405 protein-coding genes, 1 tRNA gene, 4 pseudogenes and 3 riboswitches (1 of these 413 running past the window's edge) are annotated in these 421,016 nt (G+C 71.3%); of the genes and pseudogenes, 244 read left to right on the top strand and 166 right to left on the bottom strand.

The genetic code is table 11. The features are described 5' to 3' along the window. On the top strand, positions 1-571 hold the 3' portion of the coding sequence (locus ABZ911_RS04090; RefSeq protein WP_358051657.1) for a type 1 glutamine amidotransferase. It extends 107 nt beyond the left edge of the window; 571 of the gene's 678 nt are visible here — the last part of the coding sequence; its start codon lies beyond the left edge, outside the window; the stop codon is at positions 569-571. Here the strand turns inward: ABZ911_RS04090 and ABZ911_RS04095 are convergent. Next, entirely contained in the window at positions 549-1,169 is a 621-nt protein-coding gene (locus ABZ911_RS04095; protein WP_358051658.1) for an HXXEE domain-containing protein, read from the bottom strand. The two genes, ABZ911_RS04090 and ABZ911_RS04095, sit on opposite strands and share 23 nt — an antisense overlap. A gap of 84 nt (positions 1,170-1,253) precedes the next feature. Here ABZ911_RS04095 and ABZ911_RS04100 point away from each other — a divergent pair, with 84 nt between their 5' ends. The 5 genes from ABZ911_RS04100 (at position 1,254) to ABZ911_RS04120 (ending at position 7,054) form a co-directional block, all read left to right on the top strand. After that, a complete protein-coding gene (locus ABZ911_RS04100) occupies positions 1,254-4,214 on the top strand; it encodes a bifunctional [glutamine synthetase] adenylyltransferase/[glutamine synthetase]-adenylyl-L-tyrosine phosphorylase (protein WP_358051660.1) in 2,961 nt (986 codons plus the stop codon). A gap of 82 nt (positions 4,215-4,296) precedes the next feature. Further along, positions 4,297-5,334 (top strand): hypothetical protein, encoded by a 1,038-nt coding sequence (locus tag ABZ911_RS04105; RefSeq protein WP_358051661.1) that lies wholly within the window; start codon positions 4,297-4,299, stop codon positions 5,332-5,334. Between the two features lie 12 nt (positions 5,335-5,346). Then, on the top strand, positions 5,347-5,718 hold the full coding sequence (locus tag ABZ911_RS04110) for a nuclear transport factor 2 family protein (protein WP_358051663.1): 372 nt from the start codon (positions 5,347-5,349) through the stop codon (positions 5,716-5,718). Next, entirely contained in the window at positions 5,715-6,518 is an 804-nt protein-coding gene (locus tag ABZ911_RS04115) for a phosphotransferase (protein ID WP_358051665.1), read from the top strand. The genes ABZ911_RS04110 and ABZ911_RS04115 overlap by 4 nt, the downstream gene beginning before the upstream one ends. Beyond that, on the top strand, positions 6,515-7,054 hold the full coding sequence (locus ABZ911_RS04120; protein WP_358051667.1) for a GNAT family N-acetyltransferase: 540 nt from the start codon (positions 6,515-6,517) through the stop codon (positions 7,052-7,054). Before ABZ911_RS04115 ends, ABZ911_RS04120 begins: the two co-directional genes overlap by 4 nt. Positions 7,055-7,136: 82 nt before the next feature. Here ABZ911_RS04120 and ABZ911_RS04125 read toward each other — a convergent pair. The 4 genes and pseudogenes from ABZ911_RS04125 to ABZ911_RS04140 form a co-directional block, all read right to left on the bottom strand. After that, positions 7,137-7,895 (bottom strand): annotated as a pseudogene (locus tag ABZ911_RS04125) (nucleotidyl transferase AbiEii/AbiGii toxin family protein); the annotation flags it as partial. A 145-nt stretch (positions 7,896-8,040) separates the two neighbouring features. Then, positions 8,041-8,625, bottom strand: a complete 585-nt coding sequence (locus ABZ911_RS04130) for a hypothetical protein (protein ID WP_358052437.1) — start codon at positions 8,623-8,625, stop codon at positions 8,041-8,043. A 225-nt stretch (positions 8,626-8,850) separates the two neighbouring features. After that, positions 8,851-9,000: pseudogene (locus tag ABZ911_RS04135) on the bottom strand (type IV toxin-antitoxin system AbiEi family antitoxin domain-containing protein); the annotation flags it as partial. Positions 9,001-9,099: 99 nt separating this feature from the next. After that, entirely contained in the window at positions 9,100-10,020 is a 921-nt protein-coding gene (locus ABZ911_RS04140) for a TIGR03620 family F420-dependent LLM class oxidoreductase (RefSeq protein ID WP_358051669.1), read from the bottom strand. 87 nt (positions 10,021-10,107) lie between these two features. On the opposite strand from ABZ911_RS04140, the gene ABZ911_RS04145 reads away from it, so the two are divergent. After that, positions 10,108-10,632, top strand: a complete 525-nt coding sequence (locus ABZ911_RS04145; protein ID WP_358051671.1) for a helix-turn-helix domain-containing protein — start codon at positions 10,108-10,110, stop codon at positions 10,630-10,632. A gap of 120 nt (positions 10,633-10,752) precedes the next feature. On the opposite strand, the gene ABZ911_RS04150 is transcribed toward ABZ911_RS04145, so the two are convergent. Then, a complete protein-coding gene (locus tag ABZ911_RS04150) occupies positions 10,753-11,247 on the bottom strand; it encodes a hypothetical protein (protein ID WP_358051673.1) in 495 nt (164 codons plus the stop codon). A 377-nt stretch (positions 11,248-11,624) separates the two neighbouring features. Between ABZ911_RS04150 and ABZ911_RS04155 the strand changes: the two genes are divergently transcribed. Continuing rightward, complete coding sequence (locus ABZ911_RS04155; RefSeq protein ID WP_358051675.1) at positions 11,625-12,182, top strand: PASTA domain-containing protein; 558 nt, start codon at positions 11,625-11,627, stop codon at positions 12,180-12,182. A gap of 81 nt (positions 12,183-12,263) precedes the next feature. Here ABZ911_RS04155 and glnA read toward each other — a convergent pair whose 3' ends face one another. Continuing rightward, complete coding sequence (gene glnA, locus ABZ911_RS04160) at positions 12,264-13,688, bottom strand: type I glutamate--ammonia ligase (protein WP_358051677.1); 1,425 nt, start codon at positions 13,686-13,688, stop codon at positions 12,264-12,266. A gap of 251 nt (positions 13,689-13,939) precedes the next feature. Here glnA and ABZ911_RS04165 point away from each other — a divergent pair, with 251 nt between their 5' ends. Together ABZ911_RS04165 and ABZ911_RS04170 are read left to right on the top strand one after the other, a co-directional pair. After that, positions 13,940-14,404, top strand: coding sequence for an RDD family protein (locus ABZ911_RS04165; RefSeq protein ID WP_358051679.1), 465 nt, complete (start codon positions 13,940-13,942; stop codon positions 14,402-14,404). Between the two features lie 66 nt (positions 14,405-14,470). Next, a complete protein-coding gene (locus ABZ911_RS04170; protein ID WP_358051681.1) occupies positions 14,471-15,088 on the top strand; it encodes a hypothetical protein in 618 nt (205 codons plus the stop codon). Between the two features lie 3 nt (positions 15,089-15,091). On the opposite strand, the gene ABZ911_RS04175 is transcribed toward ABZ911_RS04170, so the two are convergent. From ABZ911_RS04175 to ABZ911_RS04220, 10 genes are all read right to left on the bottom strand, one after another. Continuing rightward, positions 15,092-15,859: a methyltransferase domain-containing protein gene (locus ABZ911_RS04175; RefSeq protein ID WP_358051683.1), complete on the bottom strand. Its 768-nt coding sequence runs from the start codon at positions 15,857-15,859 to the stop codon at positions 15,092-15,094. Continuing rightward, positions 15,860-16,540, bottom strand: coding sequence for a DUF4191 domain-containing protein (locus ABZ911_RS04180; protein ID WP_358051685.1), 681 nt, complete (start codon positions 16,538-16,540; stop codon positions 15,860-15,862). A 93-nt stretch (positions 16,541-16,633) separates the two neighbouring features. After that, positions 16,634-17,563, bottom strand: coding sequence for a lipoyl synthase (gene lipA / locus ABZ911_RS04185; protein ID WP_358051687.1), 930 nt, complete (start codon positions 17,561-17,563; stop codon positions 16,634-16,636). 19 nt (positions 17,564-17,582) lie between these two features. Beyond that, on the bottom strand, positions 17,583-18,560 hold the full coding sequence (locus ABZ911_RS04190) for a M48 family metallopeptidase (protein ID WP_358051689.1): 978 nt from the start codon (positions 18,558-18,560) through the stop codon (positions 17,583-17,585). Between the two features lie 33 nt (positions 18,561-18,593). Further along, the gene (gene lipB / locus ABZ911_RS04195; protein ID WP_358051691.1) at positions 18,594-19,289 is read right to left on the bottom strand and encodes a lipoyl(octanoyl) transferase LipB; all 696 of its coding nucleotides are present in this window, start codon (positions 19,287-19,289) and stop codon (positions 18,594-18,596) included. A gap of 59 nt (positions 19,290-19,348) precedes the next feature. After that, the gene (locus ABZ911_RS04200) at positions 19,349-20,086 is read right to left on the bottom strand and encodes a peptidase E (protein ID WP_358051693.1); all 738 of its coding nucleotides are present in this window, start codon (positions 20,084-20,086) and stop codon (positions 19,349-19,351) included. Between the two features lie 37 nt (positions 20,087-20,123). Continuing rightward, on the bottom strand, positions 20,124-21,017 hold the full coding sequence (locus ABZ911_RS04205) for a TIGR01777 family oxidoreductase (protein WP_358051695.1): 894 nt from the start codon (positions 21,015-21,017) through the stop codon (positions 20,124-20,126). Positions 21,018-21,206: 189 nt separating this feature from the next. After that, positions 21,207-22,667: a 2-oxoglutarate dehydrogenase, E2 component, dihydrolipoamide succinyltransferase gene (sucB, locus tag ABZ911_RS04210; protein WP_358051697.1), complete on the bottom strand. Its 1,461-nt coding sequence runs from the start codon at positions 22,665-22,667 to the stop codon at positions 21,207-21,209. 33 nt (positions 22,668-22,700) lie between these two features. After that, entirely contained in the window at positions 22,701-24,080 is a 1,380-nt protein-coding gene (gene lpdA / locus ABZ911_RS04215) for a dihydrolipoyl dehydrogenase (protein ID WP_358051699.1), read from the bottom strand. A gap of 36 nt (positions 24,081-24,116) precedes the next feature. Beyond that, complete coding sequence (locus tag ABZ911_RS04220) at positions 24,117-25,625, bottom strand: leucyl aminopeptidase (RefSeq protein WP_358051701.1); 1,509 nt, start codon at positions 25,623-25,625, stop codon at positions 24,117-24,119. Positions 25,626-25,714: 89 nt separating this feature from the next. Between ABZ911_RS04220 and ABZ911_RS04225 the strand changes: the two genes are divergently transcribed. From ABZ911_RS04225 to ABZ911_RS04235, 3 genes are read left to right on the top strand one after another with little or no spacing between them, the layout of a single operon-like run. Further along, the gene (locus ABZ911_RS04225; protein WP_358051703.1) at positions 25,715-26,062 is read left to right on the top strand and encodes a GntR family transcriptional regulator; all 348 of its coding nucleotides are present in this window, start codon (positions 25,715-25,717) and stop codon (positions 26,060-26,062) included. Then, the gene (locus tag ABZ911_RS04230; protein ID WP_358051705.1) at positions 26,059-27,036 is read left to right on the top strand and encodes a hypothetical protein; all 978 of its coding nucleotides are present in this window, start codon (positions 26,059-26,061) and stop codon (positions 27,034-27,036) included. The genes ABZ911_RS04225 and ABZ911_RS04230 overlap by 4 nt, the downstream gene beginning before the upstream one ends. Beyond that, the gene (locus tag ABZ911_RS04235) at positions 27,036-27,899 is read left to right on the top strand and encodes a CPBP family intramembrane glutamic endopeptidase (RefSeq protein WP_358051707.1); all 864 of its coding nucleotides are present in this window, start codon (positions 27,036-27,038) and stop codon (positions 27,897-27,899) included. The genes ABZ911_RS04230 and ABZ911_RS04235 overlap by 1 nt, the downstream gene beginning before the upstream one ends. Here the strand turns inward: ABZ911_RS04235 and ABZ911_RS04240 are convergent. Next, positions 27,892-28,653, bottom strand: a complete 762-nt coding sequence (locus ABZ911_RS04240) for an adenosylcobinamide-GDP ribazoletransferase (RefSeq protein ID WP_358051709.1) — start codon at positions 28,651-28,653, stop codon at positions 27,892-27,894. The two genes, ABZ911_RS04235 and ABZ911_RS04240, sit on opposite strands and share 8 nt — an antisense overlap. Positions 28,654-28,688: 35 nt before the next feature. On the opposite strand from ABZ911_RS04240, the gene ABZ911_RS04245 reads away from it, so the two are divergent. Further along, a complete protein-coding gene (locus ABZ911_RS04245; protein WP_358051711.1) occupies positions 28,689-29,489 on the top strand; it encodes an ATP-binding cassette domain-containing protein in 801 nt (266 codons plus the stop codon). An 8-nt stretch (positions 29,490-29,497) separates the two neighbouring features. Here the strand turns inward: ABZ911_RS04245 and ABZ911_RS04250 are convergent, their stop codons facing one another. Beyond that, the gene (locus ABZ911_RS04250) at positions 29,498-30,664 is read right to left on the bottom strand and encodes a bifunctional adenosylcobinamide kinase/adenosylcobinamide-phosphate guanylyltransferase (RefSeq protein ID WP_358051712.1); all 1,167 of its coding nucleotides are present in this window, start codon (positions 30,662-30,664) and stop codon (positions 29,498-29,500) included. After that, positions 30,661-31,371, bottom strand: a complete 711-nt coding sequence (locus tag ABZ911_RS04255) for an SCO2322 family protein (protein WP_358051714.1) — start codon at positions 31,369-31,371, stop codon at positions 30,661-30,663. The genes ABZ911_RS04250 and ABZ911_RS04255 overlap by 4 nt, the downstream gene beginning before the upstream one ends. A gap of 84 nt (positions 31,372-31,455) precedes the next feature. Here ABZ911_RS04255 and ABZ911_RS04260 point away from each other — a divergent pair, with 84 nt between their 5' ends. Further along, complete coding sequence (locus tag ABZ911_RS04260; RefSeq protein ID WP_358051716.1) at positions 31,456-31,662, top strand: hypothetical protein; 207 nt, start codon at positions 31,456-31,458, stop codon at positions 31,660-31,662. Positions 31,663-31,724: 62 nt separating this feature from the next. Here the strand turns inward: ABZ911_RS04260 and ABZ911_RS04265 are convergent, their stop codons facing one another. After that, entirely contained in the window at positions 31,725-32,723 is a 999-nt protein-coding gene (locus ABZ911_RS04265) for an aldo/keto reductase family protein (RefSeq protein WP_358051718.1), read from the bottom strand. A 55-nt stretch (positions 32,724-32,778) separates the two neighbouring features. On the opposite strand from ABZ911_RS04265, the gene ABZ911_RS04270 reads away from it, so the two are divergent. Further along, positions 32,779-33,759, top strand: a complete 981-nt coding sequence (locus ABZ911_RS04270; RefSeq protein ID WP_358051720.1) for an SMI1/KNR4 family protein — start codon at positions 32,779-32,781, stop codon at positions 33,757-33,759. Here ABZ911_RS04270 and ABZ911_RS04275 read toward each other — a convergent pair. Together ABZ911_RS04275 and ABZ911_RS04280 are read right to left on the bottom strand one after the other, a co-directional pair. Then, positions 33,740-34,066, bottom strand: coding sequence for a hypothetical protein (locus tag ABZ911_RS04275; RefSeq protein WP_358051722.1), 327 nt, complete (start codon positions 34,064-34,066; stop codon positions 33,740-33,742). The genes ABZ911_RS04270 and ABZ911_RS04275 overlap by 20 nt on opposite strands. Before the next feature lie 52 nt (positions 34,067-34,118). Next, entirely contained in the window at positions 34,119-34,730 is a 612-nt protein-coding gene (locus ABZ911_RS04280; RefSeq protein WP_358051724.1) for a DUF3043 domain-containing protein, read from the bottom strand. 125 nt (positions 34,731-34,855) lie between these two features. On the opposite strand from ABZ911_RS04280, the gene ABZ911_RS04285 reads away from it, so the two are divergent. The 7 genes from ABZ911_RS04285 to ABZ911_RS04315 all read left to right on the top strand — a co-directional run bounded on the left by ABZ911_RS04285 (position 34,856) and on the right by ABZ911_RS04315 (position 41,912). Then, the gene (locus tag ABZ911_RS04285) at positions 34,856-35,650 is read left to right on the top strand and encodes a PspA/IM30 family protein (RefSeq protein ID WP_358051726.1); all 795 of its coding nucleotides are present in this window, start codon (positions 34,856-34,858) and stop codon (positions 35,648-35,650) included. After that, positions 35,647-35,925 (top strand): hypothetical protein, encoded by a 279-nt coding sequence (locus ABZ911_RS04290; protein ID WP_358051728.1) that lies wholly within the window; start codon positions 35,647-35,649, stop codon positions 35,923-35,925. The genes ABZ911_RS04285 and ABZ911_RS04290 overlap by 4 nt, the downstream gene beginning before the upstream one ends. Positions 35,926-35,927: 2 nt before the next feature. Beyond that, on the top strand, positions 35,928-36,827 hold the full coding sequence (gene htpX, locus ABZ911_RS04295) for a zinc metalloprotease HtpX (RefSeq protein ID WP_358051730.1): 900 nt from the start codon (positions 35,928-35,930) through the stop codon (positions 36,825-36,827). A 7-nt stretch (positions 36,828-36,834) separates the two neighbouring features. Continuing rightward, the gene (locus tag ABZ911_RS04300; RefSeq protein ID WP_358051732.1) at positions 36,835-37,392 is read left to right on the top strand and encodes a hypothetical protein; all 558 of its coding nucleotides are present in this window, start codon (positions 36,835-36,837) and stop codon (positions 37,390-37,392) included. Between the two features lie 25 nt (positions 37,393-37,417). Beyond that, positions 37,418-38,812, top strand: coding sequence for an alpha/beta fold hydrolase (locus tag ABZ911_RS04305; protein ID WP_358051733.1), 1,395 nt, complete (start codon positions 37,418-37,420; stop codon positions 38,810-38,812). Positions 38,813-38,927: 115 nt separating this feature from the next. Beyond that, positions 38,928-41,213 (top strand): protein kinase, encoded by a 2,286-nt coding sequence (locus ABZ911_RS04310; RefSeq protein ID WP_358051735.1) that lies wholly within the window; start codon positions 38,928-38,930, stop codon positions 41,211-41,213. Positions 41,214-41,303: 90 nt separating this feature from the next. Beyond that, positions 41,304-41,912 carry an SIMPL domain-containing protein gene (locus tag ABZ911_RS04315; RefSeq protein WP_358051737.1) on the top strand — a complete coding sequence of 203 codons (609 nt, stop codon included), beginning with the start codon at positions 41,304-41,306 and terminating at the stop codon, positions 41,910-41,912. Positions 41,913-41,918: 6 nt separating this feature from the next. On the opposite strand, the gene nadA is transcribed toward ABZ911_RS04315, so the two are convergent. Further along, the gene (gene nadA / locus ABZ911_RS04320) at positions 41,919-43,070 is read right to left on the bottom strand and encodes a quinolinate synthase NadA (RefSeq protein WP_358051739.1); all 1,152 of its coding nucleotides are present in this window, start codon (positions 43,068-43,070) and stop codon (positions 41,919-41,921) included. 170 nt (positions 43,071-43,240) lie between these two features. Here nadA and ABZ911_RS04325 point away from each other — a divergent pair, with 170 nt between their 5' ends. Together ABZ911_RS04325 and ABZ911_RS04330 are read left to right on the top strand one after the other, a co-directional pair. Next, positions 43,241-43,594, top strand: a complete 354-nt coding sequence (locus ABZ911_RS04325; RefSeq protein ID WP_358051741.1) for an iron-sulfur cluster assembly accessory protein — start codon at positions 43,241-43,243, stop codon at positions 43,592-43,594. Positions 43,595-43,693: 99 nt separating this feature from the next. Beyond that, entirely contained in the window at positions 43,694-44,680 is a 987-nt protein-coding gene (locus ABZ911_RS04330) for a carbohydrate kinase family protein (RefSeq protein ID WP_358051742.1), read from the top strand. A 58-nt stretch (positions 44,681-44,738) separates the two neighbouring features. Here the strand turns inward: ABZ911_RS04330 and ABZ911_RS04335 are convergent, their stop codons facing one another. Beyond that, a complete protein-coding gene (locus ABZ911_RS04335; RefSeq protein ID WP_358051744.1) occupies positions 44,739-45,173 on the bottom strand; it encodes a CBS domain-containing protein in 435 nt (144 codons plus the stop codon). 157 nt (positions 45,174-45,330) lie between these two features. On the opposite strand from ABZ911_RS04335, the gene ABZ911_RS04340 reads away from it, so the two are divergent. Together ABZ911_RS04340 and ABZ911_RS04345 are read left to right on the top strand one after the other, a co-directional pair. Further along, positions 45,331-45,489, top strand: coding sequence for a hypothetical protein (locus tag ABZ911_RS04340; RefSeq protein ID WP_358051745.1), 159 nt, complete (start codon positions 45,331-45,333; stop codon positions 45,487-45,489). A 60-nt stretch (positions 45,490-45,549) separates the two neighbouring features. After that, positions 45,550-47,661 carry a tetratricopeptide repeat protein gene (locus tag ABZ911_RS04345; protein ID WP_358051747.1) on the top strand — a complete coding sequence of 704 codons (2,112 nt, stop codon included), beginning with the start codon at positions 45,550-45,552 and terminating at the stop codon, positions 47,659-47,661. Here ABZ911_RS04345 and ABZ911_RS04350 read toward each other — a convergent pair. Then, a complete protein-coding gene (locus ABZ911_RS04350) occupies positions 47,655-47,900 on the bottom strand; it encodes a sulfurtransferase TusA family protein (protein ID WP_358051749.1) in 246 nt (81 codons plus the stop codon). The two genes, ABZ911_RS04345 and ABZ911_RS04350, sit on opposite strands and share 7 nt — an antisense overlap. Continuing rightward, positions 47,897-49,042 (bottom strand): cysteine desulfurase family protein, encoded by a 1,146-nt coding sequence (locus ABZ911_RS04355; RefSeq protein WP_358051751.1) that lies wholly within the window; start codon positions 49,040-49,042, stop codon positions 47,897-47,899. Before ABZ911_RS04355 ends, ABZ911_RS04350 begins: the two co-directional genes overlap by 4 nt. Positions 49,043-49,235: 193 nt before the next feature. Here ABZ911_RS04355 and coxB point away from each other — a divergent pair, with 193 nt between their 5' ends. From coxB to ABZ911_RS04375, 4 genes are all read left to right on the top strand, one after another. Further along, a complete protein-coding gene (coxB, locus tag ABZ911_RS04360; protein WP_358051753.1) occupies positions 49,236-50,024 on the top strand; it encodes a cytochrome c oxidase subunit II in 789 nt (262 codons plus the stop codon). A gap of 59 nt (positions 50,025-50,083) precedes the next feature. Continuing rightward, a complete protein-coding gene (gene ctaD / locus ABZ911_RS04365) occupies positions 50,084-51,694 on the top strand; it encodes a cytochrome c oxidase subunit I (RefSeq protein WP_358052416.1) in 1,611 nt (536 codons plus the stop codon). Next, on the top strand, positions 51,691-52,086 hold the full coding sequence (locus tag ABZ911_RS04370; RefSeq protein ID WP_358051755.1) for a cytochrome c oxidase subunit 4: 396 nt from the start codon (positions 51,691-51,693) through the stop codon (positions 52,084-52,086). Before ctaD ends, ABZ911_RS04370 begins: the two co-directional genes overlap by 4 nt. A gap of 144 nt (positions 52,087-52,230) precedes the next feature. Continuing rightward, complete coding sequence (locus tag ABZ911_RS04375; RefSeq protein ID WP_358051757.1) at positions 52,231-53,424, top strand: Ig-like domain-containing protein; 1,194 nt, start codon at positions 52,231-52,233, stop codon at positions 53,422-53,424. A 1-nt stretch (position 53,425) separates the two neighbouring features. On the opposite strand, the gene ABZ911_RS04380 is transcribed toward ABZ911_RS04375, so the two are convergent. The 3 genes from ABZ911_RS04380 to ABZ911_RS04390 all read right to left on the bottom strand — a co-directional run bounded on the left by ABZ911_RS04380 (position 53,426) and on the right by ABZ911_RS04390 (position 55,670). Next, positions 53,426-54,133 carry a histidine kinase gene (locus ABZ911_RS04380; RefSeq protein WP_358051759.1) on the bottom strand — a complete coding sequence of 236 codons (708 nt, stop codon included), beginning with the start codon at positions 54,131-54,133 and terminating at the stop codon, positions 53,426-53,428. 85 nt (positions 54,134-54,218) lie between these two features. Then, positions 54,219-55,265, bottom strand: coding sequence for an anthranilate phosphoribosyltransferase (gene trpD / locus ABZ911_RS04385; protein WP_358051761.1), 1,047 nt, complete (start codon positions 55,263-55,265; stop codon positions 54,219-54,221). A 6-nt stretch (positions 55,266-55,271) separates the two neighbouring features. Beyond that, positions 55,272-55,670: a hypothetical protein gene (locus ABZ911_RS04390; RefSeq protein ID WP_358052417.1), complete on the bottom strand. Its 399-nt coding sequence runs from the start codon at positions 55,668-55,670 to the stop codon at positions 55,272-55,274. 196 nt (positions 55,671-55,866) lie between these two features. On the opposite strand from ABZ911_RS04390, the gene ABZ911_RS04395 reads away from it, so the two are divergent. From ABZ911_RS04395 to ABZ911_RS04410, 4 genes are read left to right on the top strand one after another with little or no spacing between them, the layout of a single operon-like run. Then, a complete protein-coding gene (locus ABZ911_RS04395) occupies positions 55,867-56,484 on the top strand; it encodes a heme-copper oxidase subunit III (protein ID WP_358051763.1) in 618 nt (205 codons plus the stop codon). A 15-nt stretch (positions 56,485-56,499) separates the two neighbouring features. Further along, the gene (locus tag ABZ911_RS04400) at positions 56,500-57,309 is read left to right on the top strand and encodes a c-type cytochrome (protein WP_358051765.1); all 810 of its coding nucleotides are present in this window, start codon (positions 56,500-56,502) and stop codon (positions 57,307-57,309) included. Continuing rightward, positions 57,306-58,415, top strand: a complete 1,110-nt coding sequence (locus ABZ911_RS04405) for a Rieske 2Fe-2S domain-containing protein (protein ID WP_358051767.1) — start codon at positions 57,306-57,308, stop codon at positions 58,413-58,415. Before ABZ911_RS04400 ends, ABZ911_RS04405 begins: the two co-directional genes overlap by 4 nt. Next, positions 58,412-60,061 carry a ubiquinol-cytochrome c reductase cytochrome b subunit gene (locus ABZ911_RS04410; RefSeq protein ID WP_358051769.1) on the top strand — a complete coding sequence of 550 codons (1,650 nt, stop codon included), beginning with the start codon at positions 58,412-58,414 and terminating at the stop codon, positions 60,059-60,061. The genes ABZ911_RS04405 and ABZ911_RS04410 overlap by 4 nt, the downstream gene beginning before the upstream one ends. A gap of 77 nt (positions 60,062-60,138) precedes the next feature. Here ABZ911_RS04410 and ABZ911_RS04415 read toward each other — a convergent pair whose 3' ends face one another. Together ABZ911_RS04415 and ABZ911_RS04420 are read right to left on the bottom strand one after the other, a co-directional pair. Next, positions 60,139-60,426, bottom strand: a complete 288-nt coding sequence (locus ABZ911_RS04415) for an Lrp/AsnC ligand binding domain-containing protein (RefSeq protein ID WP_358051771.1) — start codon at positions 60,424-60,426, stop codon at positions 60,139-60,141. A gap of 46 nt (positions 60,427-60,472) precedes the next feature. After that, a complete protein-coding gene (locus ABZ911_RS04420) occupies positions 60,473-62,197 on the bottom strand; it encodes a DEDD exonuclease domain-containing protein (protein ID WP_358051773.1) in 1,725 nt (574 codons plus the stop codon). A gap of 114 nt (positions 62,198-62,311) precedes the next feature. On the opposite strand from ABZ911_RS04420, the gene ABZ911_RS04425 reads away from it, so the two are divergent. Genes ABZ911_RS04425 through ABZ911_RS04435 form a run of 3 tightly spaced genes read left to right on the top strand, consistent with a single transcriptional unit; the run spans position 62,312 to position 66,831 of the window. Beyond that, complete coding sequence (locus tag ABZ911_RS04425) at positions 62,312-63,826, top strand: serine/threonine-protein kinase (protein ID WP_358051775.1); 1,515 nt, start codon at positions 62,312-62,314, stop codon at positions 63,824-63,826. A gap of 11 nt (positions 63,827-63,837) precedes the next feature. Continuing rightward, complete coding sequence (locus tag ABZ911_RS04430; protein WP_358051777.1) at positions 63,838-65,280, top strand: serine/threonine-protein kinase; 1,443 nt, start codon at positions 63,838-63,840, stop codon at positions 65,278-65,280. Positions 65,281-65,316: 36 nt separating this feature from the next. Continuing rightward, entirely contained in the window at positions 65,317-66,831 is a 1,515-nt protein-coding gene (locus tag ABZ911_RS04435; RefSeq protein WP_358051779.1) for a hypothetical protein, read from the top strand. Positions 66,832-66,854: 23 nt separating this feature from the next. Here ABZ911_RS04435 and ABZ911_RS04440 read toward each other — a convergent pair whose 3' ends face one another. Further along, positions 66,855-68,399 carry a PH domain-containing protein gene (locus tag ABZ911_RS04440; RefSeq protein ID WP_358051781.1) on the bottom strand — a complete coding sequence of 515 codons (1,545 nt, stop codon included), beginning with the start codon at positions 68,397-68,399 and terminating at the stop codon, positions 66,855-66,857. Beyond that, on the bottom strand, positions 68,396-68,884 hold the full coding sequence (locus tag ABZ911_RS04445) for a PH domain-containing protein (protein WP_358051783.1): 489 nt from the start codon (positions 68,882-68,884) through the stop codon (positions 68,396-68,398). The genes ABZ911_RS04440 and ABZ911_RS04445 overlap by 4 nt, the downstream gene beginning before the upstream one ends. Before the next feature lie 208 nt (positions 68,885-69,092). Between ABZ911_RS04445 and ABZ911_RS04450 the strand changes: the two genes are divergently transcribed. The 8 genes from ABZ911_RS04450 (at position 69,093) to ABZ911_RS04485 (ending at position 77,778) form a co-directional block, all read left to right on the top strand. Beyond that, entirely contained in the window at positions 69,093-70,271 is a 1,179-nt protein-coding gene (locus ABZ911_RS04450) for a histidine kinase (RefSeq protein WP_358051785.1), read from the top strand. 19 nt (positions 70,272-70,290) lie between these two features. Further along, a complete protein-coding gene (locus tag ABZ911_RS04455) occupies positions 70,291-70,944 on the top strand; it encodes a response regulator transcription factor (RefSeq protein WP_358051787.1) in 654 nt (217 codons plus the stop codon). Positions 70,945-71,111: 167 nt separating this feature from the next. Continuing rightward, positions 71,112-72,434, top strand: a complete 1,323-nt coding sequence (locus tag ABZ911_RS04460) for an NYN domain-containing protein (protein ID WP_358051789.1) — start codon at positions 71,112-71,114, stop codon at positions 72,432-72,434. A 131-nt stretch (positions 72,435-72,565) separates the two neighbouring features. Then, positions 72,566-73,495 (top strand): NlpC/P60 family protein, encoded by a 930-nt coding sequence (locus tag ABZ911_RS04465; protein WP_358051791.1) that lies wholly within the window; start codon positions 72,566-72,568, stop codon positions 73,493-73,495. A 262-nt stretch (positions 73,496-73,757) separates the two neighbouring features. Continuing rightward, positions 73,758-73,915, top strand: a riboswitch (cyclic di-AMP (ydaO/yuaA leader). Positions 73,916-73,989: 74 nt separating this feature from the next. Further along, positions 73,990-74,478, top strand: coding sequence for a C40 family peptidase (locus ABZ911_RS04470; protein WP_358051793.1), 489 nt, complete (start codon positions 73,990-73,992; stop codon positions 74,476-74,478). A gap of 107 nt (positions 74,479-74,585) precedes the next feature. Further along, positions 74,586-75,383, top strand: a complete 798-nt coding sequence (locus ABZ911_RS04475; RefSeq protein ID WP_358051795.1) for a hypothetical protein — start codon at positions 74,586-74,588, stop codon at positions 75,381-75,383. A gap of 11 nt (positions 75,384-75,394) precedes the next feature. After that, on the top strand, positions 75,395-76,666 hold the full coding sequence (locus ABZ911_RS04480; RefSeq protein ID WP_358051797.1) for a M48 family metallopeptidase: 1,272 nt from the start codon (positions 75,395-75,397) through the stop codon (positions 76,664-76,666). Beyond that, on the top strand, positions 76,663-77,778 hold the full coding sequence (locus ABZ911_RS04485) for a glycosyltransferase family 4 protein (RefSeq protein ID WP_358051799.1): 1,116 nt from the start codon (positions 76,663-76,665) through the stop codon (positions 77,776-77,778). The genes ABZ911_RS04480 and ABZ911_RS04485 overlap by 4 nt, the downstream gene beginning before the upstream one ends. Positions 77,779-77,863: 85 nt before the next feature. On the opposite strand, the gene ABZ911_RS04490 is transcribed toward ABZ911_RS04485, so the two are convergent. Both ABZ911_RS04490 and ABZ911_RS04495 read right to left on the bottom strand, forming a co-directional pair. After that, positions 77,864-78,424, bottom strand: coding sequence for a hypothetical protein (locus ABZ911_RS04490; protein WP_358051801.1), 561 nt, complete (start codon positions 78,422-78,424; stop codon positions 77,864-77,866). Positions 78,425-78,572: 148 nt separating this feature from the next. Further along, complete coding sequence (locus ABZ911_RS04495) at positions 78,573-80,345, bottom strand: AMP-dependent synthetase/ligase (RefSeq protein ID WP_358051802.1); 1,773 nt, start codon at positions 80,343-80,345, stop codon at positions 78,573-78,575. A gap of 156 nt (positions 80,346-80,501) precedes the next feature. On the opposite strand from ABZ911_RS04495, the gene ABZ911_RS04500 reads away from it, so the two are divergent. From ABZ911_RS04500 to ABZ911_RS04530, 7 genes are read left to right on the top strand one after another with little or no spacing between them, the layout of a single operon-like run. Further along, the gene (locus tag ABZ911_RS04500; protein ID WP_358051804.1) at positions 80,502-81,269 is read left to right on the top strand and encodes a metallophosphoesterase; all 768 of its coding nucleotides are present in this window, start codon (positions 80,502-80,504) and stop codon (positions 81,267-81,269) included. Positions 81,270-81,290: 21 nt separating this feature from the next. Then, positions 81,291-81,728 carry an SRPBCC family protein gene (locus tag ABZ911_RS04505; protein ID WP_358051806.1) on the top strand — a complete coding sequence of 146 codons (438 nt, stop codon included), beginning with the start codon at positions 81,291-81,293 and terminating at the stop codon, positions 81,726-81,728. After that, positions 81,729-82,898: an ArsA family ATPase gene (locus ABZ911_RS04510; protein ID WP_358051808.1), complete on the top strand. Its 1,170-nt coding sequence runs from the start codon at positions 81,729-81,731 to the stop codon at positions 82,896-82,898. Beyond that, positions 82,891-83,292, top strand: coding sequence for a DUF5304 family protein (locus tag ABZ911_RS04515; protein ID WP_358051810.1), 402 nt, complete (start codon positions 82,891-82,893; stop codon positions 83,290-83,292). The genes ABZ911_RS04510 and ABZ911_RS04515 overlap by 8 nt, the downstream gene beginning before the upstream one ends. A gap of 38 nt (positions 83,293-83,330) precedes the next feature. Beyond that, positions 83,331-84,263 (top strand): ROK family glucokinase, encoded by a 933-nt coding sequence (locus tag ABZ911_RS04520; protein ID WP_358051812.1) that lies wholly within the window; start codon positions 83,331-83,333, stop codon positions 84,261-84,263. Between the two features lie 9 nt (positions 84,264-84,272). Next, positions 84,273-84,965, top strand: coding sequence for an endonuclease/exonuclease/phosphatase family protein (locus tag ABZ911_RS04525; protein ID WP_358051814.1), 693 nt, complete (start codon positions 84,273-84,275; stop codon positions 84,963-84,965). A gap of 45 nt (positions 84,966-85,010) precedes the next feature. After that, complete coding sequence (locus tag ABZ911_RS04530) at positions 85,011-86,117, top strand: hypothetical protein (protein ID WP_358051815.1); 1,107 nt, start codon at positions 85,011-85,013, stop codon at positions 86,115-86,117. On the opposite strand, the gene ABZ911_RS04535 is transcribed toward ABZ911_RS04530, so the two are convergent. After that, the gene (locus ABZ911_RS04535; protein ID WP_358051817.1) at positions 86,114-86,593 is read right to left on the bottom strand and encodes a hypothetical protein; all 480 of its coding nucleotides are present in this window, start codon (positions 86,591-86,593) and stop codon (positions 86,114-86,116) included. The genes ABZ911_RS04530 and ABZ911_RS04535 overlap by 4 nt on opposite strands. A 67-nt stretch (positions 86,594-86,660) precedes the next feature. Further along, the gene (locus ABZ911_RS04540) at positions 86,661-87,419 is read right to left on the bottom strand and encodes an alpha/beta fold hydrolase (RefSeq protein ID WP_358051819.1); all 759 of its coding nucleotides are present in this window, start codon (positions 87,417-87,419) and stop codon (positions 86,661-86,663) included. Positions 87,420-87,565: 146 nt separating this feature from the next. On the opposite strand from ABZ911_RS04540, the gene ABZ911_RS04545 reads away from it, so the two are divergent. Further along, on the top strand, positions 87,566-88,276 hold the full coding sequence (locus ABZ911_RS04545) for a lysophospholipid acyltransferase family protein (RefSeq protein ID WP_358051821.1): 711 nt from the start codon (positions 87,566-87,568) through the stop codon (positions 88,274-88,276). On the opposite strand, the gene ABZ911_RS04550 is transcribed toward ABZ911_RS04545, so the two are convergent. From ABZ911_RS04550 to ABZ911_RS04565, 4 genes are all read right to left on the bottom strand, one after another. Next, positions 88,273-89,577, bottom strand: coding sequence for a serine protease (locus ABZ911_RS04550; protein ID WP_358051823.1), 1,305 nt, complete (start codon positions 89,575-89,577; stop codon positions 88,273-88,275). The genes ABZ911_RS04545 and ABZ911_RS04550 overlap by 4 nt on opposite strands. Before the next feature lie 81 nt (positions 89,578-89,658). Next, complete coding sequence (gene mmuM / locus ABZ911_RS04555; protein WP_358051825.1) at positions 89,659-90,522, bottom strand: homocysteine S-methyltransferase; 864 nt, start codon at positions 90,520-90,522, stop codon at positions 89,659-89,661. Positions 90,523-90,556: 34 nt separating this feature from the next. After that, positions 90,557-92,791, bottom strand: coding sequence for a VIT domain-containing protein (locus ABZ911_RS04560; protein WP_358051827.1), 2,235 nt, complete (start codon positions 92,789-92,791; stop codon positions 90,557-90,559). Continuing rightward, entirely contained in the window at positions 92,788-93,453 is a 666-nt protein-coding gene (locus ABZ911_RS04565) for a MerR family transcriptional regulator (RefSeq protein ID WP_358051828.1), read from the bottom strand. The genes ABZ911_RS04560 and ABZ911_RS04565 overlap by 4 nt, the downstream gene beginning before the upstream one ends. 111 nt (positions 93,454-93,564) lie before the next feature. On the opposite strand from ABZ911_RS04565, the gene ABZ911_RS04570 reads away from it, so the two are divergent. After that, positions 93,565-94,032: a DNA starvation/stationary phase protection protein gene (locus ABZ911_RS04570; RefSeq protein WP_358051829.1), complete on the top strand. Its 468-nt coding sequence runs from the start codon at positions 93,565-93,567 to the stop codon at positions 94,030-94,032. A 225-nt stretch (positions 94,033-94,257) separates the two neighbouring features. Further along, a complete protein-coding gene (locus ABZ911_RS04575) occupies positions 94,258-95,394 on the top strand; it encodes an alkaline phosphatase PhoX (RefSeq protein WP_358051831.1) in 1,137 nt (378 codons plus the stop codon). Positions 95,395-95,398: 4 nt separating this feature from the next. On the opposite strand, the gene ABZ911_RS04580 is transcribed toward ABZ911_RS04575, so the two are convergent. Further along, positions 95,399-96,286, bottom strand: a complete 888-nt coding sequence (locus ABZ911_RS04580; RefSeq protein ID WP_358051833.1) for a helix-turn-helix domain-containing GNAT family N-acetyltransferase — start codon at positions 96,284-96,286, stop codon at positions 95,399-95,401. 58 nt (positions 96,287-96,344) lie between these two features. Between ABZ911_RS04580 and ABZ911_RS04585 the strand changes: the two genes are divergently transcribed. Next, the gene (locus ABZ911_RS04585; RefSeq protein ID WP_358051835.1) at positions 96,345-97,274 is read left to right on the top strand and encodes a beta-propeller fold lactonase family protein; all 930 of its coding nucleotides are present in this window, start codon (positions 96,345-96,347) and stop codon (positions 97,272-97,274) included. A gap of 1 nt (position 97,275) precedes the next feature. Here ABZ911_RS04585 and ABZ911_RS04590 read toward each other — a convergent pair whose 3' ends face one another. Both ABZ911_RS04590 and glpK read right to left on the bottom strand, forming a co-directional pair. Continuing rightward, positions 97,276-97,989 (bottom strand): Clp protease N-terminal domain-containing protein, encoded by a 714-nt coding sequence (locus ABZ911_RS04590; RefSeq protein WP_358051837.1) that lies wholly within the window; start codon positions 97,987-97,989, stop codon positions 97,276-97,278. 38 nt (positions 97,990-98,027) lie between these two features. Next, entirely contained in the window at positions 98,028-99,503 is a 1,476-nt protein-coding gene (glpK, locus tag ABZ911_RS04595; protein WP_358051839.1) for a glycerol kinase GlpK, read from the bottom strand. A 123-nt stretch (positions 99,504-99,626) separates the two neighbouring features. Here glpK and ABZ911_RS04600 point away from each other — a divergent pair, with 123 nt between their 5' ends. After that, positions 99,627-100,652 (top strand): 6-phosphofructokinase, encoded by a 1,026-nt coding sequence (locus tag ABZ911_RS04600; RefSeq protein WP_358051841.1) that lies wholly within the window; start codon positions 99,627-99,629, stop codon positions 100,650-100,652. A gap of 129 nt (positions 100,653-100,781) precedes the next feature. Here ABZ911_RS04600 and ABZ911_RS04605 read toward each other — a convergent pair whose 3' ends face one another. Both ABZ911_RS04605 and ABZ911_RS04610 read right to left on the bottom strand, forming a co-directional pair. After that, positions 100,782-101,588 (bottom strand): MHYT domain-containing protein, encoded by an 807-nt coding sequence (locus ABZ911_RS04605; protein WP_358051843.1) that lies wholly within the window; start codon positions 101,586-101,588, stop codon positions 100,782-100,784. A gap of 64 nt (positions 101,589-101,652) precedes the next feature. After that, positions 101,653-102,489 (bottom strand): MHYT domain-containing protein, encoded by an 837-nt coding sequence (locus ABZ911_RS04610; RefSeq protein WP_358051845.1) that lies wholly within the window; start codon positions 102,487-102,489, stop codon positions 101,653-101,655. Positions 102,490-102,602: 113 nt separating this feature from the next. Between ABZ911_RS04610 and ABZ911_RS04615 the strand changes: the two genes are divergently transcribed. The 3 genes from ABZ911_RS04615 (at position 102,603) to thiI (ending at position 105,710) form a co-directional block, all read left to right on the top strand. After that, complete coding sequence (locus ABZ911_RS04615) at positions 102,603-103,754, top strand: DUF5931 domain-containing protein (RefSeq protein ID WP_358051847.1); 1,152 nt, start codon at positions 102,603-102,605, stop codon at positions 103,752-103,754. 78 nt (positions 103,755-103,832) lie between these two features. Then, positions 103,833-104,477, top strand: a complete 645-nt coding sequence (locus tag ABZ911_RS04620) for a response regulator transcription factor (RefSeq protein WP_358051849.1) — start codon at positions 103,833-103,835, stop codon at positions 104,475-104,477. A 36-nt stretch (positions 104,478-104,513) separates the two neighbouring features. Then, positions 104,514-105,710 carry a tRNA uracil 4-sulfurtransferase ThiI gene (thiI, locus tag ABZ911_RS04625; RefSeq protein ID WP_358051851.1) on the top strand — a complete coding sequence of 399 codons (1,197 nt, stop codon included), beginning with the start codon at positions 104,514-104,516 and terminating at the stop codon, positions 105,708-105,710. Here the strand turns inward: thiI and ABZ911_RS04630 are convergent. Then, entirely contained in the window at positions 105,707-105,994 is a 288-nt protein-coding gene (locus tag ABZ911_RS04630) for a YiaA/YiaB family inner membrane protein (RefSeq protein WP_358051853.1), read from the bottom strand. The genes thiI and ABZ911_RS04630 overlap by 4 nt on opposite strands. Before the next feature lie 133 nt (positions 105,995-106,127). Continuing rightward, a complete protein-coding gene (gene aroF / locus ABZ911_RS04635) occupies positions 106,128-107,162 on the bottom strand; it encodes a 3-deoxy-7-phosphoheptulonate synthase (protein ID WP_358051855.1) in 1,035 nt (344 codons plus the stop codon). Between the two features lie 239 nt (positions 107,163-107,401). Between aroF and ABZ911_RS04640 the strand changes: the two genes are divergently transcribed. From ABZ911_RS04640 to ABZ911_RS04660, 5 genes are all read left to right on the top strand, one after another. Further along, the gene (locus tag ABZ911_RS04640; protein WP_358051857.1) at positions 107,402-107,998 is read left to right on the top strand and encodes a molybdopterin-dependent oxidoreductase; all 597 of its coding nucleotides are present in this window, start codon (positions 107,402-107,404) and stop codon (positions 107,996-107,998) included. Positions 107,999-108,047: 49 nt separating this feature from the next. Then, the gene (locus ABZ911_RS04645; protein ID WP_358051859.1) at positions 108,048-109,172 is read left to right on the top strand and encodes a histidine kinase; all 1,125 of its coding nucleotides are present in this window, start codon (positions 108,048-108,050) and stop codon (positions 109,170-109,172) included. 75 nt (positions 109,173-109,247) lie between these two features. Beyond that, the gene (locus ABZ911_RS04650) at positions 109,248-110,000 is read left to right on the top strand and encodes a LytTR family DNA-binding domain-containing protein (protein WP_358051861.1); all 753 of its coding nucleotides are present in this window, start codon (positions 109,248-109,250) and stop codon (positions 109,998-110,000) included. Then, positions 109,997-110,314, top strand: coding sequence for a hypothetical protein (locus ABZ911_RS04655; protein WP_358051863.1), 318 nt, complete (start codon positions 109,997-109,999; stop codon positions 110,312-110,314). The genes ABZ911_RS04650 and ABZ911_RS04655 overlap by 4 nt, the downstream gene beginning before the upstream one ends. Continuing rightward, positions 110,311-111,834 carry a cation acetate symporter gene (locus tag ABZ911_RS04660; RefSeq protein ID WP_358051865.1) on the top strand — a complete coding sequence of 508 codons (1,524 nt, stop codon included), beginning with the start codon at positions 110,311-110,313 and terminating at the stop codon, positions 111,832-111,834. Before ABZ911_RS04655 ends, ABZ911_RS04660 begins: the two co-directional genes overlap by 4 nt. Before the next feature lie 364 nt (positions 111,835-112,198). Here ABZ911_RS04660 and ABZ911_RS04665 read toward each other — a convergent pair whose 3' ends face one another. Then, positions 112,199-113,056, bottom strand: a complete 858-nt coding sequence (locus ABZ911_RS04665; RefSeq protein ID WP_358051867.1) for a deoxyribonuclease IV — start codon at positions 113,054-113,056, stop codon at positions 112,199-112,201. Positions 113,057-113,259: 203 nt separating this feature from the next. Between ABZ911_RS04665 and uraD the strand changes: the two genes are divergently transcribed. From uraD to alc, 9 genes are all read left to right on the top strand, one after another. After that, positions 113,260-113,772, top strand: a complete 513-nt coding sequence (gene uraD / locus ABZ911_RS04670) for a 2-oxo-4-hydroxy-4-carboxy-5-ureidoimidazoline decarboxylase (protein ID WP_358051869.1) — start codon at positions 113,260-113,262, stop codon at positions 113,770-113,772. Then, positions 113,769-114,068 carry a hydroxyisourate hydrolase gene (gene uraH, locus ABZ911_RS04675; protein ID WP_358051871.1) on the top strand — a complete coding sequence of 100 codons (300 nt, stop codon included), beginning with the start codon at positions 113,769-113,771 and terminating at the stop codon, positions 114,066-114,068. Before uraD ends, uraH begins: the two co-directional genes overlap by 4 nt. A 3-nt stretch (positions 114,069-114,071) precedes the next feature. Further along, on the top strand, positions 114,072-114,968 hold the full coding sequence (gene pucL / locus ABZ911_RS04680) for a factor-independent urate hydroxylase (RefSeq protein WP_358051873.1): 897 nt from the start codon (positions 114,072-114,074) through the stop codon (positions 114,966-114,968). 2 nt (positions 114,969-114,970) lie between these two features. Next, a complete protein-coding gene (locus ABZ911_RS04685) occupies positions 114,971-115,843 on the top strand; it encodes an FAD binding domain-containing protein (RefSeq protein WP_358051875.1) in 873 nt (290 codons plus the stop codon). Further along, entirely contained in the window at positions 115,843-116,316 is a 474-nt protein-coding gene (locus ABZ911_RS04690) for a (2Fe-2S)-binding protein (protein ID WP_358051876.1), read from the top strand. The genes ABZ911_RS04685 and ABZ911_RS04690 overlap by 1 nt, the downstream gene beginning before the upstream one ends. 2 nt (positions 116,317-116,318) lie before the next feature. Continuing rightward, complete coding sequence (locus ABZ911_RS04695) at positions 116,319-117,689, top strand: 8-oxoguanine deaminase (protein ID WP_358052419.1); 1,371 nt, start codon at positions 116,319-116,321, stop codon at positions 117,687-117,689. 111 nt (positions 117,690-117,800) lie between these two features. Then, positions 117,801-118,967: a glycerate kinase gene (locus tag ABZ911_RS04700; RefSeq protein ID WP_358051878.1), complete on the top strand. Its 1,167-nt coding sequence runs from the start codon at positions 117,801-117,803 to the stop codon at positions 118,965-118,967. A gap of 17 nt (positions 118,968-118,984) precedes the next feature. Then, a complete protein-coding gene (allB, locus tag ABZ911_RS04705; RefSeq protein ID WP_358051880.1) occupies positions 118,985-120,295 on the top strand; it encodes an allantoinase AllB in 1,311 nt (436 codons plus the stop codon). Positions 120,296-120,325: 30 nt separating this feature from the next. Further along, positions 120,326-121,279 (top strand): allantoicase, encoded by a 954-nt coding sequence (alc, locus tag ABZ911_RS04710; protein WP_358051882.1) that lies wholly within the window; start codon positions 120,326-120,328, stop codon positions 121,277-121,279. A 25-nt stretch (positions 121,280-121,304) separates the two neighbouring features. Here alc and pknB read toward each other — a convergent pair whose 3' ends face one another. The 4 genes from pknB to thiO form a co-directional block, all read right to left on the bottom strand. Further along, positions 121,305-123,209, bottom strand: coding sequence for a Stk1 family PASTA domain-containing Ser/Thr kinase (pknB, locus tag ABZ911_RS04715; protein WP_358051884.1), 1,905 nt, complete (start codon positions 123,207-123,209; stop codon positions 121,305-121,307). Positions 123,210-123,290: 81 nt separating this feature from the next. Continuing rightward, entirely contained in the window at positions 123,291-124,046 is a 756-nt protein-coding gene (locus ABZ911_RS04720; protein ID WP_358051886.1) for a thiazole synthase, read from the bottom strand. Beyond that, entirely contained in the window at positions 124,039-124,239 is a 201-nt protein-coding gene (gene thiS, locus ABZ911_RS04725) for a sulfur carrier protein ThiS (protein ID WP_358051888.1), read from the bottom strand. Before thiS ends, ABZ911_RS04720 begins: the two co-directional genes overlap by 8 nt. A gap of 11 nt (positions 124,240-124,250) precedes the next feature. Then, a complete protein-coding gene (gene thiO / locus ABZ911_RS04730; RefSeq protein ID WP_358051890.1) occupies positions 124,251-125,363 on the bottom strand; it encodes a glycine oxidase ThiO in 1,113 nt (370 codons plus the stop codon). Continuing rightward, a riboswitch (TPP riboswitch) is annotated at positions 125,352-125,467 on the bottom strand. It overlaps the preceding gene by 12 nt. An 88-nt stretch (positions 125,468-125,555) precedes the next feature. Between thiO and ABZ911_RS04735 the strand changes: the two genes are divergently transcribed. From ABZ911_RS04735 to thiE, 3 genes are read left to right on the top strand one after another with little or no spacing between them, the layout of a single operon-like run. Continuing rightward, complete coding sequence (locus ABZ911_RS04735) at positions 125,556-126,722, top strand: FAD-dependent oxidoreductase (RefSeq protein ID WP_358052421.1); 1,167 nt, start codon at positions 125,556-125,558, stop codon at positions 126,720-126,722. A gap of 30 nt (positions 126,723-126,752) precedes the next feature. Continuing rightward, on the top strand, positions 126,753-127,127 hold the full coding sequence (locus ABZ911_RS04740; protein ID WP_358051892.1) for an Rv2175c family DNA-binding protein: 375 nt from the start codon (positions 126,753-126,755) through the stop codon (positions 127,125-127,127). Continuing rightward, positions 127,105-127,740 (top strand): thiamine phosphate synthase, encoded by a 636-nt coding sequence (gene thiE, locus ABZ911_RS04745; RefSeq protein ID WP_358051894.1) that lies wholly within the window; start codon positions 127,105-127,107, stop codon positions 127,738-127,740. Before ABZ911_RS04740 ends, thiE begins: the two co-directional genes overlap by 23 nt. A 15-nt stretch (positions 127,741-127,755) precedes the next feature. Here the strand turns inward: thiE and ABZ911_RS04750 are convergent, their stop codons facing one another. After that, positions 127,756-128,823: a polyprenyl synthetase family protein gene (locus ABZ911_RS04750; protein ID WP_358051896.1), complete on the bottom strand. Its 1,068-nt coding sequence runs from the start codon at positions 128,821-128,823 to the stop codon at positions 127,756-127,758. Positions 128,824-128,898: 75 nt separating this feature from the next. On the opposite strand from ABZ911_RS04750, the gene metF reads away from it, so the two are divergent. Then, the gene (gene metF / locus ABZ911_RS04755; RefSeq protein ID WP_358051898.1) at positions 128,899-129,825 is read left to right on the top strand and encodes a methylenetetrahydrofolate reductase [NAD(P)H]; all 927 of its coding nucleotides are present in this window, start codon (positions 128,899-128,901) and stop codon (positions 129,823-129,825) included. A gap of 1 nt (position 129,826) precedes the next feature. Here the strand turns inward: metF and ABZ911_RS04760 are convergent, their stop codons facing one another. Genes ABZ911_RS04760 through ABZ911_RS04770 form a run of 3 tightly spaced genes read right to left on the bottom strand, consistent with a single transcriptional unit; the run spans position 129,827 to position 132,605 of the window. Further along, on the bottom strand, positions 129,827-130,387 hold the full coding sequence (locus tag ABZ911_RS04760; protein ID WP_358051900.1) for a GNAT family protein: 561 nt from the start codon (positions 130,385-130,387) through the stop codon (positions 129,827-129,829). A gap of 11 nt (positions 130,388-130,398) precedes the next feature. Then, positions 130,399-131,298, bottom strand: coding sequence for an aminoglycoside phosphotransferase family protein (locus ABZ911_RS04765; protein WP_358051902.1), 900 nt, complete (start codon positions 131,296-131,298; stop codon positions 130,399-130,401). Beyond that, positions 131,295-132,605, bottom strand: coding sequence for a hypothetical protein (locus tag ABZ911_RS04770; protein WP_358051904.1), 1,311 nt, complete (start codon positions 132,603-132,605; stop codon positions 131,295-131,297). Before ABZ911_RS04770 ends, ABZ911_RS04765 begins: the two co-directional genes overlap by 4 nt. A gap of 397 nt (positions 132,606-133,002) precedes the next feature. Here ABZ911_RS04770 and ABZ911_RS04775 point away from each other — a divergent pair, with 397 nt between their 5' ends. Continuing rightward, a complete protein-coding gene (locus ABZ911_RS04775; protein WP_358051906.1) occupies positions 133,003-133,293 on the top strand; it encodes a hypothetical protein in 291 nt (96 codons plus the stop codon). A 40-nt stretch (positions 133,294-133,333) separates the two neighbouring features. On the opposite strand, the gene ABZ911_RS04780 is transcribed toward ABZ911_RS04775, so the two are convergent. Beyond that, positions 133,334-134,053, bottom strand: a complete 720-nt coding sequence (locus ABZ911_RS04780; protein ID WP_358051908.1) for a response regulator transcription factor — start codon at positions 134,051-134,053, stop codon at positions 133,334-133,336. After that, positions 134,050-135,249, bottom strand: coding sequence for a histidine kinase (locus tag ABZ911_RS04785; protein ID WP_358051910.1), 1,200 nt, complete (start codon positions 135,247-135,249; stop codon positions 134,050-134,052). The genes ABZ911_RS04780 and ABZ911_RS04785 overlap by 4 nt, the downstream gene beginning before the upstream one ends. A gap of 177 nt (positions 135,250-135,426) precedes the next feature. On the opposite strand from ABZ911_RS04785, the gene ABZ911_RS04790 reads away from it, so the two are divergent. Then, entirely contained in the window at positions 135,427-136,590 is a 1,164-nt protein-coding gene (locus tag ABZ911_RS04790) for a serine hydrolase domain-containing protein (RefSeq protein WP_358051912.1), read from the top strand. 55 nt (positions 136,591-136,645) lie between these two features. Here the strand turns inward: ABZ911_RS04790 and ABZ911_RS04795 are convergent, their stop codons facing one another. Genes ABZ911_RS04795 through ABZ911_RS04805 form a run of 3 tightly spaced genes read right to left on the bottom strand, consistent with a single transcriptional unit; the run spans position 136,646 to position 140,252 of the window. Next, positions 136,646-138,112, bottom strand: a complete 1,467-nt coding sequence (locus tag ABZ911_RS04795) for a Na+/H+ antiporter NhaC family protein (RefSeq protein ID WP_358051914.1) — start codon at positions 138,110-138,112, stop codon at positions 136,646-136,648. Positions 138,113-138,114: 2 nt separating this feature from the next. Further along, complete coding sequence (locus tag ABZ911_RS04800; protein WP_358051916.1) at positions 138,115-138,900, bottom strand: enoyl-CoA hydratase-related protein; 786 nt, start codon at positions 138,898-138,900, stop codon at positions 138,115-138,117. A 2-nt stretch (positions 138,901-138,902) separates the two neighbouring features. Continuing rightward, positions 138,903-140,252, bottom strand: coding sequence for an AMP-binding protein (locus ABZ911_RS04805; protein ID WP_358051918.1), 1,350 nt, complete (start codon positions 140,250-140,252; stop codon positions 138,903-138,905). Between the two features lie 81 nt (positions 140,253-140,333). Between ABZ911_RS04805 and ABZ911_RS04810 the strand changes: the two genes are divergently transcribed. Then, positions 140,334-140,936: a TetR/AcrR family transcriptional regulator gene (locus tag ABZ911_RS04810; protein ID WP_358051920.1), complete on the top strand. Its 603-nt coding sequence runs from the start codon at positions 140,334-140,336 to the stop codon at positions 140,934-140,936. A gap of 7 nt (positions 140,937-140,943) precedes the next feature. On the opposite strand, the gene ABZ911_RS04815 is transcribed toward ABZ911_RS04810, so the two are convergent. Further along, complete coding sequence (locus ABZ911_RS04815) at positions 140,944-141,492, bottom strand: GNAT family N-acetyltransferase (RefSeq protein WP_358051921.1); 549 nt, start codon at positions 141,490-141,492, stop codon at positions 140,944-140,946. Positions 141,493-141,602: 110 nt separating this feature from the next. Between ABZ911_RS04815 and ABZ911_RS04820 the strand changes: the two genes are divergently transcribed. Then, positions 141,603-142,799 carry a transposase gene (locus tag ABZ911_RS04820; protein ID WP_358051923.1) on the top strand — a complete coding sequence of 399 codons (1,197 nt, stop codon included), beginning with the start codon at positions 141,603-141,605 and terminating at the stop codon, positions 142,797-142,799. A 58-nt stretch (positions 142,800-142,857) separates the two neighbouring features. Here ABZ911_RS04820 and ABZ911_RS04825 read toward each other — a convergent pair whose 3' ends face one another. From ABZ911_RS04825 to tnpA, 4 genes are read right to left on the bottom strand one after another with little or no spacing between them, the layout of a single operon-like run. Next, on the bottom strand, positions 142,858-143,334 hold the full coding sequence (locus ABZ911_RS04825) for a YbaK/EbsC family protein (protein WP_358051925.1): 477 nt from the start codon (positions 143,332-143,334) through the stop codon (positions 142,858-142,860). A 34-nt stretch (positions 143,335-143,368) separates the two neighbouring features. Next, complete coding sequence (locus ABZ911_RS04830) at positions 143,369-144,385, bottom strand: transposase (protein WP_358051926.1); 1,017 nt, start codon at positions 144,383-144,385, stop codon at positions 143,369-143,371. After that, positions 144,301-144,687, bottom strand: a complete 387-nt coding sequence (locus ABZ911_RS04835; RefSeq protein ID WP_358051928.1) for a helix-turn-helix domain-containing protein — start codon at positions 144,685-144,687, stop codon at positions 144,301-144,303. The genes ABZ911_RS04830 and ABZ911_RS04835 overlap by 85 nt, the downstream gene beginning before the upstream one ends. Then, positions 144,662-145,060 carry an IS200/IS605 family transposase gene (tnpA, locus tag ABZ911_RS04840; RefSeq protein WP_358051930.1) on the bottom strand — a complete coding sequence of 133 codons (399 nt, stop codon included), beginning with the start codon at positions 145,058-145,060 and terminating at the stop codon, positions 144,662-144,664. The genes ABZ911_RS04835 and tnpA overlap by 26 nt, the downstream gene beginning before the upstream one ends. A gap of 229 nt (positions 145,061-145,289) precedes the next feature. Here tnpA and ABZ911_RS04845 point away from each other — a divergent pair, with 229 nt between their 5' ends. Continuing rightward, positions 145,290-146,087 carry a L,D-transpeptidase family protein gene (locus tag ABZ911_RS04845; RefSeq protein ID WP_358051931.1) on the top strand — a complete coding sequence of 266 codons (798 nt, stop codon included), beginning with the start codon at positions 145,290-145,292 and terminating at the stop codon, positions 146,085-146,087. Between the two features lie 90 nt (positions 146,088-146,177). Next, positions 146,178-146,468: a hypothetical protein gene (locus ABZ911_RS04850; protein ID WP_358051933.1), complete on the top strand. Its 291-nt coding sequence runs from the start codon at positions 146,178-146,180 to the stop codon at positions 146,466-146,468. Here ABZ911_RS04850 and ABZ911_RS04855 read toward each other — a convergent pair. After that, positions 146,458-147,093: a helix-turn-helix domain-containing protein gene (locus ABZ911_RS04855; RefSeq protein WP_358051934.1), complete on the bottom strand. Its 636-nt coding sequence runs from the start codon at positions 147,091-147,093 to the stop codon at positions 146,458-146,460. The genes ABZ911_RS04850 and ABZ911_RS04855 overlap by 11 nt on opposite strands. Before the next feature lie 90 nt (positions 147,094-147,183). Between ABZ911_RS04855 and ABZ911_RS04860 the strand changes: the two genes are divergently transcribed. The 3 genes from ABZ911_RS04860 (at position 147,184) to ABZ911_RS04870 (ending at position 149,821) form a co-directional block, all read left to right on the top strand. Continuing rightward, positions 147,184-148,371, top strand: a complete 1,188-nt coding sequence (locus ABZ911_RS04860) for a cytochrome P450 (RefSeq protein ID WP_358051935.1) — start codon at positions 147,184-147,186, stop codon at positions 148,369-148,371. A 12-nt stretch (positions 148,372-148,383) separates the two neighbouring features. Further along, positions 148,384-148,578 (top strand): ferredoxin, encoded by a 195-nt coding sequence (locus ABZ911_RS04865; RefSeq protein WP_358051937.1) that lies wholly within the window; start codon positions 148,384-148,386, stop codon positions 148,576-148,578. A 796-nt stretch (positions 148,579-149,374) separates the two neighbouring features. Further along, on the top strand, positions 149,375-149,821 hold the full coding sequence (locus tag ABZ911_RS04870) for an SAV_6107 family HEPN domain-containing protein (protein ID WP_358051939.1): 447 nt from the start codon (positions 149,375-149,377) through the stop codon (positions 149,819-149,821). Positions 149,822-150,428: 607 nt separating this feature from the next. Here ABZ911_RS04870 and ABZ911_RS04875 read toward each other — a convergent pair. The 9 genes from ABZ911_RS04875 to ABZ911_RS04915 all read right to left on the bottom strand — a co-directional run bounded on the left by ABZ911_RS04875 (position 150,429) and on the right by ABZ911_RS04915 (position 159,471). Continuing rightward, the gene (locus ABZ911_RS04875) at positions 150,429-150,923 is read right to left on the bottom strand and encodes a transcriptional regulator (protein WP_358051941.1); all 495 of its coding nucleotides are present in this window, start codon (positions 150,921-150,923) and stop codon (positions 150,429-150,431) included. Between the two features lie 330 nt (positions 150,924-151,253). Further along, on the bottom strand, positions 151,254-152,120 hold the full coding sequence (locus tag ABZ911_RS04880) for a universal stress protein (protein WP_358051943.1): 867 nt from the start codon (positions 152,118-152,120) through the stop codon (positions 151,254-151,256). Next, positions 152,117-153,541, bottom strand: a complete 1,425-nt coding sequence (locus ABZ911_RS04885) for an amino acid permease (protein WP_358051945.1) — start codon at positions 153,539-153,541, stop codon at positions 152,117-152,119. The genes ABZ911_RS04880 and ABZ911_RS04885 overlap by 4 nt, the downstream gene beginning before the upstream one ends. A 22-nt stretch (positions 153,542-153,563) precedes the next feature. Continuing rightward, a complete protein-coding gene (gene arcC, locus ABZ911_RS04890) occupies positions 153,564-154,499 on the bottom strand; it encodes a carbamate kinase (protein WP_358051947.1) in 936 nt (311 codons plus the stop codon). Between the two features lies 1 nt (position 154,500). Beyond that, positions 154,501-155,502, bottom strand: coding sequence for an ornithine carbamoyltransferase (gene argF / locus ABZ911_RS04895; RefSeq protein WP_358051949.1), 1,002 nt, complete (start codon positions 155,500-155,502; stop codon positions 154,501-154,503). A 9-nt stretch (positions 155,503-155,511) separates the two neighbouring features. Beyond that, positions 155,512-156,759: an arginine deiminase gene (locus ABZ911_RS04900; RefSeq protein WP_358051950.1), complete on the bottom strand. Its 1,248-nt coding sequence runs from the start codon at positions 156,757-156,759 to the stop codon at positions 155,512-155,514. A 7-nt stretch (positions 156,760-156,766) separates the two neighbouring features. Next, a complete protein-coding gene (locus tag ABZ911_RS04905) occupies positions 156,767-158,188 on the bottom strand; it encodes an amino acid permease (protein ID WP_358051952.1) in 1,422 nt (473 codons plus the stop codon). A 75-nt stretch (positions 158,189-158,263) separates the two neighbouring features. Continuing rightward, positions 158,264-158,497 (bottom strand): DUF3040 domain-containing protein, encoded by a 234-nt coding sequence (locus ABZ911_RS04910; protein ID WP_358051954.1) that lies wholly within the window; start codon positions 158,495-158,497, stop codon positions 158,264-158,266. 65 nt (positions 158,498-158,562) lie between these two features. Continuing rightward, positions 158,563-159,471, bottom strand: coding sequence for a F0F1 ATP synthase subunit gamma (locus tag ABZ911_RS04915; RefSeq protein WP_358051956.1), 909 nt, complete (start codon positions 159,469-159,471; stop codon positions 158,563-158,565). A gap of 149 nt (positions 159,472-159,620) precedes the next feature. Between ABZ911_RS04915 and pyrR the strand changes: the two genes are divergently transcribed. From pyrR to ABZ911_RS04960, 9 genes and pseudogenes are all read left to right on the top strand, one after another. Then, positions 159,621-160,154 carry a bifunctional pyr operon transcriptional regulator/uracil phosphoribosyltransferase PyrR gene (gene pyrR, locus ABZ911_RS04920; protein ID WP_358051958.1) on the top strand — a complete coding sequence of 178 codons (534 nt, stop codon included), beginning with the start codon at positions 159,621-159,623 and terminating at the stop codon, positions 160,152-160,154. After that, complete coding sequence (locus ABZ911_RS04925) at positions 160,151-161,068, top strand: aspartate carbamoyltransferase catalytic subunit (RefSeq protein ID WP_358051960.1); 918 nt, start codon at positions 160,151-160,153, stop codon at positions 161,066-161,068. Before pyrR ends, ABZ911_RS04925 begins: the two co-directional genes overlap by 4 nt. Continuing rightward, positions 161,068-162,357, top strand: coding sequence for a dihydroorotase (locus ABZ911_RS04930; protein ID WP_358051962.1), 1,290 nt, complete (start codon positions 161,068-161,070; stop codon positions 162,355-162,357). Before ABZ911_RS04925 ends, ABZ911_RS04930 begins: the two co-directional genes overlap by 1 nt. Further along, a complete protein-coding gene (gene carA, locus ABZ911_RS04935; RefSeq protein ID WP_358051964.1) occupies positions 162,354-163,460 on the top strand; it encodes a glutamine-hydrolyzing carbamoyl-phosphate synthase small subunit in 1,107 nt (368 codons plus the stop codon). The genes ABZ911_RS04930 and carA overlap by 4 nt, the downstream gene beginning before the upstream one ends. Then, entirely contained in the window at positions 163,447-166,734 is a 3,288-nt protein-coding gene (gene carB / locus ABZ911_RS04940) for a carbamoyl-phosphate synthase large subunit (RefSeq protein WP_358051966.1), read from the top strand. The genes carA and carB overlap by 14 nt, the downstream gene beginning before the upstream one ends. Before the next feature lie 14 nt (positions 166,735-166,748). Beyond that, complete coding sequence (locus tag ABZ911_RS04945; RefSeq protein ID WP_358051968.1) at positions 166,749-167,621, top strand: dihydroorotate dehydrogenase electron transfer subunit; 873 nt, start codon at positions 166,749-166,751, stop codon at positions 167,619-167,621. After that, positions 167,611-168,588, top strand: a complete 978-nt coding sequence (locus ABZ911_RS04950; RefSeq protein WP_358051970.1) for a dihydroorotate dehydrogenase — start codon at positions 167,611-167,613, stop codon at positions 168,586-168,588. The genes ABZ911_RS04945 and ABZ911_RS04950 overlap by 11 nt, the downstream gene beginning before the upstream one ends. Further along, complete coding sequence (gene pyrF, locus ABZ911_RS04955; protein WP_358051972.1) at positions 168,585-169,280, top strand: orotidine-5'-phosphate decarboxylase; 696 nt, start codon at positions 168,585-168,587, stop codon at positions 169,278-169,280. The genes ABZ911_RS04950 and pyrF overlap by 4 nt, the downstream gene beginning before the upstream one ends. A 106-nt stretch (positions 169,281-169,386) precedes the next feature. Next, positions 169,387-170,151: pseudogene (locus tag ABZ911_RS04960) on the top strand (Tn3 family transposase); the annotation flags it as partial. A 424-nt stretch (positions 170,152-170,575) separates the two neighbouring features. Here ABZ911_RS04960 and ABZ911_RS04965 read toward each other — a convergent pair. Further along, entirely contained in the window at positions 170,576-171,742 is a 1,167-nt protein-coding gene (locus ABZ911_RS04965) for a CU044_5270 family protein (RefSeq protein WP_358051974.1), read from the bottom strand. Then, on the bottom strand, positions 171,739-172,290 hold the full coding sequence (locus ABZ911_RS04970) for a sigma-70 family RNA polymerase sigma factor (RefSeq protein WP_358051976.1): 552 nt from the start codon (positions 172,288-172,290) through the stop codon (positions 171,739-171,741). Before ABZ911_RS04970 ends, ABZ911_RS04965 begins: the two co-directional genes overlap by 4 nt. Positions 172,291-172,797: 507 nt before the next feature. Here ABZ911_RS04970 and ABZ911_RS04975 point away from each other — a divergent pair. The 19 genes from ABZ911_RS04975 to rpe all read left to right on the top strand — a co-directional run bounded on the left by ABZ911_RS04975 (position 172,798) and on the right by rpe (position 195,510). Then, positions 172,798-173,316 carry a tyrosine-type recombinase/integrase gene (locus ABZ911_RS04975; protein ID WP_358051978.1) on the top strand — a complete coding sequence of 173 codons (519 nt, stop codon included), beginning with the start codon at positions 172,798-172,800 and terminating at the stop codon, positions 173,314-173,316. Between the two features lie 1,164 nt (positions 173,317-174,480). Next, the gene (gene mihF, locus ABZ911_RS04980) at positions 174,481-174,804 is read left to right on the top strand and encodes an integration host factor, actinobacterial type (RefSeq protein ID WP_358051980.1); all 324 of its coding nucleotides are present in this window, start codon (positions 174,481-174,483) and stop codon (positions 174,802-174,804) included. A gap of 140 nt (positions 174,805-174,944) precedes the next feature. Further along, the gene (gene gmk, locus ABZ911_RS04985) at positions 174,945-175,511 is read left to right on the top strand and encodes a guanylate kinase (RefSeq protein ID WP_358051982.1); all 567 of its coding nucleotides are present in this window, start codon (positions 174,945-174,947) and stop codon (positions 175,509-175,511) included. Positions 175,512-175,534: 23 nt separating this feature from the next. Then, positions 175,535-175,804, top strand: coding sequence for a DNA-directed RNA polymerase subunit omega (gene rpoZ / locus ABZ911_RS04990; protein WP_358051984.1), 270 nt, complete (start codon positions 175,535-175,537; stop codon positions 175,802-175,804). Positions 175,805-175,810: 6 nt separating this feature from the next. Beyond that, positions 175,811-177,001 carry a bifunctional phosphopantothenoylcysteine decarboxylase/phosphopantothenate--cysteine ligase CoaBC gene (gene coaBC, locus ABZ911_RS04995; RefSeq protein WP_358051986.1) on the top strand — a complete coding sequence of 397 codons (1,191 nt, stop codon included), beginning with the start codon at positions 175,811-175,813 and terminating at the stop codon, positions 176,999-177,001. 118 nt (positions 177,002-177,119) lie between these two features. Next, positions 177,120-179,147, top strand: a complete 2,028-nt coding sequence (locus ABZ911_RS05000; RefSeq protein ID WP_358051988.1) for a TPM domain-containing protein — start codon at positions 177,120-177,122, stop codon at positions 179,145-179,147. 17 nt (positions 179,148-179,164) lie between these two features. After that, positions 179,165-179,929 carry a PspA/IM30 family protein gene (locus ABZ911_RS05005; RefSeq protein ID WP_358051990.1) on the top strand — a complete coding sequence of 255 codons (765 nt, stop codon included), beginning with the start codon at positions 179,165-179,167 and terminating at the stop codon, positions 179,927-179,929. Between the two features lie 76 nt (positions 179,930-180,005). After that, positions 180,006-180,374: a hypothetical protein gene (locus tag ABZ911_RS05010; RefSeq protein WP_358051992.1), complete on the top strand. Its 369-nt coding sequence runs from the start codon at positions 180,006-180,008 to the stop codon at positions 180,372-180,374. A gap of 116 nt (positions 180,375-180,490) precedes the next feature. Next, on the top strand, positions 180,491-181,678 hold the full coding sequence (metK, locus tag ABZ911_RS05015) for a methionine adenosyltransferase (protein ID WP_358051994.1): 1,188 nt from the start codon (positions 180,491-180,493) through the stop codon (positions 181,676-181,678). 125 nt (positions 181,679-181,803) lie between these two features. After that, entirely contained in the window at positions 181,804-184,068 is a 2,265-nt protein-coding gene (locus ABZ911_RS05020) for a LuxR C-terminal-related transcriptional regulator (protein WP_358051996.1), read from the top strand. Next, complete coding sequence (locus ABZ911_RS05025; RefSeq protein WP_358051998.1) at positions 184,047-185,360, top strand: LuxR C-terminal-related transcriptional regulator; 1,314 nt, start codon at positions 184,047-184,049, stop codon at positions 185,358-185,360. Before ABZ911_RS05020 ends, ABZ911_RS05025 begins: the two co-directional genes overlap by 22 nt. 350 nt (positions 185,361-185,710) lie before the next feature. Continuing rightward, complete coding sequence (locus ABZ911_RS05030; RefSeq protein WP_358051999.1) at positions 185,711-187,975, top strand: primosomal protein N'; 2,265 nt, start codon at positions 185,711-185,713, stop codon at positions 187,973-187,975. 49 nt (positions 187,976-188,024) lie between these two features. Further along, positions 188,025-189,680 carry a hypothetical protein gene (locus tag ABZ911_RS05035; protein ID WP_358052001.1) on the top strand — a complete coding sequence of 552 codons (1,656 nt, stop codon included), beginning with the start codon at positions 188,025-188,027 and terminating at the stop codon, positions 189,678-189,680. A 46-nt stretch (positions 189,681-189,726) separates the two neighbouring features. Next, on the top strand, positions 189,727-191,064 hold the full coding sequence (locus ABZ911_RS05040) for a hypothetical protein (RefSeq protein ID WP_358052002.1): 1,338 nt from the start codon (positions 189,727-189,729) through the stop codon (positions 191,062-191,064). A gap of 27 nt (positions 191,065-191,091) precedes the next feature. After that, positions 191,092-191,640 carry a peptide deformylase gene (gene def, locus ABZ911_RS05045; RefSeq protein ID WP_358052004.1) on the top strand — a complete coding sequence of 183 codons (549 nt, stop codon included), beginning with the start codon at positions 191,092-191,094 and terminating at the stop codon, positions 191,638-191,640. Positions 191,641-191,642: 2 nt separating this feature from the next. Further along, a complete protein-coding gene (fmt, locus tag ABZ911_RS05050) occupies positions 191,643-192,572 on the top strand; it encodes a methionyl-tRNA formyltransferase (protein ID WP_358052006.1) in 930 nt (309 codons plus the stop codon). Beyond that, entirely contained in the window at positions 192,572-194,161 is a 1,590-nt protein-coding gene (locus tag ABZ911_RS05055) for a transcription antitermination factor NusB (RefSeq protein WP_358052008.1), read from the top strand. The genes fmt and ABZ911_RS05055 overlap by 1 nt, the downstream gene beginning before the upstream one ends. A gap of 11 nt (positions 194,162-194,172) precedes the next feature. Continuing rightward, the gene (locus tag ABZ911_RS05060; RefSeq protein ID WP_358052010.1) at positions 194,173-194,748 is read left to right on the top strand and encodes a TetR family transcriptional regulator; all 576 of its coding nucleotides are present in this window, start codon (positions 194,173-194,175) and stop codon (positions 194,746-194,748) included. A 108-nt stretch (positions 194,749-194,856) separates the two neighbouring features. After that, the gene (gene rpe / locus ABZ911_RS05065) at positions 194,857-195,510 is read left to right on the top strand and encodes a ribulose-phosphate 3-epimerase (RefSeq protein ID WP_358052012.1); all 654 of its coding nucleotides are present in this window, start codon (positions 194,857-194,859) and stop codon (positions 195,508-195,510) included. A 117-nt stretch (positions 195,511-195,627) separates the two neighbouring features. On the opposite strand, the gene ABZ911_RS05070 is transcribed toward rpe, so the two are convergent. Continuing rightward, the gene (locus ABZ911_RS05070; RefSeq protein ID WP_358052014.1) at positions 195,628-195,858 is read right to left on the bottom strand and encodes a DUF397 domain-containing protein; all 231 of its coding nucleotides are present in this window, start codon (positions 195,856-195,858) and stop codon (positions 195,628-195,630) included. 14 nt (positions 195,859-195,872) lie between these two features. Continuing rightward, complete coding sequence (locus tag ABZ911_RS05075) at positions 195,873-196,721, bottom strand: helix-turn-helix transcriptional regulator (RefSeq protein ID WP_358052016.1); 849 nt, start codon at positions 196,719-196,721, stop codon at positions 195,873-195,875. A 352-nt stretch (positions 196,722-197,073) separates the two neighbouring features. On the opposite strand from ABZ911_RS05075, the gene ABZ911_RS05080 reads away from it, so the two are divergent. Next, on the top strand, positions 197,074-197,496 hold the full coding sequence (locus ABZ911_RS05080) for an ATP-binding protein (RefSeq protein WP_358052018.1): 423 nt from the start codon (positions 197,074-197,076) through the stop codon (positions 197,494-197,496). A 578-nt stretch (positions 197,497-198,074) separates the two neighbouring features. Here ABZ911_RS05080 and ABZ911_RS05085 read toward each other — a convergent pair. The 6 genes from ABZ911_RS05085 to ABZ911_RS05110 all read right to left on the bottom strand — a co-directional run bounded on the left by ABZ911_RS05085 (position 198,075) and on the right by ABZ911_RS05110 (position 204,870). Further along, the gene (locus ABZ911_RS05085; RefSeq protein WP_358052020.1) at positions 198,075-198,431 is read right to left on the bottom strand and encodes a hypothetical protein; all 357 of its coding nucleotides are present in this window, start codon (positions 198,429-198,431) and stop codon (positions 198,075-198,077) included. Between the two features lie 543 nt (positions 198,432-198,974). Beyond that, positions 198,975-200,015 carry an oligopeptide/dipeptide ABC transporter ATP-binding protein gene (locus ABZ911_RS05090; protein WP_358052022.1) on the bottom strand — a complete coding sequence of 347 codons (1,041 nt, stop codon included), beginning with the start codon at positions 200,013-200,015 and terminating at the stop codon, positions 198,975-198,977. Beyond that, positions 200,012-201,043 (bottom strand): ABC transporter ATP-binding protein, encoded by a 1,032-nt coding sequence (locus ABZ911_RS05095; RefSeq protein WP_358052024.1) that lies wholly within the window; start codon positions 201,041-201,043, stop codon positions 200,012-200,014. The genes ABZ911_RS05090 and ABZ911_RS05095 overlap by 4 nt, the downstream gene beginning before the upstream one ends. After that, positions 201,043-202,023, bottom strand: coding sequence for an ABC transporter permease (locus ABZ911_RS05100; RefSeq protein WP_358052026.1), 981 nt, complete (start codon positions 202,021-202,023; stop codon positions 201,043-201,045). Before ABZ911_RS05100 ends, ABZ911_RS05095 begins: the two co-directional genes overlap by 1 nt. Positions 202,024-202,076: 53 nt before the next feature. Continuing rightward, a complete protein-coding gene (locus ABZ911_RS05105; protein WP_358052028.1) occupies positions 202,077-203,861 on the bottom strand; it encodes an ABC transporter substrate-binding protein in 1,785 nt (594 codons plus the stop codon). A gap of 7 nt (positions 203,862-203,868) precedes the next feature. Next, the gene (locus tag ABZ911_RS05110) at positions 203,869-204,870 is read right to left on the bottom strand and encodes an ABC transporter permease (RefSeq protein WP_358052030.1); all 1,002 of its coding nucleotides are present in this window, start codon (positions 204,868-204,870) and stop codon (positions 203,869-203,871) included. Between the two features lie 267 nt (positions 204,871-205,137). On the opposite strand from ABZ911_RS05110, the gene ABZ911_RS05115 reads away from it, so the two are divergent. The 8 genes from ABZ911_RS05115 to ABZ911_RS05150 all read left to right on the top strand — a co-directional run bounded on the left by ABZ911_RS05115 (position 205,138) and on the right by ABZ911_RS05150 (position 212,267). Next, positions 205,138-205,947, top strand: a complete 810-nt coding sequence (locus ABZ911_RS05115; protein WP_358052032.1) for an oxygenase MpaB family protein — start codon at positions 205,138-205,140, stop codon at positions 205,945-205,947. A gap of 137 nt (positions 205,948-206,084) precedes the next feature. Then, on the top strand, positions 206,085-207,335 hold the full coding sequence (locus ABZ911_RS05120; RefSeq protein ID WP_358052034.1) for a serine hydrolase domain-containing protein: 1,251 nt from the start codon (positions 206,085-206,087) through the stop codon (positions 207,333-207,335). A 124-nt stretch (positions 207,336-207,459) separates the two neighbouring features. Next, positions 207,460-207,590: riboswitch (FMN riboswitch) on the top strand. Positions 207,591-207,698: 108 nt separating this feature from the next. Beyond that, positions 207,699-208,835, top strand: a complete 1,137-nt coding sequence (ribD, locus tag ABZ911_RS05125) for a bifunctional diaminohydroxyphosphoribosylaminopyrimidine deaminase/5-amino-6-(5-phosphoribosylamino)uracil reductase RibD (RefSeq protein WP_358052036.1) — start codon at positions 207,699-207,701, stop codon at positions 208,833-208,835. Further along, positions 208,835-209,425 carry a riboflavin synthase gene (locus ABZ911_RS05130; RefSeq protein WP_358052038.1) on the top strand — a complete coding sequence of 197 codons (591 nt, stop codon included), beginning with the start codon at positions 208,835-208,837 and terminating at the stop codon, positions 209,423-209,425. Before ribD ends, ABZ911_RS05130 begins: the two co-directional genes overlap by 1 nt. Continuing rightward, positions 209,422-210,057 carry a nicotinamide riboside transporter PnuC gene (pnuC, locus tag ABZ911_RS05135; RefSeq protein WP_358052040.1) on the top strand — a complete coding sequence of 212 codons (636 nt, stop codon included), beginning with the start codon at positions 209,422-209,424 and terminating at the stop codon, positions 210,055-210,057. Before ABZ911_RS05130 ends, pnuC begins: the two co-directional genes overlap by 4 nt. Beyond that, on the top strand, positions 210,054-211,271 hold the full coding sequence (locus ABZ911_RS05140; RefSeq protein WP_358052042.1) for a bifunctional 3,4-dihydroxy-2-butanone-4-phosphate synthase/GTP cyclohydrolase II: 1,218 nt from the start codon (positions 210,054-210,056) through the stop codon (positions 211,269-211,271). Before pnuC ends, ABZ911_RS05140 begins: the two co-directional genes overlap by 4 nt. Beyond that, on the top strand, positions 211,268-211,738 hold the full coding sequence (gene ribH / locus ABZ911_RS05145) for a 6,7-dimethyl-8-ribityllumazine synthase (protein WP_358052044.1): 471 nt from the start codon (positions 211,268-211,270) through the stop codon (positions 211,736-211,738). Before ABZ911_RS05140 ends, ribH begins: the two co-directional genes overlap by 4 nt. Positions 211,739-211,802: 64 nt before the next feature. Next, positions 211,803-212,267, top strand: coding sequence for a PH domain-containing protein (locus ABZ911_RS05150; protein ID WP_358052046.1), 465 nt, complete (start codon positions 211,803-211,805; stop codon positions 212,265-212,267). Positions 212,268-212,283: 16 nt separating this feature from the next. Here ABZ911_RS05150 and ABZ911_RS05155 read toward each other — a convergent pair whose 3' ends face one another. Next, positions 212,284-213,306 (bottom strand): hypothetical protein, encoded by a 1,023-nt coding sequence (locus ABZ911_RS05155; protein WP_358052048.1) that lies wholly within the window; start codon positions 213,304-213,306, stop codon positions 212,284-212,286. 115 nt (positions 213,307-213,421) lie between these two features. Between ABZ911_RS05155 and ABZ911_RS05160 the strand changes: the two genes are divergently transcribed. From ABZ911_RS05160 to ABZ911_RS05175, 4 genes are read left to right on the top strand one after another with little or no spacing between them, the layout of a single operon-like run. Further along, positions 213,422-214,288 (top strand): MoxR family ATPase, encoded by an 867-nt coding sequence (locus tag ABZ911_RS05160; RefSeq protein ID WP_358052050.1) that lies wholly within the window; start codon positions 213,422-213,424, stop codon positions 214,286-214,288. Next, positions 214,281-215,366: a VWA domain-containing protein gene (locus ABZ911_RS05165; RefSeq protein ID WP_358052051.1), complete on the top strand. Its 1,086-nt coding sequence runs from the start codon at positions 214,281-214,283 to the stop codon at positions 215,364-215,366. Before ABZ911_RS05160 ends, ABZ911_RS05165 begins: the two co-directional genes overlap by 8 nt. Next, on the top strand, positions 215,347-216,438 hold the full coding sequence (locus ABZ911_RS05170; RefSeq protein ID WP_358052053.1) for an XdhC/CoxI family protein: 1,092 nt from the start codon (positions 215,347-215,349) through the stop codon (positions 216,436-216,438). The genes ABZ911_RS05165 and ABZ911_RS05170 overlap by 20 nt, the downstream gene beginning before the upstream one ends. Then, positions 216,435-216,992 carry a nucleotidyltransferase family protein gene (locus tag ABZ911_RS05175; protein ID WP_358052055.1) on the top strand — a complete coding sequence of 186 codons (558 nt, stop codon included), beginning with the start codon at positions 216,435-216,437 and terminating at the stop codon, positions 216,990-216,992. Before ABZ911_RS05170 ends, ABZ911_RS05175 begins: the two co-directional genes overlap by 4 nt. A 39-nt stretch (positions 216,993-217,031) precedes the next feature. On the opposite strand, the gene ABZ911_RS05180 is transcribed toward ABZ911_RS05175, so the two are convergent. Next, entirely contained in the window at positions 217,032-217,919 is an 888-nt protein-coding gene (locus tag ABZ911_RS05180) for an endonuclease/exonuclease/phosphatase family protein (RefSeq protein WP_358052057.1), read from the bottom strand. A 109-nt stretch (positions 217,920-218,028) separates the two neighbouring features. On the opposite strand from ABZ911_RS05180, the gene ABZ911_RS05185 reads away from it, so the two are divergent. The 3 genes from ABZ911_RS05185 (at position 218,029) to ABZ911_RS05195 (ending at position 220,638) form a co-directional block, all read left to right on the top strand. Then, on the top strand, positions 218,029-219,069 hold the full coding sequence (locus ABZ911_RS05185) for an LLM class F420-dependent oxidoreductase (RefSeq protein ID WP_358052059.1): 1,041 nt from the start codon (positions 218,029-218,031) through the stop codon (positions 219,067-219,069). A gap of 70 nt (positions 219,070-219,139) precedes the next feature. Further along, entirely contained in the window at positions 219,140-219,262 is a 123-nt protein-coding gene (locus ABZ911_RS05190) for a putative leader peptide (RefSeq protein WP_358052061.1), read from the top strand. Between the two features lie 80 nt (positions 219,263-219,342). Continuing rightward, positions 219,343-220,638, top strand: coding sequence for a dicarboxylate/amino acid:cation symporter (locus ABZ911_RS05195; RefSeq protein ID WP_358052062.1), 1,296 nt, complete (start codon positions 219,343-219,345; stop codon positions 220,636-220,638). Between the two features lie 139 nt (positions 220,639-220,777). Here the strand turns inward: ABZ911_RS05195 and ABZ911_RS05200 are convergent, their stop codons facing one another. Continuing rightward, complete coding sequence (locus tag ABZ911_RS05200) at positions 220,778-221,365, bottom strand: hypothetical protein (RefSeq protein ID WP_358052064.1); 588 nt, start codon at positions 221,363-221,365, stop codon at positions 220,778-220,780. A gap of 427 nt (positions 221,366-221,792) precedes the next feature. Beyond that, positions 221,793-223,619 carry a glycoside hydrolase family 9 protein gene (locus tag ABZ911_RS05205; RefSeq protein ID WP_358052066.1) on the bottom strand — a complete coding sequence of 609 codons (1,827 nt, stop codon included), beginning with the start codon at positions 223,617-223,619 and terminating at the stop codon, positions 221,793-221,795. 103 nt (positions 223,620-223,722) lie between these two features. Between ABZ911_RS05205 and ABZ911_RS05210 the strand changes: the two genes are divergently transcribed. The 3 genes from ABZ911_RS05210 to nusB are packed head-to-tail and all read left to right on the top strand — an operon-like array spanning position 223,723 to position 225,751. Further along, positions 223,723-224,754: an aminopeptidase P family protein gene (locus tag ABZ911_RS05210; RefSeq protein ID WP_358052067.1), complete on the top strand. Its 1,032-nt coding sequence runs from the start codon at positions 223,723-223,725 to the stop codon at positions 224,752-224,754. Between the two features lie 24 nt (positions 224,755-224,778). Beyond that, positions 224,779-225,339, top strand: coding sequence for an elongation factor P (efp, locus tag ABZ911_RS05215; RefSeq protein WP_358052069.1), 561 nt, complete (start codon positions 224,779-224,781; stop codon positions 225,337-225,339). Between the two features lies 1 nt (position 225,340). After that, the gene (gene nusB / locus ABZ911_RS05220; RefSeq protein ID WP_358052071.1) at positions 225,341-225,751 is read left to right on the top strand and encodes a transcription antitermination factor NusB; all 411 of its coding nucleotides are present in this window, start codon (positions 225,341-225,343) and stop codon (positions 225,749-225,751) included. Positions 225,752-225,952: 201 nt separating this feature from the next. Here nusB and ABZ911_RS05225 read toward each other — a convergent pair whose 3' ends face one another. Beyond that, on the bottom strand, positions 225,953-226,864 hold the full coding sequence (locus ABZ911_RS05225; RefSeq protein ID WP_358052073.1) for a cation diffusion facilitator family transporter: 912 nt from the start codon (positions 226,862-226,864) through the stop codon (positions 225,953-225,955). A gap of 128 nt (positions 226,865-226,992) precedes the next feature. Between ABZ911_RS05225 and ABZ911_RS05230 the strand changes: the two genes are divergently transcribed. The 3 genes from ABZ911_RS05230 (at position 226,993) to ABZ911_RS05240 (ending at position 229,616) form a co-directional block, all read left to right on the top strand. Then, a complete protein-coding gene (locus ABZ911_RS05230) occupies positions 226,993-227,751 on the top strand; it encodes a methyltransferase domain-containing protein (protein ID WP_358052075.1) in 759 nt (252 codons plus the stop codon). Between the two features lie 26 nt (positions 227,752-227,777). Beyond that, positions 227,778-229,019 carry a DNA polymerase IV gene (gene dinB / locus ABZ911_RS05235; RefSeq protein ID WP_358052077.1) on the top strand — a complete coding sequence of 414 codons (1,242 nt, stop codon included), beginning with the start codon at positions 227,778-227,780 and terminating at the stop codon, positions 229,017-229,019. Between the two features lie 195 nt (positions 229,020-229,214). Then, complete coding sequence (locus ABZ911_RS05240; protein ID WP_358052079.1) at positions 229,215-229,616, top strand: DUF3040 domain-containing protein; 402 nt, start codon at positions 229,215-229,217, stop codon at positions 229,614-229,616. A 68-nt stretch (positions 229,617-229,684) separates the two neighbouring features. On the opposite strand, the gene ABZ911_RS05245 is transcribed toward ABZ911_RS05240, so the two are convergent. Genes ABZ911_RS05245 through ABZ911_RS05255 form a run of 3 tightly spaced genes read right to left on the bottom strand, consistent with a single transcriptional unit; the run spans position 229,685 to position 234,349 of the window. Then, positions 229,685-232,102, bottom strand: a complete 2,418-nt coding sequence (locus tag ABZ911_RS05245; RefSeq protein ID WP_358052080.1) for a DUF3488 and transglutaminase-like domain-containing protein — start codon at positions 232,100-232,102, stop codon at positions 229,685-229,687. Beyond that, positions 232,099-233,361, bottom strand: a complete 1,263-nt coding sequence (locus tag ABZ911_RS05250; RefSeq protein ID WP_358052082.1) for a DUF58 domain-containing protein — start codon at positions 233,359-233,361, stop codon at positions 232,099-232,101. Before ABZ911_RS05250 ends, ABZ911_RS05245 begins: the two co-directional genes overlap by 4 nt. 10 nt (positions 233,362-233,371) lie before the next feature. Further along, positions 233,372-234,349 (bottom strand): MoxR family ATPase, encoded by a 978-nt coding sequence (locus tag ABZ911_RS05255; RefSeq protein ID WP_358052084.1) that lies wholly within the window; start codon positions 234,347-234,349, stop codon positions 233,372-233,374. 491 nt (positions 234,350-234,840) lie between these two features. Here ABZ911_RS05255 and mraZ point away from each other — a divergent pair, with 491 nt between their 5' ends. From mraZ to ABZ911_RS05345, 18 genes are all read left to right on the top strand, one after another. After that, positions 234,841-235,272: a division/cell wall cluster transcriptional repressor MraZ gene (gene mraZ / locus ABZ911_RS05260; protein WP_358052085.1), complete on the top strand. Its 432-nt coding sequence runs from the start codon at positions 234,841-234,843 to the stop codon at positions 235,270-235,272. A 228-nt stretch (positions 235,273-235,500) separates the two neighbouring features. Further along, positions 235,501-236,478, top strand: a complete 978-nt coding sequence (gene rsmH / locus ABZ911_RS05265; protein ID WP_358052087.1) for a 16S rRNA (cytosine(1402)-N(4))-methyltransferase RsmH — start codon at positions 235,501-235,503, stop codon at positions 236,476-236,478. Then, entirely contained in the window at positions 236,465-236,950 is a 486-nt protein-coding gene (locus ABZ911_RS05270; protein ID WP_358052089.1) for a hypothetical protein, read from the top strand. The genes rsmH and ABZ911_RS05270 overlap by 14 nt, the downstream gene beginning before the upstream one ends. Continuing rightward, the gene (locus ABZ911_RS05275; RefSeq protein ID WP_358052090.1) at positions 236,947-239,277 is read left to right on the top strand and encodes a penicillin-binding transpeptidase domain-containing protein; all 2,331 of its coding nucleotides are present in this window, start codon (positions 236,947-236,949) and stop codon (positions 239,275-239,277) included. The genes ABZ911_RS05270 and ABZ911_RS05275 overlap by 4 nt, the downstream gene beginning before the upstream one ends. 40 nt (positions 239,278-239,317) lie before the next feature. Next, complete coding sequence (locus ABZ911_RS05280) at positions 239,318-240,850, top strand: UDP-N-acetylmuramoyl-L-alanyl-D-glutamate--2,6-diaminopimelate ligase (protein WP_358052092.1); 1,533 nt, start codon at positions 239,318-239,320, stop codon at positions 240,848-240,850. Beyond that, positions 240,847-242,250 (top strand): UDP-N-acetylmuramoyl-tripeptide--D-alanyl-D-alanine ligase, encoded by a 1,404-nt coding sequence (murF, locus tag ABZ911_RS05285; protein ID WP_358052094.1) that lies wholly within the window; start codon positions 240,847-240,849, stop codon positions 242,248-242,250. Before ABZ911_RS05280 ends, murF begins: the two co-directional genes overlap by 4 nt. Beyond that, positions 242,247-243,308, top strand: coding sequence for a phospho-N-acetylmuramoyl-pentapeptide-transferase (mraY, locus tag ABZ911_RS05290; RefSeq protein WP_358052096.1), 1,062 nt, complete (start codon positions 242,247-242,249; stop codon positions 243,306-243,308). Before murF ends, mraY begins: the two co-directional genes overlap by 4 nt. Then, a complete protein-coding gene (murD, locus tag ABZ911_RS05295) occupies positions 243,305-244,675 on the top strand; it encodes a UDP-N-acetylmuramoyl-L-alanine--D-glutamate ligase (RefSeq protein ID WP_358052098.1) in 1,371 nt (456 codons plus the stop codon). Before mraY ends, murD begins: the two co-directional genes overlap by 4 nt. After that, positions 244,672-245,958 (top strand): putative lipid II flippase FtsW, encoded by a 1,287-nt coding sequence (gene ftsW / locus ABZ911_RS05300; RefSeq protein WP_358052100.1) that lies wholly within the window; start codon positions 244,672-244,674, stop codon positions 245,956-245,958. The genes murD and ftsW overlap by 4 nt, the downstream gene beginning before the upstream one ends. A 12-nt stretch (positions 245,959-245,970) precedes the next feature. Then, on the top strand, positions 245,971-247,056 hold the full coding sequence (gene murG / locus ABZ911_RS05305; protein WP_358052102.1) for an undecaprenyldiphospho-muramoylpentapeptide beta-N-acetylglucosaminyltransferase: 1,086 nt from the start codon (positions 245,971-245,973) through the stop codon (positions 247,054-247,056). Beyond that, positions 247,053-248,459 carry a UDP-N-acetylmuramate--L-alanine ligase gene (gene murC / locus ABZ911_RS05310; RefSeq protein ID WP_358052104.1) on the top strand — a complete coding sequence of 469 codons (1,407 nt, stop codon included), beginning with the start codon at positions 247,053-247,055 and terminating at the stop codon, positions 248,457-248,459. The genes murG and murC overlap by 4 nt, the downstream gene beginning before the upstream one ends. Before the next feature lie 16 nt (positions 248,460-248,475). Further along, on the top strand, positions 248,476-249,138 hold the full coding sequence (locus ABZ911_RS05315; protein ID WP_358052106.1) for an FtsQ-type POTRA domain-containing protein: 663 nt from the start codon (positions 248,476-248,478) through the stop codon (positions 249,136-249,138). A 203-nt stretch (positions 249,139-249,341) separates the two neighbouring features. After that, positions 249,342-250,688 carry a cell division protein FtsZ gene (ftsZ, locus tag ABZ911_RS05320; RefSeq protein ID WP_358052108.1) on the top strand — a complete coding sequence of 449 codons (1,347 nt, stop codon included), beginning with the start codon at positions 249,342-249,344 and terminating at the stop codon, positions 250,686-250,688. Positions 250,689-250,792: 104 nt separating this feature from the next. Continuing rightward, positions 250,793-251,488, top strand: a complete 696-nt coding sequence (locus tag ABZ911_RS05325; protein ID WP_358052110.1) for a YggS family pyridoxal phosphate-dependent enzyme — start codon at positions 250,793-250,795, stop codon at positions 251,486-251,488. A 117-nt stretch (positions 251,489-251,605) separates the two neighbouring features. Next, on the top strand, positions 251,606-252,109 hold the full coding sequence (gene sepF / locus ABZ911_RS05330; RefSeq protein ID WP_358052112.1) for a cell division protein SepF: 504 nt from the start codon (positions 251,606-251,608) through the stop codon (positions 252,107-252,109). An 80-nt stretch (positions 252,110-252,189) separates the two neighbouring features. Further along, a complete protein-coding gene (locus tag ABZ911_RS05335; protein WP_358052114.1) occupies positions 252,190-252,480 on the top strand; it encodes a YggT family protein in 291 nt (96 codons plus the stop codon). A 106-nt stretch (positions 252,481-252,586) separates the two neighbouring features. Continuing rightward, the gene (locus ABZ911_RS05340) at positions 252,587-253,456 is read left to right on the top strand and encodes a DivIVA domain-containing protein (protein ID WP_358052116.1); all 870 of its coding nucleotides are present in this window, start codon (positions 252,587-252,589) and stop codon (positions 253,454-253,456) included. A gap of 93 nt (positions 253,457-253,549) precedes the next feature. After that, on the top strand, positions 253,550-255,712 hold the full coding sequence (locus tag ABZ911_RS05345) for a hypothetical protein (RefSeq protein WP_358052118.1): 2,163 nt from the start codon (positions 253,550-253,552) through the stop codon (positions 255,710-255,712). Between the two features lie 89 nt (positions 255,713-255,801). On the opposite strand, the gene ABZ911_RS05350 is transcribed toward ABZ911_RS05345, so the two are convergent. From ABZ911_RS05350 to ileS, 3 genes are read right to left on the bottom strand one after another with little or no spacing between them, the layout of a single operon-like run. Continuing rightward, a complete protein-coding gene (locus ABZ911_RS05350; RefSeq protein WP_358052119.1) occupies positions 255,802-256,638 on the bottom strand; it encodes a PhzF family phenazine biosynthesis isomerase in 837 nt (278 codons plus the stop codon). Positions 256,639-256,676: 38 nt separating this feature from the next. Continuing rightward, complete coding sequence (locus tag ABZ911_RS05355; RefSeq protein WP_358052121.1) at positions 256,677-257,231, bottom strand: hypothetical protein; 555 nt, start codon at positions 257,229-257,231, stop codon at positions 256,677-256,679. Positions 257,232-257,275: 44 nt separating this feature from the next. Continuing rightward, positions 257,276-260,419: an isoleucine--tRNA ligase gene (gene ileS, locus ABZ911_RS05360; protein ID WP_358052123.1), complete on the bottom strand. Its 3,144-nt coding sequence runs from the start codon at positions 260,417-260,419 to the stop codon at positions 257,276-257,278. A 453-nt stretch (positions 260,420-260,872) separates the two neighbouring features. On the opposite strand from ileS, the gene ABZ911_RS05365 reads away from it, so the two are divergent. Genes ABZ911_RS05365 through ABZ911_RS05375 form a run of 3 tightly spaced genes read left to right on the top strand, consistent with a single transcriptional unit; the run spans position 260,873 to position 262,738 of the window. Then, positions 260,873-261,262: a TraR/DksA C4-type zinc finger protein gene (locus ABZ911_RS05365; protein ID WP_358052125.1), complete on the top strand. Its 390-nt coding sequence runs from the start codon at positions 260,873-260,875 to the stop codon at positions 261,260-261,262. Next, entirely contained in the window at positions 261,226-261,816 is a 591-nt protein-coding gene (gene lspA, locus ABZ911_RS05370) for a signal peptidase II (RefSeq protein ID WP_358052127.1), read from the top strand. The genes ABZ911_RS05365 and lspA overlap by 37 nt, the downstream gene beginning before the upstream one ends. Next, positions 261,809-262,738, top strand: coding sequence for an RluA family pseudouridine synthase (locus ABZ911_RS05375; RefSeq protein WP_358052129.1), 930 nt, complete (start codon positions 261,809-261,811; stop codon positions 262,736-262,738). Before lspA ends, ABZ911_RS05375 begins: the two co-directional genes overlap by 8 nt. A gap of 53 nt (positions 262,739-262,791) precedes the next feature. Here ABZ911_RS05375 and ABZ911_RS05380 read toward each other — a convergent pair whose 3' ends face one another. Genes ABZ911_RS05380 through ABZ911_RS05405 form a run of 6 tightly spaced genes read right to left on the bottom strand, consistent with a single transcriptional unit; the run spans position 262,792 to position 269,567 of the window. Then, positions 262,792-264,078, bottom strand: a complete 1,287-nt coding sequence (locus ABZ911_RS05380) for a protein kinase (protein ID WP_358052131.1) — start codon at positions 264,076-264,078, stop codon at positions 262,792-262,794. A gap of 17 nt (positions 264,079-264,095) precedes the next feature. Continuing rightward, a complete protein-coding gene (locus tag ABZ911_RS05385) occupies positions 264,096-264,407 on the bottom strand; it encodes an AzlD domain-containing protein (RefSeq protein ID WP_358052132.1) in 312 nt (103 codons plus the stop codon). Further along, positions 264,404-265,072, bottom strand: coding sequence for an AzlC family ABC transporter permease (locus tag ABZ911_RS05390; protein WP_358052134.1), 669 nt, complete (start codon positions 265,070-265,072; stop codon positions 264,404-264,406). Before ABZ911_RS05390 ends, ABZ911_RS05385 begins: the two co-directional genes overlap by 4 nt. Beyond that, positions 265,056-265,925 carry an AraC family transcriptional regulator gene (locus ABZ911_RS05395; protein WP_358052136.1) on the bottom strand — a complete coding sequence of 290 codons (870 nt, stop codon included), beginning with the start codon at positions 265,923-265,925 and terminating at the stop codon, positions 265,056-265,058. The genes ABZ911_RS05390 and ABZ911_RS05395 overlap by 17 nt, the downstream gene beginning before the upstream one ends. Beyond that, the gene (locus tag ABZ911_RS05400) at positions 265,922-267,589 is read right to left on the bottom strand and encodes a protein kinase (protein ID WP_358052138.1); all 1,668 of its coding nucleotides are present in this window, start codon (positions 267,587-267,589) and stop codon (positions 265,922-265,924) included. The genes ABZ911_RS05395 and ABZ911_RS05400 overlap by 4 nt, the downstream gene beginning before the upstream one ends. A gap of 10 nt (positions 267,590-267,599) precedes the next feature. Beyond that, on the bottom strand, positions 267,600-269,567 hold the full coding sequence (locus tag ABZ911_RS05405; RefSeq protein ID WP_358052140.1) for a protein kinase: 1,968 nt from the start codon (positions 269,565-269,567) through the stop codon (positions 267,600-267,602). Between the two features lie 319 nt (positions 269,568-269,886). Here ABZ911_RS05405 and ABZ911_RS05410 point away from each other — a divergent pair. Beyond that, positions 269,887-270,387: pseudogene (locus ABZ911_RS05410) on the top strand (3-deoxy-D-arabinoheptulosonate-7-phosphate synthase); the annotation flags it as partial. A gap of 66 nt (positions 270,388-270,453) precedes the next feature. Next, a complete protein-coding gene (locus ABZ911_RS05415) occupies positions 270,454-270,762 on the top strand; it encodes a chorismate mutase (RefSeq protein ID WP_358052423.1) in 309 nt (102 codons plus the stop codon). On the opposite strand, the gene ABZ911_RS05420 is transcribed toward ABZ911_RS05415, so the two are convergent. Further along, a complete protein-coding gene (locus ABZ911_RS05420; protein WP_358052142.1) occupies positions 270,707-272,095 on the bottom strand; it encodes an amino acid permease in 1,389 nt (462 codons plus the stop codon). The two genes, ABZ911_RS05415 and ABZ911_RS05420, sit on opposite strands and share 56 nt — an antisense overlap. Before the next feature lie 231 nt (positions 272,096-272,326). On the opposite strand from ABZ911_RS05420, the gene dnaE reads away from it, so the two are divergent. Continuing rightward, positions 272,327-275,854: a DNA polymerase III subunit alpha gene (dnaE, locus tag ABZ911_RS05425; RefSeq protein ID WP_358052144.1), complete on the top strand. Its 3,528-nt coding sequence runs from the start codon at positions 272,327-272,329 to the stop codon at positions 275,852-275,854. 342 nt (positions 275,855-276,196) lie between these two features. Then, positions 276,197-276,853 (top strand): hypothetical protein, encoded by a 657-nt coding sequence (locus ABZ911_RS05430; protein WP_358052146.1) that lies wholly within the window; start codon positions 276,197-276,199, stop codon positions 276,851-276,853. A 68-nt stretch (positions 276,854-276,921) separates the two neighbouring features. Here the strand turns inward: ABZ911_RS05430 and ABZ911_RS05435 are convergent, their stop codons facing one another. Continuing rightward, a complete protein-coding gene (locus tag ABZ911_RS05435; RefSeq protein WP_358052148.1) occupies positions 276,922-279,240 on the bottom strand; it encodes a transglycosylase domain-containing protein in 2,319 nt (772 codons plus the stop codon). 51 nt (positions 279,241-279,291) lie between these two features. Continuing rightward, positions 279,292-280,602 carry a UDP-N-acetylglucosamine 1-carboxyvinyltransferase gene (gene murA / locus ABZ911_RS05440; RefSeq protein ID WP_358052150.1) on the bottom strand — a complete coding sequence of 437 codons (1,311 nt, stop codon included), beginning with the start codon at positions 280,600-280,602 and terminating at the stop codon, positions 279,292-279,294. A gap of 63 nt (positions 280,603-280,665) precedes the next feature. Here murA and ABZ911_RS05445 point away from each other — a divergent pair, with 63 nt between their 5' ends. Continuing rightward, a complete protein-coding gene (locus ABZ911_RS05445; RefSeq protein ID WP_358052152.1) occupies positions 280,666-281,187 on the top strand; it encodes a hypothetical protein in 522 nt (173 codons plus the stop codon). A gap of 7 nt (positions 281,188-281,194) precedes the next feature. On the opposite strand, the gene ABZ911_RS05450 is transcribed toward ABZ911_RS05445, so the two are convergent. The 4 genes from ABZ911_RS05450 to ABZ911_RS05465 form a co-directional block, all read right to left on the bottom strand. Continuing rightward, positions 281,195-282,568, bottom strand: coding sequence for an amidase family protein (locus tag ABZ911_RS05450; RefSeq protein WP_358052154.1), 1,374 nt, complete (start codon positions 282,566-282,568; stop codon positions 281,195-281,197). A gap of 68 nt (positions 282,569-282,636) precedes the next feature. Further along, positions 282,637-283,134: a Cys-tRNA(Pro) deacylase gene (ybaK, locus tag ABZ911_RS05455; RefSeq protein WP_358052156.1), complete on the bottom strand. Its 498-nt coding sequence runs from the start codon at positions 283,132-283,134 to the stop codon at positions 282,637-282,639. A 29-nt stretch (positions 283,135-283,163) separates the two neighbouring features. Continuing rightward, positions 283,164-283,751: a disulfide bond formation protein DsbA gene (locus tag ABZ911_RS05460; protein ID WP_358052157.1), complete on the bottom strand. Its 588-nt coding sequence runs from the start codon at positions 283,749-283,751 to the stop codon at positions 283,164-283,166. 84 nt (positions 283,752-283,835) lie between these two features. Continuing rightward, entirely contained in the window at positions 283,836-284,786 is a 951-nt protein-coding gene (locus ABZ911_RS05465) for a hypothetical protein (RefSeq protein WP_358052159.1), read from the bottom strand. A gap of 236 nt (positions 284,787-285,022) precedes the next feature. Between ABZ911_RS05465 and ABZ911_RS05470 the strand changes: the two genes are divergently transcribed. The 4 genes from ABZ911_RS05470 to ABZ911_RS05485 all read left to right on the top strand — a co-directional run bounded on the left by ABZ911_RS05470 (position 285,023) and on the right by ABZ911_RS05485 (position 287,915). After that, positions 285,023-285,427, top strand: coding sequence for a hypothetical protein (locus tag ABZ911_RS05470; protein ID WP_358052161.1), 405 nt, complete (start codon positions 285,023-285,025; stop codon positions 285,425-285,427). Positions 285,428-285,543: 116 nt separating this feature from the next. Then, positions 285,544-286,368 (top strand): methyltransferase domain-containing protein, encoded by an 825-nt coding sequence (locus ABZ911_RS05475; RefSeq protein WP_358052163.1) that lies wholly within the window; start codon positions 285,544-285,546, stop codon positions 286,366-286,368. Then, the gene (locus tag ABZ911_RS05480) at positions 286,365-286,970 is read left to right on the top strand and encodes a helix-turn-helix domain-containing protein (RefSeq protein ID WP_358052165.1); all 606 of its coding nucleotides are present in this window, start codon (positions 286,365-286,367) and stop codon (positions 286,968-286,970) included. The genes ABZ911_RS05475 and ABZ911_RS05480 overlap by 4 nt, the downstream gene beginning before the upstream one ends. Positions 286,971-286,979: 9 nt before the next feature. Then, entirely contained in the window at positions 286,980-287,915 is a 936-nt protein-coding gene (locus tag ABZ911_RS05485; protein WP_358052167.1) for a D-2-hydroxyacid dehydrogenase, read from the top strand. A 4-nt stretch (positions 287,916-287,919) separates the two neighbouring features. Here the strand turns inward: ABZ911_RS05485 and ABZ911_RS05490 are convergent, their stop codons facing one another. Next, positions 287,920-288,819 carry an SDR family NAD(P)-dependent oxidoreductase gene (locus tag ABZ911_RS05490; RefSeq protein WP_358052169.1) on the bottom strand — a complete coding sequence of 300 codons (900 nt, stop codon included), beginning with the start codon at positions 288,817-288,819 and terminating at the stop codon, positions 287,920-287,922. A gap of 61 nt (positions 288,820-288,880) precedes the next feature. Here ABZ911_RS05490 and ABZ911_RS05495 point away from each other — a divergent pair, with 61 nt between their 5' ends. Beyond that, positions 288,881-289,474 carry a TetR family transcriptional regulator gene (locus ABZ911_RS05495; RefSeq protein WP_358052171.1) on the top strand — a complete coding sequence of 198 codons (594 nt, stop codon included), beginning with the start codon at positions 288,881-288,883 and terminating at the stop codon, positions 289,472-289,474. On the opposite strand, the gene ABZ911_RS05500 is transcribed toward ABZ911_RS05495, so the two are convergent. Then, complete coding sequence (locus ABZ911_RS05500) at positions 289,448-290,818, bottom strand: alpha/beta hydrolase (RefSeq protein ID WP_358052173.1); 1,371 nt, start codon at positions 290,816-290,818, stop codon at positions 289,448-289,450. The genes ABZ911_RS05495 and ABZ911_RS05500 overlap by 27 nt on opposite strands. Positions 290,819-290,900: 82 nt before the next feature. After that, entirely contained in the window at positions 290,901-291,530 is a 630-nt protein-coding gene (locus ABZ911_RS05505; RefSeq protein WP_358052175.1) for an NUDIX domain-containing protein, read from the bottom strand. Positions 291,531-291,660: 130 nt separating this feature from the next. On the opposite strand from ABZ911_RS05505, the gene hisD reads away from it, so the two are divergent. Genes hisD through hisF form a run of 9 tightly spaced genes read left to right on the top strand, consistent with a single transcriptional unit; the run spans position 291,661 to position 297,621 of the window. After that, positions 291,661-292,965 carry a histidinol dehydrogenase gene (hisD, locus tag ABZ911_RS05510; RefSeq protein WP_358052177.1) on the top strand — a complete coding sequence of 435 codons (1,305 nt, stop codon included), beginning with the start codon at positions 291,661-291,663 and terminating at the stop codon, positions 292,963-292,965. After that, positions 292,962-294,032, top strand: coding sequence for a histidinol-phosphate transaminase (locus ABZ911_RS05515; protein WP_358052179.1), 1,071 nt, complete (start codon positions 292,962-292,964; stop codon positions 294,030-294,032). The genes hisD and ABZ911_RS05515 overlap by 4 nt, the downstream gene beginning before the upstream one ends. Continuing rightward, entirely contained in the window at positions 294,029-294,622 is a 594-nt protein-coding gene (gene hisB / locus ABZ911_RS05520; RefSeq protein ID WP_358052181.1) for an imidazoleglycerol-phosphate dehydratase HisB, read from the top strand. The genes ABZ911_RS05515 and hisB overlap by 4 nt, the downstream gene beginning before the upstream one ends. After that, entirely contained in the window at positions 294,619-294,774 is a 156-nt protein-coding gene (locus ABZ911_RS05525; protein ID WP_358052183.1) for a hypothetical protein, read from the top strand. The genes hisB and ABZ911_RS05525 overlap by 4 nt, the downstream gene beginning before the upstream one ends. Then, on the top strand, positions 294,768-295,400 hold the full coding sequence (gene hisH / locus ABZ911_RS05530; RefSeq protein WP_358052425.1) for an imidazole glycerol phosphate synthase subunit HisH: 633 nt from the start codon (positions 294,768-294,770) through the stop codon (positions 295,398-295,400). The genes ABZ911_RS05525 and hisH overlap by 7 nt, the downstream gene beginning before the upstream one ends. Further along, positions 295,397-295,726, top strand: coding sequence for a hypothetical protein (locus tag ABZ911_RS05535; protein WP_358052185.1), 330 nt, complete (start codon positions 295,397-295,399; stop codon positions 295,724-295,726). Before hisH ends, ABZ911_RS05535 begins: the two co-directional genes overlap by 4 nt. Before the next feature lie 4 nt (positions 295,727-295,730). Further along, positions 295,731-296,456, top strand: coding sequence for a bifunctional 1-(5-phosphoribosyl)-5-((5-phosphoribosylamino)methylideneamino)imidazole-4-carboxamide isomerase/phosphoribosylanthranilate isomerase PriA (gene priA, locus ABZ911_RS05540; RefSeq protein WP_358052187.1), 726 nt, complete (start codon positions 295,731-295,733; stop codon positions 296,454-296,456). Between the two features lie 11 nt (positions 296,457-296,467). After that, positions 296,468-296,863, top strand: coding sequence for a Rid family hydrolase (locus tag ABZ911_RS05545; protein WP_358052189.1), 396 nt, complete (start codon positions 296,468-296,470; stop codon positions 296,861-296,863). Continuing rightward, positions 296,860-297,621 (top strand): imidazole glycerol phosphate synthase subunit HisF, encoded by a 762-nt coding sequence (hisF, locus tag ABZ911_RS05550; protein ID WP_358052191.1) that lies wholly within the window; start codon positions 296,860-296,862, stop codon positions 297,619-297,621. Before ABZ911_RS05545 ends, hisF begins: the two co-directional genes overlap by 4 nt. On the opposite strand, the gene ABZ911_RS05555 is transcribed toward hisF, so the two are convergent. From ABZ911_RS05555 to ABZ911_RS05565, 3 genes are all read right to left on the bottom strand, one after another. Further along, positions 297,622-298,986, bottom strand: coding sequence for a glutamine synthetase family protein (locus ABZ911_RS05555; RefSeq protein ID WP_358052193.1), 1,365 nt, complete (start codon positions 298,984-298,986; stop codon positions 297,622-297,624). It lies immediately after the preceding gene. 91 nt (positions 298,987-299,077) lie between these two features. Then, the gene (locus ABZ911_RS05560) at positions 299,078-299,326 is read right to left on the bottom strand and encodes a hypothetical protein (protein WP_358052195.1); all 249 of its coding nucleotides are present in this window, start codon (positions 299,324-299,326) and stop codon (positions 299,078-299,080) included. A 56-nt stretch (positions 299,327-299,382) separates the two neighbouring features. Beyond that, positions 299,383-300,012 carry a TIGR03085 family metal-binding protein gene (locus ABZ911_RS05565; RefSeq protein ID WP_358052197.1) on the bottom strand — a complete coding sequence of 210 codons (630 nt, stop codon included), beginning with the start codon at positions 300,010-300,012 and terminating at the stop codon, positions 299,383-299,385. Positions 300,013-300,131: 119 nt separating this feature from the next. On the opposite strand from ABZ911_RS05565, the gene ABZ911_RS05570 reads away from it, so the two are divergent. From ABZ911_RS05570 to ABZ911_RS05645, 16 genes are all read left to right on the top strand, one after another. Continuing rightward, positions 300,132-301,910: an ABC transporter ATP-binding protein gene (locus ABZ911_RS05570; protein WP_358052427.1), complete on the top strand. Its 1,779-nt coding sequence runs from the start codon at positions 300,132-300,134 to the stop codon at positions 301,908-301,910. Continuing rightward, on the top strand, positions 301,907-303,679 hold the full coding sequence (locus tag ABZ911_RS05575) for an ABC transporter ATP-binding protein (RefSeq protein ID WP_358052199.1): 1,773 nt from the start codon (positions 301,907-301,909) through the stop codon (positions 303,677-303,679). Before ABZ911_RS05570 ends, ABZ911_RS05575 begins: the two co-directional genes overlap by 4 nt. Positions 303,680-303,745: 66 nt before the next feature. After that, entirely contained in the window at positions 303,746-304,087 is a 342-nt protein-coding gene (gene hisI, locus ABZ911_RS05580; protein WP_358052201.1) for a phosphoribosyl-AMP cyclohydrolase, read from the top strand. Further along, positions 304,084-304,668, top strand: a complete 585-nt coding sequence (locus ABZ911_RS05585; protein WP_358052203.1) for a TIGR02234 family membrane protein — start codon at positions 304,084-304,086, stop codon at positions 304,666-304,668. The genes hisI and ABZ911_RS05585 overlap by 4 nt, the downstream gene beginning before the upstream one ends. A 140-nt stretch (positions 304,669-304,808) precedes the next feature. Beyond that, positions 304,809-305,225, top strand: coding sequence for a CD225/dispanin family protein (locus ABZ911_RS05590; protein WP_358052205.1), 417 nt, complete (start codon positions 304,809-304,811; stop codon positions 305,223-305,225). Further along, on the top strand, positions 305,225-305,656 hold the full coding sequence (locus ABZ911_RS05595) for a DUF2752 domain-containing protein (RefSeq protein ID WP_358052207.1): 432 nt from the start codon (positions 305,225-305,227) through the stop codon (positions 305,654-305,656). Before ABZ911_RS05590 ends, ABZ911_RS05595 begins: the two co-directional genes overlap by 1 nt. Before the next feature lie 182 nt (positions 305,657-305,838). Beyond that, positions 305,839-306,675, top strand: a complete 837-nt coding sequence (gene trpC / locus ABZ911_RS05600; RefSeq protein ID WP_358052209.1) for an indole-3-glycerol phosphate synthase TrpC — start codon at positions 305,839-305,841, stop codon at positions 306,673-306,675. Between the two features lies 1 nt (position 306,676). Beyond that, on the top strand, positions 306,677-307,906 hold the full coding sequence (gene trpB, locus ABZ911_RS05605; RefSeq protein WP_358052211.1) for a tryptophan synthase subunit beta: 1,230 nt from the start codon (positions 306,677-306,679) through the stop codon (positions 307,904-307,906). 8 nt (positions 307,907-307,914) lie between these two features. Continuing rightward, positions 307,915-308,712, top strand: coding sequence for a tryptophan synthase subunit alpha (gene trpA / locus ABZ911_RS05610; protein WP_358052213.1), 798 nt, complete (start codon positions 307,915-307,917; stop codon positions 308,710-308,712). 208 nt (positions 308,713-308,920) lie between these two features. After that, positions 308,921-309,484 carry a MauE/DoxX family redox-associated membrane protein gene (locus ABZ911_RS05615; RefSeq protein ID WP_358052215.1) on the top strand — a complete coding sequence of 188 codons (564 nt, stop codon included), beginning with the start codon at positions 308,921-308,923 and terminating at the stop codon, positions 309,482-309,484. Next, positions 309,484-310,245, top strand: coding sequence for a thioredoxin domain-containing protein (locus ABZ911_RS05620; RefSeq protein WP_358052217.1), 762 nt, complete (start codon positions 309,484-309,486; stop codon positions 310,243-310,245). The genes ABZ911_RS05615 and ABZ911_RS05620 overlap by 1 nt, the downstream gene beginning before the upstream one ends. A gap of 26 nt (positions 310,246-310,271) precedes the next feature. Continuing rightward, positions 310,272-311,432, top strand: a complete 1,161-nt coding sequence (gene lgt / locus ABZ911_RS05625) for a prolipoprotein diacylglyceryl transferase (RefSeq protein WP_358052219.1) — start codon at positions 310,272-310,274, stop codon at positions 311,430-311,432. Then, complete coding sequence (locus ABZ911_RS05630; RefSeq protein ID WP_358052221.1) at positions 311,429-312,133, top strand: VIT1/CCC1 transporter family protein; 705 nt, start codon at positions 311,429-311,431, stop codon at positions 312,131-312,133. The genes lgt and ABZ911_RS05630 overlap by 4 nt, the downstream gene beginning before the upstream one ends. Next, positions 312,130-312,945, top strand: coding sequence for a hypothetical protein (locus ABZ911_RS05635; protein WP_358052223.1), 816 nt, complete (start codon positions 312,130-312,132; stop codon positions 312,943-312,945). The genes ABZ911_RS05630 and ABZ911_RS05635 overlap by 4 nt, the downstream gene beginning before the upstream one ends. A gap of 20 nt (positions 312,946-312,965) precedes the next feature. Continuing rightward, a complete protein-coding gene (locus ABZ911_RS05640; RefSeq protein ID WP_358052225.1) occupies positions 312,966-313,583 on the top strand; it encodes a hypothetical protein in 618 nt (205 codons plus the stop codon). 19 nt (positions 313,584-313,602) lie between these two features. Beyond that, entirely contained in the window at positions 313,603-314,118 is a 516-nt protein-coding gene (locus ABZ911_RS05645; RefSeq protein ID WP_358052226.1) for a DinB family protein, read from the top strand. Here the strand turns inward: ABZ911_RS05645 and ABZ911_RS05650 are convergent. Then, positions 314,105-315,649, bottom strand: coding sequence for a bis-aminopropyl spermidine synthase family protein (locus tag ABZ911_RS05650; RefSeq protein ID WP_358052228.1), 1,545 nt, complete (start codon positions 315,647-315,649; stop codon positions 314,105-314,107). The two genes, ABZ911_RS05645 and ABZ911_RS05650, sit on opposite strands and share 14 nt — an antisense overlap. Positions 315,650-315,852: 203 nt before the next feature. Between ABZ911_RS05650 and gltB the strand changes: the two genes are divergently transcribed. From gltB to pyk, 5 genes are all read left to right on the top strand, one after another. Further along, positions 315,853-320,361 carry a glutamate synthase large subunit gene (gene gltB / locus ABZ911_RS05655; protein ID WP_358052230.1) on the top strand — a complete coding sequence of 1,503 codons (4,509 nt, stop codon included), beginning with the start codon at positions 315,853-315,855 and terminating at the stop codon, positions 320,359-320,361. A 13-nt stretch (positions 320,362-320,374) separates the two neighbouring features. Then, entirely contained in the window at positions 320,375-321,856 is a 1,482-nt protein-coding gene (locus tag ABZ911_RS05660; RefSeq protein ID WP_358052231.1) for a glutamate synthase subunit beta, read from the top strand. A 197-nt stretch (positions 321,857-322,053) separates the two neighbouring features. After that, a complete protein-coding gene (locus ABZ911_RS05665; protein ID WP_358052233.1) occupies positions 322,054-323,685 on the top strand; it encodes a S8 family serine peptidase in 1,632 nt (543 codons plus the stop codon). A 16-nt stretch (positions 323,686-323,701) separates the two neighbouring features. Continuing rightward, the gene (locus ABZ911_RS05670; RefSeq protein ID WP_358052235.1) at positions 323,702-324,076 is read left to right on the top strand and encodes a DUF2784 domain-containing protein; all 375 of its coding nucleotides are present in this window, start codon (positions 323,702-323,704) and stop codon (positions 324,074-324,076) included. Between the two features lie 67 nt (positions 324,077-324,143). Then, positions 324,144-325,574, top strand: coding sequence for a pyruvate kinase (gene pyk, locus ABZ911_RS05675; RefSeq protein ID WP_358052237.1), 1,431 nt, complete (start codon positions 324,144-324,146; stop codon positions 325,572-325,574). A 53-nt stretch (positions 325,575-325,627) separates the two neighbouring features. On the opposite strand, the gene dapD is transcribed toward pyk, so the two are convergent. Both dapD and ABZ911_RS05685 read right to left on the bottom strand, forming a co-directional pair. After that, a complete protein-coding gene (gene dapD / locus ABZ911_RS05680; RefSeq protein WP_358052239.1) occupies positions 325,628-326,593 on the bottom strand; it encodes a 2,3,4,5-tetrahydropyridine-2,6-dicarboxylate N-succinyltransferase in 966 nt (321 codons plus the stop codon). Positions 326,594-326,683: 90 nt separating this feature from the next. Next, positions 326,684-326,767 (bottom strand) — tRNA-Leu (locus ABZ911_RS05685). Between the two features lie 110 nt (positions 326,768-326,877). Here ABZ911_RS05685 and ABZ911_RS05690 point away from each other — a divergent pair. From ABZ911_RS05690 to ABZ911_RS05715, 6 genes are all read left to right on the top strand, one after another. Next, positions 326,878-327,459 (top strand): response regulator, encoded by a 582-nt coding sequence (locus tag ABZ911_RS05690; RefSeq protein ID WP_358052241.1) that lies wholly within the window; start codon positions 326,878-326,880, stop codon positions 327,457-327,459. 349 nt (positions 327,460-327,808) lie between these two features. After that, positions 327,809-329,017 (top strand): branched-chain amino acid ABC transporter substrate-binding protein, encoded by a 1,209-nt coding sequence (locus ABZ911_RS05695; RefSeq protein WP_358052242.1) that lies wholly within the window; start codon positions 327,809-327,811, stop codon positions 329,015-329,017. Between the two features lie 109 nt (positions 329,018-329,126). After that, positions 329,127-330,110 (top strand): branched-chain amino acid ABC transporter permease, encoded by a 984-nt coding sequence (locus ABZ911_RS05700; RefSeq protein WP_358052244.1) that lies wholly within the window; start codon positions 329,127-329,129, stop codon positions 330,108-330,110. Then, a complete protein-coding gene (locus tag ABZ911_RS05705; RefSeq protein WP_358052246.1) occupies positions 330,107-331,249 on the top strand; it encodes a branched-chain amino acid ABC transporter permease in 1,143 nt (380 codons plus the stop codon). Before ABZ911_RS05700 ends, ABZ911_RS05705 begins: the two co-directional genes overlap by 4 nt. Before the next feature lie 32 nt (positions 331,250-331,281). Continuing rightward, on the top strand, positions 331,282-332,022 hold the full coding sequence (locus ABZ911_RS05710) for an ABC transporter ATP-binding protein (protein ID WP_358052429.1): 741 nt from the start codon (positions 331,282-331,284) through the stop codon (positions 332,020-332,022). Then, on the top strand, positions 332,012-332,725 hold the full coding sequence (locus ABZ911_RS05715; protein WP_358052248.1) for an ABC transporter ATP-binding protein: 714 nt from the start codon (positions 332,012-332,014) through the stop codon (positions 332,723-332,725). The genes ABZ911_RS05710 and ABZ911_RS05715 overlap by 11 nt, the downstream gene beginning before the upstream one ends. 58 nt (positions 332,726-332,783) lie before the next feature. Here ABZ911_RS05715 and ABZ911_RS05720 read toward each other — a convergent pair whose 3' ends face one another. Beyond that, positions 332,784-333,356, bottom strand: coding sequence for a DUF4352 domain-containing protein (locus tag ABZ911_RS05720; RefSeq protein ID WP_358052250.1), 573 nt, complete (start codon positions 333,354-333,356; stop codon positions 332,784-332,786). Positions 333,357-333,613: 257 nt separating this feature from the next. Here ABZ911_RS05720 and ABZ911_RS05725 point away from each other — a divergent pair, with 257 nt between their 5' ends. From ABZ911_RS05725 to ABZ911_RS05735, 3 genes are read left to right on the top strand one after another with little or no spacing between them, the layout of a single operon-like run. Continuing rightward, positions 333,614-334,471, top strand: coding sequence for an ABC transporter substrate-binding protein (locus ABZ911_RS05725; RefSeq protein ID WP_358052252.1), 858 nt, complete (start codon positions 333,614-333,616; stop codon positions 334,469-334,471). Positions 334,472-334,478: 7 nt separating this feature from the next. After that, entirely contained in the window at positions 334,479-335,399 is a 921-nt protein-coding gene (locus ABZ911_RS05730) for an amino acid ABC transporter permease (protein ID WP_358052254.1), read from the top strand. Positions 335,400-335,407: 8 nt separating this feature from the next. Beyond that, a complete protein-coding gene (locus tag ABZ911_RS05735; RefSeq protein WP_358052431.1) occupies positions 335,408-336,160 on the top strand; it encodes an amino acid ABC transporter ATP-binding protein in 753 nt (250 codons plus the stop codon). A gap of 149 nt (positions 336,161-336,309) precedes the next feature. On the opposite strand, the gene ABZ911_RS05740 is transcribed toward ABZ911_RS05735, so the two are convergent. Further along, complete coding sequence (locus ABZ911_RS05740; RefSeq protein WP_358052256.1) at positions 336,310-336,717, bottom strand: hotdog fold thioesterase; 408 nt, start codon at positions 336,715-336,717, stop codon at positions 336,310-336,312. Between the two features lie 68 nt (positions 336,718-336,785). Here ABZ911_RS05740 and polA point away from each other — a divergent pair, with 68 nt between their 5' ends. The 3 genes from polA to rpsA all read left to right on the top strand — a co-directional run bounded on the left by polA (position 336,786) and on the right by rpsA (position 342,406). Continuing rightward, positions 336,786-339,476 carry a DNA polymerase I gene (polA, locus tag ABZ911_RS05745; RefSeq protein ID WP_358052258.1) on the top strand — a complete coding sequence of 897 codons (2,691 nt, stop codon included), beginning with the start codon at positions 336,786-336,788 and terminating at the stop codon, positions 339,474-339,476. 90 nt (positions 339,477-339,566) lie between these two features. Continuing rightward, entirely contained in the window at positions 339,567-340,691 is a 1,125-nt protein-coding gene (locus tag ABZ911_RS05750) for a polysaccharide deacetylase family protein (RefSeq protein WP_358052260.1), read from the top strand. 224 nt (positions 340,692-340,915) lie between these two features. Continuing rightward, positions 340,916-342,406: a 30S ribosomal protein S1 gene (gene rpsA, locus ABZ911_RS05755; RefSeq protein WP_358052262.1), complete on the top strand. Its 1,491-nt coding sequence runs from the start codon at positions 340,916-340,918 to the stop codon at positions 342,404-342,406. A 71-nt stretch (positions 342,407-342,477) separates the two neighbouring features. On the opposite strand, the gene ABZ911_RS05760 is transcribed toward rpsA, so the two are convergent. Then, positions 342,478-342,969 (bottom strand): ATP-binding protein, encoded by a 492-nt coding sequence (locus ABZ911_RS05760; protein ID WP_358052264.1) that lies wholly within the window; start codon positions 342,967-342,969, stop codon positions 342,478-342,480. A gap of 92 nt (positions 342,970-343,061) precedes the next feature. Beyond that, entirely contained in the window at positions 343,062-343,541 is a 480-nt protein-coding gene (locus tag ABZ911_RS05765) for a nucleoside deaminase (protein ID WP_358052265.1), read from the bottom strand. A gap of 347 nt (positions 343,542-343,888) precedes the next feature. Here ABZ911_RS05765 and ABZ911_RS05770 point away from each other — a divergent pair, with 347 nt between their 5' ends. After that, positions 343,889-344,302 (top strand): GNAT family N-acetyltransferase, encoded by a 414-nt coding sequence (locus ABZ911_RS05770; RefSeq protein WP_358052267.1) that lies wholly within the window; start codon positions 343,889-343,891, stop codon positions 344,300-344,302. Between the two features lie 21 nt (positions 344,303-344,323). After that, the gene (gene coaE / locus ABZ911_RS05775; protein ID WP_358052269.1) at positions 344,324-344,947 is read left to right on the top strand and encodes a dephospho-CoA kinase; all 624 of its coding nucleotides are present in this window, start codon (positions 344,324-344,326) and stop codon (positions 344,945-344,947) included. Here coaE and ABZ911_RS05780 read toward each other — a convergent pair. Continuing rightward, positions 344,920-350,496: a TIR domain-containing protein gene (locus tag ABZ911_RS05780; protein ID WP_358052271.1), complete on the bottom strand. Its 5,577-nt coding sequence runs from the start codon at positions 350,494-350,496 to the stop codon at positions 344,920-344,922. The genes coaE and ABZ911_RS05780 overlap by 28 nt on opposite strands. A 73-nt stretch (positions 350,497-350,569) precedes the next feature. Here ABZ911_RS05780 and ABZ911_RS05785 point away from each other — a divergent pair, with 73 nt between their 5' ends. Further along, positions 350,570-351,742, top strand: a complete 1,173-nt coding sequence (locus ABZ911_RS05785; protein ID WP_358052273.1) for an SLC13 family permease — start codon at positions 350,570-350,572, stop codon at positions 351,740-351,742. On the opposite strand, the gene ABZ911_RS05790 is transcribed toward ABZ911_RS05785, so the two are convergent. After that, positions 351,732-353,447, bottom strand: a complete 1,716-nt coding sequence (locus ABZ911_RS05790) for a right-handed parallel beta-helix repeat-containing protein (RefSeq protein ID WP_358052275.1) — start codon at positions 353,445-353,447, stop codon at positions 351,732-351,734. The two genes, ABZ911_RS05785 and ABZ911_RS05790, sit on opposite strands and share 11 nt — an antisense overlap. Before the next feature lie 82 nt (positions 353,448-353,529). Between ABZ911_RS05790 and ABZ911_RS05795 the strand changes: the two genes are divergently transcribed. Further along, positions 353,530-354,450 carry a TetR/AcrR family transcriptional regulator gene (locus ABZ911_RS05795; protein ID WP_358052277.1) on the top strand — a complete coding sequence of 307 codons (921 nt, stop codon included), beginning with the start codon at positions 353,530-353,532 and terminating at the stop codon, positions 354,448-354,450. Here ABZ911_RS05795 and ABZ911_RS05800 read toward each other — a convergent pair. From ABZ911_RS05800 to ABZ911_RS05815, 4 genes are all read right to left on the bottom strand, one after another. After that, entirely contained in the window at positions 354,413-355,162 is a 750-nt protein-coding gene (locus ABZ911_RS05800) for a methyltransferase domain-containing protein (protein WP_358052279.1), read from the bottom strand. The genes ABZ911_RS05795 and ABZ911_RS05800 overlap by 38 nt on opposite strands. A gap of 154 nt (positions 355,163-355,316) precedes the next feature. Next, positions 355,317-356,129 carry an inositol monophosphatase family protein gene (locus ABZ911_RS05805; RefSeq protein WP_358052281.1) on the bottom strand — a complete coding sequence of 271 codons (813 nt, stop codon included), beginning with the start codon at positions 356,127-356,129 and terminating at the stop codon, positions 355,317-355,319. A gap of 8 nt (positions 356,130-356,137) precedes the next feature. Beyond that, a complete protein-coding gene (locus ABZ911_RS05810) occupies positions 356,138-356,758 on the bottom strand; it encodes a hypothetical protein (protein ID WP_358052283.1) in 621 nt (206 codons plus the stop codon). Next, positions 356,755-357,786: a hypothetical protein gene (locus ABZ911_RS05815; protein WP_358052285.1), complete on the bottom strand. Its 1,032-nt coding sequence runs from the start codon at positions 357,784-357,786 to the stop codon at positions 356,755-356,757. Before ABZ911_RS05815 ends, ABZ911_RS05810 begins: the two co-directional genes overlap by 4 nt. Before the next feature lie 212 nt (positions 357,787-357,998). Between ABZ911_RS05815 and ABZ911_RS05820 the strand changes: the two genes are divergently transcribed. Together ABZ911_RS05820 and ABZ911_RS05825 are read left to right on the top strand one after the other, a co-directional pair. After that, a complete protein-coding gene (locus ABZ911_RS05820; protein WP_358052287.1) occupies positions 357,999-358,856 on the top strand; it encodes a PIG-L family deacetylase in 858 nt (285 codons plus the stop codon). A gap of 32 nt (positions 358,857-358,888) precedes the next feature. Beyond that, positions 358,889-359,668 carry a class I SAM-dependent methyltransferase gene (locus ABZ911_RS05825; protein WP_358052289.1) on the top strand — a complete coding sequence of 260 codons (780 nt, stop codon included), beginning with the start codon at positions 358,889-358,891 and terminating at the stop codon, positions 359,666-359,668. A 55-nt stretch (positions 359,669-359,723) separates the two neighbouring features. On the opposite strand, the gene ABZ911_RS05830 is transcribed toward ABZ911_RS05825, so the two are convergent. From ABZ911_RS05830 to ABZ911_RS05840, 3 genes are read right to left on the bottom strand one after another with little or no spacing between them, the layout of a single operon-like run. Further along, positions 359,724-360,497: a sporulation protein gene (locus ABZ911_RS05830; RefSeq protein WP_358052291.1), complete on the bottom strand. Its 774-nt coding sequence runs from the start codon at positions 360,495-360,497 to the stop codon at positions 359,724-359,726. Between the two features lie 31 nt (positions 360,498-360,528). Then, the gene (locus tag ABZ911_RS05835; protein ID WP_358052293.1) at positions 360,529-361,767 is read right to left on the bottom strand and encodes an SPFH domain-containing protein; all 1,239 of its coding nucleotides are present in this window, start codon (positions 361,765-361,767) and stop codon (positions 360,529-360,531) included. Further along, positions 361,764-363,401, bottom strand: coding sequence for an SPFH domain-containing protein (locus ABZ911_RS05840; protein ID WP_358052295.1), 1,638 nt, complete (start codon positions 363,399-363,401; stop codon positions 361,764-361,766). The genes ABZ911_RS05835 and ABZ911_RS05840 overlap by 4 nt, the downstream gene beginning before the upstream one ends. Before the next feature lie 114 nt (positions 363,402-363,515). On the opposite strand from ABZ911_RS05840, the gene uvrB reads away from it, so the two are divergent. Together uvrB and ABZ911_RS05850 are read left to right on the top strand one after the other, a co-directional pair. After that, the gene (gene uvrB, locus ABZ911_RS05845) at positions 363,516-365,624 is read left to right on the top strand and encodes an excinuclease ABC subunit UvrB (RefSeq protein WP_358052297.1); all 2,109 of its coding nucleotides are present in this window, start codon (positions 363,516-363,518) and stop codon (positions 365,622-365,624) included. 33 nt (positions 365,625-365,657) lie between these two features. Beyond that, a complete protein-coding gene (locus tag ABZ911_RS05850) occupies positions 365,658-366,824 on the top strand; it encodes a hypothetical protein (protein WP_358052299.1) in 1,167 nt (388 codons plus the stop codon). A 120-nt stretch (positions 366,825-366,944) separates the two neighbouring features. On the opposite strand, the gene ABZ911_RS05855 is transcribed toward ABZ911_RS05850, so the two are convergent. Then, positions 366,945-367,817 carry an RIO1 family regulatory kinase/ATPase gene (locus tag ABZ911_RS05855; RefSeq protein WP_358052301.1) on the bottom strand — a complete coding sequence of 291 codons (873 nt, stop codon included), beginning with the start codon at positions 367,815-367,817 and terminating at the stop codon, positions 366,945-366,947. Positions 367,818-368,099: 282 nt separating this feature from the next. Between ABZ911_RS05855 and ABZ911_RS05860 the strand changes: the two genes are divergently transcribed. Further along, on the top strand, positions 368,100-368,861 hold the full coding sequence (locus ABZ911_RS05860; RefSeq protein WP_358052303.1) for a glucose 1-dehydrogenase: 762 nt from the start codon (positions 368,100-368,102) through the stop codon (positions 368,859-368,861). Between the two features lie 42 nt (positions 368,862-368,903). On the opposite strand, the gene ABZ911_RS05865 is transcribed toward ABZ911_RS05860, so the two are convergent. The 7 genes from ABZ911_RS05865 to ABZ911_RS05895 all read right to left on the bottom strand — a co-directional run bounded on the left by ABZ911_RS05865 (position 368,904) and on the right by ABZ911_RS05895 (position 374,211). Beyond that, entirely contained in the window at positions 368,904-369,791 is an 888-nt protein-coding gene (locus tag ABZ911_RS05865; protein WP_358052305.1) for a polysaccharide deacetylase family protein, read from the bottom strand. Then, on the bottom strand, positions 369,788-369,967 hold the full coding sequence (locus tag ABZ911_RS05870; protein ID WP_358052307.1) for a hypothetical protein: 180 nt from the start codon (positions 369,965-369,967) through the stop codon (positions 369,788-369,790). Before ABZ911_RS05870 ends, ABZ911_RS05865 begins: the two co-directional genes overlap by 4 nt. Before the next feature lie 240 nt (positions 369,968-370,207). Continuing rightward, positions 370,208-370,795 (bottom strand): hypothetical protein, encoded by a 588-nt coding sequence (locus tag ABZ911_RS05875; RefSeq protein WP_358052309.1) that lies wholly within the window; start codon positions 370,793-370,795, stop codon positions 370,208-370,210. Positions 370,796-370,965: 170 nt separating this feature from the next. Next, positions 370,966-371,241, bottom strand: coding sequence for a hypothetical protein (locus tag ABZ911_RS05880; RefSeq protein ID WP_358052311.1), 276 nt, complete (start codon positions 371,239-371,241; stop codon positions 370,966-370,968). 404 nt (positions 371,242-371,645) lie between these two features. Next, positions 371,646-372,251: a DUF4126 domain-containing protein gene (locus ABZ911_RS05885; protein ID WP_358052313.1), complete on the bottom strand. Its 606-nt coding sequence runs from the start codon at positions 372,249-372,251 to the stop codon at positions 371,646-371,648. A gap of 155 nt (positions 372,252-372,406) precedes the next feature. Further along, on the bottom strand, positions 372,407-373,522 hold the full coding sequence (locus ABZ911_RS05890; RefSeq protein WP_358052315.1) for a nitronate monooxygenase family protein: 1,116 nt from the start codon (positions 373,520-373,522) through the stop codon (positions 372,407-372,409). A 32-nt stretch (positions 373,523-373,554) separates the two neighbouring features. Continuing rightward, positions 373,555-374,211 (bottom strand): acyltransferase, encoded by a 657-nt coding sequence (locus ABZ911_RS05895; RefSeq protein WP_358052316.1) that lies wholly within the window; start codon positions 374,209-374,211, stop codon positions 373,555-373,557. 110 nt (positions 374,212-374,321) lie between these two features. On the opposite strand from ABZ911_RS05895, the gene ABZ911_RS05900 reads away from it, so the two are divergent. The 9 genes from ABZ911_RS05900 to ABZ911_RS05940 all read left to right on the top strand — a co-directional run bounded on the left by ABZ911_RS05900 (position 374,322) and on the right by ABZ911_RS05940 (position 383,757). Continuing rightward, entirely contained in the window at positions 374,322-375,986 is a 1,665-nt protein-coding gene (locus ABZ911_RS05900) for a CTP synthase (RefSeq protein ID WP_358052318.1), read from the top strand. Then, positions 375,983-376,594 carry an NUDIX hydrolase gene (locus ABZ911_RS05905; protein ID WP_358052320.1) on the top strand — a complete coding sequence of 204 codons (612 nt, stop codon included), beginning with the start codon at positions 375,983-375,985 and terminating at the stop codon, positions 376,592-376,594. Before ABZ911_RS05900 ends, ABZ911_RS05905 begins: the two co-directional genes overlap by 4 nt. Positions 376,595-376,609: 15 nt before the next feature. After that, positions 376,610-377,515, top strand: coding sequence for a site-specific tyrosine recombinase XerD (locus tag ABZ911_RS05910; protein ID WP_358052322.1), 906 nt, complete (start codon positions 376,610-376,612; stop codon positions 377,513-377,515). 188 nt (positions 377,516-377,703) lie between these two features. Continuing rightward, a complete protein-coding gene (locus ABZ911_RS05915) occupies positions 377,704-378,582 on the top strand; it encodes a ParA family protein (protein WP_358052433.1) in 879 nt (292 codons plus the stop codon). Further along, the gene (locus ABZ911_RS05920; protein ID WP_358052324.1) at positions 378,579-379,394 is read left to right on the top strand and encodes a segregation/condensation protein A; all 816 of its coding nucleotides are present in this window, start codon (positions 378,579-378,581) and stop codon (positions 379,392-379,394) included. Before ABZ911_RS05915 ends, ABZ911_RS05920 begins: the two co-directional genes overlap by 4 nt. Then, complete coding sequence (gene scpB, locus ABZ911_RS05925) at positions 379,387-380,004, top strand: SMC-Scp complex subunit ScpB (protein WP_358052326.1); 618 nt, start codon at positions 379,387-379,389, stop codon at positions 380,002-380,004. Before ABZ911_RS05920 ends, scpB begins: the two co-directional genes overlap by 8 nt. Before the next feature lie 1,238 nt (positions 380,005-381,242). Further along, on the top strand, positions 381,243-382,136 hold the full coding sequence (locus tag ABZ911_RS05930) for a pseudouridine synthase (RefSeq protein WP_358052328.1): 894 nt from the start codon (positions 381,243-381,245) through the stop codon (positions 382,134-382,136). Between the two features lie 111 nt (positions 382,137-382,247). Further along, positions 382,248-382,607, top strand: coding sequence for a chorismate mutase (gene aroH, locus ABZ911_RS05935; RefSeq protein WP_358052330.1), 360 nt, complete (start codon positions 382,248-382,250; stop codon positions 382,605-382,607). A gap of 37 nt (positions 382,608-382,644) precedes the next feature. Then, complete coding sequence (locus ABZ911_RS05940) at positions 382,645-383,757, top strand: prephenate dehydrogenase (RefSeq protein ID WP_358052332.1); 1,113 nt, start codon at positions 382,645-382,647, stop codon at positions 383,755-383,757. A gap of 94 nt (positions 383,758-383,851) precedes the next feature. Here the strand turns inward: ABZ911_RS05940 and ABZ911_RS05945 are convergent, their stop codons facing one another. Continuing rightward, a complete protein-coding gene (locus ABZ911_RS05945) occupies positions 383,852-384,235 on the bottom strand; it encodes an MBL fold metallo-hydrolase (RefSeq protein WP_358052334.1) in 384 nt (127 codons plus the stop codon). A gap of 121 nt (positions 384,236-384,356) precedes the next feature. On the opposite strand from ABZ911_RS05945, the gene ABZ911_RS05950 reads away from it, so the two are divergent. Beyond that, complete coding sequence (locus ABZ911_RS05950; RefSeq protein ID WP_358052336.1) at positions 384,357-385,037, top strand: TetR/AcrR family transcriptional regulator; 681 nt, start codon at positions 384,357-384,359, stop codon at positions 385,035-385,037. Next, positions 384,974-386,332, top strand: a complete 1,359-nt coding sequence (locus ABZ911_RS05955) for a carotenoid oxygenase family protein (RefSeq protein WP_358052338.1) — start codon at positions 384,974-384,976, stop codon at positions 386,330-386,332. The genes ABZ911_RS05950 and ABZ911_RS05955 overlap by 64 nt, the downstream gene beginning before the upstream one ends. A 7-nt stretch (positions 386,333-386,339) precedes the next feature. On the opposite strand, the gene pcaC is transcribed toward ABZ911_RS05955, so the two are convergent. From pcaC to ABZ911_RS05990, 7 genes are read right to left on the bottom strand one after another with little or no spacing between them, the layout of a single operon-like run. Beyond that, a complete protein-coding gene (gene pcaC / locus ABZ911_RS05960; protein WP_358052340.1) occupies positions 386,340-387,479 on the bottom strand; it encodes a 4-carboxymuconolactone decarboxylase in 1,140 nt (379 codons plus the stop codon). Next, positions 387,476-388,750 carry a 3-carboxy-cis,cis-muconate cycloisomerase gene (pcaB, locus tag ABZ911_RS05965; RefSeq protein ID WP_358052342.1) on the bottom strand — a complete coding sequence of 425 codons (1,275 nt, stop codon included), beginning with the start codon at positions 388,748-388,750 and terminating at the stop codon, positions 387,476-387,478. Before pcaB ends, pcaC begins: the two co-directional genes overlap by 4 nt. Then, positions 388,737-389,288, bottom strand: coding sequence for a protocatechuate 3,4-dioxygenase subunit alpha (gene pcaG / locus ABZ911_RS05970; protein WP_358052344.1), 552 nt, complete (start codon positions 389,286-389,288; stop codon positions 388,737-388,739). The genes pcaB and pcaG overlap by 14 nt, the downstream gene beginning before the upstream one ends. Further along, positions 389,285-390,049 carry a protocatechuate 3,4-dioxygenase subunit beta gene (gene pcaH, locus ABZ911_RS05975; RefSeq protein ID WP_358052346.1) on the bottom strand — a complete coding sequence of 255 codons (765 nt, stop codon included), beginning with the start codon at positions 390,047-390,049 and terminating at the stop codon, positions 389,285-389,287. Before pcaH ends, pcaG begins: the two co-directional genes overlap by 4 nt. A gap of 10 nt (positions 390,050-390,059) precedes the next feature. Next, positions 390,060-391,232 carry a thiolase family protein gene (locus ABZ911_RS05980; RefSeq protein WP_358052348.1) on the bottom strand — a complete coding sequence of 391 codons (1,173 nt, stop codon included), beginning with the start codon at positions 391,230-391,232 and terminating at the stop codon, positions 390,060-390,062. Continuing rightward, complete coding sequence (locus ABZ911_RS05985) at positions 391,232-391,864, bottom strand: CoA transferase subunit B (protein ID WP_358052350.1); 633 nt, start codon at positions 391,862-391,864, stop codon at positions 391,232-391,234. The genes ABZ911_RS05980 and ABZ911_RS05985 overlap by 1 nt, the downstream gene beginning before the upstream one ends. Beyond that, on the bottom strand, positions 391,864-392,610 hold the full coding sequence (locus ABZ911_RS05990; RefSeq protein WP_358052352.1) for a CoA transferase subunit A: 747 nt from the start codon (positions 392,608-392,610) through the stop codon (positions 391,864-391,866). Before ABZ911_RS05990 ends, ABZ911_RS05985 begins: the two co-directional genes overlap by 1 nt. 105 nt (positions 392,611-392,715) lie before the next feature. Between ABZ911_RS05990 and ABZ911_RS05995 the strand changes: the two genes are divergently transcribed. The 4 genes from ABZ911_RS05995 to ABZ911_RS06010 all read left to right on the top strand — a co-directional run bounded on the left by ABZ911_RS05995 (position 392,716) and on the right by ABZ911_RS06010 (position 397,873). After that, on the top strand, positions 392,716-394,332 hold the full coding sequence (locus tag ABZ911_RS05995) for an IclR family transcriptional regulator C-terminal domain-containing protein (RefSeq protein WP_358052354.1): 1,617 nt from the start codon (positions 392,716-392,718) through the stop codon (positions 394,330-394,332). Between the two features lie 96 nt (positions 394,333-394,428). After that, entirely contained in the window at positions 394,429-395,064 is a 636-nt protein-coding gene (gene cmk, locus ABZ911_RS06000; RefSeq protein WP_358052435.1) for a (d)CMP kinase, read from the top strand. 31 nt (positions 395,065-395,095) lie between these two features. Further along, positions 395,096-396,526, top strand: coding sequence for a ribosome biogenesis GTPase Der (gene der, locus ABZ911_RS06005; protein WP_358052356.1), 1,431 nt, complete (start codon positions 395,096-395,098; stop codon positions 396,524-396,526). 150 nt (positions 396,527-396,676) lie between these two features. Continuing rightward, entirely contained in the window at positions 396,677-397,873 is a 1,197-nt protein-coding gene (locus tag ABZ911_RS06010) for a transposase (RefSeq protein ID WP_358052358.1), read from the top strand. A 39-nt stretch (positions 397,874-397,912) separates the two neighbouring features. Here the strand turns inward: ABZ911_RS06010 and ABZ911_RS06015 are convergent, their stop codons facing one another. Together ABZ911_RS06015 and ABZ911_RS06020 are read right to left on the bottom strand one after the other, a co-directional pair. Then, positions 397,913-399,799 carry a multicopper oxidase family protein gene (locus tag ABZ911_RS06015; RefSeq protein WP_358052360.1) on the bottom strand — a complete coding sequence of 629 codons (1,887 nt, stop codon included), beginning with the start codon at positions 399,797-399,799 and terminating at the stop codon, positions 397,913-397,915. Further along, entirely contained in the window at positions 399,800-400,252 is a 453-nt protein-coding gene (locus ABZ911_RS06020; protein ID WP_358052362.1) for a DUF6220 domain-containing protein, read from the bottom strand. It lies immediately after the preceding gene. 361 nt (positions 400,253-400,613) lie between these two features. Here ABZ911_RS06020 and aspS point away from each other — a divergent pair, with 361 nt between their 5' ends. Then, a complete protein-coding gene (gene aspS, locus ABZ911_RS06025; RefSeq protein WP_358052364.1) occupies positions 400,614-401,900 on the top strand; it encodes an aspartate--tRNA(Asn) ligase in 1,287 nt (428 codons plus the stop codon). On the opposite strand, the gene ABZ911_RS06030 is transcribed toward aspS, so the two are convergent. From ABZ911_RS06030 to ABZ911_RS06045, 4 genes are read right to left on the bottom strand one after another with little or no spacing between them, the layout of a single operon-like run. Further along, the gene (locus ABZ911_RS06030; protein ID WP_358052366.1) at positions 401,851-403,389 is read right to left on the bottom strand and encodes an MFS transporter; all 1,539 of its coding nucleotides are present in this window, start codon (positions 403,387-403,389) and stop codon (positions 401,851-401,853) included. The genes aspS and ABZ911_RS06030 overlap by 50 nt on opposite strands. Beyond that, positions 403,389-404,036 carry an LppX_LprAFG lipoprotein gene (locus tag ABZ911_RS06035; protein ID WP_358052368.1) on the bottom strand — a complete coding sequence of 216 codons (648 nt, stop codon included), beginning with the start codon at positions 404,034-404,036 and terminating at the stop codon, positions 403,389-403,391. Before ABZ911_RS06035 ends, ABZ911_RS06030 begins: the two co-directional genes overlap by 1 nt. Positions 404,037-404,062: 26 nt before the next feature. Beyond that, positions 404,063-404,521 (bottom strand): MarR family transcriptional regulator, encoded by a 459-nt coding sequence (locus tag ABZ911_RS06040; protein WP_358052370.1) that lies wholly within the window; start codon positions 404,519-404,521, stop codon positions 404,063-404,065. A 16-nt stretch (positions 404,522-404,537) separates the two neighbouring features. Further along, complete coding sequence (locus ABZ911_RS06045; protein ID WP_358052372.1) at positions 404,538-405,128, bottom strand: malonic semialdehyde reductase; 591 nt, start codon at positions 405,126-405,128, stop codon at positions 404,538-404,540. Between the two features lie 92 nt (positions 405,129-405,220). Here ABZ911_RS06045 and ABZ911_RS06050 point away from each other — a divergent pair, with 92 nt between their 5' ends. Beyond that, positions 405,221-405,412 carry a hypothetical protein gene (locus ABZ911_RS06050; protein ID WP_358052374.1) on the top strand — a complete coding sequence of 64 codons (192 nt, stop codon included), beginning with the start codon at positions 405,221-405,223 and terminating at the stop codon, positions 405,410-405,412. Here the strand turns inward: ABZ911_RS06050 and ABZ911_RS06055 are convergent. Beyond that, positions 405,403-405,582: a hypothetical protein gene (locus ABZ911_RS06055; RefSeq protein WP_358052376.1), complete on the bottom strand. Its 180-nt coding sequence runs from the start codon at positions 405,580-405,582 to the stop codon at positions 405,403-405,405. The two genes, ABZ911_RS06050 and ABZ911_RS06055, sit on opposite strands and share 10 nt — an antisense overlap. A 4-nt stretch (positions 405,583-405,586) precedes the next feature. Then, complete coding sequence (locus tag ABZ911_RS06060) at positions 405,587-406,402, bottom strand: 4'-phosphopantetheinyl transferase superfamily protein (protein ID WP_358052378.1); 816 nt, start codon at positions 406,400-406,402, stop codon at positions 405,587-405,589. Positions 406,403-406,727: 325 nt separating this feature from the next. Between ABZ911_RS06060 and ABZ911_RS06065 the strand changes: the two genes are divergently transcribed. Next, positions 406,728-407,357 carry a class I SAM-dependent methyltransferase gene (locus tag ABZ911_RS06065; RefSeq protein ID WP_358052380.1) on the top strand — a complete coding sequence of 210 codons (630 nt, stop codon included), beginning with the start codon at positions 406,728-406,730 and terminating at the stop codon, positions 407,355-407,357. A gap of 23 nt (positions 407,358-407,380) precedes the next feature. On the opposite strand, the gene ABZ911_RS06070 is transcribed toward ABZ911_RS06065, so the two are convergent. Next, positions 407,381-408,775 (bottom strand): aminopeptidase P family protein, encoded by a 1,395-nt coding sequence (locus ABZ911_RS06070; protein ID WP_358052382.1) that lies wholly within the window; start codon positions 408,773-408,775, stop codon positions 407,381-407,383. 148 nt (positions 408,776-408,923) lie between these two features. Here ABZ911_RS06070 and ABZ911_RS06075 point away from each other — a divergent pair, with 148 nt between their 5' ends. Then, positions 408,924-409,352, top strand: coding sequence for a CBS domain-containing protein (locus ABZ911_RS06075; RefSeq protein ID WP_358052384.1), 429 nt, complete (start codon positions 408,924-408,926; stop codon positions 409,350-409,352). On the opposite strand, the gene ABZ911_RS06080 is transcribed toward ABZ911_RS06075, so the two are convergent. From ABZ911_RS06080 to ABZ911_RS06105, 6 genes are all read right to left on the bottom strand, one after another. Further along, positions 409,343-410,035: an ATP-binding cassette domain-containing protein gene (locus tag ABZ911_RS06080; RefSeq protein WP_358052386.1), complete on the bottom strand. Its 693-nt coding sequence runs from the start codon at positions 410,033-410,035 to the stop codon at positions 409,343-409,345. The two genes, ABZ911_RS06075 and ABZ911_RS06080, sit on opposite strands and share 10 nt — an antisense overlap. After that, positions 410,019-410,942, bottom strand: a complete 924-nt coding sequence (locus ABZ911_RS06085; protein ID WP_358052388.1) for an ABC transporter ATP-binding protein — start codon at positions 410,940-410,942, stop codon at positions 410,019-410,021. Before ABZ911_RS06085 ends, ABZ911_RS06080 begins: the two co-directional genes overlap by 17 nt. Next, positions 410,939-411,751 carry an ABC transporter permease gene (locus ABZ911_RS06090; RefSeq protein WP_358052390.1) on the bottom strand — a complete coding sequence of 271 codons (813 nt, stop codon included), beginning with the start codon at positions 411,749-411,751 and terminating at the stop codon, positions 410,939-410,941. Before ABZ911_RS06090 ends, ABZ911_RS06085 begins: the two co-directional genes overlap by 4 nt. Next, on the bottom strand, positions 411,751-412,722 hold the full coding sequence (locus ABZ911_RS06095) for an ABC transporter permease (protein ID WP_358052392.1): 972 nt from the start codon (positions 412,720-412,722) through the stop codon (positions 411,751-411,753). The genes ABZ911_RS06090 and ABZ911_RS06095 overlap by 1 nt, the downstream gene beginning before the upstream one ends. Further along, a complete protein-coding gene (locus ABZ911_RS06100) occupies positions 412,719-414,269 on the bottom strand; it encodes an ABC transporter substrate-binding protein (protein WP_358052394.1) in 1,551 nt (516 codons plus the stop codon). Before ABZ911_RS06100 ends, ABZ911_RS06095 begins: the two co-directional genes overlap by 4 nt. 117 nt (positions 414,270-414,386) lie before the next feature. Beyond that, on the bottom strand, positions 414,387-414,584 hold the full coding sequence (locus ABZ911_RS06105) for a hypothetical protein (RefSeq protein WP_358052396.1): 198 nt from the start codon (positions 414,582-414,584) through the stop codon (positions 414,387-414,389). Between the two features lie 88 nt (positions 414,585-414,672). Between ABZ911_RS06105 and ABZ911_RS06110 the strand changes: the two genes are divergently transcribed. Beyond that, entirely contained in the window at positions 414,673-414,918 is a 246-nt protein-coding gene (locus ABZ911_RS06110) for a hypothetical protein (RefSeq protein ID WP_358052398.1), read from the top strand. Here ABZ911_RS06110 and ABZ911_RS06115 read toward each other — a convergent pair. Beyond that, positions 414,908-417,994: an amino acid adenylation domain-containing protein gene (locus ABZ911_RS06115; protein ID WP_358052400.1), complete on the bottom strand. Its 3,087-nt coding sequence runs from the start codon at positions 417,992-417,994 to the stop codon at positions 414,908-414,910. The genes ABZ911_RS06110 and ABZ911_RS06115 overlap by 11 nt on opposite strands. A 496-nt stretch (positions 417,995-418,490) precedes the next feature. Between ABZ911_RS06115 and ABZ911_RS06120 the strand changes: the two genes are divergently transcribed. From ABZ911_RS06120 to ABZ911_RS06135, 4 genes are all read left to right on the top strand, one after another. Further along, positions 418,491-419,018 carry a DUF6879 family protein gene (locus tag ABZ911_RS06120; RefSeq protein WP_358052402.1) on the top strand — a complete coding sequence of 176 codons (528 nt, stop codon included), beginning with the start codon at positions 418,491-418,493 and terminating at the stop codon, positions 419,016-419,018. Next, positions 419,011-419,868, top strand: a complete 858-nt coding sequence (locus ABZ911_RS06125) for a helix-turn-helix transcriptional regulator (protein ID WP_358052404.1) — start codon at positions 419,011-419,013, stop codon at positions 419,866-419,868. The genes ABZ911_RS06120 and ABZ911_RS06125 overlap by 8 nt, the downstream gene beginning before the upstream one ends. Positions 419,869-419,942: 74 nt before the next feature. Continuing rightward, entirely contained in the window at positions 419,943-420,248 is a 306-nt protein-coding gene (locus ABZ911_RS06130) for a hypothetical protein (RefSeq protein WP_358052406.1), read from the top strand. Beyond that, positions 420,245-420,868: a hypothetical protein gene (locus tag ABZ911_RS06135; protein WP_358052408.1), complete on the top strand. Its 624-nt coding sequence runs from the start codon at positions 420,245-420,247 to the stop codon at positions 420,866-420,868. The genes ABZ911_RS06130 and ABZ911_RS06135 overlap by 4 nt, the downstream gene beginning before the upstream one ends. The last annotated feature ends 148 nt before the right edge of the window (positions 420,869-421,016 follow it).

Genomic DNA, 421,016 nt, shown 5'->3' on the forward strand with positions numbered 1-421,016 from the left:
GCCGGAGCGGGCCGCCGACGGGCTGGTCGTGCTCGGCGGGGAGGCGTCGGCCTGGGACGACGAGGGCTACCCGTGGCTTCCGGCCACCCGCGAGCTGCTGCGGGTCTCCGTCGGGGAGGGCACGCCGACGCTGGGCATCTGCCTGGGCGCCCAGCTCATGACCCTGGCCTGCGGCGGCACGGTCGAGCGCGGCTCGGCGGGCCTGGAGGTCGGCGCCTGCGAGGTGCGCGCCCTGCCCGCCGCCGGGGGCGACCGCCTGCTCGACGGCGTCGGTACGGCCGTCGCCGTGCAGTTCCACCAGGACGCGATGACCCGGCTCCCCGAAGGGGCGGTGCCGCTGCTGACGGGCTCCCGGTACCCCCACCAGGCCTACCGGCTCGGCGACGCGGCCTGGGCGGTGCAGTTCCACCCCGAGGCCACGCCGGAGATCTTCGCGCGCTGGACGGCGGGCAAGGGCGAGCTGGAGGAGCTGAACGCCGCGGTGAAGGAGGCCGAGGAGCCCTTGGTCGCGACCTGGCGCCCGGTCGCCGAGGCGTTCGCCCAGGTGGTCAGAGCCGGCGTCCGCGCTTGATCCGCGCCAGCCACTTCGCGATGCTGTCGAGGGGCGGCGCGGGCTCGGCCGTATCGGCGCGGGGGAGCGTGGGCTCCGCCCTGCCGTCGCGGGTCAGCATGTATGCCAGGCCGTGGACGCCGCCCAGGACCAGGGGGAGCAGGGTCAGGCCCGCAGCCGAGGAGGCGGGGCCTCCGGTGGGGACGCCCGCGCGCCTGAGGCGCCGCCACGCCCACACCGAGAACGGGATCACCACGACCGGCGCGGTGAGCACCCCCGGCGTGTAGCGGCGCACGGCAGCGCTCTGCGCCAGGTGGATCGCGCCGTGCAGCCCGAATCCGGCCAGCGCCGTCTGGAAGAGCGGGCTGCGCCCGCCGGTGGCCGCGCCCCGCGCCGACGCGACGGCCATCACCCCGGCCATCAGCCCGATGGCCACGTTCACATGCCGCTGCGGGACGTCGAGCCGGTCCCAGACCCAGCCGGGCACGTACGGCAGCCGCTCCTCCAGCTCGGGCCGCGCCTTCCGCGCCCACGCGGACATCGTCGTGAGCTCCTCCGCGTCATGCACGGCCCAGGCGGCGAGCAGCCCCCAGGTCACCGTCGCGGGCACCGCACCCATGTCGTCCTCCTCTATATACAACGCAACGTTGCGTTGCATATAGAGGGTACGCGGTGCTCGCCCCGCAGGCAACGGGCTGCCAAGATGGGAGGCGTGCCACGGATGGAATCGACCGCCGCCCGCCTGGCCAAGCTCGGCTTCGCCGACGGCGCCCGGGGCGCCCGGCTGCTCGCCGAACTGGGCCGCGAGCCCGCCTGGCTGGTCGACGCGCTCGGCGCCGCCGCCGACCCCGACCTGGCGCTCACCTCCCTGACCAGGCTGGCCGAGCAGGACCCCGGCGTCCTGGACGCGCTGGAGGGCGACGAGGGACTGCGGGCCAGGCTGCTGGGCGTGCTCGGGGTGAGCGCCGCGCTCGGCGAGCACCTCGTCCACCACCCGGCCCACTGGCACCCGCTCGCCGGCCCGCACGCCCTGCACCGGCCCGGCGAGGAGGAGCAACGGGCCGGGCTGCTGCGGGCGGTCGGCGCCGACCCCGACGCGGCCCGGCCGGTCGCGGAGGCCGCCGACGCGACGCCGGCGCTCAGGATCGCCTACCGGGGACGGCTGCTGAGCCTGGCCGCGCGCGACGTGACCGGCGAGACGGCGTTCGCCGAGGTCACCAGGGAGCTGTCCGGCCTGGCGGCGGCCGCGCTGGAGGCCGCCCTGGCCATCGCGCGTGCCGAGGTGGGCGACGACGACGTACGGCTGGCCGTGATCGGCATGGGCAAGTGCGGCGCCCGCGAACTCAACTACATCAGCGACGTCGATGTGATCTTCGTGGCCGAGCCGCGCGAGGGCGCCGACGAGACCAAGGCGCTGCGCACCGCGACCCGGCTCGCCCAGGCGCTGATGCGGGCCTGCTCGGCCGCCACGCCCGAGGGCGCGCTCTGGGAGGTGGACGCCGGGCTGCGGCCCGAGGGCAGGTCCGGCCCGCTGGTCCGCACCCTCGCCAGCCACCTGGCCTACTACCGGCGCTGGGCAAAGACGTGGGAGTTCCAGGCGCTGCTGAAAGCCCGGCCGGTGGCGGGCGACCTGGCGCTCGGCGAAAGCTACGTCGAGGCCGTCAACGAGCTGGTCTGGAATGCCGCCACCCGGGAGAACTTCGTCGAGGACGTGCAGGCCATGCGCCGCCGGGTCGAGGCGCACGCGCGCGTCGACGGCGAGCGCCAGCTCAAGCTCGGGCCGGGCGGGCTGCGCGACATCGAGTTCGCCGTGCAGCTCCTGCAGCTCGTGCACGGCAGGCTCGACCCGCTGCTGCGCCGCAGGGCCACCCTGCCGGCGCTGGCCGCCCTGTCCCGCGGCGGCTATGTCGGGCGCGACGACGCCCGCGCGCTGGCCGAGGCGTACACCTTCCTGCGCAGCGTCGAGCACCTGCTGCAGTTGCACCGGCTGCGCCGTACCCAGGTGGTGCCGTCGGGGGAGGCGGATCTGCGGAGGCTCGGCCGCGCGCTCGGCTCGGCCGCCGACCCGGTGGGGGAGTTCACCACCCGCTGGAAGCGGCACGCGATGGAGGCGCGGCGGCTGCACGAGAAGCTGTTCTACCGGCCGCTGCTGCAGGCCGTCGCCAGGCTGCCCGAGACCGGGGCGCGGCTGTCGGCCGGCGCGGCCTCGGCCCGGCTGCGCGCCCTCGGCTTCGCCGACCCCGACGGCGCCCTGCGCCACCTGGCGGCGCTCACCTCGGGCGTGTCGCGCCGCGCCGCCATCCAGCGCACGCTGCTGCCGGTGATGCTCGGCTGGTTCGCCGACACGCCCGACCCCGACGGCGCCCTGCTCGGCTTCCGCCAGGTCAGCGACAAGCTCGGCGCCACCCCCTGGTACCTCCGGCTGCTCCGCGACGAGACCGCGGTCGCCTCCCGGATGGCCAAAGTGCTCGGCACCAGCCGGTACGCCACCGGCCTGCTGCTGCACGCCCCCGACGCGGTCGCCCTGCTCGGCTCCGACCGGGAACTGGCCGCCCGCGCCCCCCAGGCGCTGCTCACCGAGGCGTCGGCGAGCGTGGCCAGGCACGGCCGGGACGCCGAGAAGGCCGTCGCCTCGGTCCGCGCGCTGCGCCGCAGGGAACTCTTCCGTACGGCGGTCGCCGACCTGTCCGGCCTGATCGACATCGAACAGGTCGGCGTCACCCTCTCCGACCTGAACGACGTGACCATCCAGGCGGCCCTCGACACCGCGATCGCCAAGGTGTCCCTGGAACGGCGCACCCCCCTGGCCACCAGGTTCGCCGTCATCGCCATGGGCCGCCTCGGCGGCATGGAGTGCTCCTACGGCAGCGACGCCGACGTCATGTTCGTCCACGACCCGCTGCCCGGCGCCGCCGAACGCGAGGCCACCGAGGCCGCCTTCGCCGTCGCCAACGAGCTCAGGCGGCTGCTCGCGCTGCCCGCACCCGACCCGCCGCTGCTCATCGACCCCGACCTGCGGCCCGAGGGCAGGCAGGGCCCGCTCGTCCGCACCCTGGCCTCCTACCGGGCCTACTACGCGCGCTGGTCGTCGCCGTGGGAGGCGCAGGCGCTGCTGCGCGCCCGCTTCTCGGCCGGAGACGCCGCCCTGGGCGCCGCGTTCGCCGACGCGATCGGCGTCCTGCGCTACCCGGACGGCGGCATCCCCGAGGCGGCGGTACGCGAGATCAGGCACCTGAAGGCCCGGATGGAGGCCGAGCGGCTGCCCCGCGGCGCCGACCCCGCCCTGCACACCAAGCTCGGCAGGGGCGGGCTGGCCGACGTGGAGTGGGTGGCGCAGCTCCTGCAGCTCAGGCACGCCTCCGCCGTACCGCCGCTGCGGACCACCAGGACCCTGCGGGCGCTCCGCGCGGCCGTGGAGGCGGGGCTGCTCGACGCAGCCGACGAGCAGGTCCTGGCGGAGGCGTGGATCTTCGCCTCGCGGGTCAGGGACGCGATCGTCCTGGTCAAGGGCAGGGCGGCGGACAGCGTACCGGCCGGTGGCCGGGACCGGCGGCTGATCGCCATGACCCTCGGCTACCCGCCGGACGGGTCGGAGGACTTCCTCGACGACTACCGCCGCGTCACCCGCCGCGCCCGCCAGGTCGTCGAGCGCGTCTTCTACTGACCGGACTTTCTGGTTACTGATCCTGTGCGGAGCGTTGCGGGAACGGGCCCGCAGGGTGTATCAAGGCGCAGGGTGATCCGTTTTGCTATCTGTTTACCTTGACCTGGGTGTCGGTCTCGTTCTGTCCTTCCTGCTGCTGTCCCTGCTGGTCAGCGGGGTCAACGAGGCTGTCGTCCGGCTGACCGCCGTACGCAGCAAGTTCCTCTGGGCCTACCTCAGGGACACCATGGACGGCTCCGACGACCAGGGCAAAGCCTGGCTCCCGGCCAAGGCCACCGACGTGTTCGCCGCGCTGCCCTTCAAGCGCGACCCCCGGCCCGAGCACAGCGACCAGCCCGCGCCCGCCGAGGTCCAGGCCATGCCCACCCAGGAGGGCCGGACCGACGACGCGATGACCAAGCTCTTCTACGAGCGGGTACGCGAGATCGACCACCCCAAGACCGGCCGGACCAGCATCTCCGACATCCCGCCCGGCCGTTTCGCGGTCGCCATGATGGAGATGGCCTCCGCCGAGAAGGACGGCGTCGACGGCCTGCTGGCCAAACTGAAGGACCTCAAGAGCCCCCTGCACGGCCACCTGCAGGGGCTGTGGGACGGCGCCCAGCGCGACATGGAGCGCTTCCGGGTGGGCGTCGAAGGCTGGTTCGACACCGAGATGCAGCGCCTGTCGATGCTCTACAGGCGCTACGTCAAGTGGGTCGTCGCCGTGCTCGGCCTGCTGGTCACCCTGCTGTTCAGCATGGACGCCCTGGAGTACGCCAAGACGCTGCTGCGCGACAACGCCTTCCGCGTCGGCGTCTCGGCCGTCGCCGGCGGCAGCACCGAGGCGTACGGCGAGCTCAAGGAGCAGTGCACCAGCCAGCAGCCGGTCACCTGCATCACCGAGACGCTCAGCTCGCCCGCGCTGGTCAAGGTGTTCGACCACGCCATCGTCAGCGTGGTCATCCCCGAGGAGGGCGACCCCGGCATCTCCTGGAACGGCGCCGTCTGGTGGGACCGCCTGACCACCCTCAGCCACTGGCCCGGCTACCTGCTCACCTTCGTCGGCCTGCTGTTCGGCGCACCGTTCTGGTGGGACATCTTCCGCAGACTCACCGGGATACGCTCGCGCCGGTCCTGATATCACTGGGGGGTGACCGATACCCTCCATGACCGGGCCGTCGACGCCTACATCGCCGCGGCCAACGCGACCGAGCCCGGCCGGCGCATGACGCTGCTCAGCCGGGCGCTGAGCGCCGACGTCGTCTTCTGGGGGCCGCTCGGCCGGGGCGTCGGCCGAGAGTCCGTCGCCGACTTCATCGCCGAGGTCGTGCACCGACACCCGGCCGGGCCGGCCAGGATGGTCCGCACCACCGCGGTGGACGCACCGGAGGAGTGGGCCCGCTTCGGCTGGCGGTACGAGGACACCGCCGGGCAGAGCATTCTGACCGGCATGGACGTGGTGCATGTCACCCCGGCGGGCGACATCGACCAGATCATCGTCTTCGCGGGCGACATGACGTGACCACCCACCGCCCACACGCGGTCCCTGACCACGCGGTCCCCGACCACATCGTCCCCGGCCACGCTGACGTCGCCCTCGGTCGTGAGTCGTTCCGAGGGGCGAACGCCGACGTCGTTCTCGACCACGAGCGCGGGCTGGCTCTGCGGTACCCCCGCCACCCCGGCGGACGTGCCCGGCTGCCCGTCCTGGCCGGGATGATGCGCGCGGCTCGGGCCCACGGCCTGCCCGTGCCCGAGGTCGTCGAGGTCGGCGGCGACCGCCTGGTGACCACGATCGCCCGCGGCACCCCGCTCACGCCCGGCGTGCCCGTACGGGCCGAGGCGCTGGCGGGCCTGCTCGACCGGCTCGCCACCGTGCCCGCCGGTCCCGGCCCCGACCCGCGCGAGGAGTGGCGAACCCTCGCCGACCAAGTACGGCACCGCGTCGTGCCGCTGCTCGCCCCGCCCGCCGCCGCCCGGGTGACGGCAGAGGTAGCCCGCGCGCTGGAGGCGGCCTCGGCGGCGCCGCGCGGATTCGTCCACGGCGACCTCGGCGGCGCGAACGTGCTCATCGAGGACGGCCAGGTCAGCGCCGTGCTCGACTGGGAGTCCGCCGGGCCGGGCGACCCCGCCGTGGACTTCGCTGCGCTGACCGTCTCGGTGTCCGAGGCCACGGCCGGGCTGCTCGCCGCGCGCTTTCCCGACTTCGCGGAGCGCGCCCGCGCCTACGCCGCCACCTTCGCCCTGCAGGAGGCCGTGCACGGCCTCGTACACGGGGACGACGAGGCGGTGACCGCCGGTCTGGCAGGCTACCTTTCATGACCATCGAGACAGAGCGCCTGATCATGCGCAGATGGCGCGAGGCGGACAGAGAGCCCTTCGCGGCGCTCAACGCCGACCCCAAGGTGATGGAGTACTTCCCCGGGCTCCTCACCCGCGAGCGAAGCGACCACCTGGTCGACCGGATCGAGCAGAGCTTCGACGAACTCGGGTACGGGTTGTGGGCGCTGGAAGTGCGCGAGAGCGGGGAGTTCATCGGGTTCACCGGGCTCGCGCTGCAGACCTTCGAGGCGCCCTTCACCCCGGCGGTCGAGGTGGGCTGGCGGCTGACCCGGCACGCCTGGGGACACGGGTACGCGACCGAGTCGGCCAGAGCGGCCGTGGCGTACGGCTTCGACCGCCTGGGCCTCGCCGAGATCGTCTCCATGACGGCCGCCGTAAACCTGCGCTCCCGCGCGGTGATGGAACGCCTCGGCATGACCCACGACCCCGCCGACGACTTCGAGCACCCTTCGGTCGTCTCCCCGGACAGCCCCCTGCGCCCGCACGTCCTCTACCGCCTGCGCCGGGCTCACTGACCGCCATGCATTGGTTTTCGCCCACACATTCGAACGATTGTAAGGATAGGTGCCCCGCCGAGCGCTTCTCATCGTGGCCGCGTCAAACGGACCACTCTGACGTTTGAGGGTTCCAGTGCCCCGCAGAGGTACCGGCAAGAATAGGAGTGATGAACGCTTCTGCCGCCGCCTGGGCATCAGTCAGGGAGAGGCAGCCTCGAAGCCCGACGACCTGGGCTGCGGCGACGGGGTAGCCGGTGATCCAGGATGGATCAGGGACAGTGAACGTGTCGGGTAAGACCAAATCTGTCCCCAGGTAGATGCGGCGACGAGCTTCGCTAGTCACCGCGACTTGAACTGAGGCGCCGTTCAATCGCTCTCTCTGGCTGATCAGCAGGAGGTCCGCGAGATCACGGAACCGGCTTGAGGCGGCCCCTCGATGACGCTCGTACATCGCGCAGAGTTTGTCGGCCACATGATCAGCAAGCGGATACAGTTGGGCGAGCGGCCAGTCGTCCGGCCAAGGCATGGGGCTGCTTGATGCGAGACTCACGATCTCAGGAGTGCCAGTCGGATATCGACCGACGACAAGATCGACCTTGATCCTGTCCATGGTACGGGTGCCCAGCGTGACGGTGAAGGTTTGTTTCACCCCGCCGATCTCATCGGCGTGCTCGACCATGCCCGCCGGGTTGAAAGTGAAGAAGTCCCCCAGGTCGAGCGCAGCGGCGTTCAGCAATGCGTTCAGCGCTTCCCGGGTGCTTTGCGCCGTGGGGCGTTGCAGATCGACGTCCCGGCTCAGACGGGCCTGAGCTGGGTACCGCAACAGGAGGGCCTGTCCACCCTTGAGTAGCCAGTGGGGTCGTAATGGAAAACTCGCGCTGCGAAACGGCTGAAGTAGAAGCTACGGAAGACCAGGATGGGGTCAAGGTTGTACCTCTTGGCGTGGGCACCAAGGCGATCTTTCATAGCCCTCTCAAATGCTCGAGGGCTGGCGTAGGGCCGATTCACCGTGCCTCTTCCGGCTTTTCTGTGGCGCTGCTGTCCGTCGTTGGTCTCCGTCTTTTCGTGGCCGGTGCACGGTAGGCGGCGGATATTGAGGCGTGATCGCTGACCATTGATTCCTGGCCCATGTCGCGGGCTATGCGTGCAGCGATGGAGGAGATCGCTGTTTCTTGCTGTACGTCCTGAAGGAATGTGCGACGAGCGGCTTCCGTCGGGTGGTTGCCTTCAAGTTCGGCGAGCAGTGCGAAGGCGGAGGCGAGCCCCTGAACGGCGCCTTCCTGTCTGAGCCGTGTGGCCTCCTCCGCAGGGAGTTCGGTGTTGGCCTGCTCTGCGAGATACTCCAGCAGTTGCTGTCCTGAGGCGGAGCGGGGCAGGCCGTAGGCCCTCGTGAATCGCGCAACGCGATCAGCGAGAGTCGTGCGGTTCGTCAGGCCGCGTCGATCGGCGTCGGCGATCACTTCGCCGACGTGCGCGCCGTCCGCGCGCGCGGCCAGCAGATCGACCACCGTTCGTTCGGCCGTGGTGACTGGAAGGCCGTCGATCAGCACGACATCGGCCGGGTCGAGATCGGCGCGATGCAGGCGCACCCCACGCTCACGGGTGGTGCGACGTCGAGGTACTGAGATCTCAACCGTGGAGGTCGGAAGATCCCCAAGCTGATGCAGGTCGCACGCCGAACCGTGAGAGACAACGCCTCCGTAGGTCGCAGTGCTGTGGCGTTGCCATGCCGGCAGTCCGGGCTCAAGCCGTAGCCAAGCGACCTTGATCTCCAGGTGATCGGGTTGTGCAGCACCTGTGGCGAGGTATACACCGCGACCGACGCTCTCAAGGAGTCCGGCTTCAACCAGTCGCAGTAGATCCACAGCGCTGACACCTGCGGTTTTGGCCTGAGACGCAGTGACAAGGCCCCACTGGTCAGGGGCCAGTTCGCCTACCGCCCTCAGTGCTTGATCTCGCCTCATGCATCAAAGGTTACATTGGCTATGCAGTGATAGTTACATTTAGTCGTAAGTTTCGCTGTGAGATTTGTGAATAGATCTTGATTACATCGTAAGTGCACATCAAAAGTTACGCCGATCTGCATCGAGTCGGTGTGGCTGGTGGTTCAGGTAGGACAGCTCGCGCCACTCCCGTAGTGGCAGGGCGTCGCCGGGTGTGAGGACCTGCAGGCAGACGTGGTCGGCGCCCGCGGCGAAGTGCTCCCGCACGCGTTCGTCGATGGTGGCCGCGTCGCCGTACGCGACGATGGCGTCGACCAGGCGCCTGCTCGGGCCTGTGAGATCGGCCTCGTCGAAGCCGAGCCGGCGCAGGCTCGCGACCTGGTGGGGTGCCTGGGTGGCGTAGAAACCGACGTGCTGGGTGGCGGCCTCGCGGGCCCTGGTCACGTCGGAGTCGAGGATCACCGCCTGCTCGACGGCGAGGAACGCGTCGGGCCCCATGATCTCGCGGGCCCTGCGGGTGTGCTCGACCGGGACGAAGTACGGGTGGGCGCCCAGTGTGCGTTCGGAGGCCAGGGCCAGCATCTTGGGGCCGAGTGCGGCCAGCACCCGGCGAGGCGGTACGGCGGGCGCGGGGGAGTTCAGCGGGACGGCGTCCATGGCGGTGAGGTAGGCGGTCATCGTGGCGAGCGCCCTGCCGGGGCTCGGGATGGAGTAGCCGTCCGCCTGGATCGGCCGGTCGTCCACCCGGTGGCCGCCGAGGCCGAGCAGGTAGCGGCCGGGGTGGGCCTCGTTGAGGGCGCGTTCGGCGGCGGCCATGCTGATCGGGTCGCGGAAGGCGATGTTGGCGATGCCCGCGGCGACCTTGAGGCGGGTGGTGGCGGACAGGGTGAGCCACGCCTGGCTGACCGTGTCGCGGCCGAAGCCTTCGCCGAACCAGAGCGTGCCGTACCCGAGCTCCTCGATCTCGGCCGCGGCGTCGCGGACCAGTGAGGCGGGCTGCTGGTCGAGCGTCCACGTCCAGATTCCGACTTTCCCATACATGGGGGCTCCTTATTCGGAGAGGGTCTCCGGTTGTTGGTGCGGCTAGGATACGGAGTAGTTCTCCGGTTTCGCAACAGGGAGGTGTCGATGCGTGCCGACGCGCGTCGCAATCGCGACCATCTCGTCGCCACGGCCAGGGCGGTCATCGCCGAGGAGGGGCCGGAGGTGTCGCTCAACGAGGTGGCCAGGCGGGCGGAGGTCGGGCCGGGCACGCTCTACCGGCACTTCCCCAACCGGCGCGCCCTCCTGCTCGCCGTCTTCACCGACCGGATCGAGACCCTGTGCGCCCAGGCCGAGTCCCTGTCCTCGGCCGCCCCGGAGAGCGCCCTGGAAACCTGGCTCAAGGCCCTGCTGGCGCATACCCGTACCGACGGCGGGCTGTCGGCCACCATGGCGTCGGAAGGCGACCTGGCCGAGGAAGTCGGCTTCGACTGTCAGGCGCGGCTGCGCGCGGCGGCCGGCGGCCTGCTGGACCGGGCGCAGCGCGCCGGAGCGGTCAGGCCCGACGTCGACGTCGACGACCTGTTCCAGCTCGTCGCGGGCATCGCCCCCGCCAGCCGCGCGGAGCGCCTGCTCCTCCTCGCCCTGAACGGGCTGAACACCCACCGATGATGCGGAAGGGCGCGTCGCGATCCAGGCCGACGACTGATCGGCTGCCGCTGGTACGGCCTCCGCCATGGTGAAACGCCGACCGGCCTGCGAGATCGGTGCCGGAGCCTGTCCGCCGTGTGGTCAGTGGGCCGCGACCAGGGTCTTGAGCCCGATGATGGCCAGCCCGAGAAGCAGGTTGATGATCCCGGAGACCACGATGAGGCGCGTGGTCCAGTGGATCTTCGACGCGGCGATGACCGCCCAGAGGACCTGACCGGCGACCGCCACGCACAGCGCCACCCAGGCCGCCACCGAGTCCGACGCCCCCAGTGCCGAGGCGAAGGTGACGGCGATGGCCGGAGGGAAGGACGCCTGGGCCAGCGGCCACTCCTGTTTGGCGAGCCCGCGAACGTTCGTCCAGGTGAAGGCGCGTGGCGGGTATCCACGGCCGACGAACTGGCGTACACGTGGGTGAGCCAGAACACCACTCCGGTACAGATCAGCAAGGTCACCAGCTCCGCCACCGAAGGCGGCCCGCCCTCGGCGGTGCTGCCCGCGATCACGGAGGCGGCCAGCAGCGAACCGTACACGGCGCCCGCGTACCCCTACCCGCTGGAAGATCAATCCGCGTTTCACGTCGCAGACCTGTAACGCCTGCAAGCGCATCGCCGGAGAGTCGCGAGAGCCAAGCGCTCTTTCTGTGTGTGGCCTGTGGGTGGCGGGACAACGCCGACGTGAACGCGGCCAAGAATGTCTGAGATACCGCCGCAGGGCATGTGGTGGCTGCACGGGGAGGCGCCGGGTTGCCGGAGCCCGCGAACCGTGAACCTCAACGCGATCTCCTCTCGCTCATGCCCACAGTGTGTGGTTCGCGGGGCCCGAACCGCCTGGGCGACATGCGGGGACAATGCACAGATTTGGCAACACCGGTGTCCAGAAGAATGGTCTGAACATCCATCCAGGCTGGGGAGACGGCCTGTCCTCTTCGGGTAGATCATGAAAAGATGTCGGCTATGCGGCACTTCCCGGTCGTACTCGCGGGCGCGGCGGCCGTCTTCGTCGCAGCCATCGCCATGACGGTGTACGCCCTCCTGCCAGACGCCGACGCAGTACCCACTCGGTTGGAGCTCGTCGCAGCCCCCGACGGCGGATCGCCGTCCCCCTCGCCCACGTTTCTGACGCTCCCTCCCGTGGCGTCGGTTCCGGGCCCGGCGCCCGTGACGCAGACTCCTACTCTCTCGGCGTCCGACGTGTTTCGGCACGTCCTTCCACCGTCGTACGGCGCCCAGGTGATGCCGGAACTGTGGAACATGGACGGCAAGAGCGCTCTCGCCCTCATGGCCGAGATGGGGTTCGACGCCGAGATCCTGAACCGCCCCTCGGTGGCCAAGCCGGAGGATTGGATCGTGGCCGGTCAGTCCCCCGGGCCAGGTGACTCGCTCTTGAAGACCATGAGGGTTCTCGTCCACCTCGTACCGAAGGACCCGCGAGACGCGCCTCCCCTCGTCGAGCCCAGCATGACTCACACCCCCATACCGTTCGTCCCCCCGCACACGCCGTCACCCGGTTGACCCCTCTGCGAGTCGCCCGCCTGGGCGCGCTAACGGCCCGGAACCCTGAAGGGTTCCGGGCCGTTCCGGTGAGGCCGGGGCCTACACGTCGTAGTACATCTCGAACTCGTGCGGGTGCGGGCGCAGGCGGATCGGGTCGATCTCGTTCTCGCGCTTGTAGGCGATCCACGTCTCGATCAGGTCCGGCGTGAACACGCCGCCTTCGAGCAGGTAGTCGTGGTCGGCCTCAAGGGCGTCGAGGACCTCCGACAGGGAGCCGGGCACCTGCGGGACCGAGCGGGCCTCCTCCGGAGGCAGCTCGTAGAGGTCCTTGTCGACCGGCTCCGGCGGCTCGATCTTGTTGCGGATGCCGTCGATCCCGGCCATCAGCATCGCCGCGAACGCGAAGTACGGGTTGCACGACGGGTCCGGCACGCGGAACTCGATGCGCTTGGCCTTCGGGTTGGACCCCGTGATCGGGATGCGCACGCAGGCCGAGCGGTTGCGCTGGGAGTACACCAGGTTGACGGGCGCCTCGTAGCCGGGCACCAGCCGGTGGTAGGAGTTGACCGTCGGGTTGGTGAACGCCAGCAGCGAGGGAGCGTGCTTGAGCAGGCCGCCGATGTAGTAGCGGGCGGTGTCGGACAGGCCCGCGTAGCCGACCTCGTCGTAGAACAGCGGCGCCCCGTCCTTCCACAGCGACTGGTGGCAGTGCATGCCGGAGCCGTTGTCACCGAAGATCGGCTTGGGCATGAAGGTGACGGTGTGGTTGTACTCCAGGGCGGTGCTCTTGATGACGTACTTGTAGAGCATGAGGTTGTCGGCCGTCTTCAGCAGCGTGCCGAACCTGAAGTCGATCTCGGCCTGCCCGGCGGTGCCCACCTCGTGGTGCTGCATCTCGACGTCGATGCCGCACTCGATGAGCTTGCGGACCATCTCCGAGCGCAGGTCGGTGAAGTGGTCCATGGGCGGGACCGGGAAGTAGCCGCCCTTGTAGCGGGGCTTGTATCCCTTGTTGCCGCCCTCGGCCGCCTTGCCGGTGTTCCAGGCGCCCTCGATGGAGTCGACGTAGTAGTAGCTGGAGTACTGGTTGGTCTCGAAGCGGACGTCGTCGAAGATGTAGAACTCGGCCTCGGGGCCGAAGAAGGCGGTGTCGGCGATGCCGGTGCCCTTGAGGTACTCCTCGGCCTTGCGCGCCACGTTGCGCGGGTCGCGGCTGTACGCCTCGCCGGTCAGCGGGTCGTGCACGAAGAAGTTGATGTTCAGCGTCTTGTGCTGGCGGAACGGGTCGAGCACGGCGCTGGAGGGGTCGGGCAGCAGCAGCATGTCCGACTCGTGGATGGCCTGGAAACCACGGATGGAAGAACCGTCGAACATGAGGCCGTCGGTGAAGACATTGGCCCCGAAGTTTTCGACCGGGAAGGTGAAGTGGTGCGTCGTCCCCGGCAGGTCGGTGAACCTGACATCGACGAACTGCACCCCTTCGTCCCTGATGAACTTCAGGACGTCGTCGGCGGAGTTGAACACTCTCGAACCTCCCAAGGGCAGGGCTACCAGGGCGACGCTAGGCGGTGGCCGTTTCCTGTCCGTATCCCGATTGTTTCGCACGTGTTACGTGGTGCTCACGTCGCCTCCGCGGCCGCACAGGAGTCGTCGTTCGCGTCCTCTTCGAGGGCGTAGGGATCCGACGGGGACCCGGAGGCCATCGGCGTGTGTCTGGTCTGAAGCGCGAAAGGGTCACGATGGGGACCGGTCGGGGGGCCGGATACCTTGGGGGCATGAGCGGTAAGCAGCAGCCCCGGTGGACGCAGACCTGGCTGGGCGGGGTCAGGTCGGCAGGGGTCGACCTCGGGTATCCCGGTGAGCGCCTCGGCCTGCCCGCCGAGGGGAGTGGCTCGGTCGCCAGGTTCGGCCGCCGGTTCGGCGCGGTGATCATCGACTGGCTGATCGGCACCTGGGCCATCACGCAGGCGCTGCTGAGGATCAATCCCGCCGAGCAGCCGTGGGTGCCGTTCGTGGTGTTCGTCGTGCAGTACCTGCTGCTGGTGGGGTTCCTCGGCCAGACGTTCGGTCACCGGCTGCTGAACATCAGGGTGGCGGCGATGGACGGCGGGCGACCCCGGTGGCTGCCGGTGCTGGTGCGCACGGTGCTGCTGGCGCTGGCCGTTCCGGCGCTGATCTGGGACCGCGACCAGCGCGGGGTCCACGACCGGGTGTCCAACACCGTCGTCGTCCGCATGTAGGGCGGCGGGGGCAGCGCCACCGGCGATACTCTCCCCACCATGCCGACATCAACGGAAATCGGACCGGTGACCGCTGACGACCTCGACCAGGCCGTCCAACTCGCCGTCGCCCTCCTCCGGGAGGCGCCCCCGCAGGCCTGGGACGGCAAGGCCGGTTCGCTGGAGTGGGACTGCTGGGAGACCGTCGAGCACCTCAGCGACGACCTCTTCTCCTACGCCGTCCAACTGGGCCCGAGGACGCCGCCCCTGGACACCGAGGTGCCCTTCGCGTGGGAGAGGCGAAGGCCCGGAGGCCCCGCGAACGCCGTCCACGCGGACCGCTCGGCGGGGCACGCCGGGCTGCTGCAGGTGCTGGAGGCGAGCGGCGCGCTCCTGGTCGCCATGGTACGGACGACACCGTCGCGCATCCGCGCCCACCACATCTTCGGGGCGTCGGACCCGGAGGGATTCGCCGCGATGGGCATCGTGGAGACCCTCGTGCACACCCACGACCTGGCCGAGGGCCTCGGCCTCGCCTGGACCCCGCCCGCCGCCCTGTGCTCCCGCACACTCGCCCGGCTCTTCCCGGACGCGCCCCGGAACACCGATCCCTGGCCGACCCTGCTGTGGGCCACCGGCCGCGCCGAACTGCCCGGCCACGCCCGCCTCACCACCTGGCGCTGGTACGGCGAGCCCCGACGGTAGAGGTCAGGCCAGGCAGGTGAAGATGGCGGTGCCGGGAAGGTGCCGGCCGCGTAGCGGGCTCCAGCCGCCCCACAGGCGGTCATGCCCCTCGGGCCACTCCGGTTCCAGCAGGCCCGCCAGCGTCAGCCCCGAGGCGGCGACCAGGCCCACCCAGTCGCCCATCGTGCGATGGTGCTCGACGTAGGAGGGGGTGCCGTCCTCGTCGCGCTCGACATACGGCGAACGGTCGAAGTAGGAGCGATCGGAGGTCAGCCCGCGCGGCCCCGGATCGTCGGGGAAGGCCCACCTGATCGGGTGGCTGACCGAGAAGACGAAGCGCCCGCCCGGCCGCAGCACCCGGCGTACCTCGGTGAGCACCGCCAGCGGGTCGGCGACGAACGGCAGCGCGCCGTACGCCGAACAGGCCAGATCGAAACCGTCGTCCGCGAACGGCAGTACCTCGGCGTCGGCCTGCACCACCGGCACCCGCACACCGCTGTCCAGATCGATGCGCTGGGCGTGGCGAAGCTGGCGATGCGACAGGTCGAACGCGGCCACCTCGGCGCCCTGGCCGACGAGCCAGCGCGCGCACTGGGCCGCGCCGCAGCCGATCTCCAGCACACGCCGCCCGCGCACCTCGCCCAGCAGGCGCGCCTCGGCCTCGTCCAGACCCTCGGGGCACCACACGAAGCCCGCGTCGCGCAGGAACTCGCCGTGCTCGACCTGGTAGTCGTCGGCGGCGCCGTCCCACCAGCCGCGGTTGGCCCTGGAGGTCTGCCGTGCGTCGACCATTCAGCGCATCTTGGGTCCGCGCGGCATGCGCGCGCCCTTGGGCATCGGGCCCTTGGGCATCGGCAGGTTCTTCGGCAGCGAACGCAGCCGGTCCTTCACCTGGTTGACCGCGGGCTTCTTCAGGTTGCGCGGCAGCTTCATGATGTGCCGCTGCAGCTTGCCCAGCGGCACCTGGCCCTCGGCGTCACCGCACTGGATGTCGTAGACCGGCACGTCGAGCGCCACCCGCTGTAGCCGCTTCTTCTCCGACACCAGCAGCTTCTGCACCCGGGTGCCGGGGCCCTCGGAGACCAGGATGATCCCCGGCAGGCCCACCACGAGGTGCACCAGGTCCTGGTCGCGGTTGACCGCGATCGCCGGGGTCACCTCCCAGTTGCCGCGCATGCCCTGCAGCACCGCGGCGGCGGCGCCCACCTGGCCGTCGAGCATCGAGTACTGGGCGCGCTGGGCGAGCTGGCCGAACACCACCAGGCCGACCGTGAAGGCCAGCAGTACGCCGATGAAGACGGAATACCAGACCAGCCCGGTGACCAGGCCGATCACGACAGCCACCGCCAGCGTGCCGACCGCCGAAAGGAAGACGATGGGCATGCCCTTGGGGTTGGCCTGCTTGATGATCTGCGCGATCATGCGGAGCTGCTTGATGCGCCCCGGCTTCTCTGGGTCTACGGGCTTCGCCATGATGTGAAGGATACAAACGTAGGGGTCAAGAAAGGAAAACGTGACCTACCGCGCGTCGCGGCCGCCCCCTCACGGAGGGAGCGGCCCGCCGCGTCAGGCGCTCTGCCGCGCCTCGATGGCCTGCTTGTACAGCTTGCCCGCGCGGTAGGACGAGCGCACCAGCGGCCCCGAGAGGACGCCCGCGAACCCGATGGTCTCCGCCTCGGCCTGCAGCTCGACGAACTCCTCCGGCTTCACCCAGCGCTCCACCGGGTGGTGGCGCGGGGTGGGACGGAGATACTGGGTGATCGTGAGCAGGTCGGTGCCCGCCTCGTGCAGGTCGCGCATGGCCTCCACGACCTCCTCGCGCGTCTCGCCCATGCCCAGGATCAGGTTGGACTTGGTGACCAGACCCGCCTCGCGGGCCGTGGTGATGACGCCCAGCGAGCGGTCGTAGCGGAAGGCGGGCCGGATGCGCTTGAAGATGCGCGGCACCGTCTCCACGTTGTGCGCGAACACCTCGGGGCGGCTGGAGAAGACCTCCTCCAACTGGTCGCGGTGCCCGTTGAAGTCGGGGACCAGCAGCTCGACGCCGCAGCCGGGCAGCAGCGCGTGGATCTGCCGCGCGGTCTCGGCGTAGAGCCAGGCGCCGCCGTCGGGCAGGTCGTCGCGGGCCACACCGGTCACCGTGGCGTACTTCAGGCCCATCTGCTGGACCGACTCGGCGACCCTGCGCGGCTCGTCCTTGTCGTACTCCTTGGGCTTGCCGGTGTCGATCTGGCAGAAGTCGCAGCGGCGGGTGCACTGGTCGCCGCCGATGAGGAAGGTCGCCTCGCGGTCTTCCCAGCATTCGTAGATATTGGGGCAGCCCGCCTCTTCACAGACCGTGTGCAGACCCTCGCGGCGCACCAGCGATTTCAGCTCGGTGTACTCGGGACCGGTCTTGAGCTTGGTCTTGATCCACGGGGGCTTGCGCTCGATAGGGGTTTCGGCGTTGCGCACCTCCAGGCGGAGGAGCTTTCGGCCTTCAGGAGCAACGGTCACAGGCTCTACTGTATGTCGCTCACGAGATCAGGCCGAACCCGCCCACCGCCCTCGCGTAGTGGCGCTCCAGCTCGGCGTCGATCGCGGCCGAATCGGCCGCGCCGAGCAGCGGCGATCCCGGCGCGGAGGTGAGCACCCCGTCGTCGGACAGGCGGGTGCGGGTCAGCGCGTCCTGCCGGATCTGGCCGACGCTCTCGCCGCGCAGCACCGCCGCCTGCATGGGCGCCAGATAGCTGCCGGCGGCCATCAGCTCGCCCAGCTCCCGTAACTCCTCGTCGGTGGCGGCCCGCCTGACCCGCTCCCGGGCCTGCTCCGCCGTACGGGCGTTCTCCCGGCGGGCCAGGCGGGTCAGCAGCCGCTCCAGCAGCAGCACCGGCCAGCCGAACACCCGCCCGATCGCCCTGCCGAGGGTGCTCGCCGCCTCGTAACCGGCGTCCGGGCCCCATCCGGCCAGTTCGCGGGTGATCTCCATGTGCGCCTCGTGGCGGCGCTCCAGCGGGCCCGTGCCCAGCAGTGACTCGCGCCACGCGGCGAGCGTCGACAGCGCCCCCTCCACCACGATCCCGACGTCGGCGCCCGCCTCGGCGTACGCCCCGGCCAGGAGCACCGCCCGCTGCCTGGGGGACAGGGCGAGCCAGAGCGGTAGCCCGACCACCAGCACCGGGGTCCTGCGCAGGCCCACGCGCTGGTAGCCGGTCTCCACGGTCAGGTCCCGCACCGCCACCAGCGCGGGCCTGGGCACGCCCACCTGGTCGGCCAGCCGGTCCGCGACGCCGTACAGCACCGGGGCGGAGCCCGGGTCGAGCGGCTCCGCGTCGCGGGGCAGCGTGCGCACGCGCGGGCGCAGCAGCACGCCGATGGCCACGAAGATCGCGCCGAGCAGCCACGACGGCAGGAAGGCGGGATGGCGCCAGACGGTCACGACGCCGAAGACCAGGCAGCCCAGCGTCACGGCGTGCACGGCGAGCGAGAGGAGGAAGGCCGCGATCCGCTTCACAGCCCCGATCCTAAGAGCGCGGCCCGTCCCCGATCAGCCGCGTTTGTGTGCCGATTCGGTGACCGCTTGGACGAGATCCTCCTCGTGCAGGTCGTACGCCTCGGCGCCGAACGCCTCGGCCAGCCGCTTCTCCGCGTACGGCAGGACCTCGTCGACCACGATGCGCCGGCCCGTCTCCGCCGACAGCGACGACACGCCCGCGTCGCCGATGCCGCACGGCACGATCCTGTTGAACCAGCTCGGATCGTTGGCGCAGTTGAGCGCGAAGCCGTGCATGGTCACCCCGCGCGAGACCCGGATGCCCACCGCGCCCAGCGCCCGGTCCGGCAGCCCGGCCGCCGGATCGCCCGGCACCCACACGCCGCTGCGCCCCTCGACCCTGGTCACCGCGACGCCGAAGTCGGCGCAGATCTGCACCATCGCCTCTTCGAGCACCCGCACGTAGACGCCGACGTCGCCGATCTTCACGATCGGGTAGGCCACCAGCTGGCCGGGCCCGTGCCAGGTGATCCGCCCGCCCCGGTCGACGTCGATGACCGGAGTGCCGTCGACCGGCCGCTCGTGCGCGGCGGTGCGTTTGCCCGCGGTGTACACCGGCGCGTGCTCCAGCAGCAGGCAGGTGTCGGTGAGCCCGCCCACCGCCCGCCGCGCGTGGACCCGCCGCTGCAGCGCCCAGGCCTGCTCGTACGGAACGTCGACGCCGAGACGGACGATCGCCAACCTGCTCATGGCCCCTCCTGCCGCATGGGCGCGCCTTTGCCCACGCATTAAGGGTAGTTGACCCTTAATCAGGAAGTGAGCAGCCTGGGCTCGATCCTGAACTCCTTCACCCCGCCGACGCCGTCGTGCTCCAGCCGGTAGGCGTACCCGGCGGGGTCGGTGGTGACCGCCTGGATGAACTCGGTGCCCACGAAGTGCAGGCCGACGCCCTCGTCGGCGGCGTAGCCGTCGGGCAGCTCGCCCGAGGCCACCGACGCCTGCAGCAGCGTGCGCCGCTGCGGCTCGGAGTTGTAGTGCACGCCGCACGAGTAGGGAAGGAACGCCAGGCCGTCCGTCCACACCCGCAGCGCCGGACCGAAGGAGTCGGTGTTGCCGCCCACGTGCCAGCACAACGCGCCCGCGCTCTGCCCGGCCAGCACCACCCCGGCCCGCCACGCCTCACCGAAAGCCTCGTCAAGTCCGTGCAGGCGCCACAGGGCGGCCAGGTTCGCCACGCTGCCACCGCTCACATAGACCATGTCCTGCTCAAGCAGCCAAGCCCGGGGGTCGTTGACATTCGGCATCGGGAAGACCGTCAGGTGGCTCACTTCGACGTCCCAGCCGGCGAACGCGCCGTACATCTTCAGCAGCCAGGCGCTGTCGTCACCCGTCGCGGTGGCCATCAGGCCGAGTTTGGGCCGGTCCTGGCCGGTCAGGTCGAGGGCGTAACGCAGCAGCGGGCTGGCCTCGATGAAGCCGTAGTGGGGGCTCTGCCGGAAGGACCCGCCGCCGATGGCGAGGATGTGAGACTGGCCTGACCTGCTCATGTCGGAATCTCCCACGGTGTGTCGGACGAACGGCACACTAGAGTACGGCGGCCAGCGCCTCGTCGAGACGCGTATGCCGGAAGCCGTAGCCGCTCCCGGTCAGCTTGGCGGGTAGCGCACGCTGCCCGAACACCAGTCCCTCCCCGGCGAACTCGCCCAGCCCGAGCCGCAGCGCGAACTCCGGAACCGGGATCGGCATCGTCGGCCGGCGCAACGCCCTGCCCAGCGCCTTGGTGAAGTCGGCGTTGGTGACCGGCGCGGGTCCCGTCAGGTTCACCGGCCCCTCCACCTGCCGGTTCCGCAGCACGTGCAGGACCGCCCCGACCCAGTCGTCCACCGTGATCCACGACCAGTACTGCCGTCCCGACGCCAGCGGGGCGCCCAGCCCCAGCTTGAAGATCGGCAGCATCTGCCGCAGCGCCCCGCCCTTCCCGCTCAGCACCAGCCCTGTGCGCAGTTGCGCCGTCCTGATGCCGCCGTCGCCCGCCGCCCGCGCCTCGCCCTCCCAGCGCTCGCACAGCTCGGCCAGGAACCCCTCGCCGCGCGGGCCGCTCTCGTCGACGGCGTGGTCGCCGGTGTCGCCGTAGAAGCCGACACCGGAGGCGGACACCAGCACCTGGGGCGGCCGGGACAGGGCGTTCAGCGCGGTGACCAGCGTGCGGGTGCCGTCCACGCGGCTGTCGTAGATCTCCCGCTTGTAGGAGTCGGTCCACCGTTTGTCCCCGATGCCCGCCCCGGCCAGGTGCACGACCGCCTCGGCGCCGTCCAGCGCGGCCGGGTCGAGGAGCCCCTTGGCCGGCTGCCAGAACGACTCGTCCTCCCCCTGCGGCGCCCGGCGCACCAGCCTGACGACCCGCTCCCCCTGCTCCCGCAGGGCCCCCACGAGCGCACTCCCCAGCAACCCCGAGGCCCCGGTCACGATGATCGCCATTCTCCCAGCCTACGCCGCCCCACCCCACCTCCAGAGCGGGCGATGTAGCGGCGGCCGGCCCGTGCGCTCGAGTGGCGTCGGCCGGAGGGCGTCAGGCGGTGACCGCGGGGGAGCCCGGGGTGGCCTGCCGTAAAAGACGCCGGGCGCCCGCGAAGAACGCGGGCGCCCGGTGTGTGGAGCGGTGTCGGACTACGCGAGGCCGAGCTGGGCCTCGAAGCGGCCCTCCTCCAGGCGGCGCTTGATCGTGGTGAGGAAGCGCGCGGCGTCGGCGCCGTCCACCAGGCGGTGGTCGTACGTCAGCGCCAGGTACACCATCGACCGCACCGCGATGACCTCGCCCTCAGGCGTGTCGAGCACCACGGGACGCTTGACGACCGCCCCGGTGCCCAGCATGCCGACCTGCGGCTGGTTGAGGATCGGGGTGTCGAACAGCGCGCCGCGGCTGCCGGTGTTGGTCAGCGTGAACGTGCCGCCGGTGATCTCGTCGGGCGTGACCTTGTTGGCGCGGGTGCGCTCGGCCAGGTCGGCCGTCTTGCGGGCCAGCCCGGCGAGGTTGAGGTCGCCCGCGTTCTTGATCACCGCGGCGATCAGGCCGCGCTCGGTGTCGACGGCGATGGCCAGGTGCTCGACGTCGAAGTACGTGACCTCCATCGTCTCGTTGTTGATCGTGGCGTTCAGCTTGGGGTGCTGCTTGAGCGCCTCGATCGCGGCCATCTCGAAGAACGGCATGAACGACAGCTTGACGCCCTCGCGGCGGAGGAACTCCCCCTTCGCCTGGTCGCGCAGGCGCGCGATCTTGGTGACGTCCACCTCGACGACCGTGGTGAGCTGGGCCGCCGTCTGCAGCGACTCGACCAGGCGCTTGGACATCGTCTGGCGCAGGCGGGTCATCTTCTCGGTACGGCCGCGCAGCGTGGTGTCGACCTCGACCGGCTCGGGCGCGGCGGCGGGGACCTGGGCGGCGGGCGCCTGGGCCTGCGGGGCCGCGGCGGCCGGGGCCTGGGCGGCGGCGGGGGCCTGCTCGCGCAGGCTCTTGGCGGCCTCCAGCACGTCCTGCTTGCGGATCCGGCCGCCCACCCCGGTGCCGGTGAGCGACTCGAGGTCGACACCGTGCTCGTTGGCGAGCTTGCGGACCAGCGGCGTGACGTACGGGCTGTCGCCGGAGGGCTGCGGCGCGGGAGCGGCCGGGGCCTGCGCCGGAGCGGCCTGCTGCGGGGCCGGGGCGGGCGCGGCGGCCTGCGGGGCCGGGGCGGCCTGCTGCGGGGCCGGAGCCGGGGCTTGCGGGGCCGGGGCGGGTGCCGGGGCCTGCTGGGCCGGGGCGGGCTGCGGGATCGACGAGGCGGGGGCCGGCGCGGGCTCGGGAGCCGGGGCGGGCGCTTCCTCCTGGGCCGGGGCGGGCGCGCCCGCCTGGCCGTTCTCGTCGATGACGGCGAGCTCGGAGCCGACCTCGACGGTTTCGTCCTCGGCCACAACGATCTTGGTCAGGATGCCCGCCGACGGGGACGGGATCTCGGTGTCGACCTTGTCGGTCGACACTTCGAGGAGCGGCTCGTCAGCCTCGACGCGCTCCCCCTCCTTCTTCAGCCAACGGGTGACCGTGCCCTCGGTGACGCTCTCGCCGAGCTGGGGCATCTGTACAGAGACCGGCATCGTTTCTACTCTCGCGTTCTTATGTGAGGGCTGTTAGTTGTGTACGTGCAGAGGCTTGCCCGCCAGGGCCAGCATGGCCTCGCCGACAGCCTCGGACTGCGTGGGGTGGGCGTGGATCAGCTGGGCCACCTCGGAGGGCAGAGCCTCCCAGTTGTAGATCAGCTGACCTTCGGTGACCAGCTCGCCGATGCGGCGACCGACCATGTGGACGCCCACGACCGGGCCGTCCTTCTGAGCGAGGACCTTCACGGCTCCCGCGGTGCCCAGGATCTGGCTCTTGGGGTTGCCCGCCAGGTCGTAGACCTGCTCGACGATCTCGATGCCGCGCTCGGCCGCCTGGGCGGAGGTGATGCCCACGGAGGCGACCTCGGGGTCGGAGTACGTGATCCGCGGCACGCCGTCGTAGTCGATCGGCGGCGGGTTGAGGCCGGCGATGTGCTCGGCCACCATGATGCCCTCGGCGAAGCCGGCGTGGGCCAGTTGCAGCGTCGGGATCAGGTCGCCGATGGCGTAGACGCCGGGGACCGAGGTCTGGCAGTGCTGGTCGACGGTGACGGCGCCGCGCTCGATCGCGATGCCGTTCTCCTCGAAGCCCAGGCCCGCCGAGACGGCGCCGCGGCCGACCGCCACGAGCAGCAGCTCGGCGTCGAGGGTCTTGCCGTTGGCGAGGGTGACGACCACACCGGTGTCGGTGGTCTTGACGCTCTCGAAGAAGACGCCGAGCTCGTACTTGATGCCGCGGCGGCGGAAGGCCCGCTCCAGCAGCTTGGAGCTCGACTCCTCCTCCAGCGGCAGCAGGTGCGGCAGCGCCTCGACGATGGCCACCTCGGCGCCGAAGGAGCGGTAGACGCTGGCCAGCTCGACGCCGATCACCCCGCCGCCGAGCACGATGACGGAGGTGGGCACGCGGTCCATCTTCAGCGTGTGCTCGCTGGTGATGACGCGCTCGCCGTCGATCTCCAGGCCCGGCAGCGACTTGGGCGCCGAGCCGGTGGCCAGCACGAGGTTGCGGCCTTCGACGATCTGGTCGCCGACCTGGATGCGGTTCCGCCCGGCCAGGCGGCCCTCACCCTCGATGACGGTGACGCCGGCGCCCTTGAGCAGCCCCTGCACGCCCTTCCAGGCGCGGGTGACGATCTTGTCCTTGAACGCGTGCACGCCGGGCACGTCGATGCCCTCGAAGCGCGCCTTGACGCCGAAGGTCTCGCTCTCGCGCGTCTCGTCGGCGACCTCCGCCGAGTGCAGCAGAGCCTTGGTGGGGATGCATCCCCGGTGCAGGCACGTGCCGCCGATCTTGTCCTTCTCGATCAGCGCGACCGTCTTGCCCAGCTCTGCCGCGCGCAGTGCGCAGGCGTAGCCGCCGCTCCCGCCCCCTAGGACGACGATGTCGTAGAGGCCGCTGCCTTCAGCCACAGGAAAGCTCCTTGTCATGGTGTTGCCGTCATCTTTTCACTTGTCAAAGCCGGATGCGTGCCGCTCGGCGAGTCCGATGAGGGTACGTGTGATGGCGCCCGTGCCGCCCTTGGGGGTGTAGCCGTGCGCCTCGCCCTTGTTGAAGCTGGGGCCGGCCATGTCGATGTGCGCCCAGCGCTGCCCGTCGGGCACGAACTCCTTGAGGAAGATCCCCGCGGCCAGCATGCTGCCCCAGCGCTCCGGCTGGAGGTTGGCGATGTCGGCGACGGGGGAGTCGAGGCCCTTGCGCAGTTCCTCGGGCAGCGGCATGCCCCAGGCGCCCTCGCCCACCGAGCCGGCCACCTCGACGACCAGCTCGCGCACCTCGTCGTCGTTGGCCATGACGCCGGCGGTGCGCCAGCCGAGCGCGACGATCTGCGCGCCGGTCAGCGTGGCCACGTCGACGATCAGGTCGGGGCGGTCCTCGGCGGCGCGGGCGATGCCGTCCATAAGGACCAGGCGGCCCTCGGCGTCGGTGTCGAGCACCTCGACGGTCTTGCCGCTGTAGCTGTGCAGCACGTCGGAGGGACGCTGCGCGGTGCCGCTGGGCATGTTCTCGGCCAGGCAGAGGTAGCCGTCGACGTTGACCTTCAGGCCGAGCCTGGCGATGGCGAGGAGCGCGCCGAAAACGGCACCCGCGCCGCCCATGTCGGACTTCATCCAGTCCATCGAGGCGGACGGCTTCAGCGACAGGCCGCCCGAGTCGAAGGTGATGCCCTTGCCCACGAACGCCAGGCTCTTGCCCGCCTCGGGGTGGGTGTAGGAGAGGCGGACCAGGCGCGGCGGGTTGACCGAGCCCTGGCCGACGCCGACGATGCCGCCGTAGCCGCCGTCCTTGAGCTGCTTCTCATCGAGCACCTCGACGGACAGCCCGGCCTCGGCGCCGGTCTGCTCGGCGATCTCGGCGAACCGGGCCGGCCACAGGTCCGACGGCGGGGCGTTGACCAGGTCGCGGACCAGCGTGACCGCCTCGGCGAGCACGGCGGCGCGGCCGGTCGTGTCGTCGGCGCCGCTCAGCACGGTCAGCTCGGCGACGGGCTGCTTCTGCTCGCCGTCGGTGCGGAACTTGGTGTAGGCGTAGGCGCCCAGCAGGCCGCCGAGGGCGACCGCCTCGACCTCCTCGCCGGAGGCGGCGGGCAGGGCCAGCGCGGCGCGGGCCGTACCGGCCAGGGAGCGGGTCGCGGCGCCGGCGGCGCGGCGCAGGTCCTCGAGGTCGGTGCTGTCGCCCAGGCCCACGGCGACCAGCAGCGGCGCGGTGATGGCGCCGAAGGCGGGGATCTTGGCGAGCTCGCCCGGCCGGCCGGTGAAGCCGACGGCGGCCAGTGAGGCGCCCAGCTTCCCGCCGAACGCCTCCTCCAGGTTCGCGCCCGCGGCGGGGCGGGGGCCCTCGGGTCCGGAGTGGAAACCGACGACCAGCGCGTCGGTGTCGAAGGAGACGGGGTCTGCTGAGTTCAGCCGCACAGTGGTCACGTAAACCGATGCTATCCAGCCTTTGAGACTATTCATAAACAGGGGTTCATCCCATCTATGGCACGCCCCGATGGAGCTAATGGGAGTAGCACCATGAGATGAATGGTGCTACTGTCGCTAGCATCATGCTGCTCACTCTGGACCTCAACGACCCCAGGCCCCTGCACGACCAGGTGGCCGGGGCGATCCGTCGCGCGATCGGCGAGGGATCCTTCTCACCGGGTGAGCGGCTGCCGCCTGCCCGCGACCTCGCCGACGCGCTCGGCATCAACGCCAACACGGTCCTGCGCGCTCTGCGGGACCTGCGCGACGAGGGGTTGCTGGAGTTCAGGCGCGGCCGGGGGGTCAGCGTCACCGGCCGTTCCGACGGCCGCGCGCTGATCGTCCAGCGGGCGCGTGAACTGCTGGAGGAGGCGCAGAAGTACGGCTACCGCCGCGACGACCTCATCACCATCCTGAAGGAGTTGCCATGACCTCCCGGACCCGAGCGCTGTACGGCGGCGCCCTGTGGGGCCTGCTCGTGATCGCCGCCCTCGTGGCCGTCCCCCTCCTGCTGCGCGACCGGCTACCCGACCTGCTGGCCACACACTGGAGCGGCGACCTGCCCGACGGCCACATGACGTTCACCGGCAGCCTGGTCTCGGCGCTCGGCATGTGGGCGGTGGCCTGGCTGATCCTGCTCGGCGTCGCCCTGCAGGGGCAGGCTTTCGAGCGCAGGCTCAGCCGGACGTACTGGTGGGGCTTCCTGGGCGGGTTCGGCGTCTTCGCGCTGGGCATGGAGCTGACGACCGTCCAGGCCAACCTGGACGCGGCCTCGTGGACGGACGCGCGGCTGAGCGGCTGGAGCGTGCTGGCGGTGTTCGCCGCGGCGATCGCGGCAGGCGTCGCCGCGGGCTTCCTCGGCCGGGGCGCCGCCGACCAGCGCCCGGTGGAGGGCGAGGAGCCGCCGCGACTGCGGCTGCGCGCGGGCCAGCGGTCGGTGTGGGTCAGCCGGCTCAGCAACCCGTGGCTGCTCGCGCTGGCGGTGGTGCCGTTCGTGGCCCTGCTCGGCTTCGGCGCGCTCTCCCTGACCGGCCTGGTGGAGTACGGCGTCGCCGGATTCGTCCTGCCCGTGCTGCTCCTCGCCGTGCTGGCCGGGCTGACCACCTCCTCGCTCACCGCGCGGATCACCGAGCACGGGCTGGCGATCGGGTTCGGCCCGTTCGGCTGGCCGGTCCGGCGGATCGGGCTCTCCAAGATCGAAAAGGCCTGGGCGGAGGACCGCTTCCCCAGCCAGGTCGGCGGCTGGGGCCTGCGCGGCCTGCCCGGCAGCGCGGCCATCATGCTGCGCGGCGGCGAGTGCCTCGTCATCCGTTACCGCTCGGGCGGGCAGCTCGTGGTCAGCGTCGACGACGCCGGTCGCGGAGCCTCGCTGCTCAACGCCCTCATCCAGGAGAGGGCCGCCTGATGCGACTCTTCCTGATCGTCGCCTTCGGGCTGTCCTGGCTGGTCGCCCTGCCCCTCTGGCTGGGCGATGGGCTCGCCTCCCCGGCGATGCCGCTGATCGGCCTGGCCATGATGTACACCCCGACGCTCGGCGTCCTCGCCGTCTGGCTGCGCGAGCGCACACCCGCCCGCCGCTGGGCCCGGGAGACCGGCCTGACGCTCGGCGAGCGCAGGGGCCGCACGATCGGCCTGATCGCGGCGGGCTGGTTCGGCCCCTCGCTGATCGGCTTGGCGGCCGTCGCGCTGAGCGTCGCGGTGGGCGTGCTCAAGGTGGACCTGGGCGGGTTCAGCCTGTTCAGGGCCATGCTCGGCTCGGCGCCCGTCGACCCCGCCGTCCTCGCCGTGTCCCAGACGGTCAGCGCCGCCCTGATCGTGCCGCTGATCAACTCGCTGGCCGCCTTCGGCGAGGAGTGGGGCTGGCGCGGCTGGCTGCTGCCCCGGCTCGTCGCCTCCCGCGGCGTGCTGGGCGGGCTGCTGCTGTCCGGCGTGATCTGGGGCCTCTGGCACGCGCCGCTGACCCTGCTCGGCTACAACTACCCGTCCCTCGGCCCGTGGGCGGCGCTGTACTTCGTCGGCTTCTGCGTGCTGAGCGGCATCCTGCTCGGCTGGCTGCGGCTGAAGTCGGGCAGCGTCTGGCCGGCCGTGATCGGCCACGGCGCGATCAACGCGGTGGGCCCGCTCATCCTGGTGTACGGCGACGCCTCCGCCCCGCCCAACCTGACCCTCGCCGGCCTGACCGGCCTCGCGGGCTGGGCGCTGCTCGCCGCCCTGTCCGTCCTCGTCCTCAAACTCTGGCCGGTACGGCAGGCACAGCCGGTCAGCTGAGCAGCGCGTACACCACCAGGGCGGTGGCGGTCGCCGTCTCGGTCAGGGCGCCGAGCACGTCGCCCGTGACACCGTCCAGCCGCCGCCGGGCGTGCCGGAGCAGTGCGGCCGCCGCGCCGAGCCCGGCCAGCAGGGCGACGGGCGGCAGCAGCGCCTGGGGGGCCGCGGTGACGGCGCTCCAGGCCAGGCCGAGGGCGGACACGGCGATCAGGGTGAGGAGCGTCGCCAGGGCGGCGGCGCCTCGCCGTACCGTGCCCGCGACCATCGCGCCGAGGCCACCCGGCCGGGCGGCGGGGACGCCCGCCGTGCACGCCCAGGTCAGGGCCAGCCGGCCGGTCACGCAGGCGGTCACCAGCGCCGCCGGGCCCGTCTCGGCCAGCGCCGCCGCCTGGACGAGCAGCGTGACCACCAGGGTGACCACTCCGAACGGCCCGATATCCGACTTCTTCATGATGTCGAGGGCCTGCGGGGCGGGTTTGCCGCTGCCCAGGCCGTCCGCGAGGTCGGCCAGGCCGTCCAGGTGCAGGCCGCGGGTCAGCAGCGCGAGCAGGCCGAGCGCGAGCGCCGACCCGAGCAGCGGCGACCCGGAGGCGAGCAGCAGCGGCAGGCAGGCGACGGCCCCGAGCAGCGCGCCCACGGCCGGGGCGAGGACCATCGCGTACCCGGCCACCTCGCGATCCACCCGGTCCACCCGCACCGGGAACACGCTCAGCGTGCCCACCGCGAACCTCAGTCCCGCATGCCAAGACGCCACGTCCGATGATCCTAGGTCCCGGCTAAGGTGGCCCGATGCACGCTGTTGAACTGGAAGGCGTCGGCGTCCGGGTGGCCGGCAAGACCTTGCTCGACGCCATCGACTGGCAGGTGGGGCACGGCACGCACTGGGTGATCCTCGGCCCCAACGGCGCCGGCAAGACCACGCTGCTGTCGCTGGCTGCGGCCGTACGGCATCCCACGCACGGAGCCGTGACCGTGCTCGGCAGCCGGCTGGGCCGCGTCGACCTGCGCGACCTGCGCCGCGGCATCGGCCTGGTCGCCGCCAGCCAGCGCCTCGTGGACGAGGCCCTCCTCGAGGAGGAGGCCGCCACCGCGCACACCGTGGTGCTGACCGGCCACACCGGCACCAGCGCCCCCCTCTGGGACAGGTACGGCCCCGCGGAGCACGAACGCGCCCACCGCCTGCTGGCCGACCTGGGCTGCAAGGACCTCGCCGACCGGCTCTTCGCGGTCTGCTCCCAGGGGGAGCGCGCCCGGATCAGAGTCGCCCGCTCGCTGATGGCCGACCCCGCGATCCTGCTGCTGGACGAGCCGTTCGCCGGTCTCGACCTGCCCGCCCGCGAAGACCTCATCACCGCCGTCGAGGACCTCGCCGCCACCCGCCCCGACCTGACCACGGTGACGGTCACCCACCACCTGGAGGAGGTCCCGGCCACCACCACCCACGCCCTGCTGATGCGCGACAGCCGCATCGTGGGCGCGGGCCCGGTGACGGACGTCCTCACCGCCGAAGCCCTCTCCGCCTGCTTCGGCCGCCCCCTCCAGATCGACCGCCTGGACGGCCGCTGGTCCGCCAGGGCCGTCCGCGCCTGACCGCCGTCCTATTGCAAGGGGAGCAGGCGGCCCGCGACGACCAGGGTCACGTCCTCCGACTCGGCCGCCAGGCGCTGGTTGAGGCTGCCCAGGGTGTCCCGGTAGGCGCGGATGCCGGAGGTGGCCGGGATGACGCCGAGGCCCACCTCGTCGGAGACGGCGACGACCCGCTGAGGGGTACGGCGCCAGGCGGCGACCAGGTCCTCGCAGCGCCGGGCCACCGCCTCGCGGTTGGCCGGGTCCTCCCAGGCGTCGCACTCGTCGAACATCGCCGCCACCCAGGTGCCCAGCCCGTCCACCAGCAGCGGTGTCCGCGCCAGCTCGATGGTCTCGGCGAGCGCGGTGGTCTCCACGGTCGCCCAGTGCGCGGGCCGCCGCCGCCGATGGGCGTCCACCCGCGTCGCCCACTCACCGTCGCCCCGCCCCTTCGGTCCGGTCGCGACATAGGTGACGTACGGCTCGGCGGCCAGCCGCAGCTCGGCCTCCGCCGACTTCCCCGACCGCGACCCGCCCAGCAACAGCGTCCGCCTGGCCCGCTCCCGAGGCACCGGCGCCTCCGCACTGTCGATCGCGGCCCCGTCGGGTACGGCCCGCGCCCCCCACAGCGCCATCCTCCGCGCCAGCTCGGCCGCCGACCGAACACGGTGATCGATCCCGACGGCGACGACATGGGTGCGCTCATCCACCACCCCACGCCGCCGCAGCACCCCCAGCCGCTCAGGCGACCCCAGCAGGTCCAGCAACACGACCTCGTAGCTCCCGCCCCGCTGCTCGTCGCCTGACGATTCAGCGCTTGACGATTCGGCGTCCGGCGGAGAGGCCGAAGCCGCGTCCGTGGTGGCCTGGAATGAGGGGCCATCGGTGGTCGAGGGAGGGATGTACAGGAGGCGAGAGCCGTCGGGTGTGGTGAGGGCGATGCCGTCGGCGGTCGTGGCGAGGCGATAGCCCGGAGGCAGGCGAGCCGTCTCCCCTTCTCGCCAGGCCGTCGTACCACCTTTGCCGCCGACGCTCCCGATCGCCGCGTCACCTGCGGCGGGCGGGAGCCGTACCGTGTCGTCGATCAGGACGGCGGTGGGGTGGCGGTGGCCGGGAGGCGGGGTGGCGCACGAGGCGCAGGCGCAGGCCGGGGCAGGCCAGCCGTCGGGGCCGGCGGTGCCGATGAAGCGGATCCTCACCCGCCAACTCTGGCACGTCTCCTCGTCGCCACCACCGCCCCGCCCCCCAGCAGGACCAGCGCCCCGGCCCCGGCGGCGATCCAGCCGAGGGGCAGGCCGCCGGCCCCTGAGGCTTCGGCGGAGGCGGCCACGGGGGTGCCGCCCTTCTCCCGGGCGGGGTAGTCGTTGACCGCCAGCACGACGCCCTGGGCGTCTACGCGGGCCGCGGCGGCCGACGCGAGGAGTTGGGTGCCGGTGGCGTTCTCGGCGCCGATCACGCAGGTGCTGAGCGGGGCGGGCGGCTGGTCGCCGGTGTAGGCGTCGGTGTCGCCGTCGCCGAAGTCGACCACCATGGCCACCCGCTTGTGACCCGAGGACGCCGCCTGCTTGCCGCACACCTGCTCGAAGGCGGGCAGTTCACCGGCGGGCGACTCGGCCGCCGCGCCGTCGGGGGAGGCGGAGAACCGCCAGCCGAGCACGGCGCCGTCGGGGGCGGGGGTGCCCGGCGATCCGGCCAGCCAGGCGGTGCCGTCGCTCTGCCAGAAGCTCCACACGCGCGGGGCGTTCGGGTCCGGCGCACCGGGAACGGGGTCGCCCGGCGCCACCGCGGGGTCGGCCGACACAGAGGTGGCGGCCAGGACGGGAGTGGCCAGGGCGGGGGTGGTCAGGGTGAGGCTCGTCGCGAGTGTGAACCCGCAGGCGGCCACGCCACGGAAGGCGCGCAGCATCGATCGACCTCCATGCTCGGGGGTAGGGTTCCTTTGCCGTCGGAGGGTGCGTCGGCGAACCCCTGCGGAAAAGGAGCGTATGGCATGACATGGCGGTGGCGTTATGAAAACGCGAATGGTGCCGAGGTAACCGATCGCCCATTGCCGCGAGAGGTTTTTCCGAGCCAGGCGGACGCCGAGTCCTGGCTCGGCGAGAACTGGCGTGAGCTGCTGGAATCCGGGGTCGAGCAGGTCACGCTTCTCGAAGAGGACCGAGTGGAATACGCGAGAATGTCGCTGCGCTCCGAGTGAAAGAAAAAACCCCTTGAGTTTCTCTGTGAAAAGAGAGACTCAAGGGGTTTCATAGAAAAACGCTATGGCCGCTTCTTCGGGCTCTCCGTCTTGGCGGGGTCGCGCTCCACCACGGGACCGAGGACGTCGTCGATGCGCTTGAGCACGTCGGCGCCGAGCTTCACCCCGGCCGCCTTGACGTTGTCGCGCACCTGCTCGGGCCTGGAGGCGCCGATGATGGCGCTGGAGACGTTCGGGTTCTGCAGCACCCAGGCGACCGCGAGCTGCGCCATGGTCAGCCCCAGGTCGGCCGCGATCGGCTTGAGGTCCTGCACCCTGGTGAGCACGTCGTTGCCGAGCATCCTGGAGATGAAAGCGCCGCCACTCGGGTCGGTGGCGCGCGATCCGGCGGGCGCCGGCTGGCCGGGCAGGTACTTCCCGGTCAGGACGCCCTGGGCGATGGGCGACCAGACGATCTGCCCGATGCCCTCCTTCTCGCTGAGCGGCACCACCTCCGACTCGATGACCCGCCACAGCATCGAGTACTGCGGCTGGTTCGACACGATGCGGTCGAAGCCCATCTGGTCGGCGATGTCGAGCGCCCTGGCGATCTGGTCGGCGTTCCACTCGCTCACGCCGACGTAGAGGACCTTGCCCTGCCGTACCAGGTCGTCGAAGGTCTTGAGGGTCTCCTCGAGCGGCGTCTCGTTGTCGAAGCGGTGCGCCTGGTACAGGTCGACGTAGTCGGTCTGCAGGCGGCGCAGGGATCCGTGGATCGACTCGGTGATGTGCTTGCGGGACAGCCCGCGGTCGTTCTGGCCCGGACCGGTCGGCCAGTAGACCTTGGTGAAGATCTCCAGCGACTCGCGCCTGACCCCCTTCAGCGCCCGGCCGAGGACCTCCTCCGCCTTGGTGCCCGCGTATACGTCGGCGGTGTCGAAGGTGGTGATCCCCTCTTCGAGGGCCGCCTTCACGCATGCGTTGGCGGCGTCCTCCTCCACCTGCGAACCGTGAGTGATCCAGTTGCCGTAGCTGATCTCGCTGACCATGAGGCCGCTACGGCCGAGGTGACGGAATTCCATGCATCCGACACTATCGGCCCCGGCAAATGATCTGTTTCGAGGTAGTGTGCCCGACGTGTTGAAGCTTGTACGGCTGGCGCTGACCGCGGTGACGCTGGCGGCGATCGCGCTGCGCCTGTGGCGTACCCCGCCCGTGGCGGAGGAGCCCGCGCGGGAGCCCCACCCGATCCTCGGCCGCCCCACCGCCTCTGACCTGGCCCGTTACGCCCCGCGCCCGCCGGGGACGCGGCGGTTCGCGAAGGGCGTGGCGGCGGGGTTCACCGCGGGCCTGCTCGTCGCCGGCGTGGGCGCGGTGGCGGTGGCCGGCGCGATGCCGTCCACCCCGGACACCGGCGGCCCCGCGACCAGAGCGGTGGCGCGGGCTACGGAGACGCCCGCGCCCGCCCCTTCGGCGACGAGGACGGCGATGGAGGCGGCGACGGCGAGCGTCCGCCCGTGCGTGCGCCCGGCCCCCGGCGCGCGCGTCCTGGTACGGCCTGTCGACCTGAAGGTGAAGCGCGCCGTCGACCGCCAGTGGCGCCTCATCGAGACCTGGCTCAAGCGCAACGCCCCCAAGACCCACGCCGCCCTGCGCGCCCCGGCCCGAGCCCGGACGATCGCCGTCGCCGAGGCGCAGACGGGCCTGCGCTTCCCCGACGACCTGCGCGCCTCACTGCTGCGGCACGACGGCACGAGCGGAGCGGGCGCCTTCGCCTTCCTGGACGCCCGCGCGCAGAGCGTGCGCGAGATCCGCGACGAGTGGCGCCTGCAGTGCGACCTCGACCTCGGCTGGGAGGGCAGCGCCGTGCCGTTCGCGACCGGCGGCGGCGAGGACTTCACCGACCTCATGGTGGTGGACGCCAAGGACGGCGACGTCGGCTACTTCGACGGCCAGGGCGAGGGCCTGATGTACGGCTACACGCCGAGTTGGCCGTCCTACTACGCGCTGCTCAAGGACACGGCCACCGCTCTGCGCACGGGCGGGGAACTGGGCGGCCACACCGCCGCGGTGGCCGACGGCGCGCTCACCTGGAAACTCAGCCGCACGGGTCCATGATGACCGAGAAGCCCTTCAGCAACCCGACCGTGCCCAGCGCTAGCGCGAACGCCATCACCACCAGCGTCGGGCCCTTGCGCGCCGGAGCCTGGTAGCGGATCAGGCCGGTGGCGGCATCCCATCCTGCCGCCAGGCCCACAATCACGGCCAGCCCGCCGAGGCCGATGCCGCCCAGGTCGGTGTTACTGCACGAGACGACCTGACCGTTGACAGAGCTGCTCTCGTAGAGGTCGAGACGGAGCACAAGGGAGAGCAGCCCCAGGACCAGCGCGCCCCAGGACTTGGACGACGCCACGCGAAGATTCATGGCAAAGATCTAGTAATGACCGCTTGCCGGACGCTTGCAGACCGCTGGGCGGCTACTTCTTCTGCGGCGCGGGCTTGCCACCGGGCAGGAACTGCGGCGGCGGGAAGCGCAGCTTGCGGATCTGCAGCGCCCGCATCGCCGCGTAGAAGCCGATGCCCTTCATGCTCTCGTTCGGGAACTTCTCCGCGGCAAGTCGCTTGACCTTCCACGACACCCAGACCGAGGTGAACAGCACGCCGACCATCATCACCGGCCAGCCGATGGTGATCACGCCGAAGTAGATGTAGTTGCGCACCTCGATCGGGAACGGAATCCAGGTGAGCAGCAGGATCACCAGCGAGAACGGCAGGAAGTACTGGCTGACCACGCGGCGCGAGTCGACCCAGTCGCGGGCGAACTTCCGCACCGGGCCGCGGTCACGTACGGGGAAGTACTTCTCCTCGCCGCGCAGCATGCCCTCGCGGGCCCTGGCGCGTTCGGCGGCCTGCCGCGTCTTCATCTGCTGGTAGGCCTCTTTGCGGTTGCCGGGCGCGGTGACCGGCTGGCGCCGGCGCCCCTCGGCGTCCCGGCGCTTGGGAGTGGGACGACCCTTGCCCTGGGGCTTAGGATCGTCAGCGGGGACGGGGGTGTCGTCCACGGAGGTCTGGGAACGGCGTCGCAACACGTCATCAACCCTACCTGGAAGGCAACTTAGTGACGCCCCCGTGCGTTATGCGTAGGGTAATCCCAAGGCGGCTGCGCTGCACTGGGTGACCACAGCACGACCTAAGAAGGGGACGGCCGACGCGCATGAGCGTGATGAAGAGACTTTCAATGATCTTCAAGTCCAAGGCCAACAAGGCCCTGGACAAGATGGAGGATCCGCGCGAGACGCTGGACTACTCGTACCAGCGCCAGCTCGAGCTTTTGCAGAAGGTGCGGCGAGGGGTGGCCGACGTCGCCACGTCGCGCAAGCGGGTGGAGTTGCAGATCAACCAGATCGAGCAGCAGTCCAGCCGGCTTGAGGACCAGGGCCGCAAGGCGCTGTCGGTGGGCCGGGAGGACCTGGCCCGCGAGGCGCTGTCGCGCCGGTCCGGTCTGCAGACTCAGATCGCCGACCTCCGGATCCAGCATGACAATCTGCAGGCCGAGGAGGAGAAGCTCACCACAGCCTCGCAGCGGCTGCAGGCCAAGGTCGACTCCTTCCGCCACAAGAAGGAGACCATCAAGGCGACCTACACCGCGGCCGAGGCGCAGACGCGCATCAACGAGGCCTTCTCCGGCATCTCCGAGGAGATGGGCGACGTGGGTCTGGCGATCCAGCGCGCCGAGGACAAGACCGCGCAGATGCAGGCGCGTGCCGGAGCCATCGACGAACTGCTGGCCAGCGGCGCGCTCGACGACTACAGCGGTAGCCGTACCGACGACATCCAGGCCGAGCTCGACCGCATGGGCGGTGGCACGGACGTGGAGCTGGAGCTGGCCAGGATGAAGGCCGAGCTCGGGCAGGGACCCGCCCCCAAGAGTGCCATCGAGCAGGGGACGCCGCAGGCGCAGCCCCAGCCGAAGACGCAGCAGGTGCCGCACCAGGGGGAGGGCGCATGATCGTCCGCATCATGGGGGAGGGGCAGGTCCAGATCGCCGACGGGGATCTCGACGTGCTGAACGCCCTCGACACGGAGCTCGAGTCGGCGATCAACGCCGGCGACGAGCAGGTCTTCCGCGCCAAGCTCCACGCTCTGCTGGACAAGGTGCGGCAGGTCGGCAAGGCACTCCCCGACGAGAGCCTGGAGCCGTCCGAGCTGATCCTTCCCCCCGCGGACGCCTCGATCGAGGAAGTCCGGGAGATGCTGGGCGACTCGGGGCTCATCCCGGGTTAGCCGTGAGCACGCGGTTCGCGTCCGACCACGGCCTGACCCGCCGCATGGTCGTGACGATGTTCCTGCTCGGGCTGCTTTATGTCGTGTTCGTCGGCGTCCTCATCGCCCTGGGCGTGGGGGCGCTCACCGTGCTGTTGCTCGCCGGGGGCATGCTCCTCGTGCAGTACTTCCTGTCCGACCGGATCGCGCTGTACGCGATGCACGGGCGGGAGGTCTCCTCGCAGGAGGCCCCCGAGCTGCACGCCATGATCGACCGGCTGTGCGCGATGGCGGACATGCCGAAGCCGCGAGTCGCGATCGCCGACTCGGACGTGCCGAACGCCTTCGCGACCGGCCGTAACCAGCGCCACTCGGTCGTCTGCGTGACGACGGGTCTGCTGCGCCGCCTGGAACCTCAGGAGCTGGAGGGCGTGCTGGCGCATGAGTTGTCGCACGTCGCCCACCGTGACGTGGCGGTGATGACCATCGCCTCGTTCCTGGGCATCGTGGCGGGGCTGATGACCAGGTTCGCGCTCTACGCCGGGTTCGGCCGCAGCCGCGACAACCAGGGCGGGCTGCCCGTCGGCCTGATCATCATGCTGGTGTCGATCCTCGTCTACGCCGTCAGCTTCGTGCTCACCCGCGCGCTGTCGCGCTACCGGGAGCTGGCCGCCGACCGGGCGGGGGCGCTGCTGACCCAGCGGCCGTCCGCCCTCGCCAGCGCGCTGACCAAGGTGACCGGCGAGATGGCCAGGATCCCGTCCAGGGACCTGCGCGAGGCCGAGCCGTTCAACGCCTTCTACTTCACTCCCGCGCTGGCCAAGGGCGGGGGCGGGCTGGCCTCGCTGTTCGCCACGCACCCGCCGCTGAGCCGCCGCCTTGAGCAGCTCGGGCGCATCTCCGCCGAACTCGGAAGGGGCTGACGAGGACATGAGCTGGATTGACGTGTTGCTCGGCCGTTCGAAGTCCGTCCCGCCCAACCTGGACGCGCTGTTCGCGTTGCCGTCCGCGGCGGTCACGCTGCAGGCGGCCACCGGGCTGGCGCCGACGGGCGTGGGCGCGGTCTGCTACCGGGCCGCCGAGGGCGGCGCGTTCGCCACCCTGGAAGCCGACGTCAAGGCGCTGCTGGGGGAACGCGTGGAGAGCCTGCGCGACGCCTACGGCTACTCGTGGCTGGTGGTCAGGCGCTCCTCCGACGCTCTCAGCGACCTGGTCACCGAGTTGCACGCGGTGAACTCCTCGCTGGAGGACGCGGGCTTCGGCCCGTCGCTGCTGTGCTCGGTGGCCGCCTTCGCCGACACCGAGGGCCGCCGCCTGGGCCTCGTCTACCTGTACAAGCGCGGTACCTTCTACCCCTTCGCCCCGGCCGGCGGCCAGCGCAGGGACAACGCCTTGGAACTGCAGGCGCGCGCCATGCTGGCCGGCGAGCTGCGGATGGAGGAGGACCTGGGCCGCTGGTTCCCCGTCTGGGGCGCCCCCGGACTCTGACTCCGGCGAGTGATCTAATGATCACGTGGAGCGAAAAGTCGCCGTGGCGGCGGCCTGGGCGTTCATCGCCTCGGCCGTGCTCTACAGCGCCTGGGTACCGGGCCAGTTCGCCACCCCGCGGGTGGACCGGGTCGAGGGCTACCTGAACGAGCTGGCCGCCAGGGACCAGCCGTGGTCGCCGCTGTACCGGCTGACCGCCGTCGGCGCGGGCCTGGCCTGCCTGCTCGGCACCGGCCTGGTCGCGCGGCTGCCCAGAGAGTGGCTCGGCTGGCTGGGCCTGGCCGTCCTCGCGCTCGGCACCATCGCCGGGGGAGTCTTCCCGCTCGACTGCGCCGCGCTCAGCGACCCCGCCTGTGAAGGGGGGCCGCTGTCGTTCTCGCACTACGCGCACACGGTCGTCAGCACCGTCGCGATGCTCGGCGGGCTCGTCTCCATGGTGGTGCTGAGCCTGCTCAGGCGCGCGGTCGTGGCCTGGGCCGTCACCTGCCTCGCCCTGCTGGCCACCGCCTTCACCATGGCCGCCGTCACCGCGGGGCACCTGGCCGGCCTGGCCCAGCGCGCGCAGGCCGCGGTGATCGTCATCTGGCTGCTGTACCTGGCCGTCAGCCTCGTCTTCACCGCCGTCCCCGCGCTCGCCACCGGCCCGCCGCACGTGGTCGCCGAGGGCGCGGGCCCCGCCGTCCTGGTCAGCTCGGGCCCGGCCGGAGCCTGGTTCCACTGGGACGCGGTCGCCGCCGGGCTGCGCCCGCGACACCGGGTGATCCGCTTCGACCGCCCCGGCCTGGGCCGCAGCCCCGCCTCCCGAACCCCGCCCAGCCTGTACGGCGAAGCCGCCCGCCTCGCCGCCCTGGCCCCCGCCCACCCGGCCAGGGTCACCGTGGTCGCGCACTCGGTCGCGGCCTGGCACGCCGAGGCGTTCGCCAGGCTGCACCCGATGCGCGTGGCCGGGCTCGTCCTGGTCGATCCGAGCCGCCGCCGCAGAGGCGCGAGGCGGACCTCGGGCACCGGCAGGGCCGCGCTGCCGTGGCTGCCCGCGCTCGGCCAGACCTGGGGCGCGCACGCGCTTGCCCGCCTCGCCGGGCCCGCCGTACACCGCCTGGCCACCGGCGCCCCCGACCCGTACGGCGTCTGCGGCGACGGGAGGGTGGCCGCCGCGGTGGCCGCGGAGTGGCTCGCCCGCCGGGACATGGCGGCCGACCTGTGGGAAGTCAGGGACAGGCACGCGATGCCCGCCGTCCCCGTCACGGTGATCAGCGCGGGGGAGCGGGACCCCGGCCAGGAGGAACTGGCGCTGATGCTGGGCGGCAGGCTGGTGCGGCTGCCCGGCTGCGGGCCCGAGATCGAGCTCGAACTGCCCGAGATCATCGTCGTGACCTGCGCGTCCGGCGGAGAGCGGCCGACCGGCTCACCGGCCCCCTGACCGGCGCGCCCGCGGCCGGGCCGCGCCGTTCCCGCTGGTACGTCCCGGGAAGACGTGACGCGCCGCGTGGAGACCCACCAGAATGGCGGGAAAGAAGCCATATATGGGGGTGTCGATGCCGGACCTCGTGGCCCTGCGGCCAGGAGATCCCGTGCGCGTGGGCGAGTACACGCTCAGCGCCCGACTCGGCGAGGGCGGGCAGGGAAGCGTCTACCTCGCGCAGACGGCCACCGGGCCGAGAGTCGCGCTCAAGCTGCTGCGCGCCGACCTGGTGGGGGACAAGGAGATCTCCGAGCGGTTCGTCCGCGAGGTGGCCGTCGCACGGCGGGTGGCGCCGTTCTGCACCGCCCAGGTGATCGACAGCGGGATCTACCAGCAGCGGCCGTACATCGTCAGCGAGTACATCGAAGGCCCCACGCTGGCCGACGTCGTGCGCTCGCAGGGGCCGCGCACCGGCGCCTCGCTGCACCGGCTGGCCATCGGTACGATCACCGCGCTGGTCGCCATCCACCAGGCGGGCATCGTGCACCGCGACTTCAAGCCGTCCAACGTGCTGCTGGCCTCCGACGGCCCACGCGTCATCGACTTCGGCATCGCCAGGGCGCTCGACCTGACCTCGACGCTCACCGCCTCCGCGATCGGCACACCGTCGTTCATGGCCCCCGAACAGCTCATCGAGGTACGGCCGGGGCCGCCCGCCGACATGTTCGCGTGGGCGTGCACCCTGCTGTACGCCGCCTCGGGGCAGGCGCCGTTCGGGACCGACAGCCTGCCCGCGGTGTTCAACCGGATCATGAACAAGGAGCCGGACACCGGCCCGGTCACCGACCCGGCGCTGCGGGAACTGGTGACCGAGTGCCTGGCCAAGGACCCGGCGCGGCGGCCGACGGCGGGAGAGGCGCTGCTGCGACTACTCGGGCACACCGGGGGAGCGACCCCCCAGGCGGTGGCCCACGGCGCCCCACCGGACCTGCTCGCCCGAGGCGTGGTCGTCGCCACCCCCTCCACCCCTTCCAGCGGCACTCACCCGGGAACCTCCCCTTCCGGCAATGCCCACCCGGGAACCTTCCCCTCCGGAGGCGCTCACCCGGGCACCTCCCTTTCCGGGGGCGCTCTCCCGGGGACACGCCCGCCTGCCCCGGCACCGACCGGTCAGCCTTTACCCAGCGGCCCCCAGTGGCCGAGCGGCCCCCACGCGGCCCCCAGTGGGCCCTATGGGCAGGGAGCCGGTTATGGGCAGGGGGCTGGGCCTTATGGGCCGCAGGGGCCCGCGGCGTACCCGCAGGCGCAGTATCCGACCGTGGGGTACCGCTCGATGGGATCGGCGCCCACGCGCGGGTCGGGGAGCGGCAGGCGCAAGACCGGGTGGGTGGTGCTCGCCTCGATCGTCGGCGTCGCGCTGGTCATCGCCGCGACCGTCGTCGCCGTCAAGATCGCCCAGAGCGGGACGACCCCCACCGCGTCGCCGACCGCCGACACCACCCCCACGACGTCGCGCACCTCCGCCACCCCCAGTCCGACCTCCCGCCGGGTGGCGCTGTCCGGCAGCTCGGTCACGCTGGAGGAACGCGCCGACGACCCGATCAAGCTGTCCTTCTACAGCGTCGACTACGGCAAGAAGGTGTACGTCAGGAAGACCGGCACCACCCGGTTCCCCCCCGACACCCGCCACTTCGAGTACGTCCTCAGCCCCGACGGCACCAAGGCCCTGGCCACGGACGTGACCTACACCACCGACAACTACGCCCAGATCTCCATCGTCGACCACGCCACCGGCGGCAAGCGCACCATCAAGCTCACAGCCGCCCCGATCTACCCCACCTCGCCCATGTGGTCCCCCGACGGCACCCGCGGCCTGGCCACGCTCTACAAGGCCCAGGGCGACAAGAGCATCGAGTACGGCTACGCCGTCATCGACGTCGCCGCGGGCACCGCCAAGGTCTTCCAGGTCAAGGACAAGGGCGCCGGCAAGTGGCACTTCTTCTGGAACGGCGACGGCCGCTCGGTGGCCACCTGGGTGGGCGAACGACTGCACTTCTACGACCTCGAAGGCCGCCCGCTGCGGACCCTCTCCGACGTCGGCGCCCCCGCCTGGGTGGAGAACGAGGTCGTCTCGCCGTCGGGCACGCTCTTCCTCGCGTACTGCACGAGCGCGGGCAGCGAGATCTGCCTGCGGCCCACCGACGACAGCGGACAGGGAGCGGTCCGGGTGCCGCTGGCCACCTCGCGGCTCATCGGCTGGTGGGGCGACGACCACGTGGTGGCCTGGCGCACCAGGACCGCGGGCGGGTACGAGGCGGTCGTGGTGGACTTCGCGGGGCAGGTCGTCCGCGTCCTGGCCACGGCGCCGAAGGCGACCGAGTTCGACAAGATGAACTTCCGCTTCACCCGGCAGCCGTGATGCGGATCGTGGCCATGATCTGGTCAAACGGCCGGAGCGCCGCGCCTTCCGGGGGGCGGCGGATGGTGACATGGCGCCTGGGAGGCACACATGGGTACAGATGAGCGGATCACGGTCACCGGCGAGGGGGCGGTGCCGGCCGTACCGGATCGGATGCGGTTGTCGGCGGGGGTGGAGGTGCGCCGGGCCGAGGCGGGGGAGGCGTTCACGGCGGTCAGGGCCGCCGCCGCGCGGCTGACCAGGGCGCTGGTCGAGGCGGGCGTCGCCGCCGAGGATCTGCGCACGAACGAGCTGTCACTCGGCCCCGAGTACGTCACCTACCCGAAGGTCGCCGGGTACCGGGCCGCGCAGGGGGTCGAGGCCGTGGTCCGCGCCCTCGACAGCGCCGACCGGGTGATCGACGCGGCGGTGGCGGTGGGCGAGGAGGTCAGGCTCAACGGGGTGACGTTCGAGGTGTCCGACCCGGCGGGCGCGCTGGCGCGGGCCAGGGAGCGGGCGTTCGCGGACGCGGCGGCCAAGGCCCGGCAGTACGCCGAGCTGGCCGGGCGCCCACTGGGTGGGGTCCTGTCGGTGAGCGACGAGGTGCCCGGCGGCCCGCAACCCGTCCTCCACGCCGCCGCGATGGAGGACGGGTCCTCGGTGAGCCCCGGCCGGCAGACCTTGTCGGTCAGCGTCCGGGTCGTCTACGCCCTCGGGTAGCCGGGGCTACGGGAGGGACAGCATGCGGTCGAGGGCCACCTTGGCCCAGTGGGTGGTGTCGGCGTCGACGGTGATCTGGTTGACGACCTCGCCCAGGACGAGCGACTCCAGCGCCCAGACCAGGTGCGGCAGGTCGATGCGGTTCATCGTGGAGCAGTAGCAGACGGTCTTGTCGAGGAACGAGACGCTCTTGTCGGGGAACATCTGGCCCAGCCGCTTGACCAGGTTGAGCTCGGTGCCGATGGCCCACTTGCTGCCGGCGGGGGCGGCTTCGAGCTTCTTGATGATGTACTCGGTCGAGCCCACGTAGTCGGCCTTGAGGACCACCTCGTGGCGGCACTCGGGGTGCACCAGGACGTTCACGCCGGGGATGCGCCGCCGTACGTCGTCGACGGCGTCGGCGGTGAAGCGGCCGTGCACCGAGCAGTGGCCCTTCCATAGGATCATCTTCGCGCCGTCGAGCTGCTCGCGGGTCAGCCCGCCGTTCGGGCGGTGCGGGTTCCAGACCACGCACTCCTCCAGGCTGATGCCCATCTCCAGCACCGCGGTGTTGCGGCCCAGGTGCTGGTCGGGCAGGAACAGGACCTTCTCCCCACGCTCGAACGCCCAGTCCAGCGCCCGCCTGGCATTGGACGAGGTGCACACCACCCCGCCGTTCCTGCCGCAGAAGGCCTTGATGTCGGCGCTGGAGTTCATGTACGTGACGGGAATCACCTTCTCGGCGAGTCCCGCGTCGGCGAGCGCGTCCCAGGTGTCCTCGACCTGGTCGAACGTCGCCATGTCAGCCATCGAGCAGCCGGCGGCGAGGTCGGGCAGCACCACCCGCTGCGCGTCACCGGTCAGGATGTCGGCCGACTCGGCCATGAAGTGCACGCCGCAGAACACGATGTACTCGGCCTCGGGCCTGGCGGCGGCCTGCTGCGCCAGCTTGAAGGAGTCGCCGGTGACGTCGGCGAACTGGATGACCTCGTCACGCTGGTAGTGGTGCCCGAGCACGAACAACCGGTCGCCGAGCGCGGCCTTCGCCTTGCGCGCGCGCTCCACCAGGCCCGGGTCAGAGGCTTCAGGCAGCTCTCCGGGACAGTCGACACCCTTCTCGCTGTGCGGATCGGTGCCCTGTCCCAGGACGAAGAGCGGCAGCCCAGTCTGGGTGGCCATGGCCGTACCCCCTTATCGTCGAACTGACGACTATGATGACACAGGGCTGGGCGCGATTTATTCCGGGGCATGGAATGTGTAACGCTCGCCTGGTGTTGGTAGCGTCTTAGAAGGACGTCAGAAACAGACAGCCGTGACAGTGCGGCTGATCCAGACGCGGGAGTCAGCACATGACGGTTGAGAGCAGCGAGACCACGGCGCAGGGCCTGATCCTCAGCGACGCGGCCGCCGCCAAGGTCAAGAGCCTGCTGGAGCAGCAGGGTGAAGAGGGCCTGCAGCTTCGCGTGGCCGTGCAGCCGGGTGGCTGTTCCGGTCTGCGATACCAGCTCTTCTTCGACGACCGTTCGATGGACGGGGACGTCGTGTCGGACTTCGGTGGCGTGAGTGTCGTGACGGACCGGATGAGCGCCCCTTATCTGATCGGCGCCACCGTGGACTTCGTCGACACCATCGAGAAGCAGGGCTTCACGATCGACAACCCCAACGCCACGGGCTCTTGCGCCTGCGGCGACTCCTTCAACTAGGACCGGGTCCGAAGGTCCCGCCCGCCTTTGTGCGGGCGGGGCCTTCGCGTATTCTCTTGTGGCTCACTTGGCTTGCCGACAACGAGGAAGAAGAATCCCGTGCGCATCGCCGTCACCGGCTCCATCGCGACAGACCATCTGATGACCTTTCCGGGAAGCTTCGGGGAACAGCTCATCGCCGAGCACCTCGACCGGGTGTCACTCTCGTTCCTGGTCGACGACCTGCAGATCCGGCGCGGGGGCTGCGCGGGCAACATCGCGTTCGGCATGGGCTGTCTCGGCCTCGCGCCGATCCTGGTCGGGGCCGTGGGCGCCGACTTCGCCGACTACCGCTCCTGGCTGGAGCGCCACGGCGTCGACTGCGTGTCGGTGCACGTCTCCGAGACGCAGCACACCGCGCGCTTCCTGTGCACCACCGACGAGAACCACAACCAGATCGCCTCGTTCTACACCGGTGCGATGGCCGAGGCCCGGCTGATCGAGCTGCAGCCGATCGCCGACCGCGTCGGCGGGCTCGACCTGGTCCTGATCAGCCCCAACGACCCGGACGCGATGCTCAGGCACACCGACGAGTGCCGCCAGCGCGGCATCCCGTTCGCCGCCGACCCCTCCCAGCAGCTCGCCAGGATGTCCGGCGACCAGATCAGGAAGCTCGTCGACGGCGCCGCCTACCTCTTCTCCAACGACTACGAGAAGGGGCTCATCGAGCAGAAGACCGGCTGGTCGCAGGAGGAGGTCCTGGACCGGGTCGGCGTGCGCGTGACGACGCTCGGGCCCAAGGGCGCGGTCATCGACCGCAAGGGCGAGCCGACGATCGCCGTCGCCCCCTCGCCCGAGCTGGGCAAGGCCGACCCGACGGGCGTCGGCGACGCCTTCCGAGCGGGCTTCCTGTCCGGCATCGGCTGGGGGCTGTCGCTGGAGCGGTCGGCCCAGATCGGCAACCTCACCGCGACCCACGTGCTGGAGCGGGTGGGCGGCCAGGAGTACGAGCTGGGCCAGCGGAGCTTCCTGGAGCGCTTCGGCGCCGCGTACGGCTCCTCCGCCGCCGCCGAGATCGAGCAGCACGTCCGCTGCCACTACGCCTGACGGTCCCCCCCGGGAGCACACGAGAGCGCCTGTGCCGCCACAGGCGCTCTCGTCTGCGTCAGGCGCCCGCGTAGACGCGCTGGACGAACTCGGCGAGCTGGGCCTCCGGCAGGTGCTTGGCCAGGTCGGCCTCGCTGATCATGCCGACGATCCGCTCGTTCTCGATCACCGGCAGCCGGCGGATCTGGTGCTCCTCCATCCGGTTCAGCGTCTCCTCGACCGTCGCGTCCGCGCTCACCCAGACCAGGCCGGTCGCGAGCTCGCCCGCCGTCACCTTGGACGGGTCCTTGCCCTGCGCGATGCACCTGACGACGATGTCGCGATCGGTGATGATCCCTTTCAGCCTGTCGTCGGCGCCGCAGATCGGCAGCGCTCCCACCTTCCGGTCGCGCATCATCTGGGCCGCGCGGTCCAGCGTCTCGTGCGCCTCGATGCACTCCGCGCCCGCGCTCATGAGGTCGCGGGCGGTGTCGTGCGGGTGTCCCTTGGTCATCGGAATCCCCCCGAAATTGATGAACACGTAGTTTCTACCCATTTGTCCGTGTGCCGCATCACGGCTGGTTGCGATCCGGTGACACTTTCCCGATACGTCACTCGTTGACGGGCTGCGGAATGCTGCTGTTCCCTCGCAAGGGGAAGGGATTCGACGGATGCGGCGCTGGTTCAAGATCCTGATCGCCACCCTGGTTCCGCTGACCGCGGGAGGGGTCACCTGGTGGGCGGCGGCCGGGCAGGGACTCGACGGGGACGAGATCGGGCTGGCCGTCGCCCTGGTCACGGGCGTGTTCGGTACGCCCTTGGGCATCTAGGCCGCCAGGGAACGCGCCCACGTCGCCGACCGGGTCCCCGCACCGCCTTCCGCCACACCCGTGCTCCCCGCCGCGGCCGGAGCCGGCTCGCCGCCCAGCGGGCCCGTCGTGTCCGGTCTGCTCACCGCTCCCGTCACCGGGCCGCATCCCCTGCTCGATCCTGCGGCCAGGGATGCCCGCGCGGTGGCCGGGGGCAGGCGGGAGGCCGGGCGGGTGCCGTTGGTGATCGGGGACGTGCCGAGGGAGCCCAAGGCGTTTCAGCAGCGGGGGGACCTGCGGGAGCAGATCGAGGAGAGTCTGCGCGAGGGGCGCAGGGCGGCGGTGTGCTCGCTGGCCGGGGCCAGGGGAGTGGGCAAGACGCACCTGGCCGCCTCGTACGCGCGGGCCAGCATCGACGAGGGCGTGCCGGTGGCCTGGATCGACGCCGAGACCTCCGAGCAGCTCCTGAGCGGGCTCGACCTCATGGCCCAGCAGCTCGGCCTGGGCGCGGAGGGCGACCAGGCGCCGGTCGCGAGCCAGGTGAAGCGGTGGCTGCAGGCGCGGCGGGAGCCGTACCTGATCGTGCTGGACAACGCGGTGAGCCTGGACGCGGTGGGGCCGCTGCTCCCGGCGTACGGGCCCGCCCGCGTGCTGATCACCACCAACAACCCGGCCTTCGAGCGCGTGGCCGACCTCGTCCCGGTGGACCGGTTCACTCGGCCGGAGGCCCTGGCGTACCTGCGTCAGCGGGTGGGGCCCGGGGACCGGGAGGGCGCGCGGCGGCTCGTCCAGGAGCTCGACTGCCTGCCGCTGGCGTTGTCCATCGCCGCGGGCAGGCTCAAGGGCCCGCCCCCGCTGTCCTACGACGCCTACCTGGCCCGGCTGCGCGACACGCCCCTCGACGAGTGGCTCGCCCGGCCCGAGGGGGAGCCCTACCCGCGCGGCGTGGCGGAGACGATCCTGCTGGCGGTCGCCGGGCTGACCGAGCAGGCCGCCACGCTGCTCGGCGAACTGTCGGTGCTGTCGCCCGCGGGCGTGAGCCGCGAGCTGCTCGGCGGCGAGGACGACCGGGCGCTCGCCGAACTGGCCGCCGAGTCGCTGGTCACCTTCAGCCGCGACGGCGCCACCGTGATCACCCACCGCCTGGTGCAGCGCGTGCTGCGCGACGCGGCGCGGCGGCGCGGCGACCTGGCCGGGTTACTGCGCGGAGCGACCGGCAGGCTGGAGGGCGTGGGCCGGATCACGGTGGAGGACGCCTGGAACAGGCACGCCACCATCGTGGAGACGGCCGCCCACGGCGAGGCCCTGTGGGAGCACGTCCGCCCGCACCTGGACGCCGACCGCGCCAACGAGGAGATGTACACGCTGGCCGACGACCTCCTGGTGGTCCGGCACCAGACGGGCTACCTGCTGAACGAGCTCACCGACGGGATCAGGGCCATCTCCATCTACGAGGCCGTCGTCGCGGGCCGGGAGCTGGTGCTCGGCGCGGATCACCTGGACACCCTGGTCTCGCGGCACAACCTGGCCTACGCCTACGGGACGACGGGGCGGCTCGACGAGGCGATCGACCTGTTCGAGCGGGTGGCGGCGAGCCGGGTGAGCGCCCTGGGCGAGCACGACCAGAGCACGCTGATCACCCAGAACCAGCTCGCGGCCACCTACAGCGGCGCGGGCCGGGTCGAGGAGGCGGTCGCCCTGCTGGAGCGGGTGGTGGCGGCGCAGACCGAACTGCTCGGCGCGGATCACTTGGACACCCTGGTCTCGCGGCACAACCTGGCGCTCGTCTACGAGGCGGCGGGGCGGGTCGACGAGGCGATCGAGCTGTTCGAGCGGGTGGTCGAGGACCAGGAACGGGTGGAGGGCGCGGAGACCCGGAGCACGCTGATCACCAGGAACCAGCTCGCCGCCACCTACAACGGCGCCGGCCGGGTCGAGGAGGCGATCGCCCTGCTGGAGCGGGTGGTGGCGGCGCAGACCGAGCTGTTCGGCGCAGATCATCCGGACACTCTCATCTCGCGGCACAACCTGGCCGGCGTCTACCGGTCGGCCGGGCGGGTGGCGGAGGCCGTCGAGCTGCTGGAGGCCGTGCTGGCGGGCATGGAGCGGGCGATGGGCTCGGAGCATCCGGAGACCCGCAACACCAGGAGCGCCCTGGAGTGGACGCGGAGCCAGCTACCGGGCGATCAGTAGTTGCGGCGCACGTGGATGGCCCAGCCGCCCTGCGGCAGCTCGAAGGTGCCCACGTGCGGGTGGGACTTCAGCCGGCACCAGGCGGGCACGTCCGTGTACGCGGCGGGATCGTCGGCCAGCACGGCGACGATCGCGTTCAGCGGCACGAAGTTGATCTGCTCGGCCAGCATGATGATCGGGATCGGGCACTTCTTGCCGAGCGCGTCGATCGTCAGCGCGGGCTGGGTGATGCTGGTCATGCGACTCCTGCGTCTTGGCGGATCCGGCGTACCAGGCCGGGCAGGACCGTCAGGAACCTGTCGACCTCGGCCGCCGAGGTGCCCCTGGGCAGCGATACCCGGACATTTCCATGTGTAAGCACACCCATCGCCTCAAGGACATGCGACGGACGAAGCGTACTGGCGGTGCACGAACTCCCGGACGATACCGCGAAACCCGCCTTGTCTAGTTCTGTCAGGATAACCTCACCTTCGACGTAAAGGCAGGAGAACGTGATGATGTGCGGCGCCCGTTCGACGGGGTCGCCGATCACTTCGACGTCCGGCACGATCGCGGGCACCGTACGCCTGATCCGGTCCACGAGGGCGGACAGCCGCGCCCCCTCCTCGGCCGCCTCCTCGCTCGCGGCCCGCAGCGCGGCCGCCGCCGCCACGATCGCCGGCACGTTCTCGAACCCCGGCACCCGCCGCCGCTCCCGCTCATCCTCCGGGTACGGCGAGCCGAACCTGGTCCCCTTGCGCACCGCCAGCACGCCGACCCCCGCCGGGCCGCCCCACTTGTGCGCGCTCGCGGTCAGCACGGACCAGCCGGGCGGGATCGGCAACCGGCCCGCGCTCTGGGCGGCGTCGACGAGCAGGGGCACGCCGTGCGCGCGGCACGCCTCGGCCGCCTCGGCGACCGGCTGCAGGGTGCCGACCTCGTGGTTGGCGGTCTGCAGGCAGGCCAGGGCCGTACCCTCCGCCGCGACGGCCGCCGTGAAGGCGTCCAGGTCGACGCGCCCGCTCAGCCCGACGCCCACCGTCCGCACGCTGCCGCCGTCGCGCTCGTGCACGGCCGCCGCGTGCAGCACGCTGGAGTGCTCGACGGCGCTCGTGACGAGACGACGCCCCGCCCTGCGCCTGCCGTGTAGGGTGCCGAGGACGCCGAGATGCACGGCCTGCGTGCCGGAAGAGGTGAACGACACCTCGTCCGGCCGGGCGCCGAGCACCTCGGCCACCTCCGTGCGCGCCTGTTCGAGGAGCAGGTGGGCGCGGCGAGCAGGTCCGTACAACCTCGCGGGATCTGCCCAGCCGACCTCCAGCGCCGACAGCAGGGCCTCGCGGGCCCTCGGGTGGAGCGGCTCGGTGGAGGCCGCGTCGAAGTAGGTCGCAGCGTGTGTCACAAGGACTATCGTGGCCCATCGCCCGTACCCGGCGCGTCAGCCAGGGGGCGCGCGGGGGACCGAGGGCCTTCCACGCTAATGTGTCTGCAATCAGCTGTGCATATGGAAATACGAGCGCCCAGGAGAGACTCCTGGGCTTCATCTGTGGGGTAGGCGATCCGTGAGTCCGACCCGCCGTTCGACGCGGCGTCCGTTGGCCCGGCGTAGAGTGCCGCGCGCCGCCGCTTTGGCGTTGCTGCTGGCCTCCGCGACGGCGTGTGCTAATGATGTCCCTCCTGTCGACTGGTCCAAGGGGCTGCTTCCCGACCATGTGACGGAGCAGGCGGGGCTGGTCCAGAACCTGTGGAACGGCGCCTGGATCGCCGCTCTGGCGGTGGGCGCGGTCGTCATCGGGATGATCATCTGGGCGTGCATCTTCCACCGCAAGCGCAAGCAGAGCGCGGAACTCCCGCCGCAGGTTCGCTACAACCTGCCGATCGAGATCTTCTACACGGTCGTCCCGCTCGTCATGGTGTCGGTGTTCTTCTTCTTCACCGCGCGCGACGAAGCCGTGATCATGAGCACGTCCGAGACTCCCGACGTGACGGTCAACGTCGAGGCCTTCCAGTGGAGCTGGCGCTTCACCACCGAGGTCGGCGGCAAGAAGTTCGAGCCCGTCGTGGGCATGCCGGTGAGCGACTTCAACCAGGGCCCCGAGCTGGTGCTGCCGGTGGGCAAGAAGGTGCTGTTCAAGCTGCACTCGCCCGACGTGATCCACTCCTTCTGGGTGCCGGCCTTCCTGTTCAAGCGTGACGTGATCCCCGGTATCTCGGCTGAGAAGAACAAGTTCGAGATCACCACCCTGGACAAGCCGGGTGTCTACGCGGGCCGCTGTGCCGAGCTGTGCGGCACCGACCACAGCCGCATGCTCTTCAAGGTCAAGCTCGTATCGCAGCGTGATTACGACTCGTACATCGCGACCCAGGCTGGGAGTGCCCAGTGACCGCCATCAACGAACCAGTGCGCGCGGCCTTCACGGCCCCGCCGACCCGCAAGGGTCTGATGATCGCCAAGTGGATGTCCTCGACCGATCACAAGATCATCGGGCACCTCTATCTGATCACGTCGTTCGTGTTCTTCCTGATCGGCGGCGTGATGGCGCTGATCATGCGTGCCGAGCTGGCCCAGCCGGGCCTGCAGATCACCAGCAACGAGCAGTTCAACCAGCTGTTCACCATGCACGGCACGATCATGCTGCTGATGTTCGCGACGCCGCTGTTCGCCGGCTTCGCCAACGCGATCATGCCGCTGCAGATCGGCGCCCCCGACGTCGCCTTCCCGCGCCTGAACATGGTGAGCTACTGGCTCTACCTGTTCGGCAGCATCATCGCGGTGTCCGGCTTCCTCACCCCGAACGGCGCGGCCAGCTTCGGCTGGTTCGCCTACACGCCGCTGTCCAACGCGATCAGCTCGCCGGGCATCGGCGGTGACCTGTGGATCATGGGTCTGGCCCTGTCGGGTCTGGGCACGATCCTCGGCTCGGTCAACTTCATCACCACGATCATCTGCATGCGCGCCCCCGGCATGACGATGTTCCGCATGCCGATGTTCACCTGGAACATCCTGCTGACCAGCATGCTCGTGCTGATGGCCTTCCCGGTGCTGGCCGCCGCGCTGCTCGCGCTGGAGGCGGACCGCAAGCTCGGCACGCACATCTTCGCCCCCGAGACCGGTGGCGCGATGCTGTGGCAGCACCTGTTCTGGTTCTTCGGCCACCCCGAGGTGTACATCATCGCGCTGCCGTTCTTCGGCATCGTGACCGAGATCCTCCCGGTGTTCAGCCGCAAGCCGATCTTCGGCTACATCAGCCTCGTCGCCGCGACCATCTCGATCGCGGGTCTGTCGATCACCGTCTGGGCGCACCACATGTTCGCCACCGGACAGGTGCTCCTGCCGTTCTTCTCGTTCATGACGTTCCTCATCGCGGTGCCGACGGGCGTGAAGTTCTTCAACTGGATCGGCACGATGTGGCGAGGCCATCTGAGCTTCGAGTCGCCGATGCTGTTCTCCATCGGCTTCCTCATCACCTTCCTGCTCGGCGGTCTGACCGGCGTCATCCTGGCTTCGCCGCCGCTGGACTTCCACATCAGCGACACCTACTTCGTCGTCGCCCACTTCCACTACGTGGTCTTCGGCACCGTGGTGTTCGCGATGTTCGCCGGCTTCTACTTCTGGTGGCCGAAGCTCACCGGCAAGATGCTCAACGACCGGCTCGGCAAGGTGCACTTCTGGCTGACCTTCATCGGCTTCCACACCACCTTCCTGGTGCAGCACTGGCTGGGTGTCGCCGGGTTCCCGCGCCGCTACGCCGACTACAGCCCGATCGACGGCTTCACCGACCTGAACATGATCTCCTCGGTCGGCGCCTTCGTCCTCGGCATGTCCACGCTGCCGTTCTTCTACAACGTCTGGAAGACGGCCAGGACCGCGCCGAAGGTCACCGTCGACGACCCGTGGGGCTACGGCGGTTCCCTCGAGTGGGCCACCTCCTGCCCGCCGCCGCGGCACAACTTCACCTCGCTGCCGCGCATCCGGTCCGAGCGCCCCGCGTTCGACCTGCACTACCCGCACGTGTCGGCCAAGGGTCCCAAGGCGGAGGTTGAGGCTCGATGAAGGTCCAGGGTTGGCTGTTCCTGCTCTGCGGGCTGTTCTTCGCCGGAGTCGACGTCGTCTACTGGTTCTGGTCCAAGGAGCCGGTGGGCACCACGGCCATGGCCATCTCGGTCGGCTTCGCCTTCATGATCGGCTACTACCTGATGTTCACGGCTCGTCGCATCGGCGACCAGCCGGAGGACGACAAGCAGGCCGAGATCAGCGAGGGCGCCGGTGAGATCGGCTTCTTCAGCCCGCACAGCTGGTGGCCGCTGTTCGTCTGCCTGTCCGCGGCGTTCGCCTTCCTGGGCTTCGTCATCGGCTTCTGGATGTTCCTGATCGGCGTCTTCCTGGTCATCATGTCGATGATCGGATTTGTCTTCCAGTACTACCGGGGCAACTTCTCGCACTGACCTGCACCACGACAAAGCGGGCGTCCTCACGGGGGCGGCCCGCTTTTTCGCGCTTTTTACCGATGGCCGGATGTGGTCGGTCGATCACCCAGGGTAGGAAGGATGTGAAGATCGAGGCGGGATGGGGGAGTTCACGTGGGGCTCATGAACCGTGGAGCGGCCGGCGTGCTGGCCCTGCCGGTGGGGATGGCGATGCTGGCCGGCTGCGCGGCCAGCGACGCGGCGGGGCAGGCGTCACCGGCCGCGGCGGCGGACGCGGTGATCTCCGTGCTCCCGGCGAACAAGGCCGGGAACATCCCGACGGACACGACCGTCCTGGTGGCCGCGCAGGGCGGCACCCTGAAGGAGGTCACCGTACGCGGCACCGAGGGCGCCATGCACGGTGAGCTCAGCGCCGACGCCACCCGGTGGCGCAGCAAGCGCACGGCCCGTCCCGGCAGCTCGTACACGGTCACCGCGGTGGCGGTCAACCCGCAGGGCAGGCAGACCCGGACGACCAGCACGTTCACCACGGTCAAGGCGGTCAAGGCGTTCGGGATCGAGCAGATCCTGCCGCACAAGGACGACACCGGCCTGACCGTCGGCATCGGCATGCCAATCATGATCACCTTCGACCGCGAGATCACCGACCGCGTCTCGGTCGAGCGCAACCTCATCGTCAGGACCTCCAAGCCGGTCGAGGGCGCCTGGCACTGGTTCGACTCACGGCACGTGGACTTCAGGCCGAAGAAGTACTGGCCGGCGCACACCGACGTCCGCCTGGAGGCCCGCCTGGCCGGCGTGCGAGGCGGCCAGGGCCTGTACGGCAAGCGCGACTACGCGCTCAACTTCAAGATCGGGCGCTCCCAGATCACCAGCGGCAGCACCGCCAACCACCACCTCAAGGTCAGGCGCGACGGCAAGCTCATCAGGACCATGCCGATGAGCGCCGGCCAGGGCGGCGCCTGGAAGTACTACACCACCTCCGGCGTGCACCTGGCGATGTCCAGGGAGCCGGTCACCATCATGACCTCACCGGGCATCGGCCCCGGCCAGTCCGGCTACTACAGCATGACCGTGTACAACACCGTGCGCATCTCCAACTCCGGCGAGTACGTGCACAGCGCCCCCTGGTCGGTGGGCTCCCAGGGGTACTCCAACGTCAGCCACGGCTGCGTGAACATCAGCCCGAGCAACGCCTCCTGGTTCATCCGCAACACGCTCATCGGAGACCCGATCATCATCACCGGATCGCCCCGCAAGCTGGAGCCGATGAACGGCTGGGGTCACTGGCAGGAGGACTGGAAGCAGTGGCTGCAGTGGAGCTCCGTCAAGTCGGGCCGTACCGACTACCTGTAGCTCAGTGCTGGTCCGTGGGCAGGCGGGCGTGCAGTTCGGCGCCCCCGGTGAGCGAGCCGCCGAACAGGGCGGCGCGGTGGCGCATGCCGGGGGTGACCGGGGCGCCTGCATGGCCGTCGTCGCGGACCAGGACGTCCAGGAAGCCTGGACGCCAGCGGAGGGTGACGGTGGCCGAGCGGGCGTGCGCCATGGAGTTCTCCAGGGCCTCCTGGACGATGCGGTAGGCCGACAGCTCCAGGCCCTGGCCGACGTTCGCGGGGGTGCCGTCGCTCACCAGGTCGACGCTCAGGCCCGAGCACCGTACCCGCTCCAGCAGGTCGCCCAGGTCGGACAGGCGGGGCTGCGGGGTCCGCGCGGGCGGCGGTCCGGTGAAGCCGCTCAGCAGGCTCAGCATGCGCTGCAGCTCGGCCAGCACCTGCCGGCCGGTCTCCTCGGCGCCCCGCAGCGTCTCCCTGGCCCGCGCCGCGTCCTTGTCCATGATCATGCGCCCGGCGCCCACGCCCAGCGTCATCACGCTCACCCCGTGCGCCACGACGTCGTGCAACTCCCTGGCGATCCGCGCGCGCTCCACGATCTCCCGGCGGTCGCTCAGCTCCTCACGCCGCCGCGCCGTCGTGCGCGCGCGCTCACGCAGAAGCAGAAGGACCAGGGACGCCAGGGCGAGTACGGCGATCGCCATGATCCAGAACAGCGGGTCGAGACGCGGCATGGGCGGAGCGTAGGTCCGGGAGCGGTGTCCGGGCATCCACTTACGGGTGGATCTTTCCTCCTCCGAGCGGACCATCCGGGCCGGGCTACCCGCGGCTGAGGGAGCGGCTCACTTCGATCCAGCGGTCCAGGGTGGCGGCGGCGCGGCCGGAGTCGACCGCCTGGACGGCCCGCGCGTAGCCGTCGATCATCGCCGAGTCCAGGTCGTCGCCGGCCCCGTCGGCCGCCACCAGCGCCGCGGCGGCGTTGAGCAGCACCGCGTCGCGCACCGGCCCGGTCTTGCCGCGCAGCAGGTCGTGCACGGCCTGGCTGTTGAACGCCACGTCGCCGCCGCGCAGCGCGTCGACCCCGGCGCGGGGAATGCCCAGCACGGCGGGGTCGAACACGGTCTGGGTCGCGGTGCCGTCCCGGACCACCCAGACGGTCGAAGTGGTGGCGATGGTCAGCTCGTCGAGGCCGTCGTCGCCGCGGAACACCAGCGCCGACACCCCGCGCTCGGCGAAGACGCCGGCCAGGACGGGCAGCATCCACGGGTCGAACACGCCGATGGCCTGCGCGGTCGGCCTGGCCGGGTTGGTCAGCGGGCCGAGGAAGTTGAAGACGGTCGGCACGCCGATCTCCTTGCGCGGCGGACCGGCGAAGCGGAAGGCGGGGTGGTAGACCGGCGCGAAGCAGAAGGCGATGCCCGCCTCCTGGGCCACCCGCGCGGTGATCTCCGGCGGCAGGTCGAGCTGGACGCCCAGGTGCTCGAGCACGTCGGCGGCGCCGCACGAGGACGTGGCGGCCCGGTTGCCGTGCTTGACCACGCGCACGCCTGCGGCGGCGGTGACGATGGCCGCCATGGTGGAGACGTTGACGGTGTGGGCGCGGTCGCCGCCGGTGCCCACGATGTCGACGGTGGGACCGTCGATGTGCAGCGGCGTGGCCATCTCCAGCATGGTGCGGGCCATCCCGCTGACCTCCGCGACGGTCTCGCCCTTGGCGCGCAGCGCGATGACGAAGCCCGCGATCTGAGCCGGGGTGGCCGTACCCGACATGATCTCCCGCATCGCCCACGCCGTCTCGTCGGCGGTCAGGTGCTCACCGGCGAGCAGGGCCGACAGCAGTGCGGGCCACGTGGTGCGGGCGTCCATGGGAACCTACTTCGCGTTGAGTCGGGTGGCGGAGCGGCGGCGCATGAGGTCGGCGACGGTGTCGGCGAGCACCATGGGCTCCAGGGGCTGCGAGACGACGGCGTCGGCGCGCGACCACTCGGCCAGCCAGCGGTCGTCGCGCCTGGCGATGATCAGGCAGATCGGCGGGCAGTCGTAGACCTCGTCCTTGGCCTGCTTGGCCACGCCCATCCCGCCCGCCGGCTGCGCCTCGCCGTCGAGCACGGCGACGTCGATGTCACCGGCGTCGAGCAACTGCTGCACCTTGGGCTGGGTGGCGCACTCCACGATCTCGACCAGCGGGAGGTCGGCGGCGGGCCGCCGGCCGATGGCCAGCTTGACCTTCTCCCGGGTGCTCGCGTCGTCGCTGTAGACGAGGACCCTCATCGTGTCGTCGGTGCTCACGGTCACAGCTCACTATCGGTGGTAGAAGTATGGTCACTGGGATCGTACCGGTGCCTCCGTGTGGAAGCCCAGGCCGCCGTGCCCGGCGGGTGTTATGCCCCAATTGTCCCAGGTTGTTGGCGGGTTTGCCCCCACTAACGGGGGGGCGTGCGCCGACCCGACCACCAGAGCCGCAATAATGCTGCCCGTGGCGACAGCATCCGCAATTACAACGACGACGACAGCACATCCGTTCCGCAGACCCAACCTGGTCAGTGTGGGGACGATTGTCTGGCTGTCCTCTGAGCTCATGTTCTTCGCGGCGCTGTTCGCGATGTACTTCACCATTCGGTCGGTGAGCCTCGGCTCGGGCCAGTCCTGGCCCGAGGCGCACCTGAACGTCGAGTTCTCCACGGTCAACACGATCATCCTGGTCCTGTCGAGTGTGACGTGTCAGCTTGGCGTGTGGGCCGCGGAAAAGGGTCAGGTCGGCAAGCTCCGCTTCTGGTACCTCGTCAGCTTCCTCATGGGCGCGGTGTTCGTCGGCGGTCAGATCTACGAGTACATGGAGCTCGCGAGCGAGGGACACGTGCTGTCCCACACCGCCTACGACTCGGTGTTCTACCTGACCACGGGCTTCCACGGCCTCCACGTGACCGGTGGACTGATCGCGTTCCTGTTCATGCTGGGACGTACGTACGCCGCGAAGCGCTTCACCCATGAGCAGGCGACCAGCGCGATCGTCGTGTCCTACTACTGGCACTTCGTCGACGTGGTCTGGATCGGCCTTTTCGCGACCATCTACATCATCCATTAAGGAAACGGGATCTCTGTGACTAGGATCACCGCTCGGCGGCATCCCCTCGCGAGATATGCCGTCCTGCTTCTCGCGCTGCTGCTGGTCGGGGGTGCATACACCCTCATCAGCGCGCAGTCCGGCCGACCCGCCGACGCGGCCATCGCGTCCGGCAAGGTCGACGACGTGGCAGAAGGCAAGAGCCTGTTCCAGGCGCACTGCTCCAGCTGCCACGGGCTCAACGCCGAGGGCACCTCGAACGGCCCCACGCTCGTCGGCGTCGGCGCCGCGGCCGTGGACTTCCAGGTGAGCAGTGGACGTATGCCCATGGCCAACCCCGGTGCGCAGGCCCCGCGCAAGCCCACGGCCCCGTGGGTCAACGCGGACACCACCCGGAAGCTCGCCGCCTACGTGCAGTCCCTCGGCGGCGGCCCGACGATCCCGGGCAAGGAGCAGGTCGACCCGGCACTCGGGGACGTCGCCAGGGGTGGCGAACTCTTCCGCGCCAACTGCATCCAGTGCCACAACTGGACCGGCGCCGGCGGCGCGCTCACGCGGGGCAAGTACGCCCCCAACCTGAACGAGGCCTCGCCCACGCAGATCTACGAGGCGATGGCGACCGGCCCACAGGCGATGCCGATCTTCAACGACTCGACGATCACGCCGGAAGAGAAGCGCGACATGATCGCCTACATCACCGACGTGCGTGAGCAGACAGACCCCGGAGGTTTCGGCCTTGGGCGCATTGGCCCGGTCACCGAGGGCCTTGTAGCTTGGATAGTGGGCATCACCGCCCTGGTACTCGCCGCCATCTGGATTACCGCGAAGAAGCGACAGGCGTCATGACAGACAACGGACATCAGATCGAGCAGCCCGACGAGCGCGTACCCAAGCGCGTCATCGGCACTCCGGGCGCGGGCGCCCCGATGCTCGAAACCCCGCCGCCGCAGGAGGAAGGGGACGTACCCGGCGTCTACCTGCCGGACGAGGAGAAGGCCAAGAAGGCCGAGAGGATCGTGGCGATCTGCTTCACGATCACCTTCCTCTCGGCGATCGCCTTCATCATCAACTACGTGGTGTTCCAGGTCGGTGACGTCGAGAGCACGGCCGTCTCCAACCTCGCGCTGGGCGCCCCGCTGACGCTGGCCCTGCTGGGGCTGGCCGTCGGCATCGTGGTCTGGGTCCGGCACATCATGCCGAAGTACACCCTCGTCCAGGAGCGCCACAGGATGGCCTCCGACCCCGAGACCCGCGGGTTCGTCGCCGAGACGTTCCTGCAGGGCGCCAAGGAGAGCGGCGTCGCCAAGCGCCCGCTGCTGCGCCGTACCCTGCTGCTCGCGTCCGCGCCGCTCGGCCTGCTGCCGATCGTGCTGCTGCGCGACCTCGACAACAGCGAGATGCCCGCCTCCCAGTTCCAGCAGGAACTCCGGCACACGGTGTGGGGTCACAAGAACAAGGAAGGCAAGCCGCTCAAGCTGATCGTCGAGGGCACGGGTCAGCCGATCCGCGCCGCCGACTTCAACTCGCCCGGCGGCATCCTGTCGGTCGTCCCCGAGGGCTACGAGCACGACCTCAACGCTCTGGCCAAGGCCGTGCTCATCCTGATCAAGTTCAGGCCCGAAGAGATCAAGTCGGGCACGAACGTGAACTGGACGCACGACGGGATCGTGGCCTACTCCAAGATCTGCACGCACGTCGGCTGCCCCGCGGCCCTGTACGAGCAGACCACGCACCACATCCTCTGCCCCTGCCACCAGTCGACCTTCGACGCGGCCGACGGTGCCAAGGTCATCTTCGGCCCGGCCGCCAGGCCGCTGCCGCAGCTGCCGATCGGCATCGACGAGCAGGGCTACCTCATCGCCAAGGGCGACTTCGCCGTGCCCGTCGGACCCAGCTTCTGGGAGCGTGGCGACGCCGAGGCCAAGGTCCGCTCCGAGGGGGGCCACGCATGAGCACTCCTGTCACGGTCCCGAAGGCCGTCGCCGGCCCGTCGAGCTTCATCGACGACCGGATCGGCGCCGGAACCTTCCTCAAGCGCAACATGCGCAAGATCTTCCCGGACCACTGGTCGTTCCTGCTCGGTGAGATCGCGCTCTACTCGTTCATCATCCTGCTGCTGACCGGTACGTTCCTGACGTTCTGGTTCAAGCCGGGTATGGGGCACGTCATCTACGACGGGCCGTACGAGCCGCTCAAGGGCGTCGTGATGTCCGAGGCCTACGCCTCGTCGCTGGAGATCAGCTTCGAGGTGCGCGGTGGTCTGCTCATGCGGCAGATGCACCACTGGGCCGCCCTGCTGTTCGTCGCCGGCATGATGGTGCACATGCTCCGCGTGTTCTTCACGGGTGCGTACCGCAAGCCGCGCGAGCTCAACTGGGTCATCGGCGTCCTGCTGCTCACGCTGGCGCTGCTCGAAGGCCTCACCGGCTACTCGCTGCCCGACGACCTGCTCTCCGGCGCCGGTCTGCGGATCACCCAGGGTGTGGCGATCTCGCTACCCCTGGTGGGAACGTACATCTCGTTCTTCCTGTTCGGCGGGGAGTATCCGGGTGAGGACGTCCTCGCCCGCTTCTACTCGCTGCACATCCTGCTGATCCCGGGCATCCTGCTCGCGCTGATCTCCGCGCACATGATCCTCATGTGGGTGCAGAAGCACACCCAGATGCCGGGCAAGGGCCGCACCAACCACAATGTGGTCGGCGCGCCGTTCTTCCCGTCGTTCATGCTCAAGGCCGGCGCCTACTTCATGTTCACCTTCACGGTGGTGGCGGGGCTGGCGACCTTCGTGCAGATCAACCCCATCTGGGCGTTCGGGCCGTACACACCGGCGGACATCTCCGCGGGATCGCAGCCCGACTTCTACATGGGCTTCCTGGAGGGCTCCCTGCGGTTGATGCCCGCCTGGGAGGTGAACCTCTTCGGCACCTCCGAAGCGGGCACGCTGCCACTGAGCGTGATCATCCCGGCCCTGGTGCCGATGGGCATCATCATGACGGGCCTGGCGCTGTATCCGTTCCTGGAACAGTGGGTCACCGGCGACCGCCGCGAGCACCACGTCGCGGACCGCCCGCGCAACAACCCGCACCGCACCTCGATCGGCATGGCGGCCATCACGTTCTACGGCGTGCTCTGGCTGCTCGGCGCCAACGACGAGATCGCGGCCAACTTCCACGTCAGCCTGAACATGACGACCTACGTCGGACGGGTGCTGGTGTTGGTCGGCCCGGCGCTGGCGTACATCATCACCTACCGCATGTGCCTCGGCCTGCAGCGTTCCGACGCCTCGGTCATCGGGCACGGCGTGGAGTCCGGCGTGATCAAGCGCCTGCCGCACGGTGAGTTCATCGAGGTCCACACGCCTCCGGCGGAGGACATCGAGGCCCACATGCGCGGTAAGGAGCCGGTCCACTCGATTCCGGCCGCGGAGGACACCGACGGCATCCCACCCAAGGGCATGCGCGGCCCGATCGGCAAGCTGCGCGCCCGGATGTCGAAGGCGTACGGCGGGGAGAAGATCGTCCTCGACGACGGCCACGGCCACGAGGAGGAGCACGCGGCGGTCGGTCACGGCGACGACGAGCACTCGCTGACGCGCTGACACGCTGACCGAAACGGAAAGGGCCCGGATCACTCCGGGCCCTTTTCCGTGTTCCACCGCCAGAGGCGGTCGGTCCTCTAGTCGGACTCGGTGAGGCCGAGGGAGAAGGCCGCGTCCAGGTCGTGGCGGGAGTAGGCGCGGAAGGCGATGTGGGTCTCGGTGTGCAGGACACCGGGGACCTTGTTCAGCCGCCCCGGGATGATCTCGGCGACCTGCTCGTAGGCGGAGACCCGGACCATGGCCAGCAGGTCGTACGCGCCGGTGATGGAGTAGACCTCGCTGACTCCGTCGATCGCGGCGATCTTCTGGGCCACCTCTGGGATCTTGTCCACCTCGGCGTTGATGTGCACGATGGCCGTGACCACGCGGTCCTCCTCGTTGAAGTGCGTCCTGCGCTCCGACTCTAGTCCCTCACCTCAGCGGACGCCCCTCCGCCGCCCTGCGTCGCTCCAGGCCGCGGTAGGCGTGCTCGATGCGCGCCTTGTGCCGGGCCGCCCCGCCGGAGGGCAGGGCCCAGTCGCCGTCCACCTCGACCAGTCGCACGCCCGGCGACTCCAGCCAGCGCAGGATGCACTCGGTCTCCTCGGCGCTGGCGGCGTGGATGGGGCCGGGGCCGGGGCGGACGGTCTCGGCGGTGGCGACCAGCGCCTCGACGAAGGGGGTGGGGTGGGCGCCGCGCGGCATCACGCCCGCGGCGGTGAGCCTGCCGTACCTGATGACGTGGATCTCCCAGCGGCCGTCGAAGGCGGGGCTGGCGGCCACCATCTGGGGGATCGTGGTGAGCGAGCTGAGGTGCTGCATGCGGGCGGCGGCGCGGACGTAGGCGGCCAGGCGGTCGCGGTCGACGGAGGCCTCCTCGTAGCGCTGCTCGACCGACAGCCGCTCCATCCGGGCCTCCAGCGCGGTGAAGACCGGGCCGACGTCGCTCAGCATGGCCCGCCTGGCGTTCTCCACGTGCACGGCGTAGTCGGCGGGGCTCTCCCGGCCCTCACAGGGGGCGCCACAGCGGCCCATCTCGGCCAGCACGCACGCCGCGCGCCTGGTGCGCTCGGTCAGCCGCTGGGTGCACTGACGCAGCGGCAGGGCCTCGTGCAGGGCGATGCGGGCGTCGTCGGCGGCGCGGCCGCTGGTGAACGGGCCGAGGTAGGCGGCGCCGTCGTCCTTGAGGTCGCGCACGATGGACAGGCGGGGGAAGGGCTCGTCGGTCAGCTTGAGCCAGACGACCTTCTCGGGGAAGCGGGATCTGCGGTTGTAACGCGGCTTGGCCTGGCCGATCAGGCGCAGCTCCCTGACCTCGGCCTCCAGCCCGGTGGTGCAGACGATGTGCCGGACCCGCTCGGCGATGCCGATCATCTCGCGGATGCGCGGCCTGGTCTCGCCGGCGGTGAAGTAGGAGCGCACCCGGTTGCGCAGGTTGGTGCTCTTGCCGATGTAGAGCACCTCGCCGCGCTCGTCCTCGAACAGGTAGACGCCGGGGGAGTGCGGCACCGACTCGGCGAGGTGGCGCTTGCGCTGCTGCTCGGGGGTGGGCGCGCGGACGAAGGACTTGAGCTCCTCCAGCGTGTGCACCTGGAAGGAGCCGGCCCGCTCGATGAGGCCGTGCAGCACGTCCACGGTGGCCCTGGCGTCCTGCAGGGCGCGGTGGCACGGCTCGACGCCGCTGCGGAAGAGCTTGGCCAGCGTGCCGAGCTTGCAGTTGGGGGTCTCGTCGCGGGTCAGCACCCGGCGGGCCAGGTCCACGGTGTCGACGACCGGGTTGACGGGCGGAGGGTAGCCGTGCGCGGCGCAGGCCGCCTTGACGAAGCCGGTGTCGAACCCGGCGTTGTGCGCGACCAGCGTGGTGCCCTTGATGAACTCCAGGAAGGCCGGCAGCACCGCCTCGATCCGCGGCGCGGCGATCACCATGGCGTCGGTGATGCCGGTCAGCACCGAGATGAACGGCGGGATCGGCCCGCCGGGGTCGACCAGGGTGGCGAACTCGCCGATGATCTCCCCCGCCCTGACCTTGACCGCGCCGATCTCGGTGATGGCGTGCTCGGCGGCCGAACCCCCGGTCGTCTCGAGGTCGAACACGACGAACGTGACCTCGCTCAGGGGGGTGCCGAGCTCGTCGAGAGTGCCTTGAACCGCGTCCACGACCATGACCATAGAAGGGCCGACCGACAGTTATCCGCTGGGGGGCGGCGACCGCAGGTCTCGGAAGGTAGATCGAATATCTCTTCGCAAGGGGATTTCGTTACTCTCCCCTGTATGTCCGGCGGACGACTGGCCGCCCGCTACACCCTGATCCACCCGCTCGGCAGCGGTGGCATGGGCAAGGTGTGGCTGGCCCGAGACGAGATGCTTGACCGCGAGGTGGCGGTCAAGGAGCTCACCCTGCCCGAGGGCCTCGGCGAGGCCGAGCGCGCCGACGCCGTCACCAGGGCGGTACGCGAGGCGCAGGCCACCGCGCAACTGCGGCACCCGGGGATCGTCGCGCTGCACGACGTGGTCGTGGAGTACGGCAGGCCGTGGCTCATCATGGAGCTCCTGCGCGGCCGTACCCTGGCCGAGGCGCTGAGGGAGAGTGGCCCGATGCCGCCCGCGCAGGCGGCCAGGATCGGCGCCGACGTGCTGGAGGCGCTCACCGCCGCCCACTCGCGCGGCCTGCAGCACCGCGACGTCAAGCCCGCCAACGTCTTTCTCACCAGCTCGGGCCGGGTGGTGCTCACCGACTTCGGCATCGCCAGGCAGGAGGGCGCGGCGCCGCTGACCGAGGCGGGGCTGATGATCGGCTCGCCCGGTTTCATCGCGCCCGAGCGGCTGGAGGGCGACCACGGCGGCCCGGCCAGCGACCTGTGGTCCCTCGGGGCCACCGTCTACGCGGCCGTCGAGGGGGTCACGGCCTACGAGGGCACCCCGATGGACAGGCTCAGGGCGACGCTCACCCAGGCGCCGCGCCCACCGCGGCTGGCCGGGCCGCTCGGCCAGGTGGTGAGCGCGATGATGGCCCGCGATCCCGGGGCCAGGCCCGACCCGTGGACCACGATCAACGCGCTGCGGCAGGTGGCGGCCGGTCAGGCGCCGCAGTTCTCGGTGACGCAGGACCTGACCGCGCCGGGCCGGGCGCGGCCGCCTCGCCGGGCGGGCAAGGCGTGGTGGGTGGTGGCCGCGGTGGTGGCGGTCTCGGTGGCGGTGAGTGCCGCGGTGGTGATCCTGGCCGGGAACGGGCGGAGCGCGCCCCAGGCGTACACGCTGCCGGTGGATCTGTGCTCGCTGCTCACCCCCGAGGAGGCGGGCGCGCTGCTGGGCATGGCCGAGCCGCCCGCCGGCCAGGCGAGCAACGACGAGGAGGAGGGGCCGAGCTGCGCGTGGACGCGGGCCGGCACCGGCATCGCGCTCCAGGCGCAGAAGGACTCCGACACCCCCGACCCGTGGTCGATGACCGCGCAGTCGGCGCACACGCTCTTCGCCAACCTGGAGCGGTACTGGAACGACAGCGACGAGGTCCGCTGGACGTGGGAGGAGATCGGCGCCAAGGGGCCCTTCACCGCGAAGATCACCCCGACCCGGCGGCTGGCCGGGCGCGGGGAGGAGGCCTTCGCCTTCGAGATGACCGGGCCCGGCGGCCGGGCGCACTCCTCGCTGGTCTACTACCGGATCGCCAACCTGGTGGTGAAGGTGGAGTACACCACGATCGGCGCCGGTCCGACCGACGAGCGGATCAGGCGGAGCGCGCTGACCATGGCCGAGCTGACCGAGCGGGCGCTGCGGGCCAAGGCGTAGGAGGGCGGGGAGTGGACCATCTGCTCGCGGGCCGCTACCGGCTCGCGGAACGGCTCGGCGAGGGCGGCGCGGGCACCGTCTGGCGCGCCCGCGACGAGCTGCTCACCAGGGACGTGGCGGTCAAGCAGGTACGCGTGCCGCCCGAGCTGGGCGGGCCCGAGCGGGCCAGGTTCGTGGACCGGGCGATCCACGAGGCCAGGGCGGCGGGCCGGCTGCGCGACGCGGGCATCGTGGTCGTCCACGACGTCCTCCTGGAGCGCGGCCTGCCGTGGATCATCATGGACCTGGTCACCGGCCGCTCCCTGGACCAGGTGGTCAGGCAGGGCGGGCCGCTGCCACCGGCCACGGTCGCGCGCATCGGCGTCCAGGTGCTGTCGGCCCTGGAGGTCGCGCACGCGCACGGCATCCTGCACCAGGACGTCAAACCGGCCAATGTGCTGCTCGACGCCGACGGCAGGGCGCTGCTGGCCGACTTCGGCATCGCCGCGACGATGGACGCGGCCGGCGACGTGCTGGCCTCGGCGGGCTCGCCCGGCTACATGGCGCCCGAGCGGCTCAACGGGCGGCCCGCGGGCACGGCCAGCGACCTGTGGTCGCTGGCGGCGACGCTCTACACCGCGGTCGAGGGCGTCGCGCCGTTCCAGCGGGCGCTGCCGGCCGCCGTGGCCGCCGCCGTGCTGCTGCACGAGCCGCCGCCGCCCGTCAGGGCGGGCCGCGAGCTGGGCGGGCTGCTGTCGGCGATGCTGGCCAAGGATCCGGCGAGCCGCCCGGGGGCCGCGGCCGTGCGCCAGGGGTTGCTCGCGGCGCAGCAGGCCCCGCCCGCCACCTCGCGGAGCGGGCGCGGGCGCGGCTGGAAGGTCCCGGCGGCGATCGCGGCCGTCGTGCTGCTGGCGGGCGGCGCGCTGGCGTACGGCCTGGCCGTACGGGCCGAGGCGGGGGGCGGCCGGTTCGCGACGGCGCCCGACCCGTGCGAGCTGATCACCGCCGAGCGGGCCGCCACCCTGCTGGGCGGTACGGCCAGGCGCGCCAGGCCCCGGCCGGGCGAGTGCCAGTGGTCGTACCTGGTCAGGGGGATCGTCCAGCGCTCCATCACCGTCCGGGTGAAGGCGCACCGGCCGCAGGGCGGGCACGACGGGCCGGGCGTGGCCGCGCTGCTGTTCGGCGACGACCGCTCGCACCGGGGCAAGGAGGAGAACACCGCCTTCCGCACGACCACCTCCACGCTGCGCGACGTCCCCGGCGTCGGCGAGGAGGCGTTCGCCCAGGACCGGTTCGAGCGGTACATGAACACGGACGAGGGGGAGGGGCAGCTCTGGTGCGCGGTCGTGGCCAGGACGAGCAACCTGACCGGGGAGATCGTCTACCACCACCGCGACGTCCAGGGCGCCTCGGCGGCCGACCGGGCGGTGGCCGTCGACACGGCCGAGCAGGTATTCGCCGCTTTGTCCGGATAAATCACTTTCGGGGATCTTTTATTACTCTGGGGGGCCATGAATCGCGGTAGCGACGACTTCGAGTCGCCGACGAACCCGTACCGGCTGCCGAACTGGCAGGTCGAGCCGCCGACCAGGCCAGCCGTACCGCCGCCGCCGCCCCCGCCGCCCCCGCCCCCGCCGCCGCCGCCCGCGCCGCGGCGCGCCTCCTGGGTGCTGCCTGCGGTGGTCGGCACGGCGGCCGTCGTGCTGGTCGCCGGCGGCACCGGCGGCTACCTGCTCTACACCGGCGCCCCGGCCCCGGCCAAGCGCGCCTCCCCGCCTCCCACCGCCGCGCCGCCGGACCCCTGCGCGATGGTGCCGGACACCGAGGCCGAGCGCCTGGCCCCCGGCGCGACGGTCACCAGGAGCTCCCGGGACGCCGAGGACAACGTCGTGTGGTCGTGCAGGTGGGTCAACGACCGCATCTCCTACGGCGAGTTCTGGCGCTCGCGCGAGATCGACGTCAAGGTGCTCCAGCACAAGGGCGAGCGCAACAAGACCGGCCGGTCCATCGCCCAGCGCTCGCAGGAGAGCGACCTGCGCTTCTTCACCTACAAGGCGACCGCCAAGCAGACGCCGGAACCTGGCGAGAAGACCTACTACTCCAAGGTCACCGAGCTTCCCGGCGTGGGTGACGGCGGCTTCGCCCAGTACACCTGGAGCCGCTCGGGCACCGTCCACTGGTACGCCTTCGGCGAGGGCCGCGCCCGCGTGGGCGACATGACGATCGAGGTGAAGTACCAGGCCGGCCAGCAGCGCAAGGACGCCGCCGTGCTGACCAACAAGACCGCGCGGGCCGTCACCGAGGAGAACGCCGTCCGCGAGGTGACGGTCCTGCTCGGACACATGGCCAAGGGGGTGGCCGGGTGGCAGGCCGAGCACCCGGGCGTGCTCGCCGCCGTCGGCTCCGAGGCCACCTCCAGCCCGACGCCCGAGCCCACCACGTCGCCGACCGTCAAGTCCGCGCTGCCCGCCTGGTGCCGGAGCGTGACGCCGGCCGCCGCCAGGCTGGTGCCGTCGCCCGCCACCAGGGCCAGGGAGACCGGGACGAGCGCGGTCAGGGAGGACGAGTGCCGCTGGCTCAACCTGGACATCCCCGCCGACGGCGGCGTCACCCGCCTGCGCAGCGTCCTCGTCACCGCCCACACCTTCACCAACCGCGCGGGCGGCCAGGACGTGAGCGCGGCCAGGGGCCGCTTCAGCAGCGAGCGGGGCAGCGCCAAGTCGATGGCGTCCACCTCGCTCGGCGGCTACTCCTGGGGCCGGATCAGCGACCTGAAGGGCCTGGGCGACGAGGCCTACACCCAGTACCTGAAGGACGTGAAGAACGTCGTCCACTCCGGCGGGCAGACCCTCGTCGTGCGCTCGGGCAGCCGGATGTTCGTCATCGGCTTCTCCGGCGCCGAGCGGCTCGACGGCGAGCCCACCAACTCGCCGAAGGTGACGCTGATGCCGGAGAAGGAGTCCGCCGCCGGGGCCTTGGAGGTCGCCAGGGCCGTGCTCGACGCCGTCGGCCGGACGGGTAGCTGAGTCGCGAGTCCCCTGCGAGTGCCCTAATTCGGTGATCTTTGTGGGATCCGGTCACCAGAGGCACGGGCAGGGACGGCCTCCGCCGCGCCCACGAGGAACGGCCCGAGCAGTCCCGGCACGGCCCGCGCCGCCAGGTCGAGCCCGTCGGCGCGGCCCACATCGAGCACGTCGTAGTGCCCGTCCCCGGCCCCCGTGGTCGCCGACACCGTCAGCAGGCCCAGCCGCCGCTGAAAGTACGACTCGGTGATCGTCCACCCCACGATCCCGCTCCGGTCGAGCGCGACCGTCCTGCGCACCGCCGAACCCGACCGGGTGACCAGGTGCCGCTCGCCCAGCAGGTGCCCGAGCCCGCGCGCGCCGTCGGCGGCGAACCACAGCGCCACGGGCAGCACCGCGACCGGCACGGCGTACGCCCAGCCGGGTATCCAGGCGGTCAGCGCGCCGGTCGCGCCGAGCGCGGCGGCGAGCACCGCGACCGTCAGGGCCGCGCTCCGCAGCCGCCGGGTCCGCGCGGCCCTCGGGTGCGGCCGCAGGTCCCCCAGGGGCAGCGCGTGCTCGCGGAGGATCGCGGCGGCGATCCGGTGCGCCTCGGCGGCGGGCAGCGGCGGCGTGAGCGCGGCCTTGTCCTCGCTCTCGTCGTCCTTGTCCTTGCGCAGACCGCCGGCGACCACCTTGACCCTGGCCCCGCCGCCGAACCTGAGCAGCAGCGGCTCCGCCACCTGCACCCCGCGCAGCCGGCTCTCCCGCAGCGTGAGCGAGCGGGTGGTGAGCAGGCCGCGGCGGATCCTGAGCGTGCCCGGCTCCTGCTCCAGGCGGTACCTGCCCCACGTCTGCGCGTACACCGCCGCCGCGCCGGCCAGGCCGACCAGCACGTTGGCCAGCACCAGCAGCGGGATCGTCAGCCAGAGCGCGCCGGTGAACCAGTCCCACGCCTGCGCGGCGGCCCGCGTCTCGAACACCTCGACGCCCAGAGCCTTCAGCGCTCTCGACGCCACGCCGACCACCAGAGCGCCGCCGACGAAGGTCCACACGGTCAGCGGCGCGTACCTGATCCACGCCCATCGCAGCCGCGCCAGCGGCTCCTCGGGCTCCTCCCGAGCCGGCTGGTTCAGCAGCGTACGGCGCAGCGCCTCGGCCTCGCGCACGGCGATCGCGTCGAGGGTGAGCTCGGCCTTCCCGCCCGAGGCGTGCTCGCCGGTGCCCACCTTGAGGACGGCCAGGCCCAGCGCCCGCCGGACCGGATCGGCCTTGAGGTCCACACTGCGCACCCGGTCCCGGGGGATCGAGCGGTGCTCGCGGACCATGGTGCCCGAGACCAGCTCCAGGCGCTCGCCGGTCAGCCGGAAGCGCGTGCTGCGCAGCCGGATCATCCCGTGGCAGAGCGCCGCCCCGATGATCAGCGCGGTCGCGCCCGCGCCCGCGGCGGCCGTGAGCGCCGGGGAGAAGTCCTCACCGAGCATGAACCGGGTGAGCCCGGTCACGGCGGGCACGACGACGGCCAGCGACATGACCGCCTCGCCGAGCGGGACGCGCCGGTGCAGCGTGCGCCACCCGGTCTCGTCGCTCACGTCGCGTCCCCGGGGGTCGCCTGGGTGATGGCGGTGAGCCGCTTCGCCAGCTCGGCCGCCAGCTCGTGGTCCAGCGCCGCGATCTTGATGGCGCCCGCGGCCGAGGCCGTGGTCACGGTCACATCGGCCAGCCCGAACAGGCGCTGCACCGGCCCGCGCGCGGTGTCGACGGTCTGGATCCGGGACATCGGCGCGACCCGCCAGGTCTGGGTGAGCCAGCCGGAGCGCGTGTAGACGGCCTCGTCGGTCACCTCCCAGCGCTCCACCCGGTAGTAGAAGCGCGGCGTGAGCACGGAGTGGGCCAGGAACGCGACGGCGAGGGCGGCGATCACGACGCCCAGCCAGAGCGGCCGGTCGGTGAAGATCCAGTACGCCGCGGCGGCCACGGCGAACACGATCACCGTGGCGATGAGGTTCTGCGCGATCCACCAGCCGACCGCGCGCGGGTCCGCCTGGTTGCGCGGCGGGCGCAGCTCCGCGCTCATCGCGACCTCCGCTCTTCGCCCATCGATCCGGCGGCGGACATCAGGAGCAGCCCCCGGAGGGGGACGAGCAGGCCGAGCACTTCGAGCGGTCCCTTCATGGTTCCAGCCTCTCGATCGGCGCCGGGCCGGGGCGTCCGTCCGAGGTCGAGCGGGTCACCTACTTTGGTCGCTGTCTGAGCGCCCCGAGAAGGCCGTAACCTCGGTGAACATGACGGAGTACCGGTGGCTGCTGCCCTCGGTCCTGCTCGGCGGTGCCGACGAGGGCCAGCCGGTCCGGCGCTCCATGCGCGACTGGATCGTGGACACCCTGCTGTTCCTGGCGGCCTGCGGGATCGCACTGCTGTCCCTCTCCGACATCGAGGGCGACCCGCCCGCCCTGGTGCTGACCGAGTTGGTGGTCGGGGCGCTGGCGTGCGGGGCGGTGTGGCTGCGCCGCCGCTGGCCGGTCATGCTGCCGGTGGTCCTGGCGATGCTCTCCACCGGGCTGGTCATGGTGGGCGGCCCGCAGGTCGTGGCGCTCTTCAGCGTCGCGGTGCACCGTCCGTTCAAGGTCGCCGGTCCGGTCGTCCTGCTCAGCACCGTCACCCTGTTTCCCTATGTCGCCCTGCGCCCCGACCCTGAGCTCGGCTACTGGCCGTCGGTCGTCGTCGGAATCGCCTTCAGCGGGATGCTGCTCGCCTGGGGGATGGTCGTGCGCGCCAGGCGGCAGGTGGTCTGGTCGCTGCGGGCCCAGGCCGAGGTGGCCGCCGAGGAGGCCAGGCGGCTGGAGCGGGAGCGCATCGCGCGGGAGATGCACGACGTGCTCGCGCACCGGATCTCGATCCTCAGCCTGCACGCCGGAGCGCTGGAGTTCCACCCCGACGCCCCGCCCGAGCAGATCGCCAAGGCGGCCGGGGCGATCAGATCCAGCGCGCACGAGGCGCTGCAGGACCTCCGTCAGGTGATCGGCGTGCTCAGGCACACCCCCGACGACCCGACCCCCGAGCGCCCGCAGCCCACCCTGGCCGACCTGCCGGCCCTGGTGGAGGAGTCGCGGCAGGCCGGCATGGACGTGACCCTGGACCTCCAGCAGCCGGAACCGCCCGAGGCGGTGGGCCGCAACGCCTATAGGATCGTCCAGGAGGCGCTGACCAACGCGCGCAAGCACGCGCCGGGCGCGCCCGTCACCGTCAGCGTCGCGGGTGAGCCGGTCCAGGGAACGTGCGTCACGGTGCGCAATCTGCGGGCGGTGCCGGCGGGCCGCGCGCGCCGGGCGGGCGCCATCCCCGGTACGGGCACCGGCCTCATCGGCCTGGCCGAGCGGGTCGACCTGGCGGGCGGGCGGCTGGAGCACGGCGCCGACTCCAACGGGGACTTCGTGCTGCGGGCCTGGTTGCCATGGCCGTGACGGCGCAGGAAAGGGCGGTATGAACACTCCCATCAAGGTGCTGATCGTCGACGACGACGCCCTGGTGCGGGCCGGGCTGTCGATGATCCTGTCGGGCACCGGCGACATCGAGATCGCCGGCGAGGCGGCCGACGGCGACCAGGTGGCGCCGATGGTCGCCGAGCACCGGCCCGACGTGGTGCTGATGGACATCCGGATGCCGCGGGTCGACGGCCTGGCCGCCACCGAGGCGCTGCGGGCCACCGCCAACCCGCCCGAGGTCGTCGTGCTGACCACCTTCCACGCCGACGCGCAGGTGCTCAGGGCGCTGCGCGCGGGCGCCGCCGGCTTCCTGCTGAAGGACATCCCGCCCGCCGACCTGGTCTCCGCGATCAGGAAGGTGGCCGCGGGCGAGCCGATCCTGTCGCCGCTGGTGACCCGCCAGCTCATCGCGCACGTCGCCGACGGCGGGGCGGGCGGGCGCCGCGACCGGGCCCGCGGCCTGCTCGCCAAGCTGAGCGAGCGCGAGCGCGAGGTGGCGGTCGCGATCGGCCAGGGCAACTCCAACGCGGAGATCAGCGCGGAGCTGTACATGAGCGTGGCCACGGTGAAGGCGCACGTCTCGCGCATCCTCACCAAGCTCAACCTGAACAACCGGGTGCAGATCGCGCTCGTCGTGCACGACGCGGGCTGAGGCGGCGGCCGGCCCACCGGTCGTTTGAAGATCGTCCGGGTGCCGGGGCGGGGCGGGCGGTTCCCCGTCGTACAAGGCCGTCCATATGCCTGTGACGCGGTCATGTTCGCGACAGCCGTACCCTTGTCTGAAAGGCAGGTTGCGAGGGTCAGTCGAGAGGCAGTGGGATGAGCTCAGCCGGTGAAGGCCTGTCTCGCCCGCTTCCCGAGCAGGTGCGGCTCAACGTGGTCGACCTGGCGGCGCAGGTGCTGGGCGCGATGCCCGCTGCCGTCGTGCCGCCGCCGCTGCGTGGAATCGCCAAATTCGACCCGCGGAAACGCGCCAAACTGGGCAGCGCGCCGATCGCCGCGCAGTTGGAGAACGACAAGGAGTTCCGCGAGGCCGTCGCCGAGCACGTCGCGAAGGGGTGGCCCGAGCTGGTCGCCGGGCTGGCCGAGGGCAGTGTGCCGCCCGCCGCCGACCCCGTCCTGGTGGCGGCGGCAGCCTATCTGACCAGGCCGCCCGGCTGGGCGGAGATGGTGGAGACCGCGCGCGGCGACATCGAGCGCTCGGCGGTCGCCGCTGAGGGCAACGCCAAGGAGCAGACCGTCATCCGGCTGCGTGAGCAGCTCGCCGCGCAGAAGAGCTCGGCCAAGGAGGAGTCCGACCGGCTGCGCGAGCAGCTCAAGGCGGCCCGCTCGGAGAACTCCGACCTGCGCCGCAAGCTGCACGACGCCCGCGAGCGGGCCAAGGCCGCCGACCGGCGTTCCGCCGAGCTGGAGCACGCCACCGAGGAGGCCAGGAACGCGGCCTCCGTGGCGGGCAGCGCGGGGGAGTCGGAGCTGCGCCGGCTCAAGGAGCGGCTGGCCGACGCCGAGCGGCAGCTCGAAGCCTCGCGCCGGGCCGCGCGCGAGGGCCGCAGCGTCGAGGACGCCAGGATCAGGGTGCTGCTCGACGCGCTGCAGGACGCCTCGGCCGGGCTGCGCAGGGAGCTGGCGCTGCCCACCACGATCAGCAGGCCCGCCGACTCGGTGGCCGCGGTCGTGCCGGGTGCGCCGGGTGTGCGCGGGGTGCCCGCCCGCGCCCTGTCCGACGACGACCCGCAGCTCCTCGACCAGCTCCTGGCGCTGCCGCAGGTCCACCTCATCATCGACGGCTACAACGTGACCAAGACCGGGTACGGCACGCTCACCCTGGCCGACCAGCGCGCCCGCCTGATGACCGGACTGGGCGGGCTGGCCGCGCAGACCAGGGTCGAGGTGACCGTCGTCTTCGACGGCGCCGAGCTGAACGCCCCCGTACAGGTCGTCGCCCCACGCGGGGTGCGGGTGATGTTCAGCGCGCCGGGCGAGATCGCCGACGATCTGATCCGGCAACTCGTCCGGGCCGAACCGCAGGGCAGGGCCATCGCCGTCGTCTCCTCCGACCGCGAGGTGGCCGAGTCGGTGCGCCGGATGGGCGCGAGGCCGGTGTCCTCGGCGCTGCTGCTGCGGCGGCTCGGCCGAGCATAGGTCACGAATCAGGCGATACGGCTCGCCGAGGGTCGCCACTTCTGTACTATTTCGCCCCAGGTATGATCACTGGGAGGGCGAGGCTTGTGAGGTTTGGCCGGGTACCTGCTGCCGCGGGTCTCGCGATCGGGATGCTGCTGACGCTGCCGTTGAACGGCGCCGCGGCCGATCCGAAACCGACCATCGCCCAGGCCAAGCGGAAGCTGGCGAAGCTCAACGACCAGGCCGACAAGGTCGTCGACCGCTACAACGGCGCCACCGACCGGCACGCCAAGGCCAAGAAGCTCTACGCGAAGCTCAACGAGAGCTACAAGACCAAGCTGGCCACGGTGAAGGACCTGCGCTCCTCCCTGGTCACCCTGGCCGTCGACTCCTACCAGGTGGGCGAGGTCACCTCCTGGCCGGCGATGCTGGGCAACGGCGACCCCACGGCGATGCTCAGCAGCCTGGCCATGGCCGACCAGATCGCGTCCGAGCGGGCCCAGACGCTGGCCGCCTTCGACCAGGAGAACCGCGCGCTGAAGAGCGAGCGCGACAAGGCCAAGCTGGCGCTCGCCGAGGCCGACAAGTCGCGCGACGAGGTCCTGGACGAGAAGGAGAAGGTCCTCAAGCTCATCAAGGAGCAGAAGAAGCTGCTGACCCGCCTGGGCGCGTACCGCAAGGGGAACCCCAACAGCACCGGGATCAAGTACACCGGCTCCGCCTCCGGCAACGCGGCCTCCGTGCTGAGCTTCGCCTTCGCCCAGGTGGGCAAGCCGTACGTGTTCGGCGGGACCGGGCCGGGCGGATGGGACTGCTCGGGCCTCACACAGGCCTCCTGGCGCGCGGGCGGCGTGTCGCTGCCGCGCACCACCTGGTCGCAGTGGTCGTGGGGGGCGAGCCGCAAGGTGTCCATGGACGCGCTGCAGCCCGGTGACCTGATCTTCAGCGAGGGCCTCGGGCACGTGAGCATCTACGCGGGCGGCGGCAAGATCGTCCACGCGCCGCAGACGGGCGATGTGGTCAAGGTCGCCACGCTCTCGTCGTACGGCAGGCGCATCGTGGGCGCGATCCGCCCCTGAAGCCCGTGTGACTAACGTGACACAAGGGACCTGACTGGCCGTGTGAACCTCCCCATGTGACCAGGGTCACATTAGGGTAACGGAACCCCAGGGCCACCGGGGATCCACCACTTTGCTCGCCTCCTGACACTTGACCGACGCTTTGCCAGGCCATGACGCGCCGAGTACCTTCTGGCTCCGCGGCGAACAAGCCATGGCGTCGCACGAATCAAGATCCGCCGGTCACCGCCACCGAGGCGAGAGCCGTACCCCGATTGAGCGGGGCGGTGACCTGCCGAATCCGTGCGGCCAGGAGCACGGAGCCGGGGACCCACCAGATCCCAAGAGGGATCAAGGGGTGAATCGGCGCCCAGCGCGCCGTAGGGCGACTTCCACGCCCGAATCCGTCAGCTAACCCGGTAGGCATTCGTGGAAGTCTCTAGGAGACGATTCTGTCTACCTCCCTGCACGAAACCCGTCTGACCCGCCTTGCCCTCAGTGGCGTCGCACTCACCATGACGGTGACCGCCGGAGGGTTCGTCCTTCCCGGCACCGCGGCCCAGGCGGCGACGACGAAAACGGCCACAGCTTCCGCGGACGGCTCCGTGAAGTCCGCGAAGCAGGCCAGAACCGCTCGGCAGAAGGCGAGGGCCGGCAAGGCCGTCGCCATCGCCAAGGGCCAGATCGGCGACCCCTACCGCTACGGCGGCACGGGTCCCGGCGCCTTCGACTGCTCAGGTCTCGTCCAGTACGCCTGGAGCAAGGCCGGGGTCAAGATCCCGCGCGTGACGCACAGCCAGTACGCACGCATCAAGAGGAAGGTCTCCTGGGGCAGCCTCAGGCCCGGTGACCTGATGTTCTTCCGCGGGCGCGGCCACGTGGGCATGTACGTCGGCGGCGGGAAGATGGTCCATTCGCCGAGCACCGGCAAGACGGTGCGGATCGAGAAGCTCAACCGCTGGCGCAAGGCCTCCTTCGCCGGCGCGGTCCGTCCCGGCGGCTAGCCTGCCGGCCGCACGACCCCGGAACTCGGCGTGAGCCCGGGGAGAGCGCCCCGGCCTCCCGCGACACGGAGGCCGGGGCGTTCGCGTCCTGCCACTACGATCGGGACGTGTCCGTGCAGGTGAGCCGCAGAGCAGCGCTGGCGGCCGGGCTCGCGCTGCTGGCCGGCGGCTCGGCGGGGCGCGCCACACCGCCCGAGGCGCGCGGCCTCTGGGAGGGCGGCACCCGGATCGTGTACGGCAGCCGCTCCCTGATCGTCGGCCATCCCGGCGCGGACCCCGGCCTGCTGCGCGACCTGGCCTCCCGGGCCGACGCCGCGGGCCGTACCGTCGCTGAGCTCTTCGGGCGACCGCCGCGCCCGCTCGTCGTGGTGCCCGACACCACCGCGCGGGCGGCGGCGCTGGCCGGGGCGGGCGCGGTCGACGGGCTGGCCGCGCTGGCCGACGGTGACCGGGTGATCGTCGTCCCCGGCGCGTTCTCCCGCCTGACGCCCGCCGGACGCGGCGTCGTGCTCGCCCACGAGCTCACCCATGTGGCCGCGGGCGGCGGCGAGGTGCCCGTGTGGCTGCGCGAGGGCCTCGCCGACTACGTCGGCTACCGGGACGCCGGGCTGCCCGTCCCGGTCGCCGCCGCCGAACTGGCCGCCGAGGTGCGCGCCGGCAGCCCGCCCCGCGACCTCCCCGGCCCCGCCGCCTTCGCCCCCGGCGGGGTACGGCTCGCGCAGGCCTACCAGGAGGCGTGGCTGGCCTGCCGGCTCCTCGCGGGACGATTCGGCGAACAGGCCCTCGTGAGGCTCTACGGTGATGCGCGGGAGCGCGGCGTCTCGGCCGCGCTGTCCACGCTCGGCCTGTCGGTGGCCACGCTGACGGCGGCGTGGCGCGAGTATGTGCGCAGGGAACTGGCGTGAGGGAGCGGCGGATGGTCGATCAACGGCGGGCGGAACGGCGGCAGGCGGGTCTGGTGCTGGCCCTGCTCGGCGCGGTGATCCTGGTGGTGGTCGCGCTGACCACGCCGTGGCACGCGCTGCCCGCCGGCGCGCCGTACGTGCCGCCCGACCCGGCCCGCGACTTCACGCCCGCCGAGATCGCCCGGGCGGCGGCCTTCGACGCGGCGGTCGGCCCGCCCGCCTACCTGTCGCTCGGCCTGACCGTGCTGTTCGCGGGCCTGCTGGTGGCCACGCCGTTCGGCGCCAAGGTGCTGGGGGTGCTGCGCGGGCCGTGGTGGGTGCGGGTGATCCTCGGCGTGCTGCTGCTGACCGCGATCCTCGAACTGCTGCGCTGGCCGCTGGGCGTCTGGTACGAGATCCAGCTCCGCGACTTCGGCCTGTCCACCCAGACCTGGGCGAGCTGGAACGCCGACCGGCTGAAGAGCGTCGGCGTGAGCGTGGTGCTGACCTCCATCATGGTCGTCGCCGTCATCGCGCTGGCCCGCCGGTTCAGGCGCTGGTGGATCCCCGCGGCGGCGGGCGCGGCGCTGCTCACCGTGGTGGCGTCCTTCGTCTACCCGATCGTGTTCGAGCCCCTGTTCAACGACTTCCGGCCGATGCAGGCCGGGCCGCTCCGCTCCGACCTGCTGGCCATGGCCGCGCGCGACGGGGTGCCGGTCGAGGACGTGCTGGTCGCCGACGCCTCCCGCCGGACCACCGCGCTCAACGCGTATGTGTCGGGGTTCGGCGCCACCCGCCGGATCGTCGTGTACGACACGCTGCTCAAGGCGCCCGCCGACGAGGTCGAACTGGTCGTGGCGCACGAGCTCGGGCACGCGAAGTACGACGACGTGCTCAACGGCACGCTGATCGGCGCGCTCGGCGCCGCTTTCGGCGCGGTCCTGCTCTACTGGGCGGCCCTCGCGGTACGGCGCCGCACCCGCCTGCCCGGCTCCAGCCCCCTGGCTGACCCGCTGGCGGTTGGGGTGCTGATGGGCCTGGTCAGCCTGGCCACGGTCCTGTCCGGGCCCGCGCAGAACCTCATCAGCCGCCACGTCGAGGCCCGCGCCGACGTGCACGCCCTGGACCTGACCAGGGACCCGGCGCCGTTCATCGCGATGCAGCAGCGCCTCGCCACGACCAACCTCTCCGATCTGTCGCCCGATGTCGTGGAGTATGTGCTCTATGCATCGCATCCCACGGCCCCCGAGCGCATCGCCCTGGCGCGCTCCTGGGCCGAGCTGAACGACCTGCCCGTCCCGTGACCAGGGTTCTGATCGTCACCAACGACTTCCCGCCGCGGCCAGGGGGGATCCAGTCGTTCGTCCACGGCCTCGCCTCGCGCACCCCCGAGGTGCTGGTGTACGCGCCGCAGTGGCCGGGGTGCGCGGCCTTCGACCGGCTTCAGCCGTACCCGGTGGTGCGGCATCCCTCGTCGCTCATGCTGCCCACGCCCGCCGTCGCGCGGCGGGCGGCGCGGCTCGTGGCCGAGCACGGCGCCGACACCGTCGTGTTCGGGGCGGCGGCCCCACTCGGCCTGCTGGCGCCCCGCCTGCGCGCCGCCGGGGCGCGGCGCGTGGTCATGCTCACCCACGGGCACGAGGCGTCCTGGGCCGGGGCGCCCGGCTTCCGCTCCGTGTTGCGCAGGATCGGCGAACACGCCGACGTCGTCACCTACCTGGGCGGCTACACCCGCGACCGGCTGGCCTCGGTGATCCCTCCCGGCAAGCTGGTACGGCTCGCGCCCGGCGTCGATCCCGCGCGGTTCCATCCCGGGGTCGACGGCGGGGTGGTGCGGCGGGCGCTGGATCTGGGGGAGCGGCCCGTGGTGGTGTGCGTGTCCCGGCTGGTGCCGCGGAAGGGGCAGGATCAGCTGGTGCGGGCTTGGCCCAGGGTGCTGCGGGCCGTACCGGAGGCCGTGCTGATGATCGTCGGGGGTGGGCCGGACGCTCGGCGGCTGGCCCGGCTGGTACGGGCCGCAGGGGTGGCCGCCTCGGTACGGTTCACGGGGGAGGTGCCTTCGGGGAGCCTGCCGCTGTACTACGCGGCGGGAGACGTCTTCGCGATGCCGTGCAGGACCCGGCTGGGGGGTGTGGACGTGGAAGGGCTCGGGATCGTGTTCCTGGAGGCGTCGGCCACCGGGCTGCCCGTGGTGGCGGGGGCGTCGGGAGGGGCGCCGGACGCGGTACGGCAGGGGGAGACGGGGTTCGTCGTGGACGGGCGCTCGGTGGGAGAGGTGGCGGACACGCTGGCCGACCTGCTGGGAGACCGGGAACGGGCCAGGAAGATGGGGCGGACGGGAAGGGAGTGGGTGCTGTCCGACTGGTCGTGGGACCAGATCGGCGACCGCTTCCGCGCCATCCTCCTGGACGGCTGACAGGCGGGCTCAGGGGCGGCGGTCCGGCAGGGCCTGCGCCGATGGTCGGCGCAGGCCCTTGGTGGAACCGGGATACCAGGGGCCGTCAGGAGGTGGCCTTGGAGAACTTCCACTCGCCGGTGCCGGGGGCGCGGTCGCTGTAGAGGCTGGTGGACACTCCGTACAGGCCGGCGGGCGGGCCGCCGTGGCAGGTGTCGAGGAAGCCGCCGTTCCAGCTGTCGTAGCCGTTGAGCAGGTGGACGACGTCGCCGATGCGCACCTTGGAGTCGTCCGGCGAGGAGGTCTCGGCGAACACCCGCCACCGTCCCGTCCCGGTGGCCCGGTCCTTGCCGTGGGAGGTGGACACCTCGTACTTGTTGGGCGCCGGGGCGTGACCGCAGGTGTCGAGGTATCCGCCGTCGCCTCCGTAGAGGTTGCGCAGGTAGACCACATCGCCGGTGACGACGTCCGCGCCCGCCGCCTTGCCGCTCGCGGAGAGGATCTCCCAGGTTCCGGTGCCCTTGGCCCGGGTGGGTGAGGCGGCCGTCGAGACCCCGTACTTGTTGCCGTCGTTGGCTGCGCCGTTGGTGTCCAGGTAGCCGCCCTGCCAGGAGTTGTAGCCATTCTGCAGGTGAACCAGGTCGCCGTACTTCACTACATCCGCCACGTGCCCTCCGAGCTCTCTCGTCTGTTCGGGACCAACGTTCTCGAACGCTGCATCACGGAGAGTATGTAGGCGAATACCTCAAGTGGCTATGACGTGGAAGCGAGGTGATGGTGACGGAGTGGTTAGTGGTGCCTGAGGGGCGGTTCCCTCAGGTGCCGTACAGGTCGTCGACCTGCTTGGCGAAGTCGCGCATGACGAGGTTGCGCTTGAGCTTGAGGGTCGGCGTCAGGTGGCCGCTCTCCTCGGTGAGGTCCGTGTCGAGCACCACGAACTTCTTGATCTGCTCCGCCTTCGACACCGTCCGGTTCGCCGCGTCCACCGCCTGCTGCACCTCGGCCAGGAGCCGCGGATCCGAGGACGGCTCGCCCGAGCCCGGCGAGGCGGCCCGCCACTGCTCCAGCGCCTCGGGATCAAGAGTGATCAACGCCGCCACGAACGGCCGCCCGTCCCCGACGATCATCGCCTGCGAGACCAGCGGATGCGCCCGGATGGCGTCCTCCATGGGGGCGGGCGCGATGTTCTTGCCCGCCGCGGTGACCAGGATCTCCTTCTTGCGCCCGGTGATCCGCAGATAGCCGTCGGCGTCGAGCTCGCCCACGTCGCCGGTGTGGTACCAGCCGTCCTCGTCGATCGCCTCGGCCGTGGCCTGGTCGTTGTTCCAGTACCCCTTGAACACGTGCCGGCCCTTGGTCAGGATCTCGCCGTCGTCGCCGATCCGCACGGAGGCGCCGGGAATCGGCTTGCCGACCGTGCCGATCTTGTTGGCGCCCGGCATGTTCACCGCGACCGGGGCGGTGGTCTCGGTCAGGCCGTACCCCTCGAACACCTCGATGCCGACGCCGGTGAAGAAGTGGCCGAGGCGCTCGCCGAGGGCGCCGCCGCCGGAGACGGCGGCGGACAGGCGGCCGCCGGTGGCGGCGCGCAGCTTGCCGTACACCAGCTTGTCGAACAGGGCGTGGCGCAGGCGCAGGCCGAGGCCCGCGTGGCTGCCGGCCTTGCTGAAGGCGACGGCGGTCTCGGCGGCGCGGGCGAAGATCTTGCCCTTGCCGCCCGCGACGGCCTTCTGCTCGGCGCCGTTGTACACCTTCTCGAACACGCGCGGCACGCCCAGCAGGAACGTCGGCTGGAAGGAGGCCAGGTCGGGCGCGACGTTCTTCATGTTCGGCGTGTGCCCGAGCACCGCGCCGGTCTCGACGAACACGACCTGGATGACCCGGGCGAACACGTGCGCCAGCGGCAGGAACAGCAGCGCCGACTTGCCCTGCCCGGCGAACAGCGGCTCCAGCGGGCCCCTGGCCACGTTGATCGCGGTGTAGAGCAGGTTGTCGTGCGTCAGCCGGCAGCCCTTGGGGCGGCCGGTGGTGCCGGAGGTGTAGATGATGGTCGCCAGGTCGGCGGAGACGAGGGCCTGGCGGCGCGTGGTGAGCGTCTCGTCGGAGACCCCCGAGCCCTCGGCGGCCAGCGCGGACAGCTCGTCCACCCGCCAGACGCTCTTGAGGTCGGGCACCTCGCCGCGCACCGACTCGACGGTCTCCAGATGGCCGTCCAGCTCGACGAAGGCGGCCTTGGCGCCGCTGTCGGCCAGGATCCAGCCGACCTGCTCGGCCGCGGACGTCTCGTAGATCGGCACGCTGACCGCGCCCGCCGCCCAGATCGCGTAGTCGATGACGGCCCACTCGTAGCGGGTGCGCGACATCAGCCCGACCCGGTCGCCCGGCTCGATGCCCGCCGCGATCAGGCCCTTGGCCACGCCCGCGACCTCGTCGCGGAACTCGGCCGCGGTGACCACCGGCCAGCCGCCGCCGGACATGCGGCGCATGACCACGGCGCCTGGCTCCTGCTCACCCCGGCGGAAGACCGTGTCGGCGCAGTTGGCGGACGCGGGAACATCCACCAGCACGGGAACGCTGTACTCGCGCACGGGTCACTCCTCCGAAGGTGCACGCAACTTGGACGGCCTGGACGCTACCCGGTTAAGTTACCTATCGGTAGGTCCGTCACCCAGGCGTTATCAGGGCATTTCTCACGCTAGCAGCCGCCCGTCGTGGCCTGGCCGCTCGCGTCTAGGATGTCGGGCATGCGGGTCCACGTGGTCAGCGATGTGCACGGGAACGTCGAAGCGCTGGCGCGGGCGGGCGACGGCGCCGACGCGCTGATCTGCCTGGGCGACCTGATCCTGTTCATCGACTACGAGGACGTCTCCCAGGGCATCTTCGCCGAGCTGTTCGGCGCCGCGCGGGCGGCCGAGTTCATCGCGCTGCGCACGGCCAAGCGCTTCGACGAGGCCAGGGCGATGTCCGGCGCCCTGTGGGCGTCCCTCGGCGGCGACCCCCGCGAGCACATCGAGCGCAGCGTCCGCCGCCAGTACGCGGAGATCTTCGCCGCCATGCCCACGCCCGCCTACCTCACCTACGGCAACGTCGACGTGCCGAAGCTGTGGCCCGACTACGTCCGCGAGGGGCACCACGTGCTGGACGGGCAGGTGGTGGAGATCGGCGGGCTGCGGTTCGGGTTCGTCGGCGGCGGGCTGCGCACGCCTTACCGCACGCCGAACGAGCTCGACGACGAGGAGTACGCGGCCAAGGTGGAGGCGCTCGGCGAGGTCGACGTGCTCTGCTGCCACATCCCGCCCGCGGTGCCCGAGCTGCTGTACGACGTGGTGGCCCGGCGCTTCGAGCGCGGCAGCGAGGCCACCCTGGAGGCGATCCGGCGCACCCAGCCGCGCTACGCCCTGTTCGGCCACGTGCACCAGCCCCTGCACCGGCGTACCCGCATCGGCAGGACGGAGTGCGTGAACGTCGGCCATTTCCGCGGAAAGGGCGTCCCTTACACCCTGCGCTGGTGACCCGACCGGTACGGTTGAGGCATGGCCGATCGCACCACTTCGAGCATCACCATCGATGCCGACGCCGCCAGCGTGATGGCGGTCATCGCCGACTTCGCCGCCTACCCCGAGTGGGCGGGCCAGGTGAAGTCGGCCCAGGTGCTGGAGACCGACGCCGAGGGCAGGCCCGTGAAGGTGCGGTTCGTCATGGACGCGGGCGTGATCAACGACGAGTACGCCCTCGGCTACGACTGGCGCGACGCCGACGGCGTGTCCTGGCGGCTGGTCGAGGCGGGCAGGATGCTCTCCGCGCTCGACGGCAGTTACCGCCTGACCCCCAAGGGCGGCGGCACCGAGGTGACCTACGAGCTGGCCGCCGACCTCAAGGTGCCGATGATCGGCATGATCAAGCGCAAGGCCGAGAAGGTCATCGTCGACACCGCCCTCAAGGGCCTGAAGAAGCGGGTCGAGGGCAAGTAGGTGGCCGCCCGGGTACTGCTGTTCACCGGCAAGGGCGGCGTCGGCAAGACGACGGTGGCCGCGGCGACCGCCACACTGGCGGCCCGGCGCGGGCTCAAGACCCTCGTCGTCTCGACCGACACCGCGCACTCGCTGGCCGACGCGCTGGGCGTGACGGCCGGGGAGGAGCCCGTCGAGATCGCCCCCGGCCTGCACCTGCACCAGGTCGACACCCAGCGCTCGCTGGAGCGCCACTGGGGCGACCTGCAGGACTACGCCAGGGGCCTGATGGCCGAGCTCGGCCTGGACGAGATCACCTCCGAGGAGGTCACGGTCCTGCCCGGCGCCGAGGAGGTCATCGCGCTGCTGGAGCTGCGCGGGCAGGCCCGTACCGGAAGCTGGGACGTCATCGTCGTCGACTGCGCCCCCACCGCCGAGACGCTGCGCCTGCTGGCCCTGCCCGAGGCCCTGGACTGGCACGTCTCCCGGCTGCTGCCGGTCGGCCGCAAGATCATGAAGCTGGTGGGCCCGCTGGTCCGCCAGGTGGCCAGGGTCAGCGCGCCCGGCGACGCGGTGGTCGACGCGGGCGAGCGCTTCCACCGCGGCCTCATGGAGGTCCGCGAGCTGCTCACCGGCGACGACGCCTCGGTCCGCCTGGTGCTCACCCCCGAGGCGGTCGTCCTCGCCGAGGCCCGCCGCACCCTGACCTCCCTCAACTTGTACGGCTACCGCGTCGACGCGGTGATCGCCAACCGGATCTTCCCCGCCGAGGGCGCCGACGCGTGGCGCGCCCAGTGGGTCGAGGCGCAGAGCAGGCTGATGGCCGAGGCCGAGGAGTCGTTCGCGCCGCTGCCCATCCACGCCGTGCCGTACCTGCCGGCCGAGCCGGTGGGCGCCGACGCGCTCGCCGAGCTGGGCGAGCGCCTGTACGGCGAGGCCGACCCGTTCGCCGTCCCGAAGGTGGAGGCGCCGCTGCGGCTGGACGGGCACGAGCTGAGCCTGGCGCTGCCCGGCGCCGAGCGCGGTGAGGTGGACCTGGCGCGCAAGGGCGACGAGCTGATCATCACCGCGGGGCCGTACCGCCGGATCCTGGCCCTGCCCGCCGCGCTGGCCCGCCGTAAGATCAGTGGTGCGGTGCTCCGGGACGGCCGCCTCCGGGTACGGTTCACCTCAGGAGGGCCAGATGACTGAGACCAGCAACGACAAGGACCCGATCGGCACTGTCGCCGACGAGGCGCGCAAGCTGTTCGACACGCTGCAGGGCCGGGCCACCCGGCAGGTCGGCAAAACCGTGTTCAACTCCTTCACCGGAGGCGGCGGCCGCAGCGAGCGCGACGTGTGGGGCGAGGCCGTGGCCGAGCCGCACGAGGAGTACATCTGCCGCGCCTGCCCCGTGTGCCGGGCGATCGCGGCGCAGAAGGAGTCGGGGTCCGACGTGACCGGGCACCTGGTGGCCGCGGGTGGCGAGCTGTTCGCCGCCGTCCGCCAGGCCGTCGACGCGTTGAGCCGCCCCGCCGCCCCCCGCAGGCCGCGCGAGGACGATCATGCGGATCGTCAGAACGTGGAGCACATCGACCTGGGCTGAGCCGCCCGGCTCGCGACCATTGGGAGGTTGGGACGGACATGCTGACCATCGGTGTGGACATCGGCGGGACCAAGGTCGCCGCGGGTGTGGTCGACGAGGAGGGCAAGGTCCTCCAGAGCGCGCTGCGGCCCACTCCCGCGGACCGGCCAGACCTGGTCGCCGAGACCGTGGCGAGCGTCGTCGAGGAACTGTCGCAGGGCAGGGAGATCGAGGCGGTCGGGCTCGGCGCGGCCGGCTTCGTCGACGAGACCCGATCGGTCGTGCGCTTCGCCCCCAACCTGGCCTGGCGCGAGGAGCCGCTGCAGAAGAAGGTCTCCGGGCTGGTCGGCCTGCCGGTGGTGGTGGAGAACGACGCCAACGCGATGGCGTGGGCGGAGAGCCGCTTCGGCGCGGGCCGCGACCAGACCCACGTCGTCTGCATCACCGTCGGCACCGGCATCGGCGGCGGCCTGGTCTTCGACGGCGCCCTGTTCAGGGGCCGCTGGGGGATGGGCGCCGAGCTCGGCCACATGCAGGTGGTGCCCGAGGGACGGCTGTGCGGATGCGGCAACCTCGGCTGCTGGGAGCAGTACGCCAGCGGCAACGCCCTGGTCAAGACGGCCACCGAGCTCGCCGAGGCGCAGCCGGAACGCGCCTCGATCCTGCTCGGCCTGGCCGGCGGCACGATCGAGGGCGAGGAGGTCACCGAGGCGGCCAGGCGGGGCGACGACGCCTCGCTCGCCGCCTTCGCGGAGATCGCCGACTGGCTCGGGCAGGGCCTGGCCGACCTGGTCGCGGTCCTCGACCCCGGCTGCTTCATCATCGGCGGCGGCGTGTCCCGCGCCGCCGACCTGTTCCTCGACCGGACGCGGGAGACCTTCGCCAGGTCGCTCACCGGCAGGGGACACCGCCCGGTGGCCGAGATCCGGCTGGCCGAACTGGGCGCCTCCGCCGGTCTCGTAGGGGCTGCGGACCTGGCGCGCCGGCGCTAGATTCGATGCGTGACCATCACGGTCGGCACCTACAACGTCCGGGGCCTGCGCGACGACGTCGCGGCCCTCACCCGGGTCATCAGGGCCATGCGCCCCGACGTGCTGTGCGTGCAAGAGGCGCCGCGCTTCTTCTGCTGGCGGGGCAGACGCCGTGAGCTGGCCGAGGCCGCGGGCCTGACCGTGGCCGCGGGCCGCAGACTGGGCGGCGTCGCCGTCTACATCGGGCCTGGGGTCCGGCTGCTGCACGCCGAGAGCCACGTGCTCAAGATCTTCTTAGGTTTGGAGATCCGCGGCATCGCCATCGCGGTCGTCGAGACCGGCGGCGCGCGCTTCGCCGTCGGATCGATCCACCTGGACCTCGACGAGGGGGCCAGGTTCAAGCACGCGGGCGAGGCGGTCACCCTGATCGAGGCCGTCGCCGCCCGCTTCGACGCGGCCATCGTGCTGGCCGGTGACATCAACGAACAGGACGACAAGGCGACCTGGCGGTACATCGCGGCCAGGCTCAGCGACTGCTACCCGCGCGCGCCGAGGGGGGACGGGCGGACGTTCACGGCCAGGCAGCCGGGCAAGCGCATCGACGGGATCTTCGCCACGGCGGGGCTGACCGTGGCGTGGTGCGGCGGCGTCGCGGCCGATCCCGCGGACCTGGCGGCGGCCACCGACCATCTGCCCGTCGTCGCCGAGCTGCGGGTCAACTAGCAGGGGCTGGCTACGACGCGCAGGCCTAAGCCGTACCATTTGCTCATGACCCGTCGCCTCTGGCGGCGCGCGCTGTCCACGTGTGCGGGGATCACCATCTTCAGCCTGCCCGGCACGGCCATGGCGCACGCCGACCCCGCTCGCCCGCCCTCCGCCGAGGGCTGGCAGCGGACGGCGAGCCCCGACCTGAACGCCGACAGCTCCCTGACGGACGTGTACGCGCTGTCGGCCGGTGACGTGTGGGCGGTCGGCCAGCAGGAGATCTGGGACGTCTGGGAGAACCGCGGCGCGATCACCCACTGGAACGGCAGCACCTGGACCCAGGTCCCGCTGCGCGACGCCACCGGGGCCGGTCACCTGCGCGGTGTGACCGCCACCTCGCCGACCGACGTGTGGGCGATCGGCGACGGCCACGACGGCCTGCCGTATCTCGCCCGGGGCGACCGTGGCGGCTTCGACCGGGTCAGGGTGTCGGGCATGCGGGTGGGCGACTGGCTCGGCGGCATCGACGCCCGGCCCGGCCGGGTCGTGGCGGTGGGCAGCCGGGACGGCCACGGGCTGATCGTCACCGGGCAGGGCTCCTGGAGCGCGGTCAAGACCGAGCAGAAGGGCACCCTCTATTCGGTGTCGGGCCCGTTCGCGGTCGGCGACACCGGCAAGGCCCCGCTGATCATGCGTCACACCGAGGGCGCCTGGAAGGCGATGCCGCTGCCCGACGTGCCCGGCGGCTACCTGCGCGACGTGCACGCCGAGGGCGCCAAGCGGGCCCTGGCCGTGGGCGGCGTCTTCCGCGGCGCCGGCAAGATCGAGCCGCTGGCCCTGTCCTGGAACGGCAAGAAGTGGACGAAGGTCAAACTCCCCTCCACCAAGGCCAGGCTGTACGGCGTGGCGGGCGACGGCAAGGGCCGCTTCTGGGTCACCGGCTACGACCCCGACCGCCCGGCCCAGGCGTTCCTGCTGCGCGCCGAGAAGGACCGCTGGCAGATCATCAGGGGCGGCCCGGCCAAGGGCAAGGCCGCGGTGCGCCTGCAGTCGGTCGCCTACCTCCCGGGCAAGGGCACGATCTGGGCGGTCGGGCACGCCCTCGACGCGGCCGACCGCTACACCGACGTGGTGGAGACGTTCAGCCCGAAGGGCTCCAACCCCTCCTAGATCACCGCGCCGTCGTCCCAGCCCGAGTCGTTGGGCGGGCCGTCCCCCATGCGCACCACCAGCGCCACGAAGCCGCCGATGAACGCCGCCACCGCGGTGAACAGCGCCCAGCCCTGCATCTCCCAGTTGGCCATCGCGGCGACCAGCAGGTAGGCGGGACCCCCGAACAGCGCCACCCAGGCCAGCTTGGTCGTCAGGTCGACCTTGGGCAGCGGCGGGGGAGTGGGAGGCACGAAGTGACCCTCGTCGTCCTCCTCCTCGCCGTCGTGCCGGTCCTCCTCGGGCGAGTCGCCCAGATCGGCCGGCGGGTCGTCGAGGTCGGTGAACTCGGGTGGGCGCACCACTCGCCGCGTCGGCTCGACCGGGACGTTCTCGCTGTCGGGCCACGGCTGATCGGCCGAGTCGCGCTCGGCTGTGTCGTTGAAGGACGCGACGATCTGCCGCCAGACCTCGTCCTCATCGCTCTGGGGTGTCACCTAGCTGGGCCTACTCATCGGCCACTCACTTTCTCCGCGTGGATCGCGCGTTCCCCCGGGGATGCGATCAGTCCCTCTGCAAGGGTACCGAGGCATGTGTCCGGATGAAGTCGAGGCTCCCGGCAAAGATCCTGTCGGCATCGTTGTCCAGGGTCGCCACATGGTAGCTGTCGTGCAGTTCCTCGATGGTGACTCCGGGGATCCGCCGGCGCAGGATCGCCACGCTGGCCGGCTTCACCACGTGGTCCTCGGGGCTGTGGTACACCAGCAGCGGCTGGGTGACCTTGCCCAGGTCGGCCTGCACCAGGGACCACAGCCGGGGTAACGTCGCCGCCGCCCTCACCGGGGTGCGCGTGTAGCCGACTTCGACGGCGCCCTCCTTCTTGATGTCCCCGGCCACCCCCGGCATGGACGGGACGAACCACTTCAGCACCGGGGCCAGCGCCAGCAGCGGCACGTCGCTGGTGATCGACGGGTTGACCAGCACCACCCCCTTGACGGCGGCGCCGTGCACCTCGGCCAGCCGGAGCGCCAGGCAGGCGCCGAGCGACAGCCCCGCCACGAACACCTCGGCGCACCGGCCCTGGAGCACCGCGAACGCCTTCTCCAGTTCGGCGTACCAGTCCTGCCAGCGGGTTCTGCTCATCTCCTGCCAGGTCGTGCCGTGACCGGGCAGCCGGGGGAGTGAGACGCTGGCGCCGTTCCGGGCCAGGAACTCTCCCCAGGGGCGCAGAGACTGCGGCGTGCCGGTGAATCCATGGCACAGCAACACGCCGATCTGACCGGCCTCATGGTGGTAGGGCTCCGCACCTCGCATGAGCGGCATAACAGCTCCTCAGTGGGCAATCTTCCCTAATTTGCCCGATCGTCGCACGATCTGAGGTGGTTGTGCGAGAGCTGATGTAGGAGGTTTGGTCCGCAAGGTGGGAAGATGACCCTGCTTGTCGTCCGAGCCGGAGAAGGGGTGGCCGCGTGTTCTACTGGGTGGTGAAGGCGATCTTGTGGCCGTTCCTCCATCTGGTGTTCCGCCCGTGGACCGAGGGCGCCGACAACGTGCCCAGGCAGGGGCCGGTGATCCTGGCGGGCAACCACCTGTCGTTCGCCGACCACTTCTTCGGCGCGCTGCCCCTGCCACGCAAGGTCATCTCGCTCGGCAAGTCCGACTACTTCACCGGCAGAGGAGTCAAGGGCCTGCTCAGCCGGGCGTTCTTCAGCGGTGTCGGCACCGTTCCCATCGACCGCTCCGGCGGCAAGGCCAGCGAGGCTGCCCTGCGCACCGGGCTGCGGGTGCTGGGCGAGGGCAACGTGCTCGGCATCTACCCCGAGGGCACCCGCTCGCCCGACGGCCGGCTCTACAAGGGCAAGACCGGCGTGGCCAGGCTGGCCCTGATGTCGCGGGCTCCGGTCATCCCGTGGGCCATGGTCAACACCTACGAGATGATGCCGCCGGGGCGCCTGCTGCCCAAGCTGGGCATCCGCCCCGGCGTCAGGTTCGGCAAGCCGCTCGACTTCTCCCGCTACTACGGCATGGAGGAGGACCGGCTGGTGCTGCGCGCGGTCACCGACGAGATCATGTACGCGCTGATGGAACTGTCCGACCAGGAGTACGTGGACAAGTACGCCGCCAGCGCCAAGGTCGAACTGGAGCGCGCCGCCCGTACCGCCCGCGCCGCCGCGGACTAGGGCTTGCTCTTGCCCGCGGCGACGGCCTTGCGCGAGTCGGCGAGGTAGGCGGCCACGTACGGGTGCGCCGGGTAGAGCTCGCGCACCTTGCGGAACTTGGGCAGCGCGGCCCGGTGGCGGTCGGCGAAGAAGTCGTTCAGCGCCGAGTCGTAGAGCCGGGTGGTCTCCGAGCGCACCGGCTTGACCCGCGCCGCCGCCAGCCGCTTCCTGATCACGCTCACCGGCAGGATGAGGCTGGTGTTCTCGGCCAGCCCGCCGACCGAGTCGTCGACGTACTTGGCGATCACCGTGCCGATGACCTTGCCCTCGGCGTTGAGGACCGGGCCGCCGGAGTTGCCCTTGTAGGACGGGGTCTGCGCCTGGATCATCGGCACCCCGGCCACGGTCGTCCGCCTGGCGTTGAAGGCCCCCTCGGTGAGCGACGGGTACAGCTTCGAGCGGTCGTCGAAGTTCGGGTTGCCGGTGACCAGCCCCGGGAAGCCGTTGATGTAGAGCACGTCGCCCACCCGGACGTCCACGTCCTGGCCCAGCGAGAGCGTCGGCAGGTTTCTGGCGCCCTTCAGCCGCAGCAGCGCGAAGTCCTCGCCCGGGTAGTCGCTGCCCTTCGCGACCAGGCTGATCGGCGTGTAGGTGATCTTCTGCTTGCCGCCCGGCGGCACGCTCAGCACGCTGAAGGACCGCTTGACGCCCTTGAGGCGTACCGTGCGGGCGTTGAACGCGGTGAACAGCCTGGTGGCCAGCCCGACCAGCTCGTCGTCCGGCTGGACCCGGGTCCTGATCGACTTCAGGAAGGCCGCCACGTCCGCCTCGTTGACCTTGGGCAGCACGGTGGCCGCCATCTCCGCGCGCAGCGTGGCCTTCGGCGTGGCCACGCAGTGCGAGCCGGTCACCATGTAGCCGTCGGGGGTGATCCACCACCCCGTGCACACCCCGCCGCCGAAGCCGGGCAGGACCCGGTCGGGACCCGCCGGGGCGAGGTAGCGGCCCACGTTCGCCGACGCCGTCCGCAGCACCCACTTGAGCCGGCTGCGCCGGTCGGCCGGGATGCGCCCGGCCTTGGCGTGCGCCTCGGCCTTGGCCGCCAGCGCCTTGAACGCCTTGGTCGTGCCCGGCGACGGCACGACCACCTTCGCCTCGTACGCCAGCAGGATCAGCCGCACCGCCGGGTCCGTCCTGGCCGCCAGCCGGGTGCCGATCGCCACATCCTTCGGCGCCTCGGCCACCGCGCCAGTCTGGGCCGCCGCGAGGGTGGCCAGGGCCAGCCCGGCGGCAGTGAGCGCCCGTTTCGCAGATCCGTACACAGGTTCCACCCCCTTTGTCGTCTGACCGGGAGTGTGCGCCGGGGTGCCGGCGGGCGGCTTGCACGCCGCTTGTCGCGCGCCTCAGGACAGGTGCGAGCGGACCTGCCGGATGTGCTCGGGAGTGGTACGGCAGCAGCCGCCGATCATCGAGGCGCCCATGGCCTGCCACTCCTTGGCCGCCTGGCCGTACTCCACGGGGTCGGTGAGGCCCACCCAGCGCCGCCGCTTGGCGTCCCAGGTCTCGCCCGAGTTGGGGTAGAGCACGATCGGGTTGGAGGTCAGCTGGGTGATGAGGGCGGGGATGAAACGCGGGGCGGTGCAGTTGACGCCGACCGCGACCACCTGCGGGTCGGCCGCGAACAGGGCGGCGGCCTCGGCCAGCGGGGTGCCGTCGTTGAGGTGGTGGGTGTCGCGGCAGGAGAAGCTCACCCACGCCTTGACCTCGGGCGTCTCGGCGAGCAGCCGGGCCAGGGCACGCGCCTCGGGCAGGGACGGGATGGTCTCGCAGGCCATCATGTCCGCGCCCGCGGCGGCGAGGATCTCCCAGCGCGGCCGGTGCCAGGCCACCAGGCTCTCCTCGCCCAGGTCGTAGTCGCCGGTGTACTCCGAGCCGTCGGCCAGGAAGGCCCCGTAGGGGCCGACCGAGGCGGCGACCAGCCCGCCGCCCGCCTCGTCGCGCGCCTGCGCGGCCAGTTCCACCGACAGGCGGATCAGCCGCTCGGCCTCGGCGGGGGACATCCCCCGCCGGGCGAACCCGGGCAGCGACGCCTGGTAGCTCGCGGTCGTGGCGACGTCCGCCCCGGCGGCGAAGTAGTCCGCATGCACTCTCCTGATCAGCGCTGGATCTTCGAGCAGCAGGCGCGCCGACCACAGCTCGTCGGCCAGGTCGGCGCCGAGAGCTTCCAGATGAGTGGCAAGTCCCCCATCAAGCACAAATGAACTCACTTACCCACTTTATGCGCTTTCCTCCCTCCCCTTGTCAGGTGCGCTTCCAGAACGGCCGCTTCCGCCCGCCTCCGGTGAGGCTCTCCAGCGCCTCGACGGCACGCTGCCACAGCGCGTCCGCGTCGGCGCCCGGCCGGTCGGCCGTCTCCAGTTCCCTGGCCAGCGCCGCCAGCTCGGGATGGCCCCCCAGGTAGGTGGCCAGCGCCGCGAGGCGGCTGCCCAGATCGGCGAGGAACTGCGGACGCTCGTCCGGCTTCACCGTCCTGAGCCGCTCCAGCTCGGTCAGCAGTTGCGGCCTGACCGTGTCGATGCCGGGCGGCGCGGCGGCCTCCCGCGGGTACGGCTTGGGCGGCGCCGCCTTGGCGAACATCCGTCCGCGCGGCGCGGCTCCGCCCGGCATCGGACTCGGCGCCCCGGGGGGCGCGGCCATCGCGGTGAACGCCACCCCCATGGGCGCCATCGCCGACGCCGGCATCTCCCAGCCGCTCGGCGGCTCGACCGGCTGGATCACCCGGTGCTCGGGAGCGCCCCCGGCGACCTGGCGGGTGTCGACCGCCACATAAGCGGTGAAGCGGCACAGCACGCCGTACGTCAGCGACGTCCGCACGATCGACTCCTCCAGCCCGTGCTCGCCCATCGCGTAGCGGTCCTCCAGCTCGCGCAGGTGCGCCCGCGCCCAGACGGCCCGCAGGGCGGGTCCGGCGGTCACCGCGCCGGTCACCGTCTCCGTCCAGGGCTCACCGGCCGCCACGCCGCGCACGGTCAGCGACGAGCCGCTCCGGCAGCGGCCCGACACCGTCAGCGGCACGCCCGGGAAGATCGAGCCCAGGTGGGTGACCGTACCCGGCTCCAGGTCGAGGCCCTCCAGGGTCAGGTCCGTGACCAGCGGGGCGCCGATCCTGCGGTGGATCTGCTCCATCGCCGCGTCCAGCCGCTCCTCCGACTCCACCAGCTCGCAGCGGCCCGCGCCGAGCCCGGCCAGGCGGCCGAGGAAGGCGGCGTTCACCGCCCGGTCGATGCCGACCACGTGCACCCGCATCGCCGACAGCGCGCCGCCCGCCTGCTCCAGGATCTGGTCCTCGTTCCCGACCTGACCGTCGGTCACCAGCACCACGATCCGGTCCCGTCCCGGCTCGCCCAGCAGCGCCACCGCCTGGCGCAGCGGCTCCAGCAGCTCCGTGCCGCCGCGCGCGTCCACCCGCGCCAGGTGCTCGACCGCCCGGAAGCGGTTGCGGTCGGTGGCCTCCCGCATCCCGTCGAAGGCGCTCTCCACCACCGAGTCGAACGCCAGCACCGCGAACCGGTCGGCCGAGGTCAGCGTGTCCACGATCCTGGCCGCCGCGCGCCTGGCGGCGACCATCTTCCAGCCGCCCATGCTGCCCGAGCGGTCCAGCACCAGGACCACGTCGCGCGGCACCCGGGTGGCCTCGACCGGCGGCGGCACCACGGTGAGCGCGAAGGTGCCCTCGCCGTCGAGCAGCAGCGACGTCGAGGCGTCGAAGGCCAGCCTGAGGATGAAGTCACGGTCCAGCCGCTCGCCCGGCTCCAGCGCGACCGTCGTGCCCGCCTGCCGTACCAGGTGCAGGCTGGAGGCCAGCTCGCGCAGTTCCAGGCCGGCCGGGTCCACGTCGACCGTCAGCGACAGGCGGACCGGGTTCGGGAAGCCGGGCAGCAGGACGGGCGGGGTGATCCGGGAGGCGTCCGGCACCGCGCCGGTGTCCGGGACCACGCCGTCGCCCGCCGACGGGCCGTCCAGCGGGTCGCCAGGGATGTAGCGGGGGGCGACGACCAGCGGGAAGCGGAAGGTCGCCGCGCCGTCCTCGTACGGCAGGGGCTGGCTGAGCGTCAGCCGTACCGTCACCCGCTCGCCCGGCAGGATGTTGCCGACGCGGATGGCGAACACGTCGGGCCGGTCCTCCTCGGCGATCGCCGCCCGCCGGCCCTCGCTCAGCGCCCGGTCGTAGTCGGCCCTGGCCTGGCCGCGCTCCTTGAGCACCCCCTCGATCACCCGGTCGTCCGCCTCCATCACGAACCCGGTCACGGCCGCCCTGTCCGGCAGCGGGAAGACGTACGTCGCCTCCAGGGCCACGTCGAACGGGTTGCGGAAGCCCTGCGCCACCCGGACGCCGGCCATCAGCCCGGACAGGTCCGCGGCCACGTCCAGGCTCTCCAGCGGCAGGTTGCCGCGCGCGGTCTCCAGCGCGCCGAACCCCGCCTCCGGCGTCGGCAGGCACCGCTCGGGCGCGAGCGTGGTGATCGGGACGGTCATGTCGGGCTCCCTTCGTGGCGGAGGCGGCGCTCTTCGAGCACCGCCAGAAGCGGTCCCGCGGCGGCGCGGACGGCCTCGATGTCCTCTTCGGTGGGCGTACGGCCGGCGCCGTCGACGAGCAACGCGACCCCCGGCGCCAACCTCACTCCGTGCAGCAGCCCCGCCCCCACCTGCGCGGCCACCCCACTCCCGGCGTCTCCTTGCCCCGGACCCGGACCCGGACCCGGACCCGGACCCGGCTCAGGGCTCGGATGGGCCCAGAACCGCTCCCGGCTCTTCTCAGGCGCGGTGCCTGGGGGCGGTGTGGGCGGTGGGGCGGGCTCGCCCGTCTGTCCCGGGAGTGCCGGAGTCGCGGGGAGCTGGGCGGTCTCTTCGAGTGTGGTGTCGGTGGCGCCGGTCAGGCGGGTCTGGATGTCGGCCAGGGAGTGGCCCCCGGCCTGCAGGCGCTTGACGGCGACCAGTTGCAGGAGGTGCCGTCGGCCGTAGCGGGCCACCCGGCCGCGCCTGGTCAAGGGGGGATCGACCAGGCCGATCGTCGTATACCACCTGATCTGGCGTTCGCCGGGCACTTCACGCACCCGGCCGTTGACCTGCTGGGCGTCCGCGCGCAGCGCGCCTGCCGCTCGCTCGGCCAGCTCGGCGATCGTCCAGGTCTCCTCCATACCCCCACAATGACACTGTCATTGTTACAGTGTCAACCAGGGAAGAATCGGCCCGGCCGAAGTGTTCTTCCAGGTGCAAGCCGATTGCCGAACGACGGGGAGGAAGACAACATGGCTCCGATCACCGGTCCGCTGCGGGGCGAGGCGAAGAAGGTCGTCGCGGAGGCCCTCCAGGGTGCCCTGGTCGATCTCATCGATCTCTCGCTGGTGGCCAAGCAGGCGCACTGGAACGTCATCGGTCACCAGTTCCGCCCGATCCACCTCCAGCTCGACGAGCTGGTGGCCATCGCCCGCGAGCACGCCGACGCCATCGCCGAGCGCGCGGTGGCCCTGGGCATCAACCCCGACGGCCGCTCCGCCACCGTCGCCAGGACCACCTCGGTCCAGCAGCCCGAGGCGGGGTGGATCGAGGACGGCAAGGTGGTCGCGACCCTGACCGACATCCTGGAGGGCGTCGCCGCCAGGCTCCGCGCGCGGATCGCCGCCACCGACGAGCCGGACCCCGTCAGCCAGGACCTGCTCATCGCGGTCGCCCAGGACATCGACAAGCAGCACTGGATGTTCCAGGCACAGCGCTGACCCTGAACGGCGCCACTCAGCCGGGCCCGGGCTCCCCGAACACGGGGGACCCGGGCTTTCCCCTGCCCGGCCCGCGACTCCCGGCAGACCCGGGACGGGGATTCTCCTGTTCCCGGATGGGCAGGGTTCGCGTGTGGTTTGGGTATGGGAACCCCTTCATTCATGTCGTTTCGATCGACTGAGGTCCCCGCCCGGCCTAGCGTGGCAGCGACAGGAGGCTCGAACATGTTGCGCAGGACTCTCCTCTGCACGGGGGCGGCGGCGATCACGGCGGTCTTCACGGGCTCGCTCTGGCACGGGGCGGCCGAGGTCCGCCCGGGCCCCGGCCGGTACGGCCCGCTCAAGGTCCCCGACACGAACGGCCTGGCCCTGCCCGACGGGTTCACCAGCAGGCTCATAGCCCGCACCGGCCACAAGGTCGGCGGCCTGACCTGGCACGCCGCCCCCGACGGCGGCGCCTGCTTCCCCGACGGCGAAGGCTGGATCTACGTCTCCAACTGCGAGGTCCCGCTGCTCGGCGGCGCCTCGGCGGTGCGCTTCGGCAAGGACGGCTCGATCCGGGACGCCTACCGGATCCTGTCGGGCGCGAACCTCAACTGCGCGGGCGGCGCGACCCCGTGGCGGACCTGGCTGTCGTGCGAGGAGATCGCCCGCGGCCGGATCTTCGAGTGCGACCCGTACGGCGAACGCTCCGCCCGCCCCCGCCTGGCCATGGGCCGCTTCAAGCACGAGGCGGCCGCCTGCGACCCCGACCGCGAGGTCGTCTACCTGACCGAGGACGAGCCCGACGGCTGCTTCTACCGGTTCAGGCCCGGCGACTGGGGCGACCTGACCGAGGGCACCCTGGAGGTGATGTGCGGCGCGGGCGAGCGGGTGATCTGGAAGCCGGTGCCGTCCCCGGCCGCGCTGCCGCGTCCGACCAGGCACCAGGTGAAGGAGGCCAGGCACTTCGACGGCGGCGAGGGCTGCTACTACGCCGACGGCGTCTGCTACTTCACCACCAAGGGCGACAACCGGGTGTGGGCCTACGACGCGGCCTCCGCCACGCTGGGCGTGGCCTACGACGCGGACTCGCCGCTGACCGGCGTCGACAACATCACCGGCGCCCCTACGGGCGACCTGTACGTCGCCGAGGACGGCGGCAACATGGAGATCAACCTCATCGCCCCCGACCGGTCGGTCTCACCGTTCCTGCGCCTGGACGGCCACGGCCGGTCGGAGATCACCGGCCCCGCCTTCTCCCCGGACGGGAAGCGCCTCTACTTCTCCTCCCAGCGCGGCCGCTCGGGCAAGCCGACCGACGGGCACACCTTCGAGGTGACGGGCCCGTTCCGGAACCTGGTGCCGCCCCAGCGCGCCTGAGCCGCTAAAGGTCGCGCGCCCAGACCTGCTCGACCACGTCCACGCCGTTCTCCACGGCCTTCTCCTCCGATTCCAGGACGAACCCGGCCCCCTGGTAGATCCGCCTGGCGCTGACCAGCGAGTCGCGCGTCCACAGCATGATCCGCCGGTACCCCTCGGCCCTGGCGTGCCGCAGGCACTCCTCCACGAGCCTGCGCCCGAGGCCGAGCCCTCTGGCCGACGGCTCGACGAGCAGCATCCGCAATTGGGCGGTCCGCTCGTCCTTGCGCACGCAGAAGACGCACCCGGCGCGCTCGCCGCCGACCTCGGCGATCCACCCGGTGTCGGCGCGCGGGTCGAGGTTCGCCACGATCCCGGAGACGAGCCGCTCGAAGTCCAGCCCCCAGCCCTGCTCGCGCGCGTAGAGCTCACCATGCCGCTGCACGACCCACCCGAGGTCTCCCGCCCGCGGCGACCTGATGACATACGGCTCCCGCTCCCCGGCGCCAGGGTCGAGCACCTGCCGGATCGCCGCCATGCCCGCCACCAGCCGCCGCTGCCCGTCCTCGCCCAGCGCGCCCAGCATCGAGCCGATCTCCTCGGCGGAGCGCGCGTCCAGCCCGGCGAAGGCGGTGGCGCCGGCGTCGGTCATCGAGACGACCTGCTTGCGCGCGTCGGCCGCCGACCGCTCCCGGCTGAGGTGCCCTTCGCCTTCGAGGCGGGACAGAATCCGGCTGAGGTAGCCCGCGTCGAGGTCGAGCAGCGCGCGCAGCTCACCGGTCGCCATGGAGCCGCCCTGCGCGAGCTCGAACAGCACCCGCACCTCGGCCAGGGAATAGGGCGAGTCGAGCATGCCCGCCTGAAGCACGCCGATCAGCTTGGTGTAGAAGCGGTTGAAGGCTCGGACCTCCAAAACCCTTGCTTCCAGCAACGAATTCATTGCCATAGTCAAGCATGAAAGGATGTCCTCTGTGAAGCACCTCCTGATCGGCGGATACGGCGCCCACCTCACCACGATCGACGACTCGCTCGGCGTCGTCGCGGCCAAGCCGGCGCACCACGCCTCGTTCCTGGCCGCGCACCCGACGCTGCCGGTGGTCTACAGCGTGGCGGAGAACGACCGGGGCATGGTGGCGGCGTACCGCGTCGAGGACGGGCGGCTGAGCGAGCTCGACGCCCGCTCCAGCGAGGGTGACAGCCCCTGCCACGTGGCCGTCCACCCGTCGGGCGAGGTGCTCGCGGTGGCCAACTACGGCGACGGCACGGCCAGCCTGCACCGCCTCGACGCCTCCGGCGCCTTCACGGGCGAGCCCGTCGTACTGCGGTACCGGGGCAGCGGGCCGGTCGCGGGGCGGCAGGAGGGCGCGCACGCCCACCAGGCGGTCTTCGACGGCGACCTGCTCTACATCACCGACCTCGGCACCGACGAGGTCCGCCGCTACGACCTGCGGGGCGAGTTCCTCGGCGCCTTCGCGCTCGCACCGGGCAGCGGGCCGCGGCACATGGTCGTCGCGGGCGACACCTGGTATGTCGCGGGCGAGCTGGACGGCGTCATCAGCCTGATCGACCACGCGACGGGCCGGACGGCCGGGGTGCGCGCGTCGGCGGTCGAGGGGGTCAACTACCCTTCGCACATCGAGCTGTCCGGCGATCTCGTGTACGTCGCCAACAGGGGGCCCAACACGATCTCGGTGTTCCGGGCGGGCGACCTGACGCCGGTCGCCGAGGTGCCCAGCGGCGGCGACTGGCCGCGCCACTTCGCCATCGACGGCGAGCGCCTGTACGTCGCCAACCAGAACTCCGGCGGCCTGGCCGTACTGCCGCTGAAGGACGGTCTGCCGGCGCCCGCCGTCCAGGTGCTCGCCGTCGAGACTCCCAGCTGCGTGCTGCCGCTGAGGTAGGTCAGCCGCCGTTCAGGTTGCGGGTGATCTCCGCCAGGCGGCGGAGGATGTCCGCCTCGATCCGGTCCTTGGTCACGCCGAGGGACTCCAGCACCGCCACCGCGTCGCCCTCGCCGAGCGCGAGCACGCCGAGCAGCAGGTGCTCGGTTCCGATGTAGTTGTGGCCGAGGCGCAGGGCCTCGCGCAGCGTGAGCTCCAGCGCCTTGACGCCCTGCGGGCTGAAGGTCACCTCCGCGGGCGCCTCGCCGTCGGCGGGGCCGAGCGCGGCGGTGGTCGCCTCCCTGACCGCCTCCAGGGAGGCGCCCGCGGCCTCCATGGCCTTGGCGGCCAGCCCGTCGGGCTCGTGCAGCAGCCCGAGGACGAGGTGTTCGGGCAGGATGTGCGCCCGGCCGCCGGTCCGGGCCTCCTGCTGGGCCTGCACGATCACGTGCCGCGCCCTGTCGGTGTAGCGCTCATAGGTGCGCAGGTCGCCCACTTTGGGTACGAAGCGCTTCTGGGCGGCCTGCTTGGTGACGCCCATGCTGCGGCCGATGTCCGTCCACGAGGCGCCGGAGTGGCGGGCGCGGTCGACGAAGTGGCCGATGAGGTGGTCGGCCAGCTCGCCCAGGTGCTCCCCGAGCAGTACGGCGTCGGTGAGCTCCTCCAGGGCGTCGCCGCCCGGGTGCCTGCCCTTGATCACGTTGATGAGCTCGTCGAGACGAGGCGCGTTCTCCATGCGTCAACTCTAGGTTGACGCAGGGAGAATCGTCAACTCTAGGTTGACGCCCAGTCGCGGGATCTCTCCACGGCCCGGCGCCAGCGCTCGTAGCCCGCCTCGTCGCGCTCGCCCGGCTCGAAGCGCCGGTCGAGATGCCAGGTCTTGCGCAGTTCCTCGGGCGAGGCCCACACGCCCGCGCCGAGGCCGGCCAGGAACGCCGCCCCGAGAGCCGTGGTCTCCTGGATCTTCGGGCGCTCCACGGGCGTGCCGAGCTGGTCCGCCTGCAGCCGCATGAGCAGATCGTTGCCGCTGGCGCCGCCGTCGGCCTTGAGCACCGGCACCGCCCGGCCCGCCTCGCCCGTCATCGCCTCCACCACGTCGCGCACCTCGAACGCGATCGCCTCCAGCGTGGCCCGCACCAGGTGCGCCCTGGTGGTGCCCCGGGTGATGCCGACGATCGTGCCGCGCGCGCCGGGGTCCCAGTGCGGGGCGCCCAGGCCGGTGAGGGCCGGGACGAACACCACGCCGCCGCTGTCGGGCACCGTGCGGGCCAGCGCCTCCGACTCCGGCGCGCTGCCGATCAGGCCGAGCCCGTCGCGCAGCCACTGCACCGCCGCCCCGGTGACGAAGATCGAGCCCTCCAGCGCGTAGGTCCGCGCGCCCTCCGGCGTCTGCCAGGCCACCGTGGTGAGCAGCCCGGCCTCCGACCTGACGATCTCGTCCCCGGTGTTGATCAGGATGAACGAGCCGGTGCCGTAGGTGCACTTCACGTCGCCGGGCGCGAAACAGGTCTGGCCGAACAGCGCCGCCTGCTGGTCGCCGGCCATGCCGCTGATCGGCAGCGAGAGGCCGAGGAAGGCGCCGGGGGAGGTGTGCCCGAGCACGCCGTAGTTGGGGACGATCCGCGGCAGGGCGTCCATCGGCACGCCGAACAGCTCGCACAGCTCCTCCTTCCAGCCGCCGTCGACCAGGCCGTACAGCAGGGTGCGGGAGGCGTTGGACGGGTCGGTCACGTGCAGCGCGCCCGCGGTGAGCCTGGCGACCAGGTAGGAGTCGACCGTGCCCAGCGCCACCCGGCCCTCCCGCACCCCCGCCCAGGCGCGCGGGTCGTGTTCGGCGAGCCAGGTAAACTTCGAGGCCGTGAAGTACGGGTCGAGGCGCAGGCCGGTCAGCTCGGCGACCCGGGGTTCGTGCCCGGCCTCGCGCAGCCGGGCGCAGATGCCCGCCGTACGCCGGTCCTGCCAGACGATCGCGCGGCACGGCGCGGCCAGCGTCTCGCGGTCCCACAGGACCGCGGTCTCCCGCTGGTTGGTCAGCCCGACACAGGTGGGCACACTGGAGGCCCGGTCCAGCGCGGTACGGCAGGCCGCGAGCGTCGCCTGCCAGATCCCCTCGGGCGCGTGCTCCACCCATCCCGCTTCCGGAAAATACTGGGCAAATTCCTCATACCCTCGTGAGTCGATCTGCCCGTCCTCGGTGACGACGAGCGCGGTCACCCCGGTCGTCCCCGCGTCTATCGCCAAAACGCTCACGCGCTCCACCTTTTGGTCTAGACCATTGTTGTCACCACAAGGCACAATGCGTTGCGTCGGCGCCCGTCGCCGACCGCACCACCCCATTAGTTTGGCCGTGAACCCCATCTGGAGGAACCCGCCATGCGTGTTGGAGTGCTCACCGGAGGCGGCGACTGCCCCGGTCTGAATGCCGTGATCAGGGCTGTCGTCCGCAAGGGCGTGAGTGTTTACGGGCATGAGTTCGTCGGATTCCGGGACGGCTGGCGCGGTCCCCTGGAGGGCGACACCATGCCGCTGGACATCCAGGCCGTGCGCGGGATCCTGCCCCGCGGGGGCACGATCCTCGGCTCGTCGCGGACCAACCCGATCAAGATTGACGGCGGAGTCGACCGGATCAAGGAGAACCTCGCCGCGGGCGGCGTCGACGCGTTGATCGCCATCGGCGGCGAGGACACCCTCGGTGTGGCCAAGCAGCTCTACGACCGCGGCGTGAAGGTCGTCGGCGTGCCCAAGACCATCGACAACGACCTCAACGGCACCGACTTCACCTTCGGCTTCGACACCGCGGTCAACATCGCCACCGAGGCGATCGACCGGCTGCACACCACGGCCGAGTCCCACCACCGGGCGCTGATCTGCGAGGTCATGGGCCGTCACGCGGGCTGGATCGCGCTGCACGCGGGCATGGCGGGCGGCGCGAACGTCATCCTCATCCCGGAGAAGCCCTTCGACATCGACCGCGTCTGCGAGTACGTCGAGTCCCGCTTCCGCACCCGCTACTCCCCGATCATCGTGGTCGCCGAGGGCGCGCACCCGATCGAGGGGCAGATGGCCCAACAGGCGGGCGAGCTCGACGCCTTCGGGCATGTACGGCTGGGCGGCATCGGCGAGGTGCTGGCCAAGGAGATCGAGAAGCGCACCGGCAAGGAGGCCCGCACGACCGTGCTCGGCCACATCCAGCGCGGCGGCACCCCCACCGCGTTCGACCGGGTGCTGGCCACCAGGTTCGGCCTGCAGGCGATCGACGCCGTGCACGAGGGCGACTTCGGGCAAATGGTGGCGCTGCAGGGCACCGACATCGTCCGGATCAGCCTGGACCAGGCCACCTCCGAACTCAAGACCGTCCCCACCTGGCGATACGCGGAGGCCGAGGTCTTCTTCGGCTGATCGTCACTGTAAGTAATCTGCAAGTGGCGGGCCGTACCTTCGAGGCAAGGGCGGGAAACCGCCCCACCCCCTCCGGGTACGGCTTGCGCCGCGACAGTCGCGGCCCGCGTCGGCGCAGGCCGTACCACCTCAACCGCCGAAGAGGTTGCGCTCGGCCTGGTCGTCGTCGGTCCGGCGGAGGCGCTCGCGGAAGGCGGCGTCCTCGCGCAGCTCCTTGGCCGAGGGGGAGAGCACGACCGTCAGCAGCAGCCCCATGGTGACCACGCTGATGCCGACGATCAGCGGCAGCAGGAAGGCGATCGCCTCGGCGCCGGGCAGCGGGCCCCGGCCCGGCGTGAGCCGTACGGCCATCGCGAACATGCCGGTGTAGTGCATGCCGCAGACCGCGATGCCCATCATGAGCGCCGCGCCGCCGATGGCGAGGGCGCCGGTCACGCGCATCGCGAACCACAGCGCCACGGTCGCCGCCACGACGGCGATCAGCACGGACAGGCCGACGACCAGCGGATCGTAGTCGACGTGCGCGGACATCCGCATCGCGGCCATGCCGAGGTAGTGCATGCCGGCCACGCCGAGCCCGGTGAGCAGCCCGCCGCCGAGCAGCGGCAACGGACGGGCGTCGCCGGACGAGGTGAGCAGGAGCCCGGCGCCCACGACGACGATCGCCAGGAGCGCCGAGGCGACGGTGAGCGGGACGTCGTAGCGGATCGCCGTGCCCTGGACCGAGAACCCCATCATCGCGATGAAGTGCATCGTCCAGATGCCGGTGCCGCCGATGGCGACGGCCGCGCCCGCCAGCCAGAACCGGCCGGCGGCCCGGTCGACGAGGCGCGCCCGGCCGGCGAGCAGTAGCCCCAGCATGCAGCCGAGGCTCGACATGGCGTAGGCGGCCAGCGGGGTGGTCAGTCCGTGGGAGAAGTGATCGATTGGCGACATGCGGAGATATCCCTTGAACAGGTCGGATCAAGGGAGTATGCGCGAGATGTCGCTATGCGTGCAACTAGCGTCGCTCGTGCGTATGCGCAGGTAGGGGCGCGGTGTGGTGGGCGAGTGCCGCGGTGGCCCGGCGGCGCTGCTCCAGCCTGGCCATGAGTTCGGCGTCCTCGCGCATCTCGCGCTCCGAGGGGGACAGGATGACCATGAGCAGCATGGTCAGCGTGATGAGACTGATCACCGTCATGAGCGGCACCAGGAAGGACAGCGCGTCGGCGCCCATCACCGCCCCGGGCTCGGCGTGCACCTTGACGATCATCGCGAACATGCCGGTGTAGTGCATGCCGCAGACGGCCACACCCATGATCAGCGCGGCCCCGGTGATGGCCAGCGGGCGCTTGACCCTGACGGTGAACCACAGCGCGACGGTGGCCGCGACGACCGCGATGGCCACCGAGACGGCCACGATGACCGGGTCGTAGCTCACGTGCGCGGACATGTTCATGGCGTACATGCCCAGGTAGTGCATGCCCGCCACGCCGAGCCCCGCCAGCAGGCCGCCGCCCAGCAGCGGCAGGATCCGGCCCTCGCCGAAGGAGACCAGGAACAGTCCGGCGCCGACCACCACGATGGCCAGTACGGCGGAGGCCGCGGTGAGCGTCACGTCGTACCTGATCTGGGTGCCCTCCACGGCGAAGCCCATCATGGCGACGAAGTGCATGACCCAGATGCCGGTCCCGCCGATGGAGACGGCCGCGCCGGACAGCCAGCGGGCCCTGGACGCGCCCTGCGTGGCGTTGGCCTGGGCGGTGAGCCTTAGTCCGAGTATCGACCCGATGCACGACATCACGTAGGCGAGCACGGGCGTGAGCGGGCCTTGGGTGAAATGATTTACAGCGGACATGTTATGAGATTCCTTGCCAATAGGGATCTCCGGATTGTGCCAGCGGACCTAGCCGTTTTGTATGGATAGTCCGACTATCTGTCAAACCACTTGTCGGAACATGAGAAAGGCTCATGCGGATCGAGGGACCCTTCTGGCGGGCGATCGCGGTGTACCGGGTCGCCTCGCTCGTCTACGCGGCCGTGCTGATGGTCGAGCATGACGGCTACGAACGCGCCGTGCTCGGCTGGTTAGTGATCGCCGTCATGGCCCTGTGGACCGCCGCGTCGATCTTCGTCTACTCCGTCGCGGCGCTGCGCGGGTGGCCGCTGCTGGTCATCGACATGCTGGTGGCCATCGCGTGCCTGCTCGCCACGCCGTACGTGCAGGGGAGTCTGCAGGGCGCGGTCGGCACCATGCCGGTGCCCGCGACCTGGGTCGCCGCGCCCGTGCTCGCCTGGGCGGTGTACGGCGGGCGCCGCGCCGGCGCGGTCGCGGCGGGCATCGTCGCCGCGGCCGACCTGTGGCTGCGCTTCCGCCTGCCCGACACGCCCGTCCTGCTCAACGGCGCGGTCCTGCTCTTCCTGGCCGGCGTGGTCGTCGGCCACGTGGCCAGGCTGGCCAAGCGGGCGGAGGAGCGCATGGGGCGGGCCGTCGAGCTGGAGAACGCCCAGCGCGAGCGGATGCGCGCGGCCGCCGAACTGGAGGCCGCGCAGCGCGAGCGCGAACGGCTGGCCCGCGGCATCCACGACTCGGTCCTGCAGGTGCTCGCCCTGGTGCAGCGGCGCGGACAGGAGATCGGCGGCGAGGCGGCCGAGCTGGGCAGGCTGGCCGGTGAGCAGGAGGCGGCGCTGCGCGAGCTGGTCGCCACCGCGGACCGGCCGCCGTCGGGCGCGAAGGACCTGCGCCCGCTGCTGCTCGGCTTCGGGTCGGCCGCGGTGGTCGTCTCGACGCCGGCCACGCCGCTCATCCTGCCCGCGCGGGTGGCCGAGGAGACGGCGGCGGCCGTACGGGCGGCGCTGGACAACGTGCGGCGGCACTGCGGTCAGGACACGCGCGCCTGGGTGTTCGCCGAGGAGGGGGAGCGCGAGGTGACCGTCAGCGTCCGCGACGAGGGGCCAGGGATCGCGCCGGGGCGGCTGGAGGAGGCGCGGGCGGACGGCAGGCTCGGCGTCGCCCAGTCCGTCCGCGGGCGGATCCTCGACCTCGGCGGGCGGGTGTCGATCCTGTCAACACCCGGTCAGGGCACCGAGGTCGAGATCACCGTGCCCGCGGGGCAGGCGTAGGCGGCCACAGCAGGGAGAGGGCGCGGTTTCCTGACATGTGACCATATTCCAGGATGCGCTGCGGCCTAGAGTGGCGCCATGGGCGTGCGGGTGATGGTGGTCGACGACCACCCGATGTGGCGGGACGGGGTCGCCAGGGACCTGGGTGAGGCGGGGTACGACGTGGTCGCCGCCGTGGGGGAGGGGCGGCAGGCGCTGCGCGTGGCGGCGGCGGTGCGGCCCGAGGTGGTCGTGCTCGACCTGCAGTTGCCCGACCTGTCAGGAGCCGAGGTGGCCAAGGGGCTGGCCGCCCTGGAGGAGCCGCCGAGGGTGCTGGTGCTGTCGGCCAGCGCCGAGCAGGCGGACGTCCTCGAAGCCGTCAAGGCGGGCGCCTCCGGATATCTGGTGAAATCGGCGAGCCGGGCGGAGTTCCTCGACGCGGTGGCGCGGACCGCGCACGGCGACGCGGTGTTCACCCCGGGGCTGGCCGGGCTGGTGCTGGGCGAGTACCGCAGGCTGGCCACGCAACCCTCGCCCGAGCAGGGGCCGAGGCTGACCGAGCGGGAGACCGAGGTGCTGCGCCTGGTGGCCAAGGGCCTGTCGTACAAGCAGATCGCCGACCGGCTCGTCCTGTCACACCGGACCGTGCAGAACCACGTGCAGAACACTCTGAACAAGCTGCAACTGCACAACCGGGTGGAGCTGGTCCGATATGCGATCGAGCAAGGGCTCGACGAGGACTAAACTCGGTGGGTCGCACAAGCCAACGGAGGTTCCACCATGACGATGCACGCCCTGGGCGAGCCATGCGTTCTGCTCAAACTGGGCGAGATCGTTCTCAAGGGCAAGAACCGCGAGCTCTTCGAGCGGCGGCTGGTCGGCAACATCACCGCCGCGCTCAAGGAGTTCGACCTCAAGATCGATGTGCGCAAGCGGCACGGCGTCATCGCGGTCTTCCTGCCTGAGGGCACCAGCGTGGAGCAGGCCGACGCGGTCGCCCAGCGGATCGCCGACGTGCCCGGCCTGGTCTGGATCCACCGCGCCTGGAAGGTGGCCAAGGACCCTGACACGGTGGTCAAGGCCGCGATCGAGCTGATCAAGGACCGGCCCGAGGTGGCCAGGAAGGCGACCTTCGCGGTCCGCTCCCGCCGCCGCGACAAGCGCTTCCCGCTGCGCTCCAACGAGCTCGACCGCCTGGTCGGCGGCGAGATCAACGACCGGTACGGCCTGCCCGTCCGGCTCAAGAACCCCGAGCTGACCGTGCACATCGAGGTCGACCGCGACGAGGTGTTCGTCTTCACCGACGGCCTGCCGGGACAGGGCGGCCTGCCCGTCGGGACCAGCGGCCGGGGCCTGGTGCTGATGTCGGGCGGCATCGACTCGCCGGTGGCCGCCTACCGGATGATGCGGCGCGGCCTGCACGTCGACTTCCTGCACTTCTCCGGCATCCCCTTCACCACCTCCGAGTCGATCTACAAGGCGTACGCGCTGGTCCGCAAGCTCGACCGGTTCCAGGGCAAATCACGGCTGTGGGTGGTGCCGTTCGGCAAGGCGCAGCAGTCGATCAGGACCTCCGGCCAGGACCGGCTCGCGGTGATCGCGCAGCGGCGGCTGATGCTCAAGACGGCCGAGGAGGTCGCGCACCGCATCCGCGCCGAGGCGCTGATCACCGGCGACGCGCTCGGCCAGGTCTCCTCGCAGACCCTGACCAACATCACCGCCCAGGACCACGCGGTCGAGCTGCCGATCCTGCGCCCGCTCGTCGGCTGGGACAAGACCGAGATCATGGCGGAGGCCAGGCGGATCGGCACGCTGGAGATCTCCGAGCTCCCCGACGAGGACTGCTGCTCGCTGCTGGCCCCCAAGCGCGCGGAGACCCGCGCCAAGATCGAGGACCTGAAGCTGATCGAGAAGCGGCTCGACGCCGAGGAACTCGCGGTGCAACTGGCCGACTCCATCCAGGAGTACAAGATCTAGACGTCGACCTTGAACGGGTCGTGCTCGGCCAGCAGCTTGTCCAGGCGGGCCTGGTCGACCCGCTGGGTCACCACGGCCCGCTCCTGCCGGTCGCGCACCACCTTGGCCAGGGTGAACGTCGAGGTCACCAGGTAGAGGATGCCGACGGTGAGGAAGGCCCTGATCCAGCCGTCGGCGGGCAGGTAGGCGATCCCGATCGCGACCGCGACGAGCGCGAGTCCGAACGACAGGACGGCCTGGATGTAGAACGCGGCAGTCTGGGTGTTCTGGATGGGCTTGCTCATGCCCCGATCATCGCGACGGCGGGGGTGCCCGCGCATGCGGTGACGTACTTAGTTACTCATGAGTACGGCAGGCGGCTCGTGGCCGGCCCGCCGTACGTTCAAGGGTGCTCGTGGCCGTTCAAAACCCATGGCGTCAGACGGTCAGCGTGTCTCCCACCACGCCCTTGCCCATCAGCTGCGGGAAGCTCCGCATGATCCGGGCCAGCTCCCGCAGGTCACCGTTGACCAGCGCCTGCGGCCCGTCGCACAGCGCCTGCTCGGGCTGCGGGTGCACATCGATGATCACGCCGTCGGCGCCCACCGCGATCGCCGAGCGGGTCAGCGGCAGCACCAGGTCCCGGCGACCGCCCGAGTGCGACGGGTCGACGATGACCGGCAGGTGCGACAGCCGCTGGGCCACCGGCACCGCCGACACGTCCAAAGTGTTGCGGGTCGCGGTCTCGAACGTCCGGATGCCCCGCTCGCACAGCACGATGTCCAGGTTGCCGCGCTGGGCGATGTACTCCGCCGCCATCAGCCACTCCTCGATGGTGGCGTTCATGCCGCGCTTCAGCATGACCGGCCGACCGGCCGCGCCGACCGCCTGCAGCAGCGCGAAGTTCTGCGCGTTGCGGGTGCCGACCTGCAGCATGTCCGCGTAGGAGGCGACCAGCTCCACGTCGTGCGCGTCCACCACCTCGGTGACGACCGGCAGGCCGGTCTGCTCGCGCACGTCGGCCAGGATGCGCAGCCCCGCCTCACCAAGCCCCTGGAAGGCGTACGGCGAGGTGCGCGGCTTGTAGGCGCCACCGCGCAGCAGCGTCGCGCCCGCCGCCTTGGCCATCTCGGCCGCCTCCAGCGTCTGCTGCGGCGTCTCCACCGCGCACGGCCCGGCGATCAGCGTCACCGTGTCGGGGCCGATCGGCACCCCGCCCACCCGTACTGTCGACCGCTGCGGGTGGTTCTCCCTGCTGACCAGCTTGTACGGCGTCGACACCCGCATGACGTCGGCCACCCCGCCCATGCCGCGCAGGTTGACCGAGCCGAGCTGCGACACGTCGCCCACCAGCCCCACGATGGTGCGGGCGACCCCGCTGCTGACGAACGCCTCCACGCCCGCCGCCTGCACGACCGAGACGACCGCGTCGACGTCTTCCCTGGTGGCCTCAGGGCTCATCACGATGACCATGCTTTTCTCCCTTGAACATGCAGAAGGCCCCGGGTCCTGATGGACCCGGGGCCTTCTGTTCGCCTGTCTGCTAGCGCAGCGTCAGGTGGCGAACGGTCCGACCAGAGGGTCCGTCGCCATACCAAAACATGAACGCGGTGCGCATAGGCCGCAATGGTACCCCACCCGACCCGGCTCGGAGGACGCCGGTGATCGATGGCAGGATGGCCCAAGACCACGAGACGGCGAGGGGAGTGATCGTGGAAGAGCCGCGCCTGCCCCCAGGCCAGTACGTTCCACGCGGCCGACCCGTCATCCATTACGGGAGGGTCCCGCAGTTCAAACCCGACACCTGGAGCTTCCTGGTGTACGGCGCGACCGCGTCGGGCCTGGAACACCGCTTCACCTGGCAGGAGTTCGCCGCCCTGCCGCGCACGTCGGTGATCGCCGACTTCCACTGCGTCACCAAGTTCTCCATCATGGGCAACGAGTGGGGCGGGGTCAGCGCGCAGGAACTGCTGCGGGTCGCGCCCCCCGCCCCCGGCGTCCGGCACGTGATGATCTGGGCGGAGTACGGCTACGGCGCCAACCTCCGGATGTCCGACTTCACCGCCCCCGCCACGCTGTTCGCCACCGACCTCGACAACAAGCCGATCTCCCCCGACCGCGGCCACCCCGTGCGCATCGTCGTGCCCCACCTGTACGCCTGGAAGAGCGTCAAGTGGGTGCGCGCGGTGGAGTACCTCCTGGAGGACCGGCGCGGCTTCTGGGAGGAGCGCGGCTACCACAACATCGCCGACCCGTGGCGGGAGCAGCGCTACTCCTATCAGGAGGAGCCGGGAGAGGGGCCCGCGTAACAGAGCGTTCGCGCACGGGCGCGGTCCGTCATTGGCTACGGTTACGCCCATGTCGACCGCCGCCTGTGTGCTGCTGTCCGGTCTGACCTTCCTGCTCGGATTCGCCGGCGCCCGGCGGCGCCCCGCGCTGCCGGAGGTCGGCTGGCGGGACGAGGCCACCTTCGCCACGCTGCACATCGCGACGCTGGCCGCCTCCTCCATGCGCGCCGGGCTGACCCGCGAGTCGGCCCGCAAGTCGGTGGGCCACCTGCGGGCCCTGCTCGGTACCTCGGCCGTCGCGATCACCTCCGCGGGCGACGTGCTCGGCTGCGACGGCGTCTGCGACGACGACGTGCTGGCGCGGGCGCGGATGGCCATGGCCGCCGGGCGGGCGCAGATCTTCGCGGGCGGGCCGGTCGGCGCGGTCGTCGCGCCGCTCACCGTCGAGGGCGAGGTCGTCGGCGCCCTGGCCGCCTACGACGCCGAGGTGAGCGCGGCCCTGGTGCGTACCGTCACCGAGGTGGCCCGCTGGCTGTCGGGGCAACTGGAGCTGGCCGAGCTGGACTCCTCGCGGCGGCGGGCGCTGGCGGCCGAGATGCGGGCGCTGCGGGCGCAGATCTCGCCGCACTTCGTCTACAACGCGCTGACCACGATCGCCTCGTTCGTCCGCACCAACCCGACCCGGGCCCGCGAGCTGATCCTCGACTTCGCCGACTTCTCCCGCTACGCCCTGCACAAGGGCCGTGACTTCACCACCCTGGCCGACGAGCTGACCTGCGTCGACCGCTACCTGCTGCTGGAGCGGGCCAGGTTCGGCGACCGGCTGCGGTTCAGCGTGCAGGTGGCGCCCGAGGTGCTGCCCGTGCCGGTGCCCTTCCTGTGCCTGCAGCCGCTCGTGGAGAACGCCATCAAGCACGGCATGGGCGCCCGCGACGGCGCGGGGGAGGTGCGGGTGGTGGTGCGCGACGCCGGGCCCGAGGCGCACATCAGCGTCGAGGACGACGGCATGGGCATGGACCCCGACCACGCCCGCGAGCTGCTCGACCGGGATCCGCTCAGCCAGGGCGGCGGCATCGGGCTGGCCAACGTGGACGTGCGGCTGCGCCAGATCTACGGCGAGAACTACGGCCTGGTGGTGGAGACCGCGATCGGCGCGGGGACGAAGGTGCGGCTGCGAGTGCCGAAGGTCCCATAGCCCATTGTAGTCATTTCTTTACGCGGCGTTGGCGAGTTGCTTGTGAGCAGGGCGCTCTTGAGGCAGCGTAAGGGGATGCTACGTGTACTGGCCGTCGACGACGAGGTGCCCGCCCTGGAGGAACTGGCGTACCTGCTCCGTCAGGACGCCAGGGTCGAGCACGTGTCCATCGCGGCGAACGGTGTGACGGCCCTGCAGGACATGGTCCAGATGATCGGCGCGGGCGAGCGCCTGGACGGGGTGTTCCTCGACATCCGCATGCCAGGTCTCGACGGGTTCGACTTGGCCAGGCTGGTCGGCGGCTTTCCCAGCCCGCCGCGCCTCGTCTTCGTCACCGCGCACGAGGAGTGCGCCGTGCAGGCCTTCGAGCTGGAGGCCGTGGACTACCTGCTCAAGCCCGTGCGCGCCGGCCGGCTGGCCGAGGCCGTGCGCCGGTTGGAGGCCGCCTCGGCGCCGCCGGGCGCCAACGGGGCCGACGACGTCATCCCCGTCGAGCTCGGTGGGCGGACCCGGTTCGTGCCGCAGCAGGCGGTCTGGTTCGCCGAGGCCAAGGGCGACTACGTGCGCCTGCACACCGTCGACGGCAGTTACCTGGTCCGGATGTCCCTGGCGGCGCTCGAACGCCGCTGGGAGAGCTCGGGCTTCATCCGGGTGCACCGCAGCACGCTGGTGTCCGCCAAGCACGTCAGCGAGCTGCGCTACGACGGCGGGCGGGTGCTGCTCACGGTCGGCACCGAGACGCTGACGGTCAGCCGCCGGCACACCAGGCAGGTCAGGGAGCAACTGGTCAGACAGTTCAGGGCGGACACGCCCGGCGTACCGCGGTGAGCGTCAGACGGGTGACCGTGCCCCGGCACCCGGTCACGGTGAACCGGGTGCCGGGCCCGCTCGATCTCGGGGAGCGGGACGGGGCGGCGGACGTGCGCCGGATCGTGCGCCGCCAGGCCCGGGTGGCGGCGTTCACGCTGTCCGTCGTGGTGGCGGTGCTCGTGCTCCTGCCCTTCGTGCTGACCAGGCTCTCGCCCACGGGGGTGTGGGTGGTGCTGTCGGTGGGGGTGCAGCCGCTCTGGATCGCGCTGGCCGTGCACCACCTGTGGCGGGCCGAGCGCGCGGAACGGGATCGACGCCGGACCCCGGGGTGAGCGCCACGGTCGCGGCCTCCGCCGCCGGAATCGCGTTCGTGATCACCGTGTCGCTGATGGTGGGAACGGTCAGGCCGCGGCGCTACACGACCGTGTCGGAGTTCTACGTGGCCGCCAGGGCCGTACGGCCGTGGTGGAACGGGGCCGCGATCAGTTCCGAGCACACCTCGGCGGCGGCCTGCCTCGGGCTGGCCGGGCTGATCGCCACGCACGGCGCCCCCATGCTCTGGTATCCGGTCGGCGCCGCCGCCGGATACGTGATCGTGCTGGCGCTCGTCGTCGCGCCGCTGCGCCGCTCGGGCACCTACACGCTGCCGGACTTCGCCGAATGGCGGCTCGCCTCGCCGGTCCTGCGCCGCCTGGCCACCTGCGACGTGCTCGTCATCGGGCTGCTCTACCTGGTGGGCCAGTTTCACGCGGCGGGGGTGGCGCTGCGGCTGCTCACCGGGCTGCCGCCGGTCGTGGGCTGGCTGGCGGTGGCGCTGGTCGCGGTCCTGGTCGCGCTGGCCGGTGGCATGGGCAGCGTGACCAGCGTGCAGGCCACCCAGTACTGGCTGAAGCTGGTCGTCTTCTCCGGGGTCGCGCTGGTGCTCTGGTGCTCGTGGCGGTGCGGGGCGGCGGACTCTCCCGGGCCGCTGGAGATCGCCGGCTTCGCCGAGCCGTACGGCAGGCAGGGCGAGGCGCTCGCGGGCGCGGGCGATCCCTCCCTCCCCGGCGTGCTCACCGTCCTGTTCGCCTGCGCGCTGGGCACCATGGGGCTGCCGCACGTCATCGTCCGGGTCTACGCCAACCCCGACGGGCGCAGCGCCCGCCGCTCGATCGTGGCCACCCAGGTCATGCTGGGCGCCTTCTACCTGCTGCCGCCGCTGTACGGCATCCTGGGGCGCGTGCACGTGCCGGACGCCCGGGCGGACGAGGTCGTGCTCCTGCTGCCGGGCAAGATGCTTCCCGGGTTCGTGGGGGACGTGCTGACGGGGCTGCTGGCCGCCGGGGCGTTCGCGGCGTTCCTGGCCACCTCGTGCGGGGTGCTGGTCGCGGTGGGCGGCGCGGTGTCGGCCTGCGTGACGCGGGCGGGTGTGCGGGCCTTCCGGCGGTCGGTGGCCGGTGTCGTGGTCGTCGCGCTCGCCCTCACCTCGCTGACCAGTCCCGGCAGTTCGGTGCTGATGGTGCTGCTCGGCTTCAGCCTGTCGGCCGCGACGCTCTGCCCGCTGCTGGTGCTGGGCATCTGGTGGCGGCGGCTGACCGGGCCTGGGGTGGTGGCGGGTTTTCTGGCCGGGGGCGGGCTCACGGCCGTGTTCGTGGGCGCGGACCTGCTGGGGGCGGTGCGGTGGCAGGTGACGGAGTATCCGGCGGTGTTCGCGGTGCCGCTCGCCTTCGCGGTGATGGTGGTGGTCTCGCTGTGCACGCCGGGCCGGATTCCGGCGGAGGTGGAGGGGCTGATGGCCAGGATGCACCTGCCCGAGAAAGTCGCGGGCCCCCCAGCGGACCGCTCGTCGTCTCAGGGCGACCGCTCACCATAAGGCTACGATCCGTATGTCGATGACTACAGACCGTTCATCGAGCTGTCCGAAAACACAGTTTCATGCACAAGATCGCAACCGTAGTGTTTCCGCATCGGAGAGCCACACCGCCGCATCGGGGGACGGGCCGCAAGGCCCACACAGGACCCGGTGCGCGGATCCACCGGTGACCACGACGGTCACCACGACGGCAGCCGGGCCCTCGACCGGGGGTAGGGCCCGCCTGCCGCGCAGAAGTGAAGGGGTGCCCGCTGTGGCCGCGGGCTGGACCGTGATCCGGCCATACGGGGGCGGCCGGATCGCGAGGGCGGGCACCCTGACACACCTTCCGGGCTTCGGCCCCGGCTTCCGCCGGGGCTCGGCCCTATCCGCCTTGTCGGCCGTCGCCGTCGCGGAGCCGCTTCAGCAGCTCGATGTCCTCGCGGTGCTTGTCGGCCTTGCCGGGCGTCTCGATGCAGATCGGCACCCCGGCCACCGCCGGGTGGCGCATGATGTCGCCGAACGGCTCGGCGCCGATGCACCCGGCCCCGATGTTCTCGTGCCGGTCCTTCTTGGCCCCGCACACGTCCTTGGAGTCGTTGGCGTGGATCATCTTGAGCCGCCCCGGCGCGATCGCGTGCAGCGCGTCGAACGTCTCGGCCACCCCGCCCTCGGCGGCCAGGTCGTGGCCGGCCGCGAAGGCGTGGCAGGTGTCGAGGCAGACGGTCGCGCGGGGGTGCCAGTCCAGCGCCGCCAGGTAGGGCTCCAGGTCCTGGACCGTGGCGCACAGCATCGCCCCCTGCCCGGCCATCGGCTCCAGCAGCAGGTCGGGCCCGTCGTCGGGGATCTCCTCCAGCAGCGGGAGCAGGTGCTCGTGGAGCTGGCGCAGCGCGTCGTCGCGCGACTGGGTGACCGCCGACCCGGTGTGCACCACCACGCCCTTCGCGCCGCAGACCAGACCGCGCAGCAGGGTGTGCCGAGTGATCGCGATCGAACCGGCCAGCGTCTCGGGATTGGGCGAGCCGAAGTTGACGAGGTACGGCGTGTGGATGAACGTCATCACGCCCGACTCGGCGAGCTTGGCGTCCTCGTCGGGCTTGCCGGGCGTCAGCGCCCAGCCGCGCGGGTTGGTGACGAACACCTGGATCATCTCGGCGCCGATCTCGGCCGCGTACTTCAGGCCGCCCGTCGCCAGGCCGCCGGCGACGGAGACGTGTCCGCCGATCAGGGTAGATGCAGTCATGATGGGTCCAGTGTAGGAGCCCGCCCACTCCCAGGTGACCTGCGGCGAGCGGTAGAAATGCCCTTCCTCGGGACCGGGGGCCCGCCGACGCTCCGCGAGCCCGCCCGCTTGGAGCATGACACGAAAAGACCTGGGCAACCCGTGGGCCGGTTGGGAGTTCTTGCCGCTGGACCGGGGACATCTGCCGTGTGTGTACTCATGGCATGCCGAACGTGGAGATCTCGCCGGGGCTCGCCGGGCTCAACGCGCTGGAGCCGGAGGCGGCCGAGCGGGAGTTGCTGGCCTGCTGCGCCTCGCGGGCCTTCGCCCGCGCGGTGGCCGCCCTGCGCCCCTTCCCCGACCTGGAGGGGCTCGGCGCGGCGGCGGACTCCGCGGTGCGCGAGCTGGCCTGGCCGGACGTGCTGGAGGCGCTGGACGCGCACCCGCGCATCGGCGAGCGCGCCGCCGGCGCGGGCCGTACGGCGTCCTGGTCGAGGCAGGAGCAGGTGGGCGTCCAGGACCGGGCCCGGCAGGCGCTCACCGAGGGCAACCAGGCGTACGAGGCCAGGTTCGGGCACGTCTACCTGGTCTGCGCGACCGGCCTGAGCGGCGAGGACCTGCTCGCCCGGCTGCGCGAGCGGCTGGTCAACGACGACGACACCGAACGCCGCGTCGTCAGGGACGAACTCGCGAAGATCACCCGGCTGCGGCTGGCGAAGCTGGTGAGCGCCCGATGAGCTTCTCCACGCACGTCCTCGACGCGGTCACCGGACGGCCCGCCGCGGGCATGACGGTACGGCTGGAGCACCAGGGACGCACCCTCGCCGAAGGCCGTACCGACGAGGACGGGCGGATCAAGGGCTGGCAGCCCGGCGCGGGCACGTACCGCGTGGTCTTCGACACCGGCGGCTACCTGGCGGACACCTTCTACCCCGAGGTCGTGATCACCTTCACCGTCGGCGACCCGGCCGAGCACTACCACGTGCCGCTGCTGCTCAGCCCCTACGCCTACTCCACCTACCGAGGGAGCTAGCCCATGACCGTCATTCTCGGGCCCAACCGCTACGGCAAGGCGGAGACCCGGGTGGTCCGCGTCGTCCGGGACGGCAGCGTCCACCACCTCAAGGACGTCAAGGTCAGCACCTCCCTGTCGGGCGACACCGAGGCCGTCCACCTGCGCGGCGACAACACCACGGTGCTGCCGACGGACACGCAGAAGAACACGGTCTTCGCCTTCGCCAGGAAGTACGGCATCGACCAGATCGAGGACTTCGCGCTCCTGCTGGCCAGGCACTTCGTCGGCTCCCACCCGGCGATCCACCACGCCAGGGTGGAGATCGAGGAGTACCTCTGGGACCGCGTCCCCGCGCACGAGGCCCCGCACATCGGGCTGAGCCGCCGGCAGCACTCCTTCGCCCGCAACGGCAAGGAGGTGCGCACCTGCGTCGTGCACCACGACCGGGACGGCCGCACCACCGTGCTGTCCGGCCTGAAGGACCTGGTCGTGCTGAACTCCACCGCCTCGGAGTTCCACGGCTTCATCGAGGACGAGTACACCACGCTGCCGCCGACCACTGACCGCATCCTGGCCACCGAGGTCGACGCCCGCTGGCGGCACACGACCGGCGGCTCGGCGTACGGTAAGTCCTATACGGAGGTACGGCGCTGCCTGCTGGAGGCCTTCGCCGGGACGCACAGCCTGTCGCTGCAGCAGACGCTGTACGCGATGGGCAAGAGGGCGCTGGACACCCGCCGAGAGATCTGCGAGATCCGCTTCGTGATGCCGAACCGGCACCACTTCCCGGTGGATTTGACGCCCTTCGGGCTGGACAACGACAACGAGGTCTTCTACGCGGCCGACCGGCCCTACGGCCTGATCGAGGGCTCGGTCCTGCGCGAGGACGCGCCGGACGCGGGCTTCGCCTGGGAGTGACGATGGAGTTCTTGCGCCCCACGACGTGGGAGGAGGCGCTGGCCGCCAAGGCGGGCAGCCCCGAGGCGGTGCCCGTCCAAGGGGGCACCGACGTGATGGTGGAGATCAACTTCGATGTGCGCCGGCCGGTGGCGCTGCTGGACCTGAACCGGGTGGCGGAGCTGTTCACCTGGGAGGTGGTGGACGGGCGGTACCGGGTCGGCGCGGGCGTGCCGTACTCGCGGGTCATCGAGCGGCTGGGCGGGCCGCTGCCCGGTCTGGCGCAGGCGTCGCGGACGGTCGGCTCGCCGCAGATCCGCAACCGCGGGTCGGTCGGCGGCAACCTCGGCGCGGCCTCGCCCGCGGGCGACGCCCACCCGCCGCTGCTGGCCGGGGACGCGGTGATCGAGGTGGAGTCGGCGGCGGGCGGGGTGCGGATGATCCCCGCCGACGAGTTCTACCTGGGCGTCAAGCGCAGCGCGCTGCGGCCGGACGAGCTGATCAGGGCGTTCTGGATGGCCCCGGCGAGCGGACCGCAGTACTTCTCCAAGGTCGGGACCCGCAACGCCATGGTCATCGCGGTCTGCTCGTTCGCGATCGCGCTGCACCCGGCCGAGCGGCGGGTGGGCACCGGGATCGGCTCGGCCGCGCCCACGCCGCGCCGGGCCACGGCTGCAGAGGAGTTCATGGCGCGCGAGCTCGACTGGGACGAGCGGCTCGACCCCGGCGTGCTGCGCCGCTTCGGCGAGCTGTGCGCGCAGGCCGCCTCGCCCATCGACGACGTGCGCGGCACCGCCGACTACCGCAGGCACGCCATCGCGGTGATGGCCCGCAGGACGCTGACCTGGGCGTGGAACGAGCACCGCGCGGGACACTTCGAGAGGAGGGCCGGCTGATGCGGCTCAACGTCACGGTCAACGGCAGGGACGAGGCCGTCGACGACGTGTGGGAGGGGGAGAGCCTGCTGTTCGTCCTGCGCGAGCGGGTCGGGCTGCCCGGCTCCAAGAACGCCTGCGAGCAGGGCGAGTGCGGCTCGTGCACGGTCTACCTGGACGGCGTCCCCGTCTGCGCGTGCCTGGTCGCGGCCGGGCAGGCCGAGGGGCGGCAGGTCCGCACCGTGGAGGGACTCGCCGAGGGGGACCGGCTCGACGCCGTCCAGGAGGCGTTCGTCGAGTGCGGGGCCGTGCAGTGCGGCTTCTGCACGCCGGGGCTCATCGTGCAGGCGCACGACCTGATCGAGCGGGTCGGCACGCCGTCGGACGCGGAGATCCGCGAGGCCCTGGCGGGCAACCTGTGCCGCTGCACGGGCTACGAGAAGATCCTCGACGCGGTACGGCTCGCGGCCGCGCGGAAGACGGCCCTCACGTGATCATCGAGAACGTCCACATCGCGCCGGTGACCGGCCCGGAGATCGAGTCCGGATATATCCGGATCGAGGGTGATCGGATCGTGGAGCTGGGGGCCGGACCGGCGCCCACCGGACCGGACGGTGCGCGGGTCGACGGGAGCGGCTGCCTGGCCACGCCCGGACTGGTGAACACCCACCACCACCTGTACCAGTGGGCCTCCCAGGGACTGGCACAGGACGCGACGCTGTTCGAGTGGCTGGTCGCGCTCTACCCGATGTGGGCCTCCATGGACGCCGAAGTGGTCCGCGGAGCGGCCTCCGCCGGGCTCGGCTACCTGGCGCTGACCGGATGCACGACCTCCAGCGACCACCACTACGTCTTCCCGCGAGGGCGCGGAGACCTGTTCGCGGCCGAGATCGAGGCGGCGGCCGAGCTGGGCATCCGGTTCCATCCGGCGCGCGGATCCATGGACCGGGGACGGTCGCAGGGCGGGCTGCCGCCGGACGTCGTGGTCGAGCGGCTGGACGACATCCTCGCCGCCACAGCCGAGGCCGTCGACACCTACCACGACCCGTCCTTCTCCTCCAAGCTGCGGGTCGCGGTCGCGCCCTGCTCGCCGTTCTCGGTCACCGACGAGCTGATGACCGAGTCGGCCGCGCTGGCCCGCGCCAAGGGGGTACGCCTGCACACCCACCTCGCCGAGACCCTCGACGAGGAGCAGCACTGCCTGGCCCGGCTCGGGAAGCGGCCGGTGGACCACATGGAGGCGCTCGGGTGGCTCGGGCCCGACGTGTGGGTGGCGCATGCCGTACATCTCAGTGACGACGACATCGCGCGGTTCGCGCGCACCGGGACCGGGACGGCGCACTGCCCCTCCTCCAACGGGCGGCTCGGCGCGGGCATCGCCCGGGTGTCGGAGATGCTGCGCGGCGGGGCCAACGTGGGCCTGGGCGTGGACGGCAGCGCCTCCTCCGAGCTCACCCCGCTGTCCGGCGAGATGCGCCAGGCGCTGCTGTTCCAGCGGGCCCGGTACGGCCCCGCCGCGCTGACCGCCCGGCAGGCGCTGGAGCTGGCCACGCTCGGGGGCGCCCGCAATCTGGGGCGGGAGCGGGAGCTGGGCTCGCTGGAGGTGGGCAAGCTCGCCGACCTCGCCCTGTGGCGGGTGGACGGCGCCTTCACCGCCGCCGTCGCCGAGCCGGTCTGCGCCCTGGTCTTCGGCCCGCAGCCGCCACTCGCCCTGCTGCTCGTCGGCGGCGAGACGATCGTGGCCGACGACGAGCTGCGCACGGTCCCGCAGGACGTCGTCGGGCAGGCGGGTGTGGCGGCACACCACCGGCTCGTCCGCCTGGCCAGGGAACAGGGCATCACCGCCCGCACCGAAGTACACGCGTGAGGGATTTGTACGGAACCGGGCGGGTGCGGGGCGGCCGGGGCCCGGGTGTGATGATGGGGCATCGCCGGAGCGCCTTCCGGCTGGACGGTCCATCAGGATGTGGGAGTTGGAGTGGCTGAACACGTACTCGTCGCGCCCGACAAGTTCAAGGGCTCGCTGACGGCCGCGCAGGTCGCCGCCAGGGTGGCGGCCGGGCTGGGCGTGCCGGCGGTCGAGCTGCCGGTCGCCGACGGCGGTGACGGCACCGTGGACGCGGCCGAGGCCTGCGGGTTCGAGCGGGTGGAGCTGGAGGTGACCGGCCCCACCGGCGCACCCGTCACGGCCGCCTACGCCTGGCGCGCGGCCACGCCCGAAGGCGACCGGCCGACCGCGGTGGTGGAACTGGCCGAGGCGGCGGGGCTGCGGCGGCTGCCGGGCGGGCCGGAACCGCTCACCGCCACCAGCCACGGCGTCGGCGAGCTGATCGCGGACGCCGTCCGCAGAGGAGCCGGGCGGGTGGTGCTCGGGCTCGGCGGGAGCGCCTGCACCGACGGCGGCGCGGGGATGGTCCAGGCGCTGGGCGCCCGCCTGCTCGACGAGTCCGGCGCCGAACTGGAGCGCGGCGGCGCCGCCCTGCGGAAGCTGGCGCGCATCGACCTGTCCGGCTTCGCCGACCTGCGCGGCATCGAGTTCGTGGTCGCCAGTGACGTCGACAACCCGCTGCTCGGCCCGCACGGCGCCGCCGCCGTGTACGGCCCGCAGAAGGGCGCCACCCCAGGCGACGTGACGCTGCTCGACGCCGCCCTCGGCCGCCTGGCCGCGGTCGCCACCCAGACGCACGGCCTGCTCGGCGCGGTCGAGCACGACGGCACGCCCCGGCCGATGGGCGTGGCCGGGGCGCCCGGCGCGGGCGCGGCGGGCGGTGTCGGCTTCGCCGCGCTCGCCTTCCTGCACGCCGACATCCGGCCCGGCATCGACTACCTGCTCGACCTGCTCGGGTTCGACGAGCGGGTCAAGGGGGCCAGGCTGGTCGTCACCGGCGAGGGCTCGCTGGACGAGCAGTCGCTGCGCGGCAAGGCGCCCGTCGGCGTGGCCCAGGCCGCGGCCAGGGCGGGCGTGCCGGTGGTCGCCGTGTGCGGCAGGCGCACCCTGTCCGACGAGCAGTTGGCGGAGGCGGGCATCGAGGCCGCCTACGCGCTCACCGACCTCGAACCCGACCTCGGGCGCTGCATGGCCGAGGCGGGGCCGCTCCTCGAACGGCTCGCCGCCGTGATCGCCGCCGAGCGCCGTCTGACCTGAGAGGAGGGTGCCCCGCGATGAGCACCTACGACCTGGTGGTCCGGTCCCGCCGAGCCGTCACCCCCACCGGGGAGCGGGCGGCGGCGGTGGCCGTACAGGACGGGAGGATCGTCGCGCTGCACGCCTACGACGCGCCGCTTCGCGCGGGGGAGGACGTCGATCTCGGGACGGTCGCGCTGCTGCCGGGTCTGGTCGACACGCACGTGCACGTCAACGAGCCGGGCCGGACCCACTGGGAGGGGTTCGCGTCGGCGACCAGGGCGGCGGCGGCCGGTGGGGTGACGACGATCGTCGACATGCCGCTCAACTCGCTGCCGCCGACCGTCACCGTCGAGGCGCTGCGCGTCAAGCGGGCGGCGGCCGAGGGACAGTGCCACGTGGACGTCGGCTTCTGGGGCGGGGCCGTCCCCGGGAACCTCCGGCACCTGCGCCCCCTGCACGAGCAGGGCGTGTACGGCTTCAAGTGCTTCCTGTCGCCGTCCGGGGTGGAGGAGTTCCCGCCGCTCGCGCTCGCCCAGGTACGGCAGGCGCTGGAGGAGATCGCCGCGTTCGACGGGCTCCTGGTCGTGCACGCCGAGGATCCCGCCCTGCTGCTCGAACCCGCCGGGCCCGGCTACCCGCAGTTCCTCCGGTCGCGGCCGGCGGACGCCGAGCGGCGCGCCGTCGAGCAGGTCGTCTCGCTGGCGCGGGAGACCGGGGCCCGGGTGCACGTCCTGCACGTGTCCGGCGCCGAGTGCCTGGCGCCGCTGCGGCGGGCGCAACAGGAGGGACTGCGGGTCTCGGCTGAGACGTGCCCGCACTATCTGACGCTCAGCGCGGAGCAGGTGCCCGAGGGGGACACGGCGTTCAAGTGCTGCCCGCCGATCCGGTCGGCGGGTAATCGGGACCTGCTCTGGGAGGGGCTGGCCGACGGGGTGCTGAGCTGTGTCGTGTCCGATCACTCGCCGACGACGGCGGAGCTCAAGGTGGCCGACTTCGCGACGGCGTGGGGTGGGATCGCCTCGCTGCAGATCGGGTTGAGCGCGGTGTGGACCGAGGCCCGGACGAGGGGGCACGGCTTGGGGGACGTGGTGCGGTGGATGGCGGAAGGCCCGGCCGCACTGGCGGATATTTCCGGAAAGGGTGCGATAAAGCTGGGGAATGATGCGGATCTGGTGGCCTTCGATCCCGACGCCACCTACCTGGTGGACGCCGCCCGGCTACACCACAAGAACCCCGTCACGCCGTACCACGGCCGGTCCCTGACGGGTGTTGTCGTGACCACCTGGCTCCGGGGCAGAGCCGTCGACCCCGCGACCCCGCCGTTCGGAACCTTCCTGCCCGGCTGAGCGCCGGGCACATCGTTGGGAGAGCACTGTATGACCGGCTTCACCAGCCTGCCCGACCTGGCGCTGCGGACCCTGGGAGGGTCCGTGGTGGCGGCCAGCGACGAGTCGTTCGCCGAGCGGGAGAGCCTGATCCGGCCGGGAAGGCCCGGCTTCCGGGCGCACACCTTCGGCGCCAAGGGGCAGCTCTACGACGGCTGGGAGACCCGGCGGCGCCGGGATCCGGGACACGACTGGGCCCTGGTACGGCTCGGCCTACCCGGCGTCGTACGAGGCGTGGTGATCGACACCGCGTGGTTCAAGGGCAACTACCCGCCGCACGCGTCCGTCGAAGCCTGCGCGGCGGAAGGGTATCCGTCGGTGGACGAACTGGAGCGGGCGTACTGGGTGCCGATCGTGCCGAGGAGCGCCCTGACCGGCGACGCCGAGCACTTCTTCGACGTACGCGACGAGAGCCGCTACACGCACGTGCGGCTGAACATCTACCCGGACGGAGGGGTCGCCCGGCTGCGGGTGCACGGTGAGGTGGTGCCCGACCTGGGGATGTACCACGGGCTGACCCTCGACCTGGCCGCCCTGGAGCACGGCGCGCTGGTGACCTCGTGCTCCGACGAGTTCTACTCCTCGCCCAACAACGTGATCGCCCCCGGCCTGGCCCGGCACCAGGCCGAGGGCTGGGAGACGGCCAGGCGCCGCGACGGCGGGCACGACTGGCTGGTGATCCGGCTGGCCGGACCCGGCGTCATCCGCATGGCGGAGATCGACACCACCAACCTGGTCCACAACGCCCCCGGATCGGTCTCTCTGGAAGGCTCCCCGGACGGAGCCGGCTGGTTCACCCTGCTCCCCGAAACCCGCCTGCAGCCCGACGGCAACCACCGCTTCCGGATCGGCGGCGACCGGCCGGTGCGTCACGTAAGGGTGAACATCTTCCCCGACGGCGGCCTGGCCCGCGTCCGCCTGCACGGCACCCTCAAGGAAGAGTGATCGGCCTGGGCCTCCTCCGCGCGGGTCAGTGCCAGATGACGACCTCGCTCCAGGCCGGCCGCTCCTGCCCGCCCAGCGGCCGTTGGATGCGCACCACGCCCGACCCGGTCAGCTTGCGGATCTTCACCTTGAACCCGGCCGCCCGCAGTTCGTCGCGGGCGTCCTTGAGGTTCTTGCCCATCACCCCGGGGACGGCCCTGAACTCCTGCCCGTCGGTGGCGTCGTTGTCGTTGTTGTCGAACCAGTCTTCCCAGCTGCTCTGGCACTGCGCCACCGTGACCTCGGCCCGCGCCCCGGCGTTGACCTCCGTCTTGGCCGCCGGAAGCTGGGCGATCACCGTGCACGGCTCGTCGTCGTCGGGCACTTCCTTGACGTCCGGCACGAGCCCGTGCTCCTGCAGGATGCGGATCGCGTCGTCCTTGGGCATGCTGTCCAGATCCGGCATCACCAGCCCGGCGCTGATCACCAGGTTGACCTTGGCGCCCACCTTGACCGACTCGCCCACCACCGGGCTGGACCTGATCACGATTCCGCGCGGCACGGTCGGCTCGGGCAGGCGGATCGCCGACGCCTTCAGGCCCACCTCGGCGATCTTCGCGCGGGCGTCCGCCTCGGCCATGCCGACCAGGTTGGGCACGGTGACCCGCTTGGCCCCCAGCGACGGCACGAGCGTGATCGTCGAGTCCTGCTTCACCTCGGTCTGCGCCAGCGGGTCGGTGCTCAGCACCGTGCCCTCGCCGAACTTCTCGTCATACTCCCCGGCCGCGACGTTGACCTTGAAGCCCTGCCTGGCCGCCTCGCTCTTGGCCACGGACAGGTGCTTGCCCACCAGGTCGGGCATCATGACGTAGGTGGGCTGGGCGACCAGCCAGCCGGTCACCCCGACCGCGATCACCATGACCACGGCCAGCCCCACCAGGAACCAGTTGGGCCGGAATCCGCCCTTCCGGGCCGGCGGGGGCGGGGCCGCCGGGCCCGCGGGCGCGGTCAGCACCTCGGCGCGCGGCTGGATCAGCGTGTGCGTGGGCGCCACCGGCGGCCGCGGGTGCGGCTGGGAGTGCGACAGCGGGGGAGTGGTCTCCCTGGGCAGCATGCGGTGCGCCTCGACGGCGGCCACCAGCATCGCGGTGGCGTCGGCGGGCCGGTCCTGCGGGTCGCGCGCGGTGGCGTGCGCCACCAGGTTGTCGATCAGCTGCGACGTCTCCGGCACGTACGCCGAGGGCTGCGGCACCGTGTCGTGCACGTGCCGGTAGGCCACCGACATCGGCGTCTCACCGTCATACGGCTGCTGCCCGGTGACCAGCTCGAACAGCATGATGCCCGCCGCGTACACGTCGCTGCGCACGTCGGCGCCGCCGGTGGTCACCTGCTCGGGCGACATGTAGCCGATCGTGCCGATCATCACGCCGGTACGCGTCTGGTTGGTCGCCTCGATGGCCCTGGCCAGGCCGAAGTCCACGACCTTGACCCGGCCGTCGTCGCTGAGCAGGACGTTCTCCGGCTTCACGTCCCGGTGCACCATGCCCTGCTGGTGCGCCGCGCCGAGCGCGGCCAGCACCGGGATCATGATCTCCAGCGCCTCCCGGCCGGGCAGCCTGCCGCGCTGCCTGAGCACGTCGCGCAGGGTCCTGCCGGGCACGTACTCCATCGACAGGTAGACGACGTCGCCGTCGGTGCCCTGGTCGAAGACGTGCACCACGTTCGGGTGCGACAGGCTCGCCACCGACTTGGCCTCGCCGATGAACCTGCGGACGAACGCCGGGTCCTCGGCGAGCGAGCCGTGCATCACCTTCAGCGCGACCGTGCGGTCGAGCCGGGTGTCTAGCGCCAGGTAGACCGTCGCCATCCCGCCCCGGGCGATCCGGGACTCGATGCGATAGCGCCCGTCGAGAAGCCGCCCGACGAGGGGGTCCGCAATCGTCGTGTCCACGCGGCCGAGTTTACGGGCGTTTTGCCACCGGCAGGGCCCGACTATCCGAAACCGATGCCGAGACGTGGCCCCCGCAGTGGATCACGGCGACGTGGGTGACGAAGCTTGAGCATAGCGACGCATGGGAATACGTCCAGCCAGCCGGGCCAGCCGCCCCGCCGTGACGGCTCCCCGCATCGCCTCCGCCATCGTCTCCGGCCGCTGCGCGCGGGTCACCGCGGTGGCGAGGAGCACGGCGTCGCAGCCGAGCTCCATGGCCAGCGTCGCGTCGCTCGCCGTACCGATGCCCGCGTCCAGGATCACCGGCACCGACGCCGCCTCGACGATCAGCTCGATGTTGTGCGGGTTGCGGATGCCCAGGCCGGAGCCGATCGGCGCGCCCAGCGGCATCACCGCCGCGCACCCCGCCTGCTCCAGCCGCCGCGCCAGCGCCGGATCGTCCCCGATGTACGGCAGGACCACGAACCCCTCGGCCACCAGCCGCTCGGCCGCGTCGAACGTCTCGATCGGGTCGGGCAGCAGGGTCCGCTCGTCGGCGATGACCTCCAGCTTGACCCAGTCGGTGCCGAGCGCCTCCCGGGCCAGCCGGGCGGTCAGCACGGCCTCGCCCGCGGTGAAACAGCCCGCGGTGTTCGGCAGCACCTTGATCTTCCGCTCGCGCAGGACGTCCAGTACCGAGCCGCGGGAGCCCGGGTCGAGCCGCCGCATCGCCACCGTGGTCAGCTCGGTCCCGGAGGCGGCCAGCGCCCGGTCCAGCACCTCCAGGGACGGGGCGCCGCCGGTGCCCATGATGAGCCGGGAGGAGAACGACTCCCCGGCGATGATCAGCTCATCCACCCTGCACCGCCGTGAGCACCTCGACGCGGTCGCTGTCGGCGAGCGCGGTCGTCTCCCAGGTGCTCCTGGTCACCACCTCGTCGTTCACCGCCACAGCCACCCCGGTCGTCGCCTCGGTCAGGGCCCGTACGGCTTGCGCCACCGTCGTCCCCGAAGGCACCTCGTGCGCACTGCCGTTGATCGTCACGTTCATTCATGCTTCTTTCACGAGAACCGCTGAGGGGAGCAGAGCGCGGCCAGCGCGCCCTCCTCCCCCTGGAGCAGGGCCGCCGTCAGCGGGGCGAGCAGGACGCCGCCCCGGTGGTGCCCGGTGGCCAGGCTGAGCCCGGGGGCCCGGCTCGGGCCGACGAGCGGCAGGTTGTCGGGGGTGCCAGGACGCAGGCCCGCCACCACCTCGGCCAGTTCGAGCTCGGTGACGCCGGGGACCAGCTCGCGGGCGTCGCGCAGCAGCTCGTACAGGCCGCCGGCGGTGACCCTGGTGTCGAAGCCGAGCTCCTCCTGGGTGGCGCCGACGACCAGCTCGCCGTCGCCGCGCGGCACCAGGTACACGGGCGAGCCATGCACGACGCCGCGGACGCAGCGGCCCAGCAGGGGGCTGGGGGAGCGCAGGCGCATGATCTGGCCCTTGATCGGGCGCACGGGCACGTTGGCCAGCTCGGCGCTCCAGGTTCCGGCGGCCAGGATCACGTCTCCGGCGAGGACCCGGCCGGGGTGGGTGGCGGGGGCTCCAGGGGGCGCCAGCCGTACGCCGAGGACGGTGTCGCCGTCGCGGACCAGTTCGGTCGCGCGTTCGCGGACCACCGGCACGCCGAGCCGCCGCAGGGCGGCGAGCAGCGCGGCGGTGACGCGGCGCGGGTCCACCCACGCGTCGGCGCCCGCCAGCAGCCCGCCGCGCACCGACGGCGCGAGCATCGGCTCCAGGCGGCGGCACTCGCGCCCGGTCAGCCGCTCCACCGGCAGCCCCAGCTTGTCCATGAACGCGGCCAGCTCGTCCAGCGCGGCCAGGTCGTCGGCCCCGAAGGCCACGTCGAGCGTCCCCTCGGCGCGGTAGTCGAGGTCGAGCCCGCTGTCGGCGGTCAGTTCCGCGGCGAACCGCGGCCACCGCTCCAGCGACGCGAGACCGAGCCTGAGCAGCGGCTCCTCGGTGTAGGTGACCTCGCTGAGCGGCGCCAGCATGCCCGCCGCCGCGTGCGAGGCGCCCGAGGCGGGCGCGGGGTCCACCAGCGCCACCGAGCGGCCCGTGCGGGCCAGCCGCCAGGCCGCGGACAGGCCGATGACGCCGCCGCCGACGACGATCGCGTTCGCGGTTCGATTCATCCCGCTCCCTTCGCCGGCATGATCCGGATCAGGTGTCTTGCGGTCGAAGGCCCGTGCAGCCTTCCTCTCAGCCCGGTTGTGGCCGGACTCCCGCGCGTCTTACTTCTTCAGCCTACTGTGCGAGAGAATTGACGGGTTCGTCACGTGGCCGTCATTGGCGTTACCCCCCGTAGGCAACCTAGGGTCATGATTGTGAATCATGTCGTGGTCGTGGGAGCGGGGCTGGCCGGAGTGCGCAGCGTCGAGGCGCTGAGGGCGAGAGGATTCGACGGTCGCGTCACGCTGGTCGGCGAGGAGCCGCATCGGCCCTACGACCGTCCACCCCTGTCGAAGGCCGTGCTGCTCGGTGAGGCCGACTCCTCCTTCGTCGACCTCGACCTCGAGGCGCTCGCCGTCGACTTCAGGCCCGGGGTGGCCGCCAAGGGCCTGCGCGCGGGCGTGGTCGAGACGACCGAGGGCGAGATCGCCTACGACGGCCTGGTCATCGCCACCGGCGCCGAGCCGGTCACGCTGCGTGGCGAGGGGGTCCAGCACGTGCTGCGCACCCTCGACGACGCGCTGGAGCTGCGCTCCCTGCTCGTCCCCGGCGCCAAGGTGGCGATCATCGGCGCGGGCTGGATCGGCGCCGAGGTGGCCACCGCCGCGGTCCGGGCCGGCTGCGCGGTGACCGTGGTCGAGGCCGCCGCCGCCCCGCTCGCGCACGCCGTCGGCGCGGACGCCGGCGCCCACACCATCCCCTGGTACGACAGCGTCGACCTGCGCCTGGACACCATGGTGAGCTCCGTCGAGCCGGGCGGCCTGGACCTGGTCGGCGGCGGCTGGATCGAGGCCGACGTGGTCGTCACCGGCATCGGCGTGCGCCCGTCGATCGAGTGGCTGGCCGGCTCCGACATCGACCTGCACAACGGCGTCGTCACCGACGAGCACCTGCGCACCTCGCTGCCCGGCGTGGTCGCGGTGGGCGACTGCGCGGCCTGGTGGTCGCGCCGCTTCGGCACCAGGCTGCGCGTCGAGCACTGGGACAACGCGCTGGCCGCCCCCGAGGTCGCCGCCGCCACCCTGCTCGGCGAGCAGGCCGTCTACGACCCGGTGCCGTACTTCTGGTCGGAGCAGTTCGGCCACATGGTCCAGTACGCTGGCCACCAGGCCGACGCGCGCCTGCTGCTCCGGGGCGACCCCTCGGCCGGCGGCAAGTGGGCGATCTGCTGGCTGACCGGCGATGACAGGCTGGCGGCGATCCTCACCGTCGACCGGCCGCGCGATCTGGTCCAGGGCCGCAGGATCGTCGAGGGCGGGCAGCGGCTGGACCCCAGCAGGCTGAAAGACCCCGAGGTGGCCGTACGTGACTGTGTTGTTTGAGCAAGGGTGCAATGTGGTAGTGGTGGATTCGTGACGCTTTCTGTTGCACAGATCGACCGGGAGACCGACCAGCTCGTCGCCGAGTGGCTCACTCTCCCCGAAGTGGCCCAGCGCCTCGACCTCACGATCGGTCGGACGAAGCAGCTCCTGAAGGAGCGCAAACTCATCGGCGTACGCAGAGGCGGTGGCGGTCCCCAGGTCCCCGCCGTCTTCCTGGACGGCCGCGAGGTGGTCAAGGGGCTCTCCGGTACCCTGACCCTGCTCCTCGACGCCGGCTACGACGACGCCGAGGCGCTGCGCTGGCTGTTCACACCCGACGACTCGCTGCCCGGCTCACCGGCCGAGGCCATCAGGGCCGGTCGCCATACCGAGGTCAAGCGGCGTGCCCAAGCCCTCGCTTTCTGACGCCAGGCTCTACCTCTGCACCGACGGCCGCCGGGAACGCGGCGACCTGCCCGCGTTCCTCGACGCCGTGCTCTCCTCGGGCGTGGACATCGTCCAGCTCAGGGAGAAGGGGCTGGAGGCCCGTGAGGAGCTCGCGCTGCTGGAGGTCTTCCGCGACGCCTGCGACCGGCACGGCAAGCTGCTGGCCGTCAACGACCGGGCGGACATCGCCTACGCCGCCCGCCCCGACGTGCTCCACCTCGGCCAGGACGACCTGCCCGTCGCCGTCGCGCGCGACATCCTCGGGCCGGACGTGCTGATCGGGCGCTCCACGCACTCGCCCGCCGAAGCCTCGGCGGCGGCCGTGGAGGAGGGCGTCGACTACTTCTGCTGCGGCCCGATCTGGCCGACCCCGACCAAGCCCGGCCGCCACGCGCCCGGCCCCGGCCTGCTCACGCACGCCGCGGGCCTCGGCACCGACCGTCCGTGGTTCGGCATCGGCGGCATCGACCTGGACAACCTCGGCGAGGTCATGTCGTACGGCGTGCGCCGGGTCGTCGTCGTCCGCGCCATCACCGAGGCCGGTGACCCCGCCGCCGCGGCGGCCGAGTTCGCCAAGCGACTGGCGGCCTGACCCGGGCGCGGCGACCTACGCGCGGCGGCTGGTGGCGGCCACGGCCAGTTCGGCCAGGCCGCTTCTGGCCGCCTGCGTGATGGGGGCCTCCGCCAGGCAGCCCAGCGCCGCCTCCAGGTACTCGGCGATCATCTCCTCGCAGGCGGCGAGCGCCCCGCTGCCCTCGATCACCGAGCGCAGCGCGGCCACGCCCTCGGCGTCCAGCGCGGGGTCGCCCAGCAGCTTGCGCACCAGGGCGGCGTCCCCGGGCGCCGCCAGGGCCAGGGTGCGGGCGACCAGCATGGTCCGCTTGCCCTCGCGCAGGTCGTCACCGGCCGGTTTGCCCGTCTCGGCCGGGTCGCCGAACACGCCGAGGATGTCGTCGCGGAGCTGGAAGGCGATGCCGACGCGCCGGCCGTACGTCACGCACAGCTCGTCCACCCACGGCTCGCGGGTGCCCGCGCCCAGCACCAGGCCGAGGCGGAGCGGCTGCTCCACGGAGTACTTGCCGCTCTTGTACAGCGCCACCCGCAGCGCCGAGTCGAAGGTGTTCTCCCCGTGGGCCTGCTCCAGCAGGTCCAGGTACTGGCCGCACATCAGCTCGGTGCGCATGTGGTCGTGCACGGGCTGGGCCGCCGCCAGACTGGCCGACGGCAGGCCGCTGGTGCGCCACATCTCGCCCGACCAGATGAGCAGCAGGTTGCCCAGCAGGATCGCGGCGCCCTCGCCGAACTGCTCGGCCGAGCCGTGCCAGGCGGAGTTCTCGTGCAGCGCCTGGAAGCGGCGGTGCGCGGCGGGCATGCCGCGGCGCAGGTCGCTCTTGTCCATCACGTCGTCGTGCACCAGCGCGCTGGCCTGCAGCAGCTCCAGCGACGCCGCCGCGGTGTAGATCGCCGGGTCGTCGCCGCCGCCGGCGCCGCGCCAGCCCCAGTAGCAGAAGGCGGGCCGCAGCCGCTTGCCGCCCGACAGGAGCTCGCCCGCCGCCGTCAGCAGCGGCTGCAGATCGCCGTCGCCGACGATGGGCCGCTGGCGGCCGACGAACTCCCGCAGGCGATGCTCCACCTGGGTGCGGAGTACGTCGAGGCTGGCGGCGTGAGTGGTCATGCCTTGAGACTAATGGTCGGAGATGCCCGCTTCGATCTCCCGGCTGCCCTGTGACGGGACCTGTACCCTGGACGCATGGCACTCGGTCGTCCCTCCGTCCTTCCGGATCGCGTTCCCACCGTCCGTGAGCTGCTCGCATCCGGTGAGCGGTCGTTCTCGTTCGAGTTCATGCCGCCCAAGACCGACGAGGGCGAGCGGCAGCTCTGGCGGGCGATCAGGGAGCTGGAGGCGCTGCAGCCGACGTTCGTCTCGGTGACGTACGGCGCCGGCGGCTCCACCCGCGACCGCACGGTCGACATCGTGGAGCGGGTGGCGCACGAGACCACCCTCACCCCCGTGGCGCACTTCACCGCCGTCAACCACTCCGTCCGCGAGCTGCGCCACCTGGTCGGCCGCTTCGCCGACGCCGGGGTGCGCAACATCCTGGCCGTGCGCGGCGATCCGCCCGGCGACGTCTCCGCCGAGTGGATCCGGCACCCCGAAGGCGTGCTGTACGCCGAGGACCTGGTCCGGCTGATCCGCCAGTCCGGCGACTTCTGCGTGGGCGTGGCCGCCTTCCCGTACAAGCACCCGCGTTCGGCCACCATCGAGTCCGACACCGAGTACTTCGTGCGCAAGTGCGAGGCGGGCGCCGACTACGCGATCACCCAGATGTTCTTCGAGGCCGACGACTACCTGCGGCTGCGCGACCGGGTGGCGGCGCGCGGCTGCGACACGCCCATCATCCCGTGCATCATGCCGGTCACCCAGCTGAGCACCATCGGCAGGTCGGAGCAGCTGTCGGGGGCGCCGTTCCCGGCCGCGCTGGCCCGCCGCTTCGAGGCGGTCGCCGACGACCCGGCCGCGGTCCGCCGCCTGGGCATCGAGCACGGCGCGGAGATGTGCCAGCGCCTGCTGGACGAGGGCGCCCCGGGCATCCACTTCATCACCTTCAACCGCTCGAAGGCCACTCGCGAGGTCTACCAGCGCCTCAACCACACCGCCCCCGCCCTCTCGGCCTGAATCAGGTTCGGGGTGTGGCCGTCCATTCCGGGGCGAGGATGGAGTGGACGACGGAGTCGCGCCACGCTCCCCGGACCAGGATGTGCCCGCGGATGCGTCCCTCCTCTACCATGCCGAGCTTGCCCATCACCGCCGCCGAGGCCTCGTTGAGCGGGCTGCGGGCGCCCCACACGCGGTACAGGCCCAGCTCGTCGAACCCGAGCCGGAGCAGCAGTCGGACGACTTCGGTGCCGAGGCCCTGGCGCCAGCGGTCGGCGCGGAGTGAGAAGCCGATCTGGGCGCTGTTCTGGCCGGTGTGCTGGGTGTCGACGGCCAGCCGGGCGTAGGCGGCCAGTTCTCCGGCGGGCAGGACGGCGGCGAGGGAGTACTCGGTCCGCGGTTCCGCCAGGGCGGCTCTGGTGACGCTGGTCAGCGTGCCCTTCACCTGGTCGCGGGTGCGGGGCTCGAAGCTCATGTGCTCGGCCACCCGCGGGTCGCCGTAGATCGCCGTGAGGGCGTCCACATCGTCGAGGGTGAACTCACGCAGGGTGACGCGGGGGGAGGTGAGCGTGACAGGGTACATGGCGGCAGACCCTACGGGACGGCCGTCCACCGCCAGGGGCGATCTCCGAGTTCCCCGCGCAGGCAGGCTAATCGGAGGGCCGCCTCCGGGTGACGGGCGGGATTCTCGGCGGCCACCTGGGCGGCCATGCAGGTCATGCGGAACTCGCGGATGTCGCGCAGGGTCTCGAAGCCGCCCCAGCGGACGACGTCGTGCCCGTAGGCGACGGTGAACGCCTGGTAGTCCGCGTCGGTGATGCCGGCGACCGTGTACGCCTTGACGGCCGTGGAGACCAGGTCCCATTCGGGCGGGCCGACCGAGCAGCGTTCGAGGTCCAGCAGCACGGTCCGGCCGTCCTGGGTGCGCAGGACGTTGCCGACCCAGGCGTCTCCGTGGACGACGGCGCTCGGCAGGCCCGCGGGTAACTCGGCGTGCCGGGCGCGAAGCCGGGCCAGGTGCCCGCGCATCCAGGCCCGGTCCGCCTCCGCCAGGGTGGAGGCCCGGTCGATCCGCTCGGCCAGCCGGACGAAGGGGTCGAGCCGGCCGAGGGAGAACGTGCTCGGCGGCGGCAGGTGGTGCAGGCGCCTGAGCATCGCGGCGACGTCCAGCGTGTCGCCGTACCGATGCGGCGGCAGCTCGCGCCACCAGGTGACCGACCTGCCGTCCACCTCGACGGGCTGACGCAGGCCGGGCGCGGCTCGCACGGCGGAGACGCCGTTGGCTTCGAGCCATCGCGCGACCAGCACCTCGCGGCGCGCGGCGTGCTGCTGCCCCGGGCGCGTGACGCGGGCGACGATCCCCTCGGGCAGCCGGTAGATGGCGTTCTCACCCAGCCGCAGTAGCTCCGCTCCCTCCGCGCTCACTCCCACACTCCGGCAGGCCCTCTCCAGTACGGCACGGGCCGCCCTCTCAGCCTCGCCGGAGGTGATCATGCCTCGACCACCGTCCGCAGGCGTTGCCGCAGCTCGGCGACGGGTGGCCGCCTCTGGTGCGGGGCCGATAACCGGTGCAGCTCCCGCATGTCGTCGGCCGCGCGGCGGGAGCGGACGGCGTCGACGGCGAGGACCGCGCGGCGGCCGATGGCGGCGGCCTCGTCGGGGTCGCCGGCCGCCATGGTGAGGCTGGCCAGCTTGATGCCGCTGAGGGCGCGCGAGCGCACGTGCACGGCGATGTGGCCGGCGACGGCGGCGGCCAGCCGGTTGGCGGCCTCGTTGACGAACTGGCCGTGGATGGCCAGGTCGTACAGGGCGTGCCCGGTGTCGCCCGCGTGCTGGGCGGCGTCGTAGTACCGCATCCAGGGCCCTTCGTGGGCGGGGCGGATGCGGGAGAACTCCTCGTCCGCCCGGCCCACCGTGGCCAGGGTGTCCTGGGTGCGCCGTAGTTTGGCCAGCGCGCGGGCGCGGGCGGACAGCACCATGGCGAGCTCGGCGGGCGTGAGCCGGTCGGCGCGCACGAGCGCGAGCTCGACCAGGGTCAGGCCGGTGTCGGCGTCACCGCACCAGATGGCCTGCCGGGCCATGGAGGACAGCACCTTGGCGCGCAGGTGCCAGTCCCCGGCTTCTTCGACACACGACAGCGCGAGGCGGAACAGGCGGCGGGCGTCGTCGTGGGCGTGGGCGTCGAACGCCATGAACGCGCAGGTGTGGCTGAGCCAGCCCACCGCCCCGAACAGCTCGCTCCGGAGCCTGTCCGGGCAGCGGGCCTGCTCCAGCAGCGCCACCGAGTAGCGCACCTGCGCGGTGACGGCTTCGCGGATCATGCCGCCGCCGTAGGTGTGGTCCCAGGTGGAGAAGACCCCCGCGATGGTGCGCAGTTCGTGGATGTCGGCGGGGGTGACGACGGCCGGGATCGACGCGGGCTGAGCCGGGAAGAGCGGGTCGAGCAGGGGAACCGCGGCGACGCCCGCGAGCGTGCTGAGGAAGCCCTTCCGGTCGACGTCGGTCAGACCGGCCGCAGGCCGGCTCGGGCGGCGCGGCGGCCGGAAGCCGAGCTCCCGGTCGGTGCCGCAGCCGAGGATCTCGCGGAGCGCGGCGCGGTAGTCGGCGCTCGGCCAGCGCACGGCGCCGCGTTCGAGTTTGCCGACGTAGTTGGCGGTCAGGCACGCCTCGTAGTCGCGGTGCTCGTCGATCCAGGCGTTGACCAGGTCGGCCAGGTCCTGCCGGGAGGCGGGCTCGCCCGGAGAAGACGGCGAGGCGAGCCGCCGGCGCGCCTGCTGCAACTGGACGTTGGGGGTTGCCACCGAGCCTTCCCTTCACGACTTTGCCAGAATCGTCGCACAGACCGTGGCGAAAGCATCCGTCAATCTGCCCCCGATCTGCCCCTTGACTGCCCCGCTGGATGGCGTTCCTGCGGCGGCGGGATCACTCCAAGCTTGAGTCACCTCTTCTGTCGCGTCGCGGCCACCGGCACCGGGCCGGCGCCGGCAGGAAGACCTGAATCGTTCGCCGCGGACCGGCCCGTCACCTCACGGCCGAACTCGCCTTGGAGGTATCTCTGAACAGCATCATGCTCGTGGCCTTGAACCTGCCTCGATGCCGCACCCGCCCCGTGCCCGCGAGCGCCGGCCACGGCGAGGAGGAACCGGCCGCGGTGCACAACGAGGAGGCGGTGGAAGTCGTGCGACGGTGGAGGACCTGATGTCCGCGTGGACGATGCCCGAGAACGCGGCCGCCGCCTTGCACCGGGAGCTGGCGGCCCTCGGCATCGACTCCGACCTGCGCTCCGGGAACGGCCTGGCCACCGTGTCGGTGTGGGGCGGCCTGCTGGTCTGGACGAACGGCCAGACCTTCTGGTGGATCAAGGCCGCCAAGATCCCGCCCGAGTACGCCGACGCGCCCGCGAACCAGCCGCAGGAGGCGGCCCTGCGGGTGGCCGCCCGGTACACGGAGCTGATCCGGGAGCGCCAGCGGCCGTCGACGGCGTCGTGACGGTCGAAGCGCGCCACTGCCACGACGCCGTCCGGCGCGATCAGCCGGGAGCGGCCCCGGGCTGTCGGCGGATCTTTCCGAGAAGGCCGGACTCGTGGGCGAGGACGGCCGCCTGGACGCGGTTCTCCAGGCCGAGGCGGGTGAGGATGCGGTTCACCCGGCTCTTCACCCCGGCCTCGGTCAGGTCCAGGCTCTTGGCGATCTGGGCGTTGGACAACCCCTTGGCGACCAGGACGAGCACCTCCAGTTCCCGCCTGGTGAGCCTGCTGAGCGGGTCCGCCGCGCCGTCCCGGTGCGGCGGCTCGGCCAGCAGCGCGGGCGGGATCGCGGCGAACGCGCCGATGAGCCGCTCGGTGACGCCCGGCGCGAGCATGGCCTTCCCCGCGGCCACCACCTTGATGGCGTCGGCGAGCTGGTCGGGGGAGGCGTTCTTCAGCAGGAAGCCGCTGGCCCCGGCCCGGAGCGCGGCGTGCACGTACTCGTCCAGGTCGAAGGTGGTCAGCACCAGGACGCGGGGGCGGGGCTCCGGATGCGGCCAGTCGCCGAGGATGCGCCGGGTCGCCTCGACGCCCGTCAGGCCGGGCATCCGCACGTCCATCAGCACCACGTCGGGCCGCAGCTCGAAGGCGGCGGCCACCGCCTGCTGTCCGTCGGTCGCCTCCCCGACGGCCTCCAGGTCGGCGCGCCGGTCCAACATGACGCGCAGCGCCGCCCGGACCAGCTCCTGATCGTCGGCGATCAGCACCCGGACGGCCGTCACGCCGCGCCCTCCCACCGGAACGTGGCCAGGACCCGCCAGCCGCCGTCCGGCAGGGGGCCCGCGCTCAGCCCGCCGCCGAACAGCGCGACGCGTTCGCGCATGCCGATCAGCCCCAGCCCGGACCCCGCCATGGGCCGGTGCCTGGGGGCCGCCGGGCTGTTGTCGACCAGGACGCTCAGCTCCTCGCCCGCCTGCCGTACCTCGACGCGGACCGCGGTGGGGCCCGCGTGTTTCAGGACGTTGGTCAGCGCCTCCTGCACGATGCGGCAGGCCGACACCTGCGCGGCGGGTGGGACGCCGTGCGCCGGATCCGTGCCGATCTCCACCTTCACCTCCACCGCGCAGCCGGCCGCCCTGGCCGAGGCGGCGAGCTGGTCGAGGTGCCGTAGCGACGGCTCGGGGGCGGGCGGTCCGTCGTCCGCCAGGAGTCCGAGCATCCTGCGCATCTCGACCAGCGCGGTGTCGGCGGCGGCGCCGATCCCCGCGATGCCCCGGCCGGCCAGGGACGGGTCGTCGGTGAGCACCTCGGCGGTGGCCCGCGCCTGCATGGCGATGGCGCTGACGTGGTGGGCGACCAGATCGTGCAGGTCGCGGGCGATGCGGGCGCGCTCGGCCGTCACCGCCCGGCCCGCGCTGACCTCCTGCTCGGCGCGCAGCCTCGCGGCCAGATCGCGCAGCCGGGCCGCGTCGGCGCGGATGTGGCGCTGGGAGGTGCCCAGCAGCCACACCCCCCACAGCAGCCCGGCGACCAGCATCGCCTCGACCAGCCCCGGGCGCAGGTCCGCCGGCAGCGGCAGGCCCAGCAGCGGCCGGACCAGGAGATCGGGCGCCAGCACCGCGGTCGCGCCCACGCCGACCGCCGCGAGGCTCCCCGGCGAGGCCGTGTAGCGGGCGACGGCGTAGGCGGCGAACCCCACGTACAGGCCGTCCCGGAAACCGATCATGGGGTCGGCCAGCTCGTACGCCACGTACGCGGCGCTCACCACGGTCATCACCAGCCACGGGTGCGTCCTGCGCCACACCAGGGGTACGGCCTGCGCGAACAGGAACGCCAGCACCACCGCCGCCGTCGCCGGATCGCGGGGCAGCCCCACGCCCAGCCTGAACAGGAACGCCACCGCCGTCAGCGCGACGGCGAGCAGGACGTCGGCGACGCGCGGCCGTCCCGCGAACCACCGCCGGCCGAACCCGTTCATCACGGGCCCAGCGTAAGGCCAGGTCGGCCGCCCTCCCGACCGGACGAATCCAAAGTTGCCCGGGCGGCCGGCAGATCCTCCCCCAGGGCGACGGCGGAGCCACGCTCACGGCCGATTCCGAGGCCCTTCCCGCTTCCTAGGCTCGAACCATCAACCTCATCTCACCTGGGAGTACTCATGCGTCACCCACGCCGCGCCGCGCTGCTCGCCGCCGTCGCCGTACTCGGCACCACGCTGCCCGCCACCGCAGCCACCGCCACCGCCCCGCCCGGATACGGCAAGGCCGACCTCCAGCGCGACGTCGACGCCATCCGCGCGATCGGGACCATCGGCGTACAGGCGCGCGTGATCACCCCCGAGGGCACGAACCTGGTCGCCACCAGCGGCACCGCCGTGGTCGGGACCCGGCGGCCGGTTCCCGCCAACGGCTACGTGCGGATCGCCAGCACCACCAAGACCTTCGTGGCCGCCGTGGTGCTGCAGCTCGCCGCGGAGGGCAAGCTGTCCCTGGACGACACCGTGGAGAGCCTGCTGCCCGGGGTGGTGCACGGCAACGGCAACGACGGCAGCAAGATCACGGTCCGGATGCTGCTCCAGCACACCAGCGGCATCCCCGAGGCCTACCCGTCCTTCGCCTCGGTCGAGGAGTACCAGGAGCACAGGTACGACCGCTTCACGGCGGCGCAGATCGTGGCCAAGGCGATGAAGCACAAGCCGGACTTCGCGCCGGGCACGGCCTGGCGCTACTCCAACACCGGCTACCTGCTGATCAGCATGATCACCGAGAAGGTGACGGGCCGGCCGTGGCACAAGGAGGTGGCCGACAGGATCAGCCGCCCGCTCGGCCTGAGCCGTACCGTCTGGTCGGGCACCTCGAACTCGGTGCCCCGGCCGCACGCCCGCGGCTACATGGTGCTCCCGCCGGCCGCGCCGTTCGACGCCACCGAGCACTTCGACGGGGACGCCGCGGGCGGGCTCATCTCCTCCACCGCCGACGTCAACCGGTTCTTCCGCAAATTGCTGGGCGGTGACCTGGTGCCCGCCGAGCAACTCGCGCAGATGAAGCGGACGGTCAAGGCCACCGGGCACGACCAGGTCTGGCCGGGCGCCCGCTACGGCCTCGGGATCGGTTCGCGCCCGCTGTCCTGCGGCGGCGTCTACTGGCACCACGGCGGCGACGACTACGGTTACAAGACCAGGACGGGCGTCACCGCCGACGGCCGCCGCAGCGTGGTGGTGTCGATGAGCGCGCAGATCGGCGACGAGCGCTCGCTGCGCCAGGAGAAGGCCGCGGGCGACCTGATCGACCGCGCCCTCTGCGACCGCGCCTCGGCCTCCTGACAGAGGGCCCGCCGCTGACGCGCGAGGGGGTGCGTCAGCGGCGGGCCCGGCTCTGTCACGCGGTCGTCGCGGCGACCTCGCCCGGCTCTTCCGCCACCGGCTCGCCTTCGGGGCCCTCGAAGCGGCGGCCGTACCCGGTGACGACCGCGATCAGCATGATCACCCAGATCGCCATCGGATAGAACGACGCGAACGCGATGCCCGCGGGCGTCGGCAGCTTGCCGTCCAGGAACGGGAACGTGGTGGTCAGCGTCGCCAGCATGGACACCACGCCGATCGGCCAGATGTGCCACGGCACCACGTAGCTGACGCTGTTGGCCACCGCGTCCACCAGGTTGGCCCGCCGGTAGGGGTGCAGCAGCCTGCGCCCGCCCACCGCGTCGCTGATCGGCCCGCCGATGATGGTCACCTTGCTGTTGTTGCCCACCACCAGGAAGGCCAGGAACGAGCAGAGCGCCAGGATGACCGCCTCGGCGCCGCGCGCGGTCTTGCGCGCCCCGCCGGCCAGCTTGGCGGTCAGCAGCTCCAGCAGCCCGAACTCGCGCACCAGGCCGTACGCCGCCATCACGATCATCACCATCAGCATGATCGGCACCACCTCGAGCACGCCGTCGGCGAGCGCGCCGAGCGTCTTGGTGCCGTCGGCGAGCTTGGCCGGGAACAGGTCGGCCAGCGGCAGCTTCCCGGTGACGACGCCCAGCAGGATCGCCGAGACGATCCCGTAGGACAGCGACTCGAACACCGACCGTCCGCTCAGCGCGACGCCGATCACCAGCAGCACCGGCAGCACCATGATGAGCCCGCTCGGGTCGGCGAACTTGGCGATCACCGCGGCGGCGGCCGCGTCGTCGCCGGTGGCGCCCAGGCCCACGAGGAAGTGCGCGACGGCGGCGATGAGGAACGCGGGCAGTACGTAGATCAGTCGCGCCTTCACGACCCCGCTGACGTCGGCCAGGCCCGCGCGGCGGCGGAAGCGCTGGGTGGAGGAGGAGATGATCGCGGTGTCGGAGACGGGGGAGTAGTGGTCGCCGGTCGCCGCGCCGGACACGATCGCGCCGACCACCAGCGCCGAGGGCAGCCCCATGAGCACGCCCGCCGGGAACAGTACGGGCAGCATCACCGACAGCGTGCCCACCGTGGAGCCCGTCGCCACGCCCACCACGGTGCAGGCGACGTAGGTGAACAGCATGAAGAACCCGCCGGACAGGCCGATCGTGTCGGCCAGCCAGATCACCCCGCCGGCCAGCCCGCCCTTCTCCATGAGCTGGGCGAACACGCCGACCAGCGACATGATGGCGACGACGAGTACGGCGGTGCGGTCGCCGAGCCCGGACACCACGCCGTCCCAGTAGGCGCCCTTGTCGCGGGCCAGCAGCGAGCCGAGCACCAGCGCGAGCACGCCGACGCCGAGCAGGATCTGGGTGTCGACCTGGCCGCGGAAGCTGAAGAACACCATCAGCACGATGAAGATCGTCAGGGGGACGATCGCCATCCAGCGGGTGAGATAGAAGACGCGTGACATGCCTACCTGCCGGTGAAGTGGGGGGTACGGCCCTGGGCCGCCGCGGTGACGCCTTCACGGAAGTCACCGGACAGTCCAGTGGCCACGCGCCGCATGGCTTCGCCCATGCGGATGGCGGTGGAGAAATCGGTCTCAAGGCTGCGCACCGCGATCTCCCGGGTGCAGCGTACGGCCAGCGGCCCCACACTGGCCAGGCGGTGTGCCCAGGTCAGAGCCGCCTTGAGGACGTCGGCCTTGGGCACGACCTTGTTCACCAGGCCGACGCGGTGGGCCCATTCGGCGTCGCGGGGTTCGCCGAGCAGCAGCAGTTCCAGCGCGTGCCCGAGGCCCATCAGCCGCGCCGACTGGGCGGCGCCGACCACGACGGGGATGCCGAGCGCCACCTCGGGCATCAAGAAGCTGGCGTCGTCGGAGCACACCCGCAGGTCGCAGGCCATGGCCAGGCACAGCCCCTCGCCCACGCAGTGCCCGTTGACCGCCGCGATCATGGGCTTGTACTGCTCCATCTCGCGGTCGATCCGGTCGGTGTAGACGGCTTCCCAGAAGCCGGGCACCGTGTCCATGAACGCGTCCAGGTCGGCGAGCTCGCGCACGTCCTGACCGGCGCTGAAGGCCCGCTCGCCGGCTCCGGTGACCACCGCCACCCAGGCGTCGCCGTCGGCCCTGAAGCGCCTGATCGCGGTGTCGAGGTCGGCGTGCATGGCCGCGTTGAAGGCGTTCAGCGACTCCGGCCGGTCCAGCGTGATGATCGCGACGTGGCCGTCGAGCTCGTATCGTACGGTGTCCATGATCAGGCCTCCTGGTAGGCGTGCTCGACGATTCGGGCCTTGAGCGTGCCGCCCAGCGAGGTCAGGCTCCCGGCGGGGGCGAACTCGATCGCCGCGGTGAACCGGAGCCGGTCGTGGACGGCCGCCTGGATCCGGGCGGCCAGCTCGGCGGTCCCGGTGACGTGCTCGGCCAGCTCGACCTTCACCGGCAGCGGCGGGTGGGCGACCGGCGGCGCCTGGTCGAGCACCACCCGGATCTCGCCGGTGACCTCGGGCGCGAACGACTGCACCACGTCCTTGATCGCGTGCGGGAACACGTTGACCCCGCGCACCAGCAGCATGTCGTCGGCCCTGCCGCCCACGCTGAAGCGGAAGCCGGGCGCGCCGCACTCGCACGGCCTGGTGTGGATCGTCACGATGTCCTTCTCGCGCCAGCGGATCGCCGGGGCGCACTCCTTCTCCAGCGCGGTCACCACGATCTCGCCGGTGACGCCGTCCTCCCAGGGCAGCGGCCGCAGCGTCTCGGGGTCGACCACCTCCAGGTGCACGTAGTCCTCGGCGAGGAAGTGCATGCCGGCGTGCGCGTCGCAGGAGACGGAGGTGAAGAACGAGGCGTGCGTGTGCCCGATGGTGTCGTAGACCTTCGCCCCGCCGAACCCGGCCGACAGCGCCTCGCGGATGTGCGGGACGCCCGCGCCCGGCTCGCCGCCGACCATGATCCGCTTGATCCCGAGGTCGGCCGCGCTGATCCCGGCCTCCTCGGGCAGCTTCTTGAACAGGTAGCGGGCGTAGCTCGGCGTCAGGTTCACCTGGACCGGCCGGACGTCCTGGGCGACCTGCGCGAAGCGGGCGGCTCCCGTCATCGCGCCGATCGGCACCGTGGTCGCGCCCGCGTGCTGCAGCACGTCGAGCACGGGGCTGCCGGCGATCCACATCGACAGCACGAACGCGTGCATCACCACGTCGCCGGGCGCCCCGCCGATGCGCCACTGCGCGCGGGCGCCGATCTCGTTGGTGACCTGCCGGTCGGCCTCGGTGTAGCCGGTGTAGGTGGGCTTGCCCGTGGTGCCGGACGAGGAGCTGACCCTGATCACCTTTCGGGGGTCGCAGGCGAGGTGCAGGCCGTACGGGTGGCCGTGCCGCTCGCGCGACTCCTCCTGGCTGACCCGCTCCAGGTCCTTGTCGAAGAACGGATAGTCGGCGAGCTGCTCCAGCGACCGGAACCTGTGCGGATCGACGCCAGCCTCGTCGAAACGCCGCCTGATGTACGGCGAAGCCTCGTACACCCGTACGAGCTGCTTCTGGAGCTTGCCGAGCTGAAGAGCCCGCAGGTCGTCGCCGCTGAGGGTCTCGGCGGCAGGGTTCCACAGCATGGGTGTCTCCCTAGTAAACATACTTGGAGTTCAGAATCGTATTCGGCGTTCAGTTGGTGTCAAGAGTGAAAGAATCTTTCCGTGACCGACCGCAGAGTCCTGCGCACCAGGACGGCCATCCAGCGCGCCCTTGTGGAGCTCTCCCTCGAACGCGACTACGACCAGGTGGCGATCGAGGAGATCCTGGAGCGCGCCGACGTCGCCCGGGCCACCTTCTACGCCCACTACAAGGACAAGGACGCGGTGCTCGACCAGATCAGCGAGGGCGCGATGAACGCCATCGACCGCGCGACGCAGGAGGCGATCGGCGCGACCTGGCCGCAGTACTCGATGCGGGCCATGGAGGCGTTCTGCCGGGCGGCGGGCGAGCACGGCGAGGTGGTCAGGCTGGTGGTGCGCGGCGCGGGGCACGGGCGGCCCATGCGCGCGTGGCTGCGCCGGATCGCCGAGGTGGGCCGGGTGGGCATCGTGCGCAGGGACGAGACGCTGGGGCGGACGCCGCGCCTGCCGTACGAGCTGCTCGCGCAGAACTTCGCCTGGCAGGCGATGGGCGTGCTGGAGTGGTGGCTGGAGCAGGCCCCCGAGCTGGAGGCGCCTCAGGTGGCGCGGATGTTCCGGCAGATCAACATGCTCGGCGAGGCGTGGGCGCGCCGGCTGGACCCGGAGGAGCTGGCCATCGACTGAGCCGCGGTCAGGTGAGCAGCGGGAGGGCGGTGCCGACGATCGCGTACCGCTCGTAACCGCCGGGGAAGACGAACTCGGTCAGCAGGTCGGTGAAGCCGAGCGAGCGGTACAGGTGGCGGGCGGCGGTGGGCTGGTCGTGCGTGGACAGGATCGCCGCGCGCTCGGGGCGGCCCGCGCACAAGCCGCGGATCATCGCCCGCCCGATGCCCTTGCCCTGGTAGTCGGGATGCACGTGGATCTCGGCCAGCTCCAGCGTGTCGCCGAGCCAGGCGTCGGCCACCTCGGCGCCCGCCCGCTCGACCAGCGCATGGTGGACGACATCATGCCACCACTGCCCCGGGGCCCCGTGGAAGCCGTAGGCGAAACCGACCGCCGTGCCGTCCGCCGCCTCCGCGAACAGGCAGCGGAAGGCCGGATAGGTCCCGTGGTTGCGCATGATGCTCTTGCGTCCGGTGATCTGGTCCACCGGCGGATGCATCGCCGCGGTGTAGATCTCGATCACCGGGTCGAGGCGCGCGGCGAACTCCACCGGGCCCGCTTCGCGCAGTTCGATCACCGAGCACCTACAGCGTGGATGCCCCGTCCTTCAGGTCGGGGAGGAAGCGCGGTGCTTCGGGTCACTGTGTTCTCCTGCTTTTGTCGGTGACGTTCGGTAGTTTGTTCGGCGTGTCCCGTTACCGGCTTCAGCCGACGCCTGCTCAGGAGGCGGCGTTGCTGGAGCACTGCGGGCACGCCCGATACGTGTGGAATCTGGCGGTTGAGCAGCACGCGCACTGGCGTCCGGGCCTGAAGTCCGCGCCCGGTTTCGCCGAGCAGTGCCGCCAGCTCAGCGAGGCGCGGGCGGAGTTCGGGTGGCTGCGCGCTGGGTCGGTCATTGTGCAGCAGCAGGCGTTGAAAGATTTCGCGCAGGCGTTGGCGAACTTCTTCGCCGGAACGCATCGCAGGCCGCGGTGGCGTCGGCGCGGGCGGGGTGAGGGCTTTCGGATCGTGGCGGTCAAGGCGGGCGATGTACGCCGCCTGTCGCGCAACGTCGGCGAGGTGAGGGTCCCGAAGGTCGGCTGGGTGCGGTTTCGCTGGTCGCGCGCCGTCCCCGAAGGCGTGAAGTCGTACCGGATCACCCGCGACGCCGCGGGACGCTGGCATGTGGCGTTCGCCGCGATCCCCGAACCCCTGCCCGGTCCCGGAACCGGTGAAGTCATCGGCGTCGACCGTGGCGTGAGCGTGTCGGCGGCACTGTCCACTGGCGAGTTGCTGAACGCGCCCACGCCGCGCGACGGCGAGAAGTCCCGCCTGCGGCGACTGCTGCGCAGGCTGGCGCGGGCCAAGCGCGGCTCGAACCGGCGCGGCAGGGTCAAGACGGCCATCGCCCGGCTGAAAGCGCGCGAGGTGGACCGGCGCAAGGACTGGATCGAGAAGACGTCCACCGATCTGGCCCGCCGCTTCGACGTGATCGCGGTCGAAGACTTGAAGATCGGCAACATGACCCGTTCGGCGAAGGGCACCGTCGAAGCACCGGGTCGAAACGTCCGGCAGAAGGCCGGTCTGAACCGGGGCATCCTCACCGCAGGGTGGGGCAGGCTCGTGGAACGGCTGGAGCAGAAGGCTGCCGGCCGTGTCCGGAAGATCAACCCGCGTTACACGTCGCAGACCTGCAACGCCTGCAAGCACATCGCCAGGAAGAGTCGTGAGAGCCAAGCGCTCTTCCTGTGTGTGGCCTGCGGGTGGCGGGACAACGCCGACGTCAACGCGGCCAAGAACGTCCGAGACACCGCCGCAGGGCATGCGGTGGCCGCACGGGGAGGCCCGCCGTTGGGCGAGCCCGCGAACCGTGAACCCCAACACGACCTCCTCCCCGTGGGGTAGTCGCCGTTGGAATCCCCCGCCTTCACTTCGGGCGGGGGAGGATGCCAACTGTCGCACACTACTCGACGTCGACCGCGGCACCTCCGGTCAGCCTCAGCAGTTCGTCGAACGAGGTCGGGAAGACCGTGTGCGGGTGCCCGCCCGCCGCCCAGACCACCTCGTGCTTGCTCAGCCAGGTGTCGACCAGCGTGCGCACCGGCGCCGGGTGCCCCACCGGAGCCACCCCGCCGATCGGCTGGCCGGTGGCCTCCCTGACGAACTCCGGGGTCGCCCGCCGTACCTTGGCCACACCCGCCGTGCGCGCGATGAGCGTGACGTCGACGCGGTGCGCGCCGCTGGTCAGCACCAGTAGCGGCGCGCCGTCCGCGTCGAAGATCAGGCTGTTGGCGATCGCGCCCACCTCGCAGCCGAGCTGCTCCGCGGCGCTCGCCGCCGTCGGGGCGGCCTCGGGCAGAACGACGATTTCTCCCGTGGCGCCCAGTTCGCGAAGGGAGGCGGCGACACGGACGACGTTCGGGTGTGACTTTTCTGGCATGCGACCACTCTAAACAGTTGAAGCGCTCCCACGGCTAAGGCCGGGGGATTCCAGCCAGTTCCCCACCCTTGGAAGGGATGGGGGCTGCTGTTGCTTGGCGGTTGGCCTTCCGGCCCACGGCTGCCCGTGGTTTGCGCGCCCCAACACGTGCGGCCGGTCTGGCTGTCATGTGTTCCGCCCTCCCGGCGGCAAGGATGTTCTTGGCGGCGTTCACGTCGGCGTGTGCCCGGTGCCCGCAGGCCACGCACCGGAAGACCGCTTGGCTCTCGCGGTTCTCCCTGGCGGTGTGCCCGCAGGGGTTGCAGGTCTGCGACGTGTACGCCGGGTTGACGGTGATCACGTGGGTGCCCGTGGAGCGGGCCTTGGATCGGATTGCCCGTTCGATCCGGTACCAGCCCTTGTCCAAGAGGGCCCGGTTCATCCCGGACTTGGCCGCGGCCCCGTTCGGCAGGAACCCGCCCTCGTTGTCCGGGTCGGGTTTCGGCGCGACGGCTGTGGTCATGTTCTTCGTCTTCAACGCCTCCAAGGCGATCAACTCGAACCGGGTGGCCAGGATGTGGGCGGTTTGGGCGGCGAAGTCCTCTCTACGGTGGCGAACCCTCCGCGACAGGCCGGCGAGACGTGCCAGCGCCCGCTTGCGCCGCTTGGAGCCCTTCTTCGTGCGGGCCAGCTCCCGACGGAGTTTCGCATCATGGGCGAGCTCACCGAGGCCGACGAAGGTCCGATGGTGCAAGACGCCGTCGGAGCGGGTCACGACTTTGGCCACGCCCCGGTCGATCCCGACCCCGCTGCCGGGGTGTGCGTGCCGCTCGGGAGTGGTGATCTCGTCCTCGATCAGGAAACTGATGTACCAGTGTCTCCCGTTGCGGGTGACGGTCGCGTTCTTCACCGTCCCGCCCAGGGGCTTGGTCCAGCGGAAGCGGACCCAGCCGAGTTTGGGGAGTTTCGCCCGTCCCCACCGCCGGTTCAGGCGTTCGACCGCGATTTTCCCGCCTTCGGGAACCGGAACGCGGGCGAATTCTTGATCTTCGTTTTCCAGCGGACCCTCCACGTGCCGTGCTTGGCGCATGCCCGGTCAAGGTCGATGAGGGTCTGCTGAAGGCAGTGACCGGGAACCTCGGCGAGCCAGGGGAACTCGGTCTTCGCGTCCACGAGCTGGCGGGCCTGCTCGTGGTAGCCGATGAACGCTCCATGCAGCCGGTAGGCGCGGCGCTGTTCCAGGCCGGTGTTCCACACCGACCGGCACGCGCCGCCGATCCGCTCGGCGAACTCGGCCTGGTCGGGGGTGAGGTCGAGTCGGTACTTGCGGCCGGTCAGCATCAGCGGGTCACCGGTTCCTCTGGTTCTCGACATACCGCTTCACGACCTCCAGCGGTGCGCCGCCGACGGTGGCCACGAAGGAGGAGTTCGTCCACAACGTCGGCAGCCGGGACGTCAGGGACGGAAACTCGCCGCGCAGGACGCGGGAGGTGCGGCCCTTGACGGCCTTCACGAGCTTGTGGACCCCGTACCGCGGGTCCACCTCCACCACCAGGTGGACGTGGTCGGGCATGACTTCCAGTTCCACCAGCCACGCCCCTTTCTCCTCGATCACCTCGCGGATCAGTTCCTTCAGCCGCTCCTCTATCCGGCCGCCCAGCACGCTCCGCCGGTATTTCGGGCACCACACGACGTGGAACGCGCACTGGAACGCGATGTTCGAGTTCGTTCGCAAGCGCACACCCACACGATCAATACAGCATTCCGCTATCTATCGAAGAGGATTTCGATGAACTGCATGCGGGACACACGCCCAGGTCAGAACACGCTCACGCCCCAGGAGGCGTTCCCGCGTCGGGCTTACCCCCATGGCTGAAGCCAGGGGTCCGCGCCCGACGTCCCCGATCGACCAAGGGATTGCCGTGCCTTGAAGCTGCGCATATGGTCCTTTGATTCGATCGTTAACGAATGAGAGGATGGTCTACGTGGTGGCTCGACGGCAGCTCGGCCTGGCTGCTCTTCTGACGGCGGGGGCCGTCACTCTCTCGGTGTCCGCGGCGGGCGCCGCGCAGGCGACCGCGCCGCAGCCGACCGGCGTGGCCCAGGTGCTCTCGGCACCGGCCACCGTGACCGCGCCGGACGAACGGCTCAAGCTCGGGGACAAGGGCGGCGCCGTCAAGTGGCTGCAGAAGCGGCTCAAGATGCTCGGCTACCTGCCCGGCAAGACCGACGGCAGGTACGGCGGCACGACGCTGGCCGCGGTGTGGGCCTTCCAGAAGGTCAACGGCATCAAGCCCACCAGCACGATCGGCCGCGCCACCTGGGACGCGCTCGAAGCGCCCATGGAGCCGAAGGTCCTGGTCAGGAACGGCGAGTCGACCAGAGCCGAGGTGAACCTGACCAAGCAGATCATGGTCCTGTACGTCGGCGGCCAGGTGAAGCTGATCACCCACATCTCCTCGGGCAGCGGCGTCGCCTACTGCGAGACCGCCTCCTGGCAGGGCAAGACGCAGCGCTTCTGCGGCAGCGCCACCACGCCGACCGGCAACTTCAAGACGACCTGGCGCAGGTCCGGCTGGCACCGCTCCTACCTGGGCAAGCTTTACAACCCGATCTTCTTCAACGGCGGCATCGCCTTCCACGGCGCGTTGTCGGTACCGCTCGCGCCCGCCTCCCACGGCTGCGTGCGGCTGCCCATGAACGTCGCCGAGGCGCTGCCCGGCCTGCTCGGCAAGGGCGTCCCCGTCCATGTGCGGGGGAGGTTCAGGGGGTAGCCGGTGAGTAGCCCCTACTCATGCGGGGGGCCGCGGGGCGGTCGCATCCTGGCCTGGTCAGGCAGGGAAACGCACTCCGTGGGAGGCATCGTGGCGAACAACGCGGGACGGCTGAAGCTGGTCGGGCACATCAGCCTGGACTTCGAGGTGTACGAGCTGGAGGAGCTGGACGACGCGGCGCGCCAGGCGCTGAACGCCGACCCCTTCACGGTGATGCGCGGCTACATCGAGGACACGGGGCAGGCCGTGAACGGGATGTACATGGACGAGATCATGCTGAAGGCCAGCCCGGACGGCGGCGCGCCGCCGCCGCCGACCCAGTGGCACTGCGAGAGCCCGGGGCCGCACTTCTCGAAGTGGATCTCCATCGTCATCCAGTGAGCCGGGACGCCCTGTCGAGCGTCGTCAGGCCGCCGACGGTGACCTCGACCGCTCTGCGGACCGCGGCGTACACCAGCTCGGGGGGGTCGCCGCGCTCCACGGCGGTCATCGCCGCCAGCTTCGAGGCGCCGACGATCGCGCCCACCGCGGCCGAGGCCTCGATCAGGTCGAGCTCGCCGGGGAAGGCCCGCGCCAGCGCCCGCGCCAGCTGCTGCTGGCTGTCGAACAGCAGCAGCAGCGCGCGGGCCTGCAGCGCGGGCACCGTCATGATCAACCGGACCTGGACGGGGCCCAGCACCGGGTCCAGGCCGACGGCACTGGGCCGCGCGGACAGGCTCTGCTCGATCGCGCGCACCAGCAACTCCACCACGCTCTCGCCGGGGCGGCGCGAGCCGATCAGCTCGACGGCCCGGTGGAGCCGGGTGTCGCCGTCGAAGAAGATCACGTCTTCCTTGCCGGCGAAGTAGCTGAAGAAGGTGCGCGTCGACACCTCGGCGCTCGCCGCGATCTCGGCCAGCGTGGTCTCCTCGTAGCCCTTCTCCGCGAAGAGCCTGAGCGCGCCCTCGACCAGGGCGCGCCGGGTACGCAGCTTCTTACGCGCGCGCAGCCCGCCTTCACCTGACATGTCGGCACTGTAACATGATTGCAGTCGTTGAAATTTTGCAACGAGCGAGGTTTTATGGAAGCCGTTCGTCACCTCACGAAGGGGAACGGCATGACAGATCTCACGCTCCCGACCGAACGGCAACAGCCGCTCGACCCGCCGCAGGAACTGGCGGGGCTGCGCAAGGAGGATCCGGTTCAGCGGCTGAGGTACCCCGACGGGCACCTCGGCTGGCTCGTCACCGGCTACGCCGAGGCGCGTGCCGTACTCGCCGACCCGCGCTTCAGCAACCGGCCCGAGCTGGCGCACGCGCCCATTCCGGAGCGGCTGGTCCAGCAGCGTGCCCAGATGACGCTGCCGCCCGGCTTCTTCCTGCGGATGGACGCGCCCGAGCACACCCGCTACCGGCGGCTGCTCACCGGGCAGTTCACCGTGCGGCGGATGAAGGAGCTGGAGCCGCGCGTCGCGGAGATCACCGCCGAGCGGCTCGACGCCATGGAGCGGTCGGGGCCGCCTGCCGAGCTGGTGGCCGACTTCGCGCTGCCCATCCCGTCGCTGGTCATCTGCGAGCTGCTCGGCGTGCCGTACGAGGACAGAGAGCGGTTCCAGCGGGACTCCGCCGTGCTGGTGAGTCTTGAGAGCAGCATCGAGGACCTGGCGGCGGCCGTCACCGACCTGCTGGCGTTCCTGCGGGCGCTGATCGAGCGCAAGCGGGCCGAACCGGGCGGCGACCTGCTCAGCGGGCTCGTCGCCGGCGGCGAACTCGACGACGAGGAGCTGAGCGGGGTCGCGCTGCTGCTGCTCATCGCCGGGCACGAGACCACCGCCAACATGCTCGCCCTCGGCACGTACGCGCTGCTCGGCGACCCCGCCCAGCTCGCCATCGTGCGCGACGAGCCCGAAGCGGTGGACGGCGCCGTGGAGGAGCTGCTGCGGTACCTGTCCATCATCCACCTGGGGCCGACGCGGACCGCGCTGGAGGACGTCGAGCTCGGCGGCCACCGGATCGCCGAAGGCGAGGCGCTGACGCTCTCCGTGCCGGCGGCCAATCGGGATCCGTCCCGCTTCGATTCGCCCGATAGGCTCGACCTCAGGCGGGAGGCGCACGGACACCTGTCCTTCGGGCACGGCATCCACCAGTGCCTCGGGCAGCAGCTCGCCCGGATCGAGATGCGCATCGCCTACCCGGCGCTGCTGCGGCGCTTTCCCGGGTTGCGGCTCGCGGTGCCGGAGGGGGAGGTGCCGATGCGGACGGACATGAGCATTTACGGCGTGCACCGGCTTCCGGTGACCTGGTGAGGAGAATTCGGGATGAAGGTCTCAGGCGATACGACGGTGTGCATCGGGGCGGGGATGTGCGTGCTCACGGCCCCGGACCTGTTCGATCAGAGCGAGGAGGAGGGGACGGTGGTGGTGCTGGTGGCCGAGGTACCGGCCGGCTTGGAGGGGGCCGCGAAGCGGGCGGTCCAGCTGTGCCCTTCTGGCGCGATCTCCATCAACCCCTGACCTGACAACAGCCTCCGCACCCCCCTCACCAACCTCCCCCCACCCTCCCGCCTGCCCCCACCCTTCTGCCTGCCCACGCCGCTATCTCTCGCCATTGCTCGGCGTTTTGCCTTCTGACCTCGCTTTCTGACCCTCGCCTTCTTGTCGTGCTCGGCGCCTACCTGACTCGTGCAGCACTTTCACCTCGCTCCCTTCGCCTAGCATCGACGGGGTCCCAGACGCGTCCTGGTTCGCGTCCCGCTTCTCCCGGTCCGCTTCGGCTGTGGATCTCCGCTCAAGGGCGTCTGATCCGGCGTTCTTTGCTCTCGGACGCCCTCCTTCGCTCAGGCGTTCTTCGCTCAGGCCGGACCTCGCCGGTGGCGGCGAAGACGCGTCGTCCGGCTCGTCTCCCGCTTGCTCAGCCGCGCCCCCTGTCGGGTGTCGGTCCCCCGAAGGTTTTGGAGCTTCGCGCAGATGAAGCCCGCTGGGGTTTCGCCATGATCGAACCTGTGTTCGTTGAATCGGTTGACATTCGGGGTGATCGAAATTATGTTCGATGCAGTGGCGTGAGGCTCGCGGCTCACGCCAAAGGGCCTGGTCGTGGGCTTCGCATCCCCCATGTGAAGCCCGCGGGCAGGTCCCCGGGCGAAGGGCGCGTCCTCGTCGTCGGCGGAGACGAGTGGGCGTGTTCTGGCCGGACGGGGAGAGGGGAAGCTCCTCGTCCGGCCGCCCGGCGGAATTGTCGGTGGGGCCTGCGATTCTGGGCTTCACCGGTGGAAACGCCGGGAGCCGCCACGACCCGAAGGAGGCTGGCAAGATGACCCAAAGGCTCAGCGACACGCGCGGGCCCCGGTTGTCGCCCGCAGTCCGGGCGCACCTCAACGACTCCCGCAACTGCCTGGCCGAGGCGGGCACCGCCCGCACCCCGGCCACCCGATACGTGTCGGCCCACCTGGCCGCACTCCGCGCGGCGGCGGCGATCCTGGCCGCCCGCCCCCGCCCGATGGAAGGCCGCAGGCGCCGTCTCCGCAGCGCCTGGGAGCTCCTCCCCGAAGTCGAGCCCCGCCTGGCCGACTGGGCGGCCTACTTCTCGGTGAGCGCCGCCAAGCGCGCCCGCGCCGAGGCGGGCCTCACCCACGGCGTCACCACCACCGACGCCGACGAACTCCTGGCCGAAGCTGAGACGTTCGTCTCCACCGTGGAAGAACTCCTCGGCGTCCCAGTCCAGCCCTCTCTCCCCGCCCACGTCCCCCTGGCAGGCTGACCAACACCCAAACCACCCCAGCCAGCCTGACCAACACCCCAAACCGCCCACCCAGCCTGACGACCTGCTCTCAGGCCCAATTGGCCTGCTCCCCTCAGGTCTAACTGGCTTGCCCTCGGCCCGACTCGCCCGCTCCCAGGCACATCCCGCCTGACGCCCCGACTTCGCATGCCCTCACGCTGCGCAGACCCTCCGCACCGCGCCCGTGCCTGCACCGCCACGCATGCCTCTATCCACGCTCAGGCCCTCTTGCCCGCGTTGTGTGCCCATGGTCCGCGCTCGGGCCCTCAGTCCCGCGCCGTGCCCTTCTGCCGCCGCACGCATCTGTACAGCCCTGCCCTGGACGCGGTAGAGGCTGCCACAGCCGCTTCGAGCCCTGCCTTCACACCCAGTGCCAGGACGCGGGTGAGACTGCCACAGCCGCTTCGAGCCCAGCCTCCGCACTCAGTGCCAGCCGTCCAGCTCGGAAGACGCCGGCAGCGGCCGTTCCCGGCGACCCCGACCCCCGGCACGGCTGCGGCCCCGGACCGCGAAGGTCCGGGGCCGCAGCCGGCTCGCGCCGGAGTCGGGGTGACCGAAATCCCTTGGGGGAGTCGGATGACCTCAGTTAGAAAGACTCGACCGCCCGGCGGGCCTCGGCGTCGAGGACGCCCCAGCTGATCAGTTCCTCGGTCAGCTCGCTAGGCGACTTGTCGTATATGACCGCCAGGGACCGCAGGTCCTCCTGCCGGATCGACAGCACCTTGCCGTTGTAGTCGCCGCGCTGGCTCTGGATGGTGGCCGCGTAGCGGGCGAGCGCGCCGGCCTTCTCCTTGGGCAGGGTGGCCAGGCGCTCAAGGTCGATCACAAGCTTCGGCACGGGCCCGAGCGGGCTGGGGGCGGCGCCGCCCGGCAGCAGCTCGGAAACGGGCACGCCGTAGAAGTCGGCAAGCTCGGCAAGCTTCTGAACCGTCACAGCTCGGTCGCCACGCTCGTAGGAGCCAACGACGACGGCTTTCCAGCGTCCGCGCGACTTCTCCTCGACCCCGTGCAGGGAAAGACCCTGCTGGGTGCGGATGGCGCGGAGTCGTGCACCCAGCGACTTGGCGTACTCAGACGGCATCGTGTGGCCCCCCGGCTCTGGTTATGTACAGCTCTCAGTAGATTGTGCTCCCTTGCGGCATATGCCTGAACCACCGGGGGGTGGGTGCCGGGGTAGGCACCTTCGGTAGCTGTTGGCACTGGGTTTACCCCAGTACGCCGCGAGGTGTGGTTACGGACAGTGACGGTAAAGCGGTGGACGCCGAAGGTCAAGCTGATTGGAAAAAAGATGCCGAATCCGGTCCGAGAGGGTCCGCGTTAAAGGTCGCTCTTGTCCCACCGAGAACAGTACTTCGCGAGCGTTCGCCAGGAGTGCAAGGTGTGGCGATCGTTACACCGTGTACACAAAGCGTCAGGCCGGTTGCCGGGTGAGGATCATCACCGGGCACGGCGCGGCGCGTATGATCTTGATCGAGGTGTCGCCGAGGAAGACTCGGCGCAGGGGGCCCGATTCGCTGGAGGCACAGATGATCAGCTCGCCCGGCAGCCAGCCGGTCTGGCCGAGCGCGTCGGCGACGGTCCTGCCCTCCAGCATCTCCCCGTCGATCTTGACGCGCCGCCTGCCCCGGGTCGCGGCCTTGAGGTCGACGGCGGCCTGCTCGCGCAGCCGCTCGTGCATCTCCTCCTCGATCTTCGCCTTACGCCCGCTGCTGAGCACCAGCGTGACCAGGCGCAGCGGCACGTCGAGCGAGGCGGCCACGGTGGCGGCCAGCTTGACCGCCGCGTCGCAGCCGGGCCCGCGCCGGTAGGCGACGGTGAGCCGCTCGAAGGCGGGCGGCGGGGTCTCGCCGTACCCCTTGGGCGCCAGCAGTACCGGCACCGACGAGGAGTGCAGGAGCTGGTCGGCGGTGCTGCCCAGGGAGATGCGGCCCTTGGCGCCGCGCGGCGACGAGCCGATCACCACGACGTCGGCGGCGGACTTGCGGGCCAGCTCGACCAGCCCGCGACCGCTGCCCCGGTGGAAGCTCATGACGTACTCGGCCTTGTCGCCGACCAGCTCCCTGGCGTTCTCGAGGGCAGCGGTGCCCTGCTCCCTCAGGTAGGCCAGCCACGCGCTCTCGTCGGCCCGTCCCGGCCCTGGAGTGGTCCAGGGAGGCGGTTGCACGGTCGCCACGGTCAACCGGGCCCCGGCCTGCCCGGTGAGGAGCACGGCCAGCCTCAGCCCGTCCCGGCCGCGTGACTCGGGGATGAAGCCGGTCAGCACGTGTTCGATCTTCATTTGGGCACCTCCGTGTTGAGGCGGGAGTGGCGGTAGCCGTAGGCGAAGTAGGCGAACAGGCCCACGACCATCCACAGCAGGAAGGCCACCCAGGTGACCCCGGCGAGCCCCGCCATGACCAGCACGCAGAAGATGACGCCGAGCACCGGCGTGACCGGGAACAGCGGCGTGCGGAAGCTGCGCGGCAGGTCGGGCCGGGTACGGCGGAGCACCAGCACCCCGACGTTGACGATCGCGAAGGCGAACAGCGTGCCGATGCTGGTCGCCTCGGCGAGCTGCCCCAGCGGGATCAGCCCGGCGAGCACGGAGACGAAGCCGGCCACGATCAGCGTGTTGGCGACCGGCACCTGGCGGCGCGGGTTGACCTTCTGGAAGACCCGCGGCAGCAGTCCGTCCCGGGACATCGCGAACAGGATGCGGGTCTGGCCGTACAGGACGGTCAGCACGACGCTGGCGATGGCGATGACCGCGCCGAAGGAGACGATGAGGCCGGCCCAGGTGGCGCCGGTGGCCAGGTCGACGATCACCGCCAGGCTGGCCTCGGTGCTCTCCGGGTCGAAGTCCTGCCAGGGCATGGCGCCGATCGCGGCCACGGCCACGGCCACGTAGATGACGGTGACGATGACCAGGGAGAAGATGATCGCCAGCGGCAGGTCGCGCTTGGGGTTCTTGGCCTCCTCACCGGCGGTGGAGGCGGCGTCGAAGCCGATGTAGGAGAAGAACACCTGGGAGGCGGCGGCGGTGATGCCGGCAATGCCCATGGGGGCGAACGGCGTGAAGTTGCCCGCCTCGAACGCGGTGAAGGCGACGACGCAGAAGAAGACCAGCACCGCGACCTTGATCAGCACGAAGATCGCGTTGGCGGTGGCGCTCTCCGAGGCGCCGCGCAGCAGCAGCCAGGTGGCCAGCAGGACGATGAGGATCGCGGTCAGGTTGATCACGCCGCCCTGGTCGCCCGGGGAGTGGGTGATCGCGGCGGGCAGCGTCCAGCCGAACAGTCCCTCCAGGAAGTTGTTGAGGTACTCGCCCCAGCCCACCGAGACCGCGGCGACGGACACCGCGTACTCCAGCATGAGACACCAGCCGCAGACCCAGGCGATGAGCTCGCCCAGGGTCGCGTACGCGTAGGAGTAGGACGAGCCCGACACCGGGATCGTCCCGGCCAACTCGGCGTAGGACAGCGCCGAGAACAGGGCCGTGATGGCGGCCAGCACGAAGGCCAGGATCACGGCGGGGCCGGCCTTCGGCACCGCCTGCCCCAGGATGACGAAGATGCCGGTCCCCAGCGTCGCTCCGACGCTGAAGAGGGTCAGCTGCCACAGGGACATGGTGCGGCGAAGTTCGCCGCCGACCCCGTGGCCGCCTTCTGCCACGATCTGGTCGGTGGGTTTGACGCGGAACAACCGCTGGGCCAGTGCCACGCGACACCTCCTCGGTGACGTCTTAGAGTGTGCTGGCCAGAGGCCAGGTGGCGTTGGGCGTGACGATGGTGCCGGACGTCCCGTCGAGGATCTCCAGCGCCTGGTCGAGCTTGCCGACGGCGGCCATGTCACCGGTGGTCTCGACGAACCGGCACATCGCTTCCACTTTGGGCCCCATCGAGCCCGCCGGGAAGTCGATGGCGCGCAGCTCGTACGGCGTGGTGTGACCGATCTCGGCCTGCTGCGGCGTGCCGAAGTCCTTCATGATCCGCGGTACGTCGGTGAGGATCAGGAACGCGTCGCACTCCAGCGCCTCGGCCAGGACCGACCCGGTGAGGTCCTTGTCGATGACCGCCTCCACGCCGGACAGCCGGCCGGCCGAGTCGCGGATCACCGGGACGCCGCCGCCACCCGCGCAGACCACCACGACGCCGTCGCGGACGCTCTTGCGGATCAGCCGGGTCTCCACCACGCGCTGCGGCATGGGGGAGGGCACCACGCGCCGCCAGTACTGGCCGTCCGGCTTGACGATCCAGCCGTTCTCCCTGGCCAGCTTCTCCGCCTCGGCCTGGTCGTAGACCTGGCCGACGAACTTGGTCGGATCGTCGAAGGCCGGGTCGACCGCCGACACCAGGGTCTGGGTGACCATGGACAGCACCTGCCGGCCCGGCAGCGCGTTCTGCAGGGCCTGCAGCATCCAGTAGCCGATCATGCCCTGCGTCTCGGCGCCGATCGTGTCCAGCGGGTACGGCTTGCTCAGGTTGGGGTCGCCCGCGCTCTCCAGCGCCAGCACGCCCACCTGCGGGCCGTTCCCGTGCGTGATGATCAGCTCGTGCCGCTCGGCCACCTGGGCCAGCGTCTTGACGGCGACGGCCACGTTGCCCATCTGCAGCTCGGCGTCCGGCTTGTCGCCGCGCCGCATCAACGCGTTGCCCCCCAGGGCGACCAGGACGCGCATGTCAGTCCCCCAGGGTGGCGACCATGATGGCCTTGATGGTGTGCAGCCGGTTCTCCGCCTCGTCGAAGACGATCGACCTCGGCGACTCGAAGATCTCCTCGGTGACCTCGAGCGCCTCGTGGCCGGTCTTCTCGAACAGGTCCTCGCCGACCTTCGTCTCCCGGTTGTGGAAGGCGGGCAGGCAGTGCATGAACTTGACGCCCGGGTTCCCGGTGGCCTTCACCACCTCCGCGTTCACCTGGTACGGCATGAGCAGCTTGATCCGCTCCCCCCACACCTCCTTCGGCTCGCCCATCGACACCCACACGTCGGTGTAGAGGAAGTCGACGCCCTTGACGCCCTTGCCCACGTCGTCGGTGATGGTGATCGTCGCCCCGGTCCGCTCGGCCAGCGCCTTGGCGGGCTTGACCACCGTGGAGTCGGGCTGCAGGGACTTGGGCGCGACCAGCCGTACGTCCATGCCGAACATGGCGCCGGTGACCAGCAGCGAGTGCCCCATGTTGTTGCGCGCGTCGCCCAGGTAGGCGAAGGAGACGTCGTGCAGCGGCTTGTCGCTGTGCTCCTGCATGGTGAGCATGTCGGCGAGCATCTGGGTCGGGTGCCACTCATCGGTCAACCCGTTCCACACCGGCACGCCCGAGTAGGCGGCCAGCTCCTCGACGTTGGACTGCTTGCTGCCGCGGTACTCGATGCCGTCGAACATCCGGCCGAGCACCCTGGCGGTGTCCTTGACCGACTCCTTGTGGCCCATCTGCGAGCCCGTCGGGTCCAGGTAGGTGACGTGCGCGCCCTGGTCGTGCGCGCCGACCTCGAAGGCGCACCGGGTGCGGGTGGAGGTCTTCTCGAAGATCAGCGCGATGTTCTTGCCCCTGAGGCGGGGCTCCTCGATGCCGGCGTACTTGGCCGCCTTCAGGTCGGCCGCCAGCCTCAGCAGAAAACGGAACTCCTCGGGCGTGAAGTCGAGCTCTTTGAGGAAGCTGCGGTTGCGAAGGTTCAAACCCATGACACTCCCTCAGATCCCGTCGCGCTCTAGCGGGCAGCTCATGCAGCGCGGCCCGCCCCGGCCTCGTCCCAGCTCGCTGCCGGCGACGGTGATGACCTCGATGCCGTTCTTGCGGAGGAAGTTGTTCGTGGTGGTGTTGCGCTCGTAGGCGACGACCACCCCGGGCTCCAGGGCCAGCACGTTGCAGCCGTCGTCCCACTGCTCGCGCTCGGCGGCGTAGACGTCCTGGGTGGCGGTGAGGATCTTGATGTCGTCCAGGTCGATCGCCCTGGCGATGGCCTTGTGCATGTCCTCCGGCGCGTGGTCGGTGACCTTGAGCTCCTTCTCGATGTCCCCGGGCTCGATCGTGTACGAGGGCAGCATGCCGAGCCCCGCGTACTTCGTGAACACGCCCACGTCCACCATGGTCATCACGGTGTCCAGGTGCATGAACGCCCTGGCCTTCGGCATGTCCAGCGCGACGATCTTCTTGGCCGAGCCCGTCTTGAACAGGTTGTGCGCGAGCATCTCGACAGCCTGCGGCTGGGTGCGCTCGCTCATCCCGATGAGCACCGCCCCGCGCCCGATGACCAGCACGTCGCCGCCCTCGATGGTGGCGGGCGCGACCGAGGTGCCGGGCATCCAGATGTTGAACCCGCCCGTGGCCGGCGAAGTGCCGTAGCCGGAGGCGAAGGTCGGGTGGTACCGGTAGACGGCTTCGAAGTTCACCGTCTCGTTCTGGCGCGCCTTCTTCTTCATCGCGTTGATGGAGACGCCGTCGTAGATCCAGCACGAGGTGTCGCGGGTGAACAGGTGGTTGGGCAACGGCGGCAGGATGAAGTCGTGGTCGTCCATGGCGTGGAAGGCCACGCTCCTGGGGTCGGCGCCGTGCTCCCTGATCTCGCTCTTGGTGATGCCGCCGGTGAGGAACGGCTGCAGCTCCTTCGACGGCATCGCGTCGAGCGTGTTGCGGATGGCGTCGGTGGACATCGGCCCGAGCCAGCGCTCGTCGACGACGCGGTCGAGGATGTGCTTGCGCGCCTCCGGGATGTCGAGGGTCTCGCGCAGCAGGTCGGCCAGCATGTAGACGGTGATGCCCCGGTCGCGCAGCACCTGCTGCCACGCCTCGTGCTCCTCCAGCGCCCGCTGCACCCACAGCACGTCGTCGAAGAGGAACTCGTCCTTGTTGGTCGGGGTGAGACGCTTCAGCGCCAGCTCTGGCTTGTGCAGCAGCACCTGGCTGAGCCTGCCCACCTCGGAATCGACATGAAAGGTCATGGTTTCGCTATCCCCTGTGAGAGCCGTGAGTTACTTCGAGCGGGCCGTACTCTCCCCGCCTGGACTTCACCCAGATGTAGACCGGCACGCCCACCAGCAGCATCAGCGTGCCGCCGAGGACCGCGTCGGCGCCGGAGCCGAAGGCCATCCAGAACGCGAACAGCAGCGCGATCACGCTGATCGTCACGTCGCGGGCCAGGCGCTTCTTGTGCACCTCGCGGGCCCCCGTCATCAGCCAGAAGAGCTGGGCCCCCGCGGAGAAGAAGTACGGGATGACGGTGGTGAAGGACGCCAGCAGCACGATCGTGTTGAAGGCGTTGGCGGAGGCGTAGGCGACCAGCAGCATCGCCGAGGTGAGGATCGTGCCGACCAGGATGCCGACCACCGGCGCCCCGCGCCCGGACTCCTTGGTGAACATGCGCGGGAACATGCCGTCCTTGGCGGCGGCCATCGGCATCTCGGCGACCAGCATGGTCCAGCCGTTCAGCGCGCCGATGCCGGAGACGATGGCGCACGCGGCCATGGCCAGGCCGCCGATCGACCCGCCGAACATGTTGTTGAGCGCGTCGGCGAAGGGCGCGGTGGAGTTGACGAGCTGGTCGTGCGGGACCGTACCCATGACGGCCACGGTGCTCAGCATGTAGAGCGCCGCGCAGGCCAGCACGCCGATGAGGCTGGCCCGGCCGATGTTGCGGACCGGGTCCTTGATCTTCTCCGCGGCGATGGCGACGCTCTCCACGCCCGAGTAGATGAACAGCGCGACCGCGCCGGCCAGCGAGATGGCGCCGATCCAGCTGCCGTCGGTGGCGTTGAACTCGCCGAAGTTGGCGCCCTGGATGAAGAACAGGCCGACGACCGCGATGAACAGCAGCGGCGCGAACTTCAGCACGGCGGTGACGAGCTGGAAGGCGGCCATGTTCTTGGCGCCGAGCAGGTTGACGAACGCCGGGATCCACAGGCCGACCAGCGCGATGACGATCGCGGCGAACGTGCTGTTCCAGTTCAGGCCGAAGACCTGCTGGACGAAGTACTGCACGTAGCCGACCCAGGCCACCGCGATGGCGGCGTTGCCGATCCACGCCGTCAGCCAGAACGACCAGGCGTTCCAGAAGCCGACGAACTCGCCGAAGGCGTCGCGGGCGTAGGCGTAGGGACCGCCGCCCGCGGGAAGGCGGGCGCCGAGCTTGCCGAAGACCAGCGCCATGGCGATGGCGCCGATGGTGACCAGCCCCATGGCGATGATGCTGACCGTGCCGAACGCGGCCAGCGAGGCGGGCAGCAGGAAGATCCCGGTGCCGACGATGTTGCCGATGACCAGCGCGATCGCCGCGCCGAGGCCGAGGTCGCGACCCGGTGCGGTGGAGACGCCGGCCACCTCGGCCTCTGTGGTGCCCAGGTCGGCGTCACCCGGCCGTTGAGGTTCCCCCATGGTGCCCCCCGGCACTGAAATCCCCCGATGGATCTAACATCGGGTGACTTCCCATGCGCGGAGAGCGCAAAACGCCTATCCGGCGTTACTGGTGAGAAGAAGGGCAAAAGCGAAGATCGCCAGGCAGATGGCGAGCAGCGCGACCGGCCAGGCGTCCCAGCGGGAGGTGATGCGCTCGGCGGTGACCATGCCGCTGCCGTGCTCGGAAAGGCTGCGCACCAGCGCGGGGTCGTCGTCGGCGAGCTGGCGGGCGATGGCGTCGAGCGCGGTGCGCTCGCGAGCGGTCAGTGCTTTTTCCGGCCGGGCCACGTGAAACCTCCCTCAAAAGACTTGAGAGAGGTTTTATAACCTTTTGTCCTGTTTTGCCAAGTCGTTCAGTGGTGCTTGAGCGCCTCCGCGCCGCCCGAGATCTCGTTGATCTCCGTGGTGATCTCCGCCTGCCTGGCGGTGTTCGCCTCGCGGGTGAGCGTGTCGATCAGCTCGTGGGCGTTCTCGGTGGCCGACATCATGGCGGTCCGCCGGGCCGCGTGCTCGGCGGCCGCCGCGCTGAGCAGCATGTACCACACCCGCGAGCGGACGTACTTCTGCAGCATCTCGTTCAGCACCGCCTCCGGCGTGGGGTCGAACTCGTAGGGCGCCTTGGGCACCCGGCCGCCCTCGGCGCGCTCCTCGACCTCGACCTCCTCCACCCCCAGCGGCAGGATCCTGGTCACCGTGGTCTCCTGGTTCAGCATCGAGACGAACTCGGTGTGGACCACGTGCACCTCGCCCACCCCGCCCTCGCGGGTCGGCATGTCGAACGCGTCGATGAGCCGCCGGCCGACCTCCGCGGCGGTCGCGTAGTCGGGCTGCCCGCTCATGCCCGTCCACCACCCGTCCATCTCGCGGTCGCGGAAGCTGAACCACTCCACGCCCTTCCTGCCGAGGACGTAGAAGGTCGGCTCCTTGCCCTGCTGCCGGCACAGCGCCGCCAGGGCCTGCCCCTGCTTGATGACGTTGTGGTTGTAGCCGCCGCAGAAGCCGCGGTCGCTGGTGAGCAGCAGGATCGCCACACGGGAGGTGTCGGGCCGCTCGTTCAGCAGCGCGTGGTTCATCCGCATGTGATGACTGACGAGCACCGACACCGCCCTGGAGATCTCCCTGGAGTACGGCTCCGCCGACGCCGCGCGAACTCTCGCCTTGCCCACCCGCGAGGAGGCGATCAGCTCCTGCGCACGGGTGATCTTCGCGGTCGACTTGATGGACTTGATCCGCTGGCGAATCCGCCGTAGCTGAGCGCCCAACGTAACCCCCCGATCACATTGTGTCGTGAAACAGCCTAGCGTGACCCGTACCCCGGCCCATCGTGGCTGGTGGGTGCTGGTACTGTGACTCCGACCGACACCCTTTTAAGACCCGTCCAGTGAGGCGGGAAAGGCGGTGAGTTCTCCGCATGTCCGAACCCAGGGCCGTTCTCGAAGGCCCGGACATCCACCGGGCGTTGACCCGGATCGCGCACGAGATCCTCGAGCGCACCAAGGGCGCCGCAGGCGTCATCCTCCTCGGTATCCCTACCCGCGGCGCGACCCTCGCTCACCGGCTCGGCGAGCGCATCGAGCAGTTCGAGGGCGTCAAGATCCCGGTCGGCTCGATCGACATCACGATGTACCGCGACGACCTGCGCCTGCGCCCCGCCCGCCCGCTGGGCCGCACCGAGCTGCCGCCGGAGGGCGTCGACGGCAGGACCGTCGTCCTCGTCGACGACGTGCTCTACTCCGGTCGCACGGTCCGCGCCGCGCTCGACGCGCTCAACGACCTCGGCCGTCCCACCGCCGTGCAGCTCGCCACGCTGGTCGACCGGGGACACCGCGAGCTGCCCATCCGCGCCGACTACGTCGGCAAGAACCTGCCCACCGCCAAGAGCGAGAAGGTCAAGGTCTATCTCCAGGAGATCGACGGGCGCGACGCAGTGGAGCTGATCAAGTGAACCGGCATCTCATCTCCGCGGGCGACCTGACCAAGGACGACGCCCTGCTCATCCTGGACACCGCCGAGGAACTGGCCAGGGTCTCGGAACGGTCCATCAAGAAGCTGCCGACGCTGCGCGGCCGTACCGTGGTGAACCTGTTCTTCGAGGACTCCACCCGCACCCGGATCTCCTTCGAGGCCGCCGCGAAGCGGCTGTCGGCGGACGTCATCAACTTCTCCGCCAAGGGCTCCAGCGTCTCCAAGGGCGAGTCGCTCAAGGACACCGCGCTGACCCTGGAGGCGATGGGCGCCGACGCCGTCGTCATCCGGCACGGCGCCTCCGGCGCGCCGCACCGGCTGGCCGACTGGGTGCGCGGCAGCGTCGTCAACGCCGGCGACGGCACCCATGAGCACCCGACCCAGGCACTGCTCGACGCCTTCTCCATGCGCCGCCGCCTCGGCTCGCTGGAGGGCCGCAAGGTCACCATCGTCGGCGACGTGCTGCACAGCCGCGTCGCCCGCTCCAACGTGCTGCTGCTGGACACCCTGGGCGCCGAGGTCACGCTGGTCGCGCCGCCCACACTGGTGCCGGTCTCGATCGGCACCTGGCCGTGCGAGGTCTCCTACGACCTCGACGCGGTGCTGCCCAAGTCCGACGTCGTGATGATGCTCCGGGTGCAGAAAGAGCGGATGAACGCCGCCTACTTCCCCAGCGAGCGGGAGTACTCCCGCCGCTACGGCCTGGACCGCGAGCGGTTCGCCAAGATGCCCGACGAGGCGATCGTCATGCACCCCGGGCCGATGAACCGGGGCATGGAGATCGCCGCCGAGGTGGCCGACTCGCCGCGCTCGACCATCGTCGAGCAGGTCGCCAACGGCGTGACCATCCGCATGGCCGTCCTGTACCTGCTGCTCGGGGGAGAGACCGCGTAATGATCATCAAGAACGTACGGATTCTCGGCGGCGACCCGCGCGACATCCGCGTCCGCGACGGCGTGATCGCCGAGATCGGCGACAACCTGGAGGCGGACGGCCAGGTGATCGACGGCGCGGGCGCCATCGCCCTGCCCGGTCTCGTCGACCTGCACACCCACCTGCGCGAGCCGGGCCGCGAGGACGCCGAGACCGTGCAGACCGGCACCCAGTCGGCCGCCCGCGGCGGCTACACCGCCGTGCACGCCATGGCCAACACCATGCCCGTCGCCGACACCGCCGGCGTCGTCGAGCAGGTCTGGCGCCTCGGCCAGGAGTTCGGCCACTGCGACGTGCAGCCGGTCGGCGCCGTCACCGTCGGCCTGGAGGGCAGGCAGCTCGCCGAACTCGGCGCGATGGCCGACTCCGCCGCCCGGGTCAGGGTCTTCTCCGACGACGGCAGGTGCGTCGACGACGCGGTGCTGATGCGCCGCGCCCTGGAGTACGTCAAGGCCTTCGACGGCGTCGTCGCCCAGCACGCCCAGGAGCCCAAGCTGACCGCGGGCGCCCAGATGAACGAGGGCGTCATCTCCGGCCGGCTCGGCCTGGCCGGCTGGCCCGCGGTCGCCGAGGAGGCGATCATCGCCCGCGACTGCCTGCTGGCCGCGCACGTCGGCTCCCGCCTGCACGTCTGCCACGTCTCGACGGCCGGTTCGGTGGAGATCATCCGCTGGGCCAAGTCCAAGGGCTGGAACGTCACCGCCGAGGTCACCCCGCACCACCTGCTGCTCACCGACGAACTGGTCGAGCGGTCGCCGAACGGCGCCTACAACCCGATCTACAAGGTCAACCCGCCGCTGCGCACCCGCGAGGACGTCGAGGCACTGCGCGCGGCCCTGGCCGACGGCACGATCGACATCGTCGCCACCGACCACGCCCCGCACCCGGTCGAGGACAAGGAGACCGAGTGGGCCGCCGCGGCCATGGGCATGGTCGGCCTGGAGACCGCGCTCAGCGTGGTCCAGGAGGCCATGGTCGACACCGGGCTGCTCGACTGGGCGGGCGTCGCCGAGCGCATGTCGGCCATGCCCGCGCACATCGGCCGCCTGGCGGGCCACGGCCGGCCGCTCGCGGCCGGCTCCCCGGCCAACATCACCCTGTACGACCCGGCCGCGCGCACCCAGGTGGACCCCTCCGCGTTCGCGTCGAAGAGCCGCAACACGCCTTACGAGGGCATGACGCTGCCGGGCCGGGTGCTTGCCACGTTCCTTCGCGGCAAGCCCACCGTTCTCGAAGGGAAGCTCGCTTGAGTAACGCCGTCCTCGTCCTGGAAGACGGCCGCGTCTTCCACGGAACCCCTTACGGCGCCGAGGGTGAGACGTTCGGTGAGATGGTCTTCAACACCGGCATGACCGGCTACCAGGAGACCCTCACCGATCCGTCCTACCACCGCCAGATCGTCGCGATGACCGCCCCCCACATCGGCAACACCGGCGTCAACGACGAGGACCCCGAGTCGGGCCGCGTCTGGGTGGCGGGCTACGTCGTCCGCGAGCCGTCGCGCGTGGTGTCCAACTGGCGCGCCGACCGCTCGCTCGACGACTACCTCAAGGAGCAGGGCGTCGTCGGCATCGCCATCCCCGGCACCCGCGCCCTCACCCGCCACCTGCGCGAGCGCGGCGCCATGCGGGCGGGCATCTTCAGCTCCCCGTCCGAGCCACTGGAGGCCCTGACCGAGCGGGTACGGCAGGCGCCGTCCATGACCGGGGCCGCGCTGGCCGCCGAGGTCGCCACCGCCGAGCCGTACGTCGTCGAGGCCATCGGGGCGAAGCGGTTCACCGTGGCCGCCGTGGACCTGGGCATCAAGGGCATGACCCCGCACCGGATGGCCGAGCGCGGCTGCGAGGTGCACGTGCTGCCGGCCACCGCGACCTACGAGGACATCATGGCCGTCCGGCCGGACGGCGTGTTCTTCTCCAACGGCCCCGGCGACCCTGCCACCGCCGACGTCACCGCCCTGCGCCAGGTGCTGGAGGGCGGCACGCCGTTCTTCGGCATCTGCTTCGGCAACCAGCTCTTCGGCCGCGCGCTCGGCCTGTCGACCTACAAGCTCCGCTACGGGCACCGCGGCGTCAACCAGCCGGTACGGGACGTCCGCACGGGCAAGGTGGAGATCTCCGCGCACAACCACGGCTTCGCCGTCGAGGCGCCCCTCGACGGCCCGTTCGACACCCCGTACGGCCCGGCCGAGGTCAGCCATGTCAACCTCAACGACCGGTGCGTCGAGGGCCTGCGCCTGCTCGACGGGCGCGCCTTCAGCGTGCAGTACCACCCCGAGGCCGCGGCCGGCCCGCACGACGCCGCCTACCTGTTCGACGAGTTCTGTGAGGTCATGACCCGTGCCCAAGCGTGAGGACATCAGGTCCGTCCTGGTGATCGGCTCCGGGCCGATCGTCATCGGGCAGGCGTGCGAGTTCGACTACTCCGGGACCCAGGCCTGCCGCGTGCTGCGGGACGAGGGCTTCCGGGTGATCCTCGTCAACAGCAACCCGGCGACGATCATGACCGACCCCGAGTTCGCCGACGCCACCTACGTCGAGCCGATCACCCCGGAGTTCGTCGAGAAGATCATCGCCAAGGAGCGCCCCGACGCGCTGCTGCCCACCCTGGGCGGGCAGACCGCGCTGAACACCGCGGTCGCGCTGCACGAGGCGGGCGTGCTGGAGCGGTACGACGTCGAGCTGATCGGCGCCGACTTCGACGCCATCCAGGCGGGCGAGAACCGCGAGCTGTTCAAGGAGATCGTCGCCAAGGTCGCCCGCGAGCGCGGCCTGAACGCCGAGTCGGCCCGCTCCCACGTCTGCCACACCATGGACGAGTGCGTGGCCGCCGCGGACCAGCTGGGCTACCCGGTCGTCGTGCGGCCCTCCTTCACCATGGGCGGCGTCGGCTCCGGCTTCGCCTACGACGAGACCGACCTGCGGCGCATCGCCGGAGCCGGCCTCGACGCCTCGCCGACCACCGAGGTGCTCCTGGAGGAGTCCATCCTCGGCTGGAAGGAGTACGAGCTGGAGGTCATGCGCGACCGGGCCGACAACGTCGTCATCGTCTGCTCCATCGAGAACATCGACCCGATGGGCGTGCACACCGGCGACAGCGTCACCGTGGCGCCCGCGCTCACCCTGACCGACCGCGAGTACCAGAACATGCGCGACGTCGCCATCGCGGTCATCCGCGAGGTCGGCGTCGACACCGGCGGCTGCAACATCCAGTTCGCGGTCGACCCGCGCACCGGCCGCATGATCGTCATCGAGATGAACCCGCGCGTGTCGCGCAGCTCGGCGCTGGCCTCCAAGGCCACCGGCTTCCCGATCGCGAAGATCGCGGCCAAGCTGGCCATCGGCTACACCCTCGACGAGATCCCCAACGACATCACCAAGGTGACGCCGGCCTCCTTCGAGCCGACCCTCGACTACATCGTGGTCAAGGTGCCCCGCTTCGCCTTCGAGAAGTTCAAGGGCGCCGACCAGACGCTCACCACCCACATGAAGTCCGTGGGCGAGGCCATGGCCATCGGCCGCTCCTTCGCCGAGGCGCTGCAGAAGGCGCTGCGGTCGCTGGAGAAGAAGGACTCGTCGTTCTCCTGGGCGGGTCCCGTCGGCGACCGCGAGGAGCTGCTGGCGGCCTGCCGTACCCCGCACGACGGGCGGTTGCGCACCATGCAGCAGGCCATCAGGGCGGGCGCCGGAGTCGAGGAGCTGTTCGCGGCGACCAGCGTCGACCCGTGGTTCCTCGACCAGCTCATGCTGCTCGACGAGGAGGCGCGGGCCCTGGCCGCGACGCCCGAGCTGGACCGGGACGCGCTGGAGCGGGCCAAGCGGCACGGCTTCAGCGACGCGCAGATCGGCGAGATCCGCGGCGTCGGCGAGGCGCGGGTCCGCGACCTGCGGCACGCGCTCGGCCTGCGGCCCGTCTACAACACCGTCGACACCTGCGCCGCCGAGTTCGCCGCCAAGACGCCCTACCTCTACTCCACCTACGACGAGGAGAACGAGGTCCCGTACGGCGACCGGCCCAAGGTGCTCATCCTGGGCAGCGGGCCGAACCGCATCGGGCAGGGCATCGAGTTCGACTACGCCTGCGTGCACGCCTCCTTCGAGCTGTCGCGGGCCGGGTTCGAGACCGTCATGGTCAACTGCAACCCCGAGACCGTCTCGACCGACTATGACACCTCCGACCGGCTCTACTTCGAGCCGCTCACCCTGGAGGACGTCCTGGAGGTCGTGTACGCCGAGCAGCAGACCGGGCCCGTCGCGGGCGTGATCGTGCAGCTCGGCGGGCAGACGCCGCTCGGCCTGGCGCAGGCGCTCAAGGACGCGGGCGTGCCCGTCGTCGGCACCTCGCCCGAGTCGATCCACCTGGCCGAGGAGCGCGGCGCGTTCGGGCGGGTGCTGGCCGAGGCCGGACTGCCCGCGCCCAAGCACGGCACCGCGCTGACCGTCGGCGAGGCGCAGGCCATCGCCGACGAGATCGGCTACCCGGTGCTGGTGCGCCCCTCGTACGTGCTGGGCGGCGCCGGCATGGCCATCGTCTACGACGACGTGACGCTGACCACCTACATGGCGGCCCAGGAGGGCGGCCACCCGGTGCTGGTCGACAAGTTCCTCGACGAGGCCATCGAGATCGACGTGGACGCGCTCTACGACGGCGAGGAGCTCTACCTCGGCGGCGTCATGGAGCACATCGAGGAGGCCGGCATCCACTCCGGCGACTCGGCGTGCGCGCTGCCGCCGATCACCCTCGGCGGCAACGACATCAAGCGGATCAGGGCCGCCACCGAGGCCATCGCGGCCGGAGTGGGGGTCAGGGGCCTGCTCAACGTCCAGTACGCCATGTCGGCGGGCGTGCTGTACGTCCTGGAGGCCAACCCGCGCGCCAGCCGTACCGTGCCGTTCGTGTCCAAGGCGACCGCGACGCCGCTGGCCAAGGCGGCGGCCCGGGTCATGATGGGCGCGACCGTCGCCGAGCTGCGCGCCGAGGGCATGCTGCCGGCCGAGGGCGACGGCGGCACGCTGCCGTTGGACGCCTCGATCGCGGTCAAGGAGGCGGTGCTGCCGTTCAACCGCTTCCGCGGCGTCGACATCGTGCTCGGCCCGGAGATGCGCTCGACCGGCGAGGTCATGGGCATCGACGAGTTCTTCGGCATCGCCTACGCCAAGTCGCAGGCGGGCGCCTACGGCGAGCTGCCGGTCAAGGGCCGCGCGTTCGTCTCGGTGGCCAACCGCGACAAGCGGGCGATGATCTTCCCGGTACGGGCGCTGGCCGATCTGGGCTTCGAGATTCTGGCCACCGAGGGCACCGCGGAGGTGCTGCGCCGCAACGGAGTCCATGCCAAGATCGTGCGAAAGCAGAGCGAGGGGAGGGGACCCGGCGGTGAGCCGACGATCGTGCAGTGCATCCTCGACGGCGAGGTCGACCTCATCGTGAACACGCCGTTCGGCAGCCCCGGGCAGTCGGGCCCGCGCCTCGACGGCTACGACATCCGCACCGCCGCCGTACTGCGCGGGATCCCGTGCATCACCACCGTGCAGGGACTCGCCGCGGCCGCGGCGGGCATCCAGGCCATCGTCAGGGGCGATGTGGGCGTACGGTCCCTCCAGGAGCACGCACGAGCCCTTCGGGGGTAGCAACACGGGAGGGGATGGCGACGGCTGCGACACCGGTGCAGGTGACCGGCACGGTGCTGACGACGCGCCGGGTCGACGCCTACCATGCGCTGACCGTGGTGGCGCCCGGCATAGCCGAGCGCTTCAGGCCGGGACACTTCGTCTCCGTCGCGGTCGGCGGCGCGCACACCTCGATGGTGACCAGGCGGGCCTTCTTCGTCCACGACGTCAAGCCCGACTACGGCGGAACGGTGGAGCTGGTCTTCACCGCCGGCGGGCCGGGCACGGCGTGGCTCGCCGAGCGCCGCGCCCGCGACACGCTCGACCTGGTCGGGCCGCTCGGGCGGCCCTTCCCGCTGCCCCGCGACCCGGTCTCGTGCGTGATGGTCGGCTCGGAGTACGGCTCCGCCGCCCTGTTCCCCGTCGCCGACGCGCTGATGGAGCGGGGCTGCCGGGTCGACTTCGCGCTCGGCGCGGCCAGCGCCGACCGGGTCTTCGGCGCCATGCGCGCCCGCCGGATGGCCGAGACCACCGCGCTGACCACCGAGGACGGCTCGCTCGGGCTGCGCGGCAAGGTGACCGACGTGCTGCCCTCGGTGATCGCCGACACCCGGGCCGACGCCATCTACGCGTGCGGGCCGATGGAGACGCTGCGCGCGGTCACCGCCGTGGCGATCGAGTTCGACATTCCCGTCCAGGTCGCCGTGGAGGAGGCGATGGCCTGCGGCATCGGCGTCTGCATGACGTGCGTGCTGCCGGTGATCGGCGACGACGGGGTGACCAGGATGGTCCGCGCGTGCGCGGAGGGACCTGTCTTCAGGGGGGAGCGGGTGCGGTTCGAGGACGTGGGAACGATCCCGTTCGACGCGCTGGGCGCGCCAGGCGGCGGAGCCAGGCATGTCAGTTGACATGCGGACCTTCCTCGCCCACGTCGAGCTGGCCAACCCCGTCACCACCGCCGCGGGCTGCGCGGGCGCGGGCCGCGAGCTGGCCCAGTTCTTCGACCTGCACCGGCTGGGCGCGCTGGTCACCCGCTCCATCACGATGGCGCCGCGGGCCGGCCGCCCCACGCCCCGGATGGCCGAGACGCCCTCGGGCATGCTCAACGCCGTCGGTCTGCAGGGGCCCGGCATCGACACCTTCCTCGAACGCGAGCTGCCCTGGCTGGCCCACCGGGGGATCAGGACCGTGGTGTCCGTCGGCGGCGGCACCGTCGCCGAGTACTCCGCGCTGGCCCGCAGGCTCACCGACGCGCCCGGGGTGACCGCCGTCGAGGTGAACCTGGCCTGCCCCAACATCGAGGACCGCGGCCGGGTCTTCGCCCGCGACGGCGGCGCGGCGGCCGAGGTGGTCGCCTCGGTGCGCTCGGTCATGCGTTACGACGTGCCGGTGGTCGCCAAGCTGTCGCCCGACGTGGCCGACATCGTCGCCGTCGCCCGCGCCTGCGTGGACGCCGGGGCCGACGCGCTCTCCATGATCAACAACCCGCTGGGGATGGCCATCGACACCGAGACGCTGCGGCCCGCGCTCGCCGCCGTCACCGGAGGGCTGTCCGGCCCCGCCGTCCTGCCGGTCGCCGTACGCTGCGTCTGGCAGGTGCACGCCGCCCTGCCCGGCGTCCCCATCATCGGCGTCGGCGGGGTGATCTCCGGCCGCGACGCCTTCCAGCTCATCCTCGCCGGGGCCTGCGCGGTCGGGGTGGGGACCGCGCTCTTCCACGACCCCTACGCCTGCCTGCGCATCGAACGCGAGCTGGAGGACCTGCTGCAGGCCAGGGGATTCCAGCGGCTGGCCGACGCCGTCGGCCTGGCCCACCGCCCGCCCGGCAGCGCCTCCCGGCACCTGCTCGTCGACTCCGAGGAGAGTTCCCTTTGACACCCGCGCCCATCGCCGTCGCCCTCGACGCCCCTGACCTGGAGACCGCGGCCCGCTGGGCCTCGCTGGTCACCCCGCACGTCAGCACGGTGAAGGTCGGCCTCGAGCTCTACCTGCGCTACGGGCCCGACGTGATCGCCTCCGTCCGCGGGGCGAGCGGCGTCCAGGTCTTCCTCGACCTCAAGCTGCACGACATCCCCAACACCGTCGCCGGCGCCGCGCGCGCGGTCTCCCGCCTGCGGCCCGCCTTCCTCACCGTGCACGCCGCCGGGGGAGCCGCCATGATCCAGGCGGCCGTCGAGGCGGTCCCGCACACGCAGGTCGCCGCCGTCACCGTGCTCACCTCGCTGTCGGAGGGCGACCTGGGCCGCATCGGCCTGGCCGGGCCCGCCGGCGACGCCGTACGGCGCCTGGCCGTGCTGGCCGTCTCCTCCGGCGCCACCGCCCTGGTCTGCTCGCCGCACGAGGTGGCCGCCGTCCGCGCCGAGGTGGGGCCGGACATCACCCTCATCACGCCCGGCGTCCGCCCGACCGGCTCCGACTCCCAGGACCAGGCCCGGGTCGCCACCCCCGAGCAGGCGCTGGCCGACGGCGCCGACCTCCTCGTCATCGGCCGCCCCATCACCGCCTCCCCAGACCCCGGCGCCACCGCTGCAGCCATCGCGGCCTCCCTACGCCGCACGACCGGCTGAGCCGCCGGGCGCCGCCTCCCTGCGCCGTACGACTGGCTGAGCCGCCGGGTCCCGCCCTCCCTGTGCCCGTACGCCGGGCTGACCACCGGGCACCGTCTTGGTGAGCGTGCACGAGCTGTCGCTGGCGGGCAACAAGCACACCACCGCCACCAAGATCGACAAGGCGTCGGTGGACGTCACCAACGCCTTCGCCAAGCTGGACGTGGCGGGCGTGTGGGGTGACGGCAAGACGGTCGCGGCCGATGGCTCGCAGATCGACACCTGGGAGAACAACCTGCTGGCCGAGACCAGCATCCGGTACGGCGGGTACGGCGGGATCGCCTAGCGGCACGTCTCCAACACCTACATCGTGCTGTTCAGCCGTTTCATTCCGTGTGGGGTATGGGAGGCGGTCTACATCATCGAGGGCTTGCTGCGAAACGAATCGGATATCCGGCCCGACACCATCCATGCCGACACCCAAGGCCAGGCGCTGCCGGTCTTCGGCCTCGGCGCGCTGCTGGGATTCGATCTGCTGCCCCGCATCCGCAATTGGCACGACCTGATCTTCTACCGGCCGGACGAGAACACCCGTTACGCCCACATCGACTCGCTGTTCGGCGACGACGCGGTCGACTGGGACCTGATCGAGAACCACTGGAGCGACCTGCTCCGCACGGCGATCTCGATCCGGGAGAACCGGCTGTCCTCGGTGACGCTGCTGCGCCGGTTGGGCAACCACTCCCGCAAGAACCGCCTGTATCGGGCCTTCCGCGAGCTCGGCCGCGCGATCCGCACCATCACGCTGCTGCGCTACCTGTCGGAACCGCAGCTACGTGAGCAGATCACCCAGGTCACCAACCGCAACGAGGCCTTCCACGGCTTCGCCGAGTCTTCTACTCCACCGCCTGCGACATCACCGACGCCGCCAACGACATCGCCGCCGAAGGCCGCCCCGTCGACCTCGACGACCTGGCCACCGTCTCGCCCTACATCACCCACACCGTGCGCCGGTTCGGCAACTGGACGCTCGACCTGACCCCGCCAGAGCAGAACCCCACGACCCGGCTCGACCTCGAACCCCGCGTGCTGTTCCCGGCCTGACCGCAAGAAGACGAGCGCAAGAGAGCCCGGCACCGCACCCCCAGCCCTCAGCGACACCTGCCCAGCGATCTTGAAGAAGGCGGTGAGGACCGCGCCGTGCGCGGGCCACCACCGCGCCAGGGCCGACCTGGCAGCACATCATCGTGCCCGACGATGTGGCCTCGGCGCCGCCGATCCCTCTGCCAGCTCTCGCGCGCAGATTGGTGAGCGCCTCAGTTCTGATGCGTCGGCAGTTCTGGGCGTTCGTCGGTCCAGCCGATCGCCTGGAACGAGGTGGAGCTGCGGAGCTCCGCCTGTCGTCCGTTGGCGAGCTTGGTTGTGTTCGTCCTCACCTGGGCGAGCGGCAGGCCGGTGCTGGGATCGACCACGAGCCGGATCTGGGTGAACAAGCCCGGCTCTGCTTCCTCCTGATAGCTGAGCGTCTGCCCGGGCCTGCCCAGCGGGTCTGTCGTTTCGCCCTCGGCCCGGATGCCGGGCAGAGACGCGAGGATCCGGTACGCGGATGCCCGAGCCTCGGGCGAGGCGGGCAGGCGACTGATGATGTCCACGCAGCCTTGCCGAAGGAGCAGCGCCGTTACCTTCTCCACGTCTATCCCGGCGTCAGGGTCCGCCGTCAGCCGCCGGGTGATGCGCTCTTCCAGGTAGCTTCGGAGCTTATCGGGCTCGCCCGGGATCGCGCGCAGTTCCTTCCAGGTGATCAGCTCCCCTGTCAGGTCGCCGGCCGAGCCCTTCCACTTGCCGTGAAGCCGTGCGGCGGTCTGCTCACCTGCCGCCGCCTCCAGCGGCCTGAACGGGACGGCGAACAGCTCCTCCGTCTTCATGTTCTTGGGGTATCGCCAGCTGGTGGGCGCCCCCTCGGCCCGCCAGGCTGCCTCGTCTTGCGGGGTCGCGGGCTTGACGCCGAGATCCTGGTCGATCCACCAGCTTTGCAGATTTGGCCGTTCTGCCAGCCACGTCTCATGGGACCGCCTGCCCTCGAGCACATAGCTGCGCGTGGGGTCGGTCAACATCCACTGGTTGACGGTGGCGGTGCGCCAGTAGTCGCCGCTCGCCGGGGCCTTCTCCACGGCGACGGCAGCGGCGAGTAGGATCTGCCGGGCCGTCGGTTCGGCCGTCGCGGACACCGACGTACTGGGCTGAGGTCCGATGGAGACCGTGCTCTCAGACAGCATCGTGGGGGCGATAACCGCTACCGCGGCGGCCGCGGCCAGGCCGAGCAGAGCGCGGCCAGGAGAGAGCAGGAGCCGCCGCCGTGCCGGAACGCGTTCCAGCGAGACGATCTCCGCCAGCAGCGCGTCCGCCCCCGCGGTGGACGCCCGGCCGGCCAGGTCCTCATCCAGCACTCGCGCCCGGTTCTTGAAGATCTGGTCGTTGTTCACCCTGACTCCTTCTCGATGAGCGGCCGTGATGTGAAACCGGCGGCCGATGGGCGGGTCTTCTCCAGGGCCTTGGCGAAGCGCTTGCGGGCCCGGTGCAGGCGGATACGGGCGGCATTGCGGGAGCAGTCCAGCACTGTGGCGATCTCGCCGGGGTCGAGCCCCTCCCAGAGGGTCAGGGCCAGCAGTTCACGATCGCTGTCGGCGAGCATGTTCATGGCTTCCTCCACGCCGTGCTGCTCCCTGTGGTGGGAGGGGGCGGCGTAGAGGTGTTCGATCTCGTCGGTGAGTTCGGCGTGCCGGGTGAGCCTGCGCCGCTCGCTACGGCGGTGGTTGGCCAGGACCCGGCGGGCCACGCCGTACAGCCAGAGCTTGCCGGCCTCGCCGTCGGGGAGCTCGGTTATCCGCCGCCAGGCGACGACATAGGTCTCGGCCACAACATCGGCGGCGTCCTCGGGTGAGGAACACCGCCGTACGGCATATCCGAGGATCTGCTCATAGGTTCGCCGGTACACCGCCTCAAAGCGGGACCGGTCGTCTTGTTCATTCACGCGTCATCCTCGTCAGACCTTCCGAACGCTGCGGGCTTTCAATTCCTACGTGTCCGCGGCCGCCGGCAGAATTTCAGGCCAGGCAGGAACGACTGAACCGATCGGAGCGGCCCCACGACCGGCGGCGTGCGAAAACCCCGGACCAGCAGGTCAGGCTCTCGCCACCACTATCAGCAGATGTGACAGAGAATTGGCATTACCTGTCGTACGGCCACGCGGGGTGTCGCGTCCGCCCAGCTCGCCGCTCGCCCAGGCCGGGCCGACTCAGTAGTGTTATCTGTCACAACCACCGTGGAGGTTCGTCATGCCGGCCGTCGCCTTCCCCGGCGCGCCCGGAGTGCATGAACCCGTCGCGCCCCCCGGCGACCGCTCAACCATGTCCGGCGCCATCGCCCGCTTCCTGCCACTACCCGCGTCGGCTACGCCCGCACCCTGGCCCGCCTGACCGCCGTCACCGGGCCACACCACCCCGTCGTCGACCTCGATTGCGACGACTACGCCGCAGTGATGGCGGACTGGGACACCGCGGCCCCGGCCACCTGGAACCGGCACCTGTCCGCCTTGATCTCCTTCACCACCTGGGCCCAGCGCCAGGACCTGCTGGCCACCAACCCCGCCCGCCACCTGCAGCGGCGCAAGACCGCCCGCCGCGGCGACCGCGCCATCCCGTACACCCGGCTGGAGGCCTTGTTCACCGACGACCGCCACCCCCTGCGGGAACGGGTCCTGTGGCGGCTCCTCTACGAAACGGCCGCCCGGGCGGAGGAGATCCTCTCCCTCAACGTCGAGGACCTCGACCTCGAATTCCGGCGCGCCCGCGTCGTCTCCAAGGGCGGCGCCATCGAATACGTGCACTGGGCCACCGCCACCGCCCGCCAGCTGCCCCGCCTGCTCCAGGGACGCCAGGCCGGGCCGGTGTTCCTGGCCGACCGCCGCGCCCCCGCCTCCGGCCCGCGCGGACCCGCTGCCGACGACATCTGTCCCCTCACGGGCTACGGCCGCCTGTCCTACCCCCGCGCCGAATAGCGCCTCGGCGATCCTCGCGTCGGCGGTCTTCTTACCGGGTGTCCGGAGCGCGGGCGTCGATGTTCAGGCATGTGTGGAAGGCCCCCAGAGGGCTCTGCCAGGCGCAACGGGCCACGCGGGCTACCGGTGCGTGCAGGAGGCGCTCACCAACGTCCTGCGCCACGCGGGGCCCGGCGCAAGCGCACGCACCCTCCGGTACGGCACGTCCAACCTGTCCATCGCGTGCGGCCGTCGGCCACCTCGCTGAGGAGTACGCGGCGCCGCAGGTGGACAGGGCGACGCCGTTGAAGGCGATCACGGTGCTCAGGGCGGTGGTGGCGTCGGTGCCTGGGCGGCACACCACCACACTCTCACACAACACCCGCACCTAAAGCCGCACATAACCCACGAACCCCCAGGTCATCCCCCCTCGCAGGACGACCGACGCCAAAATCGCCCAGCAGAGCCTGCCACTCAACAAGGCACCCACCTCTTCGCGCTGGCTCCCTCGCGCTGGCTCACAGGCCCTCGCCACCACGCACCCCCGGCTGTGCGTCCTCGCTCCCCACTTACTCGGCCTCATCCTCATGTGTCCCGGCCTGGCCCCCTCCGGCCGTGCCCTCTCCGAAGGTTGGACTGCAACGCCTTCGGTCCTCGCCTTCGGTCCTCGCCTTCGGCTCGGTCCGGGGGGCTGCCGGGGGTCGGTTGGTGGGCTGCTTCCTCGTGTAGGTCGGGGTCTTCGCGTTCCTTGGTTGGGTGGAAATCGGTCGGTCCGGTATGCCGTACACGATCTTGGGGGTTCGTGTGGGGTGGGTGGGCGGCAGGGCCTTGCCTGTCGGGGAATCTGAAGAGGAGGGGGCTTGTCGATCTTGACGTTAAGGGTGGTTTTGGGAGGGTGAATGCGACGATAGCGTCATGATCGATTAATTTCGGTCGGGGGAGAGGGAGGGGTTGGTGTGAGGGGTGGAGGTGATCAAGGGGGGTGATCTTGGGGGTGGGGTGAGGAGTGATGAGAAGTGGGAAGTGGGGGCGATTTGATCGACAGTGGGTGGTTTTCACGATACGGAGAGCGATGAAGTGGGTTTTGTGATGAGAGAAACCGCCCTTGACGTTGCCTAGGGGGCGATGACCAGCTAGTTTCCCTTCCCGTCCGAGTACATCGACAGAAATTCGAGGTGACCCGGCGTGGCTCTTCCTCCCCTGACCCCTGAGCAGCGCGCCGCAGCCCTGGAGAAGGCTGCCAAGGCCCGTAAAGAGCGTGCCGAGGTCAAGAACCGGCTCAAGCACGGCGCGGTTTCTCTGGCTGAGGTGCTCAAGGATGGGCAGACCGATGACGTCATCGGCAAGATGAAGGTGTCGGCCCTTTTGGAGTCGCTCCCCGGCGTGGGCAAGGTCCGCGCCAAGCAGCTCATGGAGCGTCTCGCTATTGCCGAGTCCCGCCGCGTGCGGGGGCTCGGTGCGAACCAGAGGGCCTCCCTCGAGCGCGAGTTCGGTGGCGCCGAGAGCTAATCTCGGTTCCACACGAAAAGCGCAGGTTCAACGGGGGGTAGGAAGTGACCGGTAGGTCCAGGTCCGATGATGTTCAAGCCCACGAGGCGGCCGATGTCGGGGGACCACAGACTCAAGCCGGTGACGGCCTGCCCCCAGGTGTGGCCCCGCAAGGGCGCACCACACGGCGACTGACGGTCCTCTCCGGACCGTCTGGCGTCGGCAAGTCCACGGTCGTCGCCGAGCTCCGGCGGGCACACCCAGAGGTGTGGCTGTCGGTCTCGGTGACCACCAGGAAGCCCCGCCCGGGCGAGACCCACGGCGTGGAGTACTTCTTCGTCGACGGCCCCGAGTTCGACCGGCTCGTGGAGTCGGGCGAGCTGCTGGAGTGGGCCGAGTTCGCGGGCAACCGCTACGGCACCCCCAGGGCCGCCGTGCTGGCCAAGCTGGCCTCGGGCATCCCCACGGTCCTGGAGATCGACCTGCAGGGCGCCCGGCAGGTACGGCAGAGCATGCCGGAGGCCCTCCTGGTCTTCCTGGCCCCCCCGAGCTGGGAGGAGCTGGAGAAGCGCCTGCGTGGCCGCGGCACCGAGCCGGAAGAAGTCATCGCCCGCCGCCTGGAGGCCGGGCGGATCGAGCTGGCGGCCGAGAAGGAGTTCGACACCACGCTCGTGAACACGAACGTCCAGGATGTGTGCCATCGGCTGATAGCCTTGATGACTGCATGACAATCCGACGAGAGGTCCGACACGTGGCAGGCATTGCCCCGACGACCGAGGGCATCACCAACCCCTCGATCGACTCGCTGCTCGACATCGTCGACAGCAAGTATTCCCTGGTCATCATGGGCGCCAAGCGCGCGCGCCAGATCAACGCCTACTACTCCCAGCTCGGCGAAGGCCTGCTGGAGTACGTCGGGCCGCTGGTCGAGACGCACGCTCAGGAGAAGCCGCTGTCCATCGCCCTTCGCGAGGTGGCCGACGGCCTCCTCAGCGCCGAGCCCATCGAGGGTGCGGTCTAACCCTTCATGAGGGTCGTTCTGGGCGTGGCCGCGGGCATCGCCGCGTACAAGGCGTGCGAGCTGCTGCGGCTGTTCACCGAGTCCGGGCACGAGGTGCGGGTCGTCCCGACCCGCGACGCGCTGCGTTTCGTGGGGGAGCCGACCTGGGCCGCGCTGTCCGGCAACCCGGTGACCGTCGACGTCTGGGACTCCGTCCACGAGGTGCCGCACGTACGGCTCGGCCAGCGGGCCGACCTCGTGGTCGTGGCGCCGGCGACGGCCGACGTGCTCGCCAAGGCCGCCCACGGGCTGGCCGGCGACCTGCTCACCAACACGCTGCTGACCGCGCGCTGCCCGGTGGTCTATTCGCCCGCCATGCACACCGAGATGTGGGATCACCCCGCGACCCGCGCCAACGTGGCCACGCTGCGCGAGCGGGGCGCCATCGTGATCGATCCCGCGGTCGGCCGCCTCACCGGCGCCGACACCGGTCCGGGCAGGCTGCCCGACCCCGCCGAGATCTTCCAGGTGTGCCTGCGCGTCCTCAGCGGTCGTCCGCGCGACCTGGCCGGGCGCAAGGTGGTGATCTCCGCGGGCGGCACCCGCGAGGCCCTCGACCCGGTCCGCTTCCTCGGCAACCGCTCCTCCGGGCTGCAGGGCTACGCCCTGGCCCGCACCGCCGTCGCGCGCGGCGCCGAGGTGACGCTGGTCGCCGCCAACGTCGCGCTGCCCGACCCCGCCGGGGCCAAGGTGGTGCGAGTGGAGTCGGCCAGGGAGCTGCGTACGGTGGTGCTCGACGCCTCGGCCGACGCCGACGTGGTGGTGATGGCGGCGGCGGTGGCCGACTTCAGGCCCGCCGAGCGCGCCGAATCCAAGATCAAGAAGACTTCGGCGGAGCCTGACGCGATCGCGCTGGTGAAGAACCCCGACATCCTGGCCGAGCTGGGCGAGGTGCGTAAGGGCGTGCCGTACCCGAAGGTGCTGGTGGGGTTCGCGGCGGAGACCGACGACGTGCTCGCCAACGGGCAGGCCAAGCTGGCCCGCAAGGGCTGCGACATGCTGGTGGTCAACCAGGTGGGCGAGAACCTGGCCTTCGGGACCCCGGACAACGCCGCCACGGTGCTGGTCGCCGGCGGGGACCCGGTGGAGATCGCCCGCGCGCCCAAGGAGGACGTGGCCGACGCCGTCTGGGACCTGGTCGCCCCGCGCCTGTCCTGACTTCCCTCTCAAGCCCGCCAGCCCCGCAATGCCCTGTTTGCGCAGGTAACGATGTGTATGGATTCTCTTGGACGGGGAGGAAACCGCCCAAGGGGTTTCGGCCTGTTTGGGGGGACGGGTGCGGCACATCGTCGGGGTACTCGCGCTGCTCGTGGCCGTCCTGTGCGTGGGCGCGCTGGCGTTCTCCTCGATCGGGCCCGCCGAGATGCCCGCGATGGTCAACCACCTGCTGCTGTCCGCGGAGGACAAGCCGCCGGTCGCCGGGGACGAGCCGCCGGCGGTCACCGAGACGGTCACCGACCGCGCCGGAGTCCTCGGCGGAAGGACCCAGGAGGTCCAGGACGCCATCGCCAAGCTGGAGAACGAGCACGGCGTACGGCTCTACGCCGTCTACGTGGACGACTTCGCCGGGCGCAATGCCACCACCTGGGCCGACGACACCGCCCAGCGCAGCGGGCTCGGCCGCGACGACGTCCTGATGGCCGTGGCCACCACCGAACGCAGGTACGCCCTGTCCGCCGACACGAACTTCCGCCTCTCGGACGCGCAACTCAACCAGGTGGCCAGGACCTCGATCGTGCCCGCCCTGCGGCAGGGCGACTGGGCGGGCGCCGCGACGGGCGCGGCCACGGGGATCGGTGACGCCATCGCGAGCACCAGCGGTCCGGGCGCGACGTCCTCGGGGGGTGGCAAGGGGTTCCTGATCGCGCTGCTGGTGCTGCTCGCCGCCGGTGTCGTCGGCTTCCTCCTCCTGCGGCGGCGCCGGAAGGCCCGGGAGTCGGCCGGGCTGGAGGCGCTGGAGACCAAAGCGGGACAGGCGCTCGTCCAGACCGACGACGCGGTCAAGACCTCCGAGCAGGAGATCGGCTTCGCCCAGGCCCAGTTCGGCGACGAGGCGGCCAAGCCGTTCACCGAAGCCCTCGAGTACGCCAGAGGCGAGCTCGGCCAGGCCTTCCGCCTGCGCCAGCGACTCGACGACGAGATCCCCGAGGACGACGAGACCAGGAAGCGGATGCTGGAGGAGATCGTCCAGCGCTGCGAGGCGGCCGGCACCCGACTGGACGCCGAGTCGGACGCCTTCGACCGGCTGCGCGACCTGGAGTCGCAGGCCCCGCAGGTGCTCGGCGAGGTACGCCAGGCGTACGAGGAGCTCACCCCCAAGCTCGCCGAGGTGCGCGCGGTGCTCGACGACGCGGCGGCCAGGTACGCGCCCAGCGCCCTCGCCCCCGTCGAGGCGGGGCCCACTGAGGCGGCCGGCAGGCTGGCGTTCGCGAGCGAGCACCTCGGCAAGGCCGCCGCGGCGATCGAGGCGGGCGACAACTCCAAGGCCGTGGTGCCGCTCCTGGCCGCCCAGTCCGCTGTCGGCCAGGCGCGGCAGCTCCTGGAGGCGGTCACCCGCAGGTCCGAGGAGCTCGGCGAAGCCGCGGCAGGACTGAAACCGGCACTGGAACACGTCGCCGCCAACCTCTCCGCCGCCAAGGCGATGGCCGCCGACGAGCGCTTCACGACCGACCTGTCGTCGCAGATCGCCTTCGCCGAGAGCACGGCCACGCAGGTCGCCACCGACGTCGCCGCGGGGCCGGTCGACCCGATCGCCCAGCTCCGCCGGGTGGAGGAGGCCCAGCGGGCGCTGGACGGGGCGCTGTCGGGGGTACGCGACCGGCAGGCCCGCGAGCAGCAGGCCCGAGGGCTGCTCGACCAGGCGCTGCTCGCCGCGCGCAGCGAGATCGGCGCCGCCGGGGACTTCATCACCACCAACAGGGGCGCGGTCGGCAGCACGGCCCGTACCCGGCTGGCGGAGGCGCGGCGGCTGCTCGACCAGGCCGCCGCGCAGGCGGGCGCCGACCCGGTGAACGCGCTGGCGGCCGCGCAAGGCGCCGACACGCTCGCCGTGGAGGCCGTGCGGCACGCCCGCGACGACATCGACTCCTCCGGCCTGGCGCTCCGCGGCGGCGCGGGCGCCGGCGGAGGTGGTGGGGGAGCGGGGGCGGCGATGGGGGCCGTCCTCGGCGGGATTCTGATCGAGAGCATGATGGGCGGGGCATCGGGGCGGCGCCGTACGCGCGGCCGTACCGCCGGTCCCGCCCCCGGAAGCTTCGGCGGCGCCCGCACGCGCGGGCGCAGGGGCGCCGGAGGCGGTTTCTAACACAGGGGGAACGACCGATGTCCAAGCAGTCGATCTTCGGGCGCGTCGCGCAGCTGGCCAGGGCCAACGTCAACGCGATACTCGACTCGGCGGAGGATCCCGCCTTGATGCTCGACCAGATGGTGCGCGACTACACCGACAACATCGCCGAGGCGGAGAAGGCCATCGCGCAGACGATCGGCGGGCTGCGCATGGTCGAGGCCGACTACGCCGAGGACATCCGGGCGGCCGAGGACTGGGGGCGCAAGGCGATGGCCGCCAGCGAACGGGCCGACGCCCTGCGCGGGTCGGGGCAGGCCGCGGAGGCCGACCGGTTCGACGAACTGGCCAAGGTGGCGCTCGGGCGGCAGATGGCCTCGGAGAAGGAGGCGACCGACGCGGCACCCGGCATCGCCACCCAGCGCGAGGTCGTCGAGAAGCTCAAGTCCGGCCTGCAGCAGATGCGGAACAAGCTCGGCGAGCTCAGGAGCAAGCGCGACGAACTGGTCGCCCGGTCCCGCACGGCCCAGGCGCAGGCGCAGGTCCAGGACGCGGTCAAGAGCATCGACATCCTGGACCCGACCAGCGAGGTCAGCCGGTTCGAGGCGAAGATCCGCCGGGAGGAGGCCAAGGTCATCGGGCAGCAGGAGCTGGCGGCCTCGTCGCTGGACGCCCAGTTCGAGAGCCTGGACGACCTCGGCGAGCAGAGCGAGGTGGAGGCGCGGCTGGCCGCGCTCAAGGCCGGCCAGCCGATCCCCGTGCAGCGCGGCGAGCCCGCCGCGCAGATCCGCCCGCCCGTGTAGGAAACGGTCCGCCGGCTTACCTGATCAACTGTTGCGGCACCCCCTCGGCCTGCGGATACTGGGCCGGGGGGATGCGATGCCGGTGAGTTCCGCTGTCAGAGACCGATGCAGGACGCTGCTGCGTCCCGACGAGACCATCCGCTACATCTTCCCTGCCCTGTCGGTGGGGCCGCCGGGTATGGCGAACTTCCTGATCGTGGTCAGCGACCTGCACGTCTCGGTGGTGGCCACCCGGATGCTCAGGAGCGACCGCCCGGTGTCGGTGTACGCGACCTACCCGCGCGAGACGAGGCTCGGGCCGATCATGCTCGCACCCGCTCCGACGATCGGACTCGGGCCGATGACTTTCGAGTTCGACGAGGAGTACGCGGCGGTCGTGGCCGCCGCCGACGCCGAGGTGTTCGCACCAGAGTTGATGCCCCTTGACCCACTTCCTGACCTTTGAGAGGGAGACGGTTTCGCGGCGCCCGGCTCAGTAGGGCTAGACTCGGCGAAGCGCTGGGCGTGCCATACCGCCACAGCGCCTAGCCGTCAGCAGCCGCTGCATGAGGAGCCACTGAGTTGTCACGTCGCCTGTTCACCTCCGAGTCGGTCACCGAGGGCCACCCGGACAAGATCGCCGACCAGATCAGTGACGCGATTCTCGACGCCATGCTCAAGGACGACCCCAAGAGCCGGGTCGCAGTCGAGACGATGATCACTACCGGCCAGGTCCACGTCGCAGGCGAGGTCACGACCGAGACCTACGTCGACATCCCCGGCGTCATCCGCGAGAAGATCCTCGAGATCGGCTACGACGCCTCGCACAAGGGATTCGACGGCGCCTCCTGCGGCGTGTCGGTGTCCATCGGCGCGCAGTCGCCCGACATCGCCCAGGGCGTCGACGACGCCTACGAGCACCGCGAGGAAGGCGACACCGACGAGCTCGACCGCCAGGGCGCGGGCGACCAGGGCCTGATGTTCGGTTACGCCTGCCGCGAGACCCCCGAGCTCATGCCGCTGCCGATCACGCTGGCGCACCGGCTGGCCCGCCGCCTGTCCGAGGTCCGCAAGTCCGGCACCGTGCCCTACCTGCGCCCGGACGGCAAGACCCAGGTCACCATCGAGTACGACGGCGACAAGCCGGTCCGCCTCGACACCGTCGTCGTCTCCACGCAGCACGCCGCCGAGATCGACCTCAAGGAGATGCTGACCCCCGACATCAAGGAGCACGTGGTCGACCCCGTGCTCGCGGGGCTCGACATCGACACCGCCGACTACCGCCTGCTGGTCAACCCGACCGGGCGCTTCGAGATCGGCGGCCCGATGGGCGACGCCGGCCTCACCGGCCGCAAGATCATCGTCGACACCTACGGCGGCTACGCCCGCCACGGCGGCGGCGCCTTCTCCGGCAAGGACCCGTCCAAGGTCGACCGCTCGGCCGCCTACGCCATGCGCTGGGTCGCCAAGAACATCGTCGCCGCCGGCCTGGCCGACCGCGCCGAGGTCCAGGTCGCCTACGCCATCGGCAAGGCGCACCCGGTCGGCGTGTTCGTCGAGACCTTCGGCACCGAGGCGGTCCCGACGGAGAAGATCCAGCAGGCCGTGCTCCAGGTGTTCGACCTTCGCCCGGCCGCGATCATCCGCGACCTCGACCTGATGCGTCCCATCTACTCCGAGACCGCCGCCTACGGCCACTTCGGCCGTGAGGGCTTCTCCTGGGAGGCCACGGACCGCGCCGAGGCGCTGCGGACCGCCGCGGGCCTGTAGTCCCGACCGCTCACCGGATGCCGCACCCCGCGCGGGGTGCGGCATCCGCATTTCTGGCGGGTAATCGCTCCAAGATCGATATAACGTGTCTCACAGCAAGCTTTCAGCTGAGGGGAGACGGAGCGATGTCCGGCGGCGCCGCACTGCCCACGGCGCTGACGAACTTCGTCGGCCGCCGCAAGGAGGTCGCCGACGTACGGCGGGTGCTGCAGCGCAGCCGCCTGGTCACCATCACCGGCATCGCCGGCGTGGGCAAGACGCGGGTCGCGCTGCGGGCGGCCCAGCTCATGCGCAGGGCCTTCGGCGACGGCGTGGCCTTCGTCGAGCTGTCCGGACACTCCGACCCCGCCGCGCTGGAGCAGGTGATCGGCCACGCGCTGGAGGTGGCCGGAGGCCCGTCGCCGCTCGGCGTGGACGACCTCGTCAAGCATCTGGCCGACCGCCGGCTGCTGCTCGTGCTCGACACCTGCGAGCACCTGGCCGAGGCCTGCTCCCGGCTGGTGCAGGAGCTGCTGCCCGCCGCCCCCGGGCTGCACATCCTGATCACCAGCAGGCACGCCCTGCGCGCGCCCGGCGAGCACACGGTCATCGTCGCGCCGATGGCCGTGCCCGAACCGGGCCTGCCGGTCGCCGACCTCGCGCACACCGAGTCCGTGGCGCTCTTCCTGGACCGGGTGGCGGCCGTCGACCCGGCCTTCGACCTGACCGCGGCGAACGCCGAGACGGTGGGCGAGCTGTGCCGGCGGCTGGACGGGATCCCGCTGGCGCTGGAACTGGCCGCGGTACGCGCCCGCGCCATGCCCGTCGAACGGCTGCTGCGGCTGGTCCACGAGCACGGGCGGCTCGGCCAGGCGTCCGGCGGCGAGGGCAGGCACGCCACCATGCAGGCGGCGATCGCCTGGAGCCACGACCTGTGCACGCCCGGGGAGCGCCTGCTGTGGGCGCGCCTGACGGTCTTCGCGGGCACCTTCGACCTGGCCGCCGCCGAAACCGTCTGCTCCGACGACGAACTGCCCGACGGCGCCGTCTACCCGGCGCTGGCCGGGCTGATCGAGAAGTCCATCGTGATCAGGGACGGGGACGCGCGGCACACCGTGTACCGGATGCCGGACGCCATCCGCGAGTTCGCCGCGGCCGGGGGCGAGGCCGTACGGCTGCGCGAACGCCACCGGGAGCACTACCTCGCCCTGGCCAGGCGCCTCGGCACCGAACGCACCGACCAGGACCGGGTGGAGGCGCTCGCCCGCGCCAGAGCCGACTGGCCCAACCTGCGCGCCGCCCTGGAGTCCTACGCCGCCGACCCCGAGGCCCTCGCCACCGGCCTGGAGATGGGACTGCTGCTCGGCCACGTCTGGGTCTTCGGCGGCCGGGCCCAGTACGGCAGGCGGTACCTCGAACGCCTGCTCGCCGTCACCGACGGCCCCGACCGGGTACGCATGGGAGCGCTTCTGCAGCTCGCCCACATCGCCGTCGGCCAGGGCGACCTGCCCGCGGCCCGCCGGGCCCTGGCCGCCGCCGAGGAGCCCGCGGCCAGGCTCGGCGTGCTCGCCGGCCTGCACACCGCCAAGATGCTCGGCACGCTCAGCTTCGCCGAAGGCGACCTGGAGGCCGCCGAACGCCACCTCAGGGCGAGCGTCGAAGGGCTGAAGGCCGGCGGCGGGATCGTGCTGCGCAACGCCACCGTCGAACTCGGCCTCACGCTGCTGCTCGCCGGCCGTACCGGCGAGGCGGGCGACGTGCTCGCGCGGGCCCGCGCCCTCTGCCGGGCCGAGGGCGACGGCGCGACCGGCGCGTGGGCGGCCCTGGCGCTGGCCCTGGTGCGGCGGCTGCGCGGCGAGCACGCCGAGGCCGAGGAGCTGGCCCGCGCCGCGCTGCGCACCCTCTCCACGCTGCGGATCACCTTCGGCCGGGCGTTCTGCGTCGAGGTGCTCGGCTGGCTCGCCGCCGACCGGGGGCGGCCCGTCAGGGCGGTCACGCTGCTGAGCGCCGCGCACCGGCTGTGGGGGCACGAGGTGAGCCCGCTGTTCGGCTCCCCGGTGTTCGCCGCCGAACGCGCCCGCTACGACCGGCAACTGCGCGACGCCCTCGGCCTCCAGTACGCCAAGGCCGCCGCGGCCGGGCGGGCGCTGTCGGCCGAGGAGGCGATCGCCGACGCGCTCTCGGCCGGATCGGGGCCGCCCGAACCGGCCGCCGCCTCCGTCTGGGCGCCGCTGACCCCCAGGGAGACCGACGTGGCCGAACTGGTCGCCGCCGGGCTGACCAACCGCCTGATCGCGCAGCGCCTGGTCATCGCGCGCAGGACGGTCGACACCCACGTCGAGAACATCCTGGCCAAGCTCGGCTTCTCCGGCCGCAGCCAGATCGCCGCGTGGGTGACGAGACGGAGATGAACGGGATGTCCAAGGGAAACCTCCCCGCCGAGTACACCAGCTTCGTCGGCAGGACGGGCGAGGTGGCCGAAGGGCTGGCCGGGCTGGCGTCTGCGCGGCTGCTGACCGTGACCGGGCCCGGCGGTGTCGGCAAGACCAGGGTCGCCACCCGCATCGCGCAGGCCGCCCGCAGGAGCTTCCCCGACGGCGTCTGGTACGCCGAGCTGTCCGCCGTCCACGACGAGGCGGAGCTCGCCGGGCGGGTCGCCCAGGTCCTCGGCGTACCCGGGCGGCGGACGGCCGACGACGTCGCCGCCGTGCTGCGCGACCGGCGCGCGCTGGTGCTGCTCGACACCTGCGAGCACCTGACCCCGGCCGTCTCCCGGCTCGCCGAGGCGATGCTGCGGCACAGCGCCGAGGCCCGGGTGCTGGTCACCGGCCGCCGGCCGCCGAGCACCGGCGGCCAGCGCATCCTCGACCTGCGCCCGCTGCCCGACGCCGACGCGCTGGCGCTGTTCGCCGACCGGGCCGTCGCCGCCGACCCCGGCTTCAAGCTCACGCCCGAGGTACGGCGCGCCGCGGCGGCCGTCTGCCGCAGCGTCGACGCGCTGCCGCTGGCCGTCGAACTGGCCGCCGCCTGCCTGCGCACGCTGTCGGTGGGCGAGCTGCGCGACCGGATCCGCGACCGCGGCGCCCTGTCCGCCGGGGCGACCACCAGCGTCCTGGCCCGGCATCGCGATCTGCGGGCGCTCGTCGGATGGAGCCACGAGCTGTGCGGGGCCGAGCAGCGTGTTCTGTGGGCGGCGCTGTCGGTGGTGCGCGGGCCGTTCGAGCCGGAGATGGCCGAGTCGATCGGGGCGGAGGCCGGGCTGCCGGAGGCCCGGGTGCTCGCCGTACTCGCCGATCTGGTCGACGGTTCCGTCGTCTCGCGCGAGCCGACCCCCGAAGGGCCTCGGTACCGCATGCTGCGCGTCTACCGGGAGGTGGGGGTGGAGCACCTGGACGACGGGGCCCGTAGGCGCCTCACCGCGCGGTACGGCACCCGCAGGCCGGGCCCCGCGCCCCGCCCCCGCCGGGTACGCGACCCCGGGCGGCCGGTGCTGAGCGCCAGGGAGCTGCAGGTCGCCGTGCTCATCACCGAGGGGCTGACGAACCTGGAGATCGCCAGGCGGCTGGTGATCTCCAAGCGGACGGTCGACGCGCACGTCCGCAACATTCTCGCCAAGGGGCATCTCGCCTCGCGCACCCACGTGGCCGCGTGGGTGGCGTCGTCTTTGGGCTCGGATTCAATTCCGGCTTCGGTGCAGGGATAGGCACTTCTCCCGATGCGTGACTTCAAGGTCACACGGATGGTTGTCATGCCAGCGGGTGACGAACGTCTCGGACGGGCAGCCCTGCGCTCAGGTGGTCGACGGGAGGGGTCCTAAGGCCGCCTGGCCTGTCCGCCGGACCGTCGCCGCCCGCTGGCGATCCGCCGGGGTCGCGCACGCGTGAGGCCGCCGGGATGCCACGAGCCCGGCACTCCGCCCCGCGCCCACTCCGGCGGTCGCGGGTCCGCGCCCACCGCACGGTCGTCGCGGACCCGCGCCCGGCCCGGGCGTCCGAGCATGGGCCGTCCGGGCGGTGGGACGATCCGGGTGGCGGTGTCTGGTAGACGTAGTCCGTGACCGACTCCGACGACGCCCTCCTGCCGCTTGACGCCGTACAACCGAGGCAGTCGGAGAAGAACACCAAGGGCGCTCCCGTCGCGGCGGCCGAGCTGCCCGTCGCCAGGGTGGCGGTCGACAACCCGCTGCCGCACCTCGACCGGCCCTTCGACTACCTGGTGCCGGAGGGCATGGATCGGGCCGCGGCGCCGGGGGTGCGGGTGCGGGTGCGGTTCGCGGGCAAGCTCGTCGACGGGTTCCTGCTGGAGAGGGTGGCGGTCAGCGAGCACACGGGCAAGCTCACCCCGCTGGAACGCGTCGTCTCTCCCGAGCCCGTCCTGACGCCGGAGATCGCTGGCCTGGCCCGAGCCGTGGCCGACCGCTACGCGGGCACCCTGGCCGACGTCCTCCGCCTCGCCGTCCCACCCCGCCACGCCCGAGCCGAAGCGGAGACCCCCGCCGCCGCAGAGGACGCCGAGGTCCCCGCCGTGCCCGAGGACGCCGGGACCGCTGACGTCTCCGGGGAGGCCGAGCAGACCGGCGCTGCCGAGGAGGCCGAGCCCGACCGCATGGACTCCGGGGAGTGGGCCGACTATCCGATGGGGCCCTCCTTCCTTGACGCGCTCCGGCACGGGAGGGCGCCGAGGGCCGTGTGGACGGCGTTGCCCGGCGGGCGGGGATGGGCGCGGGCCGTGGCCGAGGCCGTGCGGGCGACGCTCGACGGTGGCCGGGGCGTGGTCGTCGTGGTGCCGGACGGGAAGGACGTCGCACTGGCCGACCAGGTGCTGGAGGAGGTGCTGGGGGCCGGGAGGCATGTGGCGCTGACCGCCGACCTCGGGCCCGCCAAACGGTACCGGCGGTGGCTGTGCCTGCTCAGGGGGCAGGTGCGGGCGGTGGTCGGGACCAGGGCGGCGGCGTTCGCGCCTGTGCCGGATCTCGGGCTGGTGGTCATCTGGGACGACGGGGACGACCTGCACGCCGAGCGGCTGGCGCCGTACCCGCACGCTCGTGAGGTGCTCGCGCTGCGGGCGCACCGGGCCGGGGCGGGCATGCTGATCGGCGGCTACGCCCGTACGGCGGAGGCCACCCAGCTCATCGCCTCCCGCTGGGCCCGGCCGATCGTGGCCGCCCGCGAGACGGTCAGGGCGGCGGCGCCCAGAGTGCGTCCGGCGGGCGAGGACAGCGAGCTGGCCAAGGACCAGGCCGCCAGGGCCGCGCGGCTGCCCAGCATCGCCTGGCGGGCCCTGCGCGAGGGTCTGGACCGCGGGCCCGTGCTCGTCCAGGTCCCCCGCAGGGGCTACCTCCCGGCCCTCGCCTGCCAGAACTGCCGCGCCCCCGCCCGCTGCGCCCACCCGCCCACCCGCTCGATCGCCCTCCCGGCCCCCGAGAACCCGCCCTCAGGGGATGACACCGCGGAAAAGAGCACATCCGGGCCGGAGGCGGCGATCGCGCTCATGGACGTCGTGGCGGGCGTGCGGTCCGAAGGTCCCGGCGGGGAGCTCGTCTGCCATGGGCCGCTGGCGCTGCGGGGTGGCCACGCGGCGCCCTACTGCCGCTGGTGCGGGCGGGTGGCCACCGGGTGGCGGTGTACGTCGTGCGGGGGCGGCAGGGTCAGGGCCGTGGTCGTGGGGGCCAGGCGTACCGCCGAGGAGCTGGGCCGGGCGTTCCCGTCGGTGCCGGTGAAGACGTCCGGCCGGGACGGGGTGCTCGCGACCGTCGGGCCGGGGCGGGCGCTCGTCGTCGCCACCCCGGGCGCCGAGCCCGTCGCCGAAGGCGGGTACGCCGCCGCCGTGCTGCTCGACGGCTGGGCGCTGCTGGGCCGGGCCGACCTGCGGGCCGCCGAGGAGGCGGTGCGGCGGTGGATGAACGCCGCCGCCCTGCTGCGCCCGGCCGCCGAACTGGTGGTGCTGGGCGACGCCGCCGTGCCCGCCGTACAGGCGCTGCTGCGCTGGGATCCGGTCACCCACGCCGAACGCGAGCTGGCCGACCGGGCCGAGCTCGGCTTCCCGCCCGCGGTGCGGATGGCGACGCTGACCGGCCCGCCCGCCGCGGTCCGCGAGACGCTGGCGGAGCTGCGGCTGCCGCCGCAGGCTCAGGTTCTCGGACCGGTTCCGGTGGAGACGCCACGCGGGGAGAGCGAGCAGGAGCGCGCACTGGTACGGGTGCCCCGATCTGCGGGTACTGCCCTGGCCACAGCGCTCAAAGGGGTCAGCGGGGTTCGTGCGGCGCGTAAGGCGCTGGATATCGTGAGGGTAAGTGTTGACCCTCTCGACCTGATATAGCCCGTTTCCCCGATTCGCGAGGCTGCACGTTACCCGTTAGCGTCTCCCTGTGTCGATCGAATGGGTGAACCGAGCCATCGACGATCTGCGCGCTTGGGGGCGTGCGCACGGAGTCGACGTAGACGCCGACGAGATCAGGCTGCTCTGCGACTACGCCAGCGACTATCTGAATGTGAACGAGCTGGGCGAGTTCACCCCTGCGACCTTTGAGGAGCTCCTGCTTTCCATCTACCCCCGCAAGGTCATCGCGCCGCCGGAGAGCGCGCCCGAGACGGTGGCCGCCGCGCGCACCCTCGTCGACTTCCTGGTCGGCACCGAGGAGATCGCCGGCAAGAACGCCGCCAGGATGCGCGCCAAACTCGACGAGATCGCGCCCAAGATGCCCGAGGCGCTGGCCGACACGGCCAACTTCGGCATGGCCAAGAGCCTGTTCAGCGCGATCGGCCCCGACTCGCTGGAGCAGTCGATCCCGATCGCCACCTCCCAGATCGCCCACCTGGACGACGCGCCCTGCGACTGCCCCGGCTGCCTGCCCCTCCCACCGGTACGGCTGGCGCCGCCCGCCACGCTGGCCGCCGAGGTCAGGACCGTACCGCTGCTGGAGGAGCTGCACGAGCTGGTCGGCTGGATGCTGGAACGCGACACCACCCCGACGACCAAGGGGCGGATCAGGGTCAAGGACGCCAAGGTCGCCCCGGTGCGCCCGGCGGCGCTGCTGTGGCAGCTCGGCCGCCACACGGGCGCCGTCAAGGTCCGGGGCGCCTCCATGGCGGCCGGCGACGGCTTCGGGCCGCTGGCCGGCCGGGACGAGGGCGACCTGCTCGGCCTGTGGGCGGGCACGGTGCGGTTCCTCGTGGAGAAGGACACCGGCGGCCTGGTCACCGGATCGGCCGAGGTCGACGACGAGCTCTACGACCTGTTCGACATGTTCTACCGGCTGCAGGTGCCGGTCCCGCTCGGCGTGGTCGGCGACTACCTGGAGGAGATCGCCGAGGAGGGCGGGGTGGACGTCGACGCCGCCCTCGACCGGCTGGCGCACTGCGGCATGCTGCGGCGTACCGGCGAGGCGGTGACGCTGACCCCGATCGCCGTGTGGGGGCTGCGCGAGCTCTACACCGGCCTCGGCCTGCCCGCGCCGGAGGCGGCCGACCTGGCCGACGCCGACGCGATGGGGCTCATCGAGGGCCTGCTGTCGGGGGTGCCGACCGAGCTGGCCGAGGAGGACATCCAGCGCTGGCTGGAGCGCAGGCTTCCCGACCAGGCGGCCGGTGAGCTGCTCGGCGCCGCCGCGGGCGCGCCCGCCGTGGCCCGCGGCATCGCGATCACCATCGTCGACCGGCTCGACGCCGCGGCCGAGCCCGCGCTCCGCGCCTGCCTGGAGGACCAGGAGCTGCGCCCGCACGCCATCCACTGGCTGACCGCGCGCGGGCTGGCCGCGCCGCAGCTCACCCAGGAGGAGCTGCTGTGGGTGAGCGTGGACATGCTCGCGCTGGCGATGCCGGCCGCCGAGGACGATCCGGAGGCCTTCGCCGAGAACATCGCGGCCTCGGGCCCGCCCGGCTACCTGATCGAGGAGATGTGGCGGGTGGACCATCCCGACGTGGTCGGCGTGCTGGAGCTGCTCGGCCGGTCACTGCCCGACGGTACGGTGGCGAAGGCGGCCCGCAAGGCGGCCTTCAAGGCGCGTTCCCGAGCCATCGGGTAGGGCGCAGCCGTACATCTCTGTGACTGGTGTGCAGTAAGTTTCGTGGGTGGCAAACAACGTCTTCGACCTCGCCGAGCTGCGCAAGCTGATCGATGAGATGGGCACCGTCTCCCCGCGCCCAGCGGCGGAGACCGCCGAGTCAGAGGCGCTGACCTTCCCGCCGGTCGCGCTGGCCGCCGACGCCGACCTGGCCCGCGCGGTGCCGGGGGTCGCGCTGGTGGCCGACGCGCTGCGGCTGACCGCGTGGACCGGCGAGCGCGCCGTCACCGCGCACGGGCTGCTGCCCGCGGCCGACGCCGAGGTCGCGTGCGCCGAGCTGGGCGTGCCCGCCTCGCGGCTGCGCCTGGTGTGGGTGGTCGCGGTCAACTCCGGGATGCTGCGCATCCTCGGCGGCCGGGCCTCGCGCGGCCCGCTGCCGCTCCACCTGCCCGTCGAGGCGACGCTGGAGCTGTGGGACGGCGTGGTGATGGATGTGCTCGACCGTGCCGACGAGGGGCTGACCGGTTCGGCCGTCATCGACGAGCACCTGGCCGAGACCCTCGCCACGGTCTACTCCGTACGCACCGGCGTGGCCTCCGCCACCCTGGTCAAGGGCATCCTGCAGTCGCACGAGGTGGCCTGCTCGCCCGTCCCCGCCGAGCTGGCGGCGCTGGCCGCCACGCTGACCGCGGACCTGCCGGCCGCGCTGTCCCTGCTGGAGTACGCGGGCCTGGTCGAGCAGAGCGCCCCCGGGCGGGTCAGGCTGACTCCGCTGGGCGTCTGGGCGGTGCGCCGGGACCTGCTGCGCGAGGGGCACGACGCGCCGACCGCCGCCGAGGTCGAGGTGTTCGCCGACCTGGACGCGGCCGCCCTGGTGGAGGCCATCGTCACCGGCCAGGCCACGCCGAGCGTGGTCGCCTACTGGCTGGAGCGCCGCTCCCCGGAGGCCGCCGCCGAGGAGCTGGTCCGGGTGGCCGCCAGGGGCACGGCCGGTCAGCGCGGCGCCGTCGGCACGATCCTGGAGGAGCTCGGGCCCGAGGCCGAGGCACCCGTCCGCAGGGCCCTCGACGAGCCGCTGATGTGGCGCTACGCCGCCTCCTGGCTGCACATCCGCGACCTGCCCGCGCCGACGCTGACCCCGGACGACCACGCCTGGATCACCATCGACTCGCTGGCCGCGCTGCTCTACTTCGCCGACGCCGCCGAGGCGATGGGCTCCTTCGACGTGCTGGAGGCCGGTGACGACCTGGTCAGGCTCGTCGGCGGGATGTCCGCCGTCGAGCACCCCGACGCGATCGCGGTCCTCGACCTGCTGGCCGCCCACCACGCCGAGGAGTCGGTGGCCAAGGCGGCGCGCAAGGCGGCGATGAAGGCGCGGTCGTTCGAGGCCCGTAAACTGGGGTGATCCCCATCGACTTGAAGGAGTGGCCCCTTGTCCATCCAGGCGATCCGGCTGTTCGGTGACCCGGTGCTGCGCACCCCGGCTGCGCCGGTCGTCGACTTCGACAAGGAGTTGCGCAAACTGGTCAAGGACCTGACCGACACGATGATGGACGCGCCGGGCGCCGGCCTGGCCGCGCCCCAGATCGGGGTCGGCCTGCGCGTGTTCACCTACTACGTCGACGACCAGCTCGGGCATCTCATCAACCCCGACCTCGACCTGTCCGCGGACCTGGACGAGGAGGGCGAGGAGGGCTGCCTGTCCTTCCCCGGCCTGAGCTTCCCGACCCCGCGCGCCATCCGCGCGGTGGCCAAGGGCGTCAACATGCACGGCGAGCCCGTCGTGCTGGAGGGCACCGACCTGATGGCCCGCTGCTTCCAGCACGAGACCGACCACCTCGACGGCATCCTGTTCATCGACCGGATGGACGCCAAGATGCGCAAGCTCGCGATGAAGGCGATCCGCGAGGCCGAATGGTTCGGCGAGCCCGCGCCCACGGTCCGGTTCTCCCCGCACGCCACCGGCGGGAAGGCCCTGTAGAGATGCGCCTGGTCTTCGCCGGCACACCCGACACCGCGCTGCCCGCGCTGCGCACCCTCATCGACTCGCCGCGCCACGAGGTCGTCGCCGTCGTCACCCGCCCCGACGCCAAGTCGGGCCGGGGGCACAAGGTCCACCCCAGCCCCGTCGCGCAGCTCGCCGACGAGTCGGGCATCGAGGTGCTGCGGCCGGCGAAGGCGGGCGACCCGGACTTCCTGGAACGGCTGCGCGAACTCGCGCCCGACTGCTGCCCCGTGGTCGCCTACGGCAACCTGCTGCCGCAGCCGGCGCTCGACGTACCCCGCTTCGGCTGGATCAACCTGCACTTCTCGCTGCTGCCCGCCTGGCGCGGCGCGGCGCCCGTGCAGCACTCCGTCCTGCACGGCGACGAGATCACCGGCGCGGCCACCTTCCAGATCGTCAAGGAGCTCGACGCCGGGCCCGTCTTCGGCGTGGTCACCGAGCCGATCAAGCCGGACGACACCAGCGGCTCGCTGCTGGAGCGCCTGTCGGTGTCGGGCGCCGGGCTGCTGGCCGCCACGCTCGACGGCGTCGAGGACGGCACCCTGGAGGCCCGCCCGCAGCCCGCCGACGGCGTGAGCTTCGCACCCAAGATCAACGTGGAGGACGCGCGGGTCGACTGGTCGGCCCCCGCGATGCGGGTCGACCGCCTGGCCCGCGCCTGCACCCCCAGCCCCGGCCCGTGGACCGAGTTCCGCGGCCAGCGCGTCAAACTGGGCCCGGTACGGCTCGCGCCGTCCGCCGCCCCGCTCGCGCCCGGCGAGATCGCGGCCACGAAGAACTCCGTGCTGGTCGGCACCGCCACCCACCCGGTCGAGCTCGGCGAGGTGCAGCCCCAGGGCAAGCGCCTGATGAGCGCGGGCGAGTGGGCCAGGGGCGTCCGGCTCACGGCCGAGGACCGGCTCGCCTGATGGGCGCCTCGGAGGGGGCCAGGGGATCCCGCGCGGGCGGACACCGCTCGCAGAGCGGGACCGGCTCAGGACGCGCGGGGCGCGGCGGCTCAGGTTTCGGCCAGGGCGGGCGCGGCGGGCCGGGTTCCGGTCAGGGTGGGCACGGCGGGTCCGGTTCCGGTCAGGGCGGGCGCGGGCGTGGCGGGCGTCCGCCGAAGCCGGTGCGGGACGAGGCGCGCAACGCCGCGTTCGACCTGCTGCGCGCCGTGGACGAGCGGGACGCCTACGCCAACCTGCTGATGCCGCGCCTGCTGCGCGATCGCGGGCTGTCCGGCAGGGACGCCGCGCTGGCCACCGAGCTGGCCTACGGCACGCTGCGCGGCCTCGGCACCTACGACGCGATCATCGAGATGTGCGGCGACCGCGCCCCGGACCCGGACGTGCTGGACGCGCTCCGCCTGGGCGCCCACCAGCTCCTCAGCATGCGCATCCCACCGCACGCCGCGGTCGGCACCACCGTCGACCTGGTACGGCTGCGCATCGGCGTCGGCGCGTCGAAGTTCGTCAACGCCGTCCTCAGGAAGATCGCCGCAAGGACCGCCGAGCAGTGGATCGAGATCGTCGCGCCGCGTGCCGACGACGACCTCACCGGCCACCTGGCCCTGGCGTACAGCCACCCGCGGTGGATCGTCAGCGCGCTGCGCGACGCGCTCGGACCGGACGCGGGGGAGATCGCCGACCTGCTCGCCGCCGACAACGCCAGGCCGCTGGTAAGCCTGGTCGCCAGGCCGGGCCGTAGCACGCTGGAGGAGCTGGAGGACGCGGGCGCCGAACCGGCCCGCTACTCCCCGTACGGCGCCTACCTGCCCGAAGGCGACCCCGGCCGGGTGCTCGCCGTGGCCGAGACCCGCGCCGCGGTGCAGGACGAGGCCAGCCAGCTCGTGGCGCTCGCCCTGACCAGGGTGCCGCTCGACGGCCGCGAGGACGAGCGCTGGCTCGACCTGTGCGCGGGCCCCGGCGGTAAGGCGGGGCTGCTGGACGCCATCGCCACTCACGGCGACCAGGCGGGGCTGGAGTCGCGGCTGCCGAGGCCGTTCGACGCCTTCCCCGGCGGGGCGCACCTGCTGGCCGCCGACGTGCAGTACCACCGGGCGCGGCTGGTCTGGCAGACCACCCGCCAGGCCGCGGTGGTCACCGCCGACGGCACCGAGCCCGCGTGGCGGCCGGGCGCCTTCGACCGGGTGATGCTCGACGCGCCGTGCACGGGGCTGGGCGCGCTGCGCCGCCGCCCCGAGGCCCGCTGGCGGCGCGAGTCGGCGAGCGTCGCCGAGCTGAGCAGGCTCCAGCGCGCCCTGCTCGGCACCGCCCTGGACGCGGTACGGCCCGGCGGCGTCGTCGCCTACGTCACCTGCTCACCGCACCTGGCCGAGACCACCGTCGTGGTGTCCGACGTGCTCCGGCGCCGGGACGACGTCGAGCAGCTCGACGCCCGCGCCTACCTGCCCGAGGCGGGCGGGCTGGGCGACGGCCCGCACGCGCAGTTCTGGCCGCACCGCCACGGCACCGACGCGATGTTCCTGGCCCTGCTGCGCAAGACCGCCCAGGACTGACGGGCGCGGCCATGGGACGTCCGCGGACCATCACCGACGAGCGCGTCATGGCCGCGCTCGCGGCGGCCATCGGCCGGGTGGGCGCGGCCAGGCTGACGCTCGCCGACGTGGCCGGGGAGGCCGGCGTCTCCCCGGGCATGCTCGTGCAGCGGTACGGCACCAAGCGCGGCCTGCTGCTCGCCTTCATGCGGCAGGCGCACCAGGGCGGGCGGCTCCGCGAGGTCTACGACAGCGCGCCCGACCCCCTGGAGGGCCTGATCAGGGCCGTCGTGGACAGTGTGGGTCCGGAGACGGCGCCCGAGGAGTTTGCCAACCACCTGGGCTTCCTGCATCTGGAGCTGGCCGACGAGGAGTTCAGGGAGCTGCTGGCGGTCTTCGACGAGACGATCAGGGCCGAGCTGACCGCCTGCGTCGCCGGTGCCGTGGCGGCTGGGCAACTGGTGGTCGGGGACGTGGCCGCGCTGGTCGCCGCGATCAACTCGATCCGCAACGGGACGCAGATCACCTGGGCGATGACCAGGAGCACCTCGCTGGCCGAGGCGATGCGCCGCGACCTGACCACACTGCTGGCCGGCTACCGCCCCTGATCGGTTGGATTTGCGCGCGACGCTGAGCTCGGTACATGGCGGAGAACCTCTGAGGATCCAGGCCGGCTTGTGGAGTGGGCGTGAGAGCGCAATAGACTCGGCGGCATCATGGCCGTACAGATCTCACCCAGCATCCTCTCCGCCGACTTCGCCCGTCTCGCCGACGAGGCCGCCGCGGTGCCCAACGCCGACTGGCTGCACGTGGACGTCATGGACAACCACTTCGTGCCCAACCTGACGCTTGGACTGCCCATCGTCGAAGCGCTGCTCAAAGCCACCTCGACGCCCATCGACTGCCACCTCATGATCGAGAACCCGGACCGGTGGGCGCCCGGGTACGCCGAGGTCGGCGCGGGCAGCGTCACCATCCACGCCGAGGCCGCCAAGTCGCCGGTCCGCACCCTGCGGCAGATCCGCTCGCTCGGGGCGCGTGCCGGATTCGCGCTCAACCCGGCGACACCGGTGGAGCCCTACGAGGACCTGCTGGGCGAGATCGACATGCTGCTGCTGATGACCGTGGACCCCGGATTCGGCGGGCAGCCCTTCCTCGACATGGTGCTGCCGAAGGTCCGGCGGGCTCGGGCGCTCATCGAACGGCACGGCGGGCAGGTGTGGCTCCAGGTGGACGGCGGCGTGGCCTCCGACACCATCGAACGCTGCGCCGAGGCGGGCGCGGACGTCTTCGTCGCGGGCAGCGCGGTGTACGGCGCCGACGACCCGGCCTCCGCGATCGACCGCCTCCGCGCACTGGCATCCCGCTGACCGTTCCCCGCACGCTGTCCTGCTGGAAGCGCCTGGTCGCCGGGCGGGCGACCGGGCGCTGTGGCCCCAGGTGACCGGTTGGTGATCTGCGTCAGCCTGGAGCCTCGGTGGGACTCGTCAGTGCTGTGCCGCGTGCGCGGGCACGGGAAGCTCAAACTCGCCGTCGTGGACGCCGCCTAGGAAGGCGGACCACTCGGCGTGCGTGAAGACGAGCACGGGACCGTCGGGGTTCTTCGAGTCGCGGACGGCCACGTCGTCGCGGACGAAGGCGACTGACACGCACTCACCGTTTCCACCGCTGCGACTGCTCGTACGCCATTCTGCGTGGGACAGCTCGGGGTTAGCCATACCTGCACTCCTTTTCACTTTTTAGCGAGAATGTCGGCCACAAGTGCTTGTGTTTCGGTTGGACTCGCGGCAACGGCTCGCAGGTGGTCGAAAAGCAGGATGCACCTGCTTGAATCGGTCTCGTTTTCCAGGAAGAGGTCGGCTGTGACATGCTCTATGTAGATCAAATCCGGCGCCCCTTCCGTGAACTGCATCACAACGAATCCTCCAGGCATGCCCGGATGCGAACCTGCGCTGAAGGGGATCGCTTGGAAGGTGATGTTCGGTTCCTCGACTACTTCTAGCAGTCTTTCAAGCTGGGCGTGCATTGTTTGCGTGCCGCCGACCATTCTCCGCAGGGCGGCTTCGTCGACGATTGCCCACAGCTGTAGTGATTGCGCGTCGGCCAGCCTGGCTTGACGCTCCACGCGTGCGGCCACGCGGCTTTCGATCTCATCGCGGGACGCCGTGGGCGCGGTGCCCCTGATGACCGCTCGCGCGTAGTCCTCGGTCTGCAGCAGGCCGGGCACGAACAAGCCCTGGTAGTTGAGCAGGCGCTTGGCTTCACTCTCGAACTGGATGTATGTGGCGTACTGATCCGGAATGCCGGAGCCGCTCTGGAGCCACTCGCGTTCACCGGCGTCTTTGAGGATCGCGAGCAGTTCTGCGCGTTTTGAGTCGGTTGCTTGGTAGACGTCCATCAGGGAGCGCAGTGTGCGGGCCTGGGGTTTCGTCTTGGCGGACTCGATTCGGTACAGAGTCGCACTGTTGATGCCGGTTACTTCTGCGACGTCGTCGCGTGTCAGATTTACATTGTTTCGGAGTTTGCGTAGTTCGGAGGCGAGCCGTCGAAGTCGGACGGTGGGGGGTGGACGCTGGGGCATGCGGGCCACGCTAGCGGATCGCGCACGAAGAAAGGCGGATGCAGTCCTTGCGTTTGCTCTCTATATCTATGCATCATAGGCACCAGTCTCCCATGTCGGTGGCCGGAGGGTGAGCGAATACAGAGGCCGAGCTGAATCCCGTAGCCCATTGAACTAGATGGTGCGAAATGTCTTTCGTATAGAGAAACCCTCGCGGAAAGAGGGGTTCGAGGGACGGGGTGAGGCTGCGGAGGGGGACCGGGTGAGGCGATGACGGGGGAGGAGCGGCGGTAGCGGCATGGACGGGGGCCGGAGGATCGGTGTGTGCGCTGGCGGACGACGTGGCTGATCGGGTGCGGGGGGCGGCGCGGTGATGGCGGGGGTGCCGGGATTAGTGACGTTGCCCGGGACGGCGCGGGCCGTGGGGGTGGCTCGCCACTGGGGGGCTCTGGTGTTGGAGGCGGCGGGGTGCGGGTGTGTGGACGAGGCGCTCATCGTGGTGAGTGAGCTGGTGGGGAACGCGGTGCGGCATACCAGGTCGGGTGGGCCGGGCGGCAAGATCACGATGCTGATCGTCGAGTCCGGCGGGGACATGGTGCGCATCGAGGTGGTCGACGACGGGGCGGTGAGCGTCCCCGCTCCGCGCGAGCCTGATTCTTCGGAGTTGTCGGGGCGGGGGTTGTGGCTGGTCGACGAGCTGTCGGCCGAGTGGGGGGTGCGGGTGGTCGCCGGCGACCGGCGGGCGGTGTGGGCGCTGATGCCGATCTCCGAAAGGCAGCCTGCCCACGCGGAATGAAGCCCGAACCCGGCAGTACGCGGCCGGGTGTACTGGCTCCACCTCACAGGGATCGGCCGGGTCGTCTGGCTCCTGCCCGCAGGGAAGGGGGGTGGGGTGGTGCTGCGCTGCGGAAAGGGGTGGGTGGTGCTGCGGGTGACGATGGATGCGTCGGGTGAAGGGTGTGCCGGTGGGCTGCATGTGCCTCGGCCGAGGCGGCGGGCGGTGCGGCTGGAGTGGGTCTCTCCGTACGAAGGCAATGTTCCGATACGGGTGTGGCAGGGGACGTGCCCGTGCAGGCAGCCGGTGTACGAACTGTGTCTCAGCGGCGGGCGGGCGTTCATTCGCAAGACGACCACTGTGGTCGCGGGTGAGATGAGGGCGGTGTCCGTGCGGGAGAGCCCACGGTGGGGGGTGAAGTATGCGCGCGAGACGTGGGCGGAACTGCTGGCGGGACACGCACGGTGACACTGCTGTAGCCCGGTAGCTCGGTAACCCTGCCCGGTAACCCGGTAATCGGGGGCGCGTGTGGCGGGCCACCGTGGTCGATGGCCCGCCGTGTTCGTTGAACCGGTCTGGGGTCGGCGGGGGTTCCGGTGTCAGTAGCAGTTGCCCGGTCTGGCGGAGTACGCCGTGAAGCCGAAGTCATAGACGGTTTCGTGGGACTGGATTTCCCGGCGGCGGTAGCCGGCGTAGAACGGCTGCTCGTAGAAGCACCAGGTTTCGAAGGTCTGGTTCTGTGCGCTCCGCACCGCCGGCCTGATGATGGCTCCCTCTCGGAAGAGCAGCCTTTGTTCGCCTCCGCCGGACGGTTCGGTCCACATGCACACGGCGGCGACCTTGTAGCACGGCAGTTGCCGGTCGGCATGCGCGCCGGCCGCGGGCAGGACGACCGTCCCTGCCGCTGCCGTGACAACCGCCGCGAGCGTGAGCGTCTTCTGAGCGAGCCGTTTCACCGAATCAGTCCCTTTCTGGCTTCACGGGTCTTGAGGCTTGGTCGCCGTCAAGCCGCTGGTTGATCGTTTGTGCAGGTCTCGACCGTACGCGGCGGTGTCGGCGTTGACGCTGAGGAGGCCGGACGCCACGCGGGGGATGTCCCTGATGTGGTCGTTGGTCCCCTCGGTGTGGACGGGATGCGGGGGCTCACCATGTAGCAGAAGTGCGGGCGCGGTCGGAAACGCCTCGCCTTGCGGTCTGTATCGCGTTTGCCCTGGATCGGCCATGGTGCCCCTCGTCACGCAGCGCCCTCCGGCGCACGCCGCGCTCATAAAGCGCGCGATCGAGATCATCGCCCCAAGGGGGTGAGGGAGACCCTGTGACTGGTCGTGGGGTCACCTTCGGCGCCGAGGGCTGGTCATCGGTGAAACGTGCGCCGTTTCGGGCCCCGGCCATGGGCTCTCGAGGAGCGTTTCCCTGGACGGAGCCCGGCCATGTGCTCGCGGTGGGGGGTTGTGGGGCTTGCCGTACAAGATCCACGAACCCCCGCGCGGGGGTGGTGGTTAGTTTTGGAGGGCTGGGTCCAGGACGATGTCGGTGCCCTGGGTGGTGGGGGCCTCGGGGAAGTGGCAGGCGGTGAGGTGGTCGGTGTGGTTGCCGGAGAGTTGGAGCAGGGGTGGTTCCTCCTGGGCGCACTTCTCCTGGGCCTTCCAGCAGCGGGTGCGGAAGCGGCAGCCGGACGGCGGGTTGATCGGTGAGGGTACGTCCCCGGCCAGCCGGATCCGCTCCCGGGGCGTCTCCCCGGTGACGTCGTCCGGCTCCGGCACCGCCGACAGCAGCGCGTGCGTGTAGGGGTGGCGGGGCCGCTCGTACAGTGACTCGCGGTCCGCGATCTCCACGATCTTCCCCAGGTACATCACCGCGACCCGCTGTGAGAAGTGCCGTACCACCGCCAGGTCGTGCGCGATGAACAGGAACGCGATCCCCATGTCGCGCTGCAGCCGCTGCAGCAGGTTGATCACCTGCGCCTGGATGGACACGTCCAGCGCCGACACCGGCTCGTCGGCGACGATCAGCTTGGGTTCGAGGGCCAGCGCCCGGGCCACGCCGATGCGCTGCCGCTGCCCGCCGGAGAACTCGTGCGGGAACCGGTTGAAGTGCTCGGGGTTCAGCCCGACGATCTCCAGCAGTTCGCGCACCCGCTTGTCCCGTCCCCCCGCCGGGTTGAGGCCGTGGATGTCCATCGGCCCGCGGACGATCGAGCCGACGGTGTGCCGGGGGTTGAGCGACGAGTACGGATCCTGGAAGATCATCTGGATCTCGGGCCTGATCGGCCTGAGCTCCCGCCGTCCGGCGTGCGTGATGTCCCGGCCCTGGTAGCGGATCTCCCCGGCGGTCGGGTCGATCAGCCGCGCGGCCAGCCGCCCGGTGGTCGACTTGCCGCACCCGGACTCGCCGACCAGGCCGAGCGTCTGGCCGGGGTACACGCTCAGGTCGATCCCGTCGACCGCGTGCACGTCGCCGATCTTCCGCTTGACCAGGAAGCCGCCGCGGATGGGGAAGTACTTCTCCAGCCCGGACAACTCCAGCAGCTTCTCCGTCACCGTGCCTCCTTAGCGGTCCGCGACTTGGCGGCCAGCGACTCCGTCTTCTGCGTGGGCGTGAGGTAGCAGGCGTCGGCGTGCCCGCGCGGCGGCGACAGTTCGGGCCGCTCGCCCGCGCACACCTCACGCCCGGCCAGCTCCGCGTAGTCGCAGCGCGGGTGGAAGGGACAGCCGGACGGAACGTTGATCATGCTGGGCGGGGTGCCGCGGACGGGTTCGAGCGGGACGTCCACCGGGCGGCGCAGGCTCGGCATGGAGCCGAGCAGCCCCCAGGTGTACGGGTGGCGGGGTGAGCGCAGCACCTCGCGCACGGTGCCGCGCTCGACCGCCCGCCCCGCGTACATCACCAGCACGTTGTGCGCGTTGTGCGCCACCACGCCCAGGTCGTGGGTGATCAGGATGATCGCGGTGCCGAACTGGTCCTGCAGGTCGCGCAGCAGGTCGAGGATCTGCGCCTGGACGGTCACGTCCAGCGCGGTGGTGGGCTCGTCGGCGATGAGCAGGCCCGGGTCGCAGACCAGCGCCATGGCGATCATCGCGCGCTGCCGCATGCCGCCGGAGAACTGGTGCGGGTACTCGTCCACCCGGGTCTTCGGCTGCGGGATGCCCACGCGGCCGAGCATCTCGATGGCGCGGTCCCTGGCGGCGGCCTTGCTCGCGCCGGTGTGCCGCCGGTAGACCTCGGAGATCTGCACCCCGACCGTGTGGTACGGCGAGAGCGAGGTCAGCGGATCCTGGAAGATCATCGCGATCCGGTTGCCGCGCAGCTTCTCCATCGCCGAACGCGGCGCGCCCAGCAGGTCCGTGCCGTCGAAGTCGATCCGGCCGGAGATCTTGGCGGTCTCCGGGTTGTGCAGGCCGAGCACGGCCAGGTTCGTCACCGACTTGCCGGACCCGGACTCGCCCACGATGCCGAGCGTGGTGCCCTTCTCCACCTCGAACGACAGCTTGTCCACCGCGTGGACGACGCCGTCCTCGGTGTGGAAGTCGACGGTGAGGTCGGTGACCGAGAGGAACGATGTGGACACTAGTTCAGCCTCACCCGGGGGTCGATGACGGCGTACATGGCGTCGATGATCACGTTCATCACCACGATCGCGGCCGCCGCGACCAGGACGGTGGCCATCAGCGTGGGCAGGTCGGAGTTCACCACGGCGCGGATGGACAGGCGGCCGAGCCCCTGCAGGCCGAAGGTGGTCTCGGTGATGATCGCCCCGCCGATGAGGGTGCCGAGGTCGACGCCGAAGATGGTGATGATCGGGGTCAGGGTGCCGCGTAACGCGAAGCGCATGACCACGGTGCGGGCGGGCATGCCCTTGGCCCTGGCCGTACGCACGTAGTCCTCGGCGAGGTTCTCCACCATCGTCGAGCGGGTCATCCTGGTGTAGTTGGCGGTGAAGATGATCGCCAGCACGATCCACGGCAGCAGCAGGCCCTGCGCCCAGCCGAGCGGGTCCTCGGTGAAGGGCACGTACTTGGGCTGGGAGAGGATCTGCCCCTGGTAGACGAGGAAGTACAGGGCGAGGGTGCCGATGAAGTAGATCTGCACCGAGGCGCCGATCAGCGAGGACACGCTGGCGATCTTGTCGAGTGGCCTGCCCTGGCGCAGGGCGGCGACGATGCCGGTGGCCACGCCGAAGGTGAGGAAGAACAGCGCGGAGCCGATGGTCAGCGAGACGGTGACGGGCAGGCGGTCGATGATCGTCTCGAAGACCGGGGCCCGGTTGACGAAGGAGTAGCCGAGGCAGGGCGCGGCGCAGTGGCCGAGACCCTCGTAGTCGCGGCCGACGAAGATGCCCGCGATCCACTCGACGAACTGGACGAACAGCGGCACGTCCAGGCCGAGGTTGTGCCGGGCCAGTTCCAGCATCTCCGGCGGGCAGACCTTGCCGCAGGCCAGCCGGGCGGGATCGCTGGGCACAGCGAAGAACATGAAGAACGTGATGGCCGCGATGATCAGGAGCGTCACGGCGGCGCCCAGCGTGCGGCGGGTCAGGAATCGAAGCACGGAGTCTCCTGAGTGATGCCCCGGGCGTCCGGCGGACGCCCGGGGCGATGGCGCTACTGCTTCACGAAGATGGTGTTGGGCGAGACGATCCAGAACTGCGGGTCGATCTCGGCGCCGCCCACCTTGGAGCCGTGCAGGGTCGTGGCGATGCGGTTCTCGGCGACGACCAGCGGGGTGATGGTCTCCTGGATCTTCTTGTCCAGGTCCATCCACGCCTTGTTCGCCGCGTCGAGGTCGGGCATGGCGGTGATCTTGTCCATCTCCGCCGTCAGAGCCGGGTCCTTCAGGTGCGAGTAGTTCGGCGAGCCGTCGGTGACCGGGCCGAAGATGACGGGCATCACGGTGGAGCCGGACGGCCAGTCGGCGCCCCAGCCGCCCCAGTACAGGTCGAACTCGTTCTTCACCACGCCGATGGAGTCGTAGTAGGTCTTGCGCTCCATGGGCTTGGTGACGACCTTGATGCCGGCCTTCTCCAGGGCGTTCTTGATCGCGACGGTGACGCGTTCCTGGGTCGGGGTCTGGTTGTAGGCGTAGACGATGGTCGGCGTCGGGTTGCTCGACTGGGCCAGCAGTTCCTTGGCCTTCTCGATGTCACCGTCGGGCTTGGTGACCTTGTTGAACAGGTCGTAGGACTGGTAGCCGACCGTGGTGTTCTCGTTGAGGATCGTGGTCGGCAGCGCCGCGGCCATCGGGCCGCCCAGGACCTGCTGGATCTGCTTGCTCGGCCAGGCGTGGTTGATGGCCTGGCGGATCTTGACGTCCTTCACCCGGTCGAGGTTGAAGTAGTAGTAGTTGCCGTACGGCGACGGGCTGACCATGCGGCGGGGGGCCAGCGCGGCGTCACCCAGCACCTGCTGCAGCCGCTCGGGCGGGGTCGCCGCGTAGAAGGTGAACGCCTGCTGGTCGGGTCCCGCGTCCGCCATCAGGCGGTCGGTGATCTGCAGGGCCTGCTGGCCGAACTCCAGCTTCCACACGTCGGGGTAGGCGCCGCGGATCGGGTCGGTCGCCGCGTCCCAGTTGGGGTTGCGGGCCAGCTCCATGGCCTTGTCCACGACGCGGGTCTTGATGACGTACGGCCCGGCGGAGAAGGGCTCCTTGTCGTACTTCTCCTTGGTGTCCTTGGCCTTGGGCACGATCGCGTAGCCGCCCATGGCGAAGGCGTAGTTGGCGTCGGCGTGCGGCGTCTTGAACTTGAAGACGACCGTCTTGGGGTCGGGCGTCTCGATGGTGTCCAGGCGCTTGCCGTCGTACGGCCCGCCGTAGGCCTTCTTGTGGTCGACCTCGGTCAGCCACTGCTGGATGTAGGTCGGGCCCTGGGTGATGAACGGCGCGAAGGTCCGCTCAACGGTCCACTTGACGTCCTCGGAGGTGATCGCCGAGCCGTCCTGCCACTTCACGCCGTCCTTGAGGGTGAAGGTCCAGGTCTTGCCGCCGTCGGAGGGCGTGCCCGTGTCGGTGGCGAGGTCGCCGACCAGCTTGTAGTCGCCCTTGGCGACGCGCTTGTACCCGGTCAGCCCGCGGTGGATGAGCAGGCCGAAGTTGGTCTCGGTGTTGACGTAGCACTGGGCGGGGTCGAGGTGCGGGAAGTCGTCGACGTCCATCATCGTGACGGTGCCGCCCTTGACGACGCCTTCGGGCTCGATGGCCGGGCCCTTGGAGTCCTCGGCCGTGCCGAGCGAGAGCTTCGGCGGCGTGTACTCCACCGCCGCGGGCGCGGCCGACGTCCCCCCGGCCTTGGGCGTCGTGGGCGCCCCTTGGTTCCCGGCCGCGCACGCGGTGCTCAGCGCAAGGACACCGGCGGCCAGTACGGCGACCGCCGACCGTTTGCGGAGTGTCATCTTTCTCCTATCGCTTGATCTTGGGGTCGAAGGCGTCCCGGATCGAGTCGCCGAGCAGGTTGAAGGCGATCACGAAGATCAGCAGCGCGACGCCCGGGAAGACCAGGTAGGTGATGTCGTCCTGGTAGACCTCGGTGCCGCGGAGGAACATCCGCCCCCAGTCGGGAACGGGCTCGATCATGCCGACGCCCAGGAAGGAGAGCGCGGCCTCGGCCGTGACGAGGGCCGGAAGCATGAGGGTCGACTGGATGAGGATCGGCGTCCACAGGTTGGGCAGCAGTTCCTTGAACACGATCCGCGCGGGGGAGGCGCCGGTGACCCGCGCGGCCTCGACGAACTCGCGTTCGCGCAGCGACAGCACCTGCCCGCGCAGCAGCCTGGCCAGCCCGGCCCAGAGGAACGCGGACAGCACCACGATCAGCGTGACCGCGCGCAGCCAGATCGGCGTCTCCTGGTCGGGGCTGACGAAGAGGTTCTCCACGACCGGCATGAAGGCGATGGTGAACAGCACGGCGGGGATGGACAGGACCGTGTCGATGGCCCGGCCGACGAAGTAGTCGATCTTCCCGCCCGCGTACCCGGAGACGATCCCGACCACGATGCCGATCGTCACGGTGATGATCGTCGCGGCGACCGCGATCAGCAGCGAGGTCCTGATGCCGTAGACGAGCTGCATGAACACGTCGCGGCCGAGGCCGGGTTCGATGCCGAACCAGTACTCCGAGCTCACCCCGCCGTTCGGCAGGATCGGATAGCCGAAATCATTGAGCAGACCAGGATTATCCTGACCGTAAAGCGTATAAGGGTCCTTCCCGTAAACCAGGGAAATGACCGGGGCCAGGATCGCGACCAGAAGGAAGAAGATGACGATCAGCGCGGCGGCGACACCGGTCCTGTCCCGCTTGAATCTCAGCCACATGAGCTGGCCGGGTGATCGTCCGACCGCCTCGGGCGTGGTGGTGACCTCGATAGCGTCGAGGACGGGGGTCGCAGGGATCGGGGCGGTCATCCAAAGGGCTCCCAAACGCGTGGCAAACCCGGAATATCCGGTCTGTTAGGCACGTTCGCAGCATGTATCGCCCGGAATCAATGGGCTGGTCGTTCTTCTTTATTTTGTTGCGCAATGTCGACCTCCTCGTGCCATGGCCTGCGTTGACCTGGCAGGCGGGGAGATGCCATGATCTTGATGGCTGTGCCGATCGCCATCACGGAATCGCGACATAAACCCAACATCGCCGTGACATGGATGCCCGGTTTGCCGGGTAATTGATTACTTATGAGGGATCACGGGCTGTTCGGGCCCGAGTCGGTGACGTGGCGGGTGATGGGGGAGCCCATCCTGCTGGTCGGCGGTCTGCGCGCCCTGCTGATGCAGGGGCTGCACCCCACGGCGATGCGCGGCGTGCTGCAGAACTCCGCGCTCATGGACCCCGACGAGGCGTGGGCGCGCTTCCTCCGCACCACCGAGTTCGTCCGGGTGCGCACCTACGGCACCCGCGAGGAGGTCGAGCGCGCCGGCCGCCGGGTGCGGAAGATCCACGCGACGCTGGGCGGCGTGGACCCCGAAACCGGCGAGCGCTTCCGCCTCGACGACCCCGACGCGCTGCGCTGGGTGCACGTCGGCGAGGTCGACTCCTACCTCGGCGTGGCCAGGCGGGCCGGTGTCCGCCTCACCGACGAGGAGGCCGACCGCTTCGTCGCCGAGTGGCGGCGCGCCGCCGAGGTCGTCGGCCTCGACCCCGCCGACGTCCCCGGCAGCGTCGGCGAGATGCGCGACTACATCGACGCCCAGCGCCCCGGCCTGTACTTCGTCCCCGAGGCCGCCCACCCGCTGCGGATGGCGCTCAACGCGCCGCTGCCGCGCCGCCTCACCTTGCTCAAACCGGTCTTCCCGGCGATCATGCTGCTCGCGTTCGCCTCCCTCCCCCGCTGGGCCAGGCGCCTGTACGGCGTGCCCGCCACCCCCATGGGCGACCTGTGGGCGACCACCACCCTGAAAACCCTGCACACGGGCCTCGGCCTGATCCCCGCCCACGTCCGCTACGCCCCCGACGCGCGAAGGGCCCGCCGCCTCACGGTGGCCTGACCCACGCCCGGGGCAGACTTTGGTCTCCGCGGCTCATCCGGCGGGCTGAGGATCTCCGTCCTCCCCGCTGCCGATGACAGGCGGACACGCCAATGTGAAGATCGTCTTGTCAGGACTCATCCCTGAAGGGCGGCAAGATGGCGCGTCGCGCTCGACTGATCATCACGTTGGGGCTGGCCACCTTACTGGCGGCCACGGCAGCCTCACCCGCGCTCGCGCAGCGGCCCGGACTGGACCGGGCCGCGCTCAGGCAGACGCTGGACGCGGTCACCGCGGGCGGAATCTACGGCACCTACTCCCACGTCCGCGACGGCCGCGAGAGCTGGCGCGGCGCCTCCGGCGTGGCCGACAAGGAGACCGGGCGGCCCGCACGGCCCGACATGTACCACCGGATCGGCAGCATCACCAAGACCTTCGTCGCCACCGCCGTCCTGCAGCAGGTCGAGCGCGGCGCCGTCGACCTGGACGCGCCGGTCGGGCGCTACCTGCCCGGCCTGCTTCCCGACCAGCGGATCACGGTACGGATGCTGCTCAACCACACCAGCCACATCAGTGACTACGACCACATCATCTTCTCCACGCTCGACAGCGTCGAGGCGAACCGCACCCGGAAGTTCACCAGGAAGGAACTGGTGGAGATCGGGCTGGGAGGCGGGACGACGGGGCAGCCGGGCGACCTGCCCGGGAGCTACTCCAACACCAACTACGCCGTGCTCGGCCTGCTGCTCGACAAGGTCACCGGGATCGGCGCCGAGCACTACATCACCCGCCACGTGATCAAGCGGGCGGGGCTGTCGGACACGTTCTTCCCGCGCACGCCGTACCTGCCGCGGCCGCATTCCAAGGCCTATGAGTCCCTGGGCGGCGCGTTCGACCCGCCCAGGGACTTCAGCGTCTACGACATGTCCTGGGGCGGCATGGCCGGGGCCATCGTCTCCACGATGCCGGACCTCAACCGGTTCAACCGCGCCCTGCTGAGCGGCCGGCTCGTCGGGGCGGCGCAACTCGCCCAGATGCGCACGACGGTGCCGGTCACCCCGGGCCCGGGAGTCACCGAGACCGTCGACTACGGCCTGGGCATCTTCACGCTCCCGCTGCCCTGCGGCCGGGTCTGGGGACATGACGGCGGTGTCATCGGCATGGGGACGATGTCGTTCTCCAGCGAGGACGGCAGCAGGCAGTTCTCCAGCGGCGTCAACCTGATGAACCACCCGGACGCGGCGGCGGGGGCGTACGCGCAGGCCGTCCATCTGGTCACCGCGCTGTGCGGACCCGGCTCGGCCACCTCGGCCTCCGTCGGCGAACTCCTGCCCGCCCTCTCCCCGCTCGCCGAATCCCGCGCGGCGGGGCCGCTCGCGGCTCAGCGGCGCACAGCTCACGGCGAGTAGACCTTTTCGGCCCGCCCCCACCCTGAACTGCGCGGACGCGCGGAACCGAGCGCCTGCTTGGTTTCCTGGGTGGGGGTGGTCGCATCCGCCTTTTCCGGCATGGCAGACTGATGGAGAACAGAGCTAGCGTGCTCCGGGGTCGGTGAAAGTCCGAACCGGCGGTTACAGTCCGCGACCCGGCCGATGCCATCGGCCGGTTGACCTGGTGAAACTCCAGGACCGACGGTTAAAGTCCGGATGGGAGGAAGCGCGCGGGCGTCCGGTGTGATCACCGGACGTCTCTGTGGTGCACGTCATGCGCACCCCTGCCGTCCCCCCGGAGCCGCCGTAGCTGAGAGCTGACGGCGAGCAGGAGGTCCGGGGGTGGCCGAGCCCACAGATGTCACGCACATGGGCCGGGCGGTCGAGTTGGCCGCGCGCGGGCAGGGCGGCACCAGTCCCAACCCCGTCGTGGGCTGTGTCGTGGTCGACGTCCACGGCCGGGTCGCCGGCGAGGGGTTCCACGCCTTCGCGGGCGGACCGCACGCCGAGGTGGCGGCGCTGCGGCAGGCGGGCGAGCGGGCCAGAGGCGGCACCGCGTACGTCACGCTGGAGCCCTGCGACCACACCGGCAGGACCGGGCCCTGCACCCAGGCGCTGATCGCGGCCGGAGTCACCCGCGTGGTGGTCGCCGTCACCGACCCCAACCCCCTGGCCGCCGGAGGAGCGGGCACCCTCCGGGCCGCGGGCGTCCAGGTGGAGGCGGGCGTGCTGGCCGAGCGGGCCGAACGCGTCAACGCCGAATGGCTCACCTTCGTACGGCTCCGCCGCCCCCACGTCACCTGGAAGTTCGCCGCCACCCTGGACGGCCGCTCGGCCGCCGCGGACGGCACCAGCCAGTGGATCACCTCCGCCGAGGCCCGCGCCGACGTCCACCGCCTCCGCGCCCGCGCCGACGCCATCGTGGCCGGCGTCGGCACCGTCCTCACCGACGACCCCCGCCTCACCGCCCGCCCCACCCCTCCCGGCGCCGCCGCCGACGTGCCTTCGGGCGCGGAAAGAGGCACGCCGTTGCGCGTGGTGGTCGACACCGAGGGCAGGACGCCGCGGAGCGCGCGGGTCCTCGACGGCGAGGCGCCGACACTGGTGGCCGTCGCACTCGACGCCGTCACCCACCTCGACGGCCTCCAGGGCGTCGCGGCCCCGACCGGACTGGTGCGGATTCCCCGTGCCGACCATGGTCTCGACCTGCACGCCCTGCTCCAGGAACTGCACGCCAGGAACATCGTCTCCGTCTTCCTGGAAGGCGGAGCGACCCTCGCCGGTTCCTTCATGGGTGCAGGGCTGATCGACCGCGTCGTCGCCTACCTGGCGCCCGCGCTCCTGGGCTCGGGAGCCGCCGCCATGGGAGACGCCGGCGTGGCGACGATCGCCCAGACCCATCGGCTGATCTTCGAAGATGTATCCCCCATCGGGCAGGACCTGCGTCTGACAGCCCGGCCCGCCCCCAAGGAGAAGTGATGTTCACCGGAATCGTGGAAGAGCTGGGCGAGGTCGTGGCGCTCGATCCGCTCGGCGACTCGGCCACCCTGAAGGTACGCGGCAGGGTCGTGACGGCGGACGCCGGGCACGGCGACTCGATCGCGGTCAACGGCGTCTGCCTGACGGTCGTCGAGGTCGAGGGCGAGACCTTCACCGCCGACGTGATGCGCGAGACCCTGGAGCGCAGCTCGCTGGGCGGCCTGGGCGAGGGCTCGCGGGTGAACCTGGAGCGGGCCGTACGCGCGGACCAGCGGCTCGGCGGGCACATCGTGCAGGGCCACGTCGACGGGACCGCGACGATCCTGTCCCGGGACCCCGGCGAGCGCTGGGAGGACGTGCGCTTCTCGCTGCCGGAGGAGCTGAACCGGTACGTGGCCCACAAGGGCTCCATCGCGATCGACGGCGTCAGCCTCACGGTCAGCATGGTCGACGCCGCCAGCTTCGGCGTGAGCCTCATCCCGACGACGCTGGAACTCACCACGCTGGGCCACAAGCGGCCCGGCGACGTGGTGAACCTGGAGGTCGACGTCATCGCCAAGTACGTGGAGAAGCTGGTGGTGCGGCCGTGAACTGGGCACATGCCGGATTCGACCTTCTGGGTCAGCGGGTCACCTGGGCCGACCTGATCGGCAACATCGCCGCGCTGGCCACGGTGGTGCTGGCCACGCGCAGGTCGATGTGGACGTGGCCGGTGCAGCTCACCGGCGCGGTGCTGCTGTTCATCGCCTCGATCGGCGCGCACATCACCGGCAACGCGCTCAAGCAGGTGCTGTTCGGCGGGCTGGCGATCTATGGCTGGCTGCGGTGGCGGCGCGGCATGCGCGAGGAGGGCGGCCTGGCCGTACGGCCGGCCACCACCAGGGAGCGCTCGGCGCTGGTCGGCATGATGGTCGCCGGCACGGCGGTGGTCGCGCTGATCTTCGGCTGGCTGAACTCCCTCGGCCTCAACGTCTCCTGGGCGCCCTGGCCGGACGCCTACATCTTCGTCGGCAGCGCCGTCGCGACATTCGCCCAGGGCAAGGCGCTGCTCGAGTTCTGGTGGATCTACGTGCTGGTGGACGTGGTCGGCGTGCCGCTGGCCTTCTCCTCCGGGCTGGTCGTCTCGGGCACGGTCTACGGCATCTTCTTCGTGATGGTGCTGGTCGGATTCCGGAGCTGGCTCAAGGAGTACCGCTCCTCACGGGAAGTGGTGGCGTCATGAGCATCAGACTCGATCCCATCGAGCGGGCGATCGCCGACATCGGGGCCGGCAAGCCGGTCATCGTCGTCGACAACGAGAACCGCGAGAACGAGGGCGACCTCATCTTCGCCGCCGCCAAGGCCACGCCCGAACTGCTGGCCTTCACCATCAAGCACGCCAGCGGCCTGATCTGTGTGGCCCTGGAAGGCGAGAAGCTGGACCGGCTGCACCTGCCGCTGATGACCCAGCGCAACACCGAGAGCATGCGCACCGCGTTCACGGTCAGCGTCGACGCCCGCGACGGCGTGACGACCGGCATCTCGGCCGCCGACCGCGCCAAGACCATCAGAACCCTCGCCGACTCGGCCACCGAACCGAACGAGCTGGTCCGGCCCGGCCACATCTTCCCGCTGCGCTACGCCCCCGGCGGGGTGCTGGCCAGGCAGGGCCACACCGAGGCGGCCGTCGACCTGGCCAGGCTCGCCGGCCTGTCGGCGGCGGGCGCGCTGTGCGAGATCGTCAACGACGACGGCACCATGGCCAGGCTGCCCGCGCTGCGCGAGTTCGCCGACCGGCACGACCTGGCGCTGGTCTCGATCGAGCAACTCGTCGACCACCGCCGCCGCACCGAGAGCATGGTCACCAGGGTCGCCGAGACCCGCCTGCCCAACGAGCACGGCCAGTGGCGGGCCTACGGCTACGCCAGCGCCCTGGACGGCGGCGAGCACCTCGCGCTCGTCCTCGGCGACCTCGGCGACGGCGAGAACGTGCTGGTCCGCGCCCACTCCGAGTGCCTGACCGGCGACGTGTTCGGCTCGCTGCGCTGCGACTGCGGCGTGCAGCTCGACAACGCCATGGCCGCCGTCGCGGCCGAGGGCCGGGGCGTGATCGTGTACCTGCGCGGGCACGAGGGGCGCGGCATCGGCCTGCTGGCCAAGCTGCGCGCCTACAGCCTGCAGGACAACGGCAGCGACACCGTCGACGCCAACCTGGAGCTGGGCCTGCCGGTGGACGCGCGGGAGTTCTCCAACGCCGGGCAGATGCTCGCCGACCTCGGCGTGCGCTCGGTGCGGCTGCTCACCAACAACCCGGCCAAGCTGCGCGGCATGGACGGCTACGGCATCAAGGTGCTGGGCCGCGAGCCGCTGCCGCCGGCGATGAACCCCTACAACGAGCGGTACCTGACGGCCAAGCGGGACCGGCTCGGCCACGACATCTCGGGAGGTGAGCGGTGAGCGGACAGGGCAGGCCCGACGCCGCGGCGGTGGACGCCGCGGGACTGAGCGTCGGCATCGTGGCGGCGAGCTGGCACGAGCGGATCACCGACCAGCTGGTGGCGCGCGCCGTACAGGCGGCCGAGGACAGCGGGGCGCGGGCCAGCGTGGTGCGGGTGGCCGGGTCGCTGGAGATTCCGGTGGTGGCGCAGGCGCTGGCCCGCAGGCACGACGCGGTGGTGGCCCTGGGCGCGGTCATCAGGGGCGAGACGGCCCACTTCGACTACGTCTGCGACTCGGTCACCGCGGGCCTGACCAGGATCTCGCTGGACGAGGAGACGCCCGTCGGCAACGGCGTGCTCACCTGCGAGACCCTCGACCAAGCGGTGGACAGATCCGGCGCGGAGGGCAGCAAAGAGGACAAGGGGTACGAGTCCACGATCGCGGCGCTGGAAACGGCGCTGCTGCTGCGCGGGTTGCGCGCGTAGGACCGAGGGGCCGGTGCGGTAGGTTGCCTTCGTCCTTCCGGCCCCGAACGCAGTGAGCAGCCCGATGACAGAGCCCGTGAACCCCCCGCCCCTCCCCGTCACCTGGCGGCCGGTCCGAGGGAGGTTCGTGGCGTACGGCTCCGCCGCGGTCGTGGTGATCGGCGCGATCGTGATGGCGATCTTCATCTCGGAGCCCTTCATGCTCCCCGACAAGCTCGCCATCGTGGTCTTCGGCTGCGCGATCGCGGGAATCCTGCACCTGCTCGGCCGGGTCCGGGTCACCGCCGACGACGAGGGCGTGACGGTCGTCAACGCGCTGCGCACGCACCGCTACGACTGGCCGCAGGTCCTCGACGTCACGCTGATCGAGGGCGAGCCCTGGGCGAAGATCGACTTCTCGGACGGCAGAACCGTGGGCGCGATGGGCATCCAGGGCTCGGAGAAGGCCAGAGCCCGCCAGGCCACCGCCGAACTGGCCGCCCTGATCCACACCCGCGGCGAGGCGCACACGGGCGACGAAACCCCCTGACCCCCGACCGTGGCGGTCAGGGAGCGCTCCAGGTCTCCTCGGCGGACAGCACCCTGGCGGCCTCCGGGCCGATCGCGTCGCGCACCTCCACCAGGCCGTTCTCCTCGCGCAGCACGGTGACCAGGCCGGTCACCAGCTCGCGGCGGCGCAGCACGTCCCGCGCGCGCACCTCCCTGCAGGTGGTGAGCGTCTCGGCGGCCGAGTCGATCGGCCGCCACTGCCACACCCGGTAGCTGAGCCCCGGGCTGGGCCGCTCGCCCAGCTCCTCACGGGCCAGCAGGAAGGTCGGCCGCCGGTAGGGATTGAGCCGCCGCGCCACCGCGACCGCGCTGCGCAGCTCGTTGAGGTAGCGCCGCCGGTTGTCCGCGTCGGTGTCGAGCAGCCACGCGGGCGGCCTGGTCAGCAACTGCGGGCGCAGTTCGCCGAGCAGCTCGTCCAGCCGCCGCTCGTTCTCCTCGTCCAGCCGCCACTCCTCGGCGACTTCGGCCTTCGGCTGCTCCTCGGCCGACTGGTCCAGCGTGTCCGCCTCGTCGGGGAACAGCGGCGAACTCGGCCAGTCGGTCAGCTCCGACCGCGCCGGGTCGCCGCCGCCCGGAGGCCAGGCTTCGGGGTCCACGTCTTCGGGCCGCAGGTGCACGGCGGGGTCGAAGACGTCCCGCACCGGCCAGAGCCGGAGCAGGCGCTCCATCTTGTGCGCGTACAGGTGCAGGCCGTACTCGAAGAAGGCGGGGCCGATCAGCATGCTCAGCCCCGACCCGGCGAACATGTACGGCGGGACCGCCACGATCCCGGTCGCGGCGACGCATCTGGCGACCGCCACCCGGGATCCGGGCCCCTCGAGCCGGGGCGGTTCGGCGTCCCAGGACTCCACTCTGATCCGGCAGTGTTCGCCGCCCCTGGCGTAGAGGAAGACCTGGCCCTCGAACTCGGCGATGTGATCGCGCTTGTCGACGCCTCGAAGGTCACTAACGCCGCGCAGCATGAACTGGCCGTAGTTGATGTAGACCTCGTCGTCCAAGGTGTCCAGTAGGCGGGCCATATGCTCTCCGATTCATTGGTGCCGGATGAATGTACCGGATTTGGCAATATCGGTCGGAGCTCCCCGACATCACGCGGCGTAGCCTGAGAAAGTGCTGCGGCGGACAATTGGAATCATGGACATCGAGTCGCCCGCGAAGCTGGTCGAACTGCTGGACCGGCACGCGTACCTCGCCGACGAGGGACTGGCCACGGCCGCGTTCCTGGCCATGAAGATGGGCCGGCCGCTGTTCCTCGAAGGCGAGGCGGGCGTGGGGAAGACCGAGCTGGCCAAGACGCTGGCCGCGCTGATGGAGGCGCCGCTGATCCGGCTGCAGTGCTACGAGGGCCTCGACGCCGCCCAGGCGCTCTACGACTGGGACTTCGCCCGCCAGCTCCTGCACCTCAAGGCCGCCGAGGCGGCGGGCGTCACCGACGTCAAGGCGCTCGAAGGGGAGATCTACGACCGCCGCTTCCTGATCGCCAGGCCGCTGCTGAAGGCCCTGGAGACGCAGCCGTGCGTGCTGCTGGTCGACGAGATCGACCGGGCCGACGACGAGTTCGAGGCCTTCCTGCTGGAGGTGCTGTCCGACTTCACCATCTCCATCCCGGAACTCGGCACGATCACCGCCCGCACGCCCCCGGTCGTCGTGGTCACCTCCAACCGCACCAGGGAGGTGCACGACGCGCTCAAGCGGCGCTGCCTCTACCACTGGCTGCGGCACCCCGGCTTCGACCGCGAGGTGGCCATCCTGCTGCGCCGCCTGCCCGCCTGCACCGAGACGCTGGCAGTCCAGGTGGCCGGCGCCGCCCAGCGGCTGCGGGCGGCCGACCTGGTCAAGCCGCCGGGCGTGGCCGAGACCCTGGACTGGACCGAGGCGCTGCTCACCCTCGGCGCCAAGGACCTCGACCCGGCGCTCGCCGCCGTCACGCTGGGCGCGGCCCTGAAGTACCGAGAGGACGTCGAGGCCGTGCTCGCCAACGGGCTCCTCGGCCATGCGTGAGCTGACCGCGACCATGACCGGCTTCGCCAGGACGCTGCGGGCCGCGGGCGTCGCCGCCGACCACGAGCGCACCCAGAACCTGCTGCGCGCCCTGGCCCACCTCGACGTCACCGCCCGCGAGGACGTCTACTGGGCCGGCCGCCTCACCCTCTGCGCCGGTCCCGACGACCTGCCTCGCTACGACCGCTGCTTCGCCGCCTACTTCGGCGGGCTGCGCGCCCGCGACGGCCGTACCGCGGCCCGCCCGGTCACCCGCTACAGCGCCGCCACCGACCGGGGGGAGGGCGGCGACGGGCCGGAGGAGGCGCTCGCCGCCACCGCCAGCACGCTGGACGTGCTGCGGCACCGGGACGTGGCCAGGCTCAGCGACGCCGAACGCGCCGAGGTGCACCGGCTGCTCGCGCTGCTGCGCGGACGACGCCGGCAGCGCCGCTCCCGCCGGTACGCGCCCTCCCACCGCGGCCGCCTCGACCAGCGGCGCACCATCCGCGAGGCGCTCAGCAGGGGAGAGGTGGCCCGGCTGCGCTACCGGGCGCACACCGTCAAGCCGCGCCGCGTCGTCATGCTGGTCGACGTCAGCGGCTCGATGCGCCCGTACGCCGAGACGCTGCTGCGCTTCGCGCACGCGCTGGCCAGGAACGAGCCACGGGCCACCGAGGTGTACTCCGTCGGCACCCGGCTCACCCCGATCACCGCCGAGCTGTCCCACCGCGACCCCGACACCGCGATGCGCCTGGTGTCGGCGGCCATCCCCGACTGGAGCGGCGGCACCAGGCTGGGGGAGGAGCTGAAGGAGTTCCTGTCCGTCCGCCACGCCCGGGGCGCGATCGTGGTAGTGGCCAGCGACGGCTGGGAACGCGGAGACCCGGCGCTGCTCGGCACGCAGATGTCCAGGCTGGCCCGGCAGGCGTACCGGGTGATCTGGGTCAACCCGCACAAGGGGCAGGCGGACTACCAGCCGCTGACCGGGGGGATGCGGGCCTCGCTGCCGTACATCGACGACCTGGTGGCCGGGCACAGCCTGGCCGCCTTCGAGGAACTCGGCGAAAGGCTGGCCCATGCGCGACGTGTTGGCTGAGATCCTGCCCTGGTGGCGCGCGGGCCTGCGGTTCGGGCTCGCCACCGTGGTGAGCACCTTCAGCAGCGCGCCCAGGCCGCCGGGAGCCTCCATGGCGGTACGCGGCGACGAGGTCGTCGGCAGCGTCTCGGGCGGCTGCGTCGAGGGCGCGGTGTTCGAGCTGGCCGCCGACATCGGCGAACCGGTCCTGCAACGGTACGGCGTGACCGACGACGACGCCTTCGCCGTCGGCCTGACCTGCGGCGGCATCATCGACATCATGGTCGAGCCGATCTCCATCGAGACCTTCCCCGAACTCGGCGACATCGCCGCCTCGATCGCCGCGCACCGGCCCGTGGCGGTGGCCACGATCATCTCCGGCCCCGGCAGGATCGGCGCCAGGCGGGTGATCTGGGAGGAGTCCGTGTCTGGCTCGCTCGGCCTGGCGCGGCTGGACGAGGCCGTCGACGACGACGCGCGCGGCATGCTGGCCCAGGGGCTGACCGGCGTCCGGCACTACGGCGAGCACGGCGAGCGGCGGCTGGACGACCTGTCGGTGTTCGTGCACTCCTTCGCGCCGCCGCCGCGGATGCTCGTCTTCGGCGCCATCGACTTCGCCGCCGCCGTGGCCAGGATCGGCAAGTTCCTCGGCTACCACGTCACCGTCTGCGACGCCCGGCCGATCTTCGCCACCGCCAGGCGCTTCCCGGAGGCCGACGAGGTGGTGGTCAAGTGGCCGCACGACTACCTGGCCTCGGTGCAGGTCGACGAGCGGACGGTGATCTGCGTGCTCACCCACGACCCCAAGTTCGACGTGCCGCTGCTGGAGGTGGCCCTGCGGGCCGGAGCGGGGTATGTGGGGGCCATGGGGTCGCGGCGTACGCACGAGGACCGGCTGACCCGGCTGCGGGAGGCCGGGCTGACCGAGGCGGAGCTGGCCGGGCTGCGCTCGCCGATCGGCCTGGACCTGGGAGCGCGTACGCCGGAGGAGACGGCGGTGTCGATCGCGGCCGAGCTGATCCAGCTCCGCTGGCACGGCACCGGCAGGCCGCTGACCGACACCGAGGGCCGTATCCACGGGGAGGGCGGATGAGACAGGTGGCCGGGCTGCTGCTGGCCGCCGGGCAGGGCGCCCGGCTGGGCACGCCCAAGGCGCTGGTGGAGTACCGGGGCGAGCGGCTGGTGGACCGCGGGGTGCGGCTGCTGCACGAGGGCGGCTGCCACCCGGTGATCGTCGTGCTGGGCGCGGCGACCCTCCAGGTGCGCGGGGCCGTCGCGGTGGTCAACCCCGACTGGCGCACCGGCATGGGCTCCTCCCTGCGGGTCGGGCTCGCGGCGCTGCCCCCCGAGGCCGAGGCGGTCGTGGTCGCCCTGGTCGACCAGCCGTTCGTCGAACCGGCCGCGGTGCGCGCGCTGATCGACAGCGGCGCCCCCGTGGCGGTCGCGACGTACGGCGGGCGCCCCCGCAACCCGGTGCTGATCGCCCGCGGACACGTCGAGCGGGTCGCCGCCATGGCGAACGGCGACGTGGGGGCCAGGCCCTTCCTGACGGCCTACCCGGAGCTGGTGACCGAGGTGGAGGTCCCGGGCGACCCGCGCGACATCGACACCCCCGAGGACTTGACGACACTGACCGGCGAGGACTAGGAGACGACCCGCGGGGGTTGGTCCGCGAAGACGCGAGGGCTAGAAGCGGAAGGTGGCGAGCGCGGCCCGGTGGTCGCTGCCGGCGGCTGGGGCCACCTCGGCGGTGGTCGCGGTCAGGCCGCGGAACAGGATGTGGTCCGGCCTGGTGATCGGGAACTCCGACGGCCAGGTGAAGCCGAAGCCCTGCCCGGCCGTGACCTGGGCGTCGATCAGCGGGGGGCTCAGCTCGGCCATCCCCCGGTCGGTGGTGGCGGTGTTGAGGTCGCCGAGCAGCAGGATGCGCTTGCTCCGGTCGTCGTCGATGAGCTTCCTGGTGGCCGTCAGCGACCGGTCCCTGGCGGCGGTGTGCCCCGGGCGGGCCGAGCCGAGGTGCACGACGTACACCGTGACCTTGCCCTTCGGGGTGTCGACCACCGCGCGCAGCGCCCGCACCCAGCCGAGCCCCGGGTCGATCTTCTTGGACTCCTTGATCGGGTAGCGGCTCCACAGGCCGACCGTGCCCGACTCGAAGTGGTGCGGGAAGAGCTTGTCGAGCTCCCTGGCCGCCGGGCCGCCGGGCGTCAGCTCCTGCGCGGCGAACAGGTCGAGCCCCTTGGAGAGCGTCCGTACGGCGGTGCCGGAGGCGTCGTTGGAGACGCCCACGTTCACGGTGCCCACCGACAGGTCGCTCGGGCCGCCGGGACCCGAGCCGAGCAGCTGCGGCCCGAACATGAAGGCCCACACCAGCCCCGGCACGGTGACCGACACCAGCGCCGCCGCCGACCTGGTGAACAGCGCGGCGAGCAGTAACACCGGCACGGTCAGGCCCAGCCACGGCAGCACGCTCTCGAACACGGTGGTGGCTCCGCCCAGCGCGGGTATCAGGCGGTGTCCCGCCAGCCCCGCCGCGACGACGATCGCCCCCACGATCACGACAGGCTTCAGCACGCTGCTCCTCTCCCCTGATCGTCCAGGCTAGGGGTTGGCCGCCTCGCGTGCGAACGCGATAGCCTGGTCGCCGGGGTAACGGAACAACATTCGGTTTCTAAGGAGCGGCATGCGCATCGGGATGGCGATCAACTACTCGGGCGGCTTCAAGGAGACCGTCGCCGAGCTCGCCGACTACGAGAAGGCCGGGCTCGACATCGTGTTCGTCGCCGAGGCCTACAGCTTCGACGCGGTCAGCCAGATGGGGTACATCGCGGCCAAGACCGAGCGCCTGGAGATCGCCTCCGGCATCCTGCCGATCTACTCGCGCACGCCGACGCTGCTGGCGATGACCGCCGCGGGCATGGACTACGTCTCCGACGGGCGCTTCACGCTGGGGCTCGGGGCGTCGGGGCCGCAGGTGATCGAGGGGTTCCACGGCGTGCCGTACACCGCGCCGCTGGGCCGTACCCGGGAGGTCGTGGAGATCTGCCGCAAGGTGTGGCGGCGGGAGCGGATGGAGTTCGAGGGCAAGCACTACACGCTGCCGCTGCCAGCGGAGAAGGGCACCGGGCTGGGCAAGCCGCTCAAGCTGATCAACCACCCGGTCCGCACCCGCATCCCCATCGTCGTGGCGGCGATCGGGCCGAAGAACGTCGAGCTCACCGCCGAGATCGCCGAGGGCTGGGAGCCGATCTTCTACATGCCGGAGAGGGCGGCCGACGTGTGGGGCCCGTCGATCCAGGCGGGCAAGGCGCGCCGCGCCCCCGAGCTCGGTGAGCTGGACGTCATCGCGCAGGCCGCGCTGGCCATCGGCGACGACGTGCAGGAGCTGTTCGACCTCGGGCGGTCCATGGCCGCGCTGTACATCGGCGGCATGGGCGCCAAGGGGAAGAACTTCTACAACGAGCTGGCCTGCCGGTACGGGTACGAGAAGGAGGCGGCTCAGATCCAGGAGCTGTACCTGTCCGGGCAGAAGAAGGAGGCCGAGGCGCTGGTGCCGCGGGAACTGCTGGAGAAGATGTCGCTGATCGGCTCCGAGGGGTTCGTCCGGGACCGGATCCAGGCGATGAAGGAGTCCGGGGTGACGACGCTGAACATCGCGCCGCTGGGCCGTACCCACGAGGAGCGGGTCAAGCTGCTGGAGAAGGTGCGCGAGCTGGCGTCCTGACGCGCTTGTACCGAAAGGCCGCCCGATTCGGGGGGCCTTTCGTGATATGTGATGCGGATCACTGTATTCCATGGAATACGTGTGGGTTTGCGGCGTGTTAAATGGGGCTGTGAGGTTCTCTCTAACGGTGGTGCTGCTCGTCGAGCGGCTGCACATCGATCTGTGCCGGTTGACCGGCTGCCTGTGTCGCTGATCGCGCCTTCTCGCGTTTGATCGCCCCTTTTCCTCACATGCCCTGCGCTGCGGCATGCCGTACAACCGGAGACTCCTCTCGTGAAGAGATTCTCGTTCTCTCTGCAACTCCTGCTCGGTCTGGTGGCCGGCGTCGCGCTCGGGTTCGTCGCCAGAACCTGGGACGTGACCTGGCTGACCAGCACGCTGACCGAGGTCGGCAAGATCTTCGTTCAGCTCCTCAAGCTCGCCGTGCCGCCGCTGGTCTTCACCGCCGTCGTGGTCAGCGTCGCCAACCTGCGCAACGTCAACGGCGCCGCCAGGCTGGCGGGCAAGACACTGTTCTGGTTCCTGGCCACCGCGCTGATCTCCGTGGCCTTCGCCATCGGGCTCGGCCTCCTGCTCAACCCGGGCCAGGGCGTCACCCTGGACACCGCCGCCGCCAAGGCCGTCGACCTCGAGGGCGCGGGCACCTGGGTGGACTTCCTGACCGGCATCATCCCGACCAACATCGTCACGGCCTTCACCGAGCTCAACGTCCTCCAGATCGTCTTCCTGGGAGTCGTCCTCGGCGCGGCGGCCATGGCGCTGGGCGAGAAGGCCGAGCCGTTCCTCAACCTCAGCCGCTCCATCCTGGAACTGGTCCAGAAGGCCCTGTGGTGGGTCATCAGGCTCGCCCCGATCGGTACGGCCGGCCTCATCGGCAAGGCCGTCGCCACCTACGGCTGGGACCTGCTCGCCCCGCTCGCCAAGTTCAGCGCCGGGGTGTACATCGGCTGCTTCATCGTGCTCCTGGTCGTCTACCCGACGCTGCTCGCCCTGGTCGGCAAGGTCAGCCCGGTGCGCTTCCTCCGCAACGCCTGGCCCGCCATCGAGCTGGCCTTCGTCTCCCGCTCCTCGGTGGGCACGCTGCCGCTGACCCAGCGCGTCACCATCGAGCGGATGGGCGTCGACCGCGACTACGCCTCCTTCGCGGTGCCCTTCGGCGCCACCACCAAGATGGACGGCTGCGCCTCGGTGTACCCGGCGCTGGCCGCGATCTTCGTGGCGCAGGTGTTCAACGTGCCGCTGGGCGTGGGCGACTACCTGCTGATCGCGTTCGTCTCGGTGATCGGCTCGGCCGCCACGGCCGGACTGACCGGCGCGATCGTGATGCTCACGCTGACCCTGAGCACCCTGGGCCTGCCCCTGGAGGGCGTCGGCCTGCTCCTGGCCATCGACCCGATCCTCGACATGATCCGTACGGCGACCAACGTCGCGGGCCAGATCGTGGTGCCGGTCCTGGTGGCGCGCGGCGAGGGCCGCCTGGACGAGGCGGTCTTCAACGCACCGCCCCAGTCGCTCGACGAGCCCTTGGCAAAGCCATCACTCCGGACCCCGGAACCGGTTACGGCCTGACCTCCGACGCGTAAGGGCGGGGAGCCACCGGCTTCCCGCCCTTTGTGCTACCCGAGGGAGACGCGATGACCACGGCGCCGGCGGCGCGGCCAGGTGCTCGTCACCACGCGGCAGAGCGCCGCGAAGGGCTCCCGTCGGCTCAGGGCAGCCGGATGCCCTTGATGATCTTGCCTAGGTGCGGGACGAGCGGCTGGCTGGCCATCACGGTGATCACGGTTCCCTTTCGCTCGACCCATCCGGCGTACTGCCCGTGGCCGAGCGCGCCATCACCCTCCTGCGTGAGCACCTCGCGACCGCCGATCTTCGCGGTCCGTACATCGCCCGAGAACGTGCCGAGGTCGAACGGAGCGTTCTTCAACTGCGAGAGCTTGTGCGCGTCAGGCCAGCAGACCACCCGCACCCACAGCGACCTCTGCTTCCGATCGACCTCGCTCCGGTCGTCCGTCCACTGGTAGCCGTACTCGCTGATGCCGTCGTGCTTGTTGACGACGACCTGGCCCGAGGAGAAGCCCTTCGGGATGTGGTTGACGCGAACTCCCCTGAGGGCGGTGGCGCCCTTCGGGGGCTGGTCGGACTTGCCGGCGGCTGACCGTTTCGCCTCCGCCCTGGTGGGGGTGGGGCAACCGGCGGAGTCCACAGTGGCCGCGGCGGCGGGCGAGGCGAGCATTGTCGCCGCCGACACAAGGGACAGGGTGGACAGGGCGAGTGCCTGCCGAAGTCTTCTCATGCCCTACTTCGATGCGCCCACCGGGACAAAAGTTCACACCAACCGATAGCCCGATTTTTCCCATGAAACGGTGCAAAAAGGAGCGGGCGGAATTCGACCTTTGTGTCCCGACTTCGCATCCAAGCCCTCGGAATTGAGGCGCCGGTCACGGAAGGCCGCACGGCCGGGCGCTCCGGGGAGGCCCGGCCGTGTGGCGGTGAACTTCCCTCGCCACGCGGGGTCTCGCCCGCGCGTTCAGGAACCTAACCCGCTGTGGTGAGGCATGCTCACATCCCGGTAGTTAGGTGTTCTACGTGGGGTGGGAAACGTCTACCGCCAGGTAGGTGATCCTTCTACTCGGAAGCCGTCCAGGCGGTGGCACTCCTCCTCGCCGCGCCAGGCGCGATCACGGCGTACGGCCCGCGTCCGGCGCGGGCCGTACCCGGGTTCAGTCCCTCGACATCAGCGTGAGCGCGTACAGCGCGATCGCGGCGAAGTCGTCGGCCGGCTCGGACGCCTGCCACGAGCGCACGTCGTCGACGAAGCGGCTGCCCCGGCCGGTGAAGGACTCGTAGCGGTCCACCCCGTCGGCCGGGCACTTGGTCATCTCCTCGAAGTGGCCGCCCAGGCCGTCGTCGAAGAGCGAGGCGCTGTTGGGCCCGTTCACCACCGCGCCGGTCGCGGGCCTGCCGGTCAGGTTCGCGATCTGGTAGTGCGGGCACTGGATCGAGTTCCCGCCCACGCCCTGCATGAACGACACACCCCACGCGTTGGCGCCGAACACCCAGCCGCGCTGCTGCGTGCCGAAGGCGTCGTAGGCACGGTCGCCGCTCACCGCGCGGTACAGCCGCGAGGTGGCGGCCAGCCCGAACGCGTGCGGCACCGAGTCGAACTGGTCATAGCGCGCCCCGGCCCTGAACGGGTCCTGCGCCGCCCGCCGCGCGCCGACCTCCAACTGCGCCCGCAGGTCGCCGAGCAGGTCGCGCTGGGACACGGCCGTCCCCGAGGCGCCCGACCTGCGCATCGCCCTGACCAGGTCGGCGTGGCCGAGCGCGCTCACGTCGTACAGGTTGAGCGTGTCGCCGCCCGCCTCGTGCCGCAGGTACTCTCCCGCCCAGTGCGCGGACTGCGCCACCCACTCACCGGCCCTGGAGTCGCCCAGCCGCAGCGCGGCCAGCGCCAGCTCCGCGCCGCCCAGCTCCATGTCGTCCCGCCAGGCGCTCTCGGGGTAGAACGCCCACGGCAGGGACGTCACCAACCGCCCCACGTCCGCGGTCTTGGCCATCGCGTAGACCGAGGCGCCCTTCTCCAGCAGCGCCCGCGCCCGCGAACGCGACGGCTCCACCTGCGCGGCCAGCCCGAACGCGGCGGCGGTACGGCCCGCCAGGTTGGGGCTGATCGGCTGCCCCGGATCGGCCGCCCGGAAGACGGGACGGTTGCGGATGTACCGGTGCCCCTCGGCCGTGTCACCGTCGTCGGCCTCGGGCAGCCGCCAGACGTCGTGGTCGCCGACGAAGGTGCCCTCGGCGTTGCCCGCGCCGATGCCGACCTGGATGTAGAGGGTCTTGGACTCCTCGTCCCACATCTTGTCCAGGTGCTTCAGCCCGTGACCGGCCTCGGCGCGCAGCCGCCGGTCGCCGCCGCCGTCGCGGACCGCGGCCCAGAGCATGGTGTCGGTGTAGGCCAGGATGTGGGTGAACTTGAGGTAGTCGCCCGCGTCGAACCAGCCGCCCTCCACGTCGACCGGTCCGCCGATCTTGGTGAGCTCGCCCTTGATCTGGTCGGTGTCGTCGCCGGTGAAGACCGGCCAGTCGTAGACCTCGGCGGCGCGGTCGTTGAGGTGGCTGGGCCTCCGGGTGGCGCGGGCGCCGTCGCGCTGGCCGTTGAAGAACGTCAGCGCCTTGGCCGCCGGGTCGGCCGAGGGGGCGATCGCGAACTCGGGGGAGACGATCGAGCCCGACTTGATCCGGTAGCTGCCGGGCTTGCGGAGGCGGGACAGGTCGAGGTCGTAGACGTGGGGGTAGGCGGTGTTCCAGGAGCCGAGGTCGCGGCCCGCCGTACCGCGCAGGACCTCGCGGCCGCGGCGGTCGATCACGCTGAACCGCGCGCCGGGGGCGGTCGCGCCGGTCATCAGGTAGGCGTGCTTGACCTCGGTGGTGTCGAACCCCACCTGGTCGACGCGGATGTGGCCGCTGGGCCCGGAGGACGCCACGGCGGGACTCCCCATGGTCAGGACGGTCAGGGCGAGGGCTGCGGCCAGCGCGCGGCGGCTCATGGGCGGCTCCAAAAGTTAGTAAACCTTCCTAACCTGCTTGCGAGGAACCTAATCGGTATGAGAAGGGCGGTCAATGCCCGGTCGGCATGAGTAGATTGGCCGGATGATCCTCGACTACGCCGGGCGCAGGTTCAGGCTCGCCGCGACGCTCGAAGGCGTCGACGCCCTCCTCGTCACCAACCCCGTCAACGTGCGCTATCTCACCGGCCTCGACAGCTCGAACGCGGCCGTCCTGGTCAGGGCGGACGGCAGCGCGACACTGGCCACCGACTCCCGCTACATCGAGATGACCAAAGGGCTGGACCTGGAGGTCGTCGAGGACCCCGACGTGACCGGGCGGCTGGCCGCCGCGGGTGCCGGGATCGAGGCCGGGCACATGACGGTGGCCACCTTCAACCGGCTGGGGGAGGGCCTGGTCCCGACCGAGCAGGTGGTGGAACGCCTCAGGATGGTCAAGGACGAGGAAGAGATCGAACTGCTGCGGAGGGCCTGCGCCATCTCCGACCAAGCATTCGCCGATATTTCCGGAAATATCCGGCCGGGGGTCACCGAGCGGGAGGTCGCCCGCGTCCTGGAGGCCCGCATGGTCGAACTCGGCGCGGACAAGCCCGCCTTCGACTCCATCGTCGCCTCCGGCGAGAACGGCGCGATCCCGCACCACTCGCCCGGCACCCGCGAACTGCGCGCCGGCGACCTGGTCACCCTCGACTTCGGCGCCCTCTACCAGGGCTACCACGCCGACATGACCCGTACCGTGGCCCTCGGCCCGCCCGCCGGATGGCAGCGCGAGATCTACGACCTCGTCGCCGCCGCGCAACTGGCCGGACGGCAGGCCCTGGCGCCCGGCGCCTCCGTCCGGGACGTCGACACCGCGGCCAGGTCCGTCGTCGCGGACGCGGGGTACGGCGAGCACTTCCGGCACGGCCTCGGCCACGGCGTCGGACTGGAGATCCACGAGGAGCCGTTCCTCGGCCCTTCCAGGACCGGTAGACTAAAGGATCGAGTTCCGATCACCGTCGAGCCAGGGGTCTACCTCCCGGGCCGGGGCGGGGTCCGTATTGAGGACACTCTCGTGACGCGTGAAGGCGGACCGGAACTCCTCACCATGACGACCAAAGAGCTGCTCGTCCTTTAGAGCGGCCGCACCCGGGAGAAACGAGTGGCGACGACCAACGACCTCAAGAACGGCATCGTGTTGAAGCTCGACGGCGGTGAGCTCTGGTCCGTCGTAGAGTTCCAGCACGTCAAGCCGGGCAAGGGCGGTGCGTTCGTGCGCACCAAGCTCAAGAACGTGCTCTCCGGCAAGGTCGTCGACAAGACGTTCAACGCCGGCGTGAAGGTCGACGTCGCCAACGTCGACAAGCGCGAGATGCAGTACTCCTACAAGGACGGCGACGACTTCGTCTTCATGGACACCGAGACCTACGACATGGTCACCGTGCCCGCCAAGACCGTCGGCGACGCCGCCAACTACATGCTCGAGAACACCAACGCGACGATCGCCTTCAACGAGGGCTCCGCCCTCTACGTCGAGCTTCCGGCCGCCGCGGAGCTGACCATCTCGCACACCGACCCCGGCCTGCAGGGCGACCGCTCCACCGGCGGCACCAAGCCCGCCACGCTGGAGACCGGCGCCGAGATCAAGGTCCCGCTCTTCATCACCACCGGTGAGAAGATCAAGGTCGACACCCGCAGCGGCGAATACCTCGGCCGGGCCTGAGGTGTCGGCACGGGGCAAAGCACGCAGGCGGGCGCTGGACATCCTGTTCGAGGCCGAGGCGCGCGGCGAGGACCCGCTGAAGGTCCTGGCCGAGCGCGTCGAGCGGCAGGAGCCGCCGGTCAACGAGTACACCTCCGCGATCGTCGAGGGCGTGGCCAGGCACCTCGCCCGCATCGACGAGCTGATCGCGACCTACTCCGAGGGCTGGACCCTCGAACGCATGCCGGCGGTGGACCGCAACCTGCTGCGCGGCGGCACCTACGAGCTGCTGTGGATGCCGGACGTGCCGGAGGGCGTGGTCATCAGCGAGTGGGTCCACCTGGCCGCGGAACTCTCCACGGACGACTCACCGCAGTTCATCAACGGCCTCCTGGCCCGCTTCAAACAACTCAAACCCAGCCTCACTCTCTGACCGTCCCGTACGGCTCCCGCCGACTCGGGCTCTCCCCGCCGTTCGTGGCGCCGCCCGCCCGGCCGACGCCACTCGTGCGCGACGGCGGGCCGCCGTCACGCCGCGCCGCCGGGCGCCACCGGGCCGCCCGTTGTCCTCGCCGGTCGGAGTGCCGGTGGCCGGGGCGGTGGCGGAGGTTCGGCGGCCGGGCGGGGCCGGTGGTCACTCGTGCCGGGCGCCTTCGTGGTCCAGATGGCCCACCGGTTCGAGCTGCAGCGTCGAATGCTCCACGTCGAAGTGGCCGCGCAGGCACTCGTGCAGCGAGTCCAGCAGCGGCCCGGCGTCGGCCAGCCGCGCCTGCTCGACCACGACGTGCGCGGTCAGCACCGGCAGCCCGCTGGTCAGCGTCCAGGCGTGCAGGTCGTGCACGTCCAGCACCCCCTCCCGCCTCAGCAGGTGCCTGCGCACCTCGCTCAGATCCATCCCCTTCGGCGTCGCCTCCAGCAGCACGTCGATCGCCTCGTGCAGCAGCCGCCACGCCCTCGGCAGGATCATCAAGGCCACCACCACCGACGCGATCGGATCGATCACCTGCCACCCGGTGACCCCGATCGCGATCGCCGCGACCACCACCGCCACCGACCCCAGCAGGTCGCCCAGCACCTCCAGGTAGGCGCCGCGCACGTTCAGTGACTCCTTCTGCCCCCGGTGGAGCAGCGCCATCGAGAACCCGTTGACCACCAGGCCCACCAGCGCGATCACCAGCACCAGGCCCGAGGCGACCACGGGCGGCGCGAAGAAGCGCCGGAAGGCCTCGGCGAACACCCAGATCGCGATGCCGAACAGCAGCACCGCGTTGAACACCGCGGCGAGGATCTCCAGCCGGTAGAAGCCGAACGTCCTCCTGGGCGACGCCGGCCGGGTCGCGAAGTGCGCGGCGATCAGGGCCATCAGCACGCCGGTGATGTCGGTGGCCACGTGCAGCGAATCGGAGATCAGCGCCAGGCTGTTGGCCGCGATGCCGCCGGCGATCTGCACGACGAAGACCACCGACGTGACGCCGACCACGACGATCATGCGCCCCCGGTGCCGTGCCGTCGCGCTGGGCCGCCCGTGCCCGTGTCCCCCGCCCACTCCGACCTCCCGCCCCTGTCGTACCCGCCCGCCGGGCGGCGGACTCCCGGCGGGGCGAGCGGGGGGCCGCGCCTACGGCGTAGGCTGGCAGCCGGTCGTGGGGGAGTGAACGAGGAGGCGAGCCGAGGGTGCGTGCGGAAGGCGTCACGAGGCAGGCGGCGACCCCGGCGGTGCGCGCCGCCGTCGTGTGGGAGGCGCTGCGGGGGGTCCTGGCCGAGCGGGCCGCCGCGGCGGGCAGGGACAGGCTCGACATCGTCGACGCGGGCGGCGGGACGGGGGGCTTCGCCGTACCGCTGGCCGGGCTCGGGCACGCGGTGACCGTCGTCGACCCGAGCCCCGACTCGCTGGCCGCGCTGGAGCGCCGGGCCGCCGAGGCAGGGGTGGGCGTGCGCGCCCTGCAGGGTGACGCCGCCGATCTGGCCGAGCTGTTCCCGCCCGACAGCGCCGATCTGGTGCTGTGCCACAGCGTGCTGGAGTACGTCGAGGACCCGATCGGCGCGCTGGGCGCCGTGGCCGGGCTGCTGCGGCGCGGCGGCGTGGTGAGCGTGCTCGCCGCCAACCCGGTCGCCAGCGCCCTGCACCGCGCCCTGTCGGGCCACTTCGACGAGGCCAGAACCGTCCTCGCGGACCCGCGGGGCCGCTGGGGGGACAGGGACCCCACCCCGCGGCGGTTCTCCGCGCAGGGGCTGGCTGAGCTGCTCGCGGTCACCGGGTTCGCGGTGGGCGAGGTGCACGGCGTGCGGGTGTTCGCCGATCTGGTGCCGAGCCGCCTGGTGGACGGCGAGCCGGGCGCCGCCGAGGCGCTCCTCGCGCTGGAACAGGCCGCCGCCGCGCACCCCGTGCTGCGCGACATCGCGACCCAGCTCCATGTCCTGGGACACAAGTAGAACGAGTGTTCGGTTAGACTCGAATCGTGTCCCGCAAGCAGATCACGGGAGTCGGCCCCGTCGCGCGGATCGGGGCCGACGACGACGGCTGCCCGATCCTGCACGTCGACATGGACGCGTTCTTCGCCAGCGTCGAGCTGCTGGACCGCCCCGAGCTGCGCGGCCGACCGGTGATCGTCGGCTCGCCCGCCGGGCGCGGGGTGGTGCTCAGCGCGACCTACGAGGCCAGGGCGCAGGGCGTGCACTCGGCGATGCCGATGAGCCGGGCCAGGCGGCTGTGCCCGAATGCCACGATCATCCCGCCCACCCACGGCAAGTACGCCGCGGTGTCCAAGGGCGTGATGGAGATCTTCCACGCCGTCACCCCGCTGGTCGAGCCGATCGCCTCCGACGAGGCGTTCCTCGACGTCGGCGGGGCCGGGCGCAGGCTCGGGCCGCCCGCGGCGATCGCCGCCATGATCAGGGCCCAGGTGCGGGAGCGGTTCGGCATCACCTGCTCGGTCGGCGTCGCCAGCAGTAAATTCATCGCAAAACTTGCCTCCAAGCAGTGCAAGCCCGACGGCCTGCTCGTGGTGCCCGCCGGGCAGGTCGTCGACTTCCTGCACCCGCTGCCCGTCTCGGCCCTGTGGGGGGTCGGGGAGCGCACCGAGCAGGCCCTGGTCCGCCTGGGCATCAGGACCGTGGCGGACCTGGCCAAGGTCCCGGTGACCACCCTGCAGCGCGAGCTCGGCCAGGCCGTCGGCACCCACCTGGCCGCGCTGGCCTGGGGGCGCGACGAGCGGCCGGTGACCCCGCAGGTGCCCGACAAGAGCATCGGCGCGGAGGAGACGTTCGCCGCGGACGTCGACGATCCTGAGGCGATCAGACGCGAGTTGCTGCGGCTTTCCGAACGAGTCGCCGCGCGCGTGCGGGCAGGCGGCCACGTGGGAAGAACAGTGAGTGTGAAGCTGCGCCGCGCTGATTTCTCCACGATCACCCGCTCTCGCACGCTCCGCGAGCCCACGGACGTGGCTCAGGAGATCTACGCGACCGCGTGTGAGCTCTACGCCGCCGCCGGACTGGAGCGGGTCAGGCTGCGCCTGGTCGGCGTGCGGATGGAGAACCTCAAGCCGGCCGACTCGGCCTCGCGCCAGCTCAGCCTGGGCGAGCGCGAGACCGGTTGGCGCGAGGCGGAGCAGGCCATGGACAGGGCGATCAGAAGATTCGGCCCCGATGCGGTGGTCCCGGCTTCCCTGGTCAGGGGGCGGCTTGATGAAATGGAGGGATGACGCCCGATGTTACGACTTGGGCCAGAGTTTGATGGAATGGGCCTATGACGTCGCCTCCGGTTTGGTCTACGTTGGACGTTTTCTTTCGCCTACGTCTACAGCCTCGTATTCTGGGGATAACCGACCGCGAGGTTCGGACACCCCGTGTCGTCCGTTGCCGTCTTCCCCGTAATGGGGCCGTCCTTGGGAGGCGCCGTGCCGCTCTCTGAGCACGAGCAGCGCTTGCTCGACCAGATCGAGCAGGCCCTCTACGCCGAGGACCCGAAGTGGGCCAATACCGTCCGGATCAGCGATCCGCGCAGCCACTACAAGCGTCGCCTGGTCAAAGCCGTCATCGGCTTCGTCCTGGGCATCGTCCTGTTGATGGTCGGCGTTGTGATCAACTTGATCCCGCTCGGCGTCGGCGGTTTCGTGGTCATGCTCGCCGCGTGTCTGTGGGGTCTGTCCAGCTGGAAACGCATGAACGGATTCGGTGACTCCGGCTCCGCCCCCGCCTCCGGCGCCGCGACGCCGGACAAGGGAGCGCGCCGGGGCAACCGGGGAAGCTTCATGGAGCGCATGGAGGAACGCTGGCGCCGTCGTCACGACGAGCACTGAGCCCCTCCGTATAGACGAACGTGCGGTCGCCCCCCGTCCGAGGGAGCGACCGCACGATCGGCGACGCCTCAGGCGCCCTTTCGCACTGCCGTCCTGCGCAGTCTGATGTTCTCCAGGCGGTCGAAGCCGTCGAGCAGACCCTCGCCCATGCCCCGCATCCGCCGCAGCGTCGACGGGGGCAGCAGCGCCGCCCGCAGCCGCCTGCCGCGTGACACACTGGCCGCCAGCGCCCGCCGTACGGCGCGCAGTTCCTTCCGCAGCGGCTCGACCCCGCCCGGGTCGCGGGCGAACAGTACCCGCTCCACCGTGGAGGCGATCGTGGCGATCGCGGCGGCCGAGTCGGCGTCGAACTCGTACTGCTCGGCCAGCCTCCTGGCCAGTGAGCGCGGCGTCTCGCTCGGCGCCCTGGCCATCCCGTAGTCGCACAGCACGTCGTCGAGTTCGGCCCAGACCGCGGCCACCGTCACGTCGCGCCGCCCGGCCCTGGCCGTCAGCTCGTCGGAGGGCTGGGCCACCTTCCAGCTCAGCGCCCTGATCCGCCGGTTCCTGGTGATCAGGCGCACGCCTGCGGGGATGAGCAGCACCAGCAGCAGCAGGCCCGCCCCGATGGCGATCCGCACGCCCACCGGCATACTCTCCTCGGGCGTGAACGAGCCGCCGAGCAGCGCCTCCTCGCGGTCGTTGAACCGGTTGCCGCGGGCGTTGGTGGGCCCGCCCGAAGGCGTGTCGGAGGTCTGGCCGGGACCCGTGGTCGGGGTCGTGCTCTCCGGGCCCGCCTCCGGCTGCTGCACCGTGTAGGACGGCACGCGGGCCGTGCCCTGGCCGAGGCTGCCGGTCGGGGTCGGCTCGAAGGCCAGCCAGCCCACACCCTCGAAGTACAGCTCGGGCCAGGCGTGCGAGTCGTGCGTGCGCACCTGCCACGACTTGTCGATCTTGGTGCCGCCGGTGAAGCCGATCGCCACCCGCGCCGGGATGCCGGCGATCCTGGCCAGCACCGCCATCGCCGAGGCGAACTGCTCGCAGTACCCGGCCTTGCTGCGCAGCAGGAAGTCCGCCATCGCGGAGTTGCCGTGCCCCTGCGCCTCCAGGCTGTAGACGAAGTCTCCGGTCTTGGTGAAGAACTCCTGCAGCTTCACCGCCGCCTCGTACGGCGACGCGCTGCCCGCCACCACCCGGTTGGCCAGCGCGCGCACCTCGGGCTCCACATCGCCGGGCACCTGCAGGTACCGTCGCTCGACGACCGGATCCTGGGCCGCCCCAGCGTCCTTGAGCTGCCGGGTCGTCGGCTTGGGCTCGGTGCTGACCACCTCGTAGTCCAGCCCGGCCGCCTCGTCCGTGGTGGAGAAGACCATCAGCGAGGAGACGTCGGCCCGCCAGTCACCATCCGCCCGCACCGTCCCCGGAGGGTAGGGCAGGGGCAGGAAGTTGAGGTTGGCGACCGCGTCACTGATCTCGATCCTTGTCTCGATGCGGGCCACCTCGGTGCCGCTCGCCAGTCCCGGCGGCGCGGGCAGCCGGCCCCTGTCCACCCGGTTCTCCGGGTTGCCGGTCGGGCTCATGGTCCACTGCTCGCCGTCGAAGCTGTCCAGGGAGTAGATGCGCAGGTAGCGGGGAGCGTCGTCGCTGCTGGTGTAGGTGAGAACGGTCTCGTTCTCCGGAAGCTGCAGGCGGCCCTTGAGGCTGGCGATCGGGTTGGGGATGCTGATCGAGTTCCCCTTGCCGCCGCCGCCGACGCCGCCCACGCCGAACCCGAACAGCGGGTTGGGCTCCAGGGTCGGCAGCAGCGCGGGCACCAGCACCGCCAGCGCGATCGCGGTGAAGCCGATGCGCTTGCCGGACAGGCGCAGCCCGCGGGTGTCGGCGGTCTCCCGGGTGGCGGTGGTGGCCGCGATCTTGGCGCGCCGTACCAGCACCGCCCGGCCCCAGTGGCCCACCCGCTCACGGCCGTCGGCGATCAGCAGGCTGGTGAAGCCCAGTGCGCCGAGGATGAACGCCGGCCAGCTGATCGGGTCGGGCAGCACCGCGGCCGGTACGGTGAACAGCGCCAGCAGCGGCAGTCCGGCCAGCGCGGCCCGCCGGAACCTGGCCACGAGCAGGTCGACCAGGATCGCGATCACGCCCACGCCGCCCGTGGTGAGCAGCGCGATGCCGGGACTGACCGGTACCGGCGCGGCGAAACGCTGGATGTCGGTGTAGCCGGTGGCGAGCAGGCGGGCCAGCGCCAGCGTCGACTCCTTGGTCGGCACGACCAGGGCCCACGCCTTGGCGCCGGCGAAGGTGGCGGTCAGGTAGACGAACAGCGCCACCAGACCGGCCGGCGGCACCGACCAGCCGGGCAGCGCCAGCCGCCCGGCGACCACGCCCACCGCGGTCAGCACGAGCACCGCGCCGAGCGAGCCCCAGAGCCACGCGCCGCCGTTGAACAGGGGGTAGAGCGTGAGCGCCGTCGCCATGGTGGCCACGCCCGCCGCGATCGGGAGCCTCATGCCGCGCCTCCCATCGAGCCGAGCGCGAACCTGCCCTTACCTGCGGCTTCCGCCCAGACCGAGGCGATCGAGCTGCCCGCGGGCAGCCTGACGATGCGCCAGCCCGACCCGGCCAGCACGGCCCGCACCGCCTCGTGGCGCTCGGCCGAGCCCTCGTCCCCGACGTCCCACGACTCCACGTCCAGCAGCACGGCGACACCGGTCACGCTGCCGTGCCTGAGCCTGGCCAGCTCCCTGGCCTCCTCCGGCTCCATCGCGCCGAGCACGGCCACGATCAGGCCGTCCCCGCCGCCCTGGCGCAGCGCGGTGATGCCCGTCTCCAGCGAGCGGAGCGGGCTGTTGCGCACCACGGCGAGGGTGTCCAGCAGCGACCAGCTCAGCCCGGTGTCCGTCAGGTGCTCGGCGCCCTGGTCGGTGACCAGGCGCAGGCCGAGCCCCTCGCGTGCGAGGTGCACGCCGATCGAGGCCGCCGCCGACACCGCCACCTCGAAGGAGGAGCGCGGGCCCTCGCCCCGGTGGGCGTGCCTGCGGGTGTCGAGCAGCAGCGCGCCGCGGCTCTGCCACTGCTGCTCCTCGCGCCGCACCATCAGCTCGCCGTGCCTGGCGGTGGAGCGCCAGTGCACCCGCCGCAGGTCGTCGCCCTGCCGGTATTCGCGCGGCGCCACGTCGTCGTCCCCGGCCGCCGCCACACTCCTGGTACGGCTGTCGCCGCCCCCCGTCCACTCACCCGACAGCCGCACGTGCGGCAGTGCCACCACCTGCGGCGTCACCACCAGCGTGTCGCTGATGGTGAACGCCCTGGTCAGCTCGACCAGGCCGAACGGGTCGGTGATGCGCACCGACAGCGGGCCGATGGTGAAGCGGCCGCGAAGGTCGGAGCGCACCCGGTAGTCGATCTCCCTGATGCCCTTGGACTCCACCCGGTCCAGGACGAACCTGGGCCTGGCGCCCAGCGCGTAGGGAACGGTGTCCTCGATGAGCAGCAGCCCGGTGGGCAGCCGGGTGACGTTCTCCAGGCGGAGCGTCACCGTCGCCTCGCCGCCCACCTCGGTCCGCGGCGGGTCGAGGCGCCTGGCGCAGCTCAGCCGGTACCGCGTGCGGGTCACCACCAGGGCGGCCAGCAGGGGCAGCGAGACGATGAGCACGCCGATCCTGAGCAGGTCGTGCTCGCCCAGCAGCAGCGCCATCAGCAGCGCGGCCAGGCCGGAGGCGAGGAAGGATCTGCCGCGAGAGGTGAGTGCCCGCAGGCCGACTCTCATCCGGACCCCCTCACTGCGAACGGGTTTCCGGCACCGGCACGCGCCGGACGAGCTCGGTGACCACCTGTTCGGGCAGCCGCCGCTGGCCCTGCGCCTCGACGCTGGGCAGCAACCGGTGCGCGAGCACGGGGATGGCCAGTTCCTGCAGGTCGTCGGGGATGACGTAGTCGCGTCCCGACAGGGCCGCGTGGGCCCTGGCCGCCCGTACGAGCTGCAGGGTGGACCTGGGGGAGGCGCCCAGGCGCAGGTCGGGCGAGTGCCGGGTGGCGGTCACCAGGTCGATGGCGTACCTCTTCACCGGCTGGGAGACGTAGACGCCGCGTACGGCCCCGATGAGCGCGCGCACCTCGGCTGTCGTCGCGACGGGCTCCAGCTTGTCCAGCGGGGAGGTGCCGCCGTGCACGTCGAGCATCTCCAGCTCGGCCGCCGGCTCGGGATAGCCCATCGCCACGCGCGCGGTGAAACGGTCGCGCTGCGCCTCCGGCAGGGGGTAGGTGCCCTCCATCTCGATCGGGTTCTGCGTGGCGATCACCATGAAGGGGGCGTCCAGCCGGTAGGTCACGCCGTCGACGGTGACCTGGTGCTCCTCCATGCATTCGAGCAACGCCGACTGGGTCTTGGGGGAGGCTCTGTTGATCTCGTCGCCGACCACGATGTTGGCGAAGACGGGGCCCGGTTTGAACTCGAACTCGCGCGTCTGCTGGTTGTAGGCGCTCACCCCGGTGATGTCGCTGGGCAACAGGTCGGGGGTGAACTGCACGCGCCGTACGGGGCAGTCGATGGACCGTGCCAGCGCCTTGGCCAGCATGGTCTTACCCACTCCTGGGACGTCCTCGATCAGGAGGTGGCCCTCGGCGAGGAGCACGGTCAGGGTCAGCCGGACGGCGGCGCTCTTCCCCTCGATCACCGACTCGATGGCCTGCCGGATCCGGTGGGCGGTGGAGACCAACTCCTCGAGTTGGTCAGGGACGTCATGGGTTACTGCCACCAGGCCTCCACGAGAAGTGCTACGGCTCTCCCGCGCCGAGCTGTTTTTGCGGGAGGCCTGCATTCCTTTTCCATTGTGTGTACCGACCCTACGACGATGGGGGTTCCGGAGCGACTTTTGTGGATATTTGGGTGAAGGGCCGCGAACACACAGTGTTCGCCTGTCTCGTCGTGTTCTTGTCGCATAGTCGTGCGAATCCGGTGACACAACCGTCCGGGGGACACTCCACTTTCCTCCATGCGAGCGGGCCAGAGGGGTGGATAGCCCGATTTCGTCGATCCTTTCAACCCTCGACACGCCCATGAGGGTTGAGCGGGCGCCCAGCGCCCTCCACTCTGCTCCACCGCTCTGACCTGCGGTAACGCGGCGGGAACGCCCGGTTAAGACGGGTTGAATCAGTTGACGGTGGGGAGAAGTGGAGTATGGTGGTGCGCAGTGGAGGGCCGGTGCACCAGCGCTAGGCGCTTCATGAGGCACGGGAGGTGGAGCCGATGTTCCTCGGCACCCATCAACCGCGTCTGGACGACAAGGGACGGCTGTTCCTGCCGGCTAAGTACCGTGAGGAGCTGGCGGAGGGTCTTGTGATCACCAAAGGCCAGGAGCGATGCCTCTACGTCTTTCCAGTAGGGGAGTTCCAGCGCATTACCGAGGCTCTCAGCACCGCCCCGGTCACCGCCAAGGCGGTCCGCGACTACAGCCGCGTCTTCTTCGCCAGCGCGTCCGACGAGACTCCCGACAAGCAGGGGCGCATCACGATCCCGCAGGGCCTGCGCCAGTACGCGGGGCTGGATCGTGAGTGCGTGGTCATCGGGGCCAACACCCGGCTGGAGATCTGGGACGCGAAGGCCTGGGACACCTATCTGTCCGACCAGGAGCAGGCATTCGCCGATCTGTCGGAGGAGGTGCTGCCAGGGATCTTGTAGTCACGGTCGATCCGTCGGTGATGTCGTTCGGCGAGGTCTCCACCCGCAACCACTCGTCCGCCAGCTGATGCACCTTCCCCGGTGTCAGATGGCGGGCGTCCACGAAGAGGGTGCGGATGGGGACCTGGCCGGACGGCACCGGGTGGGGACCCAGCACAGGGATGTACACCGGCAGATCGGCGTCGCGTCATCCGCGAGCGGACGCCACAGTAGGAGGGGGGTTCAGGAATGCATACCAACGGCAACGCGGCGGGCACGGGCGGTCACGTTCCCGTGATGCTCGAGCGAGTCCTGGAGCTCCTGGCCCCGGCGCTGTCCGGGCCCGCTCCCGTCGCCGTCGACGCCAATCTCGGGCTCGGCGGCCACTCCGAGGCGCTGCTCGCCGCGCATCCGGCGCTGCACCTGATCGGGATCGACCGCGACCCGTTCGCGATCGAGTTCTCCACGCGCAGGCTCGCGCCGTACGCAGACCGCGTCACGCTGGTCCACGCGGCCTCCGACGAGCTGCCCGAGGTGCTCGCCCGGGCCGGGCGGACGACGATCGACGCCGCGCTGTTCGATCTGGGCGTTTCCTCGCCGCAACTCGACGAGGGGGAGCGGGGTTTCGCCTACTCCTATGACGCGCCACTCGACATGCGGATGGATACGGAGCAAGAGCTCACCGCAGAGCAGGTGGTCAATACCTACTCGACCGGGGAGCTAACCCGCATCCTCCGTGATTATGGCGAGGAACGGTTCGCACCGCGTGTCGCGCGCCTAATTGCCCAGGAAAGGGCCAAGGAAGCCATAACGTCGACCAAGCGGCTGGCGGACATCGTGCGTGCAGCGATTCCGGCCGCGACCCGCCGTACTGGCGGGAACCCTGCAAAAAGGACTTTTCAGGCGTTGCGTATCGAGGTCAACGCGGAGCTGACCGCCCTCGAAGGGGCGCTCCCCGCGGCACTCGACGCGCTGACGCTGGGTGGGCGAGTCGTCGTGCTCTCCTACCACTCCCTGGAGGACCGGCTGACCAAGCAGGTCCTCGCGGCGCGAACCAGGGACACCAGCCCTCCCGGGTTGCCCGTCCCACTCCCGGCTCACCAGCCGAGGTTCCGCCACCTGACGAGGGGAGCCGAGCTCCCGACTGAAGAAGAGCTGGCCCGCAACCCGCGGGCCGCCTCGGCCCGGCTTCGGGCGGCAGAGAGGATCCGTGTTGACGAGGACTGAGCAGGAGATCAGGCGAGGGGCGCCCACGAGGGGCGGCGCGCCTGTGACCGCTCCCGGCAGGAGCGGCGTGCGCCGGCCCGCCGCGCCGGGCGCGTCGCCGGGCGTCAGGCCCGTGCCCCGCCCGCGTCCCGCCGCCGACGAGCGGCCCAAGGCCGTGCGCCGTCCCGCCGGACGGCAGCGCGCGCCGTTCGTGCTGCTCGTCGTCGGCCTGCTCTGCGGCGGCCTGGTGAGCCTGCTGCTGCTCAACACGGTCCTCGCGCAGGACTCCTTCACCGCGGGGCAACTGCGCAAGGAGACCGAGAAGCTGCAGCTGGACAACGACCGCCTCGCCCGGCAGAACGCCGAGGCCGAGGACCCGAACAACCTGTCCAAGCTCGCCGACCCGAACCTGCGCCCCGACTCGCAGCTCAACGTGTACACCAACGGCCGGCTGACCGGCGAGAGCGAGACCCAGGTGGGCCAGGACCGGTGAGGGAATCGGGCGGCCGGGGACCGGGTCCCGGCCGAGGCGGCGCCGGCTCTCAGGGAGGGCCAGGCGCCGCTCGTCGTACGCCGGGAGGTCCCGGGCGACCGGGTCGCCCTGGCCGTACCGAGGGAACGGGCCGCCCGGCCTCGCCCGACGACCCCGAGGAGCCGAGGCGCCGCCCGCGCTCCGACGACCAGCCCCGCCGCCCGCGCCCGGAGCCGCCCGAGGCCCCGGGCCGCCGCCCGCGCCCCGACGCCGGGGACGGGCCGAGCCGGCGCGAGCGCCCCGACTCCGCCGACGGCCCGGCGACGCGCAACCGCCCAGGCGCCGCGGAGGGGCCTGCCCGGCGTCCCGGGGCCAGGTCGCGCCCCGAGGGCTCGGCTCCCGACCCGTTCGACGACCTGCCGCGCAGCCGCCCCCGGGACGAAGACCCGCCCCGCAGAAGCAGCCGGGGCGACGAACCGCCGCGCGGCCGTACCCGTGATGTGGAGGAGACGATCGTCCGCCCGCGTACGCGCGGGGCGGGCGAGTCCGCCGTGCCCAGGCCGCGCGGCGGCCCGCCGGGGCGCAGGCCGCCTGGACCGCCGCCACGGCCGCCGCTGGTGCTGCGGCTCGGCAGCCCGCGCCGGCGGATCAACATCGGCCTGATCGGCATGACCTTCGTGCTGTCGATCTTCGCCGGGCGGCTCATCCAGCTCCAGGGGCTCGACTCCAAGATCTACGAGGCCCGCGCCGCCGACCAGCGCCTGATCAGCGAGGTCATCCCGGCCAAGCGCGGTTCCATCACCGACGTCAACGGCCACGCCATGGCCATCACCGTCGAGGCCCGCGAGATCGCCATCGACCCCAGCAAGGTGCTGCCCCAGCAGCGGGCGAAAGTCGCCTCGACCATGGCCGCGATGCTGCAGAAGCCCGAGGCCGAGATCGCCGCCAAGCTCGCCAAGACCACCTCCCGCTACCAGCTCATCGCCCGCGACGTGGATCCGCTGGTCGCCGAGGCGCTGCTGAAGAAGGAACTGCCGGCGGTCACCACCAAGATGCAGTACCGCAGGGACTACCCGGGCGGCGACCTGGCCGGAAGCCTGATCGGCTTCGTCGGCGACGAGGGCTACGGCCTGGAGGGCCTGGAGCGGGCCAGTAACGACGTGCTCGCCGGCCGCGACGGCAAGCAGCGCATCGAGCAGGGCCGCTTCGGGCAGCGCATCCCGATGACGTACAGCCAGAAGGACCCGCCCGTCGAGGGCAGGGACGTGCGCCTGAGCATCGACAGGGACATCCAGTGGGCGGCGCAGCGGGCCATCGCCGACCAGGTGAAGGCGGTGGAGGCGGAGAGCGGTACCGTCATCGTCATGGACGTGCGCACCGGCCAGGTGATCGCCATGGCCAACGCCCCCGAGCTCGACCTGAAGAACTGGAGCAAGGCCCCGCAGGCGCGCCGGAACAACCTGGCGGTGACCGACGTCTTCGAGCCCGGCAGCACCAACAAGGTCATCACCGCGGCGGCGGCCCTGGAGGGCGGCGCGGTCGCCCCCGGCACGGTCTTCCAGGTGAAGGACCACATCCGGTGCGCCGACAAGGTGCTGCGCGACGCGCACCCGCACCCGCCCGAGGCGATGCCGTTCGAGAAGATCGTGGCCACCTCCAGCAACGTCGGCACCATCATGGCCGCGCGCAAGGTCGGCGACCAGAAGCTGCACGAGATGCTGAAGGCGTTCGGCTTCGGCAGCCGGCCGGGCGGCGGCTTCCCCGGCGAGGAGGCCGGCCTGCTGCCCGACTACAAGGTCTGGTCCGGCAGCCAGAGCTGCACGGTCGCCTACGGGCAGGGCGTCTCGGTGACGGCGCTGCAGATGGCCAGCGTCTACCAGACGATCGCCAACGGCGGCATCAGGATGCAGCCGCGGATCGTGGCCGGCAGCACCGACACGAGCGGAAGGTACGTCCAGGCCGCGCCCGGCAAGCGGACCAGGGTGGTGAGTGAGACGACCGCCGACCAGATCACCTCCATGCTCGAGGCCGCCGTCGGCGCCGAGGGCACCGGAGCGCTGGCCGCCATCCCCGGCTACCGGGTGGCGGGCAAGACCGGCACCGCGATGCGCTACGAGACGGCCTGCCAGGGCTACTGCGGCTACACCGCCTCCTTCGTGGGCTTCGCGCCCGCCGACGACCCGCGCCTGGTGGTGCTCGCGGTGGTGCAGAAACCCGCCAAGGAGCACTACGGTGGCCAGATCGCCGCCCCGGTCTTCAAGGACGTGATGACGTTCGCCATCAAGACCAAGAAGATTCCTCCGACAGGCTCGGACGCGCCGCCCGCGCGGATCCGCGCCGGACAATGAGCAGGGAAGGTACGCTCTCGCCGTGCGTCCCCCGTCGTCTATGCGTCCATCGACCAGTCCGCCCCGCCCGCTGACCGGGCTCGCGACCATGCTTGACGCTCCGTCAGGCACCTCGCGCTCACCGCATGCCGCGGTGACAGGGGTCACCATGGACTCCCGCCAGGTCAGGCGAGGAGACCTCTACGTCGCCGTGAGCGGCGGCAGCGCCCACGGCGCCGACTTCTCCGCGGAGGCCCTGGCGCGCGGCGCCACGGCCATCCTGACCGACCCCGGGGGGCGCGCCGCGGCCGCGGCCACGGGCCTGCCCGTGCTGGTGGTCGCCGATCCCCGGGCGCTGCTCGGCCAGATCTCCTCGTGGGTCTACTGCCAGCCCGCCCACGACATCTCCGTGCTCGGCGTCACCGGCACCAGCGGCAAGTCCACCACCACCTTCCTGCTGGAGGCCGGGCTCAAGGCGGCGGGCCACACCACGGGCCTGGTCGGCGGTGTCGAGATCCACGCCGCCGACCTGGTCTTCGAGCCCAAGCTGACCACCCCCGAGGCCACCGACCTGCACGGCCTGTTCGCGCTGATGCGCGAGCGGGGCGTCACCGCCGCCACGATGGAGGTCTCCAGCCACGCGCTGGCGCTGGGCCGGATCGACGGCGTCTTCTACGACGTGGCGCTGTTCACCAACCTGTCGCAGGACCACCTCGACTTCCACCGCGACTTCGAGGACTACTTCGCCACCAAGGTGCGCCTCTTCCAGCCCGAGCTCAGCCGCGCCGGCGTGACCAACATCGACGATCACTACGGCCGCGAGCTGCTGGAGCTGGCCAAGATCCCGATGACCACGTTCTCCGCGACCGGCGACCCCGCGGCCCAGTGGCGGGCCCTGGACGTACGGCTGGGCGCCGACGGCAGCACCTTCCGGGTGGTCGGCCCCGGCGGCGTCGAGGCCGACGCGACGGTGGCGCTGCCCGGCCCGTTCAACGTGGCCAACGCCCTCGGCGCGATCGTCACGCTGGTCGAGGCCGGCGTGCCGTTGCAGACGGCGGTGCACGGCGTCGGCACCATGGCGGGCGTCCCGGGCCGTATGGAGCGGGTCACCCCGGCCGACGCCGAGTTCCAGGCCATCGTCGACTACTCCCACAAACCGGGCGCCGTGGAGTCGGTGCTGACGGCCCTGCGCACGGTCACCACCGGTAGGCTGACCGTGGTGCTCGGCTGTGGCGGGGACCGCGACAAGGGCAAACGCCCGCTCATGGGCGAGGCCGCGGCGCGGCTGGCCGATGTGGCGATCTTCACCAGCGACAACCCCCGGTCGGAGGATCCGCTGCGCATCCTCGCCGCGATGCTGGACGGGGCCCTGCAGGTTCCCCCGCACGACCGCGCCCATGTGATCATTGAGCCTGACCGGGCCGCGGCGATCGGCCTGGCGGTCGGGGCGGCGGGTCGCGGAGACGTGATCGTCGTGGCCGGCAAGGGGCACGAGCAGGGGCAGTACGTCTCCGGCGAGGTGATCCCCTTCGACGACAGAGCCGTCGTCGCCGAGGCGATGGACGCACGTAACGAAAGCAGGACGAACCTATGATCCCGTTGCCGCTGGCCAGGATCGCCGAGATCACCTCCGGCGCCTTGTCTGGCATGGCCGACCCGCGCGCCGTGGTGCGCGGCCCCGTCGTGATCGACTCGCGGGCCGTCGAGCCGGGATCCCTCTTCGTGGCGATCAGGGGCGCCCGCGTGGACGGGCACGACTTCGCCGCCCAGGCGGTCAGGGCGGGCGCGGTGGCCGTCCTCGGCACCCGGCCCACCGAGGCGCCCGGCGTGATCGTGCCGGACGCCGTCACCGCGCTGGCCGCACTGGCCACCGAGGTGGCCGCCGCGCTGCCGGCCACCGTCATCGGCGTCACCGGCTCGGCGGGCAAGACCTCGACCAAGGACCTGCTGGCCAGGCTGACCGGCCGGATCGGCCCCACCATCGCGCCCGTCGGCTCCTACAACAACGAGATCGGCCACCCGCTGACCGTGCTCAAGGCCGACGCCGACACCCGTTTCCTGGTGCTGGAGCTGAGCGCCCGCGACGCCGGCCACATCGGCTACCTGGCCCGCATCGCCCCGCCGTCGATCGGCGTCGTGCTCAACGTCGGCACCGCGCACCTGGGCGTGTTCGGCGGCCGGGAGGCGATCGCCAAGGCCAAGGGCGAGCTCGTCGAGGCGCTGCCGCGTAGCGGCGTGGCCATCCTCAACGCCGACGACCCGCTGGTGCGGGAGATGGCCGGGCGGACCGCCGCGCGGGTGACCTTCTTCGGCCGCGCCGAGCGCGCGGCCGTCCGGGCCGAGGACGTGCGCCTCGACGAGCGCGGGCGCGCGTCCTTCACGCTGCGCACCCCGTCGGGCGCCGCCGAGGTGAACCTCCGGCTGTACGGCGAGCACGCCGTGAGCAACGCGCTGGCCGCCGCCGCGGCCGCCTACGAGCTGGGCCTGCCGGTCGCCACCATCGCCCAGGAGCTGTCGCAGGCCGAGCCGCGCAGCCGCTGGCGGATGGAGGTCACCGACCGCCCCGACGGCGTCACCGTGATCAACGACGCCTACAACGCCAACCCCGACTCGATGCGCGCCGCCTTCGCCGCCCTCGGCGCGCTCGGCCAGGGCCGCCGCCGCTTCGCCGTCATCGCCGCGCTGCGCGAGCTGGGGGAGGAGGGGCCCGCGCTGAACGAGGAGCTCGGCCGCCTGGCCGGTGGCGCCGGGCTGGACGGGCTGATCGTGGCGGGGCCGGACGCCGAGCCCGTGCTGCGGGGGGCGTACACGGCCGCGGGCGGCCTGCCGTACCCCGGGCAGGGGTTGCCGATCGTGCATGTGGCCGACGCGGAGGCGGCGGCGGCGCAGCTCGGCGCCTGGCTGCGGCCGGGTGACGCCGTGCTGGTGAAGGGACCGCGCGCGATGGAGCTGCAACGGACGGCCGAGCTGCTGCTCGGAGGTGTCGCCAAGTGACCGATATCATCATTGCCGGCGCGGTCGGGCTGATCCTGTCCATGCTCGGCACTCCCCTCGCGATCCGGCTGTTCTCCCGGCGCGGATACGGCCAGGAAGTCCGCGAAGACGGGGTTTCGGCCCACCTCAGCAAGAAGGGCACGCCCACGATGGGCGGCACGGTCATCGTGATCGCCGCCCTGCTCGGCTTCGCCGCCTCCCACCTGGCGACGCTGGCGCAGCCGACGGTCTCGGCGATGCTGGTGCTGTTCCTGATGACCGGGCTCGGCGCGGTCGGCTTCCTCGACGACTTCATCAAGATCTACAAGCAGCGCAGCCTGGGCCTGCGGTCCGGTGCCAAGGCACTGGGCCAGCTCATCGTCGGCGCGGTCTTCGCCATCCTGGTCGTGCAGTTCCCGAACGAGTACGGCATCACGCCCGCCGAGACGAAGCTCTCCTTCCTGCGCGACATCGGGCCGTCGTCGATCGGCCTCGTGGCGTTCACGGTCTGGGTGCTCATCATGATTGTCGGCTTCTCCAACGCGGTGAACCTCACCGACGGCCTCGACGGCCTGGCCAGCGGCGCCACGGCCGTGGTGCTGGGCGCGTACGTGCTGATCGGCAACTGGCAGCTGCGCAACAACTGCATCGACCAGCTCGGCCCCAACTGCTACTGGGTGCGCGACCCGCTGGACCTGGCCGTGGTCGCGGCGGCCGTGCTCGGCGCGCTGATCGGCTTCCTGTGGTGGAACGCGCCGCCCGCCAAGATCTTCATGGGCGACACCGGGTCGCTGGCCCTGGGCGGCGTGCTGGCCGGCCTCGCGATCACCACCCGCACCCAGCTCCTGCTGGTCATCCTGGCCGGCCTGTGCGTGATCATCACCGTGTCGGTGATCATCCAGGTGGGCTTCTTCAAGATGACCGGCAAACGGGTGTTCAGGATGGCGCCGCTGCAGCACCACTTCGAGCTGAAGGGCTGGGCGGAGACCACCATCGTGGTCCGTTTCTGGCTCATCGCCGGGTTGTGCGCGGCGGTCGGCCTCGGCCTGTTCTACGTCGAGTGGATGCCCAGGCCATGAGTGTCGTCTGCGTGGCCGGGCTGGGCGTCTCCGGCACCGCCGCTGCGAGGGCGCTGGCCAGGCGCGGCGAGCGGGTGGTGGTCCTGGAGGCCGTCGAGGGCGAGCGCCAGCGGCTCGTCGCGGCCGAACTGGCCCGGCTCGGCGTCGAGGTCCGCTTCGGCGCCGCGGAGCTGCCCGAGGGCACCACCACCCTGGTCACCACCGGCTGGCCGCCGCACCACCCGCTGATCGCCGCCGCGTCCGCCGCGGGCGTCGAGGTGGTCGGCGAGGTCGAGCTCGGCTGGCGGCTGCGACCCGAGCACGCCGCGCCCTGGCTGGCGCTGACCGGCACCAACGGCAAGACGACCGTGGTGCGGATGCTCACCTCGATGCTGCTGGCCGCCGGTCGCAGGGCCGTGGCCGTCGGCAACGTCGGGGTCCCGGTCGTGGAGGCGGTCGGCGAGCCGTACGACGTGCTGGCCGTGGAGCTGTCCAGTTTCCAGTTGCACTGGTCGAGCAGCCTGGCCCCGCACGCGGCGGCGATTCTCAACGTCGCGCCCGACCACCTGGACTGGCACGGCTCGCTGGAGGAGTACGCCAGGGCCAAGGGGCGCGTCTTCGAGCGGGCGGGCACCGTGGTCTACAACGCCGACGATCCCGCGGCGGCCGGGCTGGCCGCGCCGTACGAGGGGGCGGTGGGGTTCACGCTCGGCGTGCCCAGGCCCGGTCAGCTCGGCGTGGTGGAGGACCTGCTGGTCGACCGGGCGTTCGTGGCCGATCCGCGGCGGGAGGCCGAGGAACTGGCGGGCCTGGCCGACGTGCACCCGTTCGCGCCGCACAACGTGGCCAACGCCCTGGCCGCCGCCGCCCTGGCCCGCACCCTCGACGTGCCCGCGGCGGCGGTACGCCAGGGACTGGCCGACTTCGTCCCCGACCCGCACCGGATGGCGCTGGTCGACCGCGTCGGCGAGGTCGACTACGTGGACGACTCCAAGGCGACCAACCCGCACGCCGCCGCCGCCTCGCTGGCCGCCTACCCGTCGATCGTCTGGGTGGCGGGCGGCCAGCTCAAGGGCGCCGACGTCGACGACCTGGTCCGGCAGGCCGCCCCCCGGCTGCGCGGCGCGGTGCTGATCGGCGTCGACCGGGCCAGGATCGCCGAAGCTCTGTCGCGACACGCGCCGAATGTCCCCGTCGTCGACCTGGCCGCCCAAGACACTGGAGTGATGGACCGCGTCGTCACCGAAGCCGCCAGGCTCGCCGCCCCCGGGGACACCGTGCTGCTCGCCCCGTCGGCGGCGTCGCTGGACATGTTCGCGAACTACCCGGCCCGGGGGGAGGCCTTCGCGCTAGCCGTACACCGCCTGAAGGGGCGGGAGCGGGCATGAGCGCGACCGCGCAGGAGCGGCCGGAGCCCGTCGGCTGGATCCGCGAGCAGCTCGCCGCGATCAAGGAGTTGCTGGACCGGCCGCTGACCACCTACTACCTGATCCTCGGCTGCAGCGCGCTGCTGCTGGCGCTCGGGCTGATGATGGTGCTGTCGGCGTCCAGCATCGAGGCGCTGCAGAAGACCGGCAGCCCGTTCTCCTGGTTCTTCAAGCAGTCGATGTCGGCCGCCATCGGCGTGCCGCTGATGTGGGTGTGCTCGCGGCTGCCGCGCCAGTTCTTCCGCTGGGCCGGCTACCCGCTGATGGCGCTGGCCATCATCGGCCTGTTCATCGTGATCTTCGCGGGTGTGGAGCAGCAGGGCGCGCAGCGCTGGATCGACCTCGGCGCGATCCACCTGCAGCCCTCGGAGCCGGCGAAGCTGGGCCTGGCGCTGTGGGGGGCCGACCTGCTGTCGCGCAAGGCGCGCAACGGCCGGATCGAGTGGCGTCACCTGCTCATCCCGCTCATGCCGGGCACCGCGATCCTGGCCGTCATGGTCATGCTCGGCCGCGACCTGGGCACCACGCTCGTGCTGATGATGATCTTCCTGGCGCTGCTGTGGGTGGTGGGGGCGCCGCTCAAGCTGTTCGGCGGGATCCTCGGCCTGATGACGGTGGCCACCATCTTCATGATCATCACCGAGGGCTACCGGTCGGAGCGGATCGAGGGGTGGCTCAACCCCTGGGGCAACGCGCAGGGGTCGGGGTTCCAGGCGGTGCAGGGGCAGATCGCGATGGGCTCGGGCGGCTGGTTCGGGCTCGGCCTGGGCAGCAGCAGGCAGAAGTGGAGCTGGATCCCGCACGCCGAGAGCGACTTCATCTTCTCCATCCTGGGCGAGGAGCTCGGCCTGATGGGCACGCTGGCCGTGATCGCGCTGTTCGGCCTGCTCGGGTACGCGGGCCTGCGGGTGGCCGCCCGGGTCAACGACGCCTTCGTCCGGCTCAGCGCCGCCGCGGTGGTCGCCTGGGTGGCCGGGCAGGCCATCGTCAACATCGGCGCGGTGATCGGCGTGCTGCCCATCACCGGCATCCCGCTGCCCCTGGTCTCGTACGGCGGATCGGCCCTGTTGCCGACGCTCGCCGCGCTTGGCATGTTGTTGTCGTTCGCCCGGCAGGAGCCCGGTGCGCGGGAGGCCTTGGCCGCGCGTGGCCCCGGACCCGTCACTCGGGCCCTAAGCTGGCTTGGCCTGGGGGGGCTTGCCCGAGCACGAGGGGCGGGCAGAGTGAGCCGAGGGAAACGTTAAGAAAGGACCGAGATGAGGGTGGTCCTCGCCGGTGGCGGGACGGCCGGGCACATCGAGCCGGCACTGGCACTGGCCGACGCGTTGCGCAAACTGGACCCGGGCATCGGCATCACCTGCCTCGGCACCGAGCGCGGCCTGGAGACCCGGCTGGTCCCGGCCAGGGGGTATGAGCTGCAGTTGGTGCCTGCCGTACCGCTGCCGAGGGCGATCACGCCGCAGTTGCTGACCGTGCCAGGACGGCTGGCCGGCGCGATAAACGCGGCGGCGGCGGCGATGGACCGGGTGCGGGCCGACGTGCTCGTCGGTTTCGGCGGCTATGTCGCCACGCCCGCCTACCTGGCGGCCAGGCGGCGCGGCGTGCCGATCGTCGTGCACGAGGCCAACGCGCGCCCCGGCCTGGCCAACAGACTCGGCGCCCGGCTCACCGAACACGTCTTCAGCGGCCACCGCGACTCCGCGCTGGCCAAGGCCGAGTACATCGGCATCCCGCTGCGCCGCGAGATCGTCTCGCTGGACCGGCTGTCGATGGGCGACAAGGCTCGCTCCTGGTTCGGGCTGCGCACCGACCTGCCGACGCTGCTGGTCTTCGGCGGCTCGCAGGGCGCCCGCTCGCTCAACCAGGCGGCCCTGGCCGCCGGGCCCACGCTGCGCCAGGCGGGCATCCAGGTGCTGCACGTGCTCGGCCCCAAGAACACCCTCGACCACGAGCCGCCACCCGGCGACCCGCAGTACGTCGTGCTGCCCTACGTGGACCGCATGGACCTCGCCTACGCCGCCGCCGACCTCGCGCTGTGCCGCAGCGGCGCGCTGACGTGCGCCGAGCTGACCGCCGTCGGCCTGCCGGCGGCCTACGTGCCGCTGCCGCACGGCAACGGCGAGCAGCGCCTCAACGCGGTCCCGATCGTGGAGCGCGGCGGCGGCCTGCTGGTCGACGACGCCGACCTGTCACCTGATTGGATCATTCAGAACGTGCTGCCCATCCTCCGCGACCCCGAACGGGTCGCCGCAATGTCGGAGGCGGCCTCCGCCATGGGGCGCAGGGACGCCGACATGGCCCTGGCCCGCAAGGTCACGCAGATCGCCGGAGGTCGCTCGTGAGTCTCGTCAAGCTGGTCGACCCGGTGGCGGCCGAGGAGCTCGGCCGGGTCCACTTCATCGGCATCGGCGGCGCGGGCATGTCGGGGATCGCCCGTATCCTGCTCAAACGGGGCGTCAGGGTCTCCGGCAGCGACGCCCGCGGCTCGGAGATGGTGACCGAGCTGCGCGAGCTGGGCGCCACCGTGCACATCGGCCACGCCGCCTCGCACATCAAGAACGTCGACACCGTGGTGGTCTCCACCGCGATCCGCGACTCCAACCCCGAGCTGGGCGAGGCGATCAGGCAGGGCCTGCGGGTGATCCCGCGGGCCGCCGCGCTGGCCTCGGTGATGGCCGGGCGGGCGGGCGTGGCCATCGCCGGCACGCACGGCAAGACCACCACCACCTCGATGCTCACCGTGGCGCTGCAGAAGTGCGGCGCCGACCCGTCCTACTGCGTGGGCGGCCAGCTCGTCACCACCGGCCTGGGCGCCGACGAGGGCTCGGGCGAGATGTTCGTCGCCGAGGCCGACGAGAGCGACGGCTCGTTCCTGATGCTGGCCCCCGACATCGCGGTGATCACCAACGTCGAGGCCGACCACCTGGACAACTACGGCGACCCGCGGGCGGTGTACGACAGCTTCGCCCGTTTCGTGGAGCGGGTGCGCGGCACGCTCGTGCTCTGCCTGGACGACCCCGGCTCTGCCGCGCTGGTTCCGCAGGCGCGGGCGCGCGGCCTCGTGGTCAGGACGTACGGCGAGACCGAGGGCGCCGACTACCGCCTCTCCGAGGTACGGCCCGACGGCTTCGGCACCGTCTTCACCGTCGAGGGCCGGGGGCAGGTCCGGCTGGCCGTACCGGGGGCGCACAACGCGCTGAACGCCTGTGCCGCGATCGCCGTGGCCGACGCCCTGGGCCTGCCGTTCGAGGAGATCAGGGACGGCTTGGCGGCCTTCACCGGGGCCAAGCGGCGCTTCGAGGCCAAGGGTGAGGCCGCCGGGGTCGCGGTGTTCGACAGCTACGCCCACCACCCGACCGAGCTGGCCGCCGACCTGCGCGCCGCGCGCGACGTGGTCGCCTCCTACTCGGGCACCGGCCGGGTCATCGCGGTCTTCCAGCCGCACCTGTACTCCCGCACCCGGTTCTTCGCCGAGGAGTTCGCCGTCGCGCTCGCGCTGGCCGACGAGGCGATCGTGCTCGACGTGTACGGCGCCCGCGAGGACCCCGAGCCGGGCGTCTCGGGCGCGATGGTGGCGGGCCGGGTGCCGCTGCCCGCCGAGCGGGTGGCCTACGCGCCCGACCGGGACGAGGTGCCGGCGCTGGTCGCCGGCCGGGCCAGACCGGGCGACATCGTGCTGACCATGGGCGCGGGGGACGTGACCGAGCTGGGGCCGAGGATCGTGGCGGAGCTCGCCGCCGGATGACTTATGTGGGGGGCGGATGAAGGCGCGTACCGCGCTTGTCGCGCTGCTGACCGCGGGGGTGGTCGGCAGCACGGTCTATCTGGTGTTCTTCTCGCCCGTGCTGGGCGTGCGCTCGATCGAGATCATGGGAAATCTCACAGTTCCCGCCGAGCGCATCGAGCAGCAGGCCGGGGTGCCGGAGCTGCATCCGCTGGCGACCGTGGACCTGGGGGAGGTCCAGCAGCGCGTGCTGGGGATCAGGCAGATCGCCTCGGCGAAGGTGGGCAGGGACTGGCCGGGCACGCTCACCATCGAGGTGGTCGAGCGCCGGCCGGTCGCGGTCGTGCCCGTCGGCGGCAAGGCGGCGCTGGTCGACGCGCAGGGCGTGGTGACCGAGCTGCGCGATGTCGCCCCGCCGCGACTGCCCGTCCTGAAAGTGGGCAGCCCGGGGCCGGGGGACCCGGCGACGATCGCGGCGCTCCAGGTGATCGGCGGCCTGCCGGACGACCTGACCCGCGTGATCGACGAGGTGCTCGCGACCACGGCGGAGAACGTGTCGTTCAAGCTGGTCGACGGCCGCACCGTGATGTGGGGAGGGGGCGACCGGGGGGAGGACAAGGCGCGCATCCTCACCGGCCTGCTGAAACAGAAGGCGAAGGCCTACGACGTGAGTTCCCCGGACGTCGTGACCATGAAGTAAAGCGATGGGCGCGAATGGGACAGCCCGCGACACGCCGGACGTGCTTGCGGCGCGGTTAGTTGACCCGCCCGGAGCGAAACTCCTACTGTCCGTATCAATCCTCAGGTTGACATAAATCTGAATCTCAACTTGAGGTTGAGAGTTACAAGCGGAGATTTTCCGCACCCGAAATGGCAAGTCAACGAGCGGAAAGGCCCCTCGTCGTGGCAGCACCGCAGAACTACCTCGCGGTCATCAAGGTCGTCGGCATTGGCGGCGGCGGAGTGAACGCCGTCAACCGGATGATCGAGGAGGGACTCAAGGGCGTCGAGTTCATCGCGATAAACACCGACGCCCAGGCGCTGCTGATGAGTGACGCCGACGTCAAACTCGACGTCGGCCGTGAACTCACGCGCGGCCTCGGGGCCGGCGCCAACCCCGATGTGGGGCGCAAGGCGGCCGAAGACCATCGTGAGGAGATCGAGGAGGTCCTCAAGGGGGCCGACATGGTCTTCGTCACGGCGGGCGAGGGCGGCGGCACCGGAACCGGCGGCGCGCCCGTCGTCGCGAACATCGCCAGGTCACTTGGCGCTCTGACCATAGGTGTAGTGACCAGGCCGTTCAGTTTCGAAGGTCGTCGCAGGGCGTCGCAGGCCGAGGCCGGCATCGAGACCCTGCGCGACGAGGTCGACACGCTGATCGTCATCCCGAACGACCGGCTGCTGTCGATCTCCGACCGGCAGGTCAGCGTCCTGGACGCCTTCAAGGCGGCCGACCAGGTGCTGCTCTCCGGTGTCCAGGGCATCACCGACCTGATCACCACGCCCGGCCTGATCAACCTCGACTTCGCCGACGTCAAGTCGGTCATGTCGGGGGCGGGCTCGGCGCTGATGGGCATCGGCCACGCGCGCGGTGACGACCGGTCGGTCGCCGCCGCCGAGATGGCCGTCTCCAGCCCGCTGCTGGAGGCCAGCATCGACGGCGCCCACGGCGTCCTGCTGTCCATCGCGGGCGGCTCCGACCTCGGCCTGTTCGAGATCAACGAGGCCGCGCAGCTGGTGTCGAACGCGGCGGCCCCCGACGCGAACATCATCTTCGGTACGGTCATCGACGACGCCCTCGGCGACGAGGTCAGGGTCACCGTGATCGCGGCGGGCTTCGACGAGCCCAACCCGCCGGACAAGCCCGTCCCGGCGCCTCAGCAGCGCCAGCAGGCGCGCCCGGCCGCCGCGGCGCCCCAGGCGCCCCCGGTCGCCGCGCCGGTGCGCTCGGCCCCGCTCAGCGCGCCGAGCGTCAAGGCCGAGCCGCCGCCGCCGCGTCCCGAGCCCCGCCCGGAACCGCGTCCCGAGCCCCGGCCCGAGCCGGTGCGCCCGGTGGAGAGCGCCCCGCCGCCCGCCCCCGCGCCGGCGATGGAGGAGCCGCAGGCGCCGGTCTCGATCCCGAGGCCCGCGCCCGAACCGGCCAACCCGCCCACTCCGATCACCTCCCGCATGTCGGAGCCCGCGAGGCGCCGCCCCGTGGTCTTCGAAGAGCAGGAGGAGGAGCTCGACGTCCCGGACTTCCTGAAGTGAGATTCCTCACCCCGGGGCGCGCCGCGTCTCGGGGGGAGGAGTCACCCCCGCTGCTCGATCGCGGGGGTTCTTCCTTTTTGGTGCACGATGGATGTCTTGTGGACATGACACGCACAGATGAGATCGCCGCGGGCCTCGCCGAGGTCGAGACGCGGATCGCCGGAGCCTGCGCCAAGGCGGGCCGCCCGCGCGAGGAGGTCACCCTGATCGCGGTGACCAAGACCTATCCTGCCTCCGACGTACGGATCCTGGCCGGGCTCGGGGTCACGGACGTGGGCGAGAACCGCGACCAGGAGGCCGCGGAGAAGGCGGGCTCCCTCACCGACCTCTCGCTGACCTGGCACTTCGTCGGGCAGCTGCAGACCAACAAGGTGCGCTCGGTGGTCGGTTACGCCGACGTCATCCACTCCGTCGACCGCCCGCGGCTGGTGCAGGCGATCAGCCGCGAGGCCGTACGGGCCGGGCGTGAGGTCACCTGCCTGGTGCAGGTCGCGCTCGACGACGACCCCTCCAGGGGCGGCGCGCGCCCCGCGGACGTCCCAGGGCTCGCCGACGAGCTCGCCGCGGCCTCCGGGGTACGCCTGGGCGGGCTGATGGCCGTGGCCCCGCTGGGCGAGGATCCGGCCGCCGCCTTCGCCCGGCTACGGGATCTGGCGGTGGCCGTACGCGCAGGCCATCCCGGTGCGACGATGGTGTCGGCGGGGATGAGCGGAGACCTCGACGAGGCCGTGGCGCACGGTGCGACACACGTGCGGGTCGGTACGGCGTTGCTCGGCCTCCGCAAGGCCTTCGTCAGGTAATGTCCCCTCAAGTAGAGGTCGGATAGCGGTGAGCTCCAAGGGGGTACGGCTACCGCCTCGGGATCCAGGACACGGATCCCGAGCGAGTGCGACCATGAGCAGGAGGACGACGTAGCGATGGCCGGCGCGATGCGCAAGATGGCGGTCTACCTCGGTCTCGTGGAGGACGACCGCTACGAGAGATACGAGACCTACAGCGACGACGACTACGACTACGACGACGAGTCGCGCCGCACCGGCGAGGAACGGCCCGCAGCGATCCAGGAACGCGAGGACGACACGGACCCTGGCGTGCCCGCTCCCCGGCCCGCCACGACCGTCCTGGAGCGCCGCACGACCGATCTGGCCCGCATCACGACGCTGCACCCGCGCACGTACAACGAGGCCAGGACGATCGGCGAGCACTTCCGCGACGGCACCCCGGTCATCATGAACCTGACCGAGATGGTTGACAGTGACGCCAAGCGGCTTGTCGATTTCGCGGCAGGTCTGGTCTTTGGCCTACATGGCAGCATTGAACGTGTTACCAACAAGGTGTTCCTGTTGTCCCCAGCCAATGTCGAGGTGACCGCCGAGGACAAGGCCCGAATCGCGGAACGCGGGTTCTTCAACCAGAGTTAGAGTCTCTGTATGTCTATCGTCCCGACCCGGGTCTCACCGAGACCGGGAGGGCACACCGGAAGTGGAGGCGCGGCCGGGCCGTGGGGATCGTCAGTCAGATCTTGTTCGTAGTCCTGTCCCTCTATCTGGTGCTGCTCATCGGCAGAATGATCTTCGAGACGGTGCAGGCGTTCGCCCGGCAGTGGCGGCCTTCCGGGGTCGTCCTGGTGCTCGCCGAAGCCACTTACACGGCTACGGACCCACCTCTCAAGTTCCTCCGCCGTTTCATTCCTCCCCTCCGGTTGGGTACGGTGGCCTTTGACCTAAGCTTCACAGTGCTGTTCATTGTGGTTCTGCTCTTGATCCAAATCGCTGGGTGGCTGGCCAGGTGACCGCACGGCTGTTGGGGTTTGGTCGTGATCCAACTCGTGTCCGCGCTGAAGTGATTCGGGTACCGTCCTTCCGGACAGACTCCAAGCGCGCCAAGGAGACCAAAAGATGCCGCTGACGCCCGCCGATGTGCGGAACAAGCAGTTCAGTACGACCCGGTTGCGGCCGGGCTACGACGAGGAAGAGGTGGATGCCTTCCTCGACGAAGTCGAGGCTGAGCTTGACCGCCTGATCCAGGAGAACGAGGAGCTCCGCGCCAAGCTGGCCGAGTGCCTGCGCGGCAAGGTGCCGGGCGGCATGAACATGCCGATGGCGTCCGCCCCCGTGCAGGAGCCCAAGCCCGAGATGATGGCGCCGCCGCAGCAGGAGCCCATGCGGGCCCCCGAGCCGCAGCAGCAGATGCCCGTGGCCATGAGCATGCCTCCCGCCGAGGACAACATGGACACCGCGGCCCGCGTGCTCGCCCTGGCGCAGCAGACCGCCGATCAGGCGATCGCCGACGCCCGCCGCGAGGCCGACGAGACCGTCACCCGCGCCCGCCGCGAGGCCGACGACATCCTCACCAAGGCGCGCCGCCAGGCCGAGCAGGTCATCGGCGACGCCCGCGCCCGGGCCGAGACGCTGGAGCGCGACGCGCAGGAGCGCCACCGCCAGGCCATGGGTTCGCTCGTGCAGACGCGCGACGAGCTCGAGCGCAAGGTGGAGGAGCTGCGCAGCTTCGAGCGCGAGTACCGCAGCAGGCTGAAGCTCTACCTGGAGAACCAGCTGGCCGAGCTCAACGTCTCCGCCGAGGGCGGCAGCGGCGGCTTCCCGGTCATCCCCGGCGGTCCCATGAGCGGTGCCCCCAGCATGTCGCACGCCGTGCCCCAGGGAGGACAGCAGCCCCTGCCCGGCGGCCAGAACCCGTTCGGCGGCGAGCCGCAGCAGCACCAGGGCGCGTTCCAGGGTGCAGAAGGCCCGCACAACGACCGGCGCTGACGCCGCTAAGGTAACGGGTCAGCTTCGACTCTGACCCGTCACTCGAAAGAGCCCCCTGTGATCCTTATCAGTGCTGGTTTGGTGCTCGCGGCCGTGGTCTTGCTGATCGCGGGCTTCGTGCTGGCAAAGCCGTTCCTGATCATGTGGTCGATCGTGGTCAGCGTGCTGTCCGCGCTCTTCCTGGTCATCGGAGCGTTTCTGCGGCGGCACGAGCTGTTCCCCGGCGGCGGCGCCGCACAGGCTCCCCCGCCAGGGCCGCAGAGCGGCCAGGTCCCTCCTGTGGTACGGCCGGTGCCGCAGCAGGGGCTCTCACCCCTCCAGCAGGGATCGGCCGGCGCACCCCCCGCGCCGCGCCCCCACCCCCCGTACCAGACGGTCCCGCAGCAGACCGCGACCGTGCCCGGCCTGGCTCGTCCCCGGCCGCCCGCCCTGTCCGGGCCGCAGGCGGGGATCTCGCCGGACGCGCTCGTCCTGGTCATCCCCGGGCGCAAGCGGTACCACGTGGCGGGGTGCCGGCAGCTCGCCGGGCGGGAGCAGGAGGAGCTCACCTATGAGGAGGCGCGCGAGGAGGGCTTCACGCCCTGCACCACGTGCCTTCCGGACGCCGCCCTCGGCGGCCGTCAGCTTCCTCCCGACCCCGAGCCCGCCGGCCGCGACCCCTACGCCGAGGCCCGGCCCGGCGACACCGTCTCCCCGGACACCCGCCGAAGCCCCACCACGGACGCTCATCGCGGTGAATCGCCTTCCGGGGATGCTCGCCGCAGTGAAACTCCTGTCGCGGACGCCCGCCGGAGTGAGGCTCCCGTAGCGGACGCTCCTCCCGTGCCGGTTCGTTCGGGTGAGATGCCCCCTTCTGAGGGTTCTTCCGAGGCGGACATGGACGACACCGATCCCAAGCTCGCCGACCGGCTCAGGCCGGGGTTCGCCGACGGTCCGCCGCCCTCGCATCCCTACTCCTCGTCCAAGCCCGGCCAGAATTCTGAGGGGCAGCCGGGTTCGTTCCCGGTCCAGGGGGCCTTCGGGGCGGCCTCGCCGCTGGCGGCGCCCACCTCGTCCGCCGTGGCCTCCGGGGCGGAGAGCAGAGATCTTCAGGCTCCGGCCGCTGAGGAGACGCAGAGGGTGCGTCCGCCCAAGACGGCTGGAGAGCGGTCCGGGTCCGAGGGCAGTGCTTCCACCTCCGGCCGGGAGGCCGATGCCGAGCGTCTCAGCGGCGGCACGGGGTCGGCGGAGTCGGGTGGCGGGTGGTTCGGCCGTACCGAAGCGTCGGCCGCGGAGCCGGTGGACCAGGGGTCGACCGTGCCCGGTCTCGTGGGGCCCCCGGTCACCTCCGCCCCTTCGTCCGTCGCGGCTTCCGCTTCCTCGGAACGGTCGGAGGCCGGTCGTGAAGGGCAGTCGGCGGTGACGTCGTGGTCCGCCTTCAAGGCGGTGTCCAAGCCCGACGAGGGCACGCCTCGCGGCCCTGGAACCGTTGGTGGGTCCACGAGCGAGGACGCGTCGAAGTCTGAGGGCGTGTCGAAGTCCGAAGGCGCGCCGCCCACGGCCACGGGGCGTGCGGAAGCGGGCCAAGAGGCAGATGGCTCCCTCAAGGAGCAGCCCCCGAAGGGGGGCGCTGAGACCTCTGCCAAAGCGGCCTCGCCCGCTGATGCGACCTCGCCGGGTGGTGCAACCTCGCGCGGTGATGCGGGATCTCCAGGCGAAGCGTCCTCGCCCAGCGAAGCGTCCTCACCTGGTGATTTGAGACCGCCTGGTATTGCGGGATCGCCTGGTGCTTCCAAGTCATCTGGTGGTGCGGGATCGTCCGATGCCGTCGGAACGCCCGGCACGGAGGCGGCACCTGAGGGAGCGTCGTCGGAAGCCGGGGCGCCCGAGGGCAGGGAAGCGGCATCGGCTGCGGATGCCTCGGCGGCGAAGGCCGTAGAGGCGCAGGCAGCGGAGGCGGTCAAAGGCACCGAGACGTTCGAGCGGGTGAAGGCGGCAGGGGTCGCGAAGACGCCGGACTCTGGAAAGGCGTCTGATCTCGACTCTGGAGAGGTGTCCGATCTTGCCGGGGCGACCGAGCGTGTGGAGGCGGCCGGGGCGCGGAGCGGTGAAGAGACAGCGCCGGATGCCAGGACCGTCAAGGTGATCACTGGCACCCGCCGGTATCACGGTGCGGCCTGCCCGCTGATCAAGGGTGCCGACTCCGGGGCGATCCAGAGCATGACCACGGCCGAGGCTGAGGCCAACGGGCTCACGAGCTGCTCGGTGTGCCAGTAGGACCGCAGGCCGACCCTCTGGAGCCCACCGCATAACCCGGGCCCTGGGACGGCTCAAGGGCGCAGGACGCCCCCGCAGGGGACCGTTGGTCAGATGGGGACGGCTGTGCCGGAGACGTGGATTCTGGGGTCGTCCGGCTGCAGGGTCACTCGCAGGATGCCGGGGCGGCCCATGTCGTCGCCCTGGTGCAGGGTGAGGGTGGCGGGGGGCGTCGTCTCGCCCAGGTCGCGGAGGTAGGCGCCGAAGGCGGCCGCGGCGGCGCCGGTGGCGGGGTCCTCGATCACGCCGCCGACCGGGAACGGGTCGCGGACGTGGAACGTGGTCGGGTCCGCGCGCCAGACGAGCTGCAGGGTGACCAGGTCGCGGGCGGTCATGAAGGCGGCCAGGCGGTCGAAGTCGTACGCCAGGTCGGCCAGCCGGTCGCGGGTGGCGGCGGCGAGGACCAGGTGGCGGGCGCCCGCGTAGGCGATGCGGGGCGGCAGCGCCGGGTCGAGGTCGTCCGCCGACCAGCCGAGCGCGCCGAGCGCCTCGGCCACGTCCGCCTCGGACACCTGGTGGACGTGCGGCGCCACGCTGACCAGCGTCGCCTCCGGGATGCCGTCCCCGCGCACGGTGACGGGCACCTCGCCGGCGGGGGTGACGAACAGCAGGTCGCCGGGGCCGATCCGCTCGCCCAGCGCCACGGCCGCCGCCACGGTGGCGTGGCCGCAGAACGGCACCTCCATCTTGGGGCTGAAGTAGCGCACGGTGTACGCCCGGTCCTGAGGCGGCGCGGGCGTCAGGAAGGCGGTCTCGGAGTAGCCCACGTCGGCGGCGATCCGCAGCATCGCCGCGGCGTCCAGGCCGGTGGCGTCCAGCACCACACCGGCGGGGTTGCCGCCGCGCGGATCGGCGGTGAATGCGGCGTAGCGCAGTACCTCGGTCATGCCGTGCACAACGGGTCTCGTGCGGCGAGTGTTCCCTGTCATGTCTTGGAGGTGTTGTCCTTGGGCGGGGTTTCGGGGGGTCTGCCCGCGGGGCCGAGTCCAGCGCCGTCCCTGATCACCGAGACCAGGCTCTGCGCGGTGCGCAGTCGCGGGTCGAAGAGCAGCAGCAGGGAGAGCACCGCCCAGCCCAGCCCGATGAGCAGCGCCGTACGCCGGAGGCCTTCGTCCAGCGGGACGACCGCGTCCAGGGCGAGGGCCGCGCCCAGCGGCAGCGCGTCCTCGCCGCGATCGACCTCGTCGATGAGCGCGAGTGCGATGCGCCAGCCGGTGATGGCAGGGTCGCCGGGGGCGAGTGCCGCGGTCTCGGCGAGTACGGGCAGCGCCTCGCCGGGCCGGTAGCGGGCGATGAGGACGCGGCCGAGCAGCAGCAGCGCGGCGGCGTCCGCCGGATGCGCGGCGGTGACGCTCCTGGCCAGGGCCTCGGCCTCGGCCAGCTCGTACCTGTCGTAGTGGGTCCGGATCTCGGTCAGTTTCGCGCTGAGCTCGTCTATCGTCCTCTGCCGGTGTATCGGCGTCCGAGCGTCCGGCGTCACGGAGGAACGGGCGCGGCCCCTCGGCGAGGGGCCGCGCCCGTGGGTCAGGCGCGGCGCAACTGGAAGGTCAGGCCCAGGTCCGCGTCCTCGGTGGTCGCGAGGCCCTCGACGATGCCCTCGGCCAGCGACGCGGCCAGGACCTCCTCGGCCACCAGCGAGCCGCCGTCGCGCAGCGCCTCGGCCAGTTCCGGCGAGGTGGCCGACCACCACAGGTCGATCCGGTCGGTGATGGCCAGACCGGCCGACTTGCGGGCGTCCTGCACCAGGCGGATGACCTCGCGCAGCAGGCCCGCCCGGCGCAGCTCGCCGGTCATCGCCAGGTCCAGCGCGATGGTCTCGCCGGTGCCGGTGTCGACGGCGCCGGTCTCCACCGCCCAGCCCGACCTGGGCTGCTCGGTGACGATGACGTCGTCGGCGCCCAGGGACACCGTGCCCAGCTCGCCCGCCTCCACCGTGACCTCGCCGCCCGAGCGCAGCACGCGCGCCAGCGAGGCGGCGTCGGCGGCCGCGACCGCCGCGGCGACCAGCTTGGTCTGCGAGCCGAACCGCTTGCCCAGCGCCCGGAAGTTCGGCTTGACGGTGAACGCCACCAGATCCGCGCTGAAGCCGGACATGTCGTCGAGGCGCAGCACGTTCAGCTCGTCCGCGATCAGGTCGCGCATCTCGCCGGGCAGCGACCCCCAGCCGGGCGCGCCGACCAGCGCGCGGCCGAGTGGCTGGCGGGTCTTGACGCCCGAGGAGGCGCGGGCCGAGCGGCCCAGCTCCACCAGGCGGCGCACCAGCGCCATCTGCCCCGACAGCGCCGGGTCGATCAGCGCCTGGTCGGCGACCGGCCACGGGGCCAGGTGCACCGACGCCGGCGCGTCCACGCCGCGCAGCACGTCCCACAGGTAGTCGGTGACGAACGGCGTCACCGGCGCCATCAGCCGGGTGACCGTCTCCAGGCACTCGTACAGGGTGGCGAAGGCCTCCCGGGAGCCCTGCCAGAAGCGGCGGCGCGAACGCCTGACGTACCAGTTGGACAGGTCGTCGAGGAAGTCGGCGATCCGCCGCCCGGCCCGCGCGGTGTCGTAGACGTCGAGCGAGGCGGTCACCTCGGCCACCGTGCGGTGCAGCTCGGCGAGCGCCCACCGGTCGATCAGCGGCCGGTCCGCCGCGGCGGGCGCCTCGGCCAGCATCGACGGCGACCAGGACTCGGCGTTGGCGTACAGGGTGAAGAACGAGGAGGTGTTCCAGTAGGTCAGCAGGACCTTGCGGACGATCTCCTCCAGGGTGCCGTGGCCGACCCGCCTGGCCGCCCACGGGGAGCCCGCGCAGGCCATGTACCAGCGCAGCGCGTCGGCGCCGTGCTGGTCCATCAGCGGGATCGGCCGCAGCACGTTGCCCAGGTGCTTGCTCATCTTGCGGCCGTCCTCGGCCAGGATGAGGCCGAGGCAGAGCACGTTCTCGTAGGACGACTGGTCGAACACCAGCGTGCCGACCGCCATCATCGAGTAGAACCAGCCGCGCGTCTGGTCGGTCGCCTCGCAGATGAACTGCGCCGGGTAGAGGCCCTCGGGCTTGCCGCGGGCGCCCCACTGGGCGAACGGCATGGAGCCGGAGTCGTACCAGGCGTCGATCACGTCGGGCACCCGGACGGCCGTCTCCCCGCAGTGCGGGCAGGGGAAGGTCACGTCGTCGACGAACGGGCGGTGCGGGTCGAGCGCCGACAGGTCCTGCCCGGCGTAGGAGCCCAGCTCGGCCAGCGAGCCGACGCAGGTGATGTGCGACTCGTCGGCCGAGCACACCCACAGCGGCAGCGGCGTGCCCCAGTAGCGCGAGCGCGACAGCGACCAGTCGACGTTGTTGCGCAGCCACTCGCCGAACCGGCCCCACTTGATCGTCTCGGGGTACCAGTTGGTCTTCTCGTTCTCCGCCAGCATCCGGTCCTTGACCGCGGTGGTGCGGATGTACCAGGCGGGCAGCGCGTAGTAGAGCAGCGCCGTGTGGCAGCGCCAGCAGTGCGGGTAGCTGTGCTCGAAGTGCCCGCCGCGGAACAGCAGGCCGCGCCCGCGCAGGTCCTCGGTCAGGCCCTCGTCGGCGTCCTTGAAGAACTGGCCGCCGACCATCGGCACGTCCGGCAGGAAGCGGCCGTCGGGGCCGATCGGGTTGACGATCGGCATGCCGTAGGACTTGCAGACGGTCATGTCGTCGGCGCCGAAGGCGGGAGCCTGGTGCACCAGGCCGGTGCCGTCCTCGACGGTGACGTAGTCGCCCAGCACCACGTAGTGCGCGTCCGGGATGTCGACCAGGTCGAAGGGCCGCCGGTACGGCGTGCGCTCCAGCTCCCGCCCGGTGAACCTGGCCACCTCGGTGGCGCCCTCGCCCAGCACGGACAGCAGCGGCTCGGCGACGACGAGCACCTCGCCGTCCGCCGTGCGCGCGGCCACGTAGGCCACGTCGGGATGGACGGCGACCGCGGTGTTGGACACCAGCGTCCACGGCGTGGTGGTCCACACCAGCAGCGAGGCGCCCAGGTCGGCCAGCGGGCCCGCGGTGACCGGCACGCGGACGTACACCGACGGGCTGGAGACGGTCTCGTAGCCGCCCGGCTGGCCCAGCTCGTGGTCGGACAGGCCGGTGCCGCAGCGCGGGCAGTACGGCGTGATGCGGAAGTCGCGGAACAGCAGGTCCTTGTCGAAGATGACCTTGAGCGACCACCAGACGGACTCCACGTAGGAGGCGTCCATCGTGCGGTAGGCCTGGGAGGTGTCGATCCAGTAGCCCATGCGCTCGGTCATCGCCTCGAACTCGTCGACGTGCTCCAGCACGGACTCGCGGCAGGCGGCGTTGAACTCGGCGATGCCGTACTGCTCGATGTCCTTCTTGCCGGTCAGGCCGAGGCGCTTCTCGACGGCGACCTCGACGGGCAGGCCGTGGCAGTCCCAGCCGGCCTTGCGGGGCACGCTGTAGCCGCGCATGGTCTTGTAGCGGGGGAAGAGGTCCTTGAAGACGCGCGCCTCGACGTGGTGCACGCCGGGCAGGCCGTTGGCGGTGGGCGGGCCCTCGTAGAAGACCCAGGTGGGGGCGCCTTCGTTCTGCTCGACGGAGCGTTCGAAGATCTTGCCGTCCCGCCATCGGTCGAGGACCTCGCGCTCGAGCGCGGGCAGGTCGACCTGCGCAGGAAGAGAGCGGAAATAGTGGGACATTGTCGGCGGGACCTCCACGCAGTCGGGTTGACGGTCGCGTGAAGGGACGAGGATCGGGATCCCCGCGGTACCACCCTTCTTGACCCCTTCCGGGGCCCTCTTCGTTCGTTTCCGCTGCCGGGTCTAGTGAGCTCGAAAGCCGTTCTTCCGGCGGCTCCGGGGTGATACCCCTGTGATAAGCGTCACAGGGCCCCTTCATCGCCTCGCAGGTTCACACGATAACGCAGAGTGGGAGCGAAGGCTTCCGGATTATCTGCGGCCGGGGTCACGGTGCCGCCCCGCATCACAAGTCGTGACAAAGATGAGGGAATGGATGCCAGTGATCAGGAGTTGAGTGAGCGAGGCGGGATAGTACGGGAGGGGTAAACCGTACGGCGGGTCGTTTGCTGATTTGTTATCGGCGGCCTAAGCTGCCCGCACCAGTTTCCCGCCTTGATCAGCATGGAGGCAGCCATGGCGGCAGTCACGCAGACCGCTACACCGGTGACATGGTCGAAGGAAGAGCTGGCCGAGGTGCGCGACAGGCTCGCGCAGGAGATCAACGAGCTGAACGCCGACATCCTGAAGCACGAATCGGAGATCGCGTCGGGCGACGTCACCCAAGGAGCGGGTGACGACCAGGCCGACGCCGGCGCGAAGACCTATGAGCGAGAACGCGAGATCGCCCTTACCCTGAATTCGCGCGACCTGGTCGCGCAGAACGAACGTGCGATCGCCAGGATCGACGCAGGGACTTATGGAGTGTGCGAATCGTGCCACAAGCCGATCGGCAAGGAGCGCCTTCAGGCGTTCCCGAGGGCGACGCTGTGCGTGACCTGCAAGCAGCGGGAGGAACGCCGCTGAGCGAACCGGCCGCCGCGGAGTCACCGGTGGCCGCCGGCGCCAGGCGGATCGGTGTCCTGGTCGTCCTCGCGGTGACCGTGTACCTCCTCGACCTGCTGACCAAGACGATCGTCCTGCGGACGCTGGAGGGCGAGCCGCCCCTGGTGGTGATCCCGGATCTGCTCGAGTTCCGGGTGATCTTCAACTCGGGGGCGGCTTTCAGCATCGGCACCGGCATGACGATCGTCTTCACGCTGGTCGCCACGGGCGTCGTGATCGCCATCCTGCGTACGGCGCGCCACCTGCGCAGCCTGCCCTGGGCGATCACGCTCGGCCTGCTGTTGGGCGGCGCGCTGGGCAACCTCACCGACCGCCTGCTCCGCTACCCCGCCGGGTTCGGCCGCCCCGAGCCCCTGCAGGGCCACGTGGTCGACTTCATCTCCGTCTTCCCCGGCCACTTCGCCATCTTCAACATCGCCGACTCCGCGATCGTCTGCGGCGGCATCCTGGCGGTCTTCCTGGCCTGGCGGGGCTACCAGATCGACGGCACCAGGGAGGTGGCCAAGAATGGCTGAGCAACGCAGCCTTCCCGTGCCCGACGGGCTCGAAGGCGAGCGCCTCGACGCCGCCCTGTCGCGCCTGTTCGGCTTCTCCCGCACCCGCGCGGCCGAGCTCATCGTCGCCGGGGACGTGCTGGTCGACGGCTCGTCGGCGGCCAAGTCCGACCGGGTGCACGCGGGCGCCTGGCTCGACGTGACACTCCCGCCGCCGGTCACCACCCCCATGCCGGTGGCCGAGCCGATCCCCGGCATGACCATCCTGTACGAGGACGACGACATCGTCGTGGTCGGCAAGCCCATCGGCGTCGCCGCCCACCCGACCGTCGGCTGGACCGGCCCGACCGTGATCGGCGGCCTGCTCGGCGCCGGGCACACGGTCGCCACCAGCGGCGCGGCCGAACGGCAGGGCATCGTGCACCGCCTGGACGCCAACACCACCGGCGCGATGGTCGTGGCCAAGAGCGAGCACGCCTACTCCCACCTCAAGCGCGCCTTCAAGGAGCGCACCGTGGACAAGCGCTACCACGCGCTGGTCCAGGGTCACCCCGACCCGTTCCGGGGCACCGTCGACGCGCCCATCGACCGGCACCCCTCCGGCGACGGCAGGTTCGCCGTCGTCGCGGGCGGCAAGCCGTCGGTGACCCACTACGACACGATCGAGGCGTTCAGGGCGGCGTCCCTGCTCGACATCAAGCTGGAGACGGGGCGCACGCACCAGATCCGCGTGCACATGGCCGCGCTGCGGCACCCCTGCGTGGGCGACCTCATGTACGGCGCGGACCCGACGATCGCGGCCCGGCTCGGCGTGACCCGGCAGTGGCTGCACGCGGTTTCGCTAGGCTTCGAGCACCCGTCCACCGGGGAGTGGGTGTCGTTCACCAGCGACTACCCGCAGGACCTGCAGAAGGCCCTCGACCGGGTGCGCGCGGAGTCCTGAGCCCCCGCTTCCGAGCTCCGAGCCCCGTTCAACGCTGGGGTCGTGAGCCCGGGTCAGCCCTCGCCTTCCTGGGGGTCGACCTGGCCGGGCTCCTCAGGGTCCGGTGCGGGGGATGACGGTGAGTCCTCGGTGGGCTCGGCCGACCGTTCCTCGGTGGACTGCCCCTCGGTCGGCGCCGCCGACGGCTCCTCGCTCCGGCGGGAAGGGGTTGGCGTCCGGTCCTCGGTGGGCGTGACGGCCTGCTGCGGGGAAGAGGTGACGGTGGGCGGGGTGCTCTGCCGTACCGGCTGCTTGGAGGAGGGGGTGGGGGTGCTGACGATGGTCGGCACGACAGGTGGTGGGGAGTCGGAGGTGCGGGTGGACAGCCATGCCATCCCGCCGGTCGCCAAAGCGGCGGCCACCGCCGCCGCCACGATCCCCGCCGGTGGGAACACCCGCGAGCGTCGTGCGGCGGGTGCTCGGCGGGTGCCGGGATCGGCCCAGGGGCGGCCCGTGGCGGGTATCCGTACCGGGGCGGTGGGGTCGGGGGCGTGGCCCGCCGCGACGGCGCGCAACCGGTTCTCGGCCTCGTGCGGTGGCATCCGGTCGGCTGGGTCCTTGGCCAGCAGGCCGTACAGCACCGGGGCCAGTGGGCCCGCGCGGGTCGTCGGCTCGGGCTCGGCGTGCATGACCGCGCCCAGCGTCGCCAGTGGATGGTCGCGCTGGAACGGCGAACGCCCCTCCACCGCCGTGTAGAGCGTCACCCCCAGCGACCACAGATCCGAGGCGGGCACCGCCCGCCCGCCCGCCGCCCGCTCGGGCGCGATGAACGCCGGCGTCCCCACCAGCATCCCGGTCCTGGTCACCGTGGAGTCGTCGTCGGTGATCGCGATGCCGAAGTCGGTGAGCACCGTCCTGCCGTCCTCGGCCACCAGCACGTTGTCCGGCTTGACGTCCCGGTGCAGGACGCCCGCCGCGTGCGCGGCCCGCAGCGCCGCCAGGACCTCCAGCCCCACCGCCGCGGCCTCGGCGGGAGGCAGCGGCCCGTCCTCGCGTACCAGGGCGCCCAGCGTGCGCGACCTGACGAGCTCCATGACGATCCACGGGTGGCCGTGCTCCTCCAGCACGTCGTAGACCTGCGCGACCCCCCGGTGGGCCACCCGTCCGGCGGCCCGTGCCTCCCGGAAGGTCCGGGTGGTGAAGTCGGGGTCCCGCTCGCCCTGCGGCGGCAGCACCTCCTTCACCGCCACGTCCCGGCCGAGCACCTCGTCGTGGGCCTCCCACACCAGGCCCATGCCGCCGCTGCCGATGGTCCTGAGCAGCCGGTACCGGCCGCCGATCATCTGCTCGGTGTCCGACATGGGGGTGGGCTACCCCATCAGATCCCGGTCATACGTAGCAAAGCGGTCACGATCGCCGCGGCGGCCAGCACCACCAGGAACGGAGCCCGCAGCAGCAGCGCGACGACCGCGGTGGCCAGACCCGCCGTCCGGGCCAGATCGAAGTGCAGCGCGCCCTCCTGGGTGAACGACTGCACCACGACCAGCGCGGCCAGCAGCGCCACCGGCACCAGCTCGGCGAAACGGCGCACCTTCGGATGGTCGAGGACGCTGCGCGGCGCGGCCAGACCGGCCAGTTTGAGCGCGTAGCAGCCGACGCACACCAGCGCGATGGCCCACCAGAGCGTCATCGCGACCTCACCATCACGAACAGCACCGCCGCCGCCGACAGCAGGACCGGCACGCCCGAAGGGGTGAACGGGGTGGCGGCCAGCGCGATCGCCGCGCCGCCCGCCGCGAGCCGGCGCAACTCGGCGCTCTCGACCAGGCGCGGCCACAGGATCGCCAGGAACGTCGCCGGGCCCACCACGTCCAGGCCGAGCACGCCGGGGTCGCCGAGCGACGAGGTGCCGAGCGCGCCGAGCAGGGTGGTGATGTTCCACGCGATGTACAGGCTGGCGAAGGTGACGGTGAACCCCGTCCGCGCCGCCGCGGCCGTCGGCTGGGCCAGCGAGACCGCCGTCGTCTCGTCGATCACGCCGTGCGCGGTCAGCAGGCGGCGCGGCCCGCGCACCTGGAGCAGGTCGGCCAGGCGCAGGCCGTACAGGGTGTTGCGCCCGCCGAGCAGCAGCGCGCCCGCCGCCGCCGCGGTCAGGTCGCCGCCGCCCGCCGCCGCGCCGACCAGCGCGAACTGGGAGGCGCCGGTGAAGGTCAGCAGGCTGAGCACGCACGCCTGCGCCACGTCGAGTCCCGCGGTGATCGCCGCCGCGCCGAACGCCACCCCCGACAGTCCGACGGCCAGACCCACCCCCAGCCCGTCACGTATGGCCGTGGTCCGGCTAGCTGTCTGTTCCATGGAGATGAGGGTATGAGGCTCCGGAATCGTCCGTCTTGTACGTTCCTGCGGCTCGCTGGTAGGCGGCAGGGGGAACGCCGACCGCCCGCTTGAAGTGCCGGCCCAGGTGGGCCTGGTCGGTGAAGCCCACCATGAGGGCCACGTCGGCGGGGGGCATGCCGGACTCCAGCAGGCGTCTGGCGTGCCGTACCCGGAGGCCGGTCAGGTAGGCGTGCGGGGGCAGGCCGGTCGCCTCCTTGAAGGCGCGCAGCAGCGGGAACGGGCTGGAGCGGACGGTCCTGGCCAGGTCCTCCAGCGTGGGCGGGTCCACCATGCGCTCGCGCAGCACGTCGAGCGCCTGCCGTACCGCCTGGGGGCCCTCGGCGGGCAGCGGCGTGGTCTGGCGCGGTTTGGCGTGCTCCGACAGCAGCCGGGCGAAGGCGGCGCGCACCAGCGTGGAGGCGGCCAGCGCGTCACCCCGCTCGGCCGCCAGGTGCGCGCGGCGCAGCAGCTCCGCCCCGGCCGGATCGTCCACCACCTGCTCGGGAAAGTACGGCACCCCGTACGGCAGGCGCAGCTCGGCCGCCACCCCCGACAGCGCCTCGATCGACGGGTACAGCATCCGGTAGGCCCAGCCGTCCGGCACCCCCGCCTGCCCGGTGTGCTCGTGGTCGGGGTTGACCAGCACCACCTGCCCCGCCGCCGCCCTGAGCAGGGAGCCCCGGTAGAGGAACTCCTCCACCCCTTCCAGGATCACGCCGACCGCGTAGCCGTCGTGCGCGTGCCGGGAGAAACGGTGGGTGACGTAGCGGGCCTTCAGCAGATCGACGCCCGGCACGGCCGGATTCCGCCAGAAGCGCGCGTCCTCGGTCATGGCCGGAAGGTCCTGACGAAAGTGTCGAAGAAGTGGCGGTCGCGCGTCCACACCGCCTCGGGCGCCTCCCAGTAGAGGGCGAAGTGCCGGCCGTCGCGCCAGCGGAAGCCGCGGTTGACCACATGGACGGTGGCGCCCTCGCGGACCCGGGTGAACTCCCAGTCGGCGGCGGCGACCCCGAGGTAGGTGAGCGGGCGGATGGCCAGGCGGCGGTAGCCGTCGAACTCGCCCTTGCGCTCGATCTCCGCCTCCAGGTTCCGCCAGGCGCGCGAGGGGTCGGGATCGGGGGTGGCGGGCGTGGTCCACTCGACGATCAGCGCGCCGGGGGAGCCGGGGCCGGTCACTCTGATGCTGGCCCGGCCCGGGGTCCGCCTGGCCGTCCAGCCTTCGGGGACCGCCAGGGTGAAGCCGCCGGTGGTGTTGCGCAGCACCCGCCAGCCTTCCGGGACCGTCGCCTTGGCCGGGGTGGGTTTCGCGCTCGGCCGCGGACTCGGGCGGGTGGCGCTCGGCGCCGGTGTGGGAGCGGCGGACGGGGTGGCGGGCCCGCGCAGCGCCAGCACCGTGCCGCCAGCGGCCAGCACGGCCACGGCCAGCGCGGAGGGAAGGATCCAGACCAGCGGGGAGCGGCGGCGCACGGGGATGGGCGGCCCGGCGAACGTGGACACCTCCCGGGGCTCCGGAAGCCGGGGCGCCGGACCATGCCCGCCGGGCGCGCGCCCCGCGGCCGGGGGCCGCGTGGAGACATCCCAGGCGGGCGTGTACGGCGCCGGGTCGTAGCTCGCGGGGACGGGCGGGGCCTGACCTGGGAAGGCGGGTGGGGTCTGGGCCGGGAACACGGGTGGGGCCTGGGCGGGGTACGCGGGCGCGGCGGTGGCGTGCAGACGGGCGAAGGCCTCGGCGGCGCTCATCCTGGCCTCCGGGTCGCGCCGCAGGAGGCCGCTGATCACCGGGGCGAGCGGGCCCGCCCGCCGCGGCGGCTCGGGGGCGTCGCGCAACACCGCGGCGACCGTGGCCGCCCAGGAGTCGCGCTGGAACGGCGGGTGGCCCTCCACGGCCGCGTGCAGCGTCGCGCCCAGCGACCACAGGTCGGACTCGGGCCGCGCGGGCAGGCCGTTGAGCCGCTCGGGCGGCATGTAGGCGGGGGTGCCGACCAGCCCGCCGGTGGCGGTCAGCGCGGTCTCGGTCTCCAGCGTGGCGATGCCGAAGTCGGTGAGCACGACGCGGCCGTCGTCGGCCAGCAGTACGTTCTCCGGTTTGACGTCGCGGTGCAGCACCCCGGTGGCGTGCGCGGCGCGCAGCGCGTCCAGCACCCGGGCGCCGATCAGCGCCACCCGGTCCACGCTCAGCGGGCCGTGCTCGCGGACCACCTCGGCCAGCGAGCGGGAGCGGACGAGCTGCATCACGATCCAGGGGCGGCCGTCCTCCTCGATCACGTCGTGGATGACGACGACCGAGGGATGGTCGAGCCGTCCGGCGGCTCTGGCCTCCCTGATGGTCCTGCGGTTGAGCTCGGCCCGCTTGTCCTCGCCGACCCCGGTGTAGCGGACCTCCTTGATCGCCACGGTCCGGTCCAGCAGCTCGTCATGGGCGCGCCAGACCACGCCCATGCCGCCTTCACCGATCGGCTCTATCAGCCGATACCGGTCGTTGACGTGCCTTTCCACGCCGTGCAGCTTACTTGGCGGGCTTGAACGTCGACGCGAACGTGTCGAAGAACTGCAGGTCGCGCTTCCAGTTCTTGGCCAGCGTGTGCCAGTAGATGGCGTACCCGCGCCCGTTGTCGGTGATGAACCCCCGGTTGCGCACCCGGCTTTTACCTGAATTCGTCCGCCAGGTGAACTCCCAGTCGGAGGCGGCCTTCATGTAGTCGACCTTCTTGATGCCCAGCAGCTCGTAGCCGCCGAAGCCGTACCGGGCGCTCTTCTCCTGCTGCTTCCAGTCCTTGTGCGGGTCGGGACCGGGATTGGGCGCCTCGTCGATCATCAGGAAGGAGTTGGAGGAGGCGCCGGGGCCGCGGAAGTACACCCGGGTGCCCTCCCGCTTGAACTCATCCCAGCCCTTGGGCAGGGCCACACTGAAGCCCGTCTTGTCCTTGTAGCTCTTCCAGCCCGCCGGGATCTCGGCCGCGGTCTTCTCCGGCGTCGGCGACGGGCTCGGCGGTGCCGTCGTGGGGGTCGCGGAGGGGGCCGGGGCGCTCGTCGAGCTCGGCCCGGAGCTGAGCGCCACCGGGGGCGTCACCTTGTTCGCGGTGTTGTCCGGGGCCGAGTTCAGGCCGAGGTAGGCGCCCACACCGGCGACCACCACGACCGCGGCGCCGATCGCGATGATCGGGGACGCCCGCCGTACCCCCTTCCTGGAGTACACGGTCGGCTCGTCCTCGTCGAAGTCGCGCGCCGCGGGGACGGCCGCGATCTCGACGGGCTCGGGCCGGTGCGGCTCGGCGGCGGGCTCGGGCCGGCGCGGCTCCGACCGGTACGGCTCGGCGCGGTAGGGCTCGGCCCGGTACGGCTCGGACCGGTAGGGCTCGACGGGCTCCGGCCACGGCTCGGCCGCCGGCATCTTGGCCGTCGAGGGCCCGCCCTTGGGCGTCGGGGGAGCGCTCGCGGCCTTCGGCGGCTGCGCCTTGGGCGCGGCGGCCTTGCCCGCGGCCTTGTTCGCGGGTTTGGGCTTGCCAGGCTTGTCCGAGCCGGGGGTCGGCAGCGGGACGCCCGTCTGGGGGAAGGAGACGGACGGCAGGCTGGGGTCGGTCGGCGTGTCGTCCACGTCCGCGGGAGTCGCGGCGGGCTCCGGCGGCACGGCTCGCGCGCTCTCGGCGTCGGCCTGCGCGATGGCCTGGCGCAGGAGCCGGGTGGCCTCTTCGTGGGTGAGCCGCTGGATCGGCTCCTTGGCCAGCAGCCCGTCGATCACCGGCCGCAGCGGCCCCGCGTGCTCGGCCGGGTCGGGCTCGTCGTTGAGCACGGCGTGCATGGTCGCCATGGCCATGCCCCGGTCGTGCGGCGCCTTGCCCTCCAGGGCGGTGTGCAGGGTCGCGCCCAGCGACCACAGGTCGGACTCGCGCCGCGCGGGCAGGCCCTTCAGCCGTTCGGGCGCGATGAAGGCGGGCGTGCCCGCCAGCCCGGTCATGGTCAGCGCGGTCTCGGTCTCCAGCGTGGCGATGCCGAAGTCGGTGAGCACCACACGGCCGTCGTCGGCCAGCAGCACGTTCTCCGGCTTGACGTCGCGGTGCAGGACGCCCGCCTCGTGCGCGCCGTGCAGCGCGTCGAGCACGGCCAGGCCGATCTCGGCGACCTTGCGCGGGGTCAGCGGCCCGTCGTGCTTGATGACCTGCCCGAGGGAGCGCGAGTGGACGAGCTGCATGACGATCCAGGGACGGTCGTCCTCCTCGATGACGTCGTGCACGACGATCACGTTCGGATGGGTGAACCTGGCGGCCGCGCGGGCCTCGCGCATGGTGCGCCGGTTCAGCATCTGCACCTCGTCGCCGAGGACGGCCGCGTAGCGGACCTCCTTGACCGCGACCTCGCGGTCGAGCAGCTCGTCATGGGCTCGCCAGACGATGCCCATGCCGCCCCTGCCGATGGGCTCCTTCAGGTGGTACCGACCGGCGACGCGGCGTCCGGCGTGCTGCTGTCGCTCCGACATCAACGGCCTCAAACCCCCTTCTTAAGCCAAGAAATACTCCCATAGCGGCGGATCATCGGCGACCACCCTGAAGGACAGTCCGCCATATGAGAAGCAGGTCCAGCAGGTGGCGGGCCGGTGTAGTGTCGTCACATGACTTGTCGCCACGCGTTTATCGAGCCGGCTCCGGGAGGGCCGGTCGTCAGCTAGCGACCATCCGGAGTCGGCACCACGGCAGAGACACCCCTGTCTCTGCCCTTTTTGTTTCCTGGAGAACGCCGACTCCAGCCGAGTCGGCTCGAATGTGGAGACCCAGATGTCATCGACGTTGGAACGACGGATGCTCCCCGCGGGCGACGGCCCGATCGTGGTGATCGGCGGAGGCTCGGCGGACGCCTCATGGGTGAGCCTGCGTGAGCACCACGGCGGTGTCACCGCCGCCGACCTGCTCACCGCCGAGCGCGAGCGGCCCCTGTACGTCGAGCCGTTCTCGGCCGACGACCTGCCCGCGATCGCCGCCGGCGCCGACGGCGTGGTGGTCGGCGCGGCCTGGATGCAGGATTTCCAGCTCGTCCGCGCCGCCGCCAGGCTCGGACTGCCGGTGCTCGTGCAGCGCGGGCCCGCCGCGACGCTGGAGGAGTGGCTGGCGATCGCCGACTACTGCGTGGCCGAAGGCAACGACCAGGTGATCCTCTGTGAGAGCGGCACCAGGACCCACCTGGACCATGTGACCCTCGACCTGACCATCATGCGCGCCGCCCAGGCCGGGAGCGGGCGGCCGGTCGTCGCCGACGTCTCCCGCGACCCCGGCCTGGCCGCCGCCGCGATCGCGGCCGGAGCCGACGGGCTGCTGCTGGCCCCCACCGCCACGGCCGGCGAGGTCGAGGCGGTACGCGAGGCGGTGACGCTGATCGCGGCCGTCACCCGCCGCGAGGACCCGCGCACGCTGGCCGGCTGCCGGGCCGCCATCGACCGGGTGGACGCGGCGCTGGCCACCTTGCTGGAGCGCCGCGCCGCGCTGGCCGGCATGGTGCAGTCGCTCAAGCCCGTCGGCGGGTTCGCCGGCCGCGACATGGAGCGCGAGCGCCTGCTCGTGGCCGCCATGGCCAGGCGCGCCCCCACGCTGGGCGAGACCAGGCTCGCCCCGATCATGAACGCGGTCATCGAGGCAGGTCTGCACCTGGCGGAGGAGCGTCGCCGGCCCGCCGGGAGCTGACCACCTTCCAGCCGATCGCGATGCCGGCCGCCAGCACGGGCAGGCACAGGAAGGCGACGCGCTGGTTCTCGTCGGCCAGCGGCATCAGCAGCACCACCAGCCCGAGGAAGCCCAGCGTCAGCCAGTTGCTGTACGGCGAGCCGGGCATCGGGAAGGCCGAGCCCAGCCTCCTGCGGCGTAGCCGGAGCTGGCAGTAGACCAGCGTGGCCCAGGTGGTGACCACGCCCAGGGAGGCGACCGCCGTGGCGATGTCGAAGGCCCGCTTCGGCACGAAGTAGAACAGCGCCACGCCGCCGAGGAAGACCGTGGCGGTCATCAGGATGCCGCCCATCGGGACGTGGCGCGGGCTGAGCGGGGCGCAGAACGCGGGCGCCTCGCCCCGCCCGGCCATCGAGCGCAGGACGCGGCCCGTGGCGTACAGGCCGGAGTTGCACGACGACAGGGCGGCGGTGATCACGATGAGGTTCATCGCGTCGGCGGCCCACGGTACGCCGAGGGCGCCGAAGAAGGTGACGAACGGCGAGGTGCCCGCGCTGTAGGCGGTCCACGGCAGGACCATCGACAGCAGCACGATCGAGCCGACGTAGAAGAGCGCGATGCGCCAGATCACGCCGTTGACGGCCTTGGGCATGATCTCGCGGGGGTTCTTGGTCTCGCCAGCCGTGATGCCGACCAGCTCGATCGAGGAGTAGGCGAACACCACCGCCTGCAGGCTCATCAGCACCACGGGGAAGCCGTTGGGGAAGAAGCCGCCGTTCGCGGTCAGGTTGTGCGCGCCGGCCTGGCCGCCGTCCACGTCCACCGCCAGCAGCACCACGGCGAGTGCGATCACCAGGAACGCGCAGATGGCCAGCACCTTCAGCAGCGCGAACCAGAACTCCAGCTCGCCGAAGAGCCGCACCGACAGCAGGTTCACCGCCAGCACGAACAGCAGGGAGATCAGCGCGGTGAGCCACTGGGGGAAGCCGGGCGCCCAGTAGGCGACGTAGGTGGCCACCGCGGTCAGCTCGGCGATGCCGGTGAAGGCCCAGTTGATCCAGTACATCCAGCCGCTGGCGAAACCGGCCCAGGGGCCGACGAACTCGTTGGCGTACTCGACGAACGAGCCCGAGGTGGGCCGGTAGAGCACCAGTTCGCCGAGGGCGCGCATCACGAAGAACGCGGCCAGGCCCGCGGCGGCGTAGGAGAGCACCAGCGCCGGGCCGGCCGCCGCGAGCCGGCCGCCGGCGCCGAGGAACAGGCCGACGCCGATCGCCCCGCCGATCGCGATCATCTGGACCTGACGGTTGCCGAGCGATTGGCGGTAGCCTTCGTCCAGTTCCGGGCGCGCCATGTGACTCCTTCGTCGCTGTGGGTGACAGATGACGATATCGGCGCAGGTGGGTGCGGGTATGATCGGCACGCCGGGTGCGGGCGGTTCGCGGCGGGATGTAGCCTCTGCGGGCCGTGGCCGTACACCTCGTCAACGATGCGGACAGGTGTGTCGCGGCGGCGCCGGGTTGTCGGTGCCGCCCACTAGGCTCAGGCGTGCACACCCAGGTCTCGAAAGAGGAGGCGCCGCTCCATGTCGTCCAGTGACTCGTTTGTACACCTGCACGTGCATACCGAGTACTCCATGCTGGACGGGGCCGCGCGCCTCAAGCAGATGTTCAAACAGGTCGGCGAGCTGGGCATGCCGGCCATCGCGATCACCGACCACGGCAACATGCACGGCGCCTACGACTTCTACCGGCAGGCGACCGACGCCGGGGTCAAGCCGGTCATCGGCATCGAGGCCTACGTCGCGCCGGAGATGCGGCAGAACAAGAAGCCGGTCCTGTGGGGCGAGCCGCACCAGAAGAAGGATGACGTCTCGGCGGGCGGCTTCTACACCCACATGACGATCTGGGCGCGTAACAAGCAGGGCCTGCACAACCTGATGCGGCTGTCCTCGCGCGCCTACACCGAGGGCTTCCACCGCAAGTGGGCCCGGATGGACGCGGAGATCCTCGCCGAGCACTCCGAGGGGCTGATGGCCACCACGGGCTGCCCCTCGGGCGAGGTGCAGACCAGGCTCAGGCTCGGCCAGTACGACCAGGCCGTGGCCGCCGCCGCGCGCTACCAGGAGATCTTCGGCAAGGACAACTACTACCTGGAGATCATGGACCACGGGCTCGACATCGAGCGCCGCGTCCGCGACGGGCTGACCCGGGTCAGCAAGGACCTGAACATCCCGCCGCTGGTCACCAACGACTCGCACTACACCTACGAGTCCGACGCCGCCTCCCACGACGCGCTCCTGTGCATCCAGACCGGCAAGCAGCTCTCCGACCCCGACCGCTTCCGCTTCGACGGCAGCGGCTACTACATCAAGAGCGCCGACGAGATGCGCGCGGTCGACTCCTCCGAGCTGTGGGCCGAGGGCTGCCGCAACACGCTGCTGGTCGCCGAGAAGGTCGACCCATCCGGGTTCTTCGAGTTCAAGAACCTCATGCCGACCTACCCCATCCCCGAGGGGCTGACCGAGCAGGAGTTCTTCCGCCGGACGGTGTGGGAGGGCATGGACCGGCGCTGGCCGGAGGGCTACGACGAGCAGCACCGCAAGCAGGCCGAGTACGAGATCGGCATCATCGAGCAGATGGGCTTCCCGAGCTACTTCCTCGTGGTCGCCGACTTCATCATGTGGGCCAAGGAGAACGGCATCCCCGTCGGCCCCGGCCGAGGCTCGGCCGCGGGCTCCCTGGTCGCCTACGCGATGGGCATCACCGACCTCGACCCGCTGCCGCACGGCCTGATCTTCGAGCGGTTCCTCAACCCCGACCGCGTCTCCATGCCCGACGTCGACATCGACTTCGACGAGCGCAGGCGGGCCGACGTGATCCGCTACGTGACCGAGAAGTGGGGCGCCGACAAGGTCGCCATGATCGCCACCTTCGGCACCATCAAGGCGAAGGCCGCCATCAAGGACGCGGGCCGCGTCCTGGGCTATCCGTACGCGCTCGGCGACAAGGTGTCCAAGGCGTTCCCGCCCGCGGTGATGGGCAAGGACATCCCGCTGGCCGGCATCTTCGACAAGGACCACCCGCGCTTCAACGAGGCGGGCGAGCTGCGCAGGCTCTACGAGGAGGACGTCGACGTCAAGTCGACGATGGACCTCGGCAAGGGCCTGGAGGGCCTGATCAGGCAGACCGGCGTGCACGCCGCCGGTGTGATCATGTCGGCCGAGGTGCTGACCGACCACATCCCGATCATGCGCCGCGACTCCGACGGCGCGATCATCACGCAGTTCGACTACCCGACCTGCGAGACGCTCGGCCTGCTGAAGATGGACTTCCTGGGCCTGCGCAACCTCACGATCATCGACGACTGCCTGAAGATGATCAAGTCGACGTTCGGCGACGAGATCGACCTGCTCAAGCTGCCGCTCGACGACCCCAAGGCCTACGAGCTGCTCGGCCGGGGCGACACTCTGGGCGTGTTCCAGCTGGATGGCGGCGGCATGCGCTCGCTGCTGCGGCTGATGAAGCCCGACAACTTCGAGGACATCTCCGCCGTCGGCGCCCTCTACCGTCCCGGCCCGATGGGCGCCAACTCGCACACCAACTACGCGCTGCGCAAGAACGGCCAGCAGGAGATCACGCCGATCCACCCGGAGTTCGAGGAGTCGCTCTCCGAGATCCTCAACACCACCTACGGCCTGATCGTCTACCAGGAGCAGGTCATGGCCATCGCGCAGAAGGTCGCCGGGTTCTCCCTCGGCAAGGCCGACCTGCTGCGCCGCGCGATGGGCAAGAAGAAGAAGTCCGAGCTGGACAAGCAGTTCGAGTCCTTTGAAGGGGGCATGAAGGCCAACGGCTACTCGGCCGCCGCCATCAAGACCCTCTGGGACATCCTGCTCCCGTTCTCCGACTACGCCTTCAACAAGGCCCACTCGGCCGCCTACGGCCTGGTCTCCTACTGGACCGCCTACCTCAAGGCCAACTACCCCGCCGCCTACATGGCCGCCCTGCTCAGCTCGGTCAAGGACGACAAGGACAAGTCGGCCCTCTACCTGAACGAGTGCCGGCGCATGGGCATCAAGGTCTACCCGCCGGACGTCAACGACTCCGACTTCGACTTCACCCCGCGCGGCACCGACATCCGCTTCGGCCTGTCGGCCGTCCGCAACGTGGGCGGCAACGTGGTGGACGGCATCATCGCCGCCCGCAAGGAGAAGGGCCGCTTCGGCGACTTCAAGGACTTCCTGCGCAAGGTCCCGGCGATCGTCTGCAACAAGCGGGTCATCGAGTCGCTCTGCAAGGCCGGTTCGTTCGACTCCCTCGGGCACGTGCGCAAGGGTCTGGTCATGGTGCACGAGCAGGCCGTCGACGCGATCATCGACATCAAGAAGAACGAGGCGATCGGCCAGGACTCCCTGTTCGGCGCCATCGAGGGCGGCGAGGACCAGACCTTCGACGTGCAGATCCCGGTGGGGGAGTGGGACAAGAACACCCTGCTCCAGTTCGAGCGCGAGATGCTCGGCCTGTACGTCTCCGACCACCCGCTCTTCGGCGTCGAGCACATCCTGGCCTCGGGCGCCGACTGCTCCATCGCCGCGCTGCAGGACGAGAGCCGCTCCGACGGCAACGTCGTCACGGTGGGCGGCATCCTGTCGGGCGTGCAGCGCAAGGTCACCAAGAAGGGTGACACATGGGTGCTGACCCAGTTGGAGGACCTCGAAGGCGCCATCGAGGTGATGATCTTCCCTTCGGCGTACCAGCTCTGTTCGACGATTCTGGCCGAGGACGCGATCGTCTTCGTCAAGGGGCGCATCGACAAGCGTGAGGATGTCGCGAAGATCATCGCGATGGAGGTGACGGCGCCCGACCTGTCGGTGGAGGCGGGCGGCCCGCTGTTGGTCAGCCTGCCGCTGAACCGTTGCACCCCGCCGGTGGTGGGGCGGCTGAAGGAGATCCTCACCACCCACCCCGGCACCTCGGAGGTCCACCTGCAGGTGCACAACGGGCCGAAGACGACGGTGATGCGCGTCGACGACCGCCTGCGCGTCACCCAGTCCCCGGCCCTGATGGGCGACCTCAAACAACTCCTCGGCCCCGCCTGCCTCGGCGCGTAGCGCTCTTTCCGGCGGGGTCAGTTCCTTCCCAGTCCGGGCTGGTCCGGCGGTGGCATGGGGGCGGAGGCGTCCGGTGCGGTGAAGCAGCAACTGATGAGACCGCGCCCGGAGCCGGCGACCAGGTGGGCGAAGGGGATGGGCTATCGGCCCTGCGCCCGGCCGCGAGAGCAGGGAACCGTGGAACCCATGAAGATTGCCGGATATATGCCCTTATTGGGTTATTAGTGGCAAATGAAAGACTTGACAAAGTCTGTCAGAAAACATGTGCGTTGTTAGCGTCTGTGCTGATCACGGGGTGTCTGCGGGGCGGAGGGGGCGAGGAGCGGGCTGTCAGGATGAAGTGTGATCACATTAGTGAGCCCGCACACCGCGTGGAGCGGCTTGGCGGCCGTCGCCGTCGGCGCGGCCGGTGAGGTCGTCACGTATCTGGGGGGTGAGGCGTCCGAGGGGCTTCTGGTCACCGACTCGCTGTACTTCAGGTTCGTCCCCTTCGTCGCCGTGCTGCTGATCGGCAGGGCGGCGGCCACGTTCCGAGGCGCCTTGCAGTGCGCGGCCGTGGTCCCCGCGGGACTGATCGCCGGGGCCTTCGCCGTGGCGCCTCTGCGGGGAGACGATCTCCTGCTCCGTGAGTACCCCTTCGGCGACGTCCAGCCTCTGCTGTGGGCGTTCGCGTTCTACGCTGCCGCGGTCCTGCTGGCGTACCTGACCAGGCGCGACGGGATCGGCGGCGACCTGTCGCTGGCGCTGCTGGCCCAGGGGCAGACGATGCCCGCCGTGTTGGCGCTGAGCTGGCCGGACACGTTCGTCAGGGTGGAGTGGGGGCATCCGGGACAGGACTGGGGCGGGCTGGCGCTCGCGGTGGTGCTGGCCGTCGTCCTGCGGCCGTCGGCGGTCACACGCGCCAGGACCCTGGCCGCCATGCTCATGATCACCGCGGCCGGCTACGCGGCGGTGAGTTCCCTCGGCTGGTGGTGGTCAGTGGCAGCCGGAGTCGCATGACCTCGGCCGGGCGTGACCAGCGGTGGCGGCGGCCGGTGATGACCAGCGGTGGTGGCGGCTGGTGGTGATCAGTGGTGGCGGCGGTGGCGAGCCCTCGGCTGGGCGTGGCCGGCGGCGCGGTCGCGCCAGACGCGGGGCTCGCGGCCCTGACGGGTACTGCGGGCGCTGCGGGCGTTGCGGGCATGGCGAGGGTGGCGAGCTTGGCGGGCGTGCCCGGCGTGTTCGGCGTGTTCGGTGTGGTGGCGCGGTGAGCCGTCCGCCCGTGCGCCACGGGCCTTGCGGCGCTCGGCCTCGAGCTTCTTCTTCTCCGCCGCCTCCGCCTCGGCCAGCCCGGGTGTGAAGCCGCCGCCGAAGCGCGTCATGTTCGGCCGGTTGAACGACGTCGCCTCCGTCCCCTCCAGCGCCGAGATCATCGACGACACCCAGATCGGCCCCGGCAGCGCCGCGCCCTGCACCGACCCGTAGTACTCCTGCCCGATCTGCACGTCCTGCAGCGGATAGCGGTAGGAGCCGCGGATGTCGCCCACGCTGACCGCCGCCGCCAGGTCGGGCGTGTACCCGGCGAACCAGGCCGAGGTGTAGCCGTTGTTGGTGCCCGTCTTCCCGGCGGCGGACCGCCCGATGCTCTGCCCCCTCATGGTGCCCTTGGAGAACACCCCCGTCAGCACATGGCTGACCGCGTCCGCGACCTCCCTGTCGAGCGCCTGCTCGCAGGTGGGCGGCACCGACGTGCGCAGCCCCTCCCGGTCCACGATCTCGACGATGGCCATCGGCTTGCAGTAGCGCCCCCTGGCGCCCAACGCCGCGAAGGCCCCTGCGACCGTGACAGGGTCCATCTCGTTGACGCCGAGGGTGAACGTCGGCACCTCCCGCAGCGCCGCGCCGTCGGCCCTGACGATGCCGAGGGACTTGGCCGTCCGGACCACGTCGCACAGGCCGATCTTGCGCTCCAGCATCATGTAGAAGATGTTGACCGACTTCCAGGTGCCCGTTTCGAGGCTGTGCGGGCCGCCCGTACCCTCGCCGCTGGCGTTGAGGATGCGCGCGCCCGGCGCGTTGACCGGCCGCCCCGAGCAGTCGCGGTAGCCCTCGGAGGGCACGAAGCTGCCGGGCGTCTGGAAGCCCTGCCCGAACCGCCAGCCCTCCTTCAACGCCGTGGCCAGCGTGAACACCTTGAACGTCGACCCGGCCTGGAACCCCATCCCACCGCCGTGCGCGACATCGGCGGGCAGGTTGTAGGTGGTACGCGGGCCGTTGTTCTTGTTGCCGGGATTGCGGCCGAACTTCTTGCTCGCCGCCATCGCCCTGATCCGCCCGGTGCCCGGCTCGACCATCGCCTCGGCGGCCACCTCGGTGTCCTCCGGGTTCACCCGGCCGGAGATCGCCTGCTCGGCCGCCCGCTGAGCGACCGGGTCCAGCGTGGTGCGGAGTATCAGACCGCCTCGGTTCATCCGGCGCTGCCGCTCGGCCTTGGTGGCGCCGAAGACCGGATTGGACAGCAGCTCACGCTGTACGTAGAGGCAGAAGAACGGGTAGGCGCTGCCTTCGCACCCGCCGGGCTCGGGCCGCAGCTTGATGCCGAGCGGCGCCCGCTTGGCCGCCTTCGCCGCCGCCTGCGTGATCATGCCGAGCGAGGCCATCCGGTCCAGCACGGTGTCGCGCCGCTCGGTCAGCCGCCCCTGCTGCTTCTTCCCGATCGACGGATCGGTCGAGTACGGCGTCCGCACCGCCCCGGCCAGCGCCGCCGCCTGCCCCAGCGTGAGCTTGGCGGCGGAGGTGGAGAAGAACCGCCTGGCGGCGGCCTCGACGCCGTAGGCGCCCGCGCCGAAGTAGGCGATGTTCAGGTACCGCTCCAGGATCTCGGCCTTGCTGTACTTCTCCTCCATCGCCAGCGCGTACCGCAGCTCGCTGATCTTGCGCGACAGGTTCGGCGCCCGCGCCCGGTCCCGCTCCAGCTCGGTCTCAGCGCTCTCCACCAGGATGTTCTTCACCAGTTGCTGGGTCAGCGACGAGCCGCCCTGCTTGATCCCACCCGCCTGGGTGTTGGTGATGACCGCCCGCAGTGTGCCTTTGATGTCCAGGCCCGCGTGCTCGTAGAAGCGCGAGTCCTCGATCGCGATGATGGCCTGGCGCATGACCGGGGCGACCGCGCTCAGCGGCACGGTCGTCCTGTTGGCCTCGTAGAACTGGGCGAACTGCTTGCCGTTCTTGTCCAGCAGGCGGGTGACCTGGGACAGCGGCTCCTCGTGCGGCGCGGGCGGCAGGTCGGTGAACGTGCTCGCCACGTTCCTGACCACGATCCCCGCGCCGCCCACCGCGGGAACGGCCACGGCCGCCACCAGCACCCCGCCGAGCACCCCGGCCGCACCGAGCTTGAGCAGTGTCACGCAGATGATCTGCGGCCGGGAGAGGCTGGCCAAACGGCGGATTCAGAGTTTTTACTCTTCGCGGCGGATGTTCAGGCCGAGGGACGCGAACTGTTCGAAGGGCCGGTGGTAGCCCCGCTCGATGTGCTGGACGCCGCGCAGCCTGGAGGAGCCGTCGGCCACCGCGGCGGCCAGCACCGCGGAGAACCCGGCCCTGATGTCGGGCAGTTCCACGTCGGCGCCGCGCAGTTGGGAGACGCCGCGCACCACGGCCGAGTGCTTGGCGTTGGTGTCGTGGTAGCGGCAGGCGGGCCCGCCGAGGCACTGGTCGAACACCTCGATCTCGCACCCCATGTCCTGCAGCGCGGGCACGTACACCAGCCGGTTCTCGAAGACCGTCTCGTGCAGCACCGACATGCCCTGGCTCTGGGTGAACAGCACCATCAGCGGCGTCTGCCAGTCGGTCATGAAACCGGGGTGGGTGTCGGTCTGCACGGCCGCCGCGCGCAGGCCCTGCGGCGGCTTCCTGGCGCACAGGTACTCGTCGTTGATGTCGAACTGGGCGCCCATCCTGGCCAGGGTGGTGATCGCGGTGACCAGCCGGTCCTGCGGGCAGCCGTGCACCCGGACCTCGCCGCCGGTGATCAGCCCGGCCGCCAGGTAGGAGAACGCCTCGATCCGATCGCCGGCCAGCCAGGTGCGTGCCCCGTGCAGCCGCTCGACGCCCTCGATGAGGATCCGCCGGTCGGGGGACAGCTCGATCCTGGCGCCCATCCGCTGCAGGAACAGCGCCAGCTCCACCACCTCGGGCTCCATCGCCGCGTTCTTGATCACGGTCTTGCCCTCGGCCAGCACCGCCGACATGAGGATCGTCTCGGTGGCGCCCACGCTCGGGTACGGCAGCTCCAGGCGGGCGCCGACCAGCCGCTTGGCCTTGGCGGTGATGCCGCCGCCGCCCACCTCCACCTCGGCGCCCATCGCGCGCAGCGCCTCGACGTGGAAGTTGACCGGCCGCCGGCCGATCGGGTCGCCGCCGACCAGCGGCACGAACGCCTCGCCCGCCAGGTGCAGCAGCGGGCCGAGCATCAGGATCGGGATCCGGTTCAGGCCGCTGAACGCGGTGGGCACGCTCGGCCTGATCTCCGGGCCCTGGCCGATCCTGATCTCGCCCCGGCCGATCTCCACCTCGATGCCGAGCGCCCTGAGCATCGCCGCGGTGATCTCCACCTCGCCCACCTCGGGGACGTTGTGGATCGTGCTCTCGCCGGTGCCGAGCATGGCCGCGACCATGTGCTTCGACACGCCGTTCTTGGAGCCGCGAACCTCGACATCGCCGCGCAGCGGCCCTGAGGGATCGATCAGCCACACCTTGTCTTCAATCACGGACCGAGCCTAGCCGGGGGTTACCATCGAGCAGGTTCGGACACACTTGTGAAGGGGAGTGGCGTGCTGGGGCATGTGCGGGCATTCGCGGTGACCGTCCTGGCACTGGCGGCTCTGGGACTGGGGGCCGGACTCACCTGGTCGTGGCTGGCGCCGCGCACGCCGTACGCGGTCACCGGCGAGGGTCCGGTCCTCGCCGACCCCTCCACGCAGTCGCTGATCGCCGCCGACGGGTGGTTCGCCGTGCTCACCGGCCTGCTGGGCGTGCTGTGCGGGGTCGGTGCCTGGTACGCGGCCCGCCACCGGCCGCTGCCGGTGATCCTGGGCCTGTGCGCGGGCGGCACGCTGGCGGCGTTCCTCACCCTGTGGGCCGGGTCGACGTTCACGCTCGGCGCGGTGCACCTCGCGGCGCGCACGCCGCCCGGGGTGGAGATCGTCGCGGGGTCGCTGACGCTGACCGCCAAGGGGGTGCTGGTGGCCTGGCCGCTGTTCGCGGTGGGGCTGTTCGGGGCGATGGAGGGCGTGGCCGCCTACCGCGAGTCGCCGCTGCGCAGGCCGTACGGCGGGCTGCCGCCGGGGGAGTGAGCGGCGGTCAGCCCAGCGGCGGGCGGCGGGAGCCGTACCCGGTGGCCTGTTCGAAGGCGTGGGCGGCGCGCAGGGCCAGCGCGTCGGCGAACGGGCGGGCGACGATCTGCACCCCGACCGGCAGGCCGGAGGGGGTGAACCCGGCGGGGACGGAGGCGGCGGGGGCGTGCAGGACGCTGATCCAGTACGCCGAGCGCATCCAGGCGAGGTAGTCGGGCATGGCCTGGCCGTCGATCTCGGTGACGTGCGGCTGCCCGACCGGGAACGGCGGCACCTGGCTGACCGGCGCGATCAGCAGGTCGTAGGTGTCGAAGAAGGCGGCCATCCGCTGGTAGAGGCCGCTGCGCAGGCGTTCGGCCCGGGCCAGGTCGGCGCCGGTGACCTCGCGGCCGCGCTCGACGTTCCAGCGGGTGTTGTCGCCGAGGCCGTCCAGGTCGCCGAAGGACAGCGCGTAGTACCACGCCCGGTAGATCCGGAAGGCGTCCTCGGCGTCGGAAAGGTCCAGGTCCACCTGCTCGACGCGGGCGCCGAGCCGCTCGAAGACGGCGGGCGCGGTCGCGGTCACCGCGGCCGTGTCCGGGTCCACCGGCAGCCCGCCCAGGTCGGGACTCCAGGCCACGCGCAGTCCGGCGATCCCCCGCTCCGGGTCGGGGGTGAAGGTCTCGGTGATCGCGTACGGCGAGGCGGGGTCGAAGCCGGCGATCACGCTCAGCATGAGGGCCGCGTCCTCGGCCGTACGGGCCATCGGGCCCTGGACGGACAGGGTGAACCAGGCGGCGGTGTCGGAGACGGCGGGCACCCGCCCGGGGGTGGGGCGCAGGCCGACCACGTTGCAGAAGGACGCGGGGTTGCGCAGCGAGCCGCCCATGTCGGAGCCGTCAGCCAGCGGGACCATGCCCGCCGCCAGCGCGACCGCCGCCCCGCCGCTGCTGCCGCCCGCGCTCCTGGCCGGGTCGTAGGGGTTGCGGGTGGCGCCGAACACCTCGTTGACGGTGTGCGAGCCGGTGCCGAACTCGGGGGTGTTGGTCTTGCCGACGGTGATGGCGCCCGCGGCCTTGAGCCGCCGCACGATCAGCGCATCCTTGGTCGGGATATTTCCCGAAAAAAGCGGTGAACCGTACGTTGTCCGGATATTTGCGGTGTCTACCAGGTCCTTGTGTGCCACCGGGAGGCCGTGCAGCGGCCCCTCGGGGGCGCGCGCGTCGGCGGCGCGCGCCTGGTCGAGGGCCTGCTCGACGACCAGCGTGACGATCGCGTTCAGCGGGCCGTTGACCTGCTCGATGCGCGTCAGGTGCGCCTCCAGCAACTCGACGGCGCTCACCTGGCGGGTCCTGACCAGGCGGGCCATCTCCGTGGCGGTCAGATAGTGCAGTTCGCTCACGAGGTCGATCCTGCCTCATCGCCTCCCGGCGGACGATGGCAAGGGTTGCACGCCGGTGGGCCCGAAGATCAGCCGGTCTTGCCGATCGGGGCGGTGACCGCCCTGGTCAGGTCGATGAGGTTCCGCGGCGCCGTCTCGATCTGCAGTCCGCGCCGGCCCGCCGAGAAGTAGATCGTCTCGAAGTCGAGCGCCGAGGCGTCGACCACCGTCGGCAGTGCCTTGCGCTGCCCCAGCGGGCTGATCCCGCCGACGACGTACCCCGTCACCTTCTCGACCCTGGCGGAGTCGGCCATCGCGGCCCGCTTGCTCTTCAGCGCCGCGGCGAACGCCTTCAGGTCCAACTTTCCCGACACCGGCACCACCGCCACCGCGAGCCCGCTCTCCACCTCGGCCACAAGCGTCTTGAAGATCCGCTCGTACGGCAGGCCGAGCGCGTCGGCCGCCTCCTCGCCGTAGGCCTGGGCGTTGGCGTCATGGTCGTAGGGGTGCAGGGTGAAATCGACCTTGGCCTTGGCCAGCGCCACCGTGGCCGGGGTCCCCTGCCCTCCCGTGCTCTTCTTGCTCACGGTCCTCGATGGTAGGGCATGCTATGAATCTACAATGTAAAGGCGGGCTCCTCGTGCGGGACGCCCTTCAGCTCGTGGAACCCCGGAGTGGCCGCCACCAGCAGTGTTCCGTCCCACAGCAGCCCCGCCTGCTCGCCGCGCGGGATCTGCGACAGCACGGGCCCGAAGAACGCCGTCCCGCCGCAGGCGATCACCGGTGTCCCGATGTGCGGGCCGACGAGGGCGATCCCGGCGGCGGTGGAGGCGCGCAGCGCGTCGTCGTACTCCGTCGACTCCCCGGCTGTGACGAGGTCCTCCGGCAGGCCCGCCTCGGTCAGCGCCGTAGGGACGCCGTCCCAGTCGTGGCGTTGGAGTCTCGGGGCCAGGGTGGTGTAGAGCCTGCCGAGGGCCTGCTTGCCGTACCGCTGTTCGGCGGCGGCGCAGATGCGGGCCGGGATCCACAGGTAGCCCTCGGGGTCGCCTTCCGGGTCGTCGTCGCGGTGCTCGTTCAGCGCGGACAGGCTCAGCAGGTTCCAGCGCAGCTCCACGGGCCTGACCTTGGCCACCTCCAGCATCCAGCGGGAGGTGACCCAGGTGTAGGAGCAGGCGGGGTCGAACCAGAAGTCAACGATCTTCATGAGCCTCCTGCCGCCGTGATCGCCAGGTGGGCTTGTCCCGATTTGAGGGGGCGTTCATGGGGCGTGAGTCTAACCGCCCGCCGATCAGCGTTTCCGGGGGACTTCGACGATCGGGACGGTCGAGCGCAGGATGGTCACCCCGGCGATCGCCAGGCCGTCGGCGTTCTTCCACGAGTCGAGGTTGTGGGTGCCGGCCGCGACGTTCGTCCACTTGTGGTGCTGCCAGGAGTCGCAGGCGAACTGGACGGTGGCGCCCAGCGGGCGCAGCGCGATCCAGTAGGCGGTCACGCCCGGGGGGCAGGTCTTGTGCGACCAGATCTCGATGTCGCCGGCGGCCTCCTGGGTCCAGGAGCGGCTGGGCAGGCGTACGGCCATGCGCTCGGTGACCAGGCGCAGGCCGTACCCCTTGGTGACCTCGGGGGCGGCGTCGACCGGGGTGGCCGCCTGGATCGGGCCGGCGCTGGGGGGTTGCGGGGGCGCTTGGGCGGCGATCGGAGCGGCCGACTGGACCTTGCCCTGATCCGGGGGCGGCCAGAGGAACCAGATGGCTCCGCTCACCGCGATCACGGCCGCGGCCATGGCCAGGAACCGGGTCTTCCGCCAGTCCCACGGATCCTGTCGGTCGTCCTCCCGGTCCCGTCCGGGCGGATCGGGCGGCGCGGCCGTGGGGGGCGGTTGGGTGCGGGTCGTGTAGTGGCGGCTCGCGCGTGAGCGCCAGGAGCGTTCGACGGCTCGCATGCGGTCGCGCAGCGAGTCGACGCGGCGGCCGAGGGCGAGCAGCTCGTCGGCGAGCGGGCCGGTCAGCTTCAGCACGGTGACGACCTGGTGCATGACCTCCACGCCGGGCAGCTTGCTGCCGTGCGTGAGCTGCTGGGCGCCGCTCAGCCAGCGGGACACCGTACCCTCGTCGGCGATCCGGTGGTTGGCCAGGACCTTCTGCTGTGCCCCCGCCGCTTCGAGCGCGCGGGCCAGCGCGGACGCGGCGGCGTCCAGTGCGTCGATGAGGTCGTCGGCCAAATGCTCGAAGGGCTCCATCCGCGTGTCCTCCTCGCGGTTGCAGTCATCCAGCGATGTGCCTGGTCACAGCGGTCCAAATTGGACTCCAAGCAGTCGCCCCGGGGGTTGTGTGGCGGCGGTCGCGCAGGCATGGCGAAGGTGTGACGCAGAGCCCCTCGCTCGCCCCGGTTGATCATATTCGGCCGGATCGCCGAGGGCAGCGGGTTGCCCGCCAACCCGTACGCCTGCCCTCTCCTGACACGGAAAGGACGATCATGTCCGCACTTCTCAGCACGGTCCTGGCCGCCACGCTGGCCGCGACGTCCTGGTCCTCGGGTTCCGGTTTCTCCGCCCAGGTCTCCGGCATCGCGTCGGCGACCGCCCAGGTCACCTACATCGACGGCGAGGAGATCAGGGTCGACTCGATGTCGGTGAGCGACCTCAGGGTCGACGGCCACAGCGTGTACGCCTACTGGGTGATCCGCACCCCCGAGGGCTACAGCTCCAAGACCGGCGCCCGCGTCAACTCCCAAGACGCCAACACCACGCTCACCTGGCGAAACCTCCGCATCACCGACAAGCATTACGGCTTGAAGAAGCTCCAGCTCGTCGTGTGCGTCGACGACTGGGGCACGGACACCTGCCGCGCGAGCGGCGTCCAGGTCAACCCGCGCTTCTGACGCCCGCCCTTCACCCGGACCGGCAACGGTCCGGGTGAACCCGTTGACGTGCGGCGGCTCGGTGCCGCACTATGAACACACGTTCATGAACGCATGTTCACGAGAAGGGCGAGCCCATGCAGAAGATCGTCAACACCCACCAGGCCGAAGCGTGGAACGGCTACGAAGGCACCCACTGGGCCGACAACCAGGACCGCTACGACGCCGTGAACACCGCGTTCAACGCCTCCTTGCTCCAGGCCGCGGCCATCACCGAGTCCGACCACGTGCTCGACATCGGCTGCGGCACCGGCCAGCTCACCAGGCTCGCCGCCCGAACGGCCGTGCACGGGCGAGCCGTGGGCGTGGACCTGTCCGCCCCGATGCTCGCCAGAGCGCGCGCCACGGCAGCGGGCGAGGAGCTGACCACGGTCGAGTTCACCCAGGGCGACGCTCAGGTCCACCCCTTCCAGGAGGCCGGCTTCGACGTGGCACTCAGCCGTTTCGGCATCATGTTCTTCGCCGATCCGGTCGCGGCCTTCGCCAACATCGCCCGCGCCCTCCGCCCCGGCGGGCGCGTAGCATTCCTGGCCATGCGCGACCTCAAGGAGCACGACCTCGGCCAGGTGTTCGCCGCCCTGGCCCCCCACCTCAGGGCCCACACCGACGACGGCGACGGCGCCAGCCCGGTCTCCATGGCCGACCCCAAGGTCATCGAGGCCATCCTGAGCGAGGCCGGGTTCACCGACATCACCACCACCAAGGTGGACGCCCCCCAGGTGTGGGGGAAGGACGCGGCGGACGCCGCCGAATTCCTGCTCGGCTGGGGCCCGGTCCACCACCTGCTGGAAGAGCGGGACGAGGCCCGCGCCGCCCTCACCGAGGCCCTGCGCCCGTTCGAGAACCCCGACGCGGTACGGCTGCGCGGCGCGGCCTGGCTGGCCTGCGCGACCAGGCCATGACCCGCAGACCGCCCGCCGCCCTGCGCGACGCCACGGACCAGGACATCCGCCGGCACCTGATCGCCACCGCCGAGCGGCTCATCGCCCGCCGCGGCACGGCCGGGCTGACCGTCAGGCAGATCGCGCAGGAGGCGAAGGTGGCCAGCGGCGTGCTGTACAACTACTTCGCCGACAAGGAGGAACTCCTCGCGCTGGCCCTGCACGCGCACATCCGGTCGGCCGCCGCGGCGCTGCCCGAACCGGCGGCGGGCGGGACACTCGAATCCGCGCTCACCGCGTACGTCACCCGCAGCTTGGCCTTCCACGCCGCGATCATGCCCGCGTTCGCCGGCCTGTTCGCCCAGCCGGGCGTCCTGACCAGGTTCGCGGCCCTGCCCCAGCCCCGAAGCCTGCGCGAGGAGCTCGCCGAATTCCTGCGCGCCGAGCAGCGCGCGGGCCGGGTCGCGGCAGGCGCGAACCCGGACGCCGCCGCCACGATGATCATCGGCGCCTGCCACGAACTGGTCCTGCCCCGGCTGTACGGCGGCGCGACCGAGATCGAGGTGCCGCCCGGTTTCGTCGCCGACCTGGTCGCCACCATCCTCACCGGAATCGGGTCGTAGGCTGCCCAAGTGACCTTGTACGTCGAAATGGCCCTCACCCCGGCGGACCGCGACCGCATCCGGTCGATCATCGGCGGCGTCCCCGTCTGGTTCGCCGAACCGAAGCAGCACACCGGCCAGGACGCGGCCGCGTTCGCCGAGGCCGAGGTGGCGCTGGGAAACTGCCCGCCCGGCTGGCTGCCGTCCGCGAACCGGCTGCGCTGGCTGCAACTGGCCTCCGCGGGCATCGACTCCTACCTGCGCCTCGACTGGGCCGACCTGGGCCGCAGGCTGGTCGTGACCAACTTGTCCGGCGCGTTCGCCGACCCCGTGGCCCAGACCTGCCTGTCCGGCATCCTCGCCCTGTACCGGGGCGTGGACGAGATGGCCAGGCTCACCACCTGGGCCAAGGACGAGCTGCGCCCCCGCCTGCGCCTGCTCACCGGCGCCACGGTCGTCATCCTGGGCGCGGGCACGATCGCCGCCCGCCTGGCCGACCTGCTCGCCCCCTTCGGCTGCAAGGTGCTGCACTACTCCCGCAGTCGCGGCGACCTGCGCACCCTCGCCGACCTCGACGCCGCCCTGCCCTCCGCCGACGTCCTGGTCGGCCTGCTTCCGGGTACCGCCGACACCGAGAACCTCCTCGACGCCGGGCGTCTGGCCCTGCTGCCCCGCGGAGCCGTGGTCGTCAACGCGGGCCGCGGCACGCTGATCGACGAGGACGCCCTGATGGCGGCCCTGCGCGCGGGCCGCCTCGGCGGCGCCGTACTCGATGTCACCCGGCAGGAGCCGCTGCCTCCGGAGCACCCGCTGTGGACGTGCCCGAACACCCTGCTCACCCAGCACACCGCGGGCGGCTCCGACCAGGAGGTGAGCCAGACCTTGGACGTGTTCGCCGACAACTGGCGGCGCCACCGGGACGGGGTGCCGCTGCGCAACATCGTGGACTGGTCCCGCGGCTTCTGAGCCGTCAGCCTTCTCGGTGCTCCGGGGGAAGGTGGCAGGCAGGCGCCAGTTTCTCGCACAATGCCCAGATCGCCTCCCGGTTGCGCCGGTCGAGCACCGAGGCGGGCCACGACCTCGGCCGCCCGTCCGACCCGAAGTACGTCCCGGTCACCCCCTCCACCTCCTCGCTCGACGCCAGCAGGAGGCTGGACCGCGCGGGCTTGGCCAGGTCCTTCAGCAGCACCGGCCCGAGCAGCCGCAGCAACGGCACGACCGGGCGGTACGCCAGGGGGAACGCCTTCGCGGGCGTGGCCTGGTTGCCCGGCGTGTACGCGTGCCCGGGATAGGCCACGTTGATCGTCACCCCGGTGCCCGCCACCCGCTCGGCGAACAGGTGGCTCATCGCCATCATGATCACCTTGCTGTGGTTGTACTGGCAGAACGTCCAGCCCATGTAGGTCCGCTCGCCCTGGAGGTTGTCCAGGTCGATCGGCCCTGTCGGGATCCCGCCGGTGATGTTGACCACCCGTGCGGACGCGGCGGCGTGGAGCGCGGGCATCAGCAGGTGGGTGAGCGTGAACGGCGCCAGGACGTGCGCCGCGAAGGCGGTCTCGACGCCGTCCACGGTCAGTTCGCGGCGGGCCATGTTCGTGCCGACGTTGTTGATCAGGACGTGCAGCACGCCGTACCGGTTGGTCACCTCTTCGGCCAGTCGGTGCAGGTCGTGCTGGCGTGTGATGTCCGCCGTCAGCGCGTCGATGTGGTCGTTGCCGGTGTCGCCTCTCAGTTCGGCGGCGGCGGCCTCGGCCCGCCCCCGGTCCCGTCCCACGAGGACCACCTGGGCGCCGAGCCGCGCCAGTCCGCGTGCCGTCTCCTTGCCGATTCCGCCTGTGCTGCCGGTCACCAGGACCCTTTTTCCATGCATGCAGGCAGTATGTCACTCGGTGACATTCGTATCATCCGGTGTCTTAGGTAAACTCCGGTGCGTGGATGGACTGCGTGAGCGCACCCGGCAGGCGATGCGTACCGAACTGGCGGAACTGGCCCTGCGAATGTTCCTCGATCGCGGCTTCGACGAGACGACCGTGGACGACATCGCGCGGGCGGCCGGCATGTCGAAGCGCACCTTCTTCCGCTACTTCCCGGCCAAGGAGGACGTGCTCTTCGGCGGCGCCGACGACCTGGCCGCCCAGGTCGCCGACGAGATCCGGGCCCGTCCCGCCGGCGAGGACGCGTGGGAGTGCCTGCGCGTCGTCCTCGGCCGCTGGGAGCGGCGGATCCACGCCTCGAACGAGGAACTGGCCAACCTGCGGCTGATCGAGTCGACCCCGTCCCTGCAGGCCCGGATGCAGCAGAAGCGGAACCAGCTCCGCGGGCAGGTCGCCGACGCCCTGCGCGAGCGGTCCGGCGCCGGACTCGACGCCTTCACGGCGGACCTGCTCACCAGCGCGGCGGGAGCCGTCCTGGACGCGGTCTCCCGGGAGTGGCTCCGCAGCGGCGGCGCCGCGGACCGCGCCGCGCTGATCGACCACGCCTTCACCCTGCTGAAGCCGTCAGCACGTGGTCCTGGCCGCGGGTAGCACGCGGTCGGTGAAGTAGCGGTCGATGTGGTCGCGGGCGCAGATGTTGAAGCCGTAGAGCGTGTGGCCGGGTCCCTCGTGGCGGACGGTGGCGCTGCCCGGCACCTGCTCCAGCACGCGCTGGACGGCGTCGGACTCGCCCCAGGCGCCGGCGCCGAGCATCGGCGGCAGGCCCTTGGGCAGCGGGGTCGGCGGGTTGGTCACCGGCACCGGCCAGCCGACGCAGCCGAGGGTCCCGGTCGCCAGCGTGTTGGCGGTGCCCGCGTCGGGCGCGATCCGGCGCAGCCGGGCGATCGTCGCCTCCAGCTCGGCGCGATTCGCCGGGCGCGGCCAGTCCACGCATTCGGTGACGCCGGTCGACTGGTCGGGGTACCGGCCGTGCTCGGGGACGAAACCGGAGGCGTCGCCGCCCGCCGCCGCGCGGATGTCCCGCGCCAGCTTCGGCCACGCTCGCACCCCCTGCCGGGCCGAGCTGATCGCGAAGGACTGCAGGTCGCGGCCGTCGTAGGCGATCGCGGCCCTCTTGGCGGGGATCGGCGTGCGGTCGGCCCTGGCGATCAGCCCGCGCCATTTCGCGGGCACGTCGCGGCACCCGCCCGCGGTACACCAGTCGAAGAACCGGTCGATGGCCTGCTCGTTGCTCCTGGCCATCTTCTCCAGTTCGCCCACCCAGTCGGCGGTGGCGTGGTTCCAGGTGCCGTCGAGCACCATCGTGCGCACCTGGCCGGGAAAGAGGCGGGCGTAGTCCTGCCCGTAGAACCCGGCGTAGGAGGCTCCGTAGTAGTTGAGCTTGGCGCCGCCGAGGGCCTTTCTGATCGCCTCCATGTCCCTGGCGTGGTCGGCCGAGCTCATGGTGGCGAAGAGCTCGGGGTCCTTGGCGCGGCAGGCCTCGGCGAAGCCGCGGTTGGTGTCGGAGAGCCGCCCGAAGTCGGCGTCGTCCCGGGGGAACTCGGGCAGCGGGACGCGGGTCCAGGTGCACGGCAGGCCGGTGCTGAGGCCGCGGAACTGTTCGCCGTAGCCGCGCGTGTCCCACGTCACGATGTCCATGCGTTCGCGCAGCTTGGACCACCAGTCCACGGACTGGGTGATGGAGATCCCGGGTCCGCCCGGCCCGCCGTACGCGACCAGGACGGAGCCCTCCGAGGTGCCGGTGGCCTTCAGGCGGCCCAGCTTCAGCGTGATCTTGCGTTCCCCGGCCTTCTGCCAGTCGACCGGAACCTGCAGGTCGGCGCACTCCATCCTGACCTTGTCGGCCGGGCAGGGACGCCAGTCGAGGGGAGCGGGTTGCTGCGCCTGTACGCCCGAGCCCAGCAGGCTCAGGACGATGGCGATGGACTTCAACATGCCGGCCACGATCTCCGAAGGCCCGCCCCGGCCGCATCGGACCGTGGTCTGGCCCGGGGGCGCCGTATCAGACCAGGGGATGTCATCCCACGGCGACAGGCCCCGCCCAGGGCCGCCGGACCCCGTCGACGGCGGCCAGGAGCTTGCGTGTGAACCGATGCATATGGGGGTCAAGCGACTCCAGGGGATGGCTGAGCACCTGGGGGAGCGGCAGCCACCTGATCGCCTCGAACTCCTCCTCGTCGAAGGAGGTGATGTCTCCTGCCTCGGCCCGGAGCACGAACCACAACGACACATCGGTGTGCGGGCCCGGCCCCCGCGTGCGGGTGCTGGTCACGAAGAACGGGCGCTCCCCGGAGATCGCGGATGGGACCGCCTCGATGCGCAGTTCCTCGCGGCACTCCCGCACCACGGTGTCCCACGGGTGCTCCAGCGGCTCGACATGGCCGCCGCTGGGAAGCCACAGCCCCGCCTTCCGGTGGGAGACGAGCAGGAGCTCACCGCGTTCCTCGTCCTGGACCACGAAGTAGCTGACCAGGTGGGTCGCGGGAACGTCCGGCTTCCGGACCCGGTACAGCGGGGCGCCGCCGGTGACCCACTCCGTCACGGCGGTCAGGTCCGCGCGCTCCTGCTCGTCCCACGGCTCGACGGCTCCCAGCAACTCCGTCAGCCGGGTACGGGCGAGGCGGTCATCGGTCTCTGAGGCGGTCACGCCCGACATCATGTCGGCCTGGGGATTCCGATGCCAGTCGAGGGCTTCGCGGGGGACTCGTGACCTGCGTCTGCCGTCCCATATGGTGGACAGAGCGGGATTCAGGTGCTGGACTCCGTAGACTGTGTGGGTGATTTCCCGTATCGACCTGCGCGGTTCCCTTCCGGAGAACCTGCGCGACGTGCTGCCCCGTGCCGACCTGGACGTGGAGGCCGCCCTGGAAATGGTGCGCCCTCTCTGCGAGGACGTGCGCCATCGTGGGGCGGCAGCCGTACGGGAGCTGACCGCCAGGTTCGACCACGTCGAGATCGACTCCACCCGCGTCCCGGCCGAGGCCATCACGAGCGCCCTGGAGACCCTGGACCCGAGGGTCAGGGCGGCGCTGGAGGAGGCCATCAGGCGGGCCCGGCTGGTCCACCGCGACCAGCGGCGCACCGACACGACGACGCAGGTCGTCCCGGGTGGCACGGTGACCGAGCGCTGGGTGCCGGTCGACCGGGTCGGCCTGTACGTTCCGGGCGGCCGGGCGGTGTACCCGTCGAGCGTGGTCATGAACGTGGTCCCGGCCCAGGAGGCGGGGGTCTCCTCGCTGGCGGTGGCGAGCCCGCCGCAGCAGGACGGCCTGCCGCACCCGACGATCCTGGCGGCGTGCGCGCTGCTCGGCGTCGACGAGGTCTACCGCGTGGGCGGCGCCCAGGCGGTGGCGATGTTCGCCTACGGCACGGAGGAGTGCCGGCCCGCCCAGCTGGTGACGGGGCCGGGCAACATCTGGGTGGCGGCGGCCAAGCGGCTGCTCAAGGGCGTCATCGGCATCGACTCCGAGGCGGGGCCGACCGAGATCGCGATCCTGGCCGACGAGAGCGCCGACCCGGTGCACGTGGCGGCCGACCTGATCAGCCAGGCCGAGCACGACGTGATCGCCGCCGCGGTGCTGGTCACCGACAGCGTGGAGCTGGCCGAGGCGGTGGAGAAGGAGCTGCCGGGCCAGGTGTCCGCGACGAAGCACTCCGAGCGCATCGCCGAGGCGCTGCGCGGCAGGCAGTCCGGCATCGTGCTGGTCGACGACGTCGAGGCGGGCATCAAGGTCGTCGACGCGTACGCGGCCGAGCACCTGGAGATCCACACGGCCGACGCGCACGGCGTGGCGGCGCGGATCAGGAACGCCGGCGCGATCTTCATCGGCGCGTACGCCCCGGTGTCGCTGGGCGACTACATGGCCGGCTCCAACCACGTGCTGCCGACCGGCGGCTGCGCCTGCCACTCCAGCGGCCTGTCGGTGCAGACGTTCCTGCGCGGCATCCATGTGGTGGACTACACCCGTGAGGCGCTGGCGCAGGCCGCGCCGTACGTATGCGTGCTGGCCGACGCCGAGGACCTGCCTGGGCACGGCGCGGCGATCCGCGCGCGATTCGACTGGGAGATTCCTGAGCGGTGAACGTGGACGACCTGCCGATCCGCGACGACCTGAAGGGGCGCAAGCCGTACGGCGCGCCCCAGATCGACGTCCCGGTGCGGCTGAACACGAACGAGAACCCCTACCCGCCGTCCAAGGCGCTGGTCGACGACCTGGCCGAGGCGGTCCGCCGGCACGCCTCCGAGCTGAACCGCTATCCGGACCGCGACGCCGTCGAGCTGCGCGCGGACTTGGCCGGCTACCTCGGGCACGGGCTGGCGCCCGAGCAGGTGTGGGCGGCCAACGGCTCGAACGAGGTGCTGCAGCAGATCCTGCAGGCCTTCGGCGGGCACGGCAGGACGGCGATGGGCTTCGAGCCGTCCTACTCGATGCATCCGATCATCACGACCGGCACGAACACGGAGTGGATCGCGGGCGCGCGCGAGGAGGACTTCGCGCTCGACGCGGACAAGGCGGTCGCGGCGGTCGAGGAGCACCGTCCCGACATCGTCTTCCTGACCTCGCCGAACAACCCGACGGGCACCGCGCTGCCGCTGGAGACGATCCGGCGGGTGCTGGAGGCCGCCGACGGCATGGTGGTGGTCGACGAGGCGTACGCGGAGTTCGCCAGGTCGGGGACGGCGTCGGCGCTGAGCCTGCTGCCGGAGTACCCGAGGCTGATCGTGACGCGGACGATGTCGAAGGCGTTCGCGATGGCGGGCACCCGCCTGGGCTACCTGGCCGCGCACCGGGCCGTGGTGGAGGCGCTGCTGCTGGTGCGCCTGCCGTACCACCTGTCGACGTTGACGCAGACGGCGGCCAGGGTGGCGCTGGCGCACCGGGCCGAGCTGCTCGGCACGGTCGACGAGTTGCGCGCCGAGCGGGACGCGACGGTGGAGTGGCTGCGGGCCAAGGGCTTGACGGTGGCCGACTCCGACGCCAACTTCGTGTTGTTCGGGCGTTTCGCCGACCGCAGGCGGATCTGGGAGGGTGTGCTGGCGGGCGGTGTGCTGATCCGTGAGGTCGGGCCGCCCGGGTGGTTGCGCGTGTCGATCGGCACCGGCGAGGAGATGACGGCGTTCCGCGCCGCGATGGAGGGAGTTCTGTGAACCGCGTGGGCCGCATCGAACGGGCGACGAAGGAGACCTCGGTACTGGTCGAGGTGAACCTCGACGGCACCGGCCAGGTCGACGTGGCGACCGGCGTCGGATTCTACGACCACATGCTGGCGCAGCTGGGCAAGCACGGGCTGTTCGACCTGACCGTGAAGACCGAGGGCGACCTGCACATCGACTCGCACCACACGATCGAGGACACCGCGCTCGCGCTGGGCGCGGCCTTCCGCGAGGCGCTGGGCGACAAGTCGGGCATCAGGCGGTTCGGTCATGCGTCGTGCCCGCTGGACGAGTCGCTCGCCCAGGTGACGGTGGACCTGTCGGGCCGGCCGTACCTGGTGCACTCCGAGCCCGAGGGCATGGCGCCGATGATCGGCCCCGAGTACGACACGACGATGACCAGGCACATCCTGGAGTCGTTCGTGGCGCAGGCGGCCATCTGCCTGCACGTGCACGTGCCGTACGGGCGCAACGCGCACCACATCGTGGAGGCGCAGTTCAAGGCGCTGGCCAGGGCGCTGCGCGAGGCGTCCGAGCGCGACCCGCGCTCGGAGGGCGTGCCGAGCACCAAGGGCGTGCTGTGACCGAGAGCGTGCCCGCCATCGCCCTGGCCTTCCTGGGGCTGTTCCTCATCGGCGGGGTCATCTCGCTGACCAAGCAGGGGCTCAAGGTGGGCGCGGTGGTGTGCGGCGTCGCCGCGGTGATGGCGATCACGGGAGCGGTGATGTGGTGGTGAAGGACGTCGTCATCCTCGACTACGGCTCGGGCAACCTGCGCTCGGCCGAGCGGGCGCTGGCCAGGGCAGGCGCCCGGGTGACCGTCACCGCCGACCACGAGGCGGCGATGAACGCCGACGGGCTCGTGGTGCCGGGCGTGGGCGCGTTCGCGGCGTGCATGCAGGGCCTCAAGGCCGTCCACGGCGAGCGCGTCATCGACCGCAGGCTGTCGGCGGGCCGGGCGGTGCTCGGCATCTGCGTCGGCATGCAGATCCTGTTCGAGCGCGGCGTCGAGCACGGCGTGGAGACCGAGGGCTGCGGCGAGTGGCCGGGCACGGTCGAGCGCCTGGAGGCGCCGGTGCTGCCGCACATGGGCTGGAACACCGTCAAGGCGCCCGAGGGCAGCGCGCTGTTCGCGGGCCTCGACGCCGCCACCCGCTTCTACTTCGTGCACTCCTACGGGGTACGCCGGTGGGAGCTGCAGGCCGGTCACGGCTTCACCGACCCGCTGGTGACGTGGGCCGAGCACGGCGTGCCGTTCGTGGCCGCGGTGGAGAACGGCCCGCTCATGGCCACCCAGTTCCATCCGGAGAAGTCGGGGGACGCCGGTGCCGCGCTGTTGAAGAACTGGCTCGGCACCCTTTGAGCAAGGAGCGGGCGCGGCGGCGTGCCGTACGCGAGGCCGAACGTGAGCGGGCGCTGCGGCGCGAGGCGGGGCGGCAGGCCCGCAGGTCCCGCCGGCGCGCGCTCAAGGCCAGGCTGGTGCCCCGCCGTGTCCGCATCGCACGGCAGGGCGGTGTGCTGGCCCGTCGCGAGCGTGCCCGCAACGGCGTCGTCGCGCTGCTCTTCGTCATCGTCCAGCTGATCGCCTGGCTGCTGTGGTCGTCCTGGTGGGTCAGCTTCGGCGTCCTCGTCTTCTCCCTGCTGCTCGTCCCTGTTCTCGTGACCCTTGTTTTCGACCGGAGGACCTGAACACATGTCGCTCGTACTGCTGCCCGCCGTGGACGTCGCCGGGGGGCAGGCCGTCCGCCTCGTCCAGGGCGAGGCCGGAACCGAGACCGGCTACGGCGAGCCGCTCGCCGCGGCGCTGGCCTGGCAGGAGGCGGGCGCCGAGTGGATCCATCTGGTCGACCTGGACGCCGCCTTCCGCCGCGGCTCCAACAAGGAGCTGATCGCCGAGCTGATCGGCCGCCTGGACGTCCAGGTGGAGCTGTCGGGCGGGATCCGCGACGACGCCACGCTGGAGGCGGCGCTGGCGACCGGCTGCCGCCGGGTGAACATCGGCACCGCGGCGCTGGAGCAGCCCGAATGGTGCAGGCGGGTCATCGCCGAACACGGGGACAAGATCGCCGTGGGCCTGGACGTGCGCGGCACGACGCTGGCGGCGCGCGGCTGGACCGAGGAGGGCGGCGACCTGTGGGAGGTCCTCGACCGCCTGGAGACCGACGGCTGCCCCCGGTACGTGGTCACCGACGTCACCAGGGACGGCATGCTCGGAGGCCCCAACCTGGAGCTGTACCGCGAGCTGTGCGCCCGCACTAAGAGCCCCGTCGTCGCGAGCGGCGGCGTCTCCTCCCTGGACGACCTGCGCGCCCTGGCCTCGCTGACATCGCTCGGGGTCGAGGGCGCCATCGTGGGCAAGGCCCTCTACGCCCAGGCGTTCACCCTGCGCGAGGCGCTGGCCGCGGTCGGCGACTCGTGATGGTGAGCCAGGTGAGCAGCGAGCGCATGGGGTCGCGGGTGTTCTCGGGCGGGGTATGGGAGGAGAGGTACGGTTACGCCAGAGCGGTCGTCGCGGGACCGCGCGTCCTGGTCTCCGGCTGCACCGCGACGGTCGACGGCGAGGTCCAGCACCTCGGCGACGCCTACGGACAGGCCGCGACGGCGCTGGCGATCGCCCTGGACGCGGTCGAGGCGGCCGGGCTGACCAGGGAGGACGTCATCATGGTTCGCTACTACGTGGTGGACGACAGGCACTACGACTCCGTGGGCAGGGCGCTGGCGGAGGCGCTGGGGCATGTCAGGCCCGCGTGCACGGGCGTGCGGGTGGCCGGGCTGATCGACCCGCGGATGCTGGTCGAAGTGGAGATCGAGGCGTTTCGAGCATGACGGTCGCGGTACGGGTGATCCCCTGTCTGGACGTGGACGCGGGCCGGGTGGTCAAGGGTGTCAACTTCGAGAACCTGCGGGACGCGGGCGACCCGGTGGAGCTGGCCCGCCGATACGACGAGGAGGGCGCCGACGAGCTGACCTTCCTCGACATCACCGCCTCCTCGGGTGAGCGGGAGACGATGTTCGACGTGGTCCGCAGGACCGCCGAGCAGGTCTTCATCCCGCTGACGGTGGGCGGCGGCGTGCGGGCCGTCGAGGACGTGAACCGGCTGCTGCGGGCGGGAGCGGACAAGGTGTCGCTGAACACCGCCGCCATCGCCAGGCCCGAGCTGCTCACCGAGGCCTCGCGCCGGTTCGGCGCGCAGTGCGTGGTGCTGTCGGTGGACGCCAGGCGCGCCGAGGGGACCGCCTCGGGCTTCGAGGTGACCACGCACGGCGGACGCCGCGGCACCGGCATCGACGCGGTGGAGTGGGCGGCCAGGGGAGAGGAGCTCGGGGTCGGCGAGATCCTGCTCAACTCCATGGACGGCGACGGCACCCTCGACGGCTACGACCTGGAGATGATCCGGGCCGTGCGGGCGGCGGTCCGGGTGCCGGTCATCGCCAGCGGCGGGGCGGGACGCCTGGAGCACTTCCCGCCCGCGGTGGCGGCGGGCGCGGACGCGGTGCTGGCCGCGTCGGTGTTCCACTTCGGCACGCTGAAGATCGCCGAGGTGAAGGAGACGCTGCGCGCGGCGGGCCACCCGGTGCGCTGATCAGAAGGCCCGCATGTGGTGGTAGAGCTCGAAGGCGACGTCCTGCGCCCCGAAGGCCGCCGCCTCCGAGCGTTTCACCGCCAGGTACGCGCTGCGCCGGAGCGGCCCCAGGGCCTCCATGAGCAGTTCGTCGGCCTCCAGGGCGTCCAGCGCCTCGTCCAGGCCGGCGGGCAGGCGCGGGTAGGCGCCGGGGCGGGTGTCGGGGTCGACGAGGACCGGCTCGCCGGGGTCGAGCCTGCGGCGCAGGCCGTCGAGGCCCGCGTGGATGACCGCGCCGAGCGACAGGTAGGGGTTGGCCGAGGAGTCCGACGGCTTCAGCTCCAGGTTCGGCTCGCCGCTCTCGCCCAGCGGTGAGCAGATCCGCACGGCCGCCTCCCGGTTGTCGGGGCCGTGCACGGCGTAGCCGCTGGACCACATGCGCGGCCCGAGCCTGCGGAAGCTGTTGACGCTGCCGCAGGTCAGCGCGGTCAGGGCGGGGAGGTGGGCGAGCAGCCCGCCGACGAAGTGCGCCATCAGGTCCGGCTCCCCGGCGAACAGGTTGCGCCGCTGCTCGCGGTCCCACAGGGACAGGTGCAGGTGGGCGCCGTTGCCGGGCTGGTCGGCCAGCGGTTTGGGGGCGAGTGAGGCCCACATGGACATGCGCAGCGCCACGCCGCGCACGGTCTCGCGGTAGAGGACGTGGTTGTCGGCCGCGCGGAGGGCGGGCGCGTGCCGTACGGACAGTTCCTGCTGGCCGGGGCCGAGTTCGGGGTGGTAGTGCTCGACGCGCAGGCCCTGGGTCTCCAGGTCGTGCGCCAGGCGGAGGGCGTAGTCGTGGGCGGTGTCGAAGCCGATGCCCGCGAAGCAGAGGCTGTCGTCGAGGGGTCGCAGGCGGTCGAAGCCGTCCGGGCCGCTCTCCCGGTGGCCGAGGGTGAACTCCGGCTCGAACGCCGCCACGAGCGCGTAGCCCTCGCCCGCGAGTTCGGCCACGGCGTCTTTGAGGAACGTGCGCGGGCAGGCGTCCCAGGGAGAGCCGTCGAGGCGGCGCAGGTCCGACAGCATCGTCGCGGCGCCTGGAGAGTAGGGGAGGGTGACAAAGGTCGACGGGGCGGGTACGAGCCGCACCTCGCCGACGGGGCCAAGGTGCTCGACCTCCTGGAGCTGGTCGAGCATGTTCATCGCCATCATGGCCACCGTGTGCCCGATTCCCGAGTGCAGCCGCTCGGCCAGCCGGCTGCGGGACACCGCCTTGCCGCGGATCACTCCGCCGTGGTCGGCGTACAGGAAGCGGACCAGTTCGATGCCCTCGATCTCGGCGCGTTCAAGGATGCGCCGGACTGCGGGATCGATCGGGTGGGTCTCGGTGACGCTCTGGCGATCTCTCATCCTGCCTGCGTAACACGATCCGAGGGTTCGGGGAAGCATCGCCGCAGGACAGGGTGGCTCGGGGGCCGAACCGGGATCCGGCCGGGACCTGTCAGGTCAGGACACTTGAGAAGAACACGGCCAACTGATTTGCTCCGTTGACAATTCCGTCGAATACACCGTTGACCGCGGCGGCCGCCTGGGCCGGCCGGGTGAACAGGTAGAAGACCACGAATGCCACGAGGAGATACGTGAGGACCTTCTTGACCTGCATGGGGGGCCTCCTGCAGTCCATTTCCCAGCCGTATATACCCGGATCTGGGCGATCACTGGCATCTTCTGTGAAGATGTTCTTGATCATAACCGGGGGGCTTCTTTTCTATGCCATGGTACGGCGATCAGTCCGAGTGCCGTGGCTCACACGCCGAGAGAAGCGTGCATCAACCGGCCGATCGAGCCCTCGTCACCGCTGAGGTCGACCCTGGCGTGCGCCTGCCGGCCGAAGCAGAACAGCAGGAGCTCGGCGGCCATGCCGGTGACCTCCACCTTCGCGCCGTCCTTGGCCCCGCCGATGGCCACGCCGCCGCCGAGCCGGTGCAGCACCACGCCGACGGGTGATTTGCGGAGCATCAGCCTGGCCATGCCGTTCAGCCGCTTCCAGAGGTAGTCGTCCAGGTCCTCGGGCAGCTCCCGGGGCTCCCATGACGGCTGGGCGCGCCGTACGTCCTCGTGGTGGACGAGGTACTCCATCGTGTTGACGGCCTCGTCCAGGCGCGGGAGCAGGCCGTAGAGGCCGCCCGGCTCGCGGGCCGTGCGCACCAGCTCGGCGAAGGAGTGCCTGGCCTTCAGCCCGTCCTGCACCGAGGCGGTGTACCCGGCCAGCGGCTTGAGGGCGATGCCCGGGTTCGCGTCGAGCCTGCGCTCGCGCAGCACCAGATGAGCGACCAGGTCGTAGGTCGTCCACCCGGCGCACAGGGTCGGGGCGTCGGGGCCGAGCTGGTCGAACAGGTCGCAGAGCGCGGCGCGCTCGGCACGGGCGTGAGTCACCCTCCGATCGTACTGGCGGGTGGGAATAACCATGCGATCGGACGTGATAGGGACATAAAGAAGAAAATTTCCCTGCGGAAGGATCCCCCCGAGTGCCGACCAAGGTCACCTCAGCCGTCATGCGCCAAGGACTCCGCGTCCTCGGGGTGGCCATCCGCGCGGAGAAGGCGGTATTCGCCGGAGCGGTGCTGGCCAGCGCCCTCTACGGCGGGATGACCGTCGCCTCGGCCTGGGCGCTCGGCTGGGCCACCGGGAACGTCGTGATCCCCGCCTTCCACGACGGCCGGACCGGCGAGGGCGCGCTCTGGACCGGCGTCCTGCTGATCATGGGTACGGCCCTGCTCAAGGCGATCGGCGTGGCCGGGCGGCGGCTGCTGGCCGGGCTGATGCAGTACCGCATGCAGGCCCGCTCCCGGCGCGACGTGACCAAGCAGTACCTGCGCCTGCCCCTGGCCTGGCACCACCGGCACCCCACCGGGCAGCTGCTGTCCAACGCCAGCGCCGACGCCGAGGCCGCCTGGGCCCCGCTCGCGCCGCTGCCGATGGCCGTGGGCGTGATCGTCATGCTGGTCACCGCGGCGATCGGCATGATCATCACCGACCCGATCCTGGCCCTCGTCGGATTCCTGATATTTCCGGCGATCGCGATACTCAACCTGGTCTACCAGCGCAAGCTGAGCCCACTGGCCACGCGCGCGCAGCAACTGCGCGCCGAGGTCAGCGAGATCGCCCACGAGAGCTTCGACGGCGCGCTGGTGGTCAAGACGCTGGGCCGCGAGGAACTGGAGACCGACCGGTTCCGGCGCAGGGCGCACGAGCTGCGCGACGCCAACATCGCCGTCGGCCGGGTACGCGGCCTGTTCGACCCCATGCTGGAGGCGCTGCCCACGCTCGGCGTGCTGGCCGTCCTCGCGCTCGGCGCGCAGCGCCTGTCCACCGGGGCGATCAACTCCGGCGAGCTGGTGCAGGTGGCCTACCTGTTCACCCTGCTCTCCTTCCCGATCCGGGCGCTCGGCTGGGTGCTGGCCGAGCTGCCGCGCAGCGTCGTCGGCTGGGAGCGGGTCCAGTCCGTCCTCGACGCCAGCGGGTCCATGGAGTACGGCCGGACCGCGCTGACCGGCACCAACCCGGCCAGCCTCCAGGTCACCGGCCTGTCCTACGCCTACGGCGAGTCGAGGGTGCTGCACGACGTCACCTTCGACGTGCCGGCCGGGCGCACCGTGGCGCTCGTCGGGCCCACCGGCTCGGGCAAGTCCACGCTGGTGCAGACCCTGGTCAGGCTCGTCGACCCGGACAGCGGCGAGGTCCGCCTGGACGGCGAGGACCTGCGCGACCTCGCCTACGGCGGCATCGCCGAGGCGGTCGCGCTGGTGCCCCAGCAGACGTTCCTGTTCGACGACACCGTCCGCGGCAACGTCACCCTCGGCCTGCCCGCCGACGACGAGGAGGTGTGGGCCGCGCTCCGGCTGGCCCAGGCCGACGGGTTCGTCAGCGCGCTGCCCGGCGCCCTGGACACCCGGGTGGGCGAACGCGGCACCACCCTCTCCGGCGGCCAGCGCCAGCGCGTCGCGCTGGCCCGCGCCGTCGTCCGCAGGCCCCGCCTGCTGATCCTCGACGACGCCACCTCCAGCGTCGATCCCCAGGTCGAAGCCAAGATCCTGTACGGCCTGCGGGACGCCGCCGAAGCCTCCACCGTCGTGGTCGTCGCCTACCGGATGGCCACGATCGCGCTCGCCGACGAGGTCGTCTACCTGGACCGGGGCCGCGTCGTCGACCACGGCCCGCACGCCGAGCTGATCGCCCGCTGCCCGGGCTACCGCAACCTGGTCACCGCCTACGAGCGCGAAGAGGCCGAGAGGGCCGCGATCGCGGCGGAAGAGGAAGAGGTCAGCGCATGACGCAGCTCCAGGGAGTCGAACGCTCGGCGCTGGCCACCGTACGGCGCGGCCTGTCCCTCACCCCCGAGTTCCGCAAGGGGCTGGCGGGGACGCTCGCCCTCGCCGTAGTCGCCACCGTCGGAAAGATCATCGTGCCGGTGGCGGTGCAGCAGACCATCGACACCGGCCTGCGCGGCGGCGTGATCGACCTCGCCTACATCTACCGGGCCGTCCTGCTCTGCGCGGCCGCGGTCGTCCTGACGGCCCTGGCCGGATACGTGATGAACGTCCGCCTCTACAAGGCCACCGAGTCCTCGCTGGCGACCCTCCGGGTACGCGGCTTCCGCCACGTCCACGACCTGTCCGTGCTCACCCAGAACTCCGAGCGCCGCGGCGCCCTGGTCTCCCGCGTCACCAACGACGTGGACCAGATCAGCACGTTCATGCAGTGGGGCGGGCTGATGATCATCGTGGCGTTCGGCCAGCTCCTGGTGGCCAGCGTGCTGATGTTCGTCTACTCCTGGCAGCTCACCCTGCTGGTCTGGGCGTGCTTCGTCCCGCTGATGATCGCCCTGCCGCGCTTCCAGCGCTGGCTGTCCGGCGCCTACACCACCGTCCGCGAGCGCACCGGCGACATGCTGTCGGCCGTCAGCGAGTCCGTGGTCGGCGCCGCCGTCATCCGCGCCCACGGCTCCGAGCGGCGCACCGCCGAGCGCATCGACACCGCGATCAACGCCAACAGGTCCGCCCAGGTGCGCGCGCAGAAGATCGTCGCCTCCGTCTTCCCGCTCACCGAGATCGTCGCCGCCCTGGCCATCGCCGGGATCGTCGTGCTCGGCGTGCGGCTCGGCGTCTCGGGGAGCATCACCGAGGGGGAACTGGTCGCGTTCCTCTTCCTGGTCACGCTGTTCGTCTCGCCGCTGCAGATCGCCACCGAGGTGCTGAACGAGGCGCAGAACGCGGTCGCCGGGTGGCGGCGCGTCCTCGGCGTGCTGGACACCCCGCCGGACGTCGCCGACCCCGGCGAGCAGGGCGTCGAGCTGCCGCGCGGGCCGATCTCCGTGGCCTTCGAGGACGTGCACTTCGCCTATCCGGGGGGCGTGCCCGTACTCAAGGAGGTGGCGGTGGCCATCCCGCCGCGCTCGCGGATCGCGGTCGTCGGGGAGACCGGGTCGGGCAAGACCACGTTCGCCAAGCTGCTGACCCGGCTGATGGACCCCGTCTCGGGGCGGGTCACCGTCGACGGGGTGGACCTGCGCGAGATGCGCTTCTCCTCGCTGCGCGAGCGGATCGTCATGGTGCCGCAGGACGGGTTCCTGTTCGACGGGACGCTGGCGGAGAACATCCGCTTCGGCCGGCCGGAGGCGACCGACGAGGAGATCTCGCTGGCCATGACCGAGCTGGGGCTGGCCGACTGGCTGGAGGGCCTGCCCGCCGGACTGGCGACGCCGGTGGGGCAGCGCGGCGAGTCGATGTCGGCGGGGGAGCGCCAGCTCGTGGCACTGGCCAGGGCGTACCTGGCCGACCCGGACCTGCTGCTGCTGGACGAGGCCACCTCGGCGGTGGACCCGGCCACGGAGGTACGGCTGGCGCGGGCGCTGGAGGGCGTGACCCGCGGCCGTACGGCCATCTCGATCGCGCACCGGCTGTCCACGGCGGAGAACGCGGACGAGGTCCTCGTCTTCGACGCCGGCCGCCTGGTCCAGCGCGGCCCGCACAGCCGCCTGGTGCGCGAGCCGGGCGTCTACGCCGACCTGCACGCCTCCTGGATCTCCTCCGCCCACTCCTGACATCCGGCGGATTGCCTTGGGCCCGCTCGTGGAGGGACGGGCGGGCCGGGGTCATACGATGGGGGTATGTCCCTTGATCCCCAGGTCGCGGCGCGGCTCAAGCGCAATGCCGACGGGCTGGTGCCCGCCATCGTCCAGCAGTACGACACCGGCGAGGTGCTCATGCTCGCCTGGATGGACGACGAGGCGCTGCACCGCACGCTCACCACGGGCCGGGGCACCTACTGGTCGCGCAGCCGCGGCTCCTACTGGGTGAAGGGCGACACCTCCGGGCACGTCCAGCACGTGAAGTCGGTCGCGCTCGACTGCGACGGCGACACGCTGCTGCTCCAGGTGGACCAGGTGGGCGCCGCCTGCCACACCGGCGACCGCACCTGCTTCGACGCCGACCGCCTGGCCCTGTCATGACCTCCGTCGAGGCCGCCGCGCCGCCGACGTCGAAGAGGGGGCTGTGGGCCTGGGTGCTCGGCTGCGCCGCGGGGGCGGCGCTGGTGCTGCTCGCCGTGGGCAGGACGTGGGTGTCGGTGGCGTTCGGCGGCGCGCACGACACCGTCGAGCTGACCGGCGCCGAGCTCGCGCCCGCCGCGCAGACGCTGGCGCTGGCCGCGCTGGCCGCGATCGTCGCCGTCCTGGCCACCCGGGGGCTGTGGCGGCGCCTGATCGGCGCGGTCGTCGCGCTGTGCGGCGCCGGGGTGGCCGCGCTGACCCTGCTGGGTCTCGGCGACGGGACGGCGGTGGAGCTCGCGCTACGGCGCAGGCCGCTGGCGGCGGCGGAGGCCGTTCCGCCGGCCTCGGCGGGTGTCTGGGCCTACCTGGCCGCGGCGGGCGGGCTGGTGCTGGTGGTGGCCGGTGTGGTGGCCGTGGCGCGCGGGGCGCGGTGGCCGGGGATGTCGGACCGGTACGAGCGCCAGGCCCCCGAGGCGAGCAGGGCACGGGACGACAGGTCGATGTGGGAGGCGATGGACCGGGGCGACGACCCCACCGCGTAACGCGGCACAAAAGGCACCAAACCCTTGCATTCGCATTACAACTTGCCGAAATTACGGATGTTTCTCCACGTGGATAGCGGGGTGTCGCTAGGCTGCGGCGCGCAACTCGCCGACAATGAACCACATGAGGAGTCGTTAGCATGAGTTACGGAAACCAGGGCGGCAGCGGGGGTTATGGTGCCCAGCCTCCCGGCAGCGGGGGCTACGGGGCCCAGCCGCCCGGTGGCGGATACGGCCCGCCGCCCGGTGGCGGCTACGGTCCTCCCGGCGGTTACGGCGCTCCTCAGACGCCGCCGGACAACCACCTTGTCGCGGCCATCCTGACCACGCTGTTCTGCTGCCTGCCCTTCGGCATCGTGTCCATCGTCAAGTCGTCGCAGGTCAACTCGAAGTGGGCGGCCGGCGACTACCAGGGCGCCGTCGCGGCTTCGGAAGAGGCCAAGACGTGGTGGAAGCGCGCGCTGATCGTCGGCGTCATCGTGGAAGTCGTCGTCATCGTGCTGTACATCCTGCTCTTCGTCGTTCTGGTGGCGAACACCCCGACGTACGGATACTGATGAGTGTTGGCCACACCGAACGGCGCGGCACGGACCGTCTGAAGGCCGTGCTCGCGCCGCTCGGCGTCGCCGCGGCGGCGGGGGCCGCCTTCGTCTTCGTCGGCTCGGTCGACCCGAACGAGCCGGGTCACTACCCGACCTGCCCGTTCCTGTGGCTGACCCACCTGTACTGTCCGGGCTGCGGCACCCTGCGTACCATCCACGCGCTGGCCCACCTCGACCCGCTGGCCGCCCTGGGGCTGAACCCGCTCGCGGTGGTGATGCTGCCGTTCCTGCTGTTCTGGTGGGGTCGCTGGCTGGTGACGGCCTGGCAGGGCCGCCCGCGCCGGACGACGCTCGCGCATCCGGCCTACATCTGGGCCTTCTTCGCCGTGGTGATCGTCTACTGGGTCGTGCGCAACCTCCCCTTCGGCGCCTTTCTCGCGCCATAGCGGGGCCCTGTGGCGGGGCGACCCCGGCCGGGCCGATACCATCGCAGGACAAGGTGGGGAGCGGACGCCGCGCGCAGCGCCACGAGCGACCTCCCGGCCACCCCCAGCACAGTCGACCGGAGGGACCCTGATCACGTGAACGAGCGAAGCAGTCGGCACGTGGGGTTCGCGAGGGTGATCGCATGAGCGGGCACGACCGGGCCAGCGTGCTCGACGAGATCCTCGACGGGGTCCGTGCCGACCTGGCCGTGCGGCAGGAGGCGGTCTCCCTCGACGAGCTCAAGGCGCGGGCCGCGAAGGCGCCGAGCGCCAAGGACGCCCACGCGGCGCTGGGCGGCGACAAGGTCTCGGTGATCGCCGAGGTCAAGCGGTCGAGCCCGTCAAAGGGCGCGCTGGCCGCGATCGCCGACCCGGCGGCGCTGGCCGCCGACTACGAGGCCGGCGGAGCCCACGTCATCAGCGTGCTCACCGAGCGGCGCCGATTCGGCGGCAGCCTCGACGACCTGGCCGCCGTGCGCGCCCGCGTCGACATCCCGATCCTGCGCAAGGACTTCATCGTCACCTCCTACCAGCTCTGGGAGGCACGCGCCTACGGCGCCGACCTGGCGCTGCTCATGGTGGTCTCGCTGGAGCAGCCCGCGCTGGTGTCGCTGATCGAGCGTGCCGAGTCGATCGGCCTGACCCCGCTGGTCGAGGTGCACACCGAGGAGGAGCTCGACCGGGCCCTCGAGGCGGGCGCCAGGATCATCGGCATCAACGCGCGCAACCTGAAGACGCTCGAGGTGGACCGCGACGTCTTCGCCAAACTCGCGCCGAAGATCCCGGACGGCATCATCCGAATCGCCGAGTCCGGGGTCCGCGGCCCGCACGACCTGCTCGCCTACGCTCGTGCGGGGGCCGACGCCGTGCTGGTGGGCGAGAGCCTGGTGACCGGCAAGGATCCGAGGAAGGCCGTGGAGGCCCTCGTGACCGCCGGCGCCCACCCCGCGACGAGACCCGACCACGGATCCGAGGGATGACATGACCGCCCTTACCGCCGCCGACCTGGCAGGCAACGGCATCAACGGCGACGACCCGGACAGCTCCGGTAAGTTCGGCCTGTTCGGCGGGCGCTACGTGCCCGAGGCGCTGATCCCGGCGCTGGACGAGGTCGCCGCCGAGTACGAGAAGGCCAAGCACGACGAGGCCTTCATCCGGGAGTTCGACCACCTGCTGCGTACCTACGCCGGGCGGCCGACCACGCTGACCGAGGTGCCGCGCTTCGCCGAGCACGCGGGCGGCGCGCGCATCGTGCTCAAGCGCGAGGACCTCACACACACCGGCGCGCACAAGATCAACAATGTGCTCGGCCAGGCGCTGCTGACCAAGCGGCTCGGCAAGTCCCGGGTGGTCGCCGAGACCGGCGCGGGTCAGCACGGCGTGGCCACCGCGACCGCCGCGGCCCTGATGGGCCTGGAGTGCGTCATCTACATGGGCGCCGTCGACTGCGAGCGCCAGGCGCTCAACGTGGCGCGGATGAAGCTGCTCGGCGCGACGGTGGTGCCGGTCACCAACGGCAGCCAGACGCTGAAGGACGCCATCAACGAGGCGTTCCGCGACTGGGTCACCAACGTCGACTCCACCCACTACCTGTTCGGCACCGTCGCGGGCCCGCACCCGTTCCCCGAGATCGTCCGCGACTTCGCGCGCATCATCGGCGTCGAGGCGCGCCGCCAGATCCTGGAGCTCACCGGCGCGCTGCCCGACGCGATCTGCGCCGCGGTCGGCGGCGGCTCCAACGCGATCGGCATCTTCCACGCCTTCCTCCAGGACGAGAGCGTGGCGCTGCACGGCTACGAGGCGGGCGGCCACGGCCTGGAGTCCGGCGAGCACGCGCTGACGCTGACCGCCGGCTCGGTCGGCGTGCTGCACGGCTCGCGCACCTACGTGCTGCAGGACGACGAGGGCCAGACCATCGAGTCGCACTCGATCTCGGCCGGCCTCGACTACCCCGGCGTCGGCCCCGAGCACGCCTGGCTGAAGGACACCGGCCGCGCCGCCTACCACGGCATCACCGACGACGAGGCGATGGCGGCGTTCTCGCTGCTGGCCAGGACCGAGGGCATCATCCCCGCCATCGAGTCCTCGCACGCGCTGGCCGGCGCACTCAAGCTCGGCCGCGAACTCGGCCCCGAGGCGACCATCCTGGTCAACCTCTCGGGCCGGGGCGACAAGGACATGGGCACCGCGATGAAGTACTTCAACCTCTAGGACACTCCGTGACGACTCTCCAGACGGTGTTCGCCAAGGCCAAGGCGGACAACCGCGCCGCGCTCGTCGGCTACCTCCCCGCCGGGTTCCCGACCAAGGACGGCGCCGTCGCGGCCGCCACCGCGCTCGTCGAGGCGGGCTGCGACGTCATCGAGATCGGCCTGCCGTACTCCGACCCGCTCATGGACGGGCCCACCATCCAGGACGCGGTGCACCGGTCGCTGACCAACGGCACCCGGATCGCCGACGTCCTGCGCACAGTCGAGGGCGTGGCCAGGTCGGGCGCGGCGACGCTGGTCATGACCTACTGGAACCCGGTCGACCGGTACGGCGCCGAGCGCTTCGCCCGGGACCTGGCGAACGCGGGCGGGGCCGGGACGATCACCCCCGACCTCACGCCCGAGGAGTCGGGCGAATGGCGCGCTGCCTCCGCCGCGGCGGGCATCGACACGGTGTTCCTGGTCGCCCCCAGTTCCACCGAGGAGCGCATCAAGGCCGTCGTGGAGTGCTGTACCGGCTTCGTCTACGCGGCCTCCCTGATGGGCGTCACAGGCGCCAGGGAGAGCGTGAACGTGGCGGCCGAGGGCCTGGTGGCCCGAACCCGCGAGCACACCTCGCTGCCCGTCTGCGTGGGTCTGGGCGTCGGCACGGGACGGCAGGCGGCCGAGGTGGGCGCCTACGCCGACGGCGTCATCGTGGGCTCGGCGTTCATCCGCCGCCTGCTCGACGCCCCCGACGAGGCCGCCGGACTGGCCTCGATCCGCGAGCTGGCCGCCGAGATGGCACAGGGCGTGCGCAGCCGCTGACTCCGCCACACGAACCCGGGCGCCTGGCCGTACGGCCAGGCGCTCGTTTCGCGTGCGGAGGCCCGACGGCCCCCGCGTCGAGGCACGTCAGGGGTACATTCCGGGCAGTCCGGATCATGACCCCCTTAGCTGAGCCTTATCGGGGGCGTGATCAGATGTCCCCCAGGTACTGTGCGCATCCCGGTGCCATCGACATAGGAGAAAGCCCGTGACTTCGCAGACGCCCGCGCCGCCTTCGTCGCGCAAGGCGGCGGTGGCGCTACCCTGGGTGACGACCGTCGCCCGGCTGGTTCTCGGCGTGGTGCTGATCATGGCCGGTTGGCTCAAGATCGGTAACCCTGCCGAGTCGGCCCTGGCGGTCGAGGCGTACCAGCTACTGCCCAAGTCGCTCGCCACCACGGTGGGCTACGGTCTGCCGATCCTGGAGGTCGTCATCGGCGTGCTGCTGGTGGTGGGCCTGCTCACCAGGGCGGCCGGTCTGATCGCCGGACTGCTCATGCTGGCCTTCGTCTTCGGCATCGCCTGGGCGTGGGCCAAGGGCCTGCGCATCGACTGCGGCTGCTTCGGCGGCGGCGGTCAGCTGGCGGCGTGGCAGGAACCGACCTACCTGGTCGATATCCTGCGTGACTTCGGCCTCGTGCTGCTGGGCGCATGGATCGTGTGGTTCCCGCCGGGCCGTTTCGCCCTCGACTCGGCCCTCGGGCTGGCAGGCGGGGAACGGACGGCTGACGACGAGGGCGACGAGGAGCCCGAGATGAAGGAGAGCTACTGATGGGCAAGGGCGAGCGGGACAAGTCGGTGCGGGAGCGCATCGCGCAGCAGCGGGAACTCGAGCGCAAGCAGGCCATGCGCAAGAAGATCGCCACCTACGTCACGGTGGGGGTGGTCGCGGTCGCGACGGTCGGCGCGGGCGTGTGGTTCGGCCAGAGCAAGACCCAGTCCGAGGCGGCCGGCGCGAACCTGGCGCCGATCACCGTGCAGGGCGACGGCACGGTCGTCATGGCCAAGGAGGGCGTCACCTCCCCGGTCGTCGACATCTTCGAGGACTTCCAGTGCCCGGCCTGCAAGCAGCTTGAGGAGATCAGCGGCAGCACGTTCAAGAACCTCGCCGCCGAGGGCAAGGCCAAGGTGGTCTTCCACCCCATCACGATCTTCCCGCAGGACTTCAACAAGGGCATCACCCGCGGCAACTCGGTGCGCGCCGCCGCGGCCGCCATGTGCGTGACCGACGGCCCGCAGTGGCTCGCCTACCACGACAAGCTCTTCAAACAGCAGCCGGACGAGACCGTCGAGGGCTTCAAGGTGGACGACCTGGTCGCCTGGGGCAAGGACGTGGGCGTGACGGCGGACGGCTTCGACTCCTGCGTCACCACGCAGAAGCACGCGGCCACCGTGACCGCCTTCAGCGACAAGACCATCCAGGCCCAGAAGATCGAGGGCACCCCGACCGTCAAGCTCAACGGCACGGCGATCGACAACCAGGTGCTGTTCAGCCCGGAGGAACTGCGCAAGACCGTTGATGCGGCCAACTAGTCCGCGGTCCGGTACTGTCACCTGACATGCCCCTTGCCTCGATTCCCAGCCCCTCAGAGGGGGTCTGGTACCTCGGCCCACTGCCCTTGCGGGCCTATGCGCTGTGCATCGTGCTCGGCGTCGTCGTCGCGGTCTGGCTGAGCGAGCGCCGCTGGCGCGCGCGCGGCGGCACCCCGGGCACGATGATCGACATCGCCGTGCCCGCCGTGGTGTTCGGCCTGATCGGCGGGCGCCTCTACCACGTCATCACCGACTGGCAGCTCTACTTCGGTGACCGGGCGCCCAACGAACCCTACGAGGCGCTGTTCATCTGGAACGGCGGCCTGGGGATCTGGGGCGCGGTCGCGCTGGGCGGCGTCGGGGTGTGGCTGGCCTGCCGCAAGCGCGGCCTGTCGCTGAGCGCGGTGGCCGACACCGTCGCGCCCGGCATCGCGCTCGCGCAGGCCATCGGCCGCTGGGGCAACTGGTTCAACCAGGAACTGTACGGCGGGCCGACCACGCTCCCCTGGGGCCTGGAGATCGACATCCAGCACGGCGGCGAGCCGGGCGTGCTCTACCACCCCACGTTCCTGTACGAGTCGATCTGGAACCTGGCGCTGGCCTTCGTGCTGCTCTGGGCGGGCAAGCGGTTCACGCTGCGGCACGGCCGCCTGTTCATGCTCTACGTGGCGGGCTACACGCTGGGCCGGTTCTGGATCGAAGGGCTGCGCATCGACCCGGTCGGCGGCGTCGACCACGCGGTGACGCTGCTCGGGCTGCGCATCAACCAGTGGACCTCCATCGTGCTGTTCGTCGGCGCGCTGGCGCTGTTCTGGCTGAGCAGGAACAAGACGGGCGAGGAGATCGTGGTCTCGCCGGACGCCGAGCCGGTGGACGCGGCGGGCGCCGACCCCGACCCCGCGCATCCGGACGACCAGTCCGACGACGAGCCGGAGAAGCGGGCCGATCCACCGGGGGAGGGCTCGGAGAAGGGGCCCGAAGCCGTCGCGGAGGACGATCCGGCGGACACTCCCAAGGCTGTCGCGGAGGACGATCCGGCGGGCACCCCCAAGGCCGTCTCGAAGGATGACCCCGAGAGCGGCGGCGCGACGGCCGCGGACGAGACTGTGGAGAGGACCGAGGACGACGCCGAGCGCTCCGAAGGGGAGGCTCAGGCCGTACGAGAGGAAGAGAAGAACTCGCGATGAGCGGGCGCGCGGAGATCCACCACGAGCATCGCGACGTCAACGGGGGCTGGTTGCGGCCCTCGGTGTTCGGCGCGATGGACGGCCTGGTGTCCAACTTCGCGCTCATCGCCGGCGTGGCCGGCGGCTCCGACGACACCAGGGTGATCGCGCTGGCCGGCATCGCCGGGCTCGCCGCGGGCGCGTTCTCGATGGCCGGCGGCGAGTACGTCTCGGTGGCCAGCCAGCGCGAGCTGGCCCTGGCCGAGATCGCCGTGGAGCGGCGCGAGCTGGAACGCCACCCCGAGGCCGAGCAGGCCGAGCTGGCCCAGGCCCTGGTCGCCAAGGGCGTGGACCCGAAGCTGGCGGCGGAGGTCTCCGCGCAGATCTCCCGCGATCCGGAGAAGGCCCTGGAGGTGCACGCCCAGGCCGAGCTCGGCGTCACCCCCCAGGACCTGCCCAAGCCCAAGATCGCCGCGGTGTCCTCGTTCTGCTCCTTCGCCGTGGGCGCGGTGCTGCCGCTTCTGCCGTACCTGCTCGGCGTCACCAGTCTCTGGCTGTCGGCGGTGCTGTCGTGCCTGGCGCTGTTCGGCGCGGGGGCGCTGGTCTCCGCGGTGACCGCCCGTAGCTGGTGGTACTCCGGCCTGCGCCAGCTCGTCGTCGGCGGCGTCGCGGCGGCGCTGACGTTCGGGCTGGGCAACCTGATCGGGGCCGGAGGGCTGTGACCGCGACCCGGCAGACCCGCAAACGCCGACGCCCCCCGCCGCCCGACTGGGACCTGCCCGTCCTCAGCGCGATGGGGCTGAAGCCGTCCCAGCAGCGGCTGCTGGCCGTCATCGGTTCGGTCGCCGGGGTGGTCGTGGCCGCGGTCGTGCTCACCGTCGTGATCGCCTCGCTCGGCGCCGACTCCATCCCCGACCGCCCGCAGGCCGCGACGGACGTGCACGCGACCCGGCCGCAGATCTTCCATGGCTGGTCCTCGCCCAAGGAGTTCGCGCCCATGGCCGACCGGGCCAAGGACGCCAAGCCGCTGACGGTCAAGGAGATCTTCGGCACCAAGACCCTGGCCGGGGAGAGCAAGCTGTCGCTCAAGCTGGTCGCCAGGACCGTCGAGGCCGACTGCTCGCTGGCGCTGTGGGGCGAGGAACTGCTCACGCAGGTGGCCGAGGCGGGCTGCAGCCAGGCGGCCAGGGGCATCTACACCAGCGCCGACGGGCGTTATGTCGCCCAGTACACCCTGCTCAACCTGGCCGACGGCAAGGCCGCCGACGGGCTGGTCGCCTCGCTGAAGACGATGTACCGGGGCGGCTGGGCGCTGCCCGTGGCGACGCGGGGCGCGACCTTCACGCCCGGCGGCTACTCCGAGGCGGGCGCCTACGCCATGGGCCACTACGTCGGCCTGGTCTGGGTGGCGAGAACGGACGGCGCCGAGCCGCAGCCGAAGGACGACTTCGTCAACGTGGCGCTGACCGTGCGCGGCGCGGAGAAGCCGCTCTACCGCCGGGTCGTCACGCTCACCGGCCCGTCGCCCTCCTAGGGCGTCTAAGCTCGTTGTCCATGTCCCGCCGCATCACCATCGCGCTCCTGGCCGTCCTGCTGGTCGCCGCGTCGGCCGCCGCCGTGTGGTGGTGGACCAGGGCCGAGGAGCCGCGGGCCGCGAGCTTCTCCGGTGTGCCCACCTCGGTCGTCTACGCGCCCATCGACTCGCGCCGGAGCGACGCCGCGCCGCTCACCCTCGGCGAGGTGTTCGGCCCGGGGACCGAACGGCTGGCCGCCGGGCCCGCCGCCCTGGTCCGCGACGCGCCCGCCGAGGAGCTGGCCGACTGCGGCGAGGTGCTGTGGGGCGCCCCCGCCGACGGCTGTACGCAGGTCATGCGCGCCGCCTACACCAGTGAGGACGGCAACATCGCCGGGCAGTTCCTGATCTTCAACCTGGCCGACGGCCGGGCCGCCGACGCGCTGGTGGCCGCCCTCGCCAAGGACGCGTTCGTCCGCCAGGCCGCCTCCTTCGACCCCGCCCGCAGCCGCGCGCAGGCGCGCGCGCTCGGCCACTACGTCACGGTGAGCTGGATCGGCCCCGTCCCCGGCCGCGCGGCCACCGACCTGGCCCGCCCGCAGATCGCCCTGGACACCCTCGGCGCGGTCGTGCAGAACCGCGTGCTGAGGGCCGGCTGAGAGACGGCATGATGGTGCGATGACCTGGACCGCACCCGATGTCACCCGCGTCGGCGGGCCGCTGGCGGGGGACGAGCGCCCCATGCTGGTCGCGCTGCTCGCCTGGCACCGTTCGACCCTGCTGCTCAAGTGCGCCGGGCTGACCGGCGAGCAGCTCGCCGAGCGCCCGGCCGCCCCGTCGACGATGTCGCTGCTCGGCCTGATCCGTCACCTGACCGAGGTGGAGCGCACCTGGTTCCGCCGCCGCCTCGCGGGCGAGGAGATCGGCCGCGTCTACCCGGACGGCGACCGCAGGGACGTCGACTTCGACGACACCGACCCCGGCCAGGCTGAGGCCGACTACGCCCGCCTGGTCGAGGAGTGGAGGCGGTGCGACGCGGTCGCCGCCGCGGCCTCCCTCGACGACGTCTTCGACCTCAGGGGCGAGGACTTCTCGCTGCGCATGATCTACCTGCACCTGATCGGGGAGTACGCCCGGCACAACGGGCACGCCGACCTGCTGCGCGAGCGCGTCGACGGGGTCACCGGGGCCTGAGCGCCGCCACCGTGGCCGCCACCGCCTCGGGCAGCGCGGCCAGGCGGTGCAGCGGGGCCTCCAGCGGGGTGATCGACTCCGACCAGGGGGCCTCCTGCCTGATCAGGGTCCTGGCGTCGTTCTTGGTGAGCTCGGCGCCGCTGCTCCGGGCGGCGGCGATGAGGCCCTCGCGCCAGGTGTTGGCCAGTTTGCCGTGGGCGTTGTCGAGGATCCTGCGCACCACGCGGTCGCTGTCGGCGGCGGGCTGCGGGAGCCGTACCGCTTGGAGGGTTTGGGCGTCGAGGGTGAGCTGGTAGACGGGGGAGAGGATGTCGGCCAGGGGGCGCAGGTCGAGTAGGGGGTCGGGCAGGGAGACCGTGATGTGGGCGGCGCGGGTGGCGAGCAGGAGGCGGGGGAGGGCGGCTTCCATGCCGCCGGGCAGGGCGAGTGCGACGCGTTGCGGGGCGGAGGCGTGCGGCTTGGCTAGCCAGGTGGCCAGCCGGGTCCTCGGGGCGGGCAGTTCCTTGGGCCAGTCGCCCACCAGCAGGTCGGGGGTGAAGCCGGTGGGCAGGGCGGCGACCTGGGCGGCCGCGGACTCGACGGACTGCGGGCCCTGGGTGTAGATCGCGGTGCCGTAGCCGTCGATCCTGGCGGCGACGGCGGGTCTGGTCTTGCCGGTGGGGCGCAGGATGTAGAGGTCGGCGGCCGAGCCGATCGCCTCGGCACCGAAATAGCGGTTGAAATCTGGGTAGATCGCCTCATACGCAAGATTTAGGTCGGAGAGGGCGTTCTGCACCTTGAGCGCGAGCACCGGCATGTGCTCGCCCGCGCCGTACGCCAGCAGCACCCGGCCCTCGTCGATCAGCCCCTCCACCGCGCGGGCCACGAACAGCCCGACCCCCTCCGGCGTGTACGGCGGGTCGGTGACGGCCAGATCGTGCTCACGGGCCGAAGCGGGCAACCCCAGCCGCAGGTCCGCCCAGCGGGTCCGGACGCCGAGCTCCTGGGCGTCGATGTAGGCCAGGATGCGCTCGTCGACGTCCACCACGCACACGTCCACCTCGGGATGGACCAGCTTGACCGCCAGCGAGGTCAGATCGTGGTCGCCGACGCAGAGCAGGCGCGAGCCCGGCAGCCAGAACCGGGCGCCGAGCAGCAGCGCCCTGCGCAGGACCGTCTCCGGCGTGGCCGCGACGTGGTCGAGCACGTGCCGCCCGCGCGGCGCCTCCGCGATCAGCGTCCCGAGCCGGTCGAGGACCTTGCCGTAGTGGGGGAGCAGATGCTCCACGGGGTCGGCCGGACCGGGGCCGAGCGCCAGCAGGTCCTGGTAGTCGGGGGAGTGCTCCGGCGGCACCCGGAACCGCTCGCCCGAGTGCTCCAGCCGTACCGTGCGCAGCAGCGCCTCGATCGCCCGCCGTGACGTCGCGCACTCGCGCACCAGCTCGCCCAGGGTCCGCCACCGGTTGTCGCACAGCAGCGTCAGGGCGTGGCGCAGGCGCCGGCTGTCCGCCCCCGAGGCGGCCAGCAGTTTCTCGAGATCGTCGCGGTCCATGGAGTCACTCTAACGGCCTGCCGGTATCGGGCTTTGGGACATGGACGTCCGTATCCCGGAACGACTCCCAATGTTCGCGATGTGGACCTGGTGGGCACCATTCCGGCATGGTGGGGTAACCTCTATCCACCGCACAGCAGCAGGGCCAACGTCGTCCCCGCCTGCAGGTAACTCACGCAGACGAAGACGACGGGAGGGATTCAATGCCTGCTGCCCACCTCGGGTTCCCCGAGCCTCAGGGCCTCTACCACCCCGCCCACGAGCACGACGCCTGCGGCGTCGCGATGGTCGCGGACGTCGCAGGGCGACGCGGCCACGAGATCGTGGTGAAGGCCTTGACCGCTCTATGCAATCTCGACCACCGGGGGGCCAAGGGTAGCGAGCCGGACACCGGTGACGGAGCCGGGATCCTGACGCAGATCCCCGATGGTTTCCTCCGCGCGAACGTGGAGTTCGCGCTGCCCGCCCCAGGCTCCTACGCCGTGGGCACGGCCTTCATGCCCAGCGACCCCGAGGCGCGCGAGATCGGCGTGCGCATGATCGAGGAGATCGCCGCCGAGGAGGGCCTGACCGTGCTCGGCTGGCGCGACGTGCCCGTCGACGCCGCGCACGCCGGGCCCAGCGCCCGCGTGGTCATGCCGTTCTTCCGGCAGCTCTTCGTCAGCTCCCCGGGCGGGGAGTCCGGCCTGCAACTCGACCGGCTGGCCTTCTGCCTGCGCAAGCGCGCCGAGCACGAGGTCGACGTCTACTTCCCCTCGCTGTCCAGCCGCACGCTCGTCTACAAGGGCATGCTCACCCCGCTGCAGGTCGAGCCGTTCTTCCCCGACCTGTCCGACGAGCGCTACGACACCGCCATCGCGCTGGTGCACTCGCGCTTCTCCACCAACACCTTCCCGTCCTGGCCGCTGGCCCACCCGTACCGCTACATCGCGCACAACGGGGAGATCAACACGGTCAAGGGCAACCGCAACTGGATGCGGGCGCGCGAGGCGATGCTGGAGTCCCCGGCGCTGCCCGGCGACCTGGCGCGGCTGTTCCCGATCTGCGACCCCGACGGCTCCGACACCGCCTCCTTCGACGAGACGCTGGAACTGCTGCACCTGACCGGCAGGTCGCTGCCGCACGCGGTGCTGATGATGATCCCCGAGGCGTGGGAGAACCACACCGAGATGGACCCCGCGCGGCGGGCGTTCTACGAGTTCCACTCCTCGATGATGGAGGCGTGGGACGGCCCCGCCTCGATCACCTTCACCGACGGCACCCTGGCCGGCGCGGTACTCGACCGCAACGGCCTGCGCCCCGGCCGGTTCTGGGTGACCGCCGACGGGCTGGTCGTGCTGGCCTCCGAGGCCGGCGTGCTGGACTTCGAGCCCGAGCAGGTGATCCGCAAGGGCCGCCTGCAGCCGGGCCGGATGTTCCTCATCGACACCGCCCGCGGCAAGATCATCGAAGATGACGAGATCAAGGCCGAGCTCGCGGCGGCGCTGCCGTACGAGGACTGGCTGCACGCCGGGCTGGTGCGGTTCGAGGAGCTGCCCGCGCGCTCGCGGGAGATCCCGACCCACGAGGCGCTGGTCAAGCGGCAGCAGACCTTCGGCTACACCGAGGAAGAGCTGCGGATCATCCTGTCGCCGATGGCGCGGGCCGGCATCGAGCCGATCGGCTCGATGGGCACCGACACGCCCGTCGCGGTGCTCAGCGAGAAGCCCAGGCTGTTGTTCGACTACTTCAGCCAGCTCTTCGCCCAGGTCACCAACCCGCCGCTGGACGCCATCCGGGAGGAACTGGTCACCTCGCTGGCCAGCACCCTCGGCCCCGAGGGCAACCTGCTGGACCCGGGACCGGCCTCCTGCCGGCAGCTCGTCCTGCCGTACCCGGTGATCGACAACGACGAGCTCGCGAAGATCATCCACATCAACGACGAGGGCGCCCTGCCGGGCTTCCACCCGTACGTCGTCTCGGGCCTCTACCAGGTCTCCGGCGGCGGCGAGGCGCTGCGGCACCGGCTGGAGGAGATCTGCGCCGAGGTGTCCGAGGCGATCGCCGGCGGCGCGCGGATCATCGTGCTGTCGGACCGCGGCTCCTCCCCGGCGCTCGCGCCGATCCCGTCGCTGATGCTGACCGGCGCGGTGCACCACCACCTCATCCAGGAGAAGACCCGCACCAAGATCGGCCTGGTCGTCGAGACCGGCGAGGCCCGTGAGTGCCACCACATGGCCCTGCTCATCGGGTACGGCGCCGGCGCGGTCAACCCCTACCTGGCCATCGAGTCCGTCGAGGACCTGGTCGACACCGGGGCGCTCCGCCTCGACAAGCGCAAGGCCGTGCGCAACCTGATCAAGGCGTACGGCAAGGGCGTCATCAAGGTCATGTCCAAGATGGGCGTGTCCACCGTCGCCTCCTACACCGGCGCGCAGATCTTCGAGGCCCTCGGCCTCGGCTCCGAGGTCATCGACGCCTGCTTCACCGGCACCACCTCCCGCCTCGGCGGCGTCGGCTTCGACGTGCTCGCCAAGGAGGCGGCGCTGCGCCACGGTCACGCCTACCCGCGCGCGGAGAACGCCCACCGGCGCCTCCAGGTCGGCGGCGAGTACCAGTGGCGGCGTGAGGGCGAGCCGCACCTGTTCAACCCCGAGACGGTCTTCAAGCTGCAGCACGCCACCCGCGGCCGCCGCTACGAGATCTTCAAGGAGTACACGGACCTGGTCGACTCGCAGGCCGAGCGGCTGATGACGCTGCGCGGGCTGTTCCGGTTCAAGAGCGAGCGGCTCCCGGTGCCGATCGAGGAGGTCGAGCCGGTCAGCGAGATCGTCAAGCGCTTCTCCACCGGCGCGATGTCCTACGGCTCCATCTCGATGGAGGCGCACGAGACCCTCGCCATCGCGATGAACCGGCTCGGCGGCAAGTCCAACACCGGCGAGGGCGGCGAGGACCCGGCCCGCCTGTACGACGCGACCCGCCGCTCGGCGATCAAGCAGGTGGCCTCCGGCCGCTTCGGCGTCACGTCGGAGTACCTGGTCAACGCCGACGACCTGCAGATCAAGATGGCCCAGGGCGCCAAGCCCGGCGAGGGCGGCCAACTGCCCGGCCACAAGGTGTACCCGTGGATCGCCAAGACTCGGCACTCCACGCCCGGCGTCGGCCTCATCTCGCCGCCGCCGCACCACGACATCTACTCCATCGAGGACCTGGCCCAGCTCATCCACGACCTGAAGAACGCCAACCCGCGCTCGCGGGTGCACGTGAAGCTGGTCGCGGAGGTCGGCGTCGGCACGGTGGCGGCGGGCGTCTCCAAGGCGCACGCCGACGTGGTGCTCATCTCCGGCCACGACGGCGGCACCGGCGCCTCGCCGCTCACCTCGCTCAAGCACGCCGGCGCCCCCTGGGAGCTCGGCCTGGCCGAGACCCAGCAGACGCTGCTGCTGAACGGCCTGCGCGACCGCATCGTGGTCCAGGTCGACGGCCAGCTCAAGACCGGCCGCGACGTGATCATCGCGGCCCTCCTCGGCGCCGAGGAGTACGGCTTCGCCACCGCCCCGCTGGTGGTCTCCGGCTGCGTGATGATGCGCGTCTGCCACCTGGACACCTGCCCGGTCGGCGTCGCCACGCAGAACCCCGAGCTGCGCGGGCGCTTCACCGGCAAGCCCGAGTTCGTGGTCACCTTCTTCGAGTACATCGCCGAGGAGATCCGCGAATACCTCGCCCAGCTGGGCTTCCGCTCGCTGGACGAGGCGATCGGCCAGGTCGGGCTGCTGGACGTGTCGGCCGCCGAGAACCACTGGAAGGCGAGCGGCCTGGACCTGGCGCCGATCCTGCACCAGCCGTCCCTGCCCGCGGGCACAGCGCTGCGCCGGGTCGTCGAGCAGGACCACGGCCTGGAGCACGCGCTCGACAACACGCTGATCGCGCTCGCCGAGGGCGCCATCGAGTACGGCGAGCCGGTCACCCTCGACCTGCCCATCCGCAACGTCAACCGGACCGTCGGCACCATGCTCGGCCACCACGTCACCCGCAAGTGGGGCGGGCAGGGGCTGCCGGACAACACCATCGACGTGTCGTTCACCGGCTCGGCGGGCAACTCCTTCGGAGCGTTCCTGCCCCGCGGGATCACGCTGCGGCTGACCGGCGACGCCAACGACTACCTCGGCAAGGGCCTGTCCGGCGGGCGCGTCACACTGCGTCCGCACGAGGCCGCGCCGCTGGACGGCGACATCATCGCCGGCAACGTCGCCCTCTACGGCGCGACCTCCGGTGAGGCGTTCATCCGGGGCGTGGTGGGCGAGCGGTTCTGCGTCCGCAACTCCGGCGCCACCGCGGTCGTCGAGGGTGTGGGCGACCACGGCTGCGAGTACATGACCGGCGGCCGGGTCGTGGTGCTCGGCGAGACCGGGCGCAACTTCGCGGCCGGCATGTCCGGCGGCATCGCCTACCTGCTCGACCCGCGTCCCGAACGGGTCAACCGGGAGATGGTGGCCATCGAGGAGCTCGCCGAGGACGACGCGGAGTTCCTGCACGAGACGGTCGAGAAGCACTTCGCGGAGACCGGCTCACCGGTCGCCAAGTCGCTGCTGGCCGACTGGGAGACCGCGCTCGCCCGGTTCGCCAAGATCATGCCGACCGACTACAAGCGGGTGATGCGGGCCGCCGAGGCCGCCCGCATCGAGGGACGCGACATCGACGAGGCCGTCATGACGGCCGCGGTCCAGGGATAAGGGGGGTACACCGATGGCTGACCCGAAGGGTTTCCTCACGCACGGGCGCGAGCTGCCGGCCCGCCGCCCCGTGGACGTCCGCATCCGCGACTGGCGGGAGGTCTACGAGGACTTCCCCAAGCCCGCCCTCACCAAGCAGGCCGCGCGGTGCATGGACTGCGGCATCCCGTTCTGCCACAACGGGTGCCCGCTCGGGAACCTCGTCCCCGAGTGGAACGATCTCGTCTACCGCGACGACTGGCGCGAGGCGCTCGAACGGCTGCACGCGACCAACAACTTCCCGGAGTTCACCGGGCGGTTGTGCCCCGCGCCGTGCGAGGCGGCGTGCGTGCTCGGCATCAACGCCGACCCCGTGGCGATCAAGCGGGTCGAGGTCGAGATCATCGACCGCGGCTTCGCGGAGGGCTGGGTCGTCCCGCAGCCGCCCGCGGTCCGGACGGGCAAGCAGGTCGCGGTCGTCGGCTCGGGCCCCGCGGGCCTGGCCGCCGCCCAGCAGCTCACCCGGGCCGGGCACGAGGTGGTGGTCTTCGAGCGCGCCGACCGGATCGGCGGGCTGCTGCGCTACGGCATCCCCGAGTTCAAGATGGAGAAGCGGCACATCGACCGGCGCCTGGCCCAGATGCGGGCCGAGGGCACCGAGTTCAGGGTCGGCGTCAACGCCGGGGTGGACGTCACCGCGGCCGAGCTGCGCGCCCGCTTCGACGCGGTCGTGCTGGCCGGCGGCGCCACCCGGTGGCGTGACCTGGCGATCGCCGGGCGCGAGCTCAAGGGCGTCCACCAGGCGATGGAGTACCTCCCTCCGGCGAACAAGGTCCAGGAGGGCGACTACCCCGTCTCGCCGATCTCGGCCGAGGGCAGGCACGTGGTGGTCATCGGCGGCGGTGACACCGGCGCCGACTGCATCGGCACGGCCATCCGCCAGGGCGCGGCCTCGGTGACCCAGCTGGAGATCATGCCGCAGCCGCCCGCCGCGCGGCCCGGCTCGCAGCCGTGGCCGACCTTCCCCCTCCTGTTCAAGACGGAGAGCGCGCACGAGGAGCTCGCCGACGGCGGCGGCGCGCGGGTGTACGCGGTCTCGACGACCGAGTTCGTCGGGGACGAGGCGGGCAACCTGCGCGCGCTGCGCCTGGTCGACGTGGAGGGGCCCGCCCAGGGCTTCAGGCCGATCCCTGGGACCGAGCGGGAGATCCCCGCCGACCTCGTCACGCTGTCGATGGGCTTCGTCGGGCCGGAGCAGGGGGCGCTGCTGCGGGATCTGGCGGCGCTGGCCGGTGACGGCTTCTACGACGGCCGGGGCAACGTGGCCCGCGACAAGACGTACATGTCCGGTGTGGAGGGCGTGTTCGTGGCGGGGGACATGGGGCGGGGGCAGTCGCTCATCGTGTGGGCGATCGCGGAGGGCCGGGCCTGCGCGTCCGGGGTCGACCGCTTCCTGTCCGGGGGTGACACGGCGCTGCCGTACCCGATCCTGCCGACGGCCCGGCCGCTGGTCTGATCGTCCGCCGACGACGCGCACGCCCCGCGAGCCGGGGCGTGCGCGTCGCTTTCGCAGGCCAGGGGTACGTTCTCAGCCGCTTTCGCCATCCACGGCATGAAATGTCGTCTCATAACATGAAGAAGTTTGCGTTGGGGGATAGCTGTCGAGAAGATGCTCGTCTGGTGTGATCAAGGGCGGGGTGGATGGGGGTGGGCATGCGGAGGTTCAGCGGTGGCCTGACGGCTCTGGGTCTGGTGGGCGCGCTCGCCGCGTGCGCCCCCGCGGCGGCGCAGGGGCCCCAGCGTGACTACCTCGTCTTCTACGCCGACGGGGGGCAGGGCAGGGCGGTCGACGCCATCCGGGCGGGCGGCGGTTCGGCCGTCGCCACCGAGGAGCGGCTCGGGTACGTGTTGGCCAGGGCCGACGACGGCTTCGTCGACCGGCTCGGCGACAGCGACGCGATCGTGGGCGTCTCCACCGACCGCAGGATCGGCTCCACCGCCGCGGCCGGGCATGGCCGTACCGCGTCAGGAGTGGCCGTCGGCCGTACCGCGCCCGATGTGAACTCGACCGTCGCCAAGGGAGAGCCGCTCGCCAAGCGGCAGTGGGACATGCGGATGATCGGCGCGGACCGCGCCAACCGCACCACGCCGGGCAGCCGGAAGGTGCTGGTCGGCGTCATCGACACCGGCATCGACGGCAAGCACCCCGACATCGCGCCCAACTTCAACCGCGAGCTCAGCCGCAACTTCGTCACCGACAAGCCGAAGGACCCCAACGGGGAGACCGTCGACGGCCCCTGCGAGTACAAGGGCTGCAAGGACCCGGTCGACGTCGACGACGACGGGCACGGCACACACGTCGCCAGCACCATCGCCTCGCCGCTGAACGGCAAGGGCATCGCGGGCGTCGCCCCCGGCGTGCAGCTCGTCAACCTGCGCGCGGGCCAGGACTCGGGTCTGTTCTTCCTCAAGCCCAGCCTCGACGCGCTCACCTACGCCGCCGACATCGGCGTGGACGTGGTCAACATGAGCTACTACGTCGACCCGTGGCTGTTCAACTGCGCGAACGCCAAGGGCGACAGCAAGCGTGAGCGCCTGGAGCAGCGCGGCGTGATCACCGGCATGCAGCGCGCCCTCGACTACGCCCGCGGCAAGGGCGTCACGCTGATCTCCGCGCTCGGCAACGGCTCCCTCGACCTGGGCAAGCCGCGCGCCGACGCCAGCAGCCCCAACTACCCGCAGGGCGGCGAGCGGTCCCGGAAGGTCGACAACTCCTGCCTCAACGTCCCGGCCGAGTCCAAGGGCGTCATCTCCGTCTCCTCGGTCGGGCCGTCGGGCGGCAAGGCCCGCTACTCCGACTACGGCATCGAGCAGGCCGACCTGGCCGCGCCCGGTGGCGACATGACCGACGGCGGCGGCCTGTCGCCCACCCGGTCGATCCTCGCCGCGGCGCCCGAGGCCGTGCTGCGCCGCGAAGGCAAGATCGGCAAGTCCGGCGCCCCCACCACCACCGAGGTGGTGCGCGACTGCACCGGCGGCACCTGCGCCTACTACCAGTACCTCGACGGCACCTCCATGGCCGCCCCGCACGCCACCGGCGTCGCCGCGCTCCTGATCAGCCGCTTCGGCAAGCCTGGCAAGGGCGGGCTGCACCTGGCGCCGAAGACCGTGGAGAGCATGCTGTACGCCAGCGCCACGAGGAAGGCCTGCCCGAGCCCGCGCGCACACGCCTACAAGGGGTTCGGCGAGACGCAGACGCACACCTGCGAGGGATCCGCATCGAAGAACGGCTTCTACGGCCGCGGCGTCGTGGACGCGTGGAACGCCGTGACGATCAAGAAGTGAGGCGTACCGTCGAAGCATGACGTATCGCCTCCTCGCGGACAGCGTGATGGTGGTGCACTTCCTGTTCCTGGCCTACATGGCCGTGGGCGGCTTCCTGGCCTGGCGATGGCCGCGCACCATCTGGGCGCACCTGGGCGTCGCCGCCTGGGGCGTCGCCTCCGTCCTCACCGGCCTGGAGTGCCCGCTGACCGTCGTCGAGGACTGGGCCAGGCAGAACGCGGGCATGGCCGGGCTGCCCGTGAGCGGCTTCATCGACTACTACATCGAAGGCGTGATCTACCCGGAGGAGCACACGAATCTGGCCCGCCTCGGCGTCGCCCTGCTCGTGCTGGTCTCCTGGGTGGGATACCTTCGTAGGCGTCGTTCGCTACCTGCCGTTCACCGCCGCTAGCCGATTGTCACCGGGATTTCCCCACAGCGTGACTGCCAAGTGGTCTGTACCAATTAAGGTAGGACTCGTGACTCGTCGCGCAAAAATCGTCTGCACTCTCGGCCCTGCCACCTCGTCCCCCGAACGCCTTCGCGAGCTGATCTCCGCGGGCATGGACGTGGCCCGGTTCAACCTCAGCCATGGCACTCATGAGCTGCACAAAGAGGTCTACGACCGGGTCAGGGAGGTGGCGGCCGACCTGGGCCGCGGCGTAGGCGTGCTCTGCGACCTGCAGGGCCCCAAGATCCGCGTCGGCACCTTCGCGGAGGGCCCGGTCCGCCTCGGCTTCGGCGACGTCTTCACCATCACCACCGAGAACGTGCCGGGAGACCGCGAGCAGGTCTCCACGACGTACCAGGGCCTGCCCGGCGACGTGCGGCCCGGCGACACCGTGCTCATCGACGACGGCCGCGTCGTCCTCGAGGTCACCCGCGTCGACGGCCAGCGCGTCTCCACCCGGGTCGTCATCGGCGGCATGATCTCCGACAACAAGGGCCTCAACCTGCCCGGCGTCAACGTCAGCGCCCCCGCTCTCACCGACAAGGACGAGGCCGACCTGCGCTGGGCGCTGCGCATCGGCTTCGACATGATCGCGCTGTCGTTCGTCCGGCGCCCCTCGGACGCCGACGTGGTCCGCAACATCATGGAGCAGGAGGCCGTCCGCCTCCCGCTGCTCGCCAAGATCGAGAAGCCGCAGGCCGTCGAACGGCTCCCGGAGATCGTCGAGGCGTTCGACGGCATCATGGTCGCCCGCGGCGACCTCGGGGTGGAGCTGCCGCTGGAGGAGGTGCCGATCGTCCAGCGCCGCATCATCGAGCTGTGCCGGGAGAAGGCCCGCCCGGTCATCGTCGCCACCCAGATGCTCGACTCGATGATGAACGCGCCGCGCCCCACCCGCGCCGAGGCCTCCGACGTCGCCTACGCCGTCATGGACGGCGCCGACGCGGTCATGCTGTCCGGCGAGACCTCGGTCGGCGACTACCCGATCGAGTCCGTCGCCACCATGGACCGCATCGCCTGCGCCGCCGAGAAGTCCTCGCTGCACGCCACCCACACCCTGGAGCGGATGCCCGAGACCACCGGCGGCGCCATCGCCCGCGCCGCCGCCGAGGTGGGCGCCATCGTCGGGGCCAAGGCGCTGATCGCCTTCACCATGTCGGGCGAGACCGCGCGCCGCCTGGCCCGCTACCGGTCCCCGATCCCGCTGCTGGCCTTCACCTCCGCGCCGCACGTGCGCGGCCAGCTCTCGCTCACCTGGGGCGTCGAGACCTTCCACGTGCCGTTCGTGCACCACACCGACGACATGGTCCGCCAGGTGGAGTCGGCGCTGCTGTCGCTCGGCCGCCTGGAGAAGGGCGACAAGGTCGTCATCGTGGCCGGTTCCCCTCCCGGCACCCCCGGCTCCACCAACGCCCTGCGCGTCCACACGATCGGCTCCGCAGTCTCCCACGCCTCCTGAACGCGCCGTGGAATGTGGGTACGGCTATCGCCACGCGGTAGCCGTACCGTCGGTCAGTCGTTGGCGTGCAGGGCGGCGTTGAGCTCGATGCCCGTGCCCTTGCGCGCGACCGCCTCCACCGCGCCCGTGGTCGAGTTGCGGCGCAGCAGCAGGCCGTTCGCGCCGGACAGCTCCCTGGCCTTGACCACGCGGCCGTCGGGCAGCGTCAGCTTCGTGCCCGCCGTGACGTACAGGCCGGCCTCCACCACGCAGTCGTCGCCCAGTGAGATCCCCACGCCGGCGTTCGCGCCCAGCAGGCAGCGCTCGCCGATCGAGATGACCTCCTTGCCGCCGCCCGACAGGGTGCCCATGATCGAGGAGCCGCCGCCCACGTCGGAACCGTCGCCGACCAGGACACCGGCCGAGATCCGGCCCTCCACCATGGACGCGCCGAGCGTGCCCGCGTTGAAGTTCACGAAGCCCTCGTGCATCACGGTGGTGCCGCTGGCCAGGTGCGCGCCCAGCCGTACCCGGTCGGCGTCGGCGATCCGCACGCCCGGCGGCAGCACGTAGTCGACCATCCGGGGGAACTTGTCCACCCCGTACACCGTCACCGCGCCCTTGGCCCGCAGCCTGCTCCGCGTCGACTCGAAGCCCTCGACCTGGCACGGGCCGTGGTTGGTCCACACCGCGTTCGTCAGCAGGCCGAACAGGCCGTCCAGGTTCAGGCCGTGCGGGCGGACCAGGCGGGCCGAGAGCAGGTGCAGCCTGAGGTAGGCGTCGTGGGCGTCCACCGGCGGCTCGGACAGTTTGGCGATGCCGGTGCGCACCGCCACCAGCTCCACCCCGCGCGCCGGGTCCGGGCCGACGAGCGCGGCCAGTTCGCCCGCCTCCTCGGCGGACACCCGCTCGGTGCCCGCGGTCGGCGGGTCGCCGAGCTCGGGGGCGGGGAACCAGGTGTCGAGAACGGTACCGTCGGCGGCGATGGTGGCCAGGCCCACGCCGTGGGCTCCGGTGGTGGCGGGATCGATAGCAGTCACAGGCCCAAAATACCGGTCTCCGCCGGAGGCACCGCCTCGCGGCGCGGTGGCGCTCCGGAGGACGGGGCTGGGAGGCCAGGTGTAGCGAGGTGCCGGAAGCGGGACTCGAACCCGCACGCCCTCTCAGGCGGGCGCTTTTGAGGCGCCTATGTCTGCCTATTCCATCATTCCGGCAAGAAACCCGGATATGTCCGGTTTCCTGACGCCGGAGCCCGCCCATGAAGTCGATCATTAGGGGCTACCGGCGTGGATCTAATGTAGCGGACCTCGGTACTCTTCTGCTCGTGAGTACGCAGCGGCGAGTAGTGATCGCGGAAGACGAGGCCCTGATCCGCCTCGACCTCAAGGAGATGCTCCAGGAGGACGGCTACATCGTCGTCGGAGAGGCCGGCGACGGTGAGACCGCGATTCGGCTCGCCACGGATCTCCGCCCCGACCTGGTGATCCTGGACGTCAAGATGCCCGTTCTGGACGGCATCTCCGCGGCTGAGCGGATCGTCGCCGACCGGATAGCCCCGTGTCTGATCCTCACCGCCTTCTCCCAGCGCGACCTGGTGGAGCGGGCCCGTGAGGCGGGTGCGATGGCCTACCTGGTCAAGCCGTTCACCAAGGCCGACCTGGTGCCCGCGATCGAGATGGCGGTCAGCAGGCACGAGGAGATGGTCGCGCTGGCCGCCGAGGTGTCCAGCCTGTCGGGCCGCCTGGAGACCAGGAAGCTCGTCGAGCGGGCCAAGGGCCTGCTCATGACCCAGCACGGCTGGAGCGAGCCGCAGGCCTTCCGCTGGATCCAGAAGGCCTCGATGGACCGCAGGCTCAGTATGCGCGAGGTCGCCCAGATCGTCGTCGACGACGCCACCAAGGCCTGAACGGGTAACGGGCGGCATATCCCGCCCCATCCGTCTCAATATCCGATACGGCGATCGCGCAAGTGTCCCCTGACCGGCTGGAATTGCGGCGCTCTGGAACGCGCCAAAGGCGCTCCTCTGTCCAGCGTTGGTTTCGTGTCGCGGAACCTTTCCTTAGCCCCGCTGACCTTCGCATTGTCGGCGGTAGCCGAAAAGGATCGGTGTAATAACGAAACAGTAACGACAGTGTGCTCTGTACCAACCCGTGACATCTCCTGGCTGTACTTGCCGTCAACACCCCCCCGGTCAACTCAAGGGGTATGGCTCTGTGAATCCGATCCTGACTGGATCGGATGAAAGGAAGGCAACCTTGCGGCCCAGGATTGCTCGCTTCGGTGGCGCGCTCGCCGTTGGCACGGCACTGACCCTTGGTCTCGCCGCCTGCGGTGGCGGTTCGGACACGCCCAAGCAGGACGCGACCGGAGGGGGAGACGCAGCGGCTCCCGCCTCCATCACCGTCGGCTTCGTGGGGGACCTGGCTGGTGACAACGCCGCCATCGTGATTCCGCCGAGGAACGGCGCCCAGCTCGCCTTTGACGAGTACAACGCGAAGAACCCCAAGGTAAAGATCGAGTTCAAGGCCTACGACTCCAAGGGCGACGCGAGCACCGCGGCCAACCTGGTGAAGACGGCCATCCAGAATGACAAGATCTCCGCTCTGATCGGCCCGGCCTTCTCCGGCGAGTCCCAGCAGGTCCAGCCGATTCTGGAAGAGGCGAAGATCCCCAGCGTCTCCCCGTCGGCCACCCGCACCGACCTCGCGTCCAAGGGCGCGAAGTACTGGCACCGGATCGTCGCCAACGACGACGTCCAGGGTCCGGGTGCGGCCGAGTTCGCCGGTCGCGCGATCACGGCGAAGAAGGTCTTCGTCATCGACGACAAGAGCGCCTACGGCCAGGGCCTGGCCCAGGCGGTCGCCAAGACCATGGGCGAGAAGGGCGCGGAGGTCCAGGCCGACTCGTTCGAGGCGACCGAGACCGACTTCTCCGCCGCGGTGAACAAGGCGGCGGCCTTCAAGCCGGACTTCGTGTTCTTCGGCGGCTACTATGCCCAGGGCGGCCCGCTGCTCAAGCAGCTCCGCGACAAGGGCGTGACCGGCCGCTTCATGTCCGGTGACGGCTCGCTGCACACCAAGTTCATCGAGGGCGCCGGCGCTCAGCAGGCCGAGGGCACGCTGTTCTCCTGCCCCTGCAAGATCGCCTACGCGTTCGCCGCGAAGGACGAGAAGGCCAAGACCTTCACCGAGACCTTCAAGACGAAGTTCCAGGGCCAGCTCCCTGAGATCTACGCCACCGAGGGTTACGACGCGGCGTCGACGATCATCAAGGCCGTCGAGGCCGGGAACACCACGCCCGAGAAGATCAACGAGTTCATCGCGACGGCTGACTTCGAGGGGCTTGGCAAGCACGTCAAGTACAACCCGAACGGTGAGATCGCCGACACGAACGTCTACATCTACCAGGTGAAGAACGGGACCGTTGAGGCCGTTGGCAACTCCAAGGACGCCACGCTCGGCTAGGCATCGGCCCTCGGCCGACTCGTGAAGCGAAGGGGCGAGGGTGCTGCGGCGCCCCGCCCCTTTTCGCTTGGCTGACCTGTTCGCCTCGCTGCTCCCGAAAGCAATCACCGTGACTGAACAATTCAACAATCTGATCGCTCAGTTCTGGCCCACTACAGTGGACGGCGTCGTCAAAGGTGCGATCTACGCTCTGATCGCCCTGGGCTACACGATGGTCTACGGCGTTCTGCGACTCATCAACTTCGCTCACTCAGAGATCTTCATGACCGGCTCCATCGGCGCGCTGGTCGTGGTCACCACGCTGGTCGCCCCGACCGCCGGTCCCGTGACCGGGCTGGGCCTGGTCGGACTGCTGTTGCTGATGGCGGTCGTCTCGATGGCCGCTTCGGGCGGCATGGCGGTCCTGCTCGAGCAGATCGCCTACCGGCCGCTGCGCAAGCACGGCTCCTCCCGGCTGGCCGCGCTCATCTCCGCGATCGGCGCCTCGCTGTTCCTCATGGAGTTCTTCGCCCTGGTCGTCATCCCCTGGCTGTTCGACCGCGGCGGACAGGGCCGCAACCAGATCGCGATGGCCCGCTTCCTCGAACGCGAGGAGGTTTTCACCATCTTCGGCGCGTCGGTGTCCAACAACGACCTGCTGATCCTCGCGGCCGCCCTGCTGATGATGTTCCTGCTGGACCAGCTGGTGAACCGTACCAAGATCGGCCGCGGTATCCGGGCGACCGCCATGGACCCGCAGACCGCGGTGCTGATGGGCGTGAACATCGACCGGATCGTCCGCATCACCTTCCTGGTGGGCGGCGCGATGGCCGGCATCGCGGGCATGCTGTTCCTGCTCAAGTACGAGAACACGCGCTACAACATCGGGTTCATCCTGGGAATCAAGGCGTTCACCGCGGCGGTTCTGGGCGGCATCGGCAATATCCGGGGCGCCCTGGTCGGCGGGTTCGTGCTCGGCCTCGTGGAGAACTACGGCGGCGCGTTCTTCGGCGGCCAGTGGCTGAACGTGGTCGCCTTCGTCGTGCTCGTTCTCGTCCTCATGTTCCGTCCCACCGGGATTCTCGGTGAATCAATCCAGCAGGCGCGCGCATGAACGACTCCATCAAGAACGGGAAGAACTCAGTGTCCTCCTTCTTCGACGGCGTCAGGGATCGCTGGGCCAACGCCCCGACCTGGCAGCGCTACACGGTCTACGTGCTGTTGTTCGTGTTCGCCCTGTCCCTGCCCACGCTGCCCCTCGGGCCGATCATGTCGCCGCACGTCGACTGGCCGAGCCTGCTGTTCTTCCCGATCGGCGTCTACGTCCTGCTGGCGCTCGGCCTCAACATCGTGGTCGGCCAGGCGGGCCTGCTCGACCTCGGTTTCGTCGCCTTCTACGCCATCGGCGCCTACCACCTGGCCTACCTCGGCACGACGTTCGACTGGAACTTCTGGGTGATCGTGCCGATCGCGATCCTGATGGCCGCGGTCTCGGGCGTCGTGCTCGGCGCTCCCACGCTGCGCCTGCGCGGCGACTATCTGGCGATCGTGACGCTGGGCTTCGGTGAGATCGTCCGCATCACCGCGATGAACACCGAGGCGATCGGCGGCACCAACGGCATCCCCGGCATCCCGCACCCGCCCAACATCGAAGAGGGCCCCGTCCTGTTCGGGGTGGAGATCTTCAAGTACGGCCTGCTCGACTCCGCGCCGTACTACTACCTCCTGGTGGTGCTCTGCGCCCTCGTGATCATCCTGGCCCGCCGCTGGGAGCGCAGCCGGGTCGGCCGCGCCTGGTCGGCGATCAGGGAGGACGAGGACGCCGCCGAGGTGATGGGCGTGCCGACGTTCAAGTTCAAGCTGCTGGCCTTCGCCATCGGCGCGGCCATCGGCGGCGCGACCGGCGTGTTCTGGGCGGGCAAGGTCGTCTCCATCGTCCCGCAGGACTTCCCCTTCATCCTGTCGGCCACCATCCTGGCGGCCGTGGTGCTCGGCGGGTCGGGCAACATCCCCGGCGTCATGCTGGGCGCGTTCCTGGTGGCCTGGCTGCCCGAGCGCTTCCGAGGGCTGGCCGAGTGGCGGTTCATGGCCTTCGGCGCGGTGCTCGTGCTCATGATGATCTTCCGCCCCGAGGGGATCCTGCCCTCCAGGCAACGCAAGGCGGAACTGAAAGAGGGAACAGGCGGAATGGGCAGCATGGGCGCCGAGGTCGGCGGTCCTGACTCCGGTGAGCCTGTGGAGGTGGCCAAGTGAACGACGCCTTGCTCGTGCTCGACAAGGTGACCATGCGGTTCGGCGGCCTGACGGCGTTGAACGAGGTGGAGCTGGGCATCCGCGAGGGCGAGATCTTCGCGCTCATCGGCCCCAACGGCGCCGGCAAGACCACGGTGTTCAACGTGATCACCGGTGTCTACCAGCCCACCACCGGTGAGGTCCGTTTCGCCGGCGAACGGATCGACGGGCGCAAGCGCTTCCGGATCACCAAGTCGGGCATCGCCCGTACGTTCCAGAACATCAGGCTCTTCCACAACATGTCGGCGCTGGAGAACGTGATGGTGGGCGCCGACGCGCACCACCGCACGGGCCTGCTCAGCGCCGGCCTGGGGCTGCCGCTGCACCGCAGGGAGGAGCGCGAGGGCCGCGCCCTGGCGATGGAGCTGCTGGACTTCGTCGGCATCGCCAGGAGCGCCGAGGAGACCGCCAAGAATCTCCCGTACGGTGACCAGCGCCGTCTGGAGATCGCCCGAGCCCTGGCGACCAAGCCGAAACTGCTGCTGCTCGACGAGCCGGCCGCGGGCATGAACCCGGCGGAGAAGGTGGCGCTGCAGCAGCTCATCCGCAAGATCAGGGATTCCGGCATCACGGTCCTGCTCATCGAGCACGACATGAGCCTGGTCATGGGCATCAGCGACCGGATCGCGGTGATCGACTTCGGTCAGAAGATCGCCGAAGGTCTGCCGGCCGAGGTGCAGAGCAACCCGAAGGTCATCGAGGCGTACTTGGGAGCTCCCGCCGATGCTTCTTGAGATCAAGGACGTGCACGTCCACTACGGCAAGATCGAGGCGCTCAAGGGCATCTCCCTGGAGGTCGACGAGGGTGAGATCGTCTCGCTGATCGGCGCCAACGGCGCCGGCAAGACGACCACACTGCGGATGATCTCCGGCATCCGGAGCGTGACCTCGGGCAGCGTCGTCTTCGAGGGCAAGGACATCACCCGCCTGGCCGGGCACAAACGGGTCATCGCGGGCATCGGCCAGTCCCCTGAGGGGCGCGGCTGCTTCCCCGGCATGACCGTCCACGAGAATCTGCTCATGGGCGCCTATACCCGCAAGGACGACCTGGCCAAGGACCTCGACGAGGTCTACGAGCTGTTCCCGCGCCTGGCCGAGCGCAGGACGCAGGCGACCGGCACCATGTCCGGCGGCGAGCAGCAGATGGTCGCCATCGGGCGGGCCCTGATGACCAAGCCCAAGATGCTGCTGCTGGACGAGCCCTCGATGGGGCTGGCGCCGATGCTGATCGCGCAGATCTTCTCGATCATCCAGGAGATCAACAGGCGCGGCACGACGGTGCTGCTGATCGAGCAGAACGCCCAGCAGGCGCTGCAGATCTCCAACCGGGCCTACGTGCTGGAGACCGGCTCCATCACCAAGACGGCCCCGGCGTCGCAGCTGCTGAACGATCCCGACGTCCAGAAGGCGTATCTGGGCGGGGACCTGACGCACTGAGCGGAACGGTACGGCGGGTCCGCGCGGCCCGCCGTACCGGCTCGTGAGGCCCTCCTCGCTACTGCGAGGAGGGCGGCAGCGGGACGTCCACCTGCTTCACGCCGGTCTCGATGCCCGCCACCAGCGTGGTGGTCTTGGCGACGAAGCGCATCGCCTTCGGCTTGGCCTCGACCGGCACGTCGTAGAGCAGGTCCATCTCCAGCAGGACGCCCGAGCCGAGGGTGACGCTCATGCCCTGCCGCTTGATGCTCATCGCGTCGATGTTCGGCTTGTACGTGCGCCCGTCGGTGGTGATCAGGAGCTGCTCGCCCGCCTTGAAGTCCTGGACGTCGCGGTCGACGTTGTTGACCTGAACCCGCACCCTGATGAACTGGCCGCCCTTGGCCTCGTACTCGGCGTGCGTCCCGACCAGGTACGGCATGCCGGTGCGGATCGCCATCGCGGTCACCTCCAGCATGCCCACCTTCACCGGCTTGTTGTTCAGCGGCTTCTCGAACACCCTGACGTGCCTGGCCGGCAGCTCGTACGTCGGCGTGGGGGTGACGGCGGGCGTGGGTTTCCCGCCGTCGCCGTCGCCGCCGCACGCGGTGAGGGCGGCGGCGGCGCAGAGGACGAGGAGGATGCGGCGCACGACAGACACGCTACGAGGTACGCGGCGCCGGCAACAGACATGATCGGGAATCGCCGCATACCCAATGACAACCTTGGCTTGAACTGGGGGTTGTATGCCGAATGTCGTTGTTCGATTGTCACCCTTTGGTGACTAGTGTTGTGGTTCTGGCCACCCACGATGGCCAGCACTAGCAGCACGCGCGCAAGGAGGACAAAGTGGGCAACAGCCCCAGACGTCGTGGCATCGTGATCGGTGCGGTAGTGATGGCGGCAGGCATGACGCTCAGTGCGTGCGGTGGTGGTCAGGAGACGGCTGCCTCGCCGAGCCCGGCGAGCCCGGCCACCAGCGCCGCCGGTGAGAACAAGCTGGCCGCTATGGTGCCCGACAACATCAAGGCCGACGGCAAGCTCCTGGTCGGCGTGGACGCGTCGTACCCGCCGAACGAGTCGGTCGACCCCGCCACCCAGAAGATCGTCGGCTGGGACGTCGAACTGGTCGACGCCGTGGCCAAGAAGCTCGGCCTGACCGCGGAGTTCGAGAACGCGGGCTTCGACACGATCATCCCCGGCCTCACCTCGGGCAAGTACGAGATGGGCGCCTCCTCATTCACCGACAACAAGGAACGCGAGGCCGTCGTCGACTTCGTGACCTACTACTCGGCCGGCACCGCGTGGGCCGCCTTGAAGGGCAACCCCAAGGCCGTCAACGTGGACGACGCCTGCGGCAAGAAGATCGGCGTCCAGCAGGGCACCGTCCAGGTCGACGACATCAAGGCGCGCAGCGAGAAGTGCACGGCGGCCGGCAAGCCGGCCATCGACGTGGTCGTGCGCAAGCAGCAGACCGAGGTCAACGCCGACCTGGTGTCCGGCAAGATCGACGCCATGCTCGCCGACTCGCCCATCGTGGGCTACGCGGTCAAGCAGACCGGCGGCAAGCTGGAGATCATCGGCCAGGCCTACGACACCGCGCCGTACGGCTTCGCCATCAGCAAGAACTCCGGCCAGCTCAAGGAGGCGGTGCAGGGGGCGCTCAAGGAGATGATGGCCGACGGCAGCTACAAGGCGATCCTGGAGAAGGCCGGTGTGGAGGCCGGTGCAATCACGGATCCGGTGATCAACGGCGCCCAGGGATAGGCGAGGTATGACCGTCTCAGACAAGGCGGAGGGGGGACGGCCTGAGCTCATCAAGGCCGTCCCCGTCCGTCATCCGGGCAGGTGGGTGGCCGCCGCGGCGGTCGCCGTGCTCGCCGCGATGCTCATCAGCAACCTGCTGACCAGCGAGGCCTACAACTGGTCCGAGCAGTGGAAGTACTTCCTGTCACCGCCGGTGCTGAACGGCGTCCGCAACACCATCTGGCTGACGATCGCCGCCATGATCGGCGGCATCGGGCTGGGCGTGATGCTGGCCCTGATGCGCCTGTCGTCCAACCCGCTGCTGCGCGGCGCCTCATGGCTGTACCTGTGGGTCTTCCGCGGTACGCCCCTCTACACGCAGCTGCTGATCTGGGGCAACATCGGAGCGCTGTTCCCGAAGATCGGGCTGGGCATCCCGTTCGGTCCCGAGTTCGTCTCCTTCGAGACCAACGCCCTCTACAGCGCCGCCGCGGCGGCCGCCCTGGGCCTGATCCTGAACGAGGCGGCCTACATGGCCGAGATCGTCAGGGCCGGCGTCCTGGCGGTCGACCCGGGCCAGCAGGAGGCCGCCCACGCGCTGGGCATGACCAGCATGCAGACCATGCGCCGGGTGGTGCTGCCGCAGGCGATGCGGGTGATCGTGCCGCCGACCGGCAACGAGGCCATCTCGATGCTGAAGAACACCTCGCTGGTGGCGGCGATTCCGTACCTGGAGCTGACCTTCACCGCGCAGACGATCTACGCGAACACCTACCAGATCATCCCCATGCTGATCATGGCGTGTCTCTGGTATCTCATCCTGTCCTCGATCATGATGACGGGGCAGTACTACCTCGAGCGTCACTACGCCAGGGGCACGGTCGGCAGCGGCGGCCGGATGGGCCTGCGGGCGCGGTTGGCCGCTCGGGGCGGAGGGGGCGGACAGTGAACGAGCTGATGGTGCAGTCCGAGCGGGTCTGCAAGAACTTCGGCCACGTGGAGGTCCTCAAGGGCATCGACCTGGAGGTCCGCAACGGCGAGGTGATGTGCATCGTCGGCCCCTCGGGCTCGGGCAAGTCGACCTTCCTGCGGTGCATCAACCACCTGGAGAAGGTCAACGCGGGCCGGCTGTGGGTGGACGGCCATCTGGTCGGCTACCGGCAGAAGGGCGACAAGCTCTACGAGCTGCGCGAGCGCGAGGTGGCCAGCAAGCGGCGCGACATCGGCATGGTGTTCCAGCGCTTCAACCTCTTCCCGCACATGACGGTCCTGGAGAACGTCATGGAGGCGCCCATGCTGGTCAAGGGCGAGCCGAAGGCGGAGGTACGCGGGCGCGCCGAGCAGCTCCTGGAGCGCGTCGGGCTGCGCGCGAAGATGAACGGCTACCCCGGGCAGCTGTCCGGCGGGCAGCAGCAGCGCGTGGCCATCGCCAGGGCACTGGCGATGCAGCCCAAGCTGATGCTGTTCGACGAGCCGACCTCCGCGCTCGACCCGGAGCTGGTCGGCGAGGTGCTCGACGTGATGCGGGACCTGGCCCGCGACGGCATGACCATGATCGTGGTCACCCACGAGATGGGTTTCGCCCGGGAGGTGGGCGACTCGCTCGTCTTCATGGACGACGGCGTGGTGGTGGAGAAGGGCTCGCCGCGCGAGGTGCTGGGCAATCCGCAGCACGAGCGCACAAAGGCGTTCCTGTCGAAGGTGCTGTAGAGCGAAAGGGCCCGCGGGGGCCTTTGGGGCCATGTAGGGCTTCCCCGGCCCCACACGTTATCTACTCGGCCTCCCCGCGGGCTCTGCTGCCACCACCGTAGCGACCCGCGGGGGGCCTGTGCAAAGAGAGTCGTGAAGTCGCGCGGCTTCTACTGGTCGCGCAGGATGCAGGTGATGCGCGAGGTGCAGACGAGACGCCCCTGCTCGTCGGTGACCTTCACCTCGTAGCTGGCCAGCGTCCGGCCGCCGTGCAGCCTGGTCGCGACGCCGGTCACGTGGCCGGAGGTGGCCGAGCGGTGGTGGGTGGCGTTGATCTCGATGCCGACCGCGATCCGCTCGGGTCCGGCGTGGATGGCGGCGCCGACGGAGCCGAGGGTCTCGGCCAGCACGACCGAGGCGCCCCCGTGCAGCAGGCCGTACGGCTGGGTGTTGCCCTCGACCGGCATCCGGGCGACCACGCGCTCGGCGCTCGCCTCGACGAACTCGATGCCCATGCGCTCCGCGAGGGTGCCCTTGTGCGCGGCGTCGAATACGGCGAGATCCTCGGGGTTGGTCATCGTCAAAGGGATGCCTCCTGTCCATCGAGCTCGGGTTTTCTGTCGCACATGGAGACTAGGCTGCGTGTGTGCCGAAGAGTGAAGCGACCCCCGCCCGTCCGTGTCTGCTCCTGCTTGACGGGCATTCCCTGGCGTATCGCGCCTTCTACGCGCTGAAGGACGCCAACCTGATGACCACCGACGGTCAGCACACCGAGGCGGTCTACGGGTTCACCTCGATGCTGACCAACATCCTGCGCGACGAGCGGCCGACGAACATCGTGGTCTGCTTCGACAGGTCGGAGCCGACGTTCCGGCACGCCGAATACTCCGAGTACAAGGCGAACCGCAGCGAGACCCCCGAGGACTTCCGCGGTCAGATGGCGCTCATCCACGAGCTGCTGGACACGCTGCGCGTCCCGCACCTGTCGCTGGCCGGCTTCGAGGCCGACGACCTGATCGCGACACTGGCCACCCGGGCCGCGGGCGAGGGCATGGACGTGCTGATCGTCACCGGCGACCGGGACGCGCTGCAGCTCGTCTCCGACCGCGTCACCGTGCTGATGACCAGGCGCGGCATCAGCGACATGACCCGATTCACCCCGGAGGCGGTCGAGGAGAAGTACGGCCTGACCCCGCTCCAGTATCCCGACTTCGCCGCGCTGCGCGGCGACCCGAGCGACAACCTGCTCAGTATCCCCAGCGTGGGGGAGAAGACCGCGGCCAAGTGGGTGCGCGAGTTCGGCTCGCTGACCGAGCTGGTCGACCGGGTCGACGAGGTCAAGGGCAAGGTCGGCGAGAAGCTGCGCGAGCACCTGGGCCAGGTGCTGATGAACCGCAGGCTGACCGAGCTCATGCGGGACGTGCCGCTGGAGGCCGAGCCCACCGCCCTCGTCCAGGGCCAGTGGGACCGCGAGGAGATCAACAAGCTGTTCGACACGCTGCAGATCCGCGGCGAGCTGCGCGAGCGCGTCTTCAAGGTGCTCGGCACCGGCGAGGCCGAGCCCGACCAGGGCTTCGAGGTCGAGACCGTCATCCTGGGCCCAGACCGGGTGGGCGGCTGGCTGGCCGCGCTGCCCGAGGGCCGCGCCGGTCTGGCCTTCAAGGGCGCCTACGGCAGCGGCACCGGCCGCGTCGACGGCATCGCGATCGCCTCGCCCGACGGCACCGCCGCGCACATCGACCCCACCAGGCTGACCGAGGCCGACGAGGCGGCCCTGAGGGGCTGGCTGGGCGACCCGGCCAGGGCCAAGGCCGTCCACGACGCCAAGGGCCCCATGCTGGCCCTGTGGGCGCAGGGGATGTCCCTGGAGGGCCTCACCTGCGACACCGCCCTGGCGGCCTACCTGGCGATGCCGGGCCAGCGCACGTTCGCCCTGGAGGACCTGGCCAGGCGCTACCTCAACCGCGACCTGCGGGCCGAGGAGGAGAGCACCGGCCAGGCCGCGCTGTTCGGCGACGACGAGGACGCCCCGGCCAAGGACCTGGCGCTGCGCGCGCACGCCGTGCGGGAGCTGGCCGAGGCGCTGGAGTCGTTCCTGTCCACCCGCGGCGGCACCCAGCTCATGACGGACGTGGAGCTGCCGCTGGTCACCGTGCTGGCCGAGATGGAGCGGGCCGGCATCGCCGCCGACCGCGAGTACTTCGCGGGGCTGGAGGCGGAGTTCGGCGCCGCGGTCAAGCAGGCGGTCGAGGCGGCCCACCAGGTCGTCGGCGAGCAGTTCAACCTGGGCTCGCCCAAGCAACTGCAGGAGATCTTCTTCGTCAAGCTCAACCTGCCCAAGACCAAGAAGACCAAGACCGGCTACACCACCGACGCCGACGCGCTGGCCTGGCTGGCCACCCAGACCGAGCACGAGCTGCCGATGATCATGCTGCGGCACCGCGACCAGCAGAAGCTGCGCCAGACGGTCGAGGGGCTGATCAAGGAGATCTCCGACGACCAGCGCATCCACACCACCTTCAACCAGATCATCGCGGCCACCGGCCGGCTCTCCTCGGAGAAGCCCAACCTGCAGAACATCCCCATCCGCACCACCGAGGGCCGCCGCATCCGGCAGGGCTTCGTGGTCGGCGAGGGCTACGAGACGCTGCTGACCGCCGACTACAGCCAGATCGAGCTGCGCATCATGGCGCACCTGTCGGGCGACGAGTCGCTGATCGCGTCCTTCGAGTCGGGGCACGACTTCCACCAGGCGACCGCGGCCAGGGTCTTCAACCTGCCGCCGGAGCAGGTCGACGGCGAGCTCCGGGCGCGGATCAAGGCGATGAACTACGGCCTGGCCTACGGCCTGTCCGACTTCGGGCTGTCCACCCAGCTCAACATCGCGGTGGCCGAGGCCCGCGCGCTCAAGGAGGAGTACTTCACCGAGTTCGGCGGCGTGCGCGACTTCCTGCAGGCGATCGTCGCCCAGGCGCGCACCGACGGCTACACCGAGACCATCATGGGCCGGCGCCGCTACCTGCCCGACCTGACCAGCGACAACCGGCAGCGCCGCGAGATGGCCGAGCGCATGGCGCTGAACGCGCCCATCCAGGGCTCGGCGGCCGACATCATCAAGGTCGCGATGCTGCACGTGCAGCTGGCGCTGCGCGAGGAGGGGCTGCGCTCGCGGATGCTGCTGCAGGTGCACGACGAACTGGTCTTCGAGGTGGCGCCGGGCGAGCTGGAGCAGCTGCGGCAGCTCGTGACCGACCAGATGAACGCGGCCTACCGGCTCCGGGTGCGGCTGGAGGTGTCCGTGGGCATCGGGCGCACCTGGGAGGACGCCGGTCACTGACCGGTCCGCCGGGGGCGCTGGAACGCGCTAATTCGCCCGGTCTGATCTAAGCTGGGGGATCGCGCCAGCCTCGACCGGCCTGGGAGTTTTGTGCGGATCTCAGCATCCCTTACACGGATCATCGGCATCGCCAACATCGTGGTGCTGGTCATCGCGATCACGGCACTGGTCGTGCTGCCCACGGAGAGTGAACCGACCGCGGGCCGTACGCCACAGAACGCCGTACCCAAGGCGAGCGCCGCCGCCAAGCCGTCGGCCGGGCCCGAGGGGCGGCCGGACCTGCCGAGCGGGGAGCCGCCCCAGCCGATCACCGCCACGCCCGAGTTCGCCAAGCAGGTCAAGGCCAACGAGCTCGGGCTGGTGCCGATCATCATGTACCACCGGATCCTGAAGAAGCGGATCGCCACCATCGACCGCACCCCCGACCAGATCAGGCGCGAGCTGGAGGGGATGGCCAAGCAGGGGTACGTCCCCATCACCGCCAGGGAGTTCGCCGCCGGTGACATCCGGGTGCCGGCCGGCAAGTTCCCCGTCGTGCTCACCTTCGACGACGGGCACGCCACCCATTTCGCGCTCGACGCGCAGGGCAGGCCCAAGAAGGACACCGCGGTCGCGATCATCTACGACGTGGCCAGGAAGTACCCGGGCTTCCGGCCCGTGGCGACGTTCTGGATCAACCACTACCCGTTCGGGCTGCAGAGTCCGAAGGAGCAGGCCGAGGCCGTACAGTGGCTGACCGCGCAGGGCTTCGAGGTGGCCAACCACACCTGGGCGCACCCGAACCTGGGCGTCCTGCCGAAGAAGAGGGTCAGCCAGCAGATCGTCAGGCTGGAGCGCCTGCTGAAGAAGCTCGGCGTGCCGCCCTCCAAGACGCTGGCGCTGCCCTTCGGGGCCATGCCGCACCCCAAGAAGGTCGCCGGGAGCGGGGCCTGGGACGGCACGAAGTACAGCTTCGACGCGGTCTTCCTGGCCGGGGCCGAGCCTTCGGTCTCGCCGTTCGCCAAGGGTTATGACCGCGGCGCGGTCCAGCGGATCCAGAGCAACGGCAAGAAGGGCGAGTGCCGCAAGTGGTGCTCGAAGTACTGGCTGGAATGGCTGGACAAGCATCCCGGCAAGCGCTATGTCTCCGACGGCGACCCCCAGCGGATCTCCATGCCGCGGAAACTTCAGGGTAATATCGCCTTCAAGCGTGGAGCCCAGGTCAACCCCTACTAGGCGGTCTCCTGGGAGATGCGTTGCCCTGGGACGTTCGTGTCCCGGATTGACCTCGCCGTCCAGGTCTCATATGCTGATCGCTGCGCTGTGGGCTCGCGCGCGCCTCAGACGGAGCGGGCTCGCGCTCGGTCTCGTCGATGACGTCATCCTCGGCTTGATGCGGAAGAGAGCCTGCTGCGCGTCCGCCACATCGACATCTGTCCGCGTTCGGAGCAATTCCACACATGACGAGCAGCACCGAGGCCACCTCGAGCACCCCGCAGGTAGCGGTCAACGACATCGGTTCCGAAGAGGCCTTCCTCGCCGCGATCGACGAGACCATCAAGTACTTCAACGACGGCGACATCGTCGAAGGCACCGTCGTCAAGGTCGATCGAGACGAGGTCTTGCTCGACATCGGCTACAAGACCGAGGGTGTCATCCCCTCGCGTGAGCTCTCGATCAAGCACGATGTCGACCCGGCCGAGGTCGTCGAGGTCGGCGAGCACGTCGAGGCCCTGGTTCTCCAGAAGGAGGACAAGGAGGGTCGCCTGATCCTGTCCAAGAAGCGCGCCCAGTACGAGCGCGCCTGGGGCACGATCGAGAAGATCAAGGACGAGGACGGCATCGTCACGGGCACCGTCATCGAGGTCGTCAAGGGTGGTCTCATCCTCGACATCGGCCTGCGTGGCTTCCTCCCGGCGTCCCTGGTCGAGATGCGACGCGTCCGCGACCTGCAGCCCTACGTCGGCCGCGAGCTCGAAGCGAAGATCATCGAGCTCGACAAGAACCGCAACAACGTGGTTCTCTCGCGCCGCGCCTGGCTGGAGCAGACCCAGTCCGAGGTCCGCCAGACCTTCCTCAACACCCTGCAGAAGGGCCAGGTCCGCAAGGGCGTCGTGTCCTCGATCGTTAACTTCGGTGCGTTCGTGGACCTCGGCGGCGTCGACGGTCTGGTTCACGTCTCCGAGCTGTCCTGGAAGCACATCGACCACCCCTCCGAGGTTGTCGAGGTCGGCCAGGAGGTCACCGTCGAGGTTCTCGACGTCGACATGGAGCGCGAGCGCGTCTCCCTCTCGCTCAAGGCGACGCAGGAAGACCCGTGGCAGCAGTTCGCCCGTACCCACCAGATCGGCCAGGTCGTTCCCGGCCGGGTCACCAAGCTGGTGCCGTTCGGTGCGTTCGTCCGCGTCGAAGAGGGCATCGAGGGCCTGGTCCACATCTCCGAGCTGGCCGAGCGCCACGTGGAGATCCCGGAGCAGGTCGTCCAGGTCGGCGACGAGATCTTCGTGAAGATCATCGACATCGACCTCGACCGCCGTCGCATCAGCCTCTCGCTGAAGCAGGCCAACGAGGGTGTCAGCGGCGCCGAGGTCGAGTTCGACCCGACGCTGTACGGCATGGCGGCCACCTACGACGACCAGGGCAACTACATCTACCCCGAGGGCTTCGACTCGGAGACCGGTGAGTGGCTCGAGGGCTTCGACAAGCAGCGTGAGGAGTGGGAGCGCCAGTACGCCGAGGCGCAGACCCGCTTCGAGGCGCACAAGAAGCAGATCGAGGAGGCTCGCAAGGCCGAGGCCGAGGCGGGCGAGGCCCCCTCGACCTACACCGGCGAGACCGCGGCTCCCACGAGCAGCAGCTCCTCGTCGTCGTCGGCTCCGGCCGGTGGCGCGCTCGCTTCCGACGAGGCTCTCGCGGCTCTGCGCGAGAAGCTCGCCGGCGGCCAGAGCTGACCGCTTGACCGTGTGATCTGATCACCAGAGGGCCCCGCCCAGCCAACCGGCTGAGCGGGGCCTTCGGCGTTCTACGCGGGCCGCCTCGCCGGGAGGGCATCGAAGAGCGCCAGTTCGTCACGATCCGGGGCCTCGAAGACTTCGGCCCACTGCTTGATCATGTCCCGGGTGATGAAGGCCGTGTCCCACGATCCCTCCTTGTTCCTGGCCTCCAGCCGACGCCACAGCTCGTCGAGGGGAACCGCGAGGTAGTGCAGCTCGACTGCGGCACCGAGCGCGCGAGCAGCGAGCCGCATCTCGTCGCGTTCCGAACGGGCCCAGAAGCCGAACTCCAAGATCACATTCTGGCCGAGCTTCACCAAGTCCTGCGCGTGCTGCCGGAACAGTCCTTCGAGCCGGTCACGCGGCTCCTCTTCATGGAGGTCGACGCCCAACCGCGCCAGCCACTCGTCAGGACACAGGCGAACGGCCGGAACCTCGCCGGCCAGGCGCTTGGCCAGTGTCGTCTTTCCCGACCCCGGCAGGCCGCACAGCAGGATCAATCGTCCTGGAGGTGTCGTCATCGCTGGAGGGCCACTCGCGCCGGAGTCGACCTGATCGTGATCACGGATCTCATCGGGCCTCCTCGGGGCACCCACGGGAGGCGGGTCGGTGATCAATGAGCGGTGTGGAAGCGGCGGTGAAGGGCGTGTACCTCGTCTGAGAGGCCGGGGATCGGCCCCTCGACCTCGACGTGCGGGGCGACCTCATTGATGGGGAGGGTGCGGACGGGCGGGGCTGGGACTCCGAGTTCCGTCAGCCAGGACGAGAGCTGCTCGGACGAGGCCACGTACACGATGCGGCCCAGGCCGACCCAGCCGTGGGCGGCGGAGCACATCGGGCAGTGTTCACCGGAGGTGTAGACGGTCGCCGCCGCCCGCTCCTCAGGGGCCATGTTCGCCGCAGCCCAGCGCGCCAACTCGAACTCCGGATGGCGGGTACTGTCGCCAGAGGCCACCCGGTTGTGATCCTCAGCCAGTACGGTCCCGTCAGCGGTGACGAGCACGGACCCGAACGGCTCGTCCCCCACCTCCAGGGCCTCGGCCGCCAACTCCACGCACCGGCGCAGGTGACGCATCTCGCCATCGCTTACCATGATCGCCCCCTAGCTTTTGATCTTCCGCCCCATGCTATGCCCGGGACGCGCACCCATCCGGGACGCCGTACCCGGGGCGTCTGGATACGCACGCCATGTCGCGGATCTTCTAGTCCACTTGCTTTTCGGCGTCCATGTAGGGCCCTTCCCGGGGCGCGGGCTTGTGGTGCCGTAGCGGCGGCCCGCCATGTGCGCTCGGTGAGCGTAGCCCTGGAGGGAGCCCGGCCCTGTGGACGCGTTGGCGGGAGGAGGGGCTTGCCGTACAGAAGGCGGGGCTGGTGTTGGGCAGGGGCCAGTAGGGTGGGCTGGTGGTGATAGAGCGGGCTGTTGCGGGGGATGCCGGAGAGGTGTTCACGCTGACTCGGGCCGCCTATGTGCCTGAGGCGCAGCTTTATGGGGACCCGTTCCTCGCTCCTCTGGTCGAGTCCGTCGAGCAGGTGCGGACGGGCATCGAGGGTGGCGTGGTGCTCAAGGCCGTCGACGGAGGCAGGATCGTCGGGGCCGTGCGGGGGCGGATGGCGGGGAGTGCCTGCCTGGTGGGACGGCTGGTGGTGGCGCCGGACAGGCAGCGGCTCGGGATCGGGTCCGCGCTCCTCGCCGCCCTGCACCACGAGGTCCCGGAAGCCGAGGCGTTCGACCTGTTCACGGGGCATCTGTCCGAGGGCAACCTGCGCCTGTACCGCCGCCACGGCTATCGCGAGACCAGCCGCGAACGCATGGACGATCACCTCACTCTGGTGCATATGCGGCGTATCGTCTGACCGTCCCGTATGCTGCGGACCATGTTGAAGGTGGGCCTCACCGGCGGAATCGGCTCAGGCAAGAGCGAGGTGGCCAGAAGGCTGTCGGCGCGCGGCGCCGTGGTGATCGACGCCGACCAGATCGCCCGCGAGGTCGTCGAACCGGGCACGCAGGGCCTGGCCAGGGTGGTGGCCGCGTTCGGCGACGGGGTGCTGCGCGAGGACGGCAGCCTGAACAGGGAGAAGCTCGGCTCGATCGTCTTCGCCGACTCCGAGCGGCTGGCCGCGCTCAACGCGATCGTGCACCCGCTGGTCGCCGAACGCGTGGGGACCCTGCAGAGGCAGGCGGACGACAAGGCGGTCGTGGTGTACGACGTGCCGCTGCTGGCGGAGAACAAGCTGGCCCCGATGTACGACGTGGTGATCGTGGTCGACGCCGGCGACGAGACCCGCCTGGCACGTCTCGCGAAATATCGGAACATGCCCCCCGGGGACGCCAAGGCCCGCATCGCCGCCCAGGCAAGCCGGGACGACAGGCTGGCCATCGCCGACGTCGTGATCTCCAACGAGGGCCCGATCGAGGAACTGGACACCCGCGTCGACGAGGTCTGGTCAGAGCTGAGCCGCCGCCTGACGGCTCAGAACTCCGCGCCGAGCGGCACCTGACGCACCGAGGGCAGATAGGGATCGAGCTCGCCGGGCTCGAACCGGCACATCCCGATCGCATGCCAGAACTGCCCTGCCGTGTCCCCCTCCTGCTTGTAACGCCCGTCAGGTGACAGCGCCGCCCATCCCTCGGCCAGCCCGAGCAGCGTGACGCGCGGCGCGGGCGTCCCGGTGAGGTTCCAAACGATCGCCACACCGTCGTCGCCCGAGGTGGCCAGCAGGTCCCCGTCGGGCGAGAAGGCGGCCGACCACACCCGCCCCGCATGCCCCGGCAACAGGTGCAGGAGCGCGCCCGAGGCGACGTCCCACAGCCTGACCACCAGGTCGTCGCCGCCGGTCACCAGCACCTCGCCCGAGGGGGAGAAGACGGCGGTCCAGAGCCGGCCCTCGTGCCGCAGGTCGTGCAGGAGCCGCCCCGAGGGGATCTCCCACAGCACCGCCCTGCCGTCGTTGCCCGCACTGGCCAGCAGCCGCCCGTCGGGGCTGAAGCGCACCGCGTAGACACGGTCGAGGTGGGTGTCGAGGGTGAGCAGCAGCGCGCCGGAGTCGACGTCCCAGACGCGTACCAGGCGGTCGTCGCAGCCGGTGGCGATGGTGCTCCCGTCGGGGCTGAAGGCGATGGAGCGCACCCTGCCGTGGTGGTCGGCCAGGTCGGTGACCGGGCGGCCGGTGGGGCGATACCAGATCCTGACGCTGTCGTCGTCGTTCGCGGTGGCCAGGTGGTCGCCGTCGGGGCTGAACGCCTCGGCCCACACGTGGTCGGTCTCGGCGCTGAGCTCCCGCTCGTAGTCGCCGGTGGCGGCGTTCCAGAAATGCACCCCGCCGTCGTTGCTGGCGGTGGCCAGCACCGGCCCGGTGGGGGAGAAGCGGGCGGAGATCAGCCGGTCGGCGCTGCCGGTGAACTGGCGCAGCCGCCGCCCGGTGCGCGGGTCCCAGACCCGTACGGTGCCGTCGTTGCCGCTGGTGGCCAGCATGCTGCCGTCCGCGCTGAAGTCGACGGAGGTGATCCGCCGGCCGTGGCCGCGCAGGACGCGCTGGCACTGGCCGGTCAGCGGATCCCACAGCCGGGTGGTGCCGTCGTTGCTGCTGGTGGCGAGCTGGGTGCCGGACGGGTGGAAGACGAACGGCCAGACCGCGCCGCGGTGACCGGCCAGCTCCCTGCGTTCGGAGCCGGTGCGCAGCGAGATGGCCCCGTCGGAGTCGCCGGTCGCCAGCGTCTCCCCCGAGGGGCTGTAGGCGATCTGGTACACGGCGGCGCCGTGGGTGGTGACCACGCCCAGGGACTCGCCGGTGGCCGGGCGCCACAGGCGGACGACCCCCTTGGTGTCGCCGCTGGCCAGGGTGCCGCCGTCGGGGGAGAAGGCCAGGCAGTAGATGCCGCCCCGGTGCCCGGTCAGCTCGTGCAGCACCTCGCCGTTGACCGGGTCCCAGACGCGTACCACGCCCTCGCGGTCGCCGGCCGCCAGCAGCCCGCCCGAGAGGGCCACCCGGTAGACGGCTCCCCGGTGGCCGGTCAGCTCGCCGCGCAGCGCGCCGGTGCGCAGGTCCCACAGGCGGATCATGGCCGCCGAGTCGCCGGTCACGATCAGGCCGTGCTCGATGGCGGCGGTGTAGACAGGGGCGTGGTGGCCGGGCAGTTCGGCGTGCGGGGCGCCGGTGTCGGTGTGCCAGAGGCGGACGACGCCGTCGCCGCCGCCCGCGGCGACGAGCGTGCCGTCCGGGCTGAACAGGACCGGCCACACCCCGTCGGGGTGGCCCCTGAGCACGTGCAGGAGCCGCCCGTCGGAGGGGTCCCACAGGCGTACGGTGCCGTCGCTCGACCCCGTGGCCAGCAGGTCGCCGCCGGGGGAGAAGGTGACGGCGTAGACGCGGCCGCGGTGGCCCTGCAGGGTGCGGATCGGCAGGCCCGCCGCCGAGTCGCAGAGCAGTACCCCGCCGTCCTCGCCGCCGATGGCCAGCACGCCGCCGTCGGGACTGTAGGCGACCGGCTCGGGCAGGCGGCTGGTCTGGAAGTGATACCCGTACGGCACGCCGAGCGCGGCGGGCGCGAGCTGCGGCTCCACCCGCTGCCCCGGCACGACCGCCGCCCCGGGAAGCGTCGGCGGCGCCCCCGTCGCCGCGATCACCGCCGCCCGGTCCCAGCGGCTGCCCTCGAAGGCCGCGTCGGACAGGTCGGCCCTGGCCAGCCGCGCCTGAGAGAAGTCGGCGCCGCGCAGGTCGGCGCCCACCAGACTGGCCTGGTCGAGCCTGGCGCCCACCAGCAGGGCGTCCCTGAGGACGGCCCGGCTCAGGTCGGTCTCCACCAGCGTCGCGCCCGACAGGTCGGCCCCGGTGAGGTCGACGCCGGACATGTCGCGCCCCGACAGGTCCTCGCCGCGCAGGTCGGCGCCGCGCAGGTCGGCCTGCGCGGGCGTGCGCAACCTACTGTTGATCTTGAGGGCGTTCGTCCTGGCGACGCCGTCGGCGCCGGGGTCGGCCAGCACCTTCGCGGCCCACGCCTGGCAGGCCCGCACGTCGGCCAGATCGCACAGGAACTCGACGGTCAGCGCCGACAGCGGGCGGCGGGCCAGCGCCAGCGGGTCGTTCATGGTGACGGCGATGTGCCGGGCGATCAGCCACTCCATCACCGAGGCGTGGATGAACCCGAACATGCCCTCCTCGGTGCGGACCATCAGGCTGCCCGTGCCGACGGCGTGGGCCGCCTGGGTGTCGGTGAGCTGCCCGTCGGCCAGGCCGGTGAGCGTCCCGGCGATCTCGGTCAGCTCGGCCAGCCCCAGGTACGGCTCGCCGCTGTCCCACAGCCGCATCGCCAGCGCGGTCACCGCTCGCCACAGCTCGTCGATGGTGAGGGTGCCGGAGGAGCCGGGCACGCGGGTGCGCGCCTCCTCGAAGGCCAGCCAGGAGCTGAGGATCTCCTCGTACAGCAGGGCCGGGCTGATCGTGTGGCGGGCTCGGGCGACGGCGCGCAGCCGCTCGGGGTCGAGGTCGGCGATGAAGCTCAGCATGCGCGGGTTCTGCGCCAGGTCGAGCAGGTCCTTGACGCCCGCCATCAGCGACAGCCGCGCCTCCGCCTCGTGACCGTCGGCGAACCTGTTGGCCAGGTAGGACTGGATCTGCCGCTGGGTGAAGTCCTCGACGCTGAACACCCGGCGCTGCGGCAGCACCCCCAGCATCTCGCCCAGCGTGGTCAGCACCTGGCTGTGCGACTTGAAATGCTGGGTACGGCTGGCCACCACGATCTTGGCCTTGTCCTCGGCCGCCGCCAGCAGCGTGCTCAGGTGGTCGGCCGCCCGGTCGTAGGTGACCCGGGTGACCAGCTCGTCGAACCCGTCGAACAGCAGCACGATCCGGCCCTGCCGCAGCAGGTAGTGGAAGGCCTTGAGGTCGATGACCTCCTCGCCGTGGTTGGCCAGGTGCGCGGCGACCAGCCCGTCGACCGAGTGCGCCTTGTCCAGGGAGCGCAGCTCGATCAGGATCGGCGTCAGGTGCGGCAGCTCCAGCGGGATGCGCCTGGCCAGCTCGTGCAGCGCGAAGGTCTTGCCGTGGCCGAAGTCGCCCAGCAGCAGCAGGAACCGGCCGAGGTCGGCGCCGAGCAGGCGCATCATCTCGTCGGTGAGCCCCTCCCTGGTCTCGTGTCCGGGCCGGTCGAGCTCGCGGTAACGCTGCGGCACGTACAGGCGGGGCGGGTAGCGCCGGTCGCCGCGCAGCCGCGCCGACTGCTCGGCGACGTACCCGGACAGGTCGAGCAGGCCCTGGAACTCGGTGAAGCTGCGCAGCCGCACCCCCCGCCGGGTCAGGTCCTCGCGCAGCGATCTGGCGGGCGGCGGGCCCTGGTAGACGAGCTCGACGTTGAGGCTGGTGGCGTGCGCCTGCCGGACGAAGCCCTCCAGCTCGTCGGGGGACGGGTCGCCGACGTACGCGCCGATCATGACCTGGCGGACGAACCCGTCCTCCGGGTAGGTCACCACCAGATAGTTGTCGATCTTTCGGATTCTGGCCCGCTCGTGTCTGGCCTCGCACACCTCGGCGATCCGGTCGAGCAGCAGTTCCACCGGGGACGGCTCGCGCTCGGCGGGCGGGGCGGGGGGAGCGGGCGCGGGCGGCGCGTCGGGGGTGAAGGTGGCGTGCGCGGCGCGCCAGGCGCGGGCGGCCTGCCGGGGCTCGGCGTCGGGCGTCCAGACGCGGGTGCCGGCCCGGGTGATCTCGACGACCTGGTGGCGGCCCGGCCGGGGCGCCTCGATCGTCCCGTCGGCGCTCCGGCCGGAGCCGTGCAGCACCAGGTTGAGCCGGTGGTCCAGGACCTGCCCCAGCATGGCGCCGTCGCGCAGCGCGCCGGGCGGGTGGCCGATCGCGCCCAGCCTGAGCCAGGCGCTGTCCTCGTATCGGCGCAGCCGTTCGGCGAACCAGGCCGCCTGCGCCTCGCCGACCAGCCCGTAGGCGTCCATGTCCCGGTGGCTCATCGCCATCGTGGAGTTGAGCCCGGCCACCACCGTGCGCAGCTCGGGCACCTCGAACAGGGTCCACGGCTGCCCGCCGTCGAACACCGGCCCGTCCAGTCCCTGGTAGAGCTCGCCGAACAACCCGGCGAAGTGCCGCCACTTGGGCCAGTACGGCGGCTGCGGGCGCACGTCGTCGGCCTCGCAGGTGGCGAAGTACGCCTTGGAGGCGGCCTTCGTCACGTCCCGCGGCCCCGGCACGATCACCAGCCGGTGCGGCTCCAGCCCGACCAGCACGCGCAGGTCGGTGAGGAACCGCGTCGCCTGCCCGAACTGCCCGAGGCTGCCGGACTCGGTCAGGTCGCCGGTCACCAGCATCAGGTCCGGCCGGGGCATGCCCGCGTCGTGCATCCTGGTCAGGTCCGCCCAGACGCGCGCCTGCAGTTCCTCCGGCGTGAACGGCTCGCCCGGCTCGGGCAGCGCCCGCCCGAAGCGGGGACCGCCGATGTGCAGCACGCTGAGCGACTCGCCCCGCCGGGCGGCCGCCTGCGCGGGCGGGAAGGCGGGCGCCGCGACGGGCGTGCGCCGCGACCGCGTGATCGCCGCGGCGGGCGGCGGCGACGGCTCGAACGACGGCGCGAGCACGGCGCCGCCGTTCGGGAACGCGGGCGCCCTCTCGGGCTTGGCCCGCCCGGCCAGGGCCTCCCCGATGCGCCCGAGCAGCAGCCCTCTGGCCCGCTCCGGCTCGCTGACGCCGACCAGGTCCACCCAGGTGATCGTGGACAGCAAGCCGCCCAGCGGAAGGTCCTCCAGCCGCACCGTGACCAGCCTGCTGGACGGGTTGTCGGGTGCGGCCCTGAGCGCGGCCTGCCACTCCATCCGGCCGTAGCGGGAGGTCAGGTAGTTGCGCGAGAGCACCGCCACCACGACCTGCGCCTCGCTCACGCCCCGGTCCATGAAGTCGATGAAGTTGGTGCCGGGCACGAAGTCCCACGCCTGGATCATCGTGCGGTATCCGGCCGCCTCCAGCTCCCAGGCGATCCAGGTGGCCCACGCGGTGTCGGCCGGGGAGTAGCTGACGAAGATGTCGGTCGGCCTGCCGTCACGTGCCATCCGCCCAGTATCTCCCGCGAGGCTGATGTTTTGGAGAGCTTTGAATCTGCGGCGGGTGTGCGATCATCGTCGGGTGTGGAGGCGGCTGAGCGTTCTGGACTGGATCCGGATCGGCCTGCTCGCCCTCGGCCTGATCTTCGTGGCGACCGGCCTGCTGCCGCTGGAGCGGGCGGTGGAGAGCCTCGACGAGATCGGCCCGCTGCTGCTCTTCCTGCTGGGCGTCATCGTGCTGGCGGAGCTGACCAAGCAGGCCCAGGTCTTCGACGTCATCGCCGACCGGCTGGCGGTGGCGGGCCGCGGCAACTACGCGGCGCTGTTCGTGCTCTGTACGGCCTTCGCCTCCCTGGTCACCGTCTTCCTGAACCTCGATACCACCGCGGTCCTGCTCACCCCGGTCATGCTGGCTCTGGCGCCCAGGGCCAGGATCGCCGCCCTGCCGCTGGCGATGACCACGATCTGGCTGGCCAACACCGCGAGCCTGCTGCTGCCGGTCTCCAACCTGACGAACCTGCTCGGCATGGAGAAGCTGAACCTCAGCCCGTCCGAGTTTGCCACCCGCATGTGGGCCCCGCAGCTCGTGTCGATCGCGGTGACGATGGTCTTCCTGTGGCTCTTCTTCTGGCGGCGCGCCGAGCGGGGCGTGGACCGCTACACCCCGCCCGTCGTGCAGCCGGTGGCCGACCAGGCGCTGTTCACCGCCGCGAGCGTCGCCTGCGCGCTGTTCATCGCCGCCCTGGTCGTCGACGCCCCCGTCTGGCTGGCCGCCTCCGTCGCCGCCCTGATCGTGCTCGTGGCCTTCTTCGTCCGCGACCGGAGCAAACTGACCTGGAGCCTGGTCCCGTGGCAGCTCCTGATCTTCGTCACCGGCCTGTTCCTGGTGGTGCCCACCCTCAGCCGGTACGGCCTGGCCGACCTCATGCGCTGGCTGGTCGGCGCCGCCGGCGACCCCTACCGCACGGCCGCCGTCGGCGCCGGCCTGTCGAACGTGATCAACAACCTGCCCGCGTTCAAGGCCATCGAGGAGGTGATCCCGGTGATCGCCAAGGACCAGCTCCTCGCCCTGCTGGTGGGCAGCAACGTGGGCCCGGTGATCACCCCGTGGGCGTCGCTGGCCACGCTGCTGTGGTTCGAGTCGTGCGCCCGCCACGGGGTGCGGGTGCCGATGGGCCGCTTCCTGCTCATCGGCGCGGGCCTGGCCGTCACCGGCATCCTGGCCACCGTGTGGGCGCTGGTGGTCACCGGCTGAGCAGGTGCCGGTAGACGGGTTCCAGACCGGCCAGGGCGGTCGTGCCCGCCGTACGGGCGTCGAAGGCGTCCGGGTCGGTGAGCGTGGTGTTGTCCTCCAGGGTGACGCCCTCGGGCGGCTCGGCGGCGCCGACCGGGTCGGCGTCCCACACGTTGCCCCGGTAGACGACGTGCTCCAGCGGCGGCGAGACGGTCAGGACGGCCGTGTTGTCGCCGCGCCGCACGACGTTCCCCTCGACGGTGACCCAGGAGGCGCCGTAGTCGGTGTAGAGACCGAAGTTGTACGGCGTGAGCGTGTCGCTGATCACGTTGCCCTGGACGAGCGCGCCGTCGTCGTGCGAGGCGCCCTGCGGGCCCGACAGGTAGATGCCGCCGCCGTCGGCCAGCACCGACAGCGTGCGGACGGTCAGGTTGCGCAGCACCCTGGTGCGTTCGCCGGGGCCGATCACGATGCCGCAGTGCGGCACGTCGTTGACCTGGTTGTGCGCGATCGTGCTGTCGTGGCCCGCGGTCAGCGCGATGCCGGGCGAGCCGGGGTAGTCGAGGCCGATGTGGTGGATCCAGTTGTTCTCGACGCGGGCGCCGCGGCAGCCGCCGACCGCGACGCCGCCGCCCGAGACGTCCTCGAACACGTTGCCGCGGACGAGGGCGCCGGTGCCGCCGGAGAACTCCAGGGCGGTGGCGCCCAGGGCGGTGAAGCGGCAGTCCTCGACGGTGACGCGCGCCGTACCGGTGAACACGATGTTCGCCGGGATCGTCTTCGAGGCGGTGGGGACGGTCACCCACGCGTTCTCGCCGAAGGAGACCTTGTCGATGGGGCCGCCGTCGTAGAAGCCGGTGCCGTGGTAGTGCAGGAAGCCCTCGGGGCGGCTCGGGCGCAGCCAGGTGGCGTCGGCGAAGGTGAGGTCCCGGAAGGCGAGGTCGCGCGTGCCGGTGGCGTTGACCAGGGTCTCCAGCGCCGCGGCGACGACGGTGGTGCGCTCGGGGTGCTCGCCGGGGCGCGGGCGGTACAGCAGGATGTGCCTGCCGGGCTCGGTGCGGTCGAGGGCGAAGGTGCCGGGCTCGGTGAGGAAGGCCGCGCCGTTCTCCACGCGGGTCGGCAGGCCGGGGCCGTGGGACTCGGCGTCCTCCCAGGGGACGGCCGAGTTGTACAGGTCGTTCGCCCAGTCGAAGGCGGGCTGGGCCATGGTGATCGTGGTCGAGCGGTCGTCGCCGGAGACGGCGGCCACCGGGCAGCGCGCCTCGGTCCAGGGGTAGACGCCGGTGTAGACGAACTCGACGTCGGCGGGGTTGGCCCACCGCTGCGGCTCGGTGCTGTCCGTGACGTAACCCGTGTCGGTTCTCGTCACGTTGCCGGGGATTCCGCTGATCGAGGCCCGTTCGGCCCTGCGTCCGCCGACGGTGAGCCGGCGGGTGTCGAGGTCGCCCACCTCGGCGCGCCACACGCCGTCACGCTCGCGCCAGCCGGTGATCGTCCGGCCGCCGCTGACGACGGCCTCGCCCCGGCCCCGGTAGGTCACCTCGGAGTCGGCCTCGGTGAGTTCGAGGGGGTGGTCGAGGGTGTGGGTGCCTTCGTGCAGGATGACGGTGACCGGTCCGGTCAGCGTTCTGGCGCGGTCTCTGGCGTGCTGGAGGGTGGCGAGGGGGTGTTCGGGCGTGCCCGGGGCGGAGTCGTCGCCCGAGGGGGAGAGGTGGAGCTCGTTCAAGGATGCACCTCGTTTATGCTGTAAACAGGATCGTACAGAATAAACAGCGACTACGGTCGTTCGTCAAGTGGAAGGAGGACCGATGGTCGGCGAGGACGACCCGGATCGCAGCGTCGAACTGCTGTGGCGAGCCGCCGACGGGCCCGTGCGGGAGGGGCTGAGCGTCGGGGCGATCGTGCGCGCCGCCGTGGAGATCGCCGACGCCGACGGGCTGGACGGGGTGTCGATGCGGCGGGTGGGCGAGCGGCTCGGCTTCACCAGCATGTCCCTGTACCGCCACGTGCCCGGCAAGGCCCAGCTCATCGACCTGATGTGCGACACGGTCATGGCCGAGCTGTCCAGGGCCAGGCCCTCTGCGACAGGTCATGCGGAGACGACGGCACGGCCTGCTGAGGGGCGGGGGAGTGGTTGGCGGGAGCGGCTTGAGGGGTGGGCGCGGGAAGGGTGGGCGTTGCAGGGTCGGCATCCCTGGCTGGCCGAGGTGCGCGGCACCAGGCACGTGCCGGGGCCTCACTCGATCGCCGACTTCGACCACGCCCTGAGCACGGTCGCCGGCACCGGCCTGCGCCCCGCCGAGATGGTCGCGGTCGTCGGCCTCGTCGGCCGGTTCGTGGACGGCGAGGCCGTCAGGGCGGCGGAGGTCGCCCGGACGGAGCGGGAGACGGGCCAGTCCGAGGAGGACTGGTGGAGCGCCAGGCAGTCCCTGTTCGACAGGCTCGACCGCTACCCCGCACTGACCGCGATCTGGGAGTCGGGCGGCTACGACAGCCCCGAGGACTCCTTCGAGTTCGGCCTGGCCCGCGTCCTCGACGGCATCGAAGCCCTCATCCGAGCGCGTGACGAAAGGCGTGACGAAAGGCGGGTGTGCGTGATGTGCGGCACGCCTCTGGACCCGGCGGGCTCCGGCCGTCCCCGCGCCTACTGCTCCCGGGCCTGCCGGCAGCGCGCCTACCGGGAGCGGCGCACTACGCCACGACCAGCCGATACCCCAGATCCCAGGTGACCTCCCCGAGCAGGTGCGCGTGCCGCTCGTGCCACCGCCCGGACACGAGATCGTCCCGCAGCCGCCGCATGGCCGCCTGAACCCGGGACGGCTCCAGCGACATCACCGTGGACATCCCCGCCCGCACCCCCGGATCGAGGTACGCCTCAGGCCGGCGCCAGTACGCCCCGGTGAACCCGTCGGCGCAGTCCCCCGGAACGGTCACGGGCAGCACCGTCGGCATGGCGCCCAGCCGTTCCAGCCCGTCCCGGACCGCCACCAGCGTGGCCAGCCGCCGCTCGCGCTCGGCGATCTCCGGCAGATACTCCTCGACCAGCCAGAAACGCGAGGTCAGGGCCGGATCCCAGGTGAGCACCACCTGCCTGCCCGAAACCCGGCGCAACTCGGCCAGCCCGGCGCCGAGGTCGCTCCAGTGATGGGTGGTCAGAATCGCCATCGCGGCGTCGAAGGCCCGGTCCGCGACCGGCAGCCGTTCGGCGACCCCCTGGACCGCGGGCGCCGACCCCGGCGGACGCTGGACGATCATCGTCCGCGACGGCTCCACGGCGAGCACGGTCCGCCCCTCGGGCTCGTACGATCCCGCCCCCGCTCCGACATTGACGACGGAACGCGCGTTGCCCAGCGCCGCGTCGATCATCGCCGCGATCCGCGAGTCGGGAACCCGGGCCCGCGCGTACCCGGCGCCGAGCGTCACATACGGATCATTCGCCACGGTCACCGAGCACCTCCGGTGTGGATGCCCCTTCTTCAGGGCGGGGAGGAAGCGCGGCGCTTCGGGTCATGGTGATCTCCTGGTTGTGTCGGTGACGTCCGTGCCTGAAGTCCGCGCCGGGGTGAATTCCCCCGCTTTCGGGCGGTGGCGGAGGTCAAGAGGAGGGCGGATGGATCAGGGAGAGGAGGGTGTCGATGGTGTCGGGGTGGGCGGCGAGGAAGCTGCGGTCCTCCGCGGTGCCGTCGATGTGTTCCTCGAAGGGGCCGCCGTCCAGGGCCCTGACCTCCATCCCGGCCTCCTGGGCGAGCAGCGCCCCGGCGGGCAGGTCGACGGCCTCGGCCTGGTAGCCGACGATGCCGTCGATGTCGCCGCGGGCCAGCATCGCCCACGACAGCAGCGGCGCCCACAACTGCAGCATCCGCCTGGCCCCCCGCTCCAGCCGCTCCTTCAGCGCCTGCGCGGCCAGGTCGGACCTGGACACCGCGTACCCCTGGGTCCAGGCCAGCACGGGACCGTGCGGGGCGGGCCGGGAAGGCGGCGCCAGCCGTGCCCCGGAAGGGCCCCAGGCGCCGCGGGCGCGGATGGCGGACCAGGTACGGGCGGTGACGGGGTCGTGGACGACGCCGAGCATCGGGCGGCCGGAGCGGCACAGCGCCAGGCCGACCACGTACGCGGGCAGGCCGATGGCCACGTTGTTGGTGCCGTCCAGCGGGTCGACCAGCCACGTCCACTCCCCGCCGGGCGCGCCCAGCAGGCCGGACTCCTCGGCGATGACGGTGTGCGAGGGGAAGGCGGTCAGGACGCGTTCGAGCAGCAGCTTCTCCGAGGCCAGGTCGAGGTCGGTGACCACGTCGCCGGAGCCGCCCTTGGAACGGATGTCCACCGCGCCGCGCGTCCCCTTCAGCAGCAGGTCGCCCGCGGCTTCGGCGGCCTCCACGGCCACCCGCCGAGCGTGCTCGAGATCCACGGCCCCTCCTAGGTCAGGTGCTCGGCGATCAGTCTCGCCGCCCGCGCGGTCTGCCCGGCGTCGAGCGTGCGGCGGGCCACGTGATGGGCGGGGGTGGTGAGCGGGCCCAGCGACAGGTCGTGGCCGCCCGGCCTGCCGCGGCCGAGCGCGATGGTGGCCGCCTCGCCCCCCTCGGGGACCATGCTGCTGTGGAAGCGGCCGGCGGCCAGCGTGTAGGTGTCGCCGGCGCCGAACACCTCGACCAGGCCCGTGCTGTGCCGTACGGTCCGGGAGGTCGGTTCGACGCGGTCGCCCGAGGCGCCGCTGACGATCTCGAACACCCGGTGGGTGGCGCCCGCCCCGGCGTCGGTGACGTTGGCGTGCACGTTCCGCATCTGGCCGTACAGCACGTGGCTGACCAGGTCCCAGCTGTGGCAGTGGATCTGCGAGGTGGTGCTCTCGGCGTGCGGGAAGCCGCCGGACCACAGGTGCAGGCAGACGCCCTCGGCGCCGTCGCGCTCCAGCGGCAGGCAGAGGAAGCCGAGCGGGTGGCGCACGGCGGTCAGGCGCGCGGGCTCGGCCAGCGCCTCCAGGGCCCAGGCCCTGGCCCGGCCCCCCGTCACCGCGTCCAGCGCGCGCCGGTACGTCATGCCGCGTAGGGGTTCTTGGCGCGCAGCGCCTTGCGGGTGACATCGACGACATCGTGGTCGGTGTACGCCTTGGGCAGCGGCAGGCCGATACGCCTGAACAGCTCCTCCACCTCCTCGACGGTGGGCTCGTCGCTCAGCGGCACCGCCTTGTAGAGCTCCATCGGCACCCGGCGCGCCTGCTCCAGGCTGAGGCGCAGCTCGGCGTCGCAGTTCTCGAAGTAGAACGTCCCGGTCATCGCGGCGATCGCCCGGTTGGGGTCCTCGACCGTCATGATCAGGCGGCTGGAGGACAGGTCCCAGCGGAAGGTCGTCATCGTGGCCGACAGTCCCACGGCGATGTCGAGCAGGCCGTACCGCTGGCGGTGCCAGAACGCGGCCAGGACCGTGGCGTAGGACTCCTTCCGGGCGCGCTCGGCCGACCAGGTCTCCCCGGTGCCGTCGGGCTGGTCCGACAGCGAGCGGCGGTAGTGCGCGTAGGTCTCGCACACCTCCTCGCCGGTCGGGTCGATGACCTCGATCGTGACCGTGAGGTGCCGCTTGTCCTTGCGGGCGGCGGCCACGCACTCGGGCAGGGTGATGGCGCGCAGGTAGGTGCCGGTGCCGCCCTTGAAGCTCCACCGGGCGGTGTTCTCGCGCGCCTCGGCGTGCGCCCGGCCGATCTCCTGCATGCTCAGCACCCGGACCAGCTGCAGCTCGTCGAGCGCCTTGCGGGTGCCGGTGACCAGGTCGTGCAGGCTGTCGAGCCGGCCCAGCCGCTCGGGCAGCGCGGCGAACTCGCGGGAGGTGATGGTCGCCTCGACGGGGGCCTGGCGGTTCCGGTCGCGCAGCAGCGCGGTCGCCACCAGCGCGAGGATGACCAGCGTCGCCGCGCTGATCAGGTCGTCCTGCACGTCCGAGCCGCCGACCACGCGGTCGGGCAGGATGCCGAGCACGCCCACGATGACAGCGAGGCCCAAGGCGATGGCGCCGTCGGCGTTCTGGGCAGCCCAGGGCGCGAACCTCCTCAGCGCCTCGATGAACCGCGTCATGGTCAGCCCCGCATCCGACGATCAGTCAGTCCCCATGGTCATCGTAACGAGCGGGTCAGGGTACGGCCAGGGTTGATCCGCTACCTAGGTATGACCACATATCCCCCTCTTGGCCGAAGTGCCGGACGATTCGCCGCCCTAGCGTTGATCTTCCGGGGCTTTCGGGGGGAATTGTGCGGTTCAGCTGGCGTGCGCTGGTTGCGGTGGTCTGTGTGGTCGTGTTATCGACGGGCGTGTGCGTGTTCACCATGCTGCCCCACCCCTACACGGCGGCCAGGGCGTTGCTGAGCCTGCCGGGGCCGGGGGAGCGGTCCGTCCAGGTGGTCGCCCATCCCGACGACGACCTGCTGTTCATGAGCCCCGACCTGTTCGGTCCCGTGGCGCACGGCGGGCCCAGCGTCACGATCTTCCTCACCGCGGGGGAGTCGGTGGCGGGGCTGGCCGACGGGCACGACCCGCACGCCTACGCGCGCGAGCGGGAGGCGGGCGTCAGGGCCGCCTACGCGTGGCTGGCCGGGGTGCCGGACAGCTGGCGCAGCCGTACCATCGTGGCCGGTGGCGTGCCGGTCAGGCTGGACGAGCTGGATCGCAGGCCCGGGATCGGGCTGGTGTTCGCCGGGTTGCCCGACGGCGGCGACCCGCGCGCCTACGGCGGCCGCCACGCGCTCACCCGCGCCTGGTCGGACGGCGCGTGCGTGCGCCGGTTCGGGTCGTGGATCCCCGGATGCCTCACCCGGGCCCAGGTGGTCGGCATGCTCAGGGCGCTGTACGCCAGGTTCAGGCCCACGGTGCTGCGCACCCTCGATCCGCACCCCGCAGGCCAGCCCGCCGACCACCCCGACCACGTGGCCTCCGCCAGGTTCGCCGCGGCGGCGGCCACCGACCTGCCGGTCCGCACGGTCGCCTACCAGGGCTACACCGTCACACCCCGCCCGGCCAACGTCATGGGCGCGCTCCGCGTCCTCAAGCGCAAGGTCTTCGAGATCTACCGCCGCCACGACTACCGCGCCCACGGCGGCGGCCGCTATCACTCCTGGATCGGCCGCATGTACGGCTGGCAAACCCGTTGAAATCCGTCACCCGGCAGGTCAAGATCGCCCACATGACTGTGACACCCGAGCTGATGGCCTACTACGAACGCGGCGGCGAGGCGACCCGGTTGAAGGAGGGGCGCGGACGGCTGGAGTTCTGGCGCACCCAGGACATCCTGCGCAGGATCCTGCCCCCGGCCCCCGCCAGAGTCCTGGACGCGGGCGGCGGCGCCGGCGTGCACGCCGAATGGCTGGCCGCCGACGGTCACGACGTCGAACTGCTCGACCCGGTGCCTCGGCACGTGACCGAGGCCGCCAGGCTGGACGGCGTCACCGCGCGGGTGGGCGACGCCCGCGCGCTGCCGTACCGGGACGGGACGTTCGACGCGGTGCTCATGCTCGGCCCGCTGTATCACTTGGAGTCGCGTGACGACCGGGTGCGGGCGCTGACCGAGGCCCGCCGCGTGGCGCGGCCCGGCGGGCTGGTCGCGGCGGCGGTGATCACCAGGTACTCGGCCGTGCACGACGTCGTCTACCAGGGCCTGGATGGGAGCGAGGCGATGGAGGCCGCCCGCGCGGCGGTCGAGACCGGGTCGATGACCTCGACCAGGTCCGGGTTCACCGCCCACTTCCACGAGCCCGACGAGATCCTCGGCGAGTTCGCCGACGCCGGGCTGGCCGTGCGGCGCAGGTACGGCATCGAGGGGGCGTTCTGGCTCTACGGGGACGTCAACGAGCGGCTGGACGACCCGGAGCGGCGGGCGCGGCTGCTGGACGCGGCCCGGCGGCTGGAGTCGGAGCCCTCGCTGCTCGGCGTCAGCGGCCACCTGCTCGCCGTGGCCGCCGTCTGACGCCGAAGCGCCCCCGCCTGCCCGGAGGGAGGCGGGGGCGCGGGCGCGACGAAGGTCAGAACCAGCCGCGGCGCTTGGCCATGGCCTGCAGGCCGTGCTGCAGGCTCTGCTCGACCGCCTCGGGCCGGTCGCCGTAGCGGACGGTGAAGCGGTTGTAGGAGTCGTGGCTGGAGGTCAGGAAGCCGCCGCGCTTGTCGGCCTCCAGGATGACGTCCATCTGCGTCGGGCCCGCGATGAAGGTCAGCTCCAGCTCGCTGAAGTGGCCGCCCCACTGGCCGCCCGCGTAGTACTCGATCTCCTGGAAGAACGGCATCGTCGAGCCGCGCAGCGTGCCACGCTCCAGGTCGGCCTTCTTGAAGCGGAAGCCGCTGCGGTCGAGCGCGCTGATCACGTGCTCCTGCGCGGGCAGCGGGTTGACGAACAGCGGGTCGAGGTCGCCCTTGTCGATCGCGCCGGCCAGCGCCAGCTCGGTCGAGACGCCCAGCCGCATGCCGTGCAGGGGGTGGCCGCCGATCGCGCTGATCGGCGTCTCCCACGGAATCGCGATCTCGAACGGCTGCGAGTACGAGGCGCCGGCGCCGAGCTGGAACGTGCCCGCCACCTGCTGGCGCAGGAAGCTGTAGGTCGTCTTGTACTCGTTGTCGCCGCTCTCGACCTCGACGACGGCGGTCAGGTCGATGGAGATGCCCTCGACCTTGTAGTCGGAGCCGCCACCACGCATGTTGACCGTTCCACGCATGAGCTCGCCAGGCCGTACGGCGGCGTTGTGCAGGACAGTGTCGACCTCGACGCCCGCGCCGAACGCGGCCATCAGCTTACGGAACACCACGGGTTTTCTCCCAGGGGAAGTGGACGGTTGTCTAGCTAACGTGTGGCTTGACCTCGCCGTTCCCCGCGATCCTGGGGAGCAGCTGGGCCAGTAGCAGGGTGGAGAGCGCCGAGTCGCCCGAACCGTTCGAAGTGCGCACGACCAGGGGCTGGGGCGCATTCTCCGCCAGTTTCGCCCCGACGTCCAGGCGTCGCCTGGCCAGCTCGTACTGCAGGACGGCCCGGTTGTCGCGGTAGGAGTCGGCCAGGTGGCGCAGCGCCTTGGCCTCGTTCTCGGCGGAGGTGAGCTCGGCCCGCCCGCGCGCCTCGATCTCCCAGCGCACCCGCTGTGCCTCGGTCGCGTGCTCCTCCAGCATCCGCGCCACGTCCTTGCGGGCCGTGTTGTGCGCGGCCTTGACCTCGACGATGCGGGCGTCACGGGTCTTCTTAGACCGCTCGATCTCCATCAGCAGGGTGTCGATGCGGCGCTTGCGGGTCAGCTCCCACTCGCGCTCGTAGGCCGACAGCTCCTTGGCGACCTTCTCCCGGGTGGCCAGGTGCGCCTGGTACTGGTCGGGGAGCTGGACGTCGGGGATGTTGGCGCCGGTGATGCGCACGCCGTACCGGCCGAGCTGGCGGTTCAGCGCCTCCTGCATGTCGCCGACGTCGCTGCCGCGCAGGTCGTAGGCGCGCTCGGTGCGCACCCTGCGGCTGCGCTGGCGGATGGCGTCCTGCACCGCGCTCGACAGCACCAGGTCGAAGTTGCCCGCGCCGATCGTCCTGACGAACGCCACCGGGTCCACGATGCGGAACTTCAGGAAGAAGTCGATCGACTTCAGCGGCACGTTCTCGGCCGTCGGGCAGGCCACGATCGGCGCCGCGTACGGGATCTCGGTGGAGGTGTCGACGACCGCGTCCACCTTGTCCCACGGCAGCCACAGGTAGTGGCGGCCGGGAGGCAGCGTGCCGGTGATCGCGCCCCACCGGCTGCGCACGCCGGTGGTGCCCTCCTCGATCTCGATGATGGCCCGGCGCCACATCCAGATCAGCGCCACGACCAGCAGGGACACCGCGCCCAGCGCGGCGGGTACGGCGATCCAGCCGGTGCCGGCCAGCGCCGCCATCCCGGCCAGGTACAGCGCCGCGAACACCAGCGTCATCCAGGCGAAACCGCGCCGGTCCTTGGGGATGACGACCGGCACCAGCTGGCCCTGCTCACCGCCGCGCAGCAACTGGCGGATCTCGGACCAGCCGGCGAGCGACTCCTTGATCTTCGAGAACTCGCGGCTCATCGGACCTCACCTTCGGATACGGCGGGGAAGGCCACCTGCGCGGGCAGCGGGCGCTCCACGGTGGCCTCGGCGTCGGGGATCGCGGGGGAGACGTCGGCGACCTCGTCGGCCGTCCGCTTCAGCAGCGTCGAGATCTCCAGCTCGCGGCCCTCGACGCGCCTGCCGATCTCCGTCAGGCGGCCCCTGATGGCCGCCATGTCCTCCGGGGAGAACAGCGCCTGCGACTTGGCGCCGATGAGCTCCTGGGCCAGCGCCAGGAAGTCGATGTCGGTGTGCTCACCCACCTGGACCACCTGCGGCAGCCGGGTGGCGACCGACTCCAGCTTGACCAGCAGGTCCTGCTGGAAGCGGTAGTCGAGGATCTCCGGCGCCTCGGCGGCCGACAGCGCCCTGATGTCCAGCGCCTGCGCCTCCAGCAGCGCCGCGTTGGCGTTGGCGTTGGACTCCGCCTCCACCAGGCGCTGCCTGGCCTGCGCCTTGGCCTGGTGCGAGGCCCGCTCCAGCGCGGTGTCCATCCTGGCCTGGTAACCGGCGATCTCCGCCTGGATGGCGCTCAGCGTCTCCTGCAGCCCGGCGAGCTCCTTGACCAGGTCGCCCTCGTTCTGCTCCTTGCGCAACTGCAGCTCGTACTCGTAGGTGTAGGCCTCCTTGGCCACCCGCACCATCTCGGGGGCGGCCAGGTCCATGCGGTACTCCTGGCTGGAGGGCTCGGCGTGGGTGATGTTCACGTCGGTGAGCCGTACGGCGGGCAGGAACTGCTGGTTCAGGTTCTCCAGCATGCCCAGCGTGCTCTCGCCCACCAGGTCGTAGATGTCCTCGGCCCGCTGGGCGTAGATGAGCGAGCGGGTGACCTCGCTGATCGCGTTCTGCAGCTTGGACTGGAAGCCGCTGACCGAGCCGAGCACGAAGATGAACTCCGCCGGGTTCTCGATCCTGAACTGCAGGAACAGGTCGACGCTCGCCTTGACGCCCTGCTGGGTCGGCGCCTCGCGGATGGGCGCGTTGAACGGGTACTCGCGGGTGGTGTTGACGATGTAGCTGACCCGCTTCCACGGGTTGAACAGCGTCACCCGGCCCGGGTCGGCGATCTGCACCAGCTTGCCGAACTTGGTGATGAGCGCCTTGCAGCCCTCGGGCACCATGACGACGCTGCGGCGCCACCACAGGAAGACCGCCGCCAGCAGCAGCACCGCCCAGTAGTGCGGGCCGAACAGCACGCGGATGTCGGCGAGGCCGCTGACCAGCAGCCCGACCAGGCCGAGAAGCACCAGGATCGCCAGCGGGATCAGCACCTTGGCGGTGCCGCTCTTGGGGATCACCACGGGCGAGATGACGTGCAGCGGCTCGCCGGCGCCGCCGCGCTCGGTGAAGCTGCGGTTGACGATCTCGCCGGCCTCGTTCAGCGACGCGGACCTGGCCTCGATGATCGTGCCGACGGACACGCCGCCATCGCGCGCCGCGGCGAAGTCACGCGGGTTGAGGTGGAAGCCGGGTGCCTGGTCGGCGAGCTGGCCCGCCTGGCCGACCGCCTGCTCGACCGCCTGGCCCACGGCCTGCCGTATGTTCCCGCCCTGGGCGACTGTCTGGGCCAGGTTCTGGCCCGCCTGGATGAGCGCCTCTCTTGGTCGCGACATCGAACCACTTCTCTCCGGTTACATGGGACTTCGTACCGTATCGGGCGGACTTGATGATCGCTTGCAAAGAGGTGTCATAAGGAATTGTCGGTGGCACCACCTACAGTGAGACAGGTGAGGCCGGTTACTGATTTGCAGCGGAGAGTGGCGCCTTTCGAGGTCGTCACCGAGATGACCCCTTCAGGCGACCAGCCGACGGCGATCGCCGAGCTGGAGCGCCGGGTCAAGGCCGGGGAGAAGGACAACGTCCTGCTCGGCGCCACGGGCACGGGCAAGACCGCCTCGGTGGCCTGGCTGATCGAGCGCCTGCAGCGGCCCGCGCTGGTCATGCAGCCCAACAAGACGCTCGCGGCGCAGTTCGCCAACGAACTTCGCGAGATGCTGCCCAACAACGCGGTGGAATACTTCGTCTCCTATTACGACTACTACCAGCCTGAGGCGTATGTCCCTCAGAGCGACACCTACATCGAGAAGGACTCCTCGATCAACGACGAGGTGGAGCGGCTGCGGCACTCGGCGACCAACTCGCTGCTGACCCGCCGCGACACGATCGTGGTGGCCTCGGTCTCGTGCATCTACGGCCTGGGCACCCCGCAGGAGTATGTGGACCGGATGGCCAGGCTGCGCGTCGGCATGGAGGTCGACCGCGACCAGCTCCTGCGCCGCCTGGTCGACATGCAGTACACCCGCAACGACCTGGCCTTCACCAGGGGCACGTTCCGGGTGCGCGGCGACACCATCGAGATCATCCCGAAGTACGAAGAGCTCGCCGTGCGCATCGAGATGTTCGGCGACGAGGTCGAGAAGCTGTCCACGATGCACCCCCTGACCGGCGAGGTGATCACCGAGGACGAGGAGCTCTACATCTTCCCCGCCTCCCACTACGTCGCGGGCGAGGAGCGGATGGCCTCGGCGGTGCGCGGCATCGAGGCCGAGCTGGCCGAGCAGCTGGAGAGCATGGAGCGGCAGGGCAAGCTGCTGGAGGCCCAGCGGCTGCGCATGCGCACCACCTACGACCTGGAGATGATGCGCCAGATCGGCACCTGCTCCGGCATCGAGAACTACTCGCGGCACATGGACGGCCGCGCCCCGGGCAGCGCGCCGAACACTCTGCTCGACTACTTCCCCGAGGACTTCGTGCTGGTCCTCGACGAGTCGCACCAGACCGTCCCGCAGATCGGCGCGATGTACGAGGGCGACGCCTCCCGCAAGCGCACGCTGGTCGAGCACGGCTTCCGGCTGCCCTCGGCGATGGACAACCGCCCGCTGAAGTGGGAGGAGTTCCTGGAGCGGATCGGCCAGACCGTCTACCTGTCGGCCACCCCGGGTTCCTACGAGCTGGGCCGGGTCAAGGGCGAGGTGGTCGAGCAGGTCATCCGCCCGACCGGCCTGGTCGACCCCGAGGTGGTGGTCAAGCCGACCAAGGGCCAGATCGACGACCTGGTGCACGAGATCCGCGAGCGCGCCGACCGCGACGAGCGGGTCCTGGTCACCACGCTGACCAAGAAGATGTCCGAGGACCTCACCGACTACCTCCTGGAGCTCGGCATCCGGGTGCGCTACCTGCACAGCGAGGTCGACACGCTGCGCCGCATCGAGCTGCTGCGCGAGCTGCGCCAGGGCGAGTTCGACGTGCTGGTCGGCATCAACCTGCTGCGCGAGGGCCTCGACCTGCCCGAGGTGTCGCTGGTGGCGATCCTCGACGCCGACAAGGAGGGCTTCCTGCGCTCGGAGACCTCGCTCATCCAGACGATCGGCCGAGCGGCCCGAAACGTCTCCGGCCAGGTCCACATGTACGCCGACAAGATCACCCCGTCGATGGAGCGGGCGATCGACGAGACCTCCAGGCGGCGGGCCAAGCAGGTCGCCTACAACGAGGCCAACGGTCTCGACCCGCAGCCACTGCGCAAGAAGATCGCCGACATCCTCGACTCGCTGCAGCGTGAGGACGCCGACACCCAGCAGTTCATGGGCGGCGGGCGGCAGCAGTCGCGCGGCAAGGCGCCGGTGCCCGGCTTCGCCGCCAGGCAGGCCGGCCAGCACGCCAAGGCGATCGCCGGCGAGCTGCCGCGCGCGCAGATGGAGTCGCTGGTCGAGTCGCTGACCGAGCAGATGCACCAGTCCGCGGCCGACCTGCAGTTCGAGGTGGCGGCCAGGCTGCGCGACGAGATCAAGGAGCTCAAGCGCGAGCTGCGCGACATGCGCGAGGCGGGGGTGAAGTAGATTCCCGCCGCCTACTCCCGCTCTCCGCACCAGGTGCCCGAGGCGGGTGACCTGTCCGCGGAGTTCCTGCGGCTGGCCTGCCTGACCTACGGCGACGAACGGCGCGGCGCCGAAGCCGAGCGGTTGCTCGCCGCCCATCCCGAGGTCGCGACCGCCTCCGCGGCCACCATGGCGGTGACGGGCGAGGCCGACGCGCTGGCCGCCGCCCTCGCCGCCGACCCCGCCTCGGCCCGCGCCCAGACAGGGCCGTACCAGTGGGAGCCGCTGCTGTACCTGGCCTACGGCCGGGTGCCCAGCCGGGACCCGCTGCGGGCCGCCCGGCTGCTGCTCGACCACGGCGCCGACCCCGACGCCGGATACCTGTGGGATGGCCTGTCCCCCCCGTTCACCGCGCTGACCGGCGTGTTCGGCGGCGGGGAACGGGCCGAGCCGCCGCACCCGCAGAGCCTGGAGCTGGCCAGGCTGCTCCTGGAAGCCGGAGCCGACCCCAACGACGCCCAAACCCTCTACAACCGGGGCCTGCGGGGCGACGACACCGCCTACCTGGAGTTGCTGTTCGAGTACGGCCTGGGCCGCGACAGCACCGGTCCCTGGTCCGCCCGCCTCGGGCCCGCCCTGCCCACACCCGCCCAGATGCTGCAGGACCAGGTCCTCACCGCCGCCCGCTCGAGCCGGCCGCGCCGCCTGAAGATGCTCATCGACCACGGCGCCGACGTCAACGGCCACGGCACCCACCACCCGATCTTCGGCGGGCGCACCGCCCACGACCTGGCCGTGCTCGGCGGCCACACCGAGGTGGCCGACCTGCTGCTCGCCGCCGGGGCCGCCTCGGCACTCGACGAGACCGACCTGCTGCTCGCCGCCGTCGTCCGCGCCGACACCGCCTCGGCCACCCGGTTGGCCGGCCACCTTCCGCAGGCCCTCGCCCGGATGCCGCACCTGGTGGCCCACGCCGCCGCCAACGGCACCCCCGAGTCGGTGCAGCTGGCCGTACGGCTCGGCTTCGACGTCAACCACCTGGGGCGGGCGGCGGCGTTGCACGAGGCGGCGGTCAGCGGGGACCTGGCGATGGTCACGACGCTGGTCGAACTGGGTGCCGACCCGGCGCTGAGAGATCGCGACCACGACGCCCCCGCCCAAGGCTGGGCCGAACACGGCGGCCACCAGGAGGTCGCCGCCTACCTGGCCAGGCTGACCTGACCCCTCCTGGCGCGAGGGGCCGGCGGTCGCAGAGGCGCGCGGGCCGGTGGGTGGCACACCGGTTCGTGCGGGTGGGCGCGTGCCTTGCGGAGCTCGGTCCGGGCCCACCCGCGAGGGCCGTCAGCCGACGCCCGCCGTCGAGCGCAGCAAGGCCGACAGGGCCTCGGGGTCGGCGGCGCGCAGGCCCTTGTGGGCGAACCAGGTGGCCACATTGCGGGCGTCGCGGTCGAGGAAGGACGGCCCGGCCGGGTGGGCGATCACGTCCACGATCTGCGGCAGGTCGATGATCACCAGGCGGCCCTCGTGGACCAGCAGGTTGTACGGGGACAGGTCGCCGTGGGCCAGGCCCTCGGCGGCCAGCCGTACCATCGCCTCCACGAGTTGCTCCCACAGGTCGGGCAGGTTCTCGGAGACGGCGGCCAGGCGCGGGGCCGCGTAGCCGTCGGGGGTGCCGACGAACTCCTGCAGGATCTCCGTCCCGACGATCTGCACCGGGTACGGCACAGGCAAACCCAGCCCCCACAACCGGCACAACGCCTCGAACTCCGCGACCGCCCACTGCCCGGCGATCACCTTCTTGCCGAACTCGGTACGGCTCGCCATCGCCCGGCTCATCCGGCTGTCGCGCATGGTCCGCCCTTCGAGGTACCCGGCGTCGCGGTGGAACAGCCGGTGATCGGCCGACCGGTACCGCTTGGCGGCCAGCAGGCACTCCCGCCCGGTGTCCGGAACGCCGCGCGAGATGAGGTGGACGTCGGCCTCCTTGCCGGTCTTGAGCACGCCGAGTTCGGTGTCGACGGCGGCGAGCTCGGTGACCAGCCAGGAGGGGTGCGGCAGGGGGCCGCGTTCGGTGGGAGTGCTCTGGTCCCAGGTGGACCAGCGGTCACCCGACGGCGGGCCGTCGAGGTCTTCGGGGGTGGTGGTGAGCCATTCGATGTCGTCGTCGTCGAGGGCGTGCTTGCCACGGCGGCGGAACTCGGACTGCTTCGGCACGGTGGAGAACTCCTGAGGGCAGCCCACCGGCGAGGCGGTCAGCTCAGCGGCGACCGGCCGGTGGAAAGGGATGAGGACGCGGAAAAGGGCACGCGAACAGTCGTCATCACGGTCTCCACCTCCCTCACCTCTGGCAATCGGCTCCGCAGAGTATGCCGACATCCGCCAAGGCCGTGCAACGTGTTTTTTGGGGGGCCCTGAAGCTCGGGTGACCGGGCAGCGGCGATACCTCAAGGAAGGCCCCGCGAGCGCGCGGCGCCTGGGCGAAGAGGGGGAATCGTCGTGGCGACGCTCGCGGGCAAGGTTGTCATCATCACCGGCGCGGCGCGGGGCATGGGGGCGGCCACCGCCAGGCTGGCGGCGGAGGCGGGGGCGAAGGTCGTCCTGACCGACGTGCTGACCGAGGGCGAGCGGACGGCCAAGCTGATCGGCGATTCGGCCAGGTTCATCCAGCAGGACGTCACCGATCCCGCCCAGTGGGAGCGCGTCGTGGACTTCACCCTGGCCAGGTTCGGCTCGATCACCGGCCTGGTGAACAACGCGGGCATCACGGTCAACACCCTGTTCGAGAACGACACGCTGGAGAGCTTCGAGAAGGTCCTCAAGGTCAACCTGGTCGGCGTGTTCCTGGGCATGAAGAGCGTCATCCCGGCCATGCAGACGGCGGGCGGCGGCTCGATCGTCAACATCTCCTCCGCCGCCGGACTCACCGGCATGCCGCTCACCTCCGGGTACGGCGCGTCGAACTGGGGCGTGCGCGGCCTGTCCAAGGTCGTGGCGCTGGAGCTGGGCGCCAGCGGCATCCGGGTCAACTCCGTGCACCCCGGCATGGTCTTCACACCGACGACCGCGAACACCGTCCGGGAGGGCCACGGCGGCTTCCCGCTGAGCGCGCTCGGGAGAGCGGGCAGGCCGGAGGAGGTGGCCAGGGCCACGGTCTTCCTGCTGTCGGACGAGTCCTCGTACGTGACGGGCGCCGAACTGGCCGTCGACGGCGCGTGGACCGCGGGCCAGATCACGCTGCTGCAGTTCGCCAAGCAGTGATCGCCTCGGCGGATGCGCCTGGCCGGGCGGGCGGGGGTGGCTCTACCGGGGCGCGCTGGGCCAGGCTCGTTGGACGGTCCTGTAGTCGATCACGACGATGCCCTCCTGCTGGAGGAGTGCGCGGGCCTCCGGGGATGTCAGGAAGTCGTAGTCGGTTCGGCGCACGCGCCAGCCGCTGTCGATCGCCTGCGACTCCTCGCGGCCGACACTGGGATGGACCGCCCATTCGCTGAGCCCGGACGGCAGGTCGCGCAGCAGACGGGCGTATTGGGCGGACTTGCCGTCGAGGTCGAGGGAGAAGCTGTCCAGGAATTCGTTGTCGGTGACCGGCAAGCCCTGCTGTCGCGCCTTCTGACGTCCGGGTTCGAGCCAGACCCGCACGGCCAAGCCGTACTCGGCGGCCAGTCCCACGGTCAGGTCGAGGATGTCGGCGCGTCCGCCGTCGGCGAGGCAGTGGAAGTCCAGATGCGTCGGTGCGAGCCCGGCGTCGGCCACGGCGTCGATCTGTGCGCGGAACTCAAGCTCCACCTCGTCGAGACGGGCCTGGGCGAGGAACTCGGAACGCCCGGCGGCTGTGGATATGAACAGCTCGCCCGCGTCGTCGAGCAGCGAGGGCACGTTCTCCTTCGCGGTCAGCGGCCCCCACCGGTAGTGGGGCGTGTCGCAGACCAGCGTGAGGTGGATCCCGAACGGGATCTCCGCCTGTTCGCGCAGCAGGCGCATGGCGTGCGGCGCCGATGGACACGGCACCATCAGGCTGCACGAACTGGCGATCCCCCTCTCGATCGAGTCGACCACCGCGGTGTTGATCGCGTCGTACATCCCGAAGTCGTCGCAGTTGACGATGAGCACCCGGGCGTCGGCGGGGAAACCCAGCAGCTCACTCGACCGCACTGCGGCCGTGGCGGGCTCGAAAGCATATGCGTTCATGCCCGAAGTCTGTCGCCGCTCACCTTGGTACGGCGGAACAGCTCGGGGTGGCGCTGGACGGCGAGCACGCTCGGCACCATGCCGCCCGAATGCGCCAGCAGGTAGATCCGGTCGCGCCGGAAACGCTCGCGCAGGTAGGCGCGAGCAGCATCGCCCACCGCGATCGGCTCAGCCACCCGGCCAGCAGTCCGACGACGAGGCTGATGCCGATGGACGCCAGGGCCTGGCTCGCCGTCGCCGGGCCGCGCGGAGTCCACAGACCCGCGACCAGACCCCAGATCACGACGATCAGGCCTGCGGCGGGGCTCGACAAGTGACGGTTTCGACATCGATGACCTCACCAGGCGGGGGGAAGCGGCGAGATCGTCAGCGTATGATCATCCGCGGCGCCCGTCTACGAGCGCCTGACCGCGATGTCACGGGCCCTCGCGGCGCTCCTGGATGGTCTTGCGGTAGAGCTCGTCGATCTCGTCCAGCGGGTCCACCGTGCGCCGCCGTGCCTCGATCTCCAGCTCGGTCCGCTGGTGCAGGTCGGCGATCCCGGCCGAGGCGTGCCCCACCTGCGAGTCGAGCAGGTCGGCGCGGATCCGGGCGCAGGTAGCGGTGAGCTTCGCCTGGTGCTCACGCAGCCGGTCGAGGGTCACATGGTCGATGTACGGCGAGGTGCGCCGCTGCTGGGCGTACATGCCGAGCTGGGTGTCGTGCACGTCCGCCTGGCGGCCCAGCTCGCCCATCAGGCCGGGCAGGTCGCCGAGGTCCCACCCCTGACGCTGGGCGGACTCCACCGCCTGGCGGGTCATGGAGACCTCGCGGCGCAGGTCGAGGCGGAGCCGTTCGACCTCGGCCGCGTCACCGGTGCCCATGGCGTTGACGTGGGTGGTCAGGCGCGTGGTCGCGGCCCTGGCCGAGCGCGCGGCCCGCTTGCCGAGCTTGACCAGGAAATAAACCCCGACCGCCCCTGCCAGCAGGAGGAACGCCAGGATCACCAGCACGATGGTGAGCAACTCGCTGATCGCCGGACCTCCAGTCTGCGTCTATCCCTTTGAGGATAGCCCGCCGGTGCGGCCGCCGGGGGCAGGGGAAAGCCCGGCAGCGGGGCACAAGCGCTGCCGGGCCGTCTGTCGTGCGGGCGCGGGTGGGCGGGGGCCTGCGTGCGCCCGCACGAGTCTCCTGGTCAGCCTGCGGAGGAAGTCAACTTCCCGGTCAGGCCGAGGCGGATCTTCTCCGCCTCGCTGCCCGGCTCGGCGGGCAGGGTGGTGCACTTGAGCGAGCCGCCGTGGCCCGACTCGGCGACGTAGAGCGCCCCGTCGGAGCCGAAGGCCAGCCCGCGCGGGTTGTCCAGCTTCTTGGCCACGACCGTGACCGTGGCCTCGGTGCCCGCCGACGCGGGCGTGTCCGTGCCGGCCAGGTTCAGCGCCGCGATTCCCCCGACGGCGATGACGCGCTCCATCAGCGACTCCCGAGGAGACCCCGGGCTTCAGCCCTGGGGAGGAATCGGGAGCGAGGGAGGGCCATCAAGGCCCGAGCGGTGCGGTGACCTTTTCTGTTCCGCGTTACAGCGGCCCCTTCCTTGCTATCGTTCGTGTGTTCGGATGGGCTGGTGATAACCAAGCTGGCCTGTTCGGACCTACCGCCGGGCTGGTGGGATGTGAAGCCTGTGGAGGCCACGTGAGACCGGTCGCCCGCCTTCGGGTGTGCGTGGGCAGTCGCCCGTGAAGCAGGAAGATCCGACCCGTGAGGGCTGGAATCCCCCGGATTTATCCGTGGGGAGGATGTCAACTGTGTGTCCCTCCCCGGTGATCACCGTAGGAGGCGGGAGGGGCCGCGCGAATCACTCGCGCGGCGGATGCGCGGTCATCCGGGCGGGTGAGCGGACCTGGCCCTTCGCGCGGCGCGATGCCGGCGCACCCGCCTGAGCGTCATCCAGGCCAGCAGCGCCCCGGCCAGCAGCACGACGAGAACGAGCAGCGGCAGGAAGACGGCGATCAGGCTCAGACCGAGCGAGCCTGCGTCCTCGACCGTGCTGACGACGGGCCCGCCCACACCCGCGGTGCCCGCGTTGACGACGGGCCGGGCCGCGGACTTCAGCGCGTGTACGGCCGCCGCCAGCACGATCCCGATCAGCCACCCCGCCCACGGGTTCTCCGTCATCCAGGTGGAGTGGTCGAGTTCGGCCGCCGCCGAGGTGGCGCTGAACACCACGCCGCCCGACACCGGTCGTACCGCGGTCTGGACGGCGTCGTTGACGCTGTCGACGACCGGCACCTTGTCCAGCACGACCTCGGCCACCAGCAGGACCGCGATGACGGCCAGCACGCCCCAGTTGGACAGCCACGCGTAGCCGTCGGGCAGCTTCACCGCGTCGGTGAAGTTGGCCAGAACGCCCACCACCAGCAGCGGGATATAGGCGTTGAGGCCCGCGGCCGTGGACAGTCCCAGCCCGGTCAGCGCGGCGAGCATGCGGCACCTCCAGGTTCGTCGCTTTCGTCCACAGTCTCATGCGTCGCCGACGCGGGCGCGCACGGCGACACCCGGGGCCTTCATGGGCGGGCGCGGCGGAGGAGCGGGGCGAGCACGGGGAGCATGGTGAGGACGCGGCGCCGAACCACGAGCGCCTACTCCGTGGTGAATGTCCCGTTCAGCCGTTCGACCGCGTCGGCGAACTCCGCGATCATCTCGTAGACCACCTCCCGCGCGGGCCTGACCCGGTCGAGCTGTCCCACGACCTGCCCGACGAAGTAGTTGGCCAGCTCCACAGCCCCCGGCTCGCCCTGCTCGGCAGCGGCCCCGATGCCGCGCATGGCCCCCTCCGCGAGCAGCATCTGCAGCGGCATGTCCAGCGCCCCCGGGCTCTCCGGCGCCGAGTCCCACTCCGCGGTCCACGCGGACCTGAGCTGCCGCGCGGGTTTGCCGGTACGCGAGCGGGATCGGACGGTGTCCAGAGAGGTGGCGGCCAGCAGCTTGCGCTTGACCACGGGCGGCGTCTCGGCCTCCTCGGTGGTCAGCCACACCGAGCCGCACCACACGCCCTGCGCGCCGAGCGCCAGCCCCGCGGCCATCTGACGGCCGGACGCGATCCCTCCCGCCGCCAGGACCGGGACCGGCGCGACCGCGTCCACCACCTGGGGGACCAGCACCAGGGTGGACACCTCCCCGGTGTGCCCGCCCGCCTCGGTGCCCTGCGCCACGATCAGGTCGGCGCCCGCCTCGACCTGCCGGCGGGCGTGCTCCACCGTGCCCACGAGCGCGGCGACCGGCACTCCCGCCGCGCGGGCCAGGCGGACCATCTCCGGGGGCGGCGGGCCGAGCGCGCTGGCGATCAGCCCGATGGGGTGCTTCAGCGCCACCTCGATGAGGTCGGTGGCCCCGGACGCGGTGACCCGGCGGCCGACCTCGCCGGCCGGGCCGCCGTACGACCTCGCGGGCGCGGTGACGCCGTACTTGCCGAACAGGTGGGTGACGAAGTCGCGGTGCCGGTCGGGGATGAAGCCGTGGTCGAGCCCGGCGGCGTCGACCCCGCCGGGCACCAGCACGTCCACGCCGTACGGCCTGCCCCCCACCCGCTCGTCGATCCAGGACAGCTCGGTGTCGAGGCGCGCGGGGGAGTAGGAGATCGCGCCGAGGACGCCGAACCCGCCGGCGTTGGTGACCGCGGCCACCACGTCGCGGCAGTGACTGAAGGCGAACAGGGGGAACTCGATGCCGAGGCGTTCTGAGATCGCGGTCCGCATGAGGTGACGGTATGCCTGGAGCCTTGTTCGGTCTAGGAGGCGTCGGCTTCCACGGCGAGCGCGACGCCCGGCGCGTGCCAGCCGGCGCCGGGCGTGTACCGGCGCACGACCTTGCCCGGCACGCCCGCGATCACGCTGTGGTCGGGGAACTCGCCGCGCACCACCGCGCCGCCGGCCACCACGCTCTGCCGTCCGATCCGGGTGCCGGGCAGGATGATCGCGCCCGCGCCGAGCCAGCAGCCGTCGCCGATCGAGACCGGATTGTTGCGCGGCCACTGCCGGCCGATGGGCGTCTCGGGGTCGTCGTAGACATGGTTCTGGTCGGTGATGTACACGTACGGGCCGGTGAACACGTGGTCGCCGATGTCGATCGACTGATGGCCGACGATGTGGCTGCCGCGCCCGATCGAACAGCTCGACCCGATCCGGACGATCGAGTCCGGGCCGAGATCCGGGCCGGGCATCATGCCGCACGAGATGGACACCCGCTCGCCGACCAGCGTGTGGTCGCCGATCTCGATCCACCGCTCACCGAAGATCGCCCCGGGTGGGAAGGCGATGCTCACACCTTCGCCCAGACGGCGGAAACGGTACCCGGCCGGGGTGGCCGGAGTGATCGCCCCCACCGCCCGCACAGCGCTGTAGCCGCGGTGGACCAGTGCGCCCATCGCCCGTCGAACAAGTGACATAACGCCCAAAGTTACCCCCTGGTTATGCCGTTCGGGCATGTAGAGGGCGTTGTTTGATATCCTGAGAGCCCGTGGACGCACGGCCACACATCGAGCCACGGGAGCCCTTCTTGCGCAGCGCATCGCAAACCAAGCATCTGTTCGTCACCGGCGGTGTCGCCTCCAGTCTCGGCAAGGGGCTGACCGCGTCCAGCCTGGGCCGCCTTCTCAAGGCGCGAGGCCTCCGGGTCACCATGCAGAAGCTCGACCCCTACCTCAATGTCGACCCCGGGACGATGAACCCGTTCCAGCACGGTGAGGTCTTCGTCACCGACGACGGCGCCGAGACCGACCTCGACGTCGGCCACTACGAGCGCTTCCTCGACACCGACCTGCACGGCTCGGCCAACGTCACCACCGGCCAGGTCTACTCCAACGTCATCGCCAAGGAGCGGCGCGGCGAGTACCTCGGCGACACCGTCCAGGTCATCCCGCACATCACCAACGAGATCAAGGAACGCATCCGCGGCATGGCCTCGCCCGACGTGGACGTGGTCATCACCGAGGTCGGCGGTACCGTGGGCGACATCGAGTCGCAGCCGTTCCTGGAGGCGGTGCGCCAGATCCGCCACGAAGTCGGCCGGGACAACGTGTTCTTCCTGCACGTCTCGCTGCTGCCGTACATCGGGCCGAGCGGGGAGCTGAAGACCAAGCCCACCCAGCACAGCGTGGCCGCGCTGCGTAGCATCGGCATCCAGCCCGACGCCATCGTCTGCCGCTCCGACCGGCCGATCACCATCGCGCTCAAGCGCAAGATCAGCCTGATGTGCGACGTCGACGAGGACGCCGTGGTCAGCGCCATCGACGCCGCCTCCATCTACGACATCCCCAAGGTGCTGCACTCCGAGGGCCTGGACGCCTATGTCGTGCGCCGCCTCGGCCTGCCCTTCCGCGACGTCGACTGGAAGGAGTGGGAGCAGCTCCTGCGCCGCGTGCACCGCCCGGCCAAGGAGGTCACCATCGCCCTCGTCGGCAAGTACATCGACCTGCCCGACGCGTACCTGTCGGTGACCGAGGCGATGCGCGCCGGCGGGTTCGCCAACGACGCCCGGGTCAACATCCGCTGGGTCAAGTCCGACGACTGCGAGACCGAGGAGGGCGCCGCCCGCGAGCTCGACGGCGTCGACGGCGTGCTCATCCCCGGCGGCTTCGGCGTACGCGGCATCGAGGGCAAGATCGGCGCGATCCGGCACGCCCGGGAGAACAAGATCCCGCTGCTCGGCATCTGCCTCGGCATGCAGGGCATGGTCATCGAGGCCGCCCGCAACCTGGCCGGAGTCGAGGACGCCAACAGCGCCGAGTTCGACCCCGACACCAAGCACCCGGTCATCTCCACCATGGCCGACCAGCAGGACGTCGTCGCCGGCGAGCGCGACATGGGCGGCACCATGCGCCTCGGCCTCTACACCGCCAAGCTCGGCGACGGCACCCTGGCCCGGCAGATGTACGGCAAGGCCAAGGCCGACGAGCGGCACCGCCACCGCTACGAGGTCAACAACGCCTACCGCGAGCAGCTGGAGAAGGTCGGCCTGGTCTTCTCCGGTCTGTCCCCCGACGGCCGCCTGGTGGAGTACACCGAGCTGCCCGTCGACCAGCACCCCTTCTTCATCGGCACCCAGGCGCACCCCGAGTTCCGCTCCCGCCCCACCCGCGCCCACCCGCTGTTCAAGGGTCTGGTCGCCGCCGCGCTCGTCTACGCCGACACCAGGGTCCCCCGGGCGGGGCGTGCCAAGTGAGAGTCCATGACACGCCCGAGAAGTGGGAGGTCGTCGCCACCCAGGCGCACTTCCAGGGGCGGGTGATCGGCGTCCGCACCGACACCGTGGTCATGCCCGGCGGCGACGTCGTCGACCGTGACTACGTCGTCCACCCCGGCTCCGTCGCGGTCGTCGCGCTCGACGACCGGGGCCGGGTCCTGCTGCTGCGGCAGTACCGCCACCCGACCCGGCAGCTGCTCTGGGAGCTGCCCGCCGGGCTGCGCGACGTCGACGGGGAGACCCTGGTCGCGGGCGCGGCCCGGGAGCTGGCCGAGGAGGCGGGCTACCGCGCCGAGATCTGGCACACGCTGCTCGACCTCTACACCTCGCCCGGCATGAGCGACGAGCGCATCCGCGTCTTCCTGGCCACGGGGCTGACGAAGATCCCCGACGAGGAGAACGACTTCATCCGCAGGTGGGAGGAAGCCGACATGCCGGTCGTGTGGGTGCCGCTCGCCGACGCGGTCGAGAAGGCGCTGATGGGAATGATCCACAATTCCCCGACGGTGGCGGGTATCCTCGCCGCATATGCGGCTTCGGTTGAGGGATTCGCCCTGTTGCGGCCCCCCGACGCTCCGGAGGAGTGACAGGAGGCAGGACACGTGGAGGCGGTGCTCTCCAGCTACCTCGCCCATCTGGCGGTGGAGCGGGGCCTGGCTGCCAACACCCTCGCCTCCTACCGCCGGGATCTGCGGCGCTACCTCGACCACCTGAAGGCCCTCGGCCTGTGCGAGCTGCACGAGGTCGGCGAGTCCGACGTGCTCGCCTTCCTCGCCGCGCTGCGCCAGGGCGACGTCGACCACCCCGCCCTCGTCGCCAGCTCGGCCGCGAGGGCGGTCTCGGCCGTCCGCGGCCTGCACCGCTTCGCCCTGCGCGAAGGCGTCACCCGGCACGACCCCGCCCACCAGGTACGCCCGCCCAAACAGCTCAGGCGCCTGCCCAAGGCGATCAGCGTCGACGAGGTCGAACGCCTGATCGCCGCCTCCGGCCCCGACGGCGCCCCCCTCACCCTCCGCAACAGGGCCCTGCTCGAGCTGCTGTACGGCACCGGCGCCCGCATCTCCGAAGCGGTCGGCCTGGCCGTCGACGACCTCGAACCCGACCAGCTCAGGCTGCGCGGCAAGGGCGGGCGCACCAGGCTGGTCCCGCTCGGCCGTTTCGCCCGGCAGGCGCTCGACGCCTACCTGGTCAGGGCCAGGCCCCTGCTGATCGCCCACGGCCGGGGCACCCCGGGGCTGTTCCTCAACGCCCGGGGCGGGCGGCTGACCCGCCAGGGCGCCTGGGAGGTGCTCCAGGCCGCCGCGGAGCGGGCCGGACTCGAAGGGATCTCTCCGCACATCCTCCGACATTCGTTCGCAACTCACCTCCTTGACGGCGGTGCGGACGTTAGGGTTGTCCAGGAGTTGCTCGGCCACGCCTCGGTGACGACCACCCAGGTCTACACCCTGGTCACGGTCGACAAACTCCGCGAGGTCTACGCCGCCGCGCACCCCCGTGCGCGGCAGTGATCTATAGTTCTGAGCGGCGTGCGGCATTCCGCCGTGCCTGGGCGTGGTGCCTTGCCGCATACGTGCTGACGCCATAGTGTCCGTCCGGACGGTCCGGTTCGAGACCGTCAGGGAGGTTCGAGCTGGTGACTGTGACCACCAACGGTTCGACCCCGGGGACCCCCGAGAACCCCTGGGGCGACACCAAGATCGACGCGCCTGCCACTGGCGTGAATCTCGGCCCCACCAGGCGCCCGCGCCCGGTGTTCCCCGAGCCGCCGCCGCGGGAGACGCACGGCCCGGCCCGGGTGGTCGCGATGGTCAACCAGAAGGGCGGGGTGGGCAAGACCACCACGACCATCAACCTGGGCGCCGCGCTGGTCGAGTGCGGGCTGAAGGTGCTGCTGGTCGACTTCGATCCGCAGGGCGCGCTGTCGGTCGGCCTGGGCATCAACCCGCACCAGCTCGACCTGACCGTCTACAACCTGCTCATGGACCGCAACGTCGCCGCCCAGGACGTGCTGCTGGAGACCGGTGTCGAAGGGCTCGACCTGCTGCCGAGCAACATCGACCTGTCCGCGGCCGAAGTCCAGCTCGTCACCGAGGTCGCCCGCGAGCAGGTGCTCGGCCGGGTGCTCAAGCCGCTGCTGCCGTACTACGACGTCTGCCTGATCGACTGCCAGCCCTCCCTGGGCCTGCTCACGGTCAACGCGCTGACCTGCGCGCACGGCGTCATGGTGCCCCTCGAATGCGAGTTCTTCGCGCTGCGCGGCGTCGCCCTGCTGATGGACACCATCACCAAGGTGCAGGAGCGGCTCAACGACGACCTCGAGATCGAGGGCCTGCTCGCCACCATGTACGACGCCCGTACCCTGCACGGCCGCGAGGTGCTCGCCCGCGTCGTCGAGGCGTTCGGCGACAAGGTGTTCCACACCGTGATCAACCGTACCGTGCGCTTCCCCGACGCGACCGTCGCCGGAGAGCCGATCACCAGCTTCGACCCGTCCTCACTCGGCGCCAACGCCTACCGGGAGCTCGCCCGCGAGGTGCTGGCGCGTTGGAGCGTGCCTGCCACAATGGCCAGGTGACCGAGCAGCAGACCACAGACGGATTCCAGGTACACCTGGACGTCTTCCAGGGGCCCTTCGACCTGCTGCTCGGATTGATCGCCAAGCACAAGCTCGACATCACCGAGGTGTCGCTCTCCCAGGTCACCGACGAGTTCATCGCCTACATCAAGTCGCGCGGCCCCGAATGGGATCTCGACCAGACCAGCCACTTCCTGCTGGTCGCGGCCACGCTGCTGGACCTGAAGGCCGCCCGGCTGCTGCCGACCGGCGAGGTCGAGGACGAAGAGGACCTGGAGCTGCTGGAAGCCCGCGACCTGCTGTTCGCCCGGCTCCTGCAGTACAAGGCGTACAAAGAGGTGGCGAAGGTCTTCTCCGCGCGGATGGCCGAGGAGGCGCTGCGCTTCCCGCGCACCGTCACCATGGAGCCGCAGTTCGCGAACCTGCTGCCGGTGCTGGTCCTCGGCATCGGGCCGGAGCAGCTCGCGAAGATCGCGGCCAAGGCGTTCATCCCCAAGCTGCCGCCCACCGTCGGTGTCGGGCACATCTACCAACCGCTCGCCAGCGTCCGCGAGCAAGCCGCTATTCTGGTCCAGCGGTTGCGGCGCATGCGCAAGGCCACCTTCCGGGCCCTGGTCGCCGACTGCGACGGCACCTTCGAGGTCATCGCGCGATTCCTGGCCGTACTGGAGCTGTTCAGGGAGTCGGCCGTCACCTTCGACCAGCTTGAACCGCTGGGCGATCTGCACGTGACCTGGACCGGAGCCGACGACGGGGACGTCTCGGTGGGCGATGACTACGAAGAGAGCGCGGAGAAGCCTGCAGATGCCTGACCAACGCGACGACGCCCTCACGTCGCCGCCCTCCCCATCTGAAGAGGACCCGCGGGTCCTGGAAGATGGGCCGGGGTTGCCCGCGGCGCTTGAGGCGATCCTGCTCGTCGTCGACGAACCCGTCGCCGAGGTGACCCTCGCGCAGGTGCTGGAGAGGCCCACCCACGAGGTCGCGGCGGCCCTGCGGGCGCTGGCCGCGGAATACACCGAAGCCCGGCGGGGTTTCGATCTGAGAGAGGTGGCGGGCGGCTGGCGGTTCTACACGCGAGCCGACTGCGCGCCGCTGGTCGAGCGGTTCATCCGCGACGGCCAGCAGACGCGGCTGACGCAGGCCGCACTGGAGACCCTCGCGGTCGTGGCCTACCGGCAACCGGTGAGCCGCGCCCGCGTAGCCGCTGTACGCGGCGTGAACAGCGACGGCGTCATGCGGACGCTGGTCGCCAGAGGGCTGGTCGAAGAGGCCGGCGCCGACCCGGAGAGCCAGGCCGTGCTCTACCGGACAAGCTCGTACTTCCTGGAACGGCTGGGCCTGAAGAGCGTCGACGAGCTCCCCGAGCTCGCGCCCTTCCTGCCCGACGACGTGGAAAACCTTGAGGAGACAACGAAGTGATCAACAGGCGCAGCACCCCGTCCGGTGATGGACGCGGTCGTGGACGCACCGGCGGCTCCGGGAGCGGAGGCTCCAGGAGCGGCGGCAGCGGGCGTCCCGCCTTCCGCTCGGACGACAGGCGCGGCGGAACCGGCCGCGCCGACCAGCGCGGCACCGGCCGCGACTTCCGCGCATCAGGACGAGATGACCAGCGCGGCTCCACCCGCGACGACTCCCGCGGCACCGGCCGCGGCGACTTCCGCGGTTCGGGTCGCGACGATTCCCGCGGTTCCGGCCGCGGCGACTTCCGCAGCTCGGGTCGGGACGATTCCCGCGGTTCCGGCCGTGACGACAGGCGTGGCGGCCCGAGCCGCGACGGTCAGCGGGGCGGCGACTTCCGCGCCTCCGGCCGCGGCGGCGGTCGCGACGACCAGCGCGGGTCCGGCCGTGACTTCCGTGCGTCCGGTGGCGGAGACCAGCGTGATGCGGGGTTCCGGACCATCGGCCGTGACGAGCAGCGCGGGCCGGGGCGTGACTTCCGTGCCTCCGGCCGTGACGACCAGCGCGGCTCCAGCCGTGACGACTTCCGTGGCGGGGCTCGTGACGGTGGTTTCCGCCGTGACGACTCCGGTTCCGCTCGCGCGTCCTTCGGCGCCGACCGGGGCGGCTCACGCACCCGATACGGCGGCCCCTCCGACTCCCGCTCCGACCGCGGCGGCTTCCGCTCCGACTCACGCGGCTCCCGCGACGGCGGCGGCTTCCGCTCTGACTCGCGCCCTTCCCACGCCGGCGGTGGCTCCCGTCCTGAGTCGCGTGGTTCGCGCGATGGTGGTGGTTTCCGTGCGGACTCGCGTGGTTCCCGTGATGGTGGCGGGTTCCGTGCTGGTTCGCAGGGGTCGCGTGACGGTGGTGGCTTCCGCTCTGACTCGCGCCCTTCCCACGCTGGCGGTGGCTCCCGTCCCGATTCGCGCGGTTCGCGTGATGGTGGCGGGTTCCGTCCCGATTCGCGTGGTTCGCGCGATGGTGGTGGTTTCCGCTCCGATTCGCGTGGTTCGCGTGACGGTGGCGGTTTCCGTGCCGACTCGCGTGGGTCGCAGGGTGGCTCGCGTGCGGGTGGGTTCTCGGCCTCGCGGGACGACCGTGGTGGCGGGGCTTCCGCGAGCCGGGACGAGCGCGGTGCCGGGCGGGGCGACGCGCTCCGGGAGACCCGTGGGCGGTACGGCAAGAGCGCCGGTGGCGCCGGTCGCGGGCGCGACAGTGTGCAGACGCTCGGCGACAGCCGTACCAAGAATCGGTGGGGACGGCCGACCGGGGGGCAGCAGCGCGGTGGTAAGGGGGCGAACGTCTTCAAGACGGCTCGTCAGCCGATCCGGGATCGCGACTTCTACCCGGACGACTACGTCGACGAGCGCGACACCACTGAGGTTCCGGACGGTGTGCGGCTGCAGAAGGTGCTCGCCCAGGCGGGCGTGGCCAGCAGGCGTACCTGTGAGGAGATGATCGGTGACGGTCGCGTCACGGTCAACGGGCAGGTCGTGCGCCGTTTCGGGGCGAAGGTCGACCCGGCCGCGCAGGTGATCCACGTCGACGGCCGGCGTATCCCGACCGCGCCCGACCTGGTCTACTACGCGCTGAACAAGCCCATCGGCGTCGTGTCCACGATGGAGGACCCGCAGGGCCGGCCGTGCCTGGCCGACTACGTGCAGGAGCTGGCGCCGAGGCTGTTCCACGTGGGCAGGCTGGACACCGAGACCGAGGGCCTGCTGCTGCTCACCAACGACGGGGAGCTGGCCAACCGGTTGACGCACCCGAGCTACGGGGTGCAGAAGAAGTACTGGGCGAAGGTGCCGGGGCCGATCCCGCGTGACCTGGGCCGCCGCCTGAAGAAGGGCATCGAGCTGGAGGACGGCCTGGCCAAGGCCGACGACTTCTCGATCGTGCAGGAGCACGGCCAGCAGGCGCTGGTCGAGATCGTGCTGCACGAGGGCCGCAAGCACATCGTCCGGCGCATGCTGGAGGAGTCCGGCCACCGGGTCATCGACCTGGCGCGCATCGAGTTCGGCCCGGTGAAGCTGGGCAGGACCAAGGCGGGCACCATCAGGGCGCTGTCCCTGAAGGAGGTCGGCGACCTCTACGCGGCGGTCAAGCTGTAACCTGGCCGCAGGGAGGGAAGGCCGGACCGGCCTACCCGCCCGGAGAGACCGAGGAGCCCGTGCGGAAAGCACTCCGCGCGGGCTCCGATCCATATGAGGGGGACGGCACACATGGTTCGGGCGATCCGTGGCGCGATCCAGGTCGACGCCAACGACCGCGACGTGATCATCGCTGGCACGACGGAGCTGGTCGCCGAGGTGATGGAGCGCAACAGGCTCACCACCGACGACGTGATCAGCGTGCTGTTCACCGCGACCCCGGACCTGACCGCGGAGTTCCCCGCGCTGGCGGCCCGCAAGCTCGGCTTCCACGAGGTGCCGCTGATCTGCTGCACCGAGATCGACGTGCCCGGCGCGCTGCCGCGCGTGGTGCGGCTGATGGCGCACGTGGAGACGGACCGGCCGCGCGGCGAGATCCAGCACGTCTATCTGCGCGGCGCGGTGGCGCTGCGCCAGGACATAGCCCAGTAACTCCCGACCTCTCGACAGATCGCGCAGGAACGACCTCATGAATCCCGAGCAGGACATCCGTACCGTCCTCGTCGTCGGCACCGGCCTCATCGGCACCTCCGTCGCGCTGGCGCTGCGCGAGCACGGCGTCCGCGTCCTGCTCGCCGACCGCGACCCGGGCGCGGTACGGCTGGCGCGCGAACTCGGTGCGGGCGAGGAGTGGCGGCCGGACGCGTCCGGGGACGGCGGCGAGTTCGAGACGGTCGACCTCGCCGTGATCGCGGTGCCGCCCGCCTTCGTCGCCGGCGAGCTGCTGGAGCTGCAGAAGGGCGAGGTCGCCAGGTTCTACACCGATGTGGCCAGCGTCAAGGCCGAGCCGATCGCCATGGCCAGGGAGCTGGGCTGCGACCTGGGCACCTACGTCGCCTCCCATCCGCTGGCCGGCCGGGAGAGGTCGGGGCCGGGGGCGGCCAGGGGCGAGTTGTTCCTGGGGCGTCCGTGGGCGCTGTGTCCCGCGCCCGAGGCGCAGGCGTCCGCCGTCCAGGCCGTGTTGCGGTTGATCGAGCTGTGCGGCGCCAATCCGGTCGAGGTGGACGCGGCCGAGCACGACCAGGCCGTGGCCGTGGTGTCGCACGCGCCGCACGTCGCCGCCTCCGCCGTGGCCGCCCGGCTGGCCGAGGCCACCGATGTGGCGCTGGGCCTGGCCGGGCAGGGGGTTCGCGACGTCACCAGGATCGCGGGCGGCGACCCCGGGCTGTGGCTGGGCATCCTGTCCGGCAACGCCGCTCCGGTCGCGGAGGTGCTGGAGGCCGTGTCCCGGGATCTGGCCGACGCGGCCACCGCGCTGCGCTCGCTCGCCTCGGGAGACACCTCGGCCGGTGGCGAGGTCACCCATCTGCTCAAGCGCGGCGTCGCCGGGCACGGCAGGATTCCCGGCAAGCACGGCGGTCCGGCCCCCGCTTATACCGTCGTTCAGGTGATCATCGGGGACAGCCCCGGCCAGCTGGCCCGGCTGTTCCAGGTGTGCGACGAGGTCGGGGTCAACGTCGAGGACGTACGCCTGGAGCACGCCCCCGGCCTGCCGCTGGGCATCGCCGAGGTGTCGGTCCAGCCCGATGCCGCCCCCGTGCTCGTCCAGGCCCTGCACGAGCGGGGCTGGCAGGTGCCGTAAGCGCTACGGGCTGCCGCGGTTGAACAACCTCCCTGTGCGCGACGCCGGCACCGCGCGGAACGCGGGACGGCTGCCGGCCTCGCGTGGGCGGTGGTCAGAGGTCTACGGACTCGCCTGGGCTGAGGCGTCTGATGTCGGCGCCCAGGCCGGTCGCCTCACTGGCGAGGACGCTGTCCAGGACCCGCAGGCCCCACTCGTTGAGCAGTCCGTCGTGATGGTGCTTCTCGCCTACGGCTTTCACCTGGAAGCCCGCAACGGAGAAGGTGTCGCCGTCACGCACCACCGCCACGCGGTCGGCGAGGTCGGGCAGCTCGCGGGCCACGCCGGGACAGGTGTAGACGGCCAGGCTCGGGTTCTCCGCGGCGGCAGCGCGAAGGCGGTCGGGGTCGAGGTGGTCGAAGTGCTGGTGCGTGATGAGCACGGCCTCCGCCCCGGCCAGCGCCTCGGCCTCTGGAGTCATCGCGCCTGGATCGTCCATCGCATCCCCTGAGATCGGGGTGTTGCGACGAGCTCGAAGCGCGGGGCTTCTTGACGGGAGCGCGGGAGGCGCGTAGAAAGGCGGTAACAGTGTTACCGACTAGCAACGGTGTTACCCCTTCATGACGGCATATCAGCAGGCGCAGCAGGTCGGGCAGAGTGCGGTGCGCGCGACGATCCTGGACGCGGCGACCCACCTGCTCGTCACCGACGGGCCCGCCGCGCTCACCGTGCGCCGGATCTCCGCCGAGGTCGGTTGCTCGACCAAGGTCATCTACACGATGTTCGGCGGCAAGGACGGACTGGTCGAGGCGCTCTGGCTGGAGGGGTTCGCGCGGTTCGAGCGGCGGCTGCTGGAGGCGTCCGGAGATCCCGACCCGCTGTACCGGCTGGGCGACATCGGTGCCGCCTACCGGTCCTACGCGCTGGCCGAGCCCGACTACTACCGGGTCATGTTCCACGGCGTGATGCGGGGGTTCGAGCCGAGCGCGTGCGCCAAGGACACCTCGCGCGGCTCGTTCGGCATCCTCGTCTCCGTCGTTCAGGAGTGCCTGGACCAGGGCAGACTCCGCGGGGCGCCCGCGGCGGAGATCGCTGACCTGATCTGGATGGCAGTACACGGCGCAGTAAGTCTCGAAATTTCGGGCTTTTTCGGTACGGCCGAGGCGCAGGAACGCTTCAACCTGCTCTGCTCCTCGGTGCTCAGCCCCTTCCGACCCTCCCAGGAGAGGACAGTGCCATGGCTACCCCATACCGAGGCGGATTCGCCCCGGCCACCGAGGAGATCACCGCCTTCGACCTGAAGGTCACCGGCCGCATCCCCGGCGAGCTGACCGGCCGCTACCTGCGCAACGGCCCCAACCCGCTCAGCCTCGACGACCCGCACGCCGCCCACCTGTTCCTCGGCGAGGGCATGGTCCACGGAGTACGGCTGCGCGACGGCAAAGCCGAGTGGTACCGCAACCGCTGGGTCCGCAGCGCCGAGGTCGCCCGGCGCCTGGGCGAGGAGCCCCGGCCGGGCCCGGTGCACGCGGGCATGGACTTCGCCGCCAACACGCACGTCATCGGCCACGCGGGCCGTACCTTCGCGACGGTGGAGGCCGGGGCGCGGCCGTACGAGCTGAGCTATGAGCTCGACACGATCGGACCCTGCGACTTCGGCGGCACCCTGCCCGGCGGCTACGCCGCGCACACCAAGCTCGACCCGCACACCGGTGAGCTGCACGCCATCGCCTACTTCTTCGGCTGGGACCACCACCAGCACGTGGTGCTCGACCCGTCGGGCACGGTGACGCACACCCGGGACATCCCGGTCGCCGACGCGCCGATGGTGCACGACTTCGCCCTCACCGAGCGGTATGTGGTGCTGTACGACCTGCCGGTCACCTTCAGCATGGCCGCCGCCGAGAAGGGGACGCCGCTGCCGTACGTGTGGAACGACGACCACGCCGCGCGCATCGGGCTGCTGCCGCGCGACGGGGGCGAGATCGTGTGGGCGGAGGTGGACCCGTGCTGGGTCTTCCACACGCTCAACGCCTATGACGACGGGGACCAGGTCGTGGTCGACGTGGTCCGGTACCCGAAGCGGTTCGTGGAGGCGAGGCTCGATCTCGGCGGGGCGCCGACGCTCGACCGGTGGACGATCGACGTGCCGAGTGGCAAGCTCAGCGAGACCCGGCTCGACGACCGGGCGCAGGAGTTCCCCCGGATGGACGAGCGGCGTACCTCGCTGCCCTACCGGTACGGCTACACCGCCGCCGCCCGCGACCTGGTCGACGTCATCTACCCCGGGGACACCGAGCTGGAGGACCTGCCGGACGAGGCCTTCGACAACACGCTGATCAAGCACGACCTGCGGGCCGGGCGGCAGGAGGCGCGGCAGTTCGGCCGCGGCGCGTTCGTGGGCGAGCCGGTCTTCGTGGCCGCTGGCGAGGAGGAGGACGACGGCTACGTGCTGGCGTTCGTCAACAACCCCGCCCGGGGCGCCGCCGACCTGGTGATCCTGTCGGCGCGGGACTTCACCGGCGAGCCCGTCGGTGTCGTGCACCTTCCGGCCCGGGTCCCGCTCGGCTTCCACGGGAGCTGGGTCGCCGACTGACCGAGGCTCAGGACTCCTGTTCGCGCAGCACGCGCTGGGCGACGGCGAAGGCGGCGTTGGCGGCCGGGACACCGCAGTACACGGCGCTCTGCAGCAGCACCTCGCCGATCTCCTCGGCCGTCAGCCCGTTGCGCAGCGCCGCCCGCACGTGCATGGCCAGCTCCTCCAGATGGCCGTGCGCGACCAGCGCGGTCAGCGTGACACAGCTACGGGTACGGCGGTCCAGTCCCGGCCGGGTCCAGATCTCGCCCCAGGCGTACCGGGTGATGAGGTCCTGGAAGTCCGCGGTGAACGGGGTGGTCCGCGCGATCGCCCCGTCCACGTGCGCGTCCCCGAGCACGGCCCGCCGTACGGCCATGCCGCGCGCGTGCCGCTCGCCGTCGCCGGAGGCCCCGCTCAGGTGGGCGGTCAGGGCGGCGGTGACCGTTTCGGGCTGGTCGAGGTTGGCCAGGTGCGCGGCCCCCGCCACCTCCAGGAGGGTCGCCCGGGGGAGGCCGTCGGCCAGTTCCCTGGCGTGCGCGGGCGGGGTCGCCGGGTCCTCGCGCCCGGCCACGACCAGCACGGGCACCCCGATCGCCGCCAGCTCGGCCCGCACGTCGTACCCGGACAGCGCGTCGCAGCAGGCGGCGTACCCGGCGGGGTCGGCGGCGGCCATCTCGGCCACCATGCTCTCGTGCACCGGCCCGGCGAACCAGCGGGAGGCGGTGGCCTCCAGCAGCGGCTCGGTGCCCTTGTCCCGCACCAGCCCGGCCCGCTCCCGCCAGGCCGACGGCTCGCCGAACCGGGCCGAGGAGCAGACCATGCCCAGCGAGGTCACCCTGGCCGGACGCCGCAGCGCCAGCGTCGCGCCGATCGCGCCGCCGATGGAGACCCCGGCGTAGTGGAAGTGCGCCCAGCCGTGGTGGTCGGCCAGGTCGAGGACGAGCCGGGCCAGGTCGTCCATCGTGGTCGCGCCGGGCGCCGGGTCCGGCAGCGCGGAGGCCGCCGACCCGCCGTGCCCCGGCAGGTCGTAGCGGAGCACCCGGTGCGTGCGGGCCAGCACGGCCACCTGCGGGTCCCACAGGGCGATCGACGTGCCGAGCGAGGGCCCGAGGATCAGCCGGGGCCCGCCCTCGGGGCCGTCCAGGCGGTGGTGCAGCAGCGTCATCGGTTCTCTTCCCTCTCGTCGGCGCGGGTACGGCGCAGCGCCCGGTCCACCAGCGCGGCGGCGGAGCCGGTGTAGGCGGCGGGATCCAGCGGCTCGTCCAGGCCGAGCCCGGCCAGCGCCTCGGCCAGCGGCACGCCTTCGGCGGCGGCCGTGGACAGCAGCTCGCCGGCCCGGACGCGGCCGAGCCGGACCGCCAGCCGCTCGGAGACGATCAGGCCGCCGGTGAGGTCCAGGTTGGCGCGCATCCGCTCCGGACGCACCCGCAGGTCGCCGGCGAGCTCGGCCATGTCCCGCGCGGCACCCGCGACCAGCCGCAGCGCCTCGCGCAGCGGCTGCCACTCGGCATGCCACGCCCCGGCGGGCCGCTCGTCCTCGGCCACCATCGAGCCGAACAGCACCGCGGCCAGCGCCGGTACCTGCCGGGCCGCCGCCGCGACCAGCGTGGCCCGCACCGGGTTGCTCTTGTGCGGCATCGCCGACGAGCCGCCCCCCGACCCCTCGGCCACCTCGCCGATCTCGGTGCGCGACAGGACGAGCACGTCGGCGGCGGCCTTGCCCAGCGCGCCCGAGGTGAACGCCAGCGCGGCGGCCAGGTCGGCGACCGGGGTACGCAGCACGTGCCACGGCAGCGCGGGCTCGGCCAGCCCCGCCTGCCTGGCGTACTCGCCGAGCAGGCGCAGGTCGTCGCCCAGGCCGAAGGCGGCCAGCGTGCCCGCCGCGCCGCCGAGCTGGACCGGCAGCGCTTGCCGTACCGCGTGCAGGCGGTCGTGGGCGTCCAGGGTGAGGGCTCGCCAGCCGGCCGCCTTCAGGCCGAAGGTGGTCGGTACCGCGTGCTGGGTGAGGGTGCGGCCCGGCATGGGTGTGTCGCGGTGCTCGGCCGCCAGCGCGGCCAGCGAGTCCGCGAGGCGGTCCAGGTCGGCCAGGACCGGGCCGAGCGCGCGGTGCGCGAGCAGCATCATGGCCGTGTCGAGGATGTCTTGGCTGGTCGCGCCGTGGTGGGCGTACTCGCCCGCCGCCGCGCGCAGTTCGGCCACGAGCGGGATCACCGGGTTGCCGCCCCGCCGGGCCCGCTCCGCCAGCCCGCGCAGGTCGAAGCGCCCCTCGCGGGCGGCGGCCGTGATCGCCTCGGCCGCCTCGGCGGGGATCAGCCCGAGCGCCGCCTGCGCCCGGGCCAGCGCCGCCTCCGCGTCCAGCATGGCCCGCAGGAACGCCGCGTCGTCCGGCGCGGGCCCGCCCGGAGGCAGCAGTCCCGCCTCGTCACCCGAAGTCAAGGAACACCGTCTCCTTCGGCCCCTGCAGGTGGACGTCGAAGCGGTACACCCCCGGCCGCTCCCCGGCGGCCAGCAGCGTCGCCCGCCGCTCCGGCTCCAGCCCGCCCAGCAGCCGATCACCCGCCCGCTCGGCGAGGTAGATCCGGGTGTAGAGATGGTGCAGCAGCCCGCGCGCGAACACGCACACGCTGATGTACGGCGTGGCGCCCCCCGGCGGCAGCGTCCGCAGCGCCCAGTGCCCGTCGGCGTCCACCGCCACCCGCCCGAACCCGGTGAAGTCCAGCCCGTGCCGCCCGGCGACCGCCCCGGTGACCGGGTCCCGGCGCATCGACCCGGGCGCCCCGCGCAGACTCCCGGACGGGTCGGACTGCCAGAACTCCAGCAGCGCGTCGGGGACGGGCGCGCCATCGCCGTCGTAGACGTACCCGTGGACGGTGAGCGCGGCCTCGGCGGCCAGGTCGCCGCCGCCGGGGAAGGGCAGCGCGTAGCCGTAGAACGGGCCGACGGTCTGCGAGGGGGTGGGATCGAGCGGTGTCAACGGCCTTCCTCCATCCAGGTCGCCGCCGGGCCGTCCAGCACGATGTCCCAGCGGTAGCCGAGCGACCATTCGGGCGCCGACAGGTCGTGGTCGTATGCGGCGATCAGCCGCTGCCTGGCCCGCTCGTCGAGGACCGAGTTGAAGATCGGGTCGTACGGGAAGAGCGGGTCGTTCGGAAAGTACATCTGGGTGATGAGGCGCTGGGTGAACGCCTCGCCGTACAGGGAGAAATGGATGTGCGCGGGGCGCCAGGCGTTGAGGTGGTTGCGCCACGGGTAGGGGCCGGGCTTGATCGTGGTGAAGGTGTAGCGGCCCTCGTCGTCGGTCAGGCAGCGGCCGACGCCCGAGAAGTTGGGGTCGAGCGGGGCGGGGTGGTCGTCGCGCTGGTGGGGGTACCTGCCGGCGGCGTTGGCCTGCCACACCTCGACGAGCTGGCCGCGTACCGGGCGGCCGTGCCGGTCGAGCACCCGGCCCGACACCGTCATCCGCTCGCCGAGCGGCTCGCCGGGGTGCTGGCGGGTCAGGTCGGAGTCGAGCGCGGTGACGTCGGTGACGCCGAAGACCGGGCCGCTCAGCTCGGCCGCCTCCGGGTCTCCTCCGGCCGCGACCAGCGGGTGCTTGGGGTGGCGCAGCACGCTGCTGCGGTAGGGGGCGAAATCGCGGGCCGCGTGGTGCAGCGGCGCGCCGCCCGCCGCCCGCCGCTTGGCGTACGCCTCGTGCAGATCGGCCATCTCGCCGTTGATCTGGTCCTGCTCACTCACCAGTGGCTCCTTAACGTTCCAGGACGAGGGCCAGGCCCTGGCCGACGCCGATGCACAGGGCGGCGAGGCCGGTGCCGGATCCGGCGGCGGCGAGCTGGTGGGCGACCGCGCCGGTGATGCGGGCGCCGGACGCGCCCAGCGGGTGGCCGATCGCGATCGCGCCGCCCCGGGGGTTGACGACGGCCGGGTCCAGGCCGGGCAGTTCGGCCAGGCAGCCGAGCACCTGGGCGGCGAACGCCTCGTTCAGCTCGGCCACCGCCAGCTCGCCGGCGCTCCGGCCGGCCTTGGCCAGCGCCCGGCCGATCGCCTCGACCGGCCCCAGACCGAAGTACTGCGGCTCGATCGCGCTCACGCCGCTCGCCGTGATCCGGGCCAGCGGCTCACGGCCGATCGCCGCCAGGCCCTCCTCGTCGGCCAGCAGCAGCGCCGCCGCGCCGTCGCTCAGCGGGGAGGAGTTGCCCGCCGTCACCGAGCCGCCCTTGCGGAAGGCGGGCTTCAGCCTGGCCAGCGCCTCCAGCGAGGTGCCGTCCCTGACGCTCTCGTCGCGCGGCAGCTCCGCCAGCGGGGCCAGCTCGGCGTCGAAGGCGCCCTCCCGCCAGGCGCGGGCCGCCTTCTGGTGGCTGGCCAGCGCGTAGGCGTCCTGCGCCTCGCGGGAGAGGCCGTGCCGGTCCGCGATCAGCTCGGCGCCCTCGCCCAACGGGACGGTCCACTCCGCGGGCATGTCCGGGTTGACCAGCCGCCAGCCCAGCGTCGTGGAGACCAGTTCGGCGCCGCCCGCAGGGAAGGCGCGCTCCGGCTTGGGCAGCACCCACGGCGCCCGGCTCATCGACTCCACGCCGCCCGCCACCACGACGGAGGCGTCGCCCAGCGCGATCGCGCGATAGGCCTGCACGACCGCCTCCAGGCCCGACCCGCACAGCCGGTTCACCGTCGCGCCGGGCACGCTCACCGGCAGCCCGGCCAGCAGCGCCGCCATCCTGGCCACGTTCCGGTTGTCCTCGCCCGCGCCGTTGGCGTTGCCGAACACCACGTCGCCGATCGTGGCCGGGTCCAGGCCGGGGGAGCGGCCGAGCAGGGTCCTGATCGCGTGGGCGGCCAGGTCGTCGGGGCGGACGCCGGACAGCGCCCCGCCGTAGCGGCCGATCGGGGTGCGGACCGAGTCGACGACGTACACCTCGCGCATCAGGACTCCCTCACCTTGGCCGCGGTACGCGCCCGCAGCTCGGTCATCGTGACGCCCGGCGCGGTCTCGGCCAGCACCAGGCCGTCCGCGGTGACGTCGAGCACGCCCAGGTCGGTGATGATCCGGTGCACGCACGCCCGGCCGGTGAGCGGCAGCGAGCACTCCTCGACGATCTTCGGGCTGCCGTCCCTGGCCACATGCTCCATGACCACGAGCACCCGGCGGGCGCCGTGCACCAGGTCCATCGCGCCGCCCATCCCCTTGATCATCTTCCCGGGGACCGCCCAGTTGGCCAGGTCGCCGCGCGCGGACACCTGCATCGCGCCGAGCACCGCGGTGTCGATGTGACCGCCGCGGATCATGCCGAACGACAGCGAGGAGTCGAAGAACGACGCCCCGGCCAGTACGGTCACCGTCTCCTTGCCCGCGTTGATCAGATCCGGGTCCACCTCGTCGTCCATCGGATAGGGCCCCACGCCGAGCACGCCGTTCTCCGAGTGCAGGACCACGTTCACCCCGGGCGGCAGGAAGCCGGGGATGCGGGTGGGCAGGCCGATCCCCAGGTTCACGTACTCGCCGTCGCGTAGCTCGGCCGCGGCCCGCGCGACCATCTCGTCCCTGCTCCAGGCCATCAGCCGCGCACCGTCCTCTTCTCGATCCCCTTGTCGGCCGCCTGCTCGGGGGTCAGCGGCAGCACCCGCTGCACGAACACGCCCGGCAGGTGGATCTCGTCCGGCGCCAGCTCGGTGAGCTCCTCCACCTCGGCGACGGTGATCCGCCCGGCCATCGCGGCCAGCGGGTTGAAGTTCCGCGCCGACCTGTTGAAGGACAGGTTGCCGAACCGGTCGCCCCGGGCCGCGCGGACCAGCGCGTAGTCGGTGGTGATCGCCCGCTCCAGGATGTACTCCCGGCCGTCGAACTCGCGCACCTCCTTGCGCGGCGAGGTGACCGCCACCGAGCCGTCGCTCCCGTAACGCCACGGCAGGCCGCCGTCGGCGACCTGGGTGCCGACGCCCGCCGGGGTGAAGAACGCCGGGATGCCGCTGCCGCCGGCCCTGAGCCGCTCGGCCAGGCTGCCCTGCGGGATGAGCTCGACCTCCAGCTCGCCGGCCAGGTACTGGCGGGCGAACTCGCGGTTCTCGCCGATGAAGGAGGCGGTGACCTTGGCGATGCGGCCCGCGCCCAGCAGCAGGCCGAGGCCGCCGCCGTCCACGCCGCAGTTGTTGGACACGACGCCGATGTCGCGCACGCCCGCGGCGTACAGGGCCTGGATGAGCACGCTCGGCACGCCGCTCAGGCCGAAACCGCCGACGGCGAAGGACGCGCCGTCACGCACGTCCGCCACCGCCTCGGCCGCCGAGCTCACCACCTTGTCCATGCGGGGGGCTCCGTTCCGTAGGAGTGTTCGTTCAGTGAACTTTCGTTCATTATGGTGTTAGGGGGGAGCGTATACGATGCTGGACCACTGGCGGGAGGAGGGCGGATGCGAAAGTCGGTGACCGAGCCGGAGTCGTCGTCGCCCGAGGAGCTCGGCGGCACGCTGGAGCGCGGCCTGACCGTGCTGCGCACCCTGGCCGCCCACCCCGGCCTGCGGATGCGCGCGGGAGACCTGGTGCGCGCCACCGGCCTGGCGCGATCCACCGTCGACCGGATCGTCACCACGCTGGCCAGGGTCGGCTACGTCCGCCTGGAGGAGCGCGACCTGCTGCTCGCGCCCCGCCTCATGGAGCTGGGCAACGCCTACCTGTCCTGCTCGGGGCTGCCCCGCGCGCTGGACGACCTGGCCGCCGGGCTCGCCGACGAGCTCGACGAGTCGGTGTCCGTCGCCGTCCCCGACGGGGACGCCGCCCGCTTCGTCAGCCAGTTCACCCGCCGCAGGACCATGTCCGTCGCCTTCCGCATCGGCGACCTGCTGCCCGCCGAGCGCTGCGCGGCGGGCGCGCTCTTCGCCGCCGAGTGGCCCGAGGGGCGCTTCGAGGCCGGGCCGGTGGGCTTCGGCGAGCGGGCGGCGGCGGCGCGGGAGGCCGGGTGGGCGGTCGACGACCAGCTCATCCAGCCGGGGCTGATCGCCGTCGCGGTGCCCGTGCGCGAGCCCGGCGGGCGGCTGGTGTGCGCGGTCAGCGTGGTCAGCCACACCAGCAGGCACACCGTGCAGACGCTGCGCGAGCGCGCGATGCCGTCACTGCTCGCCTGCGCCACCGCCATGGAGGCGGCGCTCGCCGAGGAGCCGCCTGAGCCCGCCGAGCCCACCGCTCCGGTGGCGGGGGCGGCGGAGTGGTCGCGGGTGTCGAAGGAGGAGCTCGGGCCCGAGTTCCTGCAGACCCTCGCCCGCGGGCTGGCCGTGCTACTGGCCCTCGGCGCCCCCGGCGGCCTGACACTCGCCGCCGCCGCCCGGCGGACCGGCCTGCCCAGGGCCACCGTACGCCGCTCGCTGCTCACCCTGGCCCAGCTCGGCTACGCCGCCCAGGCGCCCGACGGGAAGAGGTTCGTCCTGCTGCCCCGGGTGCTGGAGCTCGGCTACGCCAGGCTGTCGGGGCTGGCCTTCCCCGACATCGTCCAGCCGCACCTGGCCGAGCTGGTCGAGCGGGTGCGCGACTCCGCCTCGGTGGCCGTGCTGTCGGGGACCGACGTGCTCTACGTGGCCAGGATGCCCACGGTCCGGATCATGAGCGTCAGCATCACCGTCGGCACCCGCTTCCCCGCCTACGCCACCTCGATGGGCCGGGTGCTGCTGGCCGGGCTGCCGCGGCAGGAGCTGGCCGCCCACCTGGCCGGCATCGACCCCACCCCGCTGACCCCGCACACCGTGACCAGCCGGGCGGACCTGGAGGCGGCGGTGGCGGTGGCCGGGCGCGACGGGTACTCGCTGGTGGACCAGGAACTGGAGGAGGGGCTGCGGTCCATCGCCGTACCGGTCCACGACCACGCCGGCCAGGTGATCGCCGCCGTGAACGTCGCCACCCACGTCAGCCGGGGCACCCCCGACGACCTGCGCCGCGACGTCCTGCCCGCGCTGGCGGAGGCCGCCGCCCGCATCGAGGCCGACCTCGCCGTCCAGGCAGGCCGCACGCCTGAAGGCCCCGCAACCGGTCTGGGGTGATTTCTTCACGTCGGATCGAATGGTCGCGAGGCGGTAGCCTCTTGAGGTTGGGCCACACGTGAAGAGGGAGAGGCCGTGACGGGACTGGTCGTCGCCATGGACGGACCTTCGGGGTCGGGCAAGTCGAGCGCGTCGCGCGGGGTGGCCCGCGCCCTCGGGCTCCGCTACCTGGACACCGGGGCGATGTACCGCGCGATCACCTGGTGGATGATCGAGCAGGGCGTCGACCTCGGCGACGCCGCCACGATCGCGGCCCGCTCGCACGAGCCCGTCCTGACCTCGGGCACCGACCCCGACGGCCCCACGATCCACGTCGACGGCGTCGACGTGGGCGAGCCCATCCGCGGCTCGGAGGTGACCGCCGCGGTCTCGGTGGTCGCCGCCGTACCCGAGGTGCGGGCCCGGCTGGTCGCCATGCAGCGCGAGATCATCGGCTCGGGCGACATCGTGGTGGAGGGGCGCGACATCGGCACGGTCGTCGCGCCCGCGGCCACCGTGAAGGTCTATCTCACGGCCAGCGCCGAGGCCCGCGCCCAGCGGCGCACCGCGGAGCTGACCGGCACCACGGTGGAGGCGCAGCAGGCCGCGATGGCCACCCGGGACACGCTGGACTCCACCCGCAAGACCGACCCACTCTCGATGGCGGTTGGCGCCGTCGAGCTCGACACCACCGCGCTGAACCTCGAGGAGGTCATCGCGGCGGTGCTGGGATTGATCAAGGAGCGCACCTGAGCAAGGTGCGGTACTCAAAGGAACGAGAAACGTGACAACGGGGGAGCACGACGACTCCGGCTGGATCGAAGCCGAACTCGCCGAACTCGAGATCGACCACAGCGACGAGACCGAGGCCTTCAGCGGCCCGCTGCCGGTGCTGGCCGTCGTCGGGCGGCCGAACGTCGGCAAGTCCACGCTGGTCAACCGCATCATCGGCCGCCGCGAAGCGGTCGTGGAGGACGTACCGGGCGTGACCCGCGACCGCGTCACCTACGACGCGACCTGGCGCGGGCGCCGCTTCACGGTCGTCGACACCGGCGGCTGGGACCCGGACGCCACCGGCATGAACCTGCGCATCGCCGAGCAGGCGCAGGTCGCGGTCGAGCTGGCCGACGTCATCATGTTCGTGGTGGACGCGGTGGTCGGCGCCACCGACGCCGACGAGATCGTCGGCTCGGTGCTGCGCTCGTCGGGCAAGCCGGTCATCCTGGCCGCCAACAAGGTCGACAACCAGCAGATGGAGCTGGAGGCCAGCTCGCTGTGGTCGCTCGGCCTCGGCGAGCCGCAGCCGGTCTCGGCCCTGCACGGCCGCTCCAGCGGCGACCTGCTCGACGTGGTGCTCGACAAGCTGCCCGAGACGCCGAAGCTGCGCTTCGACGCCGAGAAGGGCCCGCACCGGGTGGCGCTGCTCGGCAAGCCGAACGTCGGCAAGTCCTCGCTGCTGAACCGGCTGGCCGGCGAGGAGCGGGTGCTGGTCGACCCGATGGCCGGCACCACCCGTGACCCGGTCGACGAGCTGATCGACCTGGGCGGCACCACCTGGCGCTTCGTCGACACGGCGGGCATCCGGCGGCGCGACCGCGAGCTGCAGGGCGCCGACTTCTACGCCGCCATGCGCACCCGCTCCGCGCTGGAGCGCTCGGAGGTGGCGATCGTGCTGATCGACGCCAGCGAGGTGCTCACCGAGCAGGACTTGCGCATCATCAGCCTGGTGATCGAGTCGGGTCGGGCGATGGTCGTCGCCTTCAACAAGTGGGACCTGGTCGACGAGGACCGGCGCTACTACCTGGAGAAGGAGATCGACCGGCAGCTCGTACGGACCCCGTGGGCGCTGCGCGTCAACATCTCCGCCAAGACCGGCCGGCACATGGACCGCCTGGTCCCGGCGATCGAGAAGGCGCTGGACTCCTGGGCGACCCGGGTGCCGACCTCCCGGCTCAACGCCTTCCTCACCGAGCTGGTGCAGGCCACCCCGCCGCCGGTGCGCGGCGGCAAGCAGCCGAAGATCCTGTTCGCCACCCAGGCGGCCACCGAACCGCCCAAGTTCGTGCTGTTCACCTCGGGCTGGCTGGAGGACACCTACCGCAGGTTCATCGAGCGGCGCATCCGCGAGGAGTTCGGCTTCGCCGGCTCCCCGATCGAGGTGACCATGAAGATCCGCGAGAAGAAGAAGAGCGGCACGGCCCCGAAGAAGAAGTGAGCAGCGGCCGCCGCCGGGCAGCACCCGGCGGCGGCCTCACCGAGCACCTACAGCGTGGAGGCCCCGTCCTTCAGGTCGGGGAGGAATCGCGGGGCTTCGGGTCATGGTGTTCTCCTGATTCTGTCGGTGACGTTCGGTAGTTTGTTCGGCGTGTCCCGTTACCGGCTTCAGCCGACGCCCGCTCAGGAGGCGGCGTTGCTGGAGCACTGCGGGCACGCCCGATACGTGTGGAATCTCGCCGTTGAGCAGCATGCGCATTGGCGTCCGGGCCTGAGGTCCGGGCCGGGGTTCGCCGAGCAGTGTCGTCAGTTGACGGAGGCGCGGGCGGGGTTCGGGTGGCTGCGCGGCGGGTCGGTCATTGTGCAGCAGCAGGCGTTTAAGGATTTCGCGCAGGCGTTGGCGAACTTCTTCGCGGGAACGCATCGCAGGCCGGGGTGGCGTCGGCGCGGGCGGGGTGAGGGTTTCCGGATCGTCGCGGTCAGGGCGGGCGATGTGCGTCGCCTGTCGCGCAACGTGGGTGAGGTGAGGGTCCCGAAGGTGGGCTGGGTGCGGTTTCGCTGGTCGCGTGCCGTCCCTGTCGGGGTGAGGTCGTATCGGGTCACCCGTGATGCGGCGGGGCGCTGGCATGTGGCGTTCGCCGCGATCCCCGAGGCGATCCCCGCTCCTGGTAAGGGTGAGGTTGTCGGGGTGGACCGTGGTGTGAGCGTGTCGGCGGCGCTGTCCACGGGCGAGTTGCTGAAAGCGCCCGCGCTGTGCGATGGCGAGAAGTCCCGCCTGGGACGGTTGTTGCGCGGGCTGGCGCGGGCCGAGCGCGGCTCGAAGCGGCGCGGCAGGGTCAAGACGGCGATCGCGAAGCTGAAGGCGCGTGAGGTGGACCGGCGTAAGGACTGGGGCGAGAAGACGTCCACCGATCTGGCCCGCCGTTTCGACGTGATCGCGGTGGAAGACCTCAAGATCGGCAACATGACCCGGTCGGCCAAGGGCACCGTCGAAGCACCTGGCCGCAACGTCCGGCAGAAGGCGGGCCTGAACCGGGGCATCCTCGCAGGCGGCTGGGGCCTGCTCGTGGAACGGCTGGAGCACAAGGCTCCCGGCCGGGTCCGGAAGATCAATCCGCGTTTCACGTCGCGGACCTGCAACGCCTGCAAGCATGTCGCCGGGGAGAGTCGTGAGAGCCAAGCTCTCTTCCTGTGTGTGGCCTGTGGGTGGTGGGACAATGCCGACGTGAACGCGGCCCGCAATATTCGAGATACCGCCGCAGGGCATGCGGTGGCCGCACGGGGAGGCCCGCCGTTGGGCGAGCCCGAGAACCGTGAATCTCAACACGACCTCCTCCCCGTGGGGTAGTCGCCGTTGGAATCCCCGCCCTTCAGGCGGGGGAGGATGTCAATCCGGATGGTTGGCCATGCGCTCGCCCACCGCGAACGGGCTGCGCACCCCCTCGTAGGTGAAGTGCAGCGTCATCCCCTCGGCGGCGTGCTTGAGCTCGTGGCAGTGCGACAGCCACACGCCCGGATTGTCGGCCTTGAGGGCCACCTCCCACACCTCGCCCGGAGCCACGTCGAAGCTGTCCATCCAGAGCGGCGCCGCCGGCACGCCGTCGCGCGACAGCACCAGCACATGGTGGCCGTGCGGGTGCATCGGATGCAGGTCCCCGCTCCTGTTGACCACGGTGAAACGCACCCACTCGCCCTCGGCCACCACGGGCGCCGGGATGCGCGGCCACACCTCCCCGTTGACCGTGTACGACGGCAGCGGCAGGCCCAAGCGCGGCACCAGGAGCCGGTCGAGGACCCAGGTGTGGTCGCGGTCGAAGCGGGCGGGGACGGCGGGGCCGCGCGTGCCGTACCGGGTGATGTCGATCAGCGGGCCCGAGGGCGGGGGCGGTGCGGCGCCGGAGCCGGGGGTGAGCAGCAGGCCCGTGCCCGGGTTCTCCGTCGACAGCGCCACCGGGCGCGCGGGCATGGTGAAGGTCAGGTCGTAGCGCCCGCCCGCGGCGAGCTGTGCCCGCTCACCGGCCAGCTCCCGCCCCTCGACCGGCATCCCGTCCACGGCCCCGATCCGGTACGGCACGCCCGCCACCCCCACCGTGTGCGGCCCGTTGTCGGTGTTGACCATCCGCAGCCGCACCGCCGTACCGGGCGCGACCGTCCGCGACACCACCCCGTCGTCCGGCCCCCCGGACCCGACCGAGGTGGTCGGCGTCCCGTCGAAGGAGTGCAGCAGCACCGCCTCGTCGAACCCCGACGGCGCGGCGGCGTCGACAATGAACGCCCCGAACAGCCCCTTCTGCAGGCCGAGGTTGGGCGTCTCGTGCGTGTGGTACCAGTAGCTGCCCGGCTGGTCCGCGGTGAACCGGTAGACGAACCGGCCGCCCCGCCGGACCGCGTCCTGCGTGACGCCCGGCACCCCGTCCTCGCCGTTGGGCACATGGTAGCCGTGCCAGTGCAGCGTGACGCCCCTGTCGGCCAGCTCATTGGCCAGCGTGACCTCGACCGTCTCGCCCTGCCGTACCCTGATCTGCGGTCCGGGTGAGCCGCCGTTGAACGTGAGCGCCTCGATCTTCCGCCCCGAGCGCAGCGTGACGGTCGCGGGCCTGGCCGTGAGCGTGAACCTGCGCACCTCGCCGCCGCCGTCGCCGCCCCGTAGCGCGGTGACGTCGACCCCGCCGCCACCCGCCAGCCGCAACTCGTACGGCGGGCGGGCGTTCCACAGGCTCGCCCCCGTCCAGGCCAGCGCGAGCAGCGCCACGACGCTGCCCGCCACCCGCCAGAGGCGCCCCGGCGGCCCCGTGCGGGTGAGCATCCGCCAGGTGGCGGCCGTGCCCGCGAAGACGGCCGCGACCAGCACCGCCGCCAGATACCCCCGGATCGGGTAGCCCACGGAGAAGGTGATCAGCACCCCCGCCACCGCGGCGTAACAGGCGGCGAGGGGAAGGACGGCGACCGCGGGAGGCAGGGTCGCCGTCCCCCTCGCCACCCGCGGCAGCCGGGGAAGGCTGACCACCGCGGCGGCGATCGCGGGAGGCAACAGCAGGGGGAGCGCGAGCAGGACCTTCTCACCGGCGAACCACCAGCCGTGCCCGGCCAGCAGCGCGACGGTCGCGACCCGGCCCGCCGTGCCGAGCAGCGCCCCCGCGAGCAGCGCGGCGGCGGCACAGGCCAGGCGCGGGACCTTGCGGGAGGCCAGGGCATAGCCTCCCGCGCAGCCCCACAGCGCGGCGACCAGAATGACCAGGATCTGGTCGAGCGCGATCAGCGCGGCTGAGGACACTCAGACCGCTTCTGTGGTCTTCGCGCCGGGCGCGGCCTTGTCGTGCGCCTGGGCGCCGCGGAAGGCCAGCACGGCCGCCCACAGCATGGCCACGCCGACGATCGCGTGGAAGCCCAGCACCACCAGGCCGCCCGTGTTGGTCTTGGTCTCGGTCGCGCCGGCCATCCCGGCCAGCGGGAACAGCACCATGATCTGCACGACGGCCGCCAGCAGCGGAACGGCGCTCAGCAGGATGATCCGCCCCGGCGCCCGCGCGATGGCCGCCATGATCGTGGTGAGCAGGGAGACCGCCGGGATGGCGATCGTGCCGTTCATCGCGTGCCAGCCGATCGCGGCGCCTTCCGCGCCCACGGCCGGGGTCGGCCGCTCGAACGCGCCGAACGTCGCCAGGTAGAACTGCAGGATCACGAGGGCGAGCTGCACCAGCGTGAACCCCACCAGAGCCTTGCGCATGGGGTGCTCCTCAAAGGCAGAGTGTCCGCACGAGGTCCATCGTGGGCGCGTCACCGCCTCCGCACATGAGTAGCCCCATACTCATGTTCGCCTGTTATCCTCTCCGGCAGAGCGTTGACGGAGACGAGTAACCGGGACCCACGCGGGCCGAGAGAGCCGCCGGAAGCTGTGAAGGCGGACCCGCGCTCCACGGCGAAGACACTCCTGAGCTGCGGGGAGGCAATGCCCCGCCGGTCTGACCCCCGTCACCGGGTCGCCACGAGGCCGCCTCTCAGGGGCGGCGAAAGTGCGCTGGTACCGCGAGTTCCCTTCTCGCGCGCACTCCCAAGGGGTCAGAGCAAGATCCTTCCGAGGAGTTGTGATGATCTCTCGTGTCCTGTCGGCGGAGCTTTCCGAGCACGCCGGCCAACGAGTGAAGATCGCCGGCTGGGTGCACCGCCGCCGCCGGCTCAAGTCCGTGTCCTTCCTCGTCGTCCGCGACCGCGCCGGCCTGGCGCAGGTCGTCGGCACCGGCGAGGACCTGCCGGGCGAGGAGAGCGTCGTCGAGGTCACCGGCCTCGTGACGGCCGCCCCGCAGGCGCCCGGCGGCGTCGAGCTCACCGAGCCCGAGATCGCCGTGCTGGCCGAGCCCGCGCAGCCGCCGCCGTTCGACCTCTACCGCCCGTCCGTCGCCGCCGCGCTGCCGACGATCCTGGACCACGCGCCCGCCGCGCTGCGCCATCCGGCGCTGAAGGCGCCCTTCGAGATCGCCGCCGCCTCCGTCGCCGGGTTCAGGAACGCCCTGGACGGCCTGGGCTTCACCGAGATCCAGACGCCGAAGATCGTCGCCTCGGCCACCGAGTCGGGCGCGAACGTCTTCGGCATCGACTACTTCGGCGAGCCCGCCTACCTCGCCCAGTCGCCGCAGTTCTTCAAGCAGGCCATGGTCGGCGTGTTCGAGCGCGTCTACGAGGTCGGGCCGGTCTTCCGCGCCGAGCCGCACGACACCGCCAGGTACCTGGCCCAGTACACCAGCCTCGACGCCGAGCTCGGCTTCGTCCGCGACCACCGCGACGTCATGGCGGTACTCCGCGACGCCCTCGCCGGCATGGTCTCCGAGGTACGGCGCCGCGCCCCCGCCGCCGTCCGGCTGCTGGACCTGACGCTGCCCGAGGTGCCCGCCGAGATCCCGGCCGTGCACTTCACCGAGGCCCAGGAACTGCTCGCCGCGCACACCGGCGAGGACCCGCGCGGCGAGCCCGACTTGGCGCCCGCGCACGAGCGCTGGCTGTCGGAGTGGGCACTGCGCGAGCACGGCTCGGACTTCCTGTACGTCACCGGCTACCCGATGGCCAAGCGCCCCTTCTACACCCACCCCGACCCGGCCAGGCCCGGCTACTCCAACGGCTTCGACCTGCTGTTCCGGGGGCTGGAGCTGGTGACGGGCGGGCAGCGGCTGCACCGGCACGGCGACTACCTGGCCGCGCTGGCCGCCAGGGGCGAGGCCGCCGGGCCGTACGAGGGGTATCTGGCCGCGTTCGCGCACGGCATGCCGCCGCACGGCGGGTTCGCGATCGGGTTGGAACGCTGGACCGCCCGGCTGACGGGGGCGGCGAACGTCAGGCAGACGACGCTGTTCCCGCGCGACCTGCACCGCCTCGTGCCCTAGGCATGAACGCCGCCGTGAAGGCGGCCAGCACGCAGATCCACATCGTGATGAAGAACATCTCGGTGTACTCCACGTGCAGGGCCGCCTTCAGCTTCGCGGTGTACTCGGCGAGCTGCCCGGCGTAGGTCATCGCGTCGACCCCGACGGGCAGCGGGGTGTCCAGGTCGGCGGTCAGCGTCTGGAAGCGGTGGAAGCCCCACGCCGCCACCGCGGCCAGGCCGATCAGCATGCCCATCATCCTGGCCACCACGACCGCCGCCGAGGCCACGCCGTGCTGGTCGGCCGGGCTGACCCGGAGCACGGCCGCCGAGACGGGCGCGATGACCAGGCCGAGGCCGGCTCCGGCGACGACGAGGGCGACGTCGACCTGGAGACCGGCCGAGGCCAGGTCCAGTGGCCACGCGCTCATCAGCCCGTAGCCGACGGCGGCGATCACCAGCCCGGCGACCGTGACGACCGCGTCGCCGAGCCTCCTGGCGAGCATCCCGCCGAGCAGCGCGCCCACCGGCAGCGCGATGAGGAACCGGGCCAGCACCAGGGCGGCGTCCAGCGCCTCCAGACCGAGCAGCGTCTGCGCCGCGAACTGCACGAACACCATGGTCACCAGCAGTGCCGCGCCGCTCAGGAAGCTCACCGCCAGCGAGGCCAGCAGCGGCCCCTTGCGCGTCCGCGACAGGTCCAGCAGCCGCACCGGGGAGCGGATCTCCCACCACACGAACACCGCCCCGGCCGCGACGCCCAGGCCGATCAGCGGAAGCCCCCAAGGGGGCAGCACCGTGCCGGCCGGGTCGGGGTTGTAGCACCCGGCCACGAGCAGGCCCAGCGCCAGCGCGAGCAGGGCGCCGCCGGTGACGTCCACGGGTGCGGCCGTACGGGCGGCCCGCGGGCGCGGCGCGGGAACGGTGAGCTGGACGGCCACCGCCGCCGCGGCGGCCAGCGGCACATTGACCCAGAAGATCGCGTGCCACCCGCCCAGCTCCACCCCCAGCACCTGTACGGCGGGCACCAGCGCGACCAGCCCGCCGTACAGCGGCCCGAGGGCGCTGCCCAGCTCCTGGGCCGCGCCCACCGCGCCCAGCGCGACGGGACGCTCCCTCTGCTCCCACAGGTCGCTGACCAGCGCCATCGTGATCGGCAGCAGCGCGCCGCCCGCGATGCCCTGGATCGCCCGGCCGGTCACGACCATCGGCAGCGAGGCGGCCAGCGCGGTGAGCACCGATCCGAGGGCGAAGAAGGCCAGGCAGGCGTGGATGAGGGGGCGCCGGCCGTACCGGTCGGAGAGCTGGCCGAGGAGCGGCATCGCCGCGATGTAGCCGAGCAGGAAGCCGGTGACGACGGGGGTGGCCCGCTCCACGTGGTTGAGCGGGACTCCGACGTCCGCGGCGACGTCGATGAGGACGGTGACGACGACGTAGGCGTCGAGGGCGGCCAGCAGGACGGCGGTGCCGCCGACGCCGAGGGCGACCCTGCGGCGGGAGGCCACGGCCATCAACTGGCCGGGGCGGTGATCTGGACGGGCGCGTCGAAGTCCGCCAGCGTCACGGTGATCGAGCCGCCCTCCAGCGGCAGCCTGGCCTTGGTCAGCCTGCTCGTGGCCTTGTCGAGCCAGACCTGGCCCTTGACGTCCTGGGCGACGCCGGGGATGAGCGTGGCGAGGGGCTGGGCGGGGAAGGTGGCGGCGACCCGGTACGAGCCGTCCTCCTCGGCCTCGGTGCGCGCGTCCTGGGTCTGCGTCAGCAGCAGCGAGACGCCCTTCGCGGGGTCGAGGATGGCCGACGGGTCGTAGTTCATCGCCTGCAGCAGGCCCTGCCGCTTCATCGTCTGGTAGCCGCCGGTCGGCCCCTTGAAGTGCACGTTGTCGCCGAGCAGGACGAAGGCGAACTCCTGCAGGCTGCCGAACACCTGGATCTGCAGTGTGCCGTCGGCGTCGCCGGTCGCGACGATCCGCCCGTCCGCGCTCCTCAGCGGGACGGGCAGCTTGCCCTCCGTGGCGATCGAGAAGGAGGCGCTCTTGACCGCCTTCATCGCCTCGGCGGACTTCCTCATTAAGTCGGGCCCGCCGGGCAGGGCCGTCTCGCCCGTGGAGCAGGCCGAGAGCAGGGCGATGGCCAGGACGAGCAGCAGCTTACGGAGCATGGCCGGATCGTAGCGAGCGGCCGGGCTCAGCGCATGCCCTTGAGGTGTTCCAGAATGGGAGCGTATGCCCGCTCCAGCGCTTCGAGCTGGTCGTCGGTCAGGCGGTCGACGAAGTGCTCGCGCACGCTGGACACATGGTGCGGCGCCACCCGCTGCGTGGTGGCCCAGCCCTCCTCGGTCAGCACCGCGAACGTGCCGCGGCGGTCGTCCCGGCAGTTCTCCCTGACGACGAGCCCGGCCGTCTCCATGCGGGAGATCTGGTGCGAGAGCCGGCTGCGCGACTGGATGGTCGCGTCGGCCAGGTCGCTCATCCGCATGCGGCGGCCGGGGCTCTCGGAGAGGTTGACCAGGATCTCGTAGTCGTTCAGCGACAGGCCGTGCTCCTGCAGTTCCCGGTCGAGACGGTGGGACAGGAGTTTGTGCACCGCCAGATGGGCACGCCAGGCGCGCTGTTCGGTCGCGGTCAGCCAGCGAGGCGAGCTCATGATCCCAATCTACCTCTCACAGCGTGGTGACGACCTCGTCGTAGTCGAGGCGAGGCTGCCGCTCGAACCACGCGTTCTCGCCGGGACGGCCGAGGTTCACCACGGCGAGCACCGCGTGGTCGCCGTCGGGGAAGAACTCCTTGCTCAGCGCCTCGGCGTCGAACCCGGTCATCGGGCCCGCGGCCAGGCCGGCCGCCCGCACGCCCACGATGAAGTAGCCGATCTGCAACGCGGCGTTGAACCTGGCGGTCGCGACACGCCTGGCTTCGTCGGCCGCGAACCTGTCCTGGGCGCCGGGGGCGATCGGGAAGGTCCTCGGCAGCTCGTGGTGGAAGTCGAGGTCGGCGGCGAGGATCGCGACGAGCGGGGCGGCGGCGGTCTTGGCCTTGTTGCCCTCGGCCATGTGTATCACCAGACGCTCGCGCGCCTCGGGGGAGCGGGCCAGGACGATCCGCAGCGGCTGCGCGTTCATGGCCGTCGGCGGGAACTTCACCAGCTCGTAGACGGCCCGCATGAGCTCGTCGTCCACCGGCTCGCCGGTGAAGTTGTTGGCGGTGCGCGCTTCCCGGAAGAGAAGGTCCTGGGCCTCGTCGGACAACCTGATCATGCTCGTACTCCTGGGACGATTTGTCATGGTTCGTCCCGTTTAACCTGAGTTAACTTTCAACTATTCCGGAAGCCCGGCCCGAGGTGGAGGACGTGGTCGAGCTGCTCACCATGATCCTCGGGCCTGGCCGGATCATGGTCGCAGTGAAGATCGATTTTCGGGAGGAGGCGACCGCCGCCGGGCTGGAGAACGCCGGCGACGAACTCGACCGCCGATTTCGCAGCCGCGTTCCCGGGATCAGCCAGGTCTTCCTGGACCCGACCCCGACGAGACGTCAGCCGTAGAAGTGCATCACCACGGCCAGACCGACGACGTGGATGAGCACGACGCCGATGATGAGGAAGAGGAAGACGAACTTGGCCGGGCCGTGCTCGAAGAGCTTGCCTTCTTCGAGCGGCTTGAGTTTGGCCTGCCGCTCGGCGATGCGCTCCTCAATGGGCTTGCGATAGAACACGCTTTCAGCTTAGTCGAGGTATGGGCAGGTACCTTGGGGGGCCATCGGTGACAATGCTCACCACGACCCCGCCCTCCGTGCGCCATTCCAGCAGGTGCCATCCGTGGGGGGTGAACCAGGCGCGCGCCCGGCTCGCCGCTCGCTCGTGAGGGTTCTGGCGCCCCGCCGGGTCCGTCCGCTGCGAGCCAGGCCCGGACGGGGCTGCCTCGCGCGGGCCTTGGCCGGTGGGGGTCGTATCGTGCGGGTCCGGTGTGGGCGGGGCCGTATCGTGCGGGTCCGGTGCGGGCGGGGGCGTGTCGTGTGGGTCCAGGGGGGAGAGGTCCATCTCACGCAGGCGGTCCAAGGTGAGCTCGCCGCGCTTGATCAGCGCCTCCTTGCGCGTCCACAGCCGGATCAGGTCGGCGTTGTCGCGCACCCAGGCCCGCTCGCGCGGGGCCAGCACCTGCGCCGCCAGCCCCTCGTCGAGCGGCCCCTCCGGGATCTGCTCGCAGTCCACCCCGACCCGGCCCGCGCCGACCGCCGCGCAGACGTGGTCCCGGCTGTGGCTGAGGCTGACACCCAGCTCGGGGGCCTGCTCAAGGTACGGCCTGCCGTGCCCGGGCCCGTGCACCTCGCAGTGCTGCAGCAAGGTGACCCGGTCCGGGGGGAGGTCGAGGTAGGCGGCGGCGCAGTGCCGTACCAGAAGATGGGCGGCCACGAACGCGCGGCGGTCGGAGTCGCGGCGGAACCGGGCGGCCCGCTCCCGCTCGACCGGCGTCAGCCACCGCTCGTCACCCGCGACATCGGCGACCGATCCGGCCATCACCAGTGGATCACTCATCCGCCCAGCCTAGATCTCCGCCGCGCGCCAGGCGCTCGGCGGGCTCGCCGTGAAGACGCCGGAGTGGGGCCAGCGGGTGCAAGGCAGTCCGGAGTGGGGCCGACGGTGCAAGGCAGTCCGGATTGAGGGCGGGATTTGCCAACTCGGCAACGCAACTTGTCATACTTGAGGCCGTGGATGGATAGTGCTGCGACGAGCCGAGCGGTGTGATCTCGTGACGGGCGGTGGTGGCGCGACCGTGGGACAAGCGCGGCGAACGCTGACCGACGGACGCACGAAGCGCACGACACCGTCAAGCCCCAGCACTTCGACGACAAGGAGCACCGTGAGCACGTACGACGAGCAGTTCTGGGAGGAGCGCTACCGCTCGCGTGACGCCGTCTGGAGTGGGCGGCCCAACCCCCAGCTCGTGGCCGAGACCTCCCAGCTCACCGCAGGTGTGGCGCTCGACGTCGGCAGCGGGGAAGGGGCCGACGCGATCTGGCTGGCCTCGCGCGGCTGGCAGGTCACGGCGGTGGACTTCTCGACCACCGCCCTGCGGCGCGGCGCCGCGCACGCCGACGCCCTCGGCGGCGAGGTGGCCGGGCGGATCAGCTGGACGCAGGCCGACCTGACCGTCTGGGAGCCCGCCGAGGGGCACTTCGACCTGGTCTCCTCCCAGTTCATGCACCTGGAGGAGGGCCCGCGCCGGGAGCTGTTCGCCCGGCTGGCCGCGGCGGTGGCTCCCGGCGGCACCCTGCTCATCGTCGGTCACCACCCCTACGACCTGCAGACCACGGTGCCCCGCCCGCAGGAGCCCGACCTGTACTTCACCGCCGACGAGGTCGCGCTCTCCCTCGACCCTGACCGGTGGGACGTCCTCGTCGCCGACGCCAGGCCACGCTCCGCCCGCGACCCCGAAGACCGGGAGATCACCATCCACGACGCCGTCCTCCGGGCCCGCAAGCGTCCCTAGCGCTCCGGTCCGCCGCCGCTCCGCTAGGAGAGGAGGGTGGCCATCCAGGTCTCGATCTCGTCGGGGTGGCGGGGGAGGGCGGCGGACATGAGGCGGGCGCCGTCCGAGGTGATGACCAGGTCGTCCTCGACGCGGACGCCGATGCCGCGGAACTCCTCCGGCAGCGTCAGGTCGTCGGGCTGCAGGTAGAGGCCGGGCTCGACGGTGAGGACCTGGCCCTCTTCGAGAACGCCGTCCAGGTACGCCGTGTTCCTGGCCTTGGCGCAGTCGTGGACGTCCAGGCCGAGCATGTGCCCGCTGCTGCACAGCGTGTAGCGCCGGTACAGGCCGCTCTCCATCAGCGACTCCGGCGAGTCCTTGAGCAGCCCCCACGAGTGCAGCCCCTCGGCGATCACCCGCATGGCCGCGAGGTGGAAGTCCCGGAACCGCGCGCCGGGCCGTAGCGCCGCGATGCCCGCGTTCTGCGCCTCGTACACGAGCTCGTAGATCTGCCGCTGCACCGGGCTGAACCGGCCCGACAGCGGCAGCGTGCGGGTGATGTCGGCGGTGTAGAGCGAGTCGGTCTCCACGCCGGCGTCGAGCAGCAGCAGGTTGCCGGGGTCGAGCCGCCCGTCGTTGCGGATCCAGTGCAGCACGCACGCGTGCGCCCCGGAGGCGACGATGCTCTGGTAGCCGACGGCGTTCCCCTCGAGCCGCGACCGCAGCCCGAACACCCCTTCCAGGTACCGCTCTCCCCGCGCGTGCCGCATGGCCTCGGGCAGTGCCCGTACCACGTCCTCGAACCCGCGGACGGTGGCGTCCACGGAGAACTGCAGCTCGCCCACCTCCCACTCGTCCTTGATCAGCCGCATCTCCGACAGGTACATCTCCAGCTCGGCGTCCCCGCCGCCGCGCGGCGCCCGCGCGTCCACGGTCGCGTCGACGTCGCGCAGGACGCGGGCGGGCGCGTCGAGGTCGAGGCTGTCGATGTGCGCGCACTCGATCTGGTACAGCGCGGCGGCCTCGTCGAGGTCGGGACGGCGTCCGACCCAGAACTCGCCGAAGCGCCGGTCGCGGTAGAACTCCTGCCCGGACGAGCGCGGCGAGCGGGGGCGCAGGTAGAGGACGGCCTCGCCGGAGGGCTCGACGACGAGGACGTCGTCGGGCTGGGTGTCGCCGGTCAGGTAGGCGAAGGCGCTGTGCGTCCGGAAGCGGTGGTCGTCGTCGTTGCTGCGGGCCTGGAGCGTCCCGGACGGGATGATCAGGCGCTCGCCGGGGAAGCGGGCGGCCAGGGTGGCCCGGCGTTTGGCGGTCCACGCGGCGACGGGCAGGGCGGCCAGGTCGGTCTGACGGGTGTCGGCCCAGCCGGTGCTCATGTAGGCGGCGAGGGCGTCGGTGATGGGGAGGTCGTGGCTACCGACGTTGAGCTGCTCGGTCATCGTGTTCCCAAGACAGAGAGGAATAGTGGTATTTCACATATTACAGATAAAGGGGAGGTCGCGACAGAGGATACTTGCCGCGGCCCGCGCTTACGCGGGAGGCTTGACGGGGAATCTCAGGGGTACCAGAGAGCCGAGGTGGTGGACCATGCTCATTGGGACGATTCTGCGGAGTAAGGGCAGCGACGTGGCGACCGTACGGCCGGAGGCCACGGTGCGGGACCTGCTCGTCACGCTGGCCACGTACAACATCGGCGCGGTGGTCGTCTGCGACGAGGGCGGCGTGATCGCCGGCATCGTCTCCGAACGAGACGTCGTGCGCCGGCTGAACGACAGGGGCGCCGACATCCTGGACGCGCCCGTCGGCACGATCATGACCACCGAGGTGCGCACCTGCACGCCGGGCGACAACGTCGACGGCCTGCGGATGACGATGACCACGCACCGCATCCGGCACGTGCCCGTCGTCGAGGACGGGACGCTGGTCGGCATCGTCAGCATCGGCGACATCGTCAAGAGCGCCATCGAGGAGCTGGAGACGGAGAAGGCCAGCCTGGTCGACTACCTTCACCGCTGAGCCAGCTGAGCCGGGTGAACCGGCTCGGCGGGCCGATCGAAACCAAGTTGGTCCAGGTCCGTCCTGGCGTCGGCCCAGCGGTCGAGCAGCACGCGATCGTGGCTGATCGCCAGGACGCCGGCGCCCGTCCGGTTCCGGTAGGCGTTCACCACCGACACCAGCAGCGCCTGTGTCGAGGCGTCCAGCATGGTGGTCATCTCATCGCAGATCAGGTAGCCGGGCTCCAGCGTCAGCGCCCTGGCCAGGCAGGCGCGCTGCAACTGCCCGTCGGAGACCTCGTGCGGCCTGCGGGTGAGCAGATCCGCGGTCAGCCCCACCTCCTCCGCCAGCGCCGCCGTCTTCGCCTCGTCCACCCGTCCGGCGGCGGCCGGCGGCTCGGCGATGATCTCGCGCAGCGTCAGCCGGGGGTCCACCGCGAGCCGGGGCTGCTGGTAGAGCAGCGCCACCCGGGTGCGCAGGTCCCGCGGCGCCCGCTGCCGCCAGCGCCGCACCTGCCGGCCCTCGACGGTGAGCGTGCCCGCCGACGGCTTCAGCATCATCGCCAGCACCCTGGCCAGCGTGGACTTGCCGCAGCCGCTCGGGCCGCCCAGGCCGAGGACGGCGCCGGGCTCGACGGTGAGGGAGAGCCGGTCGAGGACCGTGCGCCTGCCGTACCTGACGGTGATCTCATGCGCTCGCAGCACGCGGGTCCTCCCAGAGCGGATGGTGGCAGGCGGCGCCGCGCAGCGGCGGGACGCTCGCGCAGGCGGCCGACGCGCGGCCGCAGCGGGGCGCGAACGCGCAGCCGCCGGGCAGCCTGGTCAGCTCCGGCGGCATGCCGGGAATCGGGGTGAACGCCCGGTCGGGCTGGGCGTCCACCAGACCGGCCGCGTACGGGTGGCGGGGGCGGTTGAGCACGTCGGCCGCGGGGCCGATCTCGACCAGGCGGCTGGCGTACATCACCGCGATGTCGTCGGCCACCCGTTCGGCCGCGCGCAGGTCGTGCGTGATCAGCAGCACCGCGCGGCCCTCGTCGCACAGTTCGCGCAGCACCGCCATGGACGTGTCGACCAGCGGCCGGTCCAGCCCGCTGGTCGGCTCGTCGGCCAGCAGCAGCCCGGGGTCGCCGGCCAGCGCGATCGCGTTGGCGACCCGCTGCGCCATGCCGCCCGACAGCTCGTGCGGGTAGCGGTCCAGGTCCCCGGCCCGCAGCCCGAACCGCTCGGCCAGCTCATCCGCGCGCTGCGCCGAGCCGAGCTCGCGCGACGCCTCCTCGAGCTGCGCGCGGGCGGTGCGGACGGGGGTGAGGTGCGTGGCGGGGCTCTGCGGGATCAGCCCGACGCGCCGCCCGCGCACCTTCTTCGCCAGTACGGCCGGCGCCGCCGCGACCAGGTCCAGCTCGCCGTCGAGTACGGCGCTGCCGGACACCTCGGCGTTGCCGGGCAGCAGGCCGAGCAGCGCGTGGGCGAGCACGGACTTCCCGCAGCCGGACTCGCCGACCAGCGCGAGGCAGCGGCCGGGCCGTACCTGGAAGGAGGCGTCGGTGACGGCCCGCACGGTCGCGCCGGGGATGCGGAAGCTCACCGTCAGTCCCTGGACGTCCAGCTTCACAGGGCAAGCTCCGATCGCATGCGAGGGTTGAGCCGGTCGCGCCAGCGCTGCGACAGCACCGACACCGCGAGCGTCGGCGCCAGGATGAACAGGCCGGGCGCCAGGCTCGACCACCAGTCGCCCGCCAGCAGCGAACGCTGACCGTCGTTGATCATGTTGCCCAGCGAGGCCAGGTGCGGCGGCAGGCCGAGTCCGAGGAAGCTCAGTGCGGTCTCGTGCCAGATCGCGTGCGGCACCATCAGCACGGTGGCCAGCAGCAGGTGCGGCAGGAGATGCGGGAACAGGTGCCTGCGCATCACCCGGGCACGGCTCGCGCCCCCGGACACCGCCGCCTCGATGAACGGCCGCCCGCGCAGCGACAGCACCTCCGAGCGGACGATCCGCGCCGCCGTCGTCCAGTGCGTGACGCCCACCGACACCACCACGGCCGTCGCGCTCGGCGCGAACATCGCCACGATGAAGATGCCGAACAGCAGGTGCGGCAGCGAGGAGAACCCGTCGACCACCCGCATCAGCAGGCGGTCGGGCAGCCCGCCGAAACTGCCCGCGAGCACCCCCACCAGGCCGCCGATCACCATGCTGACCAGCGCGGCGACCAGGCCGACGAGGAACGAGACGCGCAGGCCGTACACGCAGCGCAGCAGCACGTCGCGGCCGACCTCGTCGGTGCCGAGCGGATGCGCGAGGGAGGGCGGCAGCCCGGCCGCGCGCAGGTCCACGAGCTGCTGGTCCACCGGGATCAGCAACGGCACGAGCAGCACCGCCAGGCCGAGCACGGCCAGCGTCGCCGCGGCGATCCGCCCGCCCATCAGCTCACCCCCAGCGTCCGGGTGCGCGGGTCGGCGACCGTGTAGGCCACATCGGCCAGCAGGTTCCCGGCGAGTACGGCGAGCGTGCCGAGCAGCGTGAGCACGGCCAGCAGCGGGAAGTCCACCGACAGCGCCGCGCGGACCGACGCCGAGGCCACGCCGGGCCAGGAGAAGACGGTCTCCACCAGGATCGCGCCGGTCACCAGCTCGGGCACCCGGGCGCCGAGCAGGGTGAGGAACGGCAGCAGCGCCGAGCGCAGCGCGTGCCTGACGACGACCGTGCGCTCCCTGAGCCCGCGCGCCCTGGCGCCGACCACGAAGTCCTCGCGCAGCGTGCCGATCACCGACTCACGGACGTACAGCACGAGCCACGACGACTGGGACACCGCCAGCACCAGCACCGGCAGCACCATGTGCCTGGCCACGTCGAGCGGGTCCAGCGTGGTGGAGGCCGCGTCGGTCAGGCCGCCCGCGGGCAGCCAGCCGAGGCGTACCGCGAACACGTAGACGGCCAGCAGCGCCAGCCAGAACACCGGGACGGACTCGTTCGCGAACGCTCCGCCGGTGATCAGGCGGTCCAGCGCCGAGTCCTTCTTCCAGGCGGCCAGTGTGCCCACGACCAGGCTTCCGGCCAGCATCAGCACGATCGCGCAGCCGGTCGCCAGCAGTGTCCACGGCAGGCGTTCGGCGACGATCTCGGCCACCGGCCGGTTGAACGAGCGGGACTCGCCCAGCTCGCCCTGGAGCAGGTTGCCGAGCCAGGTGGTGTACTGCTCGACGATCGGGCGGTCCAGCCCCCAGTTGGCGCGGATCTGCTCCACGACCTCGGGGGCCGTGGTCATCGCGCGGTCACCGAGGTACTGCCGGACCGGGTCGAACGGCGAGGCGTGCGCGAGGGCGAACATGCCCGCCGTGACCGCCAGGATCAGTGGGACGGCGAAGGCGAGCCGCCAGAGGACGAGCCTGGTCACCGGGCGGGCTTCCAGGTGTGCACGTCGCGGAACAGGCCGCCGGTGGCGTGCTCGTGCGCGTCGACGCTCTGCTGGACGCCCTGGTAGTCGCCGCGCACCACGTAGACGTGCTGGAGGAAGACCAGGTACGTCCAGGCCTCGTCGTCCCTGATGGCCTTCTGGAACGCGGTGTACGCCTCCTTGCGGACGGCCTCGTCAGCGGACTCGCGGCCCTTGGCCAGCAGCGCGTCCACCTCGGGGTTGCTGTAGTGGCCGGGGTTGAAGAAGCCCTGGCCGGCGTAGGCGGAGTGGAACAGCTCGTAGTTGAGGTAGTCGGGGTCGAACGGGCTGCCGTAGCCCATCATCAGGGCGTCCTTGGCCATCCGCGGCTCGATCGCGTCCCAGTCGAGGCCGGCGGGCCTGACGTCGAGGCCGACCTTCTTGGCGTCGGAGGCGGCGGCCAGGGTCAGCTCCTTGCGCAGCGAGTCGCCGGCCGGGTACATCAGCGTGAAGGTGGCCTTGAGGCCGTCCTTGGCGCGGATGCCGTCCTCGCCCTTGATCCAGCCCGCCTCGTCGAGCAGCTTCGCGGCCCCGGCCGGGTCAGCAGCAGTCTGACTCGAAATTTCCCCGTTATGCCACGAAATATCGGGAGAAATCGGGCCGAAGGCGGGCTTGCCGGCGCCGGCGAGGATCGTGTCGACCATCGCCTGCCGGTCCATCGCCAGGCTGAACGCCTTGCGGATCGCCCGGTCCCCGGTCACCTTCTCCTTGAAGGGGAACATGATGCCCCGGTAGTCGGCGCTGTCCTGCTTGTAGACCTTGACGCCCTGCTGGCCCTCGAAGCGCTTGGCCGCCTTCGGCGGCAGGATCGTCGCGTCGAACTCGCCGGCCGCCATCCGGGTCGCCCGCACGTTGTCGTCGCCCGCGAAGGCCACCACCAGCTTGCCGATCGCGGGCGCGCCGCCCCAGTAGTCCTTGTTCGCCGCCATCGCCATCTTGTCGCCGGGCGTCCACGAGACGAACCGGAACGGGCCGGTGCCGACAGGCTTGGTCGGCTCCATCCCGCCGTCCGGCACGATGCCCAGCGTGGTGCGCTGCACCAGCGGGGTGTAGGCGTACTTGAGCGTGAACACGACCGTCTTCGCGTCGGGCGCGGTCACCTTCTCGATGGCCGAGTAGTCGCTCCTGATCGGCGAGTTGGTCTTCTCGGCCAGCAGCGTCTCGTAGGTGTAGACGACATCCTTGGCGGTGAGCGGGCGGCCGTCGTGGAACTTCACGCCCTCGCGCAGAGTGAAGGTCACCGTCTTGCCGTCCTCGGAGGTGACCGGGGCCGCGGCGGCCAGGGCCGGCTTCAGCGACAGGTCGGCCGCGCGCGTCATCAGGCCGTCGAACATCAGCGACCCGCCGTCGGCGGCGTAGCCGAGCACCGGGCTGAGGTTCTCGAACTCCGAGCTGAGGCCGATCACGAACGTGTCGTCGGGGGCGGGTCCGCCGGGCTCCGCAGGGGCGGAGCAGGCGAACAGGCTGAACGCGACGGTCAGCGCGGCGAGGGGCCGGGCCAGCCTCATGGGGGAACCTCCAGGGCTCGGGATGTCGTGCCGAGCATAACTCTCACTTGCGAACTGGTCGCAATAAGGGTGCTTGTGGTATGGCACGCTTGGTCCCGTGACGTACGGTCCTCCCGATTACCCTCGGGCGACGAGCAGCCCGACGATCCTCCTGCTCGCCTCGGGGCTGACCGGGGTGCTGGGGTTTCTCATCGGCTTCTTCACCGGGCTGGGGTCGTCGGAGCCGCCGCGGGCCTCGCCGTACGCGGCGCCCAGGATGACGGTCACCATGGAGGACTCGACGCCACCGGCAGAGCAGCCTACGGCACCCGCCACCGGGACACCTCTCGGAGGCGTCCCCACCTCAGAGGGGACCGCTACCGGGGGTCCCACGGGTCCGCCTCCGGGTTCGCCGGAGGCGGACATGGCCGGTCGGCCTTCCGGGGGCAACCGCACGCTCGTGGTCGGCGTGGACATCCAGCCGGGCAGTTACAAGACCACGGGACCGGCTCTCGGCCAGCCCATGTGCTACTGGGCGCGGCTGAAGGACACGGTGGGCGGAGTGATCACGGCGGGCATGCCCAAGGGCCCGGAGACCGTCACCATCGAGCCCACCGACAAGGCCTTCCAGACCGGCGGCTGCGCCGAATGGGTGAAGGTCACCCCCTGAACCTCCTCCGGTCGGCGAGGCCGAGCGCGGGGTCCTCGCGGACGCGCAGGACGGCGGCCAGCTCGGCCACCGCCGGATGGGCGAACAGATCCCGCAGGTCCACCTCATAACCCGCCGCCCGCAGCCTGGCGACCACCTTGACGCCGCGGATGGAGTCGCCGCCCACCGCGAAGAACTCGTCGCGCCGCCCGACGCGCTCCAGGCCGAGCACGGCCTGCCAGACCCGCGCCACGGCCAGCTCCGCCTCACCGGCCGGCGGCTCCCACGGCACGTCGGCGGGCGGCGCGGGCGGCGGCAGCGCCGAGCGGTCGAGCTTGCCGCTGGTGGAGAGCGGCAGCGCGTCGAGTCTCACCCACGCGGTGGGGATCAGGTGCTCGGGGAGCGTGGCGCGCAGCCGGTCGCGCAGGCCGGGCGGGGGCTCGCCGACGACATAGCCGATCAGTCCGCCGTCGTGCCCGGTCACCACCGCGTCGCGGACGCCCGGCTGCTCGCGCAGGACCGCCTCGACCTCGCCGGGCTCGACGCGCATGCCGCGGACCTTGATCTGGTCGTCCAGGCGGCCGAGGAACTCGATCTCCCCGTTGCGCCGCCATCTGGCCAGGTCGCCGGTGGCGTACAGGCGGCTGCCCGGCGGGCCGTACGGGTCGGGGAGGAAGCGGTCGGCGGTGAGGCCGGGTCTGCCGGTGTAGCCGCGGGCCAGCTGGGTTCCGGCGATGTGCAGCTCGCCGGGGGTGCCGATGGGGACGGGGTTGAGGTGCCGGTCGAGGATGTGCAGGCGGGTGTTGTCCACGGGGCGGCCGATCGGGACGACCTCCTCGCCCGGGGTGCAGCGGTGCCAGGAGACGTCGACGGCGGCCTCGGTCGGGCCGTACAGGTTGTGCAGCTCGACTCCCGGCAACAGCTCGGCGAAGCGCCGTACCAGACCGGGCGGCAGGACCTCGCCCGAGCAGATGACCCGGCGCAGCGGGCCGCCGCCGCCCTTCTCGGCGAGGAACGGTTCGAGCATGGACGGCACGAAGTGGGCCGTGGTGACCTGCTCCTGGTGGAGCAGATCGCGCAGGTAGGCGGTGTCGCGATGGCAGTCCGGCCTGGCGATGACCACGGCCGCGCCGGCGACGAGCGGCCAGAACAGCTCCCAGACGGAGACGTCGAAGGTGGTGGGGGTCTTGTGCAGGACGCGGTCGTTGCCGTCGAGATGGTGGACGCGCTGCATCCAGCGCAGCCGGTTGACGATGGCCCGGTGGGAGACGGCGACGCCCTTGGGGCGGCCGGTCGAGCCCGAGGTGAAGATCACGTAGGCGAGGGCGTCCTCGGGGACGTCCACCGGAGCCGCCTCCAGCATCCGCTCGGCGTCCTCGACCAGCAGGCCGCCGGGGAAGGCCAGGTCCCGGTTGGTGACCACCAGGGTCGCGCCCGCGTCGGCGAGCATGCCGCGCAGACGCTCCTCCGGATGGCCGGGCTCCAGCGGCAGGTAGGCGCAGCCCGCCGCCAGCACGCCCAGCAGCGCGACGGGCAGGTCCAGGCACCGGGACAGGTGCACGCCCACGGGCTGGTCCGGGCGGGCTCCGGCGGCCCTGAGCGCGGCGGCGACGCGCTGGGCGCGCTCGGTCAGCTCGCGGTAGGTCAGCCAGGAGCCCTCGAAGCCCGCCGCGGGCGCGTCGGGGGTGCGGGCGGCCTGCTCGAAGACCAGGCCGTGCAGGGTGCCGCCGGGATGCCGGCGCGCCGTCGCGTTCCACCCGTCCACCAGCGCCTGCTCGTCCGCCGTACGGATCTCCAGCTCGCCCACCGGCACGTCCGGCGCGGTCACCGCCCACTCCAGCAGCGCGACGAACCGCGTCGCCAGCCGCGCGACCGTGTCCGCGCCGAACAGCGCCCGGTTGTAGACGAACCGCGCCGTCATCCCGCCGGTGGTCTCGGTGACGTGCAGCTCCAGGTCGAAACGGGTGGTCGGCGACTCCAGGCGGAACGGCTCGGGCGCCGCACCCTCCCGGTGGCCGCGCAGCGCGAACAGCGCCTGCGCCACCGGCGGCCGGCCGACGTCCCTGCTCAGGTCCAGCTCGGCGACGAGCTTCTCGAACGGCAGCTCCTGGTGGGCGTACACGTCCAGCGCCGCATACCTGGTGCGCTCCAGCAGCTCCGCGAACGTCGGATCGCCCGCCAGCCGCGCCCGGAACGGCAGCAGGTTCTCGAACAGCCCCACCAGACCGGCCAGCTCCGGCCTGCTCCGCCCCGCCACCGGCGAGCCCACCGCGAAGTCCCGCTGCCCCGACCAGCCCGCCAGCAGCGCCTGGAAGGCGGCCAGGAACGCCATATGGGTCGTCGCCCCCTGCTTCCCGGCCAGCAGCTTCACCGCCGAGGTCAGCCGCTCCGCCAGCCACACCTCGTACCAGGCGCCCGCGTACCCCTGCCGGGCCGGGCGCGGCGCGTCCAGCGGCAGGTCGAGCGCCGGCAGCCCGTCCAGCTCGGCCCGCCAGAACGCCAGATGCCGCTCCAGGTACGGCCCGGCCAGCCGCTCCCGCTGCCACAGCGCGTAGTCGCCGTACCGCACCGCGGGCCCGGGCACCGGCCCTGACGCCAGCAGCTCCCGCATGATCAGCTCCGCCGACCAGGCGTCGCACACGATCTGGTGCACCGCGATCAGCAGCGCGTGCTCGTCCGGCGCGTACCGCACCAGCGTCGCGCGCAGCAGCGGCCCCTCGGCCAGGTCGAAGGCGAGCGCCGCGTCGGCGCTGAGCACACTCCTGGCCAGCCCCGGCCCCTTCACCCTGACCACCCGCAACGGCACCTTCGGCGCCGCGGCGACCCGTACCCGGGGCAGCCCGTCGGCACCCGGCGGGAAGGTCATCCGCAGGCTCTCGTGCCGGGCCACCAGCGCGTCCAGCCGTGACCGCAGCAGCTCGGCGTCCACCGGGCCGCGCAGCCGGGCCGAGACGGGCAGCGTGTGGGCGCCCGTGCCCGGCGAGAACCGCTCCAGGAACCACATCCGCTCCTGGGCGAACGACAGCACTCTGGGGCCGCCTCCGGGGTGGCGGGGGATGAGCGCGTCCGCGCCCGTCCAGGGGAACCGCTGTTCCACGTCCTCACCGTCCACGCTCGGGCAGAGACACAGTCCCTAGGCAAAATAGGACGGCGACCCGACGATGTCGATCCGCTGCGACCGGGAAGCCGTCCTTCCCACGTCGAGTGCACAGGTCAGAGTGCCTGCCGGATGGCGAATGTGCGGGTTGGTCCCGATCATTTCTGGTTGTTTTAAGTCGTGGTGCTGACCCCTGATGGCAGCACTTCGGCTGAAGGCTCTTGACGTCTGATCGGGCAGGACGGAACATCCGCAGTATGGATGAGAAACCCCAAGCAACTACCTCTGAGGGTAAGCACATGCGACTACGGTTCGTGGGTAGCACGTCCAATCAGGGTGGATGCCCCACGATCTACGAGACGGATCGTGGCACCTTGGTCATCCAAGGCATGCAGGTAACGGACCCTGCCACGCTGTCCGACGCACGAGACATCCTCGCCGGCGAAGCGTTCGTAGAGGTTCCCAAGGAGTTGTTCAAGTTCCTAGGGTGATCAGCATGGATCTAGTGTCTGGTGACGAGTTCGTGAGGCTCTTTTCCTCGTTCAAGGCTTCTGCGTTCCGCTTGGAGACGCGGGAGCGCTATCACCTGGCCAAGGATGAAGAGGAACCGCTTCGGCGGTTCCTCGCTGGTGAGCCCGAGGACATGAGCTGGATGGGAGAGTGGCATGACCTCATGCGGGAGCATGCAAGGCATGGTCGAACCTTTCGCCGCGTCCGCGTGGTTTCACGCCCATTCTCCGAGTACACCCGGTTCAGCATGGCTGTGGCACGGCACAGCATCCCCGCCGGGGATCAGATCCACTATCTCGATCGGGCTGAGGCCGGACGACTGGGCCTGCCTGAGGCGGACTGGTGGTTGTTCGACGATGAACGCCTCGCCCTCCTCCACCTGGACGAGAAAGACATCCTTCATGGAGCCGAGATCATCACGGATCCCGAAGCCGTTGAGAGGCATCGCCGCTGGCGTGACGTTGCCTGGCAACATGCGATCCCCCTTGAGGAGTTCGTGAATCTCGGTGCGTGACATTGCCCGCGCCCGTCAGCAGATGGGAGCACAGCTCAAGGAACTACGGCTAGAGGCCGGTATGACCGGGCGGAAGCTTGCCGCCCGGTATGGCTGGCAGGCTTCCAAGGTCAGCAAGCTTGAGAACGGTCGCCAGACACCGTCGGAAGCCGACATTCGCGCCTGGTGTGACGCTGTGGGCAGACCGCAAGACGTGCCGAACCTCATCACTTCGCTACGCGCAATGGAGACGCTGTACGCCGAGTGGCGGCGGCAGCTAAGGCTTGGCACCACGACCGGGCAGAAGAGTTGGGCAGACATGGAAGCGGAAACCGCATCGTTCCGCGTCTTTGAGTCTGTTCTCATCCCTGGACTGCTACAGACGAGCGAGTACGCACGCCTAAGGCTCTCGCAGGTGATCGCCTTCCACGACATCCCCAATGATCTGGATGACGGCGTGGCAGCACGCATTCGCCGCCAAGAAGTTCTGTACGACCGAGGGAAGTCGTTTCACTTCCTGCTGTTGGAGAGTGCTCTACGACTCGGTATGGCCCCTCCTGACATCATGCTCGACCAGTTGGACCGGCTGATCGCCGTTGCGCTCATGCCCCGCATCCGGCTTGGCATCGTGCCCATGCACGCGCAGTTGCCTTTCGCTCCACAACACGGGTTCTGGATCTTCGACCAGCGAGCGGTACACGTCGAGACGGTAGCGGCGGAGCTGACCTTGACCCTTCCAGAGGAGATCGAAACATACTCCCGGCTCTTCGGCTGGTTGGCCGAAGTTGCCCACTACGGGCCTCACGCTCGACAAGTCATTACCCGGGCGATGGAAGACCTGAGTAGTGCTCAGAGTTCCGAGCTTTCCTGAGAACCTGGACCACTTGAAGCAATTGCGAGCAACTTCCTTGTTGAAGGGTGTCGCAACTCCTTACCGTCGTTTGCATGACCCTCGCAGAGACACTGCCCCTTGAGGAGCGCGTCTGGCTCGTCGGTGAACTCGCACCTGAGGAACGGGACGCGACAGGCCCGACACCTGCCTCGGCGCCGAGGCCGACTTGGTCGCGTGAGGAGTATCGCGCCCAGATGCTCAGACTTGGCATCACGGAGACGCGCGACGAGTCCGTTTTGGGGATGGACGGGTACATCGCTCTGGCTGGGGCGTGCGGGATCTTGGAGAAGCGTCCGACCATCGGATGGGTTATCGATGCCGACGGGGTCTGCCGCCCCTCCGGGTCGGGTGCGGCATGACCGCGGCCACTGGCTTTCGCGTGCCCTTCGTCATCGGGTTCACGGGGGAGGTTGAGCGACATCACCCCCTGATGTGGATGCAGAGTTGGGACGGGATGCGGCTGGCCTATGACGCCTTGCCGAGTAGGGGTGACTACAGCCATGGTGTGCTGCGTCTTCGGCAGAGTCAGAAGCGGACGGGGCGACCGGACTTCAAGACGGTCAACACCCGCAGGCAGTGGCGGTGCATGGAAAAGCGGCTGTGCCAGGTGTGCGGGCGCTCGGCGGTCGACCGGGACACGGGCCGGACCTGGTGGCTTCTGTCGTCTACCGGCGACGGCGACTATGGCGACGGCTACACCAACGCGCCGCCGACGTGCCGGGCGTGCATCCCCGAGGCGATCGCCTTCTGCCCGCACCTGCGGCGCAACGCCGAAGTCTTCACCGTGGGCCGCTGTTCTCTGTACGGGGTGCGCGCGGACGTGTTTCTGCCCTACCTGGCACCGATCCAGCCAGCCGAGCGCAATGTCGTCTTGAGGTTTGATGATTACAGCCTTCCGCACGCGATAGCCCGCGAACTGCTGGTCCGGTTGAGCGACGTGCAACCCGCGCAGATCGGCGTTCATGAGCAAGCTGCGTGAACCCCCAAGACGCGCGGCTGATGGTCAGCGGAGTGGGGTTGGCCGCCAGCCGTGCTACCACCTCGGGCCGCCTGGTCCGAGCGGGAAGGAGGCAGTCAGATGGATCTGTACGCCAACGAGCTCGGCTCGCTGGAGTTCCGCCGAGCGT

Origin of the sequence: Nonomuraea sp. NPDC046570 (genome assembly GCF_040645915.1) — a bacterium.
In the GTDB taxonomy this organism is placed as follows: Bacteria; Actinomycetota; Actinomycetes; order Streptosporangiales; family Streptosporangiaceae; genus Nonomuraea.

Bases quoted from the DNA above. Each gene is read 5' to 3' on its own strand.
- cmk (WP_358052435.1), top strand. From the start codon at position 394,429: ATGGACGGACCTTCGGGGTCGGGCAAGTCGAGCGCGTCGCGCGGGGTG.
- ABZ911_RS06030 (WP_358052366.1), bottom strand. From the start codon at position 403,389: ATGGCCGTGGCCTCCCGCCGCAGGGTCGCCCTCGGCGTCGGCGGCACC.
- pcaC (WP_358052340.1), bottom strand. From the start codon at position 387,479: ATGACGCTGCTGCACCACCGCCTGGACGGCCCCGAGGGCGGGCCCCGG.
- ABZ911_RS04285 (WP_358051726.1), top strand. From the start codon at position 34,856: ATGAGCGTGATGAAGAGACTTTCAATGATCTTCAAGTCCAAGGCCAAC.
- alc (WP_358051882.1), top strand. From the start codon at position 120,326: ATGACCGGCTTCACCAGCCTGCCCGACCTGGCGCTGCGGACCCTGGGA.
- ABZ911_RS04405 (WP_358051767.1), top strand. From the start codon at position 57,306: ATGACAGACAACGGACATCAGATCGAGCAGCCCGACGAGCGCGTACCC.
- ABZ911_RS05155 (WP_358052048.1), bottom strand. From the start codon at position 213,306: ATGGCCCGCCTACTGGACACCTTGGACGACGAGGTCTACATCAACTAC.
- ABZ911_RS05955 (WP_358052338.1), top strand. From the start codon at position 384,974: ATGGCTACCCCATACCGAGGCGGATTCGCCCCGGCCACCGAGGAGATC.
- ABZ911_RS04975 (WP_358051978.1), top strand. From the start codon at position 172,798: ATGGCGGACTGGGACACCGCGGCCCCGGCCACCTGGAACCGGCACCTG.
- ABZ911_RS05205 (WP_358052066.1), bottom strand. From the start codon at position 223,619: ATGAGCCGCCGCGCGCTGGCCGCAGCCCTCGCCCTGACCGTCCTGACC.
- ABZ911_RS05350 (WP_358052119.1), bottom strand. From the start codon at position 256,638: ATGACCGAGGTACTGCGCTACGCCGCATTCACCGCCGATCCGCGCGGC.
- ABZ911_RS04665 (WP_358051867.1), bottom strand. From the start codon at position 113,056: ATGACTGCATCTACCCTGATCGGCGGACACGTCTCCGTCGCCGGCGGC.
- ABZ911_RS04425 (WP_358051775.1), top strand. From the start codon at position 62,312: ATGTCCGGCGGACGACTGGCCGCCCGCTACACCCTGATCCACCCGCTC.
- ABZ911_RS04220 (WP_358051701.1), bottom strand. From the start codon at position 25,625: ATGAATAGTCTCAAAGGCTGGATAGCATCGGTTTACGTGACCACTGTG.
- ABZ911_RS05765 (WP_358052265.1), bottom strand. From the start codon at position 343,541: ATGGTAAGCGATGGCGAGATGCGTCACCTGCGCCGGTGCGTGGAGTTG.
- ABZ911_RS04340 (WP_358051745.1), top strand. From the start codon at position 45,331: ATGCGGCGCTGGTTCAAGATCCTGATCGCCACCCTGGTTCCGCTGACC.
- coaE (WP_358052269.1), top strand. From the start codon at position 344,324: ATGTTGAAGGTGGGCCTCACCGGCGGAATCGGCTCAGGCAAGAGCGAG.
- ABZ911_RS04500 (WP_358051804.1), top strand. From the start codon at position 80,502: ATGCGGGTCCACGTGGTCAGCGATGTGCACGGGAACGTCGAAGCGCTG.
- ABZ911_RS04095 (WP_358051658.1), bottom strand. From the start codon at position 1,169: ATGGGTGCGGTGCCCGCGACGGTGACCTGGGGGCTGCTCGCCGCCTGG.
- ABZ911_RS04335 (WP_358051744.1), bottom strand. From the start codon at position 45,173: ATGACCAAGGGACACCCGCACGACACCGCCCGCGACCTCATGAGCGCG.
- ABZ911_RS05005 (WP_358051990.1), top strand. From the start codon at position 179,165: ATGTCCAAGCAGTCGATCTTCGGGCGCGTCGCGCAGCTGGCCAGGGCC.
- aroH (WP_358052330.1), top strand. From the start codon at position 382,248: ATGGTTCGGGCGATCCGTGGCGCGATCCAGGTCGACGCCAACGACCGC.
- ABZ911_RS06060 (WP_358052378.1), bottom strand. From the start codon at position 406,402: ATGAGTGATCCACTGGTGATGGCCGGATCGGTCGCCGATGTCGCGGGT.
- ABZ911_RS05055 (WP_358052008.1), top strand. From the start codon at position 192,572: ATGGGCGCCTCGGAGGGGGCCAGGGGATCCCGCGCGGGCGGACACCGC.
- ABZ911_RS04900 (WP_358051950.1), bottom strand. From the start codon at position 156,759: ATGACCTTTCATGTCGATTCCGAGGTGGGCAGGCTCAGCCAGGTGCTG.
- ABZ911_RS05080 (WP_358052018.1), top strand. From the start codon at position 197,074: ATGGCGGGGGTGCCGGGATTAGTGACGTTGCCCGGGACGGCGCGGGCC.
- ABZ911_RS04760 (WP_358051900.1), bottom strand. From the start codon at position 130,387: ATGTACCCTGTCACGCTCACCTCCCCCCGCGTCACCCTGCGTGAGTTC.
- fmt (WP_358052006.1), top strand. From the start codon at position 191,643: ATGCGCCTGGTCTTCGCCGGCACACCCGACACCGCGCTGCCCGCGCTG.
- ABZ911_RS06130 (WP_358052406.1), top strand. From the start codon at position 419,943: ATGACCCTCGCAGAGACACTGCCCCTTGAGGAGCGCGTCTGGCTCGTC.
- ABZ911_RS04450 (WP_358051785.1), top strand. From the start codon at position 69,093: ATGACGGAGTACCGGTGGCTGCTGCCCTCGGTCCTGCTCGGCGGTGCC.
- ABZ911_RS04560 (WP_358051827.1), bottom strand. From the start codon at position 92,791: ATGACCGTCCCGATCACCACGCTCGCGCCCGAGCGGTGCCTGCCGACG.
- ABZ911_RS04505 (WP_358051806.1), top strand. From the start codon at position 81,291: ATGGCCGATCGCACCACTTCGAGCATCACCATCGATGCCGACGCCGCC.
- ABZ911_RS06100 (WP_358052394.1), bottom strand. From the start codon at position 414,269: ATGAGGCTGGCCCGGCCCCTCGCCGCGCTGACCGTCGCGTTCAGCCTG.
- ABZ911_RS04480 (WP_358051797.1), top strand. From the start codon at position 75,395: ATGGTCGATCAACGGCGGGCGGAACGGCGGCAGGCGGGTCTGGTGCTG.
- ABZ911_RS05315 (WP_358052106.1), top strand. From the start codon at position 248,476: ATGAAGGCGCGTACCGCGCTTGTCGCGCTGCTGACCGCGGGGGTGGTC.
- ABZ911_RS04375 (WP_358051757.1), top strand. From the start codon at position 52,231: ATGAACCGTGGAGCGGCCGGCGTGCTGGCCCTGCCGGTGGGGATGGCG.
- ABZ911_RS04155 (WP_358051675.1), top strand. From the start codon at position 11,625: ATGCGGCACTTCCCGGTCGTACTCGCGGGCGCGGCGGCCGTCTTCGTC.
- ABZ911_RS04945 (WP_358051968.1), top strand. From the start codon at position 166,749: ATGGCGACGGCTGCGACACCGGTGCAGGTGACCGGCACGGTGCTGACG.
- ABZ911_RS04300 (WP_358051732.1), top strand. From the start codon at position 36,835: ATGAGCTGGATTGACGTGTTGCTCGGCCGTTCGAAGTCCGTCCCGCCC.
- ABZ911_RS06070 (WP_358052382.1), bottom strand. From the start codon at position 408,775: ATGACCGAGCAGCTCAACGTCGGTAGCCACGACCTCCCCATCACCGAC.
- ABZ911_RS04905 (WP_358051952.1), bottom strand. From the start codon at position 158,188: ATGGGGGAACCTCAACGGCCGGGTGACGCCGACCTGGGCACCACAGAG.
- ABZ911_RS04325 (WP_358051741.1), top strand. From the start codon at position 43,241: ATGACGGTTGAGAGCAGCGAGACCACGGCGCAGGGCCTGATCCTCAGC.
- ABZ911_RS04205 (WP_358051695.1), bottom strand. From the start codon at position 21,017: ATGGCGATCATCGTGACCGGGGCCTCGGGGTTGCTGGGGAGTGCGCTC.
- ABZ911_RS04455 (WP_358051787.1), top strand. From the start codon at position 70,291: ATGAACACTCCCATCAAGGTGCTGATCGTCGACGACGACGCCCTGGTG.
- ABZ911_RS04875 (WP_358051941.1), bottom strand. From the start codon at position 150,923: ATGCCGTCTGAGTACGCCAAGTCGCTGGGTGCACGACTCCGCGCCATC.
- ABZ911_RS05170 (WP_358052053.1), top strand. From the start codon at position 215,347: ATGCGCGACGTGTTGGCTGAGATCCTGCCCTGGTGGCGCGCGGGCCTG.
- thiS (WP_358051888.1), bottom strand. From the start codon at position 124,239: ATGAACGTGACGATCAACGGCAGTGCGCACGAGGTGCCTTCGGGGACG.
- ABZ911_RS05570 (WP_358052427.1), top strand. From the start codon at position 300,132: ATGCGCCAAGGACTCCGCGTCCTCGGGGTGGCCATCCGCGCGGAGAAG.
- ABZ911_RS05500 (WP_358052173.1), bottom strand. From the start codon at position 290,818: ATGTTGAAGTCCATCGCCATCGTCCTGAGCCTGCTGGGCTCGGGCGTA.
- ABZ911_RS04435 (WP_358051779.1), top strand. From the start codon at position 65,317: ATGAATCGCGGTAGCGACGACTTCGAGTCGCCGACGAACCCGTACCGG.
- ABZ911_RS04930 (WP_358051962.1), top strand. From the start codon at position 161,068: ATGATCATCAAGAACGTACGGATTCTCGGCGGCGACCCGCGCGACATC.
- ABZ911_RS05250 (WP_358052082.1), bottom strand. From the start codon at position 233,361: ATGAGAGTCGGCCTGCGGGCACTCACCTCTCGCGGCAGATCCTTCCTC.
- ABZ911_RS04465 (WP_358051791.1), top strand. From the start codon at position 72,566: ATGCTGCTGACGCTGCCGTTGAACGGCGCCGCGGCCGATCCGAAACCG.
- ABZ911_RS05460 (WP_358052157.1), bottom strand. From the start codon at position 283,751: ATGAAGATCGTTGACTTCTGGTTCGACCCCGCCTGCTCCTACACCTGG.
- ABZ911_RS05995 (WP_358052354.1), top strand. From the start codon at position 392,716: ATGCGAAAGTCGGTGACCGAGCCGGAGTCGTCGTCGCCCGAGGAGCTC.
- thiI (WP_358051851.1), top strand. From the start codon at position 104,514: ATGACGATGCACGCCCTGGGCGAGCCATGCGTTCTGCTCAAACTGGGC.
- ABZ911_RS04530 (WP_358051815.1), top strand. From the start codon at position 85,011: ATGACCCGTCGCCTCTGGCGGCGCGCGCTGTCCACGTGTGCGGGGATC.
- ABZ911_RS05940 (WP_358052332.1), top strand. From the start codon at position 382,645: ATGAATCCCGAGCAGGACATCCGTACCGTCCTCGTCGTCGGCACCGGC.
- ctaD (WP_358052416.1), top strand. From the start codon at position 50,084: ATGATCGCCAAGTGGATGTCCTCGACCGATCACAAGATCATCGGGCAC.
- ABZ911_RS05395 (WP_358052136.1), bottom strand. From the start codon at position 265,925: ATGACCGAGGACGCGCGCTTCTGGCGGAATCCGGCCGTGCCGGGCGTC.
- ABZ911_RS04290 (WP_358051728.1), top strand. From the start codon at position 35,647: ATGATCGTCCGCATCATGGGGGAGGGGCAGGTCCAGATCGCCGACGGG.
- ABZ911_RS04610 (WP_358051845.1), bottom strand. From the start codon at position 102,489: ATGTCCGCTGTAAATCATTTCACCCAAGGCCCGCTCACGCCCGTGCTC.
- ABZ911_RS04685 (WP_358051875.1), top strand. From the start codon at position 114,971: ATGGAGTTCTTGCGCCCCACGACGTGGGAGGAGGCGCTGGCCGCCAAG.
- ABZ911_RS04825 (WP_358051925.1), bottom strand. From the start codon at position 143,334: ATGCCAGAAAAGTCACACCCGAACGTCGTCCGTGTCGCCGCCTCCCTT.
- ABZ911_RS05840 (WP_358052295.1), bottom strand. From the start codon at position 363,401: ATGTCGCGACCAAGAGAGGCGCTCATCCAGGCGGGCCAGAACCTGGCC.
- ABZ911_RS05140 (WP_358052042.1), top strand. From the start codon at position 210,054: ATGAGCATCAGACTCGATCCCATCGAGCGGGCGATCGCCGACATCGGG.
- ABZ911_RS04540 (WP_358051819.1), bottom strand. From the start codon at position 87,419: ATGCCGCTCATGCGAGGTGCGGAGCCCTACCACCATGAGGCCGGTCAG.
- pucL (WP_358051873.1), top strand. From the start codon at position 114,072: ATGACCGTCATTCTCGGGCCCAACCGCTACGGCAAGGCGGAGACCCGG.
- ABZ911_RS05420 (WP_358052142.1), bottom strand. From the start codon at position 272,095: ATGGCGCGCCCGGAACTGGACGAAGGCTACCGCCAATCGCTCGGCAAC.
- ABZ911_RS04570 (WP_358051829.1), top strand. From the start codon at position 93,565: ATGGCTCCGATCACCGGTCCGCTGCGGGGCGAGGCGAAGAAGGTCGTC.
- ABZ911_RS05070 (WP_358052014.1), bottom strand. From the start codon at position 195,858: ATGGCTAACCCCGAGCTGTCCCACGCAGAATGGCGTACGAGCAGTCGC.
- ABZ911_RS04835 (WP_358051928.1), bottom strand. From the start codon at position 144,687: ATGTCGAGAACCAGAGGAACCGGTGACCCGCTGATGCTGACCGGCCGC.
- metF (WP_358051898.1), top strand. From the start codon at position 128,899: ATGGCACTCGGTCGTCCCTCCGTCCTTCCGGATCGCGTTCCCACCGTC.
- ABZ911_RS05715 (WP_358052248.1), top strand. From the start codon at position 332,012: ATGCTTCTTGAGATCAAGGACGTGCACGTCCACTACGGCAAGATCGAG.
- ABZ911_RS04865 (WP_358051937.1), top strand. From the start codon at position 148,384: ATGAAGGTCTCAGGCGATACGACGGTGTGCATCGGGGCGGGGATGTGC.
- ileS (WP_358052123.1), bottom strand. From the start codon at position 260,419: ATGTCCCACTATTTCCGCTCTCTTCCTGCGCAGGTCGACCTGCCCGCG.
- ABZ911_RS04245 (WP_358051711.1), top strand. From the start codon at position 28,689: ATGCACGCTGTTGAACTGGAAGGCGTCGGCGTCCGGGTGGCCGGCAAG.
- ABZ911_RS05380 (WP_358052131.1), bottom strand. From the start codon at position 264,078: ATGTCGGACACCGAGCAGATGATCGGCGGCCGGTACCGGCTGCTCAGG.
- ABZ911_RS04590 (WP_358051837.1), bottom strand. From the start codon at position 97,989: ATGGAGAACGCGCCTCGTCTCGACGAGCTCATCAACGTGATCAAGGGC.
- ABZ911_RS05895 (WP_358052316.1), bottom strand. From the start codon at position 374,211: ATGTCACTTGTTCGACGGGCGATGGGCGCACTGGTCCACCGCGGCTAC.
- ABZ911_RS05815 (WP_358052285.1), bottom strand. From the start codon at position 357,786: ATGACGCGGTTCATCGAGGCGCTGAGGAGGTTCGCGCCCTGGGCTGCC.
- priA (WP_358052187.1), top strand. From the start codon at position 295,731: ATGTCGCTCGTACTGCTGCCCGCCGTGGACGTCGCCGGGGGGCAGGCC.
- ABZ911_RS05560 (WP_358052195.1), bottom strand. From the start codon at position 299,326: ATGATCAAGAACATCTTCACAGAAGATGCCAGTGATCGCCCAGATCCG.
- ABZ911_RS04630 (WP_358051853.1), bottom strand. From the start codon at position 105,994: ATGAGCAAGCCCATCCAGAACACCCAGACTGCCGCGTTCTACATCCAG.
- ABZ911_RS04275 (WP_358051722.1), bottom strand. From the start codon at position 34,066: ATGAATCTTCGCGTGGCGTCGTCCAAGTCCTGGGGCGCGCTGGTCCTG.
- ABZ911_RS05710 (WP_358052429.1), top strand. From the start codon at position 331,282: ATGCGGTTCGGCGGCCTGACGGCGTTGAACGAGGTGGAGCTGGGCATC.
- ABZ911_RS04855 (WP_358051934.1), bottom strand. From the start codon at position 147,093: ATGTCAGGTGAAGGCGGGCTGCGCGCGCGTAAGAAGCTGCGTACCCGG.
- ABZ911_RS06135 (WP_358052408.1), top strand. From the start codon at position 420,245: ATGACCGCGGCCACTGGCTTTCGCGTGCCCTTCGTCATCGGGTTCACG.
- ABZ911_RS04800 (WP_358051916.1), bottom strand. From the start codon at position 138,900: ATGGACACCGTACGATACGAGCTCGACGGCCACGTCGCGATCATCACG.
- ABZ911_RS05880 (WP_358052311.1), bottom strand. From the start codon at position 371,241: ATGGAGCGCGTCATCGCCGTCGGGGGAATCGCGGCGCTGAACCTGGCC.
- ABZ911_RS05645 (WP_358052226.1), top strand. From the start codon at position 313,603: ATGACCTGGACCGCACCCGATGTCACCCGCGTCGGCGGGCCGCTGGCG.
- arcC (WP_358051947.1), bottom strand. From the start codon at position 154,499: ATGCGCGTCCTGGTCGCCCTGGGGGGCAACGCGTTGATGCGGCGCGGC.
- ABZ911_RS05490 (WP_358052169.1), bottom strand. From the start codon at position 288,819: ATGCATGGAAAAAGGGTCCTGGTGACCGGCAGCACAGGCGGAATCGGC.
- ABZ911_RS05165 (WP_358052051.1), top strand. From the start codon at position 214,281: ATGCGTGAGCTGACCGCGACCATGACCGGCTTCGCCAGGACGCTGCGG.
- ABZ911_RS05060 (WP_358052010.1), top strand. From the start codon at position 194,173: ATGGGACGTCCGCGGACCATCACCGACGAGCGCGTCATGGCCGCGCTC.
- ABZ911_RS05340 (WP_358052116.1), top strand. From the start codon at position 252,587: ATGCCGCTGACGCCCGCCGATGTGCGGAACAAGCAGTTCAGTACGACC.
- ABZ911_RS04620 (WP_358051849.1), top strand. From the start codon at position 103,833: ATGGGCGTGCGGGTGATGGTGGTCGACGACCACCCGATGTGGCGGGAC.
- uraH (WP_358051871.1), top strand. From the start codon at position 113,769: ATGAGCTTCTCCACGCACGTCCTCGACGCGGTCACCGGACGGCCCGCC.
- ABZ911_RS06090 (WP_358052390.1), bottom strand. From the start codon at position 411,751: ATGGGCGGGCGGATCGCCGCGGCGACGCTGGCCGTGCTCGGCCTGGCG.
- ABZ911_RS06120 (WP_358052402.1), top strand. From the start codon at position 418,491: ATGGATCTAGTGTCTGGTGACGAGTTCGTGAGGCTCTTTTCCTCGTTC.
- ABZ911_RS04515 (WP_358051810.1), top strand. From the start codon at position 82,891: ATGACTGAGACCAGCAACGACAAGGACCCGATCGGCACTGTCGCCGAC.
- ABZ911_RS04765 (WP_358051902.1), bottom strand. From the start codon at position 131,298: ATGATCACCTCCGGCGAGGCTGAGAGGGCGGCCCGTGCCGTACTGGAG.
- ABZ911_RS04255 (WP_358051714.1), bottom strand. From the start codon at position 31,371: ATGCTGCGCGCCTTCCGTGGCGTGGCCGCCTGCGGGTTCACACTCGCG.
- ABZ911_RS05660 (WP_358052231.1), top strand. From the start codon at position 320,375: ATGGCTGACCCGAAGGGTTTCCTCACGCACGGGCGCGAGCTGCCGGCC.
- allB (WP_358051880.1), top strand. From the start codon at position 118,985: ATGAGCACCTACGACCTGGTGGTCCGGTCCCGCCGAGCCGTCACCCCC.
- ABZ911_RS04260 (WP_358051716.1), top strand. From the start codon at position 31,456: ATGACATGGCGGTGGCGTTATGAAAACGCGAATGGTGCCGAGGTAACC.
- ABZ911_RS06020 (WP_358052362.1), bottom strand. From the start codon at position 400,252: ATGCGCAAGGCTCTGGTGGGGTTCACGCTGGTGCAGCTCGCCCTCGTG.
- ABZ911_RS04795 (WP_358051914.1), bottom strand. From the start codon at position 138,112: ATGTCACGCGTCTTCTATCTCACCCGCTGGATGGCGATCGTCCCCCTG.
- ABZ911_RS05670 (WP_358052235.1), top strand. From the start codon at position 323,702: ATGACGTATCGCCTCCTCGCGGACAGCGTGATGGTGGTGCACTTCCTG.
- murD (WP_358052098.1), top strand. From the start codon at position 243,305: ATGAGTGTCGTCTGCGTGGCCGGGCTGGGCGTCTCCGGCACCGCCGCT.
- ABZ911_RS05390 (WP_358052134.1), bottom strand. From the start codon at position 265,072: ATGGAACAGACAGCTAGCCGGACCACGGCCATACGTGACGGGCTGGGG.
- dnaE (WP_358052144.1), top strand. From the start codon at position 272,327: ATGTCGTCCAGTGACTCGTTTGTACACCTGCACGTGCATACCGAGTAC.
- ABZ911_RS04370 (WP_358051755.1), top strand. From the start codon at position 51,691: ATGAAGGTCCAGGGTTGGCTGTTCCTGCTCTGCGGGCTGTTCTTCGCC.
- ABZ911_RS06040 (WP_358052370.1), bottom strand. From the start codon at position 404,521: ATGAGCTCGCCTCGCTGGCTGACCGCGACCGAACAGCGCGCCTGGCGT.
- ABZ911_RS05375 (WP_358052129.1), top strand. From the start codon at position 261,809: ATGGCTGAGCAACGCAGCCTTCCCGTGCCCGACGGGCTCGAAGGCGAG.
- ABZ911_RS04520 (WP_358051812.1), top strand. From the start codon at position 83,331: ATGCTGACCATCGGTGTGGACATCGGCGGGACCAAGGTCGCCGCGGGT.
- ABZ911_RS05475 (WP_358052163.1), top strand. From the start codon at position 285,544: ATGCAGAAGATCGTCAACACCCACCAGGCCGAAGCGTGGAACGGCTAC.
- ABZ911_RS04120 (WP_358051667.1), top strand. From the start codon at position 6,515: ATGACCATCGAGACAGAGCGCCTGATCATGCGCAGATGGCGCGAGGCG.
- ABZ911_RS05325 (WP_358052110.1), top strand. From the start codon at position 250,793: ATGACACGCACAGATGAGATCGCCGCGGGCCTCGCCGAGGTCGAGACG.
- ABZ911_RS04860 (WP_358051935.1), top strand. From the start codon at position 147,184: ATGACAGATCTCACGCTCCCGACCGAACGGCAACAGCCGCTCGACCCG.
- ABZ911_RS04870 (WP_358051939.1), top strand. From the start codon at position 149,375: ATGACCCAAAGGCTCAGCGACACGCGCGGGCCCCGGTTGTCGCCCGCA.
- trpB (WP_358052211.1), top strand. From the start codon at position 306,677: ATGACCGCCCTTACCGCCGCCGACCTGGCAGGCAACGGCATCAACGGC.
- lgt (WP_358052219.1), top strand. From the start codon at position 310,272: ATGCCCCTTGCCTCGATTCCCAGCCCCTCAGAGGGGGTCTGGTACCTC.
- ABZ911_RS05120 (WP_358052034.1), top strand. From the start codon at position 206,085: ATGGCGCGTCGCGCTCGACTGATCATCACGTTGGGGCTGGCCACCTTA.
- ABZ911_RS05760 (WP_358052264.1), bottom strand. From the start codon at position 342,969: ATGACGACACCTCCAGGACGATTGATCCTGCTGTGCGGCCTGCCGGGG.
- ABZ911_RS05780 (WP_358052271.1), bottom strand. From the start codon at position 350,496: ATGGCACGTGACGGCAGGCCGACCGACATCTTCGTCAGCTACTCCCCG.
- nadA (WP_358051739.1), bottom strand. From the start codon at position 43,070: ATGGCCACCCAGACTGGGCTGCCGCTCTTCGTCCTGGGACAGGGCACC.
- ABZ911_RS04225 (WP_358051703.1), top strand. From the start codon at position 25,715: ATGCTGCTCACTCTGGACCTCAACGACCCCAGGCCCCTGCACGACCAG.
- ABZ911_RS05280 (WP_358052092.1), top strand. From the start codon at position 239,318: ATGCGTCCATCGACCAGTCCGCCCCGCCCGCTGACCGGGCTCGCGACC.
- ABZ911_RS05405 (WP_358052140.1), bottom strand. From the start codon at position 269,567: ATGTCGGAGCGACAGCAGCACGCCGGACGCCGCGTCGCCGGTCGGTAC.
- ABZ911_RS04175 (WP_358051683.1), bottom strand. From the start codon at position 15,859: ATGGTCGACGCACGGCAGACCTCCAGGGCCAACCGCGGCTGGTGGGAC.
- murG (WP_358052102.1), top strand. From the start codon at position 245,971: ATGAGGGTGGTCCTCGCCGGTGGCGGGACGGCCGGGCACATCGAGCCG.
- ABZ911_RS04265 (WP_358051718.1), bottom strand. From the start codon at position 32,723: ATGGAATTCCGTCACCTCGGCCGTAGCGGCCTCATGGTCAGCGAGATC.
- ABZ911_RS04395 (WP_358051763.1), top strand. From the start codon at position 55,867: ATGCTGCCCGTGGCGACAGCATCCGCAATTACAACGACGACGACAGCA.
- ABZ911_RS04200 (WP_358051693.1), bottom strand. From the start codon at position 20,086: ATGAGCAGGTCAGGCCAGTCTCACATCCTCGCCATCGGCGGCGGGTCC.
- ABZ911_RS04880 (WP_358051943.1), bottom strand. From the start codon at position 152,120: ATGAAGATCGAACACGTGCTGACCGGCTTCATCCCCGAGTCACGCGGC.
- ABZ911_RS05665 (WP_358052233.1), top strand. From the start codon at position 322,054: ATGCGGAGGTTCAGCGGTGGCCTGACGGCTCTGGGTCTGGTGGGCGCG.
- gltB (WP_358052230.1), top strand. From the start codon at position 315,853: ATGCCTGCTGCCCACCTCGGGTTCCCCGAGCCTCAGGGCCTCTACCAC.
- ABZ911_RS05130 (WP_358052038.1), top strand. From the start codon at position 208,835: ATGTTCACCGGAATCGTGGAAGAGCTGGGCGAGGTCGTGGCGCTCGAT.
- ABZ911_RS04690 (WP_358051876.1), top strand. From the start codon at position 115,843: ATGCGGCTCAACGTCACGGTCAACGGCAGGGACGAGGCCGTCGACGAC.
- ABZ911_RS05835 (WP_358052293.1), bottom strand. From the start codon at position 361,767: ATGAGCCGCGAGTTCTCGAAGATCAAGGAGTCGCTCGCCGGCTGGTCC.
- ABZ911_RS05740 (WP_358052256.1), bottom strand. From the start codon at position 336,717: ATGACCAACCCCGAGGATCTCGCCGTATTCGACGCCGCGCACAAGGGC.
- ABZ911_RS04230 (WP_358051705.1), top strand. From the start codon at position 26,059: ATGACCTCCCGGACCCGAGCGCTGTACGGCGGCGCCCTGTGGGGCCTG.
- ABZ911_RS04605 (WP_358051843.1), bottom strand. From the start codon at position 101,588: ATGTCGCCAATCGATCACTTCTCCCACGGACTGACCACCCCGCTGGCC.
- ABZ911_RS05385 (WP_358052132.1), bottom strand. From the start codon at position 264,407: ATGACGCTCTGGTGGGCCATCGCGCTGGTGTGCGTCGGCTGCTACGCG.
- pyrR (WP_358051958.1), top strand. From the start codon at position 159,621: ATGTCCGAACCCAGGGCCGTTCTCGAAGGCCCGGACATCCACCGGGCG.
- ABZ911_RS04165 (WP_358051679.1), top strand. From the start codon at position 13,940: ATGAGCGGTAAGCAGCAGCCCCGGTGGACGCAGACCTGGCTGGGCGGG.
- aspS (WP_358052364.1), top strand. From the start codon at position 400,614: ATGATCTCTCGTGTCCTGTCGGCGGAGCTTTCCGAGCACGCCGGCCAA.
- ABZ911_RS04100 (WP_358051660.1), top strand. From the start codon at position 1,254: ATGGGAGGCGTGCCACGGATGGAATCGACCGCCGCCCGCCTGGCCAAG.
- ABZ911_RS05990 (WP_358052352.1), bottom strand. From the start codon at position 392,610: ATGGACAAGGTGGTGAGCTCGGCGGCCGAGGCGGTGGCGGACGTGCGT.
- ABZ911_RS05470 (WP_358052161.1), top strand. From the start codon at position 285,023: ATGTCCGCACTTCTCAGCACGGTCCTGGCCGCCACGCTGGCCGCGACG.
- ABZ911_RS05480 (WP_358052165.1), top strand. From the start codon at position 286,365: ATGACCCGCAGACCGCCCGCCGCCCTGCGCGACGCCACGGACCAGGAC.
- ABZ911_RS05890 (WP_358052315.1), bottom strand. From the start codon at position 373,522: ATGCGGACCGCGATCTCAGAACGCCTCGGCATCGAGTTCCCCCTGTTC.
- ABZ911_RS04350 (WP_358051749.1), bottom strand. From the start codon at position 47,900: ATGACCAGCATCACCCAGCCCGCGCTGACGATCGACGCGCTCGGCAAG.
- ABZ911_RS06075 (WP_358052384.1), top strand. From the start codon at position 408,924: ATGCTCATTGGGACGATTCTGCGGAGTAAGGGCAGCGACGTGGCGACC.
- ABZ911_RS05175 (WP_358052055.1), top strand. From the start codon at position 216,435: ATGAGACAGGTGGCCGGGCTGCTGCTGGCCGCCGGGCAGGGCGCCCGG.
- coaBC (WP_358051986.1), top strand. From the start codon at position 175,811: ATGAGGGTCGTTCTGGGCGTGGCCGCGGGCATCGCCGCGTACAAGGCG.
- ABZ911_RS04615 (WP_358051847.1), top strand. From the start codon at position 102,603: ATGCGGATCGAGGGACCCTTCTGGCGGGCGATCGCGGTGTACCGGGTC.
- sepF (WP_358052112.1), top strand. From the start codon at position 251,606: ATGGCCGGCGCGATGCGCAAGATGGCGGTCTACCTCGGTCTCGTGGAG.
- ABZ911_RS05640 (WP_358052225.1), top strand. From the start codon at position 312,966: ATGTCCCGCCGCATCACCATCGCGCTCCTGGCCGTCCTGCTGGTCGCC.
- ABZ911_RS05950 (WP_358052336.1), top strand. From the start codon at position 384,357: ATGACGGCATATCAGCAGGCGCAGCAGGTCGGGCAGAGTGCGGTGCGC.
- ABZ911_RS05585 (WP_358052203.1), top strand. From the start codon at position 304,084: ATGACCTCCGTCGAGGCCGCCGCGCCGCCGACGTCGAAGAGGGGGCTG.
- rpe (WP_358052012.1), top strand. From the start codon at position 194,857: ATGGCCGTACAGATCTCACCCAGCATCCTCTCCGCCGACTTCGCCCGT.
- ABZ911_RS04845 (WP_358051931.1), top strand. From the start codon at position 145,290: ATGGTCTACGTGGTGGCTCGACGGCAGCTCGGCCTGGCTGCTCTTCTG.
- ABZ911_RS04790 (WP_358051912.1), top strand. From the start codon at position 135,427: ATGCGTCACCCACGCCGCGCCGCGCTGCTCGCCGCCGTCGCCGTACTC.
- ABZ911_RS05725 (WP_358052252.1), top strand. From the start codon at position 333,614: ATGACGCTCAGTGCGTGCGGTGGTGGTCAGGAGACGGCTGCCTCGCCG.
- ABZ911_RS04180 (WP_358051685.1), bottom strand. From the start codon at position 16,540: ATGGCGAAGCCCGTAGACCCAGAGAAGCCGGGGCGCATCAAGCAGCTC.
- ABZ911_RS06045 (WP_358052372.1), bottom strand. From the start codon at position 405,128: ATGATCAGGTTGTCCGACGAGGCCCAGGACCTTCTCTTCCGGGAAGCG.
- ABZ911_RS05620 (WP_358052217.1), top strand. From the start codon at position 309,484: ATGGGCAAGGGCGAGCGGGACAAGTCGGTGCGGGAGCGCATCGCGCAG.
- ABZ911_RS04575 (WP_358051831.1), top strand. From the start codon at position 94,258: ATGTTGCGCAGGACTCTCCTCTGCACGGGGGCGGCGGCGATCACGGCG.
- ABZ911_RS05810 (WP_358052283.1), bottom strand. From the start codon at position 356,758: ATGACGTACCGGCGCGCGCTGGACGCGGTGACGGGGGGCCGGGCCAGG.
- ABZ911_RS05865 (WP_358052305.1), bottom strand. From the start codon at position 369,791: ATGAACGCATATGCTTTCGAGCCCGCCACGGCCGCAGTGCGGTCGAGT.
- argF (WP_358051949.1), bottom strand. From the start codon at position 155,502: ATGGGTTTGAACCTTCGCAACCGCAGCTTCCTCAAAGAGCTCGACTTC.
- ABZ911_RS05105 (WP_358052028.1), bottom strand. From the start codon at position 203,861: ATGACACTCCGCAAACGGTCGGCGGTCGCCGTACTGGCCGCCGGTGTC.
- ABZ911_RS05590 (WP_358052205.1), top strand. From the start codon at position 304,809: ATGAGTTACGGAAACCAGGGCGGCAGCGGGGGTTATGGTGCCCAGCCT.
- ABZ911_RS05945 (WP_358052334.1), bottom strand. From the start codon at position 384,235: ATGGACGATCCAGGCGCGATGACTCCAGAGGCCGAGGCGCTGGCCGGG.
- ABZ911_RS05705 (WP_358052246.1), top strand. From the start codon at position 330,107: ATGAACGACTCCATCAAGAACGGGAAGAACTCAGTGTCCTCCTTCTTC.
- ABZ911_RS06035 (WP_358052368.1), bottom strand. From the start codon at position 404,036: ATGCTCCGTAAGCTGCTGCTCGTCCTGGCCATCGCCCTGCTCTCGGCC.
- ABZ911_RS05200 (WP_358052064.1), bottom strand. From the start codon at position 221,365: ATGAGAAGACTTCGGCAGGCACTCGCCCTGTCCACCCTGTCCCTTGTG.
- ABZ911_RS04650 (WP_358051861.1), top strand. From the start codon at position 109,248: ATGCTACGTGTACTGGCCGTCGACGACGAGGTGCCCGCCCTGGAGGAA.
- scpB (WP_358052326.1), top strand. From the start codon at position 379,387: ATGCCTGACCAACGCGACGACGCCCTCACGTCGCCGCCCTCCCCATCT.
- ABZ911_RS04460 (WP_358051789.1), top strand. From the start codon at position 71,112: ATGAGCTCAGCCGGTGAAGGCCTGTCTCGCCCGCTTCCCGAGCAGGTG.
- ABZ911_RS05735 (WP_358052431.1), top strand. From the start codon at position 335,408: ATGGTGCAGTCCGAGCGGGTCTGCAAGAACTTCGGCCACGTGGAGGTC.
- aroF (WP_358051855.1), bottom strand. From the start codon at position 107,162: ATGGTCATCGTGATGAGCCCTGAGGCCACCAGGGAAGACGTCGACGCG.
- murF (WP_358052094.1), top strand. From the start codon at position 240,847: ATGATCCCGTTGCCGCTGGCCAGGATCGCCGAGATCACCTCCGGCGCC.
- ABZ911_RS05555 (WP_358052193.1), bottom strand. From the start codon at position 298,986: ATGAGAGATCGCCAGAGCGTCACCGAGACCCACCCGATCGATCCCGCA.
- ABZ911_RS04750 (WP_358051896.1), bottom strand. From the start codon at position 128,823: ATGACCACTCACGCCGCCAGCCTCGACGTACTCCGCACCCAGGTGGAG.
- ABZ911_RS05110 (WP_358052030.1), bottom strand. From the start codon at position 204,870: ATGACCGCCCCGATCCCTGCGACCCCCGTCCTCGACGCTATCGAGGTC.
- mraZ (WP_358052085.1), top strand. From the start codon at position 234,841: ATGTTCCTCGGCACCCATCAACCGCGTCTGGACGACAAGGGACGGCTG.
- ABZ911_RS05245 (WP_358052080.1), bottom strand. From the start codon at position 232,102: ATGAGGCTCCCGATCGCGGCGGGCGTGGCCACCATGGCGACGGCGCTC.
- ABZ911_RS04315 (WP_358051737.1), top strand. From the start codon at position 41,304: ATGGGTACAGATGAGCGGATCACGGTCACCGGCGAGGGGGCGGTGCCG.
- ABZ911_RS04950 (WP_358051970.1), top strand. From the start codon at position 167,611: ATGTCAGTTGACATGCGGACCTTCCTCGCCCACGTCGAGCTGGCCAAC.
- trpD (WP_358051761.1), bottom strand. From the start codon at position 55,265: ATGGACGCCCGCACCACGTGGCCCGCACTGCTGTCGGCCCTGCTCGCC.
- ABZ911_RS04565 (WP_358051828.1), bottom strand. From the start codon at position 93,453: ATGGAGGAGACCTGGACGATCGCCGAGCTGGCCGAGCGAGCGGCAGGC.
- ABZ911_RS04445 (WP_358051783.1), bottom strand. From the start codon at position 68,884: ATGAGCGCGGAGCTGCGCCCGCCGCGCAACCAGGCGGACCCGCGCGCG.
- ABZ911_RS04645 (WP_358051859.1), top strand. From the start codon at position 108,048: ATGTCGACCGCCGCCTGTGTGCTGCTGTCCGGTCTGACCTTCCTGCTC.
- ABZ911_RS05150 (WP_358052046.1), top strand. From the start codon at position 211,803: ATGACAGAGCCCGTGAACCCCCCGCCCCTCCCCGTCACCTGGCGGCCG.
- rsmH (WP_358052087.1), top strand. From the start codon at position 235,501: ATGCATACCAACGGCAACGCGGCGGGCACGGGCGGTCACGTTCCCGTG.
- ABZ911_RS04410 (WP_358051769.1), top strand. From the start codon at position 58,412: ATGAGCACTCCTGTCACGGTCCCGAAGGCCGTCGCCGGCCCGTCGAGC.
- ABZ911_RS05575 (WP_358052199.1), top strand. From the start codon at position 301,907: ATGACGCAGCTCCAGGGAGTCGAACGCTCGGCGCTGGCCACCGTACGG.
- ABZ911_RS04140 (WP_358051669.1), bottom strand. From the start codon at position 10,020: ATGTATGGGAAAGTCGGAATCTGGACGTGGACGCTCGACCAGCAGCCC.
- lipB (WP_358051691.1), bottom strand. From the start codon at position 19,289: ATGAGCAGGTTGGCGATCGTCCGTCTCGGCGTCGACGTTCCGTACGAG.
- ABZ911_RS04235 (WP_358051707.1), top strand. From the start codon at position 27,036: ATGCGACTCTTCCTGATCGTCGCCTTCGGGCTGTCCTGGCTGGTCGCC.
- ABZ911_RS05210 (WP_358052067.1), top strand. From the start codon at position 223,723: ATGATCCTCGACTACGCCGGGCGCAGGTTCAGGCTCGCCGCGACGCTC.
- ABZ911_RS05885 (WP_358052313.1), bottom strand. From the start codon at position 372,251: ATGCTCGCCGCGCTGACCGGGCTGGGACTGTCCACGGCCGCGGGCCTC.
- trpC (WP_358052209.1), top strand. From the start codon at position 305,839: ATGAGCGGGCACGACCGGGCCAGCGTGCTCGACGAGATCCTCGACGGG.
- ABZ911_RS05980 (WP_358052348.1), bottom strand. From the start codon at position 391,232: ATGCGCGAGGTGTACGTCGTCGACTCGGTCCGCACCCCGATCGGCCGC.
- thiO (WP_358051890.1), bottom strand. From the start codon at position 125,363: ATGAATCGAACCGCGAACGCGATCGTCGTCGGCGGCGGCGTCATCGGC.
- ABZ911_RS05190 (WP_358052061.1), top strand. From the start codon at position 219,140: ATGGAATACGTGTGGGTTTGCGGCGTGTTAAATGGGGCTGTGAGGTTC.
- ABZ911_RS04600 (WP_358051841.1), top strand. From the start codon at position 99,627: ATGCGTGTTGGAGTGCTCACCGGAGGCGGCGACTGCCCCGGTCTGAAT.
- ABZ911_RS04310 (WP_358051735.1), top strand. From the start codon at position 38,928: ATGCCGGACCTCGTGGCCCTGCGGCCAGGAGATCCCGTGCGCGTGGGC.
- ABZ911_RS05020 (WP_358051996.1), top strand. From the start codon at position 181,804: ATGTCCGGCGGCGCCGCACTGCCCACGGCGCTGACGAACTTCGTCGGC.
- ABZ911_RS05365 (WP_358052125.1), top strand. From the start codon at position 260,873: ATGGCGGCAGTCACGCAGACCGCTACACCGGTGACATGGTCGAAGGAA.
- ABZ911_RS05795 (WP_358052277.1), top strand. From the start codon at position 353,530: ATGGTCGGCGAGGACGACCCGGATCGCAGCGTCGAACTGCTGTGGCGA.
- ABZ911_RS05730 (WP_358052254.1), top strand. From the start codon at position 334,479: ATGACCGTCTCAGACAAGGCGGAGGGGGGACGGCCTGAGCTCATCAAG.
- sucB (WP_358051697.1), bottom strand. From the start codon at position 22,667: ATGCCGGTCTCTGTACAGATGCCCCAGCTCGGCGAGAGCGTCACCGAG.
- ABZ911_RS06110 (WP_358052398.1), top strand. From the start codon at position 414,673: ATGGCCGGTCGGCCTTCCGGGGGCAACCGCACGCTCGTGGTCGGCGTG.
- ABZ911_RS05825 (WP_358052289.1), top strand. From the start codon at position 358,889: ATGACTGTGACACCCGAGCTGATGGCCTACTACGAACGCGGCGGCGAG.
- ABZ911_RS05650 (WP_358052228.1), bottom strand. From the start codon at position 315,649: ATGGACCGCGACGATCTCGAGAAACTGCTGGCCGCCTCGGGGGCGGAC.
- hisI (WP_358052201.1), top strand. From the start codon at position 303,746: ATGTCCCTTGATCCCCAGGTCGCGGCGCGGCTCAAGCGCAATGCCGAC.
- ABZ911_RS05115 (WP_358052032.1), top strand. From the start codon at position 205,138: ATGAGGGATCACGGGCTGTTCGGGCCCGAGTCGGTGACGTGGCGGGTG.
- hisF (WP_358052191.1), top strand. From the start codon at position 296,860: ATGACGGTCGCGGTACGGGTGATCCCCTGTCTGGACGTGGACGCGGGC.
- ABZ911_RS04390 (WP_358052417.1), bottom strand. From the start codon at position 55,670: ATGAGGGTCCTCGTCTACAGCGACGACGCGAGCACCCGGGAGAAGGTC.
- ABZ911_RS04775 (WP_358051906.1), top strand. From the start codon at position 133,003: ATGTCCGCGTGGACGATGCCCGAGAACGCGGCCGCCGCCTTGCACCGG.
- uraD (WP_358051869.1), top strand. From the start codon at position 113,260: ATGCCGAACGTGGAGATCTCGCCGGGGCTCGCCGGGCTCAACGCGCTG.
- ABZ911_RS04145 (WP_358051671.1), top strand. From the start codon at position 10,108: ATGCGTGCCGACGCGCGTCGCAATCGCGACCATCTCGTCGCCACGGCC.
- ABZ911_RS05630 (WP_358052221.1), top strand. From the start codon at position 311,429: ATGAGCGGGCGCGCGGAGATCCACCACGAGCATCGCGACGTCAACGGG.
- ABZ911_RS05465 (WP_358052159.1), bottom strand. From the start codon at position 284,786: ATGGAGCCCTTCGAGCATTTGGCCGACGACCTCATCGACGCACTGGAC.
- ABZ911_RS04805 (WP_358051918.1), bottom strand. From the start codon at position 140,252: ATGCTGTGGAACCCTGCCGCCGAGACCCTCAGCGGCGACGACCTGCGG.
- ABZ911_RS04785 (WP_358051910.1), bottom strand. From the start codon at position 135,249: ATGAACGGGTTCGGCCGGCGGTGGTTCGCGGGACGGCCGCGCGTCGCC.
- ABZ911_RS05985 (WP_358052350.1), bottom strand. From the start codon at position 391,864: ATGGCCTGGAGCAGGGACGAGATGGTCGCGCGGGCCGCGGCCGAGCTA.
- rpsA (WP_358052262.1), top strand. From the start codon at position 340,916: ATGACGAGCAGCACCGAGGCCACCTCGAGCACCCCGCAGGTAGCGGTC.
- ABZ911_RS04380 (WP_358051759.1), bottom strand. From the start codon at position 54,133: ATGCCGCGTCTCGACCCGCTGTTCTGGATCATGGCGATCGCCGTACTC.
- ABZ911_RS05185 (WP_358052059.1), top strand. From the start codon at position 218,029: ATGCGCATCGGGATGGCGATCAACTACTCGGGCGGCTTCAAGGAGACC.
- ABZ911_RS04470 (WP_358051793.1), top strand. From the start codon at position 73,990: ATGACGGTGACCGCCGGAGGGTTCGTCCTTCCCGGCACCGCGGCCCAG.
- ftsW (WP_358052100.1), top strand. From the start codon at position 244,672: ATGAGCGCGACCGCGCAGGAGCGGCCGGAGCCCGTCGGCTGGATCCGC.
- ABZ911_RS05075 (WP_358052016.1), bottom strand. From the start codon at position 196,721: ATGCCCCAGCGTCCACCCCCCACCGTCCGACTTCGACGGCTCGCCTCC.
- ABZ911_RS05010 (WP_358051992.1), top strand. From the start codon at position 180,006: ATGCCGGTGAGTTCCGCTGTCAGAGACCGATGCAGGACGCTGCTGCGT.
- ABZ911_RS05160 (WP_358052050.1), top strand. From the start codon at position 213,422: ATGGACATCGAGTCGCCCGCGAAGCTGGTCGAACTGCTGGACCGGCAC.
- ABZ911_RS05595 (WP_358052207.1), top strand. From the start codon at position 305,225: ATGAGTGTTGGCCACACCGAACGGCGCGGCACGGACCGTCTGAAGGCC.